This is a genomic window from Pseudomonas sp. IT-93MI4, assembly GCF_949767635.1.
GTDB lineage: Bacteria > Pseudomonadota > Gammaproteobacteria > Pseudomonadales > Pseudomonadaceae > Aquipseudomonas > Aquipseudomonas putida_A.
Genome location: NZ_CATKPP010000055.1, coordinates 1 through 385,043, shown reverse-complemented (window position 1 = coordinate 385,043; position 385,043 = coordinate 1). Strand labels below are relative to the sequence as shown.

337 protein-coding genes, 3 tRNA genes, 1 other RNA gene, 5 pseudogenes and 1 riboswitch are annotated in these 385,043 nt (G+C 59.8%); of the genes and pseudogenes, 173 read left to right on the top strand and 173 right to left on the bottom strand.

The features are described from left to right. The first annotated feature begins 368 nt into the window (after positions 1-368). From ACM6I7_RS22700 to ACM6I7_RS22680, 5 genes are all read left to right on the top strand, one after another. Positions 369-1,892: a fumarate hydratase gene (locus tag ACM6I7_RS22700; protein WP_247267992.1), complete on the top strand. Its 1,524-nt coding sequence runs from the start codon at positions 369-371 to the stop codon at positions 1,890-1,892. Between the two features lie 181 nt (positions 1,893-2,073). After that, on the top strand, positions 2,074-2,268 hold the full coding sequence (locus ACM6I7_RS22695; protein ID WP_103367404.1) for a hypothetical protein: 195 nt from the start codon (positions 2,074-2,076) through the stop codon (positions 2,266-2,268). A gap of 78 nt (positions 2,269-2,346) precedes the next feature. Next, positions 2,347-4,107 carry an ATP-binding protein gene (locus tag ACM6I7_RS22690; protein WP_333988620.1) on the top strand — a complete coding sequence of 587 codons (1,761 nt, stop codon included), beginning with the start codon at positions 2,347-2,349 and terminating at the stop codon, positions 4,105-4,107. Then, the gene (locus ACM6I7_RS22685) at positions 4,107-5,438 is read left to right on the top strand and encodes a sigma-54-dependent transcriptional regulator (RefSeq protein WP_414889326.1); all 1,332 of its coding nucleotides are present in this window, start codon (positions 4,107-4,109) and stop codon (positions 5,436-5,438) included. The genes ACM6I7_RS22690 and ACM6I7_RS22685 overlap by 1 nt, the downstream gene beginning before the upstream one ends. A 321-nt stretch (positions 5,439-5,759) precedes the next feature. Next, positions 5,760-7,079 carry an MFS transporter gene (locus tag ACM6I7_RS22680; RefSeq protein WP_007965880.1) on the top strand — a complete coding sequence of 440 codons (1,320 nt, stop codon included), beginning with the start codon at positions 5,760-5,762 and terminating at the stop codon, positions 7,077-7,079. A 131-nt stretch (positions 7,080-7,210) separates the two neighbouring features. On the opposite strand, the gene ACM6I7_RS22675 is transcribed toward ACM6I7_RS22680, so the two are convergent. Then, complete coding sequence (locus ACM6I7_RS22675; protein WP_027612499.1) at positions 7,211-7,966, bottom strand: membrane protein; 756 nt, start codon at positions 7,964-7,966, stop codon at positions 7,211-7,213. 343 nt (positions 7,967-8,309) lie between these two features. Between ACM6I7_RS22675 and ACM6I7_RS22670 the strand changes: the two genes are divergently transcribed. Both ACM6I7_RS22670 and ACM6I7_RS22665 read left to right on the top strand, forming a co-directional pair. Next, on the top strand, positions 8,310-8,672 hold the full coding sequence (locus ACM6I7_RS22670; RefSeq protein ID WP_414889325.1) for a heme utilization protein: 363 nt from the start codon (positions 8,310-8,312) through the stop codon (positions 8,670-8,672). 260 nt (positions 8,673-8,932) lie between these two features. Beyond that, entirely contained in the window at positions 8,933-9,562 is a 630-nt protein-coding gene (locus ACM6I7_RS22665; RefSeq protein ID WP_027612497.1) for a flavin reductase family protein, read from the top strand. A gap of 6 nt (positions 9,563-9,568) precedes the next feature. Here the strand turns inward: ACM6I7_RS22665 and ACM6I7_RS22660 are convergent, their stop codons facing one another. Continuing rightward, entirely contained in the window at positions 9,569-9,811 is a 243-nt protein-coding gene (locus ACM6I7_RS22660) for a hypothetical protein (RefSeq protein ID WP_007965872.1), read from the bottom strand. A 43-nt stretch (positions 9,812-9,854) separates the two neighbouring features. After that, positions 9,855-10,208, bottom strand: a complete 354-nt coding sequence (locus tag ACM6I7_RS22655; RefSeq protein ID WP_027612495.1) for an antibiotic biosynthesis monooxygenase family protein — start codon at positions 10,206-10,208, stop codon at positions 9,855-9,857. 430 nt (positions 10,209-10,638) lie between these two features. Here ACM6I7_RS22655 and ACM6I7_RS22650 point away from each other — a divergent pair, with 430 nt between their 5' ends. Continuing rightward, positions 10,639-11,568 carry an AraC family transcriptional regulator gene (locus ACM6I7_RS22650; RefSeq protein ID WP_027612494.1) on the top strand — a complete coding sequence of 310 codons (930 nt, stop codon included), beginning with the start codon at positions 10,639-10,641 and terminating at the stop codon, positions 11,566-11,568. A gap of 126 nt (positions 11,569-11,694) precedes the next feature. Here the strand turns inward: ACM6I7_RS22650 and ACM6I7_RS22645 are convergent, their stop codons facing one another. The 6 genes from ACM6I7_RS22645 to ACM6I7_RS22620 form a co-directional block, all read right to left on the bottom strand. Continuing rightward, complete coding sequence (locus ACM6I7_RS22645) at positions 11,695-12,750, bottom strand: ABC transporter ATP-binding protein (RefSeq protein ID WP_027612493.1); 1,056 nt, start codon at positions 12,748-12,750, stop codon at positions 11,695-11,697. A 13-nt stretch (positions 12,751-12,763) separates the two neighbouring features. After that, the gene (locus ACM6I7_RS22640; RefSeq protein ID WP_027612492.1) at positions 12,764-13,612 is read right to left on the bottom strand and encodes an ABC transporter permease; all 849 of its coding nucleotides are present in this window, start codon (positions 13,610-13,612) and stop codon (positions 12,764-12,766) included. After that, positions 13,609-14,517: an ABC transporter permease gene (locus tag ACM6I7_RS22635; RefSeq protein ID WP_025111659.1), complete on the bottom strand. Its 909-nt coding sequence runs from the start codon at positions 14,515-14,517 to the stop codon at positions 13,609-13,611. Before ACM6I7_RS22635 ends, ACM6I7_RS22640 begins: the two co-directional genes overlap by 4 nt. A 243-nt stretch (positions 14,518-14,760) precedes the next feature. Beyond that, positions 14,761-15,864, bottom strand: a complete 1,104-nt coding sequence (locus ACM6I7_RS22630) for an ABC transporter substrate-binding protein (RefSeq protein WP_027612490.1) — start codon at positions 15,862-15,864, stop codon at positions 14,761-14,763. A 217-nt stretch (positions 15,865-16,081) separates the two neighbouring features. Continuing rightward, a complete protein-coding gene (locus ACM6I7_RS22625; protein WP_414889324.1) occupies positions 16,082-17,533 on the bottom strand; it encodes an aldehyde dehydrogenase family protein in 1,452 nt (483 codons plus the stop codon). Continuing rightward, a complete protein-coding gene (locus ACM6I7_RS22620; protein ID WP_414889323.1) occupies positions 17,530-19,167 on the bottom strand; it encodes a 5-guanidino-2-oxopentanoate decarboxylase in 1,638 nt (545 codons plus the stop codon). The genes ACM6I7_RS22625 and ACM6I7_RS22620 overlap by 4 nt, the downstream gene beginning before the upstream one ends. Positions 19,168-19,397: 230 nt before the next feature. Here ACM6I7_RS22620 and ACM6I7_RS22615 point away from each other — a divergent pair, with 230 nt between their 5' ends. Then, entirely contained in the window at positions 19,398-20,279 is an 882-nt protein-coding gene (locus ACM6I7_RS22615; protein ID WP_414889322.1) for a LysR substrate-binding domain-containing protein, read from the top strand. A gap of 123 nt (positions 20,280-20,402) precedes the next feature. Here ACM6I7_RS22615 and ACM6I7_RS22610 read toward each other — a convergent pair whose 3' ends face one another. Further along, on the bottom strand, positions 20,403-21,017 hold the full coding sequence (locus ACM6I7_RS22610; protein WP_414889321.1) for an NAD(P)-dependent oxidoreductase: 615 nt from the start codon (positions 21,015-21,017) through the stop codon (positions 20,403-20,405). Between the two features lie 45 nt (positions 21,018-21,062). After that, positions 21,063-21,941, bottom strand: a complete 879-nt coding sequence (locus tag ACM6I7_RS22605; protein ID WP_096795117.1) for an MBL fold metallo-hydrolase — start codon at positions 21,939-21,941, stop codon at positions 21,063-21,065. A 114-nt stretch (positions 21,942-22,055) separates the two neighbouring features. On the opposite strand from ACM6I7_RS22605, the gene ACM6I7_RS22600 reads away from it, so the two are divergent. Together ACM6I7_RS22600 and ACM6I7_RS22595 are read left to right on the top strand one after the other, a co-directional pair. Then, positions 22,056-22,961: a LysR family transcriptional regulator gene (locus ACM6I7_RS22600; RefSeq protein WP_209318218.1), complete on the top strand. Its 906-nt coding sequence runs from the start codon at positions 22,056-22,058 to the stop codon at positions 22,959-22,961. A 201-nt stretch (positions 22,962-23,162) separates the two neighbouring features. Beyond that, on the top strand, positions 23,163-23,339 hold the full coding sequence (locus tag ACM6I7_RS22595) for a hypothetical protein (RefSeq protein ID WP_007964044.1): 177 nt from the start codon (positions 23,163-23,165) through the stop codon (positions 23,337-23,339). Positions 23,340-23,474: 135 nt separating this feature from the next. Here ACM6I7_RS22595 and ACM6I7_RS22590 read toward each other — a convergent pair whose 3' ends face one another. After that, a complete protein-coding gene (locus tag ACM6I7_RS22590; protein WP_139054289.1) occupies positions 23,475-24,359 on the bottom strand; it encodes a helix-turn-helix domain-containing protein in 885 nt (294 codons plus the stop codon). 177 nt (positions 24,360-24,536) lie between these two features. On the opposite strand from ACM6I7_RS22590, the gene pobA reads away from it, so the two are divergent. Both pobA and ACM6I7_RS22580 read left to right on the top strand, forming a co-directional pair. Beyond that, positions 24,537-25,730, top strand: coding sequence for a 4-hydroxybenzoate 3-monooxygenase (pobA, locus tag ACM6I7_RS22585; RefSeq protein ID WP_414889320.1), 1,194 nt, complete (start codon positions 24,537-24,539; stop codon positions 25,728-25,730). Positions 25,731-25,809: 79 nt separating this feature from the next. Then, complete coding sequence (locus ACM6I7_RS22580; RefSeq protein WP_098965330.1) at positions 25,810-27,327, top strand: MDR family MFS transporter; 1,518 nt, start codon at positions 25,810-25,812, stop codon at positions 27,325-27,327. Positions 27,328-27,452: 125 nt separating this feature from the next. On the opposite strand, the gene ACM6I7_RS22575 is transcribed toward ACM6I7_RS22580, so the two are convergent. The 4 genes from ACM6I7_RS22575 to ACM6I7_RS22560 form a co-directional block, all read right to left on the bottom strand. Beyond that, positions 27,453-28,301 (bottom strand): cache domain-containing protein, encoded by an 849-nt coding sequence (locus tag ACM6I7_RS22575; protein ID WP_414889319.1) that lies wholly within the window; start codon positions 28,299-28,301, stop codon positions 27,453-27,455. 230 nt (positions 28,302-28,531) lie between these two features. Beyond that, a complete protein-coding gene (locus ACM6I7_RS22570; protein ID WP_414889318.1) occupies positions 28,532-29,386 on the bottom strand; it encodes an ATPase in 855 nt (284 codons plus the stop codon). Between the two features lie 116 nt (positions 29,387-29,502). Continuing rightward, on the bottom strand, positions 29,503-30,495 hold the full coding sequence (locus tag ACM6I7_RS22565; RefSeq protein WP_027612479.1) for an NAD-dependent epimerase/dehydratase family protein: 993 nt from the start codon (positions 30,493-30,495) through the stop codon (positions 29,503-29,505). A gap of 53 nt (positions 30,496-30,548) precedes the next feature. Then, on the bottom strand, positions 30,549-31,442 hold the full coding sequence (locus tag ACM6I7_RS22560; protein WP_414889317.1) for a LysR family transcriptional regulator ArgP: 894 nt from the start codon (positions 31,440-31,442) through the stop codon (positions 30,549-30,551). Positions 31,443-31,538: 96 nt separating this feature from the next. Between ACM6I7_RS22560 and ACM6I7_RS22555 the strand changes: the two genes are divergently transcribed. From ACM6I7_RS22555 to ACM6I7_RS22510, 10 genes are all read left to right on the top strand, one after another. After that, complete coding sequence (locus ACM6I7_RS22555) at positions 31,539-31,940, top strand: ACT domain-containing protein (protein WP_367085570.1); 402 nt, start codon at positions 31,539-31,541, stop codon at positions 31,938-31,940. 6 nt (positions 31,941-31,946) lie between these two features. Further along, positions 31,947-32,549: a LysE/ArgO family amino acid transporter gene (locus tag ACM6I7_RS22550; protein WP_202368903.1), complete on the top strand. Its 603-nt coding sequence runs from the start codon at positions 31,947-31,949 to the stop codon at positions 32,547-32,549. Between the two features lie 176 nt (positions 32,550-32,725). Continuing rightward, on the top strand, positions 32,726-33,322 hold the full coding sequence (locus ACM6I7_RS22545; RefSeq protein WP_003227660.1) for a superoxide dismutase: 597 nt from the start codon (positions 32,726-32,728) through the stop codon (positions 33,320-33,322). Between the two features lie 322 nt (positions 33,323-33,644). Further along, positions 33,645-35,696: a putative bifunctional diguanylate cyclase/phosphodiesterase gene (locus ACM6I7_RS22540; protein ID WP_027612474.1), complete on the top strand. Its 2,052-nt coding sequence runs from the start codon at positions 33,645-33,647 to the stop codon at positions 35,694-35,696. 230 nt (positions 35,697-35,926) lie between these two features. Next, positions 35,927-37,270, top strand: coding sequence for an imelysin family protein (locus tag ACM6I7_RS22535; RefSeq protein ID WP_098965338.1), 1,344 nt, complete (start codon positions 35,927-35,929; stop codon positions 37,268-37,270). A 317-nt stretch (positions 37,271-37,587) separates the two neighbouring features. Beyond that, entirely contained in the window at positions 37,588-39,015 is a 1,428-nt protein-coding gene (locus ACM6I7_RS22530) for a di-heme oxidoredictase family protein (RefSeq protein WP_414889315.1), read from the top strand. Between the two features lie 26 nt (positions 39,016-39,041). Further along, the gene (locus tag ACM6I7_RS22525; protein ID WP_285373508.1) at positions 39,042-40,106 is read left to right on the top strand and encodes an imelysin family protein; all 1,065 of its coding nucleotides are present in this window, start codon (positions 39,042-39,044) and stop codon (positions 40,104-40,106) included. 14 nt (positions 40,107-40,120) lie between these two features. Continuing rightward, positions 40,121-41,221 carry a DUF1513 domain-containing protein gene (locus ACM6I7_RS22520; protein ID WP_414889314.1) on the top strand — a complete coding sequence of 367 codons (1,101 nt, stop codon included), beginning with the start codon at positions 40,121-40,123 and terminating at the stop codon, positions 41,219-41,221. 283 nt (positions 41,222-41,504) lie between these two features. Continuing rightward, on the top strand, positions 41,505-42,653 hold the full coding sequence (locus ACM6I7_RS22515; protein WP_096795128.1) for an efflux RND transporter periplasmic adaptor subunit: 1,149 nt from the start codon (positions 41,505-41,507) through the stop codon (positions 42,651-42,653). Positions 42,654-42,666: 13 nt separating this feature from the next. Further along, on the top strand, positions 42,667-45,693 hold the full coding sequence (locus ACM6I7_RS22510; protein WP_097086029.1) for a multidrug efflux RND transporter permease subunit: 3,027 nt from the start codon (positions 42,667-42,669) through the stop codon (positions 45,691-45,693). A gap of 906 nt (positions 45,694-46,599) precedes the next feature. On the opposite strand, the gene ACM6I7_RS22505 is transcribed toward ACM6I7_RS22510, so the two are convergent. The 5 genes from ACM6I7_RS22505 to ACM6I7_RS22485 all read right to left on the bottom strand — a co-directional run bounded on the left by ACM6I7_RS22505 (position 46,600) and on the right by ACM6I7_RS22485 (position 50,468). Further along, positions 46,600-46,827 (bottom strand): hypothetical protein, encoded by a 228-nt coding sequence (locus ACM6I7_RS22505; RefSeq protein ID WP_025111684.1) that lies wholly within the window; start codon positions 46,825-46,827, stop codon positions 46,600-46,602. A 2-nt stretch (positions 46,828-46,829) separates the two neighbouring features. Continuing rightward, positions 46,830-47,543, bottom strand: a complete 714-nt coding sequence (locus ACM6I7_RS22500) for a lipopolysaccharide kinase InaA family protein (protein WP_096795130.1) — start codon at positions 47,541-47,543, stop codon at positions 46,830-46,832. Between the two features lie 4 nt (positions 47,544-47,547). Continuing rightward, positions 47,548-48,216: a class I SAM-dependent methyltransferase gene (locus ACM6I7_RS22495; protein WP_027612050.1), complete on the bottom strand. Its 669-nt coding sequence runs from the start codon at positions 48,214-48,216 to the stop codon at positions 47,548-47,550. 304 nt (positions 48,217-48,520) lie between these two features. Beyond that, positions 48,521-49,795, bottom strand: coding sequence for a sensor histidine kinase (locus ACM6I7_RS22490; RefSeq protein ID WP_096795131.1), 1,275 nt, complete (start codon positions 49,793-49,795; stop codon positions 48,521-48,523). Continuing rightward, entirely contained in the window at positions 49,785-50,468 is a 684-nt protein-coding gene (locus tag ACM6I7_RS22485) for a response regulator transcription factor (protein ID WP_025111688.1), read from the bottom strand. Before ACM6I7_RS22485 ends, ACM6I7_RS22490 begins: the two co-directional genes overlap by 11 nt. A gap of 203 nt (positions 50,469-50,671) precedes the next feature. Here ACM6I7_RS22485 and ACM6I7_RS22480 point away from each other — a divergent pair, with 203 nt between their 5' ends. Next, positions 50,672-52,621: an LTA synthase family protein gene (locus ACM6I7_RS22480; RefSeq protein ID WP_414889313.1), complete on the top strand. Its 1,950-nt coding sequence runs from the start codon at positions 50,672-50,674 to the stop codon at positions 52,619-52,621. Positions 52,622-52,879: 258 nt separating this feature from the next. Here ACM6I7_RS22480 and groL read toward each other — a convergent pair whose 3' ends face one another. The 4 genes from groL to ACM6I7_RS22460 all read right to left on the bottom strand — a co-directional run bounded on the left by groL (position 52,880) and on the right by ACM6I7_RS22460 (position 56,403). Continuing rightward, entirely contained in the window at positions 52,880-54,526 is a 1,647-nt protein-coding gene (gene groL / locus ACM6I7_RS22475) for a chaperonin GroEL (RefSeq protein WP_039765873.1), read from the bottom strand. 51 nt (positions 54,527-54,577) lie between these two features. Continuing rightward, the gene (locus ACM6I7_RS22470; protein WP_007916610.1) at positions 54,578-54,871 is read right to left on the bottom strand and encodes a co-chaperone GroES; all 294 of its coding nucleotides are present in this window, start codon (positions 54,869-54,871) and stop codon (positions 54,578-54,580) included. 258 nt (positions 54,872-55,129) lie between these two features. Further along, on the bottom strand, positions 55,130-55,606 hold the full coding sequence (locus ACM6I7_RS22465) for an FxsA family protein (protein WP_096795133.1): 477 nt from the start codon (positions 55,604-55,606) through the stop codon (positions 55,130-55,132). 65 nt (positions 55,607-55,671) lie between these two features. Next, a complete protein-coding gene (locus ACM6I7_RS22460; RefSeq protein WP_414889312.1) occupies positions 55,672-56,403 on the bottom strand; it encodes a HugZ family protein in 732 nt (243 codons plus the stop codon). A 164-nt stretch (positions 56,404-56,567) separates the two neighbouring features. On the opposite strand from ACM6I7_RS22460, the gene ACM6I7_RS22455 reads away from it, so the two are divergent. Continuing rightward, positions 56,568-57,326, top strand: coding sequence for an SDR family oxidoreductase (locus tag ACM6I7_RS22455; protein ID WP_016773416.1), 759 nt, complete (start codon positions 56,568-56,570; stop codon positions 57,324-57,326). A 129-nt stretch (positions 57,327-57,455) separates the two neighbouring features. On the opposite strand, the gene apbC is transcribed toward ACM6I7_RS22455, so the two are convergent. Further along, a complete protein-coding gene (gene apbC / locus ACM6I7_RS22450) occupies positions 57,456-58,550 on the bottom strand; it encodes an iron-sulfur cluster carrier protein ApbC (protein WP_027612056.1) in 1,095 nt (364 codons plus the stop codon). 321 nt (positions 58,551-58,871) lie between these two features. Here apbC and metG point away from each other — a divergent pair, with 321 nt between their 5' ends. The 8 genes from metG (at position 58,872) to ACM6I7_RS22410 (ending at position 65,908) form a co-directional block, all read left to right on the top strand. Continuing rightward, a complete protein-coding gene (gene metG / locus ACM6I7_RS22445) occupies positions 58,872-60,923 on the top strand; it encodes a methionine--tRNA ligase (RefSeq protein WP_115988997.1) in 2,052 nt (683 codons plus the stop codon). 132 nt (positions 60,924-61,055) lie between these two features. Further along, complete coding sequence (locus tag ACM6I7_RS22440; protein ID WP_103367379.1) at positions 61,056-61,625, top strand: electron transport complex protein RnfA; 570 nt, start codon at positions 61,056-61,058, stop codon at positions 61,623-61,625. Then, positions 61,622-62,836 (top strand): RnfABCDGE type electron transport complex subunit B, encoded by a 1,215-nt coding sequence (locus ACM6I7_RS22435; RefSeq protein WP_414889311.1) that lies wholly within the window; start codon positions 61,622-61,624, stop codon positions 62,834-62,836. Before ACM6I7_RS22440 ends, ACM6I7_RS22435 begins: the two co-directional genes overlap by 4 nt. Beyond that, positions 62,823-63,803, top strand: a complete 981-nt coding sequence (locus ACM6I7_RS22430) for an RnfABCDGE type electron transport complex subunit D (RefSeq protein ID WP_414889310.1) — start codon at positions 62,823-62,825, stop codon at positions 63,801-63,803. Before ACM6I7_RS22435 ends, ACM6I7_RS22430 begins: the two co-directional genes overlap by 14 nt. Further along, positions 63,803-64,408 (top strand): RnfABCDGE type electron transport complex subunit G, encoded by a 606-nt coding sequence (locus ACM6I7_RS22425; RefSeq protein WP_333988609.1) that lies wholly within the window; start codon positions 63,803-63,805, stop codon positions 64,406-64,408. The genes ACM6I7_RS22430 and ACM6I7_RS22425 overlap by 1 nt, the downstream gene beginning before the upstream one ends. After that, positions 64,405-64,986: an Rnf-Nqr domain containing protein gene (locus tag ACM6I7_RS22420; RefSeq protein ID WP_414889309.1), complete on the top strand. Its 582-nt coding sequence runs from the start codon at positions 64,405-64,407 to the stop codon at positions 64,984-64,986. Before ACM6I7_RS22425 ends, ACM6I7_RS22420 begins: the two co-directional genes overlap by 4 nt. After that, a complete protein-coding gene (gene nth, locus ACM6I7_RS22415) occupies positions 64,983-65,621 on the top strand; it encodes an endonuclease III (RefSeq protein ID WP_003227707.1) in 639 nt (212 codons plus the stop codon). The genes ACM6I7_RS22420 and nth overlap by 4 nt, the downstream gene beginning before the upstream one ends. A gap of 107 nt (positions 65,622-65,728) precedes the next feature. Continuing rightward, the gene (locus tag ACM6I7_RS22410) at positions 65,729-65,908 is read left to right on the top strand and encodes a PA3496 family putative envelope integrity protein (RefSeq protein WP_027612063.1); all 180 of its coding nucleotides are present in this window, start codon (positions 65,729-65,731) and stop codon (positions 65,906-65,908) included. A gap of 87 nt (positions 65,909-65,995) precedes the next feature. Here ACM6I7_RS22410 and ACM6I7_RS22405 read toward each other — a convergent pair whose 3' ends face one another. Beyond that, on the bottom strand, positions 65,996-66,622 hold the full coding sequence (locus ACM6I7_RS22405) for a response regulator (RefSeq protein WP_414889308.1): 627 nt from the start codon (positions 66,620-66,622) through the stop codon (positions 65,996-65,998). Between the two features lie 503 nt (positions 66,623-67,125). Between ACM6I7_RS22405 and ACM6I7_RS22400 the strand changes: the two genes are divergently transcribed. Beyond that, positions 67,126-67,830, top strand: a complete 705-nt coding sequence (locus ACM6I7_RS22400; RefSeq protein ID WP_414889307.1) for a hypothetical protein — start codon at positions 67,126-67,128, stop codon at positions 67,828-67,830. A 150-nt stretch (positions 67,831-67,980) separates the two neighbouring features. Here the strand turns inward: ACM6I7_RS22400 and ACM6I7_RS22395 are convergent, their stop codons facing one another. Next, entirely contained in the window at positions 67,981-69,198 is a 1,218-nt protein-coding gene (locus tag ACM6I7_RS22395) for an argininosuccinate synthase (protein WP_027612065.1), read from the bottom strand. Positions 69,199-69,327: 129 nt separating this feature from the next. Further along, positions 69,328-70,236 carry a flagellar protein MotY gene (locus tag ACM6I7_RS22390; RefSeq protein WP_096795143.1) on the bottom strand — a complete coding sequence of 303 codons (909 nt, stop codon included), beginning with the start codon at positions 70,234-70,236 and terminating at the stop codon, positions 69,328-69,330. Positions 70,237-70,396: 160 nt separating this feature from the next. On the opposite strand from ACM6I7_RS22390, the gene pyrC reads away from it, so the two are divergent. Together pyrC and rnt are read left to right on the top strand one after the other, a co-directional pair. Continuing rightward, positions 70,397-71,443, top strand: coding sequence for a dihydroorotase (gene pyrC / locus ACM6I7_RS22385; RefSeq protein ID WP_414889306.1), 1,047 nt, complete (start codon positions 70,397-70,399; stop codon positions 71,441-71,443). Beyond that, the gene (gene rnt, locus ACM6I7_RS22380) at positions 71,440-72,117 is read left to right on the top strand and encodes a ribonuclease T (RefSeq protein WP_096795145.1); all 678 of its coding nucleotides are present in this window, start codon (positions 71,440-71,442) and stop codon (positions 72,115-72,117) included. The genes pyrC and rnt overlap by 4 nt, the downstream gene beginning before the upstream one ends. A gap of 74 nt (positions 72,118-72,191) precedes the next feature. On the opposite strand, the gene ACM6I7_RS22375 is transcribed toward rnt, so the two are convergent. Beyond that, complete coding sequence (locus ACM6I7_RS22375; RefSeq protein ID WP_007963972.1) at positions 72,192-72,794, bottom strand: peroxiredoxin; 603 nt, start codon at positions 72,792-72,794, stop codon at positions 72,192-72,194. A gap of 313 nt (positions 72,795-73,107) precedes the next feature. Between ACM6I7_RS22375 and ACM6I7_RS22370 the strand changes: the two genes are divergently transcribed. Both ACM6I7_RS22370 and bfr read left to right on the top strand, forming a co-directional pair. Beyond that, the gene (locus ACM6I7_RS22370; protein WP_003227725.1) at positions 73,108-73,326 is read left to right on the top strand and encodes a bacterioferritin-associated ferredoxin; all 219 of its coding nucleotides are present in this window, start codon (positions 73,108-73,110) and stop codon (positions 73,324-73,326) included. A gap of 201 nt (positions 73,327-73,527) precedes the next feature. Further along, positions 73,528-74,001, top strand: coding sequence for a bacterioferritin (gene bfr / locus ACM6I7_RS22365; RefSeq protein WP_007963971.1), 474 nt, complete (start codon positions 73,528-73,530; stop codon positions 73,999-74,001). Between the two features lie 132 nt (positions 74,002-74,133). Here bfr and grxD read toward each other — a convergent pair whose 3' ends face one another. The 3 genes from grxD to ACM6I7_RS22350 form a co-directional block, all read right to left on the bottom strand. Further along, positions 74,134-74,475, bottom strand: coding sequence for a Grx4 family monothiol glutaredoxin (grxD, locus tag ACM6I7_RS22360; RefSeq protein WP_003227729.1), 342 nt, complete (start codon positions 74,473-74,475; stop codon positions 74,134-74,136). 97 nt (positions 74,476-74,572) lie between these two features. After that, positions 74,573-76,678, bottom strand: a complete 2,106-nt coding sequence (locus ACM6I7_RS22355; protein ID WP_414889305.1) for a molybdopterin oxidoreductase family protein — start codon at positions 76,676-76,678, stop codon at positions 74,573-74,575. A gap of 134 nt (positions 76,679-76,812) precedes the next feature. After that, the gene (locus tag ACM6I7_RS22350; RefSeq protein ID WP_027612069.1) at positions 76,813-77,103 is read right to left on the bottom strand and encodes a hypothetical protein; all 291 of its coding nucleotides are present in this window, start codon (positions 77,101-77,103) and stop codon (positions 76,813-76,815) included. A gap of 404 nt (positions 77,104-77,507) precedes the next feature. Here ACM6I7_RS22350 and argF point away from each other — a divergent pair, with 404 nt between their 5' ends. Both argF and ACM6I7_RS22340 read left to right on the top strand, forming a co-directional pair. Beyond that, positions 77,508-78,428 (top strand): ornithine carbamoyltransferase, encoded by a 921-nt coding sequence (gene argF, locus ACM6I7_RS22345; protein ID WP_095136949.1) that lies wholly within the window; start codon positions 77,508-77,510, stop codon positions 78,426-78,428. After that, entirely contained in the window at positions 78,425-79,534 is a 1,110-nt protein-coding gene (locus ACM6I7_RS22340; protein ID WP_027612071.1) for an ABC transporter ATP-binding protein, read from the top strand. The genes argF and ACM6I7_RS22340 overlap by 4 nt, the downstream gene beginning before the upstream one ends. Positions 79,535-79,655: 121 nt before the next feature. Here ACM6I7_RS22340 and ACM6I7_RS22335 read toward each other — a convergent pair whose 3' ends face one another. Next, positions 79,656-80,438 carry a PhzF family phenazine biosynthesis protein gene (locus tag ACM6I7_RS22335; RefSeq protein WP_027612072.1) on the bottom strand — a complete coding sequence of 261 codons (783 nt, stop codon included), beginning with the start codon at positions 80,436-80,438 and terminating at the stop codon, positions 79,656-79,658. Positions 80,439-80,533: 95 nt separating this feature from the next. Then, positions 80,534-81,004, bottom strand: coding sequence for a Cys-tRNA(Pro) deacylase (gene ybaK, locus ACM6I7_RS22330; protein ID WP_003227741.1), 471 nt, complete (start codon positions 81,002-81,004; stop codon positions 80,534-80,536). 362 nt (positions 81,005-81,366) lie between these two features. On the opposite strand from ybaK, the gene ACM6I7_RS22325 reads away from it, so the two are divergent. The 11 genes from ACM6I7_RS22325 (at position 81,367) to ACM6I7_RS22275 (ending at position 93,907) form a co-directional block, all read left to right on the top strand. Beyond that, entirely contained in the window at positions 81,367-82,218 is an 852-nt protein-coding gene (locus tag ACM6I7_RS22325) for an MIP/aquaporin family protein (RefSeq protein WP_027612073.1), read from the top strand. 78 nt (positions 82,219-82,296) lie between these two features. Continuing rightward, on the top strand, positions 82,297-83,799 hold the full coding sequence (gene glpK / locus ACM6I7_RS22320) for a glycerol kinase GlpK (RefSeq protein WP_027612074.1): 1,503 nt from the start codon (positions 82,297-82,299) through the stop codon (positions 83,797-83,799). A gap of 95 nt (positions 83,800-83,894) precedes the next feature. Continuing rightward, the gene (locus ACM6I7_RS22315) at positions 83,895-84,650 is read left to right on the top strand and encodes a DeoR/GlpR family transcriptional regulator (protein WP_007916700.1); all 756 of its coding nucleotides are present in this window, start codon (positions 83,895-83,897) and stop codon (positions 84,648-84,650) included. Between the two features lie 322 nt (positions 84,651-84,972). Continuing rightward, positions 84,973-86,508, top strand: coding sequence for a glycerol-3-phosphate dehydrogenase (glpD, locus tag ACM6I7_RS22310; RefSeq protein WP_414889304.1), 1,536 nt, complete (start codon positions 84,973-84,975; stop codon positions 86,506-86,508). A gap of 492 nt (positions 86,509-87,000) precedes the next feature. Continuing rightward, positions 87,001-87,927, top strand: coding sequence for a glutamate/aspartate ABC transporter substrate-binding protein (locus ACM6I7_RS22305; protein ID WP_027612076.1), 927 nt, complete (start codon positions 87,001-87,003; stop codon positions 87,925-87,927). Positions 87,928-88,117: 190 nt separating this feature from the next. Then, entirely contained in the window at positions 88,118-88,864 is a 747-nt protein-coding gene (locus ACM6I7_RS22300) for an amino acid ABC transporter permease (RefSeq protein WP_027612077.1), read from the top strand. After that, entirely contained in the window at positions 88,864-89,535 is a 672-nt protein-coding gene (locus tag ACM6I7_RS22295) for an amino acid ABC transporter permease (RefSeq protein WP_007963949.1), read from the top strand. Before ACM6I7_RS22300 ends, ACM6I7_RS22295 begins: the two co-directional genes overlap by 1 nt. Next, a complete protein-coding gene (locus ACM6I7_RS22290) occupies positions 89,532-90,266 on the top strand; it encodes an amino acid ABC transporter ATP-binding protein (protein ID WP_007963947.1) in 735 nt (244 codons plus the stop codon). Before ACM6I7_RS22295 ends, ACM6I7_RS22290 begins: the two co-directional genes overlap by 4 nt. 76 nt (positions 90,267-90,342) lie before the next feature. Next, positions 90,343-92,244 carry a sensor histidine kinase gene (locus ACM6I7_RS22285; protein ID WP_414889303.1) on the top strand — a complete coding sequence of 634 codons (1,902 nt, stop codon included), beginning with the start codon at positions 90,343-90,345 and terminating at the stop codon, positions 92,242-92,244. Then, entirely contained in the window at positions 92,241-93,569 is a 1,329-nt protein-coding gene (locus ACM6I7_RS22280) for a sigma-54-dependent transcriptional regulator (protein ID WP_027612079.1), read from the top strand. Before ACM6I7_RS22285 ends, ACM6I7_RS22280 begins: the two co-directional genes overlap by 4 nt. A gap of 8 nt (positions 93,570-93,577) precedes the next feature. Then, a complete protein-coding gene (locus ACM6I7_RS22275; protein WP_177408932.1) occupies positions 93,578-93,907 on the top strand; it encodes a GlpM family protein in 330 nt (109 codons plus the stop codon). A gap of 178 nt (positions 93,908-94,085) precedes the next feature. On the opposite strand, the gene ACM6I7_RS22270 is transcribed toward ACM6I7_RS22275, so the two are convergent. Beyond that, the gene (locus tag ACM6I7_RS22270) at positions 94,086-95,105 is read right to left on the bottom strand and encodes an alpha/beta hydrolase (protein WP_330207644.1); all 1,020 of its coding nucleotides are present in this window, start codon (positions 95,103-95,105) and stop codon (positions 94,086-94,088) included. 313 nt (positions 95,106-95,418) lie between these two features. On the opposite strand from ACM6I7_RS22270, the gene ACM6I7_RS22265 reads away from it, so the two are divergent. Beyond that, positions 95,419-100,584, top strand: coding sequence for a dermonecrotic toxin domain-containing protein (locus tag ACM6I7_RS22265; protein WP_414889302.1), 5,166 nt, complete (start codon positions 95,419-95,421; stop codon positions 100,582-100,584). Between the two features lie 121 nt (positions 100,585-100,705). Then, positions 100,706-101,623 carry a transcriptional regulator MetR gene (gene metR, locus ACM6I7_RS22260; RefSeq protein ID WP_007968856.1) on the top strand — a complete coding sequence of 306 codons (918 nt, stop codon included), beginning with the start codon at positions 100,706-100,708 and terminating at the stop codon, positions 101,621-101,623. 217 nt (positions 101,624-101,840) lie between these two features. Here the strand turns inward: metR and ACM6I7_RS22255 are convergent, their stop codons facing one another. From ACM6I7_RS22255 to ACM6I7_RS22240, 4 genes are all read right to left on the bottom strand, one after another. Continuing rightward, on the bottom strand, positions 101,841-102,338 hold the full coding sequence (locus ACM6I7_RS22255; protein WP_414889301.1) for a GNAT family N-acetyltransferase: 498 nt from the start codon (positions 102,336-102,338) through the stop codon (positions 101,841-101,843). A 2-nt stretch (positions 102,339-102,340) separates the two neighbouring features. Beyond that, on the bottom strand, positions 102,341-102,979 hold the full coding sequence (locus tag ACM6I7_RS22250; protein ID WP_414889300.1) for a LysE family translocator: 639 nt from the start codon (positions 102,977-102,979) through the stop codon (positions 102,341-102,343). Between the two features lie 23 nt (positions 102,980-103,002). Then, positions 103,003-103,437, bottom strand: a complete 435-nt coding sequence (locus ACM6I7_RS22245) for an NUDIX hydrolase (RefSeq protein WP_414889299.1) — start codon at positions 103,435-103,437, stop codon at positions 103,003-103,005. A gap of 67 nt (positions 103,438-103,504) precedes the next feature. Further along, the gene (locus tag ACM6I7_RS22240; RefSeq protein ID WP_333988599.1) at positions 103,505-104,866 is read right to left on the bottom strand and encodes an HD domain-containing phosphohydrolase; all 1,362 of its coding nucleotides are present in this window, start codon (positions 104,864-104,866) and stop codon (positions 103,505-103,507) included. Between the two features lie 241 nt (positions 104,867-105,107). On the opposite strand from ACM6I7_RS22240, the gene ACM6I7_RS22235 reads away from it, so the two are divergent. The 5 genes from ACM6I7_RS22235 to ACM6I7_RS22215 are packed head-to-tail and all read left to right on the top strand — an operon-like array spanning position 105,108 to position 113,448. After that, complete coding sequence (locus ACM6I7_RS22235; RefSeq protein WP_414889298.1) at positions 105,108-107,372, top strand: EAL domain-containing protein; 2,265 nt, start codon at positions 105,108-105,110, stop codon at positions 107,370-107,372. After that, positions 107,369-109,243, top strand: a complete 1,875-nt coding sequence (locus ACM6I7_RS22230) for a putative bifunctional diguanylate cyclase/phosphodiesterase (protein WP_414889297.1) — start codon at positions 107,369-107,371, stop codon at positions 109,241-109,243. Before ACM6I7_RS22235 ends, ACM6I7_RS22230 begins: the two co-directional genes overlap by 4 nt. Before the next feature lie 40 nt (positions 109,244-109,283). Then, positions 109,284-110,237 carry a cytochrome-c peroxidase gene (locus ACM6I7_RS22225; protein ID WP_414889296.1) on the top strand — a complete coding sequence of 318 codons (954 nt, stop codon included), beginning with the start codon at positions 109,284-109,286 and terminating at the stop codon, positions 110,235-110,237. Continuing rightward, a complete protein-coding gene (locus ACM6I7_RS22220; RefSeq protein ID WP_414889295.1) occupies positions 110,234-112,048 on the top strand; it encodes a DAHL domain-containing protein in 1,815 nt (604 codons plus the stop codon). The genes ACM6I7_RS22225 and ACM6I7_RS22220 overlap by 4 nt, the downstream gene beginning before the upstream one ends. Further along, the gene (locus tag ACM6I7_RS22215; RefSeq protein ID WP_414889294.1) at positions 112,045-113,448 is read left to right on the top strand and encodes an ATP-binding protein; all 1,404 of its coding nucleotides are present in this window, start codon (positions 112,045-112,047) and stop codon (positions 113,446-113,448) included. The genes ACM6I7_RS22220 and ACM6I7_RS22215 overlap by 4 nt, the downstream gene beginning before the upstream one ends. A 6-nt stretch (positions 113,449-113,454) precedes the next feature. Here the strand turns inward: ACM6I7_RS22215 and ACM6I7_RS22210 are convergent, their stop codons facing one another. Both ACM6I7_RS22210 and ACM6I7_RS22205 read right to left on the bottom strand, forming a co-directional pair. Beyond that, on the bottom strand, positions 113,455-114,780 hold the full coding sequence (locus ACM6I7_RS22210) for an APC family permease (RefSeq protein ID WP_414889293.1): 1,326 nt from the start codon (positions 114,778-114,780) through the stop codon (positions 113,455-113,457). Between the two features lie 207 nt (positions 114,781-114,987). Then, the gene (locus ACM6I7_RS22205; RefSeq protein ID WP_414889291.1) at positions 114,988-115,809 is read right to left on the bottom strand and encodes a carbon-nitrogen hydrolase family protein; all 822 of its coding nucleotides are present in this window, start codon (positions 115,807-115,809) and stop codon (positions 114,988-114,990) included. A gap of 125 nt (positions 115,810-115,934) precedes the next feature. On the opposite strand from ACM6I7_RS22205, the gene ACM6I7_RS22200 reads away from it, so the two are divergent. Both ACM6I7_RS22200 and ACM6I7_RS22195 read left to right on the top strand, forming a co-directional pair. Beyond that, entirely contained in the window at positions 115,935-116,735 is an 801-nt protein-coding gene (locus tag ACM6I7_RS22200) for a helix-turn-helix transcriptional regulator (protein ID WP_027612094.1), read from the top strand. A gap of 241 nt (positions 116,736-116,976) precedes the next feature. Beyond that, entirely contained in the window at positions 116,977-118,596 is a 1,620-nt protein-coding gene (locus tag ACM6I7_RS22195) for an FMN-binding glutamate synthase family protein (RefSeq protein ID WP_098965427.1), read from the top strand. Between the two features lie 6 nt (positions 118,597-118,602). On the opposite strand, the gene ACM6I7_RS22190 is transcribed toward ACM6I7_RS22195, so the two are convergent. Together ACM6I7_RS22190 and ACM6I7_RS22185 are read right to left on the bottom strand one after the other, a co-directional pair. Beyond that, on the bottom strand, positions 118,603-120,090 hold the full coding sequence (locus ACM6I7_RS22190) for a glucosyltransferase domain-containing protein (RefSeq protein ID WP_414889290.1): 1,488 nt from the start codon (positions 120,088-120,090) through the stop codon (positions 118,603-118,605). A gap of 165 nt (positions 120,091-120,255) precedes the next feature. Then, positions 120,256-121,674 (bottom strand): amino acid permease, encoded by a 1,419-nt coding sequence (locus ACM6I7_RS22185; RefSeq protein ID WP_027612097.1) that lies wholly within the window; start codon positions 121,672-121,674, stop codon positions 120,256-120,258. A gap of 624 nt (positions 121,675-122,298) precedes the next feature. Here ACM6I7_RS22185 and ACM6I7_RS22180 point away from each other — a divergent pair. From ACM6I7_RS22180 to ACM6I7_RS22170, 3 genes are all read left to right on the top strand, one after another. Continuing rightward, positions 122,299-122,757, top strand: coding sequence for an REP-associated tyrosine transposase (locus tag ACM6I7_RS22180; RefSeq protein WP_027612098.1), 459 nt, complete (start codon positions 122,299-122,301; stop codon positions 122,755-122,757). Positions 122,758-123,072: 315 nt separating this feature from the next. Continuing rightward, a complete protein-coding gene (locus tag ACM6I7_RS22175; RefSeq protein ID WP_097086093.1) occupies positions 123,073-126,186 on the top strand; it encodes a transglycosylase domain-containing protein in 3,114 nt (1,037 codons plus the stop codon). 165 nt (positions 126,187-126,351) lie between these two features. Then, positions 126,352-131,034, top strand: a complete 4,683-nt coding sequence (locus tag ACM6I7_RS22170) for an NEL-type E3 ubiquitin ligase domain-containing protein (protein WP_414889289.1) — start codon at positions 126,352-126,354, stop codon at positions 131,032-131,034. A 48-nt stretch (positions 131,035-131,082) separates the two neighbouring features. Here ACM6I7_RS22170 and ACM6I7_RS22165 read toward each other — a convergent pair whose 3' ends face one another. The 5 genes from ACM6I7_RS22165 to ACM6I7_RS22145 all read right to left on the bottom strand — a co-directional run bounded on the left by ACM6I7_RS22165 (position 131,083) and on the right by ACM6I7_RS22145 (position 136,783). Continuing rightward, on the bottom strand, positions 131,083-131,574 hold the full coding sequence (locus ACM6I7_RS22165; protein ID WP_414889288.1) for a CS1 type fimbrial major subunit: 492 nt from the start codon (positions 131,572-131,574) through the stop codon (positions 131,083-131,085). Between the two features lies 1 nt (position 131,575). Continuing rightward, positions 131,576-132,334: a molecular chaperone gene (locus tag ACM6I7_RS22160; protein ID WP_414889287.1), complete on the bottom strand. Its 759-nt coding sequence runs from the start codon at positions 132,332-132,334 to the stop codon at positions 131,576-131,578. 59 nt (positions 132,335-132,393) lie between these two features. Further along, a complete protein-coding gene (locus ACM6I7_RS22155; protein WP_414889286.1) occupies positions 132,394-133,650 on the bottom strand; it encodes a hypothetical protein in 1,257 nt (418 codons plus the stop codon). A 28-nt stretch (positions 133,651-133,678) separates the two neighbouring features. Then, positions 133,679-136,201 (bottom strand): CS1-pili formation C-terminal domain-containing protein, encoded by a 2,523-nt coding sequence (locus tag ACM6I7_RS22150; RefSeq protein ID WP_150368535.1) that lies wholly within the window; start codon positions 136,199-136,201, stop codon positions 133,679-133,681. A 105-nt stretch (positions 136,202-136,306) separates the two neighbouring features. Then, entirely contained in the window at positions 136,307-136,783 is a 477-nt protein-coding gene (locus ACM6I7_RS22145; protein ID WP_027612105.1) for a CS1 type fimbrial major subunit, read from the bottom strand. A gap of 515 nt (positions 136,784-137,298) precedes the next feature. On the opposite strand from ACM6I7_RS22145, the gene ACM6I7_RS22140 reads away from it, so the two are divergent. Both ACM6I7_RS22140 and ACM6I7_RS22135 read left to right on the top strand, forming a co-directional pair. Further along, positions 137,299-137,880, top strand: coding sequence for a PadR family transcriptional regulator (locus ACM6I7_RS22140; protein ID WP_414889285.1), 582 nt, complete (start codon positions 137,299-137,301; stop codon positions 137,878-137,880). Then, positions 137,877-138,662 carry a siderophore-interacting protein gene (locus tag ACM6I7_RS22135; protein WP_414889284.1) on the top strand — a complete coding sequence of 262 codons (786 nt, stop codon included), beginning with the start codon at positions 137,877-137,879 and terminating at the stop codon, positions 138,660-138,662. The genes ACM6I7_RS22140 and ACM6I7_RS22135 overlap by 4 nt, the downstream gene beginning before the upstream one ends. A 106-nt stretch (positions 138,663-138,768) precedes the next feature. Here ACM6I7_RS22135 and ACM6I7_RS22130 read toward each other — a convergent pair whose 3' ends face one another. Both ACM6I7_RS22130 and ACM6I7_RS22125 read right to left on the bottom strand, forming a co-directional pair. Next, a complete protein-coding gene (locus ACM6I7_RS22130) occupies positions 138,769-139,410 on the bottom strand; it encodes a Pr6Pr family membrane protein (RefSeq protein ID WP_414889283.1) in 642 nt (213 codons plus the stop codon). A 1-nt stretch (position 139,411) separates the two neighbouring features. After that, on the bottom strand, positions 139,412-139,642 hold the full coding sequence (locus ACM6I7_RS22125; protein ID WP_027612109.1) for a VF530 family DNA-binding protein: 231 nt from the start codon (positions 139,640-139,642) through the stop codon (positions 139,412-139,414). 300 nt (positions 139,643-139,942) lie between these two features. Here ACM6I7_RS22125 and ACM6I7_RS22120 point away from each other — a divergent pair, with 300 nt between their 5' ends. From ACM6I7_RS22120 to cmoB, 10 genes and pseudogenes are all read left to right on the top strand, one after another. Next, complete coding sequence (locus ACM6I7_RS22120; RefSeq protein ID WP_414889281.1) at positions 139,943-141,304, top strand: carbohydrate porin; 1,362 nt, start codon at positions 139,943-139,945, stop codon at positions 141,302-141,304. Between the two features lie 223 nt (positions 141,305-141,527). Beyond that, positions 141,528-143,939, top strand: a complete 2,412-nt coding sequence (locus tag ACM6I7_RS22115; RefSeq protein ID WP_336840485.1) for a glucose/quinate/shikimate family membrane-bound PQQ-dependent dehydrogenase — start codon at positions 141,528-141,530, stop codon at positions 143,937-143,939. A gap of 506 nt (positions 143,940-144,445) precedes the next feature. After that, positions 144,446-144,811: a DUF6124 family protein gene (locus tag ACM6I7_RS22110; protein WP_027612112.1), complete on the top strand. Its 366-nt coding sequence runs from the start codon at positions 144,446-144,448 to the stop codon at positions 144,809-144,811. Positions 144,812-145,566: 755 nt separating this feature from the next. Further along, positions 145,567-147,984, top strand: a complete 2,418-nt coding sequence (gene lon, locus ACM6I7_RS22105) for an endopeptidase La (RefSeq protein WP_115988968.1) — start codon at positions 145,567-145,569, stop codon at positions 147,982-147,984. A 179-nt stretch (positions 147,985-148,163) separates the two neighbouring features. Then, positions 148,164-148,592, top strand: a complete 429-nt coding sequence (locus tag ACM6I7_RS22100) for a hypothetical protein (RefSeq protein WP_027612114.1) — start codon at positions 148,164-148,166, stop codon at positions 148,590-148,592. A gap of 46 nt (positions 148,593-148,638) precedes the next feature. Beyond that, positions 148,639-148,716: pseudogene (locus tag ACM6I7_RS22095) on the top strand (hypothetical protein); the annotation flags it as partial. Positions 148,717-148,934: 218 nt separating this feature from the next. After that, positions 148,935-149,327, top strand: coding sequence for a protease inhibitor I42 family protein (locus ACM6I7_RS22090; RefSeq protein ID WP_027612115.1), 393 nt, complete (start codon positions 148,935-148,937; stop codon positions 149,325-149,327). Positions 149,328-149,329: 2 nt separating this feature from the next. Then, positions 149,330-149,965, top strand: coding sequence for a lysoplasmalogenase (locus ACM6I7_RS22085; protein WP_178083270.1), 636 nt, complete (start codon positions 149,330-149,332; stop codon positions 149,963-149,965). A 245-nt stretch (positions 149,966-150,210) separates the two neighbouring features. Further along, a complete protein-coding gene (cmoA, locus tag ACM6I7_RS22080) occupies positions 150,211-150,918 on the top strand; it encodes a carboxy-S-adenosyl-L-methionine synthase CmoA (RefSeq protein WP_208101786.1) in 708 nt (235 codons plus the stop codon). Then, a complete protein-coding gene (cmoB, locus tag ACM6I7_RS22075) occupies positions 150,915-151,871 on the top strand; it encodes a tRNA 5-methoxyuridine(34)/uridine 5-oxyacetic acid(34) synthase CmoB (protein ID WP_414889280.1) in 957 nt (318 codons plus the stop codon). The genes cmoA and cmoB overlap by 4 nt, the downstream gene beginning before the upstream one ends. Before the next feature lie 134 nt (positions 151,872-152,005). On the opposite strand, the gene tadA is transcribed toward cmoB, so the two are convergent. Beyond that, positions 152,006-152,503, bottom strand: a complete 498-nt coding sequence (gene tadA, locus ACM6I7_RS22070; protein WP_414889279.1) for a tRNA adenosine(34) deaminase TadA — start codon at positions 152,501-152,503, stop codon at positions 152,006-152,008. Continuing rightward, a complete protein-coding gene (locus ACM6I7_RS22065; RefSeq protein WP_414889278.1) occupies positions 152,503-153,879 on the bottom strand; it encodes a multicopper oxidase family protein in 1,377 nt (458 codons plus the stop codon). Before ACM6I7_RS22065 ends, tadA begins: the two co-directional genes overlap by 1 nt. A 233-nt stretch (positions 153,880-154,112) precedes the next feature. On the opposite strand from ACM6I7_RS22065, the gene ACM6I7_RS22060 reads away from it, so the two are divergent. Then, the gene (locus ACM6I7_RS22060) at positions 154,113-157,055 is read left to right on the top strand and encodes a membrane-targeted effector domain-containing toxin (RefSeq protein ID WP_414889277.1); all 2,943 of its coding nucleotides are present in this window, start codon (positions 154,113-154,115) and stop codon (positions 157,053-157,055) included. An 82-nt stretch (positions 157,056-157,137) separates the two neighbouring features. On the opposite strand, the gene guaA is transcribed toward ACM6I7_RS22060, so the two are convergent. From guaA to ACM6I7_RS22040, 4 genes are all read right to left on the bottom strand, one after another. Then, on the bottom strand, positions 157,138-158,715 hold the full coding sequence (guaA, locus tag ACM6I7_RS22055) for a glutamine-hydrolyzing GMP synthase (RefSeq protein WP_027612122.1): 1,578 nt from the start codon (positions 158,713-158,715) through the stop codon (positions 157,138-157,140). Positions 158,716-158,814: 99 nt separating this feature from the next. Continuing rightward, on the bottom strand, positions 158,815-160,284 hold the full coding sequence (gene guaB, locus ACM6I7_RS22050) for an IMP dehydrogenase (RefSeq protein ID WP_027612123.1): 1,470 nt from the start codon (positions 160,282-160,284) through the stop codon (positions 158,815-158,817). 116 nt (positions 160,285-160,400) lie between these two features. Then, positions 160,401-160,949, bottom strand: a complete 549-nt coding sequence (locus ACM6I7_RS22045) for a hypothetical protein (RefSeq protein ID WP_027612124.1) — start codon at positions 160,947-160,949, stop codon at positions 160,401-160,403. 173 nt (positions 160,950-161,122) lie between these two features. Then, positions 161,123-161,896 (bottom strand): sulfite exporter TauE/SafE family protein, encoded by a 774-nt coding sequence (locus tag ACM6I7_RS22040; protein ID WP_414889276.1) that lies wholly within the window; start codon positions 161,894-161,896, stop codon positions 161,123-161,125. Positions 161,897-161,996: 100 nt separating this feature from the next. Here ACM6I7_RS22040 and ACM6I7_RS22035 point away from each other — a divergent pair, with 100 nt between their 5' ends. The 4 genes from ACM6I7_RS22035 (at position 161,997) to leuA (ending at position 167,291) form a co-directional block, all read left to right on the top strand. Next, the gene (locus tag ACM6I7_RS22035; protein ID WP_414889275.1) at positions 161,997-162,911 is read left to right on the top strand and encodes a LysR family transcriptional regulator; all 915 of its coding nucleotides are present in this window, start codon (positions 161,997-161,999) and stop codon (positions 162,909-162,911) included. A 31-nt stretch (positions 162,912-162,942) separates the two neighbouring features. After that, positions 162,943-164,322 carry an exodeoxyribonuclease VII large subunit gene (xseA, locus tag ACM6I7_RS22030; RefSeq protein WP_108183714.1) on the top strand — a complete coding sequence of 460 codons (1,380 nt, stop codon included), beginning with the start codon at positions 162,943-162,945 and terminating at the stop codon, positions 164,320-164,322. Positions 164,323-164,325: 3 nt separating this feature from the next. After that, the gene (locus ACM6I7_RS22025) at positions 164,326-165,150 is read left to right on the top strand and encodes a peptidoglycan DD-metalloendopeptidase family protein (RefSeq protein ID WP_096795524.1); all 825 of its coding nucleotides are present in this window, start codon (positions 164,326-164,328) and stop codon (positions 165,148-165,150) included. A 461-nt stretch (positions 165,151-165,611) separates the two neighbouring features. After that, positions 165,612-167,291: a 2-isopropylmalate synthase gene (leuA, locus tag ACM6I7_RS22020; RefSeq protein WP_027612129.1), complete on the top strand. Its 1,680-nt coding sequence runs from the start codon at positions 165,612-165,614 to the stop codon at positions 167,289-167,291. 154 nt (positions 167,292-167,445) lie between these two features. On the opposite strand, the gene ACM6I7_RS22015 is transcribed toward leuA, so the two are convergent. The 21 genes from ACM6I7_RS22015 to trmJ all read right to left on the bottom strand — a co-directional run bounded on the left by ACM6I7_RS22015 (position 167,446) and on the right by trmJ (position 186,431). Continuing rightward, positions 167,446-168,237 (bottom strand): amidohydrolase, encoded by a 792-nt coding sequence (locus ACM6I7_RS22015; protein ID WP_007964443.1) that lies wholly within the window; start codon positions 168,235-168,237, stop codon positions 167,446-167,448. Then, positions 168,225-169,373, bottom strand: a complete 1,149-nt coding sequence (locus tag ACM6I7_RS22010) for a pyridoxal phosphate-dependent aminotransferase (protein ID WP_414889274.1) — start codon at positions 169,371-169,373, stop codon at positions 168,225-168,227. Before ACM6I7_RS22010 ends, ACM6I7_RS22015 begins: the two co-directional genes overlap by 13 nt. A gap of 237 nt (positions 169,374-169,610) precedes the next feature. Continuing rightward, complete coding sequence (der, locus tag ACM6I7_RS22005) at positions 169,611-171,083, bottom strand: ribosome biogenesis GTPase Der (RefSeq protein WP_027612132.1); 1,473 nt, start codon at positions 171,081-171,083, stop codon at positions 169,611-169,613. A gap of 212 nt (positions 171,084-171,295) precedes the next feature. Next, positions 171,296-172,447, bottom strand: coding sequence for an outer membrane protein assembly factor BamB (bamB, locus tag ACM6I7_RS22000; protein WP_027612133.1), 1,152 nt, complete (start codon positions 172,445-172,447; stop codon positions 171,296-171,298). Beyond that, positions 172,440-173,081, bottom strand: coding sequence for a tetratricopeptide repeat protein (locus ACM6I7_RS21995; protein ID WP_414889273.1), 642 nt, complete (start codon positions 173,079-173,081; stop codon positions 172,440-172,442). The genes bamB and ACM6I7_RS21995 overlap by 8 nt, the downstream gene beginning before the upstream one ends. 41 nt (positions 173,082-173,122) lie before the next feature. Further along, on the bottom strand, positions 173,123-174,412 hold the full coding sequence (gene hisS / locus ACM6I7_RS21990; protein ID WP_095136892.1) for a histidine--tRNA ligase: 1,290 nt from the start codon (positions 174,410-174,412) through the stop codon (positions 173,123-173,125). A 36-nt stretch (positions 174,413-174,448) separates the two neighbouring features. Next, positions 174,449-175,558, bottom strand: a complete 1,110-nt coding sequence (gene ispG, locus ACM6I7_RS21985; RefSeq protein WP_007964434.1) for a flavodoxin-dependent (E)-4-hydroxy-3-methylbut-2-enyl-diphosphate synthase — start codon at positions 175,556-175,558, stop codon at positions 174,449-174,451. Positions 175,559-175,561: 3 nt separating this feature from the next. Beyond that, a complete protein-coding gene (locus ACM6I7_RS21980; RefSeq protein ID WP_414889272.1) occupies positions 175,562-176,599 on the bottom strand; it encodes a RodZ domain-containing protein in 1,038 nt (345 codons plus the stop codon). Beyond that, complete coding sequence (gene pilW, locus ACM6I7_RS21975; RefSeq protein ID WP_414889271.1) at positions 176,599-177,357, bottom strand: type IV pilus biogenesis/stability protein PilW; 759 nt, start codon at positions 177,355-177,357, stop codon at positions 176,599-176,601. Before pilW ends, ACM6I7_RS21980 begins: the two co-directional genes overlap by 1 nt. Positions 177,358-177,369: 12 nt before the next feature. Then, on the bottom strand, positions 177,370-178,518 hold the full coding sequence (gene rlmN, locus ACM6I7_RS21970) for a 23S rRNA (adenine(2503)-C(2))-methyltransferase RlmN (RefSeq protein WP_003227893.1): 1,149 nt from the start codon (positions 178,516-178,518) through the stop codon (positions 177,370-177,372). 28 nt (positions 178,519-178,546) lie between these two features. Next, positions 178,547-178,972, bottom strand: a complete 426-nt coding sequence (ndk, locus tag ACM6I7_RS21965) for a nucleoside-diphosphate kinase (protein ID WP_007964426.1) — start codon at positions 178,970-178,972, stop codon at positions 178,547-178,549. An 87-nt stretch (positions 178,973-179,059) separates the two neighbouring features. Then, complete coding sequence (iscX, locus tag ACM6I7_RS21960; RefSeq protein ID WP_003227895.1) at positions 179,060-179,260, bottom strand: Fe-S cluster assembly protein IscX; 201 nt, start codon at positions 179,258-179,260, stop codon at positions 179,060-179,062. A 14-nt stretch (positions 179,261-179,274) separates the two neighbouring features. Beyond that, on the bottom strand, positions 179,275-179,616 hold the full coding sequence (fdx, locus tag ACM6I7_RS21955) for an ISC system 2Fe-2S type ferredoxin (protein ID WP_003227897.1): 342 nt from the start codon (positions 179,614-179,616) through the stop codon (positions 179,275-179,277). Then, the gene (hscA, locus tag ACM6I7_RS21950) at positions 179,616-181,481 is read right to left on the bottom strand and encodes a Fe-S protein assembly chaperone HscA (protein ID WP_414889270.1); all 1,866 of its coding nucleotides are present in this window, start codon (positions 181,479-181,481) and stop codon (positions 179,616-179,618) included. The genes fdx and hscA overlap by 1 nt, the downstream gene beginning before the upstream one ends. A gap of 51 nt (positions 181,482-181,532) precedes the next feature. Continuing rightward, positions 181,533-182,054 (bottom strand): co-chaperone HscB, encoded by a 522-nt coding sequence (gene hscB, locus ACM6I7_RS21945; protein ID WP_003227901.1) that lies wholly within the window; start codon positions 182,052-182,054, stop codon positions 181,533-181,535. Positions 182,055-182,062: 8 nt separating this feature from the next. Next, positions 182,063-182,386: an iron-sulfur cluster assembly protein IscA gene (gene iscA / locus ACM6I7_RS21940; protein ID WP_003227904.1), complete on the bottom strand. Its 324-nt coding sequence runs from the start codon at positions 182,384-182,386 to the stop codon at positions 182,063-182,065. 28 nt (positions 182,387-182,414) lie between these two features. Continuing rightward, complete coding sequence (iscU, locus tag ACM6I7_RS21935) at positions 182,415-182,801, bottom strand: Fe-S cluster assembly scaffold IscU (RefSeq protein WP_003227907.1); 387 nt, start codon at positions 182,799-182,801, stop codon at positions 182,415-182,417. A gap of 83 nt (positions 182,802-182,884) precedes the next feature. Then, entirely contained in the window at positions 182,885-184,099 is a 1,215-nt protein-coding gene (locus tag ACM6I7_RS21930) for an IscS subfamily cysteine desulfurase (protein ID WP_007964423.1), read from the bottom strand. A gap of 50 nt (positions 184,100-184,149) precedes the next feature. Beyond that, complete coding sequence (iscR, locus tag ACM6I7_RS21925) at positions 184,150-184,641, bottom strand: Fe-S cluster assembly transcriptional regulator IscR (protein WP_007956690.1); 492 nt, start codon at positions 184,639-184,641, stop codon at positions 184,150-184,152. Positions 184,642-184,880: 239 nt separating this feature from the next. Then, entirely contained in the window at positions 184,881-185,657 is a 777-nt protein-coding gene (gene cysE, locus ACM6I7_RS21920) for a serine O-acetyltransferase (RefSeq protein ID WP_003227913.1), read from the bottom strand. A gap of 3 nt (positions 185,658-185,660) precedes the next feature. Continuing rightward, positions 185,661-186,431 carry a tRNA (cytosine(32)/uridine(32)-2'-O)-methyltransferase TrmJ gene (gene trmJ, locus ACM6I7_RS21915; RefSeq protein ID WP_027612138.1) on the bottom strand — a complete coding sequence of 257 codons (771 nt, stop codon included), beginning with the start codon at positions 186,429-186,431 and terminating at the stop codon, positions 185,661-185,663. 145 nt (positions 186,432-186,576) lie between these two features. Here trmJ and suhB point away from each other — a divergent pair, with 145 nt between their 5' ends. Then, positions 186,577-187,395: an inositol-phosphate phosphatase gene (suhB, locus tag ACM6I7_RS21910; RefSeq protein WP_003227916.1), complete on the top strand. Its 819-nt coding sequence runs from the start codon at positions 186,577-186,579 to the stop codon at positions 187,393-187,395. 248 nt (positions 187,396-187,643) lie between these two features. Here suhB and ACM6I7_RS21905 read toward each other — a convergent pair whose 3' ends face one another. The 6 genes from ACM6I7_RS21905 to queA all read right to left on the bottom strand — a co-directional run bounded on the left by ACM6I7_RS21905 (position 187,644) and on the right by queA (position 193,747). Then, positions 187,644-188,192 (bottom strand): glycine zipper 2TM domain-containing protein, encoded by a 549-nt coding sequence (locus ACM6I7_RS21905; RefSeq protein ID WP_027612139.1) that lies wholly within the window; start codon positions 188,190-188,192, stop codon positions 187,644-187,646. 121 nt (positions 188,193-188,313) lie between these two features. Next, on the bottom strand, positions 188,314-189,228 hold the full coding sequence (gene secF / locus ACM6I7_RS21900) for a protein translocase subunit SecF (RefSeq protein WP_096795519.1): 915 nt from the start codon (positions 189,226-189,228) through the stop codon (positions 188,314-188,316). 9 nt (positions 189,229-189,237) lie between these two features. Further along, positions 189,238-191,106, bottom strand: a complete 1,869-nt coding sequence (secD, locus tag ACM6I7_RS21895; RefSeq protein WP_346649806.1) for a protein translocase subunit SecD — start codon at positions 191,104-191,106, stop codon at positions 189,238-189,240. A gap of 64 nt (positions 191,107-191,170) precedes the next feature. Beyond that, positions 191,171-191,509, bottom strand: a complete 339-nt coding sequence (gene yajC / locus ACM6I7_RS21890) for a preprotein translocase subunit YajC (RefSeq protein ID WP_003227923.1) — start codon at positions 191,507-191,509, stop codon at positions 191,171-191,173. 43 nt (positions 191,510-191,552) lie between these two features. Further along, complete coding sequence (gene tgt / locus ACM6I7_RS21885) at positions 191,553-192,668, bottom strand: tRNA guanosine(34) transglycosylase Tgt (protein ID WP_161794909.1); 1,116 nt, start codon at positions 192,666-192,668, stop codon at positions 191,553-191,555. 14 nt (positions 192,669-192,682) lie between these two features. After that, a complete protein-coding gene (gene queA / locus ACM6I7_RS21880) occupies positions 192,683-193,747 on the bottom strand; it encodes a tRNA preQ1(34) S-adenosylmethionine ribosyltransferase-isomerase QueA (RefSeq protein ID WP_007964414.1) in 1,065 nt (354 codons plus the stop codon). 108 nt (positions 193,748-193,855) lie between these two features. Between queA and ACM6I7_RS21875 the strand changes: the two genes are divergently transcribed. From ACM6I7_RS21875 to ACM6I7_RS21820, 12 genes are all read left to right on the top strand, one after another. Continuing rightward, positions 193,856-193,940: transfer RNA gene (locus ACM6I7_RS21875), tRNA-Leu, on the top strand. 164 nt (positions 193,941-194,104) lie between these two features. Further along, positions 194,105-195,346 carry a tyrosine-type recombinase/integrase gene (locus ACM6I7_RS21870; RefSeq protein WP_414889269.1) on the top strand — a complete coding sequence of 414 codons (1,242 nt, stop codon included), beginning with the start codon at positions 194,105-194,107 and terminating at the stop codon, positions 195,344-195,346. Positions 195,347-195,625: 279 nt separating this feature from the next. Then, a complete protein-coding gene (locus ACM6I7_RS21865; protein ID WP_414889329.1) occupies positions 195,626-196,465 on the top strand; it encodes a hypothetical protein in 840 nt (279 codons plus the stop codon). A gap of 100 nt (positions 196,466-196,565) precedes the next feature. Then, entirely contained in the window at positions 196,566-196,847 is a 282-nt protein-coding gene (locus tag ACM6I7_RS21860) for a helix-turn-helix transcriptional regulator (protein ID WP_085641060.1), read from the top strand. Beyond that, positions 196,844-197,149 (top strand): hypothetical protein, encoded by a 306-nt coding sequence (locus tag ACM6I7_RS21855; RefSeq protein ID WP_414889268.1) that lies wholly within the window; start codon positions 196,844-196,846, stop codon positions 197,147-197,149. The genes ACM6I7_RS21860 and ACM6I7_RS21855 overlap by 4 nt, the downstream gene beginning before the upstream one ends. 531 nt (positions 197,150-197,680) lie before the next feature. Then, positions 197,681-197,965: a hypothetical protein gene (locus tag ACM6I7_RS21850; protein WP_085655303.1), complete on the top strand. Its 285-nt coding sequence runs from the start codon at positions 197,681-197,683 to the stop codon at positions 197,963-197,965. Then, positions 197,962-198,234 (top strand): DUF3077 domain-containing protein, encoded by a 273-nt coding sequence (locus ACM6I7_RS21845; RefSeq protein ID WP_414889267.1) that lies wholly within the window; start codon positions 197,962-197,964, stop codon positions 198,232-198,234. Before ACM6I7_RS21850 ends, ACM6I7_RS21845 begins: the two co-directional genes overlap by 4 nt. Then, positions 198,231-201,149 carry a DUF927 domain-containing protein gene (locus tag ACM6I7_RS21840; protein ID WP_414889266.1) on the top strand — a complete coding sequence of 973 codons (2,919 nt, stop codon included), beginning with the start codon at positions 198,231-198,233 and terminating at the stop codon, positions 201,147-201,149. Before ACM6I7_RS21845 ends, ACM6I7_RS21840 begins: the two co-directional genes overlap by 4 nt. Before the next feature lie 88 nt (positions 201,150-201,237). Then, complete coding sequence (locus tag ACM6I7_RS21835; protein ID WP_414889265.1) at positions 201,238-202,101, top strand: hypothetical protein; 864 nt, start codon at positions 201,238-201,240, stop codon at positions 202,099-202,101. Between the two features lie 54 nt (positions 202,102-202,155). Beyond that, entirely contained in the window at positions 202,156-202,344 is a 189-nt protein-coding gene (locus tag ACM6I7_RS21830) for a hypothetical protein (protein ID WP_414889264.1), read from the top strand. A gap of 63 nt (positions 202,345-202,407) precedes the next feature. Continuing rightward, entirely contained in the window at positions 202,408-202,773 is a 366-nt protein-coding gene (locus tag ACM6I7_RS21825; protein WP_414889263.1) for a histone-like nucleoid-structuring protein, MvaT/MvaU family, read from the top strand. 742 nt (positions 202,774-203,515) lie between these two features. Further along, positions 203,516-205,990 carry a hypothetical protein gene (locus tag ACM6I7_RS21820; protein WP_414889262.1) on the top strand — a complete coding sequence of 825 codons (2,475 nt, stop codon included), beginning with the start codon at positions 203,516-203,518 and terminating at the stop codon, positions 205,988-205,990. Between the two features lie 106 nt (positions 205,991-206,096). Here the strand turns inward: ACM6I7_RS21820 and ACM6I7_RS21815 are convergent, their stop codons facing one another. Next, positions 206,097-209,423 carry a P-loop NTPase fold protein gene (locus tag ACM6I7_RS21815; RefSeq protein WP_414889261.1) on the bottom strand — a complete coding sequence of 1,109 codons (3,327 nt, stop codon included), beginning with the start codon at positions 209,421-209,423 and terminating at the stop codon, positions 206,097-206,099. A 1,031-nt stretch (positions 209,424-210,454) separates the two neighbouring features. Here ACM6I7_RS21815 and ACM6I7_RS21810 point away from each other — a divergent pair. Both ACM6I7_RS21810 and ACM6I7_RS21805 read left to right on the top strand, forming a co-directional pair. After that, positions 210,455-210,685 carry a hypothetical protein gene (locus tag ACM6I7_RS21810; RefSeq protein WP_414889260.1) on the top strand — a complete coding sequence of 77 codons (231 nt, stop codon included), beginning with the start codon at positions 210,455-210,457 and terminating at the stop codon, positions 210,683-210,685. Further along, positions 210,669-211,556 (top strand): DUF2971 domain-containing protein, encoded by an 888-nt coding sequence (locus ACM6I7_RS21805; RefSeq protein ID WP_192562318.1) that lies wholly within the window; start codon positions 210,669-210,671, stop codon positions 211,554-211,556. Before ACM6I7_RS21810 ends, ACM6I7_RS21805 begins: the two co-directional genes overlap by 17 nt. Positions 211,557-211,829: 273 nt before the next feature. On the opposite strand, the gene ACM6I7_RS21800 is transcribed toward ACM6I7_RS21805, so the two are convergent. Next, a complete protein-coding gene (locus ACM6I7_RS21800; RefSeq protein ID WP_414889259.1) occupies positions 211,830-212,186 on the bottom strand; it encodes a hypothetical protein in 357 nt (118 codons plus the stop codon). A 67-nt stretch (positions 212,187-212,253) separates the two neighbouring features. Further along, positions 212,254-212,514: a DUF6429 family protein gene (locus ACM6I7_RS21795; protein WP_027612145.1), complete on the bottom strand. Its 261-nt coding sequence runs from the start codon at positions 212,512-212,514 to the stop codon at positions 212,254-212,256. A 264-nt stretch (positions 212,515-212,778) separates the two neighbouring features. On the opposite strand from ACM6I7_RS21795, the gene ACM6I7_RS21790 reads away from it, so the two are divergent. Further along, entirely contained in the window at positions 212,779-213,108 is a 330-nt protein-coding gene (locus tag ACM6I7_RS21790; RefSeq protein WP_414889258.1) for a hypothetical protein, read from the top strand. Positions 213,109-213,132: 24 nt separating this feature from the next. Here ACM6I7_RS21790 and ACM6I7_RS21785 read toward each other — a convergent pair whose 3' ends face one another. Further along, the gene (locus ACM6I7_RS21785; protein ID WP_414889256.1) at positions 213,133-213,882 is read right to left on the bottom strand and encodes a hypothetical protein; all 750 of its coding nucleotides are present in this window, start codon (positions 213,880-213,882) and stop codon (positions 213,133-213,135) included. A 119-nt stretch (positions 213,883-214,001) separates the two neighbouring features. On the opposite strand from ACM6I7_RS21785, the gene ACM6I7_RS21780 reads away from it, so the two are divergent. The 4 genes from ACM6I7_RS21780 (at position 214,002) to ACM6I7_RS21765 (ending at position 217,626) form a co-directional block, all read left to right on the top strand. Beyond that, positions 214,002-214,376, top strand: a complete 375-nt coding sequence (locus tag ACM6I7_RS21780) for a hypothetical protein (RefSeq protein WP_266273552.1) — start codon at positions 214,002-214,004, stop codon at positions 214,374-214,376. Between the two features lie 110 nt (positions 214,377-214,486). Continuing rightward, positions 214,487-215,218, top strand: coding sequence for a hypothetical protein (locus tag ACM6I7_RS21775; protein WP_414889255.1), 732 nt, complete (start codon positions 214,487-214,489; stop codon positions 215,216-215,218). Positions 215,219-215,290: 72 nt separating this feature from the next. Then, the gene (locus tag ACM6I7_RS21770) at positions 215,291-217,210 is read left to right on the top strand and encodes an alkaline phosphatase D family protein (protein WP_414889254.1); all 1,920 of its coding nucleotides are present in this window, start codon (positions 215,291-215,293) and stop codon (positions 217,208-217,210) included. A gap of 32 nt (positions 217,211-217,242) precedes the next feature. Continuing rightward, on the top strand, positions 217,243-217,626 hold the full coding sequence (locus tag ACM6I7_RS21765; RefSeq protein ID WP_097086172.1) for a hypothetical protein: 384 nt from the start codon (positions 217,243-217,245) through the stop codon (positions 217,624-217,626). Positions 217,627-217,863: 237 nt separating this feature from the next. On the opposite strand, the gene ACM6I7_RS21760 is transcribed toward ACM6I7_RS21765, so the two are convergent. Continuing rightward, a complete protein-coding gene (locus ACM6I7_RS21760) occupies positions 217,864-219,036 on the bottom strand; it encodes an aspartate aminotransferase family protein (protein WP_027612152.1) in 1,173 nt (390 codons plus the stop codon). A gap of 102 nt (positions 219,037-219,138) precedes the next feature. Between ACM6I7_RS21760 and ACM6I7_RS21755 the strand changes: the two genes are divergently transcribed. Then, positions 219,139-220,044, top strand: a complete 906-nt coding sequence (locus tag ACM6I7_RS21755; protein WP_097086174.1) for a LysR family transcriptional regulator — start codon at positions 219,139-219,141, stop codon at positions 220,042-220,044. Positions 220,045-220,097: 53 nt separating this feature from the next. Beyond that, positions 220,098-220,502, top strand: coding sequence for a GNAT family N-acetyltransferase (locus ACM6I7_RS21750; RefSeq protein WP_097086175.1), 405 nt, complete (start codon positions 220,098-220,100; stop codon positions 220,500-220,502). Positions 220,503-220,513: 11 nt separating this feature from the next. On the opposite strand, the gene msrA is transcribed toward ACM6I7_RS21750, so the two are convergent. Genes msrA through msrB form a run of 3 tightly spaced genes read right to left on the bottom strand, consistent with a single transcriptional unit; the run spans position 220,514 to position 223,571 of the window. After that, a complete protein-coding gene (gene msrA, locus ACM6I7_RS21745; RefSeq protein WP_097086177.1) occupies positions 220,514-221,218 on the bottom strand; it encodes a peptide-methionine (S)-S-oxide reductase MsrA in 705 nt (234 codons plus the stop codon). 15 nt (positions 221,219-221,233) lie between these two features. Next, the gene (locus tag ACM6I7_RS21740) at positions 221,234-223,009 is read right to left on the bottom strand and encodes a cytochrome c biogenesis protein DipZ (RefSeq protein ID WP_414889253.1); all 1,776 of its coding nucleotides are present in this window, start codon (positions 223,007-223,009) and stop codon (positions 221,234-221,236) included. A 43-nt stretch (positions 223,010-223,052) separates the two neighbouring features. Then, on the bottom strand, positions 223,053-223,571 hold the full coding sequence (gene msrB, locus ACM6I7_RS21735; protein WP_096795498.1) for a peptide-methionine (R)-S-oxide reductase MsrB: 519 nt from the start codon (positions 223,569-223,571) through the stop codon (positions 223,053-223,055). Between the two features lie 151 nt (positions 223,572-223,722). On the opposite strand from msrB, the gene ACM6I7_RS21730 reads away from it, so the two are divergent. The 3 genes from ACM6I7_RS21730 to ACM6I7_RS21720 all read left to right on the top strand — a co-directional run bounded on the left by ACM6I7_RS21730 (position 223,723) and on the right by ACM6I7_RS21720 (position 226,771). Continuing rightward, a complete protein-coding gene (locus tag ACM6I7_RS21730; protein ID WP_027612158.1) occupies positions 223,723-224,433 on the top strand; it encodes a response regulator transcription factor in 711 nt (236 codons plus the stop codon). Continuing rightward, positions 224,430-225,950, top strand: a complete 1,521-nt coding sequence (locus ACM6I7_RS21725; RefSeq protein ID WP_414889252.1) for a sensor histidine kinase — start codon at positions 224,430-224,432, stop codon at positions 225,948-225,950. The genes ACM6I7_RS21730 and ACM6I7_RS21725 overlap by 4 nt, the downstream gene beginning before the upstream one ends. A 119-nt stretch (positions 225,951-226,069) precedes the next feature. Next, positions 226,070-226,771 carry a hypothetical protein gene (locus ACM6I7_RS21720; protein ID WP_027612160.1) on the top strand — a complete coding sequence of 234 codons (702 nt, stop codon included), beginning with the start codon at positions 226,070-226,072 and terminating at the stop codon, positions 226,769-226,771. 67 nt (positions 226,772-226,838) lie between these two features. Here the strand turns inward: ACM6I7_RS21720 and ACM6I7_RS21715 are convergent, their stop codons facing one another. The 9 genes from ACM6I7_RS21715 to hmpA all read right to left on the bottom strand — a co-directional run bounded on the left by ACM6I7_RS21715 (position 226,839) and on the right by hmpA (position 235,795). Beyond that, positions 226,839-227,330 carry a RidA family protein gene (locus tag ACM6I7_RS21715; RefSeq protein ID WP_097086183.1) on the bottom strand — a complete coding sequence of 164 codons (492 nt, stop codon included), beginning with the start codon at positions 227,328-227,330 and terminating at the stop codon, positions 226,839-226,841. 311 nt (positions 227,331-227,641) lie between these two features. Then, the gene (gene cyoE / locus ACM6I7_RS21710; RefSeq protein ID WP_003227980.1) at positions 227,642-228,529 is read right to left on the bottom strand and encodes a heme o synthase; all 888 of its coding nucleotides are present in this window, start codon (positions 228,527-228,529) and stop codon (positions 227,642-227,644) included. A 10-nt stretch (positions 228,530-228,539) separates the two neighbouring features. Next, on the bottom strand, positions 228,540-228,875 hold the full coding sequence (gene cyoD, locus ACM6I7_RS21705) for a cytochrome o ubiquinol oxidase subunit IV (protein ID WP_003227981.1): 336 nt from the start codon (positions 228,873-228,875) through the stop codon (positions 228,540-228,542). After that, a complete protein-coding gene (cyoC, locus tag ACM6I7_RS21700) occupies positions 228,875-229,498 on the bottom strand; it encodes a cytochrome o ubiquinol oxidase subunit III (protein WP_003227982.1) in 624 nt (207 codons plus the stop codon). Before cyoC ends, cyoD begins: the two co-directional genes overlap by 1 nt. 3 nt (positions 229,499-229,501) lie before the next feature. Beyond that, positions 229,502-231,529 carry a cytochrome o ubiquinol oxidase subunit I gene (gene cyoB, locus ACM6I7_RS21695; protein ID WP_007968380.1) on the bottom strand — a complete coding sequence of 676 codons (2,028 nt, stop codon included), beginning with the start codon at positions 231,527-231,529 and terminating at the stop codon, positions 229,502-229,504. 3 nt (positions 231,530-231,532) lie between these two features. Beyond that, a complete protein-coding gene (gene cyoA, locus ACM6I7_RS21690) occupies positions 231,533-232,474 on the bottom strand; it encodes a ubiquinol oxidase subunit II (RefSeq protein WP_027612162.1) in 942 nt (313 codons plus the stop codon). Positions 232,475-233,299: 825 nt separating this feature from the next. Next, the gene (locus tag ACM6I7_RS21685; RefSeq protein ID WP_414889251.1) at positions 233,300-233,809 is read right to left on the bottom strand and encodes a disulfide bond formation protein B; all 510 of its coding nucleotides are present in this window, start codon (positions 233,807-233,809) and stop codon (positions 233,300-233,302) included. Positions 233,810-233,834: 25 nt separating this feature from the next. Next, the gene (locus ACM6I7_RS21680; RefSeq protein ID WP_097086185.1) at positions 233,835-234,395 is read right to left on the bottom strand and encodes an ester cyclase; all 561 of its coding nucleotides are present in this window, start codon (positions 234,393-234,395) and stop codon (positions 233,835-233,837) included. Between the two features lie 218 nt (positions 234,396-234,613). Further along, positions 234,614-235,795, bottom strand: coding sequence for an NO-inducible flavohemoprotein (hmpA, locus tag ACM6I7_RS21675; RefSeq protein ID WP_414889250.1), 1,182 nt, complete (start codon positions 235,793-235,795; stop codon positions 234,614-234,616). Between the two features lie 162 nt (positions 235,796-235,957). On the opposite strand from hmpA, the gene norR reads away from it, so the two are divergent. The 5 genes from norR (at position 235,958) to ACM6I7_RS21650 (ending at position 240,448) form a co-directional block, all read left to right on the top strand. Next, entirely contained in the window at positions 235,958-237,511 is a 1,554-nt protein-coding gene (norR, locus tag ACM6I7_RS21670; protein WP_414889249.1) for a nitric oxide reductase transcriptional regulator NorR, read from the top strand. Positions 237,512-237,754: 243 nt separating this feature from the next. Continuing rightward, complete coding sequence (locus ACM6I7_RS21665) at positions 237,755-238,657, top strand: chemotaxis protein CheV (protein WP_027612166.1); 903 nt, start codon at positions 237,755-237,757, stop codon at positions 238,655-238,657. Between the two features lie 27 nt (positions 238,658-238,684). Next, a complete protein-coding gene (locus ACM6I7_RS21660; protein WP_414889248.1) occupies positions 238,685-239,143 on the top strand; it encodes a GNAT family N-acetyltransferase in 459 nt (152 codons plus the stop codon). Positions 239,144-239,288: 145 nt separating this feature from the next. Continuing rightward, a complete protein-coding gene (locus ACM6I7_RS21655) occupies positions 239,289-239,612 on the top strand; it encodes a hypothetical protein (RefSeq protein WP_115988941.1) in 324 nt (107 codons plus the stop codon). A gap of 86 nt (positions 239,613-239,698) precedes the next feature. Further along, positions 239,699-240,448 carry a YkgJ family cysteine cluster protein gene (locus ACM6I7_RS21650; RefSeq protein ID WP_414889247.1) on the top strand — a complete coding sequence of 250 codons (750 nt, stop codon included), beginning with the start codon at positions 239,699-239,701 and terminating at the stop codon, positions 240,446-240,448. A gap of 140 nt (positions 240,449-240,588) precedes the next feature. Here ACM6I7_RS21650 and ACM6I7_RS21645 read toward each other — a convergent pair whose 3' ends face one another. The 4 genes and pseudogenes from ACM6I7_RS21645 to ACM6I7_RS21630 all read right to left on the bottom strand — a co-directional run bounded on the left by ACM6I7_RS21645 (position 240,589) and on the right by ACM6I7_RS21630 (position 243,243). Further along, entirely contained in the window at positions 240,589-241,692 is a 1,104-nt protein-coding gene (locus ACM6I7_RS21645) for a methyl-accepting chemotaxis protein (RefSeq protein ID WP_414889328.1), read from the bottom strand. A 204-nt stretch (positions 241,693-241,896) separates the two neighbouring features. Beyond that, positions 241,897-242,178, bottom strand: a pseudogene (locus tag ACM6I7_RS21640) (PAS domain-containing protein); the annotation flags it as partial. Positions 242,179-242,327: 149 nt separating this feature from the next. Beyond that, positions 242,328-242,567 carry a hypothetical protein gene (locus ACM6I7_RS21635; protein ID WP_041071739.1) on the bottom strand — a complete coding sequence of 80 codons (240 nt, stop codon included), beginning with the start codon at positions 242,565-242,567 and terminating at the stop codon, positions 242,328-242,330. Between the two features lie 313 nt (positions 242,568-242,880). Continuing rightward, positions 242,881-243,243, bottom strand: a complete 363-nt coding sequence (locus ACM6I7_RS21630) for a DUF6124 family protein (RefSeq protein WP_414889246.1) — start codon at positions 243,241-243,243, stop codon at positions 242,881-242,883. Positions 243,244-244,214: 971 nt separating this feature from the next. On the opposite strand from ACM6I7_RS21630, the gene ACM6I7_RS21625 reads away from it, so the two are divergent. From ACM6I7_RS21625 to ACM6I7_RS21595, 7 genes are all read left to right on the top strand, one after another. Then, complete coding sequence (locus tag ACM6I7_RS21625; protein ID WP_414889245.1) at positions 244,215-245,372, top strand: efflux RND transporter periplasmic adaptor subunit; 1,158 nt, start codon at positions 244,215-244,217, stop codon at positions 245,370-245,372. Next, positions 245,369-248,470 carry a multidrug efflux RND transporter permease subunit gene (locus ACM6I7_RS21620; RefSeq protein WP_414889244.1) on the top strand — a complete coding sequence of 1,034 codons (3,102 nt, stop codon included), beginning with the start codon at positions 245,369-245,371 and terminating at the stop codon, positions 248,468-248,470. The genes ACM6I7_RS21625 and ACM6I7_RS21620 overlap by 4 nt, the downstream gene beginning before the upstream one ends. A gap of 9 nt (positions 248,471-248,479) precedes the next feature. Then, positions 248,480-249,157, top strand: a complete 678-nt coding sequence (locus ACM6I7_RS21615) for a heavy metal response regulator transcription factor (RefSeq protein ID WP_007916978.1) — start codon at positions 248,480-248,482, stop codon at positions 249,155-249,157. After that, positions 249,147-250,511: a heavy metal sensor histidine kinase gene (locus tag ACM6I7_RS21610; RefSeq protein ID WP_414889243.1), complete on the top strand. Its 1,365-nt coding sequence runs from the start codon at positions 249,147-249,149 to the stop codon at positions 250,509-250,511. Before ACM6I7_RS21615 ends, ACM6I7_RS21610 begins: the two co-directional genes overlap by 11 nt. Positions 250,512-250,799: 288 nt before the next feature. Then, complete coding sequence (locus tag ACM6I7_RS21605; RefSeq protein ID WP_096795481.1) at positions 250,800-251,021, top strand: hypothetical protein; 222 nt, start codon at positions 250,800-250,802, stop codon at positions 251,019-251,021. Between the two features lie 197 nt (positions 251,022-251,218). Continuing rightward, positions 251,219-252,535, top strand: a complete 1,317-nt coding sequence (locus tag ACM6I7_RS21600; protein WP_150368491.1) for an OprD family porin — start codon at positions 251,219-251,221, stop codon at positions 252,533-252,535. Between the two features lie 224 nt (positions 252,536-252,759). Continuing rightward, positions 252,760-254,268, top strand: coding sequence for a sensor domain-containing diguanylate cyclase (locus ACM6I7_RS21595; protein ID WP_414889242.1), 1,509 nt, complete (start codon positions 252,760-252,762; stop codon positions 254,266-254,268). Positions 254,269-254,445: 177 nt separating this feature from the next. On the opposite strand, the gene lpxC is transcribed toward ACM6I7_RS21595, so the two are convergent. From lpxC to rsmI, 18 genes are all read right to left on the bottom strand, one after another. Continuing rightward, on the bottom strand, positions 254,446-255,357 hold the full coding sequence (lpxC, locus tag ACM6I7_RS21590; RefSeq protein WP_007961638.1) for a UDP-3-O-acyl-N-acetylglucosamine deacetylase: 912 nt from the start codon (positions 255,355-255,357) through the stop codon (positions 254,446-254,448). A 112-nt stretch (positions 255,358-255,469) separates the two neighbouring features. Continuing rightward, positions 255,470-256,666, bottom strand: a complete 1,197-nt coding sequence (ftsZ, locus tag ACM6I7_RS21585; protein WP_007961637.1) for a cell division protein FtsZ — start codon at positions 256,664-256,666, stop codon at positions 255,470-255,472. A 68-nt stretch (positions 256,667-256,734) separates the two neighbouring features. Then, on the bottom strand, positions 256,735-257,994 hold the full coding sequence (gene ftsA, locus ACM6I7_RS21580; RefSeq protein ID WP_003228014.1) for a cell division protein FtsA: 1,260 nt from the start codon (positions 257,992-257,994) through the stop codon (positions 256,735-256,737). A gap of 15 nt (positions 257,995-258,009) precedes the next feature. After that, entirely contained in the window at positions 258,010-258,876 is an 867-nt protein-coding gene (locus ACM6I7_RS21575; protein ID WP_007961636.1) for a cell division protein FtsQ/DivIB, read from the bottom strand. Positions 258,877-258,880: 4 nt separating this feature from the next. Next, positions 258,881-259,855 (bottom strand): D-alanine--D-alanine ligase, encoded by a 975-nt coding sequence (locus tag ACM6I7_RS21570; protein ID WP_086791637.1) that lies wholly within the window; start codon positions 259,853-259,855, stop codon positions 258,881-258,883. Next, positions 259,852-261,312: a UDP-N-acetylmuramate--L-alanine ligase gene (murC, locus tag ACM6I7_RS21565; RefSeq protein WP_007961634.1), complete on the bottom strand. Its 1,461-nt coding sequence runs from the start codon at positions 261,310-261,312 to the stop codon at positions 259,852-259,854. Before murC ends, ACM6I7_RS21570 begins: the two co-directional genes overlap by 4 nt. Continuing rightward, the gene (gene murG, locus ACM6I7_RS21560) at positions 261,305-262,375 is read right to left on the bottom strand and encodes an undecaprenyldiphospho-muramoylpentapeptide beta-N-acetylglucosaminyltransferase (RefSeq protein ID WP_414889241.1); all 1,071 of its coding nucleotides are present in this window, start codon (positions 262,373-262,375) and stop codon (positions 261,305-261,307) included. Before murG ends, murC begins: the two co-directional genes overlap by 8 nt. Further along, entirely contained in the window at positions 262,365-263,582 is a 1,218-nt protein-coding gene (gene ftsW / locus ACM6I7_RS21555) for a putative lipid II flippase FtsW (RefSeq protein WP_003228018.1), read from the bottom strand. Before ftsW ends, murG begins: the two co-directional genes overlap by 11 nt. After that, positions 263,579-264,925, bottom strand: a complete 1,347-nt coding sequence (gene murD / locus ACM6I7_RS21550) for a UDP-N-acetylmuramoyl-L-alanine--D-glutamate ligase (protein WP_414889240.1) — start codon at positions 264,923-264,925, stop codon at positions 263,579-263,581. Before murD ends, ftsW begins: the two co-directional genes overlap by 4 nt. 5 nt (positions 264,926-264,930) lie before the next feature. Further along, complete coding sequence (gene mraY / locus ACM6I7_RS21545; protein ID WP_025109289.1) at positions 264,931-266,013, bottom strand: phospho-N-acetylmuramoyl-pentapeptide-transferase; 1,083 nt, start codon at positions 266,011-266,013, stop codon at positions 264,931-264,933. After that, a complete protein-coding gene (locus tag ACM6I7_RS21540; protein WP_097086210.1) occupies positions 266,013-267,380 on the bottom strand; it encodes a UDP-N-acetylmuramoyl-tripeptide--D-alanyl-D-alanine ligase in 1,368 nt (455 codons plus the stop codon). The genes mraY and ACM6I7_RS21540 overlap by 1 nt, the downstream gene beginning before the upstream one ends. After that, positions 267,373-268,836: a UDP-N-acetylmuramoyl-L-alanyl-D-glutamate--2,6-diaminopimelate ligase gene (locus ACM6I7_RS21535; protein ID WP_097086212.1), complete on the bottom strand. Its 1,464-nt coding sequence runs from the start codon at positions 268,834-268,836 to the stop codon at positions 267,373-267,375. Before ACM6I7_RS21535 ends, ACM6I7_RS21540 begins: the two co-directional genes overlap by 8 nt. Next, positions 268,836-270,575: a peptidoglycan D,D-transpeptidase FtsI family protein gene (locus ACM6I7_RS21530; protein WP_171061849.1), complete on the bottom strand. Its 1,740-nt coding sequence runs from the start codon at positions 270,573-270,575 to the stop codon at positions 268,836-268,838. The genes ACM6I7_RS21535 and ACM6I7_RS21530 overlap by 1 nt, the downstream gene beginning before the upstream one ends. Further along, a complete protein-coding gene (ftsL, locus tag ACM6I7_RS21525) occupies positions 270,575-270,868 on the bottom strand; it encodes a cell division protein FtsL (RefSeq protein WP_007961627.1) in 294 nt (97 codons plus the stop codon). Before ftsL ends, ACM6I7_RS21530 begins: the two co-directional genes overlap by 1 nt. Then, complete coding sequence (gene rsmH / locus ACM6I7_RS21520) at positions 270,865-271,812, bottom strand: 16S rRNA (cytosine(1402)-N(4))-methyltransferase RsmH (protein WP_027612185.1); 948 nt, start codon at positions 271,810-271,812, stop codon at positions 270,865-270,867. The genes ftsL and rsmH overlap by 4 nt, the downstream gene beginning before the upstream one ends. Next, the gene (gene mraZ / locus ACM6I7_RS21515) at positions 271,809-272,264 is read right to left on the bottom strand and encodes a division/cell wall cluster transcriptional repressor MraZ (protein WP_003228026.1); all 456 of its coding nucleotides are present in this window, start codon (positions 272,262-272,264) and stop codon (positions 271,809-271,811) included. The genes rsmH and mraZ overlap by 4 nt, the downstream gene beginning before the upstream one ends. Positions 272,265-272,665: 401 nt before the next feature. Then, an RNA gene (gene rnpB, locus ACM6I7_RS21510) (RNase P RNA component class A) lies at positions 272,666-273,019 on the bottom strand. Between the two features lie 73 nt (positions 273,020-273,092). Beyond that, entirely contained in the window at positions 273,093-273,998 is a 906-nt protein-coding gene (rsmI, locus tag ACM6I7_RS21505; RefSeq protein ID WP_096797142.1) for a 16S rRNA (cytidine(1402)-2'-O)-methyltransferase, read from the bottom strand. A 177-nt stretch (positions 273,999-274,175) separates the two neighbouring features. Here rsmI and ACM6I7_RS21500 point away from each other — a divergent pair, with 177 nt between their 5' ends. The 4 genes from ACM6I7_RS21500 (at position 274,176) to ACM6I7_RS21485 (ending at position 277,622) form a co-directional block, all read left to right on the top strand. After that, the gene (locus ACM6I7_RS21500; protein WP_027612187.1) at positions 274,176-275,987 is read left to right on the top strand and encodes a penicillin-binding protein activator; all 1,812 of its coding nucleotides are present in this window, start codon (positions 274,176-274,178) and stop codon (positions 275,985-275,987) included. Further along, positions 275,987-276,349 carry a YraN family protein gene (locus tag ACM6I7_RS21495; protein WP_027612188.1) on the top strand — a complete coding sequence of 121 codons (363 nt, stop codon included), beginning with the start codon at positions 275,987-275,989 and terminating at the stop codon, positions 276,347-276,349. Before ACM6I7_RS21500 ends, ACM6I7_RS21495 begins: the two co-directional genes overlap by 1 nt. 104 nt (positions 276,350-276,453) lie before the next feature. Continuing rightward, the gene (locus tag ACM6I7_RS21490; protein WP_007961622.1) at positions 276,454-277,047 is read left to right on the top strand and encodes a phosphoheptose isomerase; all 594 of its coding nucleotides are present in this window, start codon (positions 276,454-276,456) and stop codon (positions 277,045-277,047) included. Further along, entirely contained in the window at positions 277,044-277,622 is a 579-nt protein-coding gene (locus tag ACM6I7_RS21485; protein ID WP_007961621.1) for a BON domain-containing protein, read from the top strand. The genes ACM6I7_RS21490 and ACM6I7_RS21485 overlap by 4 nt, the downstream gene beginning before the upstream one ends. A gap of 51 nt (positions 277,623-277,673) precedes the next feature. Here the strand turns inward: ACM6I7_RS21485 and ACM6I7_RS21480 are convergent, their stop codons facing one another. The 7 genes from ACM6I7_RS21480 to rplM form a co-directional block, all read right to left on the bottom strand. Beyond that, entirely contained in the window at positions 277,674-278,087 is a 414-nt protein-coding gene (locus ACM6I7_RS21480; protein WP_027612189.1) for a ClpXP protease specificity-enhancing factor, read from the bottom strand. Positions 278,088-278,103: 16 nt separating this feature from the next. Beyond that, the gene (locus tag ACM6I7_RS21475; protein WP_007961620.1) at positions 278,104-278,721 is read right to left on the bottom strand and encodes a glutathione S-transferase N-terminal domain-containing protein; all 618 of its coding nucleotides are present in this window, start codon (positions 278,719-278,721) and stop codon (positions 278,104-278,106) included. Positions 278,722-278,867: 146 nt separating this feature from the next. Then, entirely contained in the window at positions 278,868-279,650 is a 783-nt protein-coding gene (locus tag ACM6I7_RS21470) for a cytochrome c1 (protein ID WP_007917027.1), read from the bottom strand. Beyond that, positions 279,650-280,861, bottom strand: a complete 1,212-nt coding sequence (locus ACM6I7_RS21465) for a cytochrome b (RefSeq protein ID WP_027612190.1) — start codon at positions 280,859-280,861, stop codon at positions 279,650-279,652. The genes ACM6I7_RS21470 and ACM6I7_RS21465 overlap by 1 nt, the downstream gene beginning before the upstream one ends. Next, positions 280,861-281,454, bottom strand: coding sequence for a ubiquinol-cytochrome c reductase iron-sulfur subunit (gene petA, locus ACM6I7_RS21460; RefSeq protein ID WP_003228055.1), 594 nt, complete (start codon positions 281,452-281,454; stop codon positions 280,861-280,863). Before petA ends, ACM6I7_RS21465 begins: the two co-directional genes overlap by 1 nt. A gap of 270 nt (positions 281,455-281,724) precedes the next feature. Beyond that, positions 281,725-282,117, bottom strand: a complete 393-nt coding sequence (gene rpsI, locus ACM6I7_RS21455) for a 30S ribosomal protein S9 (protein ID WP_007961615.1) — start codon at positions 282,115-282,117, stop codon at positions 281,725-281,727. A 14-nt stretch (positions 282,118-282,131) separates the two neighbouring features. Then, a complete protein-coding gene (gene rplM / locus ACM6I7_RS21450) occupies positions 282,132-282,560 on the bottom strand; it encodes a 50S ribosomal protein L13 (protein ID WP_003228062.1) in 429 nt (142 codons plus the stop codon). 244 nt (positions 282,561-282,804) lie between these two features. Between rplM and ACM6I7_RS21445 the strand changes: the two genes are divergently transcribed. After that, positions 282,805-283,845 carry an NADP(H)-dependent aldo-keto reductase gene (locus tag ACM6I7_RS21445; protein WP_346649840.1) on the top strand — a complete coding sequence of 347 codons (1,041 nt, stop codon included), beginning with the start codon at positions 282,805-282,807 and terminating at the stop codon, positions 283,843-283,845. Between the two features lie 100 nt (positions 283,846-283,945). Here the strand turns inward: ACM6I7_RS21445 and ACM6I7_RS21440 are convergent, their stop codons facing one another. Then, complete coding sequence (locus ACM6I7_RS21440) at positions 283,946-285,082, bottom strand: acyl-CoA dehydrogenase family protein (RefSeq protein WP_115988927.1); 1,137 nt, start codon at positions 285,080-285,082, stop codon at positions 283,946-283,948. A gap of 250 nt (positions 285,083-285,332) precedes the next feature. Between ACM6I7_RS21440 and ACM6I7_RS21435 the strand changes: the two genes are divergently transcribed. Then, positions 285,333-286,229 carry a GlxA family transcriptional regulator gene (locus tag ACM6I7_RS21435; protein ID WP_171061848.1) on the top strand — a complete coding sequence of 299 codons (897 nt, stop codon included), beginning with the start codon at positions 285,333-285,335 and terminating at the stop codon, positions 286,227-286,229. 179 nt (positions 286,230-286,408) lie between these two features. Here the strand turns inward: ACM6I7_RS21435 and zapE are convergent, their stop codons facing one another. From zapE to ACM6I7_RS21420, 3 genes are all read right to left on the bottom strand, one after another. Beyond that, positions 286,409-287,503 carry a cell division protein ZapE gene (gene zapE, locus ACM6I7_RS21430; protein WP_007961607.1) on the bottom strand — a complete coding sequence of 365 codons (1,095 nt, stop codon included), beginning with the start codon at positions 287,501-287,503 and terminating at the stop codon, positions 286,409-286,411. Between the two features lie 90 nt (positions 287,504-287,593). Continuing rightward, positions 287,594-288,949 (bottom strand): tryptophan--tRNA ligase, encoded by a 1,356-nt coding sequence (locus ACM6I7_RS21425; protein ID WP_097086224.1) that lies wholly within the window; start codon positions 288,947-288,949, stop codon positions 287,594-287,596. Between the two features lie 24 nt (positions 288,950-288,973). Further along, positions 288,974-289,603 (bottom strand): alpha/beta hydrolase, encoded by a 630-nt coding sequence (locus tag ACM6I7_RS21420; protein ID WP_097086289.1) that lies wholly within the window; start codon positions 289,601-289,603, stop codon positions 288,974-288,976. 144 nt (positions 289,604-289,747) lie between these two features. Here ACM6I7_RS21420 and ACM6I7_RS21415 point away from each other — a divergent pair, with 144 nt between their 5' ends. Then, entirely contained in the window at positions 289,748-290,182 is a 435-nt protein-coding gene (locus tag ACM6I7_RS21415) for a YhcB family protein (protein ID WP_027612195.1), read from the top strand. Between the two features lie 253 nt (positions 290,183-290,435). Here the strand turns inward: ACM6I7_RS21415 and ACM6I7_RS21410 are convergent, their stop codons facing one another. Beyond that, positions 290,436-291,170 carry an OmpA family protein gene (locus tag ACM6I7_RS21410; protein ID WP_007961595.1) on the bottom strand — a complete coding sequence of 245 codons (735 nt, stop codon included), beginning with the start codon at positions 291,168-291,170 and terminating at the stop codon, positions 290,436-290,438. Positions 291,171-291,287: 117 nt separating this feature from the next. Further along, complete coding sequence (locus ACM6I7_RS21405) at positions 291,288-291,944, bottom strand: MBL fold metallo-hydrolase (RefSeq protein ID WP_414889239.1); 657 nt, start codon at positions 291,942-291,944, stop codon at positions 291,288-291,290. Positions 291,945-292,591: 647 nt separating this feature from the next. Between ACM6I7_RS21405 and ACM6I7_RS21400 the strand changes: the two genes are divergently transcribed. The 3 genes from ACM6I7_RS21400 to ACM6I7_RS21390 are packed head-to-tail and all read left to right on the top strand — an operon-like array spanning position 292,592 to position 296,693. Beyond that, positions 292,592-294,778, top strand: a complete 2,187-nt coding sequence (locus ACM6I7_RS21400; RefSeq protein WP_414889238.1) for an ATP-binding protein — start codon at positions 292,592-292,594, stop codon at positions 294,776-294,778. A 2-nt stretch (positions 294,779-294,780) separates the two neighbouring features. Beyond that, complete coding sequence (locus ACM6I7_RS21395; RefSeq protein WP_285374093.1) at positions 294,781-296,049, top strand: hypothetical protein; 1,269 nt, start codon at positions 294,781-294,783, stop codon at positions 296,047-296,049. Positions 296,050-296,060: 11 nt separating this feature from the next. Continuing rightward, a complete protein-coding gene (locus ACM6I7_RS21390; RefSeq protein ID WP_285374094.1) occupies positions 296,061-296,693 on the top strand; it encodes a hypothetical protein in 633 nt (210 codons plus the stop codon). A gap of 122 nt (positions 296,694-296,815) precedes the next feature. Here the strand turns inward: ACM6I7_RS21390 and ACM6I7_RS21385 are convergent, their stop codons facing one another. From ACM6I7_RS21385 to ACM6I7_RS21360, 6 genes are all read right to left on the bottom strand, one after another. Further along, on the bottom strand, positions 296,816-297,859 hold the full coding sequence (locus ACM6I7_RS21385; RefSeq protein ID WP_285374095.1) for a DNA cytosine methyltransferase: 1,044 nt from the start codon (positions 297,857-297,859) through the stop codon (positions 296,816-296,818). A gap of 123 nt (positions 297,860-297,982) precedes the next feature. After that, complete coding sequence (locus ACM6I7_RS21380) at positions 297,983-300,718, bottom strand: LuxR C-terminal-related transcriptional regulator (RefSeq protein ID WP_414889237.1); 2,736 nt, start codon at positions 300,716-300,718, stop codon at positions 297,983-297,985. A 201-nt stretch (positions 300,719-300,919) separates the two neighbouring features. Beyond that, on the bottom strand, positions 300,920-302,284 hold the full coding sequence (locus tag ACM6I7_RS21375; protein WP_096797152.1) for a DUF1329 domain-containing protein: 1,365 nt from the start codon (positions 302,282-302,284) through the stop codon (positions 300,920-300,922). Positions 302,285-302,312: 28 nt separating this feature from the next. Next, a complete protein-coding gene (locus ACM6I7_RS21370) occupies positions 302,313-304,202 on the bottom strand; it encodes a DUF1302 domain-containing protein (protein ID WP_096797153.1) in 1,890 nt (629 codons plus the stop codon). Between the two features lie 337 nt (positions 304,203-304,539). Then, positions 304,540-306,222, bottom strand: a complete 1,683-nt coding sequence (locus tag ACM6I7_RS21365) for a fatty acid--CoA ligase (protein ID WP_096797154.1) — start codon at positions 306,220-306,222, stop codon at positions 304,540-304,542. A gap of 147 nt (positions 306,223-306,369) precedes the next feature. Further along, on the bottom strand, positions 306,370-307,554 hold the full coding sequence (locus ACM6I7_RS21360) for an MFS transporter (RefSeq protein WP_183785887.1): 1,185 nt from the start codon (positions 307,552-307,554) through the stop codon (positions 306,370-306,372). A gap of 100 nt (positions 307,555-307,654) precedes the next feature. Between ACM6I7_RS21360 and ACM6I7_RS21355 the strand changes: the two genes are divergently transcribed. Continuing rightward, positions 307,655-308,419 carry an AraC family transcriptional regulator gene (locus tag ACM6I7_RS21355; RefSeq protein WP_414889236.1) on the top strand — a complete coding sequence of 255 codons (765 nt, stop codon included), beginning with the start codon at positions 307,655-307,657 and terminating at the stop codon, positions 308,417-308,419. 117 nt (positions 308,420-308,536) lie between these two features. Here the strand turns inward: ACM6I7_RS21355 and ACM6I7_RS21350 are convergent, their stop codons facing one another. Continuing rightward, complete coding sequence (locus tag ACM6I7_RS21350; RefSeq protein ID WP_027612203.1) at positions 308,537-309,166, bottom strand: LysE family translocator; 630 nt, start codon at positions 309,164-309,166, stop codon at positions 308,537-308,539. Between the two features lie 242 nt (positions 309,167-309,408). Between ACM6I7_RS21350 and ACM6I7_RS21345 the strand changes: the two genes are divergently transcribed. The 3 genes from ACM6I7_RS21345 to ACM6I7_RS21335 all read left to right on the top strand — a co-directional run bounded on the left by ACM6I7_RS21345 (position 309,409) and on the right by ACM6I7_RS21335 (position 312,242). Beyond that, the gene (locus ACM6I7_RS21345; RefSeq protein ID WP_414889234.1) at positions 309,409-310,374 is read left to right on the top strand and encodes a 2-hydroxyacid dehydrogenase; all 966 of its coding nucleotides are present in this window, start codon (positions 309,409-309,411) and stop codon (positions 310,372-310,374) included. 33 nt (positions 310,375-310,407) lie between these two features. Next, positions 310,408-311,406 (top strand): methyltransferase, encoded by a 999-nt coding sequence (locus ACM6I7_RS21340; protein WP_414889233.1) that lies wholly within the window; start codon positions 310,408-310,410, stop codon positions 311,404-311,406. A gap of 40 nt (positions 311,407-311,446) precedes the next feature. Beyond that, positions 311,447-311,569: riboswitch (yybP-ykoY riboswitch) on the top strand. Positions 311,570-311,657: 88 nt separating this feature from the next. Then, positions 311,658-312,242 (top strand): TMEM165/GDT1 family protein, encoded by a 585-nt coding sequence (locus ACM6I7_RS21335; protein WP_027612206.1) that lies wholly within the window; start codon positions 311,658-311,660, stop codon positions 312,240-312,242. A gap of 192 nt (positions 312,243-312,434) precedes the next feature. On the opposite strand, the gene ACM6I7_RS21330 is transcribed toward ACM6I7_RS21335, so the two are convergent. Further along, entirely contained in the window at positions 312,435-313,253 is an 819-nt protein-coding gene (locus ACM6I7_RS21330; protein ID WP_027612207.1) for a M48 family metallopeptidase, read from the bottom strand. Positions 313,254-313,456: 203 nt separating this feature from the next. On the opposite strand from ACM6I7_RS21330, the pseudogene ACM6I7_RS21325 reads away from it, so the two are divergent. Both ACM6I7_RS21325 and ACM6I7_RS21320 read left to right on the top strand, forming a co-directional pair. Further along, positions 313,457-314,803: pseudogene (locus tag ACM6I7_RS21325) on the top strand (HAMP domain-containing protein); the annotation flags it as partial. A gap of 12 nt (positions 314,804-314,815) precedes the next feature. Beyond that, entirely contained in the window at positions 314,816-315,658 is an 843-nt protein-coding gene (locus ACM6I7_RS21320; RefSeq protein WP_414889327.1) for a methyl-accepting chemotaxis protein, read from the top strand. Between the two features lie 105 nt (positions 315,659-315,763). Here the strand turns inward: ACM6I7_RS21320 and ACM6I7_RS21315 are convergent, their stop codons facing one another. The 3 genes from ACM6I7_RS21315 to ACM6I7_RS21305 are packed head-to-tail and all read right to left on the bottom strand — an operon-like array spanning position 315,764 to position 316,876. Beyond that, positions 315,764-316,387, bottom strand: coding sequence for an SOS response-associated peptidase (locus ACM6I7_RS21315; RefSeq protein ID WP_103368543.1), 624 nt, complete (start codon positions 316,385-316,387; stop codon positions 315,764-315,766). Between the two features lie 36 nt (positions 316,388-316,423). Further along, entirely contained in the window at positions 316,424-316,684 is a 261-nt protein-coding gene (locus ACM6I7_RS21310) for a putative signal transducing protein (RefSeq protein WP_025109321.1), read from the bottom strand. 9 nt (positions 316,685-316,693) lie between these two features. Then, positions 316,694-316,876, bottom strand: coding sequence for a CPXCG motif-containing cysteine-rich protein (locus ACM6I7_RS21305; RefSeq protein WP_027612211.1), 183 nt, complete (start codon positions 316,874-316,876; stop codon positions 316,694-316,696). A gap of 139 nt (positions 316,877-317,015) precedes the next feature. On the opposite strand from ACM6I7_RS21305, the gene ACM6I7_RS21300 reads away from it, so the two are divergent. Next, positions 317,016-318,182, top strand: a complete 1,167-nt coding sequence (locus ACM6I7_RS21300) for a 1-acyl-sn-glycerol-3-phosphate acyltransferase (protein ID WP_098965560.1) — start codon at positions 317,016-317,018, stop codon at positions 318,180-318,182. A 143-nt stretch (positions 318,183-318,325) separates the two neighbouring features. Here ACM6I7_RS21300 and ACM6I7_RS21295 read toward each other — a convergent pair whose 3' ends face one another. Next, positions 318,326-318,604: a hypothetical protein gene (locus tag ACM6I7_RS21295; RefSeq protein WP_007967709.1), complete on the bottom strand. Its 279-nt coding sequence runs from the start codon at positions 318,602-318,604 to the stop codon at positions 318,326-318,328. A 194-nt stretch (positions 318,605-318,798) separates the two neighbouring features. On the opposite strand from ACM6I7_RS21295, the gene ACM6I7_RS21290 reads away from it, so the two are divergent. Then, positions 318,799-319,005: a hypothetical protein gene (locus ACM6I7_RS21290; protein ID WP_027612213.1), complete on the top strand. Its 207-nt coding sequence runs from the start codon at positions 318,799-318,801 to the stop codon at positions 319,003-319,005. Positions 319,006-319,197: 192 nt separating this feature from the next. Here the strand turns inward: ACM6I7_RS21290 and ACM6I7_RS21285 are convergent, their stop codons facing one another. Further along, on the bottom strand, positions 319,198-319,782 hold the full coding sequence (locus tag ACM6I7_RS21285) for a YajG family lipoprotein (protein WP_003228101.1): 585 nt from the start codon (positions 319,780-319,782) through the stop codon (positions 319,198-319,200). A 203-nt stretch (positions 319,783-319,985) separates the two neighbouring features. Between ACM6I7_RS21285 and ACM6I7_RS21280 the strand changes: the two genes are divergently transcribed. Both ACM6I7_RS21280 and mqo read left to right on the top strand, forming a co-directional pair. Then, complete coding sequence (locus ACM6I7_RS21280) at positions 319,986-320,219, top strand: hypothetical protein (protein WP_122604814.1); 234 nt, start codon at positions 319,986-319,988, stop codon at positions 320,217-320,219. A gap of 709 nt (positions 320,220-320,928) precedes the next feature. Then, complete coding sequence (mqo, locus tag ACM6I7_RS21275) at positions 320,929-322,437, top strand: malate dehydrogenase (quinone) (protein WP_027612214.1); 1,509 nt, start codon at positions 320,929-320,931, stop codon at positions 322,435-322,437. A 235-nt stretch (positions 322,438-322,672) separates the two neighbouring features. On the opposite strand, the gene ACM6I7_RS21270 is transcribed toward mqo, so the two are convergent. The 3 genes from ACM6I7_RS21270 to ACM6I7_RS21260 form a co-directional block, all read right to left on the bottom strand. Then, on the bottom strand, positions 322,673-322,960 hold the full coding sequence (locus tag ACM6I7_RS21270; RefSeq protein ID WP_027612215.1) for a PA4642 family protein: 288 nt from the start codon (positions 322,958-322,960) through the stop codon (positions 322,673-322,675). Between the two features lie 63 nt (positions 322,961-323,023). Beyond that, the gene (locus ACM6I7_RS21265; RefSeq protein WP_027612216.1) at positions 323,024-323,509 is read right to left on the bottom strand and encodes a hypothetical protein; all 486 of its coding nucleotides are present in this window, start codon (positions 323,507-323,509) and stop codon (positions 323,024-323,026) included. 177 nt (positions 323,510-323,686) lie between these two features. Then, the gene (locus tag ACM6I7_RS21260; protein ID WP_016987197.1) at positions 323,687-324,244 is read right to left on the bottom strand and encodes a hypoxanthine-guanine phosphoribosyltransferase; all 558 of its coding nucleotides are present in this window, start codon (positions 324,242-324,244) and stop codon (positions 323,687-323,689) included. 161 nt (positions 324,245-324,405) lie between these two features. Here ACM6I7_RS21260 and upp point away from each other — a divergent pair, with 161 nt between their 5' ends. After that, entirely contained in the window at positions 324,406-325,044 is a 639-nt protein-coding gene (gene upp / locus ACM6I7_RS21255) for a uracil phosphoribosyltransferase (protein ID WP_003228118.1), read from the top strand. Positions 325,045-325,046: 2 nt separating this feature from the next. Next, a complete protein-coding gene (locus ACM6I7_RS21250; protein ID WP_003228120.1) occupies positions 325,047-326,321 on the top strand; it encodes a uracil-xanthine permease family protein in 1,275 nt (424 codons plus the stop codon). 118 nt (positions 326,322-326,439) lie between these two features. Here ACM6I7_RS21250 and hemH read toward each other — a convergent pair whose 3' ends face one another. Together hemH and ACM6I7_RS21240 are read right to left on the bottom strand one after the other, a co-directional pair. Then, complete coding sequence (hemH, locus tag ACM6I7_RS21245) at positions 326,440-327,465, bottom strand: ferrochelatase (protein ID WP_414889232.1); 1,026 nt, start codon at positions 327,463-327,465, stop codon at positions 326,440-326,442. Positions 327,466-327,478: 13 nt separating this feature from the next. Next, a complete protein-coding gene (locus tag ACM6I7_RS21240) occupies positions 327,479-328,381 on the bottom strand; it encodes a TIGR01777 family oxidoreductase (RefSeq protein WP_414889231.1) in 903 nt (300 codons plus the stop codon). A gap of 197 nt (positions 328,382-328,578) precedes the next feature. On the opposite strand from ACM6I7_RS21240, the gene ACM6I7_RS21235 reads away from it, so the two are divergent. From ACM6I7_RS21235 to ACM6I7_RS21180, 12 genes are all read left to right on the top strand, one after another. Beyond that, positions 328,579-329,565, top strand: coding sequence for an NAD(P)/FAD-dependent oxidoreductase (locus tag ACM6I7_RS21235; RefSeq protein ID WP_007967686.1), 987 nt, complete (start codon positions 328,579-328,581; stop codon positions 329,563-329,565). Next, positions 329,562-329,777, top strand: a complete 216-nt coding sequence (locus ACM6I7_RS21230; protein ID WP_414889230.1) for a TIGR02450 family Trp-rich protein — start codon at positions 329,562-329,564, stop codon at positions 329,775-329,777. Before ACM6I7_RS21235 ends, ACM6I7_RS21230 begins: the two co-directional genes overlap by 4 nt. Before the next feature lie 188 nt (positions 329,778-329,965). Continuing rightward, the gene (locus ACM6I7_RS21225) at positions 329,966-330,928 is read left to right on the top strand and encodes a YbgA family protein (RefSeq protein ID WP_414889229.1); all 963 of its coding nucleotides are present in this window, start codon (positions 329,966-329,968) and stop codon (positions 330,926-330,928) included. Continuing rightward, positions 330,928-331,869 carry a MerR family transcriptional regulator gene (locus ACM6I7_RS21220; RefSeq protein WP_096797277.1) on the top strand — a complete coding sequence of 314 codons (942 nt, stop codon included), beginning with the start codon at positions 330,928-330,930 and terminating at the stop codon, positions 331,867-331,869. Before ACM6I7_RS21225 ends, ACM6I7_RS21220 begins: the two co-directional genes overlap by 1 nt. Positions 331,870-331,880: 11 nt before the next feature. Next, on the top strand, positions 331,881-333,326 hold the full coding sequence (phrB, locus tag ACM6I7_RS21215; protein ID WP_098968454.1) for a deoxyribodipyrimidine photo-lyase: 1,446 nt from the start codon (positions 331,881-331,883) through the stop codon (positions 333,324-333,326). Beyond that, a complete protein-coding gene (locus ACM6I7_RS21210; RefSeq protein WP_027612224.1) occupies positions 333,319-333,741 on the top strand; it encodes a nuclear transport factor 2 family protein in 423 nt (140 codons plus the stop codon). The genes phrB and ACM6I7_RS21210 overlap by 8 nt, the downstream gene beginning before the upstream one ends. Further along, a complete protein-coding gene (locus ACM6I7_RS21205; RefSeq protein WP_027612225.1) occupies positions 333,738-334,520 on the top strand; it encodes an SDR family NAD(P)-dependent oxidoreductase in 783 nt (260 codons plus the stop codon). The genes ACM6I7_RS21210 and ACM6I7_RS21205 overlap by 4 nt, the downstream gene beginning before the upstream one ends. Next, entirely contained in the window at positions 334,517-335,764 is a 1,248-nt protein-coding gene (locus ACM6I7_RS21200; protein ID WP_346651769.1) for an NAD(P)/FAD-dependent oxidoreductase, read from the top strand. The genes ACM6I7_RS21205 and ACM6I7_RS21200 overlap by 4 nt, the downstream gene beginning before the upstream one ends. After that, the gene (locus ACM6I7_RS21195) at positions 335,761-336,576 is read left to right on the top strand and encodes a DUF1365 domain-containing protein (RefSeq protein WP_097086241.1); all 816 of its coding nucleotides are present in this window, start codon (positions 335,761-335,763) and stop codon (positions 336,574-336,576) included. Before ACM6I7_RS21200 ends, ACM6I7_RS21195 begins: the two co-directional genes overlap by 4 nt. Beyond that, on the top strand, positions 336,563-337,828 hold the full coding sequence (locus tag ACM6I7_RS21190) for an SAM-dependent methyltransferase (protein ID WP_096797281.1): 1,266 nt from the start codon (positions 336,563-336,565) through the stop codon (positions 337,826-337,828). Before ACM6I7_RS21195 ends, ACM6I7_RS21190 begins: the two co-directional genes overlap by 14 nt. Further along, entirely contained in the window at positions 337,821-338,312 is a 492-nt protein-coding gene (locus ACM6I7_RS21185) for a DUF2878 domain-containing protein (protein WP_414889228.1), read from the top strand. Before ACM6I7_RS21190 ends, ACM6I7_RS21185 begins: the two co-directional genes overlap by 8 nt. 53 nt (positions 338,313-338,365) lie before the next feature. Continuing rightward, positions 338,366-338,671 carry a YkgJ family cysteine cluster protein gene (locus ACM6I7_RS21180; protein WP_007967664.1) on the top strand — a complete coding sequence of 102 codons (306 nt, stop codon included), beginning with the start codon at positions 338,366-338,368 and terminating at the stop codon, positions 338,669-338,671. Between the two features lie 131 nt (positions 338,672-338,802). Here the strand turns inward: ACM6I7_RS21180 and ACM6I7_RS21175 are convergent, their stop codons facing one another. From ACM6I7_RS21175 to hemA, 6 genes are all read right to left on the bottom strand, one after another. After that, positions 338,803-339,321 carry an acyloxyacyl hydrolase gene (locus ACM6I7_RS21175; RefSeq protein WP_027612230.1) on the bottom strand — a complete coding sequence of 173 codons (519 nt, stop codon included), beginning with the start codon at positions 339,319-339,321 and terminating at the stop codon, positions 338,803-338,805. A 112-nt stretch (positions 339,322-339,433) separates the two neighbouring features. Beyond that, positions 339,434-340,225, bottom strand: a complete 792-nt coding sequence (murI, locus tag ACM6I7_RS21170; protein ID WP_115988911.1) for a glutamate racemase — start codon at positions 340,223-340,225, stop codon at positions 339,434-339,436. Then, on the bottom strand, positions 340,218-340,973 hold the full coding sequence (locus ACM6I7_RS21165; RefSeq protein WP_336841224.1) for a molybdopterin-synthase adenylyltransferase MoeB: 756 nt from the start codon (positions 340,971-340,973) through the stop codon (positions 340,218-340,220). The genes murI and ACM6I7_RS21165 overlap by 8 nt, the downstream gene beginning before the upstream one ends. Continuing rightward, positions 340,967-341,797: a peptide chain release factor N(5)-glutamine methyltransferase gene (gene prmC / locus ACM6I7_RS21160; protein WP_098965581.1), complete on the bottom strand. Its 831-nt coding sequence runs from the start codon at positions 341,795-341,797 to the stop codon at positions 340,967-340,969. The genes ACM6I7_RS21165 and prmC overlap by 7 nt, the downstream gene beginning before the upstream one ends. Continuing rightward, positions 341,798-342,880 (bottom strand): peptide chain release factor 1, encoded by a 1,083-nt coding sequence (gene prfA / locus ACM6I7_RS21155; RefSeq protein WP_027612234.1) that lies wholly within the window; start codon positions 342,878-342,880, stop codon positions 341,798-341,800. Further along, the gene (gene hemA, locus ACM6I7_RS21150; protein ID WP_064589169.1) at positions 342,877-344,163 is read right to left on the bottom strand and encodes a glutamyl-tRNA reductase; all 1,287 of its coding nucleotides are present in this window, start codon (positions 344,161-344,163) and stop codon (positions 342,877-342,879) included. The genes prfA and hemA overlap by 4 nt, the downstream gene beginning before the upstream one ends. Positions 344,164-344,345: 182 nt before the next feature. On the opposite strand from hemA, the gene ACM6I7_RS21145 reads away from it, so the two are divergent. The 8 genes from ACM6I7_RS21145 (at position 344,346) to ychF (ending at position 351,266) form a co-directional block, all read left to right on the top strand. Then, positions 344,346-346,070 (top strand): tetratricopeptide repeat protein, encoded by a 1,725-nt coding sequence (locus tag ACM6I7_RS21145; protein WP_414889227.1) that lies wholly within the window; start codon positions 344,346-344,348, stop codon positions 346,068-346,070. A gap of 3 nt (positions 346,071-346,073) precedes the next feature. Continuing rightward, positions 346,074-346,691 (top strand): lipoprotein insertase outer membrane protein LolB, encoded by a 618-nt coding sequence (lolB, locus tag ACM6I7_RS21140; RefSeq protein WP_150368471.1) that lies wholly within the window; start codon positions 346,074-346,076, stop codon positions 346,689-346,691. Positions 346,692-346,694: 3 nt separating this feature from the next. After that, positions 346,695-347,546: a 4-(cytidine 5'-diphospho)-2-C-methyl-D-erythritol kinase gene (gene ispE, locus ACM6I7_RS21135; RefSeq protein WP_414889226.1), complete on the top strand. Its 852-nt coding sequence runs from the start codon at positions 346,695-346,697 to the stop codon at positions 347,544-347,546. A 37-nt stretch (positions 347,547-347,583) separates the two neighbouring features. Next, positions 347,584-347,658 (top strand) — tRNA-Gln (locus tag ACM6I7_RS21130). A gap of 45 nt (positions 347,659-347,703) precedes the next feature. Further along, positions 347,704-348,645 (top strand): ribose-phosphate pyrophosphokinase, encoded by a 942-nt coding sequence (locus tag ACM6I7_RS21125; protein ID WP_003171603.1) that lies wholly within the window; start codon positions 347,704-347,706, stop codon positions 348,643-348,645. A gap of 141 nt (positions 348,646-348,786) precedes the next feature. Further along, the gene (locus tag ACM6I7_RS21120) at positions 348,787-349,389 is read left to right on the top strand and encodes a 50S ribosomal protein L25/general stress protein Ctc (RefSeq protein ID WP_007967646.1); all 603 of its coding nucleotides are present in this window, start codon (positions 348,787-348,789) and stop codon (positions 349,387-349,389) included. A 169-nt stretch (positions 349,390-349,558) separates the two neighbouring features. Then, the gene (gene pth / locus ACM6I7_RS21115) at positions 349,559-350,143 is read left to right on the top strand and encodes an aminoacyl-tRNA hydrolase (RefSeq protein ID WP_003228164.1); all 585 of its coding nucleotides are present in this window, start codon (positions 349,559-349,561) and stop codon (positions 350,141-350,143) included. Positions 350,144-350,165: 22 nt separating this feature from the next. Next, positions 350,166-351,266, top strand: a complete 1,101-nt coding sequence (gene ychF, locus ACM6I7_RS21110) for a redox-regulated ATPase YchF (RefSeq protein ID WP_007967645.1) — start codon at positions 350,166-350,168, stop codon at positions 351,264-351,266. 187 nt (positions 351,267-351,453) lie between these two features. On the opposite strand, the gene ACM6I7_RS21105 is transcribed toward ychF, so the two are convergent. After that, complete coding sequence (locus ACM6I7_RS21105) at positions 351,454-352,671, bottom strand: MFS transporter (protein WP_097086253.1); 1,218 nt, start codon at positions 352,669-352,671, stop codon at positions 351,454-351,456. Positions 352,672-353,004: 333 nt separating this feature from the next. Here ACM6I7_RS21105 and ACM6I7_RS21100 point away from each other — a divergent pair, with 333 nt between their 5' ends. Together ACM6I7_RS21100 and ACM6I7_RS21095 are read left to right on the top strand one after the other, a co-directional pair. After that, entirely contained in the window at positions 353,005-355,062 is a 2,058-nt protein-coding gene (locus ACM6I7_RS21100) for a methyl-accepting chemotaxis protein (RefSeq protein WP_414889225.1), read from the top strand. 115 nt (positions 355,063-355,177) lie between these two features. Beyond that, a tRNA-Met gene (locus tag ACM6I7_RS21095) sits at positions 355,178-355,254 on the top strand. Positions 355,255-355,363: 109 nt separating this feature from the next. Here the strand turns inward: ACM6I7_RS21095 and ACM6I7_RS21090 are convergent. Further along, the gene (locus ACM6I7_RS21090; protein ID WP_027612242.1) at positions 355,364-356,473 is read right to left on the bottom strand and encodes a M14 family metallopeptidase; all 1,110 of its coding nucleotides are present in this window, start codon (positions 356,471-356,473) and stop codon (positions 355,364-355,366) included. A 270-nt stretch (positions 356,474-356,743) separates the two neighbouring features. Between ACM6I7_RS21090 and ggt the strand changes: the two genes are divergently transcribed. Next, positions 356,744-358,576: a gamma-glutamyltransferase gene (ggt, locus tag ACM6I7_RS21085; protein ID WP_414889224.1), complete on the top strand. Its 1,833-nt coding sequence runs from the start codon at positions 356,744-356,746 to the stop codon at positions 358,574-358,576. Positions 358,577-358,656: 80 nt separating this feature from the next. Here ggt and ACM6I7_RS21080 read toward each other — a convergent pair whose 3' ends face one another. From ACM6I7_RS21080 to ACM6I7_RS21065, 4 genes and pseudogenes are all read right to left on the bottom strand, one after another. Further along, on the bottom strand, positions 358,657-359,289 hold the full coding sequence (locus ACM6I7_RS21080; RefSeq protein WP_150368466.1) for a LysE family translocator: 633 nt from the start codon (positions 359,287-359,289) through the stop codon (positions 358,657-358,659). A 75-nt stretch (positions 359,290-359,364) separates the two neighbouring features. Further along, entirely contained in the window at positions 359,365-359,964 is a 600-nt protein-coding gene (locus ACM6I7_RS21075) for a flavin reductase family protein (RefSeq protein ID WP_150368465.1), read from the bottom strand. 153 nt (positions 359,965-360,117) lie between these two features. Beyond that, positions 360,118-360,555: pseudogene (locus ACM6I7_RS21070) on the bottom strand (methyl-accepting chemotaxis protein); the annotation flags it as partial. A gap of 102 nt (positions 360,556-360,657) precedes the next feature. After that, positions 360,658-361,344, bottom strand: a pseudogene (locus ACM6I7_RS21065) (PAS domain-containing protein); the annotation flags it as partial. A 329-nt stretch (positions 361,345-361,673) separates the two neighbouring features. Here ACM6I7_RS21065 and ACM6I7_RS21060 point away from each other — a divergent pair. Beyond that, positions 361,674-363,044 carry a gluconate:H+ symporter gene (locus tag ACM6I7_RS21060; RefSeq protein ID WP_414889223.1) on the top strand — a complete coding sequence of 457 codons (1,371 nt, stop codon included), beginning with the start codon at positions 361,674-361,676 and terminating at the stop codon, positions 363,042-363,044. A gap of 6 nt (positions 363,045-363,050) precedes the next feature. On the opposite strand, the gene ACM6I7_RS21055 is transcribed toward ACM6I7_RS21060, so the two are convergent. Beyond that, on the bottom strand, positions 363,051-364,364 hold the full coding sequence (locus ACM6I7_RS21055) for an MFS transporter (protein ID WP_414889222.1): 1,314 nt from the start codon (positions 364,362-364,364) through the stop codon (positions 363,051-363,053). Positions 364,365-364,713: 349 nt separating this feature from the next. Between ACM6I7_RS21055 and ACM6I7_RS21050 the strand changes: the two genes are divergently transcribed. The 6 genes from ACM6I7_RS21050 (at position 364,714) to ACM6I7_RS21025 (ending at position 373,625) form a co-directional block, all read left to right on the top strand. Next, complete coding sequence (locus tag ACM6I7_RS21050; RefSeq protein WP_003228189.1) at positions 364,714-366,132, top strand: short-chain fatty acid transporter; 1,419 nt, start codon at positions 364,714-364,716, stop codon at positions 366,130-366,132. Between the two features lie 198 nt (positions 366,133-366,330). Beyond that, positions 366,331-368,028 (top strand): molecular chaperone HscC, encoded by a 1,698-nt coding sequence (locus ACM6I7_RS21045; protein WP_096797292.1) that lies wholly within the window; start codon positions 366,331-366,333, stop codon positions 368,026-368,028. 12 nt (positions 368,029-368,040) lie between these two features. After that, a complete protein-coding gene (locus ACM6I7_RS21040; RefSeq protein ID WP_414889221.1) occupies positions 368,041-369,762 on the top strand; it encodes a J domain-containing protein in 1,722 nt (573 codons plus the stop codon). Between the two features lie 173 nt (positions 369,763-369,935). Then, the gene (acpA, locus tag ACM6I7_RS21035; protein ID WP_414889220.1) at positions 369,936-371,630 is read left to right on the top strand and encodes an acid phosphatase; all 1,695 of its coding nucleotides are present in this window, start codon (positions 369,936-369,938) and stop codon (positions 371,628-371,630) included. A gap of 120 nt (positions 371,631-371,750) precedes the next feature. Continuing rightward, entirely contained in the window at positions 371,751-372,932 is a 1,182-nt protein-coding gene (locus ACM6I7_RS21030; RefSeq protein WP_414889219.1) for a hypothetical protein, read from the top strand. A gap of 177 nt (positions 372,933-373,109) precedes the next feature. Beyond that, positions 373,110-373,625 (top strand): SET domain-containing protein-lysine N-methyltransferase, encoded by a 516-nt coding sequence (locus tag ACM6I7_RS21025; RefSeq protein WP_414889218.1) that lies wholly within the window; start codon positions 373,110-373,112, stop codon positions 373,623-373,625. A gap of 6 nt (positions 373,626-373,631) precedes the next feature. On the opposite strand, the gene can is transcribed toward ACM6I7_RS21025, so the two are convergent. Continuing rightward, complete coding sequence (gene can, locus ACM6I7_RS21020) at positions 373,632-374,276, bottom strand: carbonate dehydratase (RefSeq protein ID WP_414889217.1); 645 nt, start codon at positions 374,274-374,276, stop codon at positions 373,632-373,634. Between the two features lie 141 nt (positions 374,277-374,417). Here can and ACM6I7_RS21015 point away from each other — a divergent pair, with 141 nt between their 5' ends. Beyond that, a complete protein-coding gene (locus ACM6I7_RS21015; RefSeq protein ID WP_027612254.1) occupies positions 374,418-374,822 on the top strand; it encodes a hypothetical protein in 405 nt (134 codons plus the stop codon). Between the two features lie 112 nt (positions 374,823-374,934). On the opposite strand, the gene rimI is transcribed toward ACM6I7_RS21015, so the two are convergent. Continuing rightward, entirely contained in the window at positions 374,935-375,387 is a 453-nt protein-coding gene (rimI, locus tag ACM6I7_RS21010) for a ribosomal protein S18-alanine N-acetyltransferase (RefSeq protein WP_064589192.1), read from the bottom strand. Continuing rightward, positions 375,380-376,126, bottom strand: coding sequence for an energy transducer TonB (locus tag ACM6I7_RS21005; RefSeq protein WP_097086274.1), 747 nt, complete (start codon positions 376,124-376,126; stop codon positions 375,380-375,382). Before ACM6I7_RS21005 ends, rimI begins: the two co-directional genes overlap by 8 nt. 233 nt (positions 376,127-376,359) lie before the next feature. Between ACM6I7_RS21005 and mksB the strand changes: the two genes are divergently transcribed. The 3 genes from mksB to mksF are packed head-to-tail and all read left to right on the top strand — an operon-like array spanning position 376,360 to position 381,171. Further along, complete coding sequence (mksB, locus tag ACM6I7_RS21000; protein WP_414889216.1) at positions 376,360-377,643, top strand: Mks condensin complex protein MksB; 1,284 nt, start codon at positions 376,360-376,362, stop codon at positions 377,641-377,643. Beyond that, a complete protein-coding gene (mksE, locus tag ACM6I7_RS20995) occupies positions 377,633-378,334 on the top strand; it encodes an Mks condensin complex protein MksE (protein ID WP_414889215.1) in 702 nt (233 codons plus the stop codon). The genes mksB and mksE overlap by 11 nt, the downstream gene beginning before the upstream one ends. Further along, complete coding sequence (mksF, locus tag ACM6I7_RS20990) at positions 378,331-381,171, top strand: Mks condensin complex protein MksF (RefSeq protein ID WP_414889214.1); 2,841 nt, start codon at positions 378,331-378,333, stop codon at positions 381,169-381,171. Before mksE ends, mksF begins: the two co-directional genes overlap by 4 nt. A 216-nt stretch (positions 381,172-381,387) precedes the next feature. On the opposite strand, the gene ACM6I7_RS20985 is transcribed toward mksF, so the two are convergent. The 3 genes from ACM6I7_RS20985 to ACM6I7_RS20975 are packed head-to-tail and all read right to left on the bottom strand — an operon-like array spanning position 381,388 to position 384,953. Beyond that, positions 381,388-383,691 (bottom strand): MlaD family protein, encoded by a 2,304-nt coding sequence (locus ACM6I7_RS20985; protein WP_414889213.1) that lies wholly within the window; start codon positions 383,689-383,691, stop codon positions 381,388-381,390. After that, entirely contained in the window at positions 383,684-384,307 is a 624-nt protein-coding gene (locus ACM6I7_RS20980) for a paraquat-inducible protein A (RefSeq protein ID WP_027612260.1), read from the bottom strand. Before ACM6I7_RS20980 ends, ACM6I7_RS20985 begins: the two co-directional genes overlap by 8 nt. Next, a complete protein-coding gene (locus ACM6I7_RS20975) occupies positions 384,294-384,953 on the bottom strand; it encodes a paraquat-inducible protein A (protein ID WP_027612261.1) in 660 nt (219 codons plus the stop codon). The genes ACM6I7_RS20980 and ACM6I7_RS20975 overlap by 14 nt, the downstream gene beginning before the upstream one ends. Positions 384,954-385,043: the final 90 nt, after the last annotated feature.

Sequence of the window (385,043 nt, the reverse complement as noted above, 5' to 3'; positions counted from 1 at the left end):
CTCCCCGAGAGATAGGGAACTGACCGCATTGTTTATTTGAGATACGCCGACCTGATACATCATGCCGAACTCAGGTTTGAATTCGCCACAAATCGGCTCCCTTCCCCCCTCGCCCCCTTGGGCGAGAGAGCTGGGGTGAGGGGGGTGGGTATTGAAGTGCAAACCCGATGTTCGATATTCGCCCAACCATGCGACCAACGAATGACTGCCGACGCGTGTATGCCCCGAAGAGGCGCGGTATACTGCCGCGCCTTTTTAGCGTCGCGCCAGCAGCCCCGGCGTGCCTTGAAAGGTGCTTGCGACCGACCGATGCACCCAAGCTGCAAGCACCTTATTGAATGTTCCCGTCTTTTAGAGGAGCGCGACTCATGACCGTGATCAAGCAAGATGACCTGATTCAGAGCGTTGCCGACGCCCTGCAATTCATTTCCTACTACCACCCCGTGGACTTCATCCAGGCGATGCACGAAGCCTACCTGCGCGAAGAATCGCCAGCGGCCCGTGACTCGATCGCGCAGATCCTGATCAACTCGCGCATGTGCGCCACCGGCCACCGGCCGATCTGCCAGGACACCGGCATTGTCACCGTGTTCGTGCGTGTGGGCATGGACGTGCGCTGGGATGACGCGACCATGAGCCTGGACGACATGATCAACGAGGGCGTGCGCCGCGCCTACAACCTGCCGGAAAACGTCCTGCGTGCCTCGATCCTCGCCGACCCGGCGGGCGCTCGGAAAAACACCAAGGACAACACCCCGGCGGTCATCCACTACTCCATCGTCCCGGGCAACACCGTGGAAGTGGACGTGGCGGCCAAGGGCGGCGGTTCCGAGAACAAGTCGAAAATGGCCATGCTCAATCCGTCCGACTCGATCGTTGACTGGGTGCTCAAGACCGTTCCGACCATGGGCGCCGGCTGGTGCCCACCGGGCATGCTGGGCATCGGTATCGGCGGCACCGCCGAGAAAGCCGCAGTGATGGCCAAGGAAGTGTTGATGGAATCCATCGACATCCACGAACTGAAAGCCCGTGGCCCGCAGAACCGCATCGAAGAGATCCGTCTGGAGCTGTTCGAGAAGGTCAACCAACTGGGCATCGGCGCCCAGGGCCTCGGTGGCCTGACCACCGTGCTCGACGTGAAGATCATGGACTACCCGACCCACGCCGCCTCGCTGCCGGTGTGCATGATCCCGAACTGCGCCGCCACCCGTCACGCGCACTTCGTGCTCGACGGTTCTGGCCCGGCCTCGCTGGAAGCGCCATCGCTGGATGCCTACCCGGAAATCGTCTGGGAAGCCGGCCCGTCGGCCCGTCGCGTCAACCTCGACACCCTGACCCCGGAAGAAGTGCAGAGCTGGAAGCCGGGCGAAACCGTCCTGCTCAACGGCAAGATGCTCACCGGTCGCGACGCGGCGCACAAGCGCATGGTCGAGATGCTGAACAAGGGTGAAACCCTGCCGGTGGATCTGAAAGGCCGCTTCATCTACTACGTCGGCCCGGTTGATCCGGTCGGTGACGAAGTGGTTGGCCCGGCTGGCCCGACCACCGCGACGCGGATGGACAAGTTCACCCGTCAGATCCTTGAGCAGACCGGCCTGCTGGGCATGATCGGCAAATCCGAGCGTGGCCCGACCGCGATCGAAGCGATCAAGGACAACAAGGCCGTGTACCTGATGGCCGTGGGCGGCGCCGCTTATCTGGTGGCCCAGGCCATCAAGAAGTCCAAGGTGCTGGCCTTCGCCGAGCTGGGCATGGAAGCGATCTACGAGTTCGAGGTCAAGGACATGCCGGTCACCGTCGCGGTGGACAGCAACGGTGAGTCGGTACACATCACCGGCCCGGCGATCTGGCAACAGAAGATCGCCGAAAGCCTGGCGGTAGAAGTGCAGTAAGCGTTTCGCAGCTGGAAAAAAAGGCCGGCCCGTCAATCGACGGGCCGGCCTTTTTTATGCCTGGGAGAACGACACATACCTTGGGCTTGAGCGCACCTGTCAGATCTGACAGGTGTGCGCTGCTGTGATCGTTGTTAGCGTCAATCCATCTGCGTCTTCGCCTGTGCAATGTATGTGACTCATGGCTGATCAAGACCTCAGTATCACCCCGCCCTCCATCGCCAAGAGTTCGACGATTGCCACTTTCAGCAAGCGTTTGGTTTGTTCGAGTGATAGCGTCGAAAGCCTGACACAGGCCACGCAAGCCGTCATTGGCGAGCTGGCTTATACACGCACCATGCTGCTTTCACACTCACACCGGTTCACGGCGGTCTGATCAGGTAACGCGTCAGACGAGAAGGACGGGCAGGCCCATGCTATCGTGCCCGCCCGTCCCTTTATCCATTAGCCCAGCATGCTGCCGACTTCCCGTACCCTGCGTTTGTCGTTGTACACCCTGCTGATCATTGCCGGTGCGGCCATCGCCGCGACCCTTGCCATCCGCCACGCCGAACGCCAGGCGATGGAGGAAGACGCGACCCGTGCCAGCCAGCAATTGGCGCTGTATGCCAACTCGTTGCACACCCTGATCGACCGCTATCGCGCCCTGCCCGCCGTGCTGGCGCTGGACCCGCAATTGCGCAGCGCGCTGGCCGGGCCGGTGGGCGCGGAACAACAGAACGCGCTGAATCTGAAGCTGGAGCAGATCAACGGCGCGGCGCAGTCCTCGACCCTCGAGCTACTTGATCACAGCGGCCTCGCGGTGGCCGCCAGCAACTGGCGCCTGCCGAGCAGTTACGTCGGCCACAACTACGGTTTTCGTCCGTACTTCAGCCAGACCCGCACTCAGGGCAGCGGGCGCTTTTATGCGGTGGGCGTGACCAGCGGCATCCCTGGCTATTTTCTGTCCAGCGCGGTGCTCGGCGACAACGCCGAGTTCCTTGGCGCGATGGTAGTCAAACTGGAGTTCCCCGAGCTTGAGCGCGAATGGAGCCAGGGCAGCGACACGCTGCTGGTCAGCGATGCACGCGGGATCATCTTCATCGCCAACCAGCCCGGCTGGCGCTATCGCTCGTTGCGGCCGCTGGACAGCCGCGACATGGACGAGATCAAGCGCACCCGCCAGTACGACAAACAATCGCTGATCCCGCTGACGCATTTGTCGCTGCGTCACTTCGACGACAACAGCGACCTGCGCCGGGTCGAAGGCCCGGACGGAACGGCGGACTATTTGTGGGAGTCACTGCCGCTGGCCGCCGAAGGCTGGACCCTGCACCTGCTGCGCCGCCCGCAAGTAGCCTTCGAAGACTTGCGCAACGCCGGGCTGGCCGCTGCGGGTGTGTGGCTGGCGTTGGTGTTTTTGCTGCTGTTCCTCAATCAGCGCTGGCGCCTGTCGAAAGTCCGTCAGCGCAACCGCGAAGAACTCGAACAACTGGTCGAAGAACGCACCCGCGATCTGCGTACCGCGCAGGACGGTCTGGTGCAATCGGCCAAGCTCGCGGCGCTGGGGCAGATGTCCGCCGCACTGGCCCACGAAATCAATCAACCGCTGACCGCGCAACGGATGCAATTGGCAACGCTGCGCCTGCTGCTCGAACATGGCCGCGTCGATGACGCGTACAAGGCGCTCAAACCGGTGGACGACATGCTCACGCGCATGGCATCGCTCACCGGTCACCTGAAAACCTTCGCCCGCAAAAGCCCCAGCGGCCTGCGCGAACGGCTGGACCTGGCGACCGTGGTCGATCAGTCGCTGCAACTGCTCGATGCGCGCCTACGCGACGAACAGGTCAGTCTGGTGCTGCACCTGACGCGTCCGGCCTGGGTGCGTGGTGATGCAATACGCCTCGAACAGGTGCTGATCAATCTGCTGCGCAATGCCCTCGATGCAATGCAGGGCAAACCGTGCAAGCGCCTGGAAATTCGCCTGGAGGTGGACGAACAACTGTGGCGCCTGAGCGTGATCGACAATGGCGGCGGGATTGCCGAACAGCACTTGAACCAGGTATTCGACCCGTTCTTCACCACCAAACCGGTGGGCGACGGTCTCGGCCTCGGGCTGGCGGTATCCTTTGCCATCGTGCATGAATCCGGCGGGCGTCTGAGCGTTGAAAATGGCGAGGCCGGCGCGGTGTTCAGCCTGACCCTGCCGATCGATCTGGAGGCACACATCTGATGCTCAACTCGGTGATGGTGGTCGATGACGAAAGCAGCATTCGCAGCGCTGTCGAGCAATGGCTGAGCCTGTCGGGGTTCGCGGTGCAGCTGTTCAGCCGCGCCGAGGATTGCCTCGCCGCACTGCCCAGCCACTTCCCCGGGGTGATCCTCAGCGATGTGCGCATGCCCGGGCTCAGTGGGCTGCAGTTGCTGGCCGAAGTGCAGCGCCGTGACAGCGATTTGCCGGTGATACTGCTGACCGGTCACGGCGATGTGCCGATGGCGGTCGAAGCCATCCGTGACGGCGCCTACGACTTTCTGGAAAAGCCGTTCAGCCCGGAAACCCTGCTCGGCAGCCTGCGCCGGGCACTCGACAAGCGGCGACTGGTATTGGAAAACCGCGCCCTGCACGAGCAGGCCGACCACCGCGCCAGACTCGATGCGACGCTGCTCGGCGTGTCCCGTGGCATGCAGACTTTGCGCCGGCAAGTGCTGGATCTGGCGGCGCTGCCGGTCAACGTGTTGATCCGCGGTGAAACCGGCAGCGGCAAGGAACTGATCGCCCGCTGCCTGCATGATTTCGGCCCGCGCGCCGACAAGCCCTTCGTGGCGCTGAACTGCGCGGCGATCCCCGAGCAGTTGTTTGAAGCCGAGCTGTTCGGTCATGAAAGTGGCGCGTTCACCGGCGCTTCCGGCAAGCGCATCGGCAAACTGGAATATGCCGATGGCGGCACGTTGTTCCTCGATGAAATCGAAAGCATGCCGCTGGCTCAGCAAGTGAAATTGCTGCGGGTGTTGCAGGAGCAGAAGCTGGAGCGCCTCGGCTCGAACCAGAGCATTCGTGTGGATCTGCGGATCGTCGCCGCGACCAAACCTGATCTGCTGGATGAGGCCCGGGCCGGACGTTTTCGCGAAGACCTGGCGTATCGCCTGAACGTCGCCGAACTGCGCCTGCCGCCGCTGCGCGATCGCCGCGAAGACATTCCGCTGCTGTTCGAATCGTTCGCCTTCAGCGCCGCCCAGCGTCTGGGCCGCACGTTCCCGCCGTTGAGCGGGGCGCAATTGAGCCACCTGCTCAGCCACGACTGGCCGGGCAACGTGCGCGAACTGGCGAACGTCGCCGAGCGCCAGGTGCTGGGGCTGGATGAGCCGGTGCAGGGCATCGATCCGGGCCAGTCTCTCGCCGCGCAGCAGGAAGCCTTTGAAGCGCAATGCCTGCGCGCGGCGCTGACCCGGCACAAGGGCGATGTGAAAGCGGTGCTGGAAGAGTTGCAACTGCCGCGCCGGACCTTCAATGAAAAGCTGCAGCGGCATGGGTTGAGCCGGGAGATGTTTGTTCCGGGCAGCTGAGTTTTGCAGTGTTTGATCGGGCCTCTTCGCGGGCAAGCCCGCTCCCACAGTGGTCGGTGGTGTTCACACATTCTGTGTTCAGCACGAAACCCTGTGGGAGCGGGCTTGCCCGCGAAGAGGCCCGCACAGGCAGCATTTATCCATCAGCCCGAATGAGCAATTTTCCGCTCACCACAATCCAGCCATAAGCGGATTTCCGCTCATTAAATCTTAAGCCCCCCTCTAAACCGGCCCTCCCCCCGTTGGCACAGCTCCTGCTATAGCCCCAGCAGGCTGCGTTCCAACGCGCTCCACAAAAACAATTAAACGAAGGATCCTTCAATGGATAACTCCAACGCCCTGCCCCTTGGGTCGGCTGCCGCGCCCGCCAAAGAAAGAACCACCGCCAGCAGGATCAAATCGATCTTCAGCGGCTCGGTCGGCAACATGGTCGAGTGGTACGACTGGTACGTCTACGCCGCTTTCTCGCTGTACTTCGCCAAGACCTTCTTCCCCGCCGGTTCCACCACCGCGCAACTGATGAACACCGCCGCGATCTTCGCCGTGGGCTTCCTGATGCGTCCGATCGGTGGCTGGCTGATGGGCCTGTACGCCGACAAGGTCGGTCGCAAGAAAGCCTTGATGGCCTCGGTCTACCTGATGTGCTTCGGCTCCTTGCTGATCGCCCTCAGCCCCAACTACGAAACCATCGGCATCGGCGCGCCGATCCTGCTGGTCTTCGCGCGCTTGCTGCAGGGTCTGTCGGTCGGCGGCGAGTACGGCACCTCGGCCACCTACCTGTCGGAGATGGCGACCAGGGAGCGTCGCGGTTTCTTCTCCAGCTTCCAGTACGTGACCCTGATCTCCGGCCAGCTCATCGCGCTGGGCGTGCTGATCGTGCTGCAGAACATGCTGACCACTGAACAGCTGTACGCGTGGGGCTGGCGTATTCCGTTCGCCATCGGCGCACTGTGCGCGATCGTTGCGCTGTACCTGCGTCGCGGCATGGAAGAAACCGAGTCGTTCACCAAGAAAGAGAAGTCCAAGGAAAGCGCGATGCGCACCTTGATGCGCCATCCGAAAGAACTGCTGACCGTGGTCGGCCTGACCATGGGCGGTACGCTGGCGTTCTACACCTACACCACCTACATGCAGAAATACCTGGTGAATACCGTCGGCATGAGCATCTCCGACTCGACCACCATTTCTGCCGCCACGCTGTTCCTGTTCATGTGCCTGCAGCCGATCATCGGTGGCCTGTCGGATAAAATCGGTCGGCGTCCGATTCTGATCGCTTTCGGCGTACTCGGGACGATCTTCACCGTGCCGATCCTGATGACCCTGCACACCATCCAGACCTGGTGGGGCGCGTTCTTCCTGATCATGGCGGCACTGATCATCGTCAGCGGCTACACCTCGATCAACGCCGTGGTGAAAGCCGAGCTGTTCCCGACCGAAATCCGCGCGCTGGGCGTCGGCCTGCCGTATGCACTGACCGTGTCGATCTTCGGCGGCACCGCCGAATACATCGCGCTGTGGTTCAAGAGCATCGGCATGGAAACCGGTTACTACTGGTACGTGACCGCGTGCATCGCGGTGTCGCTGCTGGTGTACATCACCATGAAAGACACGCAGAAACATTCGCGGATCGTGACTGACTGATCGGGTTTTCACAGCCACTGCAACGGTGGCTGTGATGGCCCCTTCGCGAGCAGGCTCGCTCCCACATTGGATCGTGATCGACACAAGTCCCCTGTGGGAGCGAGCCTGCTCGCGAATGAGGCGACTCGGTATCAAGTCAACTCGGCAACCGGCGGCTTGCCATAACGCTTCTGCGCATACGACGCGCCGACAATCATCACCAGCAGAATCCCCGCCAACACCGCCGACGAGCCGATGGTGCCGAAGTCCAGGCCGCCCTTTTCATGGGACTTGGTCATCAGGTCGCCCAAGGTCGCACCGAACGGCCGGGTCAGCACGAACGCCACCCAGAACAACAGCACCGACGAAATCTTCGTGAAGTATTTGAGCGCCACGACCACGGCAATGGTCGAGCCGATCAGCAGCGCGCCACCGGCAAAACCCAGGCCCGAATCATCGGCCAGGTAATCGCCGAGCGCAGTGCCCAGGGTGTTGGAAAACAGAATCGCCATCCAGTAGAACATCTCGCCGCGGAAAGTCTGCACCTTGCTGACGTTCAGAGAATCGCCGCTCAGACGCCAGGCCGTGAAGATCGCCAATAGAATCGCAATCAGGATCATCGACCCGGTGGCGTAGCCCAGTTCAAGGGTGCGGTCCATGAAGTCGGACATGGTGGTGCCGGCGGTGCTGGTCGACAGAATCACGATCCAGTACAGCAGCGGCTTGTAGGTCTTGGCCATCAGTTGGCTGATCAGGGTCAGCACGAACACGCTGATCAGGATCAGCGAGCTGAGGGCGTACCCGACGTTGAGCGTCATCGACAGCAAGTCCCCCGCGGTTTCCCCCAGGGTCGTCGCGCAGATTTTCATGACCCAGAACGCCAGGGTGATTTGAGGCAGTTTGTTCATCGCAAGCAAAGCTCCAGTGTGGGACGGCCGGTTCTTGGTTTTCTGGCCGTGGGCAGACTGGCGTCGCACCGGTGAAAAACCGGTCGGCAACAGATGAAAAATCCGTCATATCGCGAAAATCAGCGATTAATCCCCCATTAATGCTGCCTCGGCATCCTGCCACTACCTGATCGATGACCCGCGCGGCGTTCGCTCCCGACAGTGGAAGCCCATTCAATGCGCCGCCCTTAATATCAAGTTAATCGATTATTTTTAGCATTTATTTGCGCTTTTTTATCAATTTAGTTGGCGTAGCATTAAACCCATGCAAGACACACCCGCCAACGAATCTGGAGTCACTCACATGAAAACCAAACTGATCCTCGCTTTCGCCTTGTCCGTAATGGCCGCCAACACCTTTGCTGCCGACGGTTATGACCGCACTGGCTCGGCTGTCGCTGCCGATGGTTATGACCGCACTGGCTCGGCCGTCGCTGCCGATGGTTATGACCGCACTGGCTCGGCCGTCGCTGCCGATGGTTACGAACGCACTGGCTCGGCCGTCGCTGCCGATGGTTACGACCGCACTGGCTCGGCAACCGTCGCCGAGGATGGCTACGACCGCACCGGTTCGGCGACCTTTGCTGAAGACGGCTACGACCGCACCGGTTCGGCTGCCTTCGCCGCTGACGGCTACGACCGCACCCAATCCGCTTCGATCAGCTGATTGCAGTTGTAAAGCGCACAGCCCGGCTTCGGCCGGGCTTAGTCATTTCTGGGGCACGGCAAATATCCCCTGTGGGAGCGGGCTTGCTCGCGAAAGCGCCGGGTCAGTCAACCACTGTGGCAACTGAAAGATTGCATTCGCGAGCAACCCCGCTGCCACAAAGGGGATTGCATCAACTGGAATATCTTTGTGTGACTGGAAAATGCTGTTTCAGACTTGCACTATTGCCTTCTACAAACGCCCTCCAGGAACCTCCAGCCATGTCCGATGACATCCACTTCTACGAACCCGCCAACGGCCACGGTCTGCCCCACGATCCGTTCAACGCCATCGTCGGCCCGCGTCCCATCGGCTGGATTTCTTCGCAGGATGCCGACGGCCAGCTGAATCTTGCGCCTTACAGTTTCTTCAACGCGTTCAACTACATTCCGCCGATCATTGGTTTTTCCAGCATCGGGCGCAAAGACAGCCTGAACAACATCGAGCAGACCGGCGAGTTCGCCTGGAACCTCGCCACTCGCCCGTTGGCCGAGCAGATGAACCAGAGCTGCGCGATGGTCGCGCCTGAGGTCAACGAGTTTGAATTGGCCGGGCTGACGTCAGTGGCGTCGAAGGTGATTGCGGTACCACGGGTAGCCGAAAGCCCGGTGTCCTTCGAGTGCAAGGTCACGCAGATCATCCAGTTGCAGCGCGCCGATGGCGAAACCGTGCCGAGCTGGCTGATTCTCGGCGAAGTGGTCGCCGTGCATATCGCCAAATGGCTGTTGAAGGACGGGATCTACGACACCGCCGCGGCAGAACCGATTCTGCGCGGCGGCGGGCCGGCGGATTATTTCCAGTTGGGGCCTGAAGCCCTGTTCAAGATGTGGCGCCCGGGGGCGGACAAGTAAGCGCAGTTACCAGATCAGCTCGGCGTCATCAGTGACGCCCTTGAGGCGGTCCAGCTCATTGATGGCAGCCTCATCGGCAGCGATGGCGCCGGGGAAAACCTGATCACCCAGCAGTTTGTGGAAGCGTGGCGCACCGCCATCGACCAGGGCCTTGACCGCGATTGCCGCGTGGTAACCCTTGTTGCCGCCCAACTCGACAGGGACGACTGCGGAGACTGCTTCGAAGTGTTCAAACTCTTTACGTGCCATGGCACACATCCTGGCTCAGATGAATAAGCCGGACATTAAACCCTCAACCGGCGAGTTTGTGTATCGGTGCCGGACATTGTCCGAGCGCCTGCGCTGCCGACACCTCTTTGAAGGTGTGGAAATCCAGGCTGTTGACCACCAGATCCTGGACCAGTTCGGCAAAGATCTGCATCGACGGGCTGTTGAAATACGCGGTCATTGCCTGTTGATGGCTCCAGAAACCGGAGACCAGCCACAGCTCCGGATCGCATTGCGAATGCTGCAGGGCGAAGTTCAGGCAACCGGGGGCGTTGCGTGACGGTTCGATCAAGGCACTGAGGCGTACACCCAGTTCGGCGGAGCGTCCGGCGCGCGCTCGAACGAAGGCCATATGACTGACGGGAATCTGCTTGGACATGTTCAACCCTCCCAGGGAGTCGCGTGGCAGCCGGGGGACGGGCTGCGACAGGATCAAAGGTTAAGGGCCGGGCGCAAGGTGCCGTTAGTCGATTCCTGCCGCTGCGTTGCACAATCCTGCGAGACTGCACAAACGCCCCGCATCGATGGGTAGAAACCTGTCACACCGCTGTCACAACGCTTTTGTGTAGGAGCTGCCGAAGGCTGCGATCTTTTGACTTTTGTTTTTAAAATCAAAAGATCGCAGCCTTCGGCAGCTCCTACAGGGGTCTTCGACCCAAGGGGTAAGGTGGCGGTCGCGGGCTGATGGCCGGCACGCAAAAGCAGCCCATGCAGAATCAGGCAAGCATTTGACAGGATGTGTCTACCGCTGGCGCTTGCACAAACATATGCTCTGCCCCATTCCAGATTCCTTGCCGAGGATGCCGTGCATGACGTCATTCGATCGTTTCCAGTCTCCGCCCGATGCCGACATGGAAAAACAGCGTGCAGAACTCGCGGCGATCATCCGCCGCAACACCACGGACGACGGCAGTTATCAGACCGCCATCGGCTCGCTGTTCATGTCGCGCCATACCCAGTCCCATGACTTCGCCCCGGTGCTGGCGCAACCGGCGCTGTGCATCATGGCCCAGGGCCGCAAAGAGGTGCGCCTGGCCGATGAGTTCTTCAATTACGACCCGCTGAATTACCTGGTGGTCTCGGTCTCGATGCCGCTCAGCGGACGGGTAGTGAATGTCTCGCCGGAGGATCCGATTCTCGCCGTGCGCCTGGACATCGACCCGGCGGAAATCACCGCACTGATTGCCGACGCCGGCCCCATGGGCGTGCCGACCCGACCGACCGGGCGCGGCCTGTATGTGGAAAAGATCGACAGCGCGATGCTCGACGCGGTGTTGCGTCTGGCGCGACTGCTGGATGCGCCGAAAGACATCGCCATGCTCGCGCCGCTGATTCGCCGGGAGATTCTTTATCGCCTGCTGCGCAGTCCGCAGGGCCATCGCTTGTATGAAATCGCGATTGCCAACAGCCAGAGCCACCGCATCAGCCAGGCGATCAAATGGCTCAACGGCAACTTCGAACAGCCGCTGCGCATTGATGATCTGGCGAAAGAAGTCAACCTCAGCGTTTCAACCCTGCATCACCGCTTCAAGGCGATGACCGCGATGAGTCCGTTGCAGTACCAGAAGCAATTGCGCCTGCAGGAAGCGCGGCGCCTGATGCTGGCCGAAGGGCTGGAAGCGTCGGCGGCGGGCTATCGCGTGGGCTATGAAAGCCCGTCGCAGTTCAGCCGCGAGTACAGCCGCTTGTTTGGTGCGCCGCCGTTAAGGGATCTGGCGCGGTTGCGGCAGTCGGTCTGATCCGGACTTGGCGTTGCTGCATCTGGCGCTTTCGCGAGCAGGCTCGCTCCCACAGAGGAACGCATTTCCAAATGTGGGAGCGAGCCTGCTCGCGAAGAGGCCAGCGAGGCCAACATCAAATCCGGATCAAGCCCCCAACACTCGACACGCCTCGCTCGGCAACGTCACCGACACCGGATGCCCGACCCCCAAACCGATCCCCTGACACGGCGTGCTCAGCGCCGTGAACGTCACCCCGGAACACTCCACCGTGGTCTCGATGGTCGCGCCGATATCGCGCACGAACGTCACCTTGCCGAGCAAGCGATTGCCCGCCGTGGCTTGTGGCGCGGACAGTTGCAGATCCTCCGGACGAATCAGCATCTTCACCTTCTGCCCCGCTTCGATGCTGCTGCAGATCGGCACTTGCAGCGCATCACCGCCCGGCAAACTGACCTTGCCGTCACCCAGCGCCGTGGCCGGAAAAATGTTGCCCGAACCGATGAAGTCGGCGACGAACTCGTTGGCCGGGTGCCGGTAGATTTCGATCGGTGTGCCCACCTGCTGCACCTTGTGCTCGCCCAGCACCACGACGATGTCGGCCATGGTCATGGCTTCGCGCTGATCGTGGGTGACCATGATCGTGGTGATGTTCAAGCGCTGTTGCAGCTGACGTATTTCCACCTGCATCGACTCGCGCAGCTTGGCGTCCAGCGCCGACAGCGGTTCGTCGAGTAAAAGAATTTTCGGCCGCGAGGCGATGGCCCGGGCAATCGCCACCCGCTGCCGTTGCCCGCCTGAAAGCTTCGCCACCGGCCGATCGATCATTGCTTGCAGCTGAATCAACTCTAGCAACTCCACCACCCGCGCCTGCTGCTCGGCCTTGCTCACGCCGCGCAGTTTCAGCGGGTAGGCGATGTTCTCGCCGACGGTCATGTGCGGGAACAGCGCCAGCGACTGGAACACCATGCCGAAGTTGCGCAGGTGCGCCGGGGTGTGACCGATGTTCTCGCCATCGAGGCGAATCTCGCCGCCGGTAAGGGTCTCCAGCCCGGCGATCATCCGCAGCAAGGTGGTTTTGCCGCAGCCCGACGGGCCGAGAAAACACACCAGTTGGCCTTCCGGCAAATGCAGATTGACGTCCTGTACCGCGCAAGCCGAGCCGTAGAATTTCTCGACGTTTTCCAGAATCAGACCAGTCATGTTGCACCTCAAATCAAAAGGAAACGCCGCCCTCGCCCACCAGCTTCTCCAGCGCCCAGATCAGGACGAAGTCGATCAGCACGATCAGCACGGCAAACGAGAACACGGTAGGGTCGAGCGATGACACGGTGCGGCTGTACATCCAGATCGGCACGGTCATGACGTCGATGGTGTAGAGGAAATAGGTCACGGTGAATTCGTTGAACGAGACGATGAACGCCAGCAGCATCCCCGCCAGAATCCCCGACTTCATCAACGGCACCACCACGTCGACAATCGCCCGCAGCGGTGAAGCGCCGAGCATCCGCGCCGCCTCTTCGACTTCGCTGCCGATGGAGAGCATGGCGGCGGTGCAGTTTTTCACCACGAACGGCAGCGCCAGAATCACGTGGGCAATCACCAGTCGCGAGGTGGTCAGGTGGAACGGCAGGCTGTCGAACACCAGCAGCAACGCCAGTCCCAACACCACCATCGGAAACACCAGCGGCAGCGACATCAGTTGCAGCGCCACGGCTTTGCCACGGAACTCGCAACGGGTCAGCGCATAGGCGGCAGGCACCGCGATCAGCGTGGCGAAAACCATGGTCAGGCACGACACCAGCAGGCTGGTAGCCATGGCCTGACCGAGACTCAGCACGTCGCTGGCGTCTGGCGAGACGAAGGTGTGCCAGGCCGCCTTGTACCATTGCAGGCTGTAGCTGCTCGGCGGGAAGTCGAGGTTCGACGCACCGCTGAACGACATGACGATCATGGTCAGGATCGGCAACACCGCCAGCAGCAGAATGAACCCGGAGAGGATTCCGGCGAGCTTGCCGGTGTCGCCGGGCAGCAGCGCCATGCGCTTGTTGGTCAGGGTACTCATTGCGAAGCCTCCAGCAGACGCCGACGACGGCCGGTGATGTATTCAGACAGGGTCATGATCGCCAGCGTGGTGACGATCAGCACCACCCCGGCAGCGGATGCCGCGGGCCAGTTCATCAGCGGCGCGATCTGGTCATGCACCATCACCGCGAGCATCGGCACACGGCGGCCACCGAGCAGCAACGGCACGACAAAACTGCTGGCGTTGTAGGCGAACACCAGCGTCGCCCCGGTGATGATCCCCGGCAGACTCATCGGCAACACCACCTGACGGAACACCTGAAAACGACTGGCGCCCAGTGTCGCCGCCGCCTCTTCGTAGGTACGCGCAACACCACGCATGGCGCTGGCAATCGGCAGCACGGCCAAAGGAAACGCGGTCTGCACCAGGCCCATCAGCACGCCGTTCTGGTTGTACAGCAGCATGATCGGACGCTTGATCAGGCCCAGGCCCATCAGCGTCTGGTTGAGCATCCCGCCCGGGCCGAGAATCACCAGCCAGCCGTAGCTTTGCAGCAGCAGGTTGACCAGCAGCGGCAGCAACACTGCGGCAAGGAAGATCCGCCGCACGAACGGCGAGGTCAGCCGTGACATGGTGTACGCCACCGGGATCGCCAGCAGCACCGCGATCACTGCACTGATCAGCGCCAGACGCAGGGTCAGCAGCAGGGATTTGAGGTAATAGGGTTCGAGCAATTGCGCGTAGCTGGCGAGGCTGAACCCGCTCCATTCCGCGCCTTTAGTGCCGACGCTCATGCGCAGCACCAGCAGGCTGGCGGCGATCAGCACACCGAGAAACAGCATCGACGGCGTGAGGAAAAACCACGCCCGCGCCGTCGGCGAAATACCGCGCGCCGGGCGCACGTCAGCGGCGCCAACCGGTTGGGTCAGGGATTGATGTTCCATAGCAATGATCTCGTCAATGGAAAGCTAATCTCGCAAACACCTCAATCTCCTGTGGGAGTCATTTTTTGTGGTGAGGGGATTTATCCCCGACCGGCTGCGAAGCAGTCGCAAAACCATCGTGCGCGGTACATTTGATGCACCGTATTTGCTGATCTTGGGGCAGCTACGCTGCCCATCGGGGATAAATCCCCTCACCACAGGACTCGCTCCCACAGGGGGCCCGTGGTGTTCGGGAGGCCGGCGTCAGGAAGAAAAAATTTCCGTATAGCGACGAATCCATTGGTCATGCACGGTCGCCAGGAAGGCGTTGTCGTGCATGATCGCCTTCTCGGCAATCTGCTCCGGCGTGAGGATGTACGGACTCTTGCGCGCTTCGGCGGAGATGATCGCCTTGGCGTTGACCGGGCCGTTGAAGATGTCTTCGGCCATCTTGCCCTGCACCAGCGGGTCGAGAGAGTGGTCGATGAAGGCGTAGGCCAGGTCGGTGTCGCCCGGACGGTTCTTCGGCATCACCGAGAGCATCAGGTCGGTGTAGAAACCTTCCTTCATGCCGAACGTGGCACCGAGGCCATAGTTCGGATCGCGGATCTGCTTGGGGAAAAATGCCGGGGCGTACAAGCCGCCCATGTCCAGGGAACCGGTGCGGAACAGCTCGGCGATCTGGTTCGGGTTCTCGCCGAGGGTGACCACGCGATCCTTCAGCTCGGCGAGTTTCTTGAAGCCCGGCTCGATGTTGTGTTCGTCACCGCCGGCCAGTTTCGCGGCGATGATGATCAGGTCCATCGCCTCGGTCCAGTTCGGCGGCGGCAGGAAAATGTTCGGCGCCAGATCGGCGTCCCACAACGCGGCGTAGCTGTCCGGTGCCTGTTTGAGGGTGCGGGTGCTGTAGACCAGACTGTTGCACCACAGCAGGTAACCGATGCCGTGCCCGTTGGCGCCGGTGCGGTATTTTTCCGGTACGTCGATGAGGTTTGGAATGCGGTTGAGGTCGGGTTTTTCCAGCAGCCCGGCAGCGGCCAGACCTTCAGCGCCGACCCCGGCCAGGGTGATGATGTCGTACTGCGGACGGTCACCGCCGGCCTTGAGTTTGGCGACCATTTCCGAGGTGCTGCCGGTGCGGTCGGCGATGACCTTGGCGCCGGTCTTGGCCTCGAAGGTGGCGGCAATGTTGCGCAGTGCGGCGAGGCCGGTGTCATCCGACCAGGTCAGCAAACGCAGAGTCTTGCCGGCGAACCGCGTGTCGCTGGCGCTGGCCCGGATGAAGGGCATGCTCAGGGCCGCCGCCGCTACCGAGGCGACGCCGACGGTTTTAATGAATTGACGCCTGTTCAGATCATGCTCGCCCATGAAGGACTCCCTTTGTTCTTTTAAGTATGAGGTTGGTCGCAACCGTTGCATCCGCGCGGCCGGATCCGCTGCAGGCCTTGTATTCAAAGGCCTGCAGCGCTGCCGACGGGTTCATCCTGAGGTCGTGCAATACACCTGACTATCGATAAAAACTCATCGAAGCCATGACACCGACGCATGCCTCGTTGCGAGGCATGCGCTCACCTTTTTCGGGCGCTCAGAGCGCCCGGATCACGTGTTTGATTTCCTGAAACGCAGCCAGGCCCCACGGCCCCAATTCGCGGCCGATGCTGCTCTGCTTATAGCCGCCCCACGCCGTCTGCGGGAAGATCACTTGCGGCGCGTTGAGCCATACAAGCCCCGCCTGCAGGGCGTTGGCGACGCGGTCGGCGGTCTCGGCGTTACGCGTCACCACACTGGCGACCAGCCCGAACTGGCTGTCGTTGGCCAGGGCAATCGCCTCGGCTTCGCTGCTGAAACTGCGCACGCAGAGCACCGGGCCGAAAATCTCTTCACACCACAACGCACTGTCGAGGGGCACGTCGGTGAACACCGTTGGCTGCAAAAAATAACCGCGTGGCAGATGCGCCGGACGATTGCCGCCGCACACCAGCTTGGCGCCAGCGCTCAAGCCACGGTCGATGTGACCGAGCACGCGCTGGTATTGCGCCTGATTGACCAGCGCGCCCATCTCCACGTCCGGGTCGAACGGATCGGCCACGCGAATCGCTTGCGCGCGCTTTTGCAGACGCTCAAGAAATTCATCGGCCAGCTCATCGGCGACCAGCACCCGGCTGGTGGCCGAGCACATCTGCCCGGCGTTGAAGAAACCGCCGCCGCAGGCCAGTTCCACCGCCAGTTCCAAATCGGCATCTTCAAGCACCAGCAGCGAAGATTTGCCGCCCAGTTCCAGGCTCACGCCCTTCACCGTTTCGGCGGCGCGCTGCATTACTTGCACACCGACGGCGTTGCTGCCGGTGAAGGAAATCTTGGCGATACGCGGATCCGCCGACAGCGGCGCACCGACCGCCAGACCGGTGCCGCAGACCAGGTTGAACACACCGTTGGGCAGACCGGATTCAGCGATGATCGCCGCCAGTTCCAGCTCCGGCAGCGGCGTGACTTCCGACGGTTTGAGCACCACGCAGCAACCGGCGGCCAAGGCCGGGGCGAGCTTCCACGCTGTGGTGACCATCGGGAAATTCCACGGCACGATCAGCCCGACCACACCGCACGGTTCACGACGCAGACGCGCGCTGAAGTCATCGCTGGGCAGCGCCACGTTGCTGTCGAGTTGTGCGTCGAGGCCTTCGGCCAATTCGGCGTAATACTCGAAAGTGGCGATCACATCATCGACGTCGATCGCCGCTTCGAATTGCGGTTTGCCGTTGTTGCTCGACTGCAACTTCATCAAGTGGTCACGACCGTTGCGCACGCCGTTGGCGATGTTGCGCAGAATCGCGCCACGCTCGGCGCCAGTGGTTTTCGACCAGCGCTTGAACGTTTCAGTGGCGGCGCTGACGGCCAGATCAACCGCGCTTTCATCGCCGCCATTGACCGTGGTCAGCAGCGCTTCGGTCGCCGGATTGATCACCCTCAGATGCTCACGCCCGGCCGACCATTGACCGTTGATGTACAGGCCATCGAGTGTGGTTGGAAAATTGATCATCGGGCCACCGCCTGCATCCATTGGCTCTGGTCGATTTCGATCAGGGTCGGGCCCTGACGATCGGTGGCGGCACGCAGCGCGCCGCGCAGCTGTTCAACCGAACTGATCGCTTCGGCGGCGCAGCCCAGGGCCTTGGCCACACCGATGAAATCCGGGGTGTAGATGTCGACGCCGACCGGCTCGATGGCGCGGTTGACCATGTATTTCTTGATCTCTTCGTAACCCTGGTTATTCCACAGCAGCACGATCACCGGGGTGCGCGCTTCAACCGCACTGGCCAGTTCCGGCAAGGTGAACTGCAAGCCGCCGTCGCCGATCAGGCACACCACTGGCGGACGAGCGCCACCCTCAATGCCGCCACCGAGCCACGCGCCAATAGCCGCCGGCAGGGCATAACCGAGGGTGCCGTAACCAGTGGACGAGTTGAACCAGCGCCGTGGACGTTCCGGGTTGAACGTGAGGTTGCCGGTGTACACCGGTTGCGTGGAGTCGCCGACGAATACTGCGTCCGGCAACTCGTGCAGTACGGTTTCCAGAAAACGGGTCTGGGCCAGGGTTGGCACGTCCCAGGTCGCGGCCAGCTCATCGCGCAGACGCGCGGCCCGCACCTGGCCCCAATCGTTACGCCGCTCGGCCAGCGCCTGCTGCGACAGTGCGCCGAGCAGCGCTTGCGCGGCGTTGCGCGAGTCGGCGACCAACGCCACGTGCGGCGGATAGTTGCGCACGGTCTGATCGGCATCGATGTCGATGCGCAGCAACTTGCCGGGGATTTCAAATCCGCCGGCGAAGGTCACGTCGTAATCGGTTTCGGCCAGTTCGGTGCCGATCGCCAGCACCACGTCGGCATCGGCCACCAGTGCGCGAGTGGCGACCAGGCTTTGCGTCGAGCCGATCAGCAGCGGATGGCTGGACGGCAACATGCCTTTGGCGTTGATGGTCAGCGCCACCGGGGCGTCGAGCAGCTCGGCCAGCTCAGTCAGTTCGGCGGCGGCATCGATGGCACCGCCACCGGCGAGAATCAGCGGACGCCGAGCGCCGGCCAGCAACTCAGTCATGCGCCGTACTGCAGCCGGTGCAGCCCCGGCGCGGTCGATGTGCACCGGAACGCTGGCGAGCAGCTCATCAGCCTCTTCTACCAAAACATCCAGCGGAATCTCGATGTGCACCGGACGCGGACGCCCGGCCTGAAACAGTGCGAAAGCACGGGCCAGCACGCCGGGCAATTCCGCCGCCGACATCAGCGTGTGGGAGAACGCCGCGACGCCGCCGACCAGCGCACTCTGGTTCGGCAACTCATGGAGTTTGCCGCGACCGCCACCCAACTGGCTGCGGGTCTGCACGCTGGAGATCACCAGCATCGGGATCGAGTCGGCGTAGGCCTGGCCCATCGCGGTGGTGATGTTGGTCATGCCCGGGCCGGTGATGATGAAGCACACACCCGGTTTGCCGCTGGTGCGCGCATAGCCGTCAGCCATGAATCCGGCGCCCTGCTCGTGCCGTGGAGTGACGTGGTTAATGCTCGAACGGGCCAGCCCGCGATACAGTTCCACGGTGTGCACCCCGGGAATGCCGAACACCTGCTCGACCCCGTAATCCTCGAGTAACTTGACCAGTACTTCGCCACACGTCGCCATGTCGATTGCCCTTCTTGTTCGTTTGAGACACAAGGCCTTTGTGTAGGAGTGAGCCTGCTCGCGATGGCGTCTTCACATTCAACATTACGGTGACTGACACACCGCTATCGCGAGCAGGCTCACTCCTACAAAGGGCCCCTTGAATGGGCTCATTGAACGGGCGGCAGGTAGCGGCAACAATCGATTAAAAGTCATACTAGCCATGTCCTCACGTCATACCTTGGATCCACATGAAACGACTGCCTCCCCTGCCCGCCCTGCACACGTTTCTGATTACTGCGCAGTGCTGCAACTTCACCCGGGCGGCCGAGCAGTTGCACATCACTCAGGGCGCGGTGAGCCGGCAGATTGCCGGGCTGGAAGCTCATCTGGGGTATGAGTTGTTCATCCGTCTGGCCCGAGGCCTGGAACTGACCGCCGAAGGACGCGAATGGCTGCCACGGGTGGAAAAGATCTTCGGCCTGATCAGCGAGGCCACCGAGCAGATCGGTCGCAAGCGGCAAACCCTGCAACTCAAGGCGCCCAGCTGCGTGATGCGCTGGCTGGTGCCGCGCCTGCTGCAATGGCAAAAGGAACGCCCGGACGTGCCGGTCAAACTGACCACTACACTGGCCCATGGCGTCGACTTCCAGCGCGAGCAATTCGATGCGGCGGTGATCTACGGCACCCCGCCGGACAACTCCTCGACTGCCCTGCACCTGTTTGATGAACAACTGACACCGGTCTGCTCGCCAGCATTATTGAAAGGCCCACCGGCGCTGAGCGAACCGGCCGACCTGCAACAGCATCTGCTGCTGCATCCGACCCGCGATACACAAGACTGGTCGGTGTGGCTGACCGCCGCCGAATTGCAGTTGAACAACGTCAACATGGGGCAGCATTTCGAGACGCTGGATCAGGCGATGTCGATGGCGTCGCATGGGACGGGTGTGGCGATTGGCGACTGGTCGCTGATCGGCGATGACCTGCGCGCGGGGCGGCTGGTGATGCCGTTTGAGCTGAAGGTGAAAACGGGGCTGGGCTACTACGTGGTGATGCCGCAGGGCGGCGAGGCGTCGCCGCAGCTGGAAGAGTTGATGATCTGGCTGGTGGAACAGGCGCATACCCGCTGAAGTACACAGATCCCCCTGTGGGAGCGGGCTTGCTCGCGAAAGCGGAGTGTCAGCGACATTTTAAGTGACTGACACACTGCATTCGCGAGCAAGCCCGCTCCCACATTGGGTCTGCGTCGTAGCTTAATACCCGACCGTAAACCGCTGACGCGAATGCTTCGGCGTTTCCACTTCGTCAATCAGCGCAATCGCGTAATCGGCGAAGGTGATCCAGCTGCGACCTTCAGCACTGAACAGCAAATGATCCTTGCCAACGCGGAAGGTGCCGGTGCGCTCACCTTCGACGAACTCTGCCGATGGCGAGAGGAAAGTCCAGTCCAGATCCTTCTCCTGACGCAAGGCATCAAGAAACGCCGCGCCAGCGCTGGCCTCGGTTTTGTACTCGGCGGGGAAACCCGCACTGTCGATCACTCGGGTGTCGTCCGGCAGCAACAGCGAACCGGCACCGCCGACCACCAGCAGACGCTTCACGCCCGCCTGCTTCACCGGGCCGACCAGAGCACTGGCCGGTACCGTGGCGAAGTGCGCGGCGCTGATCACCACGTCGTGACCGGCGACTGCGGCTTGCAGCGCCGCCGAATCCAGCACATCGACATTCTTGCTGACCACACCGGCACGCGCGCCGATCTTCGAGGTATCACGGGCGATGGCGGTGACGCTATGGCCGCGACGCAGGGCTTCTTCCAGCAGTTGGCTACCGGCACGGCCGGTGGCACCAATGATTGCGATCTTGCTCATGACATTCTCCAGTTGGCTTGAGAGTGCTGCGTTTTCAGAATCGGCTTACCACTTCATCTCGCCCTTGGCGACTTTGGCGCTCAGTTCCAGCGAGCTTTCTTCGCCGAGTTTCGGGTAGCGCTTGTGCATGGCCTTGATCAGTGCGGCGGAATCCTTGGCCTTGGCGGTTTCTTCGTCGAAAGCCTTAATGTAGTCGGCGGTGAATTTCACGCTGGCCAGCGAGCGGCTGCTCTCGCCCAGGTAGTGACCCGGCACCACGGTTTTCGGCTTCAGGGTTTCGATCGAGTGCAGGGTTTGCAGCCAGTCGGCGTGGGATTGCGCGGTCTGGGTATCGGCCATCCACACATGAATATTCTCGGCGACCACAACGCCACCGACCACGGCCTTGAGCGACGGAATCCACACGAAGCTGCGATCCGGTTGTTTGCCTTCAAGACCGACCACCTGCAACTTCTGCCCTTCGAGCATCAGGCTATCGCCCTTGAGCACGCCCGGCACGATGGTTTTGGCCGGTACGTCGCCGCCCATTTTCGGGCCCCAGAAGGCAAGTTTGCCGGCGACGGTTTTGTTGATGTGATCGACGGTCGGCTGCGAGGCCAGCACTTCGGCGTCGGGGAAGGCCTGGGTCAGGGTGTCGAGGCCGAAGTAGTAATCCGGGTCACCGTGGCTGATGTAAATGGTGGTCAGGTGCTTGCCGCTGGCGCGGATCTTTTCCACCACCTGCTCGGCCTGGGCCTTGCCGAATTGTGCATCGACCAGAATCGCGTCTTTCTCGCCGCTGACCAGCACCGAAGTCACCGGGAAAATCGCGTGGGTGCCCGGGTTGTAAACGTCCAGAGTCAGGTTGGCGGCAGCGGCGTGGGCCGCGAAACCGAGGGTGGCGGTGGCCAGCAAAACGCGCTTGAGGGTAGTGAAGCCGATCATCTGTTGCTCCGTGATCCGAATGCCGTGTTTGGCGATGGGACAGAGCTTAGTTGCCTGACTCGGTACAAAAAATGCGATGCTTGGACATAGTTTGTTTCTGAAAGCGGGCAAATCATGGATCGTCTTCAAGCAATGCGCGTGTTTGTCACAGTGGTGGATCTGGGCAGCCAGTCGGCGGCGGCCGATCATCTGGACCTGTCACGGCCAGTGGTGTCGCGTTATCTGGCGGAGCTGGAAGACTGGGTCGGCGCGCGCCTGATGCACCGCACCACGCGCAAATTGAGCCTGACCGCCGCCGGCAGTGAAATCCTGCCGCGCTGCCGGCAGATGCTCGAACTCTCGACCGACATGCAGGCCGCCGTCAGCGAACCCGACGAGGCACCGCGCGGGCTGCTGCGCATCAGCGTCAGTACCTCGTTCGGTCAGGCGCAACTGGCCGATGCGATGGCGGCGTACGTCAAACGCTATCCCGGGGTCAGCATCGACCTGCAGATGCTCGACCGCACGGTGAATCTGGTGGATGAGCGCATCGATCTGGCGATCCGCACCAGCAATGACCTCGATCCGAACCTGATCGCCCGGCGCCTGACCGTGTGCCGCTCGGTGGTCTGCGCCGCACCGGCTTATTTGCGCGACAACCCGCCACCGCAACGGGTCGAGGACCTGAGCCGACACAACTGCCTCACCCACTCCTACTTCGGCAAGAGCCTGTGGCATTTCGAGGAGGACGGCGAGCCCGTGTCGGTGCCGGTGCAGGGCAACATCAGCGCCAACGAGGCCAGCACCCTGCTGCGCGCAACCCTGGCCGGTGCGGGCGTGGCGATGCTGCCGACCTATCAGGCCGGGGTGCATGTGCATGCCGGTGAACTGGTGCGCCTGCTGCCGGGTGCCGAGCCACGGCAGATGAACATCTACGCGGTGTACGCCTCACGCAAGCATATGCCGGCGGCGTTGCGCAGCATGCTGGATTTTCTCGTCGAACGATTCCCGGAAAATCCCGAATGGGATATGGGCCTGTAAATCCGATGCCCCTGTGGGAGCGGGCTTGCTCGCGAAGGCGGTGTATCAGTCTGGATCGTCATCGACTGACACCACGCCTTCGCGAGCAAGCCCGCTCCCACAGGGGGGATGTCACATAGGCCGGGTTTGTGGCTGGCAACTCTATGCCGCTGACCTATGCTGAAAGTAATACCGCAGGGTATGCGTTCAGAGGTCTACGCCATGAACATCAGAACAAGAAGGTACTTCGCGATTTTCATCACCTGCGCCGCCACGCTGGCGCTGTACGGCACTGCGGCCTGGCGGGTCGAGCAACTGCGACAACTGCCGCGCGAATACGCCAGCTGCAATTTCGAGCGCTGTATTCCGCACAATGCGACGCTTAACGCATTGCGCTAATGACCTGAGCTGGCATGCAATCCTGTGGGAGCGAGCCTGCTCGCGAATGCGGTGTGCCATTCCGCATTGATGCACACTGATACACCGCTTTCGGGAGCAAGCCCCCTCCCACAGGATATCGCCAGGTTTACAGGATCACTGATCGGCCTTCAGCCGGTCACGAAACGCCTTTGGCGAAATGCCCACCCTGCGCCGGAACAGGCGCGTGAAGTTGGTCGGATCGGAAAACCCCAACAACTCCGACATCTCATAAATGGTCATGCTGGTGTAGGTCAGCAAACGTTTGGCTTCCAGTAACTGGCGTTCGTGCATGATCTGCAGCGCTGGCTGCCCTGCCAGTTCGCGGCAGGTGCCGTTGAGGTGTGATACCGAAATCCCCAGACGATGGGCGAGGTCTTCGACCTTCACATGCTGGCGGTACGTCTCCTCCACCAATTGAATGAACCCGTTGAGGTATTCGCGCTGGCGTTGCGGCCGCTGGCTGGCGTTATGGCGCACGAGCGCCTGACGGCTGACCCAGACCATGATCACGCTGACCAGCGAATGCATGAGCATTTCCCGCGCGGGTTGATGGCCGTTGTACTCGGCCTGCAACGCTGAAAACAGACTGTTCAGGTACTCCGCGTCCTTGCCCGCCGGGTAGTGCTCGGCCTGGGCCAGTGCGTGCACCGAACTGCCCAGTTGCGCCTGCAGGTGATTGATCAGCGGATTAGCGAGGGTGACGACAAATCCTTCGACGTCCTCGGAAAAGCGAAAGCCATGCACCGACAACGGTGGCAGGACTTGAATCGCGGGTTGGTTGAGCTGCGTGCGTTGACCTTCGATTTCAAGCTCTGCCTGACCTTTGAAGACGAAGAGCAACTGGCACAAATCGGCGTGGCGGTGGGGTTTGATTTCCCATTGATGTTCGCGGCTGCGTTTGGAAATGGTTTCACAGTGCAGCAAGTCAGGGGTCGGCCAGTCCAGGCTTTCACCGTAGAGCTTGAACACCGGAATCGAAGGCAGGTCAGGCTTGTTCATCACTTCAATCCAGGCCTCGAGGTTGCGGGCGATAATCGCACCGATTGGCAAAATGTACAGGTATCGGCTCAGTTTTCACCTTCAATTGACAGACCCGCAAGGGAAAAATGCAAGCACTCGATCCATAAAAATCATTCACCGGCGCCTGTCGCGTGAAGCTTGCGAGTCATAAAAACAATGAAAACGCTGAAAACCCAAGTCGCCATCATTGGCGCCGGTCCGTCCGGATTGCTCCTCGGTCAGTTGCTGCACAACGCCGGCATCGACACCCTGATTCTCGAACGCCAGACACCCGACTATGTCCTCGGACGAATTCGCGCCGGCGTGCTTGAACAAGGCATGGTAGAGCTGTTGCGCCAGGCCGGCGTAGGCGCGCGCATGGATGCCGAAGGGCTGGTGCACGCCGGCTTCGATCTGGCACTGGATGGGCGTCTGGCACACATCGATCTGCAGGCTTTGACCGGCGGCAAAACCGTCATGGTTTACGGTCAGACCGAAGTCACGCGCGACCTGATGGCCGCTCGTCGGGAGGCTGGCGCACTGTCGTTTTATGAAGTGAGCCATGTCGTTCCTCACGGCATGAAAAGCGACGAGGCCTTTGTCACCTTCGAAAAGGATGGCGAAACCTGGCGCGTCGATTGCGATTACATCGCCGGTTGCGATGGTTTTCACGGCGTGGCCCGGCAGTCGATTCCCGAGGCCTGCCTGAAGATCTTCGAGCGGGTCTATCCGTTCGGCTGGCTGGGGATTCTCGCCGATACCCCGCCAGTGCACGAAGAGCTGGTCTACGCCCGGCACGAACGCGGCTTCGCCCTGTGCAGCATGCGCTCGGCCACCCGTACCCGTTATTACCTGCAAGTGCCGGCCGAGGAGAACGTCGCCGACTGGTCCGACGAGCGCTTTTGGGCTGAACTGAAAACCCGTCTGCCCGCCGCGCTTGCCGAAAAACTGGTGACTGGCCCGTCGATTGAAAAAAGCATCGCGCCGCTGCGCAGTTTTGTCGTCGAGCCGATGCAGTACGGGCGGATGTTTCTGCTCGGCGATGCCGCGCACATTGTGCCGCCCACCGGCGCAAAGGGCTTGAATCTGGCCGCCAGCGATGTCAGTACGCTGTTCAACATTCTGCTGAAGGTTTATCGCGAAGGGCGCACCGATCTGCTGGAGAAATACTCGGAGATCTGCCTGCGCCGGGTATGGAAAGCCGAACGTTTCTCCTGGTGGATGACCTCGATGCTGCACCGCTTCGACGAGCATGATGATTTCAGCCAACGGATCAGCGCCTCGGAACTGGAATACTTTGTCAGTTCCGAAGCGGGTCGAAAAACCATTGCAGAAAATTACGTCGGACTTCCGTACGAGGCTATCGAATAGCCTGCTACCGACTTACACTGGCGAGCATCCACCCGCGCGCAATGGCCGTGCGGGTCCATCACTGCCCGCAGGCTCGCCCGTGACCAATCTCAATCACCCTGAAACGCCCAAACCAGCCATTCGCAGCGTGCTGGTCGCGTTGATGATGGCGATTTTTCTCGGCGCGCTGGACCAGACCATCGTCGCCGTCTCGATGCCCGCCATCTCCGCACAGTTCAAGGACGTCAGCCTGCTGGCCTGGGTGATTTCCGGGTACATGGTGGCAATGACCGTGGCGGTGCCGATCTACGGCAAACTCGGCGATTTGTACGGGCGACGCAAACTGATGCTGTTCGGCATGGGCCTGTTCACCCTCGCCTCGCTGTTTTGCGGCATGGCGCAAAGCATGGAACAACTGGTGCTGGCGCGGATTCTCCAGGGCATCGGTGCCGGCGGAATGATTTCGGTCAGTCAGGCAATCATCGGCGACATCGTCCCGCCGCGCGAACGCGGGCGTTATCAGGGTTATTTCAGCAGCATGTACGCGGTGGCCAGCGTCGCCGGGCCAGTGCTCGGCGGCTACATGACCGAATACCTGTCGTGGCGCTGGGTGTTTCTGATCAATCTGCCACTGGGGCTGGGCGCCTGGTGGGTTGCCAATCGCAATCTGCGCGGGCTGCCGATTCCGCAGCGCAAACCGATCATCGACTACCTCGGCACGCTGTTGATGATCATCGGTTTGACCGCCCTGCTGCTGGCCATCACTCAGGTCGGTCAGGGTCATTCGTGGCGCAGCAGTGAAGTGCTCGGTTTGTTCGCCTGCGCGGTGCTGGTGCTGGCGGTGTTCGTGTGGCATGAACGCCGGGCGCGTGAGCCGCTGCTGCCGATGCACTTGTTCACCAACCGCAACGCGTTGCTGTGCTGGTGCACGATTTTCTTCACCAGTTTTCAGGCGATTTCGCTGATCGTGTTGATGCCGCTGCGCTTCCAGAGCGTCACCGGTGCCGGGGCCGATGCGGCGGCGCTGCACTTGCTGCCGCTGGCAATGGGGCTGCCGATCGGCGCTTATTTCGCCGGACGCCGTACTTCGGTGACCGGACGCTACAAACCACAGATTCTGACCGGCGCACTGTTGATGCCGATCTCGATTCTCGGCATGGCGTTCAGCCCACCCGATGCGACGCTGGTCAGCAGCCTGTTCATGCTGCTCAGCGGGATTGCCGGCGGCATGCAGTTCCCGACTTCACTGGTGGGTACGCAGAACTCGGTGGAGCAACGCGACATCGGCGTCGCCACCAGCACCACCAACCTGTTCCGCTCGCTGGGCGGCGCAGTGGGTGTGGCGTTGATGTCGGCGCTGTTGCTGGCGTTGTTGCAGGATTCGAGTTTCGCCCATCTGGCGAGCAACTCGCTGCTCAGCGAAGGGCATTCGGGCAACGTGCTGCTCGACGGTTTGAACGCCGCACCGGGCGATGCGCAGAACGCCTTGCGCGCCGAACTTTCGGTGACGTTCCGGCATCTGCTGTGGGTGAGTACGGCGGTGTCATTGCTGGGGCTGGCGGCCGCGATTGCGATGCCGAACAACCTGCTGCGCGGGCGCGAGCATGGCGCCAAATAACAGCAACACCTTAAAACCCTGTGGGAGGGGGCTTGCTCCCGAAAGCGGTATGTCATTCAACAAAGGTGTTGGCTGATCCACCGCTTTCGGGAGCAAGCCCCCTCCCACAGTAGCGAATGTTTCAATCAGGGGCTGTAGTAACCCACCGCCACCAGGAAATGCCCGACCTTCTTCAGGTAGGCATGCTTGTCCTCGACCTTGCCGGTCACCGGGTTTTTCCAGCGGTATTCGTATTCACCGTCATCCTGTTTGGCGATCAGCGCCAGAATCGGCTCGCCCACCGGTTTGCCTTCCGGGTCCTTGATCTTGCTGAAATCGGTGTTGATCAAGCGCAGGTTGGTGCCGTGGGCAACGTAGCGTTGGGTGTCCAGATCGACCACGAACACGTACAGGTCATCCTGCAGATACCCGCCCTTGAGCGAGTTGATGGCCGTCAGGGTGCCCTTCTCGTTTTTTCCCAGATCGGTTGCAGCCTTGTCGAGAAGTGCCTTGGCCTGCTCGGCTAAAGCACGCGGCAGGTAATAACCGACGGCCAGAATGCGCTGACCGATGCGCTGGTAATAAACATGTTTGCGCTCGACCTTGCCGTCCGCCCAGTTCTGCCAGCGGTATTCGGCCTGTTGAATGCCGTTGCCTTCCGGCACCAGCAAGGCGTCCTTGAAGGCTTTCTGCAAATCCGGCGCAAGCACTTCGCTGACGTCACGGCCGATCAAAGCTGAGGACGGCCCGCCGCTGGCGAGCATCACGCCTTTGGTGTCGACCACGAACACGTAGCGATCCTTGTCGACGAACTCGCCCTGACGGCTGAACGCGGCGAAGGCCTTGTCGCCATTGTCGTGGTAATAAGCCAGCGCCTTTTCCAGCAAAGCGATGGCAGCCTTGCTGTCGTCCTTTTGTGTAGTGGCGGCGTTGACCTGCCCCGCCCCCACAAAAAGCATCACCCCGAGCCACGCCACTTTATGCAAAAACCCCATAACGCATCCCTCGTTCTTGTTGGTGTTTCAAGAGCGTAGACGGCTTGGGGTCGGACGGAGCGCCGAATCCTGTAGCGAGGGGATTTATCCCCGATGGGCTGCGCAGCAGCCCTGATGGAGAGAACACATATTTTCTGACACACCGAGCTGATGGTTTGGGAGCTGCTGCGCAGCCCCATCGGGGATGAATCCCCTCACCACAAAGGTCCCTGGCTACAGTTCATCAGGCCCTATGGCCGGGCATTGATCTGCTGCTGCAGGTTCTGAATCTGCGCCTGCAGGGTGTTGAGGTTGCGGGTCATCTGCCCGCGGAACGCATCGAACTCGGCGGTATTGCCCCCACCCTGCGCAGCGGCCGGGCGGTTGTCCTGCTCACTCTTGAGAACGACGATTTCCTGCTCCAGACGCTCGATCGCCGCGCTCGGATTGCCTTGCTTTTTCAGCGCGGTGATATCAGCGCCGAGGCTTTTCAGCTGCGCGTCATAACTCTTGAGCTGCGCATCGACCTTGCCGGTGTCGGCCGGGGCGCTCTTCAGGGTCGCCAGTTCGGCGCTCAAGGCTTTGACCTGAGCCTGCAACTGGGTATTGGCGTTCTGTTGTTCGGTGGTCTGCGCGGTCATCTGCGCCAGACGCTTGTCCAGATCACTGGTCTGACCGACCACGCCTTGCTGCTGTTTGCTCTGATCCAGCAACTGGGTTTCCAGCTGTTTGATCTGCAGCTTCAAGGCTTCGCTGTCGCTGTTGACGTTGCTCTGGCTGGCGACGACCTTGCCGGAAATGTCCTGCAGGCGCCCTGCCGCTTCCTCGCTGATGCGTGCAAAGCTTTCCTGGGTCGCGACCAATTGCTGCTCCATCAGCGAAATCTGCTGGAAGCTCCACCAGGCCAGACCGATGAAGGCGAAGAACAGCGCGCCGACCAGTGCCCACAGCGGCCCGGTACTCGCGGCCTTGACCTTGACCACCGGCGGCGTGCGCGAGTGCACCGAGGTGCGGGCGGAGGGCGGAATGTCATCGTCGTCAAAGGTGTCGGCCCGCAGGCTCGGTACATCGTCGAAATCGTCGTTGGCATCGTTACGCATGGACATTGAGGCAACCTTTGTGGAACGCGGTGATGGCTAAATGCTGCGAAGTATAACCGCCGCAGCCGCAGGGATTGACCCTCAAGCGGCAGTGCGGTTCATTGCCGGCCGACCGACTTGTATCAACGGATGTCCTGAGCTTTCCACCAGCCACAGAACTCGTCGAGAGCCGACCACAGGCTGACTTTCGGATCGTAGTCCAGATAATGCCGGGCGCGGCTGATGTCGAGGGTGAAATTTTTCTTCATGACTTGCATGCCCAATCGCGACAGGGTCGGCTCCGGGCGTCCCGGCCAGAGTTTGCACACGCCTTCGTTGAGCGCAGCAACGCTGTAGGCCAGACCGTACGAGCGGTATTTGCTGACCTGCGGCACTTCCATTTTGCGCATCACATAATTGACCACATCCCACAGCGGCACCGGCGCGCCATTGCTGATGTTGTAGGCCTTGCCCAACGCGGAACCGGCCGCCAGCAGGCTGCTGAGCAGCGCTTCGTTGAGGTTCTGCACGCTGGTGAAATCGACCTTGTTCAGGCCGTCGCCGATGATCGCCAGACGCCCCTTGCGCTGCATGTTCAGCAGGCGCGGGAAAATGCTCATGTCGCCGGCGCCAGTGACGAAACGCGGGCGCAGGGCGATGGTTTCCAGACCGAATTCCTGTGCGCCAAAGACCTTTTGCTCGGCCAGGTATTTGGTCGCCGCGTAGTGATGTTTGAAGCGCTTGGGCACTTGCTCTTCAGTCAGGCCGAGGTGATCGCGGCCATCGAAATAGATCGACGGCGACGACAGATGCACCAGCCGCCGCACGCGCTGCTTGAGGCAGGCTTCGACGACGTTTTCGGTGACCTGCACGTTGCCCTGATGAAAGTCCTGATAGCGCCCCCACAAGCCGACGGCGCCAGCGCAGTGCACCACGGCTTCGACGTCGGCGCAGAGTTCGCGCACCAAGTCCGCATCGGTGAGATCGCCCGGGACGAACTCGGCGCCACGGCGCACCAGATGCTCGACGCTTTCGGCCCGGCGACCGTTGACCCGCACGTCCAGGCCCTGCTCCAAAGCGAAACGCGCAAAGCGTCCGCCAATGAAGCCGCTTGCGCCGGTGACCAGAATTTTCATGTAACGCTCCGATGTCTTTCGTTTACCTGATACGTCTTTCTTGACGCTGACCATCAGCCCAAGGGCACCAGCCAGCGCGGTGAAGAACGTAGCAATTGCTCGGTCAGCAAGGCCAGCAGCTGACCGCCATTGCGCCAATGATGCCAGTACAACGGCACATCGATCGGTTTATCTGGCAACAGTTCGCGCAATACGCCGCGTCGCAGTTGATCGCGCACTTGCAGTTCCGGCACCAGGCCCCAACCAAACCCGGCTTCGGTCAGACGCACAAAACCTTCGGAGGACGGGCACAAATGATGCTCGAAACCACCATCGACACCGAGCGATGCGAGGTAGCGATGCTGGAGAAAATCGTCCGGGCCGAACACCAGCGCCGGGGTACGCGGCAACTGCTCGGCGCGCACCCCGTCGGGGAAATGCCGCTCGATAAACGCCGGACTGGCCAGCGCCCGATAGCGCATCGCCCCGAGCAACACGCTACGCGCGCCGGCTACCGGGCGTTCGCTGGCGCAGACACACGCCGCCACTTCCCCGGCACGCATGCGCTTGAGGCCGACGGTCTGATCCTCCACCACCAGATCCAGCAATAAATGCTGCTCGGCGCAGAAATCGCCCACGGCCTCGGCCCACCAGGTGGCGAGGCTGTCGGCGTTGATGGCGATGCGCAAACGCTCCGGCAGGCCTTCTTCGTCGAGCGCCGGCACCAGGGTCTGCAAGTCACGTTCGAGCAGGCGCACCTGCTGCACATGGTTGAGCAGCCGCCGGCCAATCTCGGTCGGCGATGGCGGCGTGCCGCGTACCAGCACCGGTTGGCCGACCCGCGCTTCCAGCAATTTGATCCGCTGGGAAATCGCCGATTGCGACAAGCCCAGCACCTGCGCGGCACGTTCGAATCCAGCCTGCTCGACCACGGCGGCCAGAGCGGAAAGCAATTTGTAGTCGAACATCAGTTTTCCTAATGAGCGATCAGCACTATTGGTTTTTCTTATACAGCTTTCGACCGGAGAATAGCCAGCAAGCACTCTTTATCAAGGAACACGGCAATGGCTGGCGAAACCTCACTCACAACTCTGCTGCGTAGCATGAGCCCGCAGCTCAATGCCGGCGAATACGTGTTCTGCACCGTGCCTGACAACTTGTTGCCGAGTGGGCTGGAGATTGTCGGCAGCTTTCGCGAACAGGAAGGTCTGACCGTGATCCTCGAACGCTCCCAGGCTGAACACGCCGGGTTCGCTTTCGATTATGTCGCGGCGTGGATCACCCTCAACGTGCATTCGGCACTGGAAGCCGTTGGCCTGACCGCTGCGTTCGCCAGCGCACTGGGCAAGGCCGGGATCAGTTGCAACGTGATCGCCGGGTACTACCACGATCATTTGTTTGTCGGTCAGGCCGACGCCGAACGCGCCATGCACGTGCTGCGCGATCTCGCAGCCAATGCGGAGTAATTATTGATGTGGCAAAGCTATGTGAACGGGCTATTGGTGGCCTTGGGGCTGATCATGGCGATCGGCACCCAGAATGCTTTTGTCCTGGCCCAAAGCCTGCGCCGCGAACATCACCTGCCGGTGGCGGCGCTGTGTGTGGCGTGTGACGCGCTGCTGGTGGCGGCCGGGGTGTTTGGTCTGGCCACCGTGTTGGCGCAGAACCCGACCTTGCTCGCGGTGGCCCGCTGGGGCGGCGCAGTCTTTCTGATCTGGTACGGCAGCCAGGCGCTGCGCCGGGCGTTCTCGAAACAGAGTCTGGATCAGGGTGAAAACCACACCGTACGCTCGTTGCGCGCGGTGATGCTCAGCGCGCTGGCAGTGACACTGCTCAACCCGCACGTTTATCTCGATACGGTGCTGTTGATCGGTTCTCTCGGCGCACAGCAGTCGGTGCCGGGCGCTTATGTAGTGGGCGCTGCCAGTGCCTCGCTGCTATGGTTTTTCACCCTCGCCCTCGGTGCCGCATGGCTCGCGCCGTGGCTGGCTCGGCCGAGTACCTGGCGGATTCTCGATCTTCTGGTGGCAGTGATGATGTTCACGGTGGCAGGGCAATTGATATTGGCGCAGTGATTTATTCCAAACAGCTCTGGAACCTCTATCCCACACAGTTGTTGCGTGGTTAAGCCTTGACCCCGGTGCTATGATCCGAACCCTGCGCCGCAAAGAGTAAAAACTCGTCGGTGCATTTCTGGCCGCCCGTGATCGGCCTTGCGCTCACCGCAACAGACCTGATTAGGAGAATCATCATGGCTTTCGAATTGCCGCCGCTGCCTTACGCACACGATGCCCTGCAGCCGCACATTTCCAAGGAAACCCTGGAATTTCACCACGACAAGCACCACAACACCTATGTCGTGAACCTGAACAACCTGGTGCCAGGCACCGAGTTCGAAGGCAAGACCCTGGAAGAGATCGTCAAGACTTCCTCGGGCGGCATCTTCAACAACGCCGCTCAGGTCTGGAACCACACTTTCTACTGGAACTGCCTGGCGCCAAACGCCGGCGGTCAACCAACCGGCGCGCTGGCTGAAGCCATCAATGCGGCTTTCGGTTCGTTCGACAAGTTCAAGGAAGAGTTCAGCAAAACCTCGATCGGCACCTTCGGTTCCGGCTGGGGCTGGCTGGTGAAAAAGGCTGACGGTTCCCTGGCCCTGGCTAGCACCATCGGCGCCGGCAACCCGCTGACCAGCGGCGACACCCCGCTGCTGACCTGCGACGTCTGGGAACACGCTTACTACATCGACTACCGCAACCTGCGTCCGAAGTACGTTGAAGCGTTCTGGAACCTGGTCAACTGGAAGTTCGTCGCTGAGCAGTTCGAAGGCAAAACCTTCACCGCTTAAGCTGCGCGCCAGATAAAAAACCCGGCTACGGCCGGGTTTTTTTATGCCTGCTTTTTTTTTCACGATGAACGATGGCTCCGGCCGCTTGCCGGTGCAGCACAGCGGGCTACCATCAAATCAGCGAAAATTTGTTCCTGACTGCTCAAGTTGAGGGCTGAAACTACCGACACAGTACAAATAGAGCTGAGACTCCAGACAGCAGTATTTCGGCCAAGGCCACGGGCAAATGTTCCGAGGCTTGATTGTCCCTTTGACTGCCAACACGGGATTGCCAATACTCATGGCAACTTGACGCTACCCGCACGGAACAAGGAATAACCCTTTGAAGCTGGAACTCAAGAACAGCTTGTCGGTGAAGTTGCTCCGGGTCGTGCTCCTTTCGGCATTGATCGTCGGCGTGGTCTTGAGCTGCGCCCAGATTGTTTTCGATGCCTATAAAACCCGCCAGGCGGTGGCCGGCGACGCTCAGCGCATCCTCGACATGTTCCGTGATCCCTCGACTCAGGCGGTCTACAGCCTGGACCGGGAAATGGGCATGCAGGTGATCGAAGGCCTGTTCCAGGACGACGCGGTGCGCCAGGCTTCCATCGGCCATCCCAACGAAGCGATGCTCGCGCAGAAGTCCCGTGAGTTGCAGCACTCCAACAGTCGCTGGCTGACTGACCTGATTCTCGGTCAGGAACGCACCTTCACCACTCAATTGGTCGGTCGCGGTCCCTACAGCGAGTATTACGGCGACCTGAGCATCACCCTCGACACCGCCACCTATGGCGAGAGTTTCATCGTCAGTTCGGTGATCATTTTCATTTCCGGCGTCTTGCGCGCCCTGGCCATGGGCCTGGTGCTGTATCTGGTTTATCACTGGCTGCTGACCAAACCGTTGTCGCGGATCATCGAGCATCTGACCGAAATCAATCCCGATCGCCCCAGCGAGCACAAGATTCCGCAGCTCAAGGGTCACGAAAAAAATGAACTCGGCATCTGGATCAACACCGCCAACCAGTTGCTCGAATCGATAGAACGCAACACCCATCTGCGCCACGAAGCGGAAAACAGCCTGCTGCGCATGGCCCAGTACGACTTCCTCACCGGCCTGCCGAACCGCCAGCAATTGCAGCAGCAACTGGACAAGATTCTGGTCGACGCCGGCAAGCTGCAACGCCGGGTCGCGGTGTTGTGTGTGGGGCTGGATGATTTCAAAGGAATCAACGAGCAGTTCAGCTACCAGACCGGCGACCAGTTGCTGCTGGCGCTGGCCGACCGCCTGCGCGCCCACAGCGGTCGCCTCGGCGCCCTCGCCCGTCTGGGTGGCGACCAGTTCGCGCTGGTGCAGGCCGATATCGAACAACCTTATGAAGCGGCAGAGCTGGCGCAGAGCATCCTCGATGATCTGGAAGCGGCGTTCGCCCTCGACCATCAGGAAATCCGCCTGCGCGCGACCATTGGCATCACCCTGTTCCCCGAGGATGGCGACAGCACCGAGAAGCTGTTGCAGAAGGCCGAGCAGACCATGACGCTGGCCAAGACCCGCTCGCGCAACCGCTATCAGTTCTACATCGCCAGTGTCGACAGCGAGATGCGTCGCCGTCGCGAGCTGGAAAAAGACCTGCGCGACGCACTGATTCGCGACCAGTTCTACCTCGTCTATCAGCCGCAGATCAGCTACCGCGATCACCGCGTGGTCGGGGTCGAAGCGCTGATTCGCTGGCAGCATCCGGAACACGGTCTGGTGCCGCCGGACCTGTTCATTCCGCTGGCCGAACAGAACGGCACGATCATCGCCATCGGCGAGTGGGTGCTGGATCAGGCCTGCAAGCAATTGCGCGAATGGCACGATCAGGGCTTTGTCGATCTGCGCATGGCGGTCAACCTGTCCACCGTGCAACTGCACCACGCCGAGTTGCCGCGGGTGGTCAACAACTTGCTGCAGATCTACCGCCTGCCGCCGCGCAGCCTGGAGCTGGAAGTCACCGAAACCGGCCTGATGGAAGACATCAGCACCGCCGCCCAGCATCTGCTGAGTCTGCGTCGTTCCGGGGCGCTGATCGCCATCGACGACTTCGGCACCGGCTATTCATCACTGAGTTATCTGAAAAGCCTGCCGCTGGACAAGATCAAGATCGACAAGAGCTTCGTCCAGGATCTGCTGGATGACGACGATGATGCGACCATCGTTCGCGCGATCATCCAGCTGGGCAAGAGCCTGGGCATGCAGGTGATTGCCGAAGGCGTGGAAACCGCCGAGCAAGAGTCCTACATCATCTCCGAAGGCTGTCACGAAGGTCAGGGCTACCACTACAGCAAGCCGCTGCCTGCCCGGGAATTGACGGCCTACCTCAAGCAAGCCCAACGCACCAATGCTGCCATTCTCTAGGAGATCAAAAGATCGCAGCCTTCGGCAGCTCCTACAGGGATCGCGTGCCCCTGTAGGAGCTGTCGAGTGAAACGAGGCTGCGATCTTTTGATCTGCGCCATCACACCGGCGTAAACAAGAAATATTTCCAGCCACAGCCCTTTACACATAATGCGAAAGATTTGCATTATGTCGCAGCTTTGCGCACCCCCGCGCCCTGTCCATTCCATTACCGAAGCAGGATGTTCGCCATGATTCGTATGCCTCTGGCTACCGCCAGTCTGCTGGCCATCGCTATTTCCCTCGCCGGTTGCGGCGAAGGCAAAGACAAGGCTGCCGCCCCGGCCGCGCCGACGCCGGCCGCCAGCACCGCCGCCGCTCCAGCACCTGCCGCTGCCGGTAAAGTCGATGAAGCCGCCGCCAAGGCTGTGGTCGCGCATTACGCCGACATGGTCTTCGCCGTCTACAGCGATGCCGAATCCACTGCGAAAACCCTGCAAACCGCGGTCGACGCGTTCCTCGCCAAGCCGAACGCCGATACCCTGAAAGCCGCCAAGGCTGCCTGGGTCGCTGCGCGCGTGCCTTACCTGCAGAGCGAAGTGTTCCGCTTCGGCAACACCATCATCGACGACTGGGAAGGTCAGGTGAACGCCTGGCCGCTGGACGAAGGCCTGATCGACTATGTCGACAAATCCTACGAGCATGCGCTGGGCAACCCGGGCGCCACCGCCAACATCATCGCCAACACTGAAGTGCAGGTCGGCGAAGACAAGGTCGATGTGAAAGACATCACCCCGGAAAAACTCGCCAGCCTCAACGAGCTGGGCGGTTCCGAAGCCAACGTCGCCACCGGCTACCACGCGATCGAATTCCTGCTCTGGGGCCAGGATCTGAACGGCACCGGCCCGGGCGCCGGCAACCGTCCGGCGTCGGACTACCTGGAAGGCGCTGGCGCCACCGGCGGTCACAATGATCGTCGCCGTGCCTACCTCAAAGCCGTGACCCAACTGCTGGTCAGCGACCTGGAAGAAATGGTCGGCAACTGGAAGCCGAACGTGGCCGACAACTACCGCGCTACCCTGGAAGCCGAGCCGGCTGAAAGCGGCCTGCGCAAAATGCTCTTCGGCATGGGCAGTCTGTCCCTGGGCGAACTGGCGGGCGAGCGCATGAAGGTTTCCCTGGAAGCCAACTCCCCGGAAGACGAACAGGATTGCTTCAGCGACAACACCCACAACTCGCACTTCTACGATGCCAAAGGCATTCGTAACGTGTACCTGGGCGAATACACCCGCACCGATGGCACCAAAATGACCGGTGCCAGCCTGTCGTCGCTGGTGGCCAAGGCCGACGCGGCTGCCGACACCGCGCTGAAAGCCGATCTGGCCGCTACCGAAGCGAAAATCCAGGTCATGGTCGATCACGCCAACAAGGGTGAGCACTACGACCAGTTGATCGCTGCGGGCAACACCGCCGGCAACCAGATCGTGCGTGACGCCATCGCCGCACTGGTCAAGCAGACCGGTTCGATCGAAGCCGCTGCCGGCAAGCTGGGCATCAGCGACCTGAACCCGGACAACGCTGATCACGAGTTCTGATCACGCGCGTTCGACTGAAAAAGGCGACCTGCGGGTCGCCTTTTTCATGCCTGCCGTACACAAAACCCTGCTCCATGGTGTGTTCGATATCAGGTACACCACCAAATCCTGTGGGAGCGAGCCTGCTCGCGAAGGCGCCATCTGGCGCAACATCGTCAGCGCGGCGGACACCGCTTTCGCGAGCAGGCTCGCTCCCACAGGGTTTGCATGAGTTTCAAGGCTTGCGCCATATCAAGCAAACGATAATTCCTCTTATTCAAACTCACTCGCCCTGTTAGACTTTGCGCCTTTGTTTTCACCCGTCCGCAGGATGTCTGATGCCCTCGCTGCCGCTTCGCTTGTCCGCACTGTTTCTGGCCCTGGGCCTGAGTGCCTGCGATGACGCCCCGCGTTTTACCAACGCTGAGCCGGGTGAAGCGCGTTCGGGCGGGGCGACGACCGTGCGCAAGACCGATCAGAATGCGTTCTCGTTGCCTTCGGCCAATCTGCCGCCGTCGCGCCGGGTCGACTTCAGTGTCGGCAACAGCTTCTTCCGCAGTCCGTGGGTGATCGCCCCGTCAACCACCACCGCCCGCGATGGCCTCGGCCCGCTGTTCAACACCAACGCCTGCCAGAATTGCCACATCAAGGACGGTCGCGGACATCCGCCAACGCCGGATGCGGCGAACGCGGTGTCGATGCTGGTGCGTCTGTCGATCCCTGATTCACCGGCCTATGCCAAAGTCATCGAGCAAGTCGGCGTGGTGCCCGAGCCGGTCTACGGCGGCCAGTTCCAGGACATGGCCGTGCCCGGGGTCACCCCGGAAGGCAAGGTGCGCGTCGAGTACACCCCGGTGCCGATTCGTTTCAAGGACGGCACCGAAGTGGAGCTGCGCAAACCGGTTCTGCAATTCACCCAGTTGGGCTACGGCCCGATGCACCCGGACACGCGTTTCTCGGCCCGCGTCGCACCGCCGATGATCGGCCTCGGCCTGCTCGAAGCGATCCCGGAGGAAGCGATCCTCGCCAACGCCGCCGCACAGGCCAAAGAGAACAACGGCATTAAGGGTCGCGTAAATCGGGTCTGGGACGATGAGTTACAGAAAACCGTGGCCGGCCGTTTTGGCTGGAAAGCCGGACAACCGAATCTCAATCAGCAGAATGTCCACGCGTTTTCTGGAGACATGGGCCTGACCACCAGCCTGAGACCCTTCGATGACTGCACCGACGCGCAAACCGCGTGCAAGCAGGCGCCGAACGGCAATGGCCAGGACGGCGAGCCGGAAGTCAGCGACAACATCCTGCGTCTGGTGCTGTTCTACACACGCAACCTCGCAGTGCCGGCGCGTCGTGGCGTCAACGACGAACAAGTGCTGGCCGGCAAGAACCTGTTCTTCCAGGCTGGCTGCCAGTCCTGCCACACACCGAAATACACCACCGCCGCCAACGCGGCCGAGACTGAACTGGCCAATCAAGTGATTCGCCCGTACAGCGATCTGCTGCTGCATGACATGGGCGATGGACTGGCCGACAACCGCACTGAATTCCAGGCCTCCGGCCGCGACTGGCGCACTCCGCCATTGTGGGGGATCGGTCTGACGCAGGCAGTCAGTGGTCACACTCAGTTTCTGCATGACGGCCGCGCCCGCAACTTGCTCGAAGCCGTGCTCTGGCATGGCGGCGAAGCGGAGAAGGCGCAGCAACAGGTTTTGTCTTTCAACGCCGAGCAGCGTGCCGCGCTGCTGGCGTTCTTGAACTCACTTTAAACACTTAAAAGAATCGGGAGCCCGACATGTTCCGTCCCAAGTTGTTGTTCACCAGCCTTGCCGCACTCGCCCTCGGCGCCTGCTCGCCGCAGGACCCGCAAGCGGTCACGTCGGCGGCCATCGCCAAATCGGTGATCCTGCCGACCTACACCCGTTGGGTCGAAGCCGACAAGCAACTGGCGGTCAGCGCCCTCGCCTACTGCCAGGGCAAGGAAACCCTGGAAACCGCCCGCGCCGACTTCCTGCACGCGCAGAAAGCCTGGGCCGAGCTGCAACCGCTGCTGATCGGCCCATTGGCCGAGGGCAACCGTTCGTGGCAGGTGCAGTTCTGGCCGGACAAGAAAAACCTCGTCGGCCGTCAGGTCGAGCAACTGGTGATCGCCCAGCCGCAGATCGACGCCGCCGCCCTGGCCAAATCCAGCGTCGTGGTGCAGGGTCTGTCGGCTTACGAGTACATCCTGTTCGATGAAAAGCCTGACGTCGCCAACGCTGATCAGAAGGCCAAATACTGCCCACTGCTGATCGCCATCGGCGAGCGCCAGAAGCAACTGGCCGAAGAGATTCTGCAGAGCTGGAACAACACCGACGGCATGCTCGCGCAGATGAGCAAATTCCCTAACCAGCGCTACGCCGACTCCCACGAAGCGATCGCCGATCTGCTGCGTGTGCAGGTCACCGCCCTCGACACCCTGAAGAAAAAACTCGGTACGCCGATGGGCCGCCAGAGCAAAGGCGTGCCGCAACCGTTCCAGGCCGATGCGTGGCGCAGCCAGTCGTCGTTGACCGCGCTGGAAGCCAGCCTCGCTGCAGCCAAAACCGTCTGGGAAGGCGTCGACAACAAAGGCCTGCGTGGTCTGCTGCCGGCCGAGCAGAAACCGTTGGCGGACAAGATCGACGCCGCTTACGCCGCGTCGCTGAAACTGTTCGACAGCAGCCAGCGCTCGCTGACCGAAATGCTCCAGGACGACGCCGGTCGTCAACAACTCAACGATCTCTACGACAGCCTCAACGTCGTCCATCGCCTGCACGAAGGCGAACTGGCCAAGGCGCTGGGCATCCAACTGGGCTTCAACGCCAACGACGGTGACTGATGAGGGCAAGTGCCATGCTGCGACGCCAGGCTCTGACTTTAGGTAGTTTGCTGCTGGGAGCAGTGACACTGGGCGGCTGGACGCTGTTCAAGCGCAAGGATCAGAGCCCGCTGTTGCTCTCGGCGCGCGACGACACCGACGGCAAGCATTACGCCGTCGGTTATCGGCTGGACGGTACGCGGGTGTTCGCCACCGAGGTCGGCCAGCGCTGCCACGACATCATCAACCACCCGACGCTGCCGATCGCGCTGTTCGTCGCCCGCCGCCCGGGCACCGAGAGCTACCTGATCAATCTGCGCGACGGGACCTTGCTGCAAACCGTGACTTCGCAGCCGAACCGGCATTTCTACGGTCACGCCGTGGTGCACAAGGACGGCGAATACCTGTACGCCACCGAGAACGACACCACAGATCCGGGGCGTGGCCTGCTCGGGGTGTACAAGTTCGAAGGCGAGCGGCTGGTGCACAGCGGCGAGATTTCCACCCATGGCCTCGGCCCGCATCAGGTGTCGTGGATGCCCGATGGCGAAACCCTGGTGGTGGCCAACGGCGGGATCCGCACCGAGGCCGAAAGCCGCGTCGACATGAACCTCAACGCCATGGAACCGAGCCTGGTGCTGATGCAGCGCGACGGCACCCTGCTGAGCAAGGAAACCCTTGCCCAGCAGATGAACAGCGTGCGTCACCTGGGCATTGCCAGCGACGGCACCATCGTCGCCGGCCAGCAGTTCATGGGCGCCTCGCATGAGCGTTCCGAGCTGTTGGCGATCAAGCGTCCGGGCCAGCCCTTCGTGGCATTCCCGGTGCCAGAGCATCAGTTGCAGTCGATGGGTCATTACACCGCCAGCGTCGCAGTGCACAGCGATCTGCGGCTGGTGGCGCTGACCGCGCCGCGTGGCAATCGCTTCTTCATCTGGGACCTGGACAGCGGCGAAGTGCGTCTCGACGCGCCGCTGCCCGATTGCGCCGGTGTTGGTGCGGTGCAGGACGGCTTCGTCGTGACCTCGGGTCAGGGCCGCTGCCGCTACTACGATTGCCGCCAGGATGAGCTGCTGGCCAAGCCGCTGGAATTGCCGGCAGGGCTCTGGGACAACCATCTGCACTTGATCGCATAATCCACCTGTTCTGAGTACGACTCATAACCTGTGGCGAGGGGATTTATCCCCGATCGGCTGCGCAGCAGTCGCAAAACCATCGCACACGGTTCAATTGACAGACCGCGGTTTCAGGTTTTGGGGCGGCTTCGCCACCCATCGGGGATGAATCCCCTCACCACAGGTTCAGTGTTTAGACTTCCTCACTCCGCCCTCCCCTGTAAAAACTGGCAGTTGGAATCCCCACCTGACTCGGAGTAATGTGCCCGCCTGTCTCACCTGATTTATCCAAGGAACTGGAAATATGCTGCGTCGCCGCATGCTGATCATGTTGGGTGTTGTCTTGCTGGTCGTCCTGGTATTGGGCGGGTACAAAGCCTTTTCGATCTACACCATGATCCAGGGCTTCTCCAAACCAAAACCGCCGATCAGCGTCGCCGTGGCTCGCGCCAGCGAACAGCCGTGGCAGATGCGTTTGCCCACCGTCGGCTCGCTGAAGGCCTTGCAAGGCGTCGAGCTGAGTCTGGAAGTCGCCGGCACCGTCACCGAACTCAAATTCGAATCCGGGCAGAAGGTCAAGGCCGGGCAACCGCTGCTGCAACTCGACAGCGCGGTCGAGACCGCCCTGCTGGAAACCGCCAAGGCTGACCTGGGTCTGGCGCAACTGGACTTCGGCCGTGGCAGCCAACTGGTCGACAGCCGCGCGATCTCCAAAGGCGAGTACGACCGTCTCTCCGCCGTATTGCAAAAGAACAAGGCCACGGTCAATCAGCTCAACGCTTCGCTGGCGAAAAAACGCATCCTTGCGCCATTCAGCGGCACCATCGGCATCCGTCAGGTGGATGTCGGCGACTACCTCGCCAGCGGCAGCAAAATCGCCACCCTGCAGGATCTGAGCAGCCTCTACGCCGACTTCTATGTGCCGGAGCAATCGGTGCCGAAACTGGCCATCGGGCAACCGGTGCAGATCGGTGTCGCAGCCTATCCCGGGCAGAACTTCCCCGGCGCCATCAGTGCGATCAACCCGATTGTCGAGAGCACCACACGCAATATTCTGGTGCGCGCGACCCTGGCCAACCCCGACGGCAAATTGCTGCCGGGCATGTTCGCCAGCCTCAACGTGTTGCTGCCCGATCCGCAGAAACACATCGTGGTCCCGGAAAGCGCGATCACCTACACCCTTTACGGCAACTCGCTGTACGTGGTCGGGCAAAAGAAGGCTGAGGACGGCAGCGTCGAAAAAGACGACAAGGGCCAGCCAGTGCTGATCGCCGAACGTCGCTTCATCGAGACCGGTGAACGCCGCGATGGTCTGGTGATGATCAACAAGGGTGTGCAGAGCGGCGAACAAGTGGTGACGGCCGGCCAGATCAAACTGGACAACGGCGCGCACATTGCCATCAGCGACGACAAGACCCTCGGCGAGCAGAACAGTCCGCCTCGCGCCGACTGATCAAGGAATCCCCATGGCTTTTACCGATCCGTTCATCCGCCGCCCGGTGCTCGCCACCGTGGTCAGCCTGCTGATTGTGCTGCTGGGTTTCCAGGCCTGGAGCAAGCTGCCGCTGCGCCAGTACCCGCAAATGGAAAACGCCCTGATCACGGTGACCACCGCCTACCCCGGGGCCAACGCCGAGACCATTCAGGGCTACATCACCCAACCGATGCAGCAAAGCCTGGCCAGTGCCGAAGGCATCGACTACATGACCTCGGTCAGCCGGCAGAACTTCTCGGTGATCTCGATCTACGCGCGCATCGGCTCGAATACCGATCGTCTGTTCACCGAGCTGCTGGCCAAGGCCAACGAGGTGAAAAACAAACTGCCGCAGGACGCCGAAGACCCGGTACTGAGCAAGGAGTCGGCTGACGCCTCGGCGCTGATGTACATCAGCTTCTTCAGCAAGGACTTGAGCAACCCGCAGATCACCGACTACCTGTCGCGGGTGATCCAGCCGAAACTGGCGACCCTGCCGGGCATGGCCGAGGCGGAGATTCTCGGCAATCAGGTGTTTGCCATGCGCCTGTGGCTCGACCCGGTGAAACTCGCCGGTTTCGGCCTCAGCGCCAGCGACGTGACCAACGCGGTGCGCCAGTACAACTTCCTCTCCGCCGCCGGCGAGGTGAAGGGCGAGTACGTGGTCACCAGCATCAACGCCAACACCGAACTGAAATCAGCCGAAGCCTTCGCGGCGATTCCGCTCAAGGTCAATGGCGACAGCCGCGTGCTGCTCAGCGATGTCGCGCGGGTCGAGATGGGCGCGGAAAACTACGACTCGATCAGCTCGTTCGGCGGCACGCCGTCGGTGTACATCGGCATCAAGGCCACACCCGGGGCCAACCCGCTGGACGTGATCAAGGAAGTACGCAAGCTGATGCCGGAGCTGGAAGCGCAATTGCCGCCCAACCTCAAGAGCGAGATTGCCTACGACGCCACCCAGTTCATTCAGGCCTCGATCGACGAAGTGGTGAAAACCCTGTTTGAAGCGGTGCTGATCGTGATCGTCGTGGTGTTCCTGTTCCTCGGCGCGTTGCGCTCGGTGGTGATCCCGGTGGTGACCATCCCGCTGTCGATGATCGGCGTGATGTTCTTCATGCAGATGATGGGCTACTCGATCAACCTCCTGACCCTGCTGGCGATGGTGCTGGCCATCGGTCTGGTGGTAGATGACGCGATTGTGGTGGTGGAGAACATTCACCGACACATCGAGGAAGGCAAGACGCCGCTGGAGGCCGCACTGGAAGGTGCGCGGGAAATCGCCATGCCGGTGGTGTCGATGACCATCACCCTGGCGGCGGTGTATGCGCCGATCGGCTTCCTCACCGGGCTGACCGGGGCCTTGTTCAAGGAGTTCGCCCTGACCCTGGCCGGCGCCGTGGTGATCTCCGGGATCGTCGCCCTGACCCTGTCGCCGATGATGTGCGCCCTGCTGTTGCGCCACGAAGAAAACCCCAGTGGCCTGGCGCACCGCCTCGACCGCATTTTCGACGGTCTCAAGCGCCGCTACCAGAGCATGCTCCACGGCACATTGAACACGCGGCCGGTGGTGCTGGTGTTCGCGGTGATCGTGTTGTGCCTGATCCCGGTGTTTCTCAAGTTCACCAAGTCGGAACTGGCGCCGGACGAGGATCAGGGCATCATCTTCATGATGGCCACGGCCCCCCAGCCGACCAACCTCGATTACCTGAGCACTTACACCGACGAATTCATCAAGATCTTCAAGGAGTTTCCGGAGTACTACTCCTCGTTCCAGATCAACGGCTACAACGGCGTGCAGGCGGGCATCGGTGGCTTCCTGCTCAAGCCGTGGAACGAGCGCAGCCGCACGCAGATGCAGATCCTGCCCGAGGTGCAAGGCAAACTGGCGAGTATCCCCGGCCTGCAGATTTTCGGTTTCAACCTGCCCTCCTTGCCCGGCACCGGTGAAGGTTTGCCGTTCGAATTCGTGGTCAATACCGCCAACGACTACGAATTGCTGCTGCAAGTGGCCGACCGGATCAAGAAACGTGCGATGGAGTCGGGCAAGTTCGCCTTCGTCGACCTCGATCTGGCGTTCGACAAGCCGGAAGTGGTCGTCGATATCGACCGTGCCAAAGCCGCGCAGATGGGCGTGTCGATGCAGGATCTGGGCGGCACCCTGGCGACGCTGCTGGGTGAGGCGGAAATCAACCGTTTCACCATCGAAGGCCGCAGTTACAAGGTGATTGCCCAGGTCGAGCGACCGTACCGCGAAAACCCCGGCTGGCTGAACAACTACTACGTGAAGAACACCCAAGGCGAGCTGCTGCCGCTGTCGACCCTGATCAAGGTCAGCGACCGGGCGCGACCGCGCCAGCTCAACCAGTTCCAGCAACTCAACGCGGCGAAGATTTCCGGATTCCCGCTGGTCAGCATGGGCGAGGCCATCGACACCGTGCTGCAGATCGCCCGGGAGGAAGCGCCAGCCGGGTTTGCCTTCGACTATGGCGGCGCCTCGCGCCAGTACGTGCAGGAAGGCAGCGCTCTGTGGGTAACCTTCGCCCTGGCGCTGGCGATCATTTTCCTGGTGCTGGCGGCGCAGTTCGAGAGTTTCCGTGATCCGCTGGTGATTCTGGTGACGGTGCCGCTGTCGATCTGTGGTGCGTTGATTCCGCTGTTCCTTGGCTGGTCGAGCATGAACATCTACACCCAAGTCGGACTGGTGACCCTGATCGGGCTGATCAGCAAGCACGGGATCCTGATCGTCGAGTTCGCCAACCAGCTGCGCAAGGACAAGGGCCTGACCGCGCGCGAAGCGGTCGAGGAAGCGGCGGCAATCCGCTTGCGCCCGGTGTTGATGACCACGGCGGCGATGGTGTTCGGCATGGTGCCGTTGATTCTGGCGACCGGTGCGGGCGCCGTGAGCCGGTTCGATATCGGCACCGTGATTGCAACGGGGATGTCGATCGGGACGTTGTTTACGCTGTTTGTGCTGCCGTGCATCTACACCCTATTGGCGAAACCCGATCCGAAATAACAGCGATTTACCTTTGTGGCAGCGGGCTTGCTCGCGAAAGCGCCAGGTCAGTCAACAGCAATGCTGAATGTGCCGGCCCCTTCGTGAGCAAGCCCACTCCCATCCTTGATCGCGGCAAGCCCCCCAATCCTTCATCCACCACAGTCCCCTGTGGGAGCGGGCTTGCTCGCGAAAGCGTCAGGTCAGTCAGCAGCAATGCTGAATGTGCCGGCCCCTTCGTGAGCAAGCCCACTCCCACCCTTGATCGCGGCAAGCCCCCCAATCCTTCATCCACCACAGTCCCCTGCGGGAGCGGGCTTGCTCGCGAAAGCGTCGGGTCAGTCAGCAGCAATGCTGAATGTGCCGGCCCCTTCGTGAGCAAGCCCACTCCCATCCTTGATCGCGGCAAGCCCCCCAATCCTTCATCCACCACAGTCCCCTGTGGCAGCGGGCTTGCTCGCGAAAGCGCCAGGTCAGTCAACAGCAATGCTGAATGTGCCGGCCCCTTCGTGAGCAAGCCCACTCCCACCCTTGATCGCGGCAAGCCCCCCAATCCTTCATCCACCACAGTCCCCTGTGGGAGCGGGCTTGCTCGCGAAAGCGTCAGGTCAGTCAACAGCAATGCTGAATGTGCCGGCCTCTTCGTGAGCAAGCCCACTCCCACCCTTGATCGCGGCAAGCCCCCCAATCCTTCATCCACCACAGTCCCCTGTGGCAGCGGGCTTGCTCGCGAAAGCGTCAGGTCAGTCAACAGCAATGCTGAATGTGCCGGCTCCTTCGTGAGCAAGCCCACTCCCACCCTTGATCGCGGCCAGCCACCAATCTCCATCTTTCGCCGATCCCACAGGGGAATGGTGTGATCCCTGGAACACGCGCAATAAAAAAGGCCTCGCATCTGCGAGGCCTTTCATTTTGGCTTCAATCGGTTCAACTCTGTGGCCTCATCCCTTGAGAAAGTCCGAACATGAACAACAACAGATCATGGTCAGGTTTAGTCGCCACGGAGGCTTTCGCCACCCGTGGTACTGCGCAGTGAGCATCGCCTGTGGTAGCACCGATCACCTGCATGCGGGGCTGCTCCCAGGCCGCCACCGCCAATGAAGCAACTGCCAAGGCTCCAACCAAAAACAAACCTCGTGCAATTTCGAGTTTCATCGCTATAAACCTTTGATAGCGCTGCCAAACGCCGTCTCATAAAAGTAGACGAGTTTTTTCCAGTCCGTATCGCTGAACGACGAATGGCGACGCAATTGCTTCATGTCATGGGAGGCCGCGCGATAAGCGGTCAGACGCTGACGGCATTTCTCCAGATCGATCAATGCCACTTCGACCTGGGCCGAATCACCTTCGCCGGTCACCCGTACAAAAACGTGTTTGATGTAGATGCAGCTGTGCTGCCAACGACCCTTGTGCATGCGCGCGAGGTTTTCAGCCAGGTCTTTGAGAACGCGCTCGTAAACCGCTTCGCCATACTGGGCACGGCCACCGGCGGCTTCCCACTTCTCGAGTTCGTCGAAACCGTCCAGCGACTTGGTCACCAGCAGCGCACGCCACTTGTGTTGCGGATCGGGCTGCGCGCCGCAGAAGACGATTTGCGGGACGCGTACACCGAGGCGGCTGACACCGGTCAGGGCATCCAGCTCTCGCAAGACTGTCGGCCGGCCGAAAGGATGCAGCCAACTGCGATAGATATGTCCGGTCTGGCGCTTGGCATACAGTAACTGGCCGTCACGGCCCACGACTCGTTGCACACCACTTTCCCCGCCACGGCGCACGTTGGGTTCTTCCACCCATTCACCGCGCTGGTTCCAGTAGTAGTCGAAGCGATCCTGGGGAGCGACTTCCGTTTCTGCTGCTATTTGCACCGCCATCCTGTTACCTCTTGCGTAATACGTAAACCCGCCACATGGCATACAGCGGAATGAAGTCCAGTTGTTCCTGAATGCGAAAACCTGCGTCTTCGAACTCTTTTTCTACTGTCACAGCCGGTAACACAAACCGGTTTTGGTAACCTTCCTGCCCACGGCGCTGTTCAGCGCGTTTGCGTTTCCAGGCCTTGAAATTACCGTCCACCCACAACGAAATGATTACGCTGTCACGGGTGACACGCTCGAATTCGCGCAAAATCGTCCGCCGATGTTCGGCTTCACCGATGTGATGCAGCAAACGCATACAGAAAATGCTGTCGACGGCGTTATCAGGTAAGGCAATGTCGAACGCAGACGTGTGCAAAGGTTGTACCCGTTTCACCACATCAGCCGGTTGCGCCTGCATCGCGGTCTTGATCATAGACTCGGAATTGTCCGCGCCAATGATCACCCGATTGGGTTTTTCCGCCAGCAACGGCCAGAAACGCCCTGCACCACACGGCAGATCCAGAACCAGCCCCGGCTCGCCCGCCAGCGTCAACGCCTTGCGGGCCAGTTGCTCGTCCCGCCAATGTGACAACCGACGACCGAGACCGTCCTGGTGCTTGCGCAAATATTTTTGTGCGTGCTGGTCATCATACTTTTCGGAAAAATCGAGCTTGATCGGACTGCTCATTTCAGGACTCCTGAATAACTGATGCCCCTACCATAGGTAGTGGCATGTCAGCGTCAGGTCGTCCCTTTGTGAAAATTACGTCAGGTAAACCGGCAAACTATTACAGGGTTTTACAGGGAGAAAGCAATAGCGCGGGGCCATCAGCTGAATCCGGCGGCCACTGATGATTCAATACTGCCGTTCAATCCCCTTCGCGAGCAGGCTCGCTCCCACCTTTGTACCGCAGATATCTGTGGGAGCGAGCCTGCTCGCGAAGGCGTCATCAAATACCAGCACTCAGGGCGCGGCCGCTTGGGTTTGGGGTTCAACGCTGCCCCAGCGTCACCTCAAAGCGGCAGCCATTGGGCTGCATGGTGCTCAACGTCACCTCCCAGCCCTGGTTTTCACAGATCCGCTGCACCAGCGACAAGCCCAGGCCCAGGCCTTCGCCGCGCTTCTCATTGCCGCGCACGAAGGGCTGGAACATGGCCTCACGTTTTTCCTCGGGAATGCCGACGCCCGAGTCTTCGACGACGAAGCCGTTGTCGTTGAGCGTCAGGCGGATGAATCCGTGCTCGGTGTAGTGACAGGCATTGCGCAGCAAGTTACCCATGACGGCGCTGAGCAAAGTCGCGTTGAAGCGAGTGTCCGGCGGATTGCCCGGCTCGAACATCAGCTGCAGCCCTTTCGATTCGATCGGTTCACGCCAGATACTCAACAAGCCATCGGCCACCTGACTGATGTTCTGCTGCGGTGCCGAACCGGCGTCTTCACGCTGGGCGCGGGCGAGCATCAGGAACGTCTGCACCAGTTCACGCATTTCTTCGCTGGCGCGGGCGATGCGCTCGACCTGGGCACGACCGCGTTGATCCAGCCCCGGATTTTCCAGCAGCAGTTCACAGGAACTCGCCAGCACCATTAACGGTGTGCGCAGCTCGTGGCTGACGTCACTGGTGAACAGCCGCTCCCGAGTCAGTGCCTGACGCAGGCGCCCCAGCGTGGCATCGAACGCCACCGCCAGTTCGCCGACTTCGTCAGCCGCATAGTCCGGCGCCAGTGGCGGCGCCAGACCGAGCAACTGATCGCGATGCCGTACTTGCCGTGCCAGGCGCACCACCGGCGCCATGACCTTGCGCGCCAGCACCCATCCGAGGAATACCGCCAGCGCCAGACTGAGCACAAAGCCCACCAGCACCACGGCAAACAGCACGCGCTCGCGCTCTTCGAAATCGCTTTGATCCTGCAGCAGCACGTAGCGCCGACCGTCGACGATCTCGACCATCGCGTGATACGACAGCTGCTCGCGGAACACTTCGTGGAACCCCGCATCGAGGTGACGCAGATCCTTGGGCAGCTCGAAATCACCCGGTCCGCCGCTGAAATAGAACAACTGGTCCGGTTCCGGGCGATGGCTCCAGTCCGATACGTTGTCCATCAGCAGCAGACGCTGCAGGTCGCCGCCCAGCCCCGCCGAAATCAGTTTCTCCTCCACCAGGTGCACGGTCGCCACGATGCCCATGGCGAAGGCCCCGGCCACCAGCGCACTCATCAGCGCAAAGGCGATGATGATCCGCTGGGAAAGGCTTTGCTTAAACTCCATCACGCCCCTCGGCCAAGCGGTAACCCACGCCGTGCACGGTTTGCAGCAACGGCTTGGCAAATGGCTTGTCGATCACCTGACGCAATTGGTGGACGTGGCTGCGCAGGCTGTCGCTGTCCGGGCAGTCATCGCCCCACAGCGCTTCTTCGAGAATTTCCCGGCGCAGGACATGCGGACTCTTCTGCATCAAGACTGCCAGCAGCTTGAGGCCGACCGGGTTGAGCTTGAGCAATTTGCCTTCGCGGGTCACTTCGAGGGTGTCGAGGTCATAGGTCAGATCACCGACCTGCAACGCACGGCGTCCGCCACCCTGAGTCCGGCGCATCACCGCCTCGACCCGCGCCGCCAGCTCGGACAGGGCAAACGGTTTGACCAGATAATCGTCGGCCCCGGACTTGAAGCCCTGCAGACGGTCGTCCAGTTGATCGCGGGCGGTGAGCATGATCACCGGCGTATCGCGCCGGGCATCTTCACGCAGGCGCTTGCACAGGGTGTAGCCGTCGATCCCCGGCAGCATGATATCGAGCACGATCAGGTCGTAATGCTCGGTGGCAGCCAGATGCAGGCCCGACAAGCCGTCCTGGGCACAATCGACGGTATAGCCTTTGAGCCCCAGGTAATCGGCCAGGTTGGCCAGGATATCGCGGTTGTCTTCGACCAATAGAATTCGCATTGGCATCTCCTCCGTACACAGTGACGGCCGTCATGGCCCGCGCAGCTTAAGGCCAACGCCGGTTCAGGGCTAGGGCCGACAGGTGTGCAAATCAATTTGCCCAGGCAAATTAAATGTTTAACAAAGTTTTCACTATCGATTCACAACCTGACTACAGTGACGCCGCGAAACTCGCGCGCCATTGATATAAGGAAAACTAGACAATGGACCTTCTCAAGACCGCGCCCGTGCGCTTTCTGCTGCTCATCACCGGCGCCTGGCTGGTCATCTTTCTTCTGACTCGAGCGGTACTGCTGCTGACTCACCTGGATGAGGCCGGCGGCTTCGCCCTGTCGGTGTTCGGCATCGGCGCGCTGTACGACCTGGGTTTCCTTGCCTATGCGGCATTGCCGATGGGCTTGTACCTGCTGCTCTGCCCGCCGGGCCTGTGGCGGCGTCGTGGACATCGCGGGTTTCTGCGCGCCCTGCTGACAGTCAGCCTGTTCGCCATGCTGTTCGTGGCAGTGGCTGAATGGCTGTTCTGGGACGAGTTCGGCGTGCGCTTCAACTTCATCGCCGTCGATTACCTGGTGTACTCGGACGAAGTGCTGAACAACGTCCTTGAGTCGTACCCGATCGGCAAACTGCTGAGCCTCCTCGCGGTACTGGCCGTGGTGATCAGCTTTGCCTTGGGCAAGCCGTTCAATGCCGCCATGAATGCCCCGCTGCCAGCGCTGCGCGGACGTCTGCTCAGTGCCTTGGGCCTGTTGATCGTCGCGGGCCTCAGCCTGCAACTGCTCAGCCAGGACGCCCCGCGTGCCCAGGGCGGCAACGCCTACCAGAACGAACTGGCCAGCAACGGTCCGTATCAGTTCTTCGCCGCGTTCCGTAACAATGAACTCGACTACACCCAGTTCTACAAGAGCCTGCCGGCGGAAAAAGTCGCCAGCCAGATCCGCGCCGAGCTGAGCGAAAGCGACGCGCGCTTCATTGGCAAGGATCCACAGGACATTCGCCGGGTTATCGACAACCCGGGCACCCCGCGCAAGCCAAACATTGTGCTGGTGACCATCGAAAGCCTCAGCGCCAAGTACCTGGGCAGCAATGGCGACGGTCGCAACCTGACGCCCAACCTCGACGCGTTGCGCAAGCAGAGCCTGTACTTCAACAACTTCTACGCCACCGGCACCCGCACCGATCGCGGTCTGGAAGCGATCACCCTGGCCATCCCGCCGACGCCGGGCCGCTCGATCGTCAAACGCATCGGCCGTGAAAGCGGTTTCGCCAGCCTTGGCCAGCAGTTGAGCGCGGTGGGTTACGACAGCGTGTTCGTCTACGGCGGACGCGGCTACTTCGACAACATGAACGCGTTCTTCAGCGGCAACGGCTATCGTGTCGTCGACCAGAGCAGCGTCGATGAAGCCGAGATCCACTTCAAGAACGCCTGGGGCATGGCCGACGAAGATCTGTACCGCCAGACTCTGAAACTGGCGGATGCCGACTACGCCAAACAGCAACCGTTCCTGCTGCAACTGATGACCACCTCCAACCATCGCCCTTACACCTACCCGGACAATCGAATCGACATCAAATCCGGCAACGGCCGTGATGGTGCGGTGAAGTACACCGACTATGCGATTGGTCAGTTCCTGGGCCAGGCGCGGCAGAAGCCGTGGTTCGACAACACGATCTTCATCTTCGTCGCCGACCACACCGCGGGCAGCGCCGGCAAGGAAGACTTGCCGATCAGCAACTATCAGATTCCGCTGTTCATCTACGCGCCGAAAATGATCGAAGCTCGCGAGAGCGCGCAACTGGCCAGCCAGATCGATCTGGCCCCAACGCTGCTGGGCTTGCTCAACCTGGATTACACCTCGACGTTCTTTGGTCGCAACCTGTTGCAGGACAACCCGTTGCCACCGCGCGTGGTGGTCGGCAACTACCAGCACCTGGGTCTGTTTGATGGCAAGGATCTGGCGATCCTCAGCCCGCGCCAGGGCTTGCGCCGGCATGACGATGCGTTGACCGAGAGCCGTGAATCGCGAGTTACCAGCGACGATCCGCTGGTCAGCCGGGCCATTGCGTATTACCAGGCGGCCAGTTATGGCTTCAAACAGCAGTTGTTGAGCTGGAAGCCGGCGAAGGACAGCACTGTCCAGGTCAGCGAGCAGTAACCGTCAATAGAAACGCCCCGGGCTGATGCACCGGGGCTTTTTTTTGCGCAACCGGTTATCACAGGAAATCCAGATCCCAATGTGGGAGCGAGCCTGCTCGCGAATGCTGTGCATGCGTCACAGCTGTAGTGACGGGGTGATTGCTTTCGCGAGCAGGCTCGCTCCCACAGGGGATGGTGTGAAGCCTGGAGTCCGCGCAATAAAAAACCCCGCCTGCTCATCGCAGGCGGGGTTTTTCGTTACAGGGGTAAGGCTGGCTTACATCATGCCGCCCATGCCACCCATGCCGCCCATGTCTGGCATACCGCCGCCAGCTGCACCTTCTTTCTTCGGTGCATCAGCAACAGCCGCTTCGGTGGTCAGGATCAGACCGCCAATCGAGGCTGCAGCTTGCAGAGCGGAACGGGTTACCTTGGTTGGGTCCAGGATGCCCATTTCGATCATGTCGCCGTATTCGCCCGAAGCAGCGTTGTAACCGAAGTTACCTTTGCCGTTCTTCACTTCGTTGACGACTACGCTTGGCTCGTCGCCGGAGTTGGCAGCGATCTGGCGCAGCGGCGCTTCAACAGCGCGACGCAGTACAGCGATACCGACGTTCTGGTCAGCGTTGTCGCCGGTCAGTTCGGTCAGGGCTTCCAGAGCACGGATCAGCGCAACGCCACCGCCAGGTACCACGCCTTCTTCAACGGCTGCACGGGTTGCGTGCAAGGCGTCTTCAACGCGGGCCTTCTTCTCTTTCATTTCAACTTCGGAACCAGCGCCAACCTTGATCACTGCAACGCCGCCGGACAGCTTGGCCAGACGCTCTTGCAATTTTTCACGGTCGTAGTCCGAGGAAGTCTCGGCAACCTGGGCGCGGATCTGAGCGATACGTGCTTCGATGTCGCCTTGTACGCCAGCACCGTCAACGATGATGGTGTTTTCCTTGGACAGGGTCACGCGCTTGGCGTTACCCAGGTGCTCCAGGGTGGTGCTTTCCAGGCTCAGGCCGATCTCTTCGGAGATCACGGTACCGCCGGTCAGAACGGCGATGTCCTGCAGCATGGCCTTGCGACGGTCGCCGAAGCCTGGAGCCTTGACGGCTGCAACCTTGACGATGCCACGCATGTTGTTCACGACCAGAGTCGCCAGGGCTTCGCCTTCAACGTCTTCGGCAACGATCAGCAGTGGACGGCCGGCTTTGGCAACGGCTTCCAGCACTGGCAGCATTTCGCGGATGTTCGAGATCTTTTTGTCGACCAGCAGGATCAGCGGGCCGTCGAGCTCGGCAACCATGGTGTCCGGCTTGTTGACGAAGTACGGGGACAGGTAGCCACGGTCGAACTGCATGCCTTCTACAACCGACAGTTCGTTTTCCAGGCCCGAGCCTTCTTCAACGGTGATCACGCCTTCTTTACCGACTTTTTCCATGGCTTCGGCAATGATGTCGCCGATGGAGTTGTCGGAGTTGGCGGAGATGGTACCTACCTGAGCGATAGCCTTGGTGTCAGCGCATGGCTTGGACAGGGCTTTCAGCTCTTTGACGATCGCGATGGTCGCTTTGTCGATACCGCGCTTCAGGTCCATCGGGTTCATGCCGGCAGCGACGGCTTTCAGGCCTTCGTTGACGATCGATTGAGCCAGAACGGTCGCGGTGGTAGTACCGTCACCAGCGTCATCGTTGGCACGGGAGGCAACGTCTTTGACCAGCTGCGCGCCCATGTTTTCGAAGCGATCTTCGAGTTCGATTTCCTTGGCGACGGAAACGCCGTCCTTGGTGATGGTCGGAGCGCCGAAGCTCTTCTCGAGAATCACGTTACGGCCTTTCGGGCCCAGGGTCGCTTTTACCGCGTCAGCCAGAACGTTGACGCCTTTGAGCATCTTGGAGCGAGCGGCATCGCCGAACTTAACTTCTTTAGCAGCCATGATCGATATTCCTTAAATACTTTGTAGTAACGGGAAAATGAACGGGGGGTGTCAGCCTTCGATAACAGCGAGGATTTCGTTCTCGCTCATTACCAGCAGGTCTTCGCCGTCGACTTTCACAGTGTTGCTGCCGGAGTAAGGACCGAACACAACCTTGTCGCCTTCCTTCACGGACAGTGCACGCACTTCACCGTTTTCCAGAGCCTTGCCCGGGCCTACAGCGAGAATCACACCGTGGTTGGCTTTTTCAGCAGCCGAACCTGGCAGGACGATACCGCCAGCGGTTTTCTTTTCTTCTTCGCTGCGACGGATGACGACGCGGTCATGCAGAGGACGAAGCTTCATTGTCGATCTCTCCTAATTGTGGTTTTCATCGGCCGGTGTAGTCCCGGCGGGTTTAACAAATCCGGCCTGCGCCGGTTGCGGTTCGTCGAGCAAACCGCGGAAGTCTGTCCGGCTTGAATGCCGGAAACCTTTCGGTGACCGATACATAAGGGCGCATAAGCTTATTACAAGGGCGGGGGCAGAAAATTTTTCATCGGTTGCCCCTTGAATGCCGCGCATAAAGAAACGGCACCCGAAGGTGCCGTGTCGATGCAGGGGTTACTTGCTGTCGCGATGTTCGAACTCGCCTTCGATCACATCACCCTCGCGGCCCAGAGGCTGGCGCGGTGCAGGACCGCCACGGGGTTGCAGGTCGTCGGCGAAGGCCCGCTGACGGATCGCCTGTTCTTCGGCGCGCTGACGCATTTTATTGGCCAGCAGGCGACGGGTGAATGGCAGAAGCATCACCAGACCGACCACGTCGCTGATGAAGCCCGGCAGGATCAACAGGCCACCGGCCAAGGCGAGCATCAGGCCTTCAAGCATGGTCTGTGCGGGCAACTCACCGCGATTCAGGCTTTCACGGGCACGCAGTGCCGTGGCCAGACCGGCGACGCGCAGTACGAACACACCGAACATCGAGCCGAGAATGATCAGCAGCAGGGCCGGGAAAAACCCGATCGCCCCTGCCACTTTGACGAATACGAACAGCTCCAGCACCGGAAACAGCAGAAAGAGCAACAAAAAAGGGCGCATCAAAGATTCCTCAACGCAAGAAATGCCTTGCAGTAAGCCTTAGATGACGTCGCCCTTTCGTGAATTCAAGCGTCGGCCACCGCATTTTTTGGCCAGACCTCGGCGTGAGCCAGAGAAACCAAGGCTTCGCGCACTTGTATCGGCGTATGACAGGGCGCTGGAAACGGCAGCCAGTACAGTGACTGACCGATGCGCAGGTGCATGCCTTCGCTGTCGATCCCGGCCAGTTGCGCCGGTACGGTTTTCGGCAACCCGCTGAGCTCCACGTAGTGGGCGATGGCTTTGGCGTGATCGCTGTTCATGTGCTCGACCATGCTGATTTCCGCCTTGCCGGCAAACGGGTTGGCCAGGGTTACTTGATCGACCCAGTGAATCGCACCGAAACCGCCGATGTAGCGGTGCCGCACCGGATTGAGCACCCAGAAATCAAAGTCGTGGGCCTTGTGATAGTTCTGCGAGTCGGGGAAATACCGGTAGTAACGCTCGGCGGCGGCTTCGATGGCAGCCGGGTCTTCGAGCTTCTGCGCTTCGGCCAGGTAGGTCAGGCGACCAACGGCCTGCACGTCGTCGGCCTCACGCTCACCTACCAGCAGCGAACATTTCGGATCTTTCTGCAGGTTGTGGGTGTGCTGGGCGATGCGGCTGATCAGGATCAGCGGGCGGCCCTGCTCATCCAGGCAATACGGCACCACCGAGCCAAACGGGAAACCGGGCATTGATTTGGAGTGGGTGGACAATACGCCACGGTATTCCTTGAGAAGCAATTCTCGGGCATTCTTGGCCGCTTCAACGCTCAATTTATGACTCCTTAATTAGAATCCGTCGAAAAAACGGACAGGCGCCTGGGGATAAGTCCCGGTCACGCCATCGGGCAATGCTCATGTGCAATCCGGCCATAACCGGTACGGATCGAGCGTCGCCAATAACAAAAACCACTCAGACCGGCTATCGGGGCATGCGAATGCAACTCAACGACAAAGTAATCATTATCACCGGCGGTTGCCAGGGTTTGGGCCGTTCCATGGCCGAGTATTTCGCCGGCAAAGGCGCGAAGCTCGCGTTGGTCGACCTCAATCAGGAAAAACTCGATGACGCGGTGGCAGCCTGCAAGGCCAAGGGCGTCGAGGCGCGCAGCTATCTGTGCAACGTGGCCAATGAAGAACAGGTTGAGCACATGGTCGCGCAGGTTGCCGAAGATTTCGGCGCGATCCATGGCCTGATCAACAACGCCGGGATCCTGCGTGACGGCCTGCTGCTCAAGGTCAAGGACGGCGAAATGACCAAGATGAGTCTGGCCCAGTGGCAGGCGGTAATCGACGTCAACCTGACCGGCGTGTTCCTGTGCACCCGTGAAGTGGCGGCGAAAATGGTCGAGCTGAAGAACAGCGGCGCGATCATCAATATTTCTTCGATCTCCCGAGCCGGTAACGTCGGCCAGACCAACTACTCTGCCGCCAAGGCTGGCGTGGCCGCAGCCACTGTGACCTGGGCCAAGGAGCTGGCGCGCTACGGCATTCGCGTGGCAGGCATTGCGCCGGGCTTCATCGAAACCGAGATGACCCTGGGCATGAAGCCGGAAGCGTTGGAGAAGATGACTTCGGGGATTCCGCTCAAGCGCATGGGCAAGCCGGAAGAGATCGCCCATTCGGCGGCGTACATCTTCGAGAACGACTATTACACCGGGCGGATTCTGGAGATGGATGGCGGTTTGCGGATCTGACTGCCAACACAGAAACCTATGTGGGAGCGAGCCTGCTCGCGAAAGCGGTGGGTCAGACAACATTTTCGTCGACTGACACACCGCCTTCGCGAGCAAGCCCGCTCCCACAGTTGATTGTGTTTCAGGCTATCAATCGTCACTGATGCTGATATTCGGCATCGCCGGCGTTGCCGCTTCCTGCAACACAATGCGTGCGCCGACGTGGCGGGCCAGTTCCTGATAGACCATCGCAATCTGGCTGTCCGGTTCGGCGATCACCGTTGGCTTGCCGCCATCGGCCTGCTCGCGGATCAGCATCGACAGCGGCAGCGAGGCCAGCAGTTCGACGCCGTATTGGGTCGCCAGCTTTTCGCCACCGCCCTCACCGAACAGATGTTCGGCATGTCCGCAGTTCGAGCAGATGTGCACCGCCATGTTTTCCACCACGCCCAGCACCGGAATGTTGACCTTGCGGAACATTTCCACGCCTTTGCGCGCGTCCAGCAGCGCCAGATCCTGCGGCGTGGTGACGATCACCGCACCGGCCACCGGGACTTTCTGCGCCAGGGTCAACTGGATGTCGCCGGTACCTGGGGGCATGTCGATCACCAGATAATCCAGGTCACCCCACGCGGTTTGCGTAACCAGTTGCAGCAGTGCGCCGGAGACCATCGGCCCGCGCCAGACCATCGGCGTGTTGTCGTCGGTCAGGAACGCCATCGACATGACTTCGACACCGTGGGCCTTGAGCGGCACAAACCACTTCTGATCCTTGACCTCGGGGCGGGTGCGCTCGGGGATGCCGAACATGATGCCCTGGCTCGGGCCATAGATGTCGGCGTCGAGAATCCCCACTTTGGCGCCTTCGCGGGCCAGCGCCAGCGCGAGGTTGGCCGCGGTGGTCGACTTGCCCACACCGCCCTTGCCCGAAGCCACGGCGACCACATTCTTGACGTTGGCCAGCCCCGGGATCTGCGCCTGGGCCTTGTGCGCGGCAATCACGCTGTTGACCTCGACCTTGGCGATCGTCACCCCATCAAGATTTTCGATGGCCAGTTGCAGCAACTGTGCCCAGCCGCTCTTGAACAGACCGGCGGCGTAACCGATTTCCAGCTGCACGTTGACGCGATCACCGACGATCTCGATGTGCTTCACGCAACCGGCGCTGACCGGGTCCTGGTTCAGGTAGGGGTCGGTGTATTGGCTGAGGACGGCTTCCACCGCTGCGCGAGTGACGGCACTCATGGGCAACTCCGATAACAAGACTGGGAAAAGATGGCGGGTATCGTACGCTGGACGCAGATTTGTGGCGAACTGATTACTTGAGCAAGTCAGCACCTGTGGCGAGGGGATTTATCCCCGATCGGCTGCGCAGCAGTCGCAGAACCATCACCCGCGGTGTACCTGATAGGCCCTGATATCGGGTTTGGGGGCGGCTTCGCCACCCATCGGGGATAAATCCCCTCGCCACAAATGCTCTCAAAGTACCCAGCGGCACAGGGTGAAAAATATGCGCCAGCGCTTTATAGTGGCCGACCTCCGTTTCATCAAGTAGCGAAGCCCCACATGTCCGAACCACGCAAGATCCTCGTCACCAGCGCCCTGCCCTACGCCAACGGTTCGATTCACCTTGGCCATATGCTGGAATACATCCAGACCGATATGTGGGTGCGCTTCCAGAAGCATCGCGGCAATCAATGCATCTATGTCTGTGCCGACGACGCCCACGGTTCGGCGATCATGCTGCGCGCGGAAAAGGAAGGCATCACCCCGGAACAACTGATCGCCAACGTGCAGGCTGAACACAGCGCCGACTTTGCCGAGTTCCTGGTCGACTTCGACAACTTCCACTCCACTCACGCCGAAGAAAACCGTGAGCTGTCGAGCCAGATCTATCTGAAGCTGCGTGACGCCGGGCACATTGCCCAGCGCTCGATCACCCAGTATTTCGATCCGGAAAAGAAAATGTTCCTGGCCGACCGCTTCATCAAGGGCACCTGCCCGAAATGCGGCACCGAAGACCAGTACGGCGACAACTGCGAAAAATGCGGTGCGACCTACGCGCCAACCGATCTGAAGGATCCGAAGTCGGCGATCTCCGGCGCCACTCCGGTGCTCAAGGATTCCCAGCATTTCTTCTTCAAACTGCCAGACTTCCAGCAGATGCTGCAGACCTGGACCCGCAGCGGCACCTTGCAGGACGCCGTGGCCAACAAGATCGCCGAGTGGCTGGACGCCGGCCTGCAACAGTGGGACATCTCCCGCGATGCGCCGTACTTCGGTTTCGAGATCCCGGACGAGCCGGGCAAGTACTTCTACGTGTGGCTGGACGCGCCGATCGGCTACATGGCCAGCTTCAAGAACCTCTGCAACCGCACGCCGGAGCTGGACTTCGACGCGTTCTGGGGCAAGGACTCCACCGCCGAGCTGTACCACTTCATCGGCAAGGACATCGTCAACTTCCACGCCCTGTTCTGGCCTGCCATGCTCGAAGGCGCCGGTTTCCGCAAGCCGACCGGGATCAACGTGCACGGCTACCTGACCGTCAACGGCCAGAAGATGTCCAAGTCCCGTGGCACTTTCATCAAGGCCCGTACCTACCTGGATCACCTGTCGCCGGAATACCTGCGCTACTACTACGCGGCCAAACTGGGCCGTGGCGTCGATGACCTCGATCTGAACCTCGAAGACTTCGTGCAGAAGGTCAACTCCGACCTGGTCGGCAAAGTGGTCAACATCGCCAGCCGTTGCGCCGGTTTCATCCACAAGGGCAACGGCGGCCTGCTGGTCGACAATAATGCTGCGCCAGAGCTGACCGAAGCCTTCCTAGCTGCGGCGCCAAGCATTGCCGACGCCTATGAAGCCCGCGACTTTGCCCGCGCCATGCGTGAAACCATGGCCCTGGCCGACCGCGCCAACGCCTGGATCGCCGACAAGGCCCCATGGTCGCTGAACAAGCAGGAAGGCAAGCAGGATGAAGTCCAGGCGATCTGCGCCACTGGCATCAACCTGTTCCGCCAACTGGTGATCTTCCTCAAACCGGTGCTGCCACTGCTGGCCGCCGACGCCGAGGCATTCCTCAACGTCGCCCCGCTGACCTGGAACGACCACACCACGCTGCTGGCCAACCATCAGCTCAATGAATTCAAGCCGTTGATGACCCGCATCGACCCGGTGAAAGTGCAAGCCATGACCGACGCCTCGAAAGAAGACCTGACCGCCAGCCAGACCGACACTGGCGCTGCCGCGCCTGCGGGCAACGGCGAACTGGCCAAGGATCCGCTGTCGCCGGAAATCGACTTCGACACCTTTGCTGCTGTCGACCTGCGCGTGGCTTTGATCGTCAAGGCTGAACACGTGGAAGGTGCGGACAAGCTGCTGCGCCTGACCCTGGACATCGGTGACGAGCAGCGCAACGTATTTTCCGGGATCAAGAGCGCTTACCCGGACCCGTCGAAACTCGACGGTCGCCTGACCATGATGATCGCCAACCTCAAGCCGCGGAAAATGAAGTTCGGCATCTCCGAAGGCATGGTGATGGCCGCCGGCCCTGGCGGTGAAGAAATCTACCTGCTGAGCCCGGACAGCGGCGCCAAGCCGGGTCAACGCATCAAGTAAGACCCAGCGCTGAAACGATCCCACAGGCATGTTCTGCAGGCCTGTGGGATTTTTCATATCTGACCCACCCATCGCGGGTGCCGGATAATGCCTAACCTTAAGTGACACCCGCCCGTTGCTGCCGGCAGAACCATGACCGAACTTGCACTTACGCTGATCAGTGCCGCCCTGCTCAACAACTTCGTGTTGCACTGGCCGCTGGGCGTCGATCCGCTGCTGGCCGGCAGTCGGCGTCAGGTGCATGCGCTGGGGTTGGCGACGGCGTGCCTGATGCTGAGCGTCGGCTTCATCGGGTACGTGCTCTGGCACTGGCTGCTGGTGCCGCTGCAACTGCAGGCACTGCAGCTGTTTGTATTCTTGCCGCTCAGCGTACTGCTGATCGCGCCGCTGCTGAAGCTGTTGGCTCGTGCGCTGCCAGACTGGCCGTTCGACGGACTGTGGCCGCTATTGCTGGGTAATGCCGGCGTACTGGGGCTGGCCTTGATCAACGCGCAAAATGATCGCGGCCTGCTGCAAGCAACAGCGCTGAGCATCGGCGCCGGGCTGGGTTTCTGGCTGGTACTGAGCCTGTTCAGCGACTTGCGTGAACGCACGGCGGACAACGACATTCCCCTGCCCTTTCGCGGCTTGCCGATCGACCTGATCGGCGCCGGACTGATCGCAGTGATTTTTCTCGGATTCAGTGGACTGATCAAAACATGAGTCTGATTCAACTCATCGATGCCCTCCTGCCGCAGACCCAATGCGGCAAATGCGGCCACCCCGGGTGCAAGCCGTATGCGCAAGGCATCGTCGATGGCGAACCGATCAACAAGTGCCCGCCCGGCGGTGACGAAACCGTCGCCGCCCTGGCTGAACTGTTGAACGTGCCGGTGCTGGAACTGGACGTCAGCCGTGGATCGGCACCGCCACAAGTGGCGTACATCCGCGAGGCCGAGTGCATCGGCTGCACCAAGTGCATCCAGGCCTGCCCGATCGACGCCATCGTCGGCGCGGCGAAACTGATGCACACCGTACTGATCGACGAATGCACCGGTTGCGACCTGTGCGTGGCGCGGTGCCCGGTGGACTGCATCGAAATGCACCCGCTGCCGCTCGGCACCTTGCCGGTGGTCGGTGGCCTGGCTTCCAGCCTTGAAGAACTGCGCGCACGCGCGGCCAAACGCGATCATGCGCGCCAGCGTTTTGAACGCCGCAACGCCCGCCTGCAGCGCGAAGAACAGCAGAAACAGGCTGAGCGCGAAGCCCGGGCGCAGCGTGCAGCGCAACCGGCGGTGGCCACCCTCGATCCAGTGCAAGCCGCTCTGGAACGGGTGCGCGCGCAGAAAGCCGCAACCGCCGACGCGGCATTGAAAAAAGCCAAGATCGATGTCGCCATGAGCCGCGCGCAATTGCACAAATCGCTGAAAGCCTTCGGCCATCCGCCGACCTTCGAACAGCAATCGCAACTGATCGTGTTGCAACAGCAGTTTGAAGCCGCCGAACAGGCGTTGGCGAAACTCGAAAGCAGCGCCGCCACCGCTCCAGCCGCTGCGGCCCCGGTTCCGGCGAAAGACGCCGACCTGAAACGGGCGAAAATCCAGCTGGCCATGCGGCGCGCCGAATTGAAAAAGGCCCAGACCGCCGAAGCGCCAGCCGAGCAAATTGCCACGCTGGAACAGGCACTGCGTGATGCCGAGCAAGCCCTTCACGCCGCCGAGACGGCGAGCGAGCAGCCTGCGCCTGACCTGGTGCGGGTGGAAAAGCGCCCGATCGACAATCAGCTCCGCCAGTTGAAAACCGAACTGGCCTACGCCCGCGCCGACCTGAACAAACTCGAACGCCGCGCCGACACGCCGGGCGAAGTCCTCGACAAGGCCCGCGCTCGCCTGCAGGCCGCCGAGCGTCAGGTGCAAGATCATGTCGCCCCGTGAAGCACCGGATGATCGCCTGCAACAGGCGATGAAGCGGGTGCTGCTGGCCACGCTGCCGGGGCTGTTGGCGTTGTTCTGGTTCTACGGCTGGGGCGTGTTGATCAACCTGATCCTGGCGGCGAGCACCGCGCTGCTGATCGAGGCCGGCGTCGCCCGCCTGCACCGACAGCCACTGCAACCAACGCTCAGCGATGGCAGCGCACTGGTCAGCGCGACACTGCTGGCCGCCGCCCTGCCACCCTATTGCCCATGGTGGCTGACAGTTACGGCGGTGGCTTCGGGCCTGCTGTTCGGCAAACATTTATACGGTGGCATCGGCAAGAATCCGTTCAATCCGGCCATGCTCGGTTTCGCCCTGGCGATGCTGCTGTTCCCGCAGCCAATGACCCACTGGCCGGCGCATGGCATGAGTCTGCAGGCCGCTTTTGCACAGGTCCTGAATCTGGGTCAGGCCCCGGACGCCTGGGTTCAAGCCACCGCGCTGGACAGCCTGCGCATCAACAAAAGTCTGACCATGGATGAATTGTTCGCGGCCAATCCGGCGTTCGGCCGTTTCGGTGGACGCGGCGTGGAGTGGATCAATCTGGCGTTTCTCGCCGGTGGACTGTTTTTATTGCAGCGCCGGGTGATTGCCTGGCAAGCGCCAGTTGGCATGCTGACCAGCCTGTTTGTCGTCAGCCTGCTCTGCTGGAACGGTTCGGGTTCGGATTCCCACGGCTCGCCGCTGTTTCATCTGCTGAGCGGCGCGACCATGCTCGGTGCCTTTTTCATCATTACCGAACCGGTATCCGGCGCCAAAAGTTCGCTGGCCCGACTGCTGTTCGGCGTGGGTGTCGGCTTGCTCACTTACCTGATCCGAACTTGGGGCGGCTACCCGGACGGTCTTGCGTTTGCGGTGTTGCTGATGAATCTCTGCGTGCCAGCGCTGGAACGTTTTGCCGCTGCCCGCCAGACGCAGGTGCAATAATGAGCCGCGCAGCTGCTTTCGTGGCGCTTGTGCTGCTGGCCGGTGCCGGTCTCGGCCTGACTTATGTGGTGCAGCGCGCCAGTGCGCCGCAGATTGCCAGCGAGCAACGCCTGCTCGACAGCCGCAAATTGCTGGATCTGATCGCGCCCGATGCCTACGACAATCAGCCGCTGGAGCAGCCGCTGGCGCTGACTGATACAACATTGAGCCACAGCACGCTGCTGACAGGTTACCGCGCAAGCAAATCCGGTCAGCCAGTGGCAGTGTTGTTGCGCACCCAGACCGAGGGCTATGCCGGCGCTATCGAACTGCTGATCGCCATCGATGCCAACGGCAGACTGCTGGGGGTAAAAACCCTGCGGCACAACGAAACGCCGGCGCTCGGCGGACTTATCGGCGACTGGCCGAACCAATGGCTGGCGACTTTTACCGGCAAGTCGCGCAACTCACCTGACGACGCAGGCTGGGCGCTGAAAAAAGATCAGGGACAGTTCGATCAACTGGCCGGGGCAACCGTCACTTCCCGGGCCACCGTCAATGCCATTCATGACGCCCTGCGTTACTTTGATGAGCACCGCGCAACCTTGCTGGGGAGCGGATCATGATCCGGCCAACGAATCTGACAAATACGTTGATGCTGATGCTGCTGCTTGGCACCAGCGCGACATTGGCTGGCGCGCTGGGCATGCTGTTGATGTCGAGCGTTGTGGTGGTGGTTTACGGCGCATGCATCGGCCCGCTGCGCTCGCGGTTGTCTGGCAACAACCTGATGCTGGCCAGTCTGCTGCTGGCCGCCACCCTGACCAGTTGCGCCAATATCCTCGCGCAGCGCTGGGCGTTGCAGTGGCAACAGTCAATCGGAATCTATGCCGGGCTGATCGCCTTGCAATGCGTAGCGCTGGAATACAATGGATTCTTTCGTCAGGCATTTGGCCTGCGCCTGACGTTTTTTGGCCTGTCGAGCGGGCTGCTACTGGCGCTGGCGGTACTGCGTGAACTGTTCGGTCAGGGCCACATCGGCCGTGGCCTGTCGGAACACTGGCAAGGCATGGTTCTGTTCTGCGACGGGCTGCAGTTGCTCACCCTGGTTCCCGGCGCCTTCATCGTGCTCGGACTACTGCTCGCCGCCCGCCAAGCCTGGACCCGCTCGACCGCTCTCTCCAAGGAAACACATCACCCATGAATGCCGCCAAACGTCTGGAAATTTTCCGCAGACTTCATGAAGACAATCCCGAGCCGAAGACCGAGCTGGCCTATTCCTCACCGTTCGAGTTGTTGATCGCAGTCATTCTTTCGGCGCAGTCAACCGACGTCGGCGTCAACAAGGCTACGGCCAAACTGTTCCCGGTGGCCAATACCCCGGCGGCGATCCACGCGCTGGGCGTCGAAGGGCTGTCCGAATACATCAAGACCATCGGCCTCTATAACAGCAAAGCGAAAAACGTGATCGAGACCTGTCGCATGCTGGTCGAGTTGCACAATGGCGAAGTCCCGCAGACGCGTGAAGAACTGGAAGCGCTGCCCGGCGTCGGTCGCAAGACGGCCAACGTGGTCCTCAATACCGCTTTTCGCCAACTGACCATGGCGGTCGACACGCACATTTTTCGCGTGAGCAACCGCACCGGCATTGCCCCGGGTAAAAATGTGGTTGAAGTGGAAAAGAAGCTGATGAAGTTTGTGCCAAAAGACTACCTGCTGGACTCCCACCACTGGCTGATTCTGCACGGTCGCTATGTGTGCCTGGCGCGCAAGCCACGCTGTGGCAGCTGCCGCATCGAAGATTTGTGTGAGTACAAACACAAAACCTCGGACGATTGATTGGCTATTGGAATAATTGATTCTTCGATTGAAAAAATCTTTTTTACCCGCAGCAGGAATATCGATATAAGGGGCGCCAAAGGCAGTCTTAGCCTGGAGTTCACCTTATGACTGACAGCAAAGAACAACTGGACGTAGATGAAGATTTTACCGTTGTGGATACCGACGACGCCGAACCGGTGGTCGAGGTCGCCAAGACCAATCTGAGTAAACGTCGCACCATCGATAACCTGCTTGAGGAGCGCCGACTGCAAAAGCAGTTGGCCGATTACGATTTTGATCTCTGACACTTGAAAGCCTCCCGAACCGGAGGCTTTTTACTTTCTGCTGAATCCGACACTGAGCGGCCCATGCTCCGTCGGTATTCCTGATAATCAGACCAGTCCGTTGCGTTGTGCCAATTCAATCAGATCCACCAGCGAGCGGGCATTGAGCTTCAATAACAGACGGGTCTTGTAAGTGCTGACCGTCTTGTTGCTGAGAAACATGCCGTCGGCGATTTCCTTGTTGGTCTTGCCACGCGCCAATTGCTGCAACACCATCATTTCCCGCCCGGAGAGGCGATCCACCATATCGGCCTCACTGGCATTACCAAGACTGGTACGCACGGTGTGCAGGGCCTGGTTTGGAAAATAGCTGTAGCCGGACAGTACCGCTTTGATCGCACTCAGCAACTCAGTCAAATCCTGTTGCTTACATACATAACCCGCAGCACCTGACTGCATGCAGCGCATTGAAAAATGACCCGGTGCCTGGGAGGTCAGCACCAGTAATTTCAACGGCATGGGTGTCGAGTTCAGACGCGCAATAACTTCAAGACCATCGAGTTTCGGTATTCCAATATCCAGAATAACGATATCCGGCATCTGTTCACGCGCAAGTTGCAAAGCATCCACACCATTATCCGTTTCTGCAATGACTTCGTAGCCATGACGCTCCATCAGCATACGCACAGCAAGACGAATGACGGGATGATCATCCACGATCAGCACTTTATTCATGGGCAAGTCCAGTTTCGCTGTTCGAATTTTTAGAGCACGCACAATAGCCCAGTCACTTCTGACATGGCACAAGAGAGTTTCATTGCAATCCCAGCAAAAGACATTCCCTACAGCAAATAAAGATTATTCCTACAAAAAAACCCATACAGGCGATTTTCAAATGGGATGACGTATCTTCTGGCCTTCACATCGACGCAAAAAACATGACGTCTTGAAAGCCACGCGAACTCTACTTTCGAGGCAGACGGCTCAGCGAGCGGCTAAAAAACGCGATAATCCATTGACTGCACATCGCTACACAGCGCCAGCCCCGGCAGCTTATAAGTTGAAAAAACAACGTAAAACCAATCAAAAAAACTTTGATAAATCAACATCTGAAACAAGATACTTCTATCCAAACGCTATCATTTAATATAAAAATTATCTCAACCAGCAAGTTGCAACGCCCCATACAAAACAACTCAACATACGTATTGGAAATACATAATTAATGAGCACCTTCCATGATAAAAACCAGAAAAAAAATAACCAACCCCATGACTGTAATTGCGATATTTGCATTTATTTCCGAATCATCGGCTGCCATTTCCTTACCCTTTCTTGATAACGCCGAAAGAGAAGTCTACATCTGGTTCCTGATCAGCTTTCCGTTTTACTTGCTATTGCTATTCTTTTTAACGCTGAACTTCAACTACCGTTCGCTCTATGCGCCCTCGGACTTCGATAAGGACGACAGTTTTCTAAAAAGTTTCGAGGAGTTGAAACAGCCCGAGCTCCACTCCTGTTCGCCTCCAGCAAGAGCGTCTGTGGTAGGCGAAGTATCAGCTGCCAACGGATTGGAGTGGACGTTGCCTGTACATAGCCTTGACCTCAGGCAACTCCCTCCTTGCAGCGCTGACAAATCCTGCCCGGAGCCACCGTGGATTGAGCACAACATTCAGCTGCCTAAATCCATCGGCACATTGTGCGCCATAGACGTACGTCAGTTGAGTAGCGCACAGGCGTTCAATGCGCTGGCAGAACACTTTCCGCATCTTGGCAAACACTCAGCCAAAGCAGTGGTATTTTTGACCGACTCTGCGTGCGACGTTTTGCTCAAGCAAATTATCCCGACCCTTATCAAACAGTCGAAAAAAAGCGGAGGCGCCAAACTTCTCGTTGCTTACAACGTGAGCACACAAAGCACCACGGTTTTGAGAGGAGCATGAGCGCAGAGTAGATGCCTGAAGTGGACATTCAAGAAAATGCTGGAGTTGGCGGCAATGACCAAAGCTCTGGATTAACGTCAGACAAACACAGAAAAGAAAATGGCGGCATTGTCATTGAGACAAGCCGCCATTTTTACAGCCCTGCAAGGCTTAGAACAGCTTGCGGCCTTTGTTGGCAGCAATGCGCATGCGCAGCGCGTTGAGCTTGATGAAGCCCGCCGCGTCGGCCTGGTTGTAGGCGCCGCCGTCTTCTTCGAAGGTCGCGATATTAGCGTCGAACAGCGAATCGTCGGACTTGCGGCCGGTAACGATCACGTTGCCCTTGTACAGTTTCAGGCGAACCACACCGTTCACGTTGACCTGGGAAGCGTCGATCATCTGTTGCAGCATCAGACGCTCCGGGCTCCACCAGTAACCGGTGTAGATCAGGCTGGCGTATTTCGGCATCAGCTCGTCTTTGAGGTGAGCGACTTCGCGATCCAGAGTGATCGATTCGATGGCGCGGTGCGCGCGCAGCATGATGGTGCCGCCCGGGGTTTCGTAGCAGCCACGGGACTTCATGCCCACGTAACGGTTTTCAACGATGTCGAGACGACCGATACCGTGAGCGCCACCGATCTTGTTCAGCGTTGCCAGTACGGTGGCCGGAGTCATTTCGACGCCGTCCAGCGCGACGATGTCGCCGTTGCGGTAGGTCAGTTCCAGGTATTGCGGGGTGTCGGGAGCCTTCTCCGGGGAGACGGTCCAGCGCCACATGTCTTCTTCGTGCTCGGTCCAGGTGTCTTCCAGCACGCCGCCTTCATAGGAGATGTGCAGCAGGTTGGCGTCCATCGAGTACGGGGACTTCTTCTTGCCATGACGCTCGATCGGGATCGCGTGCTTCTCGGCGTAGTCCATCAGCTTCTCGCGGGACAGCAGGTCCCACTCGCGCCAAGGGGCAATCACTTTAACGCCAGGCTTGAGTGCGTAGGCACCCAGTTCGAAACGCACCTGGTCGTTGCCCTTGCCGGTGGCACCATGGGAAATGGCATCGGCGCCGGTTTCGTTGGCGATTTCGATCAGGCGTTTGGCGATCAGCGGACGTGCGATGGAAGTACCCAGCAGGTACTCGCCTTCGTAAACGGTGTTGGCGCGGAACATCGGGAACACGAAATCACGCACGAATTCTTCGCGCAGGTCATCGATGTAGATTTCTTTGACGCCCATGGCCTGAGCCTTGGCGCGAGCCGGCTCGACCTCTTCGCCCTGACCCAGGTCAGCGGTGAAGGTCACCACTTCACAGTTATAAGTATCCTGCAGCCACTTGAGGATCACCGAAGTGTCCAGGCCGCCGGAATACGCCAGAACGACCTTGTTTACGTCCGCCATGCCATCACTCCACGGGGTTCTACGGAAAGCCGAGGAGTCTACCGCTCAAATCCGATAATTTACAGAGGCGCGACAGCTTAAGACGACAAAGCGACAGAATCTGTCGACAGCGCGACGATGACCGGCGGGTCAGGAAGTCGCCGCAGCGTTGGCAGGTGTGCTGGCTTGCGGTGCTGGCGCGGTAGTCGGAGCGACTCGCGCCAGCTTCACGCTGACCCGACGATTCTTCGCCCGGTTGGCCGCATTGTTGTTCGGCACCAGCGGGTATTGCTCGCCGTGGAAACGCACGGTGATCTGCGATTCGGCGATGCCGTTGGCCTTGAAAAAGTCGACCACCGCCAGCGCGCGACGACGCGACAGCTCACGATTGGTCAGACGATTACCGCTATTGTCGGAGTAGCCATCCAGTTCGATGTGATTGACCGTCGGATCGGCCTTCATGAACTCGAGCATCACCTGCAGCTTGGCTTTGGCGGCGGCATCCAGATCGGTGCCTTCGCCGGGGAAGCCGATCTGCGATTGCTTCACCTGATCGAAATTCTGCGGCAGCAACTTCGCCACACACGTCTGGTAATCATTGAACGCTTTGCTGAACTTCACCGGCAGCAGACGCACTTCCGAAACCCGGCCATCGCCGGACGCACGGCGCACCACCGGGCTGCGACCGTCGAGTAAACCACTGATCAGCCCGCCGGCCTGGGATTGCGAACTGTTGAACAGCACGTTGCCGGTACCGATCCTGACGCTGCCCAGATTGATGTCGTTGCGCCCCGGCTGCCATGGCGCCGCCGCGGCAAGCAACGTCGCCGAACCGCCGCCGAGCATGGCGTTGTAGGCATTGAGGCGGAATATCGCCTGCTCGCCGGCTTTGCGCACGAACTGGCCCGAGCCGAAATCGGTGATCGGCTGGGTCAGGCGGCACTCGAACTTGTCGCCCTCGACCGTCCACTCAATGTTCTCCAGACGCGTCTGGTAGGTCAGCGCCATCGCGGGGAGGCTGGCAAACACACTGAGCAAGGCTAAATATCGCTGGCGCACGGGAGGCTCCATTGGCTTCTGTAACACAAAGACCGATTCACACTATGTTTACGGCATACCTACGGGATATCGGAAGGTTCCTGCAAAACTTGATAGCGGGTGCCTGCAAGAGTCTTTTCCGGTAGCATTCCCCTCAGTTTGACCCGCCTGGAATCCCCTCATGTCCGACCGCCTGACCCTGCTGCGTCCCGACGACTGGCACATTCATCTTCGCGATGGTGCCGTGTTGACCAATACCGTTGCCGATGTGGCGCGCACCTTTGGCCGCGCCATCATCATGCCCAACCTGGTACCACCGGTGCGCAACGCCGCTGAAGCCGACGGCTATCGCCAGCGGATTCTCGCTGCCCGCCCGGCCGGCAGTCGTTTCGAACCGCTGATGGTGCTGTACCTCACCGACCGCACCCAGCCCGAAGAAATTCGTGAGGCCAAGGCCAGCGGTTTCGTGCACGCCGCCAAACTGTACCCGGCCGGCGCCACCACCAACTCCGATTCCGGCGTGACCAGCATCGACAAGATCTTCCCGGCGCTGGAAGCCATGGCTGAAGTCGGCATGCCGCTGCTGATCCACGGCGAGGTCACCCGTGGCGATGTCGACGTCTTCGACCGCGAAAAGATCTTCATCGATGAGCACATGCGCCGTGTGGTCGAGCGTTTCCCGACGCTCAAAGTGGTGTTCGAACACATCACCACCGGCGACGCGGTGCAGTTCGTCAACGAGGCTTCAGCCAACGTCGGCGCCACCATCACCGCGCATCACCTGCTGTACAACCGCAACCACATGCTGGTGGGCGGGATCCGGCCGCACTTCTATTGCCTGCCGATCCTCAAGCGTAATACCCATCAGGAAGCCCTGCTAGACGCCGCCAGCAGCGGCAGCGCGAAGTTCTTCCTCGGCACCGACTCGGCGCCGCACGCCCAGCACGCCAAGGAAGCCGCCTGCGGCTGCGCCGGCTGCTACACCGCGTACGCCGCCATCGAGCTGTATGCCGAAGCGTTCGAACAGCGCAACGCGCTGGACAAGCTCGAAGCGTTCGCCAGCCTCAACGGCCCGCGTTTCTACGGTCTGCCGACCAACACCGATCGCATCACCCTGGTTCGCGAAGAATGGACCGCCCCGACCAGCCTGCCATTTGGCGAGCTGAACGTTATCCCGCTGCGCGCCGGTGAAAAACTGCGCTGGCGCCTGCTGGAGGAACACGCGTGAGTGAAGACCATTTCGACGACGATCTGGACAGTCAAGGTGGCGGCGGCGGTTCCCGCCACCCAATGGCAGCGCGTTTTCGCGGTTACCTGCCGGTTGTCGTCGACGTAGAGACCGGTGGCTTCAATTCGGCCACCGACGCTCTGCTGGAGATTGCCGCGACCACCATTGCCATGGACGAAAAGGGTTTCGTTTACCCGGACCACACCTACTTCTTCCGTGTCGAGCCGTTCGAAGGCGCGAATATCGAAGCGGCAGCGCTGGAATTCACCGGGATCAAGCTCGATCACCCGCTGCGCATGGCGGTCAGCGAAGAAACCGCGCTGACCGACATCTTCCGTGGCATCCGCAAGGCGCTGAAGGCCAACGGCTGCAAGCGCGCGATTCTGGTCGGCCACAACAGCAGCTTCGACCTGGGCTTCCTGAATGCCGCGGTTGCGCGCCTGGACATGAAGCGCAACCCGTTCCACCCGTTCTCCAGCTTCGACACCGCGACACTGGCCGGTCTGGCTTACGGTCAAACCGTTCTGGCCAAAGCCTGTCAGGCAGCCGACATCGACTTCGACGGCCGTGAAGCGCATTCGGCGCGTTACGACACCGAGAAGACCGCCGAGCTGTTCTGCGGCATCGTCAACCGCTGGAAGCAGATGGGCGGCTGGGAAGACTTCGACGACTGATCCTCGTCGGGTATTTCCCGCGCATAAAAAAACCGGCCACATGGGCCGGTTTTTTTGTACCGCGACGTTGCGCCTTACAGGGCTGCAGCGTTCTCGGTCAGGTAAGCCGCAACGCCTTCTGGCGAAGCGTTCATGCCTTTGTCGCCTTTTTTCCAGTTGGCAGGGCAGACTTCGCCGTGCTCTTCGTGGAATTGCAGCGCGTCGACCAGACGGATCAGCTCTTCCATGTTACGGCCCAGCGGCAGGTCGTTGATGATCTGCGAGCGGACAACGCCCTTGTCGTCGATCAGGAACGCGCCACGGAAAGCCACGCCGCCTTCGGACTCAACGTCGTAGGCCTTGGCGATTTCGTGCTTCATGTCGGCAGCCATGGTGTATTTCACCTGGCCGATGCCGCCATTGTTGACCGGAGTGTTGCGCCAGGCGTTGTGGGTGAAGTGCGAGTCGATCGACACGGCAACCACTTCCACGTTGCGCGCCTTGAAGTCGGCCATGCGGTTGTCCAGAGCGATCAGCTCGGACGGGCAGACGAAGGTGAAGTCCAGTGGGTAGAAGAACACCAGGCCGTATTTGCCTTTGATGGCCGAGGACAGGGTGAAGCTGTCAACGATCTCGCCATTGCCGAGTACGGCCGGGACGGTGAAGTCTGGGGCTTGTTTGCCTACGAGTACGCTCATGGATATCTCCTGGTGAATAACTTGAAGTTCAGGGCCCGGGCCAGCCTGCCACCTTGAGGCGACAGCCCTGTGACACGAACCCTCTTCGCAAGGGCCGACCATCATACACTGCGTTTTTCGCCTGTCCTTAACGGTTTTTTGCCCAAGGCGGATAACGGACCAGCATTTTCGGGGCCAGGCAATTCGCCATTAATCACCGTTCGTCAGTGACCGGCCTTTCGATCGAAAACCATTCAGAAAGCACTTTGACAATCATTCTCGTTAACATTAAGATCCATCGCAATTGAGTCACAACCAGCGACGGTTCTCACTTATGTATGTTTGTCTCTGCACTGGCGTCACCGACGGACAAATCCGCGAAGCGATCTATGAAGGTTGCTGCAGCTACAAAGAAGTCCGCCAGGCCACCGGCGTCGCCAGCCAATGCGGCAAATGTGCGTGCCTTGCCAAGGAAGTGGTTCGCGAAACCCTGACCAAGCTGCAAACCGCTCAGGCTGCGATCCCCTACCCTGTAGAATTTACGGCGGCATAATTACCCCCTATTTCAAAAAACCGGACATATGTCCGGTTTTTTTATGCCCGCAAATCAAGCGCTTAGGCGCTAGACGCGGAACACAAACATTCTTATTCAGATTTAATTTCATTTATTATTCAATAACTTAGGTTTGACACTTATAAGTACCAAGCTCAAACTCCGCCTTATATACAGCTAATACAGGGCAGGACTCCCATCATGAAAGGCGACATTACAGTCATCCAGCATCTCAACAAGATCCTTGCCAATGAACTGGTCGCGATCAATCAGTACTTCCTGCATGCGCGCATGTATGAAGATTGGGGCCTGAACAAGCTGGGCAAGCACGAGTACCACGAATCCATCGACGAGATGAAACACGCGGACAAGCTGATCAAGCGCATCCTGTTCCTCGAAGGCCTGCCGAACGTCCAGGACCTGGGCAAGCTGCACATCGGCGAGCATACCCGGGAAATGCTGGAATGCGACCTGCGCATCGAGAAGACCGGCCACGCCGATCTGAAAGCCGCCATCGCCCATTGCGAATCGGTTGGCGACTTTGGCAGCCGTGAACTGCTCGAAGACATTCTCGAATCCGAAGAAGAGCATATCGACTGGCTGGAAACCCAACTGGGCCTGATCGATAAAGTCGGTCTTGAGAACTATCTGCAATCGCAGATGGGCGAAGAGTAAATAAGCGCCCGCTGAATTCGCGACACTAAAAAGCCCCGCCCTCTTTCGAGGTGCGGGGCTTTTTATTGGCAAATCCCGAATCAGATGCAGATCCCTGTGGGAGCGAGCTTGCTCGCTCCCACAAAAGCCGGATCAGGCTTCGGACTTGGCCGCAGCAGCCTTGGCCGATGCTTCCTTGACCAGAGTCTGCAGCTCACCGTTGGCGAACATTTCAGCCATGATGTCGCTACCGCCGACCAGCTCACCGCCGACCCACAGTTGCGGGAAAGTCGGCCAGTTGGCGTACTTTGGCAGGTTGGCGCGGATTTCCGGGTTCTGCAGGATGTCGACGTAGGCGAACTTCTCGCCACAGCCCATTACAGCCTGCGCAGCTTTCGCGGAGAAGCCACACTGCGGGGCATTCGGCGAGCCTTTCATGTAAAGCAGAATGGTGTTGTTGGCAATCTGCTCTTTAATCGTTTCGATGATATCCATGGAGCACCTCGGCTGAACTTTCCGACTCATGGGTCGGCACGGTGACGCATTGTAACGGAATCCCGAGCGCCATGCTCGGTCTCCCCGACGGTCACGTTCAGGCCGCCGCCACCGTCACCGGTACGCCATTGAGCGCGGCGTTACCCGACAACTCGTCGAGCTGGCATTCATCGGTCAGGTCGTTGGCACTCGATCCCGGCTGCCCACTGGCGATTGCCATTTGCACGCCCGGCCGAGCATGTCCCCAACCGTGCGGCAGGCTGACCACGCCCTTCATCATGTCCAGACTGCCGAGCACCTCGACCTCGATCTGCCCTACCCGCGAGCTGACGCGAACTAACTGACCATCGTTGAGCCCACGGCTGGCGAGGTCATCCGGGTGCATCAGCAATTGATGCCGTGGCTTGCCCTTCACCAGACGATGGTAGTTATGCATCCACGAATTGTTGCTGCGCACATGGCGCCGGCCGATCATCAGCAGCTCATCGGCCGCCGGCGCCTGCAAGGCCGCAAAGCGTGCGAGATCGGCGAGAATTTCCGGCGGCGCAGCCTGCACCCGTTGATTCGGCGTCTTGAGGCGTGCAGCCAGATTAGGCTTCAACGCCCCAAGATCAATCCCGTGCGGATGATCGAACAATGTCGCCAATGACAGCTTTTGCTCGGACGCATCGCCATACAGGCCCATGCGCAGCCCCATGTCGATCATCTTCGCCGGCGGCATCGTCGGTTTCAGTTCCTTGCCAGTCTTCTCGGCAAACGCCTTGGCCAGGCCGACAAAGATCTCCCAGTCGTGTAATGCGCCGTCGGGCTTGGCGAGAATCGCGCGGTTGAAGCGGGTGACGTTGCGTACCGCGAACAGATTGAAAGTAGTGTCGTAATGATCGTTCTCCAGCGCCGAGGTCGACGGCAGGATCAGGTCGGCGTAACGCGTGGTCTCGTTGATGTACAGGTCGATGCTGAGCATGAACTCCAGGCCATCCAGCGCCTGTTCCAGTTGCCGGCCGTTTGGCGTCGACAACACCGGATTGCCGGCCACAGTGATCAGCGCGCGAATCTGCCCTTCACCTTCGGTGAGCATCTCTTCAGCCAGCGCCGACACCGGCAGCTCGCCGCCGTACTCGGGTCGCCCGGAGACCCGGCTTTGCCATTTGTTGAAATGCCCGCCCGAGGTCGATGCCACCAGATCCACCGCAGGCTCGGTGCACAACGCTCCGCCAACCCGGTCGAGGTTGCCGGTGACCAGATTGATCAACTGCACCAGCCAGTGGCACAACGTGCCGAACGCCTGAGTCGAAACGCCCATGCGCCCGTAGCACACCGCGCTCGGTGCCGCCGCGAAATCGCGCGCTAGTTGGCGGATCTGCTCGGCTGGCACGGCGCACAGCGGGCTCATGGCTTCGGCAGTGAAGGTTGCGACGGCTGCGCGCACTTCATCAAGGCCATCAACCGGCAAGTGACAGTCACGGGTCAGCCCTTCGCTGAAAAGCGTATTGAGTAAGCCAAACAACAGCGCCGCGTCGCCACCCGGCCGCACAAACAAGTGCTGATCGGCGATAGCTGCCGTTTCGCTGCGCCGGGGATCGACCACCACCACTTTGCCGCCGCGCGCCTGAATCGCCTTCAGGCGTTTCTCGACATCCGGCACGGTCATGATGCTGCCGTTCGATGCCAGCGGGTTGCCGCCGAGGATCAGCATGAAATCGGTGTGATCGATGTCCGGGATCGGCAGCAGCAAGCCATGGCCGTACATCAGGTAACTGCTCAGGTGATGCGGCAACTGATCGACCGAAGTCGCCGAGAAGCGATTGCGCGTCTTCAGCAGGCCGAGAAAGTAGTTGCTGTGAGTCATCAGCCCATAGTTGTGCACGCTCGGGTTGCCCTGGTAGACCGCCACCGCATTCTGCCCGTGACGCTCTTGAATCGCCGCCAGACGCTCGGCCACCAGCGCAAACGCCTCGTCCCACTCGATCGGCAGCCATTCGCTGCCGACCCGGCGCATCGGCTGGCGCAGGCGATCGGGATCGTTCTGCATGTCTTGCAGGGCTACGGCCTTGGGGCAGATGTGCCCACGACTGAACGTGTCAAGCGCGTCACCCTTGATCGAGGTGATCGCGACGTTGCCATCGGTTTCGGTGGTCTCGATGGTCAGACCGCAGATGGCTTCGCACAGGTGGCAGGCACGGTGATGGAGAGTCTTGGTCATGGCCAGTCTCTGTCTTGTTCTGGGCAGGCAATCAGGCCCGCGGGAACAAAACTATGGCCCCGGCGCAGATCCTGCGCCAGCGACGTTCGTCTTGTGAATCGACGGTTATCAGGCGAGCCGATACATCGCCATGCTCAGTTCGACGGCAGCTGCGGCGGCGCGGCCAGCTGAATTTCCTGAATGGTTTCAATCTGCTCGTGGGCGACATGCACGCCGGTGAGTTCGCCGATCAACCGCCAGTGCTCGTCGAGCCCGGCACTGATGGTCGCCATGCGATCAATCATGTGGCGGCCGGCGGTCTTGACCACTTCGTCCTCGCTGCGCAGCAGCTCGAAAGACATCGAAGTGACCGACGCGGTGAGATGAGTCAGTGAGCGAGCTGTGTGGCCCAGCAGTTCCATTAACAGTTTTTCTTTCGATTCCATGCGGAGGCTTCCTGCGTCGCTCGAAACTTATTTATAACCCAGCACTTTGCTTTAGCAAATGTTTCAGTCTGAGCATCCGACCAAGTGATGGCATGGCGCCACGCTCGTAAACCGACCTGGTCGACGTGATCCCCGCCACGCCGCATTGCCAAGCCCCGCGAGGCCGGTGTACAAAGAGGCTCGCTGCTGTCCTGAACCCGGCTTCAAATGCGCGGCTGTAACATCCAGTGCGCTCTCCGAATCCCGCAAAAATCGTAGCCTATTGGCGTAACGCGACATTTAGTGTCAATATCGCGCCTTCCCCTATTTCGTCGCCCCGTGCGGCTTACGCCGCAGGTCTCGCCCGTTGTTCCGTTAAACAAGGCTTTGAGCATCTGCGGTCTGTAGCAAAAAGGTAGTCAATGATGAGCGCAAGGCACTTTCTCTCCCTGATGGATTGCACGCCCGAAGAGCTGGTCAGCGTGATCCGTCGAGGCGTTGAGCTCAAGGACCTGCGTAACCGCGGCGTACTGTTCGAGCCGCTGAAAAACCGCGTCCTGGGGATGATCTTCGAGAAATCCTCGACCCGTACCCGGATTTCCTTCGAGGCCGGCATGATCCAGCTCGGTGGCCAGGCGATCTTCCTGTCGCCACGCGACACCCAGCTGGGCCGTGGCGAGCCGATCGGCGACTGCGCCATCGTCATGTCGAGCATGCTCGACGCGGTGATGATCCGTACCTTTGCCCACAGCACCCTGACCGAATTCGCCGCCAACTCGCGCGTGCCGGTGATCAACGGCCTGTCCGATGACCTGCACCCGTGCCAGTTGCTGGCCGACATGCAGACCTTCCTCGAACACCGCGGCTCGATCCAGGGCAAGACCGTTGCCTGGATCGGCGACGGCAACAACATGTGCAACAGCTATATAGAAGCGGCGATCCAGTTCGACTTCCAGTTGCGCGTTGCCTGCCCGCAGGGCTACGAGCCTAATCCTGAATTTGTCGCCCGCGCCGGCGATCGCGTGACCATCGTCCGTGATCCGCAAGACGCCGTGCGCGGTGCGCATCTGGTGAGCACCGATGTCTGGACTTCGATGGGTCAGGAAGAGGAAACTGCCAAGCGCCTGAAGTTGTTCGCTCCGTTTCAGGTGAACCGCGCCCTGCTCGATCTGGCGGCCGAAGATGTGCTGTTCATGCACTGCCTGCCGGCGCACCGCGGTGAAGAAATCAGCCTCGACCTGCTTGATGACCCGCGTTCCGTCGCCTGGGATCAGGCAGAAAACCGTCTCCACGCACAGAAGGCCCTGCTCGAGTTCCTCGTCGAACCGGCATATCACCACGCATGAGCCATGAATTACTGCTGAACCTGCGCAACCTCGCTTGCGGCTATCAAGATCAACGCGTGGTGCAGAACCTCAATCTGCACCTCAACGCCGGTGACATCGGCTGCCTGCTCGGCTCGTCCGGCTGCGGCAAGACCACCACCCTGCGCGCGATTGCCGGTTTTGAACCGGTGCACGAAGGTGAAATCACCCTGGGAGGCGAAACCATTTCCAGCGCCGGTTTCACCCTGGCGCCGGAGAAACGCCGGATCGGCATGGTGTTTCAGGATTACGCGCTGTTCCCGCACCTGAGTGTTGCAGACAACATCGCCTTCGGTATCCGCAAGCACCCGAACAAGGAGCGCGTCACCGAGGAGCTGCTGGAACTGGTCAATCTGAAGAATCTAGGCAAGCGCTTTCCCCACGAGTTATCGGGTGGCCAGCAACAGCGTGTCGCCCTAGCCCGGGCACTGGCGCCGGAGCCGCAATTGCTGCTGCTCGACGAGCCATTCTCCAACCTCGATGGCGAGCTGCGGCGCAAGCTCAGCCACGAAGTGCGCGACATCCTCAAGGCCCGTGGCACCAGCGCGATTCTGGTGACTCACGATCAGGAAGAAGCCTTCGCCGTCAGCGATCATGTTGGTGTATTCAAGGAAGGTCGCCTGGAGCAATGGGATACGCCCTACAACCTTTACCATGAGCCGGCGACGCCGTTTGTCGCCAGCTTCATCGGTCAGGGTTATTTCATCCGCGGCCAGCTCGGCAGCCCGGAATCGGTGCAGACCGAACTCGGCGAACTGCGCGGCAACCGCGCCTACACCTGGCCGGTGGGCGGTGCGGTGGATGTGTTGCTGCGTCCGGATGACATTGTTTATGCGCCGGACAGTGGGTTGAAAGCGCGGATCGTCGGCAAGACGTTCCTGGGTGCCTCGACCCTGTATCGCCTGCAACTGCCGACCGGTGCGCAGCTGGAATCGATCTTCCCGAGCCATGCCGACCATCAGGTCGGCGCGGATGTGGGGATTCGGGTCGCCGCCGAACACCTCGTCCTGTTCCAGGCCAGCGGCAGTACCGCGGCACAAATCCCGGCGGTGGAAAACGGCGTCCGCCGCTACAGCGCCGCCCTCTGATCCGCCCCGGATCAAAACTGTGGGAGCGGGCTTGCTCGCGAATGCGCTGTGTCAGTCAACGAAGAGGTCGTCTGACACCCCGCATTCGCGAGCAAGCCCGCTCCCACATTTGGTTTTGGGTTCAACCCAGGATCAGAGTGCCGCTGGCCACCAGCGTCGCATTCCCGCCGATCTTCACCCGCTCCCCCTCCAGCCGACAGAACAACTCCCCGCCCCGCGCCGAACGCTGGCACGCGGTCAAACTGGATTTGCCCAAACGTTTCGACCAATACGGAATCAGGCTGCAATGCGTCGAGCCGGTCACCGGATCTTCATTGATGCCGATCGCCGGGGCGAAGTAGCGCGAGACGAAATCGTGCTGATTGCCGCGCGCGGTCACGATGGCGCCGAGCCACGGCAGTTTTGCCAGTGCAATCATGTCCGGCGTGCAGTCGAGCACTGCCTGCTCCGACTCCAGCACCACAAACAATTCATTGGAACCGAGCACATCCACCGCCTCGACGCCCAGCGCGCGCTCGACATCCAGCGTCACGCCAATTTCTGACGGCACAATCGACGGGAAGTCCAGCCACAGGCGATCGCCCTCGCGGCTGACGCTAAGCGGCCCGGACTTGCAGATGAAGTCCAGCCGCTCGGCATTTTCCTTGTAGACCTCGAACAACACATAGGCGCTGGCCAGTGTGGCATGCCCGCACAGCGGCACCTCGGTGGTCGGGGTGAACCAGCGGATGTGCCACGCCGCGCCTTCGCGCACCACGAACGCGGTTTCTGCCAGATTGTGTTCGGCAGCGATCTTCTGCATCAAATCGTCCGCGAGCCATGCATCGAGCCGATACACCATCGCCGGGTTGCCACTGAACGGCCGATCACTGAACGCATCAACCTGATGAAATTCGAGCTGCATAACCTTCTCCCTGAGTGAGTCGGCAGAGCATGCAGCCACGCTGCGCTCAGCGCCAGTGACAGAACCGGGCAATTTTCTTCATACAGAACGCAAGTTCATGCACGACCGATGTCGGCAAATTTGGCTTGGGTGTGTTCAGCCAGAACCGCCGGCGCCAATTCGACTTCCAGGCCACGTCGGCCAGCACTGACATAAATAGTCGCAAAGCCTTGGGCCGAGTTATCGATGAAGGTGCGCAGACGCTTCTTCTGCCCCAGCGGACTGATGCCGCCCAACAGGTAACCGGTGGAACGCTGCGCCGCAGCCGGGTCAGCCATTTCGACTTTCTTGACGCCCGCCGCGTGTGCCAGACCTTTGAGATCAAGACTTCCGACGACCGGCACCACCGCCACCAGCAATTCACCTTTTTCGCTGGCAGCGAGCAGCGTCTTGAACACTTGCGCCGGCTCCAGCGCCAGTTTCTCGGCGGCCTCCAGCCCATAGGACGCGGCCTTGGGGTCATGTTCGTAACTGTGCACGCGATGTTCGGCACGAACTTTTTTCAACAAGTCCAACGCAGGGGTCATGGCAGCTCCAGGTTCGGCATCAACAGAAAAATCCTGCGCCGGATTCTAGGCCATCACCTCGCAAAAGGCTCTAGCGCAAGCCCCGTTTTCCGGGCGTTGCAGGCGAATCGCCGGGCTACCGCCGTCGTCCCCCGCAGGATCATTCAGCAGGCTGATAGTTTAATTGTGACCGACGGTTCACTTTCGACCTTTGACAGGTTTGTTTCTTGTCTATATTTTTTCGAATCTGAATAATGTAAGAATTATCATCACCGCAGCACCCAGCAGTAAACCGGGAACAGGATGGGGATCCTGCCCCGGGGAAAATCGCGCCTTGCCCTGACGGCAAACGCGCCAGACAACAACAAAAATCGAGGTTTTCAATGACAACTGCTTTACAGCAACCATCGCTTTCCGGCCAATGCCTGGCCGAGTTTCTGGGGACTGCACTTCTGATCTTTTTCGGCACTGGCTGCGTCGCCGCGCTCAAAGTCGCGGGCGCCAGCTTCGGTCTGTGGGAAATCAGCATCATCTGGGGCGTCGGCGTGAGCATGGCGATCTACTTGACCGCCGGGGTTTCCGGCGCGCACCTGAACCCCGCCGTGAGCATTGCCCTGAGCATTTTCGCCGACTTCGAAAAGCGCAAACTGCCGTTCTATATCCTGTCGCAGATCGCCGGCGCGTTTTGCGGTGCGCTGTTGGTGTACACGCTGTACAGCAATTTATTCTTCGATTACGAACAAACTCACCACATGGTGCGTGGCACCGCTGCCAGCCTTGAGTTGGCCTCGGTGTTCTCGACCTTCCCCAATCCGGTACTGTCCACCGCTCAGGCATTCCTGGTCGAGATGATCATCACCGCGATCCTGATGGGCGTGATCATGGCCCTGACCGATGACAACAACGGTCTGCCGAAAGGCCCGATGGCTCCGCTGCTGATCGGTTTGCTGATTGCCGTAATCGGCAGCTCGATGGGCCCGCTGACCGGTTTTGCGATGAATCCGGCGCGTGACTTCGGTCCGAAACTGATGACTTTCTTCGCCGGCTGGGGTGAAATTTCCTTCACTGGCGGCCGCGATATTCCGTACTTCCTGATTCCGATTTTTGCACCGATTGTCGGTGCCTGCCTCGGCGCTGCCGGGTATCGCGGGCTCATCGCCCGCCACCTGACCGGCGCTACACCTGCTACAAAGGATGCAGAACCGGCCATTGACGGCAAACCAAGAACTTCTTGAAACAGTCGGCGCGGGCTCCTGCCCTTTTAGAGCCCGCGCCACGGCCCACTCTCCCTTATTTCGTCCAAGGCAATCGACATGACCGACATTCAGAATAAGAACTACATCATTGCCCTCGATCAGGGTACGACCAGCTCCCGCGCGATCATTTTCGACCGCGATGCGAACGTGGTCTGCACCGCCCAGCGCGAATTCGCCCAGCACTACCCGCAAGCCGGTTGGGTCGAACACGATCCAATGGAAATCTTCGCCACCCAGAGCGCGGTGATGGTCGAAGCACTGGCCCAGGCCGGTCTGCATCACGATCAGGTCGCCGCCATCGGTATCACCAACCAGCGTGAAACCACCGTGGTCTGGGACAAAACCACCGGTCGTCCGGTGTACAACGCCATCGTCTGGCAGTGCCGCCGCAGCACCGAGATCTGCCAGCAGCTCAAGCGCGATGGCCACGAAGAGTACATCCGCGACAACACCGGTCTGGTCACCGACCCGTACTTCTCCGGCACCAAGCTGAAGTGGATCCTCGACAACGTCGAAGGCAGCCGCGAGCGTGCGCGCAACGGCGAACTACTGTTCGGCACCGTCGATAGCTGGCTGATCTGGAAATTCACCGGCGGCAAGGTACACGTCACCGACTACACCAACGCCTCGCGCACCATGCTCTTCAACATCCATTCGCTGGAGTGGGATTCGAAGATGCTGGAGATCCTCGATATCCCGCGCGAAATGCTCCCGGAGGTCAAAGCCTCTTCGGAAATCTATGGTCGCACCAAGAGCGGCATCGCCATCGGCGGTATCGCCGGTGACCAGCAAGCGGCACTGTTCGGCCAGATGTGCGTCGAGCCGGGCCAGGCGAAAAACACCTACGGCACCGGCTGCTTCCTGCTGATGAACACCGGCGACAAAGCAGTGAAATCCCAGCACGGCATGCTCACCACCATCGCTTGCGGCCCGCGCGGCGAAGTGGCTTACGCCCTGGAAGGCGCGGTGTTCAACGGCGGTTCGACCGTGCAGTGGCTGCGCGATGAACTGAAGATCGTCAACGACGCTCACGACACCGAATACTTCGCCAATAAAGTGAAGGACAGCAACGGCGTGTACCTGGTACCGGCCTTCACCGGTCTGGGCGCTCCGTACTGGGACCCGTATGCCCGCGGTGCACTGTTCGGTCTGACGCGCGGCGTGCGCGTGGATCACATCATCCGCGCCGCGCTGGAATCGATCGCCTACCAGACCCGCGACGTGCTCGACGCTATGCAACAGGACTCCGGCGAACGCCTCAAGGCCCTGCGTGTGGACGGCGGCGCAGTGGCCAACAACTTCCTCATGCAGTTCCAGGCCGACATCCTCGGCACTCAGGTAGAGCGTCCGCAAATGCGCGAAACCACTGCACTCGGGGCGGCGTATCTGGCCGGTCTGGCGTGTGGTTTCTGGGGCAGCCTCGACGAACTGCGCGGCAAGGCCGTGATCGAGCGTGAGTTCGAACCGAGCCTGGACGAAGCCGAGAAAGAGAAACTGTACAAAGGCTGGAAAAAAGCCGTCAGCCGCACCCGTGACTGGGCGCGTGAAGACGCTGAATAAGCCAACCTTCAGAGACTGATAGGCAACTAACTGGTCGGGAGCGGATTCCTGCGGCATCATGGGCAAATTTTGCACGGCAGCCCAAAGGAAGCCCCATGAATCTGCCTCCCCGTCAGCAGCAAATCCTCGAACTGGTCCGCGAACGCGGCTATGTGAGCATCGAGGAAATGGCCACGCTGTTCGTTGTTACCCCGCAAACCATCCGCCGCGACATCAATCAGCTCGCGGAAGCCAATCTGTTGCGTCGCTACCATGGCGGCGCGGCCTATGATTCCAGCGTCGAAAACACCGCCTATGCGATGCGCGCCGACCAGATGCGCGACGAAAAACAACGCATTGGCGAAGCCATCGCCGCGCAGATCCCCGATCACGCCTCGCTGTTCATCAACATCGGCACCACCACCGAATCGATTGCCCGCGCCCTGCTCAATCACAACCATCTGAAGATCATCACCAACAACCTGCACGTCGCCTCGATGCTCAGTGCCAAGGATGATTTCGATGTGCTGCTGACCGGCGGCAACGTGCGCCGTGACGGCGGTGTGGTGGGTCAGGCGAGCGTGGACTTCATCAACCAGTTCAAGGTCGATTTCGCACTGGTGGGTATCAGCGGCATCGACGAAGACGGCAGCCTGCTCGACTTCGATTATCAGGAAGTGCGCGTGTCGCAGGCGATCATTGCCAATGCGCGGCAGGTGATTCTGGCGGCGGACTCGAGCAAGTTCGGGCGCAATGCGATGATTCGATTGGGTCCGATCAGCCTGATCGATTGCCTGGTGACCGATCAGCAGCCAGTGCCGGCACTGGCGCAACTGCTGAGCCAGCACAAGATTCGTCTGGAAGTCGTTTAAACCCTCAACATTCCCATGTGGCGAGGGGATTTATCCCCGATGGGCTGCGAAGCAGTCCCAAAACCATCCAATGCGGTGTGCCTGATACCCCACGGTAGTTGATTGAGGGGCCGCTATGCGGCCCATCGGGGATGAATCCCCTCGCCACAAAAAGCATCCCTCGACTCAATAATGTTCGAAAATTTTCTTTTAGCCGCCCTTCGATGAGTTTTTTCAATCGAACGCGACTGGCTGCGCGCGTCTTTATGGGCTACCATTTTCGCAAATGAACATTTATGTTCGATTTCCAAGACAGAAAATCAAAAGAGCCCGAGGCCAGCCGATGTCCACATCTACCTTGCGTACGCCCCCTATCTCCGAGATCTACGACGTTGCCGTGATTGGCGGCGGGATCAATGGCGTGGGGATCGCAGCGGATGCCGCCGGTCGCGGTCTCTCGGTGTTCCTTTGCGAAAAGGATGACCTGGCCAGCCACACCTCGTCGGCCAGCAGCAAGCTGATCCACGGTGGCCTGCGCTATCTCGAACATTACGAATTCCGTCTGGTGCGTGAAGCGCTGGCCGAGCGCGAAGTGCTGCTGGCCAAGGCGCCGCACATCGTCAAGCCGATGCGTTTTGTGCTGCCGCACCGCCCGCACCTGCGTCCGGCGTGGATGATCCGCGCCGGCCTGTTCCTTTATGACAACCTCGGCAAGCGCGAAAAACTGCCAGGTTCGAAAAGCCTGAAGTTCGGTGCCGACAGCGCACTGAAAAGCGAAATCACCAAGGGCTTCGAATACTCCGATTGCTGGGTCGATGACGCCCGCCTCGTCGTTCTGAACGCCATGGCCGCCCGGGAAAAAGGTGCCCACGTACACACCCAGACCCGTTGCGTCAGCGCCCGCCGCGCCAAGGGCCTGTGGCACCTGAACCTGGAACGCGCTGACGGCAGCCTGTTTTCGATCACTGCCAAAGCCTTGGTGAACGCCGCCGGCCCGTGGGTCGCCAAGTTCATTCGTGACGACCTGAAAATGGAATCGCCGTACGGCATCCGCCTGATTCAGGGCAGCCACATCATCGTGCCGAAACTGTACGAAGGCGATCACGCGCACATCCTGCAAAACGAAGATCAGCGCATCGTCTTCACCATTCCATACCTGAACCACTTCACCCTGATCGGCACCACCGACCGTGAATACACCGGCGATCCGGCGAAAGTGGCAATCACCGACGGCGAAACCGATTACCTGCTGAAAGTGGTCAACGCTCACTTCAAGAAGCAGATCAGCCGCGACGACATTCAGCACAGCTACTCGGGCGTGCGTCCACTGTGCAACGACGAATCCGACAACCCGTCCGCCGTGACCCGCGATTACACCCTGGCATTGTCTGGCGGTGGCGAAGAAGCACCGCTGCTGTCGGTGTTCGGCGGCAAACTGACCACCTACCGCAAACTCGCCGAGTCAGCGATGGCCCAGTTGATGCCGTACTTCACCCAGATGCGCCCGAGCTGGACCGCCACCGCGACCCTGCCCGGCGGCGAAGACATGACCATCCCGCAAGCCTTGAGCGCGCAGATCCGCGACAAGTTCGATTTCGTCCCGACCGAGATCGCCCGCCGCTGGGCCACCACCTACGGCAGCCGCACCTGGCGCATGCTCGAAGGCGTGGAAACCCTCGCCGACATGGGCGAACACATTGGTGGCGGGCTCTACACCCGTGAAGTCGATTACCTGTGCAGCGAAGAATGGGCCACCACCGCCCACGACATCCTGTGGCGCCGCAGCAAGCTGGGCCTGTTCACCACCCCGGCCGAGCAAGAGAAGCTGGCGGCGTACCTGGGCAAGGTCGAGCAGAACCGCAAGACTGAAGCGGCGTGATTTGAACATCGCTTAAACGAAAGCCCCTGAATTGAGAGATTCAGGGGCTTTTTGCTGCGTGACTTACTTTGCCTGCCACTAACCCTGTGGCGAGGGGATTTATCCCCGATGGACTGCGAAGCGGTCCTCGCCTTTGCGCTGAAAGAAGGCCGCTTCGCGACCTATCGGGGATAAATCCCCTCGCCACAAGGGAATGTGGGCTCGAACGATCATCAAATGAGGGCAGCGATTAAAAGAGCGTTCGGATTTCCGAACGCGACCTCCCGGTCAATTCGGATAACCGGATCAGTTTCATCGAAAAACACCGACACAAAACTTTAATCACCTTATAAATCAAGCCATTAGCCACTATCGACTGCTCTGGCACGACTCATGCTCTACACTCTCTCGACGAATGCTTGGCGTGCCAACACTTCAGGAGCCGTCAGGCATTCGAAGCACAAAAGGGCCGACGAACTGGCTCCATAAAAAAAACAATTCGAGGAAAATTTGATGCGCATCGTTCCCCATATCCTGGGCGCAGCCATTGCGGCCGCTCTGATCAGCACTCCAGTTTTCGCCGCCGAACTCACCGGCACCCTGAAGAAAATCAACGATTCCGGCACCATCACCCTCGCTCACCGCGACAGTTCCATCCCGTTTTCCTACATTGCGGATGCTTCCGGCAAGCCAGTGGGCTACTCCCACGACATTCAAGTGGCCATCGTTGAAGCCCTGAAAAAAGACCTGAACAAGCCAGACCTGCAGGTCAAATACAACCTGGTGACCTCGCAAACCCGTATCCCGCTGATCCAGAACGGCACCGCGGATATCGAGTGCGGTTCGACCACCAATAACGCCGAGCGCGCCCAGCAAGTCGACTTCACCGTCAACATCTTCGAAATCGGCACCCGTCTGCTGGTCAAGAAAGACAAGGATGGCAACCCGTCCTACAAAGACTTTGCCGACCTCAAAGGCAAAAACGTCGTGACCACCGCCGGCACCACGTCCGAGCGCATCATCAAAGCGATGAACGCCGACAAGCAGATGGGCATGAACATCATCTCCGCCAAGGACCACGGTGAATCCTTCAACATGCTGGAAAGCGGCCGCGCCGTTGCCTTCATGATGGACGACGCCCTGCTGGCCGGCGAAGAAGCCAAGGCCAAGAAGCCGGACGACTGGGTCATCACCGGTACTCCGCAATCCTTCGAAGCCTACGCGTGCATGGTTCGCAAAGACGACCCGGCCTTCAAGAAGGCTGTGGATGACGCCATCGTCGGCCTGTACAAATCCGGCAAGATCAACGAGATCTACAAGAAGTGGTTCGAAACCGCGATTCCGCCAAAGGGCCTGAACCTCAACTTCCCGATGAGCGACAAGGTCAAGGAACTGATCGCCAACCCGAGCGACAAGCCGGCGCCTGACGTAAAAATCTGATTCCTGACTAACCTTATCCCCTGAGGGAGCCACCCTCCCTCAGGCGTCTGTTACCTGCTGGTTTTACAGTGGAACACTCGACCTGGCGGTTTTCGAGCCGATCGCGTGTGCCCGGCGTTCAACGTCGGACGGGAAAGGATCTTCCCCAAGCGGGTGCTTGTACATCGATCGATTTCGAGGGGAGACCCTAATGAATTACAACTGGGACTGGGGCGTGTTCTTCAAGTCCACCGGCGTGGGCAGCGAGACTTATCTCGACTGGTACATCGCCGGCCTGGGCTGGACCATTGCCATCGCCATCGTGGCATGGATCATCGCCTTGCTGCTGGGCTCCATTCTGGGGGTCATGCGCACGGTGCCGAACCGCCTCGTATCGGGCATCGCGACCTGCTACGTCGAACTGTTTCGCAACGTGCCGCTGCTGGTGCAGCTGTTCATCTGGTACTTCCTGGTGCCCGATCTGCTGCCGCAAAACCTGCAGGACTGGTACAAGCAGGATCTGAACCCGACCACCTCGGCCTACCTGAGCGTCGTCGTGTGCCTGGGTCTGTTCACCGCCGCGCGGGTCTGCGAGCAAGTGCGCACCGGCATCCAGGCGCTGCCACGCGGCCAGGAATCCGCCGCCCGCGCCATGGGCTTCAAGCTGCCGCAGATCTACTGGAACGTGCTGCTGCCCCAGGCCTACCGCATCATCATTCCACCGCTGACCTCGGAATTCCTCAACGTGTTCAAGAACTCCTCCGTGGCGTCCTTGATCGGCCTGATGGAACTGCTGGCGCAAACCAAGCAGACCGCCGAGTTCTCGGCCAACCTGTTTGAAGCCTTCACCCTGGCCACGCTGATCTACTTCACCCTGAACATGAGCCTGATGTTGCTGATGCGCATGGTCGAGAAGAAAGTCGCAGTGCCCGGCCTGATCTCCGTGGGGGGTAAATAATGGACTTCGATTTCAGCGGCATCATCCCCGCGATCCCGGGCCTGTGGAACGGCATGGTCATGACCTTGCAACTGATGGTCATGGGTGTGATCGGCGGCATCGTGCTGGGGACGATCCTCGCACTGATGCGCCTGTCGTCCAGCAAACTGCTGTCGCGCGTCGCCGGCGCCTACGTGAATTATTTCCGCTCGATCCCGCTGCTGCTGGTGATCACCTGGTTCTACCTGGCGGTGCCGTTCGTGCTGCGCTGGATCACCGGCGAAGACACCCCGATCGGCGCGTTCACCTCCTGCGTCGTGGCCTTCATGATGTTCGAAGCCGCGTACTTCTGTGAGATCGTCCGGGCTGGCGTGCAGTCGATCCCCAAAGGCCAGATGGCCGCCGCGCAAGCGATGGGCATGACCTATGGCCAGACCATGCGTCTGATCATCCTGCCCCAGGCGTTCCGCAAGATGACCCCGTTGCTGCTGCAACAGTCGATCATCCTGTTCCAGGACACCTCGCTGGTCTACACCGTGGGCCTGGTGGACTTCCTCAACTCCGCCCGCTCCAGCGGCGACATCATCGGTCGTTCCAACGAGTTCCTGATCTTTGCCGGTGTCGTCTACTTCATCATCAGCTTTTCCGCCTCGCTGCTGGTCAAGCGTCTGCAAAAAAGGTTTGCCGTATGATCTCCATCAAGAACATCAACAAGTGGTATGGCGACTTCCAGGTGCTGACTGATTGCAGCACCGAGGTCAAGAAAGGCGAAGTGATCGTGGTCTGCGGTCCGTCGGGTTCGGGCAAGTCGACCCTGATCAAGTGCGTCAACGCGCTGGAGCCGTTCCAGAAAGGCGACATCGTCGTCGACGGCACCTCGATTGCCGACTCCAAGACCAACCTGCCGAAACTGCGTTCGCGCGTCGGCATGGTGTTCCAGCATTTCGAGCTGTTCCCGCACCTGACCATCACCGAAAACCTGACCATCGCGCAGATCAAGGTGCTGGGCCGCAGCAAGGAAGAGGCGACCAAGAAAGGTCTGCAACTGCTGGAACGCGTCGGTCTGTCGGCACACGCCCACAAGCACCCGGGGCAACTGTCCGGCGGTCAGCAGCAGCGTGTGGCGATTGCCCGTGCACTGGCCATGGACCCGATCGTCATGCTGTTCGACGAACCGACCTCGGCGCTCGACCCGGAAATGGTCAACGAAGTGCTCGACGTGATGGTGCAACTGGCCCACGAAGGCATGACCATGATGTGCGTGACCCACGAAATGGGCTTCGCGCGCAAAGTGGCTGACCGGGTGATTTTCATGGACGCCGGCAAGATCATCGAGGACTGCCCGAAAGAGGAGTTCTTCGGCGACATCAGCGCCCGCTCCGAACGCGCGCAGCACTTCCTCGAGAAAATCCTGCAGCACTAAAAAACCACACACCGCTCCCACATTGGATCAATGACGATCCAGAGATCTGTGTGGTGGTTGACCCAAGGCAACTGTGATGAAATGCGACCCCAATCTCTATCGCGCAGCGCCGCCATCACTTGCCGTGAAGCCCCGTCTGATTCGCCATCTGTTCCTGCCGCCGCTGATCATCATCCTGATGATCGGACTGGGTTACATCGGCTTCTGGACCAGTGAACATTTCGGCATCCGCAGCCTCAGCGAAAACGGCCAGCGTCAGCTCGAACTGCACGCGCGCACGGTCGAAAGCGAGATCAGCAAATACACCTACCTGCCCAGCCTGCTGGAACTGGAAACCAGTGTCCCGCAATTGCTCGCCGACCCGACTCCGGAACACCGGCAGACGGTCAATGCTTACCTTGAAGGCCTGAACCGGCGCAGCCGCAGTCGGGCCATCTACGTCATGGACACTACCGGCCGCGTCATGGCCACCAGCAACTGGCGCGACGTCGACAGTTACCTCGGCGAAGACCTGTCCTTTCGCGCCTATTTCCAGAACGCCGTGCGCGGCGAACCCGGACGTTTCTACGGGATCGGCAGCACCAGCGGCGAACCCGGTTATTACCTCGCCCACGGTCTGGAAGAACACGGCAAGATCATCGGCGTCGCCGTGGTCAAGGTGCGCCTCGAAGCGCTGGAAGAGCGCTGGCAACGCGCCCGCCTGGAAGCCTTCGTCAGCGACGAGAACGGCATCATCATTCTTTCCAGCGATCCGGCGCGACGCCTCAAGTCCGTAGTACCGCTGAGTGATGAAACCAAAGAAAAACTCGCGCGCAGCCTGCAGTACTACTGGTTCCCGCTCAACGAACTGCAACCGCTGGCCCGCGAAACCCTGGCCGACGGTGTGGAGAAACTGACCTTCCCGGCCAACAGCGAACTGAGCGCCGATGACGACAGCATCAGCTATCTGGCGCAGACCCGGCCGCTGAGCGACACGCCATGGAGTTTCACCCTGCTCACGCCGTTGCAGGACTTGCGTCGTGAAGCGATCAATCAGGGAATCCTGGTGGCCGTGGCCTTCGCGCTGGTGGCGTTCCTGCTGATCGCCTGGAACGAACGGCGCAAGGTCATCGCCACCCGCCTCGCCGCCCGCGAAGCCCTGCAGGAAGCCAACAATCAACTGGAGCGTCGGATTACCGAACGCACCGGCGACCTGCGCGCCAGCAACGAACGGCTCAAGAGCCAGATCCGCGAGCGACGCCAGGCAGAAGAGACCCTGCGTCGCGCTCAGGACGAACTGGTGCAGGCCGGCAAACTCGCGGCCATCGGCCAGATGTCGACCAGCATCGCCCACGAACTGAACCAGCCGCTGGCGGCGATGCGCACCCTGTCCGGCAACACCATTCGCTTTCTGGAACGCGGCCAGCTCGATGTCGCCAGCACCAACCTCAAGACCATCAACGACCTGATTGACCGCATGGGCCGGATCACCGCCAGCCTGCGTTCGTTCGCCCGGCGCGGCGACAACGAAGGCCAGGCCAGCCTCGGCAAAGCGGTGGACGCGGCCCTGCAACTGCTCGGCGCGCGGGTCGAGAGCATAACGCTGCAACTGCATCGTCAGTTCAGCGACGTACAGGTGCAGATCGACCAGACCCGCCTCGAACAGATTCTGGTCAACCTGATCGGCAACGCCCTCGACGCCATGCAGGCGCAACCCGCACCGCAGCTGTGGCTCGATGGCGAAGAGTTCAACGGCAAATATCGCCTGCGGGTGCGCGACAACGGCCACGGGGTCGACGCCGAAGCACGCAAGCATCTGTTCGAGCCGTTCTTCACCACCAAACCCGGCGAACAGGGTCTGGGCCTCGGCCTGACCCTCTCCGCCAGCCTCGCTGCCGCCACCGGCGGACACCTGGGTGTCGAACACCCGGCCAGCGGTGGTACCACCTTCGTTCTCAGTTTACCGTTGGTAAGCCCTACTCCTGCCGAGCCAATATGAACCACGACCTTAGTGTGCTGATCGTCGAAGACGACCCCCATGTGCTGCTCGGCTGCCAGCAGGCGCTGACCCTGGAAGACATTCCCTGCATCGGCGTCGGCAGTGCCGAAGAAGCGCTGGAGCGGGTCGGCGACAACTTTGCCGGGATCGTCATCAGCGACATTCGCCTGCCCGGCATCGATGGCCTGGAACTGCTGACGCGCCTCAAGGCGCGCGACCGCAGTTTGCCGGTGGTGCTGATCACCGGTCATGGCGATATCTCCATGGCCGTCGGCGCGATGCAGAAAGGCGCCTACGATTTCATGGAGAAACCGTTCTCGCCGGAGCGCCTGGTGGACGTCGCTCGTCGCGCGCTGGAGCAACGCAGCCTGGCTCGGGAAGTGTCTTCGCTGCGTCGGCAACTGGCCGAACGCGATTCCCTCGAAGGCCGGATCATCGGGCGCTCGCCAGCCATGCAGAACTTGCGCGAGCTGATCGCCAACGTCGCCGACACCTCGGCCAACGTATTGATCGAAGGCGAGACCGGCACCGGCAAGGAACTGGTCGCCCGTTGCCTGCACGACTTCAGTCGTCGGCATGCCAAGCAGTTCGTCGCGCTGAACTGCGGCGGCCTGCCGGAAAACCTCTTCGAAAGCGAGATCTTCGGTCATGAGGCCAACGCCTTCACCGGTGCCGGCAAACGGCGCATCGGCAAGATCGAGCATGCCGACGGCGGCACGCTGTTCCTCGATGAAGTGGAAAGCATGCCCCTGCCGTTGCAGATCAAACTGCTGCGGGTGTTGCAGGAACGCACCCTCGAACGCCTCGGTTCGAACCAGAGCGTGGCGGTGGATTGCCGGGTGATTGCCGCAACCAAATCCGACCTCGACGAAGCGAGCAAGGCCGGCGAGTTTCGCAGCGACTTGTACTACCGCCTCAACGTGGTGACGCTGGAACTGCCACCGCTGCGCGAGCGCCGTGAAGATATCCTGCAACTGTTCGAACACTTCACCCAGCAGTCGGCGCTGCGTTTCGACCGGGTGTTGCCGGAGCTGGACAACCAGACCCTGTCGAACCTGATGAGCCACGACTGGCCGGGCAACGTGCGTGAGTTGCGTAACGTCGCCGAGCGCTTTGCCCTCGGCCTGCCGGCGTTCAAGAAGTCCGGCGCCAGCAGCGGCGGTCAGGGGCTGGCGTTCGCCGAAGCGGTGGAAGCCTTCGAGCGCAACCTGCTCAATGACGCCTTGCAACGCAGTGGCGGCAACCTGACCCAGGCCAGTCAAGAACTGGGCATGGCCAAGACCACGCTGTTCGACAAAGTGAAAAAGTACGGGTTGAGCCACTGATGGATCTGATACTCAAAGCGGCACTCGGCGCGGCGGTGGTGGTGATCCTCGCCGCGCTGTCGAAGACCAAAAACTACTACATCGCCGGACTGGTGCCGCTGTTTCCGACCTTCGCCCTGATCGCCCACTACATCGTCGGCAAAGGTCGTTCGATCGACGATCTGAAGGCGACGATTGTGTTCGGCATGTGGTCGATCATTCCGTACTTTATCTATCTGACGACGCTGTACGTGCTGGTGGACCGCATGCGCCTGGAGGCTTCACTGGCGGTGGCGGTGGTCGCGTGGCTGATCGCGGCGACCGTGCTGGTCACGGTCTGGGTGCGCCTGCACAGCTGATCACAGCATTGGCTTCACTCAGGATCTGCCGGCTCGCCCCGGATACACCTGCCTACTCTTTGAGTGACAGTGATGGCCCCTTCGCGAGCAAGCCCGCTCCCACATTCGGAATACGGTTCCCCTTGTGGGAGCGGGCTTGCTCGCGAAGAGGCCCGAGTCAACACCGCTAAAACCTCAGCTACAGCAGGTTGCCGCTTGCCACCGGTTCGATCTGCGCCCAGTGCGACGTGTCTTCACGATGCGCCTGCAAATACGGCAACACCGCCGCCAGCAAGGGCGCCTTGAACGCCTCCTGAAAGCGATGAGCCAGCCCCGGAATCAGCTTCAACTGACTGCCACGAATGTGCGCCGCCAGATGCACGCCGTGCATCACCGGCAACAGCGGATCGGCCGTGCCGTGCACCACCAGGGTCGGCACGCGCAGTTGATTGAGCAAGGCCACCCGGCTCGGCTCGGCAAGTATCGCCATGATCTGCCGTTTCACACCTTCAGGGTTGAACGCCCGGTCGTAGGCCACCGCCGCCTGATGCAGCAACGCTTGCCGGTCATCGGTGACCGCCGGGCTACCGAGCGCCGCCAGCAGATCGGCCTGCTGTTCCAGCGCCACCTCGCGATTCGGCGCGCCGCGCCGCGCCAGCAGTTGCACCAGCGCCGCACTCGGTGCCGGCAAACCTTCAGCGCCGGAACTGGTCATGATCAGCGTCAGACTCTCTACCCGCTGCGGTGCCATCGCCGCCAGATGCTGGGCGATCATCCCGCCCATGCTCGCGCCCAATACGTGAAACTGGTCGACGTGCAAAGCGTCCATCAAGCCCAGCGCATCGTCGGCCATGTCCGTCAGCGAGTACGGCGCCGACACCGGCAAGCCGAGTTTGTAGCGCAGCACTTCAAAGGTCAGGTTGGCCTCGACCGGGGCCTGCCGCCAGGTCGACAGGCCGACATCGCGGTTGTCGTAGCGGATCACCCGAAAGCCCTGCTGACACAGCGCAACCACCACTTCGTCCGGCCAATGGATCAACTGACCACCCAGGCCCATGACCAGCAACAGCGCCGGATCCGAGGCACGGCCGATGCTCTGGTACGCCAGGCTCACCTGTGCCAGATCGACCCGTTCAGTCGGTACATTGACGTCGCAACGCGAAGCCGCCATCGACGGCAGGCCGAACAACAGCGCGGCCAACAGAAAAAATAAACGCATGAAGAAACACCGAAACGCAGAACCCCAGTAGAGCGCGAGTCTGATGAAGTTTGTTCAAGCGCGCTGCCACAGTTGCGTGACAGTTTGATGAAGATTGCCGAGCGGTCATCCTGCACAGCGTTCCGACGTCCGACACGATCTTCTACGCCAACGCGATGAAGGCAACGAATCAGGCCGGAGCGGTCTGTACATCCTCTGAAACAAAACCACTACCCAGCGATAACCATGTACCGCATGGGCCTGTGAGAGCGCGCCTCTAATAGGCACGAAGGCCGGGATTACCCGGTCTGCATGCCCTCTGGAGCCTTGTCGCATGTCCCACGCACTGCCCTCTGCAACGGCCGACTTCGGCCTTGATCAACGATTACAGCCATACGTCGATCAAACGCTTTACCTGTTGGCGACGGCTCGTTTGAACGACTGTCACCAGCAATGGCTGGATCTCCTGGCCCACCATCCCCAACAACCCGAAAGCGCCTGGTGGGATGTCCGCGCGCCCGGCACTGCGCTGTCGCGGCGCGAGCATGCCCTGAGCCTCTATCACCGGCATTTCGAGGCCGCGCTTCATTGGGCGGGGGCCGAAGGCAGGCTCGACGCCACACAACGACAGAGGCTGTCGCAGCTCCTCCCCCCTTCGAACAAGGTCGCGGCGGACCTGCGGGTCGCGCAACCGGTACTCAACCGCGTCGATAACAGCCGCCTGCGTGTGTACGGCACGTTGCTGATCAAGCTGGAGGAAACGCTGCTGCTTTATCTGCCCACGCACTCGCAACCGTTGATCCGTTTCGAACAGCAGACCGCGCTGGAACGCTGGCTGATTGACCAGCAGCCGGATCCGTTACGCATCACCTCGCTGGACTTCATCGAGTTCGGTAGCGATCCACTCACACGCGCAATTGAACCACTGCTGTCCACATCGGCAAGCAGCGGTGCCAGTTGGGCCGCGCTCGACAAATTTTTCCCGGTCGCGCCCACCCTGCCGGAGAGTGCCGGGCAAACCGTCGATGAAGTTGCGCCCTTCGGTTTGCTGGTTGCCGGTATTCCCCTGGACGCGCGCCGGCAGACGCTGGCGCTTGAACAACGTGCGCTCGACCGCTTGTTTGGCGACGCCGAGCTGAACAGCCCGCAACGTCAGCAACTGGCGCAACGATTCGACGCTTTGAGCGAGGCGCAGCAAGCCAGTCATGACGCGGCATCCGCCCTGCTCGACAGCCACCATCCGCTGACAATGCTCGAACTGCGCCAGGCCAGCAACCAGCACTACCACGCCCTGCTTCAGGCCCGTATCGCAGGGCTGCGCGCCGAGGTCGAACTGCAAAGGGCGCTGGATCAGCTGACCGTCGAGGAGCATCGGCGAATCATCGCGATGCTGGACGCACCGGGGCGCCATCTGCCGACAGCGGACGGGGTTATCGCCCGCCTATCGATGGCGGCGGCAGATCAGAACATGACCGCCGTCGAGGAGCTGCATGGCGTACTGATCATAGCGACGACCGCCGCACTGGAGCCTGACTCGAGCGACAGCCTGCTGCTTTACTGGCCGGGCGAGTTCGGCGGGCTGCAACGTTTTACTTCACGTACAGCGCTGGCACAGGACCTGTTCAAACATTCGCCGAACGACGGCGGGCTGACCCTGCACCTGACGCCGCTCACGGGGGACCCTCTGGCCTGGTCCCTTGATCGACAGCTCTATCAATGCGAACAACAGGCCGCGCAGATCCTGCGTGACAATCCGCTGCCCGGCCGTGCCGACCAACGCCGGGCCGAGATGGAAAAGCTGCGCGAACAATATCTGCCACGCCTGACCGTAGCGGTCGCGCAAGCCCGTGAACGGGCATTTACCGAACGTCAGGCGCAAGATCGCAGCGCGGCGCTGGCCGGCAACCTGCCTGCATGGTTTGAAAAGCTGGACGACGCGCCACGTGCACGGATCAAAACGCTGATCAGCCAGTACCTCGGCGCCATGCAACGCGCTCATGCGTTGCTCGAACGGGAATTACCGCCGCGTCAGGCCTTTGCCGAACAACGCATCGACGCCCGCTTGCGCGCAGACTTTGCGCTCAAACAAAGCGCGAGCGTGAGCCTCGACCTGCCCGACTCGACCTTCTGGCAAAAAACCGTGATGGAAGGCGCCGCGCCTGGCACACCGCAACGCAATATCCTGACCGCGAGCGACAAGCGCGGCGACCTCACCCTTGAACAACTGGCACAGGAAAACATCGATCAGGACGTGCAGTGGCGCCTGTCCTTCATGCGGGCCAGGATCCGCGCCGAGAACCCCACTGATCGACAGCGCCTGGAAGCCGGGATCACCCCGGCCTATTTGCGCAATCTGGTAACAGAGCTGGATCTGCCCGGACGTTACGAAGAACTGATTCGTCAGGCATTTTTCGGCGCGCCGGGAGAACCGGCGTTTCAGCAGGCCTGGCGCCGTGAATGCCTGAGCGAACCGTGGCGGCTGATGCTCAGGTTGCAAGGTGAGTTCGCGCTGCTGCAACGGCACATCGACAATGCAGGCCATGCCGTGCTGAAAGTCGCCATCGAGGCGAATACACCTCAGGCGTATGCCGTGAATGGACAACGCATCGCGCTGCTGCCGGTGCACCTGACCGTCGGAGGAGAGGACACCGCGCATCAAGGACCGAGCACGCTCGCGGGTGTCACATTGATTGTCGAGCAAACCAGTGGCCTGACGCTGCTGTACCTGCCCGACAGCCCCGACGCGATCCTCCTGCGTCAATACGAAACGCTGGAACAGGCGCGGGTCGATCTGTTCAGGCGTTGTGTGGACAGCAAAATGGTCAGCTACCTGGCCGGACGCGCCGTGAGCGGCGATTTTGCCAGCCATGTCAGCCGGATCAACCAGGCCCAACTGCGCAATTTCGATGCGCTGATCGGCGTCGGGATGGCCTGGCCGGCGACCACATCGTTGGCCATTCATTTATTGAACGTGCACATGGGCCGGTTGCTGGAGGCCCATCGCAGCAGTTCACGTTCCAACGATGCGTTGTATCTCGAACGCTGTGCACTGAAGTCCGGGGCGTTGTTCAACTATCTGAAAATGGCTATCGGCATGTTGCCGTTCGTGGGCGCGGCCGTGGCCCTGTATGACGCCTGGAACAGTGCCAATCTGGCGGTCGCGGCGTTCTTGCGCGGCGAGCTCGGACATGGTCTGTCGGAGGTGGAAGCGGTGCTGCTGTCGCTGATCGACGCGGCAATGGATGTGCTTCCCGGAACCGTCTCGGCCCCCGCAGCCGCACGTCTGGCCAGCCGCCAGCGGCAACGCGCGGCACTGTGCAGATCCGCCGCGATGTCGACGTCCTGGCAATGGACCAGGCAGACGCTTGAGCGTTTCAAGGGTTACGAGTACGAATTCGAAATCTCCCTCGCCGGCCTGCACCCGGCCACCCACGGTGTCTATCGCAACGTCTACCGCCACGCCGATGGCGACTTCATCGTTCGTCAGGGCCGTATCTATCGGGTTCAGCTCAGCGATGCGCCGCGTGGCTGGAGGCTTTATGGCTCACGGATGCGCAGCTACAAACAACCGATCGCCCTCGACGAAAACGGCCAGTGGAACACCCATTACGCGGTGTACGGCACCGTTATGGACGGTGGCGGTGCCGGCGGCGGCGCGGTGCTCGGACATCTGGCCGACGGCATGGACCCGCTCTGGCCCGCGCCAATTCGCCAGTGGTTGCCGCGCTGGTGGACCGATCGGCAACTGCGCAGGCAATTGACCCTGACCAACACCGCCGACGCCTATACCCGGCGCCTTGATACCCAGACACGCGCTTCCAACCAGCTGCTGGAGAACTACCAGAAACTCGACGTTGCCCAGCGCAAGCCACTACACACAGCAGTCGACGCAGCATGCCTGAATGACATCGATCTCGCGATCGCCCAATACGACAACCTTGCCGAACTGTTGCCCTTGAGCCATGGCCGCAAGCGTCTGCAGATCGAAGACATCCGCAGCCGCTGTGCCTGGATCGTGGCCGACCGCGCCGTGCAGCGCGTCACTGTTGCCCGCGACCGCTTGCTGGAACACCTGAACCGCATCGACGCACTGGTCGCCGAATCCGATGCCACCCCTTTCGGCAATACAGCGGCCCATATAGAACTCATGGCCCGGCGCAAGCTGGTACGCAAGGATTTCCTCAAGGAGTTCGATCAACTGCACACAATCACCGAGCAGGCCAACCTGTGGAACAACCGCATCAGCAATCGCGCGCAGAAAGCCCAGATGGCGAAAGACATGACCGCGCTCAACCGCAACCTGGGCGACAACACGCACCACTACCTGAGAACTGCACATCTGCTGGAAATCATTACTCGCTACGATGCGGTCAGCGACCTGTCCTGGGTGTATTTTCATACCCAGCTCAAAGACGCCCGGGTCAAGGTCGGGCGCGCACTGCTGACCCAGCATCACCTGCCAGAAGTCAGCGCCAGCCTGGTCGAGCGCAAACAGGTGATCGAGGATTGCCTGCAGATCTATGCCGGTTTCCGTCGTCAGCTCAACGCCTGGACGCTGGGTTATGCGCAGCATCTGGATCTGGAACAGGTCGGGCCATTCCTCGATGGCCTGACCAAGGTCGAAGCACACGCGCGGCACTCGATCAAACAGCGTCCGCCGATCAAACCGCGAGAGCCGGGCGGCAGGCAACTGTTCGAAACCGAGGACAACCAGTTGCTGATCGGTACCGAAAGCATTGACCCCGGCACCCGGGAAAAACGCTTTACCGTCGAAGGCATCGACGGTTTCCGCGAAACCTGGCTGCCGCGCTCCAGCGGCAAATATCATCTGCAAGCCCGCCCCGCACCTGCCACAACACCGCTGCCAACCGATGTTCAACCATTGCTCGCGGAAGCGCGAAAACGTCTGGAGGCGGTTGCGGCCTACAGCGCCAAGGTGCAGGGCTACACCCGTCAGGACATGTTGCCGGTGGATCTGGAACACATGTTCAGCAGCGAAGCGACTGAGCTGAGCATCCGCGCCCAGGCCATCGAACGGTTATCGCCGACCGAACCACTGGTGCTGCAATTGCACGCCAAGGCCGGTGAGCTGCGACGTACCGGTCGTACCCTGCGCATTGATCAGTCACTGCGCAGCAAGACACCCACCGAAGGCTATCTGGACTATTTGCTGCAACAACAAGTGGTGGATATCCGCCGCGAAGGTTCATTGCGGGCACTGGGCAAGCGCGCTGACGGACGCAAGGATTTCCTTCAGGAATACCAAGTGCGCGACCTCACCAGCACCCCACCGCGCACGCTGTGGTTCGCCCACTTTCACTACACCTCGGACAAGGTGCCGTTCGCCGACTTCGTCAAAGCCCACCTGAAATTGCCGGAACAACGCAATCTCGGCCTGCAATGGCAGCAGGCCCAGGCCGCCGGCGGTGCGCAAGTCGAAGCGATCTGGCGTGGCGATATCGGCAAACCGCTGGGCATTCGGCATTTCGCAGATCTCTAAGGCAAAAAGCAGCGGGGCACTGACTGTGCCCCGCTGCTTTTTGAGCGGTCGACAGCGCCGTCAACATGAGACAAACTCACCGCTTTCGTCATGATCACAAATTTTCTTCATGGGGCCAGCAGTGCTTGAAATCCGTCATCTGAAAACCCTGCACGCCCTGCGCGAGGCTGACAGCCTGGTCGATGCCGCCGACCGCCTGCACCTGACCCAATCGGCGCTGTCGCACCAGTTCAAGGAACTGGAGGAACGCCTGGGCATGCCGTTGTTCGTGCGCAAGACCAAACCGGTGCGTTTCACCAGCGCCGGCCTGCGCCTGCTGCAACTGGCTGACGCGACCCTGCCGCTGCTGCGCGCCGCCGAACGCGACATCAGTCGCCTGGCCGGTGGCACCGCCGGGCGCCTGCACATGGCGATCGAATGCCACAGCTGTTTCCAGTGGCTGATGCCGACCATCGATCAGTTCCGTGACGCCTGGCCGGAAGTCGAACTCGACCTCGCCTCGGGCTTCGCCTTCGCCCCGTTGCCGGCACTGGCCCGCGGCGATCTGGACCTGGTGGTGACCTCCGATCCGCTGGACATCGCCGGCATCACTTACGTGCCGCTGTTCACCTACGAAGCGATGCTCGCGGTGGCCAACCAGCACCCGCTGGCGAGCAAACCGTACATCGTCCCCGAAGACCTGCTGACTGAAACCCTGATCACCTACCCGGTAGAACGCGATCGGCTGGACATCTTCACCCGCTTCCTCGAACCGGCCGACATCGAACCGGCGCAAGTGCGCACCTCGGAGCTGTCGGTGATGATGATGCAACTGGTCGCCAGCGGCCGTGGCGTCTGCGGCATGCCGCACTGGGCGCTGCACGAATACAGCTCACGCGGCTACGTAAAGGCCAAGCGCCTGGGTGAGAAAGGTCTGTTTGCCACGCTGTACGCGGCGATTCGTGCGGACATGCTCGATGCGCCTTACATGCGCGATTTCCTGCTGACCGCCAAGGACACCTCGTTCTCGACGCTGGATGGGGTCAGCGCGGTTCGCTGACACCAAGGTGCCTCATGACTGACGGTAAACCGAGAACATTTGCGAGACAAAAAGATTCATTGTGGTGAGGGGATTTATCCCCGATGGGCTGCGCAGCAGCCCTGAGACCTGTGCACTCGGTGTTTCAGATAGCCCGCGTTTGTAGGATTTGGGGCTGCTTCGCCGCCCATCGGGGATAAATCCCCTCGCCACAAAAACCTCTCACTTAGGGGGACGATCAGAGTTGTCGCCACATGTGGATCTTGTCGAAGTAGTCTTCGCCGACCCGCACCGCCAGCGGCTCAAGGCCGAACTGGATGAAGCCGCAGCGTTGGTACAGGGAGAACGCGGCGTCGTTGCCGGCGGTGACGGTCAGTTGGATGAGTTTCAGTGCAGGATGTGTGTGTGCTTCGGCGATGGCGGCCTGCACCAATGCATGGCCCAGGCCGTGCTGGCGAAAATCGGCTGAGACGTACATGCCGAACAGGGTCGACTTGTGCCGGGCCTTTTCTCGCGGTTCGAAAGCCAGGCCGACGATGCCGGCCAGTGTGCCTTCCTCGAACGCACCGAGCACCACGTCGAGCTTGCTGGCCAGCCGCGCTTCCCACCAGCTCAGCGGCATCACCGCGCGCTCGCGCACGCTGGAGGTGAAGGCCTGCGGATGGCGGTCGTAGGCTTCGAGCATCAGCTCGCGGTAAGCCAGGGCATGACTGGCGTCGAGGCGTTCGATCCACATGTTCAGGCCGTCCTGCGTTGTTCAAGCATCAGACGCACCGCCAGACCGGCGAGTACAAATCCCATGAAGTAACGCTGCAGCGCCAGCCATGTCGGATTGCGCACGAACCACGACGCAATGCCCGCCGCGAACAGCGCGATCAGCAGATTGACGCTGAAACTGACGCTGATCTGGGTCAGGCCAAGAATGATGCTCTGGGTGAACACAGAACCGTGTTCGGGGCTGATGAATTGCGGAAACACCGAGAGGTAAAACACGGCGATTTTCGGGTTCAGGGCGCTGGTAAGAAAGCCCATGGTGATCAGTTTGCGCGACGAATCCGCCGGCAGATGCTGCGCTTCGAACGGCGAGCGCGCACCGGGTCTGACCGCTTGCCAGGCCAACCACAGCAGGTACAGCGCACCGGCCCACTTCAACACTTCATAAGCCATCGGCACCGCCAGAAACACTGCGGTCAAACCGGCAGCCGCGGCAAACATGTGCACGAAAAATCCCGCGACCACACCGAGCAACGAGGTGACTCCGGCCTTGCGTCCCTGACAGATCGAACGCGAGATCAGGTAGATCATGTTCGGCCCCGGCGTCAGTACCATCAACAGCGCGGCGGCGGCGAAGATCAGCAGGTCTTGAAGCGGGATCATGGCAATGTCCTTTGCGTGAATGATCAGGCGAGCGCCGTCATTGATCTGCGATAAAACGGCAGGATCAGGTCGCGTGTCAATGGCGCCAGAACCACAGCAGGATCAGTGGCGGGATCAATCCAGATCACTTCCTCGATTTCGGCAGCGGGCGTCACATCGGCGTCGATGGTCAACTGAAAAATCTCCGCTTGCACCACAAACCCCGGCTCATTGGCGGCCGGTGCCGAGAACTGGCCAAGGAAGCAGGCCTGCGCCGGGTCGATCTGCAGGCTCAGCTCTTCTTCCAGCTCGCGGGCCAGTGCGTGCACCGGCAACTCATGCGCTTCGATCTTGCCGCCCGGTTGCATGAACGCCGTGGTGCCGCGCTTGCGCACCAGCAGGGTCTGGCCTTCGGCGTTGAGCAACAGCGCCGCGGCGATACGGATGAGGTTTGGAGCGACAACGGATGCAGAGGTCATGGGTCAGCCACCGGCCTGGAAAAACCGCAAGGATCCCATGCCCGGCCTGATTCAGTCACCTCACAGGTCACTCCCCCTGAGCCTTGAGCGCGGTTTCATCCTCCTCGGGCAGCTTGACGAATATCTTGTATTTGCCGCCCTCCATGGCTTCGAAGGCAATCAGCTTTTCCACCAGCAGTGCGCTGAGCACCTTGCCGGCGTTGAGCAGCAGCATGCCGTTATCGGCATTGAGATTACGCGCCAGAATCATCCCTGCCGCCAGGTCCCGGGTGGTCAGCACCTTGACCGACGGGTCGGCGAGGGTGACGTCGCCCAGAAATGCCGCGCACACCTGAATGAAATCTTCGACCAGCTCGGGATCATACAAACGCCCGGCGTACTGCCGCAGGTAGAGCAGGGCTTCGTCGCTGTTCAAATGCCGTTCGAGGATCAGGCCGCGTTGCAACTCGACGAAATCCACTGCCAGTTTCAGCAACCGCGACCCCAACGGAATCGCCTCGCCCTTGAGTCGGTCAGGAAAACCGCTGCCGTCCCAGCGCTCCTGGTGATGCAGGATCAGACGGGCCGCGTCCTTCATCGGGTCAAGCGTCATCAACAGCGATTCGCTCTGCTTCGGATAGCTGCGATAACGCTCGCGATCGGTATGGCGCAGCAAGTCCGAAGGCGTGGTCATCATGCCGTCGGTCCAGCTCAGTTTGCCAATGTTGTACAGCGCGGCGGCCATGGTCAGATCACGGCTGGTGGCCTCGTCCAGACCGTGCTGTTTGCAGTAGCTGCGCACCAGTTCGATGATCTGCCGATTGGTCTGCTTGGCAGGCGGCAGACGCAAATTGGCCAGCAGCGAGAACACTTCGGTGCCGGTGACATAGCTGTGTTTGAGTTCTTCGTAGGCCAGGTCAAGCATGTCGGCGGTCTGCTGCAGTTCGGCAGTGCGCGCCGCGACGTGCTTTTCCAGGGTGCTGTTGAGCAGCTTGAGCTGGTCGTTCTGCACCTGGGTCAAGCGCTCCAGACGTAGGCGCTCCTGCTCGGAATGCTGATGTTCGAGGGCTTGGCGCAGGATCAGCAGCAACTCCTCGTCATTCCACGGTTTGCTGATGTAGCGGTGAATCTGCCCGTCGTTGATCGCCTTGATGATTGCCGACGGGTCGGCATAACCGGTGAGCATGATGCGCACGGTCGCCGGATAGCGTTGACGGACATGCGCCAGTAACGAGGCGCCATCCATGTTCGGCATGCGCGCATCGCTCATCACCAGGTCCACTGGCTGTTGCTCCAGCATCTCCAGCGCCTGGGCACCGCTGGTCGCCAACAGGACGTCATAGGGTTGTCCCCGCAGCAGACGGCGCAGGCTGTTGAGGATCGATTCCTCGTCATCGACCAGCAACACCTTGGGTCGATGTACCGGCAACGGGGTGGATTGCTCTTCCATGGCTTGGCCTCAAGAAACAGGGTTAACGACACATCGACCGACCGCCTCACTGGCCCGCGCCTGAGTCCAAGGCTAGATGATTTTTGACTGCATTCACGCAAATCTTCGCTCACAGGCCACGGCGTCGCGCCGGGACGACTATGCTGAACACGGTGCAATACTCCATCGGTTGAACCGACAAGTTGCGAGGGAAAAGGATGCCCCGGATGACACCCGCCAGCGGCCTCATGGGCGGCGCGGCATGAACCAGCCAGCAGCGCATATCAATCGTCGGGTGCTTATCGTCGACGACAGCCCGTCGATTCATGGCGATTTCGCCAAGATTCTCTGCCCGCTCGTCCCCGCTGACGACGGCCTGGGCGAAACCGAGAATCTGTTGTTTGGCACCCCGTCCGCGACACCGTCCCAGCATTTCGAGCTGGACTCGGCCTTTCAGGGCCGCGAAGCGCTGGAAAAACTCGAAGCCGCGCTGGCTGAAAATCGCCCGTATGCCATGGCGTTCATCGACATGCGCATGCCGCCAGGCTGGGATGGCCTGGAGACCATCGAACGGTTGTGGCAAGTCGACCCCAAGCTGCAAGTCGCGCTGTGCACGGCGTATTCCGACTATTCCTGGGAAGACATCGACCAACGTCTGGCACTGAATGACCGCTTGCTGATTCTGAAAAAGCCGTTCGACGCGATCGAGATCCGGCAGATGGCCAGCGCGCTCACGGTCAAATGGCAGATGACCGAAGACGCCGAGCTGAAAATGAACCAGTTGGAACAGGCGGTTCAGGAGCGCACCCGCGAACTGTCCGACGCCAACATGATTGTGCAGAACAGCCCGACCATCCTGTACCGGCTGCGCGGCGATCCGTCGTTTGCCCTGATGTACATCTCCCACAACATCACCCGCTACGGCCATGTCGCCGCTGACCTGCTGCGCTCGCCCAACTGGGCGCAGGAACTGATTCACCCGGACGATCAGGCCAGCGTCGATGCCGCCATGGCCCGGGTGCTGGACCGGCATGCGTCAGGCGCTTCGATCGAGTTCCGGATGCGCACCGGCCAGGGCACCTGGCGCTGGGTGGAAAACCGCTATATCCCGGTGCGCGATGATGACGGCCGTCTGCTGGAAGTCGAAGGCATCATCCTCGACATCACCGAGCGCCGCGTGGCCGAGGAAAAACTGGCGTTGCTGGCCCGCTCCGACGGCCTGACAGGCCTGGCCAATCGCGCCACGCTGATCGAACGCCTGCATCAGGCCTTCGCCGCCGCGCGTCGGGGCGCTGCGCCGTTTGCGGTGTTTTACCTGGATCTTGACCACTTCAAGCGGATCAACGACACCTTGGGCCACCCGGTGGGCGATCTGCTGCTGCAGGAAGTCGCCCGCCGCATCAAATCAGGCGTGCGCGAAAGCGACGTGGTGGCGCGTCTGGGCGGCGATGAGTTCGCGATCCTGCAACTGGACGTCAGCGATCCGACCCAATCAGCTGCCATGGCAGCCAATATCCGCGACACGCTGCTGGCGCCCTACAACCTGGCCGGCAATGCGCTGCACATTTCGGTGAGCATCGGCATCAGCAGTTACAGCGGGCTCAGCCTCGACGCCGACAGCCTGCTCGGGCAGGCCGACATGGCGCTGTACCGCGCCAAGGAAATGGGGCGCAACCAGTATCACTTCCACTCCGAGGACATCTCGCGGGAAGTGGCCGAACGCATGACCCTGGTCGACGAATTGACCAGCGCCCTTCAGGGCAATCAACTGTTGCTGCATTACGCACCGGAGATTGACCTGCACAGCGGCAAGATTCTGGGCATGGAGGCGCAAATCCTCTGGCAACATCCGCGCCTCGGCCTGCTGCCGGCCTCCGCTTTCGTACCGATAGCGGAGAAAACCGGCGCGATCATTCCGCTCGGACGCTGGGTACTGAATCACGCCTGCCACCAGATGCACCTGTGGCGAAATGACGGGGTCGCCCCGCCAGTGATGGCGATCAAGATTTCCCTGGCACAGCTCAAAAGTGGCCCCGAACTGATCTACGACGTTCTGCGCACCACCGCACGCTGGGAACTCGCCCCCTGGGACCTGCGATTCGATGTCACCGAAGCCACGCTGGCCCAGACCAAGTGGACCCACAACGATGCATTGCCGCGCCTGCGTGAGCTGGGCGTGGCGATTGCCATCGATGATTTCGGCACCGAATATTCCTCGTTCGATTACCTGAAAACCTACCGGGTCAATCACCTCAAACTGGCCCAGAGCTTTATCGCCAGCGCGTCCCAGGATGCGGCCGGAGCCAACGCCCTGCGAGCGATCGTCAATTTCGCCCGGGATCTGGACATCGGCATCATCGCCGAAGGCCAGACACCCCTGAATCGACCCGATGTGCCCCGTGCCGAAGCACCGCTGCCCAGCGCACAGGGGTTGTATTTCAGCGAAGCGGTCAGCGCCGAACAGGCGGGCCGGTTGCTCCGGGACGTGCCCCGCGCGGCGCCCTCCCCCAAGGAGGATGAGGCATGAAAACGGCCTTCCCCCAGACCAACCGGCGCATCCTGATCATCGATGACACGCCAGCGATTCATGAGGACTTTCGCAAGATTCTGGCCCCGCAGGCGCAGGACGAGGTCGACTTGCATCAGTTGGAACAGACGCTGTTCGGTACCCGCCAATCGCCGCACCTGACCTTCCAGCTCGACTCCGCCTATCAGGGCCAGGAAGCCCTGGCCCTGGTCAAACACGCGCTGGCCAGCGGCAACCCGTATGCCCTCGCCTTCATCGACATGCGCATGCCACCGGGCTGGGATGGCCTGGAAACCATCGAGCAGCTATGGCGTGTCGATCCAAATCTGCAGGTTGCCCTGTGCACCGCGTACAGCGACTACAGCTGGGAGGCGATGGCCGAACGGCTGGAATTCGGCGACCAGTTGCTGATCCTGAAAAAGCCGTTCGACAGTCTGGAAATCCGTCAGATGGCCAACGCCCTGACCTGGAAATGGCAACTGGCGCAGGACGCGGCGCTGAAGATGCTCAGCCTTGAGCAGACCATCGAGGCGCGGGTTCACGAATTGCTCAAGGTCTCGCATCTGTTGCAATACGACAGCCTCACGGAGCTGCCCAACAGCACCCTGCTGGGTGATCGCCTGAGCCAGGCCATGGCTGTCTGCCGGCGCCATGACAAGCAACTGGTGGTGATGTTTCTCGGTCTGGATCGCTTCAAGCGCATCAACAATGCGTTGGGCCATCCGGCGGGCGATGAAATGCTCAAACGCACCGCCCGCCAACTGCTGTCATGCGTGCGTGATTCCGACTCGGTGTTTCGCTATGGCTCGGACGAGTTCGTGGTGATCCTCGGCGACATCAACCATCCCCAGCAAACCCACGGCGTCGCGGAAAAACTGCTGGCTGCCATTCGTCTGCCGCAGACGATTGCCGGGCATGACGTCAGCGTCACCGCCAGCGTCGGCATCAGCGTGTACCCCGATGACGGCCTCGAAGCCATCGAGCTGATCAAAAAAGCCGAGACGGCGATGCGCAACGTCAAGGAGCACGGCCCTGACAGCGTTGGCTTCTTCATCGAAGCCATGAACCAGCACGCCCGCGAGCAGCACAGCATCGAGTCGGGCATTCGCCGCGCTCTGCACGGGCACGAGTTTGTCCTGCACTATCAGCCGAAAATCGACCTGCGCAGCGGCACCGTGGTCGGCGCCGAAGCGCTGATACGCTGGCAGAAACCGGGACACGGCTGGATCTACCCGGCGGAGTTCATTCCGGTGGCCGAGGACAGTGGTCTGATCGTGCCCTTGAGCAAATGGGTACTGGGCGAAGCCTGCCGTCAGACCCGCGCCTGGCAAACAGCCGGACTGCCGCCGATCCGCATGTCGGTGAACATGTCACCCATCGATTTTCGTCAGCGTGACTTCGTTGCGGGCGTCGAACGCGTGCTTGAGCAGACAGGCCTGGCCCCTGACTGGCTGGAGATCGAGATCACCGAAGGTGTGCTGATGCAGAACGTCGAAACAACGATGGTTGCGCTCAATCGCTTGAAGGCGTTGGGCACCCGCCTGGCCATCGATGACTTCGGCACCGGCTATTCCAGCCTGAGTTACCTGCGCCGGTTTCCGATTGATGTGCTGAAGATCGACCAGTCGTTCATTCGCGGTCTGTGCAACGACAGCAACGATGCGGCACTGGTCAGCGCCATCATCAGCCTGGGCAGGAGTCTGGGGCTCAACGTCATCGCCGAAGGCATCGAAACCGCCGAGCAACTGGCGTTCCTCAAGGCCCACGACTGCGAAGAAGGTCAGGGCTACTTTTTCAGCAAGGCATTACCGGCTGACGACTTTGCGCACTGGCTGGCCAGCGCAGCCCCGCCACCGTGGACGGCGCGATGAACGCCTCGATACCGGCCTTGAGTCAAGGAGACGATTGCCGATGAACCTGTTCCGTCCCGCCATGACGCTGCTGCTGTGCGGACTCTGCGCCGGGGCCAGTGCCGACCCGCTGGACGAGCCGCTCAAACCGTTGCCCGCCGTGCCACAGCAGGACGCCCGGCGCGTGGAACTGGGTCGTCGGTTATTCCATGAGCCACGCTTGTCGATCAACAACACACTGTCCTGTGCCAGTTGCCACCAACTGGACAAGAACGGTGCCGACAGCCGGGCGCTCTCGCTGGGGTTCGACGGCAAACCGGTGGCGGTCAACACACCGACCGTGTTCAACGCCAGCCTCAATTTCCGCCAGTTCTGGGACGGCCGCGTCGAGACGCTGGAAGAACAGAGCAATGTCGTCATCACCAGCCCCCATGAAATGGGCAGCGACTGGAGCACGGTCGTCGAGCGGATCGCCAACGACGCCGATTACCGCCGCGATTTCGCCGCCACCTACCCGGACGGCGTGACCAAGACCAACATCCAGCAGGCGCTGGCCAGTTTCGAACGTACCTTGCTGCCCCCCAACTCACGCTTCGATCAGTACCTGCTGGGCAATACCGAAATCCTCACGCTGGACGAAAAATACGGTTATCAGCGCTTCAAGGAGTACGGCTGTATCTCCTGTCACCAAGGGGTGAACATCGGCGGCAACATGTTCCAGAAATTCGGCGTGTTCGGTGATTACATTGCCGATCGCGGCAACCCGACCGTGGCCGATCAGGGTCGTTTCAACGTGACCGGCGACGAAGTCGACCGGGCGGTGTTCAAGGTGCCGAGCCTGCGCAATGTCGCGATCACCGCACCGTATTTCCACGACGGCTCGGCGCCCACCCTCGAACGGGCCGTGGATGTGATGTTCCAGTATCAGTTGGGGCGCATGCCCAGCGAAGAGGACAAACGGCTGATCATGCTGTTTCTCACAACCCTGACCGGCCAACGGGAAGACAAACCATGATCAACATCTCGCGGCGACGCAGCCTGCTGTTGCTGACCCTGGTCGCCCTGGCACTGGCCTCGATCCTGCTGTTTCTGTACTTCAAGTCCAGCTCCGACCAGACCATGACGTACACCGAGTCGCGGGATCTGATCCGGCAGATCAAACAGCAGAATTCGCTGTGGGAAAACGAGATCCTCAAGGCGCGGGTGGCGCTCACCCACAACTATGATCCGCTGGTGTCGCCGATGAACGAGATGAACCGGCTCTGGGAGCGCTTCGACGCCATAGAATCGGGGCATGGTCGAAACGATTCGACGCAGTGGAACGAGGCCTATGAGAGTTTCCTGCAAGCGATGCAGGAAAAGACCCGGCTGGTCGAACAGTTCAAATCGCACAACGCCTTGCTGCGCAACTCCCTGGCGTTTTTGCCCACCGCCGAAGACGACATTCAGCAACAATTGGCCAACCTGTCGGACTTCGATAAATCCCAGTTGGAGAACATCACCACCGATACCTACGACCTCCTGCTCAGTGCGCTGGAGTTTGCTCAAGTCACCTCCGATGACCGGGCCGCCGACATCGAGGTGGGTCTGAACAAACTGACCGTCAACGCACAGCGCCTGCCGCAGGCGTTTCAAACCCCGGTCAAAATCCTCAGCAACCACATCAGCCTGATCGCTCGCGAGCAGCCACTGGTCAATCAGTTGCTCGAAAGCATCGAAAACATTCCCGTGGCCGAGCGCCTGGACACCCTCACCACCATGCTCGATCGCGATCAACAGCGTGTCGATCAGGTCGACCGCCAATACCACTTCTATCTGCTGCTGTTCTCGGTGCTGCTGATGTTGTCGCTGGTGTGGCTGGCCATCCGCCTGATCGGCAGTTTCGCCGAGATCAATCGGGTCAATACGGCCCTGCAAACCGCCAACGATGCGCTGGAGCAACGCGTCGAGGAGCGCACCCGGGAACTCAAGAACGCCCAGAGCGAGCTGCTCGACGCTGCACGTCAGGCCGGCATGGCGGAAATCGCCACCAATGTGCTGCACAACGTCGGCAACGTGCTCAACAGCGTGAACATTTCCAGCGATCTGATCGCGCGCAAGCTGCGCAGCAGCAAGACCCAGGGCCTGGGCAAGGCGATGCAGCTGATCAACGAGCACCCGCACGACCTCGGCGCCTTTCTCAGCGAAGACGCCAAGGGCAAATTGCTCCCCGGTTATCTCAACCAGTTGGTCGGAGCCATCGCCCAGGAACAGCAGGAAATGATCGACGAATTGAACCAGATGAACAAAAGCGTCGATCACATCAAGGACATCGTCGCCACCCAGCAATCCTACGCCGGCGCCAACAGCATGACCGAGCCGCTGTTTATCAACGAGCTGCTCGAAGATGCGTTGCGCATGAACGCCGGGGCCCTGACCCGGCATCACGTCACGGTGGTCAAGGAGTACGCCGAGGTGCCGCAGGTGATGGGCGACAAACACCGTTTGCTGCTGATCCTGATCAACCTCATCAGCAATGCCAAATACGCCATGTCTGACCTCAGCAACCGCCCCCGCACCATGACCCTGGCGGTAAGAATCGTCGATGACAACTTCCTCGAAATCAGCGTCAGGGACGACGGCGAAGGCATCGCGCCGGAAAACATGACGCGGATCTTTGCCCACGGTTTCACCACCCGCAAGGAAGGTCACGGCTTCGGTCTGCACAGCTGCGCGCTGGCGGCCATCGAGATGAACGGGCACCTCACCGCGCACAGCGACGGACCGGGCAAAGGCGCGCTGTTCACCTTGCAGATCCCCCTGATCAGCGTCACGGAGAACGCATGAGCGAGCTGTCGAACCAACGCATTCTGCTGATCGACGACATGCCGTCGATTCATGAAGACTTCCGCAAGATCCTCGCGCCACCGGCAGCACAGTCAGTGGAACTGGACGAGATGGAAGCAGCACTGTTTGGCGCTCAGATTCGCGCCGAACGTCCGCCGTTCGAGCTGGACTCGGCCTACGGCGGCGAGGAAGGTCTGGGCAAACTGATGCAGGCCTTGCAGGAACAACGCCCTTACGCGCTGGCCTTCGTCGACATGCGCATGCCCGACGGCTGGGACGGCGCGAAAACCATCGAGCATCTATGGCAGCAGGATCCGCTGTTGCAGGTGGTGGTGTGTACCGCCTACTCGGATTATTCCTGGGATGAACTGCTCGAACGTCTGCAAGCGCATGACCGATTGCTGATCCTGAAAAAGCCGTTCGACAACATCGAAGTGCAGCAGATGGCCAACACCCTGCTGACCAAATGGCAGATGACCGAACGCGCCTCGTTGCAGATGCATCATCTAGAACATCTGGTCGATCAGCGTACCGCGCAGTTCAAGCAGGCCAGCGAAGAACTGCAGCGCGAAATAGATGAACGCAAGCAACTGGAAAGTCAGTTGGTGCAGTCGGAAAAGCTTGCTTCACTGGGGCAAATGGCGGCCGGCGTGGCCCATGAAATCAATAACCCGATCGGCTTCATCTCCTCCAACCTCGGCACCCTCGACGGCTACTTCAACCAATTGTTGAGCGTACTCGATGCCTGGCAGACGCTGGGCCCCACGCCGGACAGCGAATCCGTAGCCCGGCTTGAGCAACTGCGCAAAGACGCCGATCTGGATTTTCTGCTCGAAGACATCCCGGTGTTGATCCGCGAATCCAAGGAAGGCATTGGCCGGGTCGGACAGATCGTCAAGGATCTGAAGGATTTCTCCCGGGTCGATACCCATCAGCAATGGCAGTGGGCCAATCTGCAACAAGGCATCGACTCGACGCTGAACATCGTCGCCAGCGAACTCAAGTACAAGGCCGATGTGATCAAGGAATATCAACCGTTGCCGGACATCGAGTGCCTGCCCTCGCAAATCAATCAGGTGATCATGAACCTGGTGGTCAACGCGGCGCAGGCCATGGGCCCCGAGCGCGGCACCATTACTTTGCGTACCGGGCAGCAGCAGGACACGGCCTGGGTGGAAGTCGCGGATACCGGCGCGGGAATCGCGCCGGACATCCTGCAGAAAATCTTCGATCCGTTTTTCACCACCAAACCGGTCGGTCAGGGCACCGGGCTGGGCCTGTCCCTGTCCTACGGCATCGTGAAAAAACACGGTGGCGACATTTCGGTCCGCAGCGAACCAGGCGTGGGCACAACCTTTCGCGTCGAGTTACCGATGCGCCAGAGCCGACCCGCAGCCTGAGGTGTCTCAGGTCGCTTCCTGAAAATCCATCTCCGGCGGCTGACGACGAAAGCCGCCCGTGAGCACCGCCAGATACACCACGCCAATCGCCAGCCAGCTCAGGCCCAGATACACCGCCAGGTGATCCAGGCTGACCATCAGCCACAAGTCCGCCACCAGCCCGATGAACGGGAAGATCAGAAACAGCACCAGCTCTCGCGGGCCTTTTCTCTCGCCGCCGATCCAGTAGTGAAAGATCACCGACAGGTTGACCAGACTGAACGCCAGGAACGCGCCGAAGTTGATGAACGAAGTGGACGTGGTCACGTCGAGTTTCAGCGCCAGCAACGCCACCACTGCACACAGCAGGATGCTGTTGACCGGTGTGCCGAAGCGCGCATGCAAGGTGCCGAAAAACGACTTGGGCAACACGCCGTCGCGGCCCATCGCAAACAGCAGACGCGAACCGCTGGCCTGGGCCGACAACCCCGAGGCGAACTGGCCGACGATCAAGCCAATGAGGAAGATCGAGACGAACAGATCGCCGCCGATGTTGCGCGCAATTTCATAGGCCGCCGAATCGACGCTGTCGAACTGGAATGACGGGTGGGCGATCTGCACAAAGTACGACACCCCGACGAAGATCAGCCCGCCGATCAGAGTGATCAACATGATCGCCCGTGGAATGGTGCGGCGTGGGTCGCGGGTCTCTTCGGTCAGCGTGCTGACCGCGTCGAAACCGAGGAACGAATAACAGGCGATAGCCGCGCCACTCATGATCAGCGGCATCTGCATGTCGCCATTGAAGAACGGTTTGATCGACCACAACGGCGTGCGCGCATCGCCGCCGACGTAGTGCACGCACAGCGCGACGAAGGCGATCAGCACCAGAAATTGCACCAGCATCAGCAAGGCGTTGATGCCGTTTGCCAGTTTCAAACCGATGATGTTGATCGCGCTGGTGATGCCGATGAACGCCAGTACCCAGATCCACTGCGGGATCGACGGGAACGCCGAAGCGAGGTACGCCGCGCCGATCAGCCAGATCGCCATCGGCAAAAACAGGTAATCGAGCAGCACCGCCCAACCGGCGATGAAGCCGAGCTTGGGGCTGATCGCCTTGCGCACGTAGCTGTAGGCGGAACCGGCGACGGGGAACGCGGCGGCCATGCGCCCGTAGCTCATGGCGGTGAAGAACATCGCCACCAGTGCTGCCAGGTACGCGGCCGGGACCATGCCGGCGGTGGATTGCGCGAGGATGCCGAAAGTGCCGAGGACAATGATCGGCGTCATGTAGGCGATGCCGAACAGCACCACCGACCCTAATGACAGGGTGCGTTGCAAACGAGCCATGGGCGACTTACTCCGAATGTTATTGGATTTATGGCAGAGCCGAGTTCGGCGAATGTTTCGGGTGTGGCTTTGTTGTTTTTTGGATCAAGCAGGTGTGTTGTCTGGACTGGCCTCTTCGCGAGCAAGCCCGCTCCCACAGTGACCGCATTCCCCTGTGGGAGCGGGCTTGCTCGCGAAGGCGTCAGCCCGACCGACACAGCATCCCGATCAGTGCGCAGGAATCAGCAACTCGCGCAGTCCGCCAGCGTGCTCCACCACCTCCCCCGGCAGTTTCAAACGCTGATCATCCAGGTAGCGGTAATCCTTGCGCGCAATCACCAACCGGTCGAAATCCAGCTCGACGCTGAACTGCCCCTCTTCCCGCCCCGCTTCGAACAGCAATTCCCCCAACGGATCCACCAGCGCACTGCCGCCGGCAAACATCAAACCGTCATCCCCGGCCTCGACGCGGTTGACCATCAGCGCAAACGCCTGGTTTTCCTGGGCGCGGGCCATGATCGCGGTACGGTGAGTCGGGGCGTACGGGTCCATGTTGCCGTTGGTCACGATCAGCAATTCGGCACCCAGTTGCGCCAGTGCGCGGGCGGATTCGGGAAACTCGATGTCGTAGCAGATCAGCAGGCCGACGCGCACGCCGTTCCACTCGCAGGTGGCATAGCGGTCGCCGGGCTCGAACACGCCGCGATCCGAAGCCCAGAGGTGGGTCTTGCGATATTTGAGCGCGATGCCTTCCGGGGTGATCAGCAGCGTGGTGTTGTAGAAGCGCCCGTTGTCGCTTTCGGCCATGCCGATCACCACGGCGACGTTGCGCTCGCGGGCGGCGGCCAGCACCGCGCGGACGGTCGGGCCATCCAGCGGCTCGGCGATCTTCGCCACGGTTTCTGCTGTCGGGAAGCCCATCAGGTGGGTTTCCGGGAATACGATCAATTGCGTGTCGGCCGCGCACGCCGCGATCGCCGCGAGGGCGCGTTCGAGGTTGTATGCGGTGCCATTGTCACGGCCCGCCAGTTGGGCGAGTTCGACTTTCATGAGAATTCCTTGTGATGGGCAGCGGGCGCTGAAAGATTGCCCGGTGGCTGTCTGTGGGCCAGTATGCGCAGCAAGCAACCGGCCAGGGAATCACGCGGCCGGGGTAACCCGATAGGGGTAGATCCATGACCGTTTCGTTTGATGACATCACCTGGCACCGCGCCGTCGGGCAACTGATCGACGCGCTGGACAAGCCGAATTTCTGGGCGCAACTGGTGCGTCTGCTCGACCAGTACGTGGCGTTCGATAGTTGGGTGGTGCTGCTGTTCAGTGCCGATCAGCACCCGCAGGTATTCGCCGAATGCCCCGGCGAGGACGGCAGTCCCGACCCGCTGTTTCAGGATTATCTGCGCGGGTTGTACCTGCTCGACCCGTTCTACATCGCCTGCCGCGAGCAGTCGCGCACCGGGCTGTACCGCCTGTCCGAGGTGGCACCGGAGCATTTCGAGCTGACCGAGTATTACCAGCGATACTTTCGTCTGAATGTGGTCGCCGACGAAATCCAGTTCAATTGCCAACTCGAAGGCGAGCGCACGCTGTGTCTGTCGCTGGGCAGTGAAAAACGTTTCACTGGCGAACAGATTGCCTTGCTGTCATTGATCCAGCCGTGGGTGCTGGGCCTGTTGCGTCAGCGTCTGCCGTACGAGATCAACCAGACCGTGGCCCTCGCTGCCGCACCTGCACCCGCTGACTGGCGGGTGCAACTGGAAGCGTCGGTGCAACAACTCAAGGGCGCGCAACTGACCGCCCGGGAGCTGGATGTCGGGCGTTTGATGCTCAGCGGTTGCTCCAGTAAAGAAATCGCCCGTAAGCTGGAAATCTCCGTAGAAACCGTGAAAGTCCATAAGAAACATATGTACAGCAAGCTGGGGATCAAATCCCAGTCGGAGCTGTTTTCGATTTTTCTCCAGGCGCAGAACGCCTGATAACGCGTGGAAATGCTTTCCTGTGTCGACAGATTCTCTGTGGTGAGGGGATTCATCCCCGATGGGCTGCGCAGCAGCCCCAAGTCTATGCATGCGGTCTTTCAGTTAAACCGCAGTGAATGGTTTTGGGGCGGCTTCGCCACCCATCGGGGATAAATCCCCTCACCACAATAAATCTCATCAACAGGCCCGCCTGCTGCCACAGGTTTGCAAACCATTGAGTCCGAACCAAGGAAACCGTATGAGCCTGTCACTCCTGAGCCGCTACGCCTTCTTTGCCGTCTGCGTGATTTTCACCCTCGCCAGCCTGCCCTTTCTCGAACACGACTGGCTGTGGCCGATCACCGCCGTCACCGGCGTACTGAGCCTGCTTGGTCTGTTCGACCTGCTGCAGAGCCCGCACGCGGTGCGCCGCAACTACCCGATCCTGGGCAACATCCGCTATCTGGTCGAAGGCATCCGCCCGGAGATCCGCCAGTACCTGCTGGAATCCGACAGCGACGCCCTGCCCTTCTCCCGCGCCCAGCGTTCGCTGGTGTACTCGCGGGCGAAAAATGAAAGCGCCGACAAACCCTTCGGCACGCTGATCGACGTGTATCAATCGGGCTTCGAATTCATCGGCCACTCGATGCGCCCGGCACCGTTGAGCGACCCGAGCGGTTTCCGCGTCACCGTCGGCGGCCCGCAGTGCACCCAGCCGTATTCGGCCTCGGTGTTCAACATCTCGGCGATGAGCTTCGGCTCGCTCAGCGCCAACGCCATCCGCGCGCTGAATCAGGGCGCCAAGCTCGGCAACTTCGCCCACGATACCGGCGAAGGCAGCATCAGCCCGTATCACCGCGAACACGGCGGCGACCTGACCTGGGAACTGGGCAGCGGCTACTTCGGCTGCCGCACCAGCGATGGCCGCTTCGACCCGGAACGCTTCGCCACTCAAGCGCAGAATCCGCAGGTGCGGATGATCGAAATCAAGATGAGTCAGGGCGCCAAACCCGGCCACGGCGGGATTCTGCCCAAGCACAAGGTCACCCAGGAAATCGCCGACACCCGTGGTATCCAGATGGGCGAAGACTGCATCTCGCCGTCACGCCACAGCGCGTTTTCCACGCCGATCGAAATGATGCATTTCATCCAGCAACTGCGTGAACTGTCCGGCGGCAAACCGGTGGGTTTCAAGTTCTGTCTCGGACATCCGTGGGAGTTCATGGGCATCGCCAAGGCCATGCTGGAAACCGGCATCCTGCCGGACTTCATCGTGGTCGACGGCAAGGAAGGCGGTACCGGGGCAGCGCCCGTGGAGTTCACCGACCACATCGGCGTGCCGATGCGCGAAGGCCTGCTGTTCGTGCACAACACCCTGGTCGGCCTGAACCTGCGCGACAAGATCAAACTCGGCGCCAGCGGCAAGATCGTCAGTGCCTTCGACATCGCCAGCGTGCTGGCCATCGGCGCCGACTGGGCCAACTCCGCGCGCGGCTTCATGTTCGCCATCGGCTGCATCCAGTCGCAAAGCTGCCACACCAACAAATGCCCGACCGGCGTCGCCACCCAGGACGCTCTGCGCCAACGCGCCCTCGTCGTCCCGGACAAGGCTCAGCGCGTCTACAACTTCCACCGCAACACGCTCAAGGCGCTGGCAGAAATGCTCGCCGCCGCAGGCCTTGAGCATCCGTCGCAACTGTCGGCCAAGCACCTGGTGCGCCGCATGTCGGCGACCGAGATCAAACTGTTCTCGCAGTTGCATGTGTTTCTGAAACCGGGGGAATTGCTCACGGGTGAGGTGAATGGCGAGTTCTATTCGCGGATGTGGCAGATGGCGCGGGCGGACAGCTTTGAGCCGCAGGAAGTGGCGGCAGCCTGAGCGTCGTCACCAACTGAGCAGGCGGTGAGGCGGCGGCTCTTTCATGACGATGAAACCGTAATCGCCAATCAGGTAAATCCGGTAATACAGGCTGTCCACCAGCGCTGGAAACCCCTGATAGCCGACGCGGGTGGCATTGCGCCGTTCGCGTTCGGCGACCACGTTGGTAATGCCTGCTGACGGCAGATTTTCCGCGAGCATGAAGTAGTCGACGTTGAGCAAATACTTCAGAACCGGTAGCCGTTTGAATGAACCGGTCGCACTGACCAGCCAGCGATCGGAGTAGCTCACCGAGAGATAGATCCGCTTGGCTTCACGCAACTCGCGATGGGCGGCGATGTCGTGGCTCAGGCTGTACAGCGCGCTGTTGGCGAAGGTTTTCTGCAGGCTCAGCACCCGGCCATACGCGAAGGACAGCGAGAGTGTCGCCAGCAGCGGAATAATCAGCAGCAAGGGCAAGCGACGATGCGCGGATGCCAACGCAACGTGCGCCAGATAGAACAACCCCAGCAACAACACGCCGAAGCCCATCAGGGTGCGCGCGCCTTCATTGAAATCACGGAACAGCAGCGTGATCCCCGGCACCAGCAAAGTCAGGACAGGCAGCGTGAGCAAGCACAGCAGCAAGTCTGGCCAACGGTGCGGGCGGCACTGAACCAGTCGCACACTGCCAGCGATCGCACACAACACCAGCGCAGCGAAAACCCACGGGTAGCCACCGTGAAACAGCAGCGCGACTTTCTCCAGGACCCGAGCGAAATTGATGCCGATCTGCAACAGCGGATCGGCGTCCAGGTTCAACAGATCCGTTTTTCGCAACGTTTCCATGAAAGGGTACGCCGTGGCGCTGTAGATCAGGATGCCCAGGCCCGCTTGTGCGAGTTTCCAGCCCAGCATCCGCAGAATCTCCGGCCACTGCGTTCGCCGCTGAACAGCCCTGATCAACTCGACACAACACAGCCCGAGAAACACATTGAAGCTGATCTGATAAAGACCGATTGCCAGCGCCAGCAACGCCGCCGGCACCAGCCAGCGCTGCACCCGCGATGAACCTTCGAATGTGATGGCGTAGATCGCCGCGACCATGCTCAGGGCCATGATCGGGCCGTCGTATTGATAGGACAGATTCTGCAGCAGGAACGGGTTATACCAGAGCGGCAACGGCACCAGACAGCAGGCCAGCGTCGGTTCTGCAAAGTAGTGAAAGGTCAGGCGCGTCAGGGCCAGACTCATCGCTACGACGGCGAGCAACAGCGGCAACGGAAAGATGTTCGGCGCGGCGCCGGTGAACGTCAGCGCCTGAAAAAACCAGTCGGCAAACAACCGCCCCTGCCCGGCCCAGGCATTGCCGGCGGCCAGCGTGCGCCAGTTGTCGTCGATGTACGGGAAGTCGGCGAGGATCAGGGGCAGGACGTACAACGCGGTAGCCAGCAGGAAGAACAGCGCGACCTGACGCTGACTGAGTTCTCGTTGGAGAAATGCGCTCGTTCTCATGTGCGCGCCCCGTTTCAATGCCGCGCGAAATTTGCGAAGTGATACAGGTTTGAGCCTTGCTTCGAGGTTTTTATCGCGCTTTCAGACCGGCGGTTACAGCTTCTGAAACGCCCATAAAAAACCCCGACCAATAGGCCGGGGCTTGTTTGTTACCTTACCGTTGACTTACGAGACCGAACGCACCGCACCCTGCGTTTCACCGGTCGGTTGCAGCTTGAACACGTAGAACAACACGGTCAGCAGCACCAGGAACACCGGCCCCACATATAGCGCCACGCGGGTGTCCGGGAAGTACGCCATCAGGCCGACCACCAGCACCAGAAACGCCAGCGCGAAGTACGAGCTGACCGGGTACAACCACATCTTGTATTTCAGGCCGGCACGTTCGCTGGCGCTCAGGCCTTTGCGGAATTTCAGTTGCGCCAGCAGGATCATCACCCAGGTCCAGATCGCGCCGAAGGTCGCAATCGACGTCACCCAGACGAAGACTTTCTCCGGCACCAGGTAGTTGAGCAGCACGCCGATCAGCAGCGCGAAAATCGACAGCAGCAGCGCGCGGCGTGGCACGCCATTGGAGGTCTTGGCGAACCCGGCCGGAGCCTGGCCGTTCTGCGCCAGGCTGTAGAGCATGCGCCCGGTGCTGAAGATGCCGCCGTTGCACGACGACAGCGCCGCAGTGATCACCACGAAGTTGATGATGCCGGCGGCGGTCTTGATGCCCAGACGTTCGAAGGTCATCACGAACGGACTGCCCTGGGTGCCAATTTCGTTCCACGGGTAGATCGACAGGATCACGAACAGCGCGCCGACGTAGAACAGCAGAATGCGCCAGAACACCGAGCCGATCGCATCAGGAATGGTCTTCTGCGGGTTCTTCGCTTCACCGGCGGTCAGGCCGATCATTTCGACACCGAGGTAGGCGAACATGACCATTTGCAGGGACATCAGCACACCGGTCACGCCGTTGGGCATGAAGCCGCCGTGGGCCCACAGGTTGGAAATCCCCAGCGCCACGCCATCGTTGCCGAAACCGAAAGCAATGATGCCGACGCCGCCGATGACCATGGCGATGATGGTGACGATCTTGATCAGGGCGAACCAGAACTCGAATTCACCGAAGGCTTTTACCGCGATGAGGTTGATCGAGCCCATGCTGATCAACGCCGCGAGGGCCCAGATCCAGCGCGGTACATCGGGGAACCAGATGCCCATGTACACGGCGACGGCGGTGATTTCCGCGACGCAGGTCACTAGCCACAGGAACCAGTAGTTCCAGCCGGTGAGAAAGCCCGCCAGCGGGCCGAGGTAGTCCTGGGCGTAGCGGCTGAACGAGCCGGCCACCGGGTTGTGTACGGCCATTTCGCCGAGGGCGCGCATGATCACCAGGATCGCCAGGCCGCCGAGAATGTACGACAGCATGATCGCCGGGCCGGCCATTTCAATGGCCTTGGCCGAGCCGAGAAACAGGCCGACGCCGATACAGGCACCGAGTGCCATCAGGCGAATATGCCGTTCGCCGAGTTCGCGTTTAAGCGGGCCGCCGTGAGCGGTCTCGCCATGGGGCAGGTGATTGCCGACTGGCATAGGGATACAACCTCGTCTTGTTATTGGATATGACCACCGTGTGTCGAAGCCTCGACCGATAGGCCTCAGCTTCCCGATACCGCGCCTGCTTCGTGGGCAGACACGTCATGCAGGACCCTGCCTGCAAGATCAGCGGGGCGTGCAGTATAGAAAGCTTTTCACAGGGCTTTTCACTCTATAAGTGACAACATTCAGCTAGAAGTCTCGGCAAAAAGCCGCTTTACGGAGAGATATTACCTGATATGCGTAGGAATATTCACCACAAAAATCCCGGCGAGTATTGCACGATGATGGTGCACCGTCATGGCCCTGCTTTGGTGGTCTTGAAGATTAAACAGCTCTAAACCGGTACTCCTCAGTTCATATGGCCTATTGCGTTGAAAGCTTTCTGTGGTGAGGGGATTTATCCCCGATGGACTGCGCAGCAGGCCCAAGCTCTTAAAATGTGATCACCCTTGGTCAGGGCCGCTTCGCGCCCCATCGGGGATAAATCCCCTCGCCACACGTGACGTCAATATTCCCCGCCCCGCCTGAAAAACGAAAATTCCTACGGCATTTACAGACCCGGCTCAAGTAATCCGCCACTAGCCTTCAGGCCTTGATGACTGAACGCAGGGAGCGAACATGCCAGTCAAACCAAATTCCTACCGTCTTCGTTTAGGACGACATTCCGAAACAGACCGAGCCTATTTCGTCACTTCAGTGGTGTATGACCGCCACCCCGTATTTTCCGACTGGCGCACAGGCCGTTTATTGGTTGCAGAGTTTCGCCACGCCCATGAACAAGGCTTAGTAGAGTCCATCGCCTGGGTGGTCATGCCTGATCACTTTCATTGGTTGATGCAGTTGAAAAGCGACAATCTTGGCAAAATCGTTGGCGCGGTAAAGGCGCGCTGCACCCAAGCCGTTAACAGGAAAACCGGTCGTCGCGGTCGATTGTGGCAAACCGGCTATCACGACCGCGCCATCCGTGATGGCGAAGACTTGAAACCGTTCGCCCGTTACATCATCGCCAATCCGCTACGGGCGGGATTGGTGGAGCGGATTGGCGACTACCCGCTTTGGGACGCCTGCTGGCTCTAGGCCCATTACTGAAACTAAATCATGTCAATTCATCTGTGGTCAGGAGATTTGAATGTGGTGAGGGGATTTATCTGTGGCGAGGGGATTTATCCCCGATGGACTGCGCAGCAGGCCCAGCTATTAAAATGCGTAGCCCCTTGTTCAAGGGCCGCTTCGCGCCCCATCGGGGATAAATCCCCTCGCCACAGATAACCTCCACAGCCAGCGACTTCAGTTTTGTTCAGATGGCTTCCCCGCACTTTTTTTTCCCCATCACCAACCACCGTCTAAGCTTCAGTCAAGTCCGATCAATCTGCGTGAATGGATCAATCGACTATGGGCGCTTTGTGGCAAACCGATTCGAGTAAAGCCGTGGTTCCGACTGAACGTGTGGATGAAGCGCCTGTCCCCCCAAAAAAACGCCGCAGCCGGCATGGCTGGAAGGCGTTCTGGTTATTGCTGCTGATTATCGCCATCGTGGTGGGTCTGGCCGCGAGCAAGGAGATGCGCACCTCGCGTTTCCAGTCCCGGGAGCTGAGTCAGTACGCCGCCTCGCTCAAATATCAGCTGGAGCCCGGCCCCAGCGAAGCGATCCGCTATCCGGGCAACGGGCCGTTCGATCTGCGTCTGGGCTACAGCTCTCTCGATGAATTCCTGCCACGCCTGCTCAAGCGCAATTATGTGATCACCGAACAGACGCGATTTTCACCCGCGCTGTTGAGCTACACCGACAAAGGCCTGTTCGTGCCCTATTCGGAAAAGATCCAGGCCGGGCTGTCGATCACCGATTGCCGCGCTGCGCCGTTGTATCAGTACAAGTACCCGCAGCAGCTGTATTCGAGTTTTGCGGCGATTCCGCCGGTGGTGGTCAGCAGTCTGCTGTTCATCGAAAACCGCTTTCTGCTCGACCCCAAGCAACCGTTGGCCAACCCGGCGGTGGACTGGCCGCGCTTCGGCATGGCCGCGTGGTCGCAAGTGGCGAAGTTGCTCCATCTGCCGGGGCAATCGGCGGGCGGCAGCACCCTGGCGACGCAACTGGAGAAGTACCGGCACTCGCCCGATGGCCTGACGGTGTCCGGCGCCGAGAAGATCCGTCAGATGATTTCCGCCAGCGTGCGTGCCTATCAGCCCGGCCCGGAAACCCTCGGCGCGCGGCAGAACATTATCCGCGACTACCTCAACAGCGTGCCGCTTTCCGCTGTGCCGGGGCACGGTGAAGTACACGGCATGGCTGAAGGTTTGCGGGTCTGGTACGGCAGCGATTTCAACCAGGCCAATGCACAGCTGAACAGCCCGGCCACCGATGCGAAAACCATGGCCGACAAAGGCCTGGCCCTGCGCGAAATGCTCTCGCTGATGATCGCCCAGCGCCGCCCTTCGCATTACCTGACCAAAGGCCGCGAAGAACTCGCCGACCTCACCGACAGCCACTTGCGCCTGCTCAAACAGGGCGGCGTGATCGACAGCGCGCTGGCCGATGCCGCACTGGCGAGCAAGGTCACTTACCGCGACTGGCAGACCCAGCCGACCCTTCAGCCGATCGAAACCAACAAGGGCATCAGCGTCGCCCGCAGCCGTCTGGCGAGTATGCTCAACCGTCCGCTGTACGACCTTGATCGCCTCGACCTCTCAGCCACCAGCACCTTGCAGGGCGAGTTGCAGACCCAGGCCACCGATTACCTGAAAAAACTCGCCGACCCCACGTTTGCCGGGCAGATCGGCCTGATTGGCGAACGCCTGCTCACCCCCACCAGCACCACCCAGGTGCGCTACAGCTTCACCCTGTTCGAACTGACCCCGGACGGCTCGCGGGTGCGCGTGCAGACCGACAGCACCGACCAGCCGTTCGACATCAACGAGGGCAGCAAGCTGGAGCTCGGCTCGACGGCGAAGATGCGCGTGCTGACGACCTACCTGCAGATCATCTCCGAACTGCACGACAAGTACGGCGCCATGAGCGTGCCGGAACTGAAGAAGGTCGAAGTGCCGGATCAGGACCGCCTTAGCCAATGGGTGATCGACTACCTGATCCAGAACAAGGATCACGATCTGTCGAAAATGCTCGGCGCCGCGCTCGACCGCAAATATTCGGCCAGCCCCGGCGAGGCGTTTTTCACCGGTGGCGGCCTGCATGTGTTTCACAACTTTCGCAAGGAAGACAACGGCCGCCTGCCGACTCTGCGCGATGCGCTGCGCGAGTCGATCAACCTGCCATTCATTCGCCTGATGCGCGACGTGGTGCGCTACGTCACCTACTCTGGCCCCAACAGCAGCGCCGAACTGCTCAAGGACGACCGTGATCCGCGACGTCAGGAATACTTGGCCAGTTTCGCTGACCGCGAAGGCACCTCGTTCCTGCTCAAGTTCTGGAAGAAGTACAAGAACAAGGACACCCAGGCGCGCCTCGACACCTTCCTCGACAGCATGCGCCCGACCCCGATCCGCATGGCCGCGGTGCATCGTTATCTGCTGCCCAATGCCAGTCAGGAAGACTTCAACAGCTTCGTGCGCGCACACCTCAAGGGCGCCAAGCTCACTGAAAAACTCACCGACGATCGCCTGATCCGGCTATACGACGCCTACGGCCCGGGCACCTACGATCTGCCGGATCAGGGCTTCATTGCCAAGGTCCATCCGCTGGATCTGTGGTTGATGGGCTATCTGCTGCACAACCCGGACGCCACCTTCAGCCAGGTGGTCAAGGCCAGCCAGTTCGAGCGCCAGGAAGTCTATAGCTGGCTGTTCAAGAGCAAGCACAAGGGTGCCCGTGACAGCCGCATCCGCACCATGCTCGAGATCGAAGCGTTCCTGGAAATCCACCAGCGCTGGCAGAAAGTCGGCTATCCGTTCGACCATCTGGTGCCGTCGCTGGCCACCGCCATCGGCAGCTCCGGCGATCGTCCTGCCGCGCTGGCCGAACTGATCGGCACCATCCTCAACGACGGCGTGCGCATGCCAACGCTGCGCATCGACAGCCTGCACTTTGCTGCAGACACCCCGTATGAAACGCGTCTGACCAACGACCCGCATGTGGGCAAACGGGTGATGCCATCGGAGGTCGCCACAGCGATGCGCGAGGCTCTTTCACAAGTGGTGGACTCGGGTACGGCGAAACGGGTGTCCGGCAGTTTCAAAACCGCCGACGGCACTCCGCTGGTGATGGGCGGCAAGACCGGCACCGGCGACAACCGCATCGAAGCCATCGGCTCCGGCGGGCGGATCCTCAGTTCGAAGTCGATCAACCGTACCGCGACCTTCGTGTTCTACATCGGCAACAACCACTTCGGCACGCTCACCGCGTTCGTCCCCGGGCGCTCGGCGGAGAACTTCAAGTTCACCTCGGCGCTGCCGGTGCAGGTGCTCAAGGGCATGGCGCCGATCCTTTCGCCATACCTGCAACCGGGCACGCACACGATGTGCCAGGCGCCGGAGGTCACCGCCGCCCGGTAAGCCACGAAAGCAGCGTGGCGTGGTGGTAACTGTGTATTTTTCCCTCCGTGTTTTTCGAAGGCTCCGTACGCAACCCCGGCGCTTTCAACCGGGTATTTGCGCTTTTTTCACCCACTGTCCTTGCCTAGGCTGATCGTTCCATTTTTGATCAAGGACGATCCAGCAATGCCCACCCTTTCCCCGCAGGGGCAACCGCCACGCACGGCGCACCTCGTCTCACCGGATGTCAGTGTTCATTATCAGACGATCGAAAAAGCCATCCCGACCTGGCTGCGCGCAAGCTCAGCCAAGCGGGTCAATGAATTGCAGCTGCACCGACTGAAGCTGCCGGCCTGGTATCAAGAGGTATCGGACGCCGAACATCTGCGTCTGCAACAGCAGATGCAAAATGCCTGGAAAGCACAAAACGATGTGGACAAGGCCTTGAGCAGTCTGCAAGACGTCTACGCCTTCGCCAAACCGTTATTACAGCAGGCACTGCACCAGCGCTTCGGCGTCGAGGACGATGTCGAGAACACCTGGCTGCGTCTGTACGCCCCCGTCAACAGCGCGTGGTGGGCCCATGACTTTGCCGGTGCAACCACCAGCCGGACCGTCTCGCTGCTCGACGCTGCATTGCATAATTTCTCCCGCGATGAAGCGTTCAGCCCGGCCTCGGAGTTCATTACCCGCCCCAATGCCAACGGCCACTTCACGGTCAGGCCGCTCAAGCACAAAGTGAGTATCGAGCAGTTCAAGTCACTGTGCCGCGAGCTGAATATCGGCGCCCGATACGAGCAGCATCTCAATGATTTTCTGCGCTCGGGCAACCGTGTGGCCCGCCAGGTTTTGCAGTACCGGGTCATCTTCAGTCAAAAAAGTACATTGAGCGTCTGTGCCCAGTTGGCTCTGGCAAAAAAGGACATTGACCGCGACGCCTACGAGGTCATTCAGGGCATGCTCGATGACCGGCGCAACCTGCGCTGGCGCGGGCGTGCCATCAACTACTACAACCTCGCCATGATGGATACGGCGCTGACCGGTATCACCCTCATCGCCCCTGACGTGGACACCGCCAACGCCCCGGTCCCGGTGATTGCCTATGTGCCCCACGACCCGGAACACCCGCTCAAACAATACGCCTCGGCGCTGGACTTCATGGCGGAACTGACGCGGCAACTGCGCGACCGCGACTCCGCCGGCAGCTATCAGCGGTTTTTCAGCCAGTTCGTCAACCATCAGCAGCGCGGGCATTTTTTTGCAGGCTTGAACGCCCGCCTGAGCACCGTGAAATGGCACGCCGTACCACCGGGAACCCACCTGCCCAGTTGGCGCGAAACGCCTGTGGATCACCCCGACCTGCGCTTTCGTCTGACGAAAGTCCAGGACGACCGCGATACCCGCTACACCGGCAGTCTCTGGGCTTACTTCCACCAGCAGAAGCTCAACAAGATTTTCAATGACGCCCGGGAGATCGCCATTTCCACCGAGTATGCCGACCGCATGGCCCGTTGGGCCTGGTGGGACAACCTAGGGAAAATCCTCTCGGATATTTTCAACGTGGCGCTGCTGGTGGTGACCCCGCTGGTGCCGGGGCTCGGCGAATTGATGCTGGCCTACACCACGTATCAACTGCTCGACGGCGTCTTTGAAGGCATCGTCGACATGGCCGAAGGGCATTTGGCCGAAGCGGGTGAGCAAGCCATTGGCGTGCTGCAAAGCATCGTCCAGCTCGGCGCCTTCGCCGCTGGCGCCAGCCTGGGACGTGTCGCACGGGTCAAGCTGTCGTCGTTTGTCGAAGGCCTGAAACCGGTGCAGTTGGCCGATGGCCAGACCCGCCTGTGGAATCCGGATCTGGCGCCCTATCGCCTGCCGGAACAGACCCTGCCGAGCCCGGCCCGCCCCGATGCGCACGGCGTTCATACGCTGGGGGACAAACACCTGTTGCGCCTGGATCAACACCTGTTCGAGGTGACCAAGGATCCGGCTTCCGGGAAACACCGCCTGCGCCATCCGCGACGTCCCCGGGCCTACGCACCGACGCTTGCGCACAACGCCGACGGGGCCTGGGTCTGTGAAACGGAAAACCCGCGTCTGTGGAACGGGCGAAAACTGCTGCGGCGCATCGGCCATCGCACCGATGGTTTCAGCGACGCGCAACTGGAGCACATGCGCCTGCTGACCGGCACCGACGAGGACATGCTGCGCCGCATGCACGTCGACAACACCCCGCCGCCGCCATTGCTCAGCGATACGCTGGATCGACTTGGCCCAGCGCGCCCGGTGCAGCCCGACACGCCACTGTCGCCGGCGGCCAGCCAGGTGCTGGTGGATTGTCCACAGTTGACGCCGGTTCTCGCCGAACGGGTGGTGTCCCATGCCCGGCCGCTGGAACAGCAGCAAGCCACGACGCAACGCCGTCTGCCCTTGCGTTTGCGCACGACCGCCCGCGAGGTGCAGTTTGAATTGCAGTCCGTGCGCGCCGCCCAGGGTTTGCAGCAGGCAGCCCTGAGCAATATCGACAGCGAACGGCTGATCCTCGGCGCGCTGCGGCATTACAGCGATACCTTCGGGGCGCTGCGGATTGAAATCCGTGAAGGCACGTTCGATGGCGAGTTGCGTTGCGAAGCCGGTGCCGCGGTCGCCGAGCGCGTCCGGGTGCTGGTGCGGGTCGCTGCCGATCGCTATCAAGTGCGCGATGGCGCGGACCTGCCGATCCACCCTGCCAGTGGCCTGTACGAGGCAATCCTGCAGGCGATCAATCACGATGGCCGCAGTGCCCTGGGGTATCGAACCGACGACATCGAACCGTTCAAGCAGTGGATCATCGCCAGAACCCAGGCCCCCAGCGAGCGGCGCACGCTACTCGCCAGTCCGCCGATCCGCCCGATCGCTGAATACAACACCCTGTTTCTGGTGCGCGGCCCGGGCCTGAGCCGCAATGCCGCCACGCTGGAGCAACGCATCCAGGATCTGCATCCGCATTTCAGCCCGAGCGAGGTCGAAGCGTTTGCCAATGCCCTGACCGAACGCGGCGAGCCGCTCAAGGCCATCGAGGCACATGAAGACGAACTCGATGAACTGCGGGTCATCGTCCATCGCTGGCGCTATCAGCAACCGGAGAGCTGGGGGCCGGGCAGTCAGGGGTTCCGTGACGGTGGCGGGCTGCATATCTACGAAAGTCTGCTGGACTGCTTCGAACGCAAGAACGCGCACCTGGGCAACCGTACCGATCCGTCCGCCTATGCGCTGGATCTGTCGCGGGAACTGCTCTCCACGAATCTGGAAACCTGGTGGGCGAAACGTCCACCGCTGAAGAAGTTTCTCGACAAGGTCACGCTGCTCAATCTCGACAACGCGCGGTTTTCCCCCGACGCCAACGGCCTGCTCAAAGACTTTCCGAACGTGGTCGAGCTGAGCGCCAAATACTGCGAGCTGACGCGCTTGCCGGACCGCATCGGAACCACAATGCGCCGCCTCGAACGTCTGCGCCTGAACAACAACCACATTGTGCTGGACCGTGCCGCCGTGGAACGGCTAGGCAGCCTGACCTACCTCGAAGTGCTGAGAATGGACGACAACCCGCTGGGGCTGTCGCCTGATCTGTCACGCATGCCGCGCCTCAAAGTGGTGGCGCTGAAGAACACCGGCCTGACCACCTGGCCGGACGGCATTCTGGCCAAGCCACGGCCACGCGGTCTGCTGCTCGATCTGCGCGGCAACCCGCTGACGGTAATCCCCGACGTGCCGAGCGGTTCCGATGCGCAATGGCTGGTGGCGCGCACGCGTCTGGACGTCGCCGCCCTGTCGGACCTCAACCAGTTGCGTTACCAGGACAGTCGCCGTTCGATGGCACTGCCACCGGAGCCGATCATGCCGGTCGCCATCCCGGGCACCTCGATCATCTCCAACTATGGCGCCGACTACTGGTCCGACGTGCCGGGCTGGGGCATTGATCGCGAAACACCGTGGACAGAGCTGGTGGAAGATCCCATGGCCGCACCGTTCATGGCGACGTTGCTCAGCGTGCGTGAGTTTGCCGATTTCCGCGCTGGCGGAACGGCGCGCGAGCAGTTGATGCAACGCGTCTGGCGCATGCTCGACGCCGTGCACGTCGACAGTCGCTTGCGCGAAAAACTGTTCACCATGGTGGTGGCGCCGGTGGACTGCGCCGATGCCGGTACGCAGCTGTTCAACCACATGGGGGTGAACGTGCTGGCCTACGAGGCGCATGCCTATTCGGTCGAGCCGAAGGAACTGGAACTGAAGCTGGTGACGCTGGCCAAAGGCGCGGCGCGCCTGGAACAGGTCAACGAAATCGCCCGGGCCGATGTCGCCAGCCGTGGCGGCAATCCCGACGACGTGGAAGTTTATCTGGCCTACCAGACCGGCCTGGCCAAACGTCTCGGCTTGCCCTGGCAGTCCGAGGGCATGCTGTACCGGGCGGTGTCCGGCGTCACTGACGCGATGATCGATCAGGCCTGCGACACGGTACTGGCGCTGGGTGAAGGTGATGGCCTGGTCAACCAGATGCTTGAGCTCGACTTCTGGAAAGAGTATTTGAGCGAGCGCTATCCCGTGCGCCTGGAAAGCAACAAGCGTCTGTTCCAGCACCGCTACGAAGCCCTTGAATCGCTGCGCGAGATCCAGCGCCAGTGGGTGCAATCGACCGTGGCCGAGGAACGCGCAGCCTTGCGCGAACAGCTCAAGACGTTGATGAACGATCTGCCGGCGCCGGCAACCGTGGTGTTCAATGAAGAACCGATCAGCGACGCGCTGTTCGAGCGGCTGCTGGTCGATCTGGCGGATGACGAAAAAGAGCTCGCGCGTCGCCTGACCCGTGAAGCCCTGACCCGCGCCGGGCTTTGATAACGGCGTGCCGGCCTGCCCGTTGCACATCGGGCAGGCCGGGCAACCTCAGGGCGCCGCCGCATTGAAGATCAGGTGCACGTTGCCATAGTAATTCCCCGGCTTATAGCCGCCGGCGGGCGTGATCGGCTGGATCTCCAGCGCATAACGCCCGCCGGCCCTGGCCTGCTCCGCAGAAACCACCTGACGCGGCGTCTCGTGAGTCAGCACGGTATCGGCGAAGCTGACGCGCAGATAAATGTTCTGCTCCTCGCGACCATTGGACAGAAACGCGGCGTTCTCAAGGCGGGCCTCGATGGCACTGGTGTCGTGCCTGAGGTCGAAGTGTTTGCGCATTCCGCCGAGGCTCTTGGTGCTGATATTCCACGGCAGAATCTGCGCACGATGAATCCAGTCCGTTTCGGCCGGTATCACATAAAAACCCAGCGTCGGAATATCCACCGACACCTCGAACCGGTGCTCTTCGCGTGCCGCAAACGATTCTGCACTGAACAGGGTCAGAACGCCCGCGCACAGGATCATCAACGATGGCTTGATCATTTCAGGCCCCCCCTGATGATTGGCCGGCTACGCGCAGGGACTTCTTGCTGTCGCCTTCCACCAGATTGAAGCGGTATTCACGTCCGGCCTGCTTCTCGAACTCGAAACTGTTGCCTGCGCGGATGTGGTGTTTGGTGGTTGGCTCGCAGGCGGTTTCGTCTTTCAGCGCACAATTGCGGAACTCGTCGATCAGCACCACGGTGTTGCCGTTATTGCGCACTCGATAGCTTGTCGGGGTGTCTTCGATCACGCTGTCGAAACGGCTGTCTTTCGGGCGCACAAAGAACACCGTACCGAAACCGGTCATGACGTTGACCCCGGCCGACAAGGTGGTTTTGTATTGCTCACGCTCCTCGGCGGACACGGCGAATTCGTCTTCCTTTTCCGGGACAACGGGGATGAACCGCACGCGGAAATAGCGCTCCCGGTCACGCTCGCCCATCATCAACAGACGCGTACCCTGCATGCCGTTGGCCGGCACGATCAGCCGCGCGGGGCTGGCCATCAGGCCGTCTCGACTGCTCATGTCGGCCTGGCTCCTGACCTCGATTTCCCGCGAGGTGCCGTCGGCGTCGTAGAGGATTTCGAGGATGTTGACCTTGACGAATGCGGTGCTGTCGCCGCTGTTGAACACCCGCTTGAGGTACGTGCTCTTGTCGCCGTCGAGATAGTCGTAGACCGTCCCGACATTGATCTGCGGGCCGGCCTGCAGGGCAAAGGGCAGCCCGCTCAAAAACATTGCTAACACCAGACGCTTCATCACCTTGATTCCTTGGTCGTTGAACACAATGCAGAGTCGACTCATCGATACGCAGCCCATCAGATATCCGAGTCCCAGATCACAATGACGATGCCGGAATACGAGCCTCCCGCACCGGGTTGCAGCATCCCGGCCATCGAATATGGCGGAACTTCGAAGTGCAGGGTTCCCGGCGTTCGATCCACGTAGAAACCCGGTTTGAAATACTGCTCATTCCCTAGTCCTGGCCTCAGTCGCAAGCGCCTCACAGGCTGGCCGGCAAGGTCGGTTATCCCGTTGGGCAGGCTGACGCTGACGAACAGCTCCACTCGACGGTTAGCTTCACGGTCCTCCAACGCGCATTCACCATTCAATCCTGGGCCGCAGCCTATCGACATCTTGAAACGCGATGACGCCGAGATGTTGAAGGTCTGGTCGCGGAACAGCCCGACCGGCCGCCGTCCGGCCTGCAGCCAGCTCTGCCAGCCACCGACGGGGACCATGCGGATCTTTTCACCACCGGGAGGAATTTCAACCTTGAGGGTGTGCTGCACATTCAGATTGAAATTCAAGGTCAGAGACGAACTCGACGGCAACATCACATCGCCAAAATCGAAATCCGCATTCGGCCCGACGCGGTAGGTCAGCGAACCGCTGTAGTCCCCCGACGACATGCCCAGCGGGTCGGGGGTGACCAGTTCATAGGCAAAATCGAGGTGTTCCAGACGCAACCACGGCACATCGAACTTCGCCTGTTTGGTACAGGCAGCGGCCGCTGGCGTTTTCCAGAAAAACGAGTATGAATCGGGGGAGTACCAACCCACACCGCTGTACTGACAGGGCGCCGGAGCATAGACCCAACTCAAGCCCCACAACAGGTTGTGGGCGCTGCGATCGTCTTCGGCGCCCTCCACCAGTTTCATCACGTTCTCGGTCACATAGCGCGAACCGATACCGACGATCCGCACCTTGACGATTTTTGGCTCGCGGGTGGTCTCGTGATAGACCGTCAGCTCACGCCACTGCACGGGTACCTGAAACGTTGCCCCTTGCCGCGGCGAAGGATGATTCGCCGCAATCGGCGCACGAGCGTTGAACTGAATCGGCACCTGCAAGCTGAATATTTCGTGCTGCTCGCACTGCGCCGGATCGTAGGTGCAGTAACCACTGGAAGGCGTGGTGTTCTGGAACTTGTTGCGGTGCGGATAAGAAGAGTCCGGCTTGAACTCGGCGGTGATCGACACCTGTTCGGCGTGAGCCGCAGATACCGTGCCGGCAACCAGCACAACAGCGGCCAGCCCGCGACGCAGGTATGTAGCCAAGGGTGAGACGTTCATGTCTGCAAATCTCCTGAAGCAGGCCGCATCAACCCGCGGTGTGGGCCTTTTGGGTGACGTCGGCCAACGTGTCCGGCGAGCAGCGCAAATCGCCGATCATCAGCACGTTGTTTTCGCTACGGTGTTGGTCGGGGTCGAGCCGGAACTGGCACAGCAGTTGATCGGCGTAGCGCACTTCGAGGGTCGGTGAGCCGGCGTGCATCTCCATCGAGAAAAACCCGTCGACTTCGCTGACCCCGCGACTGGCGTGATTGATCACGTGGTGGCCTTTGAGCGGCTGGCCCTGGGGGTCGAGCAGGCGTCCGAGTACGGTGACGGTTTTCATCACCCGCACCTTGCGGTACTCCACGCCGCCCTTGTTCAGGTGATAGCGGGCGCGAGACGGTTCGATGTTGGCGGCCGGAACGTGATTGCCTTCGAAATCGAAGCCCACCGAACTGTTGCGGTACGCCGTGAGCGGGATGAAATTACGCCCCGGCCGCAGCGCTGAACTGCCGCCGCTGAGGTCGTCGGCGCGCAGGGTGACGTCGGCGATATCCGACTCGACATCGACGATCATTCCGGCGCCACGGCCCTGATGCTGGCTGGTCATGACCAGTTGCTGACCGCCGACGATCACGCTGCTGTCGAGGTTAACGCCACCGGTGAAGTTGCCGTTGTAGGACGAGCGCTGCACGAAGCCGTCGCCATTGACCCAGTCGGTACGGAAGTTGGCCAGGCTCGAAAGACCGACGCCATAGGTGTCGGTCAGCGCCGTGACCGAAACGCTTTGCAGAATGTGATTCTGCAGATCCTTGCGATAGCCGATCGAGCCATTGTTGTCGCGCCCGCCATCGCGGGCGGTGCGGCTGCCGATGCTGCCGGAAATCTGCTGCCCCGGCCCGCCCAGCGCCATGTTGATGCTCAGGTCGATCCCGCGATTACGCGCCTCGCCACTGCTGTAGCTGCCCGGCCGGTCGAACAGCGACAGCCGCCAGTTGGCATCGCTGCCAAACAGCTCGGTGCGTTGCGTCCAGCCCAGGTCCATGCCCACGCCTTCGACGTTGCCGGTGCTGTGCGAGACCCGCGCACTCAGCGAATCCTTGCGGCTGATACGGTGGTTGAGCGCCAGCGACGAGTTACTGGTTTCGCCGGTGAACACATTGCGCTGCCGCACCCGGGTACCGTCGGGCAGCGTGTCGTAACTGTTGCGGGTGTCGAGCCAACTGCGGTTGTGGCTGACCACCAGGCTGCCGGCGCCGTAGTTGTACAGGCCTTGCACATCGGCACCGGTGCCGTGGTCTTCGGTTTGATAGAGGTTGGCGAAGAGGCTGATGCTGTCGGCCAGGCTCCAGTCGATCGAAGTGCCGTACTGCAAAGTGTCGCGTACCTGACGCGCCGACAGGCCGAGGATCACCCGCGGGTGCAGCAGGTAGTTGAGCGCGGCGCCGGCGGTGAGATCACCGCTTTGCTGTTCCTCCCAATTGCTCAGCAGTTTGCTTTCCTGCCCGGCGAACACGTTATAGCGCCAGCGCTGGTCGAGGTTTTGCCAGTTCACCGGTTTGTAGACCAGCTCCTGTGTGGTCGCGGTGGTCTGGCCATCCTCGATCAGGCGCACTTCGACTTCGTAGATGCCACCGGGCAAGGGCCGGGTATCCAGCGTCTGTAAACCGGCCGGCACGGCTTGCGTGTTGATCAACAGGCCATCGCGATAGATCTCCACCGACGCCTGGCGATTGGCCGTGACGAAAATCGGGTAGACGCTGGGCCGCGGGCTGTCGACCGCCAGGCTGTCGGAGCTGCCATACATCACGCCCACCGCCGTATCGGGGCTGGTGCCGAACGACCGGGGTTGGCGGGTCAGGCCTTCGGAATTGGGGGTGAAATAGCCCAGGCGGAAAAAACTGCCCTGCAGTTCGCGCTGGGTGTAGAGCTCGTGTACCGCATGATAGGTCTTGGTGTCCGGCCCGCCGAGGCGCGCCAGTTGCATATTGAAGGACTGGCTCCAGTTGCCGAGACTGGCACTGGCTTCCAGACCGAAACGTCCGCCCAGATCCTGGTTCTGGCCGCCATTGAGGTTCAGCTGATTACGCAGCATCAGACCGCTGCTGCCCCCCTCGGGCTGCTCATGGAAGCGTTGCGTCTGCAGATCGCGCTCGGCGTTTTCGGTGGCGATCGAGAGCAGTGAATTTTCCAGGTTGTAATGCACCGCCAGCAGTTGCTCGGGGCATTGCCCGCTGCAGTTGCCAAGCGCTACACCGGATTTGAGGAGACTGGCCCAGGTTTCACGCTCGGCGGCACTGATACGACTGTCACTGGTGTCGGTGAAGTCGAGCAAGGTAATTCGATCATCGCGCGACAATATAATCATTGCCTCGCCCAACGGTTGTTGATCAAGTTCGACACGAACCGCCAAAGGCACATCAAAGAAATGCTCTTCAAAGTCTGCCGGAAGACCTTTCGCCTGAGCCAGCAAACTTCGCGGGGTATTATCGACTGGAGGCGGCGCCGCCAGTACGCTGCTGCTCAAAAGCAAGGCAAGCGCAGCCGCGATGGGCGTCATCGGATACATGGATTAATACTCTGATTACCGGAAGTAAAAGCCCGGCCGGGCAACTTCAAAGTTGCCGGCCGGTTACGTTACTGGACAAGTAACGTCAGGTATTGCCGTTATGACTCAAACCGAAGGTTCGACGACCAGCATGACCACACCGGTGTAGTCGCCAGCGGCCGGTTTGGCACCGGTAGCGCTGATCTTGAAGGGCGCGCGATAACGCGTATTGGACTCGGTATCGCCCACTACTTCCTGTGAGGTGGTGGTCAGCGTCTTGCCGTTGAGTTCGACTTTCAGGTCGATAGTGTTGCTACCGCCAATCAGCTTCGGCACCCCTTCCAGACGTGCATGAACCTTGCCGGCTGTGTGCAGCACGTCGAAGTGCCCGTTGACTTCGCGCATCGAATTGGTGGCCGGGTTGTAGCTCATGTCCTGATCCTTGTTGACCAGATCGGCATCCACCGGCACCGCATAGAAGTCGTCAGCCGGCACGTGCGCCACGAGACTGATGGAGTGCTTGGCTTCAGTGGCGGCAAACGCCATCGAGGCGCTCATGGCCAGGACAGTCAGAGGGGCGGCAAAGGCGAGTTTCTTGAGCATCATTGAATACCTGTCTTATATAAATTAGTTGAGTCGTTGAGCAGTCAAGGTGAACTGAACAGTCACGAGCAGTCAGTGCTCACCGTTAACTTTCAACGCCGAAGAATGTTCAACCAATTTATCTTCAAAGTAAGCAGGCAACGTCCTGCGACCTTGTAGCCTGGACGCTATTAGATGAGAAAGAAAAAACCGCGAAATTCAGGAAAGTTCCTGTCCAACTGTAAGAAGCAGGCTACAGCGCGCCAGCCGAATGACTGCATGCGCCACAACTTGGTAGCAACTTCCGTAAGACATGTACCACACTTTCCCGGAAACAAAGGGCGAAACGGAATATTAGAGAATCTGCACTAATCTGCGCCTTTGCCGGGGGATTTAATACTGCGTTTTCTTGATCATTTTCCGGTTTTTTCGACCGCAGATTCGATCGGTCAGGTGTGCGCCGTTGGTCAGGAACCCTTGTCAACGCCTAAAGATATATCTTAAGTTGTATCTAAACACGACGAGAGAGCAGGAAAATGAGAGACCATCATTCCCCCCATCATCACCGCGAACACGGCGACGGCCGTGACGGCTTCGAAAAACGCCCCGGCCGCGAACGCGGTGGACGCGGCCCACGGGTCTTCGCCCCCGGTGATCTGAAATTGTTGCTGCTGGCGCTGATCGCCGAGCAGCCGTGCCACGGTTATGACCTGATCCGCCAGATCGAAGGCATGTTCGACGGCGCCTATAGCCCCAGCCCCGGCGTGATCTACCCGACCCTGACCTTCCTTGAAGAAAGCGACTTGATCAGCGGCGACGCCGAGGCCGGCAAAAAACGCTACAGAGTGACCGACGCCGGTCGTTTGTCCCTAAGCGAGCAAGCAGTAGCGCTGGACGGCGTGCGCATGCGCATCGACGTCAGCAAACGCTCGTTGCGCGGCCATGACCGGCCGCCGGAAATCCACGAGGCGGTGCACAACCTGCGCCACGCCTTGCAACTGCACCACGGACGCTGGAGCGCGGAAGAAATCCAGCGGGTTGCCGCGCTGCTCAACGACACCGCCAAAGCCATCGTCGACGGCCCCGCCGTTCAATCTGCCCCGGAGAAAGCCGAATGACTGCAGTCGATACGCAAACCATTCACCGCGTGATGCACGAAATCAAACGCCGCAAACTCGAAGTCCTGCGCGTGGTCGACCTGACCCCGCGCATGCGCCGCATCACCCTCGGCGGGCCGGAACTGGCCGGGTTCATCAGCCTGGGCACCGACGATCACGTCAAACTGCTGTTTCCGCAGAATGCCGAACAGGCTGCGGCGCTGGAAACCATGGTGCTCGGCGCCGGCAAGGACAACGGCCCACTGCCCGAAATGCGCGACTACACCCCGCGCCGCTACGACCTGGAAAAACTCGAGCTGGACATCGACTTCGTCCTGCACGGCGACGGCCCTGCCTCGACCTGGGCTGAACAGGCCAGACCTGGGCAATTCCTGCACATCGGCGGGCCACGCGGTTCGATGATCGTGCCGGACATCTTCGACAGCTATCTGCTGATCGGCGACGAAACCGCCCTCCCCGCCATCGCCCGCCGCCTCGAATGTCTGGCGGCCAATCGCAAGGCGCTGGTGGTGATCGAAGTGGAGAACGGTGCCGAGCAACAAGTGCTGGAAAGTAAGGCGCAGGTCAATGTGATCTGGGTCCTGCGTGAAGGCGGCAAGGACAACCTGCTGACCACCGTCAAAGAGCTGCAGGTGCCCAAGGGCAATCTGTATGCATGGGTGGCGACCGAGACCAAGGTCTCGCGGCAGATCCGTCGGGTGCTGCTGGATGAGCATGGACTCAATGAGCAGTTCGTCAAAGCCGTCGGCTACTGGCGCGCCGAGGGTTTCGCAGAAGAGTGATTTACCCTTGTGGGAGCGGGCTTGCTCGCGAATGCGGTCGATCATTCAACCATGATGTTGACTGACCTGACGCCTTCGCGAGCAAGCCCGCTCCCACATTGACCTTTTAACTTCGTCCTGACTGCCAGCGGTCGATCCCGATCACCAGCAAGCCAATCAGCACAAACCCCACCAATATCCCCCCGGCATTGATGAACACCTGTGCATAACCCAGCAGCGCCACATCGATGAACGGATACGCATACGCGCCAAGCAGATGCCCGCGCAGCAACGCGTAAATGAAATACACCAACGGGTAAATCAGCCACAGCGGCAGGTGCCACAGGCGCAGGGTGCCTTTGGGCACGCAGTACCACCAATAGCCGAGAAACATCAGCGGCATCACGTCGTGGAGTAATTCGTCGGCGACAAACTGCCAGCCTTCGGGGTGCCACAAATGCCGCAGCAGAATGCTGTAGGCCAGACCGACCACCGCGATGCTGACCGCAATCCCGCTGCTGACCCACGGCTGGAGAAACCAGCGCTGCGCAGCGGATTCGCGCGTGGTCACAGCACAGGTCAGCACGGTCGCCACCAGCGTGTTGGTCAGAATCGTGAAGTAACTGAAAAAGCTCACCAGCCCGCCCAACAGGCTGGCATCGACGCTCAAGCGCGCGGAGAAAATCAGATAAAGCTGAATGCCCAGCCCCGCCCAGCCCAATACGGCGGCATGGGTGATCAGGCGACGGCGCCAACAACCGGCGTCCATCTCAGACCGGTCGCTTGGTGCGCATCAGTTTCACGTACAAGCGCTCGACCTTTTCCCGCGCCCACGGGGTTTTGCGCAGGAAGGTCAGGCTCGACTTGATGCTCGGATCGCTCTTGAAGCAACGGATATCGATGCGCTCGGCCAACCCCGACCACTCGTAATGCGCCACCAGCGCATTGAGGATCTGTTCGAGGGTTACGCCATGCAGCGGATCGGGAGTGTGGTCGTTCATGCCAGGCCTTTGGACGGAGTGAAAATGCACAAGCCGCGCACCTTAGCCGAGGGGCCGGTCAGGTGGAAGGCCTTGCATCAAATGTAGGCCAACCGCAGAAGATCGCAGCCTGCGGCCATCGCCACAATGCGCCCGTTTGCCGCACTGTTACCGAATCAGAAACGCTGCATGTCTGCAAAAGCCCTTTGTCTTTTTGTTACAGATCATTATCCTGCCGCCCTTCAGCTGAATCGCTTCACTGCCTGCGTCAAATTGAAGCGCTCGGTTAACCCCCGGAAAACACCAAAAAAAGACTGACCCATGCCTGATTTTTCCTTCTCCAGAGACAGCGCTATCTCAGCCCTGCGCCTGCTCGGCGGCTGCACCGCGCTCGGCTTCGCCACCTACGCCCAGGCGACCCCCGCCTTCGACAGCGACTCACCGTGGATGCTCGGTGACTGGAACGGCACGCGTACCGAACTGGCGGAAAAAGGCTACGACTTCAAACTCGATTACACCGGCGAAATGGGCAGTAACCTGCACGGCGGCTACGACCACGATCGCACCGCGCGTTACAGCGACCAGTTCGGTCTGGGCACGCACCTGGACCTGCAAAAAATCCTTGGCTGGGACGACGCCGAGTTTCAGCTGACCATCACCAAGCGCAGCGGCAACAACATCAGCAATGACCGCATCAACGACCCACGCGTTGGCGGCTTCACCTCGGCCCAGGAAGTCTGGGGCCGTGGCCAGACCACGCGCCTGACGCAGATGTGGTACCAGCAGAAATTCTTCGACCAGAAGCTCGACATCAAGATCGGCCGCTTTGGTGAAGGCGAAGACTTCAACAGCTTCCCGTGCGACTTCCAGAACCTGGCGTTCTGCGGCTCGCAGGTCGGCAACTGGGTCGGCGGCATCTGGTACAACTGGCCAGTCAGCCAATGGGCGCTGCGAGTCAAATATCACCTGACCCCAGAGCTGTACGCGCAGGTCGGCGCCTATGAGCAAAACCCGTCGAACCTCGATCGCGGCAACGGCTTCAAACTCAGCGGCAGCGGTACCCAGGGCGCCGTGCTGCCGGTGGAGCTGGTGTGGACGCCGAAACTCAATGGCCTGCCGGGCGAATACCGTGCCGGTTACTACTACAGCAGTGCCAAGGCCTCTGACGTCTATAAAGACCAGAACGGCCAGCCTGCCGCGCTGAGCGGTGAAGCCTATCGCAGCGCGTCGAGCAAGCACGGCGTGTGGTTCGGTGCGCAGCAGCAAGTCACCAGCCTCGCCAGCGATCACTCGCGCGGCTTGAGCGTGTTTGCCAACGCGACGATGCACGACAAGAAAACCAACGCCATCGACAACTACGTGCAGGCCGGCGTGGTCTACAAAGGCCCGTTCGATGCCCGCGCCAAGGACGACATCGGTTTCGCCCTGGCCCGCGTCCACGTCAACCCGGCCTTTCGCAAGAACGCCGAAGCGAGCAATCAGGCGCGCGCCGTCTACGACTATGACGACCCGTCCTTCCTGCCGCCGCAGGACACCGAATACAGCGCCGAACTGTATTACGGCGTGCACGTCGCCAACTGGCTGACCGTGCGCCCGAACCTGCAATACATCCGCCATCCGGGCGGTGTGGACCAGGTCGATGACGCACTGATCGCGGGGATCAAGATCCAGTCCTCGTTCTAAAAAACACTGAAGAAACCTGTGGGAGCTGGCTTGCCAGCGATGCGATTTCACATTCGACATTATCGTCGGCTGACACTCCGCCATCGCTGGCAAGCCAGCTCCCACAGGGGAACGCATGAAATTCGTTAGCTAGACAAGTTTTTATCTGAACCATACCTGTGCCCAATCGTCATCTAAAGTGACTACAGCGCGGGACTACATAAACGTCACGGAGAATCACACTATGAGCACCGAAAGTGCTTCGAGTCGGGGCCGTCTGCTACCGAGCCTGCTCGGCATTCTGCTTCTACTGATGGGCCTGGCCATGCTGGCCGGGGGAGTAAAGCTGAGCATGCTCGGCGGCTCGCTGTACTACCTGCTGGCCGGTATCGGCATTGCGCTGAGCGGCATTCTGTTGCTGCTGCGTCGTCGTGCAGCGCTGGGTCTGTACGCCATCGTGCTGTTCGCCAGCACGGTCTGGGCCTTGTGGGAAGTCGGTCTGGACTGGTGGCAACTGGTGCCGCGTCTGGCCCTGTGGTTCGTTCTCGGCATCGTGATGTTGCTGCCGTGGTTCCGTCGTCCGCTGCTGCTCAATGGCCCGGCGCCGATGGGCACGGGTGGCCTGACCGTAGCCGTGGTGCTGGCCGGCGTCACTGCCCTGGCCAGCCTGTTCACCCACCCGGGCGAAACCTTTGGCGAACTGGGCCGCGACACCGCAGACATGACCAGCACCGCGCCGCAAATGCCTGATGGCGACTGGCAGGCCTATGGCCGCACCGAATTCGGTGACCGCTACTCGCCGCTGAAGCAGATCACTCCGGCCAACGTCGGCAAGCTGCAAGAAGCCTGGCGCATCCAGACCGGCGACCTGCCAACCGCAGATGACCCGGTCGAGCTGACCAACGAAAACACCCCGCTCAAAGCCAACGGCATGCTCTATGCCTGCACCGCGCACAGCAAAGTGCTGGCGCTGGATCCGGACACCGGCAAGGAACTGTGGCGCTTCGACCCGCAGATCAAGAGCCCGGTCGGCTTCAAGGGCTTCGCCCACATGACCTGCCGTGGCGTGTCGTACTACGACGAAGCCGCTTACGCCAAGTCTGAGAACGCTGCCTCGGCCGTTATCTCCGAAGCTGGCAAAGCCGTTGCTCAGGCTTGCCCGCGTCGCCTGTACCTGCCAACCGCCGATGCGCGCCTGATCGCCCTGAACGCCGACACCGGCAAGATCTGCGAAGGCTTCGGCAAAAACGGCGTGGTCGACCTGACCCAAGGCATCGGCCCGTTCACCGCCGGTGGCTACTACTCCACCTCGCCAGCGGCGATTACCCGTGATCTGGTGATCATGGGCGGTCACGTCACCGACAACGAGTCGACCAACGAGCCATCGGGCGTAATCCGCGCCTTCGACGTGCGCGACGGTCACCTGGTGTGGAACTGGGACAGCGACAAGCCGGACGCCACCGAGCCATTGGCGCCGGGCGAAACCTACAGCCGCAACTCGGCCAACATGTGGTCGCTGGCCAGCGTCGACGAAAAACTCGGCATGGTTTACCTGCCACTGGGCAACCAGACTCCAGACCAGTGGGGCGCCGACCGCACTCCAGGCGCCGAGAAATTCAGCGCCGGCATCGTCGCCCTCGACCTGGCCACCGGTAAAGTGCGCTGGAACTACCAGTTCACCCACCACGACCTGTGGGACATGGACGTTGGCAGCCAGCCAACCCTGCTCGACATGAAAACCGCCGACGGCGTGAAACCGGCGCTGATCGCCCCGACCAAACAGGGCAGCCTGTACGTCCTCGACCGTCGTGACGGCACGCCGATCATCCCGATCAAGGAAATCCCGGTTCCGCAAGGCGCCGTGAAAGGCGACCACACCGCACCGACCCAGGCCCGTTCGGACCTCAACCTGCTGGCCCCGGAACTGACCGAAAAAGCCATGTGGGGCGCCAGCCCGTTCGACCAGATGCTGTGCCGCATCCAGTTCAAGGAACTGCGCTACGAAGGCCAATACACGCCTCCGTCGGAACAGGGCAGCCTGATCTACCCGGGTAACGTCGGCGTGTTCAACTGGGGCGGCGTCTCGGTCGACCCGGTTCGCCAGATGCTGTTCACCAGCCCGAACTACATGGCCTTCGTCTCGAAAATGGTGCCACGCGAGAAAGTCGCCGCCGGCAGCAAACGCGAGAGCGAAACCGCTGGCGTGCAGCCAAACACCGGCGCGCCATACGCGGTGATCATGCACCCGTTCATGTCGCCACTGGGCGTACCGTGCCAGGCCCCGGCCTGGGGCTACGTTGCCGGTATCGACCTGACCACCGGTAAAGTCGTGTGGAAACGCAAGAACGGCACCAGCCGCGACAGCTCGCCAATCCCGATCGGCTTCACCCTGGGCGTGCCAAGCATGGGCGGTTCGATGGTCACTGCAGGCGGCGTCGGCTTCCTCAGCGGCACCCTCGACCAGTACCTGCGCGCCTACGACGTGAACACCGGTAAAGAACTGTGGAAATCGCGTCTGCCTGCCGGCGGCCAAGCGACCCCGATGACCTACACCGGCAAGGACGGCAAGCAATACGTGCTGCTCGTTGTTGGCGGTCACGGCTCGCTGGGCACCAAGATGGGTGACTATGTGATTGCGTACAAACTGCCGGAATAAGTTTCAGCGGCGGTAAAGGAAAGGCGATGTTCCGTGAGGGACATCGCCTTTTTTGTGCCCATCGATGTTGAATTCACCCCAAACACTGTAGGAGTGAGCCTGCTCGCGATAGCGGTATTTCAGTCAATACTTTCGGTGACTGATTTACCGCTATCGCGAGCAGGCTCACTCCTACAAAGGAAGGTGTTCCTCCTACAGAAGCGCGTTGTGAGCGGGAGATTTCCGACAGGATGCGTCGGTTGTGCCTCGGAAGTTGGCTGGATAGGCTCTGGTGGTCGCTGGAAATTCAGCGGCCGGGCGTCGCGGCCTGATAACTGATGCATAATCGCCAACCTGACAGCACCTCGGATGCCTGTTGGTTGTGTCATGGCGGCTGTGCGCGGGATACCTTCTTTGGGGGTATGCCGATTCCTCAGTTATCGGTCCGCGAACCCGCGTACAGCTGCCACCTCAGATTGCGTCGCGGCAATTGAAGGTAGCTCCACTTCACCAACTGAGAATTCACCATGATCAAACCCACACCCAATCCCCCAGAAACCTCGCCCTACGAATCCCTCGATTCCAGAAAACTCCACGACGCCGCCGAACGCGCCCTCGACCACTACCTGAAACCCTCCGCCGCCGCGGTGAGATTCCACAAACCCAGCAGCATGTTCCAGGTCGCCCCGGACATGGACAACGAAAGCCTGCTGGTTCACGCCTGCGAATCACTGGCCCAAGCCAGCCTCATGACCAGCGACATCGCCGCGTACATCGACATCCCGCAGCGCCGGACGATACTGGCCATTCAGCAAATCATCATGCTCGCCGAACTGGCGGTGAATCGGGTGCTGGATAATGTGGAAATCACCCAATCTGCGGCACACAGCTGAGCCATAGTGGGAGCGAGCTTGCTCGCGAAAGCGTCAGCACATCCAACACTTGCGGTGACTGACACACCGCTTTCGCGAGCAAGCCCGCTCCCACAGTGGAATTGGGTGAGTCAGGTGGAGATGGGTCGGCTCGTAGGCCGCCATCGCGAGCAGGCTCACTCCTACAGTTTGAACCCGGTGCATTCAGGTAGAGATTGGTCGGCTGTCAGGCCGCCATCGCTGGCAAGCCAGCTCCCACAGCTTTGATTTGTGCATGCCCCATGCGGCGCAGCCGCCCCACTCAAAACAATGAGCGCAAGCTCGAGTACCGCTCTTGATCTTGATCCACGGGCGACGTCGGAAGGCTTCGTTCCGGGATTGATCCGGGGGTGGGAGCGCAGCGACAGTTTGGCGCAGCCAAACACAGCGAGAGGAGGTGCAGCGAAGCAAACCGGAGGCGCTGCCCCACGGATCAGTCCCGCAGCGAAGGAACCCCGAGCCCCAGCGAGCGGGCCGAACGCAGGAGCAAGCCTTTTCGGTTACCTTTTCGGCGTCTGGAAAAGGTGACTCGCCGTAAGGGCGAAACCGCCAGCCGCCACACCCAAAAAAACGGATATACCCCCAAAACCCCAAGAACATGGTCGGCCCAAAGGCCGCCAAGTCCAAAGCGTGACGCCTGTCAAAACCCTGAACGCACAAGCAGAAACACCGCCCCCCATTGAAACCACCCAAAGCCTGCCCCATCTAAGACCCATACCCCATTGCGCAGGTGCCCCATGAGCGACCAGCAAGAATTCCCGGACAACCCAGACGACTACACCGAAGCAGAACACATCGAACACACCTCATCCGGCAAAGGCCTGGCCCTGCCCGGCCAGAACCTGCCGGACAAGGTCTACGTCATCCCGATCCACAACCGCCCGTTCTTCCCGGCCCAAGTGCTGCCGGTCATCGTCAACGAAGAACCCTGGGCCGAAACCCTCGATCTGGTGAGCAAATCCGACCACCACTCCCTGGCCCTGTTCTTCATGGACACGCCCCAGGAAGACCCGCGCCACTTCAACACCGGCGCCCTTCCCGAATACGGCACGCTGGTGAAGGTGCACCACGCCAGTCGCGAAAACGGCAAATTGCAGTTCGTCGCCCAAGGCCTGAGCCGCGTGCGCATCAAGACCTGGCTCAAACACCACCGCCCGCCGTACCTGGTGGAAGTCGAATACCCGCACCAGCCGACCGAGCCGACCGACGAGGTCAAGGCCTACGGCATGGCGCTGATCAACGCGATCAAGGAACTGCTGCCGCTCAATCCGCTGTACAGCGAAGAGCTGAAGAACTACCTCAACCGCTTCAGCCCCAACGATCCGTCGCCGCTGACCGACTTCGCCGCCGCCCTCACTTCGGCGACAGGTAATGAACTGCAAGAAGTGCTCGACTGCGTTCCAATGCTCAAGCGCATGGAAAAAGTCCTGCCGATGCTGCGCAAGGAAGTCGAAGTCGCGCGCCTGCAGAAAGAGATCTCCGCAGAAGTGAACCGCAAGATCGGCGAGCATCAGCGCGAGTTCTTCCTCAAGGAACAACTCAAGGTGATCCAGCAGGAACTCGGCCTGACCAAGGACGACCGCAGCGCCGACCTTGAACAGTTCGAACAACGCCTGGAAGGCAAAGTCCTCTCGCCACAGGCGCAGAAACGCATCGAAGAGGAAATGAACAAACTGTCGATCCTCGAGACCGGCTCGCCAGAGTACGCGGTCACCCGCAACTACCTCGACTGGGCGACCTCGGTGCCGTGGGGCGTGTACGGCGAGGACAAACTCGATCTCAAGTACGCGCGCAAGGTACTCGACAAACACCACGCCGGCCTCGACGACATCAAGGACCGCATCCTCGAATTCCTTGCGGTCGGTGCCTACAAAGGCGAGATCAGCGGCTCGATCGTGCTGCTGGTCGGCCCGCCGGGCGTGGGTAAAACCAGCGTCGGCAAATCCATCGCCGAATCCCTCGGCCGACCGTTCTACCGCTTCAGCCTCGGCGGCATGCGTGACGAAGCCGAGATCAAGGGCCACCGCCGCACCTACATCGGTGCGCAGCCGGGCAAACTGGTGCAGGCGCTGAAAGACGTCGAAGTGATGAACCCGGTGATCATGCTCGACGAGATCGACAAGATGGGCCAGAGCTACCAGGGCGACCCGGCGTCGGCGCTGCTGGAAACCCTCGACCCGGAACAGAACGTCGAATTCCTCGATCACTATCTCGACCTGCGCATGGACCTGTCGAAAGTCCTGTTCGTGTGCACCGCCAACACCCTGGATTCGATTCCCGGGCCGTTGCTGGACCGCATGGAAGTGATTCGCCTGTCGGGCTACATCACCGAAGAAAAAGTCGCCATCGCCAAGCGCCACCTGTGGCCGAAACTGCTGGAAAAGGCCGGCGTGTCCAAGGGCAGCCTGAGCATCAGCGACAGCGCGCTCAAGGCCTTGATCGACGGTTACGCCCGCGAAGCCGGGGTGCGCCAGCTGGAAAAACAGATGGGCAAACTGGTGCGCAAGGCGGTGATGAAGCTGATCGACGACCCGAAAGCGGTGATCAAGCTTGGCCCGAAAGACCTCGAAGCCTCGCTGGGCCATCCGGTGTTCCGCAATGAACAAGTGCTGTCGGGCACCGGTGTGATCACCGGTCTGGCCTGGACCAGCATGGGCGGCGCGACCCTGCCGATCGAAGCCACGCGGATTCACACGCTTAACCGTGGGTTCAAACTCACCGGACAACTGGGCGATGTAATGAAAGAGTCGGCGGAGATCGCCTACAGCTACGTCAGCTCGCACCTCAAACAGTTCGGTGGCGATGCGAAATTCTTCGACGAAGCCTTCGTCCACCTGCACGTACCGGAAGGTGCCACACCGAAAGACGGCCCGAGCGCCGGCGTGACCATGGCCAGCGCCCTGCTCTCGCTCGCCCGCAATCAGCCGCCGAAAAAAGGCGTGGCGATGACCGGCGAACTGACGCTGACCGGGCATGTGCTGCCGATTGGCGGAGTGCGCGAGAAGGTGATTGCGGCGAGAAGGCAGAAGATTTTCGAACTGATCCTGCCGGAGCCGAACCGCGGCAACTTCGAGGAGTTGCCGGATTATCTGAAGGAAGGGATTACGGTGCACTTTGCCAAGCGCTTTGCGGATGTAGCGAAAGTTCTGTTCTGATTCAGACATTGGTCGTTATCAATCAAACAACGATAACGACCAATACTTCTTCGCATAGCCGAGCACTTCTTAATTGCCAAGCGATATAAAAAACTGACATTTCTGACAGTCCCGAAGTTTTCTATCTTGAATAAGCTCTACCTTGTTTCTCCCCCCAGGTTAGACACAGGAGCTTCAAGATGAATAATTCAAAAGATGCAAGGGCGTTTGCTCGCGGTATTTTGACAGCCTACATTCCAGAGGACGTCAACTTCTCGACCGATAAACTAATCATAAGTACTCATAAAGAAACCCTAGCCCTGGAAGGAATCTACCACCGTACTGACCAACCGAACTTTTCAAGAAACGTCAGGGTTTTCCTGACAAAAAAAGACCAGAAGTATCCGGACAATGGCTGGCATAACTTTCCTGCAGAAAATATCAGAGTCGGATATGACGGAAATTTTAACGCCGATTTTTTTAGGACCATTCCGGGAGAAGGCGTTATTTTTCTCAACCTTGACCCTGCCACCCATTGCTACTCCTATGCTATGGATATAAGTTTCACAAAAGAGGGCAGTAACGAAAGTTTTCATGTTATCTGCTCATCTACAATGATCCATCAATAATCTGCTGCTGATCAAAATCAGCATTTTTGCATCGGCCGACGCTACGTTGCCGGATTATCTGAAGGAAGGCATTACCGTGCACTTCGCCAAGCGCTTTGCGGATGTGGCGAAAGTGTTGTTCTGACAGTTATCCAGAGCCTGACACGCCGCCTTCGCGAGCAAGCCCGCTCCCACAGGGTTCTGTAGTGAACACAGCATTTGTGGTCACCACACAACTACTATGGGAGCGGGCTTGCTCGCGAAGGTGTCTGTGGCAACACCACAGAACCGCCTGACCGTCACACTTTGTCTCATCTTCAGTTATGCTCGCCGTTCGTCGTCAACGCCGGAGCCACTGAGCCTATGTCCGCCACTCGTCTGTTTGTCCCTCTCGCCCTCTCTTTGCTGGCCGCCTGCGCCACGCAGCCAAAACAGAACGTGACCGTGGAAAACCAGAGCGAATGCCCCGTGCAGTTGACCAGCGGACAAAACCTGATCGTGATGCTGCCGAGCAACCCGACCACGGGCTATCGCTGGGCAATTCAGGATTCCGCCGGCGGCGTGCTACATGCACTCAGCCCTGAGGTTTACAGCAGTCCGAAAGATTCCGGCATGGTCGGCGCGGGCGGTTTTTCCACCTGGCGCTTCCAGGCCTTTGCCACCGGCAACGGCCGCCTGCGCCTGACCTCGCAGCAGCCCTGGGAACCGGAAGTCGAGCCGGCAGAAACCTTCGACTGCGCCATTTCGGTGAACTGATCGTGGGCTGGCTGATTCTGGCGCTGATGGGCGCGGTGACGTTTCTCTACGGTGTGAGCACGCATGCGGCATTGCTCTGCCTGTTGGTCAAACCGTTACCGGTGCTGGCGCTGCTCGGCTGGCTGCACGATGCGCCACCCAGCGACTATCGGCGCTGGATCAGTTTGGGGCTGATTTTCTCTGTGCTCGGTGACGTGTTGCTGGCGTGGCCGGGGGATTTGTTTGTGTTTGGTCTGGGTGCGTTTCTGGTGGCGCATCTGGCGTATCTCAAGGCTTACCTCAGCGACTGCAAACGGCTGGCGCTTTTGCCGCTGGTGCTCGCGCTCGGCGTCGGCGCGGTGCTGCTGGGGATTTTGATTTCCAGTGGCCTCGGGCCGTTGCTAGTGCCAGTGCTCGTCTATGGCACCGCGATCAGCGCCATGCTCTGGCGCGCCCTCGCCCGCCTCGGCACCGATGTGCCCAAGCGCTCGGCGTTGCTGGCGGCGGCGGGTGCGCTGGCGTTCGTGTTCTCCGACAGTGTGATTGGCATTGATCGCTTTGTGGCGCCGTTTCATGCTGCGCCGTACGTGATCATCCTCAGTTACTGGCTGGGGCAGTGGGGGATTGCCGCTTCGGCGTTTTCCGTGAAACACCGCTAACTTTGTAGTGAGGGGATTTATCCCCGATGGGCTGCGCAGCGGCCCTGAAACCGGTCAATCAGGTATGTCAGACAGACCGCAGGCACAGATCTTGGGGCTGCTTCGCAGCCCATCGGGGATAAATCCCCTCGCCACGTCGGACAACCCAAGCATCCCGACGCCACTTTGGCTAAAATGCCGGCCTTTTCATCAACACCGCCGGAACCGCCGTGAGCAAAGAACCCGATCGCATTTTCGCCCAGCCGATGGCCCAGGTGCCTGACTTCGCCTTCAACGAGGACGTGGTGCGGGTGTTCCCGGACATGATCAAGCGCTCGGTGCCGGGTTACCCGACCATTGTCGAAAACCTCGGCGTGCTGGCGGCGCAATTCGCCCAGCCGAACAGCGTGCTCTACGACTTGGGTGCCTCGCTCGGCGCCGTCACTCAAGCGCTGCGCCGTCACGTGCGCACCGACGGTTGCCGGGTGATCGCGGTGGATAACTCGGCAGCGATGGTCGAGCGTTGCCGCGAATACCTCAACGGTCAGGATTCGATGTTCCAGGAATTGCTGCCGGTCGAAGTGATCGAAGGCGACATCCTCGCGCTCGAATTCAAACCAGCCTCGGTGGTGGCGCTGAACTTCACCCTGCAATTCATCGCCCCCGAGCAGCGCACCGCGTTGCTCTCGCGTATTCGCCAGTCGCTGCTGCCCGGCGGCGCGCTGATTCTGTCGGAGAAACTGCGCTTCAACGATGCGCAAGAGCACGCGCTGCTCACCGATCTGCACGTCGCGTTCAAACGCGCCAACGGCTACAGCGAACTGGAAATTGCCCAGAAGCGCAGCGCCATCGAAAACGTCATGAAGCCCGACAGCCTCGAAGAACACCGCGAACGCCTGCTGGCCGCCGGGTTCTCGAAAGTCGTGCCGTGGTTCCAGTGTCTTAACTTTGCCTCGTTGATTGCCTTGCCATGATTGATCTGTCCCCCCTCGCCCGCCGCCTGGCCGGCACCCCGCTGGCCGACTGGGCCAACACCCTGCAAGTGCAACTCGACAAGAAAATGGAGAAAGGTCACGGCGATCTGGAGCGCTGGCAGAGCGCGCTGGACGCGTTGCCGAAACTTGAGCCGACTGAAGTCGATCTGCTCAACGGCCTGAAACTCGACACCGACTGCGACGACGAAACCCGCGCACAGATGCGCACCGCGCTGATGCGCCTGTCGCCGTGGCGCAAGGGGCCGTTCGACCTGTTCGGCGTGCACGTCGACACCGAATGGCGCTCGGACTGGAAGTGGTCGCGGGTCGCCCCGCATCTGGATCTGAAGGGCAAACGCATCCTCGACGTCGGTTGCGGCAACGGCTATTACATGTGGCGCATGCTCGGCGCCGGTGCCGACAGCGTGATCGGCGTCGATCCGAACTGGCTGTTCTTCTGCCAGTTCCAGGCCGTGCAGCGTTATCTGTCCGAGCCGAATGCCTGGCACCTGCCGTTCCCGTTCGAAGACTTGCCGCCGAACCTTGAAGGCTTCGACACAGTGTTTTCGATGGGTGTGTTCTACCATCGACGTTCGCCGATCGAGCATTTGCTGGCGCTGAAGGATTGCCTGGTCAAGGGCGGCGAACTGGTGCTGGAAACGCTGGTGGTGGAAGGCGACAAGCATCAAGTGCTGGTGCCGGAAGATCGCTACGCGCAGATGCGCAACGTGTGGTTCCTGCCATCGGTACCGGCGCTGGAGTTGTGGCTGCGTCGGGCAGGTTTCACCGATGTGAAATGCGTGGACATCAGCACCACCACCGTTGAAGAACAACGCGGTACCGAGTGGATGAAGTATCAATCGTTGAGCGACTTTCTTGATCCCGAGGATCACAGCAAGACCATCGAAGGGCTGCCGGCGCCGATGCGCGCGGTGATTGTCGCGAAGAAGTAACGATCCCTTCCAGACACTGCAAAAAAGTGTGGGAGCTGGCTTGCCAGCGATAACGGTGGATCAGTCGACATCAATGCTTGATGTGCCGACGCCATCGCTGGCAAGCCAGCTCCCACAGGGTTTGATGTTGTTCTTCAGCCTGCGGGTTTTGCCCGCCGCGCCCGGAAGAATTCGGTCAGCACCGCCCCACACTCCTCCGCCAGCACCCCACCCTCACACAACACCCGGTGATTCAAAAAGCCCTGGGTAAAGAATTGTCCCTGACTCTGCACGATCCCGGCCTTCGGTTCCAGCGCGCCATACACCACCCGCGCAATGCGTGAATGCACGATCAGCCCTGCGCACATGCTGCACGGTTCCAGCGTCACGTACAGCGTGCTGCCCGGCAGGCGATAGTTGTTGATGGCCTGGGCAGCAGCGCGGATCGCGACCATTTCCGCGTGGGCACTCGGGTCGCTGGTGGTGATCGGGCAGTTGTAGCCACGCCCGATGATCTCGCCGCTCTGCACCAGCACCGCGCCCACCGGCACTTCGCCGAGGGCTGCGCCTTGGGCAGCAAGCTCCAGCGCTTCACGCATGAAGTCGCGGTCACGGCTGCGGTCGATGATCGCGGCGGGGCGAATCTGGCGCATCACTTCACCTCGATGGCGGCCATCAGGCCGGTTTCCATGTGGTCGATCACGTGGCAATGGAACATCCATACCCCCGGGTTATCCGCCACCAGCGCCACTTGCGCACGCTCGTTCTTGCCCAGCAGATAGGTGTCGGTGAAGTACGGCGTGATCTTGTGCCGGTTCGACGCAATCACCTTGAAACTCATGCCGTGCAGGTGGATCGGGTGCTGATACTGGGTCATGTTCTTCAGTTCGAAGATATAGCTCTGGCCCAGCTTCAGGCTGGCAATCGGCCGATCGGCGCAGGTCTTGTCCGTGATGTCCCAGGCCTTGCCGTTGATCTGCCACAGGCTCGGTGGCTTGCCGTTGTCGACATTCACCGACACCGAACCGACCCATTCGAAATTGAAGTTGAGTTTTTCGGCATTCGCCAGATCCGGCTCGGCCACCGGGTTGGCGGGCAAGGCTTTCGGCCACGTGGTCGGCGCATCGTTATTGGCCACCGAGCGCAAGGTTCCCAGTCGCACCGGGCCGTTGCGCAGCGACAACTCTTCACCGGCCGGTGGCGCCTTGATCGCCAGACAAATACGCATGCCCGGGCCGAGCCAGTATTCCTTGCCCAGCGGCCGCGGCTCGATCGGGTTGCCGTCCAGCGCATAGATCTGCGCTTCAACGCCGGGGATGTTGATGCGATACGTCAGGGTGTTGTCGAGATTGAGCAAACGCACGCGGGTGATCTGCCCCGCCGGCAACTCGATCACCGGCATTGGTACGCCGTTGATGGTCGACAAGCGCCCCGCCGTACCGCCACGCGCCGCTTCACGGGGGATGCTGAACTCGACGAAATTGCCTTGCTCGTCAATGTGCCAGTTCTTCAGACTCAGGGTCTTTTCGTACTTGAAACCGGTCGGCTCGCGCTCTTCGACAATCAACGGCCCGACCAGCCCGCGGCCCAGCTCCTCGCTGCTGCTGACGTGCGGGTGATACCAGTAGCTGCCGGCGTCCGGCACGCGGAATTTGTAATCGAAGTATTCACCGGGCAGCACCGGCAATTGCGAGACGTACGGCACACCGTCCATCTCCAGCGGCAGACGGATGCCGTGCCAGTGAATGGTGGTCGCCACCGGCAGATGGTTGATGAAACGCACCCGCAACCACTCGCCCTGACGCACACGCAGTTCGGTGCCCGGCGCCGATGGGCCGAACGCCCAGGCCTCGGTCTTGTGCCCAGGCACCAGCTCAACATCCAGTGGCGCCGCGATCAGCTCGTAGTCGTGGCCCGCGTCAGCGTCGGCCATCTTGCCCAGCCAGTAACGCGACGCACCTCCCGCTCCGACACCAACGACAACAAGACCGGCCAGGCCACCGAGGATTTGGCGACGGGTAAAGGACATGAACTCAACTACCTCACGTATCTGCGTCGGGCACCGGGCACCGGGCCCGCAAAAGGCAAATACGATACACCTGCAATTGCGAAACAGTAAGGGCAGCGCGGCGGATGGACGCAGTTGCGCCTCGCGCGTACACGATTTCGATCGATCAAGTGACATAACTATGTAGTGCACATGCATCGAACAGCCGGGCCATCCTGTGCCACCCGTTTCTCAAGGAAAGAGAGCCCAAACACATGCCCAACCCGATGCCCAACGCCGCCGACAAGGCCGCGCTCAAGGCGATTGCCGCCACCGTCATCCAGACCTGCCCGAGCCTGCAGGACGCTGCTCGACAGGTCGCCAGCGACTTGTTGATCAAATACCAGATCCACGGTCTGGATCCGGATCAAGTGTATTTCCACCGCTTCGACGCCTCGCAAAGCAGTTCGAAAGCCTTCACCGGCTGGGAGCATGTGCACGCCACGCCCACTTCAAGCATGACCCTGACCCAGTTGGTGATTCACCGCTTCCGCGTCACCGATCAGGACAACGCCGACCTGCTCGACGTCTATGGCGGTTTCTATACTGCCGGTCCCGATGCCCGCACCTTCGATGAACGCAATGAAGTGCGCCTGCACGGCAACGATGTGCTCAAGGACTTCTGGAGCATCGACTTCAGCGCACTGTACGACGCTCAACTGAACGCTTTCTGGAATACCAGCGGCAGCGACTTTCGTACCCTGGCCAAGTGCAACTTCCTGATCAAAGCGCTGCAGGCGCGGGACAAACGTCAGCTGAGTGGCGAGGATTTCCAGTTCGTCACGCAAGCGGCGATCGGCCCGCTGACGTGGCCAGTCAGCCTGCCAATGCTGCAGACCAGCCACCCTTGCCCGGACAGTGTGCGCACGCTGGACATTGCCGGTTACGCCGCTACCAACGTCCTGCGTTTCGTCATGCCCCAGGGTAGGCAGATCCTCTACCTGCCCGGCAACAGCGATGCCTTCCATGTACTGGAAAGCGCCACCGACCTGCACTTCTGGATCCTGCAGCGGATGAACACACCTGCGGCGCGCGAGACATTCCTTGCGCATTTCTCGCTGGCCGACCGGCAGCAGATCAACGCCAATCTTGGTGACCTGATGAATCGCCTGGTGGCTACATGGGGCCGCTACGACCATTCGCTGATCAATCAGGACAACCGCGCGGTCAGTGGCGACGCCTTTACTTGGCTGAGTGACTCGACCCGCACGGCGATGTTTGCAGAAGCCAGCCTGTCCCTGACCTCCAACGGTGACCTGCGCAAGAAGCTGTGGATCGGCTACCTCAGCGCCGGGGTCAAGGTGTTCGGGCCAATGGCCGTGGTCGGCTGGCCAATCGCATTGCCAGTGATCGGCGCCAGCATTGCCAACATGGGGCTGAACATCGATCAGGCAGTCAATGGCAAAACCGCCGCCGAGCGCAAGGCCGGGATTGTCGGTGCGGTGCTCAGCGGCATCGACATGCTGTTCAACCTGCTGGTACTCAAAGGCCCGGGTTCGCTGACCGAGGTCGGCCCCGAAGTGGATGCCGCCGAGGCAGCGGAGATGGCCGACCTGACTGATAAAGTCGGGACGCCGATGGGTGGGCCTCAGCCGTCGATTGCCACGCCCCTGATTGAAGACACCCCGCGACCGGTCATTCCGCCGAGCTGGCAAGCCAATGAGTTGCTCGACGGCATTACGCCGGTGAGCGAGCCCGGAAAATTCCAGGGCATTTATCTACTCGATTCGAACCCCTCAACCGCCATCCTGATGGACGACACCGCTTATTACGTACGCTACGAAGCCGACATCAACGGCAGCGGACACTGGGCGGTCATCGATCCCGAGCACCCCCACGGCTTTACTCGCTCGATCCCGGTACGCCTGAACCCTGAGGGTGAATGGGAAGCCATGCCTCGCGCAGGACTCGCCGGCGGTGGCAAACCTTCGGCACTGGCCGGATCAAGCAGCCGCAGCCCGCTGACCGCCCTGCCCGCCTCGCAATACGACGTACCCGCACCGCTCAAGGCGCATCTGGAGGAAGGCGCGGCCGGGCTGAATGACGAGGCCTTGCGTGACTTCTACGACAGCCTGAACGAGTTCGATGCCTACCGCGACTTCAAGGTCATCCGCAAACGCCTGTATCACGATGCACTGGATTTTTTCAGCACGCTGCGCCTGCCCGATCGTCCTCCGGTGCCCGCCCTGGCGGCGGACGCGACTGCTGAGGAGATCATCGAAAAAATCCTCGAACATGCCCGGGGCCTGGTGCTCGGCGAGAGCCACACGGCCATCGGCAGCAAGCAATGGCTGATCGAGAACATGCCATTGCTCGCCAGCAAAAAGGTGAAGAGCCTGTACATGGAGCACCTGCTGACCGACTTCCATCAAGCCGCGCTGGATGAGTTCTTCCGCACCGGCAACATGCCGCAAAAACTCGAGGCCTATCTCAAGGCACTCGACGTCGGCAACATGACCGATCCGCTGGAGCGCTACACGTTCCTGGAACTGGTCAAGGAAGCCAGAAAGCAGGGGATCCATGTACAAGCCATCGATTGCATGGCGAGTTACCGACTCAACGGCATGGACTTGCCATTGGGCAACAACACCGCGCGGCAGAAAATGATGAATTACTTCGCGCGTCTGATGATCCGTGCCGATCAGTCCGCACGCGGCGCACACAAATGGGTGGCGCTGATGGGCAACTCTCACTCCAACACTTTTGATGGGGTTGCCGGCGTCAGCGAACTGGAAGAGGCGATCGGCATTCGCGTCGAGGATGTCGCCGAAGGGACTTCACGGGGCATTGAAGTCGATCCCGGAAGAATCCTGCCCTTGGGCGGTACGGCGCACGATCGTTCCGCGCTGGTCAGAGGCGACTTGCGCCTGCAAATCGAAACACCCTGGACCGCGCACACCATGACCGAATTCGAAACCTTGTTACCTCGCCATGGCATGTACTCCCTGAAGCAACAACCCAATCTGACGTTCATCGTGCACCGCAGTCGTTCGCGAGAACTGGTGCGGACCGTCATCGAAACCGACGGCAAACGCTTCTACATTGAACGCCCCGGCTGGCCTTCGGTGAGCGGTAAACGCTACCCGAGCATGAAAGCGCTGCTGCAAGCTCTGGATGACATGGGCATGCAACTGGGTGGCTGGTCAAAACCGCTGTAACGCAAAAACAGAAAAGCCGTGTGAAACGGATTTCACACGGCTTTTCGGTTACAGCGATCAAGCCTTTACGGCTTGCTCGGCATTATTCCCACTCAATGGTCGCCGGCGGCTTGCTCGACACGTCGTAAGTGACGCGCGAAATGCCTTCGATTTCATTGATGATGCGGCCGGAGACGGTTTCCAGCAGTTCGTAAGGCAGGTGTGCCCAACGTGCGGTCATGAAGTCGATGGTTTCCACGGCACGCAGGGCCACGACCCAGGCGTAACGACGGCCGTCGCCGACCACGCCAACCGATTTCACTGGCTGGAACACCACGAAGGCCTGGCTGACTTTGTGGTACCAGTCGGCTTTGCGCAGTTCTTCGATGAAGATATGGTCGGCGCGACGCAGCAGGTCGGCGTATTCCTTCTTCACTTCACCGAGGATGCGCACGCCCAGACCCGGGCCCGGGAACGGGTGACGGTAGACCATGTCGTACGGCAGGCCCAGTTCCAGACCCAGACGACGGACTTCGTCCTTGAACAGTTCGCGCAGTGGCTCGACCAGTTTCAGGTTCATCTCTTCCGGCAGGCCGCCCACGTTGTGGTGCGACTTGATCACGTGCGCCTTGCCGCTTTTCGCGCCAGCCGACTCGATCACGTCCGGGTAGATGGTGCCCTGTGCCAGGTACTTGATGTTGTCCAGCTTGCAGGATTCGGCATCGAACACGTCGATGAAGGTACGGCCGATGATCTTGCGCTTCTTCTCTGGATCGGCTTCGCCGGCCAGGTTGTTCAGGAACTGGTCTTCCGCGTTGGCGCGGATCACCTTGACGCCCATGTTCTCGGCGAACATGGCCATCACTTGCTCGCCTTCGTGCAGACGCAGCAGGCCGTTGTCGACGAAGACGCAGGTCAGTTGATCGCCGATGGCTTTGTGCAGCAGCGCCGCAACCACCGAGGAGTCAACGCCGCCGGACAGACCCAGCAGCACGTTGTCGGTGCCGACCTGTGCGCGGATGTTGGCGATGGCGTCTTCAGCGATCTTCGACGGAGTCCACAGGGCTTCACAGCCGCAGATGTCGAGCACGAAGCGCGAGAGGATGCGACCGCCCTGCTTGGTGTGGGTCACTTCCGGGTGGAACTGCACGCCGTAGTAAGCGCGCTCGTCGTTGAACATGCCGGCGATCGGGCAGCTTGGGGTGCTGGCCAGGATGTGGAAGTCTTCCGGCATCTTGGTGACCTTGTCACCGTGGCTCATCCACACGTCGAGACCGAACAGGCCGTCGGCGTCGATGTGGTCCTCGATGCCGTCGAGCAGGCGGCTCTTGCCGACTACGTCAACGCGAGCGTAACCGAACTCACGCAGCTCGGAACCTTCAACCTTGCCGCCCAGTTGCTCGGCCATGGTCTGCATGCCGTAGCAGATACCGAAGACCGGCACGCCCAGATCGAAGACTGCCTGTGGGCAGCGCGGGCTGTTGGCTTCGTGCACGGACTCGGGGCCGCCGGCGAGGATGACGCCTTTCGGTGCGAATTCGCGGATCGCCTCTTCGTCCATGTCGAACGGGTGCAGCTCGCAATACACACCGATCTCGCGCACGCGGCGGGCAATCAGTTGGGTGTATTGCGAACCGAAGTCGAGGATCAGGATGCGGTGAGCGTGAATGTCGAGGGCCATGATTCAGTCTCGTCTAAGTAATTCAGAAACAGTCGTGATTCAGAAACAACTCGGGGCTGAATAAAACAGCCCCGGTTGCTTAACGATTTGCTTGAAGCATCAACCTACGCGGTAGTTTGGCGCTTCTTTGGTGATCTGCACGTCGTGAACGTGGGATTCGGCCATACCGGCACCGGTGATCCGCACGAACTCAGGCTTGGTGCGCATTTCTTCGATGTTGGCGCTGCCGGTGTAACCCATCGAGGAACGCAGACCGCCCATCAACTGGTGGATGATCGCCGTCAGGGTGCCTTTGTACGGCACACGGCCTTCGATCCCTTCCGGAACGAGCTTCTCGGCGCCTGCCGAGGAGTCCTGGAAGTAACGGTCGGAAGAACCTTGCGCCTGAGACATGGCGCCCAGCGAACCCATGCCGCGATAAGCCTTGTACGAACGGCCCTGGAACAGTTCGATCTCGCCCGGGGCTTCTTCAGTACCGGCGAACATCGAACCCATCATCACGCAGGACGCACCGGCCACGATGGCCTTGGACAGGTCACCGGAGAAACGGATGCCGCCGTCGGCGATCAACGGTACGCCAGTGCCTTCAAGGGCAGCGGCGACGTTGGCGATGGCACTGATTTGCGGCACGCCGACACCGGCGACGATACGGGTGGTGCAGATCGAGCCAGGGCCGATACCGACCTTGACCGCATCGGCACCCGCTTCGGCCAGGGCCTTGGCGGCTGCGCCGGTGGCGATGTTGCCGCCGATCACCTGCACTTCAGGGAAATTCTCTTTGACCCAGCGAACGCGGTCGATCACGCCCTTGGAGTGACCGTGTGCGGTGTCGACCACCACCACGTCCACACCGGCGTTGACCAGCGCGGCAACGCGGTCACCGGTGTCTTTACCGGTACCGACGGCAGCGCCAACGCGCAGACGACCTTGATCGTCCTTGCTGGCCAGCGGGTAGGCTTTGGCTTTTTCGATGTCTTTGACGGTCATCATGCCTTTGAGGGCAAACTTGTCGTCGACGATCAGGACTTTTTCCAGGCGGTGCTTGTGCAGCAGCTCGCGAACTTCGTTCTTGTCGGCGCCTTCACGCACGGTGACCAGACGCTCTTTAGGCGTCATCACTTCACGTACGGTGGCTTCCAGACGGGTTTCGAAGCGGACGTCACGGGAGGTGACGATGCCGACCAGGTCGCCATCGTGCAGCACCGGAACGCCGGAAATGTTATGCATGCGGGTCAGTTCGAACAGGTCACGCACCGTGGCATCAGCCTCGATGGTGATCGGATCTTTCACGACGCCGGCTTCGAACTTCTTGACCTTACGCACTTCGGCAGCTTGCTGCTCGATGGTCATGTTCTTGTGGATGATACCGATACCACCTTCCTGAGCCATGGCGATTGCCAGACGGGCTTCAGTAACGGTGTCCATGGCGGCAGAAACCAGAGGAATATTCAGCTCGATGCCACGGGTAAGGCGGGTCTTGAGACTGACTTCGTTAGGAAGCACCTCGGAATAACCAGGCACTAGGAGAATGTCGTCGAATGTCAGAGCTTCTTGGCTGATACGCAGCATCGCGGGGGCTCCCGAGCGGGAAAATGGAAGCGCGCCATTATAGTCAGACACCCCCTGCTGTTCAATGTAAAACTCAGCTTAATATCAATGTTGCTGATATACGGAGACCCCCGCCGCTACAGCTCCACCTTGACCCAAGAGACAGGTTGATCGAGCCAATCGGCGAACTCATCGATAAAGCTCTGCTTGAACCCGGCTTCCAGCCAGTTGTTGAAGATGAAGCCGAGGTTGGAAAACGCACATTCCTGCAAGAACAGAAAGCCGTTGATGTCGTCTTCATGCCCGCATTCCGGGCAGGTGAAGTTGTCGGTGCGGCCTGGAAACCAGTCTTCCAGGCTTTCGAACAGCGCTTCGCCAACTTCGCGGCGGCACTCGGCGCACCCGGCTTCTTCGAGAAAGCCCTTGGCCGGCGTGTAGATGCAGCGCTTGACGATGATCTCCAGGCCGTTGATCGGCTCACCGAAGGGCAGCGCCTCGGGGTGCAGCACCACCGCACGCGCGCCGTCGGCAATCGCATGGGCCATGCGATTGCCGGTGCGGCCGCAAGTGGTCAGCTGTTCTTCGATGATGTTCTTGCGCACCAGCCAGCGCACGATCGCCCGCGCCCGGGGTTCGTGGACCGGCAGGGTGGAGATTTTCGGGACGATGATGCTTTGCGAATTCATGGTGCAAGCCTGCTGCAAATACCGAGATTTACCCCTGTAGGAGTGAGCCTGCTCGCGATAGCGGTGGGTCAGACACATCAAGATCAACTGATACACCGCTATCGCGAGCAGGCTCACTCCTACAAAGGAATTGCGGCCGGCAGCTTAATCCCTGACGAAATCCGGTCAAGTGCTCACGCCATACTAATAATGTAGCGTCCGATCAACGCAATCCCGCTCGCCAGCACCAGCCAGGTCACCAATCGCACAAACGCCTCGCGCGACAACTTCATGGTCAAACGCCGCCCGATCCACAGGCCCAGCGCCATGGCCGGCAACAGACACAGCGCCAGCATCAACAAGGGCAGCTCGGCATACACCCCGGCGATCGCAAACAAACTCAAACGCACCACGGTGCTGCAACTGATCAGTGCACTTTGCGTGGCCCGCGCCGCGCCCTTGGGCAGGCGGCTGTTGAGATAGATCGCATATAGAAAGCCGCCACTGCCAAACAGCGCGCCAAACAGGCCGCCTACCGTGCCCATCGGCAGCGCCCATGCGGCAGACAACTGCGTCGGCCGGGTTTTCACCCACAGGCTGTAAACCGCATAAGTGCTGATGAACAGCCCCATCAACAGCAGCAACAGGTCGGATTTGAGGTTGAGCAGGAAAATCACCCCTAAAGTGCACCCCACCGCCATGCATGGCAGCAGCCGCAACAACTCGGGCTTGGCCACATCCCGGCGCGAGGGCAGCAGGTTGCCGAACGCCGCGACGAAATCCAGCAGCACCAGTAGCGGCACGATTTTCGACAACGGCATGAACAGAATCAGAATCGGCCCCGCGACCAGCGCCGTACCGAACCCGGCAATCCCGAACACGATATAGGCCAGCGCGATTCCCGAGCCGATCACTACCCAGCCGCCCGCGCCCCATGTCCATTCACTCAACAACCCCGCCACGCTCATCGGTCTACTTCCTTTATAAGCCTGTGATGACTTTAGCCAGCACCAAGCCTTGCGACTAATATGTTCAAAGCCACTCACTCATCTCGAAAAGGCATACCTGGTGCTTTCAACCCGTCAACTGCGCTACTTCGTGGAAATCGCCGAATGTGGCAGCTTCAGTGCGGCGGCTGAACGCCTGTTCATCGCGCAGTCGGCGCTGAGCCGGCAGATCAAGGACATGGAAAACCGCCTGCAAACCCCGCTGTTCGAACGCACCGCACGCCAGCCCCGGCTCACGGCGGCGGGTGAGGCGTTTCTGCCCCGGGCCAGAAACCTGCTCAATGAGCTGAGCAAAGCCAGCGCGATGACCACTGAGGTCGGTAACGGACAATTGGGTACTTTGCGCCTGAGTCATTCCAGCACCGTGTCGATCAGCGGGCATTTATTATGTCGGATCAGCACTTATCTCGATCAGCAACAGGGCGTGTCGCTGGACATCGGCAAGCTGTCCTCCGAGGCGCAGCTTGAGGAACTCGCGGAAGGACGCCTCGACATTGGCCTGTTGCGCCTGCCCGTTTTGCGTCAGCGCGACGGCATTCAGGTTGTGCCGTTGTTCACCGAACGCCTGCTGCTGGCGGTGCCGAACGATCATCGCCTGGCCGATTCAGCCGCTGTCGAATTGGCGCAACTGAAGGACGAGCCGTTTATCTCGATCCCGCATCCGCAGCGTGGCGGGCTTAGCTATTTGTGTGCCGACCTGTGTATGCGTCAGGGCTTTTTTCCCAAAGCGGCGCGGGTGATGTCGCGCAAAACTACGCAGTTGCAGTTGATCCAAGCTGGATTCGGCATCGCCCTGCTGCCCGAATCAATGCAGGACATCGCCCCCGGCGGTGTACGATTTCTGCCGCTGAGCGATCCCGATTGCCAAAGCACCGTCGCCCTCGCCCATCGCCAGAACCCCACGTCACTGGTTCAACACTTCATCCAGACCTTCACAAATCCTCCCTACAAGGGGTTTTCTGTTGGGTCATGGTGATCGACAGGCAAATGCCCTTAAACTGCGCCCCATGATTAAAGATCCCTTTGCAAGACTTGGCCTGGACCGTGAAGTCCTGACCGTCAGCCAGCTCAACGGCCGCGCGCGGGTGTTGCTCGAAGACGTGTTCAGCAACATCTGGGTCGAAGGCGAAATCTCCAACCTCGCCCGCCCCGCGTCCGGCCACGTGTATTTCACCCTCAAGGACAGCGGTGCGCAGGTGCGTTGCGCGCTGTTCCGCAATAATGCGGCGCGGGTGCGTCAGGCGCTGAAGGACGGTCTGGCCGTGAAGGTACGCGGCAAGGTCTCGCTGTTCGAAGGACGTGGCGACTATCAGCTGATTCTCGATACCGTGGAGCCGGCCGGTGACGGCGCGCTGCGCCTGGCCTTCGATGCGCTGAAGGAAAAGCTCAGCGCCGAAGGTCTGTTCAGTGCCGAACGCAAAGTGCCGCTGCCGGCGCATCCGCAGCGCATCGGCATCATCAGTTCGCCGACCGGCGCGGTGATTCGCGACATCATCAGCGTGTTCCGCCGGCGGGCGCCGCAGGTGCAACTGACGCTGATCCCGACCGCCGTGCAGGGCCGCGAAGCCACGGCCCAAATCGTCCGCGCGCTGAAAATGGCCGACGCCCGTGGTTTCGACGCACTGATCCTCGCCCGTGGCGGTGGTTCGCTGGAAGACCTCTGGTGCTTCAACGAAGAAGCCGTGGCTCGCGCGGTCGATGCCTGCGTGACGCCGATTGTCAGCGCCGTCGGGCATGAAACCGACGTGTCGATCAGTGACTTCGTGGCTGACGTGCGCGCACCAACACCCTCCGCTGCCGCCGAGCTGTTGGCACCAGATTCGAGTCACCTGATCCGTCAGGTCGAAAGCCTGCACCGGCGTCTGGTGATGCGCATGCGCGACCGGCTGATGCGCGATCGTCTGCGCCTGGAAGGCATGGCCCGCCGTCTGCGCCACCCCGGCGAACGCCTGCGTCAGCAAGCGCAACGCCTGGATGACCTGGACATGCGCATGCGCCGGGCGTTCGAACGCCAACTGAATACCCGCCGCGAGCGTTTGATCCGTCTGGAAACCCGCCTCGCCGGGCAACATCCGGGGCGGCAACTGGCGATGCTGCGCCAGCGCCTCGACAGCCTCGCCGAACGCCTGCCGCGAGCCATGCGCGAAGGCCTGAAAAGCCGTCGCCTGCAACTGCACAGCCAGATGCAGACGCTGCATGTGGTCAGTCCGCTGGCGACCCTCGGCCGTGGCTACAGCATTCTGCTCGATGAGCGCGGGCACGCCATTCGCAACGCCGCGCAGACCCACACCGGCCAACGCCTGAAGGCCAGACTGGGCGAAGGCGAACTGCAAGTGCGCGTCGAGGACAACCACCTGACGCCTGTCACCCTTTCTTTACTGGACTGATCCATGCCGCGTTTTTTTGCTCCGTTATTGTTGCTGTGCCTGACCTCCTTCAACGCCCACGCCGACAGCTACATCACCCGTTTGCTGAACAAACCGGTGCCGGGCGGCGTCGCGGTGGTCGATCTGGGCAGCGCCGCGCAGGCACCAAAAGCCACCTATCAAGGCAAACCGGTGCTGGTGGTGAAAGAACAGAACAACTGGCTGGCGATTGTCGGTGTGCCGCTGACGGTCAAACCCGGCAGCCAGCAGATCAGCAGCGGCGGGCGCAATCTGCCGTTCACTGTTGGCACCAAGAAATACCCGGAACAGCACATCACCCTGAAGAACACTCAACAGGTCAATCCGAACCCGGCCAACCTCAAGCGCATCGAGGGTGAACTGGCCGAGCAGATCAAGGCCTACCGCAGCTTCAGTCCGAATACCCCGAGCAACCTGCTGCTGGACAAACCGGTCAACGGGCCGCTGTCGAGCAAGTTCGGTGTGCGCCGTTTCTTCAATGGCGAAGAGCGCAACCCCCATGCCGGCCTCGACTTTGCGGTGCCGGCCGGCACGCCGATCAAAACCCCGGCAGCGGGCAAAGTGATTCTGACCGGCAACTATTTCTTCAATGGCAACACGGTGTTTGTCGATCACGGCCAGGGCTTTATCAGCATGTTCTGCCACATGTCGAAAATCGACGTGAAGGTCGGCGATCAACTGGCCCGTGGCGCGGTGGTTGGCAAGGTCGGCTCGACTGGCCGGGCGACCGGGCCGCACATGCACTGGAACATCAGCCTGAACGATGCGCGGGTGGATCCGGCGATTTTCATTGGTGCGTTCCAACCGTAATTCCTGATTGAGGCTACCGGCCCCTTCGGGAGCAAGCCCCCTCCCACAAAGGATCTTTGAGCGACACACATCCAATGTGGGAGCGAGCCTGCTCGCGAAGACGACCCATCCCACACTGCAAACACCGCTGACACCCCACCAGTTTCAATTGCGCCCCAATCCAACCCCGCGCAAACATCAATAAGATCATCCGCCTGAAGCACAATAAAATCGCGCCGATCGCAGCTTTTCGAGTATTCCTCTCAATTTTTTTCGACTGCTTGCCATCCTCTCCCCTCGCGGTTAGGGTTGAAGCATGAAAACCTCTCACACCCTTATTCAGCTTCGCCAGCACCGCAGTCTGTGCCTCGTCAGCGCACGACTGCCGGGCTGAATCGCTGCGCCTCGTCCCAAGCTGTTCCCCGAACATTCGTTCCACCGGCAGGCCGCCTCTTTTCGGCCCAGACAATAAGGAATTCCCGATGAGCATGCTCAAAGACCCGTCTTCGAAATACCGCGCGTTCCCCGTCATCAATCTGCCGGATCGCACCTGGCCGTCGAAAACCATCGACGCCGCGCCGATCTGGTGCAGCTCCGACCTGCGGGACGGCAACCAGTCGCTGATCGAGCCGATGGACGCGGTGAAGAAGCTGCGCTTCTGGAAAACCCTCGTTCAGGTGGGTGTGAAGGAAATCGAAGCCTCGTTCCCGGCCGCTTCGCAAACCGACTTCGACTTCGTGCGTACCCTGATCGAAGAAGGTCACATCCCGGACGACACCACCATTCAGGTGCTGACCCAGGGCCGTGAAGACTTGATCGAGCGCACCTTCGAATCCCTGCGCGGGGCGAAGAAAGCCATCGTTCACCTGTACAACGCCACCTCGCCTTCCTTCCGTCGCATCGTCTTCAACCAGGACAAGGACGGCATCAAGGCCATCGCGGTCAACGCCGCCAAGCTGTTCGTCAAATACGCGGCGATGCAGCCGGACACCGAGTGGACTTTCGAATACTCCCCGGAAACCTTCAGCGCCACCGAGCTGGAGTTTGCCAAGGAAGTCTGTGACGCGGTGATCGAGGTCTGGAATCCGACGCCTGAGCACAAGATGATCCTCAACCTGCCGGCCACCGTCGAATGCGCAACGCCGAACGTCTACGCCGACCAGATCGAATGGTTCGGCCGCAACATCAACCGTCGTGACAGCGTGATCATCAGCCTGCACACCCACAACGACCGTGGCACCGGCGTCGCCGCCACCGAGTTGGGCCTGATGGCCGGCGCGGATCGCGTCGAAGGCTGCCTGTTCGGCAACGGCGAGCGCACCGGTAACGTCGACCTCGTCACCGTAGCCCTGAACATGTACACCCAAGGCGTTGACCCTGAGCTGGACTTCTCCGACATCGACGGCGTGCGCAAAGTCGTCGAAGAGTGCAACCAGATCCAGGTACACCCGCGTCACCCGTACGTCGGCGACCTGGTACACACCGCATTCTCCGGCTCGCACCAGGACGCGATCCGCAAGGGCTTCGCCCAGCAGAAACCGGACACCCTGTGGGAAGTGCCGTACCTGCCGATCGACCCGGCCGACATTGGCCGCAGCTACGAGGCGGTGATTCGTGTGAACAGCCAGTCGGGCAAGGGCGGTATCGCCTACTTGCTGGAGCAGGAATACGGCATCAGCCTGCCGCGTCGCATGCAGATCGAGTTCAGCCAGGTGGTGCAGCGTGAAACCGATCGCCTCGGCCTGGAAATGACCGCCAAGCAGATCCACTCGTTGTTGATCAGCGAATACCTGCAAGCCAACACCCCGTACGCGCTGGTTAGCCATCGCCTGCAGGAAGAAAACGGTAACAGCGCCGTCGAAGTGGAAGTGGCAAGCAAGGGTCAGGGCGAAACCAACCTGCACTGGCGCGGCAAGGGCAACGGTGCGCTGGAAGCACTGGTGGCCGGCCTGCCGATTCCGGTGGAGATCATGGACTACAACGAACACGCGATCGGCGCGGGCACCAACGCCAAGGCCGCCGCGTACATCGAGCTGCGCGTGAATGGCGAACGTGCGGTGCACGGCGTGGGTATCGATGAAAACATCACCACCGCCAGCTTCAAGGCGCTGTTCAGTGCGCTGAACCGCTCGTTGAGCCAGCCTGAGGCGAAAGCGGCGTAAGCCTTCGCTGACATGCAAAAGGCCCCGGAATGTAAGTTCCGGGGCCTTTTTTATGCCTGCTGGTTTTGTGTTGCCTGATCTGGCCTCTTCGCGAGCAAGCCCGCTCCCACAGGGTATTGCGCTCTACCTGTGGGAGCGAGCCTGCTCGCGAATATCAGGTGAACTCGAAGGTATCTGCATCCAGATTCGCCGGAAAGCGCTCGCGATACGCCGCCAATGGCGCGGCTTCCAGCACGACCTTGAACACCCCGTCCGCCTCCCCCGCCGCCAGCAACGTCTCGCCCTGAAAATCCAGCACCTGACTGTCGCCGGTATAGGCGAAGCCCTTGCCGTCGGTGCCGATCCGGTTCACTGCCGCCACGTAGCACAGGTTTTCAATCGCCCGCGCCGGCAACAAGCGGTTCCAGTGCAGACGCCGCGCACCCGGCCAGTTGGCGGTGTACAGCAGCAGATCGGTGTCCTGCGCGTCGCGACTCCACACCGGGAAACGCAGGTCGTAGCAAATCAGCGGCCGAATCCGCCAGCCCTTGAGTTCGAACTGCACCTGGCGCTCGCCGGGGGTGTAGTGGTTGTGCTCACCGGCCATGCGGAACAGGTGGCGCTTGTCGTAATGCCAGACTTCGCCGTCCGGGCGTGCCCACAGCAGGCGATTGCGATGGCTGCCGTCCGCCGCCTGAATGATCACGCTGCCGGTGATCACCGCATTCAGCTTCGCGGCCTGCGCCTTCATCCACTTGCTGGTCGGGCCATGCTCGGCTTCGGCGAGGGTTTCCGACTCCATGGAGAAGCCAGTGGTGAACATCTCCGGCAGGATGATCAGGTCGGCGCCTCGGGCCTGCTCCAGCAGCACCTCGAAGTGCTCGAGGTTGGCCTGACGATCATGCCAGGCCAGGCTGGTCTGGATCAGCGCCAGATTGAGATCGGGCAATGCACTCAGATCACGCATAGTTTTGCCGCTGCTTCGCGCAGCGTCTCCTCGCGTTTGGCGAAGCACAGGCGCACCAGGCGCTGGCCTTCGGGTGGATTCTGGTAGAACACCGACACCGGAATGCTCGCCACGCCGTGTTCGCGAGTCATCCAGATCGCCATGTCGACGTCGTTCAAGTCAGGGCGGATCTGCGAGTAGTCGACCAACTGGAAATACGTGCCGGTGACGCGGGTGAAGGTAAAGCGCGACGGCGCCAGCAAATCGCAGAACAGGTCGCGCTTGGCCTGATAGAAACCCGGAAGCTCTTCGACGTGTTCCGGGTGCTCGGCCATGTAATCGGCCAGGGCATATTGCAGCGGCGTGACACCGCAGAAACTGACGTACTGGTGCACTTTGCGCAGCTCGGCGGTCAGCGCCGGCGGTGCAACCACGTAACCGGTTTTCCAGCCGGTGACGTGGTAGGTCTTGCCGAACGAGCTGACCACGAAGGCGCGCTGATACAGCTCTTCGTGAGCCAACACACTGACATGCGGCACGCCGTCGAACACCAAGTGTTCGTACACCTCGTCGCTGATCAGATAGATGTCGCGACCACGGATCAACTCCGCCAGTTGATCCAGTTCGGCACGGCTGATCAGTGCACCGCTCGGGTTGTGCGGTGTGTTGATGACGATCATTTTCGTGCGCGGGCTGAGGGCCGCGGCGAGCTTGTCGAAATCGATGGAGAAATCGTGCAGGTTCAGTTGCACATGCACGCAGCGGCCGCCCGCCAACTGCGTCGCCGGTTCATAGCTGTCGTAGCACGGGTCGAACACGATGACTTCGTCGCCGCTGTGGATAACCGCCTGAATTGCACAGAAGATCGCCTGGGTCGCGCCCGGCGTTACGGTCACTTCGCTGTCGGCATCGACTTTCACGCCATAGCTGCGCGCGATTTTCGCCGCGATTTGCTCGCGCAGCGCCGGCAGGCCGGTCATCGGTGAATACTGGTTATGGCCGCTGGCGATATGCCGACCGACCGCGTCACGCAGGGACTGCGGGCCGTCGAAATCAGGAAAACCCTGGGACAGGTTGATCGCTCCGGTCTGCGCCGCGAGCTGAGACATCTGCGTGAAAATAGTGATGCCGACATTCGGCAGCTTACTGGTGATCATCGAGGGGTTCCCTGCTCTACACCCGGCTCTGACGGCGGCGCGGGAGAGCCCGAGAATAGCCCATCCGGCGCCCATAAAAAAAGGGCGCCCGACTGAGCACCCTTCTTTCATTTATACCGCAGCAACCTTGTGGCGAGGGGATTTATCCCCGATCGGCTGCGAAGCAGTCGCAAACCCTATGACAGGTATTTGGGGCCGCTTCGCAACCCGTCGGGGATAAATCCCCTCACCACAGGATCACTTCTTGTCGCGGCGTTTCTTGCTGGCTTTCTTGTTGTGCGACATCAAGCGACGCTTCTTGTTGACCTGGCGGTCGGTCAGCGTGTTCTTGTTGCCTTCGTACGGGTTCTCGCCACCTTTGAACTCGATGCGGATCGGCGTACCAACCAGCTTCAGCACACGGCGGTAAGTGTTCTCTAGATAGCGCACATACGACTTCGGCACTTTCTCGATCTGGTTACCGTGGATCACGATGATCGGCGGGTTGGCGCCACCCAGGTGAGCGTAACGCAGCTTGATCCGGCGGCTGTTGACCATCGGCGGCTGGTGCTCGCTGACCGCGTCTTCGAGAATTTGCGTCAGGCGGCTGGTCGGCCAGCGGGTGACCGCGGACTTGAACGAGTTCTGCACCGAGGCGTAGAGGTTGCCCACGCCAGTGCCGTGCAGCGCCGAGATGAAGTGAATGTCGGCGAAGTCGACGAAGAACAGCCGACGCTGCAGCTCGACCTTGACGAAGTCACGCTCGCTCGGGGTCATGCCGTCCCATTTGTTGATTGCGATCACCAGCGCACGGCCGGCTTCGAGGGCAAAGCCCAGCAGGTTGAGGTCGTGATCGACCACACCTTCGCGGGCGTCCATCACGAAGATCACCACGTTGGCGTCTTTGATCGCCTGCAGGGTTTTGACCACGGAGAATTTTTCGACTTCTTCGTGGATCTTGCCGCGCTTGCGCACACCGGCGGTGTCGATCAGCGTGTACTTCTCGTCGTTACGCTCGAACGGGATGTAGATACTGTCGCGGGTGGTGCCGGGCTGGTCGTAGACGATTACCCGGTCTTCACCGAGCATGCGGTTGACCAGGGTCGACTTGCCGACGTTCGGACGGCCGATGATGGCGATCTTGATCCCGTCTTTTTCGCTCGGGCCAGGAATGCGCTTGGCTTCCTCGCCTTCGGCAACGATCTCTTCCTCTTCGCCTTCCGCCGGTTCGTCATCATCACGCGGGAAATCGCTCAGTGCCGCTTCCAGCAGTTGAGTGATACCACGGCCGTGAGCACCGGCGATCGGGATCGCGTGGCCCATGCCCAGCGGGGCAAATTCAGCGCGGGCCATTTCCGGGTCGATGTTGTCGACCTTGTTGGCAACCACGTGGGAACGCTTGTTACGCTTGCGCAAGTGTTCGGCGATCATCTGGTCGGCGGCGGTGAAACCGGCCTTGGCATCTACCAGGAACAGCACAACATCCGCTTCTTCAATGGCCAGCAGCGACTGCTCGGCCATTTTTTCGTCCATACCGTGTTCGTCACCGGAGATACCGCCGGTGTCGATCAGAATGTAGGAACGCCCTTGCCACTTGGCCTCACCGTACTGGCGATCACGGGTCAGACCGGACAAGTCGCCGACGATGGCGTCGCGAGTCCTGGTCAGGCGGTTGAACAAGGTGGATTTGCCGACGTTCGGTCGGCCCACCAGGGCGATTACGGGAACCATGCGGCTCTCCACTTCGTTATTTCAGAAAATACAAAAGCCGCTGCGAGGCAGCGGCTGGTGCTCGGGGCAACACTGTGGGAGCGGGCTTGCTCGCGAAAAACCGTAGCAGCACCGCGTTTATTCAGGCTGTACGCGTCTTCGTTGACGCTCTTCGCGAGCAAGCCCGCTCCCACAAATGAAGCTGCCTGGGGCGTTAACCCCAAGCATAGTTGTTACTTGATGGTCAGGGCTTCCAGTTTGCCGCTGTTGCCATACACATAGATCGTGTTGCCCACCACCAGCGGACGGGCACGCAGGCCGTCACTGTCGATACGCTCACGACCCACAAAACGACCGTCCACCTGGCTCAACAGGTGCAGGTAACCTTCCAGGTCACCGACGGCTACGTAGCTGGAGAACACTTCCGGAGCCGACAGTTGGCGGCGAGCCAGCGAGTCGTTGCTCCACAGTGCAGTGGTCGAACGCTCGTCAACGCCTTCAACGGTGCCCGAAGACAGGCTCACGTAGACGTTGCCGAACCCTTGGGCGACACCGGCATAGCTCGACGCATCGCGCTGCCAGAGCTGGCGACCGCTTTGCAGATCGAGTGCCGCGACGCGGCCCTGATAGCTGGCAACGTACAGCGTTTCGCCGGACAGCAGCAGACCGCCGTCGATGTCGACCACGCGCTCCAGTTCCGAACGACCGGTTGGAATCGCGACCCGTTGTTCCCAGACCGGCACACCGTTGGAAATGTCCAGGGCAACGACTTTACCGGTCGACAAGCCAGCCACCGCGAGGCGGTTGGTCACGACGGGGGCGCTGGTGCCGCGCAGGGTCAGTACCGCAGGGGTGCTGTCGTAGGTCCAGCGACGGTCGCCGGTAGCAGCGTCCAGACCGATCAGACGATCGTCCTGCGTCTGTACCACTACGACGTCACCGTTGTTGGCCGGTGGCGCGAGGACTTCGCTGGATACCCGGGCGCGCCACTTCTCTTCGCCGTTGATGGCGTCGAGGGCAACGATTTCACCCTTGAGGGTACCGATCGTGACCAGGCCGTAACCTACGCCAACGGCGCCGGAGACAGGCAGTTCAAGATCCTTTTTCCACTTCACGTCGCCATTGCTGCGATCCATGGCCATCAGCACGCCGGTCACATCGGCCGCGTAGATGGTGTCACCATCGATCGCCGGCACCAGCATGTTGTAGGTTTCGCCCTGACCGTCACCGATCGAACGGCTCCACTGCTTTTGCAGAACCACTTCTTCTTTGAAGTCGGTCAGCTCGGCCGGTGGCAGTTCTTTTTTGCTGTTGCTGCTGCAACCCGCGGCCAGAATGGCCAGAGCCAGCAATGCTGCATGCTTCCAACGGATCACGTCACGCATCCCCTTTGGCCAGGTCGTCGAGCTTGATTTGAAGGCCACCGACTGCCGCTTCATCCGACAGTGCCGCCTTGGCTTTTTGATACGCGGTGTTCGCCTCGTCGGTACGACCCAACTGAACCAGCAGATCACCCTTGAGTTCTTCGCGAGTGGCCAGGAACGCCTTGTCGGCATCGCCGTCGAGCAGTTTCAGGGCTTCATCGGCCTTGTTCTGCGCACCCAGCACCTGCGCCAGACGCTGACGGGCGATTTCGCCCAGCGCCGGGTTGGCCGGTTTGGCAACGATGGCTTTGAGTTCAGTCGCAGCGTCGTCCAGCTTGCCGCTGTCGACCGCTACTTTGGCCACGAACAGGCTGCCGTACTGCGCGTACGCGGTGCCGCCGAATTCGCTGTTGAGCTTGCCGGCCAGATCCGCAAGGCGGGCAGCGTCAGGCTTGCCGTCCGGGGTCAGCGTGGTTTCCAGCAGTTGCTGATAGAGCACCGAGGCGCCTTGCGACTGGTTGCTCTGATACTTGTGAAAAGCCTGCCAGCCGAACACGATGACCAGCGCAAACAGGCCGCCGGTGACCAGAGGTTTGCCGTTGCGTGTCCACCAGTCCTTCAAATCCGCCAACTGTTCGTCTTCGGTACTCGACACCCCAATACTCCTTAATCGCTAAATCGGCTGTTTAGACAGCTTCAACCCTGCACGACGCAGGTGGCCAGGTGAGCGGCAAGCGCATCCCAGGCAATGCTTTGTTGTTCGCCCTGGCCACGCAGGGGTTTGAAACCTACCACTTGCTGGGCCATTTCGTCGTCACCCAGGATCAGTGCATACAGCGCACCGCTCTTGTCGGCTTTCTTGAACTGGCTTTTGAAGCTGCCGGCGCCGGCATTGACTTGCAGACGCAGGTTTGGAAGCTGGTCACGCACACGCTCGGCCAGGGCTAGACCGGCCAGTTCGGCCTCCTCGCCAAAGGCGCAGAGGTAAACGTCGACCTGACGGGAGATTTCTTCCGGGATCTGCTCCAGGGTTTCGAGCATCAACACCAGACGCTCGATGCCCATGGCGAAACCCACGCCGGCAGTCGGCTTGCCGCCCATCTGCTCGACCAGACCGTCGTAACGACCGCCCGCGCAGACAGTGCCCTGGGCGCCGAGCTTGTCGGTGACCCATTCGAATACGGTTTTGCTGTAGTAATCGAGGCCGCGCACCAGTTTCGGGTTGAGCACGTACGGGATGCCAACCGCGTCCAGACGCGCCTTCAGACCTTCGAAGTGCGCACGGGATTCGTCGTCCAGGTAGTCGGCCATCTTCGGCGCATCGACCAGTACCGCCTGAGTGTCGGCATTTTTGGTGTCGAGCACGCGCAGCGGGTTGGTTTTCAGGCGACGCTGGCTGTCTTCGTCGAGCTTGTCGTGGTGCGCCGAGAGGTACTCGACCAGCGCTTCACGATAGCGACCACGGGACTCGCTGGTGCCCAGGCTGTTGAGTTCGAGCTTGACCGCATCACGGATACCCAGCTCGCCCCACAGGCGCCAGGTCATGATGATCAGCTCGGCGTCGATGTCCGGACCGTCGAGGTTGAACACCTCCAGACCGATCTGGTGGAACTGGCGATAACGGCCTTTCTGCGGACGCTCGTGGCGGAACATCGGGCCGATGTACCAGAGTTTCTGCACCTGACCACCGCCGGTGATGCCGTGTTCGAGCACCGCACGCACGCACGCCGCTGTGCCTTCCGGGCGCAGGGTCAGAGAGTCGCCGTTGCGATCTTCGAAGGTGTACATCTCTTTTTCGACGATGTCGGTCACTTCACCGATCGAGCGTTTGAACAGCTCGGTGAATTCGACGATTGGCATGCGGATCTGCTTGTAACCGTAGTTATCCAGCAGACGCGCGACAGTGCCCTCGAAATAACGCCACAGCGGAGTCTGTTCGGGCAGGATGTCGTTCATGCCACGAATGGCTTGCAGAGACTTGCTCACTTTAAATCCTTAAATTCATTCGGCTTTCAGTCAGGCTCAGCCGCGCGCGATGACCGCTGCGTCAGCTTCGACCTTCTCGGCCGCTTTCTCGCGGATCAGCTTTTCCAGCTCGTCCACCAGATTGTCATTCGTCAGTTTCTGCGACGGCTTGCCGTCGATGTAAATCAGGTTTGGCGTGCCGCCGGTCAAGCCGATATGGGCTTCCTTGGCTTCGCCGGGGCCGTTGACCACGCAACCGATCACCGCGACATCCAGCGGCACCAGCAGGTCTTCAAGGCGCCCTTCCAGCTCGTTCATGGTCTTGACCACATCGAAGTTCTGCCGCGAGCAGCTCGGGCAGGCGATGAAGTTGATGCCACGGGAACGTAGATGCAAAGACTTGAGAATGTCGTAACCGACCTTCACTTCCTCGACCGGATCGGCCGCCAGCGAGATGCGGATAGTATCGCCAATCCCCTCGGCGAGCAGCATACCTAGGCCCACGGCGGATTTCACTGTGCCCGAACGCAAACCACCGGCTTCGGTGATGCCCAGGTGCAGCGGCTGGACGATTTCTTTCGCCAGCAGACGGTAGGCTTCAACGGCCATGAACACGTCGGAGGCTTTCACGCTGACCTTGAAGTCCTGGAAATTCAGGCGCTCGAGGTGCTCAACGTGACGCAGCGCGGACTCGACCAGTGCAGCCGGGGTCGGTTCGCCGTATTTCTTCTGCAGGTCTTTTTCCAGCGAGCCGGCGTTGACGCCGATACGAATCGGAATCCCGCGATCACGGGCGGCATCGACCACGGCACGCACCCGGTCTTCACGACCGATGTTGCCCGGGTTGATGCGCAGACAGTCCACACCCAGTTCGGCGACGCGCAGAGCGATCTTGTAGTCGAAGTGGATGTCGGCAACCAGCGGCACCTTGACCAGTTGCTTGATCCTGCCGAACGCCTCGGCGGCGTCCATGTCCGGTACCGAAACACGGACGATGTCGACGCCGGCGGCTTCCAGACGATTGATCTGGGCGACGGTGGCAGCCACATCATTGGTGTCGCTGTTGGTCATGCTCTGCACAGCGATGGGCGCATCGCCGCCAACAGGTACGTTACCGACCCAGATCTTGCGCGAAACGCGACGTTTGATTGGAGATTCGCCGTGCATGACTTATTGACCCAACTTCAGGCGAGCAGTCTCGCCACTGGTGAACGGAGCGATATCGACCGGTTGGCCGTTGTAGCTGACCTGTGCGGCGCGAGCCACACCCAGACGCACCGCCAGTGGCGGCTTGCCGGAAACCGAAACGCTGTCGCCTTTATGTTTCAGACCGCTGAACAGCACTTTGCCGCGACCATCGGTGACCTGTGCCCAGCAATCGGCGGTGAACTGCAGTTGCACCTGGCCATCGCCGGCCGCTGGGACAGCTGCTTCTGCGGTCGGCGCAGAGGTAGCCGCTACCACTGGTGCGGTGACCGTCGGCGCTGGTGTGGCCGGGGCATTCGGTGCCGGAGTCGCCGGAGCCGCCACAACCGGAGCCGGTGTATGAACCGGTGCGGCTGGCGTGGTTGCAGCCGGGGCGGCGGGTGCGGTGGCCGGAGAAACCGGCTCGGCACCGGTCGATTCAGCGGTGGTTTCCGCTTGTGGCAGTGCCAGAGCTGTCGCGCCCTCGGCCTGACCTTCGGCCACGGCCTGGTCTTCCGGCTCGTCGATCGGGTGAATCTGTGTGGTGCCGTCGGCGCCTTCGACTTCAACGTGCTCCGGGGCCAGGCTGGTCACGTCCTTGCTGCGCTGCGACGTCTGATCCTGCCACCAGACGAAACCGCCGCCGATGACCGCGATCAGCAACAGCAGGCTGACGATGCGCAAAATAGTGTGTGAAACCCGTACTGGCTCTTCGATACGGCCCAGCGCATGCACGTTGCTGCCCTGGGAGTCGGTACCGGTGGACTGGTCGAATTGCTGAACCAGAACGGTCTGGTCCATGCCAAGCAACTTGGCGTAAGCGCGAATGTAACCGCGAGCGAAGGTATGCCCTGGCAGCTTGTCGAAAGCGCCAGCTTCAAGATTGCTCAGGGAAGTCACGGTGAGGTTGAGCTTGAGGGCCACTTCGGCCAGCGACCAGCCATTGCTTTCGCGGGCCTGGCGCAAAGTCTCACCGGGATTAACGCGAGTCGCTGCTACAACTTCGGGATGCGCCGCTTTCATCATTGCTCCGACAGGTATTGCTGATATTCCGGCGTACCGGGATAGAGTCGTTTTAATTGCAGGCCATAACTGGCGGCCTTGTCGCGATCTTCAAACACTTTTGCCAGCCGAACGCCGAGCAATAGACTACGTGCATTTTGCTCGGTTAGCAGGCTGAAACGGTCGTAATAGTCACGCGCGGGCACATAATGCCTGTCTTCGAAGGACAACTCAGCCATTTCCAGCAAAGCGCGCGGTTGTTGACGGTTCAGCCGCAGGGCTTTTTCCAGTTGCTGCTGTGCCAGATCCCGCTGACCGAGTTTCGAGGCGGTCATGCCGAGGTTCTCGAAGACTCGCGAACGCTCAGGATACAGGGTATCGGCGGCTGCCTGATCAAAACGCTCGTAGGCTTCCTTGTAACGCTGTTCTTCGTAGAGAAAACTGCCGTAGTTATTGAGGATTCGTGCATCGGTGGGACGCGAGGACAGGGCTTTGCGAAAATGTTCGTCGGCCAGCTTCGGCTCCATTTCGGCCTGGAACACCAGGCCGAGGGCAGCGTTGGCATCAGGATCGGAGCCGTCCAGCTCCAGCGCCTTCTTCAGCGGCACCTTGGCGCGCTCGGTCATCCCTTGCTGCAAGTATCCCAGTCCCAGCTGCACGTAAGCGGCACGCGCTTCGTCGCGGCCCTTGCTGGTCTTCATCGGGTTGTAGTCACCCGACAGGACACAACCAGCACACAGGCTGGCCATCAGCAACAGCAGCGCAAAGCGCAGGGACATAGAGATCCTCTCTTAGTTAGTGTTCGCGGCGTTCTGTGCCAGATCGCTGTCGGCGCTCAACTCGCGCACGGCGATGTAACGTTCACTGCGACGGGTGCGATCCAGCACCTGCCCTACCAATTGACCACACGCAGCGTCGATGTCTTCACCACGGGTGGTGCGGACAGTGACGTTAAAGCCGGCCTGATGCAACTGATCCTGGAACCGACGAATGGCGTTGTTGCTCGGCCGCTCGTAACCGGAATGCGGGAACGGGTTGAACGGAATCAGGTTGATCTTGCACGGAATGTCTTTGAGCAGCTCGATCATTTCCACGGCGTGCTCAAGCTTGTCGTTGACGTCCTTGAGCAAGGTGTACTCGATGGTCAGCACACGTTTCTCGCCCAGGGCGGACATGTAGCGCTGGCACGACTCGAGCAGCATCTTAAGCGGATATTTCTTGTTGATCGGCACCAATTGGTTACGCAATGCGTCATTCGGTGCGTGCAGGGACAACGCCAGGGAGACGTCGATGTGCTTGGCCAGCTCATCGATCATCGGCACCACGCCCGAAGTGGACAGGGTCACGCGGCGCTTGGAGATCCCGTAGCCCAGGTCATCCATCATCAGATGCATGGCGGCCACGACGTTGTCGAAGTTCAGCAGCGGTTCGCCCATGCCCATCATCACCACGTTGGTGATGGCGCGGTCGATGGTGGCGGGAACACTGCCGAAGGATTTGTTGGCAATCCACACCTGACCGATGACTTCGGCGGCGGTGAGGTTGCTGTTGAAGCCTTGCTTGCCGGTGGAGCAGAAACTGCAGTCCAGGGCACAGCCTGCCTGGGACGAAACGCACAGAGTGCCGCGTTTGCCCTGGGGAATGTACACGGTCTCGACACAACTGCCGGACGCCACGCGCACCACCCACTTGCGGGTGCCGTCGCTGGAAATGTCCTCGCTGACCACTTCGGGACCACGGACCTCAGCAATAGCCTTGAGCTTGTCGCGCAAGGCCTTGCTGACGTTCGTCATGGCGTCGAAATCATCGACGCCAAAGTGGTGAATCCATTTCATTACCTGACCGGCACGGAAACGCTTCTCCCCGATTGAGTCGAAGAATTTTTCCATTTCCGGCTGGGTCAGACCCAGCAGGTTTGTTTTAACAGTCGATGTAGTCATGGATTCACCTTCACTCTTTAAGCAATGCTTAGCGAGTGGTTACTTCAGTAGCTGCGAAGAAGTACGAGATTTCGCGAGCAGCAGCGGCTTCGGAGTCCGAACCGTGAACGGCGTTGGCGTCGATCGACTCGGCGAAGTCAGCACGGATGGTGCCAGCAGCAGCTTCTTTAGGGTTGGTAGCGCCCATCAGCTCACGGTTCAGAGCGATAGCGTTTTCGCCTTCCAGTACCTGAACAACAACAGGACCGGAGATCATGAAAGCAACCAGGTCGCCGAAGAAACCGCGCTCTTTGTGCTCAGCGTAGAAGCCTTCAGCTTCGGCTTTGGACAGCTGCTTCAGTTTCGAAGCTACAACGCGCAGGCCTGCTTTTTCGAAACGAGTGGTGATCTCGCCGATGACGTTTTTTGCAACAGCGTCAGGCTTGATGATGGAGAAAGTACGTTGAACAGCCATGGTGTAACTCCAGAAACAGTAATTTGCGAAAAATTAAACCCGCGAATTATACGCGGGTTCTTGGGTATTGCCTAACCTGCGAGACGATCAGTCCAATTCTGCGGCCCAAAGCTCCTGAACCCTTTCCAACACCTTCTCGCCAACGCGGCCAGAGGTCTTATCGAAGTCAGGCAGCTCCTCGATCATATGCTGCAGACGGACGAAACCTACAGAGTACGGATCGAGCCCCTCATGGGTCTCGGCCAATTCTTCTGCAATGCGTTGAACATCATTCCAACCGTAGCTCATGACAGTCTTACCAGTCAGTGCGGCGCTTCGGCCGCATGGTTAAGCGAATATTTCGGAATCTCGACGGTGATGTCTTCTTCACCAACGATAGCCTGACAGGCCAGACGCGATTGCGCCTCCAGGCCCCAGGCACGATCGAGGAAGTCTTCTTCCAGCTCGTCCGCCTCTTCCAGCGAGTCGAAACCCTCGCGGATGATGCAGTGGCAAGTGGTGCAGGCGCAGACGCCGCCGCAGGCGCTTTCCATCTCGATGTGGTGTTCGTGGGCCAGATCGAGAATCGAAGTGCCGGGCTCGGCCTCGACCACCATGCCTTCAGGGCAGAACTTCTCGTGGGGCAGAAAAATGACCTGCGGCATCAGATATCCTCGATTTCATTCAGATTGCGCCCCGACAGAGCGGCTTTCACCGTCAGATCCATACGGCGGGCAGCAAAAGCATCGGTCACTTGCGACAGACGTTTGGTCTGCTGCTCGATGGCGTAACCATCGGTGCCTTTCATCAGTTCGGCCAGTTCCTGCATCTGCAGCTCGATGACCATGCGCTCTTCGGCGTCGAGCAAACGCTCGCCATCGGCCTCCAGAGCGCCCTGCACCGCTTCGATCAGGCGCTGGGCATCAACTTGCTGCTCGCGCAGGACACGGGCGACCTTGTCGTCATTGGCGTGCTGGAACGAGTCCTTGAGCATCTTGGCGATTTCACCGTCGGTCAGACCGTAGGACGGCTTGACCTGAATGCTCGCCTCGACGCCCGAACCCAGTTCGCGGGCCGAAACGCTGAGCAGGCCATCGGCATCGACCTGAAAGGTCACGCGAATCTTCGCCGCACCGGCCACCATCGCCGGAATGCCGCGCAGTTCGAAGCGTGCCAGGGAGCGGCAGTCGCTGATCAGCTCGCGCTCACCCTGCAGCACATGGATCGCCATGGCCGACTGGCCGTCTTTATAAGTAGTGAAGTCCTGCGCACGGGCGACCGGGATGGTGGTGTTGCGCGGAATCACCTTCTCCATCAGCCCGCCCATGGTTTCCAGCCCAAGGGACAGTGGAATCACGTCGAGCAGCAGCAGTTCGCCGCCATCACGCTTGTTGCCAGCCAGCGTATCCGCCTGGATCGCGGCCCCGATGGCCACCACTTGATCCGGGTCGATTTCCGTCAATGGCTGACGACCGAAGGCTTCGGCGACCGCTTCACGAACGCGCGGCACACGAGTCGAACCACCGACCATGACCACGGCATGCACGTCTTCCAGTTCGATACCGGAATCACGCACGGCGCGGCGGCAGGCTTTCAGGCTGCGAGCAACCATCGGCTCGATCAGCGCATCGAAGGCTTCGCGGGTCAGCTGCGCTTTCCAGTCACCGTAGGCGACTTCAACGCTGGCCGCGTCGGTCAGGGCTTCTTTGGCCGCACAGGCGGTTTGCAGCAGATTGCGCTGTGCGCCCGGGTCGAGATCGGCAGACAGGCCGGCGCTCTCGATAATCCAGCCGGCAATCGCGTGATCGAAGTCATCGCCGCCCAAGGCGCTGTCGCCGCCAGTGGCGAGCACTTCGAATACGCCGCCAGTCAGACGCAGAATCGAAATATCGAACGTACCGCCGCCCAAGTCGTAGATTGCGACCAGGCCTTCGGCGTGTTGATCCAGGCCATACGCCACGGCGGCAGCGGTCGGCTCGTTGAGCAGACGCAGCACATTCAGACCGGCGAGTTTCGCCGCATCCTTGGTGGCCTGGCGCTGAGCATCGTCGAAATACGCCGGAACGGTGATCACCGCACCGACCAGTTCGCCACCCAGGGTCGCTTCAGCACGCTGACGCAGGACCTTGAGGATATCGGCAGAGACTTCGACCGGGCTTTTCGGACCTTGTACGGTGTCGATGAACGGCATGTGCGATTCGCCGCCGACAAAGCGGTACGGCAGTTGATCGCCCAATTGCTTGACGTCGGACAAACCACGGCCCATCAGGCGCTTGACCGACAGCACAGTATTCAAGGGATCGGAGGACGCGGCCAGTTTGGCCGATTCGCCAACCTCGACGCGGTCGGCGTGATAACGCACGGCGGACGGCAGGATGACCTGCCCGTCAGCGTCGGCCAGTGGCTCGGAAAGACCACTGCGCAACGCAGCGACCAGCGAATTGGTAGTGCCCAAGTCGATTCCCACAGCCAGACGACGCTGGTGCGGTTGAGGACTTTGGCCGGGTTCGGCGATCTGCAGTAGGGCCATCGTGATCAGGACTTATCTGTATATCAGGCGTGCGACCGGAGCGGCACTGGGTTAATCGTCGAGGCGCTCTTCTAACTGGCGCACTTCGTAGGTGAGCTTGTCGAGGAACTGCATGCGCCGCATCAGGCGTTCGGCCTGTTCGCGTTGCGCAGCATCATCCCAACAGGCTGCGAAGCTTTCGTTCAACTGTTCCTGAGCCACCTTCAGGCGCCGCTTGAATACCGCGACACCGTCGAGGTCGGCACTGTCCTGAAGGTCTTCGAGTTCTTCGCGCCATTGCATCTGCTGCAGAAGAAACTCGGGATCATGGACCGTGACTTCCATCGGCACTTCATGCCCGCTGATGGTCAGCAGATAGCGTGCACGCTGGGCCGGACTCTTGAGCGTCTGGTACGCGTCGTTGAGTCGCGCAGACTGCTCGAGCGCCGACCGCTGCTCGCGCTCGGAAGCGTCGGCAAAGCGGTCAGGATGAACACCGCGCGCCAACTCACGGTAGCGCGTGGCCAACTGCTCGAGATCCAGGCGAAAGCTCGGCTGCAGCTCGAATAAAGCGAAATGACAAGGAATACCCACGACAAGCCTCAGATGTTGAAGCTTTCGCCGCAGCCACATTCACCGCGTACGTTGGGGTTGTTGAACTTGAAGCCTTCGTTCAACCCTTCCTTGACGAAATCGAGCTCGGTGCCGTCCAGGTAAGCCAGGCTTTTCGGGTCGATGATCACTTTCTCGCCGTGACTTTCGAACACCTGATCCTCGGCAACCACCTCGTCGACAAACTCCAGCACGTAGGCAAGGCCGGAACAGCCCGTGGTGCGAACACCCAGACGAATCCCTTCACCTTTGCCGCGCCCGTCGAGGGAGCGTCGCACGTGTCGAGCAGCCGCTTCTGTCATGCTGATAGCCATCGTTGACTCCTTACTCGTCGCGCAATGCTTAGATCAAGCCTTTCTTCTGCTTGTAGTCGCGAACAGCCGCTTTGATAGCGTCTTCAGCGAGTACCGAGCAGTGGATTTTCACTGGCGGCAGAGCCAGTTCTTCGGCCAGCTGAGTGTTCTTGATGGTCTCGGCTTCGTCCAGCGTCTTGCCCTTCATCCACTCGGTGGCCAGGGAGCTGGAAGCGATTGCCGAACCGCAGCCATAGGTCTTGAACTTGGCGTCTTCGATAACGCCTTGATCGTTGACCTTGATCTGCAGACGCATCACGTCGCCGCACGCCGGAGCGCCGACCATGCCGGTGCCGACATCCGGGTCTTCCGCGTTCATCTTGCCGACGTTGCGCGGGTTTTCGTAGTGGTCGATGACCTTTTCGCTGTAAGCCATGGTGCTTAATCCTCACTCATCAGAGAGTCGCTCTTTAAGCCCTGCAACCTGGGGTCGCAGGGCCGGTTCGCGGCGACTTGAAATCAGTGTGCCGCCCACTCGATTTTCGAAATGTCGACACCGTCTTTGTACATGTCCCACAGCGGCGACAGAGCGCGCAGCTTGGTAACGGCCTCGCAGACTTTCTGCGCGGCGTAGTCGATTTCTTCTTCGGTGGTGAAACGGCCGAAGGTGAAACGGATCGAGCTGTGCGCCAGTTCGTCGTTGCGGCCGAGGGCGCGCAGAACGTACGAAGGTTCCAGGGATGCCGAGGTGCAGGCCGAACCGGACGATACCGCCAGATCCTTGAGCGCCATGATCAGCGACTCGCCTTCAACGTAGTTGAAGCTCAGGTTCAGGTTGTGCGGAACGCGGGCGGTCAGGCTGCCGTTGACGTACAGCTCTTCCAGATGCTCGACCTGCTTGTAGAAGCGGTCGCTCAGGGCTTTGATGCGCACGTTTTCGGCAGCCATGTCTTCCTTGGCTACACGGAACGCTTCGCCCATGCCGACGATCTGGTGGGTCGCCAGGGTGCCGGAACGCATGCCACGTTCGTGACCGCCGCCGTGCATGGTCGCTTCGATGCGCACACGCGGCTTGCGGCTGACGTACAGCGCGCCGATGCCTTTAGGGCCGTAGGTTTTGTGGGCGGAGAACGACATCATGTCGACTTTCAGCTTCTGCAGGTCAATGTCGACCTTGCCAGTGGACTGAGCCGCGTCAACATGCAGCAGAACGCCCTTGGAGCGGGTCAGTTCGCCGATGGCAGCGATGTCGTTGATGGTGCCGATTTCGTTGTTCACGTGCATCACCGACACCAGAATGGTGTCTTCGCGCAGTGCCGCTTCGATCATCGCCGGGGTGATCAGACCGTCTTCGGTCGGCTCGAGGTAGGTCACTTCGAAACCTTCACGCTCCAGTTGGCGCATGGTGTCGAGAACGGCCTTGTGTTCGATCTTGCTGGTGATCAGGTGCTTGCCTTTGGAACCATAGAAATGCGCCGCACCCTTGATCGCCAGGTTGTCGGATTCGGTGGCACCGGATGTCCAGACGATTTCACGCGGGTCAGCGTTGACCAGATCGGCCACCTGACGACGGGCGTTTTCGACGGACTCTTCAGCTTTCCAGCCGAACACGTGGGAACGGGACGCCGGGTTACCGAAGTTTCCGTCGACCAGCAGGCATTCACTCATCTTTTGCGCAACGCGCGGATCGACCGGGGTGGTCGCAGAGTAATCAAGGTAAATCGGCAATTTCATGGACTATCTCCTAAATCAGGCTGGCTGGCGTGCCGCTAGCTCTTTGGCTGTCATTCGACGGCGGACGCTTCAATCTTGTCCAGGCGCGGCGCCTTGCCATTGCAACGACGCTGATCCTGACGCTGGGCCACTTCCTGCACCTCACGGCGAGTTACGAGGTCGGCCAAGCTGATACCGCTGAGAAATTCGTGAATCTGCAGGCTCAGGTCGCACCACAGGTGATGAGTCAGGCAGGTGTCGCCGGAGTGGCAATCGCCCTGGCCTTGGCACTTTGTAGCATCGACCGATTCGTTGACCGCATCGATCACCTGAGCCACCTGGATGCCCTGCATGTCGCGTGACAGCTGGTAGCCACCGCCTGGACCGCGAACACTGGAAACCAGGTTACTGCGGCGCAGCTTGGCGAAAAGCTGTTCGAGATAGGACAGGGAGATGCCTTGGCGCTCGGAGATATCGGCCAGGGACACCGGCCCGTGCTGCGCGTGCAACGCCAGGTCAAGCATGGCGGTCACGGCGTATCGGCCTTTTGTAGTCAGTCGCATGGACAATTACCACGGAGTTCGGAATGGGCGGGAGTATGCAATTCCCGAGCATTTAAGTCAACTATAAGACCTAGTGCTTTAGTCGGGTTTACCCGCAAAAGAGCGCGCGCATCATAGCAAAGGCTGGCGGCGTACAGCCAGCGCAACCGCGAGATCGTTCTTCGCGAGCAGGCTCGCTCCCACATTGGAAAGCATCCACCAGCGGGAGCGAGCCTGCTCGCGAAACGCGGCGCCCCGGTTTAGCTGGCCTGGCTCTGATCCTTGCCCTTCACGCAGGCAAAGTCTTCTTCGCGCAGCTCAGGCAGATCTTTCGCACAGTAATTACTGCCCAGATCCTTCAGCGCGCCGCACATCCCTTCCAGCCGTCCATCCACCGCTTGCAGGTGATCGAGCAACTGACCGATGGCACGGGCCACCGGATCGGGCATGTCTTCGCTGACGCCATAGGCATCGAAACCGATCTTCTCGGCCATCGCCTTGCGCTTGGCGTCCTGCTCTTCATCGGTTTTGACGATGATCCGCCCCGGAATCCCCACCACTGTGGCGCCCGGCGGCACTTCCTTGGTGACCACTGCATTGGAGCCGACTTTCGCGCCAGCCCCCACCGTGAATGGACCGAGCACTTTGGCACCAGCCCCCACGACAACCCCATCACCCAGCGTCGGGTGGCGCTTGCCCTTGTTCCAACTGGTGCCGCCGAGGGTTACGCCCTGATAAATGGTCACGTCATCGCCAATCTCGGCGGTTTCACCAATGACGATGCCCATGCCGTGGTCAATGAAAAAGCGCCGACCAACTTTGGCACCCGGATGAATTTCGATCCCGGTCAACCAACGACCGAAGTTCGACACCAGCCGCGCCAGCCATTTCAGCTCGTTGCGCCACAGCATCCCGGCCAACCGATGAATCCAGATCGCGTGCATACCGGGGTAGCAGGTCAGGACTTCAAAAGCGTTACGCGCCGCCGGGTCTCGATGGAATACGCTCTGGATATCTTCACGCAAACGCTCAAACATCATTCAGTCCTTCCGCTTAAGAAGCTCACCACGGGCCGCTTTTTGGGTTTCCGTGAGGATGCCACGCAAAATATTCATTTCCGCCCGGCTGACCGAGCTGCGTCCGTACAATCGGCGCAGGCGCGCCATCAAGTGCCTTGGCTTTTCCGGATCGAGGAATTCGATGGCAACCAGCGTCTGCTCCAGATGCTCGTAAAAGCGCTCCAGCTCATCCATGGTCGCGAGCTCGGCGCTTTTCACCGAGGCCACTTCTTCTTTCTCGATCTTGGTCGGCTGCCCTTGAGCGGCCAGCCAGGCCATGCGCACTTCGTAGCTCAACACCTGCACCGCCGCCCCGAGGTTCAACGAGCTGAACTCAGGATCGGAGGGGATGTGCACGTGAAAGTGACATCGCTGCAGCTCCTCGTTGGTCAGGCCGGAGTCTTCACGACCGAACACCAACGCGATTTGTGCGCCCTGCCCCGCTTCCTCGACCACTTTGCTCCCGCATTCGCGGGGATCGAGCAGCGGCCAGGGAATGCGCCGGTCACGGGCGCTGGTGCCGAGCACCAGATTGCAGCCGACCAGAGCGTCTTCCAGAGTGGCGACGACTTGAGCATTTTCAAGAATGTCACCTGCACCGGAAGCACGCGCATCGGCTTCGTGGTGCGGAAACAACCGCGGTTCGACCAGCACCAGCCGCGACAGACCCATGTTTTTCATGGCGCGCGCGGCCCCGCCGATGTTGCCGGGGTGGCTGGTATTGACCAGGACGACACGAATGTTCTGCAGCAAGGGAGGCGCTCTCGGACACAGGAAAGGGGTGCAAATCTTACAGAACAGCCTACCGTTAAGCTATGAAAGCGAACAGCGACCTTCACCTGAAGAAAAGTTCTGATAGAATGCGCGGCTTTCTTTAACAACCTTAGGTGACACATCCATGCAGCCCATGCTGAATATCGCGCTGCGCGCCGCCCGCAGCGCCAGTGAACTGATCTTCCGCTCCATCGAGCGCCTGGATACCATCAAGGTCGACGAAAAAGACGCCAAGGATTATGTATCCGAGGTCGATCGCGCCGCCGAACAGAAAATCATCGATGCTCTGCGCAAGGCTTACCCGAATCACTCGATCCAGGGTGAAGAGACCGGCATGCACGTCGGTAACGGCATCGAAGGCGAAGAGTACCTGTGGATCATCGATCCACTGGACGGCACCACCAACTTCCTGCGTGGCATTCCTCACTTTGCTGTCAGCATTGCCTGCAAATACCGTGGTCGCCTGGAACACGCTGTGGTTCTGGATCCGGTTCGCCAGGAAGAATTCACCGCCAGCCGTGGTCGCGGCGCTCAACTGAACGGTCGTCGTCTGCGCGTCAGCGGTCGCACCAGCCTCGACGGCGCTCTGCTGGGTACTGGCTTCCCGTTCCGTGACGACCAGATGGACAACCTCGACAACTACCTGGGCATGTTCCGCGCCCTGGTTGGCCAGACTGCCGGCATCCGCCGCGCCGGCTCCGCCAGCCTGGACCTGGCCTACGTGGCTGCCGGTCGTTTCGACGCGTTCTGGGAATCGGGTCTGTCCGAGTGGGACATGGCGGCTGGCGCCCTGCTGATCCAGGAAGCAGGCGGCTTGGTGAGCGACTTCACCGGCGGTCACGATTTCCTTGAAAAAGGCCACATCGTTGCCGGCAACACCAAATGCTTCAAGGCAGTGCTGACGGCGATCCAGCCGCACCTGCCGGCTTCGCTGAAGCGCTAAGCTTCCTGCGAAAAGCAAAAAGCACCCTTTGGGGTGCTTTTTTTATGCCTGGAATTCGATCTTCAGATCACCAAAACCTTCATGTGGGAGCGAGCCTGCTCGCGAATGCGGTATGCCAGCCGACATCAATATTGACTGTCAGAATGCATTCGCGAGCAGACTCGCTCCCACAAGAAATCCGGGTTTAGCCAGAAATTCCGGGCACAAAAAAGCACCCCGCAGGGTGCTTCTTGTTAAACAGTCGGTCCTTACTGAGCCGGCTGATTCTGCGACAGAATCAGCTTGCCTTCCTTGTCGACCGGAATCTGGTTGCCCGGATCGCGATCCATCCGCACTTTGCCTTCCTTGCCATCGAGCGAGTAACGCACGTCGTAACCGACGACCTTGTCACTGATGTCATTCACGGTGTTACAGCGAGTCTGAGTAGTGGTGTAGGTGTCGCGGTTCTGCATGCCTTCCTGCACCTTGTTACCGGCATAACCACCACCGACCGCGCCAGCGACCGTGGCAATCTTCTTGCCGGTACCGCCGCCGATCTGGTTACCCAGCAAACCACCCGCTACCGCACCAATCGCGGTACCGAGGATCTGGTGTTGATCCTTGACCGGCGCCTGGCGGGTTACAGCAACATCCTTGCACACTTCACGTGGAGTCTTGATCTGTGTTTTGACCGGTTCTACGGCCAGCACTTGCGCATACTCAGGGCCGCTTTTAACTAGGCTGTAGGTGGCAACAGCACCCCCGGCAGTCACACCGACAGCACCCAATACCGCACCAACCAGCAACGACTTGTTCACATGAACCTCCTGACCATCACATGCGGGACGCGCCCGCGCTTCTCCCAGCCTTGGAGCACAAAAAAAGGCGCGAGTTCAACTCGCGCCTTTTTCGGGCTGACAACCGGTGAAGCGATGGCCGTTATGGACGGTCGTCGACTTCCTTCTCGGTGTTGGCCGGAGGAATCAGATCCTCGGTGCTCAGGTTCAGCCAGATCAGCACCACGTTCGCGATATAGATCGACGAGTAGGTACCCGCCAGAACACCGATGAACAGGGCAATGGAGAAGCCGAACAGGTTGTCGCCACCGAAGAACAGCAGCGCAGCGATCGCCAGCAAGGTGGAGATCGACGTTGCCATGGTCCGCAGCAGGGTCTGGGTGGTCGAGATGTTGATGTTCTCGATCAACGAAGCCTTGCGCAGCACACGGAAGTTTTCACGAACCCGGTCGAACACGACGATGGTGTCGTTCAGCGAGTAACCGATAATCGCCAGTACCGCCGCCAGCACCGTCAGGTCGAAGGTGATCTGGAAGAACGACAGGATACCGACAGTCACGATCACGTCGTGAATCAGCGAAACGATGGCGCCGACCGCGAATTTCCACTGAAAGCGGAAAGCCAGGTAGATCAGTATGCCGCCGAGCGCCAGGAGCATGCCGAGGCCGCCCTGGTCGCGCAGTTCTTCACCGACCTGCGGGCCGACGAACTCGACACGCTTGACCGTCGCCGGGTTGTCGCCGCCGACTTTCTGCAGCGCGTCTGCTACCTGATGACCCAATTGCGGGTCTTCACCCGGCATGCGCACCAGCAGATCGGTGGTCGCACCGAAGTTCTGCACGATGGCTTCGTGGTAACCGGAAGTCGCCAGTTGCTCGCGCACTTTGGTGACGTCAGCCGGACGCTCGTAGGTCAGCTCGATGAGCGTACCGCCGGTGAAGTCCAGACCCCAGTTCATGCCCTTGTGGAAAACGCTGAACAAGGCCAGAACGGTGAGAAACACAGTGACGCCGAACGCAAAGTTGCGAACGCCCATGAAGTTGATTGTACGTAACATGGCAGCCCCTTAAATCCACAACTTCTTGAAGTCACGTCCGCCGAAGATCAAGTTGACCATTGCGCGGGTCACCATGATGGCCGTGAACATCGAGGTAAAGATCCCGAGGGACATGGTCACTGCGAAGCCCTTCACCGGGCCGGTGCCCATGGCGAAGAGGATGCCGCCGACCAGCAGAGTGGTCAGGTTGGCGTCGAGAATCGCGGTGAATGCCCGGCCGAAGCCTTCGTTGATTGCACGCTGCACGGTCATGCCGGCTGCGATCTCTTCACGGATCCGCGAGAAGATCAGCACGTTGGCGTCGACCGCCATACCCATGGTCAAGACGATACCGGCGATACCCGGCAGGGTCAGCGTTGCACCCAGCAGCGACATCAGCGCCAGCAGCAGCACCATGTTCACCGCCAGCGCGACCGTGGCGATCACACCGAAGAAGCGGTAGATGGCGATGATGAACAGCGAGACGAACAGCATGCCCCACAGCGATGCATCGATACCTTTGGTGATGTTGTCAGCACCCAGGCTCGGACCGATTGTGCGCTCTTCAGCGAAGTACATCGGCGCGGCCAGACCACCGGCACGCAGCAGCAGTGCCAGCTCGGACGATTCGCCCTGGCCGTTCAGGCCGGTGATACGGAACTGCGCACCCAGCGGCGACTGAATGGTCGCCAGGCTGATGATCTTCTTCTCTTCCTTGAAGGTCTGAACCGGCACGTCTTTCTCGACGCCGTCGACAACCTGCTTGGTGTAAGTGGTCACCGGACGTTGTTCGATGAAGATCACCGCCATGCTGCGACCGACGTTCGAACGGGTCGCGCGGCTCATCAGCTCGCCACCGTGACCGTCCAGACGGATGTTCACTTCTGGTGTGCCGTGCTCGCCGAAACCAGCCTTGGCGTCGGTTACCTGGTCACCGGTGATGATCAGGCCACGCTCGATCTGCGCAGGAGGACGCTTGCCTTCACGGAACTCGAAGGTTTCGGAAGTGGCTTTCGAAGCACCCGGCTCTGCAGCCAGACGGAACTCAAGGTTGGCCGTCTTGCCGAGAATACGCTTGGCTTCGGCAGTGTCCTGCACGCCCGGCAGCTCAACCACGATGCGGTTGGCGCCCTGACGCTGAACGATCGGTTCGGCAACACCCAGCTCGTTGACGCGGTTACGTACCGTGGTCAAGTTCTGCTTGATGGAGTATTCACGGATTTCCGCCAGCTTGGCCGGGGTCATCGCCAGACGCAGCACCGGTTGACCGTTGAGGTCGGCCGGAACAATGTCGAAATCGTTGAAGTTCTTGCGGATCAGCGCACGGGCCTGTTCGCGGGAGTCAGCATCGCTGAAGCCCAACTGAATGGCGCCGCCCAGTTGTGGCAGGCTGCGATAGCGCAGCTTCTCTTTGCGCAGCAGGCTCTTGACGTCGCCTTCGTAGACTTTCAGGCGGGCGTCGAGTGCTTTGTCCATGTCCACTTCCAGCAGGAAGTGCACACCACCGGACAAGTCCAGACCCAGCTTCATCGGGTGCGCGCCGAGGTTGCGCAGCCATTGCGGGGTGGTCTGTGCCAGGTTCAGTGCGACGACGTAGTCATCACCCAATGCCTTGCGCACAACGTCCTTGGCCGGCAGCTGGTCTTCAGCCTTGGTCAGACGGATCAGACCGCCCTTGCCGTTGGCGGCCAGCGAAGCTGCCTTGACGTTGATCCCGGACTCACGCAGCGCGGTGCTGACGCGATCCAGATCGGCCTGATTGACCTGCAGTGCCGTGCTGGCGCCGCTGATCTGAATGGCCGGGTCATCAGGGTATAGATTGGGAGCGGAATAAATCAGACCGACCGCCAGCACCGCCAGGATCAGAATGTATTTCCACAGAGGATATTTGTTCAGCATCACGCCGCCCGTTATGAACGCGGGGCGCCTTGCGCGCCCCGTCGATTGAGTAGAAGTTGGAACCTTAGATCGCTTTCAGCGTGCCTTTTGGCAGCGTGGCGGCGATGGCGCCCTTCTGGAACTTCATTTCCACGGTGTCGGAAACTTCCAGAACCACGAAGTCATCGGCCACTTTGGTGATCTTGCCGGCGATGCCGCCGGTGGTGACCACTTCGTCACCCTTCGCAAGGCTGCTCAGCAGGTTCTTCTGCTCTTTGGCGCGCTTGGCCTGTGGACGCCAGATCATCAGATAAAAGATGACCAGGAAGCCGACCAGGAAAATCCACTCGAAGCCGCCGCCCATTGGGCCTGCAGCAGCCGGTGCAGCTGCGTCAGCCATGGCGTTAGAGATAAAAAAGCTCATTTAGCACTCCAGTTGCAAATGTTGAATCTTGGGGTCAGAAAACTCAGTCCAAAGGCGGAACGGGGAGCCCGCGTTTGGCGTAGAAGGCATCGACAAAGGCGGCCAATGTACCCTGTTGAATAGCCTCGCGCAAACCAGCCATCAGCACCTGATAATGGCGCAAGTTATGGATGGTATTGAGCATGCTGCCGAGCATTTCGCCGCACTTGTCCAGGTGATGCAGATAAGCGCGGGAGAAGTTCTGGCAGGTATAGCAATCGCAGGTCGGATCCAGCGGCGAATCATCATGGCGATGGAACGCGTTACGGATCTTCAGCACGCCTGTATCAATGAACAGATGCCCATTGCGGGCATTACGGGTTGGCATCACGCAATCGAACATGTCCACACCGCGGCGCACACCCTCAACCAGATCTTCCGGTTTGCCAACGCCCATAAGGTAACGAGGTTTGTCAGCCGGCATCATGCCCGGCAGATAATCCAGCACCTTGATCATCTCGTGCTTCGGCTCGCCCACCGACAGACCGCCAATGGCCAGGCCATCGAAGCCGATCTTGTCGAGGCCTTCCAGCGAGCGCATGCGCAGATCCTGGTGCATGCCGCCCTGAACGATACCGAACAGCGCCGCGGTGTTGTCGCCATGGGCGTTTTTCGAGCGCTGGGCCCAACGCAGCGACAGCTCCATGGATACGCGGGCGACGTCTTCGTCAGCCGGGTACGGCGTGCATTCGTCGAAGATCATCACGATGTCGGAACCCAGATCGCGCTGCACCTGCATCGATTCTTCCGGGCCCATGAACACTTTCGAGCCGTCGACCGGGGAGGCGAAGGTCACGCCCTCCTCCTTGATCTTGCGCATCGCGCCCAGGCTGAACACCTGGAAACCGCCGGAGTCGGTGAGGATCGGGCCTTTCCACTGCATGAAATCGTGCAGGTCGCCGTGCTCCTTGATCACCTCGGTGCCCGGGCGCAGCCACAGGTGGAAGGTGTTGCCCAGAATGATTTCCGCGCCAGTGGCGACGATGTCACGCGGCAACATGCCCTTGACCGTGCCGTAGGTGCCCACCGGCATGAACGCCGGGGTCTCGACGGTGCCACGCGGGAAGGTCAGCCGACCACGACGAGCCTTGCCATCGGTGGCAAGCAGTTCAAAGGACATGCGACATTCGCGACTCATTCTGTTTCCTCTGGGCCTGTGTGTTCAGGGGCAGTCGGGGCGGGATTACGGGTGATGAACATCGCATCACCGTAGCTGAAAAAGCGGTAGCCGTTGTCGACGGCGGCTTTATAAGCGGCCATGGTTTCGGGATAACCGGCGAACGCCGAAACCAGCATCAACAGCGTGGATTCGGGCAAATGGAAGTTGGTGACCAGGGCGTCGACCACATGGAACGGCCGGCCCGGATAGATAAAGATGTCGGTGTCGCCACTGAACGGCTTGAGCACGCCATCGCGCGCGGCACTTTCCAGCGAACGCACGCTGGTGGTGCCCACGGCAATCACCCGCCCGCCACGCTCACGGCACGCGGCAACGGCGTCGACCACGTCCTGGCCGACTTCCAGCCACTCGCTGTGCATGTGGTGATCTTCGATCTTGTCGACGCGCACCGGCTGGAACGTCCCCGCACCGACGTGCAGCGTGACGAACGCGGTCTCGACGCCCTTGGCGGCAATCGCCTCCATCAGCGGCTGATCGAAATGCAGCCCCGCCGTCGGCGCCGCCACCGCCCCCAGGCGCTGGGCGTACACGGTCTGATAGCGCTCGCGATCCGAACCTTCGTCCGGGCGGTCTATATAAGGAGGCAACGGCATATGCCCGACACGATCGAGCAGCGGCAGCACTTCTTCAGCAAAGCCCAGCTCGAACAGCGCATCGTGACGCGCGAGCATCTCGGCTTCGCCACCGCCGTCGATGAGGATCTTCGAACCCGGCTTCGGCGACTTGCTGGAGCGCACATGGGCCAGCACGCGGTGCGAATCGAGCACGCGTTCGATGAGGATTTCCAGCTTGCCGCCCGAGGCTTTCTGCCCAAACAGCCGCGCCGGAATCACCCGGGTATTGTTGAATACCATCAAATCGCCCGGGCGCAAATGCTCAAGCAAATCAGTGAATTGACGGTGTGCAAGGGCGCCGCTCGGCCCATCAAGGGTCAGCAGGCGACTACCGCGACGCTCGGCCAGAGGGTGGCGGGCGATCAGCGAATCAGGGAGCTCGAAGGTAAAGTCAGCAACGCGCATGATGGGGTTCGTCTAGCAGGGCCGGAAAGTCTAGCGGAATTATCAAAAATTGACCATGAAACGTGATTGACCAACGGTAATCACCTCTCTATACTTCGCCGCCATTGAGCCCTGATGGCGGAATTGGTAGACGCGGCGGATTCAAAATCCGTTTTCGAAAGGAGTGGGAGTTCGAGTCTCCCTCGGGGCACCACACAGCAGTATCTGAGAGTCTCTACCAGCCTCTCAGACCCAGAGAAACCGGCCACTTGGCCGGTTTTTTTGTGCCTGTCTGTCTACCCCTGTCTCCCCTTATCCGTTGTATCCCTGTATCCCTGCTTGTATCCTGAGAAAAATACCGAACTTTGGGATACATGGATGAAGCGCGCAGACATCAAGCGCCGCCCTCTCGCTGACACGACACTTGCGGGATTGGAGCCGGAATCAAAGGAATACAGGGAGCTGGATGGAAACGGCCTCTACTTCAGGGTTAAACCTGATGGTGGTAAATCCTGGCAGCTCCGCTACAAACGTCCGGCGGGCAATTGGGCTTGGATGGGGCTCGGGGGTTACCCGGAAGTAAGTGGTGCGTTGGCACGAGACAAAGCTGCGGAACTGCGCAAGGTAGTTAGCAGCGGGGCCGATCCTCTCGAACAAAAACGCTCTGCCAAAGCGGCAATTGATGCTGCCAAGACTCGTACCTTCCGAGCGGCTGCTGAAGCTTGGCTCAAGGCCAAGGAAGAAAAGGGACTCGCTCCTTCCACCCTTAACAAAATCCGCACTTATCTCGACAAAGACATACTCCCGGCGCTGGGAGATAAGCCCTTGGACCAAATCACTCGTACTGACTGTGCGGAGCTCCAAGCATCACTCGAAGCCCGGAACGCACACAACGTGGCGGAAAAGTGCCGCACTTGGATCAATCAGATATTCGGACGAGCCATCGGCTTAGGCCTCACGGAAAACGATCCTGGCAGCCGCCTCCGAGATATTGCAGCTCAAGCCCCAAAGACTCAGCAGCATCCTCATTTGCTGGAGCCAGAGTTGGCAGAGTTCCTCCAAGCACTCAAAAACACCCCCAGCAGGCTGACGGCCCGAACTGCTGCATGGCTCTGCATCTGGACCGCATCCAGACCGGGCATGGTTCGATTAGCTGAATGGAAAGAGTTTGACCTGGATAAAGAGATATGGACGACGCCTGCCGCCAAGATGAAGATGCGCCGAGACTTTGTGTGTCCACTCCCTAAGCAAGCGCTTTCCGCTCTCAAAGAACTTCATTGCCTCACAGGTCGTAGTCGCTGGCTGTTCCCTGGGGTGGGCGCTAAGAACCCAACGATTAGCGAAAACACCATCAACAAGGTCTTCGCGACTATTGGTTACAAGGGTCGATTGGTTGGTCATGGTACTCGTCACACCGCCAGCACTCTGCTCAGGGAACACGGCTGGCCGAAAGAGCACGTCGAAGCGCAGCTTGCTCACAAAGAAGAGGGAATATCGGGCGTCTACAACAAGGCTCAATACCTTGAGCATCGAGTGAAGATGATGCAGTGGTATGCAGATCACCTTGATGCGTTAGCAAGCGAAAAGGTAAACAAGGGACAATTTGGAAAAGCGGTATGAATGCACTTATCCATACCGCCTTCAAAATCCGTGTTACAGGTGTAACTCGTGTAACGATGCCGGCCAAACGCCCGGATTCATTGACTTTCAATCCCGTTACACTCTTGCACGACCTTCCGTACATACGATGTAACGCACGCCGTTCGTGTAACACCAGAATAAGCCCCTCGCATGCTGCGGGCCAAATTTCTCCAAGCTGGGCCAGAGCGCAAATATCGCTGAAAACGCATCCAACTCGCAGGGCATGGGATAGAGCGTTACACGTGGAGAACCATGGGTATGATTGAAACTCACCCAATTTTGCACACGGCGCTAACCGCCGGCCTGCTTCAATATCTCTCTGGCCAACCGCTCTATGAGCTCTGCAATGAGCAGATCACTGATCTATGCGAGCTAATCAATCAATGCTGCGTACGCATCCAGAACGGCGACATCAACAGCGATATGAGCAGCATGTGTATACAGACGACGATGCATGAAGAGGCCATTTTTCAGTACGCATCAACCGACAAAAGAAACCGTCTTGCACATTGGGTTCGCCAGTACAGCAGTTGCCCTTCAGCTTCGGAGCGCGATGCATATGCAGCCTACGTAATGGCCTGCGCAGTAAAAGCGCTAAGCGCGTTAGCTGACTGGATGCGCTCTACGGAAGACGAGGCATGGTCACATGTTGCTGAACCTCCCACGGATTGTCCGTGGGATATTTATTGTCTAGTCGTAGAGGGACAGGTCGATCCCATTGAACGCATTCAGGCACTAGAACAATACGTGTTGTTTCTGGAGCCCATAACAACCCTACCCTGCTTGATCAGTGACGAGCTGACCCCAATCGCTTACAGAGCAATCGAGAACGCTATCCGCACAAAGGGCGGCATCATCAGCGGAATGGAGCGTAACGAAGAAATTGGTGCACGGGATACAGCAATCATTAAGCAAGGTCGACACTACGTGGCTAGCGGAATGTCACGGCGAAACGTGACCACGGCAGTTCACGCCTGGCTGGAACGGGAGGTCTCTAAACCACTCAAACAGCGCCCTGAGTGGGTGACACTGGAAACCGAAAAAGCGCTGACCCGCAAAAGTGTAGAGGGAATTCTCAAACGCAATTTTGTGGTGTGACCGATATTTCAATGCCATTTCAAATGGAAGTGAACTGCTCACCGCCGACCAATCTCTAGAACATTGCTCTCGTTGTCCAAATCAATCGAGAGCAATAGCTATGAACACCTCCGTCACCGATTTTCCCCGCAAGACTCCCGCCAACGCCGCCTCACTTTTTGATGCCGCTTCAACTTTAATCCGCATGCGGGAGGTGGAAGGCATCGTGGGGATGAAGCGTTCGACCATCTACAAACTGATGCAGCGCACCGACTGCGGCTTTCCGCAGCCCGTCAAACTGAGCAACAGCAACGCACGCGGCGCACCTGTCGCCTGGGTCCTTTCCGAAGTTCAAGCGTGGGCACGCAGCCGCATCGAGGCACGTGATCAGGTGGCTGCATGAGCCACAAGACTGCAAACAAAGCTTTGATGCACCCCTTTTCCGTGTTGCGACGGATCGGTTTCTCGTCTCGCGTCATGCAGCGTCTTGAACGCTACCGCAGCCAGCAGGACAGGCAAGGTCGCGTTGTCAGCGTACTCAGTTGGGCCGACGGCACCTGGTGCGCCCTCTCCCTCCATTGCGAAAAGACTGGGGCCGTTGTCGTCGACGAAGGCCAGCAGGTCGACGCTTACGAAGACGCCCGCTCCATGCTCAACGGCGGATTCCTGCCCCTTCTCTCCCTGCGCTGGGAAGCCCATGCCTGAAACGAAAACGCCTCCGGGGGCGATCCGGAGGCGTTGAGGTCAATCTACATGCACGAACAATTTATGCCGCACGTGACAAATCCGCAAGCTATCAGCGCAGTTGCACATTCGAAAAACGGACGTTACTCTCTGTCCGTCGCTGCAAATTCAGCGACCGGGTTTGGCGACCCGAGCTCATACAGGCGCACAGGCGCCCCCATACCGATTGCAGGCGCTTTTTTTGTGCCCGCATTCCTGCTTTATGGCGGCTGTGCGTGGGAGACCTTCGGGTCTGCCGGGGTCCTGTATGCCCGGTTCGCCAACCCGCGCACAGCTGCCACCCTTACATCGTTTGGCGACGATCAGTGGCAGCTCCTCACATACAGGAGCTTCACCAATGCACGCCCTCAATCCGTCCAAAATTCGCGCCGCTGCACACCGTGCAATGGCTCTCGCCGCTTTACACGCCAACTCCAGCCTCGCTACACGCCTCTCCCGCTACAACGCTCACATGGCCAAAGCACGCGCACTCGAAATCGCAGGCGGTGCCCAATGAACAACGCCCTGAGTTTTGCCCTGCCCGAAGATCTGCTCTGCGTGAATCCGACCGCAGAAGCCGGCGTACCCATCGACGCCATCACCTGCGCCATTGACCGTGCTGACTCGGTACTGACGCTGCTGGAGGATCACTTCGAAAACGAATCCTCACGCCTTGCCAATCACGTCATTGCCGCCGTCCTCTGGGACGTGCGCGGCACCCTCGGATTGATCAAAACGCTGGCCATGCACGGTGACAACACTTCGGCCCCTGCGGTGCAGAAAGGCGGTGCGCTATGAGCATTTCCACCACACCGGGCCACGCTACCTTTTCTCGCGTTAATGCCACCGACCTGAAGCTATTTCGAGTGAATGCCGGAGTACCGGTTGAGGATGCGCTCGACATGGTTTCCCAGCTGCAGCATCACGCCAATCAACTGACCCTTGCCACCGCCATGAGCGACCACGGCGAGCGCTTCAGTTGGCCTGCCCTGTACCTAGGTGAAATGGCAAAAGCGTTGATCGACGACATCAACGATGCGTTGTTTTTGCCGAGGGCTGACGCATGAGCCAGCGCCCGAACAGCACCGCAAAACGTCCAAGCTTCGCCGACGTGAAAGCCGCCGCGCTGAGAGACATTGATCGTGTCTTGTCGCATTGGTTGCCTAACGGCAAGCGCGTGGATGGCGGCAAGGAATACACCGCTCCGAATCCGACCCGCAGCGACAAGCGCGCCGGTTCGCTCAAGGTCAACTTGAGCAAGGGCACCTGGGCCGACTTCGCCACCGGCGACAAAGGCGGCGACCTGATTGATCTGGTGCGCTATCTGGACGGCGGCACCGACGTCGAAGCGTGCAACAAGCTGGCTGATTGGCTAAACGTTGCGCCCGGCGCCGCAAAGATTACGGTCGCCCCGCCTAAGGCCAAGGCGCCGACATGGAACGCCATCCAGCCGATCCCGAACGAGGCCATGAACAAGTGCCCGGCCAAGCACCGTGATCACGGCGTACCGTCGAAGGTGTGGATCTATCGCGACACACAGGGTCAGCCACTCATGGCGCTGTATCGCTTTGACCTCGGCCCGGATGAGGACGGCAAGCCGAAGAAGGTCTTTGCACCGCTGACGTGGTGTCAGCGCTCCGATGGTCAAACCACGCAATGGCGCTGGCAGGGTCTGCCGGATCCACGTCCACTGCTGCGCCTTGATGAACTGGCCCAGCGCGCTGACACGCCGGTGGTTTTGTGCGAAGGCGAGAAAGCCGCCGACGCTGCCACCGAACTACTGCCGAACTACGTGGCCACCTGTTGGCCGAACGGTTCCAACTCCTGGCACAAAGCCGATCTGACGCCGCTCAAAGGCCGCGATGTTGTGCTGTGGCCGGACAACGACGACAGCGGTAAAACCTGCATGGCTACCGTCGCCGAGAAGCTGCGTGAAATCGGCGCCGCCTCGGTCCGAGTCATCGCGCTGGAGGTGTTTAAACGCAAGCCGACGTTGAAGAACGACCATGCCGCGTTCGCCAAAGGTGGTCAATGGGATGACGGCGACGATGCCGCCGATGCGCTCGCCAAAGGCTGGGCCGCCGGCCACTTCGCCAAACTGGAAAGCAGCGGCGAGCTGTTCGGATTGATCGAAAAAGCGCCGGTAGTTGGCCAGGTGAAAGCCGAGTCGGCACCGGAGTCGGAACCTAAACCCAAAGCAGCAGCCAAGCGCCCGGCAAAATCGAAAAACGACCTTATGCCGGGCGGCTTTCGCCTGACGCCCGAAGGTGTGTTTTATGCCGGCGATGACGGTGAAGCACGCCCGGTTTGTTCGCCGCTGGCAATCCTCGCACGTACCCGCGACGAGAAGGGCCACAACTGGGGTTTGCTGGTCGAGTTTGACGACCCCGACGGCACCAAAAAACGCTGGAACATCCCGGCACGCACCATGACCGGCGACTTCGGCAAGGACGTGCTCGGCCCATTGGTGGACATGGGGTTGCGTCTGGCCGGCAGTCGCTCGGGGCGCAACGCACGCAACGATTTGCAGAGTTACCTGGGCGGCTTCGACAGTGCTCAACGTGCGCGTCTGGTCACTCGTTTGGGCTGGCATGACAGCGCCTTTCTCCTGCCTGAGCAACAGGTCGGCACGCATAGCGAGCACCTGCATTTTTACGAGGCCGGCGCGCAGCTTCCGCCGATCAGCGAAGCGGGCACACTCGAACAATGGCAGCAGCAGATCGGCGCGCTGTGCATCGGCAATCATCGCTTGGCGTTTGTCGTCGGCGTGGCCTTCGCCGGCCCGCTGCTGTACATGCTCGGCCACGAATCGGGCGGCTTTCACCTTTACGGCGACAGCTCTGGCGGCAAGACCACACACCTTCAGGTTGCCGCCTCGATCTACGGCGGGCCGCGTCTGGTGCGTTCATGGCGCTCGACCGACAACGCGCTGGAGTCCATCGCTGCCGCGCATTCCGACGGGCTTCTGGTGCTCGATGAAATCGGCATGTGTGATGCCCGCATCATCGGCGAGACGGTGTACATGCTCGGCAACGGTACCGGCAAGGCCCGCGCCAATGATCGAGGCCAAGCGGGCCGACAGGTGCAGGAATGGCGCCTGCTGTTTCTCTCCACCGGCGAGAAAACCTTGGCCCAGCACATGGCCGAAGCCAACAAGGAACTGAAAGCCGGTATGGAGGTACGGATGCTCGCCGTCCCGGCCGATGCCAGCAAAGGCCTCGGCATGTTCGACACACTCAACGGGTTTGAGGACGCCGCGGCTCTGTCCGACGCACTAAAGGCGCGAGTGGCGAACTACTACGGCACACCGATCACCGCGTTCCTCACCGCCCTGTGTGAGCCGGGCAAGCAACACGGCTGGGCTGCCATCCTGCGCCGCACGCTGGAAGGTTTTATTGCCAAGTCGCTCCCCGCCTCTGCCAGCGGACAGGCACACCGTGCGGCCGCTCGCTTCGGCCTCGCCGCCGCAGCAGGCGAGCTGGCCACCGCAATGGGCATCACTGGCTGGCCGGATGGAACGGCTACCACCGCTGCACGTGTGTGCCTGAACGCATGGCTGAACGAGCGCGGTGGTGCCGGTAACTTCGAGGGAGAGGCCATTCTCGCTCGCCTACGCCAAGTCATCGAACGCTTTGGCGAAAGTCGCTTCACCCGCTGGGAATCGGCGGCAGCGAAGATCGACGAACACGGTCCGCGCACCATCGACCGTCTCGGTTTTCGCAAGACGCTGGAACACGGCATGGGCGACACCATGCACACCACCAACACCTATTACGTGCTGACCGAGGCGTGGCGCTCGGAGATCTTCCGAGGCATGAACCTCACGGCGGTGAACAAGGAGCTACTGCAGCGCGGTGTGTTGGAACCGAGCAGCGACGGTAAGGCGTCGAGTTTGGTGCGTCTGCCTGGCCTTGGCCAGCAACGCTGCTACATCGTGAAAGTGATTCCGGGAACGGATGACGGCGAGGCACGGGCTGCCTGAGGGCAACTCTGCTGATCGAGGTAACGCCGGCTCATTCCCGGCCTCGCCAGCCGAATCACTCAAATCAAACTCATCAAGGACAACAAACATGACAATGAATGAATTGAAACAGCAACTCGCCGAATTGATTGCCGAGAAAGAAGCCATTGAAAACAGTCTTCCCATCTTGCACGCGGAATGGAGCAATGCGCCTAACAACTACAGCCCAATCGGCAACATGATTGGAAGCCCTGAGAGGAGTGCCGCGATGGATCGATACTCCAGTGCCGAATGCCGCTTGCGAGCAATTCCATCCTCAATCAGTCGTATCGAGGAAAAGATGGCTTACCTGGAGCGCATTGAGCACGTCGAAGAAATCAGGGCAAAGTCGATCCAGACCATGTCCGAAGCTGCCGCTGAAATCGAAGCGCTGAAGCAGACACAATCGCACCTGACCCAACGCCTTCAGACCATTCAGTCGGATGCGCAACTATCCCTGGAGAAAGCACAGCAGGCAGAACGAGACGCTGCGAGTCTGTATGCACGTAGCCTTGCGAGTGGTGATAGCGACGGGGAAAAATCGGCTAACAGCGAAATGCAGAAGGCAGCCAAACAACTCGCCGCCACCGATGAGCACGTCAGAAGACAAGAACTCATCATGGAGGCCTTGCAGGCTGAGCTCGACTCCCTTGAAGCAAAAATCGCCGCTGCGCAGCAACGGGAGAGCGATGCAAAAGAATCGGCCCTGAGCGCTGTAAAGCTGACACTGGAAGAACAGTGGAACGCCGCTGCGGAACACTTGGTAGCCCTGGGCGCACGGATACTCGCGGCGGACTACGCAAAAGGGAACTCGGGATATGGTTTCTCCGACCTTGATATACCTCGGTTCGGTCCATTTCGCACGGATCTACGTCGATCAGACCTAGCTACCGCGGCCCGCTCTATCAGCGCAGAGGATCTGCTGGCAGCTTGAACCCGAAGCAGCCCGCCAACGCGGGCTGCTTAGAACCTCATCAGGACAAAGATCATGATCACTCCAATACAAAGCAGTGCGAACTGGACAGACACATTGAAGGCGCGCAGAAACCACTTGACCGCGCTGATTAAAATTGTGGACATCAAAACCGGCAAGGTCTCAAATGTTCAAACACTGACGGTAAACTTAATCAAGAACGAGATGAGCTACATCGAAGACCAGTTGAAGGGGCGAAAGTAAGCTGAACTCCGTGCTGTAATACACTTCAGATAGATATCGCTAAACACAACACAAGGAATGCACATGTCCAAACTCGCCGAATACCGTCAGCTAGAAAAACACCTTGCCGAACAGCTTCAGGCGCTGGAAGCATTGAAGAGCGACGGAGCACTGAAAAAAGAGATCGAGTTTGAGACCAAGCTCCGTGAATTGCTCGCCCAGTACGGCTTCAGCCTCAAGCACATCGTCAACCTACTAGACCCACAGAGCAGCGCACGCGGCAAAGCGCCTGTTCAAGCGCCAGGCACGCGTAAACCTCGAGAGCTGAAGACGTATAAGAACCCGCACACTGGTGAAGTGGTTGAAACCAAAGGCGGCAATCACAAGACCCTAAAAGAGTGGAAAACCAAACACGGTTCCGACATGGTTGAAAGCTGGCTGAAAAAGTAAGATCGCTGCACCTAAAAAAGGGCCCAAATGGGCCCTTTTTGTCATTTTTTACATTGCTGATTTACCTACAATATCAGGGTCCTGCTGGAATCCAGCACTATGGGGCTCTGCTGCATAACCACACCTGTCGGAGCACCACCGGCTAACCCACTAATGGAGCTAGCGCCCCCGGTGTATTTGATCTTTTCACGGGCCTCTATGTTGCCCGCTGCCCAGACTTTTTGAACCTTCTTATAGGAAGTGCCCCTCCTAAGGCTGCTCCGATCCAGCCTCCGTGTTTCACAACCGTAGCCGCATTGACGACGCCCTCCGCGTGACGGGCCTAACCTGAAGATTGACTAGGAGCACAGTTCGGCTGATAGCTGCCCTTCACGAACGTCTTCTATCGGCCCAGATTGTGTAAAAACACTTCACCAAAATTGAAGTGTGCGCATCTACGTTTAATCTGAAATTTATAGGCACGTCAGCAGATGTGGATTTCGCATAGGAACGCGACTTTTAGTCCGGTTTTGAGTAACTGTCGCGCTCAAGAACGTTTTTACATAGCTTCGGCCATAAGCGGAGACCAAGGAGCGACCAGTATTAACCGTCGGGTATCGATGAGGTTGCGCTAACATTGCCCGGGGCGCTTCGGAATCAGTTGTGATCTGCGTCCTCTTTATAAAATGGATAAGCTTCGACTTTTATTCCACGTGACTTGAACTATGGTGAATAGGACGATCAGCTTAGCAGGGAGAAGGATATGCGAGCGCCATTTGAAATGACTGAGGGGATGGGGTTTCTGCGCAAAATATTAGAGAGTTACCCTGCTGGAAGTGAACATTGGAACGAGGCACAAAACCGGTTTCAATTCGTTGACAGGTTGTTGACTGAGTGTTTGGGATGGGAAAAACCAAATATTACGGTTGAGCTAACAGATGAGATGAATGGGAGATCGGACTACGCATTAGGCACACCCGTCAGGGCGGTTTTGGAAGCAAAGAAAGAGGCAATTATTTTTGATATACCTCCTTCTAATTCATCTATTGTGATTCGCAAGCTTCAACCATTAATCGTCGCATCTAAAAGCTTTAAGGATGCCGTCAATCAAGTAATACCTTATTGCGCAATTAAAGGCGCGCAAATCGCAATTATCTGCAATGGGCCGCAGATTGCAATTTTTCAAGCCATTACTCCGGGATTTCCACCACTAGAAGGGGAGTGTTATTTCTTCAATGGATTTCAGTCGTATATCGATCATTTTCCTCTTTTATGGAAAATACTCTCTCCAGAGGGGATAGAAGAAAACCATGCGAATAGAGATTTGGCACTGCATCGCAACCCCAGAATTCCTCCTAAGGGCTCTACAGTTATCGCCGAACCTTTCAAGTATAGATATAGAAATGACTTTCAAGAAAACCTGAGATCGTTATCATCGCTACTTCTGGAGGAAATAGAAGACAACCCAGAACTAAAACCAGATTTTTACAAAGAATGCTACATCGGAATTGAGGCGAACAACAGACACCTTCTATTAAGTAAAAATATAATTACGGCTCGTTATCGAAGAGCTGGAGAGCTAGGGGTCGCACCTTCCGCTCTAGATGAAATAACTGGAGTTGACCAAAATGGAAACTTACAAATTAGTGACCCTTCCCTGCTTGGGAAGATGGGCTCTCGCCCCATAGTGGTGATTGGAGATGTGGGCGTTGGAAAAACATCTTTTTTCGAAAACTTATTTGAAAGTCTCACCAGCACAGACCAAGCAAATACATATTTTTTAAATATAAATCTCGGCATAAAGGCGACCTTGAGCAAAGACATAAAAACTTACATACTCGAAGAGGTACCTAGAACACTTAAGAGCAAGTATAGCGTCGACATAAACACTGCCGCCTTTGCTAATGCAATATATCATCAGGACTTGATGGATTTCGATTCAACTGTAAATGGAAATCTGAAAGATTCAAATCCAGAACAGTACAATTTGGAAAGAGCCAGGTATCTTACAGCTAAAATCGATCAAAAGGACATGCATTTACAGGCCGCTTTAGGGCACCTCAGTCGAGGCCGAAACAAACAAATAATTATGGTGCTAGACAATGCAGATCAACGCTCATTCGAAGTTCAGCAAGAAACATTTCTCATTGCCCAAGAGTTCGCAGCATCTCGAAACTTATCGGTATTCGTAGCATTAAGACCAAGTACGTTTTATCTCTCTAAAACTACCGGAGCACTTTCTGCGTATCAAAATAAAGTTCTTACTATATCTCCTCCTCCCGCAGACGAGGTTATTCAGAAAAGGCTTATATTTGCGGTCAGAGTGGCAGAAGGCAAAGTGGCTCCCGCCGCATTGCAAGATATTAGGCTAAACCTGAAAAATGTGGTGCTTTTCTTAAATGCAACTTTGCGCTCAATAAGAACAAGTGATTCTATTAAACAGTTTTTAAGTAATGTAACTGGAGGAAACACACGCTCAGTCATTGAACTGATCACTGGTTTTTTTGGAAGCCCAAATGTTGATTCCAAGAAAATAGTTAACATTGAAGAAGAGAAAGGCGGATACAGGATACCACTCCACGAATTTACGAAGCATAGCTTGCTGGGGGAATATGCCTACTTCAACTCCCAATCTTCATTTGTTGCGTGCAACATATTTGATGTTGTTAGTGCTGCCGACCCGCGAGAACACTTCCTATCCTGTCTGATTGTTGCATATCTCAGCTCCAATATGGGCGTGGTAGATAATGATGGATTTTTGGCTGGTAGAAATATAATTTCGGAGATTAGCGGCCATGGCTATGTGGATGATCAAATAACTAGAGCTTTAAAGTCTTTAGCTACGAAGCGACTAATTGAAACACCTTACGCACACTACCGCGAAGTTCCGCTGGCAGAGCATGAGCGAATTGATCAATTGCATTATAGAGCGACTTCAGTTGGGATCTACCATGTTCGTCATTGGGCAGGGTCATTTGCATTCTTAGATGCAATGTCAACTGACACCCCAATCTTCGACGAAGCTGCAAGAGAAATAATTTGCAATCTTGCGTCTTCCTTTTCAATCCATGATAGATATACCAAAACTGTAACTTTTAGAGATTACCTCAAAGCGCAATGGCTGCTATCGAGTATAAATGTCAACTATTTCGACTTTACAAACTTGCTCAACGGGCAGGAAAACTCTTTTCTCACTGTCTCTAATCACATTGGAAGCCGGCCTACTCATCATAGATGATGAAACTGATGAGTTTTCAAGCAATTTGCGGATGGTCGTAAGCGGTCAGCTGGGACCGCTTACGATCAAAAATGGACATCCTTAACTATGCCCCCCCAATCGCTAATTAATTAGCATCCGTTCCGCTAGTAAGCTTGCTCAACGACCTGAGCAATTTAACAAATCCTCTAGTCTGAGCGAATTTTCCGTGAAGCGCAGGCATGCGGTCAGCTACCTTCAACACAGCAGAACCCACCGCCTCACGTAATTCCTTGGAGGAGTACCTGTAATCCGCAATTTGCCCTGCTTTGGAGTCAAACACCTTCGCAACCCCGTCGGTATCTGAAGGATGACGAGCAATATAGTCAAGCACCATTACCAGTCGGCCTACTTCTTGAGGATTGGTCGGCTGAACATCCGGGATCAATTTGCCATAGTGGTTGAGGATCGGCATGAGGATATCCAACTGAACACTGTCTGAATAGAGCAGCGACCTCAAGCGTACTCCAATGAGGAGCTTCTGCTGCATGTCCAGGATAGTCAATATGGAGTCGATCATGTCGATACGAGACGAAGTGAGCTTACCCCCCTCAACTTGACCAGCAGCGTCATTGATTGCTTGGATAACTGCATCATTAGCAATCTCAGCAGTTTTCTCGATGCCGGTCTCGCGCTCAAGGCCTTTGATGATTGCACGATATTGAGGCGCTCCCTTCTCGATGCATACAATCCAACCCTCAACTGTACCTCCAGTGGACACGAAGTGCTCAAGGAGCGACCGCCTGAAGATAGGAAGATACTGAGCGCCTGGCTCAAAAATCATGTCGATGAGCAGGGGGTCGACTGTCGTAGCATTCTCACCGAACTTCTTCGTCAAGAGATCCCAAGGATTGAGCCACCTCAGAACCTCATTTGCCCCAATACCATAAGGAGAAACTGCGCTTGTCACCGAACTAAAGTTTTGAACCATCCACTCCACTCGAATACTTAGAATTTTTTCGGATTTTATGAGATCCGCAAGATAGCCTCCGACTAGGCTTTTGGTCTCCTTTGGCTCAAGTAGGTCAAACAGCAGTTGGGCTGACAGACTCGCCGCACCCAGAGCACGGAACAGGATTGAGGAAAACACCTCTTTTATATCAGGCACCAACAAGAGGGCTGCCGAATCTTTCTGGCGTATATAAATAATTGCCGCTGCCGCCCTAACTACGGCGCTGGGATTTGTTTCGAGCAATGAGGTGATGGTCGACAGAATGACCGGATCAATTTTCTTCGCCAGTGCCAGGCCGATGACTGCAGAAATCTCATCACCCGGAACGCTACAGAGTTTAACCAATTCGGCAACGTCCTCTGCCGAGATGCCCGACTGGATACCTTGATGCAAACTACGTGATCCGTAGGCCCAAATAACAGCCCGCTCGGTTTCAGACGGAGCCAGTGGAATCATCGACATTGGGTATGCTTCACTACTACCGATCTGCTGATTCGCTATACCATATGCAGCGGGATTTGAAGACAGTAGTTTGAACTTCTCAGCAGTGATGACGCGAAGCTCTGAAATTACCGGAAGGAGATGCATTATGTAATCAGCCCGTATCACCTCAAAAGATTCAACAGGTAACTCGAGTGCATCCAGGTACCAATCATACTCAACTAACAGATGGCGAACGGGATCGGTAGATGTGCCAGCGACTAGATCATTAAGAACCCCCTTCAACTCGCTCCTCAAACCATCACCATGTTCTGAAAGCAAATTGGCATCCATTCCCTGACTGATGCAGTATTTACAAGCATCGTAGAAAGCTTCGTCACCAGGTATGTCACCGGAGAACAAGGTAAGTTTTGCACTGTTGAGAATTGGCAGTATGCTTAATAACCATTCACCGTTGTATTTTTTATGAGCGGCAGTGAGGGTTGGTAGCAACTGATAAAGGGTTGGCCGATTAGAGACCAGTCGTTTAAATGCATCGGTAAAGCCGAACAATGACACTAGCCCGAACAGCTTATCTTCGTCCCTTGATGCAAACGCATCTTGCAATGGACTGTCTAGGAGTTCGGCGATTGCGATTTCACCCGACGTGAGGAAATGAATCTGCAACAACTGAATTTGCCAGCCGGACTCCATGCCATTGCCTACAATGGCAGTCAACAGTTTGATCGTCTCCTGAACCTTCGCAGATGCATCCTCACCCGCATCCTCAGCATACTTCTTGGAGAAACCATCGACTCTGATGACTTCATTCAAAGGATGTTCGGTGTACTTACACAACAAAAGGTGTGCAGCGATACAAAGCAGATTGGTTCTCTCTCCTACGACCAGTGAGGTGGTTGCAATATCGTTGATAAATTTCTTCTGCAGGCGGGGCGTGACAAGGTTGTTCACCATGGGGCTGTGGCGTTGGAGCAGAAGTGCGCAATGCTCTGCAATATCCAATTCGTGGCCGTCATACGAATAGGACCACAATCGCCTGAAACCATCCTTCCAGCCCGAGGCGATCACTGGAGGCGAGCGGAACACCACCGGAAATTTCTTCGCGATGAAGTCCTTAGAATCGTAGGTCCGGTCAGCATCCGCTCGAAGATAAGCTGCCACCTTGGTAGAGCAGAATGGAACTACAACCGTAAGATTTTCTGCCTCTGCAACAGAGGTAAAAATCTCCAGGTCACTCCAAACTGCCCGCAAACTATCCTTGGGCAGACGGTCTAAGTTGTCCAGAATCACAACATATTGGTTGTTGGCAACGGCCCGTAGTTGGTTTGTTAGAGTACGCTTTAGGTCAAGAGGAGTCACTTCTTTTGCCACGACGATTTTCTCGTTGATCGTGTCATCTGTTGACCCTTTGAACAGACTAAGAAGGCTCCACTTCTCACCGTCCTCTTCGACCACATCCCGGTTCCTGAACCACGCCGCAAGCACTACCAAAAGCGGCGTGAGAAATACGAACAAATGAATCAGGAATAGGGACCAATCTACTGGCTTGGCTCGCCAGATCGTGAAAATTTCTTTGAAAGAGGTGGACGAGAAGAACACGCTCACGACGAGGGCAATTGCCCACGCACTCAATCTGCTAGTTGTTTTCTTCTTATAAGTAAATTGCCGACCGAGAGCCTTGTCCCGACATTCTTTGATCAGCTTCTCCTCGGAACTACCCTGTTTAACATCGCTGAGCACTACGTCCGTGAACAACTCAATGAAGTTACTTTTCGTGGAGCCCTGATAGTTCTGTTCACAGTCGAAAAACCAGACCCGATAGTCAGCTTTCTCCTTGACCAGCTTGGCCTTGAGCATCTGAAGAATAGAGCTCTTACCGGAACCGAACTCGCCGTCCAGACCGATCACCCTTGAAGAGCTCGGCGAACAAATGTATTGCCGCATCGCCTCAGCAACCTTTTCATGGCTGCCACCTGGAAACACATCTTCGTCAGCCGGATGTTCAGAATGGAATTTTATCAATTGATTTGATTCCTACCTGTAAGCCAATATTCCATAACCCTTCCCTCGGGATGCAAACTCTTCTCCGACGGTAACCTAGGAGGTGGCATTTTGTCATCTCGTGGAGAAAGCCAACCTTCCCTCCCTGACATACGTCCGCTTTTGGCCCAGAGTATGTAAAAACGCTTCGCCAAAATTGAAGTGTGCGCATCTACGTTAAATCTGAAATTTATCGGCACATCAGCAGAAGTTGATTTCGCGCAGAAGCGCGATTTTCAGTCCGGTTTTGAGTAACTGTCGCGCTCAAAAACGTTTTCACACACCATCGGCCGAAAGCAGTCTCTTGCTACTGCCTGCAAATTGCTGACGCAGCTGATGACTTGATTCCAGGTGATTACCGACGGCTAACCAATACCAACGAGCGGTGAACCAATTTGGCGCCCCCTTCACCTGAAACTGTTACACGACTTGACTCAGTTACACGCTTGAAAACTAGCGTCTCAGATCGGTGTAACAGGGATAAAAATCAATAAATACAATATCTTATCGATTTACGTTACACCGGTTACACGAGTTACACCGAATTTTGATCAGATACGACCCCCGCTCCCCGATAGCTCTGATACCTCCAGCGAACTTCAGGTGCATCTCCCGCGGTCTGGCGGGGGGCCCTGAGGCTTTCATTGAGACACGGGGTCGGAAACCCGCGGAACCTTGTTAGCGGGAGAACTCCCAGCTTAGTGAACAGGTGAACTCGGTGAATTGCCTGTTCACCTGTGCATTTGCCCTATGTGTTCACCGATCAGAGATCACCGTTACCGTTCCGGTAACGATGCCCCTTTTTCTTCAAGATCCTTTCAATTTCAACGATTGAATTTCAGTAAGCTGGAGCACGCTCCGCTACCAAAGTCCCGCGGGTTTCCGACCCCGTGTAAGAAGAATACTCTCAGGGTCCCCAGTGGTATTTGGGTAACCGCCGGCATACGATGCTCGGACTAGGCTCATTGACTGGAACGTTCGCTGACCGCAGGCTGTAAAAATGGGAACAATTCATGGAAGACAAAGCACTACTGATTTCGGTACTAAAACGCATCAACGAAAACCAAATCGCGTTAGGGGCTGCTGTAGAAGAGCTTTCGAACTGGGTTGAACAACGTGGCTCCATAGACGTGGCTGATAACGTTCGAGGCGCCCTGGCTGCTTTGGATAGGAATGAAGGGTTTCTGACTCTCGCCTTAATCTCACTTTCTGCTGAGGCTGGCTCTGATGCAAAGCCCGAGTGAATCTGACGCTTCTTCCCAGACGACACCGCCGCGACTGTTCAAATATCTACATTCCGACCGGATCGATGTCTTGGAGGCGTGCAAAATTTGCTTCTCCTCTTCGCTCAACCTCAATGACCCGTTTGAGCTGAAGCCCCCTGTACGCCTTTATGAATCAGACGAATCGATGTGGGCTATGGTCGATGAGCTGCTGCCCGCCCTGATCGAAGAGACGCTCGCCGAGCTACCTCCCCCCTTTAGGAATCAAGCGACGAAAAGGCAAATTGAGTCTCGGGCGCGAGCTCAATTGCTTTCGAAAGATAATGGCTTCCTCAAAATCCTGAAGGAGCTAACTCCTGCCCTTCACTCACGCTTTAATCAAGTAATGGAAAACAGAGTTGGTATTCTTTGCCTGACGGAGAAACCCGACGACATTTTGATGTGGGCGCACTACGCGTGCTCCCATGAGGGCTTTGTGATCGAATTCGATCCAGAGTCAGTTTTTTTTAATCAGCGGCGATCTGCAAAAGATGAATTCAGGCACCTCAGGCCTGTTCAATACTCAAATGTCAGGCCATCACTGATCTTCGATAATGCCGATATGAAAGCCATGCTCACGAAGAGCGAGCATTGGTCCTACGAACGAGAGTGGCGAATGATGGTGGACTTGAATGACGCTACAACTGTTCTGTCGGTTCACGAGAAAACCTACCACCTTTTTGAGTTCCCCTCCTCCTGCATCAAGTCTGTGATACTAGGAGCTCGCATGCCCCAGGCCATTAGGGCAAAATTTCTTGAACTGATCGGCGAAAACTCGATGCTCGCTCACGTCAGCTGTTACCAGGCATCAACCGATGACGTCCTTTTCAAACTAAATATCGATCCGACGTGAGATACGAATAGCAAGGAACGGCTTGTATCCCTATCTGTATCCCTCACTGTATAATTTGTCCGCAAGCCACGAATTATATAGAACGCACGAGTCTCCCTCGGGCACCAAAATTAAGAAAGGTCTTGCTTAGCAAGGCCTTTTTTTTCGTCTGGCGGAAAGAGCCTCCTCTTCAATTAATGGCCACCTGCTCACCAGCGATGAGACCGGTTGCGCGATAAACTTGGCGCAGTATTGATCGCTAAAAGCGAAGAACTTCAGACGCTTGCCACAAGCTCAAAGCCTGCTGTCGATTTCTTGCCACATATGGTCGTAGTTGTATTTCAACCAACGAATCAGCAACTTGTCGAACAACCTGCGAAACCAATTACGCTGCCGCGCCACAAGCCTTTCCTCTATCTCGCCCCTGAGCCAATCAGGGTCAAAACCTGTCCAGACAGTCGGCAAGACCGCTGCAATGTTCATAAAGCACACCGGCGCTACTTCTGAATAAAAAATCTCGTAGAGCACCGCTGGATCGACGCCTTTTAGCTGGCATGCGATGTAATCGTAATCAGTGGGAAAATGGTTGAACGGTTCGGACAGTGCAGCTCTAACGTTTTTCAGTTGTGGTTCATTCAGAAAATGCTCCAACGGGAAAACCCCTCCATTTGCGTTCCACTGGCGCGGCGCAGTTCAAACGACGAGCCGATACAGGAACTCAGATATCTGGATCAGGCGCACGCGGGGCTTGAACAACTCCCCCAAACAAACGCTCAGCTATCTGACGACCTCGTTCCTGGCCCTCCTCCGTCAACCAGATCGATTTGTTCCTGTTTACCGGATTACTGATGAGACCCTGTTCATGCAATCGGTTCATGACTTCAAAATCGAATCCTTTCCATGCATTGCCGTCGTCGGAACTGAAAGCGGCCAACAGGGCAAGCACAGCCTCTTCAATCAACTTTTCGTCGTATTCCATGATCGTCGCTCCGCTCATGTGTCTGAACTAACGTTGAGTTTGTCTGGCACCTCATACTCGCTGGCTATCCTGAGAAACTCGTTCTGTTGCTTAGGTCATTGAATGTCTCGGCGCTGTCCGTGCAACCTGTTTTGCCTAAGGACTGCACCTGATGCGTCCGCTCAGTATAATCACGCCCGCCCGCACGCGGTCTGCCGCCCGTAGCGGCTTTCGTTGGTCGTTCCGACTTTCAAGACTCATGCTTAAGGACCTCCAAGGCCAACCATGGAAAAGTCACTGGAAACCGTCGCCCTGTTCTCTCTCAAACTCGCTTACGAGGAGGAAGGCCTGAGCCCGATTCTGCGGGATGACATGATCATGGGTGACTATCAGAAAGACGTTTTCGAACTGCTGGTGCGCCGGGGTGATGTCGAGACCATCCAGTTCAAGATGAACGAGTGCCTGGGCTTGGCGATGGATGCGTTGGGCGGCGTCGAGAAACCGCTGGGGCGGGAGCTGCACAAGCTGTCAGCCGATTTCAGTCAGGCGCAGTCGCTGGAGCAGCTTGATCAACCGCTCCTCGCGCTCAAGGGTTATCTGAAAGACATTCTTTGATCAGTTGCTTCACGCGCTGACCTTTCAGCGTCGAGCCTTCAAAACCCGAATATCCGTGGGAAATCCATCCGCCCCCACAATCTTCTTCCAGCCCACATACTGAAACTCGCCCCGCTCATCGATGTAATCGCCCTTCTCCACCGACCGGCCACCGACGATCGCCACGCGTTTTTCCTCGCCACAGCCGCCATCCGACGGGCGCACGGTGTAGATGACGTACGGCTTCACATATTGCGTGGCGCGGAAGTGTTGGCCGCAGATTTCGTCGACGGTGATGAGCATGGTTTTCAGGCGGGCTTCGCCGTCCATGTCTTCGTGCAGTTTGAGGAAGGAGATTTCGCCGACGTCGCTGTAGCCGAGTGAACGGGCGCGTTTGTATTCGGGGGAGTTCTGGTGGGCGATGCGGCCTTGTTCGGCGGCCTGGTTCATTCTGGCGGCGAACTCGGCATTGCCTTGCGCAATGGTTGCTTCGGCCTGGGCGGCGACGTTTTCGCATTGCGCGAATTCGCGGGAGCCGAGGTATTGGGGCGTCAGGTTCGAGCGGCGCTGGTTCATGCTCCGCAGGCTGTTGTCGAGGTCGCCGATCACCTCATAGGCGCTGGGTACGCGACCGCTCTGGACGTCGGCGATTTTCTCCTGCATTCGCTGGCAGTTGGCGAGGTAATACTCCCAGCTGCTTTCCGGGGGCTCCTTCCACTCGGCGAATGCCGGGGTAATGACAGCGGCGCACGTGATTGCACAGAGCAAGCGCAGAACAGAAGCGGCTTTTGGCATGAGTAGTCCATTACGGGAATCAAGAAAGTGGCGCGACGCTACTATTTTGCTATCGTGCCGTCCACTGTCGGCAAGGTGCCGAGCGTTTGTACGGTGACGGGTTTCGAAGGATGGATACGATGGATGTTGTGTTTTTCTTTATCGCCTGGATAGGCATGTGGGTCTGGGTCGTCAGGCAGCGTGGTGCGTGGAATCTGCTACTCGCCAATGTGTTGGGTGCGACCAGCGGCATGATTGTCGGCCTGGTGGTTTCGCAGCTTTGTGTCGGTCTGTTCGGCTCTAGCCGGCCACCGGTCCCGGGGGTCATGGGATCGCTTCTGGAAATGCTGGCGACTGCCGCGGCGCTGACCGGCGTATGGATGCTGGTGGCCCGTCGCTCGCAGGTCGAACACCCTGTCGCGCGTCAGCTACTGGCCGGCCTTTGCGGCGTTGTGGCCGGCATAACGGCGATCATGTTTTTTGTTCAGATCAATCCGCCCAATCTCGGCATGTGAATGTCTTCGTGGCGTCAGACCTCTATTTTGATATCTTGCCGTCCATCTTCAGCACTCACCGCCAGTGAGTGCTGTTTTGCAGGCTATTGAAGGGTTAAGGAAAGGATCGAATGGAGTTTCTGAGTTTTCTGGCATTTATCGCCGCCTGGGGTTTGATGTGGCGCTGGGTGGTGAAAAACCGCGGCAGCTGGAATCTGTTTTACGGCAACATCGTTGGCGCGGCGGGCGGTTTTATCGTCGGCATGGTGGTGCTGTCGATCTTCCTGTCGTTGTTCCCGTCGGCGCATAAAGCCGAAAAGGCGCCAGTCGAAGACGTGATCGCACAGAACGATGTCACCACCAGTCTGTTGCCCGAAGCCGAGTCGGATTCAACGTCCGCGGTGCTGGAAAACGCGCCGGGCTTTGCCGCGATCGAGCCGGATAACCAACCTTCTCCGCCGGATTCCGCACTGCTGCCGAATTACGCCAGCCGGGCACCGAAATCGATATCGGAAAAAACCGTCCTGGATCAGAGCGACGCGCAGGGCCGTAAAACGCTCACCGCGCTGCGCGACAAGCTTGGGCAAAATGCCGACAGCGATAAATCGATGCTCGCGTATGTCATGTGCGGCACGCTGGTCACCAGCACGCTGCGCTTCCCGGCGTCGGAACGCTTCGCCGACAGTTCTGCCATTGTCACCAAGCGCTTCAAAGATCAGGTCTACACCCTCAGCAACAAGGTCACCGCGCGCAACATGAACGGCGATGACGTCACTTATCGCTTCGACTGCTCGGTGCAGGAGCAATCCGCGTCCGCCGAATGGCGACTGCTGGCGCTGAAGCTGCAGAAGGCTGACTCTTAAGCCTCGTTTAAGGGTTCAAGGCGCCGGCTGCGCTATCATCGCCAGCCTGTGCGTCTTGAGCTTTGCCCCTGAATGTCCCCGATACCTGCTGACCTGAATCCGCTGCCTCCCGTTTTGGCCGGCCCGCTGCTGCGACGGCTGGAACCAACGCGAGTGGTGCTGTGGTTGGTCGGTACGCGTCAACTGTCGCTGACCTTGCGCCTGCAAGGTGTAGGAGACATCTCTCTCGATGCCGGGAAGTGCATGGTCATTCCTGTAGGCCGTCATGCGTTCGTTCATTTGATTGACGTTGTGCTCGACAGCGCCCTGCCCTGTGAGACCGTGGTGGGTTACGACTTGCTGATCGATGGCCAGCAGCGAATTGCCGACTGGGCACCACATCTGGTGTATGGCGATGCTACTTGCCCGAACTTCGTCGTGCGCTCACGGATCGATCAATTGCTCCACGGCTCCTGCCGCAAACCACATCATCCGGCGGCAGACGGTCTGCTGTGCGTCGATCAACTGCTGTCTGGCGAAACCGATCCGCAACAACGCCCAGCGCTGCTGATGATGAGCGGCGACCAGGTTTACGCCGACGATGTGGCCGGCCCGATGCTGCGGGCGATTCATGCGTTGATCGAGCGCCTCGGTCTGTTCGACGAACACCTCGAAGGCGCGGTGGTCAGCGACAGCGCCAAACTCTACGAACACCCGGCCAGCTACTACCACCGTGCGGATCTGTTACCGGCGCTGGAGAGCAACGAGACCTTGCGCGAGCGATTTTTCGGCGGTGCGCGCAAGCCGATTTTCACCAGCAGCAGCGCCGACAATCATCTGGTCACGTTCGCCGAAGTGATGGCGATGTACTTGCTGGTGTGGTCGCCGGTTGCCTGGACGCTGATCAATCCTGCTGTTCCGTCCCTGACGCCTGAACGCTTGAAGCGCTACACCCTGGAGCAAACCCGCATTGATGGCTTCAAGGCCGGTTTGGGCAACGTCGCCCGAGCCTTGGCGCACCTGCCGAGCCTGATGATTTTCGACGATCACGACATCACCGATGACTGGAATCTTTCCGCGCAATGGGAGGAAACCGCCTACGGCCATCCGTTCTCCAAACGCATCATCGGCAACGCCTTGATTGCGTACATGTTGTGCCAGGGTTGGGGCAATAATCCGGATGCGTTCAAGGATGTGCTGGAGAACACACGACGTCTGAGCGCCAGCGGTAACGATCGTTATCTCGACAGCCCGGTGCAGGACGCGCTGATCGATGACTTGCTGCGCTTTCAGCATTGGCATTTCGTGCTGCCGAGCAGCCCGGCGCTGGTAGTGCTCGACACCCGCACCCGGCGCTGGCGCAGCGAGATGGCACTCAAGCAACCCTCCGGTTTACTGGACTGGGAAGCGCTGAGCGAACTGCAGCAGGAACTGCTTGATCATCCGTCAGCAATCATCGTTTCACCGGCGCCGATCTTCGGCGTGAAGCTGATTGAAACCGTGCAGAAGGTTTTCAGCTGGTGCGGTTATCCGCTGCTGGTCGACGCGGAAAACTGGATGGCTCATCGCGGCGCCGCGCAGGTGATCCTGAACATTTTCCGACACACCCGCACACCCGGAAACTACGTGGTGCTGTCCGGCGATGTGCATTATTCCTTCGTCTACGAAGTGCTTATCCGACACCGCAAGGCCGGGCCACGGATCTGGCAGATCACCAGCAGCGGGATCAAGAACGAGTTCCCGAAAACCCTGCTGGAATGGTTTGACCGCCTCAACCGCTGGCTCTACTCGCCGCGCTCGCCGTTGAACTGGTTCACCAAACGCCGACGCATGCGCATCATGCCCTATACCCCGGAACATGCCGAAGCGGGTGAACGGCTGTGGAATTCAGCCGGGATCGGCCAGGTGTTTTTCAATGCGCAGGGACAGCCGAGCGAGATCATTCAGCACAATTCGAACGGGGCGGTGAAGACGCGGATGCTGGCGCCGGAGTTGGGGGATTATCCTGATTGATATGGTTTCCTTTTGCCCATAGTGAGATTGCAATGACGATACCTTCGCGATTACTTATCACCCGCGACAGCGTACATGCCGGCGATGATTGCGAGGCTCCCCATGCGCGCTGGATCAACCTGCAAGTGAGTGAAACCCTGGAGGATGCCCTGCGCCTACTACTCCACAATGGTTATCTGCCAAGCATTGCTGGTGGATGTGCGACCTGGATCGTACGCGGCCCTCAGGCCCTAGCTGTAGTTGCCCAACAATGGCGGGAGCCGCGTTTTCTGGTCGACGCCCAGTCGACACTGGTCAATTTGGAAGAGTTGAGATTTGTATATTGGTGCCAGGTAGATCCAGAGATTGTTTTCGACTGCCTGCTAACAGGCGCCGAACTTCCTGACAGATACAGCGGATTTAAGACGTCAAAGTAGTCGGAAGGGGATTACAGTTTTTAAGGAAACATCTCTGGAATCGCTGGTTCATACTCTGCCTCCCTTACACAGGAAGCAGAGCCATGCGAAAAAGAAAGCCAGACCCTTTAGAAATCGATACAACGACTTACCTTTTAAGCTCCCCGGCCAATGCTAGAAGGCTGCTGAGATCTATCGCAGAAATGCACGATGGAATTCGTGCAAATACGGACGCCTCTTCGTTCAATTTCGTGCCTCTCAGTCAGTTGAGACCGCCAGCCCCACACCTCTGACAATCATCCCCACCTCCCGCTCATCAATCGTCAGCGGCGGCAACAGCCGTATCGTCTTGCCACGCGTCACGTTGATCAGCAATCCATGATCCCGCGCCGCAATCAGCGTCAGATCGCGAATCGGCTGTTTCAACTCGATGCCGATCATCAAGCCCTGCCCGCGAATCGCCAACACATTGGGGTTGTCTGCCAGTTCGGCGCGCAGGCGGGTCAACAGGCGCTCACCCTGCACCCGGACATTTTCCAGCAAGCCCTGTTCTTCGATGATATCCAGCACCGTGCAACCGACCCGGCAGGCCAGCGGGTTGCCGCCGAAGGTGCTGCCATGGCTGCCGGGAGTGAACAGGTCCGCCGCTCTGCCCCGTGCCAGGCAGGCGCCGATCGGCACACCGTTGCCGAGGCCTTTGGCCAGGGTCATGACGTCCGGCACGATACCTTCATGCTGGAACGCAAACCACTGACCGGTGCGGCCGATGCCGGTCTGGATTTCGTCGAGCATCAGCAGCCAGGCGCGCCGATTGCACACTTCCCGCAGAGCTTTGAGGTAGCCGGGCGGCGCCAGTTGCACGCCGCTTTCGCCCTGGATCGGCTCGACCAGAATCGCCACGATGCGCTCGCCATGCTTTTGCTGCAGTTGATCCAGCGCCGCCAGATCACCGAAAGGCACTTTGACGAAATCCCCCGGCAGATCATTGAAGCCCAGCCGCACCGCTGGGCCATCACTCGCCGACAACGTGCCGAGCGTGCGGCCATGAAATGCGTTGGCCATGACCACCACCAGCGGCTGTCCGATACCTTTGCTCCAGCCGTACAAGCGCGCAAGTTTCAGTGCGGTTTCGTTAGCCTCAGCACCCGAGTTATTGAAGAACGCGCGATCCATGCCCGACAGCTCAGTCAGCCGTTTGGCCAGTTGCTGCTGCCAGTCGATGCTGTACAGATTGGAGGTGTGCAGCAGCATTCCGGCCTGCTCACTGATGGCCGCGACGATCCGTGGGTGCGAGTGCCCGACATTGGTCACCGCAACCCCGGCGACAGCATCCAGGTATTCACGACCGGCCTGATCCCACAGGCGAGTGCCCAGACCTCTGGTAAAACTCAGAGCCAGCGATTGGTAGGTGTTCATCAGGGCGGCGGTCATGACTTCAAACTCCAGTGAAGGTCGGTGTGTTTGCAGTATGGTTAGCCACCAGAACTGGATAAACTCGGTAAAACTTCATTCATTTAAAAGCTGAACTTGATAATGGACCTGTTGCAGGCAATGAGCGTGTACGTGAAGGTCGTGGAAGCCGGGAGCATGACGGCAGCTGCGTTGCAGTGCGAAATGTCCACGACCATGGTCGGAAATCACCTCCGCGCACTGGAGCAACGGCTCGGCGTACAGTTGCTGCAGCGCACCACCCGCCGGCAGCGACTGACCGAGTTCGGTAGCGTTTACTACCAGCGCTGTCTGGATGTTTTGGGCTTGGTGGCCGACTCCGAACGCCTCGCCGAACAGGCCCTTGATGAACCACGTGGTCTGCTACGCATCACCGCGCCGCTGACTTTTGGCGTCGAACGCCTGGCCCCGGCGCTCAGCGAGTTTTCCCTGCAATACCCGCAGGTGAAAATGGATGTGGTGCTGACCAACCGCCGTCCGGACCTGCTGGAAAGTGGCCTCGACGTAGCGTTTCGGCTGGGGCATTTCGAGCAGTCGAACCTGATCGCCCGGCCGCTGATCGACTACACCCTGACCGTATGCGCCTCCCCGGCGTACGTCGCGCGACGCGGCATGCCGATCACCCCGGAAGACCTGCAGCAACACGACTGCCTGTCGTTCGCCTACCCTGCCGGCGATGACTGGCAATCGGTGGAAAAACGCTGGCGCCTCAGCGGCCCGGACGGCGAGATTCTGGTCGACGTCAGCGGCCCGATGCTGATGAACACCTCGGCCGGCCTGCATCAGGCAGCGCGCACCGGCATGGGCATCGTGATGCTACCGGATGCGCTGGTGGAACAGGACCTTCGCGACGGCAAACTGGTGACGGTGATCCCCGATTACCAGCCCCCGAGCCGCCCTTTGCATCTGTTGTACGCGCCGGATCGTTATCGTTTGCCGAAGCTACGGCGCTTCGTCGAGTTCGCGATGAAAACCTGGGGCAGATCCTGACTCAATTGCTATCGACTACGCTCCGGTGATTGCCGACAAGGATGCTGCTATCGATGAGAAACGACCTTACCGTACGCGATCTGTTGCCCGACGAAGTGGAGCCAGTTCGGCTGTTTCTCGGCCTACATGGCTGGGGACACCGAACAGGCTCCGGCGACTACTTCGCCCAACTCATCGAAAACTCGCAACGCACTGCGGTCGCGCTGAGCGGCGAACAAATCATCGGTTTCGCACGAGGCATCACCGATGGTTTGTCCAACGGTTATCTGTCGATGGTCGTGGTTGATGGCCAGCATCGGCGCGCCGGCGTCGGGCGCGCACTGGTCGAGCATGTCATGGGGGACAACCCCGAGATCACTTGGGTACTGCGCGCCGGGCGCGAAGGTGCGGAGGCGTTTTTTGCCAGTTTGGGGTTTGAAACATCGGTAATTGCCATGGAGCGCCCAAGGCTCAAGTAACACGTGAGAAATCAACTCCCGCTTTTCACCAACACCGGTTTCTCCTGATAACGCTGCGCAAACAACTGCTTCAACTGCGCCACCTTGGGCATGTCGTTGATCACGATGTACGGATAGCTTGGGTGTTCGGTGAGGAAATCCTGGTGATAGTCCTCCGCCGGGTAAAAGCCGTTGTAGGTTTCCAGTTGGGTGACGATCGGTTTGCTGTAGGCATGCGCCGCGTCGAGTTGGGCGATGTAGGCCTGGGCCACCCGTTGTTGATCGGCATTGACCGGGAACAGCGCCGAGCGATATTGCGTGCCGCTGTCCGGCCCTTGGCGGTTGAGTTCGGTCGGGTTGTGGGCCACCGAAAAGTAGATCTGCAGCAGGCTGCCGTAGCTGACTTGCGTCGGATCGAAGGTGACTTGCACTGACTCGGCATGACCGGTATCACCTTCACTGACCCGCTCATATTCCGCCGTGTTCGCCGTACCTCCGGCATAACCGGAGACGGCTTTCTGCACACCTCTGACGTGTTGGAAAACCCCTTGCACGCCCCAGAAACAACCACCGGCGAACACCGCGGTTTCACTGTGCGCCTGAGTGGTTTCGTCGAGGGCTGGCGGCGGGATGACCACCGCGTCCTCTGCACCGAAAGAGAACGCCGAGCACTGACCGATCACACCGGCCATGGCGACGCCGAGCAGTGCACGGCGCCAGTTGTTTTGAGCTTTCATGTTGCGCACTCCCGATCAGCCGAAGGTGAAGGCGTAAGCCGATACGCCCGGGTCAAGAAATTCGATGGTGAAGGTCCGGTCCTTCACCTCGTCGGTTTGCCGTACCAGTTGATACAGGCGCTGCTCGGTTACGCGGCCGCTGCCGTCCGGGGCGACATCCACACCGTGGGCATCGCCCGGCGCCCGACCGTCAATCAACACTTTGAAGCGCACCGGTTTGCCATCCGCGTTCGGACCCAGGACCAGATGCAGGTCGCGGGCGTGGAAGCGATAGACGATGCGACTGGCCGGCGCACTGGCGGTGGCGCGCTCGGCGCCGACAGCCCACTGGCCGCCAAGGCTCCAGTCATTCAAAGTCAGGTTGGCCGGTGGGTTATAGGTCGCGACCTTGTCAGGCACCAGGCTGGTTTGCGGTACGAAATGTTCCGCACGCTGGTAGCCAACATAGGTTTCCGGCGACAGCACCTGATTCATGTCCGGCGCCTGTTGCACGCCTTGGGCGTCAGCGTTGATCAAGCCGTCGGCGACGGTTTTCGCCCCGGCCTCACGCAGCAACTGCTGTATGACCCGTTCCGATTCGGCGTAATCCCCTTCGCCAAAATGGTGGTAACGAATCCGTCCTTGAGCATCGGCAAAATAATGCGCCGGCCAGTATTCGTTGTTGAAAGCACGCCAGATTTTGTAGCCGTTATCGATGGCGACCGGATAGTTGATACCCAGCTCCTTCATGGCTTTAGTGACATTGCCGACATCGCGCTCGAAAGCGAATTCCGGGGCGTGCACGCCAATCACTACCAGGCCTTGATCGCGGTACTTTTCCGCCCAGGCTTTGACGTATGGCAAGGTGCGCAGGCAGTTGATGCAGGAGTAGGTCCAGAAATCCACCAGCACCACTTTGCCCTTCAATGCCTGGGCGTCCAGCGGTGGCGAATTGAGCCATTGCACGGCGCCATTGAGCGGCGGCAACTGGCCTTCAACCGGTAGTGTTCCAGGTGCCTTGTCGGCAACTTTCATCGCCCCGCCGGCAGCAGGAATCTGCGCCATCATGGTTCCGTTGCCCGTCGGCGATTTGCTGGACAGCTTGCCGACCAGCGCCTGTTCAATCCCGCCCGTGGAAGCCGTCGACAGCCGCGCCAACAGCCCGGTGTCGAGGCCCAGCGCAATCGCTGCGACACCCGCCAGCATCGCCGCCCCCAACCCGCGCCGGATCCACTCCCCCGTACCGATCGAGCGTTTCATCAACGCAAAGACCTTACTGCCCAGCAGCAGCGCCGCCGCCAGTGAAGTCGCGGCGCCCGCCGCGTAGGCGAGCAACAACAGCGTGGTGGCGATGCTTGCCCCTTGCAGCGCGGCTCCGGTCAGAATCAAACCGAGGATGGGCCCGGCGCACGGTGCCCAGAGCAGACCCGTGGCGACGCCAATCAGAAACGAGGCGCCGGGACGCGGACGATTGTCCTGGCCCGCGGCTTCGGACAACCGACTGCCGGCCGAGACCAGCGGTCGCGTCAGGCGCTCGGCGAGGCCCGGCAGCAGCAGCGTCAGCCCGAACAGTGCAACGAACAGCAACGCGAGCCAGCGCCCGTACTGATTGACTTGCACCACCCAACCGCCGCCCACCGCCGCCAGTGTGGCGACGAGGGCGAAAGTCAGCGCCATCCCGGCCAAGAGCGGCAAGCCACTCTTGATAAACGGCTGCCCGGTGCGAGCGAAGACAAAAGGCAGAACAGGCAGGATGCACGGACTGACGATCGTCAGCACACCGCCCAGATAAGCGAGAACCAAGAGCCACATGGTGTCGTCCTGTAGAAAGTGAACATCGAAAAATGGCCATGGCTCATGCCGCCACGGGTTTGAACGTCATCGCCAGGCCATTCATGCAATAGCGCAGGCCGGTGGGTTTCGGGCCGTCGTCGAACACATGTCCCAAGTGCCCGCCGCAGCGTCGGCAGTGCACTTCATTGCGTGACATGCCGAACGATCGGTCCTGACGCGTGGCCACCGCATGTTCCAACGGTGCCCAGAAACTCGGCCAGCCCGTGCGGCTGTCGAACTTGGTCGCCGATGAAAACAGCGCCAGATCACAACCCGCGCAGGCGAATGTGCCGTTGCGATGCTCGTCGTTGAGCGGGCTGGTATAGGCCCGTTCGGTGCCTTCTTCGCGCAGGATGGCGTACTGCTCGTCCGAGAGCAGCGAGTGCCATTCACTGTCGCTGTGGCTCACCTCGAAAACCTCATCGGCATGGGCTTGCTCGATCAGTGCGGAGCCCGAGGAAAATTTTGGCAATACACCCGCCACCAGAGCTGCAACCCCCAGCCCGCCGCTCGCTACGAGAATCTGTCGCCGTGAAAACATGGCCGTCTCCAAAAATTCCAGGTGCCTGTCATGGAACACAGCCTAGGCTTGGGTTGATCGCCAAATCCTCACGGGAAGTTAACGAATTCGTGATAACTCGCCCCGAGGAAAACCCGCACAATGCGCTCACTGCGCCGAAGGATTGAGCTTGATGGAATTAACCAGACGCATCCTCGTGGTCGAGGATGACCAACACATCGCCGATTTGATTTGCCTGCACCTGCGCGATGAGCATTACGACGTCGTGCACTGTGCAGACGGCGACGAAGGCATGCGCCTGTTGCAACAGGGACAATGGGATGCACTGATCCTCGACCTGATGTTGCCGGGGGTCGACGGCCTGGAAATCTGCCGCCGCGCCCGGGCGATGGCGCGCTATACGCCGATCATCATCACCAGCGCCCGCTCCAGCGAATTGCACCGCATTCTGGGTCTGGAGCTGGGTGCCGACGATTACCTTGCCAAACCGTTTTCAATGCTGGAACTGGTGGCTCGGGTCAAAGCCTTGCTGCGCCGGGTCGACGCCATGGCGCGCAACCTGAAAATGGACGCCGGCAGCCTCAGTCTCGATGGTTTGAGCATCGACCCGATCACCCGCGACGTCGCCCTCAACGGTGCGCGTCTGGACCTCACTCCGCGAGAGTTCGACTTGCTGTATTTCTTCGCCCGACAGCCGGGCAAGGTGTTCTCACGCATGGACCTGCTGAACGCGGTGTGGGGCTACAGCCACGAGGGTTATGAACACACGGTGAACACGCACATCAATCGCCTGCGGGCGAAAATCGAAAGCGATCCGGCGCAACCGACACGCATCCTCACTGTGTGGGGTCGCGGCTATAAATTCGGCACGGAACAACCATGAGACTGAACCTGTCGCAGCGCCTGTCGCTGGTGTTCGCCGTTTTGCTGCTGGTGTGCTGCGGCACCTCGGCATGGCTGCAGGTGCGCTCCAGCAAGATGCATGAACTGGAAGTGGTGCAAGGCCTGTCGCGGGAACTGGCACAGCACATCGCCCATGACACGGTGCTGATGGACAGCCATGGCCTGATGCCCGGCGCCGTGCGCGAACTGTTCAGCAAGCTGATGCTGGTCAACCCGAGTGTCGAGGTGTACCTGCTCGACATCGAGGGGCGGATTGTCGGCAATGCGGCACCGGAAGGACATCTGCGCCGGGAGACGGTCGATCTGGCGCCGATCCGCCGGCTGCTCGATGACCAGCCGTTGCCTATTCTCGGCGATGACCCGCGCAGTGCCGACGGGCGCAAGGTCTTCAGTGCCGCGCCGTTACGGGTCAACGGCAAGCCCGCCGGTTATCTGTACGTGGTGTTGCTCAGTGAAGAACACGATCGCTTCGCTGAACGGGGCGCGACCAGTGCTGCACTCAATACGGCGTTGCTGTCGATCGGGCTGGTGGCGCTGTTGTGCCTGATCGCGGGTCTCACGGCGTTCAACCTGATCACCCGGCCACTGCGCCGATTGACCGAAACCGTCAGCCGGTTCGACATTGATGGCGCGCCGCAACCTCTGCCTGCACCTTCAGTGGCTGTGGATAAAAGCGCTGACCCGGATGAAATCGCCGTACTCGATGGCGCCTTCCGGCAGATGCAAAACCGACTGGGTGAACAGTGGCGCTCGTTGACCCGCCAGGATCAGGAGCGCCGCGAACTGGTGGCGAACATTTCTCACGACCTGCGCACACCGCTGGCCTCGTTGCACGGCTATCTGGAAACCCTGACGCTCAAGGACGCCACACTCACCGCCGAAGAACGCCGCCGGTATCTGGGCATCGCGCTGGATCAGAGCCGCAAGGTCGGCGGGTTGGCGCAATCGCTGCTGGAGCTGGTACGTCTGGAGCACGGTTTCGTGCAGCCGGTACTGGAGCGCTTCTCGCTGATCGATCTGCTGCAGGACATCTTCCAGAAATTCGAACTGGCCGCCGAAGCACGCCACGTCGAACTCAAGGCCAGCTTCGGTCCGAACCTGCCGACGGTGTGCGCCGACCTTGGGTTGATCGAACGGGTGCTGACCAACCTGGTGGATAACGCCTTGCGCCACACGCCTGCGGGCGGTGAAATCGAGCTGGATTTGAAACCCCTGGGCGCCTTGGTCGAAGTCACGGTCAGCGACACCGGCCCCGGCATCGCTCCGGATCTGCGCGAAGGTCTGTTCCTGCGTCCTTTCAATATTGGCGGCGCGCGGCGTGACGGTGGACTGGGCCTGCGGATCGTCCACCGCATCCTGCAACTGCACGGGCGTGAGATTCAGTTGATCGATGTCGCCGGGCGCGGGGCGACTTTCCGCTTCACGCTGCCGACCGATCAGCAAACCGCTGAACAGTGGATGGTGCGCTCGATGAACCTGAACACGCCAGACAAATAATCCGCACCACCGGACTGTTGTTCCGTGACAACGCCGCCCCGCTCCCCTAAATTAACCGGCCTGAAAAAGACCTCGCGCTTTCTCGTTTCCACTCAAGTTAAAAAAGTAGTGAAATTTCAATGTCCGATTTCAACACCGCTGAATCCGTAGTCACCGAATCGTCCAAAGCGGAATACGAAAACTCCATCAATCTTTCACAACACCTTCCACAAGCCAAAATCATCAGCGAGATGGTGCTGGATGCTTTCCAGTCGACCCGCGAAAGTGACCAGATCCGCGAGCTGCGCGCCGCGATCCGTCAGGCGCACGACAGCTTCGATGACGACAAGGCCTACGAGCTGATGGGCCAGCTCAAGGCGCTGAAAGACGCCGAGGCCGCCGACCTCGCCGCCCTCGAAGACCTGAGCAGCAAGTTCTCGATCGGCCGCATCCTGTCCTGCTTCAAGGACGATCCGGCGTTCCAGGAAATCGTTTACGGCCTCGCGCTCAAAGTGCTGAATCAGACCCACCAGGCGATCAGCAATCCGAGTGGCGGCAAGGGCAAGGCTGCCAAGAAGAAAGAACTGGAAATCTTCACCATCAGCAAGGACGGCAGCAGCGTGACCCTGCCGCTGCGCACGCCGCGTTCGCGTCTGAACGTTGACCGTGAAGCGCTGGAGTTCCTCGGTTTCACCTTCATCGGTGAAGGCGAAGAAGCCGAGTTGGAGGGCGAGACCTTCATCGACAACGCCGGCACCGAACACGCGATCAACCGCAAGAACATTATCACCGCCCTGCAACAGCAAACCGCGTTCGATGGTTACAGCATCGCCGCGCAGTAATCCCGGCACCGACAAAAAAGCCCCGCTCTGAGATTCAGGCGGGGCTTTTTGTTGGGCGGCATAACGGTCAGACTTCCGGCTGCACCGCCGCGATCATGTCGACTTCAACCGCGGCGTTCTTTGGCAACTGATAGACACCGACCGTAGTGCGAGTGTGCCGGCCGGCATCGCCGAGCACATGGCTGAATACATCCGATGCACCGTTGGCCACTTCGCTCAGGTCTACGAAGTCCGGGGTCGACTTCACATACACCGTGACCCGCAACAACGCCCGAATCTTGTCCAGCGAACCCACCGCATCGACAATCAGCGCCAGGCAGCGCATGGCACTGATGCTCGCGGCAGCCTGGGCGTCCTTGAGGGTCAACTCCAACCCCACGCGACCGGGATACAGAATCCTGCCATTGACCCGCGGCACCATGCCGCTGATGTACAACTCATCGCGATGACGGATCAGCGGCGCATAATTGCCGCCGGCGGTGTTCTCGCCATAGATGTCGTAGTTCAGCTCTTGTGCCAGGGCAATGAAGCGTTCGTCGCAGGTCATCCTCTCAGTCATTTCGCCCAGCCTTTTGATCAGTGCATGAAGAATCGCGGAGTGGAACAGTTGAGCGCCGAGGAAGTGGCATGGCGCTATCACTGAAGACTGGATCCAAATCTAGGTGGTTTGCCAGTACTGCGCAACCTTCGAAATCGGTGGCGCACGCCATCGCGAGCAGGCTCGCTCCCACATTTGATTGGCGTCGTTCACAAATCCCCTGTGGGAGCGAGCCTGCTCGCGATGGTGTCACCTCGATTCAGCATAATTTTCCCAACAAAAAACCCCGCACATCTCTCAATGTGCGGGGTTTTTCGTTAAGCCATCCAGCCTTACGGCGCGTACGTCAGCAGCAGCTCGGCCGGCACCTTGAAGTCCAGGGACATCATGACGCTCAGGGCGGTGATGGTGAAGATCGAGAACACGAACAGCTTGCGTGCCCAGACCGTGTCATCCACCGCCTTGTAGCCGGTCCAGGCCATGTACAACCAGTACATGCCCATGGCCGCGGCGACGGCGAGGTAGCTCATGCCGGCGTAACCGCTGAAGGTCAGCATCAAGGTCGCCACGAGGAACGCCAGGATGTAGAGCAGGATGTGCTTCTTGGCCACTTCGATTCCGCGCTTGACGGGCAGCACCGGAATCGATGCGGCCAGGTAGTCGTTGAAACGGAAGATCGCGATGGCGTAGGAATGCGGCATCTGCCACAGGCTGAACATCACCAGCAGGGTCAGTGCGGCCATGTCGAAGCTGTTGGTTACGGCAACGTAACCGATCACTGGCGGCATGGCGCCCGACAGACTGCCCACCAGCGTGCCGTGCACCGACTTGCGCTTGAGGTACAGGCTGTAGAAGCCGACGTAGATGATGAAGCCGATTACCGCGAACAGGGCGGCCAACGGGTTGGCCACCTTGTACAACAAGGCAACGCCGAGAACACCCAGGATGGTCGCGTAGACCAGGGCCAGTTTCAGGGAGATCAAGCCCTGCACCAGCACCCGGTTCTTGGTGCGTTCCATCTTCAGGTCGATGTCGCGGTCGATGCAGTTGTTGAACACGCAACCGGAGGCCACAACCAGGGATGTGCCGATCATGGCGGCCAGGAACACCGCCAGATCTACATGCCCTTTCGAGGCCAGGAAGAACCCGCCTGCCACAGAAAGCACGTTACCGAAAATGATCCCCGGTTTGGTGATTTGGATAAAGTGCTTGAGCGACATCGGGTCTACCTCACTTCGCCATCATGTACGTGTGGATGCTGAACATGATCCACAGCGACAGGCCAACCAGCAGCAGGATCACGATGGCCGTAAAGACAAACGCGATCACGTTGTTACGTTGTGCAATCGAACGGTCCAGGTGCAGGAAGTAGTACAGGTGAACAATCACCTGGATTACCGCGAACAGCAGGACGATTGCCAGCGTGGTCGACTTCGGCAAGGTCGGGAACATCACCAGGCCGAACGGGATGGCAGTCAGGATCACCGACAGGATGAAGCCGATGGCGTACGACTTTACGCTGCCGTGGCCAGCATCATGGCTGTCATGGGAGTGTGCATTAGCCATTACAGAGTCCCCATCAGGTAAACAACGGTGAATACGCAGATCCACACCACGTCCAGGAAGTGCCAGAACAGGCTCAGGCAGCTCAGACGGGTCTTGTTGGTCGCCGTCAGGCCGTGCTTGTTGACCTGGTACATCATGATGCCCATCCAGATCAGACCCGCGGACACGTGCAGACCGTGGGTACCGACCAGGGTGAAGAACGCCGACAGGAAGCCCGAACGGCTAGGACCGAAGCCCTCGGAGATCAGCAGGTGGAACTCGTTGATCTCCATGGCGATGAAGCCTGCGCCGAGCAGGAAGGTCATGAACAACCAGCCCAGAACCTGCTGCTTCTTGCCTTTGTACAACGCCAGCATGGCGAAGCCGTAGGTGATCGAACTGAACAACAGCAGAGCGGTTTCGCCCAGCACGTATGGCAGTTCGAAAATGTCGTGGCCCGACGGGCCACCGGCAACGTTGTTTACCAGTACTGCGTACACCGCGAAGATCGACGCAAACAGAATGCAGTCGGTCATCAGGTAGAGCCAGAAACCGTATACGGTCATCTCGCCCGAGTCGTGGTGATGGTCATCGTGCCCATGGTCACCATGGGCGTGTCCAACATTGGTCACTAAGTTCGACATGGTTTAAGCCTGTTCCAACGAGGTTACACGGGTGGCATTGGCCGGGATTTTCCCTGCCGCGACCAGACGCTTGTGCTGCTCGGCTTCGATGCGCTCGATCGTTTCAACCGGAACCATGTAGCCCTGGTCGTCACGTGCGGCGTGGATCACGAAGTAGATGACAGTGCCGGCCAGGCTGGCGATCGCCAACCACCAGATGTGCCAGATCATCGCGAAACCGAAGACGGTCAGCAGTGCGCCCATCACCACGCCAGTGGCGGTGTTGTTCGGCATGTGGATCGGCTCGTACTTGGCCGGAGCCTGGTACGCAGTACCGTTTTCCTTGGCTTCGGTGAACGGGTCGATGCAGTCAGCCTTAGGCAGCACAGCGAAGTTGTAGAACGGAGGTGGCGACGAGGTCGACCATTCCAGAGTGTGGGCATTCCACGGGTCACCGTGTTCGCACATGTTCTCTGGCTTGTTGCGGTCACGCACACTGACGTACAGCTGGATCAGTTGGCAGGCGATACCGACAGCGATCATCACCGCACCGAACATGGCAACGTACAGGTACGGTACCCACTCAGGGTTGGTGGTGGCGTTCAGACGACGGGTCATGCCCATGAAGCCCAGTGCATAGAGCGGCATGAACGCGACGAAGAAGCCCGAGATCCAGAACCAGAACGCTGCTTTACCCCAGCCTTCGTGCAGCTTGAAGCCGAACGCTTTCGGGAAGTAGAAGCCGAAACCTGCGATGTAGCCGAATACCGCGCCGCCGATGATCACGTTGTGGAAGTGCGCGATCACGAACAGGCTGTTGTGCAGAACGAAGTCAGCACCCGGGATGGCCAGCAGTACGCCGGTCATGCCGCCGATGGCGAAGGTCACCATGAAGCCCAGGGTCCACAGAACCTGGCTGGTGAAGCGCAGACGGCCCTGGTAGATGGTGAACAGCCAGTTGAACAGTTTCACACCCGTCGGGATGGAAATCAGCATCGTCGCCAGACCGAAGAAGGCGTTGACGCTGGCACCCGAACCCATGGTGAAGAAGTGGTGCAGCCAAACCATGAAGCCCAGTACCGAGATCGCGCCCGAAGCGTAGATCATCGAGTGGTGGCCGAACAGTTTCTTGCCGGTGAACGCCGAGATCACTTCCGAGAAGATGCCGAATGCCGGCAGGATCAGGATGTAAACCTCAGGGTGGCCCCAGGCCCAGAACAGGTTGACGTACATCATTGGATTGCCACCAAGTTCATTGGTGAAAATGTGGAAATCCATGTAACGGTCGAGGGTCAGCAGTGCCAGGGTAGCGGTCAGGATCGGGAACGAAGCCACGATCAGGACGTTAGCCCAGGTGCAGGTCCAGGTGAAGATCGGCATGTCCATCAGTTTCATGCCAGGGGTACGCATTTTCAGCACGGTGGCGAGGAAGTTGACCCCCGTCAGCGTCGTACCTAACCCGGATAGCTGTAGCGCCCAGATGTAGTAGTCCATCCCCACGCCAGGGCTGTACTGCAGACCCGACAGCGGCGGATAGGCAACCCAACCGGTCTTGGCGAATTCGCCGACACCCAGCGACAGGTTGATCAGCACCACGCCGGACACCAGCAGCCAGAAGCTCAGGGAGTTCAGGAACGGGAAGGCAACGTCACGCGCGCCGATCTGCAGCGGCACTGCAAGGTTCATCAGGCCGGTGAAGAATGGCATCGCCATGAAGATGATCATGATCACACCGTGAGCGGTGAAGATCTGGTCATAGTGTTCAGGCGGCAGGTAGCCAGGCGAACCCTCGGTGGCCATGGCCAACTGGGTACGCATCATGATGGCGTCGGCAAAGCCACGCAGCAGCATGACCATGGCAACGATGATGTACATCACACCGATTTTCTTGTGGTCGACCGACGTCAGCCACTCGGTCCACAAGTAGGTCCACTTCTTGAAGTAGGTGATTGCAGCGAACAACGCCAGACCACCGAGCGCGATCATCGAGATGGTGACCATCACGATCGGCTCGTGGAAAGGGATCGCTTCCCAACTTAATTTACCAAACATCGTTTACTCCTCTGCCCCGGCAGCTGAATGCGAATTCGAGTCCATGTCCGTTGCCGCCACTTCTTTCTCTTTCTTCTCGTGCTTCAGCGGCTTGCCCGGTTTCATGCCTTCGTACTTGTCGACGATGGTCTGGAACAGGTTCGGCGTGACCGAGGAGTAGAGCTCGACTGGATTGTTCTGGCTTGGCTTGGCAAGGGCTGCGTATTCAGCTTGTTCAAGCTGTTTAGGTGCCTTTTTGACTTCACTTACCCAGGCGTCGAAATCTTCCTGAGAAGTTGCGATCGCTTTGAATTTCATACCGGTGAAACCAGCGCCGCTGTAGTTGGCGGAGATACCGTCCATTTCAGCGTTGCGGTCAGCGATCAGGTGCAGCTTGGTGGTCATGCCCGCCATCGCGTAGATCTGGCCGCCCAGGCCCGGGATGAAAAACGAGTTCATCACGGCGTCGGAGGTGATCCGGAAGTTGACCGGGGTGTGCGCCGGGAACACGATCTTGTTGACCGTGGCAATGCCTTGTTCCGGGTAGATGAACAGCCACTTCCAGTCCAGCGCAACGACTTCGATGGTCACCGGCTTGACGTCGGATTCAATCGGACGGTACGGGTCCAGTTTGTGGGTCGAAATGTAGGTGATGTAACCCAGGGCGATGATGATCAGAACCGGGATGGTCCAGACCGCCACTTCGATTTTGGTCGAGTGCGACCATTTCGGGGTGTAGACGGCATCCTTGTTGGACGCGCGGTACTTCCAGGCGAACAGGAAGGTCATGACGATAACCGGCACAACGACCAACAGCATCAGCAGCGTGGCGGTGATGATCAGGTTGCGCTGTTCCAGGCCGACCTGGCCCGTTGGATTGAGCAGGGTCATGTTGCAGCCTCCCAGCAACAACGTGCCGAGCAGCGGCACTAGGCCTAGTAATCTGGGGTACCTGTTTTTACTCATCTCACGACCTCTAAAGCAGCTTGCGCAATGCAGTTGGGTTTTGATCGCCAACACTTCACCCTGCCAAGGGTTGGCATTTTCTTTGGATTGAATAAGGGCCGCCCGTCGCGCGTCAGACGCTCGACAAAACCATGGACAGCGGTCAGTTCTTATTCGAATTCGTGGTCAAAGGCCTTGTTACAGACCAATTCCATTTGGTGCGGAAAGTTGGAAGGCACCGACACCTGGGTGTCGCAAAAGCCTTTCGGCCCGCTCGACACCCGACTTCCTGTCCAGTTCCTTAATAAAGGCTGAACAGTGCCGGGAATTCAGTGCGGGCGATTGTAGATAGGTAGCGCCCTATACACCATGTCTTATCCCGAAATAATTTTTATCGCTCAGAGCAACAATCCATCACCGTTTTTGCAAAAGTTCCGCATGTTATCGAAATCGATTCTCAACAAAAACACCAAAAAATGTAGGCCTATACACCTCAGTTCAGACAGCTCCGAAGGGATTTTCCCGGCAGCGAATCGGCGCAAAGCCCGATATTCAAAGGCCTCTGGCCATCTGCCAGAGCCTGTTAAAACTGCCTGATCTGGCACCTGCGTGCAAAACCAGAAAAATGCCGAAACAGACCAATCCTTTTTTGTAACATTACGCCAATCCGGGTCGCCGAAAGCCCCTGCGACAGGGCGCGTGTGACAACATGTCGCACACCTGCCGCACTCTCCATTGCCGTTCGTCACGGTGATTTCACAAACACTCTGAAATGCAAAACGCCCCGATCGGCTGATACGCAAATCGGGGCGTTTTCTGTATCGGCCAATCTGCCGAAGAGTTGATTCAGCGCAGTGCTTTTCGGTTACGCGAGGTCAGCAGCGGCACCAGAATCACCACCAGCACGAACGCCACCAGCGCCCATTGCGCCAACGACAGACCGAGGATCGGCGGGTACGGCGTCGAGCAGAAACCATCGACCTGGAAGCCCAGCGGGAAGATCTTCGCCAGCGGCAGGTCGTCGACAATCGGCTGCAACACATCGATGCCGCAGCTCACCGCCGGATAGAACTGGGTGTACACATGATGTCCGGCGACACCAGCACCGGCGATCGCGCAGATCACCACCAGCACTTCGAACACCGTCATGCTGCGGCGGGTGCGCATGGCCGCGCCGATAAAGGCGAACAGCGCAATCAGCAGCAATGCATAACGCTGCAGGATGCACAGCGGGCATGGTGCCTCACCCAGCACGATCTGCATGTACAGCGCGCCGCCGATCAGTGCCAGACAGATGATGCCCAGCAGCACCAGAAAGCGCCGCTCACGTCCCAGTCGAATCGTTTCCTCGCTCATCGCGTTTCCCTTGTATGTCCATGGTTCAGCTGGCTGGCGGCTGCGCTTGCAGTTGCGCCATCAGACTGATGTTGTCTTCGATATGCCAATTGGCCGCGATGCGACCGTTGTCGATCTGATAGATATCGGTTGCTCGGAAGTCTACACGCTGGCCCTGCCCTTTGAGAGCCTTGAACGTCCCACTGAAGTGTCCGCGAAAGTGCAGATGCACCACCACGCGGTCACCGGCAATGATCATTTGCTCGATCTCGCAGCTCAGGTCCGGCACCGCCGTACGAAAGAACTTCGATGCCAGCAACGGCCCGGTCGGCCCCTGCACCCGACCTTCAGGCGGGGTCTTGTCGACAAACTGCGGCGACAAGGCTGCCGTGGCCAGGGCCTCTTCTCCACTGTTCCAGAAACTGCCGTAACGCCGCGCCGCCAACTCCATTGCATCGCGCTGAGCCTTGGGCAGGCTCTGATCGACGACCAGGGTCTGTGGTGCGATCAACGCCGATTCGGCCGAAGCAAACGGACTGGCCAGCAAAGCAGCCGACAGGCCAAGCATTGCCAGGTTCAGACGAGAGGAGAAGATGATGTGCGACATGGGGGCGATCCTGATCAGTTAAACGAACGAGCGCCTATCATCAGCATCGGGGAATAAACGATAAACCGGTTAAGAAACGATTAACCTTTAAACAGAATTTAAGAATCGAGACCGCGTAACGGCCTTCGCGAGCAGGCTCGCTCCCACATTGAATCTACGTTGAACACAAATCCTGTGGGAGCGAGCCTGCTCGCGAATGAAGACAACCCGGTTTCAGATCACTCCAAAGCCGCCGCCGGCCCGAAGAACTCATACCGGCTCTGCTGCTCCGGCACGCCCAACGCTTTCAGATGCCGCTTGATCGCGCCCATGAAGCCCTTCGGCCCCAAGAAGTAAGCGTCGACGTCACGTTGCGCCGGCAGCCATTCACCCAATTGCTCTTGGCTGAGGATCCCGACCTTGTCCGCCGCCGGGCTCACGCCGTCGTCTTCGGCGTAGCAATAGAAGCGCTTGAGCTGCGGATGACGCGCCGCCAGCCCATCGATCCAGTCGCGGAACGCATGCACGCTGCCGTTGCGCGCGCAGTGGATAAAGTGCACCGGGCGCTCGGTTTGCAGCGCTGCTTCGAGCATCGCCAGAGTCGGGGTAATGCCGACGCCACCACTGATCAGCACCAACGGCTTGTCGCTGGCAGTCAGGGTGAACTCGCCCGATGGCGGGAACAGCTGAATGCTCGCGCCGATGTGCAATTGGTCATGCAAGTGGTTGGACGCACGACCGCCCGGTTCGCGTTTGACGCTGATGCGGTACTGACCTTTATTGGCCAGTGCCGACAGCGAGTAATTGCGGCGGATTTCTTCGCCATCAAGGATCAGCTTCATGCCAATGTACTGACCCGGTTCTGCGGCCAGGATCGGGCCTTTGTCCGCCGGCTCGAAGTAGAACGAAATGATTTCCGCGCTCTCCTCGACCTTGTCCACCACGATGAAATCCCGCGCCCCACGCCAGCCGCCGACTGCCTGTTCTTTCTGGTCGTAGATCGCGGCTTCAGCACCGATCAGAATCTCGGCCAGTTGCCCGTACGCCGCGCCCCACGCGCTCATCACTTCCGGCGTGGCGATCTCGTCGCCGAGCACTTCGGAAATGGCCCGCAGCAGGCAGGTGCCGACAATCGGGTAGTGCTCCGGGAGGATTTGCAGGGCGACGTGCTTGTTGATGATCTTCGCCACCAAATCGCCCAACTGGTCGAGCTGATCGATGTGCCGGGCGTACATCAACACACCATTGGCCAACGCGCGCGGCTGATCGCCACTGGCCTGATGCGCCTGGTTGAACAGTGGGCGCACCTCAGGGTATTCGGAGAGCATCATGCGGTAGAAGTGGGTGATCAGCGCTTCTCCGCCGCTTTCCAACAGAGGCACAGTGGATTTGACGATGGCACGATCCTGGACGCTAAGCATAAGAATGACTCCTGAGCTTTTTGAGAATTACCTTAGGCTTATCAGTTTTCGTGCCAGATAAATTATCGTTATAAATCAATTGTTTATTTTTTACGTAGTCATTTAGACTCAAAGCGTTTTATAGTCATCGCGACTACATCGAGTCTCTTTGACTACAACACCATGACCGCCAAATCCCTGCTCACCGCTCTACTGCCACTGGTCTCCGACCTGTCCCGCGAACTGCCCGAGGGCGAGCGCTATCGGCGCCTGCTCGAAGCCATGCGCGCCCTGCTGCCGTGCGATGCCGCCGCGTTGCTGCGCCTGGACGGCGAATGGCTGGTGCCGCTGGCGGTGGATGGTTTGAGCACCGACACCCTCGGCCGGCGCTTCAAGGTCAGCGAACATCCCCGTTTCGAGATCCTGCTGGACGGCGCCGGGCCAACGCGGTTCGCCGCCGACAGCGACTTGCCCGATCCTTACGACGGCTTGGTCGATGGTCTGGGCGAACATCTCGAAGTGCATGACTGCCTCGGTTGCCCACTGTTCGTCGATGAAAAACTCTGGGGCCTGATCACCCTTGATGCGCTCGATCCGGAGCGTTTCGAGCCGATCGAACTCGACGCCTTGCAAGCGTTCGCCAGTCTCGCCTCGGCCACGGTCAACGCCGCCGAACGTATCGAACGCCTGGCGCTGCGTGCCGAAGACGAACACCAACGCGCCGAGGTCTACCGCCAGGCCAGCGGTCAGCAGCAGCGTGAAATGATCGGCCAGAGCAAGGCGCACAAACGGCTGGTGGAGGAAATCAATCTGGTCGGCGGCAGCGACCTGACCGTGCTGATCACCGGCGAAACCGGGGTCGGCAAGGAGCTGGTGGCGCAAGCGATCCACGCCGCCTCGCCGCGCGCCGACAAACCGATCATCAGCCTCAACTGCGCCGCTCTGCCCGATACGTTGGTCGAAAGCGAACTGTTCGGCCACGTGCGCGGCGCCTTTACCGGCGCCACCAGCGACCGCCGCGGCAAGTTCGAACTGGCCAATGGCGGCACGCTGTTTCTCGATGAAGTCGGCGAACTGTCGCTGACCGTACAGGCCAAGTTGCTGCGCGTGCTGCAAAGCGGCCAGTTGCAGCGGCTCGGCTCGGACAAGGAACATCAGGTCGATGTGCGCCTGATCGCCGCGACCAACCGCGATCTGGCTGAAGAAGTGCGCAGCGGCCGCTACCGCGCCGACTTCTATCACCGCCTGAGCGTGTACCCGCTGCGGGTCCCGGCGCTGCGCGATCGCGGCCGCGATGTGTTGCTGCTCAGCGGCTTCTTTCTGGAACAGAACCGCTCGCGCATGGGCCTCAACAGCCTGCGTTTGAGTAGCGATGCCCAGGACGCGTTGCTCGCCTACACTTGGCCGGGCAACGTGCGCGAGCTGGAACATTTGATCGGCCGCAGCGCACTGAAGGCGCTGGGCAATTGCAAGGTAAGGCCGAAGATCCTCAGTTTGAGTGCGGCGGATCTGGATCTGCCGCGGGAGGTTGTGGATAACTCAATTGAGCCGGCTGCCGAGGTGCCCGCGATGCCGTTGATCAACGGCGATCTGCGCAGCGCCACCGAGCAATATCAGCGGCAGTTGATCAGTGCTGCGCTTGAGCGTCATCAGGATAACTGGGCGAGTGCGGCGCGGGAGTTGGGCTTGGATCGGGCGAATCTTGGGCGGATGGCCAAGCGATTAGGCATGAAATAATCACTTCATCCAGTTTGAGTGAATTCCTTGTGGCGAGGGGATTTATCCCCGATGTGCTGCGCAGCGGCACCAGGAAATGGGACTGCCGGGCAGTCCATCGGGGATAAATCCCCTCGCCACAGGTGATTCTTGCCCTACCCGATAACCGACCTAAAGCCCACCCCATTAACGCCGATAACCCGGCATCAATAGTTTCTGGCGATTTGCACCCTCGCCCATCACCTTTTTCCACAGAAGGTTTTTATGTCTTCCAACAAAGCCCGCGCAGATTCACTTTCGCTTCTGCTGTTTACCTTGCGCAGCGGCAAGCTGATGGCGATCAACCTGCTGAAAGTCAGTGAAATCATCCCCTGTCCGCCACTGACCAAAATGCCCGAGTCGCATCCGCACATCAAAGGCATCGCCACCCTGCGCGGCGCGTCGCTGTCGGTGATCGACCTCAGCCGCGCCATCGGCGAGCGACCGCTGGAGGACCCGAACGGCGGCTGCCTGATCGTCACCGACGTCAGCCGCTCCAAGCAGGGCCTGCACGTTCAGGCGGTGAGCAAAATCGTCCATTGCCTGACCACCGACATCAAGCCGCCGCCGTTCGGCTCCGGCGGCTCGCGCGCCTACATCACCGGCGTGACCTCAGTCGACGGCACACTGGTACAAGTGCTCGACATCGAGAAAGTCATTCACAGCATCGCCCCGGCGCAGATCGAGATGGCCCCGACCGACCTGAGCATGGAAGACGCCGAGGTACTGGGCAACGCACGGATTCTGGTGGTCGACGACAGCCAGGTGGCGTTGCAGCAATCGGTGCACACCCTGCGCAACCTCGGCCTGCAATGCCACACCGCGCGCAGTGCCAAGGAAGCCATCGACTGCCTGCTGGATCTGCAAGGCACCGCGCAACAGATCAACCTGATCGTCTCCGACATCGAAATGTCCGAGATGGACGGCTACGCCTTCACCCGCACCCTGCGCGAGACGCCGGACTTCGCCCACCTCTACGTGCTGCTGCACACCTCGCTCGACAGCGCGATGAACAGCGAGAAAGCGCGTCTGGCCGGGGCCAACGCGGTGCTGACCAAGTTCTCCTCGCCGGAACTGACCCAGCGCCTGATCGAAGCGGCCAAACACGTCGCCGCCAACGGTCACTGAGTCTTGGGCCAGACATACTGCTTTTTGATGAGGCGCGACCTTCGCCAAGGCGTGCCGCCGATCCACTGGCCGGAAGGCATTGAGTTGAGCACTTATCGCCCGGAACTGGCGGCGGCGGTGCATCAGTTGATGCAACTCGGCTACCGTGAGGGCGGCGGTCGGGTGCCGGCACTGGAGGAGTGGCAGCAGCGCTTCGAGAGCGATCCCGAATACGACCCGGCGCTGTGTTTCATTGCCAGCGATGCCGAAGGCGTGATCGGCGTGGCGCAATGCTGGACCAGTTCGTACATCAAGAATCTGGTGGTGCATCCGCGCGCTCAGGGCCGAGGTTTGGGTCGGGCGTTGCTGTTGAATGCATTCAAGGTGTTTCAGCAACGCCGTGAAGGGTTTGTCGATCTGAAGGTGCTGGAAGACAATCTGCGGGCGCAGCGGTTGTATGAAAGTGCCGGGATGATGGTGGTTCGCCGAGAACTTGTACCGGACTGATCGACCGTCTTCGCGAGCAAGCCCGCTCCCACGGGGGGAACGCATTACAAATTGTGGGAGCGGGCTTGCTCGCGAAGAGGCCGGCCCGGGCAACTTCTCCCCCTCAGGCATACTCAAACCTTGGCCAAACCAAGGATGCCCAACCATGAAAACCCTCACCCTAAGCCTGCTCTGCCTCACCGCCCTAGCCTCACAGGCCCACGCCTCCAGCCCCGACGCCTGGGCCGCTTACGACAAAACCGTGCTCGCCAACTGCACCAAGGCCAGCGGCCTGAAAGACGCCAAACCCGTCGGCACACCCGCGCAATTCGATGACCGCGTCGGCTACACCGCCGTGCTGCTGCAAGGCCAATACCCGCAAAAACACATGAAAGGCCAGCAAGGCACTGAGCTGTGCCTGTACAGCAAAAAGTCGAAAACCGCGTTCGTCACCGAATGGGACTCGATCCGCCCGACCGCCAAGCCCTGAGGGCTGGCGCACAACTTGCTTCGATCAGCCTCAGCCTGGCGACTTTACGTCGCCGTATCACACTCTGATTGAAGATTGATCGTGCAATGAATACGACATTTTCCTGCGTCGGTTGCGGCAAATGCTGCACCGACCACCATGTGCCCCTGACCCTCGCCGAAGCCCGCATGTGGGCGGCGGATGGCGGTCAGGTGATCGTGCTGGTGGAGGCCTTTCTCGGCAACGGCCTGGGCCTGCCGGCGCAGCAGCGTGAACACGCCGAACGGCGTTCGCTGGTGGTACGCAGCGGCACGACCGAGGCACACGTGGCCATCACCTTCGCCGCCTACAACGTCGGCCGCTGCCGGAATCTTGACGAAGACAACCTATGCCGGATTTACGAACGCCGGCCGTTGGTGTGCAGGATTTATCCGGCAGAAATCAATCCGCACATCCCGCTCAACCCAGCCGCCAAGGATTGCCCGCCAGAGTCGTGGCAGCAGGGGCCGCTGCTGATTGCCGGCGGGGAGCTGGTCGACCAGGAGCTGCTGGCGTTGATCCAGCGTTCGCGTCAGGCCGATCGCGATGACATCCGGATCAAGGATGCGATCTGCGCGGCGCTGGGGATTCGCACCACGGCGCTCAAGGGCGATGGGTTTACCGCGTATTTGCCGCAGATGGACGCTTTTGCGGCCGTGATCGATCAGGTTTCAGCACAGCCGCTGAGTGAAGCGTCCAGCGAATGGCTGTTTCATTTGTCCGGGGATGATGTGGCCGGGCAGTTGCTTGCCGCCGGGGCGCAGGTGGTGACTGAGCCGGCGCAGACGTATGCATTCATTTTGCTGCGGGCGGCTTGATCCGGATTTTGTACTGCCTGCAATGGCCCCTTCGGGAGCAAGCCCCCTCCCACAGGGTTTTGAGTTGTACACAGAATAAATGATCAACTCACAAACCTGTGGGAGGGGGCTTGCTAGCGAAGAGGCTGGCCCAGGCAACCTCAATCCCGAACCTGCCGCCGCCCCCAGAACTCCCGCGCCAGCAACCGCAAATCCCCCGCCAGCCCCGCCACGTCCTCAGAGTTACGCTGACTCTGCCGCCCCTCATCCACCGTCAATTCCGACGCCGTGCGAATGCTGACGATGTTGCGATTGATGTCCTCGCTCACCGCACTCTGCTGCTCCACCGCCGCGGCAATCTGCAGGCTCATCTCGGTGATCTGCTCGACCCGCTCACTGATCCCGTCCAGCGCCCGCGCCGCGCGCTGTGCCTGTTCGACGCTGTTATCCACATGCTCGCTGCTCTGCTGCATCACCAGCACCGCATCGCGCGCACCGTTTTGCAGGGTGCTGATCATCCGCTGAATCTCGTTGGTCGATTGCTGCGTGCGTTGCGCCAACCCGCGCACCTCATCGGCCACCACTGCAAAACCGCGCCCGGCATCACCAGCGCGCGCCGCTTCGATCGCCGCGTTGAGCGCCAGCAGATTGGTCTGCTCGGCGATGCTGCGGATCACCTCCAGTACTCCGGAAATCTCGCTGCTGTGGCCTTCGAGCTGATGAATCACCTCGGTCGCCCGCCGCAACTCCTCGGCCAGACGCAACACCGCACTGCGACTCTCGCCGACCAGCAAATGCCCTTCGCGGGTTTCTGTGCCGGCCATGTCCGCCGCCACCGACGCCTGCTGCGCATGGCTGGCAACTTGCGCGACGCTGGCGGCCATCTGATGAATCGCCGCCGCCACCTGATCGGTTTCCGCTTGCTGCGCCAACGAACTGCTGTGGCTGCTTTGCAAATGATCAACCAGTTGCGCCGCATGCCCGGCCAACTGCTGCGACGCATCACCGATGCGCCCGACCACCGCGCCGACCTGCGCTTCGAGCATCTGCAAGGCGAATTCGATCTGGCCGAACTCATCGCGGCGCCCGGTATAGATGCTCTGGCTCAACGGATTGTCCGCGACCTGCCGCGCCCGTTCGTTCAGCCGCTCCAGCGGCCGCAAGATCCAGCGCACGCCCAACGCACAAAGACTGCTGCCGACAACAAATGCCAGCCCATCGATCCATGCCGACTCCGGACGCAACCAGGCCTCGATCCCCAACACCAGGCCCAGCAACGCACTGGCCAACACCGTGATCCTGCCACGCAGACCTAAAGTGGGCAGCGGCCGCCGTCCCTTCAACTCTCCACGCAACTGCGCGTACACCCGCTCCGCCGCCGCCACCTGCCGTGCATCCGGCCGGGTGCGTACCGACTGATACTCCACCGCCACGCCGCTCTGCGTAACCGGCGTGACATACGCGCTGACCCAATAATGATCGCCATTCTTGCAACGATTCTTCACCAGCCCCATCCACGAGCGTCCGCCCTTCAGCGTCTGCCACATATGCGCAAACGCCAGCGCCGGCATGTCCGGATGGCGCAACAGGTTGTGTGGCTTGCCGAGCAATTCGTCGCGACTGTAGCCGCTGATCCTGATGAAATCGTCGTTGGCGTAAGTGATCGCGCTGGTCAGATCAGTGGTCGAAAGAATGTTCGCGTCCGGCGCCACATCGACGTTACGGCCGGTTACCGGGAGATTGATCTTCATGGAAAGCGCGCTCGTTTTATGGGAAGAGTCGGCAGGGCTGCTGACTCTAAGCGCACCAATTGGTCAAATATTGATCTGGCTCAGGATCTGAGCACTTAGCCATCACTGCGACCGAAAATCGCAGTCGATGGCTGAAGGCGGGATGAAACTCAGCGCTTGCCCATCGAGCGACGGGTGCCCGGCGGCGCCATGCCCGGGGTCTTGGTGTGGCCGTTCTTGGCGCCGTTCTTGTACCACGGCTGATTCGAACCCTTGGCGGCCGCCAATTCACCCGGTTTGAACGGGAACTTGAAAGCCGGAATCTCGGGTTTGGTTTCGCTGGCGTCAGTCAGCTCGGCCGGGACATCGCTTACGGCGTCGTCAACCGGCGGTTGGGTCGGGGAAGTCATAAAAGCTCCGCAAAGCAAAAAAGTCGGGCCCGAACAGTGAGCCGCGAAGGCGCGCAGTATACCTGCACGCCTTGCGACAGCACCTGAAGATTTGCAGCGTACGCCGAACGGTTTAGAGGTAGGTGATGGTGCAATGTTTGCCAAATTGGGAATGATCGATCCCTTTTGGGGACCGGCTGACACCAATAGCCGGCAGAGATGCGTCGCCCGCACAGACGTCTTCGCGAGCAGGCTCGCTCCCACAGGTGGACTGTGTTTCAACCTGTGGGAGCGAGCCTGCTCGCGATGAACGATGACGCGGTGCTCGGACGGATCAAGTGCGTGGATCAACCCGATCCAGCGCCCGGTTCACCGCCAGTTCGGCGAGCATGACGATCTGCTGGATCGCCAACGCCGTGCTGCGTTGCGGGCCGCCGAGTTCATTGGCGAAGTTACTGGCCATGGCACTGGCAGAGGCCAACGATTCGTAAGCGTGGGCGAGCAGGGTTTCGGTGTCGATGCCTGGGTTGACCAGAAACATTGTGCTTGGCTGTCGCGGCTGGGCGGGTTGTGGACTGAGGTAGAAATCGAGCGCGCGTTTGATGGCTTCGCGGTTTTGGGCGAGGTCTTCTGCGCGGATGGCTTCGGCGAGCGGGGTTGTGGTTTCGGGGGGTGGGTCTGGAATCAGTTTATCCATGGGTAGCTCCTACTTGTATTTGGGAGCCAGCCTTTGCCGTTTCCACACGACAAAAGGTGGCAACTGTGCGCGGGGTGGAAAACCGATAAGTAGGCAACCGGCCAGACCGAAGTCTGCCCACGCACAGCCGCCGCGACGCAGTTTGCAGACGAAAAAAGACGTCGGCAACGATTACGGTGCTGGTGCATTGTTTCTACTTGAATCGGGTTTCCACACCCGATCGCTGAATTTGCAGCGACAACCAAAGACTAGAGACCGCGCTTCCGACGGACAACCTGAAAACCTTGTGGGAAGGTTCTGGTTATTTGGCACAGAATTAAACAGCTCAACGTAATCGGCTGACTGGACAGACCTCTTCGCGAGCAAGCCCGCTCCCACCGTTGAACCGAGTACACCTGCCAGAGATTGGTCGGCTAACCAGGCCGCCATCGCTGGCAAGCCAGCTCCCACAAAAGAGCAAAAGCGAGATCAAAAGATCGCAGCCTGCGGCAGCTCCTACAGGGAAGATAAGTACAACCCGCACGCGGCGCATGCCGCCCCACTCCAGGATGAGCGCAAGCTCGGCTGCCGCTCTTGATCTTGATCTTGATCCACGGGCGACGTCGGAAGGCTGAGTGGAGGGATTGATCCGGGGGTGGGAGCGCAGCGACCGTTTGGCGAAGCCAAACACAGCGAGAGGAGGTGCAGCGAAGCAAACCGTAGGCGCTGCCCCCGGATCAATCCCGCAGCGAAGGGACCCCGAGCCCCAGCGAGCGGGCCGAACGCAGGAGCAAGCCTTTTTGGTTACTTTTTCGGCGTCTGGAAAAAGTGACCCGCCGTAAGGGCGGAACCGTAATCAGCCACACCCGCAGAAACGGATATACACCCCGGCGAAACTGACAGCGCTGACAGCTAGCCGTCACCCTCCTGACCCCCAAACAAGTTTATAAATACCCAACCTGCCCAAACTCCAGCCCTTGGCGCCCCATTTCATGCGAATCAAGAAAAACCAAGCCCTGCTAGCCCTAGTGATCGCCCTGGCCGCCGCAGGCGCATGGTGGGCAATGAAACCCGCCCCGACCAAACTGGCCACCCCAACCGCCATCCCGGTCCGCGTCGTCACCGTCAGCGAAAAAGACGTCCCCCGCTACACCACCGGCATCGGCTCCGTACTCTCATTACACAGCGTCGTAGTACGCCCACAAATAGACGGCATCCTCACCAAAATCCTCGTCAAGGAAGGCCAACTCGTCAAAGCCGGCGACCTGCTCGCCACCATCGACGACCGCTCGATCCGCGCCAGCCTCGACCAGGCCCGCGCGCAACTGGGCGAAAGCCAGGCGCAATTGCAGGTTGCCCTGGTCAACCTCAAACGCTACAAACTGCTCACCGTCGACGACGGAATCTCGAAACAGACCTACGACCAGCAACAAGCACTGGTCAACCAACTCAAAGCCACCGCCCAAGGCAACCAGGCCTCGATCGACGCGGCGCAGGTACAACTTTCTTACACGCAGATCCGCTCCCCGGTCACCGGCCGCGTCGGTATTCGTACAGTCGATGAAGGCAACTTCCTGCGCATGACCGACACCGCCGGCCTGTTCACCGTGACCCAGATCGACCCGATCGCCGTGGAATTCTCGCTGCCACAGCAAATGCTGCCGACCCTGCAGGGCCTGATCAACGATCCGCAGCACGCACAGGTCAAGGCTTACATCGGCGCCGACACCGACGGTGAAACCGGCAACCTGCTCGGCGAAGGTCACCTGACCCTGATCGACAACCAGATCAACGCCAACACCGGCACCATCCGCGCCAAGGCCGAATTCGACAATGCCAGCCAAAAGCTCTGGCCGGGCCTGCTGGTGACGGTAAAAATTCAGACGGCACTGGATAAGAATGCGCTGGTGGTGCCGCCTACCGTCGTACAGCGCGGTCTCGACCAACACTTCGTTTACCGCGTGAATGGCGACAAAGTCGAAGCCGTACAAGTGCAGATGGTCTATCAGGGCAGCGGGCAGGACATCATCAAAGGCGTGAAAACCGGTGACGTGCTGGTGACCGACGGCCAGTCGCGGCTCAAACCCGGCTCGACCGTGCAGGTCATGAGTGAACCGCCACAGGTGGTGCAAGCGGAGCCGAAACCATGAAGGCGCACAAAGGCGTCTCCACCTGGTGCATCGATCACCCGGTCGCGACGATTCTGTTGACCATCGCTTTGGTGCTGGTCGGCGTGATTGCCTTCCCGCGCCTGCCGATTGCGCCACTGCCGGAAGCGGAATTTCCGACAATTCAGGTCTCGGCGCAGTTGCCCGGCGCCAGCCCCGACACCATGGCTTCGTCCGTGGCCACGCCGTTGGAGGTGCAATTCAGCGCCATCCCCGGCATGACGCAGATGACCTCCAGCAGTGCGCTCGGCTCCAGTCTGCTGACCCTTCAATTCACCTTAGACAAGAGCATCGACACCGCCGCTCAGGAAGTACAAGCGGCGATCAACACCGCCGCCGGCAAACTGCCCAAGGACATGCCGACGCTGCCAACGTGGAAGAAGGTCAACCCGGCCGACAGCCCGGTGCTGATCCTCAGCGTCAGCTCGACGCAAATGCCCGGCACCGAACTCAGCGACCTAGTGGAAACCCTGCTCTCGCGTCAGATCAGTCAGATCGACGGCGTAGGCCAGATCAACATCACCGGTCAGCAACGTCCGGCGATCCGCGTGCAAGCCTCGGCCGACAAACTGGCGGCGATCGGCCTGACCCTGGCCGACATTCGTCTGGCGATCCAGCAGACCAGCCTCAACCTCGCCAAAGGTGCGTTGTACGGCGAATCGAGCATCTCGACGCTGTCGACCAACGACCAGTTGTTCAAACCCGAGGACTACAGCCAACTCATCGTTTCCTACAAGGACGGCGCCCCGGTTCACCTGCGGGATGTCGCCAAAGTCGTCAACGGTTCGGAAGATGCCTACGTGCAAGCCTGGGCCGGTGATCAACCCGGGGTGAACCTGGTGATCTCGCGCCAGCCCGGCGCGAACATCGTCGAAACCGTCGACCGCATTCAAGCCGCCCTGCCCGGCCTCGAAGCCATGCTCCCGGCCTCGGTGCAGGTAAAAACCCTGATCGACCGCACCCAGACCATTCGCGCCTCGCTGCATGAAGTCGAGATCACCCTGTTGATCGCGATCCTGCTGGTGGTGGCGGTGATGGCGCTGTTCCTGCGGCAGTTGTCGGCGACGATGATTGTGTCGGCGGTGCTCGGTGTATCGCTGACCGCCAGTTTCGCCCTGATGTACCTGCTGGGATTCAGCCTGAACAACCTGACGCTGGTGGCGATCGTCGTCGCGGTCGGGTTTGTCGTGGACGATGCGATTGTGGTGGTGGAGAACATCCACCGGCATCTGGAGGCCGGCGACAGCATGCGCGAGGCGGCGATCAAAGGTGCCGGCGAGATCGGCTTCACCGTGGTTTCGATCAGTTTCTCACTGGTGGCGGCGTTCATTCCGCTGCTGTTCATGGGCGGCGTGGTCGGGCGGCTGTTCAAGGAATTCGCCCTGACGGCGACCTCGACCATTTTGATTTCGGTAGTGGTGTCGCTGACCCTTGCGCCGACGCTGGCAGCGCTGTTCATGCGCAAACCGGTGCATCACGCCCACGACAAACCGGGCTTCAGTGAACGCTTGCTCGGCTGGTACGAAAAAGGTCTGCGCCGCGCCCTCGCCCACCAGAAACTGATGATCGGCGTGTTCGGCCTGTCGCTGGCACTGGCGATTGCCGGTTACATCTTTATCCCCAAGGGTTTCTTCCCGGTGCAGGACACCGGGTTTGTCCTCGGCACCACCGAAGCCGCTGCGGATATTTCCTACGGCGACATGGTGAAAAAACACTTGGCCATGGCCGAAATCGTCGCCGCCGATCCGGCCGTTCAGGCGTTCTCGCACTCGGTCGGTGTGTCCGGCAGCAACCAGACCATCGCCAACGGCCGCTTCTGGATTGCCCTGAAAAAACGCGGCGACCGCGACGTCTCGGCCAGCCAGTTCATCGACCGCATTCGTCCGCAACTGATGAAAGTCCCGGGCATCGTCCTGTACCTGCGCGCCGGCCAGGACATCAACCTCAGCTCCGGCCCGAGTCGCGCGCAGTACCAATACGTGCTCAAGAGCAACGACGGCGCGACCCTCGCCACCTGGACCCAGCGTCTGACGGAAAAACTGCGCAGCAACCCGGCGTTCCGCGACATTTCCAACGACCTGCAACTGGGCGGCAGCATCACCCACATCAGCATCGACCGCAGCGCCGCCGCGCGTTTCGGCCTGACTGCCAGTGACGTGGACGAGGCGCTGTACGACGCCTTCGGTCAGCGCCAGATCAACGAGTTCCAGACCCAGGTCAACCAGTACAACGTGATTCTCGAGCTGGACACCAAGCAACGCGGCAAAGCCGAAAGCCTCAACTATTTCTACCTGCGCTCGCCGCTGAGTGGCGAGATGGTGCCGCTGTCGGCGCTGGCCAAATTCGATGCGCCGACCATCGGCCCGCTGTCGATTGCCCATGACGGCATGTTCCCGGCCGCCAACCTGTCGTTCAACCTCGCGCCCGGCGTGGCGTTGGGTGATGCGGTAATTCTGCTCAATCAGGCCAAGGCCGAGATCGGCATGCCGACCGCGATCAGCGGCAATTTCCAGGGCGCGGCGCAGGCGTTCCAGAGTTCGCTGGCCAGTCAGCCGTGGCTGATTCTCGCGGCGCTGGTGGCGGTGTACATCATTCTCGGCGTGCTCTATGAGAGCTTCGTGCATCCGCTGACAATCATCTCGACCCTGCCGGCGGCCGGTCTCGGGGCGGTGATCATGCTGTGGATCTGCGGTCAGGATTTTTCGATCATGGCGTTGATCGGGCTGGTGTTGCTGATCGGTATCGTCAAGAAGAACGGCATCCTGATGATCGACTTTGCCCTGGAAGCCCAGCGTCATCGCGGACTGGCACCGCAGGATGCGATTTTCGAAGCGTGCCTGACGCGGTTCCGGCCGATCATCATGACCACCCTCGCCGCCCTGCTCGGCGCGTTGCCGCTGATGCTCGGTTACGGCACCGGCGCGGAACTGCGCCAGCCGCTGGGGATCGCGGTGGTGGGCGGCTTGCTGGTCAGCCAGATGCTGACGCTGTTTACCACGCCGGTCATATACTTGTGGCTTGAGCGGCTTTTCCACAGGCCCAAACCAATGTCCACGACGGCACTGGCGACCACAGACTGAGGCAGGGTCATGCGCGTTCTGATTATCGAAGACGAGGAAAAAACCGCGGATTATCTGCACCGCGGTCTGACGGAACAGGGTTACACCGTGGACCTGGCCCGCGACGGCGTCGAAGGCCTGCACCTGGCGCTGGAGAGCGACTATGCGGTAATCGTCCTCGACGTCATGCTGCCGGGCCTGGATGGCTTCGGCGTGCTGCGCGCATTGCGTGCACGCAAGCAGACCCCGGTGATCATGCTCACCGCCCGCGAGCGCGTCGAAGACCGCATCAAGGGCCTGCGTGACGGCGCCGACGATTACCTCGGCAAACCGTTTTCCTTTCTGGAACTGGTGGCCCGCCTGCAGGCGCTGACCCGGCGCAGCGGTGGCCATGAACCGGTGCAAGTGAGCATCGCCGACCTGTGGATCGATCTGATCAGCCGCAAGGCCACCCGCGCCGGCACCCGGCTGGATCTGACCGCGAAAGAGTTCTCGCTGCTCAGTGTTCTGGCGCGCCGGCAAGGTGAAATCCTCTCGAAAACCGCGATTGCCGAGATGGTCTGGGACATCAATTTCGACAGCGACGCGAATGTCGTCGAAGTCGCAATCAAGCGTCTGCGCGCCAAGCTCGACGGGCCGTTCGACGAGAAATTGCTGCACACCATTCGTGGCATGGGTTATGTGCTGGAGAGCCGTGGTGTCCAGTAATTCCATCGCCCTGCGTTTGAGCGGGATGTTTACGCTGGTGGCGCTGCTGGTGTTTCTGTTGATCGGCGGCGCGCTGTATCAGCAGGTCGACAAAGGCCTGGGGCTGCTGCCGGAAGCCGAGCTGGATGCGCGTTACAGCGTGCTCGAATCGGCCCTCAATCGTTATGGCACACCCGAGCATTGGGTGAAGATCAACGCCAAGCTCAAGCTGCTCGGCGAGGAAGACAAGCGCATTCGTTTCTGGGTAGTCAGCGGCGATCCCGGTTACGAGTACGGCGCGCCGGACGCGCAAATCCGCGCCTTCGCCAAAGGCCCGACGGGCATGCATGACCTGCAGTTGCCCGAGCATCCTTATCCGCTGAAAGTGCTGCTGACCGAGTTGCCCGCCAAGGATCAACGCCCGCCGCTGCGCTTCATGATCGGCATCGATACCGAGACCTTTCATGAGACTCAACACAACCTGCTGATCGCCTTGGTCAGCCTGGCCATTGTCGGCGTGCTGCTGGCCTCGGCGCTGGGTTACTGGGTGGCGCGGATCGGTCTCAAGCCGCTGATCAAACTGTCTCAGGAAGCCCAGCGCCTGGCACCGCCACTACGGGCCGGACGCCTGCGCATGTCACCGTTGCCACCGGAGCTGGAGCAGTTTGTCGACTCGTTCAACTCAACCCTGGAGCGGGTCGAACAGGCCTATTCGCGCCTGGAATCGTTCAACGCCGACGTCGCCCATGAACTGCGCTCGCCACTGACCAACCTGATCGGCCAGACCCAGGTCGCGCTGACCCGCGGGCGCTCCGCCGAGCATTACTTCGAAGTGCTGCAATCGAACCTCGAAGAGCTGGAACGCCTGCGTTCGATCATCAACGACATGCTGTTTCTGGCCAGCGCCGACCAGGGCAGCAAGGCCACCAAACTGACCGAGACTTCTTTGGCCGATGAAGTCGCGACCACGCTGGAGTACCTGGATTTCATCCTCGAAGATGCGCAAGTGCAGGTGCACGTCAGTGGCGATGCGCAGGTGCGGATCGAGATCGCGCATCTGCGCCGGGCACTGATCAATCTGCTGAGCAACGCCGTGCAGCACACCGAGCCGGGCCAGGTGATCGAGGTGCGGATCGAGGTTGAAGACCATCAGGTCAGCATTGGTGTGGCCAACCCGGGATCGCCGATTGCCAGCGAGCACTTGCCGCGCTTGTTCGAGCGCTTTTATCGGGTGGATGCATCACGCAGCAACAGTGGCAATAACCATGGGTTGGGGCTGGCGATCGTCAAGGCGATTGCGCTGATGCATGGTGGGGATGTGTTTGTGCGCAGTGATCGGGGGATGAATACTTTCGGCATCCACCTCCCCGTTTAATTGCTGATTAAAGTCCCCTGTGGCGAGGGGATTCATCCCCGATGGGCTGCGAAGCAGCCCTCAATCCTTTGTACTGGTTGTGTCAGGAAGATCGCGATTGCTGATTTTGGGGTCGCTTCGCAGCCCATCGGGGATGAATCCCCTCGCCACAGGGAATGGAGTCAACCCGCGGTTGATCTTTGCTTGTGCTGTAACAGTCATTTATGAAAATCACGCTGTTTCCCAACGCCCGGCAACCTTATCTTTGCCCGCACCAAACAGCACTTGCCAAGCAAGAAGGTTTTCAAGATGTCCAACAGTATGGGTATTGCCAGCGCTTTCGTTTTGTCCTCATTGATCCTGTCGCCGATGGCGATGGCTGAAGAATCGCAAGCGTTCGTAGCGCAGAATGCCGCTCGCGCTCACGCCTTCGAACAGTATCAGGCAGAAGTGATGGCCAAGTCGCAGGATGCCTCGCAAGCCCCTCAAGCCGCCACTTCCCAGGCTCAAGCGGCCGAGAAAGACAGCTGAGTCGCGCACCGCGAAACATTTCCCTCGACGCGGTTGTTTGGCTCTTCCCGTTCAACCGTCGTCCTTGCAGGCCGCTGCCTTTCAGCGGCCTTTTTTCGTTGTGGTCTGAAAGCCGTTTGGTTCGTCTGTAAAAAACAAGAAACATCCCGCACCTCAAGACATTGAAGTGTCAGTTGACCCAAGGAGCTCCATCGCAAGTGCGTTACCCAGTCCGCTTCACCCCGCTGTTCATTGCAATTGCCGCAACGATTGCCCCCGCCGCTCATGCCGACGAAGCCGCCAAACAAGGCTTCATCGAAGGCTCGAGCCTCAACCTCAACGCCCGCAACTACTACATGAATCGCAACCGTCTGCAGCAGACGGACGACAACATCGAGTGGGGCCAGGGTTTTCTCGGGATTTTCCAGTCGGGTTACACCGAAGGCACGGTCGGCTTCGGCATCGATGCCCACGCCATGCTCGGGCTGAAGCTCGACGGCGGTGGCGGTACCGATGGTTCGAGCATCCTGCCGATCAGCGATGGCAACGGCAAAGCGCCGGGCTCGTTCTCGACTGCGGGCGGCACGTTGAAGATGCGCGCGTTCGATACCGAGCTGAAGGCCGGTGACCTGTTCCTCACCAACCCGGTGATTGCCGGCGGTGATTCGCGCATGCTGCCGCAGACCTTTCGTGGCGTGAGCCTGACCAACCACAGCTTCGACGGCTGGATGTTCGAAGGTGGCCAGGCCAGTTTTACCAAGCCGTACAATCAGAGCGGTCGCCAGCGCATCGGCACGTCCTACGGCAAACTCGCCGAGGGCGACGAAAGCCGTCACCTGAACTGGGCCGGCGTGTCCTGGAGCGGCGTCGAAGGCCTGACCAGCAATCTGTACGCCGCCGAGCTGAAGGACATCTGGAACCAGTACTACTACGACCTGGATTACACCTGGCAGTTGAACGATCTGGTCAGCCTCAACCCGGGCCTGCACTTCTATCACACGCAGGACACCGGCGACGCGCTGCTGGGTAACATCGACAACAACACCTACAGCCTGCATTTCACCGTCGGCATCGGCAACCACAGCGTCACCGCTGCGTACCAGCGCGTGAACGGCAACACGCCGTTCGACTACATCAGCCAGGGCGACAGCGTTTACCTCGACAACTCGCAACAGTACTCGGACTTCAACGGCCCGAACGAACGCTCGTGGAAGCTCAAGTACGCCTACGACTTCGCCGGTCTCGGTGTGCCGGGCCTGACTTCGGCGGTTTCCTATTCGCGCGGCACCGTGGACTTGACCAAGGTCGATCCGGGCAGCAAGGGCTATGCCTCGTGGTACAGCGCTGACGGTCGTAACGCCAAGCACTGGGAACGCGACCTCGATTTGAAATACGTGGTGCAGAGCGGTCAGGCAAAAGACCTCGCGGTCCGCCTGCAATGGGCGACCAACCGGGGTGGCAACGGTTACGGCGCGATTGATACGGATACCGATGAATACCGTGTGATTGTCGACTACCCGATCAACGTCTTCTAAGATCCCCTCTAGCTCAGTAACAACTGATCCTTTTTTTGAATGGAATAGATTTTGTGGCGAGGGGATTTATCCCCGATGGGCTGCGCAGCAGACCCTTTTTTGGGGCCGCTTCGCAGCCCATCGGGGATAAATCCCCTCGCCACAGTAGATCTGTTTTAGTGTTATCCCCAGCAGTGTTTGTGCAACTACTCTTATAAGTCTTACCCCAACCGACAGCCCCCATCATGATCGCGAGCCGTACCCCACCTCTGGCGGGCAAGACCGGACGCCCCGAATTGCTGCTGATCTGCGGCAGTTCGCTGACCGTGATCGCGATTCTGTGCATCGTCACTTTTCTGCTGATTCGTGAGCACGCCAACGCTCAGGAATCGGCCACCCGCAGTGCCACCACCATCGCCCAGTTGATCGACGCCGACGTCCTGCGCACGGTCGAGCTGTACGACCTGACCCTGCAAGGCCTGATTGCCGCTGCTCAACGCGACGACCTGCGCGACGTCACCCCGCAGATCCGCCATCTGGCACTGTTCGACCGCTCCACCACCGCGCGCTTCAAGGGCGACATCCTGCTGCTCGACAAGCACGGCGATGTGGTCGCCGACTCATCACGCATCGAACCCAAACCGGGCAACTTCGCCGACCGCGATTATTTCCTCGCCCACGCCTTCAACCGCGATACCGGCATGTTCATCAGCCGCCCGTTCAAGACCCGCTGCGATTGCGACGAAGCCAATCAATGGCGAATCAGCTTCAGTCGGCGGATCTCCTCGGACACCGGAGAATTCGCCGGCGTGGCGGTAGCGTCGATGAAACTCGACTACTTCGATCAACTGTTCAACAGCCTCGACATCGGCAAGGACAGCACGCTGAACATCATCAACAGCGACGGCGTGCTGCTGGCGCAGAAGCCTTATCTGCAAAGCGACTCCATCGGCAAGAGTTTCGGCAACCGGCCCAACGTGGTGCGGATTCTCGGCGACAAGGATGGCAGTGGCAGTTTCACCAGCACCTCAAGCATGGATCATCAGCAACGGCTCTACACTTACTCGCGGGTCGGCAATCTGCCGTTGACCGTTATGGTCGCGCTGTCCAGTGATGAGGTGTTTGGCACCTGGCGCCGCACCGCACTGTTGATCAGCGGCGCCACCGGCGTGCTGTGCGCCGGGCTGCTGTGGCTGACCTGGCTGCTTGCCCGTGAGCTGCGCCTGCGCCAGCGCGCCGAACGTGAACTGGCGCAAATGGCCGCCACCGATGCGCTGACCGGCGTGGCCAACCGGCGGATGCTCGATCAGGCGCTGCGCCACGAACGGTTCCGCGCCCAGCGTTCGGGCAAGCCGCTGTCGGTGATGATGATCGATGCCGACCACTTCAAGGCCTTCAACGACCGGCATGGGCACCAGGCCGGTGATCAGGCGCTGCGTGAATTGGCCAAGGTGATCACGGCGAACGTACGACGACCAGGGGATCTGGTCGCCCGTTACGGCGGCGAAGAGTTCTCGGTGATCCTCGCTGAAACCGACAGCAGCGGCGCACGGCAGATTGCCGAGCATATCCGCCAGGCGGTCGAGCAGATGCCGTTGGTCGACGGGGCCGAACGGCCGATGACGGTGAGTATTGGCATCGCGACGTGGACGGCGGCGAGCGAGATGACGCTGGAGCAGTTGTTGTTTGCAGCGGACAAGGCGCTGTATCAGGCCAAGGAAGGTGGGCGTAACCGGATAGTAGTGGCTGGCTGATTTTTGCGGCGATTGAACTGGCCTCTTCGCGAGCAAGCCCGCTCCCACAGGGGAATGCATTCCAAAATGTGGGAGCGAGCTTGCTCGCGAAGAGGCCAGCCCAGGCAACACAAAAATTGCAGGCATAAAAAAAGGCCATCCGAGGATGGCCTTCAAAAAACTAGAGAGGTTTTTTACTTACACTGCCGCAACCGGGCGCATGTAAGAGATCGGTGCAGTGCTGGCGTCTTCGAACGTCACGACTTCCCACGCATCTGTCTGCTCAATCAACTTGCGCAGCAGCTGGTTGTTCAGTGCATGACCGGACTTGAAGCCTTTGAACTCACCAATCAGGCTGTTACCCAGCAGGTACAGGTCGCCAATCGCATCGAGGATCTTGTGCTTCACGAATTCGTCTTCGTAGCGAAGGCCGTCTTCGTTCAGTACACCATCGGAATCAACCACGATCGCGTTTTCAACGCTGCCGCCGAGTGCGAGGTTGTGCTTGCGCAGGTACTCGATGTCACTCATGAAACCGAAAGTACGGGCGCGGCTGACTTCTTTTACGAACGAAGTGCTGGAAAAATCCACGCTTGCACTTTGGGTGCGGTCCCGGAAAACCGGGTGATCGAAATCGATCTCGAAGCTCACCTTGAACCCTTCGAAAGGGACGAAAGTGGCGCGCTTGTCGCCATCTTCCACTGTCACTTCACGCAGGATGCGGATGAATTTCTTGGCGGCGTCCTGTTCTTCCAGGCCTGCCGATTGAATCAGGAATACGAACGGTCCAGCGCTGCCATCCATGATCGGGACTTCGGACGCGGAGAGCTCGACGTAGGCGTTATCGATGCCCAGGCCAGCCATGGCCGAGAGCAAGTGCTCTACCGTGTCCACTTTGACGTCGCCATTGATCAGCGTCGTCGACATAGTGGTTTCACCGACGTTTTCCGCGCGGGCAGGAATCTGCACCACAGGGTCGAGGTCAGCGCGACAAAACACAATGCCAGTGTCGACAGGCGCAGGCTTGAGGGTCAGGTAGACCTTCTCCCCGGAATGCAGGCCTACACCTGTGGCACGGATAATATTTTTCAGTGTGCGTTGTTTAATCATGGCTTGGGCCGCTTCAGCGCAAATTGCGAACTGGTATCAACAAAGGCTGGCGATAATAGCAGACCGAGCCTTTGCTGAACACCAATCACCGTCATAGCCCTGATACATTCCATCAATCGGCCTGACGACGCAGGAATGCCGGGATGTCCAGGTAATCCAGATCGTCCTGCGGGTTCATCTTCGCGGCAGTCGCAGCGCCGGCCTGAGCCTGGTTGCGCATGACGGTCGGACGGTCCAGGTCACGGTAGTTCACCGCCGGAGCTTCCTGACGCGCAGGAGCCGGTTGTTGAACCTGAGCGGCAGCCATGGAGGTGTGAACGGTGTTGTCGATGACCTTCACAGGCTTCTCGATTTTCGCGCCCAGACCGGTGGCAACCACGGTGACGTGCAGTTCGTCGCGCATGTCCGGATCGATAACGGTACCGACCTTGACCATTGCGTGCTCGGAAGCGAAGGCTTCGATGATGCTACCCACGTCGGAGTACTCACCCAGGGACAGGTCAGGACCGGCGGTGATGTTCACCAGGATGCCGCGTGCGCCTTGCAGGTTCACGTCTTCCAGCAGCGGGTTGCGGATGGCCGCTTCGGTCGCTTCACGCGCACGGTTCGGACCGCTGGCGCAGCCAGTGCCCATCATCGCCATGCCCATTTCGCTCATCACGGTACGCACGTCGGCGAAGTCGACGTTGATCATGCCCGGACGCTTGATGATGTCGGAGATACCGCGAACGGCACCGGCCAGTACGTCGTCAGCCTTGGCGAAAGCCGACAAGAGGCTTGCGTCTTTACCGAGGATGGTCAGCAGCTTCTCGTTGGGGATAGTGATCAACGAGTCGACGCTTTCGGAAAGCATGCGGATGCCTTCGTCGGCGATCTGCATACGCTTGCGGCCTTCGAACGGGAACGGACGGGTCACGACCGCAACAGTCAGGATGCCCATTTCCTTGGCCACTTCGGCGATGATCGGCGCAGCACCGGTACCGGTACCGCCGCCCATGCCAGTGGTGATGAACACCATGTTGGTGCCCTGCAGGACTTCGGCAATGCGCTCACGGTCTTCGAGAGCGGCCTGACGACCTACTTCAGGGTTGGCGCCAGCGCCCAGACCTTTGGTCACGCCGGTGCCCAGTTGCAGGATGGTACGCGCGCCGATGTTTTTCAGCGCTTGAGCATCAGTGTTGGCGCAGATGAATTCGACGCCTTCGATGTTGCTCTTGACCATGTGGTTGACAGCGTTGCCGCCGCCACCGCCAACACCGATAACTTTGATTACCGGGCTTGCGGGGATGTTGTCTACGAGTTCGAACATTTTCCCTCTCCTTACATTCTCTAGTTTTTTCGCCTACTGCATTTTTGTAACGGTGTTGCGGTAAAGCTTTAGAAGTTGCCTTGAACCCACTTCTTCAATCGGTCCAGCAACGGCGCCTGTGGCTCATCGTTGCTGTAGCTGTCGCGGCTGCCGATGCCCGAGAACGAGATCCCGTCGGACTGCTTCTGCAGGCCGTACATCAACAAGCCCACGCCAGTGGAATAAATCGGGTTGCGCACCACGTCATCCAGGCCCTTCACGCCATGCGGCACGCCCAGGCGCACCGGCATGTGGAAGATTTCTTCAGCCAGTTCGGTGGCACCTTCCATCTTCGACGTACCGCCGGTCAGGACGATGCCCGCCGGGATCAGGTCTTCGTAGCCGCTGCGACGCAGCTCGGCCTGGATCAGGGTGAACAGTTCGTCGTAACGCGGCTCGACCACTTCAGCCAGGGCCTGACGCGACAGTTCGCGCGGTGGACGGTCGCCAACGCTCGGCACCTTGATGGTTTCGCCGGCACCGGCCAGTTTGGCCAGGGCGCAGGCGTAGCGGATCTTGATCTCTTCGGCGTACTGGGTCGGGGTGCGCAACGCCATGGCGATGTCGTTGGTCACCTGATCACCGGCAATCGGGATCACCGCGGTGTGGCGGATCGCGCCTTCGGTGAAGATCGCGATGTCGGTGGTGCCGCCGCCGATGTCGACCAGGCACACGCCCAGCTCTTTTTCGTCGTCGGTCAGTACCGAGTAAGCCGAGGCCAGTTGCTCGAGAATGATGTCGTCGATTTCCAGACCGCAGCGACGCACGCATTTTTCAATGTTCTGGGCAGCATTGACGGCGCAGGTGACCACGTGAACCTTGGCTTCCAGACGAACGCCGGACATGCCCAGAGGCTCGCGGACGCCTTCCTGGTTATCGATCACGTAATCCTGCGGCAGGGTGTGCAGCACGCGCTGGTCAGCCGGGATCGCCACGGCCTGGGCGGCGTCGAGTACGCGCTCCAGGTCAGCCGAGCTCACTTCGCGATCACGAATCGCCACGATGCCGTGGGAGTTCAGGCTGCGGATGTGATTGCCGGCCACGCCGACGAAAGCCGAGTGAATGCGGCAGCCCGCCATCAGTTGGGCTTCTTCGATCGCGCGCTGGATCGATTGCACGGTGGACTCGATGTTCACCACCACGCCCTTCTTCAGGCCGCGGGACGGGTGAGTACCGATACCGACGATTTCCAGCGTGCCGTCGTCCGCGACCTCGCCTACCAGCGCCACCACCTTGGAGGTGCCGATATCCAGACCGACGATCATTTTGCCGCTTTGCACGTTTGCCATGGGTCCTGCCTCTTCTTAATTCTTTGCGACAGCGGGTTGGGCTGTCGTCGGCGCTACTGGTTCCCGCCAGCCAACAGCGAGGCCGTTGGCGTAGCGCAGATCGATGCGCGCAATGTTCGTAATCTGGTCTTTAAGCGTCTTGTCATAGATGGCAATGAAGCGGCGCATCTTTTCCACCAGGTTGCCGCGTCCCAGCAGCAACTCGATGCCGGGGCCGGAGCTGCCGGCACCGGTGGTCAGGAACCAGCTGCCACGTTCACGCAGTTCCAGGCGCGCGATCGAGAAGCCCAGCGGCCGGAGCATCTGGCTCAGCACCTGATACTGCTGCATCACTTGCTGCTGGGCCCGTTGTGGGCCGAACAGCTGTGGCAGGTGTTCGTAGTTCGCCAACTCCTTTGGCGTGAAGGCCTGACCCTGGTTGTTGAGCAGCGACTCGTCGCCCCAACGGGCCACTGGCAGCTGCTCTTCGAGGCGGATCACCACCTGGTCCGGCCACACCCGGCGTACTTCGGCGTGGGCGATCCAGGGCATCTGCTCAAGCTCGGTACGCATGCTGGCCAGATCAATGGTGAAGAAGCTCGACGCCACGTACGGGGCGATTCGCTGCTGCACCGCTTGCTGACTGATGTAGCTCAGGTCGCCCTGCACGGCGATCTTGGTGATTGGCCGGTCGGCATACGGCAGCAAACGCTGCGCGCCTTCGTAGGTACCGAACCCGAGCGCCACCAGCAGCACCGGCCAGAACAGGCTTTTCAGAAAGCCGAAATTGGCTTTCGGCAGGCGCGCGGACATCGGCTCTTTGGCCACCATTCGGCTGGCACCCCGCGGCACCGGCTTGCGGCCGGGTGCGGGTGGCTGATGTCTGAGATGAGCGCCTTGCATGGTCTTAACCTCGCGCCTCTGTATGACCGGAGCCTTCAACACTGGCGGCCAGAATGGCCAGAACCAGTTGCTGGAAGTCCAGACCGGCAGCACGGGCCGCCATCGGCACCAGACTGTGATCGGTCATGCCCGGTGCGGTGTTCACTTCCAGGAACCAGAACTGTCCGTCGGCGTCCTGCATCACGTCCGCCCTGCCCCAACCGGCAATACCCAGCGCCTCACAGGCCTTGGCCGTGAGATCCATGAGTTCCTGCTCCTTGGCGGCATCCAGCCCGCACGGAATGCGGTACTGGGTATCGTTGGCGATGTACTTGGCGTCGTAGTCGTAGAACGTGTGCGGTGTACCCAGGGCGATAGGAGGCAACACCTGGTCACGCAGGGTGGCGATGGTGAACTCCGGACCTTGAATCCATTGTTCAACCAAGACTTGCGAATCGTAGGTACTGGCCGCTTTCCATGCGTCGATCAACTCGGACGCAGAACTCACTTTGGCCATCCCGATACTTGAACCTTCATGCGCCGGTTTGACGATCAAAGGGAAGCCCAGTTCCGTCGCCGCGGAAATACAATCGGCTTCGCTGCACAGCACGGCGTGACGCGGCGTCGGAATCCCGAGACTGTGCCAGACCTGCTTGGTGCGCAGTTTGTCCATCGCCAGTGCCGAAGCGAGGATGCCGCTGCCGGTGTAAGGAATACCGGCGCATTCGAGCAGGCCCTGCATCGAGCCGTCTTCACCGCCACGACCGTGGAGAATGATGAACGCGCGGTCGATCTTTTCATTCAGCAGACGCTGCAGAAAATCCTCGCCGACGTCGATCCCGAACGCGTCCACGCCAGCGCTTTGCAGCGCGTCGAGCACGGCGTTACCGGATTTCAGCGAAACCTCACGCTCGGCACTCATGCCACCGAACAGCACGGCGACACGGCCGAAATCTTTCGGCGCGATGGTGGAGAACAGGTTGGCGTAGGCAGCAGTCATTTCAACTTCCCCTCGACCGACGCAGCCACGGCGCCGGCGAACAATTCACTTTTCAACAGCTTCGGCGCGAGACCGCCGATATCCCCGGCGCCCTGGCACAGCAGGATGTCGCCGGCACGCAGCAGCGGTTTGACCAGCGGCGCGAGGTCGACACCGCGCTCGATGTAGATCGGGTCGAGCTGACCACGCTGACGGATGCTGTTGCACAGCTTGCGGCTGTCCGCGCCCGGGATCGGCTCTTCGCCCGCCGGATAGACTTCCATCAGCAGCAGCACGTTGGCATCGGCCAGTACATTGACGAAATCGTCGTACAGGTCACGGGTGCGGCTGTAACGATGCGGCTGGTAGACCATCACCAGACGGCGCTCCGGCCAGCCACCACGCACGGCTTTGATCACGGCGGCGACTTCAGTCGGATGGTGACCATAGTCGTCGACCAGCATCACGTTGCCGCCGTCCACCGGCAGTTCGCCGTAGACCTGGAAGCGTCGGCCAACGCCCTGGAACCCGGACAGGCCCTGGACGATGGCTTCGTCGCTGACGCCTTCGTCGGTGGCGATGCAGATGGTCGCCAGCGAGTTGAGCACGTTGTGGTTGCCCGGCATGTTCACGGACACGTCCAGCGGCTCGCGATCCGGGCGCAGCACGGTGAAGAAGGTCTGCATGCCCTGCTGACGCACATTGATGGCACGCACGTCGGCGTCTTCGCTGAAGCCGTAGGTCACGGTTGGACGCTTGACCAGTGGCAGGATTTCGCGCACCACCGGATCGTCCAGGCACATCACCGCCAAACCGTAGAAAGGCAGGTTGTGCAGGAACTCGACGAAGGTTTTCTTCAGTTTGTTGAAGTCACCGTCGTAGGTCGCCATGTGATCGGCGTCGATGTTGGTCACCACCGCTACCAGCGGTTGCAGGTGCAGGAAGCTCGCGTCGCTTTCGTCGGCTTCGGCGATCAGGTAGCGGCTGGTGCCGAGCTGGGCATTGGTGCCCGCCGCATTCAGTCGGCCACCGATGACGAACGTCGGATCGAGGCCACCAGCGGCGAACACCGAAGCGATCAGGCTGGTAGTAGTGGTTTTGCCATGAGTACCGGCGACGGCGATGCCGTGGCGATAGCGCATCAGCTCGGCGAGCATCTCGGCACGCGGTACCACCGGGATACGACGCTCAAGGGCGGTCGCCACTTCCGGGTTGGAGGTGTTGACGGCGCTCGAGACCACCAGCACGTCGGCGGTAGCGGCGTTCTCGGCACGGTGACCGATATAGATGTGCGCACCGAACGATTCCAGACGCTCGGTCACCGGCGACGCCTTCAGGTCGGAACCGGACACTTCATAGCCCAGGTTCAACAACACTTCGGCAATCCCGCACATGCCCACGCCGCCGATACCGACGAAGTGGATACGACGGATGCGGCGCATTTCCGGTTGTGGCATGGCTTTCTGATTCTCAACCATGGGCCACCTCCAGGCAGGTATCGACCACGCTACGGGTGGCATCGGGTTTGGCCAGACGGCGGGCCGCTTGGGCCATTTCTTCGAGTCGTTGCGGTTGCATCAAGACCTCTGTCAGGCGCGCGGCAAGATCCGCGGCACCAGTCGTTCTTTGCGGCATCACGAAGGCTGCGCCTTCACGGGCCAAATAATCGGCGTTGCGGGTCTGGTGATCGTCGATCGCGTGGGGCAAAGGCACCAGCATCGAGGGCAGACCAACGGCAGCCAGCTCACTGATGGTCAGCGCGCCGGCGCGGCACACCACCAGGTCAGCCCAGCCATAGGCCTGGGCCATGTCTTTGATAAAGGGCTGCACCTGCGCATCCACGCCGGCGGCGCGGTAGCGCTCTGCAGTCACTTCATCGTGGTTTTTGCCGGCCTGATGAAACACTTCCGGACGCAAATCGGCAGGGACTTGCGCCAGGGCTTCAGGCAGCAACTTGTTCAACGGTTCTGCGCCCAGGCTTCCGCCGAGGATCAGCAAACGCGCTTTGCGCCCGGCCAGAGCCGGTCGCGATGTTTCGAGGAACAGCTCGCTGCGCACCGGGTTTCCGGTGGTACGGCGGGAGTCCGACAGAGTAAAGGTGTCGGGGAACGCTTCACACACCCGGGCGGCGAACGGCACCAGCAACCGATTGGCGGTGCCGGCCACGGCGTTCTGCTCGTGAACGATCACCGGCACACCGGCCAGTTTCGCGGCAATGCCGCCAGGCCCGGTCACATAACCACCGAAGCCGACCACGCAGACCGGACGCAGCTTGCGAATCACCGCCCGCGCCTGCCACACCGACTTGAGCAACATGAACGGTGCCTTGAGCAGCGACAGCTTGCCCTTGCCACGCAACCCGGTGGCATTGATGCGGTGCAGTTCAAGACCTGCAGCCGGCACCAGTTCGTTTTCGATCCCGCGTGGCGTGCCGAGCCAGTGCACGGTGTAGCCGCGCGCCTGGAATTCGCGGGCACAGGACAATGCCGGGAACACGTGGCCGCCGGTGCCGCCGGCCATGATCAATACGTTAGCGCCCATGATTCGGCTCCTCGGCGAAGTCGCTCTCATGGAACTCCATCTCTTCACTGCCCAGGTGGGTTCGACTCTCCCACTCGATCCTCAGCAACAAGCCAAGGCAGGCGCAGCAGATCACCAGGGAACTGCCGCCGTAACTGAGGAACGGCAGGGTCAGGCCCTTGGTGGGCAGCAGACCGACGTTCACGCCGATGTTGATCAGGAACTGACCGATCCACAGGAACGACAGACCGTAAGCCACATAAGCGGCGAAGAACTGCTTGGCCTTCTCGGCCCACAGACCGATGTACATGCCGCGAATACACACGAAGACGAACAGCGCGACGGTGCACAGCGAACCGACGGCGCCCAGCTCTTCGGCCAACACCGAGAACACGAAGTCGGTGTGTGCTTCAGGCAGGTAGAACTGCTTCTGTACGCTGTTGCCCAGGCCAACGCCCAGCCACTCACCGCGACCGAAGGCGATCAACGCCTGCGACAATTGATAACCGGCGCCGAACTGGTCGGCCCACGGGTCGGCGAAGTTGGTCAGACGTGCCATCCGGTACGGCTGCATCTGAATCAGCAGCACCACGGCCCCGACTGCAAGAACCACCATCAGCGAGAAGCGGAACAGCCCGACCCCGCCGAGGAACAGCATCGCCGCCGCAGCCCCCATCATTACCACGGTGGCACCGAAGTCCGGCTCCATCAGCAACAGACCCGCCATCGGCAGCAGCACGATGAACGGCTTGAAGAAGCCCATCCAGCTCTCGCGCACTTCTTTCTGCCGACGCACCAGATAACCGGCGAGGTAAATCACTACGAAGACTTTGGCGATCTCCGACGGCTGTACGTTGAAGAAGCTGAAACCGATCCAGCGCATCGAACCGTTCACTTCACGGCCGATCCCGGGGACGATCACCATCACCAGCAGACCGAATGCACCGATCAGCATCATCCAGCCCAGACGCTGCCAAGTGGCGATCGGAATCATCATGGTGATGATGCAGGCACCCAGGCCCAGCGCCACATAGATCAGGTGGCGAATCATGTAGTACAGCGCGCTGCCCGACTGCGCCGCCGCCACTTCAGTGGAGGCCGAGGCGATCATGATCAGGCCTAGGCCCAGGAGCGCCAGGCAACCGGCGAGCATCGGGAAGTCGAGGTCGATGCCACGGCCGGTGATGATCGGCGACGGGTACGGCTTGATGATATTGCGCAGGCTCATGCCAGATCCTCCACGGCGCGGACGAACTGGTGACCACGGTCTTCGTAATTCTTGAACATGTCGAAACTGGCGCAGGCCGGCGACAGCAGCACTACGTCACCCGGCTGGGCGACCGCGCGGCACTGCGCAACGGCGTCGACCAGCGAGGTCGCGCGAATCAGTGGCACGGCGTTACCGATGGCCTCGCCGATCTTGTCGGAGTCTCGGCCCATCAGGATCACGGCGCGGCAGTTGGCCGCCACTGGATCACGCAGATCCTTGAACTCGGCGCCCTTGCCGTCGCCACCGGCGATCAGCACGACCTTGCCGTCGATATCCGCACCCAGGCCTTCGATGGCAGCCAGTGCAGCACCGACGTTGGTGGCCTTGGAATCGTTGTAGTAACCGACGCCATCGAGATCACGCAGCCACTGGCAGCGGTGTTCGAGACCGGCGAAATTGCGCAGGGCCGACAGCATGGCGTCGAATGGCAGGCCGACCGCATGCCCCAGCGCCAGCGCCGCGAGGGCGTTGGCCTGGTTATGCGCGCCGCGCACTTTCAGTTCGCGCACTGGCATCAGGTTCTGGAATTCGAAGGCCAGGTATTTCTCGCCGTCTTCTTCGCGCAGGCCGAAGGCCTTGAAATCCGGTTTGTTCAGGCCGAAGGTCCAGCAAGGCTGGCCTTCGCCGATCAGCGGACGACTGAGTGCATCCTGACGGTTGACCACGAACTGCTTCGCACCACGGAAGATCCGGTGCTTGGCCAGGTGATACGCCGGCAGGCCGCTGTAGCGGTCCATGTGGTCTTCGCTGATGTTCAGCACGGTCGCCACTTCAGCGTTGAGCTGGTCGGTGGTTTCCAGCTGGAAGCTCGACAGCTCCATCACGTACAGCTCGACGTCATCGCTGAGCAGTTCCAGTGCTGGCGTACCGAGGTTGCCGCCCACCGCGACGCGTTTGCCGGCCGCAGCCGCCATCTCGCCGACCAAAGTGGTGACGGTGCTTTTCGCGTTGGAACCGGTGATGGCCACGATCGGCGCCCGCGCGTTACGCGCGAACAGCTCGATGTCGCCGGCCATTTTCACGCCACGGGCGGCAGCGGCTTGCAGGGCCGGGGTCGCCAGCGCCAGGCCAGGGCTCACGTAGAGCTCGTCGGCACGGCACAGGAATTCGACGTCCAGCTCGCCACAACGCACTTCCACGTGCGGATAGTCACGCTTGAGCGTGGCCAGTTCCGGTGGATTGTCCCGCGTATCGGCGACGGCAAACGACACGCCCCGGTTCGCCAGGAAGCGAACCAGGGACATGCCGCTCTTGCCGAGGCCGACAACGATGCGGAAGTGGTCAGAAGCGATCAGAGACACTCGTTCTACCTCAGCTTCAGGGTGGCAAGGCCGATCAGCACGAGAATCACGGTGATGATCCAGAAACGGACGATCACGCGTGGCTCGGGCCAGCCCTTGAGTTCAAAGTGGTGGTGAATCGGTGCCATGCGGAACACACGGCGCCCGGTCAGCTTGAAAGAGGCAACCTGGATAACCACCGACAGGGTTTCCATCACGAACACGCCGCCCATGATGAACAGGACGATTTCCTGACGGACGATCACTGCGATGGTGCCCAGTGCCGCGCCCAGTGCCAGAGCACCGACGTCGCCCATGAACACTTGCGCCGGATAGGTGTTGAACCAGAGGAATCCGAGGCCGGCACCGATCAGTGCGCCGCAGAACACGATCAGTTCGCCCGCACCCGGCACGTAAGGGATCAGCAGGTATTCAGCGAATTTCACGTTACCCGACAGGTAGCAGAAGATCCCCAGACCGCCGCCGACCATCACGGTTGGCATGATCGCCAGACCGTCGAGGCCGTCGGTCAGGTTGACCGCGTTGCTCGAACCGACGATCACGAAGTAGGTCAGCACGATGAACCCGGCGCCCAGCGGAATGCTGTAGTCCTTGAGCATCGGCAGGATCAGCGTGGTCTCCACCGGCGTGGTGGCGGTCATATAAAGGAAGATCGCTGCGCCCAGGCCAAAGACCGACTGCCAGAAATATTTCCAGCGGCTTGGCAAGCCACGGGAGTTCTTCTCGATCACTTTGCGGTAATCGTCGACCCAGCCGATGGCGCCGAACAGCAGAGTCACCAGCAGCACGACCCACACGTAGCGGTTGCTCAGGTCAGCCCACAACAGGGTGCTGACACCGATGGAAGACAGAATCAACGCGCCGCCCATGGTTGGCGTACCCGACTTGGACAGGTGCGATTGCGGGCCGTCATTACGAACGGACTGGCCGATCTGACGGTTCTGCAGGGTGCGGATCATCCACGGGCCATAGCACAGCGACAAAACCAGCGCGGTCAGCACACCGAGGATCCCGCGCAGGGTCAGGTACTGGAAGACCGCGAAGCCTTTGTAGAACTGTTGCAGATACTCCGCTAGCAGCAGCAGCATTAATGTTTCTCCAGACTGGACCCGCACAGAGCCGCAACGATGTTTTCCATCGCTGCACTGCGCGAACCCTTGATCAAAATGGTGGTGTTTGTGTCCTGCTCGGCGTCGAGGGCCTGGATCAGTTCGGCTTGCGTGCCGAAGTGATGCGCCTCTTTACCGAATGCGTTCACGGCGTGGACCATGTTCGGCCCGACCGCGTAAAGCGCGGAAACCTTGCCCCGGGCGTATTCGCCCACGTCGCGGTGCCCCTGCTCCGCCCAGTCGCCCAACTCGCCGATATCTCCGAGCACCAGGACGGTGCGGCCGGAAAAGCCGGCGAGTATATCAACGGCCGCGCACATGGAGGTGGGGTTTGCGTTGTAAGTGTCATCGATCACGCGCATGCCGTTCTTCGCCAGTTGCGCGACGGTGCGACCCTTGACCGGTTGTACTGCGCCAAGCCCGGTGGCAATGCCGAACAGCGACACGCCCAGGGCGTGAGCGGCAGCGGCGGCAGCCATGGCGTTGGCGACGTTATGGGTGCCGAGCAGGTTCAGTTGAACGTGCTCCACACCTTCAGGTGTATGCAGGTTGAAGGCCGGGCAACCCCGGGCATCGGTGCTCAGGTCGCTGGCGTGGAAATCTGCCTGAGGATTGCTCAGGGAGAAGGTCAGCACTTTGCGTGCGCCGGCGCGGAGCTTCCAGATACCAAAGGCCTTGTCATCGAGGTTGAGCACAGCGACGCCATCCGCCGCCAGCCCGTCGATGATCTCGCCTTTGGCTTCGACGATTTTTTCCGGCCCGCCGAACTCGCCAACGTGGGCGGTGCCAGCGTTGTTGAGGATCGCCACGTGTGGCTTGGTCAGCCCGACGGTGTAGGCGATTTCACCCAGACGCGAAGCGCCCAGTTCGATTACGGCGGCGGTGTGTTCCGGGGCCAGTTCGAGCAGGGTCAGCGGTGCGCCCAGATCATTGTTCAGATTGCCGCGCGTCGCCAGCACCGGACCGCGGGTACGCAAGATGCTCGCGAGCATTTCCTTGACCGTGGTCTTGCCGCTGGAGCCAGTGATGGCCGCGACTGGCTGGGTGAATGCGGCACGGTTCAACGCACCCAACTGGCCGAGGGCCTGGCGGGTGTCCTTGACCAGCAGTTGCGGCAAGGTGCTGTCGACGACTTCGCGCTCGACCAGTGCCGCCACCGCGCCCTTGCCGGCGACGTCGTTCAGATAGTCGTGACCATCGAAGCGCGGACCGGTCAGGGCAATAAACAGTTGGCCAGCAGTGATCGCACGGCTGTCGATGCTGACGCCATCAAAACTGGCGTCGCTGCTGATCAGACGGGCGTCGAGCACGTTGGTCAGTTCGCTCAATGTCAGGGCCTTAAGCATGGGCCACCTCCCACGCGGTGAGGGCATGATCGGCCTCGACCAGATCGGAGAAAGCGTGCCGCTCGCCGTTGATTTCCTGATAGTCCTCGTGACCTTTACCGGCCAGCACGATCACGTCATCCGCCGAAGCACCGGCGATCAGCTGGGCGATCGCCTGACCACGGCCGGCGACGAAGGTGACGTTATCCACAGCGCTGAAACCGGCGCGGATGTCGTCAAAAATCTGCGCCGGGTCTTCCGTGCGCGGGTTGTCATCGGTGACCAGTACGCGATCAGCCAGACGCTCGACCACTTCGGCCATCAGCGGACGCTTGCCGCGATCACGATCACCGCCACAGCCGAACAGGCACAGCAACTGGCCTTTGACGTGTGGGCGCAATGCAGTCAGAACTTTTTCCAGCGCATCCGGGGTGTGGGCGTAGTCGACCACCACCAGCGGCTGAGTGCCGCCACCCAGACGCTGCATGCGTCCGGCCGGGCCTTCGAGTTTCGGCAGCACCTTGAGAATTTCGTCTAGGGCGTAATCCAGACCGAGCAAGGCGCCGACTGCCGCCAGTACGTTGCTCAGGTTGAAACGACCGAGCAGCGTGCTGCGCAGATGATGCTCGCCCTGCGGCGTGACCAGCGTGGCGCGCACGCCGTGGTCATCGAACTGCGCTTCTCGGCAGAACAGGTAGGCGCTGCTGTCGAGCAGGCTGTAAGTGATCAGGCGCGAATCGCGTTTATCGGCGGCCAGTTGCCGGCCGAAATCGTCGTCGAGGTTGACCACGCGGCACTTCAGGTCATTCCAGGCGAACAGCTTGGCCTTGGCCTCGGCATACGCCTCCATGGTGCCGTGGTAATCCAGGTGATCGCGGGACAAGTTGGTCATTACCGCGACGTCGAACGCTAATGCGGTAACGCGGCCCTGGTCCAGACCGTGTGACGAGACTTCCATGGCCACGGCTTTGGCCCCGGCCTTTTTCAGGTCGCCCAAGGTTGCTTGCACGGCAATCGGATTCGGCGTGGTGTGCAGGCCGCTTTCCAGCGCGCCATAGAACCCGGAACCCAGCGTACCGACGATGCCGCAATGCTGACCGAGCAGATCGAGTGCCTGCGCGACCAGTTGGGTCACGCTGGTCTTGCCGTTGGTGCCGGTGACGCCGATCAGGTTCAAGTGATGGCTCGGTTCGCCATAAAAGCGCCCGGCGATGTCGGACAGCTGCGCCGCCAGGCCTTTGACCGGAATCAATGGCACTTCGGTGATCGGCAGCACGGTGGCGCCTTCCACTTCATAGGCAACTGCCGCCGCGCCACGCTGCAAGGCATCGGCGATGTGCGCACGGCCATCGAACTTGCCGCCCGGTACGGCGAGGAACAGATCACCCGCGCGTACGTTGCGGCTGTCCAGCGCCAATTCACGGATCAGCAGATCGTGGCCGGCGTGGGGGAATATCTTGTTCAGACTCAGAGACATCAGCCGCGCCCTCCATTGGCTTTCAGCGGAACGACCGGGGTAGCGTTGGCCTGTTGGGTGGTCGGCAGGTTGTCCGGGGTCACGTTCATCAGACGCAGGGTGCCGGACATCACACGGCTGAACACCGGCGCCGACACCAGACCACCGAAGTAACCGGCCTTGGACGGTTCATCGATCACCACCACGATGGCGTAACGCGGATCGCTCATCGGGCCGAAACCGGCAAACAGCGAACGGTACGAGTTTTCGGCGTAGCCCTTGGTGCCCACCGACGTTTTACGTGCAGTACCCGACTTGCCGGCCACGTGATACGCCGGCACCTGCGCACGGAACACGCCGCGGGGTGCTTCGATCACTTGCTGCAGCATGCCTTGCATGGTTTTCGCGACCGCTTCCGGCAGTACCTGGGTGGTCTGCGGCGGCTTGTCAGTTTTGATCAGGGTCAGCGGTGCGAGACGACCGTTGTTGGCTAGCGCCGAGAACGCGTGCACCAACTGGATCGCGGTCACGGAAATACCGTAGCCGTAAGACAGCGTCGCGGTTTCAGCCTTGCGCCATTCACGGTAATTCGGCAGGTTGCCGACGCGCTCGCCCGGGAAGCCGAGGCCGGTGTCCTGACCGAGGCCGACTTTCTGCGCGAGGCGGAAAATGGTTTCACCACCAATATCGAACGCGACCTTACTCATGCCGACGTTACTGGAGTTGATCAGGATGCCGGTCAAGTCGAGTACCGGACCTTCGGTCTTCGACACGTCCTTGATGGTGTACTTGCCGATCTGCAGGGAGCCCGGGTACACCTCGACGGTGTCGCTCGGTTTCCAGCGGCCGGTTTCGATCGCGGCACTCATCGAGATCGCTTTCATGGTCGAACCCGGTTCGAACACGTCGATCATCGCGCGGTTACGCATCATCGCCGGCTGCAGATTGCGACGGTTGTTCGGGTTGTAGGTCGGCTGGTTGACCATGGCGAGAATCTCGCCGGTCTTCACGTCCATGATCACCAGGCTGCCGGCCTTGGCGCCGTTCTCGATGATCGCGTTGCGCAGCTCGCGGTTGGCCAGGTATTGCAGACGCAGGTCAATCGACAACGCCAAGGGCTTGCCGGCCTTGGCGTTTTTGGTGACCTGGACATCCTTGATCAGCCGACCGCGCCGATCCTTGATGACCTGCCGCTTGCCCGGGACACCGGCCAGCCACTCGTCGTAGGCCAGCTCGACGCCTTCACGCCCGTGATCGTCAATGTCGGTAAAGCCGACCATATGTGCGGTAACTTCACCGGCCGGATAGAAGCGGCGGAATTCTTCGATGCCGTAAACGCCCGGCACTTTCAGATCGAGCACAGCCTGGCCCTGCTCGGGGGTCAGCCCGCGCACCAGATAAATGAATTCTTTGTTGGCCTGGGCTTCGAGACGTTCGGCCAGGGCTTTCGGATCCTGCCCCAGCGCAGCGGCCAGCGCCGGCCACTTCTCTTTGGCGGTCTGCATTTCCTTGGCGTTGGCCCACAGGGTCGTCACCGGGGTGCTCACGGCCAACGGCTCGCCGTTACGGTCGGTGATCAGACCACGGTGAGCAGGAATCGGAATATGACGCAGACTGCGCGCGTCGCCCTGACCTTTGAGGAAGTCACGGTCAACCACTTGCAGGTCGATGATGCGCCAGCAGATCGCCGCGACCATCACGCCCAGCAGTGCCACCATCAGGCGGAAGCGCCACGGAAAGAGTGCCCCTTCGAGTTTCATCATGGCGCCACCATCTTCACGTCAGCCGCGCCAGGGATGTGCATTTTCAGTTGTTCAGTGGCCAGCACTTCGATGCGGCTGTGCGCAGTCCAGGTGCTTTGCTCGAGAATCAGGCGCCCCCACTCGGCCTGCGCCTTGTCGCGCACGCTGAGTTCGTTATAAAGATTGTTGAGCAACTGCCGGTTCCAGTGCGCGCTGTAAGACACGCCGATGGCCGACACGAGCACGCCGATAAACAGCAGCAGCATGATAAAGCTGCCGCCCGGCAGGGGCTTGGCGAAAAGCTTGCTCACCGCAACTTCTCCGCGACACGCATGACAGCGCTACGGGAACGTGGGTTGGCTTTGAGTTCGGCGTCGGAGGCCGTCTGCGCTTTGCCGTGGATTTTGATTTTCGGTTCGAACGCCACGTGGCGCACCGGCAGGTTGCGCGGCAGGTTGTCGGCTTCGCCTTTTACCAGCTTGCGCATGAACAGTTTGACGATGCGGTCTTCCAGCGAGTGGAAGCTGATGACCACCAGACGGCCACCGATTTCCAGAGCATCCAGGGCGGCTTCGAGGCCGGCTTCCAGATCGCCCAGTTCGTTGTTGACGTGAATGCGCAAACCCTGGAATGCACGGGTCGCCGGGTTCTTGCCCTTCTCCCACGCCGGGTTGGCGACTTTCAAGACTTCGGCCAGATCAGCGGTGCGCTCGAACGGCTTGATGTCGCGGCGCTCGGCCACGGCACGGGCCATGCGCCCGGAGAAACGTTCTTCGCCGTATTCCTTGAACACCCGGGCGATTTCTTCTACCGGCGCGGTGTTGACGAACTCGGCGGCGCTGATGCCACGGGACGGATCCATGCGCATGTCCAGCGGGCCGTCGTTAAGGAAACTGAAGCCGCGTTCGGCGTCGTCGAGCTGCGGCGAAGACACGCCGAGATCGAGCAGGATACCGCTGACCTTGCCGCTCAGACCTCGCTCGGCAACCACCGAACCCAGCTCGGCAAAGCTGCGCTGCACAACGACAAAGCGGCCGTCTTCGGCCGCTAGCGTTTGCCCGGTGGCAATCGCTTGTGGATCTTTGTCGAACCCGATGAGTCGACCGTCCGTCCCGAGCTGGCTGAGGATCAGCCGACTGTGCCCGCCGCGCCCGAACGTACCGTCCAGATAGCAGCCATCAGGACGTACGGCGAGAGCCTCGACGGCTTCGTCAAGCAGTACGGTGATGTGGTTAAAGCCGCTATCAATAGTCACAGGATCAAATCACGCAGTTCGTCAGGCATGGCGCCCGGTTGTTGAATAGCAGCAAGGTCAGCGGCAGACACCGCGTTCCATGCATCCTCGTCCCACAATTGGAACTTGTTCAGTTGGCCCACCAGCATCGCTTTCTTATCAAGCTTGGCGTATTCGCGCAGACGCGGTGGAACCAGAAAACGACCACTGCCGTCGAGTTCGAGGTCGACGGCATTACCAATCAATAAACGCTGCAGGCGACGGTTCTCTTCGCGAAGCGAAGGGAGCGCGCGCAACTTGGTTTCAATGATTTCCCACTCGTCGAGCGGGTAGACACACAGGCACGGATCAACGGCATCAATGGTCACGATCAATTGGCCGGAACTACGCGAAACGAGCTCGTCACGGTACCGGCTCGGCATGGCGAGACGGCCCTTTGCATCGAGACTGATAGCGTTAGCTCCGCGAAACACGTCAGCGTTTCTCCAATTTTTATCGTTTTGAGCTCAAAAAACCCACTTCATGCCACTTTCCGCCACTTGCGCACACTATAGGAATGCGCCCACCACACCGTCAAGGCGCGGATCAAAGGAAAACCCTTACAGAACGGAGATTTAGGAGCTTAAAAGGAGGGGTAACGACAATTTGGCGGACACTTTTGACCAATAACTTGATGCAGCACTGAAAGCTGCGCTCGGAAGTTAAAGTAATTTGTTAAGAGTAAGATTTTTTCGGTATTACAAAAGCGCTTCTGCTGTTGATTGAAGCAAGGTGGGAAATGGCTATTACTGCATTTGCCGCTGCCGGACTTTAGCGCAGGCCTGCCGATAATAACCAGCCCTGATGCCATTGATTCAAGCAGGGAAAGAAAAAGGTGGAGAGTCGATCTGTAAGCCGGGTTCTGTCTTGAACAGTCATTCGTCTACGATGGCCATCACTGGACATCTTTAGCAACCTACCCGGTCCCAGCGCGGGCCACGCCTTGGGACCCTATTTGGTCTTGCTCCAAGTGGGGTTTACCTAGCCACGAACTGTTGCCAGACGTGCGGTGCGCTCTTACCGCACCTTTTCACCCTTACCGGCGCCGAAGCGCTTAGGCGGTTATTTTCTGTGGCACTTTCCGTAGGCTCACGCCTCCCAGGCATTACCTGGCACTTCGCCCTATGGAGCCCGGACTTTCCTCCCCCCCCTAATTTTCATAGAGGGCAGCGACTGTCCGATCGACTCTCCGCCGCGCAGGTTAACGGCAGAGCGCCCGAAGAACAAGCGCTAATAGCCGTGAAACCCGTCTGCGCGACGGGTTACCCGCCCTTCTGCTGTTCCAGTGCGACCTGATACAGCACGTTTTTGCGCTCGCCGGTGATTTGCGCGGCCAGAGCGGCGGCACGCTTGAGCGGCATCTCTTCGAGCAACAGATTGAGCACGCGCATCGCTTCGCTGCTGACGGCGTCTTCGGACTCCGGCGCAGACCAGCCGGCGACCAGCACCACACACTCGCCGCGCTGCTGGTTGCTGTCGGACTCGACAAACGCACGCAGCTCAGCCAGCGGCAACCCCTTAAGCGTCTCGAAAGTCTTGGTGATTTCCCGGGCCAGCAATGCCTGACGCTCTCCACCGAACACCGCTTCCATGTCCTGCAGGCATTCGAGAATGCGATGCGGGGCCTCGTAGAAAATCAGCGTGCGCGGCTCTTCTTTGACTGCTTCCAGGCGCGCCTTGCGCCCTACCGACTTGGCCGGCAGGAAGCCTTCGAAGATGAACCGGTCGGAGGGCAGGCCCGCCGCCGACAGCGCCGCGATCAAAGCACAGGCGCCCGGCACCGGCACCACATTGATCCCCGCCGCCCGCGCCTGACGCACCAGGTGGTAACCCGGATCGGAAATCAGTGGCGTCCCGGCATCGGAAATCAGCGCGACGTTATCGCCCGCCAGCAAACGGGTAATAAAGCGGCTACCTTCATCACGCTCATTGTGTTCATGGCAGGCGGCCAACGGCGTGGCAATGCCGAAGTGCTGCATCAGCCGCGCCGAGTGCCGCGTGTCTTCAGCGGCGATCAGCGCCACTTCGCGGAGGATTTTCAGGGCCCGGGCGCTGATGTCGTCCAGGTTGCCGATGGGCGTCGCCACCACATAAAGCGAGCCAGCAGCGGAATTCAAAGGACCTGGAGCAGTCAAAGCGCACACCTCGTGTTCGGTAAAAGCCGGCATTGTAACGCGTCATGAGGCTTGCGAACCGTATGAGCCGAGCACGGTTTTGCACGCAGTTGTGCGCCGCTGCAACATTTACTCCAGCTAAATTGATTGATTCACGCCAGTAACATCGCGCCCCGGCCAGTGCTTGGGTACAATTCCACGCTAATTTGATCGAGTATCAGGAACACTTACATGATCGCTTGCCTGCGGCTGTTCACTGCCCTCTGCCTCGCTGCCTTGCTGGCGGCCTGCGCCAGCTCCCCTTCCTCCAGCCTTGGCGAACTTCCACGGACTCCGGATGCCAGCATCGAGCAACTGCTCGAACAGGCTACCCAGGCCAAGACGCCGGAAAAAGCCGCGCTGTTGCGCTTGAGCGCGGCAGACCTGGCATATCGCCAGGGCAACGCCGGCCAGTCCGCGCAGATCCTGCAACAAGTGCCGATGGAGCAGTTGAAGCCAGGCCAGCAGATCTTCGCCAGCACCCTGTCCGCTGAACTGGCGATGACCCGCAATCAGCCGAAAGCTGCGCTGACAGCCCTGAGCCATCCAAGCCTGCAGCACCTGAGCGAAATGCCGGAAGATCAGCAAGTGCGCACCGGCACCGTGCATGCCCGCGCACTGGAAGCCGACGGCCAGACCCTGGCGGCCGCTCGCGAGCGCATCTTCATCGCGCCAATGCTCAAAGGCGAAGCCGCGAGCAAGAACCACGAAGCGATCTGGATCCTGATCGCCTCGCTGCCGACCGATCAGCTGCAACCCAACACCGCCGACGATCTCGGCGGCTGGATGGGTCTGGCCCTGGCCGTGAAAACCGCCGGCACTCTGGAACAGCAGCAAGCGGCGATCGATGCCTGGCGCGCGCAGAATCCAAAACACCCGGCTGCGATCAACCTGCCGCTGCCCCTGACCAAACTCAAGGAACTGGCCAGCCAGCCCCTGAGCAAGATCGCCCTGCTGCTGCCGCAAGACGGCCCACTGGCCTCGGTCGGCAAGGCCCTGCGCGAAGGCTTCATGGCGGCGCACTATCAAGCGCAACAGGCCGGCCAGAAGCCGCCCGCCATCGAGTTCTACGACAGCTCCAAGCTGACCTCGATGGACGAGTTCTACCGCAAGGCCCAGGCTGATGGCGTGCAACTGGTGGTCGGCCCGCTGGAAAAACCGCTGGTCAAACAACTGAGCACCCGTCCGCAACTGCCGATCACCACCCTCGCATTGAACTACAGCGAAGGTGATCAGGGTCCGGCGCAACTGTTCCAGTTCGGCCTGGCGGCTGAAGACGAAGCCCGCGAAGTTTCGCGTCGTGCCCGCGCCGACGGCCTGCACCGCGCGGCGATCATGGTGCCGAAAGGCGAATGGGGCGACCGCGTACTGCGCGCGTTCAGCCAGGACTGGCAGGCCAATGGCGGCAGCATCGTCGCCACCGAACGTGTCGATCAGCCGGTGCAACTGGCCCAGCAGATCGCCGACATGTTCCAGCTGCGTCAGAGCGAAGCCCGCGCCAAGAGCCTGCAGAACGCCGCTGGCACCAACGTCGCCGCGCAGCCGTCGCGTCGTCAGGACATCGAGTTCATCTTCCTCGCAGCCACCCCGCAACAGGCGCAGCAGATCAAGCCGACCCTGAACTTCCAGTACGCCGGTGACGTTCCGGTGTACGCAACGTCCCACGTCTACAGCGCCAGCGGCGATGTGAACCAGTACAACGACATGAACGGTGTGCGCTTCTGCGAAACCCCGTGGTTGCTGGAAGCCAATGACCCGCTACGCCAGCAAGTCACCGCGCAATGGCCACAAGCGGCCGGTAGCCTCGGCCGCCTGTACGCCATGGGCGTCGATGCCTACCGTCTGGCACCGCGCCTGGGTCAGTTGAAGGCGCTGCCGGACAGCCGCATCGAAGGTCAGTCGGGCAGCCTGGGCATGACCCAGACCCAACGCGTGGTGCGTCAGTTGCCATGGGCGCAGTTCGTCAACGGTCAGGTTCAACGCCTGCCGGACACCCCGCGCTGATGCCCGACGGCTCCCACCTGCAAAGCGGCAAGGATGCCGAACGCCAGGCGCTCGAGCATCTGCAACACCACGGTCTGCGCCTGCTGGCGCAGAACTGGTCATGCAAACGGGGCGAGCTTGATCTGGTCATGCTTGATGGCGATACAGTAGTATTCGTCGAAGTCCGCTACAGAAAAAACACTCAATGGGGTGGCGCGCTCGCTAGCATCGATGAGCGCAAACGGCAGAAACTGATTTTCGCCGCACAGTATTTTCTTCAGCGTGAGTCACGCTGGGCCGATTCCCCTTGCCGCTTCGACGTGGTGGCCATCGACAGGCACCCGGATCAGTTGAACTGGTTGCAGAATGCGTTCGATGGTTGATTCTCTGCACACCACCCCGGACACTTTCACCGACAATTTTTGCTCTTTGCTTTGCGGGCTGCACATTCACGTGCCGAACAGCCGCGCTACTTAAGGTCACACAGATGGACATGCAATCCCGAATTCGCCAGCTTTTCCAGGCCAGTATCGACACCAAGCAACAGGCGATGGACGTACTTGCACCGCACATCGAGCAAGCCAGCCAGATCATGGTCAACGCCCTGCTCAACGAAGGCAAAATGCTTTCGTGCGGCAACGGTGGCTCTGCCGGCGACGCCCAGCACTTCTCCTCGGAGCTGCTCAACCGCTTCGAGCGCGAACGCCCGAGCCTGCCAGCCATCGCCCTGACCACCGACAGCTCGACGATCACCTCGATCGCCAACGACTACAGCTACAACGAAGTGTTCTCCAAGCAGATCCGCGCACTGGGTCAACCAGGCGACGTATTGCTGGCGATTTCGACCAGCGGTAACTCGGCAAACATTATTCAGGCGATCCAGGCCGCACATGATCGCGAAATGATTGTCGTAGCATTGACTGGCCGCGATGGCGGCGGCATGGCTTCGCTGCTGCTGCCTGAAGATGTCGAGATTCGCGTACCGGCCCATGTCACTGCACGTATTCAGGAAGTCCATCTGCTGGCGATCCATTGCCTCTGCGATCTGATCGACAGCCAACTGTTCGGGAGTGAAGAATGACCCCTAATCGCCTTGGCCTTCTGGCCTTGACCCTGTGCCTCGGCATCAGCGGCTGCACCTCGGTGGTGAATGCCAGCCGTGAAGCGCCGATTGAAGACGACCGCGGCACCCGAACCTTCGGCAGCAAAATCGACGACTCGCTGATCGAGACCAAAGTCGGCGTCAACGTGGCCAAGGCCGACCCCGGCCTGGACAAGGACTCGCATATTGTCGTCACCAGCTTTAACGGCGTGGTGCTGCTCGCCGGCCAGACGCCGCGCGAAGACCTCAAGGCCAAGGCCGAACAGGCCGCCGCCAACGTCCAGCGCGTGAAGAAGGTGCACAACGAGCTGCAAGTGATTGCGCCGTCGAGCTTCCTCGCCCGCCAGAACGACGCCTGGCTGACCACCAAGATCAAGACCCAGATGCTGACCGATGCCAGCATTCCCGGCTCGCGCATCAAGGTCGTGACCGAGAACGGCATCGTCTATCTGCTGGGCCTGCTGACCAAGCAGGAAGCCCAACAGGCGACCAACCTGGTGCAGAGCGTTTCCGGTGTGCAGAAAATCGTGAAGCTGTTCGAATACATCGACTGATACGCGACGAGCAGATACAAAAAAGGCGATCCATCCGGATCGCCTTTTTTATTACTTCACCACTTTCAAGCTTGGCCGGCCGCTTGGTCGCGGCGGCTCGCTGCCCGGTGGCGGCAAGTCGTCATCCGGCTCGATATCGTCTTCGTCATCCATCGGCGACTCGAGATCGAACACCATGCCCTGCCCGTTCTCCCGGGCGTAGATGCCCAGAATCGCGCTGATTGGCACATACAGACTGTGCGGAACGCCACCGAAGCGACCCTCGAAGGTCACCACGTCGTTGTCCATGTGCAAGTGCCGCACGGCGCTGGGCGAAATGTTCAGGACAATTTGCCCGTCACTGGCAAAGCCCTGCGGCACCTGCACTGCCGGGTATTCGGAATTGACCAGCATGTGCGGGGTGCAATCGTTATCCACAATCCACTCGTAGAGCGCGCGGACCAGATAAGGTCGACTGGAGTTCATAGCGGCTCCTTAAGCCTTAGCGCATATCGCGTTCGACGCCAGACAGACTCGCCTGGAAAGCCTCACGCGCAAACTGGCGCTCCATATAATCAAGCAGCGGCTTGGCCGGCCGCGGCAGTTCAATACCCAGAATCGGCAAACGCCAGAGTATTGGCAATAGGCAGCAATCCACCAGACTTTGTTCCTCACTGAGGAAAAACGGCTTGTCGGCAAACAGCGGCGACACGCCCGTCAGGCTTTCACGCAATTCCTTACGCGCCACGACACGCGCGGCCTCCTTGGACTTGGGATCAAGAATCAGATCCACCAGACCACACCAGTCGCGCTGAATACGGTGAATCAGCAGACGACTGTTGGCACGCGCCACCGGATAAACCGGCATCAGTGGCGGATGCGGGTAACGCTCATCCAGATATTCCATCACCACGGTCGACTCCCACAACGCCAGGTCGCGATCGACCAGCGTCGGGAGACTGCCGTAAGGGTTCACCTCAATCAGTTTAGGCGGCTGGCGACCAGCTTCCACGTAAATGATTTCGGCGCTGACACCCTTCTCTGCAAGCACGATGCGCACTCGGTGGGAATAGTGGTCGGCGGGGTCGGAGTAACAGGCCAACCGATTGGTCACGCCCATGGCGATCCTCCTCGCTTGTTGAAATTATCGGAACCGGAAAAACGCGCGCGCCCAGAGGGCGCCTCCCGCAACGCCTGGCGAACCAGGTGTCGCGTTATCGGAGGCGCCCTTGGGCGCGCGCGATTAACAGCAATGCTTGAAGCGTATCAGTGCACGTCTTTCCAGTATTCACGCTTGAGCAGGTAGGCGAACACAAAGAAGAACGCCAGGTACAGCAAGACGTAAGTACCGATGCGCTGATGTTGCAGCTTAACCGGGTTAGCCGAGTAAGCCAGGAAGGTTACCAGATTCTTGACCTTCTCATCGAACTGCTCTTCGTTCAGAGCACCGGATTTCGGCACGATGGTCAACTGATCGCACGCTTCATGGGTCAGCGGCGTACCGGTCAGCGGATCGTATTGCTTCTTGCCGTCCTCGACGATCTGCACTTGCTTGCAGCCAACCACCTGGCGACCTTGCAGGCCGACCAGCACGTTAGGCATGCCGACGTTCGGGAAGACCTTGTTGTTCACGCCCCAAGGACGTGCCGGATCTTCGTAGAACGAGCGCAGGTAACCGTAGAGCCAGTCAGTGCCACGCACGCGAGCCACCAAAGTCAGGTCCGGCGGCGCAGCACCGAACCAGGTCTTGGCGTCCGCCGGCTGCATGCCGATGTTCATGTGGTCGCCGATCTTGGCGCCAGTGAACACCAGCTTCTCGAGCATCATTTCGTGGGGAATGCCGAGGTCATCGGCCACCCGCTCGTAACGCTGGAACTTGGCACTGTGGCAACCCATGCAATAGTTGGCGAAGGTTCGCGCGCCATCTTGCAGGGCAGCCTTGTCGGATACATCGATGTCGACTTTTTCCAGCTCCGGACCACCGTGTTCGGCGGCGAAAGACAGCACGGGCAGAGCAGCAAAAATCAGAGCAAAAAATAACTTTTTCATCAGCCAGTCACCCTTTCCGGAACCGGTTTGGTCTTCTCGAGCCTGGTGTAGAACGGCATCAGAATGAAGTAGGCGAAGTACAGGAAGGTGCAGATCTGCGACACCAGCGTGCGCTCCGGCGTCGGAGCGAGTACGCCCAGAATGCCGAGGATCACGAAGGAAATGCAGAACACCACCAGCCATGCTTTGCTCATCCAGCCCTTGTAGCGCATCGATTTGACCGGGCTGCGATCCAGCCACGGCAGCACGAACAACATGGCAATCGAGGCGCCCATGGCGATCACGCCCATGAGTTTGTCCGGGATCGCACGCAAGATCGCGTAGAACGGCGTGAAGTACCAGACCGGGGCAATGTGCTCAGGCGTCTTGAACGGGTTGGCTTGCTCGAAGTTTGGTTTTTCGAGGAAGTAGCCGCCCATTTCCGGGAAGAAGAACACGATAAAGCAGAAGATGAACAGGAACACCACTACGCCGACGATGTCTTTCACGGTGTAGTACGGATGGAAGGCAATGCCATCCAGTGGGACACCGTTTTCGTCTTTGTGCTTCTTGATGTCGACGCCATCAGGGTTGTTCGAGCCGACTTCGTGCAGCGCCAGAATGTGCAGCACCACCAGACCAAGGATCACGATCGGCAGCGCCACGACGTGCAGGGCGAAGAAGCGGTTCAGGGTAATCCCGGAGATCAGGTAGTCACCCCGAATCCACTGGGTCAGGTCGTTACCGATCACCGGAATCGCACCGAACAGCGAGATGATCACCTGGGCACCCCAGTAGGACATCTGACCCCAAGGCAGCAGATAACCCATGAAGGCCTCGGCCATCAGCGCCAGGTAGATCAGCATGCCGAATACCCAGACCAGTTCACGTGGTTTCTGGTACGAACCGTAGAGCAGGCCACGGAACATGTGCAGATAGACCACGATGAAGAACGCCGAGGCGCCGGTGGAGTGCAGCAGACGCAGGATCGAGCCGTACTCGACATCGCGCATGATGTATTCGACGGAAGCGAACGCCTCTTCTGCCGACGGCGTGTAGCTCATCGTCAGCCAGACACCGGTGACGATCTGATTGACCAGCACCAGCAGCGCCAGCGAGCCGAAGAAATAGAAGAAGTTGAAGTTTTTTGGCGCGTAATACTTGCTGAGATGGTCTTCCCACATTTTGGTCGCTGGGAAGCGCGCATCAACCCAATCCATGAACTTGCTCATCACGCTTTCTCCGTATCGACGCCAATGACAATCAGGTCATCGGTCTCATAGGAATGCGGGGGAACTGGCAGGTTCAAAGGCGCGGGTTGCGACTTGTAGACGCGGCCAGCCAGATCGTAGTGGGAGCCGTGGCAAGGGCAGAAATAGCCACCGACCCAGTCTTTACCCAGATCTGCAGGCGCCACTTCGGGACGGAAGGTTGGTGAGCAACCCAGGTGCGTGCAGATCCCGATCAGCAGGAGAATTTCCGGCTTGATCGAACGCACTTCAGGGTCGACATAGGTGGGTTGCGTGGAGTTCTTGGAAGTCGGATCGGAGAGCTGGCCCTCGATCTTCTTGAGATTCCCCAGGATTTCCGCAGTACGGCGGACAATGAACACCGGCTGGCCGCGCCACTCGGCAATCATCTGCTGTCCTGGCTCGATCTTGCTGACATTCACTTTCACCGGTGCACCGGCGGCTTTCGCCTTGGCACTGGGAAACCATGACCCCACGAACGGGACCGCAGCCCCCACCGCTCCTGCAGCACCCACCACGGATGTGGCTGCTACCAAGAAGCGACGCCGGCCTGCATTCACGCCGTCATTGCTCATTCAGTCCTCTCCCATCAGCTTTGTGGCCTGTTAAATCAGGCATCTACTAAATAAATCAATGTTACTTATAAAAATTTTGCCGAGATGGTAATGAAAAGCCCCAATTCTGACAAGGGAATTACCCGGAGCTCATACCCTCAAGCCTTGCAGTATAGGGGGTCTACGAATGTGGCAAGTTGTCACAGCGCAATTCTTTTGATAAATCGCAGGCATAAAAAAACGCCCGGTTCCGTGAGGAATCGGGCGTTCTTTTTTGAACGTGGAAACGAATTAACGCTTCGAGTACTGCGGGCGCTTACGCGCTTTACGCAGACCAACTTTCTTACGTTCAACTTCACGGGCGTCGCGAGTAACGAAGCCTGCTTTGCGCAGAGCGCTACGCAGGGTTTCGTCATAGTCCATCAGAGCGCGAGTGATGCCGTGGCGGATTGCGCCAGCCTGACCACTTACACCACCACCGATGACAGTGACGTAGATGTCGAACTTCTCGACAGTCTCGGTCAGTTCCAGCGGCTGACGAACTACCATGCGGGCAGTTTCGCGGCCGAAGAACGAGTCCAGGGAGCGGTTGTTGATGGAGATGTTACCAGTACCCGGACGCAGGAAAACGCGTGCGGTTGCGGTCTTGCGACGGCCAGTGCCGTAATTTTGAGTCGCCGACATAATGAACTATTCCGTTAAATCTTCAGTTCTTGGGGCTGCTGAGCAGTATGAGGGTGTGCAGCGCCCGCATAGACTTTCAGCTTACGGTACATGTCACGACCCAGCGGGTTCTTAGGCAGCATGCCTTTAACCGCGGTCTCGATCACGCGCTCAGGGGCTTTGGCGATCAGCTTTTCAAAGTTGATCGACTTGATGCCGCCCGGGAAACCGGAGTGGGAGTAGTACATTTTGTCAGTGGTTTTAGCGCCGGTTACACGGATCTGCTCGGCGTTGATTACGACGATGTAGTCGCCGGTGTCAACGTGAGGAGTGTACTCAGGCTTGTGCTTGCCACGCAGACGGCTCGCGATTTCGGTGGCCAGACGACCCAGGGTCTGACCAGCAGCGTCGACGACAAACCAGTCGCGCTTTACTGTTTCCGGTTTAGCAGTAAAAGTTTTCATTCTTTATAGCCTCAGGGGCCGCCTGTAAATAAGACGGCGGATCTTACTGAATAGTGCGTACTTTGACAAGTCAAAGGCAGCCGGATACAGACGCTTTCGGGGGCTCGGGTCGGCGCGTCCGTTCAACGGCAAGATTCTTCGGCGGCGGCGCATCACTTCCACTGCAGAAAGAGGTCGGCAATTATGCAGATTGCGAAAAAATTTTCAACCTGCTTTTATGATTGTTTTGCCCAAGGAGCACCCGATGGACTATCGCCAGCTAGGCCGTACCGACCTGAACGTGAGTGCAATCTGCCTCGGCACCATGACCTGGGGCGAGCAAAACACTGAAGCTGAAGCCTTCGCCCAGATTGAACGGGCCAAGGAAGCCGGGATCAATTTCATCGACACCGCCGAGATGTACCCGGTGCCGCCGAAAGCCGACACCTACGCCACCACCGAGCGCTACATCGGCAATTACTTCAAGCGTCGCGGCGACCGCGCCGACTGGATCCTAGCCAGCAAGATCGCCGGCCCCGGCAACACCATCGACTACATCCGCGACAAGAACCTGCGTCACAATCGCCAGCACATCACCGCCGCGGTGGATGCCAGCCTCGAGCGCCTGCAGACCGATTACATCGACCTTTATCAATTGCACTGGCCGGAGCGCAGCACCAACTTTTTCGGACAACTGGGCTACAAGCACAAGATCGAGGCCAACCTGACACCGCTCGAAGACACGCTCGAAGCCCTCGACGAGCAGGTCAAGGCCGGCAAGATCCGCTACATCGGTCTGTCCAACGAGACGCCGTGGGGCACCATGCGTTTCCTCGCGCTGGCCGAAGCCCGTGGCTGGCCGCGTGCGGTGTCGATCCAGAATCCGTACAACCTGCTCAACCGCAGCTTCGAAATCGGTCTGGCGGAAATCGCCATCCGCGAACAGTGCGGCCTGCTCGCCTATTCGCCGCTGGCGTTCGGTTTCCTGTCGGGCAAGTACGAGGGTGGCGCGCGCCCACCGAAAGGCCGCCTGAGCCTCTACAGCCGCTTCAGCCGGTATTTCAATCCGCAATCGGAAGCTGCCTGCAGCCGTTACGTGGCCCTGGCTCGTGAGCACGGTCTGGACCCGGCGCAAATGGCGCTGGCGTTCGTCACCCAGCAACCGTTCGTCACCAGCAACATCATTGGTGCGACGACGCTTGCGCAACTGGACAGCAACATTGCCAGTTTTGATCTGAAACTTTCCGATGAAGTGCTGGCGGGAATCGAGGCGATTCACAAGGATCACCCGAACCCGGCGCCTTGATCAATCCCTAAAAGCTTCGCGAGCAAGCCCGCTCCCACAGGTACGGTGATCCCTGTGGGAGCGAGCCTGCTCGCAAAGAGGCCCGTCAATGCAGCGAAGATCAAAGCGAGCGCGCAATGATCTCCTTCATGATTTCATTGGTGCCGGCATAGATGCGCTGCACGCGCGCATCCGCCCACGCCCGGGCCACCGGGTATTCCCACATGAAGCCGTAGCCGCCATGCAACTGCACGCACTCGTCGAGCACCTTGCATTGCAGGTCGGTGCCCCAGTATTTGGCCATCGCGGCTGTCGGAACGTCGAGCTTGCCTTGCAGGTGCAGTTCCAGGCACTTGTCGACAAATACTCGGCCGATCTGAATCTCGGTAGCCATTTCCGCCAGTTTGAAGCGGGTGTTCTGGAAGTCGGCAATCGCCTTGCCGAACGCTTTGCGATCACGGGTGTAATCCAGCGTCCATTGCAGTGCCGCTTCGGCTGAGGCCAGACCACCAATCGCCACGGTCAGACGCTCCTGCGGCAATTCCTGCATCAAATAAGCGAACCCTGCCCCGGCCTGACCCAACAGGTTTTCCTTGGGAACACGCACGTCCTGGAAGAACAATTCCGACGTGTCCTGGGCCTTCATTCCGACCTTCTCCAGGCGTTTGCCCTTCTCGAAGCCAGGCGTATTCGCTTCCACCACAAACAGGCTGGTGCCCTTGGCGCCGGCCTTCGGATCAGTCTTGGCGACCACGATCACCAAATCAGCGAGGAAGCCGTTGGTGATGAAAGTCTTGGAGCCGTTGATCACGTACTCGTCGCCGTCCAGCACTGCGGTGGTCTTGACCCCTTGCAGGTCGGAACCGGCACCCGGTTCGGTCATGGCAATCGCACTGACCATCTCGCCAGAGACCAGTTTCGGCAGGTATTTGTGCTTAAGCGCTTCGCTGCCGTAATGCAGGATGTACGGTGCGACGATGTCCGAATGCAGCGAAAAGCCGATACCGGTCAGACCCAAGCGACCGACCTCTTCGATCACCACCGCGCTGTACAGAAAGTCCGCGCCCAGGCCGCCGTATTCTTCCGGCAGGTGTGAGCAGAGCATCCCCGCCTCCCCGGCCTTGTTCCACAGCTTGCGGTCGATGTGGCCTTGTTTCTCCCATTGCGCATGGAACGGCACAGCCTCTTTTTCGAGGAAGGTTCGTACGCTGTCGCGGAACAATTCGTGCTCGGAGCTGAACAAGGTTCTGGGGATCATGCGGCACCTTTCATTCTTGTTGGAGGGATATGACCTTCAGAGACTAAGCCTCACCTCCGACACAGGACACTGGACACATCCGACAAAAAATAAGACGATCCAGCCGTCTGGTGACCACTTTCCCTTATAAAAACAAAACAAAAGTTGAATTATGTCCAAGCAAGTCTCCACGCCCTTGCGGCGCGTCAGCATCCTGGCAATCGACCGGGTTTTCGCATCCACTCTCATGCAGGCCAAGGATTTCTTCCATCTGGCCAGCCTGCGTTACGGCAAACAACTGGGCCACGGCCTGACACCGGCGTTTGAAACCCGCCTGGTCAGCCCCGACGGCAAACCGGTGAACAGCTTCAGTGACGTGATGATGCCGGTGGACGGCGGCCTGGAAAACGCCGACGTCATCATCCTCCCGGCGTTCTGGGACGACTTTGAAACCCTGTGCGGCCGTTATCCACAAATCCTGCCGTGGCTGCGCGAGCAGCATGCCCGCGGCGCCGTGCTCTGCGGCGAAGCCACCGGGGTATTCTGGCTGGCCGAGGCCGGACTGCTCAATGGCAAGGAAGCGACCACCTACTGGCGTTTCTTCAATGCCTTCGCCGAGCGCTTCCCCAAGGTGTACCTCAATCAGGACAAGCACCTGACCGACGCTGACAACCTGTATTGCGCCGGCGGCACCACTTCGGCCTGCGATCTCTATATCTACCTGATCGAACGCTTCTGCGGCGCCAACGTGGCGCAAGCCGTGGCCCGCGACATTCTGTATGAAGTGCAGCGCAGCTATTCGCCGGGACGTATCGGTTTCGGCGGGCAGAAGCTCCACCAGGACGTGATCATCCTGCAGATCCAGCACTGGCTTGAAGAGCATTTCGCCGACAAGTTCCGCTTCGAAGACGTGGCCCGCGAGCACGGCATGAGCATCCGTAATTTCATGCGCCGCTTTCAGACTGCGACTGGCGACAAGCCGCTGCACTACCTGCAACGGTTGCGTATAGAGACCGCCAAGGGCTTGCTGTCCGGCAGCCGCAAGAGCATCAAGACCATCAGTTATGAGGTCGGCTACGACGATGCGAGCTTCTTTGCGCGGCTGTTCCGCCAGCACACCGAGTTGTCGCCGAACCAGTATCGGCAGCAGTTTCAGCAGGCTGCGTAGCTCTCCCACAACAGCGTAATGCCCCTGTGGGAGCGAGCCTGCTCGCGAATTCGGTTTCCACATTCAACAAAATTGTTGGCTGACTCACCGCTTTCGCGAGCAGGCTCGCTCCCACAGGGGAAATTCAGCGCACAAAAAAGGGCCTGCAATTGCAGGCCCTTTTTCTTTGCCGAAGCTGTTTAAGGCTTGTGCGCCCGCGACAGGAATTCGTGCGATTGCATCTCCAGCAGACGGCTGAGCGTACGCTGGAATTCAAACGTCAGGCGTCCGCCGGTGTACAGGTCTTTCAACTCGACTTCGGCAGAAATGATCAGCTTGACGTTACGGTCGTAGAACTCGTCGACCATGTTGATGAAGCGCCGGGCGATGTCGTCGGTGGTGACGCTCATCTGCTCGACGCCACTGAGCAGCACCGCGTGGAAGATCTTGCCCAGTTCGATGTAGTCGTTCTGGCTGCGCGGGCCGTCGCACAGTTCGCGGAAGTCGAACCAGGCCACGTCGTCGCAGGTGCGCAGGGCACGGATTTCGCGGTTCTCGATGATCAGCACATCGTTTTCCACCGCTGCCGTGCATTCCGGCGTCAGGGCCTTGAAGCTCTTGCGCAGGCTTTCATGGGCGGCTTCGTCCAGCGGATAGTGGAACAGCTCCGCTTGTTCGAGGTGGCGCAGTCGGTAGTCGACGCCGCTGTCGACGTTAACGATTTCGGTGTTCTGCTTGATCAGCGCAATAGCCGGCAGGAAGCGCGCGCGCTGCAGACCGTCCTTGTACAGGCCGTCCGGAACGATGTTCGAGGTCGCGACCAGGGTCACGCCGTTCTTGAACAGCTCTTCCATCAGCGTGCCGAGGATCATCGCGTCGGTGATGTCCGAAACGAAGAATTCATCGAAGCAGATCACTCGCGACTCGGCCGCAAAGCGCTTGGCGATGATGGTCAGCGGGTTTTTCTCGCCGCCGAGGGTTTTCATCTCTTCGTGCACACGCTTCATGAAGCGGTGGAAGTGGGTGCGGGTCTTTTCCTTGAACGGCAGCGCTTCAAAGAAGGTGTCGACCAGATAAGTCTTGCCGCGACCCACACCGCCCCAGAAGTACAGGCCCTTGACCGGCGTCTGATCCTTCTTGCCAAACAGCTTGCCCAGCAAACCCGGCTTGTTCTGCTCGGCCGCGATCAGATCGTCGTACAGGCGCTGCAGATGACGCACGGCAGTTTCCTGCGCGGCGTCATGGAAGAAGTCCGGGCGTTTCAGATCAGCTTGGTATCGTTCTAGGGGCGTCATAATTCGTTAGCAAGGCAACAAAAACGGGCCGTCACTGTAGCGACGGCCCGTAGGAATGGCAATCAGCCCTTGGTCGGGCCGCGCCGCGGATTAGTCCTGAACCGGGGTCAGCGCAACGCGCAGAGCCTCGATGGCCGCGTCTCGCGCAGCAGTATCGGCGAACGCCGGGCTGTCGCCAACGCACTCGCCTTCCAGCCACACGCTGAAGCTCAGGTCTTGATTGCGAATGTCCAGCGCCTGACCGGCTTGCAGTTGTTTGGTCACTTGGCCTGCAGTTTTGCCGTCGGCGAAGTTGCGCGACAGCAATAGTTGCTCGCCATCAGCCGCCAGCAGACGGAAGCGGAAGCTGCCGTCGTCTTCACGGAAGCTGACGAAACGTGCAGCTTTCACGGCTTTCTTTTTGCTGGTCGCCGCGACTTGCACCTGATTGACGAACGAACGCAGGCCGACCGCTTCACGCAGTTCGTTGAGGAACGGCGTCGCCACCGCACGAGCCTTTTTCGCGCCGTGTTGCAGGATGTCTTCCAGATCCGCCGGGCGCTCGATCAACTGGTGATAGCGCTCGCGGGACTCGCCCAGTTCATTGTCGAGCAACTGGAACAGACGATTCTTCGCCTCGCCCCAACCCAGACCGCCGAGCAGTTCGCTGCGGAATTCGTCCGCCTGCGCCGGTGTGGCGAACGCCTGAAACAGAGTGAACAGGTGCGAGTTGTCCGGATCTTTGGCTTCGCCCGGCGCTTTGGAGTCGGTGACGATCCGCGAGATCGCGTCCTTCATCTCTTTGGCGCTGGAGAACAGCGGGATGGTGTTGTCGTAACTCTTCGACATCTTGCGCCCGTCGAGGCCGGGCAAGGTCGCCACGCTTTCCTCGATCAGCGCTTCGGGCATGGTGAAGAACTCCTTGCCCTGGCCGAACAGGTGGTTGAAGCGCTGGCCGATGTCGCGGGCCATTTCCACGTGCTGGATCTGGTCGCGACCGACCGGCACCTTGTGCGCGTTGAACATCAGAATGTCCGCCGCCATCAGCACCGGGTAGCTGTAGAGGCCCATGGTGATCCCAGAATCCGGGTCCTCGCCGGTTTCGACGTTCTTGTCCACCGAGGCCTTGTAGGCGTGCGCCCGGTTGAGCAAGCCTTTGGCGGCGACGCAGGTCAGCAGCCAGGTCAGCTCGGGGATTTCCGGGATGTCGGACTGGCGATAGAAGGTCACACGGTCGACATCCAGGCCACCGGCCAGCCAGGTCGCGGCGATTTCCAGACGCGAGCGCTGGATGCGCAGCGGGTCATCGCATTTGATCAGGGCGTGGTAGTCGGCCAGGAAGTAGAACGAATCGGCATTGCTGTCGCGGCTGGCGAGGATCGCCGGGCGGATGGCGCCGGCGTAGTTGCCCAGGTGCGGCGTGCCGGTGGTGGTGATGCCGGTGAGGATACGGGTACGGTTCGTCATGGGTAATCGCTTGTCAGACTGCAATCAATTCGAGAGACGCGGCAGGATCAGATCCTTGAGATCGGTCAGCTTGCCATGAAAAAAGTGTCCGCATTCTGCCACTTTCAGCAGCTCATGGGGGCGCTGGAGTTTTTCCGACCAGTCGTAGACCAACTGCGGATCGATCACTTCGTCGGTTTCCGGCTGGATCACGGTCAGCTCGCCGTGCTGTGGCAGTTGATCCTGATCGCCCAGGCGCATCACCGCCGGCGCGACCATGAACAGCTGCTTGAGCTGCACGCCTTGGGCTTCGAGACGACCGCCGAGACTTGCTGCAACAAATCCACCGAAGGAGAAACCGAACAGGGTCAGCGGCAGCTCCGGATGCTTTTCCAGTAGCCATGCTGCGGCAGCCTGAGCGTCGTCGACTTCACCGCTGCCCATGTCGTGGGAGCCTTCGCTGGCACCGACGCCGCGATAGTTGAAGCGCAAGGTGATCAAACCTGCGTCGCGCGCGGTGCGCTGCAGGGTCGAGACGACCTTGTTGAGCATGGTGCCGCCCTGCACCGGGTTCGGATGGCAGATCAGCGCGATGCCGACTGGCTGCTCGTTATCGAGGTACAGCGCTTCGATTTGGCCGACTGGGCCGGCAATCACTACAGGGGTTTCACGCATCAGCAAGGAAGGAACTCCGTGACCTCGAATCGGGTCGACTCGTCTAGCAAATTGTCTGTGCCAATCTATTGCGAGTGAATCGCGGTATACAGCGCAGGTTCGAGCCGTTAACGTAAAGCAAAGCCGTTTATAGAGGAAGGACTCGTGGAACACTCGCTCTTAGTTTGGTTGTTACCGACTCTTGCCCTGGTTGTGGGTGTCGCCATTGGATTCCTGATCGCTCGCGTCGCACCGAATGCCGCGCCGAGCCGCACGCAGCGTCAACTGGATGATATCCAGGAGCGTTTCGACAGCTATCAAAACGAGGTGGTCACTCACTTCAACAGCACCGCGACGCTGGTCAAGAAGCTGACCCAGAGCTATCAGGAAGTGCAGGATCATCTCGCCGAGGGTGCCAACCGCCTGGCCCTGGACGAGCAGACCCGTCAACGCCTGATCGCCGCTTTGCACGCCGATGCCGCGCAGGCACCGCGCGAACGCCTGACGCCGCCGCGCGATCAGGAGCCGCCACGCGACTACGCACCGAAAGCCCCAAACTCGCCTGGCATGCTCGATGAGCATTATGGCTTGAAGAAGTAATCAGTCTTCGCTGCAAGCAAAAAGCCCCCGGACAATTCGGTTGTCCGGGGGCTTTTTTGTATCTGATGATTGAGGGTGATTGGTCCGGCCCCTTCGCGAGCAAGCCCGCTCCCACAGGGTCATGTGGTGAACGCAGATTCTGTGAACAACACCCATCCCTGTGGGAGCGGGCTTGCTCGCGAAAGGGCCAGCACGGGCAACCCAAAAAAATGCCCGGTCACAAGACCGGGCATTTCTTCACTCAAGCATTCACTTACGGATACTGCTGAACCGTCCCCGGCTGTTGTTGCTGACCACCATACTGCTGACCCGGAATCGCCTTCAGGTTGACCTCGACGCGGCGGTTCTGCGCGCGGCCATTGACGTCACCGTTGCTGGCAATCGGGTTATCCGGGCCGGCGCCACGGGCCGAGAGGTTGGCACCGCTGACACCTTGCGAGGTCAGGTAGGTGGCCACGCTCTGCGCACGACGCTGAGACAGGTCCATGTTGTGCTGGCGGCTGCCGGTGCTGTCGGTGTAGCCGACGATTTCGATCTGGTTCTGGTTGAACTCTTTCAGCGAGTTCGCCAGATTGTTCAGCGGCTGATAGAAGCTTGGCGCGATGTTCGCCGAGTCGGTGGCGAAGGTAATGTTGCCTGGCATGATCAGTTTGATCTGGTCGCCCTGGCGCTGCACTTCAACCCCGGTGTTGGCCATGCTGGCGCGCAGCTTTTTCTCTTGCTGGTCGGCGTAGTAACCGTAACCGGCCGCCGAAGCACCTACCACCGCCGCGCCGATCAAGGCGCCCTTGCCACGGTTGTTGTGGTCGATGGCGGCACCCGCCAGGGCGCCGGCCAGCGCACCGAGACCGCCGTACTTGGCGGTTTTGCTCATGCCTTGCGAGCCACCGTCGGCCTGCCCCTGATTGTCATACGGGTTGGGCGAGGCGCAGCCGGCCAACATGGCCACAGCGGTAGCAACAATAATCAAACGAGGCGTGGTGAACATGAAGAGCTCCTGGTTTTTTTCGCATTCTGTGTGGCAGCGGCCCTAGGCAATAGACCTGTGCGGGCGTTGGATCATGACAATGCCGAAAAATTCCGCCGCACACTCATGACAAAATGTTTAGGCGCGCACGAACGGGTTTTCCCGCATTTCATCCCCGAGACGCGTGTCCGGACCATGCCCGGCAACCACGATTGCGTCTTCGTCGAGGGTGTACAGCCGCTGCTTGATCGATCGCACGATGGTCGCCTGATCGCCGCCCCACAAATCCGTGCGCCCTACCCCGCGACGAAACAGCGTGTCGCCGGCAATCAACAGCTTAGCCTCGGAAAACCAAAAGCTCATGGAACCGGGCGTATGTCCCGGCGTATGCAGCGCCACGCCGCAGCCGCAGGCCAGTTCTTCATCGTCGCTCAACCAGCGATCCGGCGACGGTACCGGGGTGTAGGGCACACCGAACATCTGGCATTGCATTTCGAGGTTGTCCCACAGGAACTGGTCTTCCTTGTGCAGATGCAGGGTTGCGCCAGTCTTTTCCTTCATCTGCCCGGAGGCGAGGAAGTGATCGAGATGCGCGTGGGTATGGATGATGCTGACCACTTTCAGGCCATGCGCATTGAGGCGCGCCATGATCAGGTCGGGGTTGCCCCCCGGGTCGACGACGATGGCTTTCTTGGTGATTGGATCGCCGATGATCGTGCAGTTGCACTGGAGCTGGCCGACGGGGAAGGTTTCGCGGATGAGCGTGTCTTTTGTAAACAAAATCGGAGATATCATTTATGCGAACCGTAGGTCTACCGCGAACGTGATAACGCGGAGCGATAGGGTTAATTAAAATTAACAAATAAGACACATCGAAGACCAAAAATATCCTGGACTTTGTACAACAAAGCTGCGCAATGCAACGGCCTTCGTTCCCACAAAATAAAAGCAAAAAAGCAAGGTCAAGGGGTTTCAAAAATAATGCGTTCGCAGTAAAAGTAGAGCTTTATCGTTGCGGCTGCACCACGCAAGACCACGGAGATACACCATTGCTTTACGAAAGCATAAGCCTAGGAAGGAAGGCAACACCAAAAAAATCATTAGAATCTTCTTTCGTCAATAACGGGCCTACGCCCGACTACAGCACGCAGTCAGGTTATAAAGTCACGGAACCTTATTCTAGCGCTAACTTGAGCTTTTTCTTGAATAAAAACGCATCAATTGGACATAACAGCATATTCGACACGCAAAGCCAAACCATCGCATTTATCCCTTTAGTATATCAGTCATGCATAAACCCCAATAATGTTAATCCTATCGAACACCACTACGGGATTGCCATAACAAGATCGCGAAAAATAAATATAAGCAGCAGCAAAAAAATTGCGAACTCATTAGACCTTACCTTTTTTTGGGTTAAACGTAATTAGTAGAGGCCCTAATTGAAAAATCTGGTAGAAAAACGTGGAAAGTTATTATTCACAGTCGATTCAGCTTTGCTCAGAGAGCTCGGTGAACGTCTCGTAGGTAAAGCTCATATCGCCTTGGCTGAACTAGTGAAAAACTCGTTTGATGCTGACGCTACTAAATGCACGATAACATTTAGGGCTAATGAAATTGAAATTGTGGATGACGGGCATGGGATGACCTTACAGGAATTTGAACGTTTCTGGATGCGCGTCGGCACAACCCATAAAGCAGGCGAGGTATACTCTCGAACTCTGAGACGCCCACTAACTGGATCAAAGGGCGTCGGTCGACTCGCGGTTCAATTTTTAGCAAACAAAGTTGAGATTCAATCTACTGCAGCAGGCGGCAATCTTTCCCTCAATGTTAAAGTAGATTGGAATGATGCAGTTCATCATGAGTTTATTACAGAAGCAAGTGCAGATTTCGAACTAACATCATCCCTAAGCAGTTACGCAAACGACTCACCCCACGGATTTAGAGTAATACTTTCAGGTTTGAGGCAGGATTGGGACAATCAGTCTTTAAAGGGTTTAGCACAAGAAGTCTGGACACTAAAAGCGCCATTTGACGGATTTGCCGGAAAAGGAAATCTTGATCAAAGCCATAACTTCAACATTGAAATTGAATCAAGCGAAGACACAGACCTAGAGCTTTCATCGTTCAGCCAACAAGCTTCCGCAGCGATTGAACAGTGGATAGCTAAAATTGAGGGTGTAATAGAGCGAGGTAGGAAAAACAACAAACAAAGAGTAAAAATCACCTTTCAAGATGGAAAGGTGTTTGAAGAAAGTTTCTACGTATCAGAAAATGAAAACTGTCAAATAGATTCAGCCACTTGGGAAATCCGAATATTCAATTTGTCCGGGCACTACGGTTCAAAAATCAAAGTAGGAGATGCACGAAAATATTTCTCAGAGTTCGGAGGTGTCCATGTATATGACGGCCCCTTTCGCCTACCCTATTATGGTATTGAGCAAGACTGGCTAGGTATAGAGCTTGATCATTCTCATCGAAAAGTTAGATCGGCTCTATTACCATCCCATTTTCATGTAGAGCGGGCACTTAATGACCTACCGACTCAGGGTAGGATACTTGGTGTAGTAAGAATCAACACCGGTAGCGAACACCAACATGCCTCTCCAAGAGCAATAAAAAGCGGTGACTACCTAAAAATTCAAGTTACACGCGATCGCCTTCAGATAAACAAAGCTTATGACCAGCTTAAAAACGCCGTTCGACGATCCGTGGATTTATATGCAGTATTCTCAATGCGTCAACGCCATGAGAATGCTCGAAGAGAGCGCCCCGAACTCAGCCCAGTTTCGCAGGCTGTCGGCCTTCAAGGTCTTCTCTCAGAGTATAAAAATGAGATTCCGAAAAGAGTTTACAACGAAGTATCCGCCGCTATTGAAACATTCACTAGCTCGGTCGAAAAAGAACAAGTTTACTCTGATTCAATCACAAGCTTACTAGGCCCTCTCGCCACCGCAGGTATGTCGGCACTAGCGCTGGAACATGAAACATCAAGACAACTCTCTATTTTAGAAAGAATCGCGAAAAACCTCAGCGGCTCTGGTATCCGAGCCGAAGAAAGTGCTAAAGAAATAAGAAAATGGATACTCGACTTCAAATCCATGAGAAGAGTATTTGAACCACTTGCGAACCAAGAAGATAGAGAAACCATTAAACCGCTTCGAGCCGCGCGAGTGATTGACATTGTTATTGACTCACTACAACACTTTATGAACAGCACAACAGTAACACAAGATATTCCCACAAACATCTTACTTCCAGCCGCAACCTTCGTTGAGTGGCAAGGGATATTCCAAAACGTATTTACAAATGCTTTAAATGCGATGCTCGCGGTCAAGCAAGTGAGAAAGATACATGTCGATGCCGGCTATCGCGGCAAGAATAGAGCATGGGTGCATATATCGGATTCAGGTTCTGGTGTCGACTTATCAGATACCGAAACGTTATTTGAGCCGTTTAGAAGGAAGGGAGATATTCCCGAGCAGCGACGAGCAATGGGTTTGGGCGGGCATGGACTTGGGCTAACCATTGTGCAGATGATCGCAGAAAGCCGCGGATGTAGCGTTAGGTTTGTTGAGCCGGCGCAGGGTTTCAATACGACCTTTGAAATCGAATGGAGGATATAAATATGAAAATAACCGTCGCTCTTATTGACGACTATGAAGAAAACCAGACTCAAAGCCTGAGCAATATTAAACATGCGATAGAGTCTATTAGTGAATTCCCACACGAAGTTGAATTTAAAAACATCCCACTAAAAGAAAAAAATGAACTTATAGAAAAAATAACCGGAATCTTGTCTGACTCAAGCAAACTAGACACAGCACCAAACTCACTTAGAAGCCTGGAGGGAGTAGATGTACTATTCCTTGATTACCAACTTCCAAAGTTAGACGGCCATGCGTGGTTAACCGCCGAAGATCTGGCCGGTGCTTTTCGGGCTTTCTCTCAAATCCCCGTTGTTTGTATACTCAATCGATTCCACGAAGTTGACTTTGACCTAAGCCTTTTAGCTCCAACGGTCACCGCTGCGGATCTTCATTTAAACGCAGAAAGCTTAGTTTGCGGTACTCTTTGGGTAAAACCAGAGTCTAGAAAACTGCCTATCGACATGAATAGGGAGAACTTTCGGCCTTGGTACTGGCCATCGCTGCCAGAATTAATCGATGATATTCATCAATGCCGCAAAGATTTAATGGGTATTGAGTTAAAAGACACCAAAGTATTCGACTTCCTAAATTTCAATGAGGATGATTTCAGAGCATTGACAAAAACTGCTCTCGGATTCATTAACCCTCAGTCACCAGAACCACAGAATGCAACCTTCTTAGACTTTTTCATGCATGGTTGCAACGGCTGCATCACTGAAGAAATCAAGACTTGGGTTCTTACAAACCCTGAAGAGATTGAGCGCAAAAAAATCGCTACATCCGTAATAGTAGCCCAAATGAAGAGATGGCTTACTCATATGGTGATGGCGTCTGGTGATGCAGTCGCTGACATTCCGCACCTAATTTCGAGAATGTATTGGATACAACAAGGCGATGTAAGCATCAACGATACGTGGCTGAGAGCGGGGAGCTTTACAAATGAAAAAATTCTTCACGATGCTTTGGAGGAATTCACATTTAAAAAGAGACACTGGCTATCTCGTGACGGTTATTGGACGCAAAGAATTGAGGCTTCGGATAAATTAGATAAGCTTTATCAAATTGATGTCGAAATTGATGAATTGAATCTACCTGTTTATCTTGAGGACTTTTCTATTTTCGTAACACGGGAGGAAACAGATGAATTCAGCTCAGCATTGAATTCCATTTGGTCAAACAGATACATTTCTCGGACAGCATTCAAAGCGCGAGAAATAAAATACGCACCTAAAGTTCGCCTGATATAGTGAGCCCCTTTATGTCTAGCGATCTGACAAAATTCCAAAAACTTCTGAGCGCACTACATCAAGATGGTACAGAAAATCTAAAAACAAAAATAACCAGAATGCCGATTATCAAAAACGCAAACTGGATTCACAATGCCGACGACATAAAAACCCTTACATCGTCTAACTCAGGAGACTTCGGCGACAAGATAATTTCTCTTAACCCACCTAGCCGCCTGAAAGATTCTGTAATTGGCCTATGGTGTCGCTGGGATTTTGAAAAGCCTTATAAAAGTAAAGTAGAGATAATGGTATGCCGTGGAAAGGACGCAAAAGCGGGTGCTAAATCGTATGGTTTCAGAATTGATCCACCACACTTCCAAGGAGACCAGCGCCACAATTACTGGCATGCTCAATATATTCAAGCATTTGAAAAAATCGACTCGATTAAATTTCCGCTAGCTAATAACGTTGACTGGATCGACGGTAGTGTCCCGGCTCACCCAATAGTATTTTCTGAGCCCGAAAACTTTAGTATTACCGATACTACAATCTACGCAGCACTGTCTATATACGGTGCAAGCTTGCCGCCCAATATAAAAACCGTTGCAAAACTATTAGGCCTAAACAAAAATTTCGAATACATTCTCTCCAAGGTAACGTAAACGTCTAAACTATCATCTTCTGTGCGCCATCTTACTTAAAAGCGCACAGAAGATATTAACTATCTATAATATATTACCTTCAAAATTACGACTCAAAAAATTCGCGTAAACTTCAGATTAAGCTATTGGTGAATGTCATGAATATATTCATTTGCATGTGCAATCAAGCTTTCGCCTATTACCTCACCCAACCTCACTGGGACTGCGTTCCCAATCATTCGGCCAACTGCTTTGAAAGTAATTTTATTGCTCGGCATGAATATATAGTTTGGAGGAAATGACTGAAGTATTGCAGCCTCCCTTAAAGAAATCGCTCTGTTTTGCTGAGGGTGACCAAATCTACCGTTACCAAAACCATAACATAATGTGGTCATAGTTGGACTGGGTTCATCACCTCTCATCCGCCCATAAACACTTGGGTATGTTTTACCGCTTGGCTTTTTGTGGCACTCTGCAACCAACTCACGTGGCCAATCCTTCCATGTCCCACCAGGGCGTGAATGCAATATCCGTTGAACATTAAGAGGCGTAAGAGTCGCGGATCGATGGAGCGGATCATGGGGATCGCACTCCCCGGCTGCGATCTCGGGTAAGAACCCGATCGCTTCCTGCACTGTTTTAGGTTTACCGATATGTGTTGGTTCAATTATTCTAATCGGACCAAGCTTCGAAGCGAGAAGTACGTGACGACGGCGCTGCTGCGGTAAACCATAATTGACACAGAGAACACGATCGGCCCATACATGATATCCGAGATCAACTAAACCACTGACAAAGTCATGATATACCTCATGCTTTGTGACATCTGGCACATTTTCCATCGTGACAAGATCTGGTTTAACCCCATCGATAAGGCGGCGAAAAGCATAAAGTAGAGGCCATTTTCTATCGCTGCGAGTATCTTTACCTTGGTTATATGTTGAGAACGGCTGGCAAGGAGCACAACCCGCTAATAATTTCAGGCGGTTAGGTCGATACCACTCCTGTATCTCTTGAACAGATACATCTTCGACATTCTTGGCAATAAAAGCAGCACCATTATTCTCATGGTAAGCGAACTCACACTGACGCTCATTATCATAGCCCGCACGCACGGTGACACCAGCGTTCCGCATGCCGGCGGTGAGCCCACCAGCACCACAAAAAAGGTCAACAGCATCAATCATCGATTCGAACCTTCCAAACGTACGGCATTTAGCGCGAACCATTAATTTAAAGAGCCGAAACGATACAGTAAGAACACGCCGAAATCCGGTTCAAACGCACGCCAATCTGAAAATTTTTCGCATTCAGCCTAACACTCCTAACTCTTTGGCCCGCGCCACCGCCTGTGTGCGCCGCTCAACCCCCAACTTGCTGTTGATATGGCTGGCGTGAGTTTTCACGGTATGCAGGGAAATGAACAGCTGCTCGCTGATTTCCTGATTCGAGCATCCTTGGGCGATAAGGCGCAGCACGGCCAGTTCGCGACTGCTGAGCTGCTCTGTCACGCAAATCTCTGCAACCGGGCGAGCAACAGGAAGGGGAAGGTACCCCAGCAATTGCTGAATGATCGCCGTCGACGCAATCGATACCAACTGCCCGCGCAGCCAGTCGCCATGTTCTTTCACCAACGTATTGAATGGCTGCAACACGCCCCCAGCCGCCGCCTCCAATGCCTGATTCAATGCTTTCCTGGCCTCGGGCTCACGCCCCCCTGCCAGCAGCAACGCGACCTTCTGCGTCAACGCCATCACACTGAGCAACTGCCGGCCGGTTTGCTGGCCATTTTCATGCAACACGTTCAACCGCCCTTCTGCGAGCATCGGTTGCCCTTGAATCATGTCGAGCAGTGCCTGTTGCAGTTCCACATGCAGCGGCAACTGTGGATGAAATTCTGGTGGTGCGGCAGCGCGTTCGCCCGTGTACGTCTGACCCAATCGCGCCAGCCAGGCTTCGGCCAGATCAGTGCGGCCTTGCGCCAGCCACAGTTCGCATTTGACCAAGGTGATCATCGCCAGATAGTAGATCGGCGGCACATCCCAGATATGCATCAGCCGCTCGGCTTCAGCGAGTTCGGCGAAGGCCTTGGCGAACTCGCCGACGCTGCCGTCGAGACGGGCGATCACGCAGTGACCGATCAATACGCTGATATCGCGACAGGCCCGCGCTTCGGCCAGACCGCTCAGCAATCGGGCCCGGGCCTGCAGTGGTTGCAAGCGCATCGACAGCAGAAAACCTTCATACAGCGTCAGCCGCGCACGCACCGCGTACAGACGTTGCGCCGACAACCCGCGCAGACGATCAAGACCCTGATGCACCTCATCCAGTGCCCGCAGAATTTCCCCGCGCGATTGCAGGACCCGCGCCCGGTCGTAATGCGCCAAGGCTTCGAACAACGGATTGCCGACCCGCTGCGCCAGCTCGAGGGATTCTCGATTCAAGCCCCGCGCACGCCACAGGTCACCGTCGGCAATCGCCAGATTGGACAAAGTCGACAGGCACATCAGGCGTTGCCCGTAACGTTTCACCGGCAGGCTTTCCAGCGCTTCGCTGCAATAGCGCTGGGTCAGCTCACGATGCCCGCGCCCGCGGGCGATGATGCCGCTGAGCGCCAGCCATTGCGCGAGCATCGACTTCTGCGCAGAGGCCGAAGGCGCCGGCAGGAAACGACTTAAATGACTGGCCAGCTCTTCAGCGGCATCCAGCTGACAGGCCAGCCCGAGCGCCCAGCTATAGAGCACGATCAAGCGTGGCGTGCTGATCAGCAGACTGTCGGGCAAGTCCATTTTCCAGCGCAGCAGCATGCCCACGTTCTGCTCGGCGAGCAGTTGTTCCTCGGACAGGTTCTGCACCAGATTCGCTGCGACATCCAGATGGCCGGCGCGCAAGGCCTGCTCCACCGCTTCGTCGAGCAGCCCTTGAGCATTGAACCAGCGACAGGCGCGCAGGTGCAGGGTCGCCGCCGGCACCAGCGTCTGGGTCACGGGACGGCTGCGCAGCAGATCGGAAAACAAATGGTGATAGCGATACCAGTGACCGTGTTCGTCCAGCGGCACCAGAAATACCTGATGCGCCAACAGAAACCGCAGGATTTCGGCGCTGTCGTGTGCTTCGCGCACCGCGTCGCACAGCTCGCTGCAAAAGCGCTCTTGAGGGGCGGTGTCGTAGAGAAACGCCTGCACCTCGGCCGGCAGGCAATCGATCACTTCTTCCAACAGGTAATCGCGGATCAGCCCTTCCCCGCCGTTCAGCGCGGGTGGCAACGGAGCCCCGCTGCCAGCCTCGGAGACCGCAAGCAACCAGAAACGCAGTCCGGCCACCCAGCCTTCGCTGCGCTGGATCAGGTTTTCCAGCGCTTCGCCGCGCAATGAACTGCTGTGTCGATCGAGCAGCGTCAGGGCCTCATCGTGGGTCAGGCGCAAGTCCTGCTCATGCAGTTCGAGCAACTGGCGCGACAGGCGCAGACGCGCCAGATGCCAGTCCGGGCGCTGCCGACTGGTGACCATGACCAGCAAGCCATCGGGAAGATGATTGAGGAAAAACTGCAGGCAACGGTCGAGTACCGGGCCTTGGGCGAGATGATAGTCGTCGAGCACCAGCAACAGCGGCGCCGTCGGTTGCAGTTGCAGGGCCAGTTCATCGAGCAAGCCATCGAGCCATTCTTCGAAGGCGAACGGCTGATGGCGCTGGCGCATCTTCAACAGGCCGAGTGCACGACTGCCCAGATCCGGAAAGTAGTCCTGCAGTCCCTCCAGCAATCGCTCGAGAAACCGCCCCGGATCGTTATCCCGTGGGCTCAATCCCAGCCAGAGACTTTGCCAGTGCCCCGGCAGGCTCTGACAGAACTCCACCGCCAGCGAACTCTTGCCGAACCCGGCCGGAGCGCACACCAGTAACAGACGTCCACCGAGCCCGGTTTGCAGGCGCTCGCAGAGACGTGGCCGCAAGACGTATCCGTCCGGCAGCGGAGGACGGAAAAAACGTCCGTCCAGTGCCGCGACGGCAGCGCTTGCGGGACCCGGAAGTGGGGACAGATCAGTCATGGCCGGCTCTTGTTCGAATGGCTGTTGGCGGCGTAGCAGATGTCCGCAGCCTAGCCTTAAACGTAGCGGTTATGAAGGTTGCTGCTACAAATGGCTACAAAAAGACTGTCGAGAGCCGGCAGCTCCTACAAAATCAACGCCAAAAAAAACGCCCCGAACCAGTCGGGGCGTTTTTTCGAGGATGCGGCCTCGGGTCAAAGCTTAGCGGATACCGTCCTGGCCCAGGTTGCCCGGCTGGAATTCGCTCTTGGTGGCAGAGAAACCGAAGTCATACGCTGATTTTTCTTCGTTCTTCATGCCCAGCGCCAGGTAGCGACCCGATTGCAGGTCGTACAGGGCTTCCAGCGCGTACCACGGCACTTGCTTGTCGTAGTAGTCCTCGGCATGCGCTTCGGCGACACGCCACAGCTGACCGCGACCGTCGTAGTGGTCGATGACCGCTGCCTGCCAGGTGTCTTCGTCGATGTAGAAGTCACGTTTGGCATAGATATGGCGCTGACCCGGTTTCAGGGTGGCGACCACGTGCCAGACACGACGCAACTCGTAACGAGTCAGGTCCTGGTTGATATGGCCGGCCTTGATGATGTCGGCGTACTTGAGAGTCGGCGAGTCGATCTTGTAGCTGTTGGAGGCAATGTACATCTCTTTCTTGCCTTCGAGCTTCCAGTCGTAGCGATCCGGCGCACCGTTGTACATGTCGAGGTTGTCGGAGGTACGCAGACCGTCCGCCGCAGTGCCCGGGCCGTCATAGGACACTTGCGGTGCCTGACGCACACGACGCTGACCAGTGGCGTAGACCCACGCCTTGCGCGGCTCCTTCACCTGGTCGAGGGTTTCGTGCACCAGCAGTACGGTACCGGCCAGACGTGCCGGCGCGGTCACTTTCTGCTTGAAGTAGAACAGGATGTTGCCTGGGTTGGCCGGATCGTAATCCTTCATCTTGTCGCGGAACACGAACTGGTCCTGGAAGTACACCAGGCTGAACGAGCCGTTGGTTTGCGGAGTCGCCTGGGTCACCAGACGGGTCACGCTGCCACCGCGATAGCGGGTGATGTGGTTCCAGATCACTTCCAGACCGCTTTTCGGAATCGGGAACGGCACGGCAGTGTCAAAGTTTTCCAGACCGTTGCCGCCAGCCACCAGATTGGTGGTGGTGGCGTTTTTCTTGATCGCGGCGAACACGTCATCCGGCACGGTCGAGCCGCGATGGGACGGATAAACCGGAATCTTGAAGGTGTCCGGGTAGCGCTTGAACATCGCGTACTGGCCCGGAGCAAGCTTGTCCTTGTACTGCTCGACGTTCTGCGCGGTGATGGTGAACAGCGGTTTTTCACTGCCGAACGGATCGGACAGGAAGCCCTTGCTGTCGACCGTGCCGGCATTTTTCGCCAACGGTTTCCAGGCAGGGATCGAACCGTCGGCGTTGCCGGCCATTTCGGCGCCCATCGGGGTCAGGCTCTTGCCCAGCTTGTCGGCTTCGGCGGCGGGAACGGCCGCCATGACACTGGTCGCCAGCAGCGACAAACCCAGAACACCCGCGTGGAACAGACTCTTTGTTATTTTCATATGTGTGTTCGTCCTGAAAAAACTGTGCTTAGAAGTTCACGCCGACGCTCAAGGCCACGAAGTCACGATCGTCCACGGTCGTGTAGTCGCCGCCAAAGAAGTTGGTGTAGGCCAGGCTCGCCGTGTAGGTGTTCTGGTATTCGGCATCGAGACCGAGGCTGATGGCCTTGCGACCTTCCTCGAAGTTGCCGCCAGGGCCTGGCGAGTAACCTTTCACGTCGTGCGACCAAGCCACGTTCGGCTTGAGGTTCACACCGGCAAACACGTCGCTGTAATCCCAAATGGCACGAGCGCGATAGCCCCACGAAGTGGCCGTGGTGAAACCATCGTTGTTGCAGTTGCTGGAAACGTTGTCACGCGAAGCCCCCGGCCCGGCACCGTTGATGGTGGAGGTGTTGAGGATCTGCGAGCAGGTGTTGAGACCTCCCGTGGCAGGCAGTTCGCCCGGGCCGAACACCGGATCGCGGCCGTAACGGGCTTCGGATTTGCTTTCCAGACCACCGACGTGGGTCACGCCGACTTCACCCACCAGGGTCAGCCGGTTGGCGCCCATCACCTGATCGAAGAAGTGCGTCAGGGTGGTTTGCAGCTGGGTGATTTCTTTACGGTTGTAACCGTGCAGATCCTGGCCCGGCACGCCGTTGAGGACCGACGCATTGGTCAACGCGCCACCCAGCGGACGTACGCCGGCGAACAGAATGTCGGTGGAGTTCAACTGCACCGGCGCATTCGGCCGATAGCTGACCTCACCGCTCCACGCCGTACCGGTGGGCAGGGTGGTGGAGAAGCTCAAACCGTAGAGGCGGATGTCTTCAGGGTATTCGATGAAGTAGTTCGAGTTGCCTGCGACGACCAGTGGCCCCAGCGCCTGGAACGGCCCCGGCAATGCCGCCACGCCGTTATAGATCGACTGTGGCGCGCCGGTGGCGCTGAAGATCGGCGCACGGCTGTGGTAGTTCATGAAGTAAGCGCCGAACTCGGTGGCCAGCGGGTCGAACATGTACTTGGCGGAAACGCCCCACTGCCCGCTGTCACGCGCGTTGCGGTTGGGCGAACGGCGCACCAGCACGCCCTCTTCGTTGACGTCGACACCAGCGTTGGCCAACGGCCCGAGCGCAATACCCGGAATGGTCGAACGCTTGTTCAGTACCCGCAGGTTGTCGTCGCAACCGGTGGTGACAATGTCCGGCTGCGAGAAGAACGTGCCGCAGTTGTCGGTCACGGTCTTCTGCCAGTCGATCTGGTAGAAACCTTCGGCCGAGAGGTTTTCGGTAATGCTCTGGGACACGTAGAACATGTTGACCGGGATCAGGCCTTCCTTGATCTCGGCACCCGGACGGCGGAACGCGGACACGTCGATCGGGTTGATCGAGTTGATGCCGCCACCGATGAAGGTACTTTCGCCCCAGTTCACCACCTGCTTGCCCAGACGCACCGAACCTGGCTCATCGGCAATCGAGTAGTTGTGGTAAACGAAGGCGTCTAGGATCTGCCCGCCGGAAGAACGCGCCGCGACGTCGCGGTTGTGGTTGCTGACGTCCTTGTATTCCAGGTCCTGATTCTGCAGCGCGAAGTCGTACCAGTATTTGCCCCGGACGAAGACCCCGGTGTCGCCGTATTTCAGTTCCAGATCATGGATGCCCTTGAAGATCTTCGAGAAGGCTTGCCCGCTCTTGAAGTTCAGGTGGCCGTTGTCGGAGGTCTGGGACAGGCCCTTGCCGCCGTTGTTGACACCAATAAGGTCCTTGTTCGGCTGCTGGGTCGAGATGCTCATGCCCAGGGAGAGCGAGGAGTCGAACTGACCTTCGATTTCACCGACGTTGAAACTGACGCCGAATGCGGGCCCGGCGAGCGTAGAGGCAAGACTGACGGCCAGAGGCAGTTTAGCCCGGCGCCAGAACTGGTTTACTGATGTCATCGACGCTACTCCATGTGCATTATTGTTATGGCAGTGAGTACTTTTAAAAACGCCTGGAAGACCGGGAGCCAGTAGCCACCCGACGTCACTCCAAAGTTGCATCGCCCCTGTTCGTGCGTGTGCCCCGTTCTTAAAAATCCTTGAGCGGACTATAGCCAGCAGGGGGTACTGCTTGATCCCTCTAAAGTGTGATTTGCAGCTGCCGGCCACTCTGGAACAGTCCTTTCGCCAGTCCGACAGATGTCGGCACGGCAAGGATGGCTGAATTTTTCGATTTAACAAGCCAAGCGCTTGCTTGGTGGGTCTGGCGCGCCGGTTTCGGCGCGCCAGCAGACACTCAAAGTGTCGAAAGGAAGGTGCTGTTGTTGGCCTGCCATTCGGTGATGTCGAGGCGGATGCGCTTCTTGTCGAGCTTGCCGACACTGGTCTTGGGAATTTCCGTAACAAGGGCGATCTGGCTTGGAATCGCCCACTTGCTCAAGTGCCCCAGTTCCACGAACGGCTTGAGGTGTTCCTTGAGCTCGCGCGCCCCGATCTCGTGCCCTTCGCGGATCACCAGCAGTGCAAACGGCCGCTCGCCCCATTGCGGATCGGCGATGCCCACCACTGCTACTTCGCGTACCGCCACATGACGGCTGATCAGGTCTTCGAGGTCCAGCGAGGAAATCCATTCGCCGCCAGTCTTGATCACATCCTTGATGCGGTCGCGGATGTCGATCACGCCCATGCTGTCGAGCGTTGCCACATCGCCAGTGTGCAGCCAGCCGCCGGCCCAGAGCTCGGCGCCCTTCTGCGGTTCGTTGAAATAGCCTTCGGTGAGCCACGGCGCGCGCAGCACCAGTTCGCCCTGGGTTTCGCCGTCGGCGGGGAGGAAGTTGCCCTCGGCGTCGACGATCGCCGCTTCCACCAACGGCCCCGGCACACCGGCCTTGATCCGGTAAGTGGTGCGTTCGTCTTCGGTGCCGGCCATCAACTCGTCGTTCAAATGCGCGCAGGAAACCAGTGGCCCGGTCTCCGACATGCCGTACGCCGCCGTCAGCTGAATGCCCCGGGCCTTGGCGGTTTCATACAACGTGCGGTTCAGCGCACTGCCACCGATGACGATCTTCCAGCCGCCAAAATCGGTGCCCTGTGCGCCTTTGGCGTTGAGCAGCATCTGCAGGATGGTCGGCACGCAGTGGGAGAACGTGACCTTCTCCTTGCGCCACAGCTCGACGAGGAACTCCGGGTCGTAACGCCCCGGATAAACCTGCTTGAGCCCGAGCATGGTTGCCACGTACGGCAAACCCCAGGCATGCACATGGAACATCGGGGTGATCGGCATGTACACGTCGTTGGTGCCGAGCAGGCGCACGCTGTCGATCGCGCCCATGATCGTCGACACGCCCATGGTGTGCAGCACCAGTTGCCGATGGGTGAAGTACACGCCTTTCGGGTTGCCGGTGGTGCCGGTGGTGTAGAAGGTGGTAGCGACCGAGTTCTCGTCGAAATCCTCAAAGTCGTATTGCGCACTCGCGGCGGCCAGCAGTTGCTCGTACTCGCCGACCAGGTTCGGCAGCTCGGCGGTCTTTTCCGGCAGATCGGTCAGCAGCAGGGTTTTCTCGACGGTGGTCAGGTGCGGCGCGATGGCCTGGTACAGCCCGATGAACTCGCTGTTGACCAGCACGAAGCGGTCCTCGGCGTGGTTCATGGTGTAGAGGATCTGCTCCGGCGACAGACGCACGTTGATGGTGTGGATCACCGCGCCGATCATCGGAATGGCAAACATGCATTCGAGGTAGCGATGGCTGTCCCAGTCCATCACCGCCACGGTGTCACCCGCCTTCACCCCGGCCGCCGTCAATACGTTGGCCAGCCGCGCCACCCGCTCGATCAGGGTCGGATAGCTGTAGCGCAACTGGTCTCGGTAGATGATCTCGCGGGTTTTCTCGTAACGGGCGCCGGACATCAGCAGCCGTTTGATCAGCAATGGATACTGGTAGGCCCCATCGGCCGGGGGAATGACGCGAGTCTGCAACATATGAATCCCTTTTCTGGCTGCACGGTGTTGGCGTAGAGAGCGTTACTCTAGAGCCGTTATACCCCAGTCAAATCAGCCGAAGGAATGATTTGCACAGCCGTACAAATGCTAGCTTTGCGCCAGCATTTGTCGGTATTTCAGCGCCGTTCAGGCCGTTTGCCCTACAGCCGCTTCTGAAGGCGTCCGTGGGAAAACCAGCGCAGCAAGGAAGGTCAATGCGCCGAAACCCGCCAGAATCAAGTAAAGCCCGACAAAACCATGGCGCGGTTCGATGTAGGCAATCAGCGGAATCGCTGTCGCACTGGCGCCGAACGACAGGCAGTAACGCAGGGCGAAGACCCGTGACTGCCACTGCGGCGCGACGAAATTGGCGACCATCGAGTCGTTCACCGTCACCTGACCGAACACCACGAACATGAACGCCGCACCGAGCACGATCACTGCCCAACCATCGACATACGCCATGGCGTACAACAGCGGCGCCTGAAACAGCGTTAACACAATAAACGGCCATTTCAGGCTGACTCGGTGCAGCACCTGGCCAATGCTCAACTGCGCCACTGCACCAAAGGCATACGCGAGGCTGACCACCACGCCGAGGGTTTGCGGCGAGGCGAACAAGTCATGCAGACGTTCCTGAAACAGCTTTGGGTAGGTCATGGTCGTGGCGTTGAACACCACGCCACCGGTGGCCGTCGCCAGTGCCAGCACACCGAATACCATGAGCATTGAGATCCGCTGCCCGGCCGCGCCTTTGAGCGCAGTATGCGGACGCTGCGGAATTGGCTCCTCGCGCACCTGCAAGGCAAAGCCGATGCCCAGCACGATCGCCACCATCCCCGGTAACACGAAAGCCGAACGCCAGCCGAACTGCGCCACCAGCAACCCGGTGATCAGCGCCGAGAACGCCACGCCGAGGTTGCCCCACATGCCATTGATGCCGATCTCCCGGCCGCGATTCTGCGCGTAGGCCACCAGCATCGCGGTGCCCACCGGGTGGTAGATCGCGGCGAAAATGCCGATCAGGGTCAACCCGATCACCAGCATCGTCGGGCTGGTGCTCAGCCCGGTGAAGATCGCCGAGGCGCCGATGCCGAAGAAAAACACCAGCATCATCTGCCGCCGACTCCAGTGATCGCCCAGCCAACCGGCCGGTAACGAACAGGCGCCAAAGGCAATGAACCCGCCCAACGACAGGCCGATCAGCGCGGCATAGTCGAGGCCGAAGGCTTGGGTCATGCCGAGCACGGCCGCGGGAAAAATCAGCATGAACATGTGATCGATCACATGGGCGGCGTTGACGTAGCGTATGACGTTTCGAGATTGATTCATGGCAGCACGCTTGTGTTTGTTAAGGGCGGAGGGTTGTCAGCGGCTTTATGCTAAGTTGGCGAAAAAGCGCATACCTGCCATTCAGGTCATCGAATCAGACATGTTGATCAGCCACTTCGAACACGGCCCGGTGAGTGCCTATCCCCGGTATTATCTGGACGGTGAGCACCAGCCGCTGCACCTGCACCGCGAGGCGCAGTTGCTGTATGCCGTCCGAGGGATCATGCGGGTGGTGACCGACCTCGGTGCCTGGGTGATTCCGCCAAGCCGCGCAGTGTGGATTGCGCCGCAAGTCGCGCACGAGATATTCATGTCCGGCGATGTGCAGATGCGCTCGCTGTTCATCGCCCCCGAGCTATCACCGGCCAGTCTGCAACAGTGCTGCGTGCTGGCGGTGACGCCGCTGCTGCGCGAGTTGATCCTGCGCGCCGTACAAGGCCCGCCGCACGCGGACAATCCGCTGATCCAGCAGTTGATGCTGGAGGAGCTCGCCAGCCTGGAAAACCTGCCGCTGCACATTCCGATGCCCAGCGACCGACGCCTGCAGAACATCTGTCTGGCGTTGCTGCACACTCCGGATCACCCCAACACCCTGGAAGACTGGGCACAGCAGGTCGGCGCCAGCTCACGCACTCTGGCGCGGCTGTTCCAGCGACAACTGAAGATGAGCTTCAACGCCTGGCGCCAGCAACTGCGCCTGATGGAAGCGCTACCGCGCCTGCTCGCCGGGGACAGCGTGCAGCGCGTGGCGCGGGACCTAGGGTACGGCAGCGCGCGGGCGTTCAGCGCGATGTTTCGCCGTTTGCTCGGGGACAATCCCCGGGAATACCTGAATAATCTGAGCAAACTCAGCGAGCTTGTGTAAGGCCCTGTGGGAGCGAGCCTGCTCGCGAAAGCGGTCTTTCAGCCACCAGTAATGTCGACTGATCCAACGCATTCGCGAGCAGGCTCGCTCCCACAGTTTTAAGTCGCGGTTCTGAGATCAATGCATCTCGGTAAACGCGATTTTCACGCCGAGAGCGATCAGCACCGCGCCCATGGTGCGGTCGAACCAGTGGCCCATGCGGGCAAAACCGGCACGTACACGTTGCTGACTGAACAGCATCGCCACCAGGCAGAACCAGAAAGCGGTCGCAACGGCCAGGTAAACCCCGTAACCCGCCTGCACCGCCAGTGGCGTGTGCGGGTTGATCACCACGGTGAACAGCGACAGGAAGAACAGCGTGGCTTTCGGATTCAGACCATTGGTCACGAAGCCCGAGGTGAACGCGCCGCGCGCGGTGCGCACGCCTGCCTCCTTGTGCAGATCATCGGTAACGGTTTTCGCTGGCTGCGCGCGCAAGGCCTTGAAGCCGATGTACAGCAGGTACGCGGCGGCGGCCCATTTCAAGGCGTTGAACAGCACGATCGACTGCGACACGATCAGGCCGATGCCGAGCAGCGAATAACCCACATGCAGGAAAATCGCCGTGCCCACACCCAGCGCGGTCCAGGTGCCGGCGCGACGACCATGGGTCACGCTCTCGCGCACCACCACGGCAAAGTCCGGGCCGGGGCTGGCCACGGCCAGCAGGTGGATCAGTGCAACGGTCAAGAACTCGGTCCAGTACATGGGGGCTCCTCTGGGGGTGATCATCAGCTTGAACACATCGCCTGAATGCTTTTCCCCTGTGGGAGCGGGCTTGCTCGCGAATGGCGTTGTGTCAGGCAACCTTATGGGTCTGACACGCCCTCTTCGCGAGCAAGCCCGCTCCCACAGGTTTTGTGAGCACCTCGGGCACTGCGTAACGTTTTGTTTCATCTGGTAGGCTCGGCAGATTACGCCTTCCGTTCCAAGCACAAAAGGTACAGTTGATGACGAACCCGCGCCGCGCCGTATTCCTCGATCACCCATCACTGGATCTCGGCGATCTCGACCTCAGCCCGTTGCGCGCCTGCTTCAGCGACCTGCAACTGTTCGCCCAGACTGCGCCTGATCAAGTCGCCGAACGCCTGCACGGGGCCAGCGTGGCGATCACCAACAAGATCCGCATCGACGCCGCCGCGATGGCCGCCAACCCGGATCTTAAATTGATCCTGATCACCGCCACCGGCACCAACAACGTCGATCTGGACGCGGCTCGCGCCCACGGCATCACCGTGTGCAACTGTCAGGGTTACGGCACGCCGTCGGTGGCGCAGCACACGATCATGCTGCTGCTCAACCTCGCCACCCGCCTCGCGGATTATCAAAAAGCCGTCGGCGAAGGTCGCTGGCAGCAGGCCAGACAGTTCTGCCTGCTCGACTATCCGATTGTCGAACTGGAGGGCAAAACCCTCGGCCTGCTCGGTCATGGCGAACTCGGCGGTGCGGTCGCGCGACTGGCCGAAGCGTTTGGCATGCGTGTGTTGCTCGGGCAGATTCCCGGCCGCCCGGCGCGCCCGGATCGTCTGCCACTGAACGAACTGCTGCCGCAGATCGACGCCCTGACCCTGCACTGTCCGCTCAACGAACACACCCGGCACTTCATCGGCGCCCGCGAGCTGGCGGCGATGAAACCCGGCGCTTTTGTGGTCAACACCGCTCGCGGTGGTTTGATCGACGAGCAAGGCTTGGCCGACGCGTTGCGCAACGGTCACCTTGGCGGCGCCGCCACCGACGTGCTCAGCGTCGAACCGCCGGTCAACGGCAATCCGCTGCTGGCCGCCGACATTCCACGGCTGATCGTCACTCCGCACAACGCCTGGGGCAGTCGCGAAGCGCGGCAGCGTATCGTCGGCCAATTGACCGAAAACGCCCAGGCATTCTTCAGCGGTACAGCGCTGCGGGTCGTCAGTTGATAAACTGCGGCACTTTTTTTCCAAGGAGCAGTTATGGATCCGCGCAGTGAAGTACTGCTTCGTCAGGCCGAGTTATTCCAGGGTTCGCTGTTGTTGGCCGGTTTGCCTGCCGACGATCTGCTCGGGCGCCTGCCCAATGCGTTCGGCTGGTGCTGGCATGCCGGCGATCAGGCCGCTCTCGATGCGCGCTTCGAAGGTCGCAGCCATTTCGGCGTAAACGTGCCGGAGCGCGAGTTCGACAGTGCCGTGGTGTTTTTGCCCAAGTCCAAGGATCTGACCGATTACATCCTCAATGCCGTGGCCGCACGTCTGCCCGGGCGCGAGGTGTTTCTGGTCGGGGAAAAACGCAGCGGCATCGAGGGTGCGTCCAAGCAACTCAACCCGTTCGGCAAGCCGCGCAAACTCGACAGCGCCCGTCACTGCCAACTGTGGCAGGTCACCGTGGCCAACGCGCCTGAAGCAAAATCGCTGGAAAGCCTGGCGCAGACTTATGAGCTGCCGCTGGCCGAAGGCCCGTTGAAAGTCATCAGCCTGCCGGGCGTGTTCAGCCATGGTCGACTGGACCGCGGCAGCGCCCTGCTGCTGGAGCATCTGGACAAACTGCCGAGCGGTCATCTGCTGGATTTCGGTTGTGGCGCCGGGGTTTTGGGCGCGGCGGTCAAACGGCGTTATCCGCACAATCAGGTGACTTTGCTCGACGTCGATGCCTTCGCCGCCGCCAGCAGTCGCCTGACGTTGGCGGCCAACGGTCTGGACGCCGAAGTGCTGACCGGCGACGGTATCGACGCTGCACCGATGGGTTTGAACGCGATTCTGAGCAACCCGCCGTTCCATGTCGGCGTGCACACCGATTATTTCGCTACCGAAAACTTGCTGCGAAAAGCGGCCAAACATCTGAAAAACGGCGGCGAACTGCGCCTGGTTGCGAACAACTTCCTGAAGTATCAGCCGCTCATCGAAGAGCATCTGGGCGTGTGCGCGATCAAGGCCGAAGGCAATGGTTTCCGGATTTACCGGGCCAAGCGTGGCTGAAAATTTGTTCTTGCTCTATCGGTTTTGCGAAGGCAGAATCCGCTCCGTCCTAGGGGAGTAGTCTCCCACGAGCGCCAAGCTCGTCCGGCATACGTCAACATACTTGATCCTCAGATCATGGCGTATGCGACCCAAGCGTCCGCACCAGACGGATCGCAGGGTTTGACAAGACCTATGACACGCACACCTTACCCGGGGCGGGAAGGCTGTACGTGTCATAGCCGTGTCGACCCGCCCCTTAGGAAATCCTGATGCTGGACTCGTTACTCGTTCCCACCGCAATCGTTGCCTTGGCCGAAATCGGCGACAAGACGCAACTGCTCGCGCTGATTCTCGCCGCTCGCTTTCGCAAACCCTGGCCGATCATTGCCGGTATTGTCGCTGCGACCCTGGCCAACCACGCAGCAGCCGGTGCGGTAGGCGCCTGGTTCGGCAGCTTCTTCTCAGACTCGGTCCTGCACTGGATTCTCGCCGCGAGCTTCACCGCCACTGCGCTGTGGACGCTGGTCCCGGACAAGATGGACGACGATGAAGCCAGCACCGCACGCAAGTTCGGCCCGTTCCTGACCACGCTGATCGCGTTCTTCCTTGCGGAAATCGGTGACAAGACGCAGATCGCCACCGTGATGCTGGCGGCGCAATACCCTGAGCTGTGGCTGGTGATTATCGGCACCACCCTGGGCATGTTGATTGCCAACGTGCCGGTGGTATTGGCGGGTAATTTTGCTGCGGAGAAACTGCCGCTGACCCTGATCCGTCGCCTGGCGGCTTCGGCGTTCCTGATTCTGGCGATCGTGGCGGTGTACAAGGCGATGCAGAGCAGTGGCTGGATTTAACCCCCGTCTACTGAACTACCCAAAACCTGTGGTGAGGGGATTTATCCCCGATGGGGCGCGAAGCGCCCCCAAGCTGACCACCTCGGTGCACCCAGTACACCGCAGTCATAGGTTTTGGGGCTGCTTCGCAGCCCATCGGGGATAAATCCCCTCACCACAATAAAGCCGGTTCCCTTCAAGCCCCCGACGGACTCAGGATTTAGGGGCTTTCTCGTACAACGGCATCACCTTCGGAATCGCTGCCTGCAGCGAGGCGATCCGGCTGGACGAGGCCGGGTGGGTGCTCATGAACTCCGGCGGTGCGCCTTCCGAAGCCTTGCTCATCTTGTTCCACAAGGTGATCGCCGCATTCGGGTTGTACCCGGCACGGGCGGCCAGTTCGAGGCCGATCAGGTCGGCTTCGTTTTCGTTGGCGCGGCTGTTGGGCAAGGTCATGCCGTAATTGGCCACGGTGTCGGCCAGCGCCAGGCTGTCCTGACCCAGACCGAGCAACGCACCGGCACCCTGTTTGGCCATTTCAATGCCATAGGCTTTGGACATCGCTTCACGACCGTGCTCGCGCAGGGCGTGGGCGATTTCATGGCCCATGACCGCCGCAATTTCATCGTCGGTCAGCTTCAGGCTGTCGATCAGCCCGGTGTAGAAAATGATCTTGCCGCCAGGCCCGCAGTTGGCGTTGAGCTCGTCGCTCTTGATCAGATTGACTTCCCACTGCCACTGCGCCGCATCCGGGCGGAAGTTCGGTGCCTGGGCAATCAGCCGGTTGGCAATCGCCTGAACCCGCTTGGCCTCCGGGCTGGTCTTGTCCAGCACGCCTTTGCTCGACGCCTCGCCGACGGTCTTCTGATAGGACTGGGCATACATCTGGTCGACCTCTTGCGAGGACAGCATGCTGAACATGTACTGCTTGCGCTCCACCCCCACGGCTCCGCCGCTGGTGGTGTTGACCGACTGACAACCGGCCAGCAACAGCGCTGCGCTCAGTGCACTTACAACCAATGTCTTGTTCATTCAAAAGCTCCCTGAAAACCTGCCGCGTATCGTAGGGGGTGAATTGTATCGGCGCCAGATACAACAGACGTGTTGCAGCGTCTTTCGGAAGTTTCCCACCGCTGTTGTCGTAAAAAATTCACAGCAACCGGCAAGTCTGCTGCCGCTGCGTCGCGCACCGATCCATTTGCGACATCCTCCGCCCTTTGTTCCGCTCAACGCTCATGGCGCCATGCCTGCTGCCGATACAACAGCGCAGACGTCCTCTTGCGTGCGGAGCTCCCATGAAGTTCAAGTCGATCCAGTTTTCCGTCGCCGCCCTGGCCGGCGCCATCGTCCTCAGCGTGGTTGCCGCGCTGGTGCTGTACGCGCTGTTCTCCGGTGCCCGCACTCAAGACATGGTGCAGCAGCGCACTCAGGCGCAGTTCGAACAAGTCATCGAACAACGCCTGACCTCGCTGGCGCAGACCCAGGTCAGCCAGATCCAGCGCGAACTTGAAGCGCCGCTGCTGATTGCCGGCGGACTGGTGCGGGTCAACGCGCTGCTCGGCACACCGGGCGCCGACGGCCAGCCGCGCCTGAGCGTCAGCCGCGAGCAACTGATCAGCCTGATCAAGGAGAACGTCGAGCAGAACCCGAAGATTCTCGGCACCTACATCGGCTGGGAAAAAAACGCCCTGGACCACAATGACGCGGCCTACGTCGGCAGCGCCGTGACCGGTATCGATCCCGCCAACGGACGCTTCCTGCCGTGGTGGTTCCGCAATACCGACGGCAGTCTGGGCGTGGACAAACTGGCCGATGTCGACGATCAGAAAACCCTGTCCACCGGGGTACGCGCCAGTGAGTACTACCTCTGCTCCAAGGAAACGAAAAAGCCCTGCGTGATCGATCCGGCGCCGTACAAGGTCGGCGACAAGGTCGTGATGCTCGCCTCGTTCATTGAACCGATCATGCTCAACGGCGCATTCCAGGGCATCGTCGGCGCCGACCTGTCGGTGAACTTCATCCAGGACATGCTCCTCGGCGCCAACCAGAAGTTGTACAGCGGCGCCGGGCAAATGGCCCTGATCGGCGGCAACGGCCGGATCGTCGCCTACACCCAGGATCCGAGCAAATTCGGTGAAAAGGTCAGCGACATTCTCGACGCCGAGCAGATCGCCAACATGGCCAATCTCAAACGCGGCGAAGTCACCTACTCGGTCAACAAGGACAAGGGCCGCATCGAGCTGTACCTGCCGTTCGGCATCGGCCAGACCGACGCGCGCTGGACCCTGATGCTGCAACTGCCGTTGAACGCGGTGATGGCGGATCTGCAAAAACTCCAAGCCGACCTTGATGCGCAACGCAAGTCCGACACCTTCGGCATGGCCATGGTCGGCCTGATCATTGCCGCCATCGGTTTGCTGGTGATCTGGCTGGTGGGTCACGGCATCGCCCGCCCCTTGAAGCAGATGGTCGCCATGCTGGATGACATTGCCAAGGGTGAAGGCGATCTGACCCGTCGTTTGAGCAGTGATCGCAGTGATGAACTGGGCTCGATCGCCAAGGGTTTCAACACCTTCCTCGCCAAGTTGCAGGCGATGATCACGCAGGTGGTGACGTCGGTGCAGAGCGTCAGCGATTCCTCTGAGCACACTGCCGACATCGCGATTCGCACCAACATCGGCATTCAGAAACAGATGGCCGAGATCGATCAGGTCGCCACCGCGGTGCAGGAGATGACCGCCACCGCGCAAGACGTGGCGCGCAACGCCACTCAGGCTGCGCAAGCCGCCAGCCACGCGGATCAGGCTGCCGGCCAAGGCATGCAGATCGTCCGTGATACGTCGAACTCGATTGGCGTACTGGCGGTGGAAATCGGCAAAGCGGTGGAGGTGGTGCAGACGCTGGCCAAGGACAGCGAAAACATCAACGCGATCCTCATCGCGATTCGCGGGATCGCCGAGCAGACCAACCTGCTGGCGCTGAACGCAGCAATCGAAGCGGCGCGGGCCGGCGAACAAGGGCGCGGCTTTGCGGTGGTGGCGGACGAGGTGCGCAATCTGGCACAGAAGACCCAGAAGGCCACCGAAGAAATCCAGAGCATGATCCAGCAGCTGCAACAGGGCACCCGCGATGTGGTGCGGGTCATGGAGGACAGCCAGAACCGCACCGACGAAAGCGTGCAGCACGCGGCGAAAGCGGCTGAAGCGCTGGAGACAATTACTCAGGCGGTGTCGGTGATCAATGACATGAATACGCAGATTGCCAGTGCGGCGGAAGAACAGAGCGCAGTGGCCGATGACATCAACCGTAACGTGATCAATATCGGTCAGGTGGCGAATGAAGTGGCGGGCGGTGCGGATGAGTCGAGTTCGGCCAGTGCGGGTCTGACTAAATTGGCGGAGCAGCAGCGGCGGCTGATCAATCAGTTCAAGGTCTGATCCAAAGGCCCCTTCGCGAGCAAGCCCGCTCCCACAGTAATTTTGCGGCGTTCACAAAACCTGTGGGAGCAAGCTTGCTCGCGAAGAGGGCGGCACAGCATCAACTCAACCCGGAGTCAGACACTCCGGCCCATTGAGCTTCGGATCATTGATCAGGTTCGCCAACACCCGCTCGCGCAATGCCGCCGGCTCACTGGCGAGCAAGCCCTGCAGCACATGCAACGGCGTCGCGGGATCGAGCCAGGCCGCCTGCCCCGCCTCATCGAGAATCAACGGTCGGCGCTGACTGGCCGCCGGCTGCGTGATGACGGCGGTGCTCAGCCACACCTGCTCTTGCACCGGATACGCCTCCCAGATCGCCGCGAAAAACAGCGACGAGCCCTCCCCCGGCGTCAGCCAGTACGGGCGCTTGCGCAGGTTGCCGCGCCATTCGTAGAAACCGTTGGCCGGCAGCAGACAGCGGCGCAGGCGCAGCGCCTCGCGGAACATCGGTTGCTCGGCCACTGTTTCGGCCCGGGCATGCGCCGGTGTTTTCGACAGATCGGTCAGCCACGGCGGTGTCAGGCCCCAACGGGCGCGGGTCAGCGTGCGTTGGCCGTCGGCCTCGGCACGCAGCATCAACACCGAATCATTGGGGGAAATGTTCCACTGCGCCTGCTGATCGGCGGGAAATCCGGGCAGGGCCGCGAAATCGCGGTTCCAGCGAAACAGGGCATAACGTCCACACATGGGGCAACACGACTCAGAAATAAAACGAACGTCAGCCTAACAGACCAGCGTCCCGGGGAAGCTCTCCGGTTCATCGCCGGGCAGCGGCAGCGCGGCATTGTACGCGGTGATCAGTTCGCGGGCGTATTCGGCCTGATCGTTATCGACCGACAGGCCGAGCAGGCCGAAGATCGGCAGTTCACCGGTGCCGCCGAGCAGATCCCGGCCCACCAGATGCGCCTCGATGCCTTCACTGGCGAGCATGCCCTTGAGCATCTCGCCTTCCATCAGGTTTTCCGGCTCGTAGATTCGCTGCATGGGCGCCCCTCACTCGTTTTCGCTGAAGACTTCCAGAAACCAATCCTCGCCATGCACCTGCAATACGAACTTTATTGGCGCACAGCACACCTGACAGTCTTCGATATAGGTTTGATCACCGCCGGACAAGTCCACTGTCGTCTCGACCGTCTCCCCACAATAAGGACATTCGTATTCAGCGGCTTCCAGCATCGCGGTCTCCCAGGTGACTTGTGCGTATAATCGCCGGTCTATTTGCAGGGCTATTTTTGTCTGGCTACCTTTTCAGACCGTGCCCCGTTGGTTTTCGATCAAAACCTTTACTTACCCTAGCCGTTTCCAACAAGAGAGCATGATGGGCGAATTCGATGCCATCCGACCTTATGACGACAGCGAAGTACCTGCGGTACTGGCAAGACTGCTCGGCGACAAGGCGTTTCTAGATATCCTCACCCACTTCCGCTTCCCGCGTTTTGCCGGTGCCTTCGGCTGGATGCTCAAACCACTTATAGCCCATCGGCTGCGTCGTGAGTTTGCCGACGTGACCTCCGTGGCCACTTTGCAGGACAAAGTCGAGTTCTACGTCGACCACACCATCGAGCGCGCCACTGATGGCGTGACTTACACCGGTGTCGAGCAATTCAAATCCGGCAGCGCCTATCTGTTCATCGCCAACCACCGCGACATCGTGATGGACCCGGCCTTCGTCAACTACGCGGTGTACCACGCCGGCCTGCCGACCCCGCGCATCGCGATCGGCGACAACCTGCTGCAGAAGCCCTTCGTCAGCGACCTGATGCGCTTGAACAAGAGTTTTATCGTGCATCGCTCGATCACCGGGCGCCGCGAGAAGATGGCGGCGTATCAATTGCTGTCGGCGTACATCAACCACTCGATCCGCAACGATTGCGCCTCGATCTGGATCGCTCAGGCCGAGGGCCGGGCCAAGGACGGCGACGACCGTACCGAATCGGCGATCCTCAAGATGTTCCACATGAGCCGCAAGGACGAGCCGTTCGGCGAAGTGATTCAGTCGCTGAACCTGACCCCGGTGTCGATCAGCTACGAATACGACCCGTGCGACCAGGCCAAGGCCCGCGAGCTGTACATCCGCGCCACCACCGGCACCTACGCCAAGGCGCCGGGCGAGGATGACGTGAGCATTGCCAAGGGCATCACCGGCTACAAGGGCCGGGTGCACGTGAACTTCGCTGCGCCGATCACCGAGCTGTTCGAAGACACCAAGCAATTGGCGGTCGAGATGGACAAGCAGATTCTCGGCGGATATCGCCTGTTCCCGGTGCATTACCTGGCGTATGCGATGTGGGCCGATGCCGATCCGCAATTGAACGTGCCGAAGGCTGCCGAGCTGTTCCCGGCGGATGAACTGGCCAAGGCGCAGGAAGAATGGCAGCGCCGACTGGATGCCTGCCCTGAGGAGCACCGTCCGTATCTGGTGCTGCAATATGCGACGCCGGTGCGCAATCAGTACCGCGTAAAAGCGGGGTTGCCGTTGTAAGCAGGCATAGCGGAGCCCCTGTGGCGAGGGGATTTATCCCCGATGGGTCGCGAAGCGGCCCCAGGATTCTGCCTGAATAATCATGGGCCTGCTGCGCAGGCCATCGGGGATAAATCCCCTCGCCACAAGGTTTTGCATTCACTTCAGAAGCGCGTGCTGATCCAGGAAACGATCAGGGCCAGGCCAAGGCAGGCAAAACCGAAGCGGTAGAAAAAGCGGTTCATGCGCAACGTCGCCCAATCCAGAATCGGTTCGGCATTCGGTTGAGCCTGGCGTTGCGCGGCGATGCTGGCCATGGCGCGTTGTTCACGACGGCGGGTCGCGTGCAGCAGCCAACTGCCCGGGAAGGCCAGAGCCAACGCCAGCAGGTTGATCAATTTGGCGGGATGGGCGGTAAACAGCGTCATCAAGTGCAGCGACATCACAGACCTCGGAACTGAATCGGTGTGGCAGACGCCCGTTCGACGACTGCGGCGCGGATTCTACCGAAACACTCCGCCACCACCCTACCCTTTGCGACAAATAACCTGACAATCGACCGATGGCTGTCCTGTGTCACGGCATCGTCATTTACATCGGCCACCATGCGCGCCTCGAAACACACATGGAACGCGACATGCTGCACGCCGAAAACCAGGATCGCCTGTACCTCATCACCCCGACCGACGAACAACAAAGCCTCGTCGGCAGCCTCGCCTTCAATGTTCAGGATCGCCACTGGCTGGTGTATTGCGCCCTCGGCGGGCATCAGCATGCGGATTTGCCGGAGACGGATTTGCTGACCGGTGTGAGTGTCCTCGACTTCTACTCCCAGGCTGCCTGACACACGCCTGTCCCTGTGGGAGGGGGCTTGCTCCCGAAGACTGAGTGTCAGTCGACTTCTGAGTTGACTGATCCACCGCTTTCGGGAGCAAGCCCCCTCCCACAGTTGTATGAGTATTCAGATAAATTGTGTGGCCACAAAAAAGCCCGGAGCCATCACTGGCGCCGGGCTTTTTCACATCAACCGCACAGCTTACTCGGCGAGGATCTGACCCACGGTCGGGTCCTTGAACAGGCGAGTCAACGCATCGCTCAACACGTCGCTGACCAGCTTGGTGTTGGTTTCCTGGTTCGGCGCCATGCCGAAGCGCTGGTCCAGCGAAGCGCCGTAGCGGCCGCTGTAGCGACGGTTGCCGCTCTGCACGTCGGAGCGGAAGGTCGCGCCGATGGTGGCTTCGGTCACGTACATGCCTTCTTTCGGCGACTGGTACTTCAGCTCGGTCAGGGTCACGGTCAGTTGCGGAGCGTTCATCCCGTTGCTGGTCGGGGTGAAGCCGAGCAGACGTACGGCGGCTTCAGCCTGCGCCTGCAACTTGGGCAGGATCTGCTCGCGCTGCACGGTGATCGCGCTGGTTTCCGGGTACAGGCCGCCGCGGGTGCCGAGGGTTGGCGACGGACGACCGTCAACCACACGCACCACCACTTGCTGGCCATGGCCGACCGGGGCCAACTGCGTGGTCAGCTTCGGTTCCGGGCTCAGTTGTTGCGGGCTGTGGGCGCAGCCAACCAGGGTCAAACTGGTCACAGTGATCAAACCGAACAACAGGCGTTGCAACATGCTCTTTTCTCCAGAATCAGGCACAAACAGGCCGGCAGTATAGCGGTGGGCCACTGCGGGTCACCAGCACCCGACAGTGAATACTCAAATGTCTGACCCAGCCGTGGGAATGCGGTTCCTGTCACAGATTATTCACCGCCCATACACCTTGGCGTCACGGCCGCCTGGCAAGCTTCACACCAGTCCCCAACAAGGTACTCGCCATGCGCTATCTGATCTCGTTGTTCGCTCCACGCCCGCTGCACCGCAGCTTTGCCCTGCTCGACCGCAACGGTCATTGCCAGGCATTCAAGCAATGCAGCCTGCAACCGATGGGCGATGGCTGGGTGGAAATCGAAGAAATCCGACTCAACTGGTTGCACCAGCCACTGCCCGCCAGCGCCCGCGTCATAGCGTCGCAGCCCCGCGCACGCGTGCACGCGATGTTGAGCATCTGACCGGATGCCTAATAAAAGTCATTAAACACGAGCAACTGCCCGCATTTCTTCGATACAATCTCACCCCGATTATAAGGACGTCTCCTGATCGGGCCCCGCAACACCGGCAATGCCCAGCATTAGCCATCAAAATCGCCCACAGAGAGCCGCCCACACAGATCGAGTGAAGTTGGCGTGCTTGCCTGTTCTTCCGGCAAAAAACCCGCTTTTCGCGAATCTGCAGAGCTGTCATGACGCTCGGCCACCGCGTTGTTTTGCCCTTGCGGGCAGGGTGCCAGGCCTGGACAGCCCTTTTTTGAGGTTCACGTCTTCAAAAGAGCGTGAAAAAAACGGGTTTTCACAACTTCACAAGAGTGTGGCGAGCAAATGAAAAGTTTTGCGTCTGAACATGCACCATTAGCGTCTGAAACAGCCCAACGACACAGGACCGGGTACACCTCGAATATCGGAGCCTGAAGCCTGTCCGCTACGGATTTGGTTGCACAAAAACGGATGTCTCGACCATAAGTCGAATTGCCAGCCGCGTGCCGAAATGAGTTCATGGAGCTCTTGAAGCCAGGCCGCATGCATCCGTCGAAGTTGCGAAAAATTGCGAAGATTCGGACATGACGAACCTGACCATGGGTATCCGGGGCGCAACTGACCTGCCCCGCCACTCCCTGGCAGCCATGCCGACAATTTGGTGCTGCAGATTTTGGAGACGCGTTAAATGGCGCATAACGAAGCAGTCGACGTAGTTCTGGTTGGGGCGGGCATCATGAGTGCCACCCTGGCAGTACTGCTCAAAGAGCTCGACCCGGCGATCAAGCTGGAAGTCGTCGAGTTGATGGATTCCGGTGCTGCGGAGAGTTCCAACCCGTGGAACAACGCCGGTACCGGCCACGCCGGCCTGTGCGAGCTGAACTACACGCCGCAGGCAGCCGACGGCAGCGTCGACATCAAGAAAGCCGTGCACATCAACACCCAGTTCGAAGTGTCCAAACAGTTCTGGTCGTACCTGACCAAGAAAGGCACCTTCGGCTCGTGCAAATCCTTCATCAGCCCGGTGCCGCACCTGAGCTTCGTTCAGGGTGACAAAGGCGTGTCGTTCCTCAAGGAACGCTTCAACGTGCTGCACAAGCACCACGCCTTCTCCGACATGGAATACACCGAAGACAAGGCCAAGATGGCCGAGTGGATGCCGCTGATGATGCCGGGCCGCTCGCCGGACGAAGTCCTGGCCGCTACCCGCGTGATGAATGGCACCGACGTCAACTTCGGCGCCCTGACCAATCAGTTGCTCAAGCACCTGACGAGCGCACCGGACACCCAGGTCAAATACTGCAAGCGCGTCACCGGCCTCAAGCGTAACGGCGCCGGCTGGACCGTCAGCATCAAGGACGTCAACAGCGGCGCCAGCCGTGAAGTCGACGCCAAGTTCGTCTTCCTCGGCGCTGGCGGCGCGGCTCTGCCGCTGCTGCAGGCTTCGGGCATCGAAGAAAGCAAAGGCTTCGGCGGCTTCCCGATCAGCGGGCAATGGCTGCGTTGCGACAACCCGGAAGTGGTCAAGCACCACCAGGCCAAGGTCTACAGCCAGGCGGCAGTCGGTTCGCCACCAATGTCGGTGCCGCACCTGGACACCCGTGTGGTCGATGGCAAGAAATCCCTGCTGTTCGGGCCATACGCCGGTTTCACCACCAAGTTCCTCAAGCACGGTTCCTTCATGGACCTGCCGCTGTCGGTTCGCGCCGGCAACATCGGCCCGATGCTGGCAGTGGCGAAAAACAACATGGACCTGACCAAGTACCTGGTCAGCGAAGTGATGCAATCGATGGAGCAGCGTCTGGAATCCCTGCGCCGCTTCTACCCTGAGGCGAAAGCCGAGGACTGGCGCCTGGAAGTGGCCGGCCAACGGGTACAGATCATCAAGAAAGACCCGAAAAAGGGCGGCATCCTGCAATTCGGTACCGAACTGGTTGCGGCGAAAGACGGCTCCCTCGCCGCCCTGCTCGGCGCTTCGCCAGGTGCTTCGGTAACCGTTTCGATCATGCTCGAGCTGATCGAGAAATGCTTCCCGGCCAAGGCCAAGGGTGAGTGGGCGGCCAAACTGGCGGAAATCTTCCCGGCCCGCGAGAAGGTTCTGGAAACCGATGCTGCGCTGTATCGCAAGATCAACACGCAGAACAACATCGCCCTGGAACTGGTTGAAGAAAGCAGCGAGACCCCAAGCTTCGCTTGATCTTGCGCCATAAAAAAACGCCCCGTACTCGGTGAGTGCGGGGCGTTTTTTTTGCTGGGATAAAACCAATACTGCTGGCTCACCAGCACTTGTGGTGAGGGGATTTATCCCCGATCGGCTGCGCAGCAGTCGCAAAACCATTGATGCGATTTACCTGACACCCTTGCACTCAGGCTTCGGGGCCGCTACGCAGCCCATCGGGGATAAATCCCCTCGCCACAGATATCGGGTGATCTCAACCGCGAGCCTTGTCGATCAGCTCGATGTATTCCGGGGCATTACGCTGATCCTTGATCTGATCAACAAACGTTTGGCCCTGCGCGTCCTTGCCATCCACGTCGTAACCGGCCGCCACGAAGAACGTCAGGAAGCGCTCGAAATCGTCGATGCGCAGGCCACGGTAGGCCTTGATCAGTTTGTGCAGCGACGGCGAAGTGGCGTCGACCGGTTCAAAATCGAGGAACAGCTTGATCTGCTCATCGCCGATCTCGTCACCAATCACCTGTTTCTTATCTTTACGCATTGCCGACTCCAGCTCGCAGACATTACACGGGGCGGGCAGTTTACCCCTGCCCAGCCACCAGGCTCAACGCGCACGAACGGCCCCGGTGTGCAGATCGGCCCAGATGTGACCGTTGGCGTAACTGAGGAACTGTACATACACCGTGTCGTTGCGCAGCAAATCGATCACAACCCGGTACTGGGCCAGCGGGTAAAACAGGGTCAGGGTTTTGCTCTTGTCGTCATAAGCCGGTTTTTTCAGGCTTTTGCTTTCGCCATCGAAATTGACCAGCACCTGGGCGATGGTTGCGCCCTTGTTCAGCGACTTACCCTTGAGGCGAATCATCAGCGGTGAAGTGACCGGAATCGGCTGCTGATTGGACTGGCGTTGCGCACCGACCACCACCGAATAATCGGTGACCTGCAGCAGTTGTTGCTGCTCGGGTTCGGCATCGCGCAGGGTCAGGTCGTCCGGCGGCAGGAATTGACTGTGCATCGGTGCCGGGGCGGCGGCCAGAGGCAGGCTGAGGGTCAGCAACAGGGCGGCAAGGCTGCGGATCAAGAGGCTCATGACAGGCTCCGGGGGCGGGGCCGAGCACTCTAGCATGGGTGTAGCAGATGGATCAGCACACACAAAACAACTGTGGGAGTGAGCCTGCTCGCGATAGCGTCGTATCAGTCAACATCAACATTGCTGACAGACCGCTTTCGCGAGCAGGCTCGCTCCCACAAGGGATAGCGCGGGGTCTTACATGCCTTTAACGGCAAAGATCCCGTTGGCGTTGCGCCAGTAGCCTTTGTAGTCCATGCCGTAACCGAAGATGTAGCGGTCAATGCACGGCAGGCCGACGAAGTCTGCCTTCAGATCAGGACGCGCCTTGCGGTCGTGATCCTTGTCGATCAGCACGGCGGTGTGCACTTTGCGTGCGCCGGCGTGTTTGCAGAAGTCGATGATCGCGCCCAGGGTGTGACCTTCGTCGAGGATGTCGTCGATGATCAGCACGTCGCGGTCGATGAACGAGACTTCCGGCTTGGCTTTCCAGAACAGGTCGCCGCCGCTGGTTTCGTTGCGATAACGGGTCGCGTGCAGGTAGGACGCTTCCAGCGGGAATTGCAGGTGAGTCAGCAGTTTGCCGGAGAAGATCAGGCCGCCGTTCATCACGCAGAACACCACCGGGTTGCTATCGGCCAGTTGTTCGTTGATTTGTGCACCGACGCGGGCGATGGCGGCCTCGACTTCAGATTCGGTGTACAGGCAGTCAGCCTCTCGCATGATTTGACGGATATGCTCGAGATCAGCGGACATGGCGCTCTCCAGGGGGATGTTTTCGGAAAAGCGGGCAAAGGTACGCATCCCGTGAGGTCGAATCAAGCCTTAATGGACTAACGTACTCAATGTCCTATAGGACATCACCCTCGGATAGATTAATCTAGGCCGGTTTTTTTGCCCGCCGCCGGAGTTTTTCCATGCCCATCCTCGAGATCCGCCACCCGCTGATCCGCCATAAACTCGGCCTGATGCGCCGCGCCGATATCAGCACCAAGAATTTCCGTGAGCTTGCTCAGGAAGTCGGCGCCCTGTTGACCTATGAAGCTACAAAAGATCTGCCGCTCGAATCCTACGATATCGCCGGTTGGTGCGGCACTGTGTCGGTGGAAAAAATCGCCGGCAAGAAGATCACCGTCGTGCCGATCCTGCGCGCCGGCATCGGCATGCTCGAAGGCGTGCTGAGCCTGATCCCGGGTGCCAAGGTTTCCGCTGTGGGCGTTGCCCGCAATGAAGAAACCCTGCAAGCACACACTTATCTGGAAAAACTGGTTCCGGAAATCGACGAACGGCTGGCGATGATCATCGACCCGATGCTCGCCACCGGTAGCTCCATGGTCGCGACCATCGATCTGCTGAAGAAAGCCGGCTGCAAGGACATCCGCGCGATGGTGCTGGTCGCCGCGCCGGAAGGCATTGCCGCGGTGGAACAGGCTCACCCGGACGTGACCATCTACACCGCTTCCATCGATGAGCGTCTGAACGAACACGGTTACATCATCCCAGGGCTTGGCGATGCCGGTGACAAGATCTTCGGTACCAAGCAGAAGGACGCGTGAGCATGCAGCAAGAGTTCAACGATCCGCTCTGGCGCACGGTGCTGTCCGGCGCCCAGATGCTGTTCGTGGCTTTCGGCGCCCTGGTGCTGATGCCGCTGATCACCGGGCTTGACCCGAACGTGGCACTGTTTACCGCGGGTCTGGGGACGATCCTGTTCCAGATCGTCACCGGGCGTCAGGTGCCGGTGTTCCTCGCGTCGAGCTTTGCCTTCATCACCCCGATCATTCTCGCCAAGGGCCAGTTCGGCCTCGCCGCGACCATGGGCGGCGTGATGGCAGCCGGTTTCGTCTACACCTTCCTCGGCCTCGCCGTGAAAATCAAAGGCACCGGTTTCATTGACCGTCTGCTGCCGCCAGTGGTGATTGGTCCGGTGATCATCTCCATCGGTCTGGCCATGGCGCCGATTGCCGCGAACATGGCGATGGGCAAGGCGGGTGACGGTTCCGAGCTGATCCACTACCAGACCGCGATGATGATCTCGATGCCGGCCCTGCTGACCACGTTGATCGTGGCGGTGTTCGGTAAAGGCATCTTCCGTCTGGTGCCGATCATTTCCGGGGTGCTGGTCGGTTTTGCCATGTCGTTCTATTTCGGCGTGGTCGATACCGCGAAGATTGCGGCGGCGCCATGGTTCGCCCTGCCGCACTTCACCGCACCCGAGTTCAACTGGCAGGCGATCCTGTTCATCGTTCCCGTGGCGCTGGCTCCGGCCATTGAGCACATCGGTGGCGTGATCGCAGTCGGCAGCGTGACCGGTCGTGACTACCTGAAAAAGCCTGGCCTGCATCGCACCCTGCTCGGTGACGGCATCGCCACCACGGCGGCCGGTCTGTTTGGCGGCCCGCCGAACACCACCTACGCCGAAGTGACCGGCGCGGTGATGCTGACCAAGAACTACAACCCGAAAATCATGACCTGGGCGGCGATCTTCGCCATCACCCTGGCGTTCATCGGCAAGTTCGGCGCGCTGCTGCAAAGCATTCCGGTGCCGGTGATGGGCGGGATTCTGTGCCTGCTGTTCGGCTCGATCGCGGCGGTGGGGATGAACACCCTGATCCGCCACAAGATCGACCTCGGTGAGGCGCGCAACCTGGTGATCGTGTCGGTGACCCTGGTGTTCGGTATCGGCGGTGTGCTGGTCGGCACCGGTACTGGCCCGGACGACTTCGGCCTCAAAGGCATCGCGCTGTGCGCGGTGGTGGCGATTGCGCTGAACCTGATTCTGCCGGGCAATGATGGCTGGAAGAACAAGAAGGCGGATGAGCCGCTGATCTAAGGGTCTGGATGCTTGTTGTCTGACAGATAGCTTTCGCGAGCAAGCCCGCTCCCACAGGGGATCTTCAGCGTACCGAAGATCAAATGTGGGAGCGGGCTTGCTCGCGAAGCTTTTGGCTTTAAAGCGCCAACGGCGCTCTCTCGCACAGGGTCGCCAACGCCTTCGCCCATTGCGGGTCGTCATTCAGGCACGGCACCAGCACCAGCTCCTCGCCCCCCGCTTCGCGGAACTGTTCCTTGCCGCGATCACCGATCTCTTCCAGCGTCTCGATGCAATCGGCGACAAACGCCGGGCACATCACCAGAATCTTCTTCACGCCGCTTTGCGCCAGCTCGTCCAGCCGCGCTTCGGTGTAGGGTTCGATCCACTTGGCTCGCCCCAGACGCGACTGAAACGACACCGACCATTTGCCATCGGCAATGCCCGCGCGCTTGGCGAACTCGGCGGCGGTGCGTATGCACTGGGCGCGGTAACAGGTGGCCAGGACTGCCGGCGAGGCATTCTTGCAGCAATCCACGTTTTTCAAGCAGTGACTGCCGGTCGGATCGAGCTTGGTCAGGTGCCGCTCCGGCAAGCCATGGAAGCTCAGCAGCAAGTGATCGTAGTCCTGCTGCAAATGCGGGGTAGCGCTGGCGACCAGCGCGTCGATGTACTCAGGCTGATCGTAAAACGGTTGCAACACTGAAAGCTGCACATCGAGTTTGTTCTCGCGAATCACTCGCTTGGCTTCTTCGATCACCGTGGTCGTGGTGCTGTCGGCGAACTGTGGATACAGCGGTGCCAGCGTGATGCGCTTGTGCCCCGCCGCCACCAGTTGCAGCAATTTGGTTTCAATCGACGGCTCGCCATAACGCATGGCCAGTTCCACCGGGCCGTGGGTCCACTGGGTGGTCATCTGCTGCTGCAGACGACGGCTGAGCACCACCAGCGGCGAGCCCTCCTCCCACCAGATCGAAGCGTAGGCATGGGCCGATTGCTCGGGGCGCTTGATCAGGATCAGCGACACCAACAGCCGCCGCACCGGCCACGGCAGGTCGATCACATAGGGGTCCATCAGAAATTGATTGAGGTAGCTGCGTACATCGGCCACCGAGGTGGAGGCCGGGGAACCCAGGTTGACCAGAAGCAAGGCGTGATCGGTCATGCATCGTCCTATTTCAAAGGCGGCCGGAGAGATCATCCAAAGCCGCGCGCAAATCCGTGAACTGGAAAGTGAAACCCGCTTCCAGCAAGCGTGCCGGCACGGCCCGTTGGCCACCCAGCAACAGCAATGACATTTCGCCAAGCCCGACCTTCAGCGCCAGGGCCGGCATCGGCATGAACGCCGGGCGGTGCAGTACGCTGCCCAGCGTCTTGGCAAACTCGCGATTGCGCACCGGTTTCGGTGCGCAGGCATTATAAGGACCGCTCGCCTGATCGCGGTGCAGAAGAAAATCAATCAGGGCGATTTGATCATCGATGTGAATCCACGGCATCCACTGCCGACCATTGCCCAGCGGCCCACCCAACCCGAGTTTGAACGGCAGCAACAGCCGCGACAAAAAGCCGCCCTCGGCCGACAGCACCAGCCCGGTTCGCACCAGCACCACGCGGATGCCCTGACCTTCGGCACGCTGGGCGGTTTCCTCCCAGGCAATGCACAACTGACTGGCAAAATCGTCGATCACTGGCGGCGACTCTTCGGTCAGCTCGCGCTCACCGCCGTCGCCATACCAGCCGACAGCAGAACCGGAGATCAACAACGCCGGTTTCTGCTGCCGTGTTTCCAGCCAGGCCAGCAGGGTTTCGGTGAGGGTGATGCGGCTGCTCCACAGCAACGCCTTGCGCCGATGGGTCCATGGCCGATCAGCGATCGGTGCACCGGCCAGGTTGACCACCGCGTCCAGCGGCGCGTTGCCGAAGTCTTCCAGACGCGCAATCGCGCGCACCTGCGCGCCACAGATTTTCGCGACCTTTTCCGGGCGTCGACTCCACACCGTCAATTGATGGCCCTGCCCCGACCAGTGTCGGCAGAGCTGACGGCCTATCAAACCAGTACCGCCGGTCAGCAATATGCGCATGACTTCTTCCTCGCGTGGCGTTTTACCCGGATCACTAGTCTATTTTTATAAGCAGGGATCTTTTCTATCGGGCAGGCTCTATTGTTTAACCATAGGCCAAGCTGTCAGAACGAGAACGCTAGAAGTTATACCAAAAAACAAAATTGTACAGGTTTCATTGACGGCGTAGTCTGTACAGAAAGGTAAACGAGGCCCCTATGACTGTACCTATCGCAATCATCGGCACCGGCATCGCCGGACTCTCCGCCGCGCAGGCGCTGACAGAGGCCGGACACACCGTCCAGCTCTTCGACAAAAGCCGCGGCAGTGGCGGACGCATGTCGAGCAAACGCAGCGACGCCGGTTCGCTGGACATGGGCGCGCAATACTTCACCGCCCGCGACCGGCGTTTCGTCACCGAGGTGCAACGCTGGCAAAGCCTGGGCTGGGTCGCCGAGTGGACGCCGCAGCTCTACACCTTTCAGGGCGGGCAACTGAACCTGTCGCCGGACGAACAGACGCGCTGGGTCGGCACGCCACGCATGAGCGCGATCACCCGGGGTTTGCTCGACGGTCTGGAAGTGCACTTCGCCTGCCGTATCACCGAGGTGTTTCGCGGTGAAGAACACTGGCACCTGCAGGACGCCGAAGGCTTCACCCACGGTCCTTTCAGTCACGTGGTGATTGCAACGCCAGCGCCGCAAGCCACGGCGTTGCTGGCTGCCGCACCAAAACTCGCTGGCGCCGCCGCCGGAGTGAAAATGGACCCGACCTGGGCCGTTGCCCTCGCCTTCGATACGCCACTGGATACACCGATCGAAGGTTGCTTCGTGCAGGACAGTCCCATCGACTGGCTGGCACGCAACCGCAGTAAACCGGGGCGCGATACCACCTGCGACACCTGGGTGCTGCATGCCAGCAGCGCCTGGAGTCGGCAACACATCGACCTGTCCAAGGAAGCGGTCATCGAGCAACTGCACGGCGCATTCGCCGAACTGCTGCACAGCGCGATGCCCGCTCCGACTTTCAGCCTCGCCCACCGCTGGCTCTACGCACGCCCTGCGACCGGCCACGAATGGGGCACGCTGGCCGACGCCGATCTGGGCTTGTACGCCTGCGGCGACTGGTGCCTGTCGGGGCGTGTCGAAGGGGCCTGGCTCAGTGGCCAGGAAGCTGCACGCCGCTTGCACGAACACCTGCAATGAATCGCATCAATCCGCAAAAATTGCTGCTGTCGAAGTGGACAGCAGGCCACCCGCAAAACCGCGAAAAACATTTTCTGGTCACCGAACTGTTCCGGGATGAGGAAGGCACGGTGCTGGAGATTGAGTTGCAGGCGGTGCTGACCAAGCGCGCCGAACGCCTCGATTGGCAGACGTTGAAGAACAACGATCACTGGTTACTGGGCTGGCAATAAAGATCCTGTAGGAGTGAGCCTGCTCGCGATGGCGTCGCATCATTCAACATCAATGCTGCCTCCCACAGTCGATCGTGGTTAACCTGGAAAAACTTATACAAATGAGTTGACTTGTACACGCATGAATCTATGCTGAGGAAAAGTTGTACAGAGATAAATATCTGTACAGGAATAGATTCGAGGTGTGCATGTCCGATCTTTCTGCTTCCCGGCCCAAAATCGCCATCAGCGCCTGCCTGATGGGCGCCGAAGTGCGCTACAACGGCGGGCACAAGGAATCGCGGTTGTGCAGCCGCACCCTTGCCGAGTATTTCGAATTCGTGCCGGTATGTCCGGAAGTCGCGATTGGCCTGGGCATCCCACGCGAACCGATCCGCCTGGTTGGCGATCCCGATGCTCCTGAAGCTATCGGTACGGTCAATCCGCAAATCAATGTCACCGAACCACTGGCAGCCTACGGGCAGAAAATGGCCGGCGAGCTCAATGACATCTGCGGCTATATCTTCATGCAGCAGTCGCCTTCGTGCGGTCTGGAGCGGGTCAAGGTCTATCACGCCAACGGCGCGCCGGTGAACGGCGGCGGCCGTGGCATCTACGCTCAGGCGTTCTGTGCGCAGCACTCTGACCTGCCGGTGGAAGAAGCCGGACGCCTGAACGATCCGGTGTTGCGGGAAAACTTCATCACCCGCGTGCTCGCCTACAGCGCCTGGCAGCAGGTGCTCGAACAAGGCTTGAGCCGCCGCGCACTGACCGAATTCCACTCACGCTACAAATACCTGCTGATGGCACACAACCCTGAGCAATACAAAGCCTTGGGCAAACTGCTGGGCAACATGGCCAAGACCGATCCGGTCGAACTCGGCCCGCGCTATTTCAGCGAGTTGATGAGCGCGTTGAAGAAATGCGCTACCCGCCGCACCCACAGCAACGTGCTGCAACACATCAGCGGCTACCTGAAACAGGCGATCAGCCCGGAAGACAAACAGGAAATGCAGCATGTCATCGGCCAGTACCGCCACGGCATCGTGCCGCTGGTGGTGCCATTGACTCTGCTCAAACACCACTTTCGCCAACACCCGGATCCGTACATTGCGCGGCAGGTCTACTTGCAGCCGCATCCGGAAAACCTCAGCCTGCGAAACGCCATTTGATGAACGACAAACTCGACACCAGCGCCCAGGAAGACCTGGGTGCCGACTTCAAGAAAGCCCTCGACGAAGGCTGGCTGCCGATCCGCGAAGTAGCGCGGCAGACCGGGGTCAACGCCATCACCCTGCGCGCCTGGGAGCGCCGTTACGGGTTGATCGTGCCGCAGCGCACGCCCAAGGGCCATCGCCTGTATTCCAGCGAACATGTGCAACGAATCCTGACCATCCTGACCTGGCTTAATCGAGGCGTGGCTGTCAGTCAGGTCAAACCGTTGCTCGATGCTCCGCAAGCCTTTACCGAGACGGTGGAAAACGACTGGCAACGGCAGCGCCAGTCCTTGCTCGGCGCCGTCATCCAGCTCAATGAGCGCAACCTCGACGACAGCATCAACCAGGCCATGGCCCTGTACCCGCCACGCACCCTGTGCGAGCAATTACTCCTGCCGCTGCTGGCCGAACTCGAGCAGCGCTGGCAAGGCCAGTTCGGCGCACAGATGGAACGGGTGTTCTTTTATTCCTGGTTACGCAGCAAATTCGGCGCGCGCATCTACCATAACAATCGGCAATTACACGCTGCGCCGTTGCTGCTGATCAATCACTCGGACCTGGCACTGGAACCTCACCTGTGGCTATGCGCGTGGCTGATCAGCAGCGCCGACTGCCCGGTGCAAGTGTTCGACTGGCCGCTACCGGCCGGAGAACTGGCGCTGGCGGTCGATCATCTGCAAGCGCGGGGAGTGCTGCTGTATTCCAGCAAGGCGATGAATCTGGCGCAGCTGCCAAAACTGCTGAATGGCATCGGCACTGCAAAAATGCTCGTCGGACCAACGGTATGCATCCACCAGACCGAGTTGTCCGTAAGAACCCCTGAGATCGCTGATCTGATCCTGGCCGAAGACCCGCTCTCGGCACATCAGGAACTGGTTCAGCGTGGGCTGATTTAATGGAAACCGCGATGCAATTGATCTGGCTGCGCAGCGACTTGCGCCAACATGACAACACCGCCCTCGCGGCCGCCGCAGCGCGCGGTCCGACGGTTGCCGTGTATCTGTTGAGCCCGCAGCAATGGCTGGAACATGACGACGCCGCGTGCAAGGTCGACTTCTGGCTGCGCAACCTGCGTGAGCTGAGCAGTCGCCTCGGCGAGCTGAACATCCCGTTGCTGCTGCGCACCGCCAATCATTGGGATCAGGCCCCGGCGGTGCTGCTCGAACTTTGTGTGCAATTGAATATTCAAGCTGTGCACGTCAACGAAGAATATGGCATCCACGAAAGCCAGCGCGACGCCGCGGTGGCGGTGGCCCTGAAGACCAAAGGCATCGCTTTCCACAGCTACCTTGACCAACTGCTGTTCAAGCCCGGCACGGTACTGACCAAAACCGAAACCTACTTTCAGGTGTTCAGCCAGTTCCGCAAGGTCTGCTATGAACGCCTGCACCGCTCGATGCCGGCGCTGGTCAAGACGCCCGGCAAACAGGCAAAGCTGAACATCGACAGCGATCCGGTGCCGGCATCCGTCGCCGGTTTTGCAACGCCGAGCGAGTCTTTGCGCACACTGTGGCCGGCCGGCGAACAGGAAGCCCGGCGCCGTCTCGACACCTTCGCCGACGCGCAGATCGACTACTACCAGAGCGAACGCGACTTCCCGGCCAAACCCGGCACCAGTCAACTTTCCGCGTACCTCGCCGCCGGGGTGATTTCGCCGCGCCAATGCCTGCATGCGGCCTTGCAAAGCAATCAGGGCGAGTTCGACAGCGGCAAGGTCGGCGCGGTGACCTGGATCAACGAGCTGCTGTGGCGCGAGTTCTACAAACACATTCTGGTCGGCTACCCACGGGTTTCGCGCCACCGCGCATTTCGCCCGGAAACCGAAGCCCTGGCCTGGCGTGATGCGCCGGACGATCTGGCGGCCTGGCAAGAGGCGCGCACCGGTTTGCCGATCATCGATGCGGCCATGCGCCAACTGCTGGAAACCGGCTGGATGCACAACCGTCTGCGGATGATTGTGGCGATGTTCCTGACCAAGAATCTACTGATCGACTGGCGTGAAGGCGAGCGCTTTTTCATGCGCCACCTGATCGACGGCGATCTGGCGGCGAACAACGGTGGCTGGCAATGGAGTTCTTCGACCGGCACCGATTCGGCGCCGTACTTCCGCATCTTCAATCCGCTGAGCCAATCGGAAAAATTCGACAGCGAAGGCCTGTTCATCAAGCACTGGCTGCCTGAGCTGGCCGGCCTGAACAAGAAGGAAGTACACAACCCGGCCAGCGCCGGCGGACTGTTCGGCGTGGCGGATTATCCGGCGCCGATCGTCAATCTCGGCGCTTCGCGCGAACGCGCGCTGGCGGCGTTCAAGAACCTGCCGTCGCGCTCGTCTATGGAAGAAGTTCATGAGTGAATTCCTGCGCCGCTTCGCCCGCCAGTTCGCCGAGTTGAACAAAGACAACTTGCAACGTCTGGGCGAGCTGTACAGCGATGACATTCACTTCACCGACCCGCTGCATGAAGTGCAGGGGCTGGTGCAACTGCGACATTACTTCAGCGAGCTGTACGCCAACGTCAGCGAACTGCGCTTCGATTTCCACGGCTTCGACCAGATCGCTGACGGTGAAGGTTACCTGCGCTGGGTCATGAGTTACCGCCACCCGCGTCTGGCCGGTGGTCAATTGATTCGCGTCGCCGGGTGTTCGCACCTGCTGTGGCGCGACAAGGTTTATCGCCACCGGGATTATTTCGATGCCGGGGCCATGCTGTATGAACATTTACCCGTATTGGGCCGGGTGATCGCCTGGTTGAAAAGGAGAATGGGATGAGTCGTACACCTCCACGGCGTTATTGGCTGACCGGTGCCAGCAGTGGCATCGGCGCAGCACTGGCTGAAGAGATTCTGAAAAGCGGCGCGCATCTGGCTGTCAGTTCGCGTCAGGTGGCACCGCTCAAAGTGCTGTCGCAACGTTATCCGGGGCAAGTGCTGGTGGTGGCCGGCGATCTGACCAACAGTCAGACCGTGCGCGAAATCGGCCAGCAGATCGAACAGGCCTGGGGCTCGCTCGACAGCGTGATTCTCAATGCCGGCACCTGCGAGTACGTCGATGCGCGACAGTTCGATGCCTCGATCATCGAACATGTGGTGCGCACCAACCTGCTCGCCAGCAGTTACTGCATCGAAGCGGCCCTGCCGTTGCTGCGCAAAGGCACCGCGCCGCATCTGATCGGCATGGCCAGCTCAGTCACCTACCTGCCGCTGCCCCGAGCCGAAGCCTACGGCGCGTCGAAAGCCGGGCTGCGCTATCTGTTCGAATCGCTGCGGATCGACCTGGCCGTCGAGGGCATCGATGTCACCATCATCAGCCCGGGTTTTGTCGAAACCCCGCTGACCGCCAAGAACGACTTCCCGATGCCGTTGAGCTGGCCTGTGGATAAAGCGGCGCGGCATATTTTCGCCAAACTCAAGGATCGTCCGCTGGAGATCGCCTTTCCGGCACTGTTCATGGCGGCGCTGTGGCCATTGTCGAAGCTGCCGGCGCGCCTGCAACTGGCGATCGGCAAGCGCATGGTGCGCAGCAACCCACCGCTGCGAGACCCGATATGAAGATTGCCATTGTCGGCAGCGGAATCGCCGGCCTGACCTGCGCTCACCTGCTCAATCGCCGACACGACATCACGGTGTTCGAGGCCAGCGACTGGGTCGGCGGTCACACGCACACCGTGCAGGTAACCGTCGATGGCCGCGAATACGCGGTCGACACTGGGTTCATCGTGTTCAACGACTGGACCTATCCGAACTTCATTCGATTGCTCGGCCAGCTCGGTGTGTCGTTCAAACCGACGGAAATGAGCTTCTCGGTCACCGACCCGGACACCGGTCTGGAATACAACGGCAACAACCTCAACAGCCTCTTCGCCCAGCGCAGCAACCTGCTGTCCCCGGGGTTTTGGGGCATGTTGCGCGACATCCTGCGCTTCAATAAAGAAGCCCAGCGCGACCTCGCCGAACAACGCATTGCCGCCGATACCACGCTCGACGATTACCTCAAGGCTGGCGGTTATGGCGAACGTTTCATCCTGCATTACATCGTGCCGATGGGCTCGGCGATCTGGTCGATGCCGATGGCCGAGATGCTCAATTTCCCGCTGCAATTCTTTGTGCGCTTCTTCAAGAATCATGGCCTGCTGTCAGTCAGTGATCGCCCGCAATGGCAGGTGATCGAGGGCGGCTCCAGTGCCTATGTCGCGCCACTGACCGCAGCGTTCCAGGACAAGATCCGCCTCAGTTGCCCGGTGACGCGCATCGATCGCGATGAACACGGCGTGGTTATCCACAGCCCGGCCGGCATCGAGCGTTTCGACAAAGTCGTGCTTGCCTGCCACAGCGACCAGGCCCTGCAATTGCTTGGCACGCCAAGCCAGGCGGAACGCTCGATCCTCGGCGCCCTGCCCTATGCCGATAACGAAGTCGTGCTGCATACCGATACCCGTCTGCTGCCGACCCGCAAACTGGCGTGGGCCAGCTGGAACTATCGCTTGAGCGGCGCCGGCCATACCCACGCGGCCGTCACTTACGACATGAACATCCTGCAGGGCATTCAGAGCGACACCACGTTCTGCGTCAGCCTCAATCAGAGCGCCGGGATCAGCCCGTTCAAGGTGCTCGCCAAATACACCTACGCCCACCCGCAATTCAGCCTCGCGGCTGTGGCGGCGCAATACCGCTGGGCCGAACTCGACGGTCAGCAGCACACCCATTATTGCGGCGCCTACTGGGCCAACGGCTTTCATGAGGACGGCGTGGTCAGCGCGTTGCGCGTGGCCGCCGCGTTCGGGGAAAGCTTATGAACAGCGCCCTGTACAGCGGCTGGATTGGCCATCGGCGCTTTTCGCCCAGACGCCACGAATTCCGTTACCGGATCGGTCTGTTGTACCTCGATCTGGCGGAACAGGACGCCGTGTTCGGCCTGTCACCGTTTGCCAGTCGCAGCCGCTTTGCACCGTTTTCGTTTCGCGAAACCGACTACCTGAAAACCTTCACCGGCAGCGGCATGCGCCTGATCGACGCGGTGCGCCAGCAAGTCGGCGTCGCCATCGGCCATCAACCGCAGGGTTCGATCTGCCTGCTGACCCAACCGCGCAGTTGGGGTCTGGCGTTCAATCCGGTGAGTTTCTTTTATTGCCACGAGGCCGACGGGCAACTGGCGGCGATTCTCTGCGAAGTCACCAACACGCCGTGGCGCGAGCGTTATCACTACGTGCTGCCGGCCCGCACACCGACCGACCTGCAAGACTTTCACCAGCACTTCGCCGTGGCCAAGGCCTTTCATGTCTCGCCGTTTTTGCCGCGCGATCTCGAGTACCGCATGAGCTTCAGCCCGGCTGCGCAAAACCTCGGCGTGCACATGGCCGACTGGCAGGGTGAGCACAAGCTGTTCGACGCCACGCTCAATCTGCAGCGCGAACCCCTCGACCGCCACAGCCTGCACCGCTACTTGCGACGTTTTCCGTGGATGACCGCGAAAACCTGCCTGGCGATTTATTGGCAAGCCGTGCGCCTGTTGCTCAAGCGTGCTCCGATTTTTGCTCATCAGGCTGCCGACGGCAGCTTCCAGATCGCCACTGTGCCTCCCAAGGAGCACCGCCATGAAATCCTCTAGCCTGTCGGTCAGTCGCTTCAGCACCAACGGTTTGACCGGTTCGCTGCTGCGTCGCGGCGTTTTGCGGCAACTCAGTCAGCTCAAACACGGGCAATTGCTGGTGGTCGAGGATGGCGAACGCCTGATGTTCGGCACGCCGGGCAGCCACCTGCTCGGCGAAATCCATGTGCAGGATGCAGCGGTGTGGGGCATGGTCGCCGGCAACGGATCGATTGGTGCCGGCGAAGCGTTTATCCACGGTTACTGGAGTTCGCCGGACCTGACGGCGGTCGTGCGCGTGTTCGTCAGCAACCTCGACGTGCTCGACGCCATGGAGCGCGGTCTGGCCCGCCTCAGCCGGCCGCTGGTGCAAGGCCTGCACTGGCTCAACCGCAACACGCGCAAGGGGTCGCAGAAAAACATCGCGGCGCACTATGACCTCGGCAACGATCTGTTCGAACAGTTTCTCGACCCGACCATGATGTATTCGGCGGCGCAGTTCCTCAGCCCCGACGACAGCCTGGAACAGGCTCAGTTGAACAAGCTGGAACGGATCTGCCAGAAGCTCGCGCTCAAACCCGAAGATCACCTGCTGGAGATCGGCACCGGTTGGGGCAGCATGGCGCTCTACGCCGCGCAGCATTACGGTTGCCGTGTCACCACCACGACGCTGTCGAAAGAGCAGTACGCGTTTACCGCCAGGCGCATTGAAGCACTGGGGTTGCAGGATCGGGTAACACTGCTGCTCACCGACTACCGCGACCTCACCGGCGAATACGACAAACTGGTGTCGATCGAGATGATCGAAGCGGTCGGTCACCGCTTCCTGCCCACCTATTTCAAGCAATGCGCGCACCTGCTCAAGAGCAACGGCCTGATGCTGTTGCAGGCGATCACCATCCGCGAGCAGCGCTACGAGCAGGCCAAGCGCGGCGTCGACTTCATCCAGCGCTACATCTTCCCCGGCGGCGCCCTGCCCTGCGTGCAGAAGATGCTCGAAGTGGTCAGCCGCGAGACCGATATGAACCTGCTGCACATGGAAGATTTCGGCCTGCACTACGCCCGCACCCTGCGCCTGTGGCACGAAAACTTTCGCCGCGCCCATGGCCGTTTGAGCGAGTTAGGTTACGACGATTACTTCCTGCGACTGTGGGAGTTTTACCTGTGCTACTGCGAGGGCGGGTTTCTGGAGCGCACCATCGGCACCGCGCAACTGCTGCTGGCCAAACCGGCCGCGATGCCGGCGCCGTTGCTCGGACGCTTCGATGCTTGAGCGGCTGACCAATGCCGTGCTGTTCCAGGTCGGCTGGCTGGCCTGCGTGCTCGGTGGCGACAGTCTGTGGCTGCTGCTGGTGCTGGCGGTGCTGGTGATTCATCTGGGCTGGATCAGCAGTTGGGCGGAGGAAGGTCGTTTGATCCTCAGCGTGGTGCTTGTCGGTACAGCCGTAGACAGTCTGTTGCGCGCTGCCGGCGTGTTCGAATTCCAGGACCTGTCGCCACTGATTCCGCTGTGGCTGATGCTGCTCTGGGCCTTGCTCGCCACCACGTTGCGGCACTGCCTGCAATGGAGCGCCCGCCCGTGGTGGCTGGCCAGCGGACTCGGTGCAGTGGGCGGCGCCGTGTCCTATTACGGCGGCGGACAGCTGGCCGGCGTGCAATTTCCTTACGGTGAAGTGCCAACCCTGATCGGCATCGGCCTGCTGTGGGCGCTGCTGTTTCCGCTGCTGCATGTCATGGCACGGCGCCTGAGCCACTGAGCGTCTGTCAGGCCTTTCACACAGCAACCGGTGGCTGCCTTACACTGCGCAGCATGAAAACCATTCCCCACCAGCAAATCACCGAGCCAGCGGTCACCTGTTCGACCTGCGCAGCGTGCTGTTGCCAGCTCGAAGTGATGCTGATCACCGACACCGGCGTGCCCGAACGCTTTATCGATACCGATGAGTGGGGTGGTGAAGTGATGCTGCGTCTGGACGACGGCTGGTGCGCGGCGCTGGATCGCGACAGCATGATGTGCACGATCTATGAGAAACGTCCGCTGATCTGTCGCGAATTCGAGATGGGTGCACCGGAGTGCATTGAAGAACGCAAAGGCATTGCCACTGCCTACCGTTGATTCCGAAAAACACTACTGAAACAAATGTAGGAGTGAGCCTGCTCGCGATTGCGGAGTACCAGTCAAACAAATGTTGGCTGACACTCCGCAATCGCGAGCAGGCTCACTCCTACAGAGGTTATGTGTAGCGCTTACAGCGGCATCGTGTAATGCAGCGCGTAGCTTTCTACACCGTCGTTGCTGCTGGCCAGGCCGGCGTTGGAATAGTGCGTTGCACGAATCCCCACTTCATGCCCGCCATTGAAGCGCAGACCAAAACCGATACGGTCTTCGAACTGGAAAGAGCCGCCGATGTTGTTGCTTTCATATTTGGTGTTGGAGAACGCTGCGACACCAATGCCCGCTTCAACATACGGCTTGACCGACTGACCGGCAAACTCGTAAACGAATACCGGGGAGAACGACAGGCTGTTGTTGCTGGAAGTCTTGTCACCTTCCCAGTAAGTGTAAGCGCCGCTCCAGTAACCGGTCAGGCGACCGACATCACTTTGCAGCCAGCTTTTGTCCCAATCGAAATTCATGCCCAGGCGATAAGTCATGGTCGAATCGCTGGTCGCACCCACTGCAAATTCAACACCTGCAGCCTGCGCGGTAATACTTTGCCCCATCAGTGCGGCCGCAATCGCGGCCAAGCAGAATAGTCGCTTCACTTTGAAACTTCCTTTTCCGGAACGATCGTTTGGTTTTCTAGATAACTCATCGCTATAGAAGCTAGCGCCTGATTAGAAGTTCAGCTGTTTTTTTAGTTATTTCACATTTTTTTTACAAGCTGAATTTTTCGACGTCGCCGGCAACCTGACCCAGCAGGGGCAGGGTCTTGCGGAAGAACGCGGGGTCGGCACTGGTCCAGAATCTGACCGGGCGGTTCGGCCCTTCGGCGAGCAGATCACGTTCGGCCAGCAACCGTTGCAGTTGCCGCGCTACGGCTGCGCCAGTGTCAATCAGGCTGATGCTGTCGGGAATCATCGTCTTGAGCATCGGCTTGAGAAACGGATAGTGAGTGCAACCGAGAATGATCGTGTCGCAACCGTTGGCCAGCAGGGGGTCGACGTAATGCTGCAGCAACGTGCGCAACTCGGCACTGTGCAGATCACCGCTTTCAATCAGTTCCACCAGACCGGGGCACGGCTGGGTGATGACGCGAACGTCAGCGGCGAAGCGATCGAGCAACGCGGCGAACTTGGCACTCTGCAACGTGCCGGTGGTGGCGAGTACGCCAACCACACCGCTGCGGGTGGCGGCAGCTGCGGGTTTGACCGCTGGCTCCATGCCAACGATCGGCCATTCGGGGAAATCACGGCGCAGATCGGCAACAGCGGCCACCGTCGCCGTGTTGCAGGCGATCACCAGGGCCTTGGCGCCCTGCTCCCGGAAAAAACCGGCCATCACATTGCAGCGCTGGCGGATGAACTCCGGAGTTTTCTCGCCGTAGGGAATATGCCCGCAATCGGCGAAATACAGCAGGGATTCATGGGGCAGCAAACGCTGGATTTCAGCCAGTACCGACAAGCCGCCGACACCGGAATCGAACACCGCGATCGGCGCCTCACGCATGCTGCGAACCACAGACGCTGCACCCCGGATCGCGCTTGACCCGCAGTTCACGAAAGCGCGAACCCAGTGCATCGATCAACAGCAAACGACCCACCAACGGTTCGCCAAAACCGACCAGCACTTTCAACGCTTCAAGCGCCTGCAGGCTGCCGACCAGCCCCACCAGCGGCCCGACCACACCGGCCTCGCTGCAGGTCAGTTCGGCTTCGCTGCCATGCCCGTACAGGCAGTGGTAGCACGGACTTTCCGGGCGACGCAGGTCGAATACCGACAACTGCCCTTCCAGACGAATCGCCGCGCCGCTGACCAGCGGTTTGCGTGCAGCCACACACGCGGCGTTGACCGCCTCGCGAGTGGAGAAGTTATCGGAACAGTCGAGCACCAGATCCACCGCAGTCACCACGGCGGCCAGGGAATCCTCGTCCAGCGCCTGACGATGAGGCACCAGTTTAATCTCGGGATTGATCGCGCTCAGGCGCTTGAGCGCCGAGTCGACCTTGCTCATGCCGACGCTGTCGGTGTCATGAATGATCTGGCGCTGCAGGTTGGTCAGGTCGACCGTGTCGAAATCCGCCAGATGCAACTCACCGACACCCGCCGCCGCCAGATACAGCGCGACCGGGGCGCCGAGACCGCCGAGGCCGACGATCAGCACGCGGCTGTCTTTCAGCTTCAGTTGCCCATCGATATCGATGTGTTGCAGCAGAATCTGCCGGCTGTAGCGCAGCAATTCCTGATCATTCAGCACGGCAGGCGCCCCAGGCTGATCCGTTGATGGCCGCCCAGATCGGTGCGGCTGTGGACTTGTTCAAAACCACGGGTGAGCAACAGATCACGCACGGCTTCGGCTTGATCATAGCCGTGTTCGAGCATCAGCCAGCCGCCGGCTTCCAGATGATCCGGGGCCTGGGCAACGATCAGGCGCAGATCGTCGAGCCCGTCGACACCGGCCACCAGCGCACTGGCCGGTTCGAAGCGCACGTCGCCCTCGACCAGATGCGGGTCGGCAGCCGCGATGTACGGCGGGTTGCTGATGATCAGGTTGAAACGTTGACCTTCGAGGGCGCTGAACCAGTGGCTGCTCAGCACCGTGGCGTTGTTCAGGTTCAAGCGCTGACGGTTGCGTTCGGCAAGGGCCACGGCTTCCAGCACGCGGTCCACCGCCGTGACGTTCCATGCCGGGCGTTCGCTGGCCAAGGCCAGGGCAATCGCGCCGCTGCCGGTGCCCAGATCGAGGACTTTCGCCGGCGTTGCCGCCAGCAGCTCCAACGCGGCCTCGACCAGCAATTCGGTGTCCGGGCGCGGGATCAGAGTGTGCGGCGCCACTTCCAGATCGAGCTTCCAGAACCCCTGCTGACCAAGGATGTAGGCCACCGGCTCGCCACTTCGACGCCGTTGCAGGTACTCGGTAAAAATCAGCACCGCTTCGCTGGGTACGATGCGCTCGGGCCAGGTGTGCAGGAAGCTTCGCGATTTGCCCAGTGCCGCTGCCAGGAGCAATTCGGCATCCAGGCGCGCGGTGGGCGAGTCCGGCAATTCGGCAGCGCGCAACAGACTGGCAATGATGGTCATTTATTCACCTATCGCTGCAAGCTGGTCGGCCTGGTATTCGGCCAGCAAAGGCTCGATCACCGCTTCAACGCCACCGGCGAGGATTTCATCGAGGGAGTACAGGGTCAGGTTGACGCGATGGTCAGTGACCCGGCCCTGGGCAAAGTTGTACGTGCGAATGCGCTCGGAACGGTCACCGGAACCGACCAACAACTTACGCTCGCTGGCAATCGCATTCGCCGCCGCTGCGGTTTGCTGATCGTTGAGTTTGGCCGACAGCCAGGCCATCGCCCGGGCACGGTTCTTGTGCTGGGAACGTTCTTCCTGACACTCGACGACGGTGCCGGTCGGTATGTGCGTGATGCGGATCGCCGAGTCGGTGGTGTTGACGTGCTGACCACCGGCCCCGGAGGAGCGGTAAGTGTCGACACGCAGATCCGCCGGGTTGATCTCGATGGCTTCCCGTTCGTCCGGCTCGGGCAACACCGCCACGGTGCAGGCCGAGGTGTGGATACGGCCCTGGGATTCGGTGGCGGGTACACGCTGTACGCGGTGCGCGCCGGACTCGAATTTCAGCTTGCCGTAAACGTTGTCGCCTTCAATGCGTGCGATGACTTCTTTATAGCCACCGTGCTCGCCTTCGTTTTCCGAAAGAATCTCCACGCGCCAGCCACGTCGTTCGGCGTAACGCGAGTACATGCGGAACAGATCGCCGGAGAAGATCGCCGCCTCGTCGCCACCGGTACCGGCGCGAATTTCGAGAAAGACGTTACGCCCGTCATTGGGATCCTTGGGCAGCAACATGCGCTGCAGATCATCTTCCAGCCTGATCAGCAATTCCTTGGCTTCGCGGACTTCTTCCACAGCCATTTCACGCATGTCCGGGTCGCTGTCCTTGAGCAGCGCCTGGGCGCCTTCAAGATCACTTTGTACGCCGAGCAGCTTTTTGTAGCCTTGTACCACCGGCTCGAGTTCGGCGTATTCCTTGGAATAGGCGCGGAATTTGGCCTGATCGGCAATGACTTCGCCGTCGCCGAGCAGCGCGGTCAGTTCCTCGAAACGGTCCTGGAGGGTGTCCAGCTTGTTGAGCAGTGACGCTTTCATTGCGGTTTTTTATCCGAAAAACTATCCGGTGAGCCCTCGAGGGCGAAGAGTTCCTGGGCCATGGCCAGCGCATCGAGGCGGCCTTCGGCAGAAAGCTTTTTCAATTGCACGCTGGGCGCATGCAGCAGTTTATTGGTCAGGCCACGGGCCAGTTGCCCGAGCACCTCTTCGGCGTTGCCGCCATTGGCCAGCAGGCGCAGGGCTTTTTGCAGCTCCTCGTCGCGCAGGCGTTCGCTCTGTTGCCGATAGGCCTTGAGCACATCGACCGCTGCCAGCTCACGCAGGCGCACCATGAAATCGTCGGCGCCGACCGAGACCATCTCTTCCGCCGCCTGGGCAGCGCCCTGACGACTCTTGAGGTTCTCGGCGACCACTTCGTGCAGATCGTCGACGCTGTACAGATAAACGTCGTCGAGTTCGCCGACTTCCGGCTCGATGTCGCGCGGTACGGCGATGTCGACCATGAAGATCGGTTTGTGCTTGCGCTGCTTCAGCGCGCTTTCCACCGCGCCCTTGCCGAGGATCGGCAACTGGCTGGCGGTCGAACTGATCACGATATCGCTGCGCACCAGTTCCGCCGGAATGTCCGAGAGCAGCACCGCGTGCGCGCCGAACTGCTCGGCCAGCAGGCTGGCACGCTCCAGCGTACGGTTGGCGACCACGATGCGCTTGACCCCCAGCTCGTGCAAATGGCGGGCGACCAGCGTGATGGTCTCGCCGGCGCCGATCAACAGAGCCTGGCTGCGCTGCAAATCACTGAAAATCTGTTTGGCCAGGCTGACGGCGGCAAACGCCACGGACACCGGGTTTTCGCCGATGGCGGTGTCGGTACGCACTTGCTTGGCGGCATTGAACGTCGCTTGAAACAGCCGCCCCAGCAGCGGGCCGATGGTCCCGGCCTCGCGAGCCACGGCGTAAGCCGATTTCATCTGGCCGAGAATCTGCGGTTCGCCCAGCACCAGCGAGTCGAGCCCGGAGGCGACGCGCATCATGTGACGAACTGCCGCATCATCTTCATGCACATAAGCACTCGCGCGCAGCTCATCGAGGCTTAAATGGTGATAATCGGCCAGCCAGCGCAGAACCAGATCAGCCGAAACCTGATCCTGTTCTATATACAGCTCACTGCGATTGCAGGTGGAGAGGATCGCAGCTTCGCGGCTGTCGGTGAGTCGGCAGAGCTGCTGCAAGGCCTCCACCAGCTGCTCAGGGGTAAAGGCCACGCGCTCGCGGACGTCTACTGAAGCAGTCTTGTGGTTAATACCGAGTGCAAGGAAGGCCATTCAAGGTCGCTGATGGTGACGTGAAGCCGGCAATTGTCCTACTTCGTCAGATTCAGAACAACTACCGCTGACTATTGTCCCAATTGTCGGCCACTATAAAGGCCACATTCGAGACTCGGTTATGTTTGGCCGAAGGCTTGTGTCATGATGATCCGACCGCAGGTTAGTCGTCCTCTTCCTATATGAATAGATCTTCCGCGTTGCTCCTTGCTTTTGTCTTCCTCAGCGGCTGCCAGGCCATGGCACCCGTTTCGCCGGACGGTACCCCGCCGGTCGAAGACACCGCGTCCCCGCCTGAAAAACCCAAGGTTTACAGCTCGTTCAGCGAGGAAACCGTTTTCAGCCTGCTGAGCGCCGAACTCGCCGGCCAGCGCAATCGGTTCGACATTGCCCTGGACAACTACGTGACCCAGGCGATCAATACTCAGGACCCGGGGGTTTCCGAGCGCGCGTTCCGCATCGCCGAATACCTCGGTGCCGACCAGCCTGCGCTGGATACCGCACTGATCTGGGCAAAAAACGCTCCGGACGACCTCGAAGCGCAACGCGCCGCCGCCGTGCAACTGGCCCGCGCCGGGCGTTATGACGACTCCATGGTTTATATGGAGAAAGTCCTGCAGGGCAAGGGCGACACCCATTTCGACTTCCTCGCGCTGTCGGCCGCCGATACCGATCAGGAAACCCGCAACGGCCTGATGAAAAGTTTCGACCGTCTGCTACAGCGCCACCCGAAGAACAGCCAGCTGATTTTCGGCAAGGCCCTGCTGCTGCAACAGGACGGCGACAATAAAGCCGCCCTGACACTGCTCGAAGACAACCCGCCGGAAGAAGGCGAGATTGCGCCGATCCTGCTGCGCGCGCGTCTGCTGCAAACCATGAATCGTGGCGACGAAGCCCTGCCGCTGTTGCGGAAAAGCATCAAGAAATACCCGGACGACAAACGCCTGCGCCTGACTTATGCGCGCACGCTGGTTGAACAGGACCGGATGGATGACGCCAAGGTCGAGTTCTCCACCCTGGTTCAGCAATACCCCGAAGACGATGAACTGCGTTACTCGCTGGCACTGGTGTGCCTGGAAGCCAAGGCCTGGGACGAGGCCAAGGGTTACCTGGAAGACCTGATCGCCCGCGAAAGCCACGTCGATTCGGCGCACCTGAACCTCGGTCGCATCGCCGAAGAACGCAACGATCCGCAGGGTGCGCTGATCGAATACGCGCAGGTCGGCCCGGGCAACGACTACCTGCCGGCGCAACTGCGTCAGGCCGATATTCTGATGAACAACGGCAAGACCGCCGAAGCCCAGAGCAAACTCGCCGCCGAGCGCGATGCCCAGCCGGATTACGCGATCCAGCTGTATCTGATCGAATCCGAAACCCTGTCGGCCAACAAACAGGACGACAAGGCCTGGAAAACGCTGGATAAAGCCTTGCAGCAATACCCGGACGATCTGAATCTGCTCTACACCCGGGCCATGCTCGCGGAAAAACGCAATGATCTGGCACAGATGGAAAAAGACCTGCGCCTGATCATCAAGCGCGACCCGGACAACGCCATGGCGCTCAATGCGCTGGGCTACACCCTGTCCGATCGCACCACCCGCTACGCTGAAGCCAAGGCCCTGATCGAACAGGCGCACCAGATCAATCCGGAAGACCCGGCGGTACTCGACAGCCTCGGCTGGGTGAATTTCCGCATGGGCAATCTGGACGACGCCGAGAAATACCTGCGTCAGGCCCTCGAGCGTTTCCCGGACCACGAAGTCGCCGCGCACTTGGGCGAAGTTCTCTGGGTCAAGGGCAATCAGCGCGAAGCCAAACAAGTCTGGGGCAAGTACCTCAAAGATCAGCCCGACAGCATCATCCTGCGCAGCACCATCAAGCGCCTGACCGGATCCGAGACTCTTTAACTCATGTTTTTGCGCCACGTTATTGTTTTCAGTTTCATCGCCCTGCTCGCCGGTTGCGCGGGCTTCGGCGCTCGCGAATCGGTCGGGGGCCACGGCAGTCCGGCTCAGTGGGCCGCAAACAAACAACAGCTGACCGGCCTCGACGGCTGGCAGATCGACGGCAAGATCGGCATCCGTGCACCGAAAGATTCCGGCAGCGGCACGCTGTTCTGGCTACAACGCCAGGACTACTACGACATTCGCCTGTCCGGCCCGCTGGGTCGTGGCGCGGCGCGTCTGACCGGGCGCCCGGGCAAGGTCTCGCTGGAAGTCGCCAATCAGGGCCGCTATGACTCCGAGTCGCCGGAAGCGCTGCTCGAAGAGCAACTCGGCTGGAAGCTGCCGGTGTCGAATCTGGCCTGGTGGGTCCGTGGCCTGCCGGCACCCAGCAGCAAAAGTCGTCTGACCCTCGATAACGACAGTCGCCTGGCCAATCTGGAACAGGACGGCTGGAAGGTCGAGTACCTCAGCTACGCCGAGCAAAATGGTTACTGGCTGCCCGAGCGGATCAAGCTGCACGGCACCGATCTGGACGTAACGCTGGTGATCAAGACCTGGCAACCGCGTAAATTGGGGCAATAACGCATGACCGCTCCACGCCTGACGCTGCCGTCGCCGGCCAAGCTCAACCTGATGCTGCACATTCTCGGGCGCCGCGCGGACGGCTACCACGAATTGCAGACGCTGTTTCAGTTTGTCGATTACGGCGACGAAATCACCTTCGCCGTGCGCGATGACGGCGTGATTCATCTGCACACCGAATTCGCTGGCGTGCCCCACGACAGCAACCTGATCGTGCGCGCGGCGAAAATGCTGCAGCAACAGTCCGGCTGCACACTCGGCATCGACATCTGGATCGACAAGGTGCTGCCCATGGGCGGCGGCATCGGTGGCGGCAGCTCGAATGCCGCGACCACCCTGCTCGGCCTCAATCACTTGTGGCAATTGGGCTGGGATGAAGATCGCCTCGCCGCGCTGGGCCTGTCGCTCGGCGCCGACGTGCCGGTTTTCGTCCGTGGTCACGCGGCTTTTGCCGAGGGCGTGGGCGAGAAACTGACCCCGGTCGAGCCCGAAGAACCGTGGTATCTGGTGCTTGTGCCGCAAGTCTCTGTAAGTACGGCAGAAATTTTTTCCGATCCTTTGTTGACACGTAACACGCCGCCCATTAAAGTGCGCCCCGTTCCCGAGGGAAACAGTCGAAATGACTGCTTGCCGGTGGTTGCAAGGCGTTATCCAGAAGTACGTAACGCATTGGATTTGTTAGGTAAATTTACCGAAGCAAAACTTACCGGAACTGGAAGTTGTGTGTTTGGGGGCTTCCCAAGCAAAGCTGAAGCTGATAAAGTCTCGGCCCTTCTGACAGAGACCCTTACAGGGTTTGTAGCGAAAGGAAGCAACGTTTCGATGTTGCATCGCAAGCTGCAAAGTCTGCTCTAAAAGGAATCAAGTGCCAGGCACTTGAAGCAACAGATACAGGGGCGTCGCCAAGCGGTAAGGCAGCAGGTTTTGATCCTGCCATGCGTTGGTTCGAATCCAGCCGCCCCTGCCATTTTCTATACTCATCCAGGTTACCCTCAGCCTCTAGGTACTGCGCGTGTCCAAGATGATGGTCTTTACGGGGAACGCTAACCCCGATCTGGCTCGGCGTGTTGTACGTCAGCTGCATATCCCTCTCGGTGACATCTCTGTCGGTAAGTTCTCCGACGGCGAAATTACTGCCGAGATCAATGAAAACGTTCGCGGTAAAGACGTTTTCATTATTCAGCCGACTTGCGCTCCGACCAACGATAACCTGATGGAACTGGTAGTGATGGCTGATGCCTTCCGCCGCTCCTCGGCTACTCGTATTACTGCTGTTATTCCTTATTTTGGTTATGCCCGTCAGGATCGCCGTCCGCGTTCCGCACGTGTGGCTATCAGCGCGAAAGTCGTTGCTGACATGCTCACCGTAGTCGGCATCGACCGTGTTCTCACGGTTGATCTGCATGCTGACCAGATTCAGGGCTTCTTCGATATTCCGGTAGATAACATCTACGGCTCCCCGGTTCTGGTGGATGACATTGAAGATCAGCGCTTCGAAAACCTGATGATCGTGTCCCCGGACATTGGTGGCGTCGTGCGTGCACGGGCCGTTGCCAAATCCCTGGGCGTGGATCTCGGGATCATCGACAAACGCCGTGAGAAAGCCAATCACTCTGAAGTGATGCATATCATCGGTGATGTCGAAGGGCGTACCTGCATTCTGGTCGATGACATGGTCGATACCGCCGGCACTCTGTGCCACGCGGCCAAGGCCCTGAAAGAGCATGGCGCAGCCAAGGTCTTTGCCTACTGCACACACCCTGTGCTGTCGGGTCGGGCCATCGAGAATATCGAAAATTCCGTGCTGGACGAGCTGGTGGTGACTAACACCATCCCGCTGTCCGCTGCAGCACAAGCCTGTGCACGTATCCGTCAACTGGATATCGCACCGGTTGTTGCCGAAGCGGTTCGCCGCATCAGCAATGAAGAATCGATCAGCGCGATGTTCCGTTAAGGGCCCTGCCCTTCTCGAAATGTCTCGTTGACGAAAAGCGCCCCGCCCCGGCATTCCTGTCGGGGCGGGGCTTTTTTGCCCATACCGTGTTTGGCGCTGGTCGCAAACGCCACTCGGTCATGGCTATTTTGGAGATACAAAATGAACGATTTTACTCTGAATGCTGAAGTGCGTTCCGACCTGGGGAAAGGTGCGAGCCGCCGCCTGCGTCGTCTCGCCGCTCTGGTTCCAGCTGTTGTTTACGGTGGCGACAAAGCCCCTGAATCCATCAGCATGCTGGCCAAAGAAGTTGCCAAACTGCTCGAAAACGAAGCGGCTTACAGCCACATCATCGAGCTGAACGTTGGTGGCAAGAAACAAAACGTCGTGATCAAAGCCCTGCAACGTCACCCGGCCAAAGGCCACGTGATGCACGCTGACTTCGTACGCGTTGTAGCTGGCCAGAAACTGACCGCTATCGTTCCTGTGCACTTCATCAACGAAGCTGCTCCAGTGAAGAAAGGCGGCGAAATCTCGCACGTTGTTGCCGAGATCGAAGTTTCCTGCCTGCCAAAAGACCTGCCTGAGTTCATCGAAGTCGACCTGGCTAACGCTGAAATCGGCACCATCGTTCACCTGTCGGACCTCAAAGCTCCTAAAGGTGTCGAGTTCGTTGCTCTGGCACACGGCGATGACAAGGCAGTAGCCAACGTCCACGCTCCACGTGTTGCTCCAGAAGCTACCGAAGAAGGCGCAGCAGAGTAATTTCACTCTGTTCGTCGGAGTGAGTGAAACATCGCGGACTGGAACGTAGCGAGAAAGCGGGCGGGAACGCGGAGTTTACATTCATGGTAAATGAGCAATTTTCGTCCACTTTCGCCGCCTTCACTGATCGCGGCGATGTTAACCACCACTCCAAGGAAGGGCCCCTATCGTGACTGCCATCAAACTGATCGTTGGCCTGGGTAATCCAGGCGCTGAATACGAACAGACCCGGCATAACGCAGGGGCCCTTTTTGTTGAGCGCATCGCTGCCGCGCAAGGTGTGAACCTTGTGGCCGATCGCAAATATTTCGGCCTGACCGGGCGCTACTCGCATCAGGGTCAGGATGTTCGTCTGCTGATTCCCACCACCTACATGAACCGCAGCGGCCAGGCCGTGGCGGCACTCGCCGGTTTCTTCCGCATCAAGCCTGAAGAAATCCTGGTGGCGCACGACGAACTCGACCTGCCTCCGGGCGTCGCCAAGCTCAAACAGGGCGGCGGCCATGGCGGTCACAACGGGTTGCGCGACATCATTGCGCAACTGGGCAATCAGAATACTTTCTACCGCCTGCGGCTTGGCATCGGCCACCCGGGCGTCGCCAGTATGGTTTCAAATTTCGTCCTGGGTCGTGCGCCACGCGCCGAACAGGAAAAACTCGATGCCAGCATCGACTTTGCCCTCGGCGTGCTGCCGGATATCCTCGCCGGTGAATGGAACCGCGCGATGAAAAACCTGCACAGCCAGAAGGCCTGACTCTAATCCGAGGGGAAACACCATGGGATTCAATTGCGGCATCGTCGGCCTGCCTAACGTCGGCAAGTCCACCCTGTTCAACGCCCTGACCAAATCCGGTATCGCGGCCGAGAACTTCCCCTTCTGCACCATCGAGCCGAACAGCGGCATCGTGCCGATGCCGGATCCGCGCCTGGAAGCCCTGGCGGCCATCGTCAATCCGAAGCGCATCCTGCCGACCACCATGGAATTCGTCGACATCGCAGGCCTGGTGGCCGGCGCCTCGAAAGGTGAAGGTCTGGGCAACAAGTTCCTGGCCAACATCCGCGAAACCGACGCCATCGCTCACGTGGTGCGCTGCTTCGAAGACGACAACGTGATCCACGTGTCCAACAGCGTCGACCCGAAACGCGACATCGAAATCATCGACCTGGAACTGATCTTCGCCGACCTCGACAGCTGCGAGAAGCAACTGCAGAAAGTCGCGCGCAACGCCAAGGGCGGTGACAAGGACGCCGTGGTTCAGAAAGCTCTGCTTGAGCAACTGATCGCGCACTTCACCGAGGCCAAGCCTGCGCGCAGCCTGATGAAGAACATGAGCGCTGACGAAAAGTCGGTGATCAAGGGCTTCCACCTGCTGACCACCAAACCGGTCATGTACATCGCCAACGTCGCTGAAGATGGTTTCGAGAACAACCCGCACCTGGACGTGGTCAAGGCCATCGCCGAAGAAGAAGGCGCTATGGTGGTTCCGGTGTGCAACAAGATCGAAGCGGAAATCGCCGAGCTCGATGACGGCGAAGAGAAAGACATGTTCCTCGAGGCTCTGGGCCTGGAAGAGCCTGGCCTGAACCGCGTGATCCGCGCCGGCTACGAAATGCTGCACCTGCAGACCTACTTCACCGCCGGTGTCGAAGAAGTCCGCGCCTGGACCGTCAAAGTCGGTGCCACCGCACCACAAGCTGCTGGCGTGATCCACACCGACTTCGAAAAAGGCTTCATCCGCGCCGAAGTCATCGCCTACAACGACTTCATCCAGTACAAGGGCGAAGCCGGTACCAAGGAAGCCGGTAAATGGCGCCTGGAAGGCAAGGACTACATCGTCAAAGACGGCGACGTGATGCACTTCCGCTTCAACGTGTAAGCGACACGCCCAAGAAAAAGCCGCGTTTGATACGCGGCTTTTTTGTGCCTTACAGATTTTTATACAACACCACCAATCCCCCTGTGGGAGCGGGCTTGCTCGCGAAGGCGGTGGGTCAGCCACATTAATATCGACTGATATAACGCATTCGCGAGCAAGCCCGCTCCCACCGTTGGAATTGTGTAGGTCAGGTTTTTTTGGTGCGCGGCAGGAAGATCGCCAGCACGCCAAACAACGGCAAAAAAGAGCACAGGAAATACACGTATTCGATACCGTGCACATCCGCCAGATGCCCCAGCAGCGCAGCACCAATCCCGCCGAAACCAAACATCAAGCCGAAGAACACCCCGGCGATCATCCCGACATTGCCCGGCACCAGTTCCTGCGCGTAAACCACAATCGCCGAGAACGCCGAGGCGAGAATGAAGCCGATCACCACGCTGAGGACAGTGGTCCAGAACAGATCGACGTGCGGCATTAGCAACGTGAACGGCGCCACGCCGAGGATCGAAAACCAGATCACCGCCTTACGCCCGATCTTGTCGCCGATCGGCCCGCCAAAGAACGTCCCCGCCGCCACTGCTCCGAGAAACAGGAACAGGTGCAGTTGCGAACTGGCCACCGACAGGTCGAACTTCTCGATCAGGTAAAAGGTGAAATAGCTGGTGAGGCTGGCCATGTAGAAATACTTGGAAAACACCAACAGCCCCAACACCACCAGCGCACTGATCACCCTGCCCTTCGACAGCCCGTGAGTCGCCGCCTGACCGGCCTTGAGTTTGAACAGGTTCAGGTGATGGGCGTACCAGCGGCTGATGCGATACAGCACGAACAGCGCGAACACCGCGAATAAACCAAACCACGCCACATTGCCCTGACCGAACGGAATGATGATCGCCGCCGCCAGCAACGGGCCGAACGCAGAACCGGCGTTACCACCGACTTGGAAGGTCGATTGCGCCAGACCAAAGCGTCCGCCCGAGGCCAACCGCGCGATCCGCGAAGCCTCGGGATGAAAAGTCGAGGAACCGATACCGATCAGCGCCGCCGCCAGCAGAATCAATGGAAAACTGCCGACCACCGACATCATCACGATGCCAATCAGCGTGCAGATCGAACCCGCCGGCAACAGCCACGGTTTCGGATGGCGATCAGTGTGATAACCGACCCACGGCTGCAACAGCGACGCGGTCAACTGGAAGGTCAGCGTGATCAGGCCGACCTGGGTGAAGCTCAAACCATAGTTGGCTTTGAGCATCGGATAGATCGACGGCAGCACCGACTGAATCAGGTCGTTGATCAAATGCGCCAGCGCTACCGCGCCGATGATACGCATCACCAACGGGCTGCTTTGCGGAGGAGCGGACGCCGAGGCAGCGGCGGTCTGAGCGTTGCTGATAGCCATGAAAGTTTCCGTACAGCAGATGGGTGCACGCAGGCAGGTGCGTCAATGTGCCATTTTTCGGTGCGCCAACACCATCCCCTTAGCCAGCTAACTAACTGACTGACCGTCGCACGCGAAGTGATAGCGCAACGCCATGGTCTGAATCTTGCCTTGCTTCTCCCCTCGAACGCGGTGGCCTTACAAAGGCCTCCGAGAATGGGAAGTTTCGCTACAGAGCCGGCCTACAGAGCGGGCGAGAGTGAACTTTCGAGGCCTTTTAGCAGGGCACGACATCCAGGTCACACGACCGCGATGCACGCCATTGGTGCGTGGTGTCCAGAGGAGTCATGAGGCATGCAGGCTTTCTTGTCACCGGGGATCAAATTGCTGGGGCGGTTTGGATTCGCGCGTAAATTCCAGTTGTTGTTTCTGCTGTTCATTCTGCCGTTGGCCGGCAGCCTGTTGATGATTGGCCAGGACTATCGCAACAAGCTCAATCTGATTTCCGGCGAGCGTGCCGGCTTACGCCAGTTACTCAGCCTCGATGCGCTGGACAACCTGCTCGCCGCCCAGCGTGACCGCGCCGCCCGTTGGCGCGCCACCGAAACCAATCGCCAGCCGACCCCGGCGACCCTCGCCGCCATGGCGGCGTTTGACGCGATTCAACCAGCCCTCCAGCAAGCCACCAGTGATTTGGGCAACGCGCTGAAAAATGAAGGTGCCGAAGGCGAAACCCTCACCCGCTATCAAGCCCTGCAAACCGCGCTCGGCGGTCTGGATTCGAAAAGCCTGAGCGGCGTCGGTTGGTGGCCGGATGGTTACGACCGTTTCACCAATGCTCTCAGCGCCCTGCAAGCCTTGCGCGAGCAAATCGTCATGGACAACCGCCTGACGCTGGCGCCATGGCTGGAGACCTATCTGCTGACGCAGATCTCCACGCAGCACGCACCGGATCTGATCGAGCGCGTGGGTCGACTCGCCGCCGTCGGCCAGGCTTCGGTGGTCTCGGGACAATTCACCCTGCAAAGTCGCTTGCAGCTACGCGACCTGCGCGGCCGCATCGGCGACGCCCGCGAGCAGCTTGTCAAAACGGCAGGCCTGCTCGAAGCGCGCCTGCCGAGCGATCTGCAAACCTGGGCCGGTCAATACCACGACAGCCTCAAGCGTCTGGACGCTGGGCTGAAGGTGCTGGATGACGGCGTGTTCGGCGGCAGCATTACTCTCAAGCCTGAAGACTTCGAACGCAGCCTCGATGCTCTGCTGGGTGATCTTGCGTCGTTGCGCCAGCAATCGCTGCTGTCGCTGGATCAGCGTCTGGACGCCTACCACGCCTCGTCGATTCGCCAGTTCATCGTGGTCGCGGCGATCTTCGGTTGCCTGCTGCTGGCGGCGCTGTACCTGTTCGTCTGCCTGCAGGCTTCGATCCGCCGCAGCGCCAGCGGCATCACCCTGCTCGCCGAGGCCCTGCGTGACGGCAATCTCAGCCTGCAAGTGCCGGTGGTGGGCCGCGATGAGCTGGCGGCGATCAGCACCGCGCTCAACGTTGCCGTGGTGCAACTGCGCGCGAGCATGCTCGGGGTCGATCACGAAACCTCACAACTGAGCCACGCGGTGCGCAGCCTCAACGATCACTCCAGCGGCGCGCTGAGCGAAGTCGAAGCGCAGCAGTTGCAGATCAGCCAGATCGCCGCCGCTGCCACGCAACTGGCCGCCACTTCGCAAGGTGTGGCGCAGAGTTGCGAACAGGCGTCCGGCAGCGCCCAGCACACCCGGCGCATCGCCGCCGACAGCAGCCGCGACAGCCAGCGCACCACGGCGAGCATTCAGCAGCTCAATCAACGCCTCAACGAAACCGCAGCGGCACTCGGTCGAGTCAGCGAACAGGGCCAGCAGATTCAACTGGTGGTCGACACCATTCGTGGCGTCGCCGAGCAGACCAATCTGTTGGCGCTCAATGCCGCAATTGAGGCGGCACGGGCCGGCGAACAGGGACGCGGCTTTGCCGTGGTCGCCGATGAAGTGCGCAGCCTGTCGCAGCGCACCCAGTCATCGACCGCGCAGATTGCCGGCACCGTCGACAGCTTGCGCGCCACGGTCAACGAAGCGGTGAGCCTGATGGAGGCCGCGTGCGGCCAGGCACAATCGGATGCTGAAGCCGTGACCGGTCTTGGTGAACGTCTTGGTGAAATCGCCAGCGCGGTGCAAAGTGTCACTGACACCTTGGCGCAGATCGCCACCGCCGTTGAGGAACAGGCGAGCACCGCCGATGAAGTCAGCGGCAATATCCAGCAGGTCGATCAGGCGGCGATGCGTTTGCTTGAAGGTGCGCGGGCGGTGAACCTCGCAGCGGACACGCTGAGCCAAGGCAGCCATGCGTTGAGCGCCAATACCGCGAGATTCCAGCTGCGTTGACGCCCTGCCCAGCCCCGATTTCCGGGGTCGGAGGATAAGCGGTTGAAAATAAGAAGAAATATTTTAAATTTACGCTTGACGCTTTTCCATTTCAGGGGAATAATGCGCGCCACTTGGCTACATAGCTCAGTTGGTTAGAGCATAGCATTCATAATGCTGGGGTCCGGGGTTCAAGTCCCTGTGTAGCCACCAAGTACTAAAAACGGCTTACCGAAAGGTAGGCCGTTTTTTTATGCCTCGAGAAAACCGCCCTCTGTGGTGAGGAGATAAATCCCTCACCACAATGCCAATCCTGACCTATTCAGGTCTGCTCTGCCGACAGGGCCATCAGCCCCTTCGCCCAGATCTGCCGAGTACGCAACCCGACCATCGCCCGCCAATCCGGATCGGCCGGATAGAACTGCTCCAGCAGTTTCAACTTGATCGCCCGCCCCGTCGCATCCAGCGGATCGCCATGCAGATGCAGCCAGTGATCATCGCGCAAATAACGATGCACCTCCGGGCCCGGATAGGTTCCGCATTCGATCACGAACGGCATCAGTTGCACGCCCGGCAACGCATTGAGCAATGCCTGTGAGGTGTAGCCGGTAGCCGTCGCTGCGACACCGGTTTCGCTCAACGTTTCGGCGCCGGTGTGCAAGGTGTACAACCATGGGCCGTAGATCGACTGTGCTTGCGCCAACGCCGGATAAGGCGCCTGGGTGATGGTCAGCAACATCGGATGACCGTACTCCCCTGCCCCGGTGTGCAGGTCGAAACACATCACGGTTTGCGCGCCTGCCAGATGCGCGTCGATGATCTGATGCAACGTGCGATTCGACCAGCTCGGCGCGCGGCCGCCATAGAACAGTCCGTCGGGATGACTGTGCTGACCGCCCTCGACAATCGACATCACCGCCGGCCAGCCGTGTTCGGCAATCTGCGCTTCGAGCAAGGCATCGGTGCGCTTACGCTCGGGGCCGTGCAAATCGGTGCAGGCGTAAATCTCGTGCAGCGTGGCGTAGGCGCGGTTGTCCGGTAGCGGGGCGGTGAAATCCAGGTGATTGCGGTTGAGGTCGATATTGTCTTCGTTGACCCGCCGCAGCCACGCCGTACCCCAGGGGTTGATCAGGTGAATCATCACTACCGCGACATCCTTGGGCAGCGTGCCCGGCACGAAAGTCTTCAGCCAGTCGATCTGGCAATCCGAACCGTAATAGCCCTCAACTCCGTGAGTGCCGCTGAGCGCCACCAGCCGGCGCTTTGCCTGCGGATTACCGAGCACCGCGACATCAGTGCTCAGCGGTTCGCCGAAAGGGCCACAGCGCGGATGGGCGTAGGAGGTGAGCGTGGCTCCGGCAGCTTGGGCGGCGGTCAGAAACTGTTCGCGTTGATCGCGGTAACTGGACTCGGTGGGAAACTCGCTGTGCATGTCGGCCTCTTGTGATTTTTATGGCTTGACCTATGTAGGAGTGAGCCTGCTCGCGATAGCGGTGGCTCAGTCAACATTGATGTTGAATGTGATGACGCTATCGCGAGCAGGCTCACTCCTACAGGGGGATATTTGCGGTCGTTCTATTGAGGTTGACCCTAGCGAACATCCGCCCGGAAAAGAAAGACAAAAATGCCCGCCGGTTTGCGTCGCGACCGAGCGGTCGATAAAGTCCGTCAGACCTTTCACCCCACGGACGGAGAGCCCCACGTGTTTCCAGCCCTGCCCCTGAGCCGCTTTCACCTGCCTGCCCTGACGCTGATCATCAGCGCCCTGACCCTCGCCGCGTGCAACGCCCCGCCCTCCTCGACCTTGCCGCTGGCGCCGGAAGCCGCTTCCGGTTACCGCACCGATCTGCAGACCCGCCACGCCAGTGAACACATGGCCGCTGCCGCCAATCCACTGGCCGCCGAGGCCGGGCGCGAGATGCTGCGCAAGGGTGGTTCGGCCATCGACGCGGCGATTGCCATGCAAGCAGTGCTGACTCTGGTAGAACCGCAATCCTCCGGGATCGGTGGCGGCGCGATGATTGTGTTGTGGGACGGCAAACAGGTGCGCACCTACGACGGACGCGAAACCGCCCCGGCGGGTGCCACCGAGAAGCTGTTCCTGCAGGCCGACGGCAAACCGATGCCATTCCCGCAGGCGCAGATCGGCGGGCGCTCGGTGGGTACTCCGGGCGTGCTGCGTGCGCTGGAAATGGCACACAAACAACACGGGCGGCTGCCGTGGGCCACGCTGTTCGAACCGGCGATCAAACTCGCCGAGCAGGGCTTTGCGATTTCACCGCGCCTGCATTCGCTGCTGGAATCCGACCCGGTAATCCGTAAATCGCCGGACATGGCCGCCTACTTCCTCAACCGCGACGGCAGCGTCAAAGCCGTCGGCACGCGTCTGCAAAACCCGGCATTGGCCGCCGTGCTCAAGCGCATCGCCACCGAAGGTCCGGACGCGCTGTACAAAGGCCCGATCGCCGAAGAGATCGTCGCCAAGGTGCAGGGCCACGCCAATCCCGGCAGCCTGTCACTGAATGATCTTCAGCGCTATCAGGCCAAGGAGCGCGCGCCGCTGTGCACCGACTATAAACGCTGGCAGGTCTGCGGTATGCCGCCGCCGTCGTCGGGCGGGATCGCCGTGGCGCAGATTCTCGGCACCTTGCAGGCGCTGGAAATCCGCGACCCGCGTCTGTCGCTGACACCGCTCAAACCGCTGAAAACCGACAAACCCGCCGGCATCGAACCGGCACCGCAAGCCGTGCACCTGATCGCAGAAGCCGAACGCCTGGCCTACGCCGACCGCGCGCAATACGTGGCCGATACCGACTTCGTCCCGGTGCCGGTCAAAGGCCTGGTCGACCCGGGTTACCTCGCCAGCCGCGCCAGCCTGATCGGCGAGCGCAGCATGGGCAGCGCCAAGCCGGGCACACCGCCGGGCGTGCAGGTGGCCTACGCGCCGGATCGCTCGCCGCTGCGCATCTCCACCTCGCAAGTGGTGGCGGTAGATGACCTCGGTGGCGCGGTGTCGATGACCACCACCATCGAAGCAGCGTTCGGCTCGCACCTGATGGTGCAGGGCTTTTTGCTGAACAACCAGATGACCGACTTCTCGTTCATCCCCGAAGAGAACGGGCAGAAAGTCGCCAACCGCGTCGAACCCGGCAAACGCCCACGCTCGTCGATGGCGCCGACGCTGATCTTCGACCGCAACAGCGGCGAATTCCTCGCCAGCGTCGGCTCGCCGGGCGGTTCGCAGATCATCGAATACGTGGCCAAGACCACCGTCGGCCTGCTCGACTGGAACCTCGACCCGCAAAGCGCCATCAGCCTACCCAACTTCGGCAGCCGCAACGGCCCGACCGAACTGGAACAAGGCCAGTTCAGCCCGGCACTGATCCAGGCGTTGAAAGATAAAGGGCATGTGGTGAATGAAATCGACATGACCAGCGGCACGCAGGCGATCGTGCGGGTCAAGGATGCGCAAGGGAAAGCCTCGCTGGAAGGTGGCGCGGATCCGCGGCGTGAAGGGGAAGCGTTGGGGGATTGAGGTTACGCAGGAAAAACAAAAGGCTTACCACGAGGTAAGCCTTTTTTCATGCAACTGATTTAAATCCAAAGACTATCCGCTCAGCGATTAGCCACCAAATGCGCCCCAAACAGCAAATAACAACCACCGGCCAAACGATCCAGCCATTGCCGCGACCGTTCGTAAACACTCGCGATCCGGCGGCTGGCGAAGAACAGCGCGACGCTGCAATACCAACTGAACGACAGCGTGGCCATGGTCAGCACGGCCAGCGTCAGCAGTAGCGGCGGGACGTGGGCCGGCATCGCGGTGGCGAAGATGGTGGCGACGAACAGTGCCGACTTGGGGTTGGTCATGTTGCCCAGAAAGCCCCGCCCGTAGGCGCCCAGCAGGGTCTGTTGCGACTCATCCAGCGTACCGGCGGCAATCGGCGCTTTGCGTTTGAACTGCTTGAGGCCGAGATAGATCAGGTAGCAGCCACCGGCGATCTTGAAGCTCAGGTACAGGGTTGGCGCCGCGCTGAACAAGGTCTGAATACCCAAGCCGCCGGCAAGGCCCCACAGCACGGTTCCGCTGGCGACACCGAGCGCCGCGACCACACCATGACGGCGCGAGCGGCTGACCGCCAATTGGGCGATGTTGAAAAAGTTCGGGCCGGGGGTGACCACCGCGACCGTCCACAACAGCGCCAACGACAGCAACGGGGCGAGATAGCTGGAAAGCGAAAGGTCCATGGGGCGAGCGCCTGATTGGTTCGACAATGCCCCACACCTTGCTACATCCGGCACGCGTTTTCCATCAGATGCAGGTCACAGCGGCAGGGTTTTACCGTCCACCGCATCGCCAATCGTCAGGAAATGCCCGCCGGCCACGTGGTGCAGCGTGCGCAAACCGTCGTGCCCGTCGAAATGCCAACGCCCATCGCTGAACACCCGTTCATCAGCCTGAGCGGCGATGACTTCGGCGAGGAACAGGTCATATTGCTCGTGGTTGCGCGGTTCGGGCAGCAAGCGGCATTCGAGCCAGGCCACGCAGCCTTCGAGCAACGGCGCCTCAACGATTTCACCGGTAAAGGTTTGCAAGCCGTAAGCCTGAAACTTGTCCAGCTCCTGATTCTGCCGGATCTCCAGCCCCGAGGTATTGCCGACGGTTTGCACGATGTCAGCCTGATTGACGCACGGCACGTTGAGTACAAAAGTGCCGGACGCTTCAAGCAACTGGCGGGTCCAGGTGGACTTGTCGAGGACGACCGCGACTTTCGGCGGTTCGAAATCCAGCGGCATCGCCCAGGCGGCGGCCATGATGTTGCGCTGGCCGTCATGGGCAGCGCTGACCAGCACGGTCGGCCCGTGATTGAGCAGACGATAGGCTTTGTTCAGGGGCACCGGGCGGCGGTGGGAAGCACTCATGGGGATCTGCTCCGGGGAAAAAGGAACAGATTGTAGCGCCACCTGCAACTGTAGGAGTGAGCCTGCTCGCGATCGCAGTAGTTCAATCAACATGGAGGTTGAATGTCAGACCGATATCGCGAGCAGGCTCACTCCTACAGGGTTTAGTACAGGTCAGTTAGAGAGTTGATTGGCGAACTGGCCGACCGCATCCACCACTTTCTGCGCGCCGTCCTGGATCTCGACGATCACCGTGCCCGCCTCCGCCGCCAGCGCCAGGCCCTGCTCGGCCTGCAGCTTGCCGTCGGTCATCAGGGCCACGGCGTTGCGCGCCATTTCCTGGTTCTGCCGCACCACGGTGACGATCTCTTCGGTCGCCTGACTGGTGCGCGAGGCCAGTTGTCGCACCTCATCGGCCACCACCGCGAAGCCCCGGCCCTGTTCGCCGGCACGGGCTGCTTCGATGGCGGCGTTGAGCGCCAACAGGTTGGTCTGTTCGGCAATGCCGCTGATGGTTTTGACGATGGTACCGATCACCTGCGACTGCTCGTTCAGTGCCTCGATGCCCTCACCAGCCGCCTGCATGTGGCGCGACAGATCACGCATCACATTCACTGCCTCGGTGACCACCGTAGTGCCCCGTTGCGCGGTGCTGTCGGTTTGCTGCGAAGTGCTGTAGGCAATGCTGGCCGCGTCGGCTACCGCTTGTTCGCGGTTGACCTGATCGGTAATCACCGTGGCGAACTTCACCACTTTGTACAGTTTGTTGTTGGCATCGACCACCGGGTTGTAGGACGCCTCCAGCCACACCGTACGACCATGGCTGTCAACGCGCTTGAAGCGGTTGGCGACAAATTCGCCGTTGTTCAGGCGACGCCAGAAATTCTGGTACTCGGCGCTGTTGTATTCCTCGGGAGTGCAGAACATCCGGTGATGTTTGCCTTTGATCTGCGCCAGGCTGTAACCCATGCCCTGCAGAAAGCGCTCGTTGGCATTGAGCACGTTGCCATTGAGGTCGAACTCGATCACCGCCGTCGAACGCACCAACGCGCCGATCAGGTTTTCGTGTTCGCGGGAGGCTTCGATGGTGCGGGTCAGGTCGCTGGAGAAAATCGAGAAATGCTTGATCCGCCCGTCCGAGGAACGCACCGGTTGCACGATGGAGCGCAGCCACGCCTCTTCGCCGTTACCGCGCAGCAGGCGCACTGCGCCAGCGAAATGCTCGCCACGGGTCAGTGCGGCCTTGAAACGGTGATGAAAGTCGTCGGCCTTCACGTGCGCCGGAACGATATCTTCAATGGCGCGCCCCACCAGATCCTGGCTCTTGTAGAGCATCTCGCCAAGGAAGTTCTGATTGACCGACTGAATCCGGCCATCGGGTTCCAGGGTCAGCACCAGCATCTCGCTTTCCAGGCTTTCCTTCACTTGCAGCAGGCTGGAGAGTTCTTCACGAAGCGTAGCCAGCTCTTGCTTGAGGCGTTTGTTGAACATGGGAAAGTACCGATAGGCAGGGTAGAAAGCGGGATGCAGCTTAACCATCGGCCTTGGAAAACTTTTCTGAAGAGCGTTTGAGACCGGCCAGTCAAAAATAATCCCGCCGGGCTTTTACTCCTATAGATCACTCCACTGAGCCGTTACAAAAGCCACCGCTCTGGCCCGGCCACTTCAGGTATTCTCAGGTCAAATTGCAACAACATGTTGCAGGTAACCGCCCGATAAGGAGTGCCGTTTTGGATTTATCGACCGCTGCCTGGATGATGCATGACACCCGCCTGATTCTTTGCTGCCTGCTGGCGATTGCGACGATCATCGTGTTGATCAGCGCCACCAAACTTCCACCTTTTCTCTCGATCCTGATCGGCACTTTTATTGCCGGTGTCGGCGCCGGTCTGCCACCAGAAGACGTGGCCAAGGCGTTCAGCAAAGGCGCCGGGGCGATTCTCGGAGAAGCGGGGATCATCATTGCCCTGGGCTCGATGCTAGGTGCACTGATGGCCGAGTCCGGCGCTGCCGACCGTATCGCCTCGACGCTGCTCGGGCTGGGCAAAGGCAAGTCCCTGCCGTGGGTCATGGCGATGGTGGCGATGGTGATCGGCCTGCCGCTGTTCTTCGAAGTGGGGCTGGTGATGATGGTGCCGATCATCTTCGTCATGGCCCGTCGCTCGGGTCAGCCATTGTTGAAAATCGCCATTCCGGCGCTGGCCGGGATGACCACCCTGCATGCCCTGATGCCGCCGCATCCCGGGCCGCTGATCGCGGTCAGTGCGTTGCACGCCGACCTTGGGTTGACCATGTTGCTGGGCTTCAGCATCGCGATTCCGGCGGTGATTCTGGCGGGGCCGCTGTACGGCAACTGGCTGTCGAAACGCATGCACGTCGATGAGCCGGCAGAGCTCGGCGCACTGTTCAGCGCCCCGCCGAAAGCGCCGCGCCAGCCGAGTTTCGGCCTGTCGCTGCTGATCATTCTGTTGCCGGTGCTGCTGATGCTCGGCAGCACCCTGGCCAAAGTCGCGATGCCCCCCGAAAGCAGCGTCGCCCTGACGCTGAAGTTCCTCGGCGAACCGTTGGTGGCGCTGGGCATTGCGGTGATGGCGGCGGTGATCTGCCTCGGCTGGGCCAACGGCATGCCGCGCGAACAGGTCGGCGGCACTCTGCGCAAAAGCCTGGCGCCGATCGCCGTATTGCTGCTGACCATCGGCGCCGGTGGCGGCTTGAAGCAGACCCTACTGGACGCCGGGGTCAGCCAGACCATCAGCAAAGTCGCCGAAGGCGCGCACATGCCGTACCTGCTGCTGGCCTGGCTGATTGCCGTGGCACTGCGTCAGGCCACCGGCTCGGCGACAGTCGCGACCACGACGACGGCGGGGATTCTGGCGCCGATGATGGCGGGGCTCGCCGCGACGCAAAGCTCACTGGTGGCGCTGGCGATTGGCGCCGGCTCCGTGTTCTTCTGCCACGTGAATGACGCCGGCTTCTGGATGGTTCGCGAGTACTTTGGCTTGCAACTCAAACAGACCATCTGGGTCTGGTCGATCCTGCAAACCATTGTCTCGGTGGTAGGACTGGCCGGGACGTTGCTCTGGTGGCACTGGCTGACTTGACACTCGTCAGGAACAGGGCGCCACGGCTTGGCGCCCGACACTGCTCATGCGCGAACCGAAATACGCCGCGCTGACAATGCCGACTGCGCCCATCACCGCACAAAACATCACGCAGATCCACGGACTCCACGGCATCAGACCGATCAGCAACAGCGGTGTTATACTCGCCCACACGGCGTAGGCAATGTTGTAGGTGAAGGAGATGCCCGACACGCGAATCCGCGCCGGAAACAATCCGACCATCACCGATGGCACCGCGCCGACCACACCGCAGCCCAGGCCGGCGACGGCATACGCCAGCCCGACCCAATTGCCGCCCATGATCAGACAGCTATAAAGCACACCAATGCCCAACGGCAGCAGCAGGCTATAAAGCATGACCGTGCGCCAGGCACCGATGCGATCGACCAGCAATCCGGCAATCACACAACCGATGTTGAGAAAGACGATGCCCAACGCGCTCAGGGCGAAGGTGTGGCTGGCGGTCATGCCGAAGGTTTTCTGCATCATGGTCGGGGTGATGACCACGAACACCACCACCGCCGACGTCAGCACACAGGTCAGCAGCATCGCCGGCAACATCGCCAGACGATGTTCGCGCAGCACCGTGCGCAACGGCAGTTCGACCCGCGCTTCACGCTGGGCTTCCATGGCCATGAACACCGGGGTTTCGCTCAACCAGCGGCGCAGGTAGACACCGATCACGCCGAACACACCGCCGAGCAGGAACGGATAACGCCAGGCGTAATCAAGGATTTCCGCCGGGGTGAACACTTGTGCGAGAAAAGTCGCGGTCAGCGCGCCAATCAAGTAACCAAAGGTCAACCCGGCCTGCAAAAAGCCCAGCGCGTAACCGCGATGCCCGGCAGGCGCGTGCTCGGCGACGAACACCCAGGCGCTCGGCACTTCGCCGCCGACCGCCGCGCCTTGCAGGATGCGCAGCGCCAGCAACAGCAGCGGCGCGAAATAGCCGATCTGGGCATAAGTCGGCATGATCCCGATCAGCAGGCACGGCAGCGCCATCATCAGGATGCTCAGGCTGAAAACCTTTTTCCGGCCCAGACGATCGGCGAAATGCGCCATCAGAATTCCGCCCAGCGGGCGCGCCAGATAACCGGTGACAAAGATCCCGAAGCTTTGCAGCAGACGCAGCCACTCGGGCATTTCCGGCGGGAAGAACAACTGGCTGAGGGTCAGGGCGAAGAACACGAAAATGATGAAATCGTAGATCTCCAGCGCCCCGCCGAGTGCCGCAAGGCCGAGGGTCTTGTAGTCGGAACGGCTGAACGGCGCCGGTCGCGCTGTGGATTGGGCAGTCATGGCAAAGAACTCTGGCAGGCAAAAAACCAAGGCGCCCATGGTCTACGCAAATCCGCCTGGGGACAACCCGTTAGACCATAGTCCCGGTTTCGCAAAACCAGCTCACAAAACAGCCAGGCTTGATTTACTGTTTAAGCCTGTCCGGAGGAACCTGGCCAACGCCGACAGACCGGAGCGAACCCCGTGTGGGAGCGAGCCTGCTCGCGAAGGCGTCAGCCCAGCCAACTTCGATGTTGAATGTGCCGACCTTTTCGCGAGCAGGCTCGCTCCCACAGGGATCTCTGTGTTGTCGAGATGGGCGACCGTTCCTGCAGACCCACAATAACCATAAAAATCCGAGGTACTCCCTGTGGCCGTTGATATCGAAGATAGCCGCTCTGCGCGCTTTGCCTTGCGCTGTTCAAGCTTTGCCGAACGCTGGTTCCCCGACTCCTGGGTATTCGCCGCACTGGCGGTGATCATTGTCGCGCTGGCCACTTTGGCCATGGGCGCCAAACCCACCGATGCCGCGATGGCCTTCGGCGACGGGTTCTGGAGCCTGATCCCGTTCACCATGCAAATGGCCTTCGTGGTGATTGGCGGCTACGTCGTCGCCAGTTCGCCGCCAGCGGTCAAGCTGATCGACAAACTGGCGCGCATCCCGAAAAACGGCCGCTCTGCCGTGGCCTGGGTCGCGCTGATCTCGATGGTCGCCTCGCTGTTGAACTGGGGCCTGTCGCTGGTGTTCGGCGGTTTGCTGGTGCGCGCCCTCGCCCGCCGCACCGATCTGAAAATGGATTACCGCGCGGCCGGTGCGGCGGCGTATCTGGGCTTGGGCGCGGTCTGGGCGCTGGGCCTGTCCTCATCGGCGGCGCAGTTGCAGGCCAACCCGGCCAGCCTGCCGCCGGCGATCCTGTCGATCACCGGGGTGATTCCGTTCACCCAAACCATCTTCCTCTGGCAGTCCGGCGCCATGCTGCTGGCGCTGATCGTGATTTCTATCATCGTCGCCTACGCCACCGCGCCCGGCCCGAACTCTGCGCGCGATGCCAAGGATTGTGGCATCGACCCGGCGTTCAACCTGCCACCGCTGCAACCGCGCACCCGGCCCGGCGAATGGCTGGAGCACAGTCCGCTGCTGATCATTTTGCTGGTGCTGCTGGCCGCCGGCTGGCTGTTCCACGAGTTTTCGAGCAAACCGGCGATCACCGCGATTTCCGGGCTGAACACCTATAACTTCCTGTTCATCATGCTCGGTGCCCTGCTGCACTGGCGCCCGCGCAGCTTCCTCGATGCGGTGGCCCGGGCGGTGCCGACCACCACTGGCGTGCTGATCCAGTTCCCGCTGTACGGCTCGATTGCTGCGCTGCTGACCACGGTCAAAGGCGCCGATGCGCAGACGCTGGCCCATCACATCTCGACCTTCTTCGTCAGCATCGCGTCCCACGACACTTATGCGTTGTTGATGGGCGTGTACTCGGCGATTCTCGGTTTCTTCATCCCGTCCGGCGGCGGCAAGTGGATCATCGAAGCGCCGTACGTGATGCAAGTCGCCAACGATCTGCAATACCACCTCGGCTGGGCGGTGCAGATCTACAACGCCGCCGAAGCCCTGCCGAACCTGATCAACCCGTTCTACATGTTGCCGCTGCTGGGCGTGCTCGGGTTGAAGGCGCGCGACCTGATCGGCTTCTCGTTCGTGCAATTGCTGGTGCACACGCCGCTGGTGCTGTTCTTGCTGTGGGTGCTGGGCACGACATTGGCGTATACGCCGCCGGTCATTCCTTGAGTCAGTGCGGGGCGCGGTCAATCGGCCGACGCCCCGCCTTCCCTTCCTGACAGCGCCGTGTCGACGCCGACATGGCTTTCTGTCGCAAATAATGGCTCAGCGCCATCATCGTCCTTTACCGCATCACAGCCTCGGTAATATCCTTGCGCGCCGAAAATATGTTTCATTTTTTTGCCAAGCGCCAAGGGAGTTGTTGCAATGATCGTAGGGATTGACCTGGGAACCACCAACAGCCTCGTCGCCGTCTGGCGTGGCGAATCCTCCGAATTGGTGCCCAATGCCCTCGGTCAGTTCCTGACACCGAGCGTGGTCGGGCTGGATGATGAAGGACGGATTCTGGTCGGCCAGGCTGCGCGCGAACGTCTGCACACCCATCCGCGCCTGACGGCGTCGCTGTTCAAGCGTCACATGGGCAGCGCCACGGAAGTCTATCTGGCCGACAAGGCGTTTCGTCCGGAAGAGCTGTCCGCGCTGGTGCTGAAAAGTCTGAAAGAAGACGTCGAACGGGCTTATGGCGAAACCGTCACTGAAGCGGTGATCAGCGTCCCGGCCTACTTCAGCGACGCCCAGCGCAAAGCCACGCGGATCGCCGGCGAGCTGGCCGGGCTGAAAGTCGAGAAGCTGATCAACGAACCGACCGCCGCCGCTCTCGCTTATGGACTGCACCAACGCGACAAGGAAACCTCGTTCCTGGTGTTCGACCTCGGGGGCGGCACGTTCGACGTGTCGATTCTGGAGTTGTTCGAAGGGGTGATGGAGGTCCGCGCCAGCGCCGGCGACAACTTCCTCGGTGGCGAAGACTTCGACAGCGTGCTGCTGGAACACTTTATCGACCAGCACCGCTCAGTCGCCGACTTCCCTGACCGCAACAGCGTCATCCAGCCCCTGCGCCGCGAGGCTGAGCGTGTGCGCAAGGCCCTCGGCCAGGACAGCAGCGCCGAGTTCCGGCTGCAACTGGGTGACCGCCACTGGACCCACACCATCACCCAGCAAGAATTGGCGACGCTTTACATGCCACTGCTCGAGCGCCTGCGCGCGCCGATCGAACGGGCTCTGCGCGACGCACGCATCCGGGTCAGCGACCTTGATGAGATTCTGCTGGTCGGCGGTACTACCCGGATGCCGCTGGTGCGCAAACTTGCCGCCGGATTGTTCGGCCGTTTTCCGTCGTTCACCCTCGATCCGGATCAGGTGGTGGCGCAAGGCGCAGCCATTCAGGCAGCACTCAAGGCCCGCTCGGCCGCACTTGAAGAAGTGGTGCTGACCGACGTCTGCTCCTACACCCTAGGCATCGAAACTTCGACCCAGATTGGCCGCAATTATGAGGCCGGTCACTACCTGCCCATCATCGAGCGCAACAGCATCGTCCCGGTCAGCCGGGTCAAGACCGTGTACACCTTGCAGGACAATCAGGAGCAGGTGGTTGTGCGGATTTTCCAGGGCGAAAGCCGTCTGGTCAAAGACAACGTCGCGCTTGGCGAACTGGCGATCAAGGTGCCGAAACGCAAGGCCGGCGAAGTGTCCCTCGATGTGCGTTTCACCTATGACAACAACGGCCTGCTGGAGGCCCAGGTGAATATTCCGCTGACCGGGCAACAACATTCGCTGGTCATCGAAAACAACCCCGGCGTGCTCACGCCTGAAGAGATTCAGCAACGCTTGCAGAACCTCGCTCAGCTCAAGATTCACCCGCGCGAGCAACAGGTCAACACGCTGCTCAGTGCCCGTCTCGAACGGCTCTACCAGGAAAGCCTGGGCGACCTGCGCGATCAGATTGGCCATTGGGCCAAGCAATTCCAGATCGCGCTCGACTCGCAGGACGAGCGCCAGATTCGTGAAGTGCGCACCGAGCTGAGCAGGCACCTGAGCGAACTTGATCGCACGCCGTGGCAATAAGGGAGCGCTGACATGGATTGCTGGTCCTTCCTGCATTTGCCCGATGACGCTGACGTCCGCGATATCAAGCGCAGCTATGCACGCCTGCTGAAAACCTTCAGACCCGATGAAGATCCCGAAGGCTTCCAGCGCTTGCGTGAAGCCTACGAGCGCGCGTTGGCGATTGCCCAATGGCGCCTGGAAAACGCCGAACTGGAAGACGAGCAAGACACCGACGTCGCTGTCGCCACGGCGTCCAGCGCCTTTGCTGCACTGGCGCTCGATAATGCCCTGGCCAACAGCTCCAGCCAGGCGCAAAACCAGGCGTGGGATTTCGCCGCTCTGGAGGTTTCGCCCGTCAGTCCGGCAGCCCCGGAGCCGTTTGTGCCGCCATCGAAGAACGACGCCCTGCGTGTCGAGCCGCTGGCGGCGGACGCGCAGAGTCTTGAAGCGCAGGCCGCATGGCGATTGCTTGAAGATCTGTCGCCAGACAACCTCGGCGAGCGCTGGGAGCAGGCGCAACAACAAGGCTGCGCCAAGGCATTCGAAAGGCTGTTGCTGCAATTATGTTTTGAGCATCCACAATTGCGCGGCCCGGTACTGCACTGGGCCGTCGAGCAGTTGGGATGGTTGGGCCCCTGGCAAGAAGTGCTGATGAATGATCGCCAGCGCGACATGCTCGCCGAGAGCCTGATGTCCGACTATCGAAACGCCTTGCAGGCGCTGCTCGAAAGCCAGAGCGAGCGCGAATTCCTCAACTTGCTCAAACACTACAGCGGCCAGCCGTGGCTCCAGGTATTCGATCGCCGCGAGCAATGGCAACAAAATCTGCTGCATCTGCTTAACGACCATGAGTGGAGCGTGCCGCTGTTCGACCGTATCGGCCAATTGTTCGGCTGGGATCACACCAAAGGTCTGCACCCGCAACCGGACTGGCTCTGGGAAAGGTTGATCGAACGCTGCAATCAGGAAAGTTTCTACGACAACCTGCGGGCCAAGGCTGAAAGCGATCGTACGTGGGCGGCGGATGTGCAGGCAGCGCATCTGTTGATCAACCCGCTCAAACCGATGCAGCAGAAGAAGATCATCGACGGCTTTGGTCAGAATGAATGGCAGGCCTGCCACGATCTGTCAGAAAAGCTCAAATGGCGCTTCCCGGAACTGCTCGCGCGATTGCCTTACGCCGACGTTTTTTACTGGCGGCGGTTTTTGCCACGGCCCATCGCCGACGAAACCTGGGTGCGGGTCTGGACGGCCATTGCCTTGGCGCTGTTCCTGTTCTATCTGGCTTCGCCACAAAAAGATGCGGCAACCCTGGCCTTCATTCCGCTGGGGTTAGCGTGTGTGCCGGTGTGGTTTTTTCGTTTTGCGCTGAGTTGGTGGGTGGTGCTGACGTCTCACGTGATCGTTGCGGATCTTTGGCTCACCGAAGGGCTGATTCCGCGCCGATGGAACCCTGACACCCGCTGGCTGGTAATACGCCACGGGTTACCGCAGGTGGTCATGGTGCTGCTGTTTTCGCTGCTGCTCGGGCCACTGGGCGCACTCACTTACGTGGGCGTGATCCTGATCGGACTGGTGCACAAACGACGAATCGGCTCGCTCGACCCGCAGCTGAGCAATAACCACCCCTGGCTGACCGCGCTGCACTGGGCGCACTTCAGTCCGCTGCAACTGCTGTTTCTGGTGATGATGACCGCGATAACGGCGGCCAGCAGACTCGGCTATTCCTTGCACTCGTTGATGCCCGGCTAGAACAGCAGCGAGCTTTCGTTGCGCCTGTTGTAATCGAGTGAATCGTTGTGGGAGCTGACCTGGTCGCTCCCACATTTGTTTCGCCGCACCTCAAAGTGTCACCCAACTGTCACAGTGCCTTGCTAGCGTCCGCCCGAAACAAACTGAAACAATTAAGCAGAACGGGCTGACAGATGAAAGACGAGACAGACGGCACTGACGCACCTGAATCCGACACCCCCACCGACACCAGTCGCCGCCGCTTTCTCGGCGGTGTCGCCGTCCTCGGCGTGGGCGCGACCCTGGCCGGCTGCGGCAACGCCAGCGATCAACCGGGTAAACCAGTCGAGCGCCCGCTGACCCCGACCGAGCTGGACAATGCCCTGCGCGAGCAGGTGAAAACCGTGGTGGTGATCTACGCCGAGAACCGTAGCTTCAACAACCTGTTCGGTGATTTCCCCGGTGTCGAAAAGCCGCTGTCGGCGCTCAAGCCTGCCGATTACCAGCAACGTGACCGCGACGGCAGTCTGTTGCAGACGCTGCCGCCCGTCTGGGGCGGCGTGTTGCAGATCGGCCCGCAAACGCTTGATGGCGTGACCTACCCCAGCGCCACGCAGTTTCAGGAAAACCTGCCCAACGCGCCTTTCGCCCTCAAGGGCCCGAATGCCGAAGACTTGCCGTTCGGTCTGGTGACCCGCGATTTGTGGCACGTGTTCTATCAGAACCAGATGCAGATCAATGGCGGCAAGAACGATGGTTTTGTCGCCTGGGCCGACTCCGGTGGCTTGACCATGGGGCACTACGCCCAGAGCCGCTACTCGCTGCGCTTGTGGGATGTGGCGCAGGAATTCGTGCTGTGCGACAACTTCTTCCAGGGTGCATTCGGCGGCTCGTTCCTCAATCACCAGTACCTGATCAGCGCCACCGCGCCGTTCTATCCGGACGCGGCCAATTCGGTGGCCAAGTCACAGATTGCCGCCCTGCAAAGCGATGATCCGACTGACCCGCGCCTCAAGCCACTGGAACAGTCACCCGCCAGCGCCATGACCGGCCCGCCGCAGTTCGGCCCGAGTGCGCTGACCCCGGACGGCTTCGGCGTCAACACCCTCGCCCCGCCGTACTGGCCGACGTGGATTCGCGATTCGGAGCGTCCGGCGTACTCCAAGCCGGATCTGCCCAATGTGATGGTGCCGCAGACCCACGAGCACATCGGCGACAAGCTGTCGAAGAAGAATGTCGACTGGGCCTGGTACGCCGGCGCCTGGCAGGCGACGCTGGAGCAGTACAAGGACTCGGGCGGGATTCCGAAGATCCCCAACTTCCAGTACCACCACCAGCCGTTCAACTACTTCAAGCGGCAAGGCCCGGAGAACCCGCAAGAGCGCAACAAACGTCTGCGCGACGCGGGTCTGGGCGATGAGTCGAGCACCAACAAGTTCTTCGCCGATGCCGAGGCCGGCAAGCTGCCGGCGGTAACTTTCTACAAACCGCAGGGCAACCTGAACATGCACGCCGGTTATGCCGACGTCGCCTCCGGTGACCGGCACATCGTCCGCGCCCTGAAGGTGCTGCGCGAAAGTCCGCAGTGGAAAAACATGGTGGTGGTCGTGACGGTCGATGAAAACGGCGGCTGGTGGGATCATGTGGCGCCACCCAAGGGCGATCGCTGGGGCCCGGGGTCGCGGGTGCCGGCGCTGGTGGTGTCGCCATTCGCCCGCAAAGGCACGGTGGATCACACGGTTTACGACACGGCGTCGATCCTGCGCCTGATCACCCGAGTGTTCCAACTGGAAACCCTCGACGGCCTCAAGCAGCGCGATGAGGCAATGATCGCACGTGGCCAGAAACCGATGGGCGATCTGACCAACGCCCTGCATTTTCAGGCCTGAAAACCCCGTCCTGCGGGCTGACGCAAAAATCCGTGAATGACCGCTTCTCTGTGCAACACGGCTGATCCACTATGAAGCGCCCCGAAACTCCGGGGAACCCACGCTGAAAAGGATCTGAGCATGTTCAAACTCGCAGGATTTACCCCCGCAGTTCTTACCCTCGCCGCGCTCACCCTGAGCGCGGCTGCCCACGCCGATGTCGACCTGAAGCTGGGCAGCACCGAGCGCGTCACCCGCCTCTTCGCCTACCCCAACAATTGCAGCGTGATCTGTTATCGCAACTGGTCGCTGGAGCAGACCGTCGCGCATTACCTGAGCCAGAGCGTGCAGCGCGATGGCTACAGCAATGCCAAAGTCTTGGTGAAGAACGATAACGGGCAGATTTACGCCGAGATCAGCGGCGTGCCCAAAGGTTACGACAAGCCGCTGTCGGCGCTGCTCGATGCCGGTGACCTGGCCTATACCGGCGCCAGCAAGCTCAATGCCGATGGCAAATGGGCGTACAGCTGGTATCTGTTCCTGCCGCTGGGCATGGCCCTGGAAAACCGCAAGAGCGTCGAACTGCTGCACTTCCCGCCGGACTATTCGCTGACTCAGGCGCAGGATTACCTGCGCTCGAACACCACCGACCGCTGGGCCACGCTGCTGACCGTCAACGGCATTCCGGCCGAGCAGACGCCGGCCTATCAGACCATCATCGACATCGCGCCAATCGCGGCGCCGTCCAACGCCGGCAGTGATCTGGAGGGCGTCTACGACTACTTCAAGGATTATCAGACCACGCTGGTCAAGCAGTTCAGCCAGACCAGCGCCGGCACCACCCTGCCGATGGTCGCGTTCGGTGCGCCGGTGCGTAACTGGATCAAGCAGCAATACGGCCCGACGGTGGCCGTATTGGGTCTGGCGACCATCAGCCCGAGTGCTGGGGTGAACGTGCCGGTCCTGGGATCGAACCATCCGAGCTACATCTGGTACGCCGCCGACCCGGCCAGCTATGACGGCGATGAGGCCAAGGCCGATGCCGCCGGTTTGAAGGTCATGGGTCAGGACTTGAGCGCCGCTTGCTGGCAAGCCGGGATGGGCAGTAAACCGGGCACCGATGCGAAAGCCCTGCTCAACAGCTGCACGCAGACCTGGCAAGTGACGCAAAAGGGCAAGACCTGCGAACTGTTCTACACCTCGATCCGCAACCTGACCCCGGCACAGGCCGCCGCCAAGTGCTCGACCACGCCAATCAAGGCCCAGTTGCAACAGCTTCAGGGCGAATTGCCGGCCACCGCCGTTCCTGCACCACACTTCTGATCCGCTGAAAAAGCTTCCCGTGTCAGTCAATGCTGACGCGGGGAGCAGCCAATCACGCCTGTCAGATCTGACAGTAGACAGTTTGAGGGATACACCGGAATATTGGATCCAAACATGTTGCAGCGCTGACAGGACGTCAGACCAGGGAAGTCGCAGCATTTGCCGACAGGGACCGTTATGAATAATCAGGCCCATCAACACAACATCCCACGCGACGCACCCGGCATCTACCCGTTTGCCGGATTGCCGGTGCGTCTGGGTTTCCCATCCACCGAGGATTTCGAAATCGTGCAGGACCACCACGGTCACGCGGCAGTCGTGGCGCGCCGGGCGTTCTTGCGCATCACCCGGATGTGTCGGGTTTCCGGGCAACTGCTGCCCTATCGTTGTCGACAGACGCGCCAGTTACTGGCCGGCATCCATCTCTACGATCCGCGCTTTTGCGGGTTGCTCGAACACGCCTGCGATCCGAACGTGTTTCTGGACATGAGTGAGCTGTGGCTGTGGGCACTTCGCGACATTCAGCCGGGTGAACGCCTGACCATCGACGTCGCCGCCACCGAAGACCGCTTGTTGCAGCAGTTCGCCTGTACCTGTGGCTCGCCGCGCTGTCGGGGGTGGATCACCGGCTACGATGAACCACCCACGATCGAGGGCCAGCAGTTTTTGCAACGCTGGCGGCATCCACACTGATCGGGATTACACCGCCCCGACCGGACGCAGACGATATTGCGGCGGCAGTTGCTCGAAACCGCTGATGGTGGTGTTCAGGCTTTTCCAGCGACCGTCCTTGATGCCGTAAATGCAGCCGTGAATCGACAGGTTCTGGCCGCGGTGCCAGGCGTTCTGGATGATGCTGGTGTGGGCGACGTTGGCCACTTGCTGGACGACGTTGAGTTCGCAGAGGCGGTCGACCTGTTCTTCTTCGGTCGGCAGCTTGGCCAGTTCTTCACGTTTTTCGTAGTACAGGTCGCGGATCGAGCGCAACCAGCCATCGATCAGACCGAACTGGCGATCCTGCATCGAGGCGCGCACACCGCCGCAGCCATAGTGGCCGGTCACCAGGATGTGTTTGACCTTGAGCACATCAACCGCGTACTGAATCACCGACAGGCAATTGAGGTCAGTGTGCAGCACCACGTTGGCGACGTTGCGGTGTACGAACAGATCGCCCGGCAGCATGCCGACGATCTCGTTGGCCGGCACCCGTGCGTCGGAGCAGCCGATCCACAGATATTCCGGGGTCTGCTGGCGCGCCAGCTTGGCGAAGAAATCCGGGTCTTCCTTGGTGATCGCGTCAGCCCAACGCTCGTTGTTATCAATCAGGTCTTGTAAGTCGTGCATGGTTAAGGCCTCAAGAAAGATGCGCTGGTATGACAGACGACCGCCCGTCGGGGTCACGCAAGAACCGCAGGTGTTTTTCTTTGGAATTCTCGGGTGCCCGGTGTGTCCACCTCAGTAAGGCCCACAGTATGAGGATTTGCCATGACTGATTCACGACGTCCGTTCGATGCGGTGCAACCGGAACCCATCGATGACAACGAAGACCGCATGGGCTCGGTGCATGAGCTGGATTTCGATGAAGACGAACCCAGCGCGAAAATCGGCGACGAGATTCCGGAACGTGAACGCGAGCAACTGATGCCCGCTGAACGGGTGCGCGAGGCCGGGCTTACCGGTGCATCGACGGCTGATCATGAACCGACCGACGATGACTTGAGCCCGGAAACACTGATTCACGAGGATGGCGCACGCGATGCCGAAGAGGCTGGCGAGGGCAATCAGGCCGATTGGGATCTGAGCATTGTCGATGAGGATGACATCGGCGGCGGCAATGGTCTGGATGAGGCGGAGCTGGCGCGGCGAGATCCGCTGGATGGCAATCGCTGATCTGTATTGCCTGTAAGGACGCCTTCGCGAGCAAGCCCGCTCCCACAGGGAATTGAGACTCGGCTCAAAACCAATGTGGGAGCGGGCTTGCTCGCGAAGCTTTTAAACAAGATCAGTCGACCAGGGTGCAGGCCATCACTACGGCGTCTTCACGTCCACCCACCGCCGGATAATAATCGCGCCGCCGGCCAATCTCGTTGAAGCCATAGCGCTCGTACAACCTGAACGCAGCAGTATTGCTGTCCCGCACTTCCAGGAAGCATTCCCGCGCCGAGGCCGCATACGCCCGCGACATCAGATGCTCGAGCAGCGTCAGCCCCAGCCCCCGTCCCTGATTCTCCGGTTTGACCGTGATATTCAGCAGATGCGCCTCGTCGAGAATGATCTGCACCACCCCGTGGCCGACCTGCTGCTGGCCTTCGAACATCAGCCAGATCTGGTACTTGCCCAGCCCGTCGAGAAAAATCCCGCGGGTCCAGGGATGGCTGTACGCCGCGTATTCGATCTTCAATACCGCGTCCAGGTCCGCCTCGGTCATCGGGCGGAACGATACAGCTTCACTCATTCGATGGTTTCCAGCGCGCCATCAGCCGACGCATGGCTTGCCACACAGCGGCCTTGCGCTGTGGCTCTTCCATTAACAATTCCAGACCGGGAATGGCCCAGGCCAGGCCCAGGCCTTCGATCTGCAATTCACTGTTGAACGCTTCGGCGTCCGCTTCACCGGCAAAGCGTATTGCCGGAAGGCCGATCAGCCACAGGCAGGCGCAGGGTGCCGCTTCCATCTGTACCGAGAGGAAACCCTGAACAAAGTCGCGCGCCGCTTCCGGGCCCTGATCCATGGTGCCGCGGTTCAGCCACGGCCAGCGCACCGGCTCGCCGACGATCTGTGGCGCATCCGGCAGACCGGCGGCGCGCAACATGTCTTTAAGCAGCAGATAGGCCGGATCGCGGCTCTGGAACGCTTCGCCTGTGGGTAACTCGACCAGCAGCAGGCAAGGCCCGGCGCGCAGCAACTGCAGGGCAAAACGCGGTGGCGGCACGGGCGCCGGCTTGGCGACAACCGGCGCCTCTTCGACCTCTTCCACCGGTTTGGCGCCATTGCGGGTACTGGCGAGCGACGGGCGCGGCACTTCGATCTTCGGCCGTTCGACCGGACGGGCGGCAGGCTGCGCCGGAGCTTCGGCCTGCACAACCGGCATCACCGCGACCTCTGGCTCAGGCTCGGGCATGTCCAGCAGCTCGGGCCGCGACGGGGCGGCGAAAGGCAATTCGGTGCGCGGCAGCCAGTTGACCACCTGCATGGCGTTCAAATAGGCGCGGCGGCGGGACTCGATAAGCAAAGGGTCGGCCACTTGTGGATAACTGAAGTGGGCTGATTCTACAGCCCTTCGTTCAAGATCGCTTGCTGTTGATCGATAGCCTTTACCTGGGCTCGCTCCCTGAGAAAATGCAACAGCCCGTCCCGAGAGTGAATCGCATCCCTCGTGATGCAGTACAATCGCGGCTTTTAATCGCCAACCAGCCGGGCATTCCGATGATCGAACCCAAGCGCGTCTTGCGCGCCCTCGCTGAACACTGGGCACTTCTGGAGCCACTGTGCGAGCACTTCGACCAGGGCACCCTGAGCCTCAACGAACTGCGCACGCAACTGGCCGCCCAACAACTGGACAGCACGCAGCAGGACATCACCAGCCTGCTCGACGTGTGGATTCGCCTGGACATTCTGGTGCCCGTGGCGAAAAGCCCGAACCGTTTCGAGCTCAACGCGCAGATCCACGACTTCCTCGCCTACCTGCGCCGTGAGCATCGTCTGGGCCTGTGCCTGGAAATCGAAGCCTACTTGCGTCACCTCGAACGTCTGGCCGGCTACATTCAGGACGCGTTCGATGTGCGCGACGGCAACGACCTCGCCCGTCAACTGCGTTTGCTCGACATGCGCGTGCGCGATGTGCTGAAGAAACTCGACAACGACGAACAGGCACTGGTAGCCGTGGCCGAACGGGCCAAGACCAGCGACCGGCAGATTCCGCTGCGTCAGCGTTACGCCGAAGTGTTGGCGACCTGGGACGAATACGTTGAGCCGATGATCGATCTGGTGAACGCCGACGGCGCCTTCGAACAAGGCGTGCGCAAGGTCGAAACCGTGCTGCTGAAGATGCTCAGCGAACAGCAGCGCCTCGGCCATCTGGTCGATGACGACATGCTGCTGCGCACTCACGCGCGCATCCTCGAAATGCAGACCAGTGCCCAGCTGACCCTGCGCCACGCCCGCGAACTGCTGCTGCCGCTGCGTGAAGAGGCGCGCCGGCACAACGCCGTGACCCGTGGTGCAGCGCTGGCGCTGGCGGCGATTCGCCGCAAAGGCATCGACGCCGTGCCGCAAGCGGCGATGCCGCTGTTCACCCGGCCGCAAAGCACCTTCCTCGGCAGCGCCAGTCAGGTCGAGGCCTACGTCTACGCCCTGGCGCGTTTCGAGCCGAAACCGGCGCGTTTCCCCAAGGCGCACAAGACCCAGAAATCCGGCGATGCCCCGCGTGCACCGCGCACCGTGCGCGAGATGGTCGAGCGTTGCGAAGAGTCCCTGCCGATGCCGGATCTGATGACCTGGTTGCTGGAGCAGGAACCGGACGGCGCCACCGACGAATTGCTGTACTGGTTCTCGCGTCTGTCGCGGGAAAAACGCTTCACCCGCGAGCGTCTGGAACGCCGCGAATACCACACTCACGAGCATCAGGTCAGCCTGCGCTCCTTCGCCCTGCTCTCGGCCCGCGACCCTGCCGCCGCCGAGGATTCTGCGAGCATCCCCAATGCATCTTGATCTATCCGAACTGTCCCAACTGGCGCCGATCTTCCGCGAGCTGTTCAAGGGCTATCACGTCAGCCGCCGCGACCCGGAACTGTACGCGCAACTGTCGAGCTTCCAGGATCAATACCGCACGCTGTTCAAGGCACTCGGCTTCGAACTGGTCTGCGACACCCGTGGTTTCTACTACTTCGTGCCGGACATGGCCGCTGCGGCGGTGAACAAGACCGCTCAGCGCCTGGCGCTGTTCACCTTCATCCTCGTCGAGCATCTGGCCGATCAAGGCCGCGATCCGATCGCCGTGCTCGACGGTGGCAGCCTCGGCCGTGAAGAGCTGCCGTCGTTGCTGGATAAATACCGCGACCTGTTCATCCAGGCCGAAGTGCAGACCGTTGAAGAACTCGAAGAAAAAATCATGCGTCGCATGACCCAGCTCGGTTTCGCCGGTGAAGAAAACGGCGTGTACCGTTTCCTGCCGCCGATGCATCGTTTCCTCGATGTGTGCCTGTCGGTGCAGCAGGACCGCGATCTGGCAGCCAGCGTGCACAGCGTACTGCCGCTGCCGGCACCGGTGCTGATCGACGAAGAAGCCGAAGCCAAATTCCTCGAGACCGACGATCCGCTTGATCTCAGCGAATTTGAAGAAGAGAGCGAAGAAGACGCACTGGCCCGCGCCATTGCCGAAGAACAGGAGTCCGATGCATGAGCCAGGAACGCTACGGCATCCGCCGCTTTGCCCTTTTGAACACCGCCGGTTACAGCCTCGGTCTGTTCCCGCTGGAAGAACCGTTGTCGGTCTACGGCGCGAACAACCTCGGTAAATCCGCCTCGATCAACGCTCTGCAGTTCCCGATTCTGGCGCGCATGTCGGACATGAGTTTCGGCAAGTACAGCCTGGAACAATCGCGGCGCTTCTACTTTGCTTCCGACACCAGTTACATCCTCGTCGAAGTCAATCTGCCCCACGGTCCGCACGTGATCGGTGTGGTCGGCCGTGGCCCGGGCGGTGGTTTCGGTCACCAGTTCTTCGCCTACGCCGGCAAGCTCGATCTGGCGCATTACCAGAAGAACGACACTTGCCTGCGTCAAAAAGAACTGTTCAGCAACCTTGAGAAAGAAGGCCTGAAAGCCTACGAACTCAAACCGGATGAACTGCGTCGTTTGCTGGTGGGCGGGCACACCTCGATCCCGCTGGATCTGACCCTGATTCCGCTGCGCTCCACCAGCGAGCAGAGCCTGAAGACCTTCCGCGCGCTGTTCATCAACCTGCTGCACATGCGTGAAATCACTGCGGCCAAGCTCAAGCAGTTGTTCCTCGATGCCTTCGAGCACAGCCTGCGTTCCGGCAGCGTCGACTACATCGCCGCGTGCGAAGAAGCCTTCCGCGATGTGCGCCGGATGGAGCAGGACTACAACTCGCTGGTCGCTGCCGGCCCATTGGTCGAAGCTCTGGCCAACGGCGTGAAACAGCGCGATGTGCTGCGTGGCAAACTGCATCGCCTGTCGCCGCTGCTCGACTCGTTGCTTGGCACCTGGTCGGACTACGCCACGGCGCGCAAGGAAGAGCTGACAATTCAGGCCGAGCACTACCGTCGCGAACAGGATGATTTGCAAAACGATCAGCGCGGCGGCACGCAGGAGCTGATGCGGCTGGAGCGGGAGATCTCCGGCATTCAGCGCTGGCTTGGCGAGTTGTCGGTACTGAAGAACCGCTTCGCGCTGGTCGATGACGTCAAAGTGCTGGAGCAACAGCTGCTCGCGGCCAAGGACGCGCACGACGAACTGGCCGGTGCGCTGGCACAGTCCCGGCAGTTCAGCGCCGAAGATCTGGAAGAGCGTCTGCGCGATCTGGAAAAACGTCTGAAGTCGGTGAAGCAGCAACTCGATCACGCCGACAACAACAGCTATGCGCGCCTGCGTGAGGAGTTCTCGCAGCAGGACGTCGAGCGCCTGATGCGCCTGTTCAACAGTGCGCTGTTCAGCCTGCCGCTGGGCGAGCACGGCATCACCCTCGACGAGGATGGCGAGTGGGTCAAATCGGTCGAGCTGATCCTCAATGGCTTCAAGGGCGAGCGCTTCGAAGTGCCGGGGCTGTCGATCGACATCTCGCACATCGAGCCGCCGGCGCTGCAAGCGCTGGCCGACCGCGCCGCGCTGCGTGACCAGAAAGAGCGTCTGGAAAAAGAGCTCAAGCAGCTCAAGACTCAGCAAGCCGTGGCCGCCGACCGCGCCGCGAGCAAGACCCAGACCGAAGCGCTGTACCAGCAAGTGCTGGATGCGCAGAAAGCCCTGGAAGATTTCCGTCGCACCCAGACCTTGAGCGCCGAAGAAGGCGACAAGCTTGAGCAACTGGCGCAGATGGAAGCCGCGCAGGACGAACTCAAGCGCTCCAGCGATGCGTTCACCGAGCGCGTCCAGCAACTGTCGGCCAAGCTGCAACTGGTCGGTCGGCAGATCGCCGACATGGAAGCCAAGCAGCGCACCCTCGACGACGCCCTGCGCCGCCGTCAGTTGCTGCCGGCGGACCTGCCGTTCGGTACGCCGTTCATGGATCCGGTCGATGATTCGATGGACAACCTGCTACCGCTGCTCAACGACTATCAGGACAGCTGGCAAGGCTTGCTGCGCGCCGACGGTCAGATCGAAGCGCTGTACGCGCAGGTGCGCCTCAAAGGCGTGGCCAAGTTCGACAGCGAAGACGACATGGAGCGCCGTCTGTCGCTGCTGATCAACGCTTACGCGCACCGTACCGACGAAGCCCTGACGTTGGGCAAGGCCCGGCGTGCGGCGGTCACCGACATCGCCCGGACCCTGCGCAACATCCGCAGCGACTACGACAGCCTCGAGCATCAACTGGCGCTGTTCAACCGCGAGATCAACAAGCGTCAGGTCTCCAACCTGCAGAGCTTCCGCATCGTCCTGGCGCCGAACAAGGAAGCGCTCAAGCACATCGATCAGATCATCCACAGCGCCGGTCAGTACGAAGAAGGCGAAACCCTGTCGGTGTTCGATCTGAGCCAGAGCGCGGAACAGGACAACAAGAACGAAGAGGCCAAGGAGTACCTGGCGCGGCTGGTGGCGGCGAACCACAACCAGCTCGGTCTCAAGGACTTGTTCGAACTGGCGTTCGAGATCACCAAGGTCAACGGTCAGCCGGTGATTCACACCGACATCGACGGCGCGGCGTCCAACGGCACCACCATGACCATCAAGGCGCTGACCAACATGTACTTGTTGCTGCACTTGATGGATCGCGATCTGGCCGGTCGCGTGCGCCTGCCGTACTACCTCGACGAGGCGGCGGACATCGACGAGAAGAACCAGGCAGCGCTGCTGGAAACCAGCCTGCAATTGGGCTTCGTGCCGATTCTGGCGAGTGTGAAGCCGCAGGTCTGCGCCAGTGTCGCCATCGACCTGGAGGGCGGCAGCGGCCCGGCGGGGATCTACATCGACGAGGCGGACTGGAAGTACATCCGCCGGCATGATGTGGTGAAGGCCACCGTCAATGTGCAAGCCGATGAGCCGGAGCTGGATGAGGTTTGATCAACTTTAGCTGAAAACCAAAAAGGGCCGCGATCTGTTGGGATCGCGGCCCTTTTTTATGGCTGGGAATTTGTGCTGAGCTTTGAGGCCTCTTCGCGAGCAGGCTCGCTCCCACAGGAATTAGCGTCGAACTTGATTTTTGTGTACACCACCCATCCACTGTGGGAGCGAGCCTGCTCGCGAAGGCGTCCTCCCAGACGCCACATCAATTCCGGATTACTTACCGAGCGAAATCTTCGGCGCCCAGGTCAGCCACTCATCCTCGAACTTGTCGAACAACGGGAACGTCTGCTCAGCCCGTGCCGGGGTGCCCATGCGCTCACCGTCCGGCGTAGCGAAGGCGATACCACCCTGAATCGCTGTCTCCAGCGACTCCGTGCGTACCGTCAGACCATTGAACAGACCGATGTCGAAACCGACACCACTGGTGTTCCAGAATCGGCTGCCGCTGCGCACCAACGGCGCGTATTTCGGCTCGATCAAAATATGCACCAACACGCGATCAGCAGTCTGGCCCAGTTCATAACCGGTGACCTTGCCCACGGTGATTTCGCGGTAGGTCACGGGTACGCCCGGTTTCAGCGAGCCACGGCGCGCGGCGCTCAACACCAGACTCAAGCCAGCCTCCTGCTTGCTCACTTCCGGCGGACTGGCCAGCGCAACGAAGTTCTTCTGCGGGCCGAGATTTTTCGCCGCCGGCTGCACTTCCACATATTGCCCGGTGACCAGGGTTTCCAGATTCTGGGTCTTGATCAGCCCCAACTCCGGCTTGACCACCCAGAACTGACTGCCGACCCGCGCAATGCGCTCCGGTACTTCGGTGATCCGCGCGGTAATCATCACGGCTTGCAAATCGTCGGTCAGATCGACGTCTTCAATCTTGCCGACATCCAGGCCTTTGAAACGAATCGGTGTGCCCGGACGCAAACCATCGGCGCGGTCGACCTTGATCGTCACCAGCGTGCCTTTCTGGTTGGCTTCATCATGGTTGGCGAACAGACGGAAGCGTGGAATACGCTTCTGCAGTGGCGCCTTGGCTTGCGGCGTTTCGAAAGCGATACCGCCGGCCATCAATGTCTGCAAAGACTCGCTCTTCACTTGAATACCACCTGTCAGACCACCGGTGAGGGTGATGCCGCTGACATTCCAGAAGCGTGTCGACGCGTTGACCAGGTTTTCGTACTCCTTCTCGATATGCACGCCAATGACGATTTGCTTTTTGGTCTTGGAGAACTGATAGCTCTGTACCGAACCGACCTTGACCTGTTTGTACAGAATCGGACTGCCGACTTCGATCGAACCGAGAACATCGGTGAACAGCACCAGGTGCAGACCCGGCGAACGCAGATCCAGCGGCGGCGCTTTTGGCCGCGCCTCGAATTCGCGTTTCGGCGCGGCACCTTTGTCGCCCGGACGCACGGCAATGTAGTTACCTTTCACCAACGCTTCGAGTCCGGTGATACCGGCCAGGGAAATCGACGGTTTGACCACCCAGAACTGCGTGCCTTCGACCAGATAGTCTTCGGCCAGAGGATCGAGCGTCAGCTCGGCGGTGGCGCTGTTCAGATCCGGATCGATTTTCAACGCTTTCATGTTGCCGACCTGAATGCCCTTGTACATCACCGGCGTACGGCCGGCCTGCAAGCCTTCGAAGTCACTGAGTTTGACCTTGACCCGAATACCGGCAGCGGCGGCGTCGAAGTCCTCATAGAGACGGAACGGCAGGCTTGGATCGGTGGGCGGACTGTCCTTGCGATTCTCTGGTGTGGCGAAGGCGATACCCCCGGCGACGATGCTCGCCAGAGATTCGCTGCGTACCTTCACCCCGGACAGGTTGGCGTCGATGCTGATGCCGCTGGCATTCCAGAAACGTGTGTGTTTGCGCACCAGTTTGGCGTAGGTCGGCTCGATGAACACTTTGAGCTCAACGGTGCTCTGGTCTTCAGACAGCACGTAGCTTTTGATCTGACCGACTTTGATCTGCTTGTAGAACACCGGGCTGCCGCGGTTCAGCGAACCGAGGCGATCGGCCTTGATCGTCAGGTGCAGGCCGGGCTTGGAGTCCGATAGCGGCGGCTCTTCGGCCAGCGCCTTGAACTTGCGGGTCGGCTCGCCTTCACCGGGACTGATGGCCACGTAGTTACCTGAAACCAGGGTTTCCAGACCGGTGATGCCGGCCAGGGTCACGCTCGGTTTCACCAGCCAGAAGCGCGTGCTGGTCTTAAGGTATTGCTCGACGTCCTTGTTCATCTCGATGGTGGCAATCACCCCTTTGGAATTGCCCTCGTCATCAAGTTTGAGCGTCTTCACCTTACCCACCGGCATGCCCTTGTAGACCACTTCGGTCTTGTTGGCCTGGATGCCTTCACCGCTTTCGAAACGCACCTGAATCTCGATACCGGTTTCGTTATAGGCACGCCAGCCGAGCCAGCCACCGATGATCAGGGCAATCAGAGGCAGTACCCAAATGGCAGACCAGTTCGAGGCCGGTCGGGTTTTCGCTACAGGCAAATCAGTCATGGTCGTCGTCCGACTCCGTGTTATCCCAAATCAGTCGGGGATCGAAAGTTACTGCGGCAAGCATCGTCAGAATCACCACACTGGCGAAGGCGATGGCGCCAAGGTTGGCTTCGACACTGGCAAGCCGGCCGAAGTTGACGACCGCCACCAGAATGGCGATCACAAAGATGTCGAGCATCGACCAACGACCGATGAACTCGATGAAGCGGTACATCCAGATCCGCTGCCGCGCGGACAACGGCTGACGCCGCTGCACCGAAAACAGCAGCAGTGCGATGCCCACCAGTTTGAAGGTCGGCACCAGAATACTGGCGATGAACACCACGGCGGCAATCGGGATCATGCCGTGCTGCACCAACTGGATCACGCCGGACATGATGGTGCTGGGATCGCCCTGCCCCAGCGAACTGACCGTCATGATCGGCAACACATTGGCCGGGATGTAGATAATCGCAGCCGTGATCAGCAGGGCCCAGGTTCGGGCCAGACTGTTCGGACGACGAGCGTGAACCAGCGCACCGCAGCGGGTGCAGGTCTGCTCGTCGGTGTCCGCATCCCGTTTGTTCAATTCATGGCATTCGGTACAGATCAGAATGCCCGCATCAATCGCCCGCATGGGCATCCTCTCCTGATAACGCCTGCCAGATCTGATGCGGTGACATCACCACTTCCAGCCAGACCTGAACCAACAACAAACCGATGAAACACGCCAGACCGAGGCCGACGGTGATGGCCGCCATGTCCGCCAGTTTGACGATCGCCACGAGGACACCCATGAGGTAGACCTCGAGCATTCCCCAGTCTTTGAGGTGGTGATAAATGCGGTAGAGCAATAAGCCGTAACTGCGTCCGACGTTGAATCGAATCGTCAGCAAAACGAATAACTGGCACAGCAACTTCAGCAACGGAATAGCCATACTGCACAGGAATACAACGATCGAAACGCCCTGCATGTCCGTATTGAACAAGCCGAGCACGCCGCTCCAGACCGTATCCTGCGAAGATTGTCCGAGGATATTGAGTTGCATGATGGGTAAAAAGTTTGCCGGGATGTACAGCAATAATGCTGCGATCACCAAGGCAAGGCTGCGCTGCACCACATTATGGCGATGGGCGTACAACTCGTAACCGCAGCGCGGGCAGAGTGCTTTCTCGCCATGGGCAAGCTTGGGCTTGCGCATCAGCAGGTCGCACTCATGACAGGCCACCAAGTCTTCCAGCGGTAAATCTGACAGCCCTTGGGCGTCAACCGGATCTGACATAAAGGCTCTGGCTCCGAAAAAGATGGGGGTTATTCTAGTGTTCTGATTCGAAAATAACTGTGCAAAATTGTTCGCTGCCTAAGTAAAAAT

Bases quoted from the DNA above. Each gene is read 5' to 3' on its own strand.
- ACM6I7_RS21285 (WP_003228101.1), bottom strand. From the start codon at position 319,782: ATGTTGCAACGCCTGTTGTTCGGTTTGATCACTGTGACCAGTTTGACC.
- glpD (WP_414889304.1), top strand. From the start codon at position 84,973: ATGTCCACATCTACCTTGCGTACGCCCCCTATCTCCGAGATCTACGAC.
- ACM6I7_RS22315 (WP_007916700.1), top strand. From the start codon at position 83,895: ATGAATCTGCCTCCCCGTCAGCAGCAAATCCTCGAACTGGTCCGCGAA.
- ACM6I7_RS22025 (WP_096795524.1), top strand. From the start codon at position 164,326: ATGCCGCGTTTTTTTGCTCCGTTATTGTTGCTGTGCCTGACCTCCTTC.
- lolB (WP_150368471.1), top strand. From the start codon at position 346,074: ATGTTTTTGCGCCACGTTATTGTTTTCAGTTTCATCGCCCTGCTCGCC.
- ACM6I7_RS22675 (WP_027612499.1), bottom strand. From the start codon at position 7,966: ATGAACAAACTGCCTCAAATCACCCTGGCGTTCTGGGTCATGAAAATC.
- ACM6I7_RS21330 (WP_027612207.1), bottom strand. From the start codon at position 313,253: ATGAACAAGACATTGGTTGTAAGTGCACTGAGCGCAGCGCTGTTGCTG.
- ACM6I7_RS21120 (WP_007967646.1), top strand. From the start codon at position 348,787: ATGAACGATTTTACTCTGAATGCTGAAGTGCGTTCCGACCTGGGGAAA.
- ACM6I7_RS21300 (WP_098965560.1), top strand. From the start codon at position 317,016: ATGATGGGCGAATTCGATGCCATCCGACCTTATGACGACAGCGAAGTA.
- ACM6I7_RS21185 (WP_414889228.1), top strand. From the start codon at position 337,821: ATGCTTGAGCGGCTGACCAATGCCGTGCTGTTCCAGGTCGGCTGGCTG.
- ACM6I7_RS21475 (WP_007961620.1), bottom strand. From the start codon at position 278,721: ATGGGCGTGACCAATCGGTTGGCCTGTTACTCCGACCCCGCCGACCAC.
- ACM6I7_RS22405 (WP_414889308.1), bottom strand. From the start codon at position 66,622: ATGAATAAAGTGCTGATCGTGGATGATCATCCCGTCATTCGTCTTGCT.
- ACM6I7_RS22600 (WP_209318218.1), top strand. From the start codon at position 22,056: ATGGATCGTCTTCAAGCAATGCGCGTGTTTGTCACAGTGGTGGATCTG.
- ACM6I7_RS21835 (WP_414889265.1), top strand. From the start codon at position 201,238: ATGACAATGAATGAATTGAAACAGCAACTCGCCGAATTGATTGCCGAG.
- ACM6I7_RS22690 (WP_333988620.1), top strand. From the start codon at position 2,347: ATGCTGCCGACTTCCCGTACCCTGCGTTTGTCGTTGTACACCCTGCTG.
- ACM6I7_RS21830 (WP_414889264.1), top strand. From the start codon at position 202,156: ATGATCACTCCAATACAAAGCAGTGCGAACTGGACAGACACATTGAAG.
- guaA (WP_027612122.1), bottom strand. From the start codon at position 158,715: ATGGCCCTCGACATTCACGCTCACCGCATCCTGATCCTCGACTTCGGT.
- ACM6I7_RS21280 (WP_122604814.1), top strand. From the start codon at position 319,986: ATGCGCTATCTGATCTCGTTGTTCGCTCCACGCCCGCTGCACCGCAGC.
- ACM6I7_RS21205 (WP_027612225.1), top strand. From the start codon at position 333,738: ATGAGTCGTACACCTCCACGGCGTTATTGGCTGACCGGTGCCAGCAGT.
- ACM6I7_RS22590 (WP_139054289.1), bottom strand. From the start codon at position 24,359: ATGAACAAGCCTGACCTGCCTTCGATTCCGGTGTTCAAGCTCTACGGT.
- ACM6I7_RS22115 (WP_336840485.1), top strand. From the start codon at position 141,528: ATGAGCACCGAAAGTGCTTCGAGTCGGGGCCGTCTGCTACCGAGCCTG.
- ACM6I7_RS22180 (WP_027612098.1), top strand. From the start codon at position 122,299: ATGCCAGTCAAACCAAATTCCTACCGTCTTCGTTTAGGACGACATTCC.
- ACM6I7_RS20985 (WP_414889213.1), bottom strand. From the start codon at position 383,691: ATGACTGATTTGCCTGTAGCGAAAACCCGACCGGCCTCGAACTGGTCT.
- murC (WP_007961634.1), bottom strand. From the start codon at position 261,312: ATGGTTGAGAATCAGAAAGCCATGCCACAACCGGAAATGCGCCGCATC.
- ACM6I7_RS21630 (WP_414889246.1), bottom strand. From the start codon at position 243,243: ATGGATAAACTGATTCCAGACCCACCCCCCGAAACCACAACCCCGCTC.
- ACM6I7_RS21440 (WP_115988927.1), bottom strand. From the start codon at position 285,082: ATGATCCCCAGAACCTTGTTCAGCTCCGAGCACGAATTGTTCCGCGAC.
- ACM6I7_RS21665 (WP_027612166.1), top strand. From the start codon at position 237,755: ATGTCTTCCAACAAAGCCCGCGCAGATTCACTTTCGCTTCTGCTGTTT.
- ACM6I7_RS21445 (WP_346649840.1), top strand. From the start codon at position 282,805: ATGGACTATCGCCAGCTAGGCCGTACCGACCTGAACGTGAGTGCAATC.
- ACM6I7_RS21220 (WP_096797277.1), top strand. From the start codon at position 330,928: ATGAACGACAAACTCGACACCAGCGCCCAGGAAGACCTGGGTGCCGAC.
- ACM6I7_RS21715 (WP_097086183.1), bottom strand. From the start codon at position 227,330: ATGACTGAGAGGATGACCTGCGACGAACGCTTCATTGCCCTGGCACAA.
- queA (WP_007964414.1), bottom strand. From the start codon at position 193,747: ATGCGCGTTGCTGACTTTACCTTCGAGCTCCCTGATTCGCTGATCGCC.
- ACM6I7_RS22190 (WP_414889290.1), bottom strand. From the start codon at position 120,090: ATGAGAACGAGCGCATTTCTCCAACGAGAACTCAGTCAGCGTCAGGTC.
- groL (WP_039765873.1), bottom strand. From the start codon at position 54,526: ATGGCTGCTAAAGAAGTTAAGTTCGGCGATGCCGCTCGCTCCAAGATG.
- ACM6I7_RS21725 (WP_414889252.1), top strand. From the start codon at position 224,430: ATGAGACTGAACCTGTCGCAGCGCCTGTCGCTGGTGTTCGCCGTTTTG.
- ACM6I7_RS22655 (WP_027612495.1), bottom strand. From the start codon at position 10,208: ATGTCCAAGCAGATTCCCGTCAGTCATATGGCCTTCGTTCGAGCGCGC.
- ACM6I7_RS21025 (WP_414889218.1), top strand. From the start codon at position 373,110: ATGAATAATCAGGCCCATCAACACAACATCCCACGCGACGCACCCGGC.
- prmC (WP_098965581.1), bottom strand. From the start codon at position 341,797: ATGACCATCATTGCCAGTCTGTTGCGCGCTGCCGAATTGCCGGACTCG.
- ACM6I7_RS22120 (WP_414889281.1), top strand. From the start codon at position 139,943: ATGCCTGATTTTTCCTTCTCCAGAGACAGCGCTATCTCAGCCCTGCGC.
- ACM6I7_RS22595 (WP_007964044.1), top strand. From the start codon at position 23,163: ATGAACATCAGAACAAGAAGGTACTTCGCGATTTTCATCACCTGCGCC.
- ACM6I7_RS21290 (WP_027612213.1), top strand. From the start codon at position 318,799: ATGCTGCACGCCGAAAACCAGGATCGCCTGTACCTCATCACCCCGACC.
- ACM6I7_RS22625 (WP_414889324.1), bottom strand. From the start codon at position 17,533: ATGATCAATTTTCCAACCACACTCGATGGCCTGTACATCAACGGTCAA.
- ACM6I7_RS22285 (WP_414889303.1), top strand. From the start codon at position 90,343: ATGAAATGCGACCCCAATCTCTATCGCGCAGCGCCGCCATCACTTGCC.
- ACM6I7_RS21045 (WP_096797292.1), top strand. From the start codon at position 366,331: ATGATCGTAGGGATTGACCTGGGAACCACCAACAGCCTCGTCGCCGTC.
- ACM6I7_RS22225 (WP_414889296.1), top strand. From the start codon at position 109,284: ATGAACCTGTTCCGTCCCGCCATGACGCTGCTGCTGTGCGGACTCTGC.
- zapE (WP_007961607.1), bottom strand. From the start codon at position 287,503: ATGACGCCCCTAGAACGATACCAAGCTGATCTGAAACGCCCGGACTTC.
- ACM6I7_RS21190 (WP_096797281.1), top strand. From the start codon at position 336,563: ATGAAATCCTCTAGCCTGTCGGTCAGTCGCTTCAGCACCAACGGTTTG.
- ACM6I7_RS22040 (WP_414889276.1), bottom strand. From the start codon at position 161,896: ATGAGCGTGGCGGGGTTGTTGAGTGAATGGACATGGGGCGCGGGCGGC.
- ACM6I7_RS22510 (WP_097086029.1), top strand. From the start codon at position 42,667: ATGGCTTTTACCGATCCGTTCATCCGCCGCCCGGTGCTCGCCACCGTG.
- ACM6I7_RS22240 (WP_333988599.1), bottom strand. From the start codon at position 104,866: ATGGAAGAGCAATCCACCCCGTTGCCGGTACATCGACCCAAGGTGTTG.
- hemA (WP_064589169.1), bottom strand. From the start codon at position 344,163: ATGGCCTTCCTTGCACTCGGTATTAACCACAAGACTGCTTCAGTAGAC.
- murI (WP_115988911.1), bottom strand. From the start codon at position 340,225: ATGCGTGAGGCGCCGATCGCGGTGTTCGATTCCGGTGTCGGCGGCTTG.
- ACM6I7_RS21250 (WP_003228120.1), top strand. From the start codon at position 325,047: ATGCAGCAAGAGTTCAACGATCCGCTCTGGCGCACGGTGCTGTCCGGC.
- ACM6I7_RS21230 (WP_414889230.1), top strand. From the start codon at position 329,562: ATGAATCGCATCAATCCGCAAAAATTGCTGCTGTCGAAGTGGACAGCA.
- ACM6I7_RS21355 (WP_414889236.1), top strand. From the start codon at position 307,655: ATGTTGATCAGCCACTTCGAACACGGCCCGGTGAGTGCCTATCCCCGG.
- ACM6I7_RS22400 (WP_414889307.1), top strand. From the start codon at position 67,126: ATGATAAAAACCAGAAAAAAAATAACCAACCCCATGACTGTAATTGCG.
- phrB (WP_098968454.1), top strand. From the start codon at position 331,881: ATGCAATTGATCTGGCTGCGCAGCGACTTGCGCCAACATGACAACACC.
- xseA (WP_108183714.1), top strand. From the start codon at position 162,943: ATGATTAAAGATCCCTTTGCAAGACTTGGCCTGGACCGTGAAGTCCTG.
- ACM6I7_RS21405 (WP_414889239.1), bottom strand. From the start codon at position 291,944: ATGATATCTCCGATTTTGTTTACAAAAGACACGCTCATCCGCGAAACC.
- secD (WP_346649806.1), bottom strand. From the start codon at position 191,106: ATGCTGAACAAATATCCTCTGTGGAAATACATTCTGATCCTGGCGGTG.
- cyoC (WP_003227982.1), bottom strand. From the start codon at position 229,498: ATGTCGAACTTAGTGACCAATGTTGGACACGCCCATGGTGACCATGGG.
- prfA (WP_027612234.1), bottom strand. From the start codon at position 342,880: ATGAAAGCGTCACTGCTCAACAAGCTGGACACCCTCCAGGACCGTTTC.
- ACM6I7_RS21335 (WP_027612206.1), top strand. From the start codon at position 311,658: ATGCTGGACTCGTTACTCGTTCCCACCGCAATCGTTGCCTTGGCCGAA.
- ychF (WP_007967645.1), top strand. From the start codon at position 350,166: ATGGGATTCAATTGCGGCATCGTCGGCCTGCCTAACGTCGGCAAGTCC.
- ACM6I7_RS22395 (WP_027612065.1), bottom strand. From the start codon at position 69,198: ATGGCGGACGTAAACAAGGTCGTTCTGGCGTATTCCGGCGGCCTGGAC.
- ACM6I7_RS21635 (WP_041071739.1), bottom strand. From the start codon at position 242,567: ATGACTTCCCCGACCCAACCGCCGGTTGACGACGCCGTAAGCGATGTC.
- metG (WP_115988997.1), top strand. From the start codon at position 58,872: ATGTCCGAACCACGCAAGATCCTCGTCACCAGCGCCCTGCCCTACGCC.
- ACM6I7_RS21750 (WP_097086175.1), top strand. From the start codon at position 220,098: ATGAGAAACGACCTTACCGTACGCGATCTGTTGCCCGACGAAGTGGAG.
- ACM6I7_RS21530 (WP_171061849.1), bottom strand. From the start codon at position 270,575: ATGAAACTCGAAGGGGCACTCTTTCCGTGGCGCTTCCGCCTGATGGTG.
- ACM6I7_RS21315 (WP_103368543.1), bottom strand. From the start codon at position 316,387: ATGTGTGGACGTTATGCCCTGTTTCGCTGGAACCGCGATTTCGCGGCC.
- ACM6I7_RS21655 (WP_115988941.1), top strand. From the start codon at position 239,289: ATGAAAACCCTCACCCTAAGCCTGCTCTGCCTCACCGCCCTAGCCTCA.
- cyoB (WP_007968380.1), bottom strand. From the start codon at position 231,529: ATGTTTGGTAAATTAAGTTGGGAAGCGATCCCTTTCCACGAGCCGATC.
- ACM6I7_RS21620 (WP_414889244.1), top strand. From the start codon at position 245,369: ATGAAGGCGCACAAAGGCGTCTCCACCTGGTGCATCGATCACCCGGTC.
- ACM6I7_RS21605 (WP_096795481.1), top strand. From the start codon at position 250,800: ATGTCCAACAGTATGGGTATTGCCAGCGCTTTCGTTTTGTCCTCATTG.
- ACM6I7_RS22470 (WP_007916610.1), bottom strand. From the start codon at position 54,871: ATGAAGCTTCGTCCTCTGCATGACCGCGTCGTCATCCGTCGCAGCGAA.
- ACM6I7_RS21575 (WP_007961636.1), bottom strand. From the start codon at position 258,876: ATGCAAGGCGCTCATCTCAGACATCAGCCACCCGCACCCGGCCGCAAG.
- ACM6I7_RS22515 (WP_096795128.1), top strand. From the start codon at position 41,505: ATGCTGCGTCGCCGCATGCTGATCATGTTGGGTGTTGTCTTGCTGGTC.
- mksB (WP_414889216.1), top strand. From the start codon at position 376,360: ATGATCGAACCCAAGCGCGTCTTGCGCGCCCTCGCTGAACACTGGGCA.
- ACM6I7_RS21720 (WP_027612160.1), top strand. From the start codon at position 226,070: ATGTCCGATTTCAACACCGCTGAATCCGTAGTCACCGAATCGTCCAAA.
- ACM6I7_RS21500 (WP_027612187.1), top strand. From the start codon at position 274,176: ATGATCGCTTGCCTGCGGCTGTTCACTGCCCTCTGCCTCGCTGCCTTG.
- ACM6I7_RS21370 (WP_096797153.1), bottom strand. From the start codon at position 304,202: ATGACATCAGTAAACCAGTTCTGGCGCCGGGCTAAACTGCCTCTGGCC.
- tgt (WP_161794909.1), bottom strand. From the start codon at position 192,668: ATGTCCTTTGAACTGCTTGCCACCGATGGCAAGGCTCGTCGTGGTCGG.
- ACM6I7_RS22295 (WP_007963949.1), top strand. From the start codon at position 88,864: ATGGACTTCGATTTCAGCGGCATCATCCCCGCGATCCCGGGCCTGTGG.
- ACM6I7_RS22670 (WP_414889325.1), top strand. From the start codon at position 8,310: ATGAAAACCAAACTGATCCTCGCTTTCGCCTTGTCCGTAATGGCCGCC.
- ACM6I7_RS21820 (WP_414889262.1), top strand. From the start codon at position 203,516: ATGCGAGCGCCATTTGAAATGACTGAGGGGATGGGGTTTCTGCGCAAA.
- ACM6I7_RS22215 (WP_414889294.1), top strand. From the start codon at position 112,045: ATGAGCGAGCTGTCGAACCAACGCATTCTGCTGATCGACGACATGCCG.
- yajC (WP_003227923.1), bottom strand. From the start codon at position 191,509: ATGAGCTTTTTTATCTCTAACGCCATGGCTGACGCAGCTGCACCGGCT.
- ACM6I7_RS21210 (WP_027612224.1), top strand. From the start codon at position 333,319: ATGAGTGAATTCCTGCGCCGCTTCGCCCGCCAGTTCGCCGAGTTGAAC.
- ACM6I7_RS22480 (WP_414889313.1), top strand. From the start codon at position 50,672: ATGGACCTTCTCAAGACCGCGCCCGTGCGCTTTCTGCTGCTCATCACC.
- ACM6I7_RS21470 (WP_007917027.1), bottom strand. From the start codon at position 279,650: ATGAAAAAGTTATTTTTTGCTCTGATTTTTGCTGCTCTGCCCGTGCTG.
- ACM6I7_RS22410 (WP_027612063.1), top strand. From the start codon at position 65,729: ATGACTGACAGCAAAGAACAACTGGACGTAGATGAAGATTTTACCGTT.
- ACM6I7_RS21825 (WP_414889263.1), top strand. From the start codon at position 202,408: ATGTCCAAACTCGCCGAATACCGTCAGCTAGAAAAACACCTTGCCGAA.
- msrA (WP_097086177.1), bottom strand. From the start codon at position 221,218: ATGAAAGCTCAAAACAACTGGCGCCGTGCACTGCTCGGCGTCGCCATG.
- ACM6I7_RS22045 (WP_027612124.1), bottom strand. From the start codon at position 160,949: ATGAATTCGCAAAGCATCATCGTCCCGAAAATCTCCACCCTGCCGGTC.
- ACM6I7_RS21755 (WP_097086174.1), top strand. From the start codon at position 219,139: ATGGACCTGTTGCAGGCAATGAGCGTGTACGTGAAGGTCGTGGAAGCC.
- ACM6I7_RS21270 (WP_027612215.1), bottom strand. From the start codon at position 322,960: ATGCGTAAAGATAAGAAACAGGTGATTGGTGACGAGATCGGCGATGAG.
- ACM6I7_RS22300 (WP_027612077.1), top strand. From the start codon at position 88,118: ATGAATTACAACTGGGACTGGGGCGTGTTCTTCAAGTCCACCGGCGTG.
- ACM6I7_RS22170 (WP_414889289.1), top strand. From the start codon at position 126,352: ATGCCCACCCTTTCCCCGCAGGGGCAACCGCCACGCACGGCGCACCTC.
- ACM6I7_RS21195 (WP_097086241.1), top strand. From the start codon at position 335,761: ATGAACAGCGCCCTGTACAGCGGCTGGATTGGCCATCGGCGCTTTTCG.
- acpA (WP_414889220.1), top strand. From the start codon at position 369,936: ATGAAAGACGAGACAGACGGCACTGACGCACCTGAATCCGACACCCCC.
- ACM6I7_RS22680 (WP_007965880.1), top strand. From the start codon at position 5,760: ATGGATAACTCCAACGCCCTGCCCCTTGGGTCGGCTGCCGCGCCCGCC.
- ACM6I7_RS21860 (WP_085641060.1), top strand. From the start codon at position 196,566: ATGAACACCTCCGTCACCGATTTTCCCCGCAAGACTCCCGCCAACGCC.
- rpsI (WP_007961615.1), bottom strand. From the start codon at position 282,117: ATGTCGGCGACTCAAAATTACGGCACTGGCCGTCGCAAGACCGCAACC.
- iscR (WP_007956690.1), bottom strand. From the start codon at position 184,641: ATGCGACTGACTACAAAAGGCCGATACGCCGTGACCGCCATGCTTGAC.
- ACM6I7_RS21535 (WP_097086212.1), bottom strand. From the start codon at position 268,836: ATGTCTCTGAGTCTGAACAAGATATTCCCCCACGCCGGCCACGATCTG.
- ACM6I7_RS20980 (WP_027612260.1), bottom strand. From the start codon at position 384,307: ATGCGGGCGATTGATGCGGGCATTCTGATCTGTACCGAATGCCATGAA.
- ACM6I7_RS22650 (WP_027612494.1), top strand. From the start codon at position 10,639: ATGACGTCATTCGATCGTTTCCAGTCTCCGCCCGATGCCGACATGGAA.
- ACM6I7_RS22495 (WP_027612050.1), bottom strand. From the start codon at position 48,216: ATGAGCAGTCCGATCAAGCTCGATTTTTCCGAAAAGTATGATGACCAG.
- ACM6I7_RS22135 (WP_414889284.1), top strand. From the start codon at position 137,877: ATGACTGCAGTCGATACGCAAACCATTCACCGCGTGATGCACGAAATC.
- ACM6I7_RS21345 (WP_414889234.1), top strand. From the start codon at position 309,409: ATGACGAACCCGCGCCGCGCCGTATTCCTCGATCACCCATCACTGGAT.
- ACM6I7_RS22565 (WP_027612479.1), bottom strand. From the start codon at position 30,495: ATGAAAATTCTGGTCACCGGCGCAAGCGGCTTCATTGGCGGACGCTTT.
- ACM6I7_RS21180 (WP_007967664.1), top strand. From the start codon at position 338,366: ATGAAAACCATTCCCCACCAGCAAATCACCGAGCCAGCGGTCACCTGT.
- iscU (WP_003227907.1), bottom strand. From the start codon at position 182,801: ATGGCTTACAGCGAAAAGGTCATCGACCACTACGAAAACCCGCGCAAC.
- mksF (WP_414889214.1), top strand. From the start codon at position 378,331: ATGAGCCAGGAACGCTACGGCATCCGCCGCTTTGCCCTTTTGAACACC.
- ACM6I7_RS22145 (WP_027612105.1), bottom strand. From the start codon at position 136,783: ATGCTCAAGAAACTCGCCTTTGCCGCCCCTCTGACTGTCCTGGCCATG.
- bfr (WP_007963971.1), top strand. From the start codon at position 73,528: ATGAAAGGCGACATTACAGTCATCCAGCATCTCAACAAGATCCTTGCC.
- ACM6I7_RS22270 (WP_330207644.1), bottom strand. From the start codon at position 95,105: ATGCGTTTATTTTTTCTGTTGGCCGCGCTGTTGTTCGGCCTGCCGTCG.
- ACM6I7_RS22015 (WP_007964443.1), bottom strand. From the start codon at position 168,237: ATGCGTGATCTGAGTGCATTGCCCGATCTCAATCTGGCGCTGATCCAG.
- ACM6I7_RS21930 (WP_007964423.1), bottom strand. From the start codon at position 184,099: ATGAAATTGCCGATTTACCTTGATTACTCTGCGACCACCCCGGTCGAT.
- ACM6I7_RS22290 (WP_007963947.1), top strand. From the start codon at position 89,532: ATGATCTCCATCAAGAACATCAACAAGTGGTATGGCGACTTCCAGGTG.
- pilW (WP_414889271.1), bottom strand. From the start codon at position 177,357: ATGTCCCTGCGCTTTGCGCTGCTGTTGCTGATGGCCAGCCTGTGTGCT.
- ACM6I7_RS21775 (WP_414889255.1), top strand. From the start codon at position 214,487: ATGGAGTTTCTGAGTTTTCTGGCATTTATCGCCGCCTGGGGTTTGATG.
- ACM6I7_RS21780 (WP_266273552.1), top strand. From the start codon at position 214,002: ATGGATGTTGTGTTTTTCTTTATCGCCTGGATAGGCATGTGGGTCTGG.
- ACM6I7_RS21490 (WP_007961622.1), top strand. From the start codon at position 276,454: ATGGACATGCAATCCCGAATTCGCCAGCTTTTCCAGGCCAGTATCGAC.
- ACM6I7_RS22250 (WP_414889300.1), bottom strand. From the start codon at position 102,979: ATGATCCCGCTTCAAGACCTGCTGATCTTCGCCGCCGCCGCGCTGTTG.
- fdx (WP_003227897.1), bottom strand. From the start codon at position 179,616: ATGCCGCAGGTCATTTTTCTGCCCCACGAGAAGTTCTGCCCTGAAGGC.
- ACM6I7_RS21240 (WP_414889231.1), bottom strand. From the start codon at position 328,381: ATGCGCATATTGCTGACCGGCGGTACTGGTTTGATAGGCCGTCAGCTC.
- ACM6I7_RS22130 (WP_414889283.1), bottom strand. From the start codon at position 139,410: ATGGACGCCGGTTGTTGGCGCCGTCGCCTGATCACCCATGCCGCCGTA.
- ACM6I7_RS21625 (WP_414889245.1), top strand. From the start codon at position 244,215: ATGCGAATCAAGAAAAACCAAGCCCTGCTAGCCCTAGTGATCGCCCTG.
- ACM6I7_RS22125 (WP_027612109.1), bottom strand. From the start codon at position 139,642: ATGAACGACCACACTCCCGATCCGCTGCATGGCGTAACCCTCGAACAG.
- rlmN (WP_003227893.1), bottom strand. From the start codon at position 178,518: ATGACTACATCGACTGTTAAAACAAACCTGCTGGGTCTGACCCAGCCG.
- ACM6I7_RS21100 (WP_414889225.1), top strand. From the start codon at position 353,005: ATGCAGGCTTTCTTGTCACCGGGGATCAAATTGCTGGGGCGGTTTGGA.
- nth (WP_003227707.1), top strand. From the start codon at position 64,983: ATGAATGCCGCCAAACGTCTGGAAATTTTCCGCAGACTTCATGAAGAC.
- ACM6I7_RS21865 (WP_414889329.1), top strand. From the start codon at position 195,626: ATGATTGAAACTCACCCAATTTTGCACACGGCGCTAACCGCCGGCCTG.
- ACM6I7_RS21075 (WP_150368465.1), bottom strand. From the start codon at position 359,964: ATGAGTGCTTCCCACCGCCGCCCGGTGCCCCTGAACAAAGCCTATCGT.
- msrB (WP_096795498.1), bottom strand. From the start codon at position 223,571: ATGTTTTCACGGCGACAGATTCTCGTAGCGAGCGGCGGGCTGGGGGTT.
- ACM6I7_RS22175 (WP_097086093.1), top strand. From the start codon at position 123,073: ATGGGCGCTTTGTGGCAAACCGATTCGAGTAAAGCCGTGGTTCCGACT.
- ACM6I7_RS21840 (WP_414889266.1), top strand. From the start codon at position 198,231: ATGAGCCAGCGCCCGAACAGCACCGCAAAACGTCCAAGCTTCGCCGAC.
- bamB (WP_027612133.1), bottom strand. From the start codon at position 172,447: ATGCGTGACGTGATCCGTTGGAAGCATGCAGCATTGCTGGCTCTGGCC.
- hemH (WP_414889232.1), bottom strand. From the start codon at position 327,465: ATGACCGATCACGCCTTGCTTCTGGTCAACCTGGGTTCCCCGGCCTCC.
- ACM6I7_RS22425 (WP_333988609.1), top strand. From the start codon at position 63,803: ATGAGCCGCGCAGCTGCTTTCGTGGCGCTTGTGCTGCTGGCCGGTGCC.
- ACM6I7_RS21390 (WP_285374094.1), top strand. From the start codon at position 296,061: ATGTCTAGCGATCTGACAAAATTCCAAAAACTTCTGAGCGCACTACAT.
- ACM6I7_RS21870 (WP_414889269.1), top strand. From the start codon at position 194,105: ATGAAGCGCGCAGACATCAAGCGCCGCCCTCTCGCTGACACGACACTT.
- ACM6I7_RS21850 (WP_085655303.1), top strand. From the start codon at position 197,681: ATGAACAACGCCCTGAGTTTTGCCCTGCCCGAAGATCTGCTCTGCGTG.
- ACM6I7_RS22335 (WP_027612072.1), bottom strand. From the start codon at position 80,438: ATGCAGCTCGAATTTCATCAGGTTGATGCGTTCAGTGATCGGCCGTTC.
- ACM6I7_RS22520 (WP_414889314.1), top strand. From the start codon at position 40,121: ATGCTGCGACGCCAGGCTCTGACTTTAGGTAGTTTGCTGCTGGGAGCA.
- ACM6I7_RS22205 (WP_414889291.1), bottom strand. From the start codon at position 115,809: ATGAAAGTCGAACTCGCCCAACTGGCGGGCCGTGACAATGGCACCGCA.
- ACM6I7_RS21420 (WP_097086289.1), bottom strand. From the start codon at position 289,603: ATGCGTGAAACCCCTGTAGTGATTGCCGGCCCAGTCGGCCAAATCGAA.
- ACM6I7_RS21015 (WP_027612254.1), top strand. From the start codon at position 374,418: ATGACTGATTCACGACGTCCGTTCGATGCGGTGCAACCGGAACCCATC.
- ACM6I7_RS21090 (WP_027612242.1), bottom strand. From the start codon at position 356,473: ATGCACAGCGAGTTTCCCACCGAGTCCAGTTACCGCGATCAACGCGAA.
- ACM6I7_RS21765 (WP_097086172.1), top strand. From the start codon at position 217,243: ATGACGATACCTTCGCGATTACTTATCACCCGCGACAGCGTACATGCC.
- ACM6I7_RS22355 (WP_414889305.1), bottom strand. From the start codon at position 76,678: ATGACCAAGACTCTCCATCACCGTGCCTGCCACCTGTGCGAAGCCATC.
- ACM6I7_RS21795 (WP_027612145.1), bottom strand. From the start codon at position 212,514: ATGGAATACGACGAAAAGTTGATTGAAGAGGCTGTGCTTGCCCTGTTG.
- ACM6I7_RS22610 (WP_414889321.1), bottom strand. From the start codon at position 21,017: ATGAGCAAGATCGCAATCATTGGTGCCACCGGCCGTGCCGGTAGCCAA.
- ACM6I7_RS21845 (WP_414889267.1), top strand. From the start codon at position 197,962: ATGAGCATTTCCACCACACCGGGCCACGCTACCTTTTCTCGCGTTAAT.
- pobA (WP_414889320.1), top strand. From the start codon at position 24,537: ATGAAAACGCTGAAAACCCAAGTCGCCATCATTGGCGCCGGTCCGTCC.
- ACM6I7_RS21395 (WP_285374093.1), top strand. From the start codon at position 294,781: ATGAAAATAACCGTCGCTCTTATTGACGACTATGAAGAAAACCAGACT.
- ACM6I7_RS22305 (WP_027612076.1), top strand. From the start codon at position 87,001: ATGCGCATCGTTCCCCATATCCTGGGCGCAGCCATTGCGGCCGCTCTG.
- lpxC (WP_007961638.1), bottom strand. From the start codon at position 255,357: ATGATTAAACAACGCACACTGAAAAATATTATCCGTGCCACAGGTGTA.
- cyoD (WP_003227981.1), bottom strand. From the start codon at position 228,875: ATGGCTAATGCACACTCCCATGACAGCCATGATGCTGGCCACGGCAGC.
- ACM6I7_RS22200 (WP_027612094.1), top strand. From the start codon at position 115,935: ATGACCGTTTCGTTTGATGACATCACCTGGCACCGCGCCGTCGGGCAA.
- ACM6I7_RS21540 (WP_097086210.1), bottom strand. From the start codon at position 267,380: ATGCTTAAGGCCCTGACATTGAGCGAACTGACCAACGTGCTCGACGCC.
- argF (WP_095136949.1), top strand. From the start codon at position 77,508: ATGAGCGCAAGGCACTTTCTCTCCCTGATGGATTGCACGCCCGAAGAG.
- ACM6I7_RS22370 (WP_003227725.1), top strand. From the start codon at position 73,108: ATGTATGTTTGTCTCTGCACTGGCGTCACCGACGGACAAATCCGCGAA.
- ACM6I7_RS22090 (WP_027612115.1), top strand. From the start codon at position 148,935: ATGTCCGCCACTCGTCTGTTTGTCCCTCTCGCCCTCTCTTTGCTGGCC.
- ACM6I7_RS21680 (WP_097086185.1), bottom strand. From the start codon at position 234,395: ATGTCGCACATCATCTTCTCCTCTCGTCTGAACCTGGCAATGCTTGGC.
- ACM6I7_RS22065 (WP_414889278.1), bottom strand. From the start codon at position 153,879: ATGTCCTTTACCCGTCGCCAAATCCTCGGTGGCCTGGCCGGTCTTGTT.
- ACM6I7_RS21005 (WP_097086274.1), bottom strand. From the start codon at position 376,126: ATGCAGGTGGTCAACTGGCTGCCGCGCACCGAATTGCCTTTCGCCGCC.
- ACM6I7_RS22530 (WP_414889315.1), top strand. From the start codon at position 37,588: ATGCCCTCGCTGCCGCTTCGCTTGTCCGCACTGTTTCTGGCCCTGGGC.
- ACM6I7_RS21425 (WP_097086224.1), bottom strand. From the start codon at position 288,949: ATGACGAACCGTACCCGTATCCTCACCGGCATCACCACCACCGGCACG.
- ACM6I7_RS21225 (WP_414889229.1), top strand. From the start codon at position 329,966: ATGTCCGATCTTTCTGCTTCCCGGCCCAAAATCGCCATCAGCGCCTGC.
- ACM6I7_RS22435 (WP_414889311.1), top strand. From the start codon at position 61,622: ATGAGTCTGATTCAACTCATCGATGCCCTCCTGCCGCAGACCCAATGC.
- ACM6I7_RS22340 (WP_027612071.1), top strand. From the start codon at position 78,425: ATGAGCCATGAATTACTGCTGAACCTGCGCAACCTCGCTTGCGGCTAT.
- ACM6I7_RS22280 (WP_027612079.1), top strand. From the start codon at position 92,241: ATGAACCACGACCTTAGTGTGCTGATCGTCGAAGACGACCCCCATGTG.
- ACM6I7_RS21785 (WP_414889256.1), bottom strand. From the start codon at position 213,882: ATGCCAAAAGCCGCTTCTGTTCTGCGCTTGCTCTGTGCAATCACGTGC.
- ACM6I7_RS21740 (WP_414889253.1), bottom strand. From the start codon at position 223,009: ATGTGGCTCTTGGTTCTCGCTTATCTGGGCGGTGTGCTGACGATCGTC.
- ACM6I7_RS22695 (WP_103367404.1), top strand. From the start codon at position 2,074: ATGGCTGATCAAGACCTCAGTATCACCCCGCCCTCCATCGCCAAGAGT.
- ndk (WP_007964426.1), bottom strand. From the start codon at position 178,972: ATGGCTGTTCAACGTACTTTCTCCATCATCAAGCCTGACGCTGTTGCA.
- ACM6I7_RS21410 (WP_007961595.1), bottom strand. From the start codon at position 291,170: ATGTTCACCACGCCTCGTTTGATTATTGTTGCTACCGCTGTGGCCATG.
- lon (WP_115988968.1), top strand. From the start codon at position 145,567: ATGAGCGACCAGCAAGAATTCCCGGACAACCCAGACGACTACACCGAA.
- mksE (WP_414889215.1), top strand. From the start codon at position 377,633: ATGCATCTTGATCTATCCGAACTGTCCCAACTGGCGCCGATCTTCCGC.
- ACM6I7_RS21105 (WP_097086253.1), bottom strand. From the start codon at position 352,671: ATGGCTATCAGCAACGCTCAGACCGCCGCTGCCTCGGCGTCCGCTCCT.
- ACM6I7_RS22185 (WP_027612097.1), bottom strand. From the start codon at position 121,674: ATGCCAGTCGGCAATCACCTGCCCCATGGCGAGACCGCTCACGGCGGC.
- cyoA (WP_027612162.1), bottom strand. From the start codon at position 232,474: ATGAGTAAAAACAGGTACCCCAGATTACTAGGCCTAGTGCCGCTGCTC.
- ACM6I7_RS21465 (WP_027612190.1), bottom strand. From the start codon at position 280,861: ATGAGCAAGTTCATGGATTGGGTTGATGCGCGCTTCCCAGCGACCAAA.
- ACM6I7_RS21495 (WP_027612188.1), top strand. From the start codon at position 275,987: ATGCCCGACGGCTCCCACCTGCAAAGCGGCAAGGATGCCGAACGCCAG.
- ACM6I7_RS22525 (WP_285373508.1), top strand. From the start codon at position 39,042: ATGTTCCGTCCCAAGTTGTTGTTCACCAGCCTTGCCGCACTCGCCCTC.
- ACM6I7_RS21480 (WP_027612189.1), bottom strand. From the start codon at position 278,087: ATGAACTCCAGTCGACCTTATCTGGTCCGCGCGCTCTACGAGTGGATT.
- ACM6I7_RS22465 (WP_096795133.1), bottom strand. From the start codon at position 55,606: ATGCGCCCTTTTTTGTTGCTCTTTCTGCTGTTTCCGGTGCTGGAGCTG.
- ACM6I7_RS22100 (WP_027612114.1), top strand. From the start codon at position 148,164: ATGAATAATTCAAAAGATGCAAGGGCGTTTGCTCGCGGTATTTTGACA.
- ACM6I7_RS21200 (WP_346651769.1), top strand. From the start codon at position 334,517: ATGAAGATTGCCATTGTCGGCAGCGGAATCGCCGGCCTGACCTGCGCT.
- ACM6I7_RS22110 (WP_027612112.1), top strand. From the start codon at position 144,446: ATGATCAAACCCACACCCAATCCCCCAGAAACCTCGCCCTACGAATCC.
- cysE (WP_003227913.1), bottom strand. From the start codon at position 185,657: ATGTTTGAGCGTTTGCGTGAAGATATCCAGAGCGTATTCCATCGAGAC.
- ACM6I7_RS21260 (WP_016987197.1), bottom strand. From the start codon at position 324,244: ATGTCCGCTGATCTCGAGCATATCCGTCAAATCATGCGAGAGGCTGAC.
- ACM6I7_RS21810 (WP_414889260.1), top strand. From the start codon at position 210,455: ATGGAAGACAAAGCACTACTGATTTCGGTACTAAAACGCATCAACGAA.
- ACM6I7_RS20975 (WP_027612261.1), bottom strand. From the start codon at position 384,953: ATGTCAGATCCGGTTGACGCCCAAGGGCTGTCAGATTTACCGCTGGAA.
- ACM6I7_RS21650 (WP_414889247.1), top strand. From the start codon at position 239,699: ATGAATACGACATTTTCCTGCGTCGGTTGCGGCAAATGCTGCACCGAC.
- ACM6I7_RS22440 (WP_103367379.1), top strand. From the start codon at position 61,056: ATGACCGAACTTGCACTTACGCTGATCAGTGCCGCCCTGCTCAACAAC.
- ACM6I7_RS22420 (WP_414889309.1), top strand. From the start codon at position 64,405: ATGATCCGGCCAACGAATCTGACAAATACGTTGATGCTGATGCTGCTG.
- ACM6I7_RS22195 (WP_098965427.1), top strand. From the start codon at position 116,977: ATGAGCCTGTCACTCCTGAGCCGCTACGCCTTCTTTGCCGTCTGCGTG.
- ACM6I7_RS22555 (WP_367085570.1), top strand. From the start codon at position 31,539: ATGGCTGGCGAAACCTCACTCACAACTCTGCTGCGTAGCATGAGCCCG.
- ftsZ (WP_007961637.1), bottom strand. From the start codon at position 256,666: ATGTTCGAACTCGTAGACAACATCCCCGCAAGCCCGGTAATCAAAGTT.
- ACM6I7_RS21660 (WP_414889248.1), top strand. From the start codon at position 238,685: ATGAGGCGCGACCTTCGCCAAGGCGTGCCGCCGATCCACTGGCCGGAA.
- ACM6I7_RS21040 (WP_414889221.1), top strand. From the start codon at position 368,041: ATGGATTGCTGGTCCTTCCTGCATTTGCCCGATGACGCTGACGTCCGC.
- rsmI (WP_096797142.1), bottom strand. From the start codon at position 273,998: ATGCCGGCTTTTACCGAACACGAGGTGTGCGCTTTGACTGCTCCAGGT.
- ACM6I7_RS22350 (WP_027612069.1), bottom strand. From the start codon at position 77,103: ATGGAATCGAAAGAAAAACTGTTAATGGAACTGCTGGGCCACACAGCT.
- ACM6I7_RS22220 (WP_414889295.1), top strand. From the start codon at position 110,234: ATGATCAACATCTCGCGGCGACGCAGCCTGCTGTTGCTGACCCTGGTC.
- norR (WP_414889249.1), top strand. From the start codon at position 235,958: ATGACCGCCAAATCCCTGCTCACCGCTCTACTGCCACTGGTCTCCGAC.
- ACM6I7_RS22700 (WP_247267992.1), top strand. From the start codon at position 369: ATGACCGTGATCAAGCAAGATGACCTGATTCAGAGCGTTGCCGACGCC.
- mraY (WP_025109289.1), bottom strand. From the start codon at position 266,013: ATGCTGCTGCTGCTAGCGGAGTATCTGCAACAGTTCTACAAAGGCTTC.
- petA (WP_003228055.1), bottom strand. From the start codon at position 281,454: ATGAGCAATGACGGCGTGAATGCAGGCCGGCGTCGCTTCTTGGTAGCA.
- ACM6I7_RS21320 (WP_414889327.1), top strand. From the start codon at position 314,816: ATGATCACGCAGGTGGTGACGTCGGTGCAGAGCGTCAGCGATTCCTCT.
- leuA (WP_027612129.1), top strand. From the start codon at position 165,612: ATGAGCATGCTCAAAGACCCGTCTTCGAAATACCGCGCGTTCCCCGTC.
- mqo (WP_027612214.1), top strand. From the start codon at position 320,929: ATGGCGCATAACGAAGCAGTCGACGTAGTTCTGGTTGGGGCGGGCATC.
- ACM6I7_RS22155 (WP_414889286.1), bottom strand. From the start codon at position 133,650: ATGAACGTCTCACCCTTGGCTACATACCTGCGTCGCGGGCTGGCCGCT.
- pyrC (WP_414889306.1), top strand. From the start codon at position 70,397: ATGTCCGACCGCCTGACCCTGCTGCGTCCCGACGACTGGCACATTCAT.
- ACM6I7_RS22325 (WP_027612073.1), top strand. From the start codon at position 81,367: ATGACAACTGCTTTACAGCAACCATCGCTTTCCGGCCAATGCCTGGCC.
- ACM6I7_RS22645 (WP_027612493.1), bottom strand. From the start codon at position 12,750: ATGACTGGTCTGATTCTGGAAAACGTCGAGAAATTCTACGGCTCGGCT.
- ACM6I7_RS22150 (WP_150368535.1), bottom strand. From the start codon at position 136,201: ATGTATCCGATGACGCCCATCGCGGCTGCGCTTGCCTTGCTTTTGAGC.
- ACM6I7_RS22430 (WP_414889310.1), top strand. From the start codon at position 62,823: ATGTCGCCCCGTGAAGCACCGGATGATCGCCTGCAACAGGCGATGAAG.
- ACM6I7_RS22535 (WP_098965338.1), top strand. From the start codon at position 35,927: ATGATTCGTATGCCTCTGGCTACCGCCAGTCTGCTGGCCATCGCTATT.
- ACM6I7_RS21235 (WP_007967686.1), top strand. From the start codon at position 328,579: ATGACTGTACCTATCGCAATCATCGGCACCGGCATCGCCGGACTCTCC.
- ACM6I7_RS21295 (WP_007967709.1), bottom strand. From the start codon at position 318,604: ATGTCGCTGCACTTGATGACGCTGTTTACCGCCCATCCCGCCAAATTG.
- ACM6I7_RS22165 (WP_414889288.1), bottom strand. From the start codon at position 131,574: ATGATCAAGCCATCGTTGATGATCCTGTGCGCGGGCGTTCTGACCCTG.
- ACM6I7_RS22375 (WP_007963972.1), bottom strand. From the start codon at position 72,794: ATGAGCGTACTCGTAGGCAAACAAGCCCCAGACTTCACCGTCCCGGCC.
- rplM (WP_003228062.1), bottom strand. From the start codon at position 282,560: ATGAAAACTTTTACTGCTAAACCGGAAACAGTAAAGCGCGACTGGTTT.
- ACM6I7_RS22455 (WP_016773416.1), top strand. From the start codon at position 56,568: ATGCAACTCAACGACAAAGTAATCATTATCACCGGCGGTTGCCAGGGT.
- ACM6I7_RS21570 (WP_086791637.1), bottom strand. From the start codon at position 259,855: ATGACTGCTGCCTACGCCAACCTGTTCTCCACCATCGCGCCGAAAGAT.
- apbC (WP_027612056.1), bottom strand. From the start codon at position 58,550: ATGAGTGCCGTCACTCGCGCAGCGGTGGAAGCCGTCCTCAGCCAATAC.
- ACM6I7_RS21760 (WP_027612152.1), bottom strand. From the start codon at position 219,036: ATGACCGCCGCCCTGATGAACACCTACCAATCGCTGGCTCTGAGTTTT.
- ACM6I7_RS22505 (WP_025111684.1), bottom strand. From the start codon at position 46,827: ATGAAACTCGAAATTGCACGAGGTTTGTTTTTGGTTGGAGCCTTGGCA.
- ACM6I7_RS22575 (WP_414889319.1), bottom strand. From the start codon at position 28,301: ATGGGGTTTTTGCATAAAGTGGCGTGGCTCGGGGTGATGCTTTTTGTG.
- ACM6I7_RS22235 (WP_414889298.1), top strand. From the start codon at position 105,108: ATGAACCAGCCAGCAGCGCATATCAATCGTCGGGTGCTTATCGTCGAC.
- ACM6I7_RS22160 (WP_414889287.1), bottom strand. From the start codon at position 132,334: ATGAAGCGTCTGGTGTTAGCAATGTTTTTGAGCGGGCTGCCCTTTGCC.
- ACM6I7_RS21380 (WP_414889237.1), bottom strand. From the start codon at position 300,718: ATGACTGATCTGTCCCCACTTCCGGGTCCCGCAAGCGCTGCCGTCGCG.
- der (WP_027612132.1), bottom strand. From the start codon at position 171,083: ATGGTTCCCGTAATCGCCCTGGTGGGCCGACCGAACGTCGGCAAATCC.
- ftsA (WP_003228014.1), bottom strand. From the start codon at position 257,994: ATGGCAAACGTGCAAAGCGGCAAAATGATCGTCGGTCTGGATATCGGC.
- murG (WP_414889241.1), bottom strand. From the start codon at position 262,375: ATGGGCGCTAACGTATTGATCATGGCCGGCGGCACCGGCGGCCACGTG.
- iscX (WP_003227895.1), bottom strand. From the start codon at position 179,260: ATGAGCTACGGTTGGAATGATGTTCAACGCATTGCAGAAGAATTGGCC.
- ACM6I7_RS21730 (WP_027612158.1), top strand. From the start codon at position 223,723: ATGGAATTAACCAGACGCATCCTCGTGGTCGAGGATGACCAACACATC.
- ACM6I7_RS21310 (WP_025109321.1), bottom strand. From the start codon at position 316,684: ATGCAGCGAATCTACGAGCCGGAAAACCTGATGGAAGGCGAGATGCTC.
- ACM6I7_RS21340 (WP_414889233.1), top strand. From the start codon at position 310,408: ATGGATCCGCGCAGTGAAGTACTGCTTCGTCAGGCCGAGTTATTCCAG.
- suhB (WP_003227916.1), top strand. From the start codon at position 186,577: ATGCAGCCCATGCTGAATATCGCGCTGCGCGCCGCCCGCAGCGCCAGT.
- ACM6I7_RS21685 (WP_414889251.1), bottom strand. From the start codon at position 233,809: ATGAGCGAGGAAACGATTCGACTGGGACGTGAGCGGCGCTTTCTGGTG.
- tadA (WP_414889279.1), bottom strand. From the start codon at position 152,503: ATGCGCCAGATTCGCCCCGCCGCGATCATCGACCGCAGCCGTGACCGC.
- grxD (WP_003227729.1), bottom strand. From the start codon at position 74,475: ATGGATATCATCGAAACGATTAAAGAGCAGATTGCCAACAACACCATT.
- ACM6I7_RS21145 (WP_414889227.1), top strand. From the start codon at position 344,346: ATGAATAGATCTTCCGCGTTGCTCCTTGCTTTTGTCTTCCTCAGCGGC.
- guaB (WP_027612123.1), bottom strand. From the start codon at position 160,284: ATGCTGCGTATCAGCCAAGAAGCTCTGACATTCGACGACATTCTCCTA.
- ACM6I7_RS21805 (WP_192562318.1), top strand. From the start codon at position 210,669: ATGCAAAGCCCGAGTGAATCTGACGCTTCTTCCCAGACGACACCGCCG.
- ACM6I7_RS21790 (WP_414889258.1), top strand. From the start codon at position 212,779: ATGGAAAAGTCACTGGAAACCGTCGCCCTGTTCTCTCTCAAACTCGCT.
- ACM6I7_RS21080 (WP_150368466.1), bottom strand. From the start codon at position 359,289: ATGGACCTTTCGCTTTCCAGCTATCTCGCCCCGTTGCTGTCGTTGGCG.
- ACM6I7_RS22550 (WP_202368903.1), top strand. From the start codon at position 31,947: ATGTGGCAAAGCTATGTGAACGGGCTATTGGTGGCCTTGGGGCTGATC.
- ACM6I7_RS22010 (WP_414889274.1), bottom strand. From the start codon at position 169,373: ATGATCACCAGTAAGCTGCCGAATGTCGGCATCACTATTTTCACGCAG.
- ACM6I7_RS21855 (WP_414889268.1), top strand. From the start codon at position 196,844: ATGAGCCACAAGACTGCAAACAAAGCTTTGATGCACCCCTTTTCCGTG.
- ACM6I7_RS22630 (WP_027612490.1), bottom strand. From the start codon at position 15,864: ATGGGCGAGCATGATCTGAACAGGCGTCAATTCATTAAAACCGTCGGC.
- ACM6I7_RS21980 (WP_414889272.1), bottom strand. From the start codon at position 176,599: ATGAAAGCGGCGCATCCCGAAGTTGTAGCAGCGACTCGCGTTAATCCC.
- ACM6I7_RS21595 (WP_414889242.1), top strand. From the start codon at position 252,760: ATGATCGCGAGCCGTACCCCACCTCTGGCGGGCAAGACCGGACGCCCC.
- ACM6I7_RS22560 (WP_414889317.1), bottom strand. From the start codon at position 31,442: ATGTTCGACTACAAATTGCTTTCCGCTCTGGCCGCCGTGGTCGAGCAG.
- iscA (WP_003227904.1), bottom strand. From the start codon at position 182,386: ATGGCTATCAGCATGACAGAAGCGGCTGCTCGACACGTGCGACGCTCC.
- ACM6I7_RS22660 (WP_007965872.1), bottom strand. From the start codon at position 9,811: ATGGCACGTAAAGAGTTTGAACACTTCGAAGCAGTCTCCGCAGTCGTC.
- ACM6I7_RS22265 (WP_414889302.1), top strand. From the start codon at position 95,419: ATGTCCCACGCACTGCCCTCTGCAACGGCCGACTTCGGCCTTGATCAA.
- ACM6I7_RS22245 (WP_414889299.1), bottom strand. From the start codon at position 103,437: ATGACCTCTGCATCCGTTGTCGCTCCAAACCTCATCCGTATCGCCGCG.
- hscA (WP_414889270.1), bottom strand. From the start codon at position 181,481: ATGGCCCTACTGCAGATCGCCGAACCCGGCCAAAGTCCTCAACCGCAC.
- ACM6I7_RS21485 (WP_007961621.1), top strand. From the start codon at position 277,044: ATGACCCCTAATCGCCTTGGCCTTCTGGCCTTGACCCTGTGCCTCGGC.
- ispG (WP_007964434.1), bottom strand. From the start codon at position 175,558: ATGCACGGCGAATCTCCAATCAAACGTCGCGTTTCGCGCAAGATCTGG.
- ACM6I7_RS21375 (WP_096797152.1), bottom strand. From the start codon at position 302,284: ATGAAAATAACAAAGAGTCTGTTCCACGCGGGTGTTCTGGGTTTGTCG.
- can (WP_414889217.1), bottom strand. From the start codon at position 374,276: ATGCACGACTTACAAGACCTGATTGATAACAACGAGCGTTGGGCTGAC.
- ACM6I7_RS21055 (WP_414889222.1), bottom strand. From the start codon at position 364,364: ATGACTGCCCAATCCACAGCGCGACCGGCGCCGTTCAGCCGTTCCGAC.
- cyoE (WP_003227980.1), bottom strand. From the start codon at position 228,529: ATGTCGCTCAAGCACTTTATCCAAATCACCAAACCGGGGATCATTTTC.
- cmoB (WP_414889280.1), top strand. From the start codon at position 150,915: ATGATTGATCTGTCCCCCCTCGCCCGCCGCCTGGCCGGCACCCCGCTG.
- secF (WP_096795519.1), bottom strand. From the start codon at position 189,228: ATGTTACGTACAATCAACTTCATGGGCGTTCGCAACTTTGCGTTCGGC.
- ACM6I7_RS22640 (WP_027612492.1), bottom strand. From the start codon at position 13,612: ATGAGTACCCTGACCAACAAGCGCATGGCGCTGCTGCCCGGCGACACC.
- ACM6I7_RS22485 (WP_025111688.1), bottom strand. From the start codon at position 50,468: ATGCGAATTCTATTGGTCGAAGACAACCGCGATATCCTGGCCAACCTG.
- ACM6I7_RS22620 (WP_414889323.1), bottom strand. From the start codon at position 19,167: ATGGCGACGTGTGGCGAAGTACTGGTCAAGTTACTCGAGGATTACGGG.
- ACM6I7_RS21385 (WP_285374095.1), bottom strand. From the start codon at position 297,859: ATGATTGATGCTGTTGACCTTTTTTGTGGTGCTGGTGGGCTCACCGCC.
- ftsW (WP_003228018.1), bottom strand. From the start codon at position 263,582: ATGAGCCTGCGCAATATCATCAAGCCGTACCCGTCGCCGATCATCACC.
- ACM6I7_RS22230 (WP_414889297.1), top strand. From the start codon at position 107,369: ATGAAAACGGCCTTCCCCCAGACCAACCGGCGCATCCTGATCATCGAT.
- ACM6I7_RS21265 (WP_027612216.1), bottom strand. From the start codon at position 323,509: ATGAGCCTCTTGATCCGCAGCCTTGCCGCCCTGTTGCTGACCCTCAGC.
- ACM6I7_RS22635 (WP_025111659.1), bottom strand. From the start codon at position 14,517: ATGGAACATCAATCCCTGACCCAACCGGTTGGCGCCGCTGACGTGCGC.
- ACM6I7_RS22140 (WP_414889285.1), top strand. From the start codon at position 137,299: ATGAGAGACCATCATTCCCCCCATCATCACCGCGAACACGGCGACGGC.
- ACM6I7_RS22615 (WP_414889322.1), top strand. From the start codon at position 19,398: ATGAAACGACTGCCTCCCCTGCCCGCCCTGCACACGTTTCTGATTACT.
- ACM6I7_RS21305 (WP_027612211.1), bottom strand. From the start codon at position 316,876: ATGCTGGAAGCCGCTGAATACGAATGTCCTTATTGTGGGGAGACGGTC.
- ACM6I7_RS22060 (WP_414889277.1), top strand. From the start codon at position 154,113: ATGCCCAACCCGATGCCCAACGCCGCCGACAAGGCCGCGCTCAAGGCG.
- hmpA (WP_414889250.1), bottom strand. From the start codon at position 235,795: ATGCTTAGCGTCCAGGATCGTGCCATCGTCAAATCCACTGTGCCTCTG.
- ACM6I7_RS21770 (WP_414889254.1), top strand. From the start codon at position 215,291: ATGTCCCCGATACCTGCTGACCTGAATCCGCTGCCTCCCGTTTTGGCC.
- upp (WP_003228118.1), top strand. From the start codon at position 324,406: ATGCCCATCCTCGAGATCCGCCACCCGCTGATCCGCCATAAACTCGGC.
- ACM6I7_RS22665 (WP_027612497.1), top strand. From the start codon at position 8,933: ATGTCCGATGACATCCACTTCTACGAACCCGCCAACGGCCACGGTCTG.
- ACM6I7_RS22255 (WP_414889301.1), bottom strand. From the start codon at position 102,338: ATGTGGATCGAACGCCTCGACGCCAGTCATGCCCTGGCTTACCGCGAG.
- ACM6I7_RS22500 (WP_096795130.1), bottom strand. From the start codon at position 47,543: ATGGCGGTGCAAATAGCAGCAGAAACGGAAGTCGCTCCCCAGGATCGC.
- ACM6I7_RS22605 (WP_096795117.1), bottom strand. From the start codon at position 21,941: ATGATCGGCTTCACTACCCTCAAGCGCGTTTTGCTGGCCACCGCCACC.
- ACM6I7_RS22685 (WP_414889326.1), top strand. From the start codon at position 4,107: ATGCTCAACTCGGTGATGGTGGTCGATGACGAAAGCAGCATTCGCAGC.
- ACM6I7_RS22210 (WP_414889293.1), bottom strand. From the start codon at position 114,780: ATGGCTCGTTTGCAACGCACCCTGTCATTAGGGTCGGTGGTGCTGTTC.
- ispE (WP_414889226.1), top strand. From the start codon at position 346,695: ATGACCGCTCCACGCCTGACGCTGCCGTCGCCGGCCAAGCTCAACCTG.
- rimI (WP_064589192.1), bottom strand. From the start codon at position 375,387: ATGAGTGAAGCTGTATCGTTCCGCCCGATGACCGAGGCGGACCTGGAC.
- ACM6I7_RS21365 (WP_096797154.1), bottom strand. From the start codon at position 306,222: ATGTTGCAGACTCGCGTCATTCCCCCGGCCGATGGGGCCTACCAGTAT.
- cmoA (WP_208101786.1), top strand. From the start codon at position 150,211: ATGGCCCAGGTGCCTGACTTCGCCTTCAACGAGGACGTGGTGCGGGTG.
- ACM6I7_RS21360 (WP_183785887.1), bottom strand. From the start codon at position 307,554: ATGAATCAATCTCGAAACGTCATACGCTACGTCAACGCCGCCCATGTG.
- ACM6I7_RS21030 (WP_414889219.1), top strand. From the start codon at position 371,751: ATGTTCAAACTCGCAGGATTTACCCCCGCAGTTCTTACCCTCGCCGCG.
- glpK (WP_027612074.1), top strand. From the start codon at position 82,297: ATGACCGACATTCAGAATAAGAACTACATCATTGCCCTCGATCAGGGT.
- ACM6I7_RS21350 (WP_027612203.1), bottom strand. From the start codon at position 309,166: ATGTACTGGACCGAGTTCTTGACCGTTGCACTGATCCACCTGCTGGCC.
- ACM6I7_RS22570 (WP_414889318.1), bottom strand. From the start codon at position 29,386: ATGTCCATGCGTAACGATGCCAACGACGATTTCGACGATGTACCGAGC.
- ACM6I7_RS22490 (WP_096795131.1), bottom strand. From the start codon at position 49,795: ATGGAGTTTAAGCAAAGCCTTTCCCAGCGGATCATCATCGCCTTTGCG.
- ybaK (WP_003227741.1), bottom strand. From the start codon at position 81,004: ATGACCCCTGCGTTGGACTTGTTGAAAAAAGTTCGTGCCGAACATCGC.
- ACM6I7_RS22545 (WP_003227660.1), top strand. From the start codon at position 32,726: ATGGCTTTCGAATTGCCGCCGCTGCCTTACGCACACGATGCCCTGCAG.
- ACM6I7_RS21615 (WP_007916978.1), top strand. From the start codon at position 248,480: ATGCGCGTTCTGATTATCGAAGACGAGGAAAAAACCGCGGATTATCTG.